Origin of the sequence: Paracoccus stylophorae, assembly GCF_028553765.1 — a bacterium.
Lineage (GTDB): Bacteria > Pseudomonadota > Alphaproteobacteria > Rhodobacterales > Rhodobacteraceae > Paracoccus > Paracoccus stylophorae.
Genome location: NZ_CP067134.1, coordinates 2,523,874 through 2,975,424 on the forward strand (window position 1 = coordinate 2,523,874; position 451,551 = coordinate 2,975,424).

Below are 451,551 nucleotides of genomic sequence, written 5' to 3' on the forward strand. Positions count from 1 at the left end.
ATGCCCGAGCACGATGACGGGCGCTTCGGTCAGGCCAAGCTGTGTCGCGGCCAGCACGCGCCCATGGCCCGCGATTAGCTCGCCGTCCTCGCCGACGAGGCAGGGCACGGTCCAGCCAAATTCGGCCATGCTGGCGGCGAGCTTCGCAACCTGGTCGGCACCGTGCAGCTTCGCGTTCTTCGCGTAAGGCTGCAGGCGCGCAAGCGGCCATTGCTCAATCCGCTCGGGGGCAAAGCTCAGCGTCATCGGCAGGTCGGTCCTTCGGATCAGGGTGGATTCCCTTGGCTTCCGGTCTCCGGGGTCCAGACTGGACTCCACGCGGGGTCCAGCGGCCACCAAGGGTGTCCAGCTTCAAAGGCTTGATTTTGCGGTGTTTCAGGCGGGTTCAGGCGGCGCTGGCTTCCGGGTGGCTTCCGGGTGGCTTCCCAAAAATCCGGCCCTGTCGCTGGCGATGTCCCGCGCTTCGCCCGCCAGCATACGAATATCGCCAGGAAGGAACCAAGAACTCAATGGGTTAGCCCATCGGACCCCGGCTGGACCCTTCGCTGGACCCCGGAAGCCAGCGGCGCGGCCTCTGCCTGCGCGCTCCTCTCCCGAGCATATTCGTTTTCTAGCGGCCTCGTCGAAATGTGTAAGGCCCTGCGATGTACACCCGAAAATTTCCTCAGAGGACGATTGTTCTTGACAGCCGGTTGGCGTTCTCGATGACGAACTGCTGCGAGCGCCGGGGCGACGGCACGCGACCGTTCAGCCGCCAGGTGATCACCGCAAGGCCGTATTGCCATCGCTTGGTCGCGGCCGTGCGCGACAGACCGAACTGCCAGCTGATCGGCTTCCACGCCATCCCGTCGGCGCGGACCCAGAGCAGGCGTGCGTCCTCGGGCTCGAGCCAGCGTAGCCAGAGCATCGCCTCCTCGGCCTGCGTGATCTGACGCGGGCTGGGCCTCGGGCGACGCATCTGCGGCTCCTGACCGACCTTGTCGGCGAAGCTGTGGAAATACTCGGGCCATGCGTTGAAGAAGCCCTGCGGCATCACGCCCGGCATCTGCCGCATCACGCCCGCCGCGAGCTCCAGCCGATCCTGCACTTGTGCTGTGGTCCACTCACCCATGACGCGCCTCCCGTTCCCGCTTGCCGTAGAGCCGCTCGCCGAGCTGGCGAACCAGTTCGCGCTCGGGCCAGGTCAGGCGGTCGTCGTCGATGGCGACGGCCAGCAGGCCCTGTTCCTTCCAGCCGTCGCGCTTGACCTCGTCGGGGTTGCGGCGGTGACCGCCATAACCCTTGGGCGTGAACCGCATGCCGCTCATTGCACACCTCCCCGGGTCTCCAGCGCCCAGAGCAGGATCGCGATGGCGTCGGCCTCGTTGTCGTCGGCGGGCGAGAAGCCGCGCGCCCGCGCGGCCGCCATCATGGCGTCCTTGTTCGCGTTGCCCTTGCCGGTGGCGTGGCGCTTGATGGTGCCGACCGGCACGCCCTCGTAGGGAATGCCGCGCAATTCTGCCCATGCGGTCAGCGTGGCCATCAGCCCGCCATAGACGTGGGCGGCATCGGTCGCGGCATGGCGGCGGACCTCTTCGAACCAAATGGCTGTGACGGGCCCAGACAGCCGGTCGATCTCGGTGAGCCAGTTGGTGAACCGCAGATACCGCATGCCGCCACCGTCGAGGCGGCCGGGGCGGAAGGACGCCGTGCCGGATGTGATCAGCCCATCGATGCCGTGCAGCGCCCATCCCGTCGTGGTGCCGAGGTCGAGCGCCAGCATCACCCGGTTGGCGCGGACGACGGGCCGCAGATCGGGGATTGCCTCGCGGCTGGAGGTGGCGAGAGTCAGGTCAGCCATGGGTGGTCTCCTCTTCTGGTTGGCTGCTCGGGTGGAAGACGACGGCGGTCTGGTGCTTGGCGGTACGGGGCCGCCGTCGTCGGATCGGAATGTGCAGGGAGCGTCGGAGCCCGCGCGCGGACACCCTCGACGTATGGGAGGCGAGGCCAAACCTGCCGGTTGGCCTCCCCATACGTAGTATGGGGGCTTGCCCACTCGTCTCATGTTTTGGCCGCAAGTCTCTGTTCCCGTTGATTTTTCAAGGCTCAAGGGATGAGACGGGTCGATGAGGAATACCTCTCTCATCCTCATCGCCAACCTGTTGATTTCATTGGGCCATGAGGAAGGGATGAGAATGAGGAAGGCCGCGCTCATGATGAGGAAGTCAGTCATGGACCTCCTCCGGATAGACCCAGACGGAAGGGTTCTCGACCTCACGCGCGCGGCCGGAATGGGGGCATTTGTAGTGGGTCGGCAGCACCGCGACGCCCTCGGCAAGGACCTCTCCGGTGTCCGTGTCGATCACGGGATCGCGGCCGAAGCGCATGTCCCTGATCACGAGATATCCGAAATGCGATTGCGTCCCGGCGTACCCGTGCTCCGTGAAACTCCGGCGGAACTTGATCAGGCCCTTGGTGGCGAGCACCGACAGCCGCTCACGGATGCTGTAGCGCCCGCCGAGATCGTGCTGGTTCTCGAACGCCTCCGCGAACTGCGTGGCGGTGTAGAGCCGACCCTCGGCCGCCTCGTCGAAGATCATCCCCAGGACGACCTGGTTTTTCCGATCCCGCTCGGCATCATGCCTGGCGCCGATGTCCTGGCGCACGAGGCGCTCGTTCATCGGGTTGATTTCGACCCATTGGCCGCGCACCTTGTCGATCAGCTTCGAGGGCAGCGCGGGGCCATTGCGCAGCTCGATCTCCAGCTTGCGCTCGGACGCGTCCTCGTCGGGGCGGTGCAGGATCAGCCCGGAGGTGTAGAAGCCCCGCAAGGCGCTGGCGCCCGAAAGCGCGAGGAACGGATCCTCCTTCACCTGGTGCTTGCTGAGCTTCTTGGTGTGGTGGATCAGGATGACCCCGCAGTCCGGATCGATATGGTCGCGCAGAACCTCGACCCGCTCCTTGAGGAAGAACATCATGGCGGTGTTGTCGTTCTCGCCACCGCCATCGGGTCCGCCGTCAAAGAGGTTCCGGATCGGGTCGACGCAGAGGATGTCGGGCGGCGCATCCGGGAATGCCGTCCGGATCGCACGGGCAACCCGCACGCTGCCCTCGTTGTCGAGCAGCATTTTCAACTTGGGTGTGGCGACGAAGGTGTCGCGTGCGGCGGCCAGCACCTCTGGCGGCAGCGCGATCTGCTTCAGCCGTTCGCGCAGATAGTGATACTGGATCTCGGCCTGCAGGTAGAAGATCCGCAGCGGCCGTGGCGGCGTGAAGCCGAGGAAGGGCACACCGGCGGCCATGTGGACGAGCCAGGAGATCAGCAGGTCGCTCTTGCCGACCTTTGGCGCACCGCCCAGCACCAGCAGTCCGCCCGGCGTCAGCACCCGGGGCGCGATGATGTCCTCCGGCATCGGGCTCTGATCGTCCAGCAGCGCGCCCAACGTGAAGGCGGGCATCTCGACCGGTCCCGGTGCGCCGGAGTCCAGCCGGATCAGCGGCGGGCCATATTTCTTGACATGCAGTTCCCAGAGCCGCTCGGATTCCCGCTTCAGCCGCTCTACCGGCCACTGGGGCCGCAGCATCGCGGCGTTGTAGCCGCAGATGCCGATCCAGCCTTCGTCCTTTGTCATCCGGCCCTCGTGGACCATGCGGATGAAATGCCCGATCGCGGCGGACGCACCTTCGAAGCGGGACCAGTCGTCCTGCGCCCCCTCCCGCACCGGCGTGACCAGCACTTCGTCCAGGACGGGCTTGTCGGGATGGGTGAACGCAGGCTGCAGGGACACGCCCGGTGCGGGCGGCATGTCGGTGACGGCTTCGATGAACTCGGCCAGATCGCGTTCGCGGTCGGCGTTCAGTTCGACGATCCGCACCTGCGTCTTGAGGTTGTTCTTGTAGTAGACCGAGCCCGCCACTCGGATCGGCTGATGGGCGGAGCGGAAATGCATGTCGCCGCCAACCTTTGCGGCGATGTCGCCGCGCAGACGGCAGACGCGCGCTATGTCGTCACCCTCGGCGGGTTCGGTCAGCGCCCACCAGACGTGGCACTTGCGCTGCCCCTCGGCCGTGACGCCGCCGCTCTCCACCACCATGCTGGGCGCGCCGAGGTGGCGCTCGAGGTGCGCGCGCTTGGCGGCGATGTCACCGGTGTCGAGATCGACCACTACCGTCTGCATCTGCAGGATGTCGGTGGCCTTGGCCTGGCCGGGCGCGGCCACGGTGCCGGGGATCACATAGACTGCCGCGCCCTCGCGCGAGGCCCATGTCGCGAAGGTCGCCATCTTCTCGGGGGCGGAATGATCCGCTTCCAGCCAGATGTTGTGCGGGCGGCCATCGATGCCCTGACCCTTGTCGATGAAGCTGCGGACAGGGATCAGACCGTCGCAATACCCGAAGACGACCTGCATGAACTGGGCGATCTGCTCGGGATCGGGCTCGTCGCCGAAGACGTCGATCTGCGGGGCGGCATCGTTGAAGTCGCGCCATGGGTTGAAATGGACGATGTTTTCCTTGGGCTCATCGGGCGTGGTTTCGTCGCGCATGGCTGGCTCCTGGTCGGGATCGGATGGCTCGGTGGGCTCGTCGCTCATGCCGCCAACCCCCAGCACCGTTCGGCATGGGCGCAGAACCGGCATTCGAAGAAGTCGCGGTTGGCGGCGATGCGGGGCAGCAACTCGCCGGCGTCGGTGGCTTGGAGTATCCGCACCGCGCGGTCGGACATGCGCTGCGCCAGATCGGCATCGAAGGCGACCTGCTCGTGGTGCAGCTCGGCCGTGTCCTTGTTGATCGCCGTGAACAGTGCCGGGGCCGAGGAAATGCCTGGCACCGAGGGCTCCATGTAGGCCTGGTAGATCGCGATCTGGGCGGCATAGACGGGCTTGGAGACGGCGACCCCGTCCTTGACGCAGGCCCGCCAGTTCTTCGCGTTCATCGTCTTGCATTCCCAGAGCGCCGGGGTGCGAAGACCGAGCGCGGCCGGGGCGCCAGCCACGATCCCGTCGACATGGCCACGGATGCGACCGCCCGCTACGGAGAATCCGAACTGTTCCCCATCGGGCCGATTGCCCTTGCGGGTGTAGAGGTCGATCCCCGCCGCCCGCAGCCAGCGGATCGCCAGATCCTCGAGTTGATGTCCGATCTCGAAGATCCGCAGGGTCTGGCCGCCGAAATCCGCGCCCTCATCCTTGGGCGCACCCGCGAACTCGAACTGCAGCGCGCGTTCGCAGGCATGTCCCAGACGGGACGCGCCGAGATAGGTCCGTGGCGGCGTGGCCTCCCGCTCGGCGATCAGCGCGGCGTCGACCAGCGCGTTGATCCGCTCGGCCATGGAGGGGCGAGGGTTGAAATCCAGCATCAGAACGGCACCTCGCGCCCGGCGGCGATGCGCGACATCTCGGCGCCGTAACCTTCCAGCACCTCCTCAATCAGGGCGGTGACATCGGTTTCGGTGAGATCGCGCAGCCGCTTGTCCCAGCCGATCAGGTCCATCGTCTCGCCCAGCCGCTTCATCACAATTGCAATGGCGAGGCGTTCTTCATCGGTCGTTCCCTGCATGGTCAGTCCTTTCCGGTGGCGAGCCGCGAAGAACGCCTGGCAGTGCATCGAGCAGAACCAGCGGTGTTCGCGAGGGCGGGGTTTGTAGGGGTTGAAGAAGCCGAAGCCGCGCGCGGGGCGCAGACAGACGGCGCAAGGCTTGAGGCGCGGGTGCCAGAGCCGAATACGCTCCGGGCAATCCGCAGGCGCTGCGGGCGGGGATTGGACTTGCGCGACATGATTCACGCCGCCCTCCGCTCGGGCTCGGCCGCCGTGACGAGGCGCCGGATGTCGCGCTTGTTGAACTGAAACGAGATCAGCGCGGAGGCGCGATATCTGGTCAGGCCGTAGTCGCGCCGGAACTCGGGCGGCAGGCAGTTCAGCTGCTTTTCCGTCGCGTCCTGCTTCAGCCAGCCCTTCGACTTGAAGGCGCTCTCGTCGGTCTCATGGGTGTTCAGCCAGTCGTCGGCCTGCGCGAGACAGACGATGCGCTCGCCCACGCTCAGGAGCCGCGTCGCCTTGCCTTTGGCGCCCCCGACCGCGTGCCAGCGGCCCTCGAGGAAGAACACGCCGCCCCAGGCGTGAAAGCCGTTGGCCATCAGCGCGGCGTCGTCGCCGAACAGGTCCACCCACGCGAAACTCGATCGCTCGAGAAGATCGAGCTCGGTCATGACGAAACTGTCGATTGGCTCAGCGCCTTCGCGCGGCAACTCGCACCCGCAGATCGGGCATTCGGTGACCGCGATCGGGATCTCGGCCTTGCATTCGGGGCAGAGTTTCGTCGGGGCTTCCCCCGGCGTCGGAACGCGCCCGTCGAGATCGACATCCTGTTCCAGCGTGCCGTGCGTGAGACTCGACGTCCCGAAGTCGAGTATGATGCAGTCGGTCTTCACGATTCCGGGGTGTTCCTCGGGATCGACGGTGCGCAGGCCGCGCCCGACCATCTGGATCATTGTGGACTTGTAGGAGCTGGGGCGCAGCAGCACGACGCAGGAGGTGGGCGGATGGTCCCAGCCCTCGGTCAGCACCGCCACGTTGACCACGACGCGGATGTTCCCCGCCGCGTAGTCTCCGAGGATCGCCTTGCGGGTCTCGGCAGCCAGATCGCCGTGGATCAGCGCGGCGGAAACGCCAGCTGCCCTGAACGCGTCGGTGACGTGTTCGGCGTGCGCGACGGTGGAGCAGAACACCACAGTCTGCCGGTCGCCCGCCTTTTCCTTCCAGTGGCGGATCACCTCGTCGGTGACGGGGGCGCGATCCATGATGCCCGCCACCTCCGTCATGTCGAAATCCGACATGGTCTTGCGCACAGAACGCAACTCGTCCTGCACGCCCACGTCGATGACGAAGGTGCGTGGCAGCACGAGGTGGCCCGAGGCGATCAGCTCGCCCAGCCGAACCTGGTCGGCGACATTGTCAAAGACCTCGCGCAGCCCCTTCCTGTCGCCCCGGTTCGGCGTGGCCGTGACCCCGAAGATCCGGGCGTCGGGATTGGCCTCACGCACCCGATCGATGATGCGGCGATAGCTGTCGGCGACGGCGTGATGCGCCTCGTCGACGACCAGCAGGTCGAGACGCGGCATGTCGGCGAGATTAGAGGCGCGCGCCAGCGTCGGCACTATGGCGAAGGCGACCTGGCCGTCCCACGACTTCTCCGTGGCGTCGATGACCGATGTGGCGACGCCCGGCACCACGCGCTGGAACTTGGCGCGGTTCTGCGCCGTCAGCTCGTCGCGATGGGCCAGCACGCAGGCCTTGGCCCCCGTATTCTTTGACATGGCACCGATCATCTCGCCGGTGACCGCCGAGAGCATGATGGTCTTGCCCGCACCGGTGGGCGCCACGCCCAGCGTGTTGCCGCGGGAAGCGAGCGCAGCCACGCTGCGCTCGACGAAGGTCTTCTGGCGAGGGCGCAGGCGCATGGCCGGTCTCCCCTTACTGCGCCCAGCTCGGCCGACCGGCGAACCCGGGGGCGGACGCGGGCTGGCTGGGCTGATGTGCGGGTGCCGCAGGGGTGGTCTGCTGCGGCGCATGCCCGGCTGCACCGTGTCCGCCAAACTGCAGCCGTGCAGTCCCCATGACCTGCGCGTAGTCACGATGGTCAGGCGTAACCGCGCTGCGGATCTCGTTCTTGTCGTCGCCGCTGGCGTCAGTGCCGATGTCGATGCGAGCGATGAACTCGATCCCGTCGAGATCGGCGAAGCCATTGATCCGCCGCGCCGCCTGCGCCTCGGCCGACATGTCCTTGTCGGAAATCCCGCGCGCCGAGTTCAGCATGCCGCGCACGAGGCTGCGGCCCATGTTCGCCCAGTCCGGCCCCTTGGGGCTGTAAAGCCCGATCAGGGTGAAGATCTTGCGCCGGGCATACTGGCCCTCGGTCACGGTGAACTCGCCGTTCAGGTAAACTGCGCCGGTCGAGCCGCGCGTGGCGTAGCCGCCGGTCCAGCCTTGCGAGGCATCATCGAAACCGCCGGGGCGGATGGTCAGGCGCACCTTGGCCAGCGTGCCCTTGGGGATCAGGTTGGTGTTGCTCTGCGCGTCGTTGAAATCGTTCCAGGAACCCATGGGGAACCTCCTTTTCTGATCAGGATTGCGGTTGGGATTGGGCGTCAGCCGCCGGATCGGCGGGTGGCGGGGTGTAGGTCAGGCGCTTGGGCGCTGGCGCGACGGGGGCGCGGATCTTCGTCATCAGGCGGCCGAGGTGAGGCTCCTCGACCTGATCCAGCCGGCCGGAGCGGTCCTTGGCCGGAAAGCCCCAAGGGTTGATCGTCTGGCAAACGAAGGCGCGATAGGGATCGCCGCCACCGGCCTTCAGCTCCGCCATGGTGATCACCTCGTCGACGATCCCCGGCAGCTCCAACCCGGTCTTCGAGCCGTCGATCTGCGGCTGGAAGACCTTGCGATTGAAGTCGTCGAGCTTCTCGTCGAGGATCCCGACGAACCAGACGTTCTTCGCCCGTGTGTGCTGCAGATGGGTGAGCCAGCCGATCATCTCGCGGCCGTGCAGCCCGTAGGCACCGCGCACATCCGGCTTGCCGGTCTTCTCCGACAGCGCCTCGGGCTGACCCTTGCACCAACCGAAGCACAGCCGCCCGGCTACGGTGATCGAGTCCACGAAGATCGTGTCGTAGCGGTCGAGCGCGGCCGGATCGCCGAAGCGGTCGGAGACTGCCTTGTAATGCGCCGGGCTGTAGGGCTGCTCGTCGCGCAGCGCCGGGTTCGGCCCGCCGATGAACACCGCGAAATCCCGGCATTCCGTCCAGGTTCGCGGCCGGATGCTGTCCCCCGCCCAGCCCTCGATGGCGAGATCGCCCGCCTCGAGATCCATGAACAGTGTCGTCGATGCGTTCAGGGTCCAGAGGAGCGAGGTCTTCCCGATGCCGGACTTGCCGAAGATGCAGCCCTTGATCCCACGCGGCTCGGCCAGCCGCTGGTCGGCGCTGATGATCGGGAGGCTCATTGATAGCCCCCCTGCGGGACGATCTCGATCTTCAGCGTGCCGGGCCGGACGGTGCGCGCGGGCTCGAAACCGGCACGGATGGCGTCGGGCCAGGCAGCGTATTTGCGCTCGGGCACCTTGAAGGCGATGTCGACATACTGCGCGGGATCGTCCCCAACGGCGCGGATCCGCTCGACCATGGCGGCGAGACGATCTTGATCCCAATCGACCCGTTTCGGCAGGTCGGCGACCACGGTGAAATCACCATCAATGAACCGGATCGTGCCGGTGTCCTTGCCCGCGGCCTGCCGGATTTCAGCGGCGCGGGTGGCGTAGCGGACGGTTAGCGCGCCATCGAGGCGGGCTTTCGCGGCCTTGTCCCGCTTGATGCGCTCATCGACGTCGCGCTGCAGGATGGCCAGCAACTCGACGGGCAGCTGGGCGATGTCCTGCAAGCCGAGGCCCGGCAAGTCGTCGATGGTGGGGGAGTTCGCGGGGAACGGCATGTACGGGTCTCCATGATTGGCAAAAATGGATTGGAAGGCGGTCATCACGCGGCCTCCTGCTCGGCGAGCAGAAGTGCGGACAGCGACACGGCTGCGGCTTTCGGCTTGGGGCGGGCGACGGCGATGTAGGCGAACTGGTCGGGGCCCGTGCGCTCCTGCACCAGGTGCACGAGGCCCTGCTCAGCGGCCCAGAAGGCGCGCGACCCGAGCCGGGCCAGCTCCGCGCGCTGCTGATCCGGCAGCCGGGCGAACATCGGGAAAATGTCGAGGACCAGAAAGCCGCGATGGTATTCGAGCCGGTCACCCGGCACGGCCTGCGCCACCCAGGCGCAGAACTCGATCTCGGTGAGCGGTCGGCGGGCGCGGACCGTGATGAAGGGGGTGGTGCCCATGAACATGATCTCCTCCTTTCGCCTCTACTCAGGCCGCCGCGAGATCGTCCCAGGCGGGACCGAGACCGTGGGCGGTGAGGACGTGACGGAGATCGGCGAGGCGGCGGTAGAGCGCGGAACGGCTCCCGAAACCCTCGGCCACGAGGGCGGTGACGGGGCGATGCACCAGCGCCGCGCAGAACCGGCGATCCTCAGCCGGGAGCCGCGCGAGCGCGGCCCGCAGAGCGTGGTGAAGTTCGGTGACAGCGGCGGCGCAGCAGGTCTGGCCGTGCCAGGCGGCAAGCCCGTCGTCCTCGGTCAGCGTGTTGCCGACCGGCTCGTGGGCTCCGGCCAGCGGCACCTCGAGCGAGAGCAGCGACCCACCCTGCGCACGACGCTGGCGGTGATGGCGCATGGCGATCCGCGAGGACTGGTTGCGCAGGACGATGTTGGCGAAGGCGCCAATACTGCCACGCGAGGGATCGTAGGCGGGCAAGCGGCGCAGCAGATCGACCAGGAGGTCCTGGCCCAAATCCTCGCGCTCGCAAAGCGGCAGGCACAGCTTGCGCCGAAGCCGTTGCGCCGCCGCATCGGCCTCGCGGATGATGGTTTCAATGTCGTCGGGGGAAAGTTCGATCTGCATCGCTGTGCGCCTCGGTCATCGTTTCTGATGAGCCCAAGGTGCCGGATGCGGTCGGCGCGCAGGTGGGAACGGGGTGGGAATAAGGTGGGGGTTTGGTGGGCCGACTTATTTGCCGGAACTAGGCCAACTTATTGAGTCGGGGTCACGCACAGCCGGTGCTCGCGCAATGCAGATGTTCAGGCGGGCGGGGATTCTATTTGACAGTGCCTGGCGGTCACCGTTCCGCTCCATTGCCTTTTACAAACAAGGCCATCGGCACACTCGCGAGGTGGTGCTCGGAGCTGGACATCAAGAGGAGCCGATTGACGGTGTTGTCCTGGATGCCACCAGCGGGCAAAAGGCACGACACCCGCGCTTCCGACAGCTGAGCTCCAGACTTCTTCGTGACCTGCACCGTCGAGGCGTGGACCCGCTTGAATTCAGCATTGAGGCTGGCTTCAAAATTTGGCTTTGCGCCTCCTTTCGGAAACGCTAAAAGGTACTTGAAGACCTTTCGCATGATGTCTGGATAGCCTCGAAATACTCGACGCCCGGCGAAGGCGGCGATTTCCTGGACGTCGTACGGGAAGATAAAGTCAGCTTGCTCCATGCCAGCTCGTAACTGACGCAGCGGCGGTGCACCCTGCGTGCCGCGTCCTGCTGCCGTCACCAACTCGCGCCAGCGGAACACGCTGTCGGTGACGATGCATGAGCCGGTAGCCTGCGCGAGATACATCGAGATCTCGAAGTTTGGCGCCAACTTAAACGGCGTGAACTGTCCGCCGCCCTCGCCGCCCTCGAGCGATCCCTCTTGTAGCACGGCAAGTGGGTCTTGCTCACGAAGCATCTCGAAGCCATCCAAAAGGTCCTCGACAGCCATTTCATCCAGTTCGGGAGAATTTCGGAGAACTTGGCGCCGAAGCGCCTCTCGTGGCAGCAGCAACATGCTCCGCTTGTGGTCATCCTTCATCAGCTCCGCCAAGCCGGGTTCTTCATCTGGATCGACCCTCATTCCCTGTGACCGAAACTTTGCCATTTCGAACATCTGATCGCGCAAATGAAAATCGAAATTGCAGGGATCGGGAAATAAGGTGACGAGCCCTTGTTCGACAAGCGGCATGATCGCCATGAACAAAACGACCGACTTCAGGAATTCCTGCCGGTACGTCTTGGGGTGTTCGAGCGGACTGAACTTCTTGTTTACGGTTCTTGGGTGAATAAAGGGATGCTCGATCAGCAATTCGTCGAAATAGAGTGATAGGCCAAGCGCACTGTTCGAAATGAAAGAAGGATGTAGAAATCCGGTGTAAATCCCACGAGCCAAACCATCAGGCTTTGGCAGCATCGCAAGCAAGTTTGTCTCGCGCGGCCACAAGGCGTCGTAGATGCCATACACTTCCTTGATATTCTCATCGGTAATCTCGCGGCGCACGGTGGCCCAATCGCGGTCTTCCGCGAGACCCAGAATTTTGGAGATGCCTGTATAAAGCATCAAGTTGCGCTCGCGGATACTGCGCTCCGCCCATGTGGGTCGGAGCGCAACGGGCTTGCGCTCGCAGCACGCACCAAACGCGCGGCCCGACCCGCAACCGCAGGGATCGCGAGAGTGAGGTGTCTTCGCTGGCGGTTTCTTCCTTAGAAATTCACGTTCCTTTTCAGTCCTTCCGAAAGCGTCCTGATAATAGACTTCGCCGTTCTCGAAGCGAGCATACATCTCGCCACCAAAGCGCCAAAGATCGTTCTTGGGGGGAAGTAAGGTACCGCGCAGGTCGGCCCAAGGTTCAGCAGACGAGATCTCTGGGAAAAGCCATTCCTCTTTGCCAGCGGCGATGTACCGTCTCGCTCGCGCCTTGAGCAGTCGGTTGATCCGGATGACCTCTTGGCTCGCAAGCTTGCGCGTACGTATGAACGCGTCAGTACGCACCATCGAATTGCGATAATTGCCCGCGAAGGTCCGCTTCTCAGGCGGGTTGGCCGAATGCTCTTCTGCATATTCAAGATTCGTTAGAATGAGGCAAAAATCCCGATTGAGTGGGAAGACAGTCTGCGAGCCTTTAAGCGCGATCGACGGTTCTTTCGGATAGCAGTTGCCCGTCCCATCGGGTGGTATGGCGTAGTTGTAGACAGTGACCGGATGGTCGCTCACGATGAATTTAACGTCGGCGTCCTGCGCCGACACGATCTCTCTAACCCCTTCCGTCCAAATCGTGCAGTGCATCATGCGGATGCCTTGCATCTCGAACATGAGTTCGTTCTGCGTCAGTCGAGGGTACTGCGCACTTAACCAGTCGAGCCCTTTAGGCGTACGGATTTTTTGGATGTCGAGATATTCGAAGAATGTTTTGAAGTGTCGATGCTGTTCGCTGGGATCGTCGCCCACAAAGGCGCGGACGGCATGAGCTCCGCGCGTATCAATATCACCGAATAGCTTCCGCTCAATTTCGTCATTCACTGACGTACCGAAGAAGGTAGAATACAGGTCCCGCTGGCAGAAGGCTCGTGACGTTGGCGAAACGAATTTCGATCTCCCAGAGGCAACGCGACCGTCCGGTCGCACGTGCTGGGGCGGGCTCAGATCAAGATACGAATAGGTGTTCTGGCCCGGCTCAAAGAAGCCCTGCTGGTACCATTGGGGTACGTAATGGTTATTGCGTGTCTTCGTCATTTTTCTGAGCATTTGCGGCCCGGTGGACTGGGCGATTCTGAGCCAAGTATATCTTGTGGGAAAAGATGTCGGCGGACGAGCCCTCGTCGAGCATCTGGCTCAACCCTCGATCACGATCTCTGTTGCGGGGACGCCGAGCCGATAGCCCCGGCCGCGCACCGTTTCGATCAGGGCCTTGCTCTCGGTATCGGTGAAACCCGCAGCCTTGAACGCGTCGCGCAGCTCGCGGATCAGATCCTTGGCCTCGCGCGCCGTCGTGCCTTCGACATGGGCTCCGGAGGCGACCTGATCGCGCGACACCGCTTTCTCCAGCAGGCGTTCGAACACGGGGAAGATCTGACGCGACAGAATGACGGAGCGACCGTCCCATTGAACCTCGGCCGTTGCCCTTCGCACGCGAAGCACGGGCGCCAGCGGGACCGGCGCCAGAGCCGCGATGTCGATCGTGCCGCCGAGGCCATTTGTGGCGGGCGTCAGCACCTCGAGGGTTTCGATGAGATGAAAGCCCGCATCCTGATGACGCCGGGCAGTCTCCACTGACATCTGCGGTGTGAGGATCGTGATGTCCGAGCCCTGCGCCGCCTGGCGCAACGATGCGATGATGCCGTCGCCGGTCAGCGCTGCAGGCTGAAGCGCAAGAAACACCGCCCTTCCCGATGGCGTATCGCCGAGCCGCCAGACGTTCTCCGCGGCGCGTTTCGGTGCTGCGGCGAACCCTGCCGCAGCACCGATCACGGATGCCAGCGCGTCAGCGCCGATGCGAAACACGCGCAAATCGTCCTTGGTGAGATCGATGTCCTGCCGGCGGTCGAGCGGGCACTCAGCACGATATCCATCGCCCGCTTTCCGGATCGGCCGACAGGGGAGCCCGCATTCGCAGGCATAGCAGACCTCCCAATCGGCCAGCGGCGCCTGTTCGACGAGGACACGTTTCGCCAGCAGCCGGTCGAAGACCGGACCGAAGAAGGGTACGGCAAGCTCGCCGGACAGGATTGCGTCGTCGCCAGCCTCACTCAGCCGCGTCAACAACCTCAAAATCGTCTCGGTCATTCATCAGCCCGTTCCGTTCGATCAGCTTCATCACCCGCGCCTCATGCTGGGTGCGGCGGAACTGCACAACGCCCGGGGGCCGCAGCTTGACTGTGACCTGCGGCTGGCGCTTGCTGTCGCCCTTGAACAGGATCCGGAACACGAGCTCGCCCAGCCGCCAGGCGCCGCCGAAAGAGACCGGTGTGCTGCCGAAATGCTGGAGCGCGTCACCGCCGAGATCCCGCGACCGCAGCGTGCGCACCACGCGGGGATACCCCTTCTTGCCGGGCGCCATCAGGTCGGCCGCCGCCTCGATGATCAGCACCTTGTCGATCAGTGGATCGTAGGCGGCATCAAAGGTAAAGCCCGGTCCGGCCAGTTCGACCGGGCGCAGGGTATAGAGGTCCTGCGCATCGTCGCCGTCGAAGAAGCCGGGCCTGTCGAGGATGATCGAGGCGAAGAGTTCCGCGATCTCGGGCTGATGCGCCTTCCTGATGCGGGCCAGCCGCAACATGCCGGTGTTCTCGGAGTATCGCAGCACGGCGTGGGAAATCTGGCGCACGCTGATGACCCGTTCGACCTGGCCCTCGACGACCGGCATGGTCGAAACCATGGAGCCGTGGCTGACCACGAGGTTGATCTCGTCATCGTCGTCGTAGTCGCCGACCCGGCAGTAGTCCCCGAGAAACGCGTCACGGAAGAGCGCGGCAACGGCCGTCCGGAACGCCTCGACCTTCTCCTCTGTCAGATCGATCGCAACGCCACGTTCCCGCCCGGCATATTCATGCAGGCGATCAGCGGTGAGCATCGCCATGTGGTCGGCGGCGGCGTCGAACAGGTCGGGATGCTCCAGAAACACCCGGACGGCGATGTGCTTGGGATCATGCGCCTTGTTCGGCGAGTCCTCGTCGCCGGTCTTCATGTCGGGGAACAGATCGACGCCCTGACGGGCAGCCTGCGCCTGGATGATCTCGAGGCCGCGGGCATCGCCAAGTTCCGCGATGCGGTGCAGATCGCCGCGCAGCCCCTCGGGATAGCTGTCTTCGGCGCCGGTCAGTAGCTTCTCCAGCGCCTCGCGGGCGGCATCCTCCTCCTGGTCCAGAAGGTCGACGGAGAAGCCCTTGTACTTGCCCGCATGTCGCGCCAGCAGCGGCTTCATCAGGGCGAGATCGATGGTCTTGATGAACCGGGGGTTCACGAACTTCTTCAAATTGCCGGCCACGACGAATCCCCCTTTCCTGCAAGACAAGTGTTCTTGCTACGTTCTTTCGTGCGATTCTTCAACCATTGCGGGATCGGCTGGGACGCTTTCCGACATCGACGAGTAGAGGCCAGAGGAGACGACCGCTCCGAGGCCCGCATGAAACGCCCCAATCCGCTCCCGCCCGACCAGATGACCCCCGCAGAACGCCGCGCCGAGCTGTGCGGCCTGCTGGCGCTCGGGCTGGTTCGGCTGCTCGGGCAGAATGGGCACGAAGTATCTGAAGGTACTGGAGAACGTTGCCTACACTATCCGCCCGACCAATGCCGTCATGCAATTCCAACTCACCGGAGAAATGCATGAACAAGCCCGATCCCATCCCAGCGCGCCTGGCCGCGCTCAAGATCACGCCGACGTCCGACCTGAAGCAACAGTGGCGCGACCTGTTCGACAGCGAGCCGCCGCCCTTCAATCGCCGCTATCTCGAAAGCCGCATCGCGTATCGTATCCAAGAACTCGCCTATGGCGGGCTGAAGCCCGAGACGATCCGGCGCCTTGAGCGGCTGGGCGAAGAACTGGACGGCGGCGACAGGAAGAAGCGCAGCATCCGCGCCGACCGCGACCGCCCCATCACGGGCACGCGCCTCCTGCGCGAATGGCAGGGCGTCGAGCAGATCGTCACCGTCACCGCCGACGGCTTCGAATGGCAGGGGCGGCCCTACAAGTCGCTTTCCGCCATCGCCCGGGCCATCACCGGCACGCGCTGGAACGGGTGGACCTTCTTCGGGCTGAAGAACCACAGGGGGCGAACATGACGAAGCCGCCCGAGAAATCGAAGGTCGTCCGCAAGCTGCGCTGTGCGATCTACACTCGGAAATCCTCCGAGGAAGGGCTGGAGCAGGAGTTCAACAGCCTGCATGCCCAGCGAGAGGCCTGCGAGGCGTACATCGCTAGTCAGCGCTCCGAGGGCTGGGTGCTGGTCCGCGACCAGTATGATGATGGCGGCATCTCGGGTGGTACGCTGGAACGCCCGGGCCTCAAGCGCCTGATGGCCGACATCGAGGACGGGCTGGTCGACGTGGTCGTGGTCTACAAGATCGACCGACTCTCGCGCTCGCTCGCCGATTTCGCCAAGCTGGTCGAGGTGTTCGACCGCAACGGCGTGACCTTCGTCTCGGTCACGCAGTCGTTCAACACCACCACGTCGATGGGCCGGCTCACGCTTAACATCCTGCTGTCCTTCGCCCAGTTCGAGCGCGAGGTGACCGCCGAGCGGATTCGCGACAAGGTTGCCGCCAGCCGGAAGAAGGGCATGTGGATGGGCGGGGTGCCGCCCTACGGCTACCGCGTCGAGAATCGGAAGCTGGTCGTTGATGAGGAAAGTGCAGCGCGCGTCCGCTGGATCTTCGCACGCTTCCTCGAGATCGGGTCCTGTACGGAACTGGCGCGCGAGGTCGCGAAATGCGGCATCCGCACCCCGCGCGGCAACCGAATTGACAAGAAGTACCTCTACCGGATGCTGAGCAACCGCGCCTACATCGGCGAGGCGGTCCACAAGGGCGACAGCTATCCCGGCGAGCATGACGCGATCATCGACCGCGAGACTTGGGACCGCGTCCATGCGATCCTACAGGAGAGCCCCCGCAAGCGGGCAATGCGGACTCGCGCCGAGACGCCGGCGCTGTTGAAGGGGCTGCTCTACGGTCCCGACGGCGCGGCGTTCTCGCCGACGCACACCCGCAAGGGCGACCGGCTCTACCGCTACTACGTCAGCCAGACGGTGCTGAAGCATGGCGCCGGCGCGTGCCCGGTGGGTCGTGTCCCCGCAGGCGAGATCGAGGCCGCCGTGATCGACCAGCTCCGCGCCGTGTTCCGCCAGCCAGAGATCGTGGCAGGGACATGGAAGGCGGCGCGCAACCACGCCGACGATATCTCCGAGGCCGACGCGCGTGCGGCTCTGCAGCAGCTCGATCCGCTTTGGGACGAGCTTTTCCCCGCGGAGCAGGCGCGCATCGTGGCGCTGCTGGTCGAGCGCGTGGACGTCGGCACGGAGGGGCTCAACGTGCGCCTGCGCGTCGACTGCCTCGGCGGTCTCGCGCGCGAGATGCTGGCCGGCGGCATTGGGGAAGCCGCATGACCCGCGGGGCTCCGATCCCCGACACGGTGACGCTGCACGTCCCGTTCCGTGTCGTGAAGCGCGGCGGACGGAAGGAGATGCAGTTGCCGGACGGTGCGATGCCATCGCGCCGGACAGACAGCACGCTGGTCAAGGCGCTAAGCCGTGCCTTCCGCTGGAAGCGGATGCTCGAGTCGGGTGAGTTCGCTACCATCGCCGAACTGGCCGAACGGGAGGGGATCGCGCCCTCCTACATTACCCGCGTCGTGCGCCTGACGCTGCTCGCGCCAGAGATCGTCGAGGCGATCCTGGACGGGCGGCAGGGGCCGGAGGTGACGTTGGCAGCGCTGATGGAGCCGCACCCGGCCGAGTGGCAAAAGCAAAGCTTGTACCGGGTTGCAGATTGATATTGCGGGCTCGATGCAGCACTCTCAATTCGCCCAACCGGCGGAAAGCAACGCCGCCTGCTCAAGCACCGTCTGCGTGGCCTTCTCCTGTTTATCTGGCGGATACCCGTATTTCCGGAGAATCCTCTTGACCAGAACTCGCAATTGCGCGCGCACATTCTCACGCATGGTCCAATCGATGGTGACGTTCTTTCGGACGGTCTCCACAAGTTCGCGTGCGATGCCGCGAAGCGTTTCATCGCCGAGAACCTGCACAGCGCTGTCGTTGGTCTCGAGTGCGTCGTAGAAAGCTATTTCGTCCTCGGTCAGACCAAGTTCTTCGCCCCGAGCTGCGGCTTCGCGCATGTCACGCGCCAGTGCGATGAGTTCCTCGATGACCTGCGCCGCCTCGATGGCGCGGTTCTGATAGCGGCGCAGGGTCTGTTCCAGCATCTCCGCGAACGATCGTGCTTGCACGACGTTCTTCCGGCCCCTAGTCTTGATCTCTCCCTTCAGAAGTTTTTGCAGCAGTTCGACCGCGAGGTTGCGCTGCGGCATTCCCCGTACCTCGGCCAGGAACTCGTCCGACAGGATCGAGATATCCGGCTTCTCAAGTCCCGCAGCCGCGAAGATGTCCACCACGCCTTCCGGGTTCACTGCACGCGAGATGATCTGCCTTACGGCATGATCCAGTTCCTCTTCCGGTCGGGCATCTCCGGGAGCGCGTTTGGCCAGAACAGCTTGCACAGCTTGGAAGAACGCGACGTCATCGCGGATCCGAATTGCCTCGTCGTGCGGCACCGACAGTGCAAAAGCTTGTGACAGCTCCCGGACTGTCCGGAGGAACCGATCCTTTCCGTTGTCCTGGACGAGGATATGTTCCTGTGCCGGCGGAAGCAGGCTCAACCGTTCCTGCGGCGTTCCAGTCGTCCACAACGACCAGTTGAAGCCGTGGAAGAGTGCGCTGCACACCTCGTGCTTTTCCAGCATCAAGGCGACCGCCTCGTCCTGATCGAGCGCAGTCCGTCCCGTTCCGCCGCTTTCCGTATAGGTCGCCAGCGCCTGTTTCAGCTCCTGCGCCAGGCCGAGATAGTCGACAACCAGTCCGCCTGGCTTGTCTTTGAAGACGCGGTTGACCCGAGCGATGGCCTGCATCAGCCCATGCCCTCGCATGGGCTTGTCGATGTACATCGTGTGCAGGCTGGGGGCGTCGAAGCCCGTCAACCACATGTCGCGCACGATCACGAGGCGAAACAGATCCTTCGGATTGCGGAAGCGGTTCGCCAATGCCTCGCGGCGCGGCTTGTTGCGGATGTGGCCCTGCCAGTCGAGTGGGTCGGAAGCGGAGCCTGTCATCACCACTTTCATTGCGCCTGCTTCGTCTGCTTCGTCGTGCCATTCGGGACGAAGCTTGGCAATTTCGCGGTACAATTCCACCGCGATGCGACGGCTCATGCAGACGACCATCCCCTTGCCGTCCATCACCTCCAGGCGCTTTTCGAAATGCTCCACGATATCGCGCGCAACCAGCTCCAGCCGTCTGTCCGCTCCAACGACGGCCTCGAGCTGTGCCCATTTCGACTTGAGCTTTTCCTTGCGCTCGACTTCTTCGCCTTCGGTCGCCTCCTCGAACTCGGGATCGATCTTCGGCCGCTCGGCCTCGTCGAGCACCAACTTGGCCAGACGGCTTTCGTAATAGATCGGCACCGTCGCGCCGTCCTGTACGGCACGCTGGATGTCATAAATACTGATGTAGTCGCCGAAGACCGCCCGCGTGCTGGCATCCTGCAGTTCGATTGGCGTTCCGGTGAAGCCGATGAACGAGGCGTGGGGCAGAGCATCGCGCATGTGCCGGGCGTAGCCGTCGATGAAATCGTACTGGCTGCGGTGCGCCTCGTCCGCGATGACCACGATGTTGCGCCGCTCCGACAGGGTCGGGTGCCGATCGCCTTTCTCTTCAGGGAAGAACTTGTGGATCGTAGTGAAAACGACCCCGCCTGCTTCAACCGCCAAGAGGTCGCGCAGGTTCGCTCGGGAATCCGCCTGCGAGGGTGGTTGTCGGAGCAATCCGGCGCAGCGGGAGAAAGTGCCGAAGAGCTGATCGTCGAGATCGTTGCGATCGGTCAGCACCACGACGGTCGGGTTTTCCATCGCCGGTTCACGGATGATCCGTCCGGCGTAAAACGCCATGGTCAGGCTCTTGCCCGAGCCTTGGGTGTGCCAGACGACGCCGACCCTGCGGTCGCCGGGCTTGCCCCCACGCCGCCCGCTGTCTTCACCGGACACGGCTCGCACCATCTCAGCCGCGCGCAGCGTTTCGCCCACTGCCGCCTGCACGGCGTGGAACTGATGGTACCCAGCCATCTTCTTAATGACACGTCCGCCATCGTCCTCAAACACGATGAAGTCGCGGATCAGATTGAGAAAGCGCTGCTTGTCGCACAAACCTTCAATCACGACCTGCAGTTCTGGCAGATGCGTATCGGCCAAAGCTTCGCCCGCAATAGTGCGCCAAGGCTTGAACCACTCCCGCCCAGCACCGACGGCGCCGACGCGAGCCTCCACGCCGTCGGAGGCGACCAGCAGCGCGTTGGTCGCAAAGAGCGACGGCACCTCGGCCTGATAGGTCTGGAGCTGCTGGAACGCGCTCCAGATCGTCGCATTCTGGCCAGCCGCGTTCTTCAACTCGATCACTCCGAGCGGAAGACCATTGACGAATAGCACCACGTCAGGACGGCGAGCGTGCTTGTTCTCAGCCACGCTGAACTGGTTGACGGCAAGCCAGTCATTGGCCTCGGGCCGGTCGAAGTTGATAACGCTCGCCTGCGCGCCGCGGATGGCCCCGTCGACATCGCGATACTCAACGGCGACACCGTCCACCATCAGCCGGTGCAGTGCCCGGTTCTGCAGGATCAGCTCCACGCCTTCTGGGCGGAGAAGCTTACGAAGGGCGTCTTCGAGTGCCTCGGATGGCAGCTTCGGATTGTTCCGCGCCAAGGCGTCTCTCAGGCGACGTTCGAGAGCGACCTGCCCATAATTGTCGCGTTCGGCATCCGGCTCACCCGGTGCGATCTCTGCGCCATTGACGACCTGCCAGCCAGTGCTCTCCAACCAGGCTAGGGCTGCCTGCTCGACGACGGATTCCGTTACGCCCCGTTCGATCATGGCTGGGCCTCCTCATCAGCCGGAGCCTCGGCGTCGGCGTTGTTGCCATCGAATTCGGCGAGGTAGATGCGGTACGTCTCCGGCTCCATTCGGAACAGCACCTCGCTCGCGCTGAAGAGAGCTTCGCGGATCTGGATCGGGCCGACTTCCTCATCGAGTGATGCATTGAAGGCCGCTCCGTCCTCAAGACTGGGACCCGCTGGGGCTGGCGGCGTGCGATCCTGCCGGTGGACGCGGTGAAGGAAGCCGACGATGGCGTCGGCCGCCTCGGCCGCGAGCAAAGCCTGGACCGCCTCCATGACCGGGCGCGGCTCTCCCGCACCGTGCGAGGCGAAACCGCACTGATTGCGCAACTCGCAGATGCCTTGGATCGCCGTACTCAATCCGGCGAGTGTCTGGGCCAAGCTCTTGCGCACCTCGGCCGCATCACTTGCGGTTGGAGGCAAGAATGGAAGATTTTGCGTGGCAGATTTGAACAGCTTTGGCAGGTCGTCCGTGGCAGTGTATGCCACCGAGCGTTCGCCAAGAACGGCGCGGCAGGTGCTTTCGACCAGCGTCTTGGCGAGATCGAAGGCCAAGCCGGGGTTCTCCACCACCGCCTGCTCGATCCCCTTCACCTGTTCCTCGATATGCACGAGGCCCGCCGACATGGCGTCGCGGGCGCCGTGCATGACAAAGGGCTGAGGCGCAGGCGCAGCCATCACAACACCCGGTCGAGGAAGGTTTCTGCGTCCTTCACGCGCAGATCGCCGGAGATAAGCTGGGGCAGCAGCGTGTCGCGGAGGGCGGCAAGTGAACGGGACTCCAAATCGATCTGAATTGCGCGCTCAACTAACGGAGATACTGCGGGTCCAAGATCAGCGAGAACATCGTCCGGTGGGCAGTTCGTCATAGCGGCCTGCAAATGACCACGCTGGATGTGGCCCATCGTAGTCGCCTTGAATGCCGCAATTCTCTGGAATTCTTCGAGATGCATCTGAACCCATTCAGAAAAGAACCAGGCAGGATACCGATCCGACGTCACCTTGAAGAGGTGCTGGTTGAGGGCGCCATCACCTTCCGTCCAGAACTTGGCGAGCAGGCTCCCCGACCACGAGAACAGGAAGTCTCCATCCTTCACGAGATACTTTTCCGGCGCGTCGCGCGATGCCCTGTCGCTTTTCGCCGACACGCCGTTCCGCAGCTCGGCAATCTTAATGACGGGCAGACTGTCGGCCGGATCGCTCGCCGGGTACTTCTGCAGCGCGAGGCCGTTCAAGAAGTGTGCGATCTCCGACAGCGGCTTCACCTCCCACCCTTCCGGAACCTCGCCATATTGGGTCTCGATCAGCCGGTCGGGGAAGAGGGTCGCGAGGTCTGGGGGGAGGCCGGGATTGCGGCCTTCGGCCTTGGCGCGGACTGGCTCGAAATCGACGAACCAAGCCTTGAACAGCGCCCGCGCAATCGCCCCCAACGTCGCGCCCATCCGCCGGTTCAGCTCGATCTTGTCGTCTACAGTCCCGAGGACATGCGCGATGGCCCGTTGTTCGGGCAGCTCAGGATAGGCAACCTCAAGGTTCTCTAAATCGCGCTTGGTGACATGACCAAGCCCGGTCGTCTGCTTGTTCCTCGCGATACCGACGAAATTGGGTTTCAGGTAGCGAAGCAGGTAGTAGAAAAAGACCGCATCGATGCCTTCTTCGGGCGTTACGCGAAACACATGCTGGTTTAGCCAGCCTTCCGGGCCACGCCACCAGAACGCGTCAATCGAGGTTTCGGGCTGCCCGGACCAAGAGAAGAGAAGATCACCTGGGCGCACACGAACGGACTCGTCGAACGTCTGCTGCGTGAATTTCGTTTGGCCGCTGAGACCACCCTTGATCTCGGCAATCTTGATCACCGGCCGTCCCGTTGTCGTGAACTGTACATCTTTAAAGGCAATTCCGTTTACCCAACGAGCCATGGAATGCAGAGCGCGTGGCGTCCAGTGTTTGGGAAAGGTTGGGTGGTAGAGCCATCCTCGGTTCACGGCATCTTTTCGGACCTCACCCGCCATACCCAAGCTCCCGCAGATTGGCGGCGATGGCGGCGTCCAGCCGGGCGGCCTCTGCCTGCTGCGCGCGAAGGTCAGCGACCAGCCGGGTCATCTTGTCGGCGAAGGGTTCGTCGTCTTCGACTAGGGCCTCGGCGCCGACATAGCGGCCGGGGGTCAATACGTGCCCGTGCTTGCGGACCTCCTCCAGCGGAGCCGCCCTGCAGAAGCCGGGGATGTCCTCGTAGGCGGTCAGGCCGTCCACCGCCTCGGGCGGCACGTCGTTCTCGCCGCGCCAGAGGTGGTACATGCCGGTGATCCGGGCGATGTCCTCATCCGACAGGTCGCGATGCGTGCGGTCGACCATGAAGCCCATCTTGCGGGCGTCGATGAACAGTATCTCGCCGCGCCGGTCGCGGAACTTGTGGTTCTTTCGGTCACGAGCGAGAAACCACAGGCATGCAGGGATCTGTGTCGAATAGAAGAGCTGCCCCGGCAGCGCGACCATGCAGTCGACCACGTCCTCCTCGATCAGCTTCTTGCGGATCTCGTCCTCGCCCGACTGGTTCGACGACATCGAGCCGTTCGACAACACGAAGCCCGCAACGCCCCCCGGCGCGAGGTGATGCACGATGTGCTGCACCCAAGCGTAGTTGGCGTTGCCCGCAGGCGGTTCGCCATACTGCCAACGCTTGTCGCCACGCAGCCGCTCGCCGCCCCAATCGGAGATGTTGAAGGGAGGGTTGGCGAGGATGAAGTCGGCCTTCAGGTCGGGGTGGCGGTCGTTGTGGAACGTGTCGCCATGGGCGATCTGCCCGTCGATGCCCCGGATGGCGAGGTTCATCTTGGCGAGCCGCCAAGTGGTGTAGTTCGACTCCTGCCCGTAGATCGAGATATCGGCCTTGGCCTTGCCGCCATTGCCGTTGCCGTTCCGGTGGGCGTGGATGAACTCCATCGACTGCACGAACATGCCTGACGAGCCGCAGCAGGGGTCATAGACCCGGCCACGATAGGGCTCCAGCATCTCGACCAGCAGCTTGACGACGCAGCGAGGGGTGTAGAACTCGCCGCCCTTCTTGCCCTCGGCGCTGGCGAACTGGGACAGGAAGTATTCGTAGACGCGGCCGAGCACATCCTTCGCCCGGGCTTCCGCGTCGCCGACCTTTATGTTCGAAATCAGGTCGATGAGCTGACCGAGCCGGGTCTTGTCGAGCGCGGGGCGGGCGTAATCCTTGGGCAGCACTCCCTTCAGCGCCGAATTGTCACGCTCGATGCCCGTCATCGCGTCGTCGACCAGCTGGCCGATGGTGCTCTGCCGTGCCTGCGCCTTGAGATGCGCCCAGCGCGCCTCTGGCGGCACCCAGAAGATGTTCTCGGCGCGATACTCGTCGGGGTCTTCCGGATCGGCGCCTTGGTCGCGCTCGGCTTCCAGTGCTGCGTGCTTTTCCTCGAAGGCGTCGGAAATGTATTTGAGGAAGATCAGCCCAAGGACGACGTGTTTGTATTCCGCCGCGTCCATGCTGCCGCGCAGGGCATCGGCCATCCGCCAGAGCTCAGCTTCGTAGCCGACATTGGCCGCCGAGGTGTTGGGGCGGGCCGCCCGCACCTGCCGGTCGACTTGGGCGGCTTGCGCGGCCGCAGGGATGGCACCACCTTCCGCGGCGATGGTCACGGAGCCGCCACGTCCACGACCAGGCACGATTGCGCCATCGTCGATCAGAGCCTGCTTGACCTCGTCGTAAGTGACTTCATTCCAGCCGAGTGTCTCGCGCAGCTTTCCATTCCCTGCCGAGCCGCCAAGTGCGGTCAGCGCTGCCAGGAACCCCTCTTTGTGCGCCTGCTCGGCCATCGTCTCTTCCCCTCAGTTCTGCTGCGGCTTGCCGGACGATGTGTCATCCAGTGCCTTCAGCCGTTTGAATTCTTCCACGGCCACGACCACCACGACCGGGCGGCCGTGTTTCTCGATCACCACCGGCTCGGCCCGAGCAGTGTCGATGAGCAGGCCGAACTGGTGCTTCGCGTCCCGTGCGGACATGGCCTTCATGGCATTGCTCCCCGCTTTGGGTCACAATGGACAAAAGAGTCCGATTTCACAATCCGGAAGTTGTTGGGAGCGATGGCCATTGCTGCGACGATTCAAGGCCATGTTGATGCGCCAGGTCCCGCGAACGGGCGTTGGATTTCAGGTGCTTTCGGTAAACGCCCCTGACATCGAAGTGTCTAGCGGCGACGCTCGAAAACCATCGTCTTTCCAATACCTTGAAGAAAATTCACCAAATTGGCGCAGTCATCAGGTCCAGAGAATATTGGCCCTGAGAGAACGCTTTTGAGGCTCCGGCCACCGGCGTCGGTGCTCAGCCCCTCCCGCATAACCCTCGAAAAAAACGGAAAAATCCGGCCGTAGCCGGATGGGGAGAACGCTTTCGTGAGGGCAAGTGGCGGAGCGAGAGGGATTCGAACCCTCGAGACGGTTTCCCGCCTACACGCTTTCCAGGCGTGCGCCTTGGACCACTCGGCCACCGCTCCGACGGGGCTGGGTCTAGCCTGTGGCAGGCGGGGGCGCAAGTCAGAGGTTGGAAATTCGCTTTTGAAGTTCGGCCAGCTGGCGGCGGATCTCGTTCATGTCGCCTGCGTCGGAATCCTCGGTCGGGGCGGCAGTCTTGTCGGCCGCCGACCTGGCGGTTTTTGCCGGCCGCTTGCGTTCCGGGTGCGTCGCCGGATCGTCGGGCGGCGTGGCGCCCTCTGCATCGGGATCGTCCGCATCTGCCTCGCCCGCCTCGTCGGGTTCGGGGCCGGAGGCGCCGCCGCGCCAGCCGCCCATCATGGCCTTGAGAAAGATCCGCTGCTGGCGCTGCATCGCGTCAAAGCCGGGCATGCCGGCCATGGGCCCGGACATGGTGGTCATGTTTTCCATCAGCTTCGACTGACCCTCGCGCAGCATCTCGAAGCTGGCGGCAAGGAATTGCGGCACCACCGACTGGGCGCTGGTCGTATAGCTGCGTACCAGATCGGTCAGCACGTCGATCGGCAGGACGTTCTCTCCCCTGCCCTCGTGCTCGGCGATGATCTGCAGAAGATACTGGCGCGTCAGGTCGTCGCCCGATTTCAGATCGACGATCTTGACCTCGCGCCCGTCGCGGATGAAGGCCGCGATGTCGTCCAGCGTGACGTAGTCGCTGGTCTCGGTATTATAAAGCCGCCGGCTGGCATAACGCTTGATCAGCAGCGGCTTGGCATCTGCCACCATGTGCGGCCCCATTTGCAATTCCGTTGCCCCATGATGGGTGCAGCATGCCGAAAAGGCAAAGAGAAATTGCGCCTGTTTCGCGGTTGCGAAGGCGCTGCGCCAGGGTCGCAACAGGAAAAAGGGGCGGTCGCCCGCCCCTTCTTCGTATCTTCAAGACTGCGGCGAATTACTTCGCGGTGGCAGCCGAGGCTTTCTTCACGGCAGCCTGCGTGTCGCGCGAGGCTTTTTCGGCGGCCTTCTGCGCGTCCGACGCCATGTCCTTGCCGGCGGTCAGCATCAGGTCGACGGTGTCCATCTGGACCTTCTTCGCGACTTCGGCGAAGGCGGCCATGTGCTCGGCGGCCAGTTCGGCCGAGGCCGAGGCGTAATCGCTGAACGATTTCGCGTATTCCGACGGCTCTTCCTTGACGACGGCCAGCTCGCCCATGCGCGAGATGCTGTCCTTGGCCCACTGGGCCGAAATCTCGGTCGAACGCTCGGCGGCGCCCAGGGCGACGCGAGCCAGTTTTTCGCTGAGGACGCTTTGCGATTTCATCGCTTCCTGCACCGACGAGGTGTCGATCGGGAAGTTCGCCATCATGTCCTGGTAGGTCTTGGTGAAGTCGGGGGTCTTTGCCATCTCGGTTACTCCTTTTCGTCACGGCGGTGGAAAGGTCGATCACTCAGCCGCGGTTGATTTCCGTAACGCCAATATGCATGCTGCAGCGCGGCATTTCAAGCGTTTTCGCTGCGATGCAGCAAAAAATTGCCGACGCGGAACCCGGTTCCGCGCAAGCAATTGAGACCGCACGATTTACAGATCCGGATCAGACCGGGCGTTCGTGCACATAGGTGCCGGGCGCCGGCACGATCTCATCCCTGGGTTCGCGTGCGGGCACCATGCTGCCGGCCCGTTCGGCCAGCCATTCGCCCCAACGCGGCCACCAGCTGCCCTCGAAGAAATCGCCCGATTCCCGCCACGCCTCATAATCCGTGTCGAAATCGGTGCCGCCGGCATAATGGCCGTATTTCTTCTTGCTGGGCGGGTTGACGATGCCCGCGATATGGCCGGACTGGGACAGGATGAAGTTCTTTTCCTTCGATCCCATCGCGGCCACGCCGCGCCAGCAATCCTTCCACGGCGCGATGTGGTCGGTTTCGCACGCGACCGCGCACAGCGGCACCTGCACGTCCGACAGATGCAGCCTTTCGCCCATCAGCTCGATCCCGTCTTCGGCGAATTTGTTCTGCTGGCACAGCAGGCGCAGATACTGCATCGCCATGCGACCCGGTAGGTTGGTGCTGTCGCCGTTCCAGAACAGCAGATCGAAGGCGGGCGGCGTCTCGCCCAGCATATAGCTGCGGATCGCCGGTCCCCAGACCAGGTCGTTGGCGCGCAGGAAGCTCATGGTGCGCGCCATCAGCGGTGCGCGCAGCAGGCCGTGTCGCTCGACCTCTTCGGTAATGCCCGAGACGAAATCGTCCTGCAGGAAGGTGGTGAATTCGCCCTGATCGGAAAAATCGGTCAGCGTGGTGAACAGCGTGGCCGCATTCACACGCTGATCGCCGCGATGCTTCATCAGCGCCAGCGTCAGCGACAGGGTCGTGCCCGCGATGCAATAGCCCACCACGTTCAGCTTGGGCTGATCGGTCACGGCCAGCACCTTGTCCATCGCGTCCATGAAGGCGTCGATGTAATCCTCCATGCCCTTGTCGGCATAGCTTTGATCGGGGTTCTTCCAGCTGACGATGAAGACGGTGTGCCCCTGTTCCAGCAACCAGCGGATCAGGCTGTTCTGCGGCTTGAGGTCCAGGATGTAGAACTTGTTGATCCACGGCGGAAAGATCAGCAGCGGGACGGCGTGGACCTGATCGGTGGTCGGCTTGTACTGGATCAGCTCATACAGCGGCGTGCGGTGCACGACGCTGCCTTCGGCGGTGCCGATATTCTCGCCCACCGTGAACGCGCCCCTGTCGGCCAGCGACACCAGCATCTCGCCGCCGTTCTGTTCGACATCGCGGACCAGGTTTTCCAGACCCTGCACAAGGCTTTGGCCCTCGGTCTCGACGGCCTTTTCCAGCGCATCGGGGTTCGTGGCCAGGAAATTCGTGGGCGCCATCATGTCGATGACCTGCTGCGTCAGCCAGTCGACGCGGCGGCGCGCGACCTGATCGGGCAGGTCCAGCTCGTTGGCGGCATCCAGCAGGGCGCGGGCGTTGATCTGGTACTGCTTCTTGACGAAGTTGAAATAGGGATGGGTCTGCCACAGCGGATGCTTGAATCGCTTGTCGTCGGGGCCTTCATCCTCGGGGGCGGTCAGGCTGCCGCGGGCCAGCGCCATCTGCGCGCGCGTATAGTGTTTCAGCGTCTCGCCCCAGTAATTCACCTGCTGTTCGATCACCCGCGCGGGTTGTTCGGCCAGCGCCTTCATCCAGGCATTGGCCGCCGTCATCATCAGGTCCGGGCCGGGGGATTCGACGCCGGGATTGGGCAGGCCGCGCGAGCCAAGCGCCGAGACCAGCCGGTGGCCCAAAGCCTCGATCCGTTCGATGTTCTCGGCCAGCCGCCGCGCGGTCGGCGCACCGCCGGCCAGCATCAGCTGTTCCACAGCCTCGGCGGGCGTCGCGGCGAATTTTCTGCCGTCGGATGCGGTATCGCCCTGCGCCTCGCTGGCGGTCGAGGATGCGGCTTTTTCCAGCTGCACCTCGGGCGATTTGGGCGCATCCCTTTGCCGGTCGTCGCGCGCGGATGCGGCCGCTGCGCCGTCCGGCCGGGGCGCCTGTTCCGTCTGCTTCTGCGCTGCAGCATCGGACTTGGCGGACGCGGCCTTGGCGGTTCCGCCCGCAGCCTTTCCGCGCCGCTTGGGCGTGGACTTGGCCGCAGCCGATTCCGGGGTCTTTCCGGCAGCCGCCTTGCGGCCGCGCGCAGCGGTCCCGGCCTTCGCCTGATCGGTTTCTGCGTCGGCCTTCAAGGGCTTTCCGGATGTTGTTCCAGAACCCTTCCGACCCGCGGTTTTTTTACCCTGATCATCCGTGTTGCTTGCCATGGCCTGATTTCCCCCCTACATACGGCCCCATGATATGCGCAGGGCGGGCACAGCGTAAACCCGGCTTTTGCCGATGCGCGCCACACCGCAGGATGTGCAAACCGTCGCCGCGACGCAGCAAATGGTGGGTTAATGTCGACCAAGGGGATCAAGGGAATCGTGTCTTATGACGCGATGGAAACGATTCGGAACACCAATGAATGGCTGGGCGCGACCGCCAGGGCACTGGCGTCCTATCCCGCATTCGCGCTGATCCCGCATCCCGGCATCAAGCTGATGAGCGCGTGGGGCCGTGTCACCGAACGCAGCTTTTCACGCATGGTGATCAAGCCCGACTGGGAAATCCCGCCCATCGCCGGCGAGGAAGGTCAGGACCACATCGTCCATGCCGAACCGGTCGTCCGGCGGGCTTTCGGCGATCTGGTTCATTTCCGCGTCGCCCGCCGCGAAACCAGCCCGCGCAAGGTGCTGCTGGTCGCGCCGATGTCCGGGCATTATGCGACGCTGCTGCGCTCGACCGTGACCTCGCTGCTGCCCGATTGCGACGTCTATGTGACCGACTGGCACAATGCGCGCCACATTCCGGTCAGCGAAGGCAAGTTCGATATCGAGGATTATACCGGCTATCTGGTCGATTTCATCCGCCATCTGGGACCGGACACCAACGTCATCGCCGTCTGTCAGCCCGCGCCGCTGGCGCTGGCCGCGACCGCGATCCTGGCCGAGGAAGACCCCCGGTCGCAGCCCCGCACCCTGACCCTGATCGGCGGGCCGGTCGATCCCGACGCCGCCGCGACCGAGGTGACCGATTTCGGCAACCGCATGACCATGGGAGAGCTGGAGCATCTGGCGATCCAGTCGGTCGGCTTCAAATATCGCGGCGCGGGCCGGATGGTGTATCCCGGTCTGGCGCAGCTGTCGTCCTTCATCGCGATGAATTCCGAAACCCATTCGCGCGCCTTCATCGACAAGATCTTCAACGAGGCGCGCGGCACCGCCTCGGAAGGCGACCGGCACAACCGGTTCTACGACGAATATCTGGCGGTCATGGACATGACGGCGGAATTCTATCTGTCGACCGTGGACCGCATCTTCAAGAAGCTGGAAATCGCCCAGAACCGGTTCAGCGTGAACGGCAAGCCGGTCGATATCGGCAAGATCACCGATGTCGCCATCATGACGGTCGAAGGCACGAAAGACGACATCTCGGCCCCTGGCCAGTGCGTCGCTGCTCTGGATCTGTGCACCGGCGTCCCGGCCGAGAAGAAACACCAGCATCTTGAACCCGGCGCGGGCCATTACGGCATCTTCGCCGGCAAGTCCTGGCGTCTCAACATCCGCTCGGTGGTCCTGGACTTCATCGACGAACACATGGCCGTGCCGGACTCGATCCGGCCCAAGCGCCGCCGGGCGCGCAGCGGCGGTGCAGTGGATGTCGGTGACAAGGACCGCAAGATGGGCGTCTGACCGGGAACCGGCAACGCCCGGCCCCGGTTGTTCCTGCGAAGATCGCATCACGCGATCCGGAGGAACGAGATGACTGACCTGAACGAAATGCGCGCCCGGTTCTGGGACCGGCTTGGCGACATCAATGCCGGGATGCTGGGGCTGGCGGAGGACATGCGCCTTGTCCCGATGTCGCATTACGCCGACCGCGACGAATCGGCGCTGTGGTTCATCACCGCCAAGCAGACCGAACTGGCCGAGGCCGCCGCCCAGGGCGCGCGCCCTGCCCTTCACGTCGTGTCGGACGGGGATGAGGGGCTGTATGCCCGGATCGAGGGCGAACTTGCCCTGTCGGACGACCGTGACAAGCTGGACGAGTTGTGGAACGCCGTCGCCTCAAGCTGGTTCGAGGATGGCAAGCGCGACGACGACGTGCAGCTGATGCGCTTTACCCCTTCAAGCGCCGAGATCTGGGTCACCGGCGGCAGCGTGGGTTTCCTGTATCAGATCGCAAAATCTAAGATCACCGGCGACAAGCCCGACATGGGTGAACATCTGACGATCATCTTCTAAGGCGTTCGGGATCGTCCGGCCGGCCGACTGGCCGGTCCGGACCGGTCGTGCGCGCCAAGGGATCAGCCCGCCACATCCTCGATCGACCGGGTAATCAGCGACAGGCATTCCGGCGTCGAAAACCGGTGATCCGCGCCTTTCACCAGCGTAAGGCGGATATCGTCGCCCCGGGCGTGATCCAGCAGGCGCAGCGCCCAGTCCATCGGCACATCCGCGTCCGCCGTTCCCTGCAACATGCGGACGGGGAACGGCAGGCGCAGGGGCTGGTTCATCACCAGTCGTTCACGCCCGTCTTCGATCAGGCGGCGGGTGATGACATAGGGCTGATCGTCATACTCGCTTGGCACCTCCAGCCGGCCGTGGCGCATCAGCGTGTCGCGCTGCGCCTGATCGAACCCGGCCCAATAGCCGTGTTCGGTGAAATCCGGTGCGGCGGCGACGGTCACCAGCCCGGCCACGCGCTGCGGCAGGGCGCGCGCCAGAAGCAGACCGATCCAGCCGCCCATGCTGGACCCGACCAGAACCTGCGGCCCGTCGGTCAGCGATTCCAGCACCGCGCGCGCATCCGCCGCCCAATCGCCGATGCTGCCATCCTCGAAACTGCCGCTGCTGTCGCCGTGGCCGGAATAGTCGAAGCGCAGAAAGCCGCGCCCCGTGCGCTGCGCCCAGTCCTGAAGATACATGGCCTTGGTGCCGGTCATGTCGGATTTGAACCCGCCCAGAAAGACGACCCCCGGCCCCGTGCCGGCGAGGTGGCGATAGGCGATGCGGCGTCCGTCGCCGGTGGTCAGATACTGGCTCATGCGCGGTCCCCGTTCCTTGTCCTTGAATGGCGGTCGCCCTGACAGGCGCGGCCTTATTCTTGACAGTTTTCGCGCCGGGGTCCATGTGTGCCGCCGACATACCCGCAGCCGGGCGTTCCGTGGGCGCCGAACCGACGAGGAGGACGTGAATGTCCCAGATTTCCCTTTCCTTTCCCGATGGCAGCTCGCGCGACTATCCCGCCGGCATCACCGCCGCCGAGGTGGCCGAAAGCATTGCGCCCAGCCTGGCCAAGCGCGCGATCTCGGCCAATCTGGACGGGCGGCATATCGATTTGGCGTGGCCGATCACCGACAGCGGCGCGATCACCATCAACACGATGAAGGACGATGCCGCCGCGCTGGAACTGATCCGTCATGATTTCGCCCATGTCATGGCCCGCGCCGTGCAGGAAATCTGGCCCGACGTGAAGGTGACCATCGGCCCGGTGCGCGATCAGGGGTGGTTTTACGATTTCGACCGCGACGAACCCTTCACCCCCGAGGATCTGGGCCGGATCGAGGCGAAGATGAAAGAGATCATCGCCGCCCGCGATCCCGTCCGCACCGAGATCTGGGACCGCGACCGCGCCATCGCGCATTACAAGGCGGCGAACGAACCCTTCAAGCTGGAACTGATCGACCGCATCCCCGAGGGCGAGGATGTGCGGATGTACTGGCACGGCGACTGGCAGGATCTGTGCCGCGGCCCGCATCTGCAACATACCGGGCAACTGCCCGCCGACGCGTTCCGGCTGACCCATGTCGCCGGTGCCTATTGGCTGGGCGATGCCAGCCGCCCGATGCTGCAACGCATCTACGGCGTCGCGTTCAGGAACCGCGAGGACCTGAAGGCGCATCTGACCATGCTGGAAGAGGCAGCCAAGCGCGATCACCGCAAGCTGGGCCGCGAGATGGAGCTGTTCCATTTCCAGGAAGAGGCGCCGGGGATGGTGTTCTGGCACCCCAACGGCTGGACGATCTATCGCGAGCTGGAGGCGTATATGCGCCGCCGCCAGATCGCCGGCGGCTATCGCGAGATCCGCACCCCGCAGGTCGTGGACCGCGTGCTGTGGGAAAAATCCGGCCACTGGGAGGCGTATCGCGAACACATGTTCCTGGTCGAGGTGGACGAGGAAGGCGCGCGCGAGAAGCGCATCAACGCGCTGAAGCCGATGAACTGCCCCTGCCACGTCCAGATCTACAACCAGGGCCTGAAATCCTATCGCGACCTGCCGCTGCGGCTGGCCGAATTCGGATCGTGCCACCGCTATGAAAGCTCGGGCTCGATGCACGGGCTGATGCGGGTGCGCGGCTTCGTGCAGGACGACGCGCATATCTTCTGCACCGAGGACCAGATCGAGGCGGAGTGCGCGCGCTTTCTGGACCTGCTCAGCTCGGTCTACGCGGATCTGGGCTTTCAGTCCTTCGACATCAAGCTGTCCACCCGCCCCGAGGTCAGGGTCGGTTCGGACGAGGTCTGGGACAAGGCCGAAAGCGCGCTGGAAAAGGCGATCCTGAACGTCCGCAACGATTACCAGGTCGATCCGGGCGAAGGCGCGTTCTATGGTCCCAAGCTGGATTTCAAGCTGACCGACGCCATCGGCCGCGAATGGCAATGCGGCACGTTCCAGGTCGATTTCAACCTGCCCGTGCGGCTTGAGGCGGAATATATCGGCGACGACGGGGCCAAGCATCGCCCGGTCATGCTGCACCGCGCCATCCTTGGCAGTTTCGAGCGGTTCATCGGCATCCTGATCGAGAACTATGCCGGCAAGCTGCCGCTGTGGCTTGCGCCGCGACAGGTCGTCGTCGCCTCGATCGTGTCGGATGCCGACGATTACGTGCACGAGGTCGTGGACGCCCTGCGCGCCGCCGGCCTGCGCGCCGAGGCCGACACCCGCAACGAAAAGATCAACTACAAGGTCCGCGAACATTCCGTGGCCAAGGTTCCCGCGATCCTTGCCATCGGCATGAAAGAGGTAGAGAGTCGGTCCGTATCGATGCGCCGGCTGGACCAGCAGGGAAGCCGGACCTTGTCGCTGGCAGAGGCGACAGCGGTTCTGAAGGACGAGGCCACCCCGCCGGACCTGCGCTGAAAAGCGCCAATGTGACGCAAGTCGGACACCTGCAGCGCAGCTTGCGGGTGTTTCCTGCTTGCGTTTCTTAACGAATCGTTCATCCTCTCATCTGCGTGAGCGAAGACTTTCTACCGCCTCCCTTCGAAGATGGGCAGCCGGAAGACCGAAAGCGGGCTGCACGGCCTGACGCAATCCTGCGTCGGGATGACTTGAAGGAGAGAACGGTTATGGCGACCGGAACGGTAAAATGGTTCAACGCCACCAAAGGCTATGGCTTCATCGCGCCCGACGACGGCGGCAAGGATGTGTTCGTCCACATCTCGGCGGTCGAACGCGCCGGGCTGACCGAACTGAAGGACGATCAGAAGATCGCCTATGAATTGCAGTCGGGCCGCGACGGCCGCGCATCGGCCAGCGATCTGAAACTGCTCTGATCCGGCGACGGATCCGGCGAAACGGCCCGCCCGCGCGGGCCGTTTTCCATTGCCGCGGCGGCGTTCGCGGTCTGGCGCAACGCCGATCGCCGTCGTAAGGGGGCGCGGCAACCCCGGTCCCCAAGCCCATGAACAAGAAGAGCGCCGTCCGACAGCCGGCGCCGGAGCGTTACCGATGAACATGGCCGAATACATCCTGCGCGCGGGCATGGCCCACCCGGACAAGCTGGCGCTGTCGGTCGTCGGGCCGACAGGCGCGGAACGATGGTCCTATGCGCGACTGATCGGCGCGATGCGCGGCACGGCGACGGGCCTGCTGCGCGCGGGGCTGAAGCCCGGCGACCGGCTGCTGATGCGGTTGGGAAACACGCCCGGCTTTCCCATCGTCTATCTGGGCGCGATCGCCGCCGGCATCGTGCCGGTGCCGACCTCGGCCATGCTGACCGGCCGCGAAATCACCAAGATTGCGGCCGAAATCGACCCCGCGATGGTGATCGCCGGGGCGGGCGTCGCGCTGCCCGATCATCCGGCCCCGGTTCTTGCCGAAGCCGCGCTGTCCGGTTTTGCCGATCTGCCGCCGGCGCCGTTCGCGCCGGGCGATCCCGACCGGCTGGCCTATATCATCTACACCTCGGGCAGTTCCGGCCAGCCGCGTGCGGTCATGCACGCCCATCGCGCCATTCTGGCGCGGCGGATGATGTTCGACGGCTGGTATGGGCTGCGCGACAGCGACCGGATGATGCATGCCGGCGCGTTCAACTGGACCTTCACCCTGGGCACCGGGCTGCTGGACCCCTGGACGGTCGGCGCCACCGCGCTGATCCCGGCCGAGGGCACGGCGCTGGAACAGATCCCGCTGCTGGCGTCGCGCCACGGGGCGACGATCCTTGCCGGCGCGCCGGGCATCTTCCGGCGCATACTGCGGTCGGACTGGCCGCCCATCCCCAGCCTGCGCCACGCGCTGGCCGCCGGCGAAAGGCTGGACCCGTCGCTGCGGGCCGACTGGCAGGCGCGGACCGGAACCGACCTGCACGAGGCGATGGGCGCGTCCGAGTTGTCCACCTTCATCTCGGGCAGTCCCGACCGCCCTGCCCCGCCGGGAACGGCGGGCTTTCCCCAGCCCGGCCGGCATGTCGCGATCCTGTCGCCGGATGGCACGCCTGTCGCCGACGGCCAGCCGGGGGCGCTGGCGGTGCGGGCCGACGATCCGGGGCTGTTTCTGGGCTATCTGGACCAGCCGGCCGACACGGCCGCGCGGTTTCGCGGCAACTGGTTCATGACCGGCGATCAGGCCCGGATCGGCGATGATGGCGCGGTGACGCTGCTTGGCCGCGCCGACGACATCATGAATGCCGGCGGCTTCCGCGTCGCCCCGTCCGAGATCGAGGAGGTTCTTGCCAGCCACCCCGACGCCGGCGATGTCGCCGTGACCGAGCTTGCAGTGGGGGCCGGCAGCAGCATCATCGCCGCGTTCTGGACCGGCAGCGCCGATGCGGCGGCGTTGCAAGAACTGGCCCGATCCGCGCTGGCGCGATACAAGCAGCCGCGCGAATTCATCCCGCTGCCGGCCCTGCCGCGCACCCCCACGGGCAAGATCAATCGCCGCGCGCTGCGCGAAACCCATCGCAAGGACCGGCCATGATCGCGCTGGACATCTTTTCCGATCCGGTCTGCCCCTGGTGCCTGATCGGCAAGCTGGAACTGGACCGCGCGCTGGAAAGCAGGCCGGACCATCCGTTCCGGATCGTCTGGCACCCGTTCCGCCTGAACCCGCAGATGCCGCCCGAGGGCATGGACCGGCTGGAATATCTGCGCCTGAAGCCCGGCGCGGCCGAGGCCGCGCGCGCGGTGGTCGATCGCGCCGCCGCCATGGGGCTGGACCTGCACCTGCCCGCGCGCCAGCCCGACACGACCGACGCGCATCGGCTGATGCATTGGGCGGGGCTGGAAGGCGCGCAGTCGCGGGTCATGTCGGGATTGCTGCGCGCCCATTGGCAAGAGGCGCGCGATATCGGCGACAGCGCGGAACTGGCTGCCATTGCCGGGCAAGCCGGGCTGGACGCCGCCATGATCGCACATCTGCTGGAGGGCGACGCCGACCGCGACGAGATCGCCCGGCGCGAAGAACACGCCCGCAAGCGCGGCATTCAATCGGTGCCGACCTTCATCGTGGCCGACACCCATGCCGTGAACGGCGCCCAGCCCGCCAGCCTGTGGCAGCAGGTGATCGACGAAATCGCCGGAACGGCAGGGGCCGCGGGCGAGGGATAAGCAGACTTGCACGCCGTGCAACGTCACGCTAAGGGCAGGGCCTGACCGAAAGGTGCCCCCGATGTCCCAGGCCATACCGTCGTCGGCAACGCCGCTGAGGCGGCTGCCGATGCCCGAATTCATCGCGATGCTGGCCTTCCTGTTCGCCACCATCGCCTTTTCCATCGACGCGATGCTGCCCGCGCTGCCGGCCATCGCCGCCGAACTGACGCCCGACAATGCCAACGTGGCGCAGCTGATCCTGACCGCGTTCGTGGCCGGCATGGGCGCGGGAACACTGTTTGCGGGCCCGATCTCGGACGCGATCGGCCGCAAGCCCGCGATCACCATCGGCTTCGGGATCTATGCCGCCGCGACCATCGCCGCGATCTTCGCCGACTCGATCGAGATGCTGCTGATCGCCCGCTTCGTGCAGGGGCTTGGCGCGGCGGGCCCCCGCATCGTCGGTCTGGCTCTGGTCCGCGACCTTTACGCGGGCCGAGAGATGGCGCGGATCACCAGCTTCGTGATGATGGTGTTCATCATCGTTCCGGCGCTGGCCCCCTCGATCGGGGCGGGGATGATCTGGCTGGCGGGCTGGCACGGCGTCTTCATCGGCTTTCTGATCTTTGCGCTGATCGGGTCAAGCTGGCTGAACCTGCGCCAGGCCGAGACCCTGCCGCGCGAACGCCGCCGCCCCTTGCGGCCCGGACCGCTGCGCGAGGCCGCGCGCGAGGTTCTGGGCAACCGCCACGTGATGCTGTGCACGCTGATCCTGACGCTTGGCTTCGGGCAGATGTTCGGGCTGCTGTCCTCGGCCCAGCAACTGTTCGGCGAGGCTTACGGCAAGGGTGATGCGTTCCCGGCCTGGTTCGCCGCCATGGCGCTGCTGTCGGGGACAGGCACGATCCTGAACGCGGCCTTCGTGACCCGCTTCGGGATGCGGCGGATCGCGAAATGGGCCTATATCATGCAGACCTGCGTCAGCGCGACGATGCTGATCCTGGTCGCGGGCGATCTTCTGCCGCCCGCACTGCATTTTCCGGCCTTCTTCCTGTGGTGCGTCAGCGTCTTCTTCATGGCCGGCGTCACATTCGGCAACCTGAACGCGCTGGCGCTGCAATATATGGGTCATATCGCGGGGATGGCGGCCTCGATCGTCGCCGCGATCTCGACCGTGCTGGCCACGCTGATCGCCGCGCCGGTCGGGCTGCTGTATGACGGCACGGCCATTCCGGTCATCGCCGCCACACTGATCTGTTCAGGTCTTGCCTGGTTCCTGATGCGGTTCCTGACCGATTAGGCGGCCGCGCCGGGGCCTGCCGGTGCCGCCGCGCTACCCCAGCCTGTAATTCGGGCTTTCGCGCGTGATCTGCACGTCGTGGACGTGGCTTTCCTTCAGCCCCGCGCCGGTGATGCGCACGAACTGGCAGTTGCGTCGCATCTCGGCCACCGTCGCGCAGCCGGTATAGCCCATCGCCGCGCGCAGCCCGCCAACCAGCTGGTGGATCACCGCCCCCGCCGGACCCTTGTAGGGCACCTGCCCCTCGATCCCCTCGGGGACCAGCTTGTCGGTCGCCGCATCCTTCTGGAAATAGCGGTCGGCGCTGCCGCGCGCCATCGCGCCCAGGCTGCCCATGCCGCGATAGGATTTGAAGCTGCGGCCCTGATACAGGATCATCTCGCCGGGGCTTTCGTCGGTGCCGGCGATGGCGCTGCCGACCATGGCGCAGCTTGCGCCCGCCGCGATCGCCTTGGCGAAATCGCCCGAAAACTTGATCCCGCCATCCGCGATCACCGGCACATCGCCGGCCGCGCCCGCCGCATCCATAATCGCCGTCAGCTGCGGCACGCCGACCCCCGCCACCACCCGCGTGGTGCAGATGCTGCCCGGCCCGATGCCCACCTTGACCGCGTCGGCGCCCGCGTCGATCAGCGCGCGCGCGCCCTCGGCCGTGGCGACGTTTCCGGCGACGACCTGGATGTCGGACGAGAATTTCTTGACCCGCTCGACCGCCATCGCGACCGAATCCGAATGGCCATGCGCGGTGTCGATGACGACCATGTCCACGCCGGCCTCGATCAGGGCCTGGCTGCGCTCGAACCCCTCATTGCCGACGGTCGAGGCCGCGGCCACCCGCAGACGGCCCAGATCATCTTTGCACGCAAGCGGGTTCAGCACCGATTTCTCGGTGTCCTTCAGCGTCAGCAGGCCGGTCAGCCGTCCCTGCCCGTCCGTCACCAGCAGCTTTTCGATCCGGCGTTCCTTCATCAGGTCGATGGCCTGCTGGCGGTCGGCGGGTTCGGTCAGCATCGCCAGACGGTCGCTGGTCATCATCGCCCGCACCGGCGTGCGGTCGTCGCTGGCAAAGCGCATGTCGCGGTTGGTGACGATGCCGACCACCCGGCCCTGATCGTCCACCACCGGAAAGCCGGTCACGTTATAGCGGTCCTGAAACGCCTTGGCATCGGCCAGCGTCTGGTCGGGGCGCAGCGTGATCGGGTCATAGACGATGCCGGATTCGAACCGCTTGACCCGGCGCACCTCGTCGGCCTGCTGATCGACGGTCAGGTTGCGGTGAACGACCCCCATGCCGCCCGCCTGCGCCATGGCGATGGCCATGCGGCTTTCGGTGACGGTATCCATGGCCGAGGACAGCAGCGGGATGTTCATCGCGATCGAACGCGTCACCTGCGTCGTCACATCGGCGGTGGACGGCATCACCGAGGATGCGGCGGGAACCAGAAGCACATCGTCGAAGGTCAGGGCCTCACGAATCTGCATGGCGTGTATCCTTGCGGCAATTTCGTTTGGCAGTTTCCCCTTTCACGAGGTCGCGGAATTGTCCAGCCCCCACCGCCCCGGCGGCACGGCGGCACGGCGGCACGGCGGCACGGCGGCACGGATCGGGTCCGCCGGCCGGGACGCCGTTGCGCCAATGCCACGGTGCCGCAAGGTCACGGGCCGAAACCGTGCCGCAACCGCAACGCGATAATTGATTCGCAACCGACTCGCGCTAGTGTGATCGCAAGGCCACACGGCCGACAGAGGGAGGTTCTGGACATGAAAACTGCAATCACCGGCGCGGCAGCCCTGCTGATGACGGCCGCGCCCGTTCTGGCGGGCGGGATCGAACGCGCGCCCCAGTCGCTGGCGGCGTTGTTCGAAGAGGGGAACTATGCCGAACTCAGCTTCGGCGGCGTCGATCCCACGGTCGAGGGCACCGATGTCGCCGGCTTCGCGACCGGCGATGTGGCCCAAGGCTATGGCTTCGTGGGTCTCAGCTACAAGCATCAGTTCACGCCGAACGTCTCGGCCGCGATCATCATCGAACAGCCGTTCGGCGCCGATATCCGCTATCCCGACGTGGCCGCCGGCGGTTCGCTGTTGCTGGGCGGGACCATCGCAAACGTGGATTCGACGACATTCACGGCGCTTGGCCGCTATGAGTTCCAGAACAATCTCTCGGTCCACGGCGGTATCCGGGGTTCGCGCGCCAGCGGCGACGTGACGCTGGACGGTTTGGCCTATGGCGCGGTGGCTGGCTACAATGTCAGCCTGGACAATGATACCGGGGTGGGCTGGGTCGCCGGCGCGGCGTGGGAACGGCCCGAGATCGCGGCCCGCGTCTCGCTGACCTACAACTCGGAGGTGGATCACGACTTCGCCACCACCGAAACCGGCCCGACCATAGATCCTGACGGACCCGGACCGATTCCCGCCCTGCCGCTGCTGGCGGGCGAATCGACCACGACGGTGACCACGCCCGAAAGCTGGAACCTGGAATTCCAGACCGGCGTCGCGCCCGGCACCCTGGTCTTCGGCTCGATCCGGTGGGTGAACTGGTCCGAATTCCGCGTCGCTCCCGAGCGATTCGTGGCCGTGACCGGCGGCGGTCTGGTCGAGCTTGAGGACACGACCACCTACACGCTTGGCGTTGGCCGCCAGTTCACCGACAACTGGTCCGGGTCCGCGTCCTTCACCTATGAAAAAGGCGGCGACGATCTGGTGTCTCCGCTGGCGCCCACCAACGGCCGCAAGGGCATCACCCTGGCCGCGATCTATACCCAGGGCAACATGAAGATCACCACCGGCATCAACTATACCAAGCTGGGCGACGCCAATCCGGAAACCGGCACGCCCGACGTGCAGCGCGCCGCGATGCGGGACAGCGATGCCTGGGGCGTCGGCGTCCGGGTCGGCTACAGCTTCTGATCCCGGATCGGCGCGACAACGGCTCGGCCCCGCCCCGGCGGGGCCTTTGCCTTGCGCGGCCGACCGATTACCTATGTGCCGACCAGAAAAGGGAATCGGCATGATCTATGGCAGCGGCAGCGCCTGGCTTGGGGCGGCGAACCGGCGTGTGGTGCTGTTCGGCATGTCCGGGCTGGGCAAGACCTATCTGTCGAACATGCTGCGCGCGTCGGGCGACTGGTTCCACTATTCGATCGATTACCGCATCGGCACCCGCTACATGGGCGAATACATCGCCGACAACTTCAAGCGCGAGGCGATGAAGGTGCCGCTGCTGCGCGAATTGCTGATGACCGACAGCGTCTATATCGCCAGCAACATCACCTTCGACAATCTGGCACCGCTGTCGACCTATCTGGGCAAGCCCGGCAGCCCCAGCCGCGGCGGCCTGCCCTTTGACGAATACTGCCTGCGCCAGAACCAGCATCGACAGGCCGAGATCTCGGCCCTGCTGGACACGCGCCATTTCATGGATCGCGCCATCGACATCTACAGCATCCCGCATTTCGTCTGCGACAGCGGCGGCTCGATCTGCGAGGTGGTGGACCCCGACGATCCCGACGATCCGGTTCTGGACGTGCTGGAACGGAACCTGCTGATGGTGTGGATCAAGGGGTCGGACGCCCATACCGCCGAACTGGTCCGCCGCTTCGACCGCGCGCCAAAGCCGATGTATTACCAGCCCGCGTTTCTGGAACGATCCTGGGTCGCCTATCGCGTCGAAAAGGGCCTGCAAGAGCATGAGGTCAATCCCGACGATTTCATCCGCTGGACCTATGCCCGCGCGCTGGCCCATCGACAGCCGCGTTACCGCGCGATGGCGCGGCGCGGCGTGACCGTCACCGCCGAAGAGGTCGCGCAGATCCGCAGCCCCGAAGATTTCGCCGATCTGATTGCCCGCGCCATCGACCGCCGTCAGAACTGACCGCGCCCGCCCCTCGCCCTCTTTGACAAATACCTCGGGGGGCGTCGCGGAACGCGACGGGGGGCAGCGCCCCCCCCCTTGGTCGGATACCGGGGCACCGCGCGGCCCATCTTGCCGCTGCCGCGCGCGGAACCTAGTTAGTCGGTCACGAAAGGACGCCGCCATGCCCATCACCCTGAACGAAGACCTGCCCGCCTTCCACATCCTATCGCAGGAAGGCGTCATGGTGATGAGCCCCGGCCGCGCCGCCAAGCAGGACATCCGCCCGCTGCGGATCGGCCTGCTGAACCTGATGCCCAAGAAGATCCAGACCGAAAACCAGTTCGCCCGGCTGATCGGCGCCACGCCGCTGCAGATCGACTTTCAGCTGATCCGCATGTCCGACCACGAAAGCCGCAACACCGCGGCCGATCACATGGAAAGCTTCTATCGCCCCTTCCGCGAGGTCGAGGCGTCGGGCGAGAAATTCGACGGCCTCGTCATCACCGGCGCGCCGATCGAACATCTGCCGTTCGAACAGGTCTCGTACTGGCCGGAGCTGACCCGCGTCTTCGACTGGACCCGGACCCATGTCCATTCCACCTTCGGCGTGTGCTGGGGCGGCATGGCGATGGCGTGGCATTTCCACGGCCTGCCCAAGCACCTGCTGGCGCAGAAGGCGTTCGGCTGTTTCCGGCACCGGAACCTTGCGCCCGCCTCGCCCTATCTGCGCGGTTTTTCGGATGACGTGCTGGTCCCCGTCAGCCGCTGGACCGAGGTGCGCCAGCCCGAGGTCGATGCCATTCCCGGCCTGACCACCCTTCTGGCCAGCGACGAGGTCGGCCCCTGCCTGGTCGAGGATCCGGGCCACCGTGCCGTCTATGTCTTCAACCATTTCGAATATGACAGCACCACGCTGAAGGAAGAACACGACCGCGACATCGCCTCGGGCAGGTCGATCGGGGTGCCGCGCAACTATTATCCAGACGACGATCCGGCAATGCCGCCCACGAACCGCTGGCGCAGCCATGCCCATCTGCTTTACGGAAACTGGATCAACGAGATTTACCAGACCACCTGGTATGACATGACCCGAATCGGAGGCGGCTGATGCCCGGATCGACCCCCGCGATGCGCGAACTGCCCCTGGTCGGGCAGATCAGCGACTATCTGGAACATGGCGCGCCCAAACCGGTCCGCAAATCCATCGAAAAGGCGGATCGCGACGACATCCTCGATCCGGACTATCCCTATCGCGCGGAAATGGACAAGGACGACTACGAGGATCATCTTGAGGCGTTGCAGCTGCAACTGGTGCGGATGATGCACGATATTTCCGCCGCCCGGAAACGTCTGGTCGTCCTGTTCGAGGGGCGCGACGCCGCCGGCAAGGGCGGCACCATCGAACGCGTGCGCGAAAACCTGAACCCCCGGTCATGCTATATCGTCGCGCTTCCAAAACCGACCGAGCGTGAACAGGGCCAGTGGTATTTCCAGCGCTATGCCGACCGTCTGCCCGCCGCCGGCGAAATCGCGCTGTTCGACCGCAGCTGGTACAATCGCGGCGTGGTCGAACGGGTCTTCGGCTTTTCCACCGACCATCAGCGCAACGCCTTTTTCCGCCAGCTTCCGTCCTTCGAACAGATGCTGGTCGATGACGGCATCATCCTGGTCAAGCTGTGGCTGAATGTCGGCCGCGCCGAACAGCTGCGCCGGTTCCTGGACCGCGAAAACGATCCGCTGAAGCAATGGAAATTGTCGCCCGTCGACGTGGAAGGGCTGGCGAAATGGGACGACTACACCACCGCCATCCGCGACACGCTGAACCTGTCCCATTCGCCCATCGCGCCGTGGACGGTGATCCGGTCCGATGACAAGCGGCGCGCCCGCATCGCCGCGATCCAGACGATCCTGCACGCGGTGGATTATGCCGGCAAGGATCGCCGCGCCATCGGCGACATCGACGCCCAAATCGCGGGCGATCCCGAATTGCTGCTGACCTGATCCGTTTGGCCGTCCGGGGCGGAGGCGCGGTCAGTCGTCGGCGTCGCCCGGATCCAGCGTGAAGGCCGCCCGCAACTCGACCTGATAATGCCGCACCCGGCCATCCTCGATATGGCCGCGGGTCTGGCGGATCTCGAACCAGCGCAGGTTGCGGATCGTTTCGCTGGCCCGCCCGACCGCGTTCTGGACCGCATCCTCGATGCTTTCGGTCGAGGTCCCGACAAGGTCGACATATTTATAGACGTGATCGTTCATCACCGCTCCTCCTGTTGTCGGTTCATGCTAGCAGATCGTGGCGGCGGGAACGAGGATGCTGGCGAAACCGCCTGTCGCGTGGCATGGATTGGCGGGCACATCGAACGGAGGGACAGATGGATCTTTCACACAGCCGCGCCATCGTGACCGGCGGCGCATCGGGGCTGGGCGCGGCGACGGCGCAGCATTTCCGCGACCGGGGCGCGCAGGTCACGGTTCTGGACCGCGACCCCGACGGCGCCGAGGCCGCCGGCGCGATGGGCGCGGCATTCGTGCAGACCGACGTGACCGACGAAGCCAGCGTCGCTGCGGCCATCGCCGATGCGGTCGACCGGATGGGCAGCATAGATGTGTGCGTGAACTGCGCCGGGATCGCGATCGGCGAAAAGACCGTCGGTCGCGACGGGCCGCACAGCCTGTCGTCGTTCCGCCGCACGGTCGAGATCAACCTGATCGGCAGCTTCAACACCCTGCGCCTTGCCGCCGCCGAAATGGCCCGCAACAGCCGCGAGGAAAACGGCGTGATCGTCAACACCGCATCCATCGCCGCCTTTGACGGGCAGAAGGGACAGGCCGCCTATGCCGCCTCGAAGGCCGGGATCGCCGGCATGACCCTGCCCATCGCGCGCGATCTGGCCGGTCAGGGCATCCGCGTCTGCGCCATCGCGCCCGGCATCTTCGGCACGCCCATGCTGCGCGGCCTGCCGCAAGAGGTGCAGGACAGCCTGGCCGCCGAGGTGCCGTTCCCCGCACGGCTTGGCGATCCGGCGGAATTTGCCCGCCTTGCGGCCTTCATCGTCGAGAACGCCTATCTGAACGGCGAGGTGATCCGGCTGGACGGCGCGCTGCGCATGCGCTGAGCGGGCGGCGCGCAGGCCGGCGCGATCCTCTTGCGCGGGCGCGGGCGGGCGTTTAGCGTTCCTGAAAACGGACCAACAGGAAGGCCCCAGGATCATGCGCTTGCTGACCACCACCACGCTGGTTTCCGCCCTTGCCGGAGCCGCCTTCGCCGCCGATTCGGAACTGACCGTCTTTGACTGGGCGGGATTCGAGGAACCGTCGATCTTTCAGGGCTATATCGACAAGCACGGCGACAGCCCGACATTCGCCTTCTATGGCGACGACGACGAGGCGTTCCAGAAGATCGCCTCGGGGTTTAAGGCCGATGTGGCCCATCCGTGCAGCCAGATGATCAGCAAATATCGCGACGCCGGGCTGATCGAGCCGTGGGACACCTCGAAGATCCCGAATTTCAACAAGATCGACCCGGAATTCCTGGATTCGCCCATCTTCAAGGACGATCAGGGCGTCTGGTATATCCCCACCGACTGGGGCGCGACGGCCGTGGCCTACAACCCCGAAACCGTCCCGGCCGAGGATGTGTCGACCCTGCAGATCTTTGTCGATCCGAAATATCAGGGCCGCACATCCCTGCCCGACAGCCCCGACGATGTCTGGGCGCTGGCCTATCTGGCGACCGGCACGACGGACTGGACCGACGTGACCGACGAACAGTTCCAGAAGGCAGCCGACTGGCTGCGCCAGGCGCATCAGAACGTCGCGGCCTACTGGTCCGACCCGTCCGAACAGGCGCAGCTGATGGCGTCGGGGGCGGTCGATGTGGCGTGGTCGTGGAACGACGGCGTGACCTATCTGAAGGCCGACAACTATCCCATCGCGTTCCAGCGTGCCGCCGACGAAGGGTCCTCGACCTTCTTCTGCGGGTTCGTCAATCTGAAGGACGGGCCGGGCAACGAGGAAAAGGCCTATGATTTCATCAACGCATGGCTGGAGCCGTCGGCGGGACAGGCGCTGCTGGACACGATCGGCTATGGCCACACCTCGACCGAGGCGATGGCCACGGTCGAGGACGACCCGGCGGTGAAGGAAGGTCTGTCGCCCGTCGATGCGCCGATACTGGCGCAGACGCCCAATTCGCCCGAACAGCGCGAACGCCAGCAGGCCGAGTTCGAGAAGATCAAGGCGGGTTTCTGACCGCAGGCAACTTGCTGCAAGGAAAGGCCGGGGCTTCGTTGCCCCGGCCTTTCCGTTTTTCGTCCGTGAGGAAGGCTGACGCGGGAAATCTCAGTCCCCGATCACCAGCATCCCCTCGACCAGCTTCACCGGCACCGGGTCGAGGCCGCAATCCACGCCCATGATCGCCTCACCCGTGCGGATATCGAACCGCGCGCCGTGGCCCGTGCACAGCAGCATCGTGCCGTCTGCCGACCGGATCCGGTCGCTGCGATAGTTCAGCGGCAGATACTGATGCGGGCAGGCATTCACATAGGCGAAATAATCGCCGGCATCGCGCAGCACCAGGATCGGAAACGCGCCCTTGTCGCCCTGCATGGTCAAGGCGTGCACGCCCGTCACCTCGGCAGCCGGGCAGATGGGCGTGCCGGGGGCGGGGGCGGTGCTGTAATCGGTCCAACTCATGCGAACCGGCCCCGCCATGTTCCGGACGGGGCCGTCCCTGTCATTCGGCCGGATCGGCGGTCAGCACGCCGCGGCGGATCTGGTCTTCCTCGATCGATTCGAACAGGGCGCGGAAATTGCCCTCGCCGAAGCCGTCATCGCCCTTGCGCTGGATGAACTCGAAGAAGATCGGGCCGATCACCGTCTTCGAGAAGATCTGCAGCAGGATGCGCGTCTCGCCGCCGCCGACGACGCCTTCGCCGTCGATCAGGATGCCGTGTTTCTTCATCCGCTCGATCGGCTCGTCATGGCCCTTCACCCGCTTGTGCGACATCTCGTAATAGGTGTCGGGCGGGCCGGGCATGAATTCCATCCCCGCATCGCTGATCCGGTCGGTACCGGCATAGATATCCTCGGTCGCGATGGCGATGTGCTGGATCCCCTCACCCTTGTATTCGCGCAGATATTCCTCGATCTGGCTGTGTTCGTCGGTGGATTCGTTGATCGGGATGCGGATCTTGCCGTCGGGCGAGGTCAGGGCGCGGCTGACCAGCCCGGTCTGCTTGCCCTTGATGTCGAAGAACTTGATTTCGCGGAAATTGAACGTGTCGTGGTAGAACTTGTACCACGTGTCCATGTTGCCGCGGATCACGTTGTGGGTCAGGTGGTCGAGATAGTAGAAGCCGAACCCTTCGGGCCTCGGGTCCGCCTCGCCCAGCCAGTCATAATCGGCGTCATAGGCGCTGCCCGTATCGCCATAGCGGTCGATGAAATACAGCAGCGAACCGCCGATGCCGAAGACGGCCGGGGCGTCGATGGATTTGCCGGCGCCGGTATATTCCTTGGCGCCCAGATCGACGGCGCGTTTCAGCGCGGCCTGCGCATCGACCACGCGCCACGCCATGGCGGGCGCGCAGGGGCCGTGTTCGGCGACGAATTCTGCCGCGTGGCTGTCGGGATCGGCGTTCAGCAGATAGTTGATGTCGCCCTGACGATACAGGGTGATATTTTTGCTTTTGTGTTTTGCCACCGGGGTGAAGCCCATCTGCCGAAAGATCGTGTCCAGCTTTTCGGGTTCGGGGTGGGCGTATTCGACGAACTCGAAGCCGTCGGTGCCGGCGGGGTTCGCCTTGGAAATGGTTGCCTTCGGGGCATTGTGCGGGAAAGGACCCATCTGCTCCTCCTGTCTGGTGCGGCCATGTCGCGATGGCCGAAGTATCGTGGAAAACCCATGCACGATGCTTGCGAAGCGCGGGCGCGCTGCGGCAGTATTGCACGGAATGCGCATGAAACATACGGCTGACGCACGATATGGAACTGGACAGCTTCGATATTGCACTGCTTGCCGCATTGCAGCGCGACGGGTCGATGACCAACGCGGCGCTGGCCGAGATCGTCAACCTGTCGCCGTCGCAATGTTCGCGCCGGCGCGCGGCGCTGGAACAGGCCGGCGTGATCGAGGGATATGTCGCAAGGCTCAGCGCGACCAGGCTGGGACACGGGCTGCGGGCGATTATCCGCGTGAACCTGTCCAGCCACGGCCAGACGAAAGAGGATGATTTCGCCCGCTTCGTCACCGCCCATCCGCAGATCCGGTCGGCGTTCTCGGTCTCGGGCGACGCCGATTACGTGCTGGACATCCGGGCGCGCGATCTGGACGCCTTTGCCGATTTCGTCCACCGCCACCTGCTGCCGCATCCGCAGGTGGCACAGGTCCGGTCCGAGATCGTGCTGAAGACGCTGAAGGACGAACGCGGCGTCGCGCTGCCGTGATGCGCGCCTGCGGCGGATGATTATCGAAACCGCTCATCATCTTCTGGAATATTATGAATTTGCGGCCAGGCGCGCCACGGCCTATGTTCGCGTCTTGCATAGAACGGATCGCGACGATGAACGGACATCTGCCACCCTCCCCTGCCTTTGCGGCGCTGAACTGGATTGCCGCCGAACGCATCCTGATTCTAGACGGTGCGATGGGCACGCAGATCCAGGCTTTGGGTCTGGATGAGGACGACTTTACCGGGCGCGCGTCTGGCCATGCCTGCCGCCATCACAGCGACCATCCGCAAAAGGGCAACAACGACCTGCTGATCCTGACCCAGCCCCAGGCGGTCGAGGACATCCATTATCGTTACGCCATGGCCGGCGCCGATATCGTCGAGACGAACACCTTTTCTTCGACCACCATCGCGCAGGCGGATTACGGGTTGCAGCAGGCAGTCGCCGATCTGAACGCCGAAGGTGCGCGGGTGGTGCGTCGCGCGCTGGACCGCGCCACCGCCGAGGACGGGCGGCCGCGCTTTGTCGCCGGCGCTTTGGGTCCGACGAACCGCACCGCCTCGATCAGCCCGGATGTGAACAATCCGGGCTATCGCGCCGTGACCTTCGACGATCTGCGCGCCGCCTATCTGCAACAGGCCACGGGGCTGATCGCGGGCGGCGCCGACATCCTGCTGATCGAGACGATCTTCGACACGCTGAACGCCAAGGCCGCGATCTTCGCCTGTCTTCAGGCGATGCAGGCGCATGGGCAGGCGCTGCCGCTGATGATTTCGGGCACGATCACGGACGCATCGGGGCGCACCCTGTCGGGGCAGACGCCCACCGCCTTCTGGCATTCGGTGCGCCACGCGCGTCCGTGGACGGTCGGCCTGAACTGCGCGCTTGGCGCCGCCGCCATGCGCCCGCATCTGGCCGAACTGTCGGGCGTGGCCGACACGCTGATCTGCGCTTATCCGAATGCCGGCCTGCCCAACGCGTTCGGCCAGTATGACGAAGGCCCGCAGGACACCGCCCGCCAGATCGCCGATTTCGCGCGCGAGGGTCTTGTGAACGTCGTGGGCGGCTGCTGCGGCACCACGCCCGAACATATCCGCGCCATCGCCGATGCGGTGGCCGAATTCAGCCCGCGAAAGGTCCCCGAATATGCTTGAGCGTCAGCTGCGCCTGTCGGGTCTGGAACCCTTTGTCCTGACGCCCGACATCCCCTTCGTGAACGTGGGCGAGCGCACCAATGTCACCGGCAGCGCCCGGTTCCGCAAGCTGATCACCAACCGCGACTATGCCGCGGCGCTGGAGGTTGCGCGCGATCAGGTGGAAAACGGCGCCCAGATCATCGACGTCAACATGGATGAGGGGCTGATCGACAGCCGCGCCGCCATGGTCGAGTTCCTGAACCTGGTCGCGGCCGAACCCGACATCGCCCGCGTCCCGGTGATGATCGACAGCTCCAAATGGGAGGTGATCGAGGCCGGGCTGCAATGCGTGCAGGGCAAGCCGGTGGTCAACTCGATCAGCATGAAGGAAGGCGAGGAACAGTTTCGCCATCAGGCGCGGCTGTGCCTGGCCTATGGCGCGGCGGTCGTGGTCATGGCCTTCGACGAACAGGGTCAGGCCGACACGGCCGCGCGCAAGATCCAGATCTGCGAACGCGCCTATCGCATCCTTGTCGACGAGGTGGGGTTCCCGCCCGAAGACATCATCTTCGATCCGAACGTCTTCGCCATCGCCACCGGGATCGAGGAACACGACAATTACGGCGTCGATTTCATCGAGGCCACACGCTGGATTCGCCAGAACCTGCCCCACGCGCATGTCTCGGGCGGGGTGTCGAACCTGTCCTTCAGTTTCCGCGGCAACGAACCCGTGCGCGAGGCGATGCATGCGGTGTTCCTGTATCACGCCATTCAGGCGGGCATGGACATGGGCATCGTCAATGCCGGGCAACTGGCCGTCTATGACCAGATCGACCCCGAACTGCGCGAGGCGTGCGAGGACGTGGTGCTGAACCGCCAGCCCAAGGGCGGCGGCACCGCGACCGAACGGATGCTGGAGATCGCTGAACGCTATCGCGGCGACGGCGGCGTGCAGAAGCGCGAGAAAGACCTGTCCTGGCGCGAACTGAGCGTCGAGAAACGGCTGGAACACGCGCTGGTCAACGGCATCACCGAATATATCGAGGCCGACACCGAAGAGGCCCGCCAGCAGGCCGAACGCCCGCTGCACGTGATCGAAGGGCCGCTGATGGCCGGGATGAACGTGGTCGGCGATCTGTTCGGCGCGGGCAAGATGTTTCTGCCGCAGGTGGTGAAATCGGCGCGCGTGATGAAAAAGGCCGTCGCCATCCTTCTGCCCTTTATGGAAGAGGAAAAGCGCCTGAACGGCGGCGACGATCGCGAAACGGCCGGCAAGGTGCTGATGGCCACCGTCAAGGGCGACGTCCACGATATCGGCAAGAACATCGTCGGCGTCGTGCTGGCCTGCAACAATTACGAGGTGATCGATCTGGGCGTGATGGTTCCGGCCCAGAAGATCCTCGAGGTCGCCCGGGAACAGAAGGTCGATGTGATCGGGTTGTCCGGCCTGATCACCCCGTCGCTGGACGAGATGATCAACGTCGCCTCCGAGATGGAGCGCGAGGGGTTCCAGGTGCCGCTGCTGATCGGCGGGGCCACGACCTCGAAGATCCACACAGCGGTCAAGATCGCGCCCCGCTATGAAAAGGGGCCGGCGGTCTATGTCACCGATGCCAGCCGGGCGGTGGGCGTGGTCTCGTCGCTTCTGTCACCGGCGCAGCAGGCGGCCTATGTCGATGGCATCCGCGCGGAATATGCGCAGGTGGCCGAAAAACACGAACGGTCCGAGGCCGCCAAGCAGCGCCTGCCGCTTCAGGCCGCGCGGGACAACGCGCTGAAACTGGACTGGTCGAACTTTGCCGCGCCGACGCCCGGCTTCACCGGCACCCGCGTCATCGAGGACTGGGATCTGGCCCAGATCGCGCGTTACATCGACTGGACGCCGTTCTTCCAGACATGGGAATTGAAGGGCGTCTATCCCCGCATCCTGGACGACGAGAAACAGGGCGAGGTCGCGCGCAACCTGTTCCGCGATGCGCAAGAGATGCTGGAACGGATCGTCGAGGGCAAATGGTTCCGGCCGCGCGCCGTGGTGGGGTTGTGGCCCGCAAACGCGGTGGGCGACGATATCCGCCTGTTCACCGGCGAGGACCGGACCGAGGAGCTGGCGATGCTGCACACGCTGCGCCAGCAGGTCACGAAGCGTGGCGGCCGGCCCAACGTGGCGCTGTCGGACTTTGTCGCGCCCGAAGGGCGGCGCGATTACGTCGGCGGGTTCGTCGTCACCGCAGGCTCGGAAGAGCAGGAGATTTCGCTGCGCTATGAACGCGCCAATGACGATTACGCCGCGATCATGGTCAAGGCGCTGGCCGACCGTATCGCCGAGGCGATGGCCGAGATGCTGCATGAACGCGTGCGCAAGGAGTTCTGGGGCTATGCTCCGGACGAAGCCTATACCCCGGCCGAGTTGATCGCCGAACCCTATGACGGCATCCGCCCCGCGCCCGGCTATCCTGCCCAGCCCGACCACACCGAAAAGCCGACCCTGTTCCGGCTGCTGGACGCCGAGGCCGCGACCGGGGTCAGGCTGACCGAATCGATGGCGATGTGGCCCGGATCGTCGGTGTCGGGCCTTTATATCGGGCACCCCGACGCGTATTATTTCGGCGTGGCCAAGATCGAAGAGGATCAGGCCCGCGACTATGCCGCGCGCAAGGGCATGACGCTTGAGGAAACCGAACGCTGGCTGGCGCCGGTGCTGAACTATGTCCCCCGCGACGCCGCCGCCTGACCCGGCGTCGCGTCATTCGGCGCTGTCGCGGGCATAGACATCCTCGTATCGGATGATGTCATCCTCGCCCAGATAGCTTCCCGTCTGCACCTCGATCAGCACCATCGGCACCTTGCCCGGGTTCTCCATCCGGTGAACCGCGCCAAGCGGCACATAGATCGACTGGTTCTCGGTCACCAAAGTCACCGTGTCGTCTACCGTGACCCGCGCCGTGCCGCTGACGACGATCCAGTGTTCGGACCGGTGCACATGGCTTTGCAGCGACAGCGCCGCGCCCGGCTTGACGACGATGCGCTTGACCTGGAACCGGTCGGCCAGCGCCAGCGTCTCGAACCAGCCCCAGGGGCGGTGGTCGCGCGGGAAGGCCACGGCCTGACGGCGGTTCTTCTTCTTCATCGCGGTGACGGCCTGCCGGACATCCTGCGCGCGCGCCTTGTCGGCGACCAGAACCGCATCGCCGGTGGCCACCACCATCACGTCCCGCAGACCGATGCCCACGACCTGAAGATCCGCGCTGTCCGAGCGTAGCAGCACGTCCTTGCAGTCGATGGCGGTCGAATTCGCATCCGCCACGACCCCGTCATCCGAAGGGTTGCGGCGCAACTCTTCGCGCCAGACCGCGTCCCATCCGCCCAGATCGGACCAGCGGCCGGAATAGGCGACGACGGTCAGATTGTCGGCCTTTTCCATCACCGCATAGTCGATAGAATTGTCGGGCAGCCGTTCCCACGGCCCGCGCGCCAGCCGCAGAAAGCCCAGATCGGTGCGCGCCTCGCGCAGCGCGGTCTCGACCGGCTCGACATACTCGCCGGCATGGGCACGGAACGCCTGGATCATCGCGCGGGCGCTGAACAGGAAGATGCCGGCGTTCCACAGGAAGTTCCCCTGCGCCAGCATCGCGGCGGCGCGCGCGGCGTCGGGCTTTTCGACAAAGCGGGCCAAAGGCTGCGGCCCTTTGCCCGTTCCGGCCAGTTCCAGATAGCCATAGCCGGTCTCGGGCCGGTCGGGGGTGATCCCGAAGGTCACGATCCGCCCCTCGCGCGCGGGGCCGGTGCCCAAGGCGACGGCGGCGGCGAATTCGTCCGCGTCGGGGATGACATGATCCGATGGCGCGACCAGCAGCAACCGTTCGGGATCTTCGTCCGCGACCATCAGCGCGGCGGCCAGAACCGCCGGCGCGGTGTTGCGGCCGACCGGCTCGATGGCGATGGCGCCGGGGGCGATGCCGATCTGTTCCAGCTGCTCGGCGACGATGAAGCGGAAATCGGAATTGGTCATCACGATCGGGTCGGCATAACGCGGACCCGACAGCCGCCGGGCCGATGCCTGAAACAGCGTCTCATCCCCGATCAGCGGCGCGAATTGTTTGGGAAAGCTTTTGCGAGAGACGGGCCACAGCCGGGTTCCCGACCCGCCTGCCATCAGAACCGGTGTAATCTTGTCCATCCAGACCCCTCCTGCCCGCGCCGTTCGCGGCCGCCATTGTCACACGCGATGCCCGACGCAATGCGGTCCGTGCGGGATAGACCATGACGCCGCCCGCGCCAAGAGAGCGGCGGACGCATCGCGCCTATCCGCGGCCCTTCATGGGTGCGCCCGCCACATAGGTCTGCGCCACCGCGCGGTCGTCGCCCATGATCTGCAGGATGAACAATTCCTCGGCCAGCGACCGGATGCGTTCGGCCCGCAGCGCCATGGCCGGCGTGGCGCGAACGTCCAGCACCACCAGATCGGCGTCGCTGCCCGGTTGCAGCGTCCCGATCCGGTCGGCCATGCCCAAGGCCATCGCGTTGCCGCGCGTGACCCAGTGGAAGGCCGCCAGCGGGTCCAGCTTCTGCCCGCGCAGTTGCAGGATCTTGTAGCCCTCGTTCAGGGTTTGCAGCATGGAATAGCTGGTGCCGCCGCCGATATCGGTGGCGATGCCGCAGGTGATCCCGGCCGCGCGCAGCCCGGCCTCGTCGAACAGGCCCGATCCGAGAAACAGGTTCGAGGTCGGGCAGAACACCGCCCGGCTGCCGGTTTCGGCCATGCGCGCGATCTCGCGGTCGCGCAGATGGATGGCGTGACCCAGAAGCAGCTTTTCCGACAGCAGCCCATGGGTTTCGTAGATATCCAGATAATCGCGCGCCTGCGGATAGAGGCTGAGGGTAAATGCGATCTCGTCCAGGTTTTCGGACAGATGCGTCTGGATGTGGCAATCGGGATGTTCACGGGCAAGCTGGCCGGTCGCCGCCATCTGTTCGGGGGACGAGGTGATCGCGAAACGCGGCGTGATCGCGTAACGCTGCCGCCCCTTGCCGTGCCAGCGCGCGATCAGCGCCTTACTGCCGTCGTATCCCTGCTGCGGGGTGTCCAGAACCTGGGGCGGGGCGTTGCGGTCCATCATCACCTTGCCCGCGATCATCGCCATGTTGCGGGCATGGGCGGCCGAAAACAGCGCCTCGACGCTTTCGGGATGGACGGAACAGAAGGCGACGGCGGTGGTCGTGCCGTGATCGGTCAGCAGGTTCAGGAACGCGTCCGCCATGGCCGAGGCGTGCCCCTGCTGGTTGAAACGGCCCTCCTCGGGGAAGGTATAGGTGTTCAGCCAGTCCAGCAGCTGCGCCCCCCAGCTGGCCACGACCTGCGCCTGCGGGAAATGGATATGGGTGTCGATGAAGCCCGGCAGGATCAGATGCGGGCGGTGGTCGATTTCCGGCAGGTCCGGCCGCGCAAGCCGCGCGTGATCGTCCACCGCGAGGATGCGCCCGTCTTCGATCAGGATGGCGCCGTCTTCCAGAAAGCGGTGGTTGTCGCCGGTTTCGGCCGGGTCGGCGTGAAAGTCGAGGACACGGCCCCGGATCAGCTGTTGCATGGGTATTTGTTCAAAGAAGAAGTGACGATCAGCCGCGCGATCAGTTCGGCGGCGGTGAAGGCGGCGATCACGGCGGGCCGCTTGTCATCGGAAAACCCCGCGCCGATCGGGGAGGTCAATGGCGCGGGGTCAAGGCCACGCTCGCGCGCGAAACGGTCGAACCGCGCGCGTTTCGTGGCGCTGCCGATCATGCCGACATAGGCAAGATCGTTGCGGGACAACGCCTCGGCCGCCAGCAGGAAATCCAGCGCGTGATCGTGGGTCAGGATCACGACGGCGCTGCCGGGACGGGCGGCGCGGAGTTCCGCCTCGGGCAGGGGCGTCAGGCGGGTGGCAAGGCCCGGCGCGGCCTGCGCCAGTTCCTCGGGCCGCGAATCGATCAAGAGCGGGTTCACCGGCAGCGGACGCAGCGCCAGCGCCAGCGCACGGCCGACATGGCCCGCGCCGAAGACCAGCACATCGGGCTGCTGTTGCGGGGTCGGTCCGTCGCGGTCCAGCTGCAACAGGACGCGGCCGCCGCAGCACTGCCCGATCTCGGGGCCCAGGGGGACGTCCATCTGCGCCTCGGCCTCGCGCGATTCCAGCATCTGCCGCGCGCGGTCGATGGCCATGTATTCCAGCTGGCCGCCGCCGATGCTGCCCTCGATCCGGTCCGGGCCCACGAACATCTCGGCGCCCTCGTCGCGCGGGGTGGAACCCTGGGCGCGGATCACGCGGACGCGGATCATGGCTTCAGCCGGTTCACGGCCATCAGCACGCGTTCGGGCGTCGCGGGCGCATCCAGCCGCGCCGGTTCGCGGTAATCCGCGACCGAGGCCACGGCCATGTTGATCGCCTCGAACACGCTGATGCCCAGCATGAAGGGCGGCTCGCCCACGGCCTTGGACCGCTTGATCGTGCGTTCGGCGTTTTCGGACCAGTCGGCCAGCGTCACGTTGAAGATGCGCGGCCGGTCCGACGCCAGCGGGATCTTGTAGGTCGAGGGGGCATGGGTGCGCAGCTGCCCCTTGTCGTCCCACCACAATTCCTCGCAGGTCAGCCAGCCGGTGCCCTGCACGAACGCGCCCTCGATCTGGCCCTTGTCGATGGCCGGATTCAGGCTGCGCCCGACATCGTGGATCACGTCGGTCCGGTCGATCACGTATTCGCCGGTCAGCGTATCGACCGACACCTCGGACACCGCCGCGCCATAGGCGAAGTAATAGAACGGTCGCCCCCGGCCCGTGGCGCGGTCCCAGTGGATCTTGGGCGTCTTGTAGAACCCCGCCGCCGACAGATGGATGCGCGCCACATAGGCCGCCGCGATCACCTCGGACCACGGGATGTCGCGGTCGCCGGCGCGGATATGGCCGGGCACGAACCGCACCTCGTCGCGCGGCGCCTGCCAGCGTTCGGCGACGAACTCGATCAGCCGCGCCTTGATCTGGTCGGCCGCGTCCAGCGCCGCCATCCCGTTCAGGTCGGTCCCCGACGACGCCGCCGTGGCCGAGGTGTTGGGCACCTTTTCGGTCGTGGTCCTGGTGATCTTGATGCGGCCGATGTCGCACTGGAACGCCTCGGCCACGACCTGCGCGACCTTGGTGTTCAGCCCCTGCCCCATCTCGGTCCCGCCATGGTTCAGCGCGATCGAGCCGTCGGAGTAGATGTGGATCAGCGATCCGGCCTGGTTGAAATGCGTGGCGGTGAAGCTGATGCCGAACTTCACCGGCGTCAGCGCGATGCCCTTGCGGATCACCCCGCCCCGGGCGTTCCAGTCCAGCACGGCGCGGCGGCGGGCGTGATAGTCGCTTGCCGTCTCAAGCTCGTTGAAGATGCGCGGCAGGATCTGGTCCTTGACCTCCTGGTGATAGGGGGTCAGCTGGCCGTTGCGATACAGGTTCTTCTGCCGGATCTCATACGGGTCGCGGCCAAGCGCATAGCCGATTTCCTCGACGATCCGTTCGGCCACGATGACGCCCTGCGGGCCGCCGAAGCCGCGAAAGGCGGTGTTGCTGACGGTGTGGGTGCGCATCGGATGGCTGCGCAGTTCCACGTCGGGATAGAAATAGGCGTTGTCGGCGTGAAACAGCGCCCGGTCGGTGACCGGGCCGGACAGATCGGCCGAAAACCCGCAGCGCGCGTACCAGTCGCCCTGCACGGCAAGGATCTGCCCTTCGTCGTCAAAGCCAACCTCGTAATCGACCACGAAATCGTGGCGCTTGCCGGTGGCGATCATGTCGTCGTCGCGGTCGGGGCGGATCTTGACGGCGCGGTTCCAGCGTTTCGCGGCGACGGCGGCGACGCAGGCGAACAGGTTCATCTGCGTTTCCTTGCCGCCGAACCCGCCGCCCATGCGGCGCACGTTCACCACGACCGAATGGCTGGGCACGCCAAGGACGTGGGCCACCATGTGCTGCACCTCGGACGGGTGCTGGGTCGAGACGTTGACGACCACGTCCTCGTCCTCGCCCGGCACGGCCATGGCGATCTGGCCCTCAAGATAGAAATGGTCCTGTCCGCCGATCCCGAACCGGCCCTTGATCCGCCGCGGCGCCCTGGCCATCGCGGCGCGCGCGTCGCCGCGCCGCAGGGTCAGCGGGTCGGTGACGTAGTCGTGGCCGGCATCGCGGGCGGCGATGGGGTCCAGCGCGAAGGGCAGCGGCTGATAGTCGATCTTCGCCTTGTGCGCGGCGCGCCGGGCCTGATCGCGGGTCTCGGCGATCACGGCAAAGACCGGCTGGCCCCAGAACAGCACCTTGCCGTCCGCAAAGACCGGATCGTCGTTCTTGCCGTTGGGCGAGACGTCGTTGACGCCCGGCAGATCGTCGGCGGTCAGTACGCCCAGCACGCCGGGATGGGCCAGCGTGTCGGTGAAATCCATCCCGGTGATCGTGCCATGCGCGCATTGCGACAGGCCCAGATAGGCGTGGATCAGCCCGTAAGGCTCGGCCAGATCGTCGGTATATTCGGCGCGACCGGTGACATGCTTGATCGCGCTGTCATGGATCGTGCCGCTATGGGCAAGGCCGGTCAGCGTGGTGTCGTCTTTCATCGTCATGCCTCCACCGCGTGGGTCAGCCGCACGGGCAGACCCTGTTCGGAATGTTCCAGCCAGAACCGGCGGAACAGGTTGGCCGCCACCGTGCTGCGATATTCGGCGCTGGCGCGCCAGTCGGACAGCGGCTGGAAATCGCCCGCGACGGCGCGGGCGGCGGCCTCGAAGGTTTCGGCCGCGAAGGGCTGGCCGGTCAGCGCGGCTTCGGCCCGCGCCGCGCGTTTCGGCGTCGCGGCCATGCCGCCAAAGGCCACGCGGGCGCTTGTGATCGTGTCGCCCTCGACGTCGAGGCAGAACCCGGCGGCGACCGAGGTGATGTCGCTGTCGCGGCGCTTGCTGATCTTGTAGGCGGCCACGCGGGCATCGCGGCGGATCGGGATCGCGATTTCCTCGACGAACTCGCCCGGTGCGCGGTCCTGCTTGCCATAGTCGATGAAGAAATCCTGCAACGCCACCTCGCGCCGCGCCTGCCCCTTGCGCAGCACGATCCGCGCGCCAAGCGCGATCAGCAGCGGCGGCGTGTCCCCGATGGGCGAGCCGTTGGCGATATTGGCGCCGATCGTGCCCATGTTGCGCACCTGCCATCCGCCGATCCGCAGCCAGTAATCATGCGCGGCGGGAATGTGTTCCGCGATCAGCGGCGCGGCTTCGGAATAGGTGACGCCCGCGCCCAGGCGAATCTCGCCGTCGCGGGTTTCGACCCCCTTCATCAGATGCCCGATGAACACCGCCGGAGAGACGTCGCGCAGGAATTTCGTCACCCACAGCCCGACATCGGTCGCGCCCGCCACAAGGGTGGCTTTCGGGTCCTGTTCCAGCACGGCGGCCAGATCGTCCGCATCCGCGGGGATGATCGCGCGCTGATCGCCCTTGCGCAGCTCGATCCGCTGTCCGCGCATCGCGCGCAGGGCTTCGGTCACCGTCTCGCGTTCCACGGCCAGCGCGTCCTGCGCCTGCCCGCCGGCCTGTCCGGCGGCCTGCGCGGCCTTGATGATCGGCTCGTATCCGGTGCAGCGGCACAGATTGCCCTGCAACGCCTGTTCGATGCGGGCAACGCTTGCGTCCGGGTCGCGCATCCACAGGGCGTAAAGCGACATGACGATGCCCGGCGTGCAAAAGCCGCACTGGCTGCCGTGATGTTCGACCATCGCCTTCTGGATCGGGTGCAGCCCGCCATCGGGTCCACGCAGATGTTCGACGGTGACGATGTGGCAGCCGTGGCACGAGGCCAGAAACCGGATGCAGGCATTGATCGGCTCATAGATCAGGCCGGTGTCGGTCAGCCGCCCGACCAGCACGGTGCAGGCGCCGCAATCGCCTTCGGCGCAGCCTTCCTTGGTGCCGATCAGGCGGCGGTCGATGCGCAGGAAATCCAGCAGCGTGTCGGCCGCGCCGACCTCGGACGTGCGGATTTCCCGGTCGTTCAGCAAAAAGCGCAACTCGGACGACATGACATTCCCTCCTGGCGGTGGACCCGTCCAAAACAGTAGGGCGGAAAAAGGATTTGCGAAATCGGCCGCGACACGGAAGACTTTACACGAAACGTTGAAAGCGGGGGGAAGAATGTCGTATCTGGAAAGCCTGCGCGTGTTCGTCCGGGTGGTCGAGCTGGGGTCGATCACCGCCGGGGGACGGGATTTGCGGCTGTCCCCGGCCGTTGCCTCCAACCGCATCAAGGATCTTGAAAATCGCTTCGGCGTCAGGCTGCTGAACCGCACCACCCGCAAGCTGACCACGACCGAGATCGGGCGCGCCTTCTATGACCATGCCCGCCGCGTCATCGACACGCTGGACGAGGCCGAGGCACTGGTCAGCAGCTTTTCGGGCAAGCCGCAGGGGGTGATCCGGCTGACTGCGCCCCTGGGGCTGGGGCGGCGGCTGATCGCGCCGCTGATCCCGGCGTTCTGCGCCGACAATCCCGGCGTCGATTTCCGCCTGCGGCTGTCGGATCGCAACGTCAACATCGTCGAGGACGCCATAGATCTGGCCTTCTTTCTGGGCGAGCCGGCCGATTCGGCGCTGAAATGGCGCAAGATCGCGGATGCGCCGCGGGTGCTGGTGGCATCGCCCGAATACCTTGCCGCGCACGGAACCCCGCAAAAGCCCGAGGATCTGGCCGATCACAACTGTCTGCTGCTGCGCTATCCGCGCAGCCCGGAATATTTCTGGGTGCTGCAAACCGAACAGGGCCAGCAGAAGATGATGGTGAACGGGCGCTATGACACCGATGACGGCGACGTGCTGCGGTCCTGGGCGCTGGCCGGGCACGGCATTGCCAACCGCCCGCTTTACGAGATCCGCGACGATCTGGCGGCGGGCACACTGGTCAAGGTTCTGCCCGACGCGCCGCCCCTGCCCGGCCAGTTCGGCTGTCTGACGCCGCATCGGCGATTGCAGGACCCCAAGGTGCGCATGTTCGCCGATTTTGCCGTGCGCGAGCTGAAGAAGATCTTCTGACGGCCTAGCCGGAAAAGACCGTCTCCAGCACCGCATCCGCCGTTCCGGCAGGGATGGCACCGGCCAGCCGGCCCCGTCCGCCGCGCAGCCGCGTCCGGCAGAAGGCCGCGGCCATTTCGGCATCGGCCCGCCGCAGCAGGATCGACGCCGTCAGCAGCAGGGCGCTGCGTTCGACGAACCACCGCGCCTCGGCCTCGGGCGGCGTGTCGCGCCAGCGCGCGCGGTAATCGGCCAGCGCGGCATCGTAATCGGGCTGAAGCCCCGCGCCTGCATCCAGTTCGTCCGCCAGCACCTGCCCCGCCAGAGGTTCGCGCGCCAGCGTGCGCAGCGCGTCAAGGCAGATGATGTTGCCCGACCCTTCCCAGATGCCGTTCAGCGGCGCTTCGCGATACAGCAGCGGCAGCGGCGTATCCTCGACATAGCCCATGCCGCCCAGCACCTCCATCGCCTCGGCCAGAACCAGCGGACACAGCTTGTTCGACAGGTATTTCGCCAGCGCCACGCCGATCCGGGCAAAGGCGCGGTCCTGCGGTCGCTGCCCGTCGAAACTGGCCGCGACATGCAGCCCCAAAGCCAGCGCGCCCGCCATGTCCAGCGCCAGATCGCCCAGCACCGCCCGCATCAGCGGCTGGTCGATCAGGGGCCGCTGGAACACGCGCCGGTGCACCGTCCAGTGATGCGCCTCGCGCAGCGCCGCGCGCATCAGCCCGGCGGGCGCCATCGCCGTATCCAGCCTTGTGTGGTGCACCATCTGAAGAATGGTGCGGATGCCGCCGCCGTCCTCGCCGATCCGAAAGGCCAGCGCGTCGCGATATTCGATCTCGGCCGAGGCGTTGGACCGGTTGCCCAGCTTGTCCTTCAGCCGCTGGATCTGGATGCCGTTGCGCCCCTGTTCCAGCCAGCGCGGCACCAGAAAACAGGTCAGACCCGCATCGGTCTGCGCCAGCGTCAGGAACCCGTCGGACATGGGCGCCGAACAGAACCATTTATGCCCGGTCAACCGCCACGCATCGCCATCAGGGACCGCGCGGGTGGTATTGGCGCGCACATCCGATCCGCCCTGCTTTTCGGTCATCGCCATGCCAAGCGTTGCGCCGCGTTTTGCCGACACCGGCTGCACCGAAGGATCGTAATCCCGCGACAGCAGCTTTTCGCGCCACTCGCCGGGCAGATCCGCCGCACCCGCGATCACCGGCATTGCCGCATAGGTCATGGTCAGCGGGCAGCAATGCCCCGGCTCGACCTGGCTGGCCAGATAGACCATGGCGGCATGGGTCCGGTGCCCGTCCGCCCGGCCCCTGGCCCCGCCCTGCCACGCGATGGAATGATACCCGGCCCGTGCCGAGGCCTGCATGAAGCGGTGATAGGCGGGGTGGAAATGGACCTCGTCCAGCCGCCTGCCGCCGCGGTCGAACAGCTGCAGTCGCGGCGGATTGCGGTTGGCCTCGCGCGCGGCGTCGGCCATCTCGGCCCGGCCCAGCACAAGGCCATACTCGGCCAGCCCGTCCGCCCCCGCGACATCGCCCACCAGCCGCCGCAGCAGCGGATCGTCGGCCCACAGATCGCGGTCCCCCGGCACGGGCGGCTGGTTCGTCACGTCATGGGTGGCCAGATCGGCCCGGGGTTCCGGCGTCATCGTGGCGGGCTTTCGCGGTTGCGCGTTCCCCCGCAGGATAGGCCAGGATCGCCCGCCGCCCAAGCCCTCGCGGCTACATCCCCGCCAGATCGGCCCCGCCCGCCTGCCGGAACCAGCGGATGATGCGGGCGCGCTCCTCGCGCTCCATGAAGCTGACATTGGCGGGCGGCATCGCATCGGTCAGCCCCGACTGGACATAGATGTCGCGCGCCGCGCGCGCAATGTCGGCGGGGGTCTCCAGAAAGACCCCCTTCGGCGCGTGATAGATGCCTTCATAGCCCGGCTCGCGCGCGTGGCACATCGCGCAGCGGCCCATCACGATGTCGCTGACCTGATCGAAGCCCTCGGCATCGGCGAACCGCTGCTCGACAGGCGACAGGACGCGGGCCTCGGCGTCCTCATAGCTGTCCTGGTTCAGCCCGATCGAACTGAGCCACATCACCATCACGAACAGCACCGCCGTCACTGCCCATGTCCACCACAATTCGCCCTTGCGCGCGTGCATGGTGTTGAAGAAGTGCCGGATCGTCACCCCCATCAGAAAGATCAGCGCCGCGATCAGCCAGTTATACTGGCTGGCGAAGGCCAGCGGATAATGGTTCGACAGCATCAGGAACACGACCGGCAGGGTCAGATAGTTGTTGTGCGTCGAACGCAGCTTGGCGATCTTGCCGTATTTCGGATCGGGCGCGCGCCCGGCCTTCAGATCGGCCACCACGATGCGCTGATTGGGCATGATGACCAGAAACACGTTCGCGGTCATGATCGTCGCCGTGAACGCACCCAGATGCAGCAGCGCGGCGCGGCCGGTGAAGACCTGGTCGTATCCCCAGCCCATCACCACCAGCGCAACGAACAGCAGCACCATCAGCACGGTGGGCGTCTCGCCCAGCCTGGACTTGCACAGCGTGTCATAGATCAGCCAGCCGATGGCCAGCGATCCGCCGGAAATCAGGATTGCCTGCCATGTCGCCAGTTCCATCTTGGCCGGGTCGATCAGGAACAGATGCGCACTGGCCCAGTAGGTGACCATCAGCAGCGCCACGCCGCTGATCCAGGTCATGTAGCTTTCCCATTTGAACCAGGTCAGATGCTCGGGCATCCGCTCGGGCGCAACCAGATATTTCTGGATGTGGTAGAAGCCGCCGCCATGAACCTGCCATTCCTCGCCATGCGCGCCCTTGGGCATGTTCGGCGCCTTCGTCAGCCCCAGATCCAGCGCCACGAAGTAGAACGAGCTGCCGATCCAGGCGATGGCGGTGATGACATGCAGCCAGCGGATGGCAAAGGCAGACCATTCCCAGATGATGGTGTAATCGGGAATCATGCCTCAGCTCCCCCGATAGGTGGAAAACCCGAAGGGCGAGATCAGCAGCGGGACGTGGTAGTGGTCCTGCTGCGACATGCCGAAGCGGATCGGAATGACATCCAGAAAGCGCGGCGATTCCGCCGGCACGCCGGTCGCGTCCATCCATGCGCCGGCGTGGAACTCCAGCTCATAGATGCCGGTGCGGAACGCATCTTCGGGCAGGATCTGCCGGTCGGTGCGGCCGTCGGAATTGGTGGTCAGCCGCGCAAGTTCGGCCCGCTGCCCGTCTTGCAGACGGAACAGCGCCACTTCCATACCCTCGGCAGGCTTGCCGCGGGCGGTGTCAAGAACATGGGTCGTCAGGTAACCCGGCATATTCCCCTCCCCTGATTTTCGCTTCCAGATTGATAACCGATCCTCGCATCCGGACGAGATAGCCCGTCAGCAAGGCAGTCTTAAGATTTCGTAGACAATCCCCGTCGCATTCACCCTCGCACTCTTTCCAAATACCTTCGGGGGGTCCGGGGGGCAGACAGCCCCCCGGCCATCGCCGGGCCGTCAGGCCCGGCACCGCATGTCATCCCGCCAGCCGGGCCACGGCCTCTTGCGCGCGGCGCTGAAGGGCGCGCGGATCGGCGCTCAGCAGACGGTGATCGCGCACGATCGCGCGGCCCTGCACATAGACCGCGCGCGGCCGAACCGGCGCGCAGAAGACCAGCGCGGCGACCGGGTCCCATTGTCCGGCGGCGGGCAGATCGGCCACGTCCCACAGCACCAGATCGGCCTGCATCCCCGGCCGCAGCGCGCCGATATCGCGCCGCCCCAGAACCCGGGCGCCGCCCCGTGTCGCAATCTCCAGCACCTCGCGCGCGCCCATCGCCCCCGGCCCGTCGCGCAGCCGCGAGACCAGCATCGCCTGCCGCGCCTCCAGCCCCAGATGGCTGCAATCGTTGCTGGCCGAGCCGTCCACGCCCAGCCCCACCGGCACGCCCGCATCGCGCATCGCGCGCACCGGGGCGATGCCGCTGGCCAGCCGCGCGTTGGAACAGGGGCAATGCGCGACGCCTGTGCCGGTGCGGGCGAACAGGTCGATCTCTGGCTCCGACAGCTTGACGCAATGGGCATGCCAGACATCGTCGCCGGTCCAGCCCAGGCTTTCGGCGTAATCGCCCGGCAGCATCCCGAAATTCGCCAGGGAATAGCGGATATCCTCGTCATTCTCGGCCAGATGGGTGTGCAGCCGCACGCCCTTGTCGCGCGCCAGGATCGCCGCGTCGCGCATCAGCTCGCGGCTGACCGAGAACGGCGAACAGGGCGCCAGCCCGACCTGCACCATCGCGCCCTCGGCCGGATCGTGAAACGCATCGACGACACGTTCGCTGTCGCGCAGGATCGCGGCCTCATCCTCGACCAGCGCGTCGGGCGGCAGCCCCCCCTTGCTTTCGCCGATCGACATGGCGCCGCGCGTGGCGGTAAAGCGGAGGCCGATCTTGCACGCAGCCTCGATACTGTCGTCCAGCCGCGCGCCGTTGGGGAACATGTACAGGTGATCGGACGAACAGGTGCAGCCCGACAGCGCCAGTTCGGCCAGCCCGATCTCGGCCGACAGGCGGATATCGTCCGGCGTCATCCGCGCCCAGATCGGATACAGCGTGCGCAGCCAGCCGAACAGCGGCGCGTCCTGGGCATCCGGCACGGCGCGGGTCAGGGTCTGGAACAGATGGTGATGGGTGTTCACCAGTCCGGGCGTCACCACGCAGCCCGCCGCCTCGACCACCTCGGCACCCTCGCGCGGCAGGCCGAGGCCCGCCGCGACGATCTTTCCGTCCTCGATCAGCACGTCGCCGCCGGGGATCTCGGAGCGGGCGTCGTCCATGGTGACGACGACCTCGGCCCCGCGGATCAGCAGACGTTCAGTGGGCATCGGCTGCCTTGCCGGCCTCGCGCATCTCGGCCTCGTCGATATGGGGCGCGCCGTTGTAGAACCAGTTCAGCAGAACCGCGCTGATCGCGGCCAGCAGGATGCCCGAATGGATCAGCGGATGGATCGCATGCGGCATCCACTGGTTGAAATCGGGCGCGACCATCGGGATCATGCCGATGCCGACCGAGATGGCGACGATGAACAGGTTGTGCCGGTTGTGGACGAAATCGACGCGCGCCAGGATGCGCACACCGGTCGCGGCCACCATGCCGAACATCACCAGACCGGCGCCGCCCAGAACGGTGGTCGGCAGGCTTTCGACCAGCGCCCCCATCTTCGGGATCAGCCCCAGCACGATCATGATCGCCCCGCCCGCCACGCACACAAAGCGAGAGCGGATGCCGGTGACCCCCACCAGACCCACGTTCTGGCTGAACGAGGTATAGGGGAAGGTGTTGAACAACCCGCCGATGGCCGTGCCCAGACCGTCGGCCCGCAGACCCGCGGCCAGCGCCTTCTGCGTCATCGGCTTCTTGCAGATATCGCTGAGCGCCAGGAACATACCCGTCGATTCGATCATCGTGACCAGCATCACCAGCAGCATCGTCACGATCATGACCGGATCGAAGGTCGGCATGCCGAAATGCAGCGGCTTGATCAGCGCGAACCACTGCGCCTCGCCCACCTTGTCCACATGCATCATGCCCAGCATCGCGGCGACGACACCGCCGACGGCAATGCCGATCAGCACCGCGATATTGGCCATGAAGCCGCGCGCGAACCGCGACACCACCAGGATCGTGGCCAGTACCAGCAGCGCGATGACGATGTTCTTCGACGAGGCATAGGCCGGGTTGTCCACGGTCGCGGCCAGCTGCACGCTTGGCGGCACCTGTCCGGTGGTGCGGATCGTCTCAAGCCACGCGGCCGCTTCGGGATCGACCACATGGGGCGCGGTCGGCCCGACCTGAAGCCCGAAGATCCAGTTGATGCCGATGGGCATCAGGCTGATGCCGATGGTCAGGATCAGGGTGCCGGTGACGACCGGCGGAAAGAAGCGCAGCATCTTGCTGACGATGGGCGCGATCAGGATGCCGATGAGACCGGCGGCGATGATCGCGCCGAACAGGGCGCGCGCCCCCTCGTGCCCCGGCGTCGTCTGGGCGATGGCCACCATCGGCCCCACCGAGGCAAAGGTGACGCCCATCATGACCGGCAGCTTGATGCCGAAATACTGCGTTGCGCCAAGACTTTGGATGATCGACACGATCCCGCAGACGAACAGGTCGGCCGAGATCAGGAACGCGACCTCTTCGGGCGACAGTTGCAGCGCCCTTCCCACGATCAGCGGAACCGCGATCGCACCTGCATACATGACCAGCACATGCTGGAAACCTAGTGTGATGAGCTTCGGTGCCGGCAGCACCTCGTCGACGGCATGAACCGTCGGTGCGCCGGAATTGATGCTTGCATCGGACATTGCGGACCTCCCTTTCCACGGATGTCGGATTGTTTCAGATCGCGACCTCGATGGCCTTTCCTTGCTGTTTCGCCAGTTCGACAACGGCGCCCGCGACTGCAAGATCTTGCAGCCCGACCCCGGTGCCATCGAAAATGGTGATCTCGGCGTCGCCGCGACCCTCATGCTTGCCGATGACGACGCGGCCGATGGCGGTCACATCCTCGTCGGAAATCGTCTTCTGCGCCGCCGCATGCTGGAACTCGCCGATGCTGACCGACTGCGCGACCTCGTCGGTGAACAGCCGCGCCCGCGCGACCAGCGCCGGGTCAAGCTCCTGCTTGCCCTTGGTATCGGTGCCCATCGCGGCGATATGGGTCGGCCCCTTCACCTGCCCGTTCATCAGCAACGGCTCGAACGCCGAGGTGATCGAGATGATGACATCGGCCTCGGCCCCCAGGCGCGGCAGTTCGACCGCCTCGAAGGGCAGGCCCAGTTCGGCCGCGGTGTCGGCCAGCCGGCCCAGCATCTCGGGATGCGGGTTCCAGCCAAGCACGCGGTCGAAATCCGCGATCCGCGCGGCGGCCTGCATCTGGAACGCCGACTGGTGGCCCGCGCCGATCAGGCCCAGCACGCGGGCACCTTCAGGCGCCAGATGCCTGATCGACACCGCGCTGGCGGCGGCGGTGCGCAGCGCTGTCAGCAGGTTGCCGCCCACGGCGGCCGCCACGCGGCCCGTATCGGGATCGAACAGGAACACCGTCGACTGGTGGTTGATCAGCCCGTGCTTCTGGTTGTTGGGCCAATAGCCGCCCGCCTTCAGCCCCAGATTCAGCGCAGATCTGTCGAAGCCGCCCTTGAAGCCGTACAGCGCGTCCTCGTATCCGATGGCCTCGCGCACCACGGGGAAGTTGTAGGCATCCCCCCGCGCCATCGCGGCGAACACCGCCTCGACCGCGTCGAACGCGGCCTCGGCGGTCATCAGCCCGGCAATCTCACTTTCCGGAACGACCCACATCAATAGGCCTTTCCGCGGGCGCTGACCGGCCACAGGGTTTCGACCTTGCCGCCCCGCACGCCCACATACCAGTCGTGGATATTGGCGGTCGGATCGCAGTGGCCCGGGACCAGCTTCAGCTTTTCGTTGATCTTCAGCACGCCCTTGGGGTCGGCGACGACGCCGTGTTCGTCCGAACACTTGATGTATTCCACATCGTCGCGCCCATAGATGAAGGGCAGGCCCGAATCGACGGATTGCGCCTTCAGCCCGGCATCGACGATGGCCTTGTCGGGTTTCGCATGGCTCATCACGCTGGTCAGGATGAAGAACGCGTTTTCCCATTCGCCGGCGTCGATGCGGTTGCCGTCCTTGTCCAGGATGCGCCCGTAATCGGCATCCATGAAGGCGTAGGAGCCGCACTGCAATTCGTTGTAGACGCCCGAATTGCTTTCAAAGTAATAGCTGCCGGTGCCGCCGCCCGAGACCAGATCGGTTTCGATCCCCTCGGCCTTCAGCGCGTCGACCGCGTCCTTGACCTGCGCGATGGCCTTGTCCAGCTTGGCCTTGCGGTCCTCGAAGCTGTCCATGTGCTGCATCGCACCCTGATAGGCCTGGATGCCGCGATAGGTCAGGTTCTTTGCGTCCCGCGCGGCCTTGGCGATCTCGACCACAGCCTCGGTCGTGGTCACGCCGCAGCGGCCGGCGCCGCAGTCGATCTCGACGAAGATGCCCAGTTCGGTGCCATGCTTCTGCGCCGCCTGCGACAGGTCGGCGATGTTGTCCACATCGTCGACGCAGACGATCACCTCGCCGCCGCTCCGCTTGGGCAGCTGCGCCAGACGGTCGATCTTGAGCGGGTCGCGGACCTGGTTCGATACCAGGATTTCCTTGATGCCGGCGCGGGCGAACACCTCGGCCTCGCTGACCTTCTGGCAGCAGACGCCGACGGCGCCGCCCAGATCCATCTGCAATTTCAGCACGTCGACCGATTTGTGCATCTTGCCATGGGCGCGGTGACGCATGCCGTGCGCCTTGGCATAGTCGCCCATCTTCTTGATGTTACGCTCCAGCGCGTCCAGATCGAGGATCAGGCACGGCGTCTGGATATCTGCCTCGTCCATGCCGGGCACGGCGGGGATGTCGAAGCCGACTTCGAGATTGTCGAAATTGGTGGGTGCGTTCATGTTACCTCTCCTCAGGTCCAGGGCAGCTTGTCCAGGTCGACATTGCCGCCCGTGATGATGACGCCGACCCGCTTGCCGGCAAATCTGTCGCGGTTCTTCAGGATCGTGGCCAGCGGCACGGCGCTGCTGGCCTCAAGCACGATCCGCAGATGTTTCCAGCCGATCTTCATGGCCTCGACGATCTCGTCCTCGGACGCGGTCAGGATGTCCGAGACGTGGTTGCTGACGAAATGCCAGGTCAGATCCTTCAGCGGCACCAGAAGCCCGTCCGCGATGGTCTTGGGCGCATCGTCGGCGATGATGTGGCCGGCCTTGAAGCTGCGATAGGCGTCGTCGGCCTGTTCGGGTTCGGCCGCGATCACCTTCGTCTCGGGCGCCAGCGTTGCCAGCGTCAGGCAGGTTCCCGAGATCATGCCGCCCCCGCCGATGGGCGCCATGACGATGTCCAGCCCATCGGTCTGCTCCATGAACTCGCGCGCGCAGGTGCCCTGACCCGCGATCACGCGCGGATCGTTGTAGGGATGGACGAAATCGCCGCCGGTTTCCTCTTGCACGCGGGCGAAGGTCGCCTCGCGCGAACTGGTCGAGGGGTCGCATTCGGTGATCTGGCCGCCATAGCGCGCGACGGTGTCCTTCTTGGCCTGCGGCGCGGTGCGCGGCATTACGACGTTGCAGGGAATCCCCCGCCGCATCGCCGCATAGGACAGGCAGGAGGCGTGGTTGCCCGAGGAATGGGTGGCCACGCCGCGCTTCGCCTGTTCCTCGCTCAGCCCGAAGACGGCATTGCTGGCGCCGCGGACCTTGAAGGCCCCCGGCTCCTGGAAATTCTCGCATTTGAAGAACAGCTGCGCGCCGGTCAACTCGTTCAGGTAATCCGAGGTGCGGATCGGCGTGCGGCGGATATGCGGCTTGATCCGCTCATGCGCGGCCAGCATGTCCTCATAGGTCGGAATGACCATCTGGCGGTCTTTCATCACGCGGCCGCCTTCTGCGCCGCCGCGGCGCTTTGACGGTAATGTTCCTGCGCGGCAGCGACGCCGCTGCCCAGCTTCACGTTCATGCCCAGATCGACCATGACCATCTCGGCCGTGGCGATGCCCGACAGCGCCATGACATCGGTCAGGCTGCCCAGATGGCCGATGCGGAACACCTTGCCCGCGACATCGCCCAGACCGGTGCCGAAGGCCACGCCATAGGCGTTCAGCGCGTGGCTGACGACCTTGTTGCCGTCAATGCCCTCGGGCACGCGGATGGCGCTGACGCTGTCGGAATAAAGCTCGGGGCGCAGCGCGCACAGTTTCAGACCCCACGCATCGACGGCGCGGCGAACGCCCTCGGCGATGCGGTGATGGCGGGCGAAGACGTTTTCCAGCCCTTCGTCCAGCAGCATCCGGCAGGACACGTTCAGCCCGTTCAGCAGGCCGACCGGCGGCGTATAGGGATAGCCGTTATTGGCATAGCCCTTTGCCATGTCGCGCACGTCGAAATAGGTGCGGAACAGTGTCGCGGTCTCGGTCGCCTGCATCGCCTTGGGCGAAAAGCCGACAATGCCAAGGCCGGGGGGCAGCATGAAGCCCTTTTGCGAGCCGGTGACGGCCACGTCGACGCCCCATTCGTCCATGCGGAAATCATAGCACCCGATCGAGCTGACGCCATCGACGAACAGCATCGCGGGATGGTTCGCGCTGTCCAGCGCGCGGCGCACGGCGGCGATGTCGGATTTCACGCCGGTCGCGGTTTCGTTATGCGTGGCCAGCACGACCTTGATCCGGTGTTCCTTGTCGGCGGTCAGGATCTCTTCGAACTTGTCGGCCGGAACGCCGTCGCCCCATTCCTGCGTGACCACCTGAACGTCCAGCCCGTGCCGCTGGCACATGTCGATCCAGCGATGGCTGAACATGCCGTTGCGCGTGGCCAGCACCTTGTCGCCCGGCGACAGCGTGTTGGTGATCGCGGTCTCCCATCCGCCGGTGCCGGTCGAGGGGAACACGAACACCTGCCCCTCGGTCGTCTTCAGCACCTTCTTGACGCCCTCAAGCGCGGGATGAAGGATCTTGCCGAACAGCGGGCTGCGATGGTCGATCGTGGGCATGTCCACGGCCTTGCGCAGCACCTCGGGGATGTTGGTCGGGCCGGGGATGAAAACGGGGTTCTGGCTGGTCATGACGATTCCTCCTGCGGGTCAACATCAAACCTAGCTGGTGATCCGCAATCCCACAATTTTTCTGGAAATGTTTTCCGACCTGCGAAAATATGCTGGAAAACCGCGTCGAAACATGACGTTGTGTTTTTCCACTTGCGATCGGCGATTTTCGCGGGAATCAGGATGCATTGTTAACCGGGGGAGAAGAATGGCCGAACCGACACGCAAACGCGGCCGCCCGCGCAGCGCACCGGACAGCGCGGGTACCATCCTGGCGCTGGACCGGGCGCTGGACATTCTGGACCTGCTGGCGGCCCAGCCCGGCCTGACCCTGTCCGAGGTGGCCGAGAAATCGGACCAGTCGCCCTCGACCGTGCATCGGGTGCTGCACACGCTGGCCGCGCGCGGCGTCGCGGAAACCGATCCGGCGACCCAGACCTGGCATATCGGCCCCGCCACGTTTCGCCTGGGGTCGGCGTTCATGCGGCGGTCGGGGATTGTGGAGCGCGCCCGGCCGGTGCTGCGCGCGCTGATGGAACATACGGGCGAGACGGCCAATCTGGGCATCCTGAACGGCGATGCGGTGCTGTTCGTCAGCCAGGCCGAAACGCACGAGACGATCCGCGCCTTCTTTCCGCCCGGCACCCGGTCGCCGCTGCACGCCTCGGGGATCGGCAAGGCGCTGCTGGCCTTCGGGCGGCCCGAAACCCTGACGGCGCTGCTGGAACAGGCGCCGCTGAAGCGGTTCACCGACAAGACCCTGACCACGGCCGAGGCGCTTGGCGAAGACATGGCGCGTATCCGCCAACGCGGATTCGCCTTCGACGACGAGGAAAAGACCCGCGGCATGCGCTGCATCGCCGCCCCCGTCTTCGACCTGACCGGCGAGGCGGTCGCGGGGATCAGCGTCAGCGGGCCCAGCCACCGGATCGGACCGGCCCATGTCAAGACATTGGGGGCGGCCGTCGCCGCGGCGGCAGGCGATCTGACGCAGGCTTTGGGCGGCTAGACCACGCCCGGAACGTTCCCCCCAAACGGCAAACGCCCCGCCGGCAGATGGCGGGGCGTCGGCGCAGAATGGCGCGGCGCGATCACCCTTCGGGGAAGAAGGCGAAGCGGATCACGAACAGCGCAGCGACGATCCAGGTCGCGGCATGAACCTCGCGCGCGCGGCCGGTCAGCAGCTTCAGCACCGCATAGCTGACAAAACCGAAGGCAAGCCCGTTGGCGATGGAATAGGTGAACGGCATCGCGATCGCGGTCAGCACGGCGGGCGCGCTTTCGGTCACGTCGTCCCAGTCGATCTCGACCATCTCGCGCACCATCAGCGACGCGACATACAGCAGCGCGGGCGCGGTGGCATAGGCGGGCACCGCCCCCGCCAGCGGCGCAAAGAACATCGCCAGCACGAACAGCCCCGAGACGACCAGCGCGGTCAGCCCGGTGCGCCCGCCCGCAGCCACGCCCGACGCGCTTTCGGCATAGGCGGTGGTCGAGGACGTGCCCAGCACCGAACCGGCCAGGATCGCGGTCGAATCCGCCATCAGCGCGCGGCCCAGGTTGCGGTTGCGATGCGCCGGCCCCTCGACCAGCAATCCGGCGCGCTTGGCCACGCCGATCAGCGTGCCGGTGGCGTCGAAGATCTCGACCAGCACCATGACCAGCACGACATGGAAAATGCCAAAGCTGAGCGCGCCCAGAAGATCCAGCTGCAGGAAGGTGGGCGCGATCGAGGGCGGCGCGGACATGATGCCGCCGAACTGGCTGACCCCCAGCAGGATCGAGGCGGCGGTGATGACCAGGATACCGATCAGGATCGAGCCGGGAACCTTCAGCGCATCCAGCGCGGCGATGATGAAGAACCCCGCAATCGTCAGCAACGCCCCGCTTTCGGTCAGATCGCCCAGCATCACGAACGTGGCCGGGCTGGCCACCACGATGCCCGACGATTTCAGCGCGATGATCGCAAGGAACAGGCCGATCCCCGCCGCGATGGCGCTGCGCATCGACAGCGGAATCCCCTCGATCAGCCAGCGCCGTATGCCCGTCACCGACAGGAACAGGAAGATCAGGCCGCTGATGAAGACCGCGCCCAGGGCCTGCTGCCAGGTAAAGCCCATCGCGCCGACCACGGTGAAGGCGAAGAAGGCGTTCAGCCCCATGCCCGGCGCCATGCCGATGGGCCAGTTCGCCCAGAACCCCATCACCGCCGACCCGATGGCCGCAGCCAGGCAGGTGGCGACGAACACCGCGTCCCGGTCCATCCCGGTCGAGGACAGGATGTCGGGGTTCACGAAGATGATATAGGCCATCGTCAGGAAGGTGGTGATCCCCGCGACCACCTCGGTCCTGACATTGCTGCCGTGTTCGGACAGCTTGAAATAACGATCCATTGATATTCCTCCCCGCGGCTTTTTCCGTGCCGCCATGCGAAAAGCTTATGGGGCGGTTCACGACGCCCGCAATCGCCCGCAGCCCGCAAGTCTTTCAACGATGTCTTGAAACCGCGCCCCATCTTCGCCGATTCGTTGATACAGAATCGTGCTTCTGCCGGCTTGCCCCACGGGCCCGCGCGCGGTTTGCTGTCGGCAGGCGAGGTCGGAGGACAGGCAGATGCGCTACAGCCGCGACATGCGAGGATATGGTGAGACGACCCCGGACCCGAAATGGCCCGGCGGCGCGAAGATCGCGGTCCAGATCGTGATGAATTACGAGGAAGGCGGCGAGAACAGCGTCGAACATGGCGATGCGGCCTCCGAGGCGTTCCTGTCCGAGATCATCGGCGCCAAGCCCTGGCCGGGCCAGCGGCACTGGAACATGGAATCGATCTATGATTACGGCGCGCGGGCCGGGTTCTGGCGCCTGCACCGGATTTTGAAGGACGTGCCGGTCACGGTCTATGGCGTCGCCACCGCGCTGGAACGCGCGCCCGAACAGGTCGCCGCGATGCAGCAGGCCGGGTGGGAGATCGCGACCCACGGGCTGAAATGGATCGACTACAAGGACATCCCGCGCGAGGTCGAGGCCGAACATCTTGCCCGCGCCATCGCCCTGCATACCAGCATCACCGGCGAACGCCCCTATGGTTTCTATCAGGGCCGCACGTCGATGAACACGGTCGAACTGGGCTGCGAAGAGGGCGGCTTCGCGTATCTGGCCGACAGCATCGCCGACGACCTGCCCTATTGGCATGTCCATCAGGGGCGTCCGCAGCTGATCGTGCCCTATACGATGGACGCCAACGACATGCGCTTTTCCAGCGGTCAGGGGTTCGGCACCGGGGTCGAGTTCTTCGACTATCTGCGCGACAGTTTCGACATGCTGTATGCCGAAGGTCAGGCGGGCGCGCCCAAGATGATGTCCGTCGGGCTGCATTGCCGCCTGGCCGGCCGCCCCGGCCGCGCGGTGGCGGTGCAGCGCTTTCTGGATCATTGCCGCGCGCATGAAGGGGTCTGGCTGGCATCCCGGCTGGACATCGCGCGGCACTGGGCCGAGACGCATCCCTATCGCGAAAGGCTGCGGCCGTCGCGGATGGACCGCGACGAATTCGTGAAAAGGTTCGGCGGTGTCTATGAACATTCGCCCTGGGTGGCCGAGCGTGTCTGGGACTCCGAGATCGGCGCCGTCCACGACAGCGCCACGGGCCTGTCGCGCCGGATGGCGCAAATCTTTCGCGCCGCCGACGACGCGGACCGGCTGGGCGTGCTGGTCGCCCACCCCGATCTGGCCGGCAAGCTGGCCGCGGCAAGGCAGTTGACGGCTGAAAGCACCGCGGAACAGGCGGGTGCGGGGCTGGATGCGCTGACCGACGCGGAACGGGCCGAGTTCATGCGCCTGAACGATGCCTACACCGCCCAGCACGGCTTCCCGTTCATCATCGCCGTGCGCGATTACGACAAGGCCGGCATCCAGGCCGCCATGCGCCAGCGGGTCGAGAACGACACCGAGACCGAACGCGCCGAGGCCGAAAAACAGGTCATGCGGATCGCGGAACTGCGGCTGAACGACATCCTGAAATGACCGATCCTTCGCCAGAAGGTCGCAGCCACGATCGAGGAAGCAGATGACCCATACCCCGCCCCACGGCGCCCCGACCGGCGATCCCGCACAGGTGCAGACCGCGCCCAGGCACGACGGACCCTATGCCGGTCCGGTCGCGGGGCTGCCGCCCCAGACCGGGCTGACGACCGACACCGCCGTCTTCACCGAGGCTTATGCCGTGATCCCGCGCACCGTGATGCGCGACATCGTGACCAGCTATCTGCCCGGCTGGACGGGCATGCGGATGTGGATGCTGGCCCGCCCGCTGTCGGGCTTTGCCGAGACGTTCAGTCAGTATATCGTGGAACTGGCCGAGGGCGGCGGCAGCGATGCGCCCGACGACGATCCCGAGATCCAGCACGCGGTCTTCGTGACCGGCGGAGAATTGTGCGTGACCATCGCGGGACGCCAGCATTTGCTGGGTCCGGGCGGCTTTGCCTATATCCCCGCCGGCACCGGATGGACGGTCAGGAACACCACCTCGGGCGAGACCGGGTTTCACTGGTGGCGCAAGCGCTGGCAGCCTTGCGCGGGGGTCGACAAGCCCGATCCGTTCGTTGCGCGCGAGCAGGATATCGCGCCCTCGCCCATGGCCGACACGGATGGCGCGTGGGCCACGACGCGGTTCATGGACCCGGCCGATCTGCGCCACGACATGCATATCACGGTGGTCACGTTCCAGCCCGGCGGCTCGATTCCATTCGCGGAGACGCATGTGATGGAGCATGGGTTGTTCGTGCTGGAGGGCAAGGCGGTCTACCGGCTGAACCGGGACTGGGTCGAGGTGGGGCCGGGCGACTTCATGTGGCTGCGCGCGTTCTGCCCGCAGGCCTGCTATGCCGGCGGGCCGGGACGGTTCCGCTATCTGCTTTACAAGGACGTGAACCGGCACGCGCCGATCTGGCCGAACCGCTGACCCCTGCCCCGCGCCCCGACGCAACGCCTGCGCGCGTTGCATCAGGGCCGGGCGCGGCGGCGGGGTCGTCAGGCCCAGCAAATGCAGGGGTTTTCGCTGCACCCTTCGTGCACCGGGGCGGCACAGAATGTGCACCGGTCGTGCACCGATTGCGAGCGGTGGACAAGGATTCTTGCGGGCGTTAGGGAAACCTCAACCTTTCGGTGCCACACCGGGCCTGCGGCGCGCGTTCCTGCGGCCGGCGAGACATCCGATCGTCAACCGAGGATTTCATGACCCCGGACACCCGGCAACAGATGCTGATCGAACACGGCTGTTGCCGCGCGCAGAATAGCCGAGCATGACCCAGGGTCGGGGCCGGCCCGGGGCGCCGGTTTCAGAAGGCCTTTACGAGCAGCGAGTAATCGGCCTCTTCGGGCGATGGAAACAGTTGAAAGACGACGAACTCGACGCGGCTGGAGGGAGCCACGAAATCGAAGCTGCGTCGCGCATCGCCGACGTCGATGACACTGACCGCCACGTTTTCGTCCCCGCCGACAACCTCGACCGAGATGCGCTGCCCCTTGCGCACGTCGAGGCTGTAACAGCGCGGCCCGCCAGAGCCGTCCGGCACTTTCGGGGGAAGCACGTCGTCGATGAAGGCGCCGTCATCTCCGGGCGCGAAACGTATCGGCTTGCAGTCCTGCGCCGCGGCCACGGTCGGAAGGAATACGGCAAGGCAAAACGCGGGAAATCTGAACATGACGCCCTCTCGAAGGTTAGCGGGACGATTCGGGATTTCCAGTCTAGCACCGGGATGCGAAATCGCGTTCTTTTTCGCGGCCCCGTGCGGGCATGTCGGCATCGCCCGATTTGCGCAGCCGTATCAGCAGCTTTCGATGCAGGCGCGTCAGGCGGGGCTGACGGCGGCGGCCGGATGAAGGACACGCGCGGGCCGACAGCGGCAATGCGGCGTCACGGATCGCGCCAGGCATCGCGGCGCGGGTTCCAGCACGCGCCGGGCGTCGGGCGCGACAGCCGCGATCAGCCCCACCGATCCGCCAGCGTGTCGGTCTTGCCCATGCGATACAGCTTGATCTCGCGCCACAGGCGCAGCGTCGGTTTCATCGCGAACAGGAACGAGCCCACGGTGAAGAACCATGTGGCGGGGGTCATCCACGCCTCGGAGAAGAACATGATCGAGCCGATGATGAAGCACAGCGCCGCCGAGAAATCGACGATGGTGTGCGCGATCTCGAACCGGGCGTAAAGGCGGCGCGTGGCGGGGCTGGCCTCGCGGCGCTCGTGCCGAAAGATGCCGCGCCAGAAGCTCAACGGTTCAGGCCGCCCGCGACCGACGGCACGTCGCCCGGCATGAAGCCGAAATGGCGCAGCCAGCGCAGATCGCTTTCGAAGAAGGCGCGCAGATCGGGGATGCCGTATTTCAGCATCGCCATCCGGTCGATGCCCATGCCGAAGGCAAAGCCCTGCCACTGGTCCGGGTCGATCCCGCCCGAGCGCAGTACGTTGGGATGGACCATGCCCGAGCCCAGCACCTCGAGCCAGCCATCCCCCTCGCCCACCTTCAGCGTGCCGCCTTCCCAGGAACACTGGATATCGACCTCGGCCGAGGGTTCGGTGAAAGGGAAATGGCTGGCGCGGAACCGGGTCTTCACACGGGTGCCGAAGAAGGCCGAAAAAAATTCCTCCAGCGTCCATTTCAGCTGCGCCATGGAGATGTCGCGGTCGATGGCCAGCCCCTCGATCTGGTGGAACATGGGGGTGTGGGTCTGGTCCATGTCCATGCGATAGACGCGGCCCGGCGCGATGATGCGGATCGGCGCGCCCTGATCCTGCATGGCGCGGATCTGGACCGGCGAGGTATGGGTGCGCAGCACATGCGGCGGGCGGTCGTCGCCGGGCGCCCGGTGCATGAAGAACGTGTCGTGTTCCTGCCGCGCGGGGTGTTCGGGCGCGATGTTCAGCGCGTCGAAATTATACCAGTCGGTTTCGACCTGCGGCCCTTCGGCCACGGCAAAGCCCATATCGGCAAAGATCGCCGTCACCTCGTCGGTGACCTGGCTGACCGGGTGGATCGTGCCCTGCGGACGCGGGCGGCCGGGCAGCGTCACGTCCAGCCATTCGCCGGCCAGACGCGATTCCAGCGCCGCATCCTCGAGGCTTTCGCGGCGGGCGCGCAGGGCGCTGTCGATCTCGTCGCGCAGGGCGTTCAGGGCCTTGCCGGTGGTCTGACGCTGTTCGGGGCTCATCCGGCCCAGTTCGCGCATCTTCAGGCTGATTTCGCCCTTCTTGCCCAACGCGGCAAGGCGCACCTGTTCGATCGCGGCCGGGTCGGCGGCATCCTTGATGCGGTCAAGCCATTGCTGGCGCAGGGGGGTCAGATCGTCCATCGTCATGCCTCGGGTCGCTGTCGCGTCCCGGTTAGCATTTGTCGGCGCGCGGGGGAAGGCCGCGAGGCGCGCGGGTCAGGCGGCGGGAAAGGCGCGGTTGCGCCCTTCCCGCCAGTGCCTCTCTATTTCCAGATCTCGCGGTTCACGCCGGGCGCGATCTCGGGATGCTGGTCGATGTGAAATCGCGGCTCTTGCCCCGATTTGCGCTGGCGCAGATAGTCGCGCGTCACATAGGCGATGGTGCCCGACAGCAGCACGATGGCGATCAGGTTCACCGTGGCCATCAGCCCCATGCTGGCATCGGCGAAGTTGAACACGGTCGAGACCGCCTGCATCGCCCCCCAGATCACCATGGCCAGCGCCGCCACCCGCAGCACCAGGATCCCGGTCGTGCCGCCGCCCAGGAAGACGACGGCGTTTTCGGCATAGGAATAGTTGCCGATGATCGAGGTGAAGGCGAAGAAGAAGATGGCGACGGCCACGAAGACCCCGCCGAAGCCGCCGAAATGATCGGTCAGCGCCGCCTGCGTCAGGTTCACCCCGGTCAGTTCCGCCGACGGCATCACGTCGGCCAGCAGGATCATCACCGCCGTGGCGGTGCAGATCAGCAGCGTGTCGATGAACACGCCCAGCGCCTGCACGAAGCCCTGCGAGCTGGGGTGGTGCGGCGCGGGGGTCGCGACGGCGGCGATGTTGGGGGCCGAGCCCATCCCCGCCTCGTTCGAGAACAGGCCGCGCTTGATGCCGTTCATCGCCGCCGCGATCACCCCGCCGGTGACGCCGCCGACCGCCTCTTGCAGGCCGAAGGCGGATTTGACGATGCCCGCCAGGATGCCCGGCACCTCGCCGATATTCAGGATCAGCACGACGATCGCGGCCAGCAGGTACAGCGCGGCCATCGGCGGGACCACCATTTCGGCCACGCGGGCGATCTGCGGGATGCCGCCGAAGATGATCACCGCGGTCAGCGCCGCGACGACGACGCCGACGATGGCCTTGTCGATCCCGAACGAGCTTTCGACCGCCTCGGCGATGGAATTTGCCTGCACGGCGTTGAAGATCAGCCCGAAGGACAGGATCAGCGCGACCGAGAACACCGCCGCAAGCCAGGGCTGTTTCAGCCCGGCCGAGATGTAATAGGCCGGACCGCCGCGATACATGCCGCCCGGCCCGTGGATCTTGTAAAGCTGGGCCAGCGTCGATTCGGCATAGGCGGTGGCCATGCCGACCAGCGCCACCATCCACATCCAGAAGATCGCGCCCGGCCCGCCCAGGGTCAGCGCCACGGCGACGCCGGCGATGTTGCCGGTGCCCACGCGGCTGGCCAGGCTGACGGTCAGCGCCTGAAACGGCGAGATGCCGTCGCGGTCGGTCTTGTCCGAGCCCAGGACGCAGCGCCACATCTCTCCGAAATGGCGGATCTGGATGAAGCCCAGGCGAAGCGTGAAGTAGATGCCCACGGCCAGAAGGCCATAGATCAGGACATATCCCCAGAAGATCGTGTTGAGAAAATCGATGACCGCATTCATGCGTCAGCCTCCTGAAAGCGCGATGCGATCAGACTGTAACGGATGCGTGATCCATGCAAGCTTCAACCGCGGCGGGCGCCTGCGGCCTCAGCGCCGGCTGACGTTCAGCACGACGCCGCCATGCGGGCGCAGGGTCAGGATCATGCGCGGTTCGGGCGCGCGGCCGGGCAGTGCGCGGAACCGGAACCGGGCCAGCAGCGTGGCCAGGATGATGACCGCCTCTTGCATAGCAAAGCTGGCGCCGATGCAGATACGCGGGCCGGCGCCGAAGGGCAGGAAGGCATAGCGGTCGGGCGTGGTGTCGAAACGGTCGGGATCGAACGCGTCGGGGCGGTCCCACAGCAGATGGTGGCGGTGCAGCGCATAGATCGGCAGCATGACGGTGTCGCCGGGGCGCACCTCGCGCCCGCACAGCGTGTCATGCGCCTGCGCGGTGCGCGACAGGAAGGCCGCGGCGGGATAGAGCCGCAGCGATTCGTTCACGATCCGCGCGACATAAGGCAGCGCGTCCATGTCGCCCGCCGTCGCCGCCCGGTCGCCCAGCACGTCCTGCGCCTGGGTCGCGGCGCGTTCCTGCACCGCCGGATCGAAGGCGCACAGATACAGCGCCCATGCCAGCGTCAGCGCCGTGGTCTCATGGCCCGCCACGATGAAGGTCAGCAGGTTGTCGCGCAACTCCTCGCGGGTCATGCGGCGGCCGGTTTCGGGGTCGGCGGCGTCCAGCAGCAGATCCAGCAGGTCCGGCGCGCCGTCGCGGGCCGCCCCCGCCCGCGCCGCGATGGCCCGGTCCGCGACACCCTTCATCCGCCGCAATTCGCCCCCCGACATCAGCCGCCCCGGTCGCGGCAGCCATGCGGGCAGGCCCAGCACGTCCAGCAGCGACACCTTGGCCGTCTGCGAGATATAGCCGTTGATGGCGTGATGCACCGCCTTGCGGTCGAAACTGGCGTCGCCCGACAGGGTCACGTCCGAGATCACCTCGAACGTGGCGGCCACGGTTTCCTCGAAGAGATCGACCGGGCCGGTGGCGGCGGCCAGACGGCGGCTTGACGCCTCGGCCGCGGCGGTCATCACCGGGCCCAGCGCGGTCACGTGGCGATGCGCGAAGGCCGGGGCCAGCGCGCGCCGCTGCCAGCGCCACTGGGCGCCCTCGGCGATGAACAGGCTGTCGCCGATGGCGGGTTCCAGCACCAGCTTGGTGGTGACGGATTTGGGATAATCCTCGACCCGGTCCTTGAGGATGCGGCGATTGCTTTCGGGGTCCATGACCATGTGCCAGCGGATCCCGGTCTTGCCGGACACGATGGGCTGGCGCAGCGCCAGTTCGGGAATGATCGACAGCACGTTGCGCCGCGCCATCATCACGGTCTGAAGGATTCCCGCCGGCCGCGTGGCCAGCGGCACCCTTGCGGGGATTCTGGCCGACTGTTGGTTGTGCATCATCGGCCAAAGATAGGGTGCCGCCGCCGTTCCCACAATCGGCAAGCGGGCTAGAACACCAGTTCGCGCCGGTTCAGCACGTGCCGCGAGACCAGTTTCCGCGCCTTTCTGCGCAAGGGAATGGGCCGGGCCGAGGGCCAGCGCACCTGCCCGCCCCGCAATTCGGGAAACAGGGTGAAGATCTCTTCGCGCGCGGCGTGACCGACGGCTTTCAGCGCCTGATCGCCGGTATACATCGCCTCGGCCGCCGCGCCGTTGGCCAGAACGACCTCGTGCCGGTCGCACAGGAAATGATGGTATTCGACCTCGGTCAGGTTGCGGTCCACCTCGACCCCCTCGACCTCCAGCAGTTGCCCGGCCGCGATCAGCACCTCTTCGGCGTCGAACATGCGGATCGCGATTTTCGAGCGGACGAGGATGCGGTGCTGGGGCGAGACCAGCAGATCGCGGGCCGGCATTCCGCCGCCCAGCGCGCCGGCGCGGATGCGGATCGGGCGCAGCTTGTCTTTCTTCGCCAGCGAGGCGGCGTCCAGCCGGGCGCAGCCCCGCCAGCGGATCGGTTGCAGACCGTGATCCTTGGTCAGGACCAGATCGCCGACCCTCAGATCCTCGACCGGGACCGGGCCGTCGGCGGTTTCGATCAGCGTTCCGCGCAGGAAACAGGGGACGACCTCATCATCGTCCAGAACCAGCGTGCCGGTGGAATCGTTGTCGATCGTCACGATGGCGGCGTTGGCGGTCGTCTGGATCACCCCGGTCGCGCCGCGGATCACCCCTGCCACGACCGGTCCAGCGAGCGGAACCTCGGCGACGGCGTCGGCCAGCTCATCCGTGATCGAGGAAATCGGCGCGGTGACGGAAATGGGGACGCCGGCCACTTCGATCGAGGCGGTCACCTGCAGGTGGTCGTCGTCGATGGGGTCGTCCGAGATGAAATAGTAATCGCCCGACGCATCGTCCTGCATGATATGGCCCGACAGCGGGTTCACCTGCAGCGTGATATCGGCAATCGTGGGCAGGCCGACGCTGGTGGCCGCGTTGCTGACCGTGGCGGTGCCGACATAGGTGCCGGAAATCAGCGGATCGCCGCTGGAATCCACGGGCGCGATATTGTCGCCGTTTTCGATGGTCGTTCCGGTCGTCGCATCGACGTCGTAGCGCGCGAATTCCTGCGACGGTCCGAACGCGTTGACCAGCGAGGTGTCGGGCAGAAAGACGATCTCACCATCGGCATTGACCGTGATCAGAGAGCGCGGAATCTCGGTGATATAGGGCATTGCGTGTCCACCATCATGCCCGATGCAGACCCGCATCAGGGCGATTTCAAGAAACGGGTTCAGGGCACCGCACCGGATGACAGGCCGGGACTGATGACTTTCGGCCCCACAACCTAGACATGAACACTTGTAGTTCACAAGCCCTTTATCGCGAGTTTCTCCCCCTGACGTTGCCGGTGGGTGTCAGGGGTGTGACACATGCCGCCCGCGCACGAAAAAGGCCCGCGCGGACAGCGCGGGCCTTTGGGTCGTCGGGGGGTGCCGTTCAGGCGGCGGCCTTGGCCTTTTCGACGATGGCGCCGAATGCCTCGGGTTCGTTCACGGCCAGATCGGCCAGGACCTTGCGGTCGACCTCGATGCCGGCTTTCGACAGCAGGTTGATGAAGCGCGAATAGGTCAGTTCGGCGTCGATGGCGCGGACGCCTGCGTTGATGCGCTGGATCCACAGGGCGCGGAAATTGCGCTTGCGGTTCTTGCGGTCGCGGGTGGCATACTGGTTGGCCTTGTCCACGGCCTGCGTCGCGGTGCGGAAGGTGCGCGAGCGGTTGCCGTAATACCCCTTGGCCTTGTCCAGGATCTTCTTGTGGCGGGCGTGGGTGACCTTGCCGGATTTAACTCTTGCCATTGTTCAGTCCTCGCAGATCAGCGGTTATAGGGCATGTATTTCTTGACGATCCTGGCATCCGCGTCGCACAGGACGGTGGTGCCGCGCGCGTTGCGAATGAACTTCGTCGTGCGCTTGATCATGCCGTGGCGCTTGCCGGCCTGGGCGGCCTTGACCTTGCCCGTGGCCGTCATCGAGAACCGCTTCTTGGCGGCCGCTTTGGTCTTCATCTTCGGCATTTTCATCTCCTTCGGATCAGAGTGAGCGCGCGACTCGGCAATGCCATCGGGCCGGAAGCGCGGGTAGAAGCGCGCCGTATAAGGCGGCGGCGCGGATTTGACAAGGGCTGCGGGCGGGTCAGCGGACGGCGCCGCGCGCCTCGTCCACGACACGGTTCCAGGCCTGCGGCACGTCGCGCAGCCGCAGCGGTTCGGGGTCCAGCCAGGCAGAGGCGAAGATCGCGGCGATGCCCAGGATCAGGATGATCGCGGCCGTCCGTGGCGGGTGGGTCTGCACCAGCTGGACGATGGCGACGACAACCGAGATCACGCACAGCGCGACGCCGGCCAGCAGCAGATAATCGGACATGGACACCACCCGTTTTCTATATGGTCACGCGGGTCTATTCCGGATCGGTGGCGTAAATCAACCGCTCGTCGCAGGGCGCGATGCGCAGGATGTTGGTCGTGCCCGGCACGTTGAAGGGCACGCCGGCCATCACCACCACCTGCCGGGTCTCGTCGGCAAAGCCGAATTCGCGCGCCGTCCGGGTCGAGGTCACCACCGCCTCCTTGAAGCGGCTGAGCCGTGCCGTCTTGACGCAATGCGCCCCCCAGGTCAGGCACATCCGGCGCAGCACCGTATCGACGGGGCTCATCGCCAGGATCGGCACGCGCGGGCGTTCGCGCGCGACCAGGCTGACCGTCGCGCCCGACTGGGTGAAGGCGCAGATCGCGGCGATGTCGGTGGTTTCCGCGATCTCGCGCGCGGCGGTCACGATGGCGTCGGCCACGCTGTGCAGCTTGGCGGCGCGCGACGCCTCGATGATGGCGCGATAGTTCGGATCGGCCTCGACCGAGCGGGCGACGCTGTCCATCGTCGTCACCGCCTCGACCGGATAGGCGCCGGCGGCGCTTTCGGCCGACAGCATGACCGCGTCGGTGCCCTCGTAGATGGCGTTGGCGACGTCGCTGACCTCGGCGCGCGTGGGCATCGGGCTTTCGATCATCGATTCCAGCATCTGGGTGGCCACGATCACCGGCTTGGCGGCGGCCCGGCACAGCCGCACCAGACGTTTCTGGATCGGCGGCACGGAATGGACCGGCAGTTCCACGCCCAGATCGCCGCGCGCGACCATGATCCCGTCGGACGCCTTCAGGATCTCGTCGAAGGCGCGGACGGCGGCGGGCTTCTCGATCTTAGACAGCACGGCGGCGCGGCCCTGGGCGAGCCGCCTGGCCTCTTCGACATCCTCGGCCCGCTGCACGAAGGACAGCGCCAGCCAGTCCACGCCCAGCTCGCAGGCGAATTCCAGATCGGCCCGGTCCTTGTCCGACAGCGCCGCCAGCGGCAGCACCACGTCGGGGACGTTCACGCCCTTGCGGTCGCTGATCGTGCCCGGCACGGTCACGGTGCAATCGGCGAAATCGGGGCCGCACGCGTCGACGCGCAGGCGGATCTTGCCGTCATTGACCAGCAGTTCCGCGCCCGGTTCCAGCGCCGCGAAGATCTCGGGATGCGGCAGCTGGACGCGCTGCGCATCGCCGGTGGCGGGGTCGAGGTCGAAGCGGAACCGGTCGCCCTCCGCAAGATCGTGGGGGCCGTCCGCGAACTGCCCGACCCGCAGCTTGGGGCCTTGCAGATCGGCCAGGATCGCGATGGGCCGCCCGGTCTCGGCCTCGATCTCGCGGATGGTGGCGTGGCGGGCGCGGTGATCGTCGTGGCTGCCATGGCTCATGTTCAGGCGGAACACGTCGGCGCCGGCGTCGAACAGCGCGCGGATCATCTCCTTGCTGGCCGATGCCGGCCCCAGCGTCGCCACGATCTTCACATTGCGATGTCGTCTCATCCTCCGCCCCTTTTCCTGTCCGTCCGGTCCCGGCGTCGCGGGGTTGTCGCCGGCAATGCCACAGCCCGCGCATCGCGACAACTGGCGTCCGGTTCCTGTCTGGCATACAGATCGGGCAAGATGAAGGATGAAGACCACAGCACCGCGCACCCGTTCCGCATCATCGGCGAGGATCGTCCCTCGCGCTGGCTGATCACCTGCGATCACGCCACCAACCGCGTGCCGGACTGGGTGGCGGGCGGCGATCTGGGCATCGCGACGGCCGATATGGCGCGCCACATCGCCTATGACGTGGGCGCGGCCGGGCTGGCGCGGCGGCTGGCGCGGGCGATGGACGCGCCGGCGATCCTGTCGGATTTCTCGCGCCTCGTGATCGACCCGAACCGGGGCGAGGACGACCCGACCCTGCTGATGCGGCTTTACGACGGCACGGTGATCCCGGCCAACAAGACCGCCGGACCGGCCGAACGCGAACGAAGGCTGGAACGGCTGCACCGTCCCTATCACCGGGCGCTGGAACGGCTGGCGTCGCGCCACCCGGCGCGGTGCATCTGCGCCGTCCACAGCTTTACCCGGCAGCTGCGCGGACGCCCGCCCCGGCCCTGGCAGATCGGCATCCTCTATTCGCATCGCGACGCGCGCCTCGGCCCCGCCATGGTGCAGGCCTGCCGCGACGAGGGCTGGATCACCGGCGAGAACCAGCCCTATAGCGGTCATCTGCAAGGCGATTCGATCGACCGTCACGCCCTGGCCCACGGTCGCCCGAACCTGCTGATCGAGTTGCGCAACGACCTGATCGCGACTCCGGCCGGACAGCAGGAATGGGCCGACCGGCTGGCCCCGGTGATCGCGCGGACGCTGGCGAAGGCGGGGCTGTAGGCCCCTCGCCCTCTTTCCAAATACCTCGCGGGGGGTCCGGGGGGCGCGAAGCCCCCCGGCGGTCGCGGGACGCGAAACCCCTGCGGGTTCGTCACCGTTACCGCGCGCGCGGATCAGCGGATCAGATGGCGGCCTTGCGGCTTTCCTCAAGATAGATCTCGCGCAGGCGGGTGGCGACCGGGCCGACCGTGCCGTCGCCGACCTTCTTGCCGTCGATCTCGACCACCGGCATCACGAAGGCCGAGGCCGAGGTCACGAAGGCCTCGTCGGCCTGCTGCGCCTCGGCGATTGTGAAGGGGCGTTCCTCGACCGTCATCTGCGCCTCGCGCGCAAAGCGCAGCACGGCGGCGCGGGTAATGCCGTGCAGGATGTCGCGCGACAATTCGCGGGTGACGATGACGCCGCCGCGCACGATATAGGCGTTGTTCGAGGTGCCTTCGGTCACGTGTCCCGCCTCGGTCAGCCAGGCATCGTCGGCACCGCGGGCGCGCGCCTCCATCTTCGCCATCGAGGGATAGAGAAGCTGCACCGTCTTGATGTCGCGCCGGCCCCAGCGCAGATCCTCGACGCCGACCACCTTCCAGCCGGTCCTGGCGGCCGGTGCATCGGCCAGCCCCGGCTTGGCCTGGGTGAACATCACCACGGTCGGCGGCGTGTCCTCGGGCGGATAGGCAAAGTCGCGGTCGCCCGGATTGCCGCGCGTGACCTGAAGATAGACCAGCCCGTCGGTGATGGCGTTCCGGTCCACCAGTTCGCGATGCGCGGCCAGGTAATCGTCGTGGCTCAGCGGGTTGGCGATTGCCAGCGCATCCAGCGAGCGGTCAAGCCGCGCCATGTGGCCGTCGAAATCCAGAAGCCGGCCGTCCAGCACGCTGACCACCTCATAGACCGCGTCGGCCATCAGGAACCCGCGGTCGAAGATCGACACGCGGGCCGCGTCCTCGGGCAGGTAGTCGCCATTCACGTAAACCGTCCGCGTCATCTTTTGCTCCTCCGTTCCGGCGCGTGGTTCCGGTCCTGCGCCCAAAGCGCGCGGCGGTCAAGCGACAGGATGCGCGGACCAGGGCGTGGGGGCCGCCCTGGCGGACTTGAAAGCCGGACGGGGCGGGGGTAAGGGTGCCGCAACTTCCTTTCGTCCAGCCTTGGGGATCTGCAATGAGCTTTCGTCTTCAACCGCCGCCCCCTGCCCGCCTGAACCGCTGCCAGCTGTTCGGTCCCGGCTCGCGCGCGGCCCTGTTCCAGAAGATGGCCGCGTCCGAGGCCGATGTCATCAATATCGACCTTGAGGATTCGGTGTCGCCCGACGACAAGGACAATGCCCGCAAGCAGACCATCGAGGCCATCGGCGACGTGGACTGGGGCGACAAGACGCTGTCGGTGCGGATCAACGGTCTGGACACGCCGTTCTGGTATCGCGATGTCGTCGATCTGCTGGAACGCGCGGGTCCGCGGCTCGACCAGATCATGATCCCCAAGGTCGGCAATGCCGCCGACATCTATGCCGTCGATGCGCTGGTCACCGCCATCGAACGCGCCCGCGACCGCCAGAAGCGCATCGGGTTCGAGGTCATCATCGAAAGCGCCGCCGGCATCTGCCATGTCGAGGAGATCGCCGCCGCCTCGCCCCGGATGCAGGCCATCAGCCTGGGCGCGGCCGATTTCGCCGCCTCGATGGGGATGGCCACGACCGGGATCGGGGGGACGCAGGAGAATTATTACATGATCCGCGAGGGGCAGAAATACTGGCCCGACCCGTGGCACTGGGCACAGGCCGCCATCGTCGCCGCCTGCCGCACGCACGGGCTGCTGCCGGTGGACGGGCCGTTCGGGGATTTTTCCGACCAGGACGGTTTTCTGGCGCAGGCGCGTCGGTCGGCGACACTGGGCATGGTCGGGAAATGGGCGATCCATCCCAGCCAGATCGCGCTGGCCAACCAGGTATTCTCGCCCGACGAGGCCGCCGTGACCGAGGCGCGCGAGATTCTGGCGGCGATGGAAACGGCCCGGTCCGAGGGGGCGGGCGCGACCGTCTACAAGGGGCGGCTGGTCGATATCGCCTCGATCAAGCAGGCCGAGGTGATCGTGCGTCAGGCCGAACTGATCGCCGCGAAATAGCGCACACCAGCGGCGCCGGACCAGCGGAGGGGGTCGGCGCCGCGACGTGGGAGGGCACAGGCCCCGCGGGCGACCGCGGGGCCTGTCGCGTGGTGCGGGACCGCTGCGACGCGGCCCCCTTGACGCGGCGGGTCGGGCGCGGGTCGGGCGCGGGTCAGGCGCGGCGGATCTTGCGGAACACGGCCGAGGCGCCCCAGCCCGCCGCGACCGCTACCGCCAGCGACATCAGCCCGTAAAGCAGCGGCTGATCGAAGGCCAGACGATACAGCCAGCGTTCCAGCCCGACCTTTCGCACCTCGATCGGGGCGCGATAGACATCGACCACCTCGCCGTCGCGCAGCAGGAAGATGCGGGTCTTGTAATCGCCCTCGATCAGGTTGGCGGGCAGGCTGATATCGGCGCGGAACAGGGTCTGGTCGACCAGTTTCACGCTGCCCTCCTCCAGCCGGTACAGCCCGTTCGCCTCGCGCAGGCGGATCAGCGCCTCGGTATAGGGCACGGCGTCCTCGACATTCAGCTTGCCGCCGAAGGCGCGCAGCGCCAGCGGCAGCGAGATGCGATAGCGGCTGTCCCATTCGGGGTCCAGGATCCGGTCCAGCGGGCCGCTGGTGGCGACGGCGTAGAAGCCGGGGGCGGCGCCGATCTCGACGCTTTCGGCGTTCAGCCAGATGCCCATGCGCCGTTCCTTGCGCCACACGGTCAGCGCCTGGGCCGGGGCCTCGATGGTGACGATGATCTCCAGCGACGCGCCGGGCGGGATCGGCGTCTCGCGCTTGACGGCGCCATAGATCAGGATGTCCGAGCCATCGAAGCTGGCCGTGATCGCGACCGCGTCGCTGGACAGGCCGGCCACCACCTGCTCATCCGGGTCGGCGGCCAGTTCGGCGTCGTCAAGGCGCGGATCGTCGTGGCCGGGATACAGCGGATAGCCCTGCTGCGCCGGCGCCAGCGGCACGGTCGATCCGGGCGCCTGCCGGGGCGGCGCGTCCTGTGCCGCGACCGGCCCCGCGACCATCGCCGCTGCCAGCCAGATCGACGCTGCAAGGGGGAAGACGCGCCGCATCAATGCGTTTCCGTGGTGATGGAATACAGATCGTCGGGCCGCATGAACAGATCCAGCGCCAGCGTGCCGCAGACCAGCAGCACCAGCAGCGCCAGCAGGATGCGCAATTGTTCGGCCCGCAGTTTGGCGCCAAGCGTGGTGCCGACCTGCGCGCCGACCACCCCGCCCACGATCAGCAGCACCGCCAGCATGATGTCCACGGTGTTATAGCTGACCGCGTGCATCAGCGTCGTGAAGGCGGTGACGAAGGTGATCTGGAACAGCGACGTGCCGACGACGACCTTCGTCGGCATCCCCAGCAGATAGATCATCGCCGGCACCATGATGAAGCCGCCGCCCACGCCCATGATCGCGGCCAGCACCCCCACCGCCAGCCCCACCAGCAGCACCGGCAGCACGCTGATATACAGCCCCGAGACGCGGAACTTGACCTTGATCGGCCAGCGATGCACCCAGTTGCGCTGATGCAGGCGGTTGCGATGGGCCGGGTTGCGCGACCGGCGCAGCGTGCGCACGCTTTCATGCAGCATCATCGCCCCGATCAGCCCCAGAAACACGACATAGCAAAGCTGCACGACCAGATCGACCTGGCCCAGATCTTGCAGGATCGTGAACACCCAGACGCCCAGCCCCGACCCGGCCAGCCCGCCCGCCAGCAGAACCCCGCCCATGCGGAAATCGACGGTCTTGCGCTTGACATGCGCCAACACGCCGCTGACCGACGAGGCGACGACCTGATTGGCGCCGGTGGCCACGGCGATCGGGGGCGGGATGCCGATGAAGAACAGCAGCGGCGTGATCAGGAATCCGCCGCCGACGCCGAAAAGCCCGCTCATCAGACCGACCACCCCGCCCAGCCCGACCAGGGTGAAGGCGTTGACCGAAACCTCGGCAATGGGAAGGAAAATCTGCATGTTTCGCGCGCCAATGGACCTGACGCGAGGATGCAACGCAAGCTGCGGCGCGTCAAACCGCTTTCGGTCAGGTCATCAACGGGTTGAAGCGCGCCCCGCGCCTCGCTAAGCAAAGGACAGCAATGGCGCGTGCCGGTCCACGGCGGGCGCATGTAACGCGCGGGGCCGCAATGCGCATCTTGATCACCAATGACGACGGCATCAACGCCCCCGGCCTCGAGGTGCTGTCGCAGATCGCGGGGCAGCTGGCCGGCCCGCAGGGCGAGGTCTGGACCGTCGCGCCCGCGTTCGAGCAGTCGGGCGTGGCACACTGCATCAGCTATACCCACCCGACGATGATCGCGCGCCTGTCCGAACGCCGCTATGCCGCCGAGGGCAGCCCGGCCGATTGCGTGCTGGCGGCCATCGCCGACGTGATGGCCCGAACGCCGCCCGATCTGGTGCTGTCGGGCGTGAACCGGGGCAACAATTCGGGCGAGAACGCGATGTATTCGGGCACGGTGGGCGGCGCGATGGAGGCGGCGTTGCAGGGTCTGCCCGCCGTTGCGCTGTCGCAATATCTGGGGCCGCGCACGGCCGATCTGGCCGATCCGTTCGAAGCCGCCCGCACCCATGGCGCGGCCGTGATCCAGCGGCTGCTGGATCACGGCGACTGGACCTCGGACGAGGATTTCCGGCTGTTCTACAACGTCAACTTTCCGCCCTGCCCCTCGGCCGAGGTGCGCGGCGTGCGCGTGGCCCCGCAAGGCCGCCGTCAGGGCGCGCGGTTCGGCGTCGTGCCCTATGAGGCGCCGAACGGGCGGCGCTTCATGTGGGTGTCGGGCGGATCGCAGCAGGCGCCGGCGCGGGCCGGCAGCGACGTCGCCGTCAACATGGAAGGCTATGTGTCGGTGACGCCGATGCGCGCCGATCTGACCTGCCACGCCTCGCTGGACGGGCTGGCGCGGGCGCTGAACGGCGCCGCCGCCCCCTGCGTGGCCGAAGCCGGTGAACCCGGATGAGCGGGCCGGACGACGAAACCGACCCCGCGGCCGAGCGCAAGATGCGCTTCATGTTCCAGCTGCGCTCGCGCGGGGTGACCGATCCGCGCGTGCTGGAGGCGATGGAGCGGATCGACCGCGGCCTGTTCGTGCGCGGACAGTTCTCGGACCGGGCCTATGACGACACGCCGCTGCCGATCCCGTGCGGGCAGACGATCAGCCAGCCCTCGGTCGTGGGGCTGATGAGCCAGGCGCTGAACCCCGGCCCGCGCGACACGGTGCTGGAGATCGGGACCGGATCGGGCTATCAGGCGGCGGTGCTGTCGGGGCTGTGCCGGCGCGTCTATACCGTCGATCGCCACCGCCGGCTGGTGCAGGAGGCCGAGGCGATCTTTCGCCAGCTGGACCTGCACAACATCACCGCGCAGGTGGCCGACGGATCGCGCGGCCTGCCCGATCAGGCGCCGTTCGACCGCATCCTTGTGACCGCCGCGGCCGAGGACCCGCCCGGACCGCTGTTGGCACAGCTGAAGATCGGCGGTATCATGGTGGTTCCGGTCGGGCAATCGGACGCGGTGCAGACGCTGATCCGCGTGACCCGGTCCGAGGCCGGGTTCGACTATGACGAATTGCGGCAGGTGCGGTTCGTGCCGCTGGTCGAGGGGTTGGGACAGACATGACCTCCGGCCGCGCATCAGGCAGGTTGAGGACAAACAGGATGAGCAGGTTTTCCACGCGTGGCATCGGCGCTTGCGCCGCCCTTTCGCTGCTGGCCTCGTGCGGTCCGGGGGGCGGCTTCGACCCCGATCTGCGCCGCTGGATGCCCGGTGCGCTGAACACGGCGGACGCCGCCGCGCAGGCGACGCCGCGTCCGCAACCCGACAGCCGGGGCGTGATCTCGTTTCCCGCTTATCAGGTCGCCATCGCGCGGCAGGGCGACACGCCCGCCACCATCGCCGCGCGTCTGGGGCTGGATGCGGCCGAACTGGCCCGCCACAACGCCCTGCCGCCGGCCGCGCCGCTGGACCCCGGCGCGTCGCTGGTCCTGCCGCGGCGGGTCGCGGGCGGCACGCCTGCGGGCGGCGGAACCGGGCTGGTCAACGATCCCTTCGCCGGTCAGAGCACGGCGCGGCCGCAGGTGCCGGGCCGGACCGACGCCACCCTGGCGCAGTCGGCCGGCAACACCCAAGCCACCGCCACCGCCACCGCCACCGCCCAGCCGCGCCAGCACGTCGTGGCGGCGGGTGAGACCGCCTGGTCGATCTCGCGCAGATACGGGGTCAGCGTGGGCGATCTGGCCGCCTGGAACGGTCTGCCCGCATCCATGAGCGTGCGGGTCGGCCAGCGGCTGATGATCCCGGTCGCAGGCCAGAGCGCGCCCGATCCCGCGCGCGTCACCACCGCGCCGGGCAGCGGCAGCCCGACGCCGCGACCGCCATCGGCGGCCGAGCCGCTGCCGAAAGAGGATACGACCCCCGCCGCCACCCCCGCACCCAAGGCGCCGCAGACCGATCTGGGCGCGACGCGCACGGCGGCCTCGGGCAGCGGACGGTTCCAGATGCCGGTATCGGGCGCGATCATCCGCGTCTATGAAAAGGGCAAGAATGACGGCATCGACCTGGCCGCGCCGTCCGGCACGCCGGTCAAGGCCGCCGGCAGCGGGACCGTCGCCGCGATCACCCGCGACACCGCGAATGTGCCCATCGTCGTCGTGCGCCACAGCGACGGGTTGATGACAGTCTATACCGGGCTGGACAGGCTTGACGTGTCGAAGGGCGACCAGCTTTCGGCGGGACAGGCCCTGGGCACGGCGGGCGACAGCGGCTTTGTGCATTTCGAGGTGCGGCGCGGCTTCGAAAGCGTCGACCCCGAGGATTATCTGCGTTAGATCACGGCCCGCGCGGGCAGACAGGCGGGGGGCGCACCGGCGGCGCGCCGCCCCGAAAGGCTTAGAGACGATCCAGCTGATCGTCGATGGCGGCGGCAACCTCGCGCCGGATCACCGCCCGCAGATTGCGCGAGAACCGTTCGCCCAGTTCGCCGTGCAATTCCTCCTGGATCATGTCGCGCAGCAGATCGCGGATGCGCTGTTCGGAAAGCTGCGCGGCAAGACCCGCATCGTCCTGCGTTGCGACCGCGTCGGCAGGGGGCTGCGGCTGCTGCGGCTCGCCTGCGGCATCGGCGCGGGTGACCGCGTCGAGAACCTCGGCAAAGTCGGGTGCGGGGATGTCTGCAACCGCGCTGTCGTCCTGCGTGTCGTCCTCTGCCGGATGCGCTGCGGCCGCGGGGGCAAGGTCCTGCACAGGCGCGGGCAGGTCGGGGCGCATGCGCGCCTTCCAGTCGAAAGCCTCGGCGAAATCGTTGTCGTCAACAGAGGTCCGGGCAGGCGGTGTCGCGGCGACGGTTTCCGGGACAGGCGCAGGCGTTCTGGGGCGCGAGCGCAGCCAGCCGCGCCAGCCGCCTTCTTCGCGCGCCGCCTCTACCCGGCGCGAGGCATCCAGGCGCAGCGGAACCGCCTCGCCATCCTGCGGCATCTTCACGGACGGCACGCTGCGCAGCGCATGTGCGGCAGCGGGCGCGCCGGAGCCGTCCTGCGCCGCCCGATCACCCGGTCGCGCGTCGCGCTGCGGGGGCGGGGCGGTGTTGGGGATCGGCGTTTCGGGGATGACCGGCCGGGGCCGCGCCGCGCCGGGATCGTTGGCGGCCTGACCCAAGGGCCACGGATCGCCATCCTGCCCGGCCGCATCGGACGCACGACACAGCGCGGCCGCCAGATCGGCGGGTCGCTGGAGCGCGCGTCCTGCGGCATCGCCGTCGCCCACCAGCCGACGGGCAAGCGCCGCGTTGCCGCCATGCCGCCGCGCCAGGAATTCGCCGGCATCCTCGTCGATTGTCGGCGCGTCGGGCGGGGTATCGGGCCGGTCGCGGGGCGGGGTCAGCCCCTCATCCTCGGCGATCAGGCGGCGGATGGCGCTGAGGACGTCGCCGATATCTTCGGACAGGCGGGCGGCGTTCGGGGAGGCGCGATGATCAGCCATGCCGCCCCCCTTTCACGAAAGCGTCAGTTTCCCTTGCCAAGCGCGCGCAGGACCCGGTCGAGGCTTTCGCCCTGTCGGCTGGTATAGGGCGCGTTGCGCACGGCGTTGTAGTATTGCGATGGGTCATAAGTCGGAATCCCCAGGTTCAGGTGTTCTACCGTCAGATGACCCATAGCGGACAGAAGTTGATAATGTGCTAATTGCAGATTGACCTCGGCCGAGATCTTGTCGGCCCGCGCCTGCAGCAGCGATTGTTCGGCATCCAGAACGTCCAGCGTGGTGCGCGCGCCCAGCATCGCCTCTTCCCGGACGCCGTCATAGGCCTGCTGCGCCGCCGAGATCTGCGAATCCAGCGCCCCGATCTGGGCGCGGGCGACGTCGATATTGGCCCAGAATTCGCCGATATTCTGGCTGACCAGCCGCGAGGTGTTCAGCAACGCGGACCGCGCCTGATCGCGCTGCGCCATCGCCCGGCGATGGGCCGAAGGCAGACGGCCGCCGGAATAGATCGTCTGGCTGAGGTTCAGCCCCGCCGACGCGCCGACGCGGTCGTCATATTCGCCGAACCTGTCGGGCCCGCGCGTCACGCCGACGCCGGCATTGGCGGACAGGGTCGGACGGCGTTCGGCGGCCGCGGCAAGCACGCCCAGTTCCGCCGCGGCGGCCTGACGCTGCGCCTGCAGGATCGCGGGATGGGTCTTTTGCGCCACCGCCCGCGCCGCATCGACCGATGCCGGCAGTCTGGGCAGCGGCGGCGGCCCGCTGAGCGTGCCGGGGCGACGCCCGGTCGCCGCCATATAGGCTTCGCGCGCAACCTCGAGGTCGCCCTGGGCCGCGACCAGCGCGGCGCGCGTCTGCGCCAGCTGCGCATCGGCCAGCGCGACGTCGGTCACGGTGATCTCGCCCACGTCGAAACGGTCCTGCGCCGCCTGACGTTCGCGCGACAGCACCTCGACCGAGTTCTGTTGCAGCGCGACCTGTTCCTTGGCCCGCCAGATGTCGAAATAGGCCAGCGCCGCGTTCAGAAGAATGTCCTGTTCGACGCCCAGCAAGGCCTGCCGCGTCGCCAGAACCTGTTCCTTCGCCCCGTCGATGGCGAATTGCGAGCGGCCCCAGTCATACAGCGTGATCTGCGCGCCCAGTTGCAGCGATGTGGTCCGCGTGGTCGTGGTGCCCTCGTTGCGCTGGACATTGTGTTCCAGCACCCATTGCACGACGGGCCGCAACTGCGCCACGGCGCTTGCGACATCCTCGTCGGCGGCGCGCAGCACGGCGCGGTTCTGTTCGATCAGGGCCGAGTGGCGATAGGCCGCGACCAGCGTATCGGCCAGCGATTCGGCGGCGGCGGGCAGCGCGGTGCACAGCACGATGGCGGCGGTGCCGACAAGGCGGCGAAGCGGTCTTGCGAAGATCACAGGCTGAACCCCCGTTCCCTGGAAAACCCGTCCAGCAGCGGCGCATGAGCGTTGAACGCATAGCGCCAGCTGACCCGGCCGTTCAGATTGTGGCCGATCCGGACGACGCCCAGCGCGCCTTCCAGGAACAGCGCGGCGATGCGTCCGCCCTCTTTCAGCTGCTCGACGATGGCGGGCGGCACCTCTTCGACGGCGCCGCCGATCAGGATCACGTCATAGGGTCCCTGCTTGGGCGCGCCCTGGGCCAGCGGACCGCTGAGCACGGCGACGTTGAAGACGCCCGCCTCGGACAGCCGCCGTTCGGCCTCGGCCGCCAGTTCCTCGTGATCCTCGATGGCGACGACGGCTTCGGCCATCCGCGCCATGACGGCCGAGGAGTATCCATAGCCGCAGGCCAGATCCAGAACCAGATCGTCGGGCTGGATGTCCAGAAAATCGACCATCTTGGCCAGGGTCCGCGGCTCCAGCATGACCCGGCCATGGCCGATATCCAGGTTCTTCCCCGAATAGGCGACGCTTCGCCGCGAAGGCGGCACGAAATCTTCCCGCGGGATCGCCAGCATCGCCTCGATCACCGGGAATTTCGTGACATCGCTTGGACGGACCTGGGTGTCCACCATCATCGTGCGCCGCGCGGCGTAATCGGTCATTTCGGGAACCTCTGCGACCTGCTTGTGAACGCTTATTGCCACGATTCCGAAAGACGGGCAACGCCGGTCATGCGGGGGTGAATTGCGATCCGTGCCCGGAATGGCGGGCGCGACCTGCATCTTGACCCGATAAGCAAATTTTCCGACACAATTCCGGCGAACCACAGACAGGATCAGGCTGCGATGCGTATCAGGCGAACGGTTCCCTCCATCGTGATCCTCGGCGGCTCGAATTCCCTGTTGACCGATGGCTGGGTGGATCGGCTGAAGGCGATCCATCCGAATTCCGATGGCATCCTGAACCTCAGCATCGGTGCCGCAACCACGGCCATGGGTCTTTATCGGCTGCTGTCCTGCACCGAGTTGCCGGAAGACCCGGTGATCGTGTGGGAATACGCACTGAACGAGTCGAATTACTTCACCCGCCTGCGGTCGTCGGCGGCGATGCTGCATCACCTTGAATGGTTGCTGGAACTGTGCGCGCGTCGGTCGTATCGCGTCCTGCCGCTGATCATGCACAACCGGAGCGAGGCGGGCGCGAACGAGGACAACGCGTATCGGCGACGCTTGGCTGAGACGCTTGCGGCGCATCGGCTGATCCCTCTGGACCTGCGGCAGTTCTGGCGCGAGGGCTTTTCGCATCTCGACACCTCGACGCTTTACAAGGACGAGCCGCATTATTCGACCGCGACAGGATTCCTGCCTGCCGTCGCGGACGCGGTTATGGCGCAAGCCGATCGTGCCCGCGTGCCAGACGGGGCCGCGCGAACCCGGCAGCGTTTCGCTGACCGCGATCTGAAACTCGTTTGCCCGGACGGTGCGGGGGGAACGCAGTTCAAAAACCGTCTGATGACCTGCGACATCCATCCTCTGTCATCACCATTGCGCTTCACGGCGACAGGGCGGCTGTTGGCATGCTTTCTTATTTCAAGCCGGTCCGAGCCTGCGATCATGTTTCGGTCCGGCGGCACCGAGATCGGTCCCTTCTCTGCCCAGATCAACCCCGACGGCCGGCTGCGCGCAAAGCAACTCAAGCATCTGTTGTTGTGGTCCGAGGACAGACCGCCCCTTGATATCGGCAGCACCCTTGACGTGACGCCCACGCGCATGGAGGGGGTGAAGCCTGTCGTTCAACACACCATGTCGTGGCAAGAACCCGCCGAGGGCGATATCGGTGAGGGGGGAATGATCGGCGTGATGCTGGAAACCGGTCGCTGAGACCGGCGACCCGCGCCACGTCATCGCGGCACGGCAAATCCCGAAACGCGCCATCTTGCGTCCTTGGCCCGAAGCCGCTAAACCGCAGCGGCGCATGGCGCGGCGGTGGGTTGGCGGAGTGGTTACGCACCGGATTGCAAATCCGTGAAGATCGGTTCGATTCCGATACCCACCTCCATCCGTGTTCTGGACATCCTGTGCGCCTGCTTGACCGACCCAGCAGCATCGCCGCGCGGTTTCCGCCGATTCCGGTCTTGAAATCGGCGTGAAAAGCGGCGCTGCTGGCGGTCGATATCCCGATCCTGCGGAGACAGTCGATTGCTTTATGCCGTCTCAACCCGTGTCGCCGAGGCCGCGCTGCGCACGCGGGCGCGGCTTGGCGGATCGGCGGCGCTGCGCGAAAGGCTGGTGACGGGGCCCCTCCCCGACCCGGCGCGGCTGTGGGTTCACGGCGCGTCGGTGGGCGAGTTGACCTCGGCCCGGCCGGTGATCGAGGCGCTGGCCGCCGATCTGCCGGTGCTGGTGACCGCCAACACCGAGGCCGGGCGTCAGATGGCCGCGGGCTGGGGGTTTGCCGCGCGGCTGGCGCCGCTGGACATGCCGGGCGCGTTGGGCCGGTTTCTGGACGCGGTGCGCCCGCGCATGCAGCTGACGCTGGAAAGCGAATTCTGGCCCCTGCGGTCGCGCATCCTGGCGCAGCGTGGGGTCCATCAGACGGTGATCGGGGCGCGGATGTCGCAACGCTCGGCGGCGTTGTGGGCGCGGCTGCCACGCGTGATCGGGCCGATGCTGTCGCGCATCGCGGCGCTGTCGGCGCAGGACCCGGCCAGCGAGGCGCGGCTGCGCCGGCTGGGGTTGCGCGACGATGCGGTTCTGCCGGGGCTGGACCTGAAGCTGCTGACGCCCGCGCGGGTGACGCCGCCGCGCGACACGGACCTGCGCGACAGGACCGTTCTGGCCGCCTCGACCCATGAGGGGGAAGAGGCGGCGATCCTGGATGGCTGGCTTGCGGCGCGGCGAGCACGCCCCGATCTGCGGCTGATCCTGGCGATCCGTCATCCAAGGCGCGCGGACGCGGTGGCGGCGCTGATCGCGGCGCGCGGCCTGCAAGTCCTGCGCCGGTCCCAGGGTCACGCGGATGGCCCGGTCCTGCTGGCCGACACGTTGGGCGAGATGGATCGCTGGTATGGGCGCGCGGCGATCTGCGTCGTTGGCGGCTCGCTGGTCGACAAGGGCGGTCACACGCCATGGGAACCCGCCGCCCATCGCTGCGCGATCCTGCACGGTCCCCATATCGGCAATTTCACCGACGCCTATGCCGCGCTGCACGACCGGGATGCCGCCGTTCTGACCGACGCGGGCAGTCTGGCCGATCGTCTGGCCGGGCTGACCGGCGATCCGGCACGGGCGCATGCGATGGGGGATGCGGCGCGGGCGGTCCTGATTGCGCGCGCGGGCGACCCCGCGCCCCTCATCGCGCGGCTGCGCGATCTTGCGAACGCGCCCTGACGACCCGATATAACAGGAAAGTTCACCGGGGATTGAGGATGATCCGCTATACGCTGCGCTGTGAGAATGGGCATGATTTCGACGGCTGGTTCCGCTCGTCCGAGAGTTTCGAGACGATGCGGCAGGCGGGTCAGGTCGCGTGCGCCGATTGCGGATCGCAGCGGGTCGAGAAAACCCTGATGGCGCCATCGGTGCCCCGGGACAGCGACCGCGCGCCGCGCCCGCTGACCGGCCCGCGCAACCCCGCCGAGGCGCTGCTGAAGAAAATGCGCGAGCATGTCGAGCGGAACTCGGACTATGTCGGGCTACGCTTTGCCGATGAGGCGCGCGCCATGCATGAAGGGCGCAGCGCGCACCGCTCGATCCACGGCGAGGCGCGGCCCGAGGATGCGAAGAAGCTGATCGAGGATGGCGTGCCGGTCGCGCCCCTGCCCTTCATCCCGCGCCAGAAGGCCAACTGAGACGGTTCCGGCCGCGCCATCGGCGGCGACCCGCTGGCCGCTGCCGCCGCGTTTTCCCTTGCCCTTTCCCCACCCCCCACATAAAAGCCGCGCCGACCAACAACTGTGAGGCTGGGGGCCTGCGATGCCGCTTCTGGTGATGAAATTCGGCGGCACGTCGGTGGCCGATCTTGACCGGATCAGGAACGCCGCCGGCAAGGTGCAGCGCGAGGTCGAGCGCGGCTATGACGTGATCGTCATCGTCAGCGCGATGTCGGGCAAGACCAACGAGCTTGTGGGCTGGGTCGAACAGACCTCGGCCATGTTCGACGCGCGCGAATACGACGCGGTGGTCAGTTCGGGCGAGAACGTGACCGCCGGGCTGATGGCGCTGACCTTGCAGGACATGGGCGTGCCCGCGCGCAGCTGGCAGGGCTGGCAGGTGCCGATCAACACGACTGCGGTGCATTCGGCGGCGCGGTTCGTGGACATCCCGCGCGCCAATCTGGACCAGAAATTCGCCGAAGGTTTCCGCGTCGCCGTGATCGCGGGGTTCCAGGGGCTGGCCCCGGACGGGCGCATCACGACGCTGGGGCGCGGCGGGTCGGATACGACGGCGGTGGCCTTTGCCGCCGCATTCGGGGCGGAACGCTGTGACATCTATACGGATGTGGACGGGATCTATACGACGGACCCGCGCATCACCTCGAAGGCGCGCAAGCTGGACCGGATCGCGTTCGAGGAAATGCTGGAACTGTCCAGCCTTGGCGCCAAGGTGTTGCAGACCCGCTCGGTCGAGCTGGCGATGCGGTTCAAGGTGCGTCTGCGCGTGCTGTCCTCGTTCGAGGACACGGACGAAAACTCGGGCACGCTGGTTTGCGATGAGGGTGAAATCATGGAATCGAAAGTCGTCAACGGGGTCGCCTATTCGCGCGAAGAGGCCAAGATCACCCTGGTCACGGTCGAGGATCGTCCCGGCGTCTCGGCCGGGATCTTCGCGCCGCTGGCCGAGGCGGGCGTGAATGTGGACATGATCGTGCAGAACATCTCGGAAAAGAACTTCGAGCATCACAAGGGGTCGGTCACCGACATGACCTTCTCGGTCCCGATCAACCAGGTGGAACGCGCCAAGCGCGCCATGGAAGAGGCGCGGGCCGCCGGCACGGTCGCTTATGACGAGTTGATCGCGGATACCGAGGTGGCCAAGGTCAGCGTGGTGGGCATCGGCATGCGCAGCGCGGCGGGCGTGGCCGCCACCATGTTCAAGGCGCTGGCCGACGAGAACATCAACATCAAGGTCATCGCCACCAGCGAGATCAAGATTTCGGTGCTGATCGACCGCAAATATATGGAACTTGCGGTGCAGGCGCTGCATGATGCCTTCGGCCTGGAAGCGGCCTGAGACAGCCTGGGAACGACGCCGGCCCGCGTGGCCATCGCGACAGCAAAGGCAGGCCCGCGATGCAAGACCGCAAGGACAGCGATTCACGCAAGCTGCTGAGACGGCTGAAGGACATTCTGGCCGCGCCGGGCGACGGCCAGCATCGGATGGACCAGATCACCCATCACATCGCCGATTCGATGGGAACGCAGGTCTGCTCGATCTATCTGTTCCGCGACGCCGAGACGCTGGAACTGTGCGCCACCGAAGGGCTGCGCCCCGAGGCGGTCCACAAGACAAGGCTGCGGCTGGGCGAGGGGCTGGTGGGCCGCGTGGCGCGCACGGGGCGGTTCGTGAACACGGGCGACGCGCCCTCCGAACCCGGTTTCCGCTTCATGCCCGAGACCGGCGAAGAGGTGTTTCCCAGCTTTCTGGGCGTGCCGATCCAGCGCGTCGGTGAAAAGCTGGGCGTGCTGGTCGTGCAGTGCAGCGATGCGCGCCAGTTCAGCGAGGACGAGATCTACGGGCTTGAAGTCGTGGCGATGGTCCTGGCCGAGATGACCGAGCTGGGCGCCTTTCAGGGCAGCCAGTCCGACTGCCTGCCGCAATCGCACCGTTTCCCGCTGATGTTCCGCGGCACCACCGCGCAAGAGGGGGCGGCCGAGGGGCGGGTCTGGCTGCACGAGCCGCGCGTCGTGATCGCCAACCCGGTGGGCGACGATCCCGACACCGAACGGGCGCGCCTGCACGAGGGGATGGACCGGCTGCGCCAGCGGGTCGATTCGATGGTCGCCGCCGCCGATATGGGCGGCGAGGGCGATCACATGGCGGTGCTGGAAACCTATCGCATGTTCGCCCATTCGCGCAGCTGGCTGAAGCGGATGGAGGAGAACATCCAGCTTGGCCTGTCGGCCGAGGCGGCGGTGGAAAAGGAACAATCCGCCGCCCGCGCCCGGCTTGAGATGGCGACCGATCCTTATCTGCGCGACCGGCTGCACGATCTGGACGATCTGTCGAACCGGCTGCTGCGAATCCTGACCGGGCAAGGCACCGATACCGGCGCGCAGATGCCCGATCAGCCGATCCTGGTCGCGCGCAATATCGGCCCCGCCGATCTGCTGGAATACGGCCGCCGCCTGAAGGGCGTCGTGCTTGAGGAAGGGTCGGTCGGCAGCCATGCCGCCATCGTGGCGCGGGCGCTGGCGATTCCGCTGGTCATCCATGCCGAACGGATCACGTCCGAGGCGCTGAACGGCGACCCGATCCTGGTCGATGGCGATCAGGGCGTGGTGCATCTGCGCCCCGAGGACGCGGTGGCGGCGGCGTTCCGCGACAAGATGGCGATGCAGGCCGAGGCGCAAAGCCGCTATGCCGATCTGCGCACCCTGCCCGCCACCGGCACCTGCGGCACCACGGTCCAGCTTTACATGAACGCGGGGCTGATGGCCGATCTGCCCTCGCTGGAGGGATCGGGCGCGGAAGGCGTCGGGCTGTTCAGGACCGAGCTGCAATTCCTGGTCCGCAACCATGTGCCGCGCCGGGGCGAGCTGGCCGATATCTATCGTCACGTGATGGACCGGGCGATGGGCCGGCCGGTGATGTTTCGCACGCTGGATATCGGGTCGGACAAGGTCCTGCCCTACATGAAGCCGCAGGACGAACCCAACCCGGCGATGGGCTGGCGCGCGATCCGCGTCGGGCTGGACAAGCGAGGCGTGCTGCGGATGCAGTTGCAGGCGCTGATCCGCGCGGCGCAGGGCCGTCCGCTGCACGTCATGTTCCCCTTTATCGCGGACATGACCGAATACGAGGACGCCTATCGCATCCTGATGCAGGAACTGGCGCGCGAAAGGCGGCTGGGCCACCAGATGCCGACCGATGTCCGGGTGGGCGCGATGCTTGAGACCCCGTCGATGGCGTTTGCCCCGCGCAAGTTCTTCGAGATGTGCGATTTCGTGTCCATCGGCGGTAACGACCTGAAACAGTTCTTTTTTGCCGCCGACCGCGAGAATGAACGCGTGCGCCGCCGCTATGACACGATGAACGCATCGTTCGTGGCGCTGCTGCGCCAGATCGTGGCGCGCTGCGAAGAGGCGCGGGTGCCGCTGTCCTTCTGCGGCGAGGATGCCGGCCGCCCGGTCGAGGCGCTGACCTTTGCCGCGCTGGGCATCCGGCGGCTGTCGATGCGTCCCGCCTCGATCGGGCCGGTCAAGCATCTGATCCGGCGCGTCTCGATCGCCGATCTGCGCCGTCTTATCGACGAGGCCGAGGGTAACGGCCTGACCAATCTGCGCCGCCCGGTGACCGAATGGCTGGCGCGGCAATAGACGCCATCGGCACGAAAGCGCCGAACGCGCCCGGCAAGCCGCTGCCGACACAAGCGGCGGGCGAGTTCGGGGATGCGCGTTGCGGCTTGCTGCGCTGTCGGGCGGACCATATAGTGACCGGGTTTTCTGGCATAAATCTGCGGTTATGAAGCGTCGTCAATTTCTCCATGCCGCGACTGCGGTGGTCGCCGGCAGTTCGCTGGCTGTCACGCGTGTCCATGCCCAGATCGCCGCCGACGGCGCCGCGACCGCATCCGCGCCTACGGTGTCCGGCTTCGATTTCGAGGATGTCGCGACGCTGGCGCAGGAACGCGCCACCCGCGTCTACAAGCAACCCGTCGCCGATCTGGTCGGCAGCTTTGCGGATCTGAACTATGACCGCTATCGCGCGATCCGGTTTCGCCGCGAACACGACCCGCTGAAGGACAATGGCCTTTTCGGGATGGACCTGCTGCCGCCCGGGTCGATCTTCTACGAGCCGGTCAATATCAGCATCGTCCGCAACGGCACCCCGCAGAAGCTGGAATTCGATCCGCGCCTGCTGGAGTTCGACCCCTCGCAATTTCCCGAGGGCGCCGATCTGGAGACCAGGGGCGAGATGGGCTGGTCGGGGTTCCGGCTGCGCACGATCCTGAACCGTCCCGGCGTGATGGACGAATTTCTGGTGTTCCAGGGGGCCAGCTATTTCCGCGCCGTGGCGCGCGGCACGCTGTACGGGCTGTCGGCGCGCGGCCTGACGATCAAGACCGGCAGTCCCGACGGCGAGGAATTTCCGCTGTTCACCGATTTCTGGATCCACGAACCCGCCGCCGGTTCGGACCGGGTGCGCATCCACGCCCTGCTGGACAGCAAGTCGCTGACCGCCGCGTTCCAGTTCGACGTCAATCCGGGTGCTGCGACGACGATCCGGACGCGGCTGGCGATCTTTCCGCGGGTCGAGCTGCGCGAGACAGGCATCGCGCCGCTGACCTCGATGTTCTGGTTCGGCCCGGCCAGCCGCCGCAACGTGGACGATTACCGGCCCGCCGTGCATGACAGCAACGGGTTGCAGATGCATACCGGCGCCGGTCAGGCGCTGTGGCGGACGCTGGCCTCGCACAAGAACCTTCAGATCTCGTCCTTCGTGGACAGCAATCCCGACGGATTCGGCCTGATCCAGCGCGACCGCGACTTCACAGACTATCAGGACGCCGAGGCGATGTATCATCTGCGCCCCTCGGCCTGGATCCAGCCGCAGGGCGACTGGGGCGAGGGCGAGGTGCGGCTGATCGAAATCCCGGTCGAGAACGAGTTCAACGACAACATCGTCAGCTATTGGCTGCCCAAGCAGCCGATGGCCAAGGGCGAACGTCACGAATTCCGCTATCTTCTCGGCTTCGCGCCGCTGCCGCCGAACGATGTGCCGCTGGCCAAGGTGCGACAGGTCCGGTCCGGCCGGTCGATCAATGTCGAATCCACGCGCACCTATGTCGTCGATTTCGACATGTCGCCCTTTGGCGACCAGATGCCCGAATCCAAGGTCACGACCTCGGCCGGCAGCATCGTTCATGCCTATCTGAAACCGTTGCCGGAGCAGCGCGTCCTGCGCCTTGCGTTCGAGTTCGATCCGGGCGGTGCCGCGCTGGCCGATCTTCAGGCGCTGCTGACCGACGGCAACGGCATGGCGCTCAGCGAAAGCTGGCTGGCGCGCTGGACGGAATGAAGGTGGACAGCGCCGCCCTTTGCCCGCCGGTCGCGGCCGTGCCGCCCGATGCGCCGCTGGCCATGCCGATCCAGGATTTCCGCGCCCCGCCCGCCACCCGCCGCAGCCGCAAGCCCGAAGGCTGGCGCGTCCATGCGGCGCGGCTGATCGCGTTCGGCGGCACCGCGGCGCTGGCCGTGACCGGGTTCCTGCAGATGTGGGCGTCGTTCGGCGACCGGCCCACCCCGATGCAGTGGGCGCTGCTGGTCCTGTTCGTGCCGACCTTTGCCTGGGTCGGGTTCTCGTTCTGCGCCATGATCGCGGGGCTGTTCGCGCCGCGCCTGCGCACGCCGCAGGGGCCGAACCCGGCGCGCATCGCCGTCGTCATGCCGGTCTATCACGAGGATGCCGGCAAAAGCATCGGCCTGCTGATCGCGCTGGCCCGCGATCTGGACCGCGAGGGGATGGGCGACCGCACCGAAATCTTCGTGCTGTCCGACAGCCGCGACCCGGACGTGACCGTGAACGAGACGCTGGCCGTCGCCGCCGCGCGCGAGGCCGCGCCCCTGCCGATCTGGTATCGCCGCCGGCTGACGAATGACGACCGCAAATCCGGCAACGTGGCCGATTTCGTGCGCAGATGGGGCGGGCGCTATGACCAGATGGTGGTGCTGGACGCCGACAGCGTGCTGACCGGCGCGACGATCCGCGCCCTGTCGGCGCGGATGCAGGCCGATCCCGATCTGGCGCTGATCCAGACCATGCCGATGCTGGTCGGGGGCGAGACGATCTTTGCCCGGCTGACCCAGTTCGCGGGCCGCGTCTATGGCCCGATGATCGCCCGCGGCGTCGCGGCGTGGTCGGGCAACAGCGGCAATTACTGGGGCCACAACGCCATCATCCGCGTCAGCGCCTTCGCCGGTGCCTGCGGCCTGCCGCGCCTGCCGGGCAACCCGCCCTTCGGCGGAACCATCCTCAGCCACGATTTCGTCGAGGCGGCGGCGCTGTGCCGGGCCGGCTGGAAGGTGCGGCTGGACCACGATCTGCGCGGCAGCTATGAGGGCGGGCCGCCGACGCTGCTGGACATGGCGGTGCGCGAACGCCGGTGGGCGCAGGGCAATCTGCAACATGCGCGCCTGCTGACCATGCGCGGCGCCTGCGCGATCAGTCGCGTCCATTTCGTCATCGGCATCCTGGGCTTCCTGATGAGCCCGCTGTGGCTGGCGCTGATCCTGGTGGGTCTGGCGCTGTCGGCCACGGTGCTGCTGTCCACGCCGGAATATTTTCCCAACGCCTATCAGCTTTTCCCCGACTGGCCGGTCTTCGACGCGCGCCGGATGCTGTGGCTGTTCATCGCCGCGATGACGCTGCTGCTGCTGCCCAAGCTGATCGCCACCTTTCGCGCCTGGGCGCGCCCCCTGGCCCGCGCCTCGGGCGGGCCGGTGCGGATCTTCGCCAGCGCGCTGTTCGAGATCCTGCTGTCGGCGCTGATCGCGCCGGTGCAGATGCTGATCCAGACCCGGCAGATCCTGGATATCCTGCGCGGCCGCGACAGCGGCTGGAACGCGCAGGTCCGCGCCGGGTCGATGCCCGGCTGGGGCGTGGTGATCGCGCGGCACTGGGGTCACGTCCTGCTGGGGGTCGGCACGCTGCTGGTGCTGGCGCAGTTTTCGCCGCCGCAACTGATCTGGCTGTCGCCGATCCTGGCCGGGCTGATCCTGTCGCCGCTGACATCGCGGCTGTCTGCCAGCCCGGTCTTCGGGCGATGGGCGCGGATGCGCGGGCTGCTGGTCACGCCCGAGGAACGCAGCTTTCCGCCGATTCTGTCCGACGCGCTGGCCGCGACCCGCGCCCTGCCCCGCCCGGTCGAGGGCGACGGGGCGATCCTGCAACTGGCAGACGACCCCGACGCGCGCCGCCGTCACCTTGCCATGCTGGTACCCCCCGCCGACCTGCCCGCCGACCTGGCCGAAAACGACCGGCTGACGCGCATCACCGCCGAGGCCAAGATCGCCCACGCCGAAACCCGCGCCCAGGCGCTGCGGTTTCTGGACGCGGACGAAACCGAGGCTTTGATTCTCGATCCCGCCCTTCTCGAACGCTGGAGCCGCCTGCCGGCGTGAGCCGTCGGCCGCAGGACAACACGCGCCATGAAACGCCTGATCGCCCTAGACATGCTGCGCGGCTATGCTCTGGTCTGCATCATGCTGGACCACATGCCGGCCTCGGCGCTGCGCGAATACACGCTGGCGAATTTCGCGATCTTCGATGCGGCGGAATTGTTCGTGCTGCTGTCGGGGTTCCTGGTCGGTCTGGTCTGGCAAGGCGTGGAGCGGAACGAGGGGCGGCGGGCCGCGCAATGGCGCTTTGCCCGCCGCGCGTTCGAGGTCTGGCGCGCGCTGGTGGTGGGCGGGCTGATCATGGCGCTGCTGTCGGCGGCGCTGCTGCATGCGGGCCTGAAGCACACCGCGATCTGGAACCAGTATGCGCACTGGGTGGTCGAGAATCCGTGGGGCTATCTGGGCGTGCTGGCGACGATGTGGCTGCAACCCAACCTGCTGGACGTGCTGGCCGTCTATGTCGTGCTGATCGCCTCGGCCCCGCTGCTGGTGCCGCTGATGCTGCGCTTTCCGTTCAGCTTTGCCGCAGCTTCGGTGGCGATGTGGTGGTTTGCGCCGGTGTTGAACCGGCTTGTTCCCAATCACAGCGATGGCGGGTTGCTGTTCAATCCGTTCGGCTGGCAGATGCTGTTCTTTTCGGGCGTGGCGATGGGGTTGTTCCGTCAGCGCCTGATGCCGGTCCTGCTGCCCCATGCGCGGCTGATCACGATCGTGGCGTGGGCGATGTTCCTGTTCGGATCGACCATCATCATCGCCGCGCAGATCGGAGAGCCGGCCCTGCCCCTGCGCAACGCGCTGAAGCTTGTCTATGGCTCGATCGACAAATGGCGGCTGGACGGCACCCGCTATCTGGCGATCCTTGCCGCAAGCTGGCTGGTCGCGGTGCCGCTGGCCGGTATCATGGAACGGCTGGCCGCGACCCGCATCGGCGTCGGGCTGCAACAGATCGGCCGGGGCGGGCTGTGGTCCTTTATCGCCTGTGTGCTGCTGTCGGTGCTGGGCGACGCGTTCCAGGTCAACCCGCCCGATCAGCATGTGCTGCGCAAGCTGCTGGTCGATCTGTGGGCGATGCTGACGCTGTGGTGGCTGGCCGCGATCTGGCTGCAATGGGGCGCGCCGTGGCAGAAGGGGCGCAAGGCCCGCAAATGACGCAGCGGCGGCGGCGTGCCGGGCCGTGCCACGACGCGGCGTTCCGACCGGATCGGCTTGATCCGCGCCGGGACCGGACCCATCTTTCTGCCATGCAGCATCCATGCGCTGCGCCACAGAAAAATCGGATTGCCAGACCCTGACCATGCCGTTTTCCGCCACCGAGACGCAACGCCCGACCCGCGATGACGACCGCGCCGCGCCGCAGGAGGCCGCGCCCTGCGTGCGCCTGCAAGGTCTGCTGGCGCGGGACCGGCCGCTGCACACCGCGCATCTGTTGCGCCTGACGCCCGAGGATCGCCGCGCGCGGTTCAACGCGTCGATGTCGGACAAGGCCATCGCCGCCTATTCCCGCGATCTGGACTGGAGCCGGGCCTGGATCTTCGGCGCTTTCGTCGAGGGCGTGCTGCGCGGCGTCGGAGAGCTGGTGCCGAACGCGGCGGGCGATCAGGCGGAGCTGGCAATCTCGGTCGAGCGTCCGTTCCAGCATATGGGCATCGGCAAGATGCTGAGCCTGGCCCTGGTTCTGGTCGCGCGCCGCACCGGGATCGGCACGATCCGCATCCTGTATGTGCCGGGCAATGACAGCATGCGGGCGCTGGTCCGTGCGCTGGGCGCGCGTACGCACAGCGATGACGGCATGATCGAGGGCGTGTTCACCGTCCCGCCGAAACCCGACGACGCCCCGGCCGCCGCCGGCTGAAGGGACGGCGCCGCGACGCGTGCCGTCAGCCGGCGGGCAAAGCCGCGGCCTCGGCCCGCGGATACAGTCGCGCCATCGCCACGCCGCGCGCGATGTTGAGGGTGATCAGCGCCGCCCACAGCCCGTGATTGCCGATCAGCGGCGGCAGGGCCACGATCGCCAGCGCATAGATCGCGACCGCCTGCACCATGGCGTTGCGCATCTCTCGGGTCAGGGTGGCGCCGATGAAGATGCCGTCGAACATCCAGCCTGCGACGCCGATCAGCGGCGCCAGACCGACCCAGACCAGATATTGCCGCGCCTCGACCCGGACGGCGGGGGCGTTGGTCAGAAGGTCGATGATCGCCGCCCCGCCAGACCAGAAGATCAGCGCCAGGATCAGCGCGCCGCCGATCCCCCATTGCGAGGTCAGGATCGCCGCCCGCCGGACCCGTTCCGGCCGGCGCGCGCCGACCGCCTGCCCGACCAGGCTTTCGGCGGCAAAGGCGAACCCGTCCAGCGCGAAGGCGGTGATCGACAGAAACTGCACAAGCACCTGATTGGCGGCCAGCGTCACATCGCCATGCGCCGCGCCAAGAAACAGGAAGGTCGTGAAGCTGGCCTGCAACAGCACCGACCGGATCATGATGTCGCCATTGACGCGCAGCAGCCGGTCCAGCTTGTCGCGGGCAAACAGCGTGGCAAGGTTGCGCGCGGCCGCGACGGCGGCGCGCAGCACGTGGCGCGCCATGAACAGCCCCAGCCCCAGACCGCACCATTCCGCGATCAGCGACGCCCACGCCACCCCGGCCACGCCAAGACCCAGCCCCAGCACGAACCACAGATCCAGCGCCACGTTCAGCCCATTCTGCACCAGTTGCAGCGCCAGCACGCCGCGCGTCCGTTCGACCGCGATCAGCCAGCCGGTGATGGCATAAAGCCCGATGGTGGCCGGCGCGCCCCAGATGCGGATCGCCAGATAGTCGCGCGCCAGATCCTCGACCCCGGCGCTGGCGGGGGCCAGACGGAACGCGGCCCAGAACAGCGGCACCTGCAACAGCACGAATGCCAGCCCGGCGACCGCGGCGATGGTCAGCGCGCGCAGCAGATGGGCGCCGACCTGCGCGCCGTCGCCCGCGCCGTGGCTTTGGGCCACCAGACCCGACGTGCCCATCCGCAGAAACCCGAAGATCCAGTAGATCGAGGCCAGGATGACCGCGCCGATCCCCACCGCGCCGATCGGCTCGGGCCGGCCAAGCTGGCCGACCACGCCGGTATCGACCAGCCCCAGAAGCGGGATGGTCGCGTTCGACAGCACGATGGGCAGCGCGATGTTCAGCACCCGCCGATGCGTCAGCGGGACCGTCGGGTTCTGCATGCCTCAGCCCTGGGGCATCAGGAAATGCGCGGTTGCCTGCGCAAACATCCGTGCGCGGTTGTCCTGCCACCCCTCGACATGGACCGAGGCATAGCGCCGCCCCGACCGCACCACCCGCGCGCGGGCATAGGCGTCGCGCGGCAGCCCGCTGCGCAGGTAATCGACGGTGAAGTCGATGGTCTTGGGCAGCCGTGGCAGGCTGTCGGGCACGGCGGCGTCGGGCGCGATGCGGCCCGATTCCAGATCCTCCCAGATGGCGGACCAGGACAGTTCCACGATGGCCGTCATTTCCAGGAACGCCGCCGTCACCCCGCCATGCAGCGCCGGCAGCATCGGGTTGCCGATCAGCTTTTCGTCGAAGGGCAGCACCGCGGTCAGCTCATCCCCGCGCCGGTCAAAGCGGATGCCCAGCCAGCTCATGTAGGGGACGCCCGTGACCAGCGCGTTCAGCGCGGCATCGCGGCGCGACTTGATGCGGTGCAAGGGCTCGTTGCGGTCCATCCGCCTCACCTCTCGGCCGTGAAGGTGCCGGTGGCGGTGGCGACGGGGTTGTCGCCATCCTCGTCCATCGCGACCGCCCGCAGGAACGCCACGCTGCGCGTCATGTGATAGCATTCGGCCCGCGCCGTGATCCGCTGTCGCGGCGCGGCCGACCGCATATAGTCGATGCGCAGATCTATCGTCGCCGTCGAACGGGGCGCCGCCGGATGCATGATCACCGCCGCCCCGCAGCACGTATCCATCAGCGCCGAGACGACGCCGCCATGCACCACCTCGCGGCGCGGATCGCCCACCAGATGCGCGGCCCAGGGCATGCTGATCACCGCCCGCGCCGGCCCCAACTCGTCCACCCGCATCCCCAGGGCGCGCGCATGCGGGATCGCGTCGATGAACTGCTGCGTGATGCGCGCGCGGTCCTGCTGTTCCTGTGACTCGTCGTCGTTGGCGGACATGCTGCGTCTCCGTTGCGTGTGAGACAGCATTAGCCCCGGCACCGGGTCATGCTCAAGCCCTGCCGCGACGATGCTGGCGCGCGCCCGTTCGGGGCGGAGGTTCCGCGCCGTCTTCACGTGACGGTTGAGAAGCGCGGAGCGACCCGCTAGCCTGCCACCGGAAACGAACGTCGCGGAGAAGCCGGATGTCCGACGAACAGCTTGTCAGCTTCAAGGAGATGTGCGCGCGCTTCGATGTCACCCCGCGCACGCTGCGGTATTACGAGTATATCGAACTGCTCAGCCCGCACCGCGACGGGCGCGCGCGGTTCTATCGCCCCCGCGACGTCGCGCGCATGACGCTGATCCTGCGCGGCCGCCGCTTTGGCTTTTCGCTGGAAGAGATCCGGCAATGGCTGATGATCTATGAGGAAAAGGGCAGCCGCGAACAGCACGAGGTCTGGCTGGCCCTGGCGGACCGGCAGCTGAAGGTGCTGGACGACCAGATCGCGGATCTGCAGGCGGCCCGCGCCGATCTGGAATCCCTGCGCGACCGGACCGCGCAGGCGGTGCAGGACCGCGACTGAGACGGCGATCCCGCCACCCGACATCGTGACGCAGCGTCTTGCTTACGTTCGCGTCAAGTAGACCCTATATGGTCTGCAAGGCTCATGCTGGACAGAAGGAGGAGCTGGACGTCATGCCCGACGAATTGATGACAATTCGCCAGATGTGCGAGACCTTCGGCGTCACCCCGCGCACGCTGCGTTTCTACGAGGCGCGCGAACTGATCTTTCCCGAACGCCGCGGCCAGCACCGGCTTTACGACCGGCGCGACCGGGCCCGGCTGACGCTGATCCTGCGCGGCAAGCGTTTCGGGTTCAGCCTGGAACAGATGCGCCAGCTGCTTGAGATCTATGAGCCCGGCGGCACGAATCGCACCCAGATCGCGGCCACCGTGGCCGTCGGCCGCGAAAGGCTGGCGGACATGGAACGCCAGCATGCCGAACTGAGCGAGGCGATCGCAGAACTGAAGACCCAGATCGTCGATGCCGAGGCGCGGCTTGCCGCCCTGCCCGACGACGACACGTCCACAGGATAAGACAACAGATGCACAGCTATTCCCCCCCCGTTCGCGATCTGCAATTCGTGTTGCAGGATCTTCTGAACATCCCGGACTCGGGCCTGCCCGGCCACGCGGATCTGGACCCCGATTTCACCGAAGCCATCCTTGAGGCCGCGGGCAAGCTGGCCAGCGAGGTAATGGCGCCGCTGAACGGCGTCGGCGACCGGCAGGGCTGCCGGCTGGAGAACGGGATCGTGCGCACGCCGGACGGTTTCGCGCAGGCGTTCGACGCCATGCGGCAGGGCGGCTGGACCGCGCTGGACTGCGACCCCGATTATGGCGGGCAGGGGCTGCCCTATGTCATCGGTTCGGCCACGGCCGAGATGTTCTCGACCGCGAACATGGCCTTCGCGATGTATCCGGGCCTGACGCATGGCGCCTATTCGGCGATTCACGCGCATGGCACGGAGACGCAGAAGCAGACCTATCTGCCCCGGCTGGTCAGCTGCGAATGGACCGGCACGATGAACTTGACCGAACCCCATTGCGGCACCGATCTGGGCCTGCTGCGCACCAAGGCCGAACCCCAGGACGACGGCAGCTATCTGATCACCGGGCAGAAGATCTTCATCTCGGCCGGCGATCACGACATGGCCGAGAACGTCATCCATCTGGTGCTGGCCAAGGCGCCGGGCGGCGGCGAGGGAACGCGCGGCATCTCGCTGTTCATCGTGCCCAAGTTTCTGGTGAACGAGGACGGATCGCCGGGCGAGCGGAACAATGTCAGCGTCGGCAGCCTGGAAGACAAGATGGGCATCCACGGCAACGCCACCTGCGTGATGAACTATGACGCCGCCAAAGGCTGGCTGCTGGGCGATCTGCACAAGGGCATGCGGGCGATGTTCACGATGATGAACGAGGCCCGTCTTGGCGTGGCGATGCAGGGCTATGCCTGCGCCGAAGCGGCCTACCAGAACGCCGCGATCTATGCCCGCGAACGGTTGCAGGGCCGCGCGGCCACCGGCACCGAAAACCCGTCGGGACCGGCCGATCCGCTGATCGTTCACCCCGACATCCGCCGCAGCCTGATGGATCAGCGGTCGTTCGTCGAAGGTGCGCGGGCGCTGGTTCTGTGGTGCGCGCATCTGATCGACCGCGGCCATCAGGGCGACGCCGAGGCCGAGGGGCTGGTGTCGCTGCTGACGCCGGTCGCCAAGGGGTTCCTGACCGATCAGGGCTTTGCCGCGACGGTGCAGGCCCAGCAGGTCTTCGGCGGCCACGGCTATATCGAGGAACACGGCATGAGCCAGCTGGTCCGCGACGCCCGGATCGCGATGATCTATGAGGGCGCGAACGGCATCCAGGCCCTGGATCTGGTGGCGCGCAAGCTGCCGCAGGACGGCGGCCGGCACGTGATGGAGTTCTTCAGCCAGGTCAAGTCGTTCTGTCAGGATCATGCCGGCACCCCGACGCTGGCCGACGATTTCGTGGCCCCGCTGAAAGCCGCGTCGAAGGATCTGCAGACCGCCGCGACTTTCTTCATGGAACGCGGCATGAAGAACCCCAACGATGCGCTGGCCGGGTCCCATGATTTCATGCATCTGTTCGGCCATGTCGCGCTGGGCTTCATGTGGGCGCGGATGGCCGCCGCCGCGCAACAGGCGCTGGAGGCGGGCCAGGGCGACGCAGACTTCCTTAAGGCGAAGCTGATCACCGGACGTTACTACATGCAGCGGCAGTTGCCGATCACGGCCACGCATCTGGCCCGCATCCAGTCCGGCGCACAGCCCGTCATGGCGCTGGAGGCCGAGGCATTCTGAACCGTCGCACGATCCGGGGCCGGGGCCGGGGTATTTGTGCAAAGAAGAAGCACAGGATGCGTCCCGGCCCCTCCCGCCTTCCGGCGGGTCGGGCGTTGACGGCCAGGGACCGGGACGACTTCTCCTTTGGCGGTCATCGGCTCCCCAGCCTGTACCGCAGGAAAGGTTATGACGGCGCGAGGTTGAAGAAGGGTTAACCGGCCCTTCTTCTTTGCAGAAATACCCCGCAGGGGGTGCGGGGGGCGCGCAGCCCCCCGCAGGCAAGGAGGAAAGATGACCGCAGAACTTTGGTGTTTCGGGGAATCGGGCAACGCTTACAAGCCCGCGCTGACGATGGAACTGGCAGGCTATGACTGGTCGCCCGTCTATGTCGATTTCTTCGGCGGCGAGACGCGCGGGTCGGCGTTTCGCGCGCTGAACGCGATGGGCGAGGTTCCGGTGTTTCGCGAGGGCGATCTGACGCTGACCCAGTCGGCGGTGATCCAGATGCATGTCGCGGAACGCACGGGGCGGTTTCTGGGTGCCGACCGGAACCAGACGCTGCGCTGGCTGATGTTCGACAATCACAAGCTGTCGGGTCAGGCCGGGCCGCTGCGCTTCATGATGAATTTCCTGCCCCCCGAAAAGCGTCCGCAGGGCGGCATCGACTATCTGGCCGGCCGGGTCAGGGCGGCTTACAAGATCCTCGACGGCCATCTGGCGGATCGCGACTGGGTCGCCGACCGCGCGCCCACGATCGCGGATTTCGCCTGCTGCGGCTATCTTTTCTATCCCGAGCCGTTCGGCTTCGACCGCGCCGACTGGCCCAATATCGACCGCTGGCTGGACGGCATCGCCGCCCTGCCCGGCTGGAAACATCCCTATGACCTGATGCCCGGCAAACCCTCCGACCGGGCGCCGAAGGAGGATCAATGACCGACGCATTCATCTATGACGCCGCCCGCACGCCGCGCGGCAAGGGCCGGCCCGATGGCAGCCTGCACGAGGTCACCTCGCTGGCGCTGTCCGCGCGCCTGCTGAACGCGGTGAAGGACCGCAACGGGCTTGAGGGCCACGCCGTCGAGGACGTGATCTGGGGCAATGTCACGCAGGTCAAGGAACAGGGCGGCTGTCTGGCGCGCAGCGCGGTGCTGGCCTCGGATCTGGACGAATCGATCCCCGGCCTGTCGATCAACCGTTTCTGCGCATCTGGGATGGAGGCGGTGAACCTCGCCGCCAACCAGATCCGGGGCGGCGCGGGCCAGGCCTATATCGCCGGCGGCGTCGAGATGATGGGCCGGGTGCCCATGGGCAGCGACGGCGCGGCCATCGCGGTCGATCCCGGCCTGGCGATGAAATCCTATTTCGTGCCGCAGGGGATCAGCGCCGACATCATCGCCACCGAATACGGCTTCGACCGGGATCAGGCCGACGCGCTGGCGGTCGAATCGCAGCGCCGCGCGGCGCAGGCGTGGCAGGAAGGCCGATTTGACAAATCCATCGTGCCGGTGCTGGACCAGAACGGCCTGACCATCCTGGACCGCGACGAATACATGCGCCCCGGCACCACGGCCGAGGATCTGGCCAAGCTGAAACCGGCCTTCAAGGAGATGGGCGAAACCATGCCCGGCTTCGACAAGGTGGCGATGCTGAAATATCCGCATCTGGACCGCATCGACCATATCCACCATGCCGGCAACTCGTCGGGGATCGTGGACGGCGCGGCGGCGGTGCTGGTCGGCAACGCCGAATTCGGACGCGCGCACGGGCTGAAACCGCGCGCCCGCATCCGCGCCACCGCCAAGATCGGCACCGATCCGACGATCATGCTGACCGGCCCGGTCCCGGTGACGGAAAAGATCCTGCGCGATTCCGGCATGTCCATCGGCGATATCGACCTGTTCGAGGTGAACGAGGCTTTCGCCAGCGTCGTGCTGCGCTTCATGCAGGCGTTTCAGGTCGATCCGGCGCGCGTCAACGTCAACGGCGGCGCCATCGCCATGGGCCATCCGCTTGGCGCGACGGGCGCGATCATCATCGGCACGCTGCTGGACGAGCTGGAGCGGCAGGACAAGAACGTGGGTCTGGCGACCCTGTGCATCGCGTCCGGCATGGGCGCGGCCACCATCATCGAACGCGTGTGAGGGATCAGACCATGACCGATTTCACGATGGAAAAAGACGCCGACGGCGTCGCGATCATCACCTGGGACGTGCCCGGCAAGTCCATGAACGTGCTGTCGATGCAGGGCGCCGACACGCTGGACGCGCTGATCGACGACGCGCTGGCCGATGCGGCGGTGAAGGGCATCGTCATCACCAGCGGCAAGGCGGATTTCGCCGCCGGGATGGACCTGAACGTCATCGCCGGCATGAAAGAGGATGGCGGCGCGCAGGGCGTCTTTGACGGCGTGATGCGGCTGCACCACCTGCTGCGCAAGATCGAACTGGCCGGCATGGACCGCAAGACGAAGAAGGGCGGCAAGCCCGTCGCCGCCGCCCTGCCCGGCACCGCGCTTGGGATCGGGCTGGAACTGCCGCTTGCCACGCATCGCATCTTTGCCGCCGACAACCCCAAGGCCCGGATCGGCCTGCCCGAGATCATGGTCGGCATCTTTCCGGGCGCGGGCGGCACCACGCGCCTGTCGCGCAAGCTGGGCGCGATGGCCGCCGCCCCCTTCCTGCTGGAAGGCAAGCTGTCCGATCCGAAAAAGGCCAAGTCTGCCGGGCTGATCGACGAGGTGGTCGACGATCCGCTGGCTGCCGCGAAGGAATGGGTTCTGGCCGCGGAAGACGCCGATCTGGTCAAGCCGTGGGACGCCAAGGGCTACAAGATGCCCGGAGGAGAGCCGTTTCATCCCGCGGGCTTCATGACCTTCGTCGGTGCCTCGGCGATGGTGCATGGCAAGACCATGGGCGTCTATCCCGCCGCCCGTGCGCTGCTGTCGGCGGTCTATGAGGGCGCGATGGTGCCCTTCGATCAGGCGCTGAGGATCGAAGCGCGCTGGTTCACCAACGTGCTGATGAACCCGTCCTCGGGCGCCATGATCCGCTCGCTGTTCATCAACAAGGAGGCGCTGGAAAAGGGCGCGAACCGTCCCGACCAGCCCGATCAGAAGGTGACGAAGCTTGGCATTCTGGGCGCCGGCATGATGGGGGCGGGCATCGCCCATGTCAGCGCGATGGCGGGCATCAAGGTGGTGCTGATCGACGCGACACAGGAAAGCGCCGACAAGGGAAAATCCTACTCCGAGGGGCTGCTGGACAAGGCCATCAGCCGCAGGAAATCGACCGAGGAGAAGAAGGCCGAGGTTCTGGGCCGCATCACCGCGACGACCGATTACGCCGCGCTGGACGGCTGCGATCTGGTGGTCGAGGCGGTGTTCGAGGACCCGCAGATCAAGGCCGACGTGACGAAAAAGGCCGAAGCCGTGATCGGCACCGACGCGATCTTCGCCACCAACACCTCGACCCTGCCGATCAGCGATCTGGCCCGCGCCAGCGCCCGGCCCGACCAGTTCATCGGCATCCATTTCTTCTCGCCCGTGGACAAGATGGCCCTGGTCGAGATCATCAAGGGCCGCGAGACCGGCCCCCGCGCCGTCGCCAAGGCGCTGGATTTCGTGCGCCAGATGCGCAAGACGCCGATCGTGGTGAACGATGCCCGCTTCTTCTACGCCAATCGCTGCATCATTCCCTATATCAACGAAGGCGTGCGGATGGTGGCCGAGGGTGTGAACCCGGTGCTGGTCGAAAACGCCGCGAAGATGATGGGCATGCCGCTTGGCCCGCTGCAACTGGTCGATGAGACCAGCATCGATCTGGGCGTGAAGATCGCCAAGGCGACGCGCGCGGCGATGGGCGAGGCATATCCCGACGGCGCCGTGGACGAGGTGCTGTTCTGGATGGCCGATGAGGGGCGGCTGGGCCGCAAGTCGAATGCGGGCTTTTACGCCTATGACGACAAGGGCAAGCGCCAGGGAGTGTGGCAGGGGCTGGCCGATCGCTATCCCCGTTCCGACGATCAGCCCGACCTGACCGAGGTGCAGCACCGGCTGATGTTCGCGCAGACGCTGGAGGCGGTGCGCGCGCTGGAGGAAGGCGTGCTGGAGGATATCCGCGAAGGCGATGTCGGCGCGATCCTGGGCTGGGGCTTCGCACCGTGGAGCGGGGGGCCGTTCAGCTGGCTGGACATGATGGGCGCCGCCCGCGCGGTCGAGATCTGCGAGGGTCTGACCGAACGCCACGGCGACCGGTTCGCTGCCCCCGACCTGCTGCGCCAGATGGCCCGCGACGGCGACCGCTTCTATGACCGCTTCGGGTCGCGCGCGCAGGCCGCCTGACGGGCAGCCCCCTTTGCGGCAAATGCGCCACACCCATGGGCGCCGATGACACGGAGGGCGGCACTTTCGCCGCCCTCTGGCGTTGAATGCGGCACGAAACGGCTTATGCTGCGATGCAATAACGGGGCCGGCAACGGCCCTGCATCGCGCCTTGACCATCCGAAAGGGAACGATCTCGATGACCGAAGACACACGCCGCCGCGCCGAGGCTGCGCAGAAGGACATCGAAGACGTGACCTCGGTGGTGCTGCCCGAACCCGACGCGCCGGTGCCGCTGGACAAGGCCGATCCCCCCACCAGCGACGAGATCCGCCGCCGGATGGAGGAAATCGACATCGAGGACAGCGGTTCCATCGTGCGGTTCGGCACCCGCGCGCAGTCGGAATTGCAGGAAATCAGCCAGAAGATGCTGGCCGATGTGAAGAACAAGGATGTCGGCCCGGCCGGCGAAAGCCTGCGCGAGATCGTGACCACGATCCGCGGCTTTTCCAGTTCCGAACTGGACATGCGCCGCGACCGCAGCTGGTGGGAACGGCTGCTGGGCCGCTCTGCGCCCTTCGCCAAGTTCGTCGCCAATTACGAACAGGTGCAGACGCAGATCGACCGCGTGACCTCGGACCTTGAAGGGCACGAACAGCGTTTGTTGAAGGACATCAAGGCGCTGGACATGCTTTATGACCGCACGCTTGATTTCTATGACGAACTTGCCCTGTATATCGCCGCCGGCGAGGCCAAGCTGCGCGAACTTGACGACAAGGTCATTCCCGCCAAGGAAGCCGCGCTGAATGCGGCGGGCGAGCCCGATCAGGTGATGGAGGCGCAGGAGCTGCGCGACCTGCGCGCGGCCCGCGACGATCTGGAACGGCGCGTCCACGATCTGAAACTGACCCGGCAGGTGACGATGCAGTCCCTGCCCTCGATCCGACTGGTGCAGGAAAACGACAAGTCGCTGGTCACCAAGATCAACTCGACGCTGGTCAACACCGTGCCGCTTTGGGAAACGCAGCTGGCGCAGGCCGTCACCATCCAGCGCAGCGCCGAGGCCGCGCGCGCCGTCAAGGAGGCGGGCGATCTGACCAACGATTTGCTGACCCGCAATGCCGAAAACCTGCGTCAGGCCAACACCCAGATCCGCACCCAGACCGAACGCGGCGTCTTCGATATCGAGGCGGTCCGGACCGCCAACGCCGAACTGATCGCCACGATCGAGGACAGCCTGCGCATCGCCGATGAGGGGCGCGCCCGCCGCGCCGCCGCCGAAGAGGATCTGACGCGCATGGAAGCGGATCTGCGCGACGCGCTGGCGACCGCGACCGCGCGGCGGCAAGAGGCGGTGACGGACCGGACCGGCAAGCCATGATCCGGGCGGCGCGGCGGGGGTTTCGGTGGCCGGGACTGGCGCTGATCGCGCTGCTGGCGTCGTGCGGAACGGCACCGGATGTCGATCCGGTCCCGCCGCAGCCCCGACCGGCCCTGCCCGCACCGCAGAAAAGCGGCCCCAGCCAGGCCGAGATCCGCAAGGCGCGCGCCGAACGCAACCGCACAGTGAACGCCGCCGCCGCCGACGCGCGGGACTCGGCCAGCCGGACCAGCCGGACCCTGACCGCCGAATATGCCGGCATCGAACGCAGGCTGCGCGCGGACGGTCGGCTGCGGCGCGAGCGCGTGCCGATGGATGCGCCGATCGACGCCGGTCTGCTGGCGCGCAACTTCATGCAGATCGCCCTGCGCGACGAATACCGGCGCGAGGGGTCGGAGATGGTCGCGGATGCGCACAGCGCGCCCCTGCGCCGGTGGCAGGCGCCGGTCCGGTTCCAGGTCGAGTTCGGGGATTCGGCCGACGCCGCGCTGCGCGCCACCTATCGCAGCGAAATTGCGGACTTCGCCGCGCGGCTTCAGCGCGCCTCGGGCCATTCGGTCGGGCTGAGCGACTCGGGCGGTAATTTCCTGGTGCTGGTCCTGAACGAGGATGAACGCCGCAATCTCGGCCCGCTGCTGGCGCGGCTGATCCCGGACCTGCCATCACCCGATGTGGCCACGCTGCGCGATCTAGATCCCGGCAATTTCTGCACCGTCTTTGCCTATTCGCGCGGCCGCTCGGCGGTCTATGTCCGCGCCGTCGCGCTGATCCGTGCCGAACTGCCCGCGCTGCTGCGCAGCTCCTGCATCCACGAGGAGCTGGCGCAGGGCATGGGACTTGCCAATGACAGCCCGCAGGCGCGCCCCTCGATCTTCAACGATGACGAAGAATTCGCGCTGCTGACGCGCCATGACGAACTGCTTTTGAAGATCCTCTACGATCCGCGCCTGCGCCCCGGCATGTCCGAGGCCGAGGCTGCGCCCATCGTGCGCAAGATCGCGGCCGAGTTGCTGGGCGAGGAGACCTAGGCGACACCGCGCGCCGGTTTGTCAGCCCCGCCGCTTTGTGCCAACGTGGCGCGTGACGGCCCGCGTCGATGACGCGCGGCCATGACCACGCAGGAGGGGAAATTGCGAATCCGCTATCTTCACACGATGGTCCGGGTCAAGGATCTGGACAAGACAATGCAGTTCTTCCGGCTTCTGGGGCTGGAAGAGACGCGCCGCACCGACAACGAGAAAGGCCGTTTCACACTGGTCTTCATGGCGCCGCCCGGTCAGCCGGAATGTCCGGTCGAACTGACCTATAACTGGGACGGCGATGACGGCCTGCCCTCGGACAGCCGCCATTTCGGGCATCTGGCCTATCGGGTCGAGAATATCTACGACATGTGCCAAAGACTGCAGGACGCCGGCGTGACGATCAATCGCCCGCCCCGCGACGGACACATGGCCTTTGTCCGCAGCCCCGACAACATCTCGATCGAATTGCTGCAAGAAGGCGACAGCCTGCCGCCGCAAGAGCCGTGGTCGAGCATGAAAAACACCGGCCACTGGTAGAAGGGGCCGCGCCGGTCACGACGCTGTGGCCGCCTTATCGCTTCATGCGCGGACCGCCCCCGATGCGGTCCCCGCCATATGCCCGGCCCGCCCCACACGCAGGACGGGGCCGCGACCACAGCCGCCCGCGTCAATAGATATAGCGGATCTGTTCGGACCAGAAACGCTCGATCCGCCGTCCCTGCATGTTCACCCGGTCCAGCGGGGGATCGTCCAGCACGCCCGACATCGCCAGCCCTTCGGCGTGGCGCAGGAACATGCGATGCACCAGACATCGCACCTCTTGTCCCGCATCGGCCAGCCGCACGCGCACGGAACGCCGGTCGGTGTCGCACCGTTCGTGATGGACATAGCCCATCGCGACCAGCTTTTTCAGGTTATAGCTGACATTCGATCCCTGATACATGCCGCGAGAGCGCAATTCGCCGGCCGTCACCTCGGATTCGCCCAGATTGTACAGGATCAGCGCCTGAACCGGCGTCAGATCGTTCCGGCCCAACCGCTCGAACTCGTCCTTCACCAGATCCAGCATCAGCCGGTGCATCCGTTCCAGAAGCTGCAACGATTCCAGATAGGCCTCGGCGTTTTCGCAGCTTTCGTCGATGACCGGCCGTTCCGGTCGGCGATGGTCGAGATTTTGCATGTGACTCAACATTTCGGTTCTTGTCCTGTCAGGGTCTGCTGTCCGCCAGGCTAGACCAGAAATGCGAATCCGCAGTTAACACCGCAGGACGACCGCCAATTGCCGGTCAGGAGGCCCCTGCATCCGAATGGCGCTGTCCGGCATCGGCGGCGATCCGGTCCAGCAGCGCGGACAGATGCGGCGGCCCAAGATCGGGATGGGGCGTGCCGGTCACGCGCCGCGTCACCCACAGATACAGGTCCTGATCGTTTTCCGACAGCAGCGCCTCGTAGACGGCAAGTTCGTCCTCGGACAGATCGGCCAGCGGACCGTCGGCGAAAGGACCCAGGATCAGGTCCATCTCTTTCATTCCGCGCCGCCAGCTGCGCATCCTCAGCCGCCGCAGGCGGATCGCGCCGGGATCGTCGCGTTCAGTCATTGGCCAGCAACTCCTCGAGACGGTCGATGCGCTGCGTGGCTTCGTGCAGTAACCGGCGCAGCTCGCGCAACTCGGTCCGGGGCAGGCTGGCCGCGCCGTCGCCGCCGGTCTGCGGCCCCTGCCCCTTGCCGGTCAGCAGCCAGGTCAGCGGCACGCCCAGCATCCCCGACAGCCGGCCCAGGAACACCGCGCGCGGTTCGGCCTGATCGGCCTCCCATCCCTGCATCGTCTCGGCCCGGACGCCCAGCCGGTCGGCCAGTTCCGCGACCGACAGGCCCGCCCCCTCGCGCGCGGCGGTCAGCCTGTCGCCCAGTGTCGCCTCATTCTCGCCGTAACCGTGATGGCCCATCCTGCCCTCGCTTGTGGGTTTGTGCCCCACAGCGTAAGCCATGCCGGGACGCAGTTCAAACCGACGAGGTTCAGATGAGCTTTCTCGCCCGACGCCTGACGCGGATCAAGCCGTCACCGACCATCGCCATGACCACCCGCGCAGCCGAGTTGCGCGCCGAAGGCCGCGACATCATCAGCCTTTCTGCGGGCGAGCCCGATTTCGACACCCCCCGACATATCTGCGAGGCCGGCAAGGCCGCCATCGACGCGGGTCACACGCGCTATACCCCGGTCGATGGAATCGCGTCGCTGAAACGCGCGATCTGCGACAAGTTCGCGCGCGAGAACGGGCTGGATTACGACCCTTCCCAGATCACCGTCGGCACCGGCGGCAAGCAGATCCTGTTCAACGCGCTGATGGCGACGGTGGATGCGGGGGACGAGGTGATCGTGCCTGCGCCTTACTGGGTCAGCTATCCCGATATGGTGCTGCTGGCGGGCGGCACGCCGGTGATCGTGGAATGCGGCGTGCAGGACGGGTTTCGCCTGACGCCCGAGGCGCTGGAAAAGGCCATCACGCCGCGCACCAGATGGCTGATCCTGAATTCGCCGTCGAACCCGTCGGGCGCGGGTTACGGTCGCGAGGACATGCAGGCGCTGACCGATGTGCTGCTGCGGCATCCGGATGTGTGGGTCTTGTCGGACGACATCTATGAACATTTGGTCTTCGACGGGTTTCAGTTCGTGACGCCGGCGCAGGTCCAGCCGCGCCTGAAGGACCGGGTGCTGACGATGAACGGGGTCAGCAAGGCCTATGCGATGACCGGCTGGCGGATCGGGTATGGCGCCGGCCCCGAGCCGTTGATCCGCGCCATGGCCAAGCTGCAATCGCAATCGACCTCGAACCCCTGCTCGATCAGCCAGCATGCCGCGCAGGCCGCATTGACCGGCCCGCAGGATTACGTCCGCGAAAGCCGCGCGGTGTTCCAGCGCCGTCGCGATCTGGTGGTGGCCGGGCTGAACGAGTGTCCGGGGATCGAGTGTCCGACGCCGCAGGGCGCGTTCTATGTCTATCCCTCGATTGCGGGGCTGATCGGTCTGACCAGCGCCGGCGGAACCCGGATCGAAGACGATCGCGCCTTTGCCGATGCCTTGCTGGATGAAACCGGGGTCGCGGTGGTGTTCGGCGCGGCCTTCGGCCTCAGCCCGCATTTCCGTATTTCCTATGCGACCGGCGACGACCAGCTGCGCGAGGCCGTGACGCGAATCCGCCGGTTCTGCGAAGGCTGCGGCTGAGGGCGCGCCCGGCCGCGCGCCCCCCCTGTCACGCGCTACATCGCGGTCCAGCCGCCATCCACGCTGATCGTGGTGCCGGTCAGTTGCGCCGCCGCGTCGCTGCACAGGAACACGGCGGTATCGCCGATCTCTTCCACGGTGGCGAATTCCTTGGAGGGCTGACGTTCCAGCATGACGTTGTTGATCACGTCCTCGCGGCTCATGTCGTATTCCTTCATCGTGTCGGGGATCTGTTCCTCGACCAGCGGCGTCAGGACATAGCCCGGGCAGATCGCGTTGCAGGTGATCTGTTCCTTCGCGGTTTCCAGCGCGGTGACCTTGGTGAACCCGACGACGCCATGCTTGGCCGCGACATAGGCCGACTTGAACGGGCTGGCGGTCAGCCCGTGGGCCGAGGCGATATTCACGATCCGGCCCCACCCGGCCTTGCGCATCATCGGCAGCGCGGCGGCAGTGGTGTGAAAGGCCGACGACAGGTTGATGGCGATGATGGCGTCCCATTTCTGGACCGGGAAATCCGGGATCGGCGCGACGTGCTGGACGCCTGCGTTGTTGACCAGGATGTCGCATTGCCCCGCCTGTTCGATCAGCGCCCGGCATTCATCGCCCTTCGACATGTCGGCCTTGATATAGCGGACCTTCACGCCGTGCTGCTGGGCCAGTTCATCGGCCAGCGCGTGATCCTTGTCGGTGTCGGTAAAGCTGTTCAGCACCACGTCGGCGCCGGCCTTGGCCAGTCGATGGGCGATGCCCAGCCCGATCCCCGAGGTCGATCCCGTCACGACCGCCGTCTTGCCTGTCAGGAATTTCTGAAACATTGCATCCTCTGATGGTTCTTTGCCTTCGTGCGCACTCTATCTTCCCGCAAGGACAAGTGCAGCCGCAAAACCGTGCCCTGCCGCAATCTGCCCACCGGCGCGCCGGACGGGCGGGCAAAAAAAAAGCGCCCGCACAAGGCGGGCGCAAGTCATGAGGCAGGTTTCATACAGGCAAGAAACCTATCGAGCAGTAAGCCATTTATACGCGACTCACCGCCCGAGTCCAACAGCGAAGTTCAGGCGGCCATTGACGGGCTTTGATCGAGCCTGTTGAAATCGCCGCCAAACCAAGAATGACGAGGCGGGCGGCAATGCGAATCTTCAAAATCCTTAACAAATGCGCGATCAAATGCGCGTGGCCGGCGGTCTGGCTGGCGGCTTTCGGTGTTGCAGCAATGCCGCTGGCAAGCGCCGCGCAGCCGGCCCATGGCATTGCAATGTATGGAGAACCTGCGCTGCCCGAAGGGTTTTCCCACCTGCCCTACGCGAATCCCGACGCGCCGAAAGGCGGGACGATTCGCCTGGCGGAACCGGGCGCGTTCGACTCGTTGAAGCCCTGGGTTCTCAAGGGAAACCCGGCCTGGGGCGTGGGGGTGCATGTCGCCGAAACGCTGATGTTTCGATCCATCGACGAGCCGTTCACCCTGTATGGCCTGCTGGCCGAGTCGGTGGAAACCGGCGATGACCGAAGCTGGGTCGAATTCACGCTGCGCCCCGAGGCGCGGTTTTCCGACGGCACGCCGGTGACGGTCGAGGATGTGATGTGGTCCTATGAGACCTTGGGGACGGTCGGGCATCCGCGCTATCTGGGGGCGTGGGCCAAGGTCGAGAAGATGGAACAGACCGGCGAACGCAGCGTCCGGTTTCATTTCACCGAACAGGACCGCGAACTGGCGATGCTGATGGGGATGCGCCCGATCCTGAAGAAAACCCAGTGGGAGGACAGCGATTTCAGCGAATCCGGGCTGGAGCCGCCCATCGGGTCGGGCGCCTATGTCATCGACCGCGTCGATCCGGGCCGCCAGATCACCTTTCGCCGCGATCCCGATTACTGGGGCGCGGATCTGGCGATCAATCGCGGGCTGAACAATTTCGATGAAATCCGCTATGACTATTTCGGCGATGCCAATGCGATGTTTCAGGCCTTCAAGGCCGGCGACGTGAATGTCTGGCGCGAATTGTCGGCCGAGAAATGGGACAGCGAATACAATTTTCCGTTGCTGACCGAAGGCAAGGTGGTGAAATCGGAAATCCCCAACGAACGCCCGTCGGGGATCATGGGGCTGGTGATGAACACCCGCAACCCGATCTTTGCCGACTGGCGCGTGCGGCAGGCGATGATCGAAGCGTTCAATTTCCAGTTCATCAACAACACGCTGAACGGCGGCAGGGACCCGCGCATCACCTCGTATTTCTCGAACTCGGTGCTGGCGATGCAGCCCGGCCCGGCCGAGGGGAAGGTGCGCGAATTGCTGGAACCTTTCGCAGACCAGCTGCCCCCCGGCGCGATCGAGGGATATATCCTGCCCGAGGGCAGCGACCGCCCGCTGGACCGCAAATCGCTGCGCACCGCGCTGAAGCTGCTGGAAGAGGCCGGCTGGACCGTGCAGGACGGCGCGCTGAAGAACCAAAGCGGCAAGCCCTTCGCGTTCGAGATCCTGCTGAACCAGTCGGGCAGCGCCATGCGCACCGCCTCCGAAACGCAGCAGATCGTCGATATCTATATCGAGGCGCTGCGCAACCTGGGCATCACGCCGCGCCTGACGCTGCTGGATTCGGCGCAATACGTGCAGCGCACCTCGAATTACGATTTCGACATGACATGGTATGAACGCGCCCTGTCGCTGTCGCCGGGCAACGAACAGATGCTGTATTGGGGCCATGACGGCGTGACCCTGCCCGGCAGCCGCAACTGGATGGGCATGAACAGCCCCGCGGCCGAGGCGATGATCGCCGCCATTCTGGACGCGCAGAGCGAGGACGATTTCACCGCCGCCGTGCGTGCGCTGGACCGAGTGCTGACCGCCGGCCGCTATGTAATTCCGGTCAGCTTCTCGCCGATCTCGCGGCTGGCCCATTCCGCCGACCTGCATTATCCTGAAAAAACGCCTCTTTACGGAGACTGGCCCGGATTCCTTCCCGAGGTCTGGTGGCAGGAGGAAAAAGAATGAGAGCAGTCGCAACGATGATCCTGGCTTGTGCGTTGCTGGCCGGATGCAACACCGTCGCCGGAGTGGGCGAGGACATTACCGGCGGCGCCCGCTGGTTCCAGCAGGGTCTGCCCAGGAGTTACTAGGATGAAATGGCACCATGTGAAGGAAAACTGGGCCGCCTTCTACGAGGCGATCCAGGAGAAATGGCCAGAGGTGGACGAGGCCGATCTGGACGAAATCGACGGCGACCAGCGCGCCTTCATCGCCTATCTCGTCGAGGCGACCGGACAGGAGGCGTCCGAGGTGCGCGACGAATTGCGCGAATGGCTGGCCGGAGAGATTCCGTCCGACGTGGTCATGGACCCGATCCACGACAATCATTCGATCTCGCTCAGCGCGAAATACGTGAACGAGGGCGAGGACGAATACGACGACGATGCGCGCTTCGGCGATGACGGGGACTATCCCGACGACGGCGACTGACGCGCGACGCCGCGCCCGCACGCGATACAGCCCCAACGACGTCGTCCTGCGGCGCCAAAGGAACGCAGACGGCATGTCCAGCACTCTCAGGATCGCGGTTGGCAGTATTCTGGTCGGTCTGGCGGTGCTGGCGCTGAAGCTGCTGGCGTGGTGGATGACGGGATCGGTCGCGCTGCTGTCGGACGCGCTGGAAAGCACGGTCAACGTCGCCACCGCGCTGGCCGCGCTGATCGCCATCCGCGTGGCGGCGATGCCCGCCGATTCCGGCCACCCTTACGGGCATCACAAGGCCGAATTCTTCAGCGCGGTTCTGGAAGGCGTGATGATCATCGTCGCCGCGCTGCTGATCATGCGCGAGGCGTGGCTGGGGCTTTTCGATCCGCCGGTGCTGGACCAGCCGTTCCGGGGCATGGCGGTGAACGCGCTTGCCGGTGTCGTCAACGCGGGCTGGTGCTGGATCCTGATCACGCGCGGCCGCAGCCTGAAATCGCCGGCGCTGGTGGCGGATGGACGCCACCTGCTGACCGATGTGATCTCGTCGGCGGGGGTGCTGATCGGGGTGACGCTGGCGGTTCTGACCGGCTGGACGGTACTGGACCCGATCCTTGCGGGTGTCGTCGGCCTGCATATCCTGTGGGCCGGCTGGAAGGTCACCGCCGCCTCGGTCAGCGGGCTGATGGACGAGGCGGTTCCCGAAGCCACGCTTGAGGATATCCGCGCCATCATCTCGGACAAGGCCAGCGGCGCGATCGAGGCGCATGATCTGCGCACCCGTCACGCCGGCCGCGTGACATTCATCGACTTTCATCTTGTCGTCGACGGCCAGACCACGGTCGAGGAAGCGCACGCCATCTGCGACCGCATCGAACAGTCGCTGCGGGCGCGGCTGGACGAGGCCGAGATCACCATCCATGTCGAACCGGACCACAAGGCCAAACATTCGGGCGTCGTGGTCCTGTGATCCGGCCCCGGCCTCAATAGATGCCGCGCGCCCCGTCCTTCCAGACCGAGGGCAGCACGACGACCTTGGCCCCGTGCGGGACGCGTTCGTAAAGGTCGATCGCGTCCTGATCCAGCAGGCGGATGCAGCCCGACGACACCGCCTGTCCCAGATATTTCGGCTCGCACGCGCCGTGGATGCGGTAAAGCGTGTCCTGGCCGTTCTGGAACAGATACAGGGCGCGCGATCCCAACGGGTTACCCGGCCCCGGGTCCATGCCGCCATTGGCGATGGAATAAGGTTCCAGATCCGGGCGTCGCGCGACCATTTCATCGGGCGGCGTCCAGCGCGGCCATTTCCGCTTGAACTGCATCACCGCATCGCCGGACCAGCCGAACCCGGCCGCGCCGACGCCGACGCCATAGCGCAGCGCCTTGCCGTCTTTCTGCACCAGGAACAGCAGCGCCCGGTCGGGATCGACGATCACCGTGCCTTCGGGCTGCGCGGGATCGGGATTGTTCACTTCTTGCCGCAGCAGATCGGTCGGCACCACGCCTTCGGGCACCGCCGGGATCGGAAACGGCTCATCGGTGATGGCGCCATAGCGGGCGGGCAGAAGCTGGGCGGTCTGCGACGGCAGCGTCTCGACGGCCTTCAGTTCCTTCTGCGTGGTACATGCGGACAGGACAGCGGCGGCACCGGCCGTCAGGAAAATACGACGTTTCACAATGGTCTTCCTTGGATTGGTGTCTGACAGATTGCCGCGATGGCGCGGCGGACCGGATCAGACGGTCCGGGGCGGGTCCAGCGGCCGCGACGGGTTCAGCCCTGCCCTGACGGCGTCGGAATGCGGCACCGGCGCCCGCATCGGGCGGTCCTCCGGCGGCTCGGTCTGAACCGGCAGCAGGACATGATCCGGCTGACAGGGCGCGCCCGGCAGCGCGGGACCGGGGCAGCGACGTTGCAGCCCGACCGTCACCTTCGCCCCCGGCGCGGGATCGTCCAGAACCTGCGCGCGGGCGACCATGTCCGGTTGGGCCACGCCGGCAGATGCCGGCACCTGCGCCGACGCGAACGCGCCCCAGGGCAGGACGGCCAGCACGATCAGCACAAGAAACAGGGCGCGAAAGGGATTCATGGCGGCAATCTGCCAGATCGCGCGCGCGGCGTCGAGGCCGGCACGAATCACCTGCCATCACGACCTTGTCAGAACCGGCTCAGGCTGCCAGCCGCACCCAGACCGGCACGTGATCGCTTGGCTTTTCGCCGGCGCGCGCCTCGCGGTCGATGCCGGTCTCGATCATCAGATCGGCGGCCTGCGGCGACAGCAGCAGATGGTCGATGCGGATGCCGTTATCCTTGCTCCACGCGCCGCCCTGATAGTCCCAGAAGGTGAACGGCCCGCGCGAGGTCCACGGATCGCGCGCCCGCACCGCATCGGTCCAGCCCTGCCACTGGATCGCCCGGAACGCCGCCCGGCTTTGGGGCAGGAACAGCGCGTCATCGGTCCATCTTTCGGGATGCGCGGCGTCGCGCGGTTCGGGAATGACGTTATAATCGCCCAGCATCACCACCGGCATCTCATCGGCCAGCAATTGCGCCGCGCGGCGGCGCAGCCGTTCCATCCAGGCAAGCTTGTAGTCGTATTTCGGGCCGGGCGCGGGATTGCCGTTGGGCAGATACAGTCCCGCGATGCGCACCGCCCTGTCGCCCACCACCGTCGCCTCGATATAGCGGGCCTGTTCGTCGCTGTCGTCGCCCGGCAGACCGCGCGCCACATCCTCCAGCGGCAGTTTCGACAGGATCGCGACCCCGTTGAAGCCTTTCTGGCCGTGGGTCTCCACGTTCCAGCCCAGATCGGCGAAATGCTCGCGCGGAAACCCCTCATCCACCGACTTGATTTCCTGAAGCACGACCACATCGGCCTCGGCACCGGCCAGCCAGTCGGTCAGCGCCTGGATGCGCGCCTTGATGCCGTTGATGTTGAAACTTGCGATCTTCATTGCCGCATCTTTAGCAGCGGCAGGACGATTGGCAACCGCCGCCCGGCATCGTTAAGCTGCGGGGATGATGCGCCCTTGGCTGACCGCGATATTGCTGTGCCTGATCCTGCCCGCCGCGGCGCTGGCCCAGTCGCGCCCGCCGGCGGGGCTGATGTGGAACCGCACCGGCCTGCCCGCGACCTTTCCGCTGCATGTGCGGACCCCGCAGGGGCAGGATCACGTGATGTTCCTGATCGACCCCGACACCGACCGACAGGCGATGGCGGCCTTCATCCATGGCGGGCAATTGCTGCGGGTGCTGGTGCCGCCCGGCGACTATCTGCTGCGCTTCGCGCATGGCCGCGACTGGCAGGGCGAGGACCGCCTGTTCGGGGACGCGACGCAGACCGTGGAAACGGCCCGGCCCCTGACATTCGCCCTGCGCGGCCGTGGTCGGCGCGGCGGCCATCTGGTGACGCTGGCGCAGCGCGACGGGCGAATGCAGGTTGTCCAGACGCGGCCGCTGGACTGGTGCCAGATCCCGACCTGGCACAACGATCTGGACGACCTGAGAGACCGTTTCGGCCCGCGCGATTTTGACCGCCTGCCCGAAGTCGAGCCGCCAAGGGATATCCCGACGCCGCAGGACGAAAGATGGGGCTTCAGCCTGCGCGAACGCCCCTGCGACTGATCAGATCGAGAACGAGGTGCCGCAGCCGCAGCTGGACGAGGCGTTGGGATTGTCGATCACGAACCGCGCGCCGATCAGTTCGTCGCTGAAATCTATGACCGCCCCGGCCAGATAGGGCAGCGACACCGGATCGACCACCACCGCCTGACCGGCCCCTTCCAGAACCATGTCGTCGTCTTCGGCGCGGTCCAGCCGGATGTCGTATTGAAATCCGGAACAGCCGCCGCCCGACACCGCCACGCGCAGCGGGCGGGTCTCGGCGCCGTCATTGATCTCGGCCAGCCGGGCAAAGGCGCGTTCGGTCACTTTCGGAGGCAGGTTCATGGCGCGTTCCCGTTTTCGTGCTTGGATGCAGAATATAGGGTTCCGGCGCAGTTCCCGCAAGGAAGGCCCGCGACGTGACCACCGCCCCCTATGCCAGCAGGCCCGAAGACAGCCGCGGACGGTTATGGCCCGAACGCATGTCCACCTTCCGCTCTCCGTGGCAGCGCGACCGCGACCGCATCATCCATTCCAGCGCCTTCCGGCGGCTGAAGCACAAGACGCAGGTGTTCGTCGAACATGACGGCGACGCCTATCGCGGCGACTATTTCCGCACCCGCCTGACCCACACGATCGAGGTGGCGCAGGTCGCCCGCACCATCGCCGGCACGCTTGGCCTGAACACCGATCTGGCCGAGACCGTGGCCCTGGCGCACGATCTGGGCCATCCGCCCTTCGGCCACACGGGCGAGGATGCGCTGGCCACGCTGATGGCACCCTATGGCGGGTTCGACCACAACGCCCAGGCCCTGCGGATCGTCACGGCGCTGGAACGGCACTACGCCGATTTCGACGGGCTGAACCTGACATGGGAGGCGCTGGAGGGGATCGCCAAGCATAACGGCCCGGTCACCGGCGATCTGCCCTATGCGCTGGCGCAGGTGAACGCCCAGTGGGATCTGGAACTGTCCACCAATGCCAGCGCCGAGGCGCAGGTCGCGGCCGTGGCCGACGATGTGGCCTATAATCACCACGATCTGCATGACGGGCTGCGGGCGGAGCTGTTCACCGAGGAAGAGCTTGCCGAACTGCCCGTCATCGGCCCCGCCTTTGCGCGGGTCGACGAGCTTCACCCCGGTCTGGACCGGATGCGCCGCCGGCACGAGGCGCTGCGCCGCGTCTTCGGCGTCATGGTCGAGGACGTGATCGCCGTGGCCCAGAACCGCCTGACCGGCCTGCAACCGCAATCGGCGCAGGAAATCCGCGACATGGACGGGCCGATCATCCGGTTTTCCAAACCGCTTTATCAGAACATCAAGGCGATCAAGTCCTTCCTGTTCACGCGCATGTATCGCGCGCCCTCGGTCGTGGACGAACGCCACCGCGTCACCGCCATGCTGAACGATCTGTTCCCGCTGTTTCTGAACGAACCCGACCAGATGCCCGCGCAATGGCATGCCGCGGCCATGGCAGATCCGGACACCACCCACCGCGCGCGCGTCGTGCTGGATTACGTGGCCGGGATGACCGACCGCTATGCCATCTCGGAACATCAGCGCCTGTTTGCCGCCCCGAAACAGGGCTGAGCAGCGATATTTGCCGCAGCTTTGAACCTGGGGCGTCGCCGGGCGTTGGGCTGTGAATTCGCACAGACAGAAGGAGTTCTGCACATGGCCAAGTTCACACGCAGCGGTTCGGCCCATTGGGAAGGCGGTCTGAAAGACGGCAAGGGAAAGGTCTCGACCGAAAGCGGCGTCCTGTCCGATCAGCCCTACGGGTTCAACACAAGGTTCGAGGACAAGCCCGGCACCAACCCTGAAGAGTTGGTGGGCGCGGCCCATGCGGCCTGTTTCTCGATGGCGCTGTCGAAGATGCTGGAAGAGGCCGGGATCGGCAATGTCAGCGTCGAGACCAGCTCCAAAATCACTTTGGAACAGGACGGTGAGGGATTTACCGTGACCAAGGCGCATCTGACCACGAAGGTGGCGGGCGACGGCGACAAGGCCAAGATCGAGGATCTGGCACAGCAGGCCAAGGCCGGCTGCCCCATCTCGAAACTGTTCAACGCCGACGTGACCATGGATGCCACCGTCGGGTGATGCCGACCCGGATCGGACACGAGATCGCGATCAGCATCCCGCACAAGACCACGCTGGACTGCCGTGTGGCGCCGCACGAATCGCGCCGCGGGGATCTCGTGTCGCCCCAGATCGTTCGCACCGCCCCGTCCATTCCGCTGGACGAACATCCGGACGATTACGGCAATGCCCGCCGGCGCATGACCGCGCCGGCGGCTCTTTTCACGTTGTCAGGCGACGCAACGCTGCACGACAGCCGGACGCCCGATGCGATGAACCGGGCGGCGGCCGAACTGCCAATCATCCCGTCGACCGTCAGGGACACCAGCTTGACGGGCTGACGCTCCGGCGCCGGCGACGCCCGTTGATCGTCGGAGTTCGACCATTACCAAGGCCGATCTGGCCTATGTCGTCAGCCATCACCTGCTGCGGATCGTGATCGTCATCCTGCTCGCGCCGATCTGGCCAGCATTATGGCGCGGCGGTAACAGCGGGGCGGAACGACGCATGTCACGGCGCAGCGCTGCGCCCTTTCACCCCGCAGCGGCCTCGCGCGCGGCCTTTCGCCGCGCCACGCGGGCGCGGATCGCCTCGATATCGGTGACGGGGGTCGCGGCGAACAGCTGTTTGGTATAGGGGTGGGTCGGGTTGGCGAAGATCGCGTCGCGCGAGGCCTGTTCGACGGCCTCGCCCTTGGAAATCACCATCACCTCGTCCGCGATATAGCGCACCACCGACAGATCGTGGCTGACGAAGACATAGGTCAGCCCCATCTCGTCCTGAAGATCGGCCAGCAGGTTCAGCACCTGCGCCTGCACCGACAGATCCAGCGCCGACACCGGCTCGTCCAGCACCAGCAGCGATGGGTTCAGCATCAGCGCGCGCGCAATCGCAATCCGCTGCCGCTGCCCGCCCGAGAACATGTGCGGATAGCGGTTGTAATGCTCGGGCATCAGCCCGACCTTTTCCAGCATCGCGCGCGCCCGGTCGCGGCGTTCCCCCGCCGGCGTGTCGGTGTTGATGATCAGCGGTTCGGTCAGCACGTCGCCGATCTTCTGGCGCGGGTTCAGGCTGCCATAGGGGTTCTGGAACACCATCTGCACCTTGGAGCGCAGTTCCGGTCCGGGTCGTTTCGCCTCGATATCGACGCGCTGGCCGTCGATCAGCAATTCGCCCTCGGACGGGGCGTCGATCAGCGCCACGATGCGGGCCAGGGTGGATTTTCCCGACCCGGATTCGCCGACGATGGCCAGCGTCTTGCCCTTTTCCACCTTGAAGTCGATGCCCTTGAGGGCGCGAACGGTCGTGGACCGGCGCATCATGCTGCCCGGCATGTGATAATCCCGGACGATGCCGCGACCTTCGACGACGGGACTCATCGCACGGTCTCCTCTTGGAAAAAGTCCGACACGGTGGGCAGACGGTCGCCGGTCGCGTGTTCGGGCAGCGCCGACAGCAGCGCGCGGGTATAGCCGCTTTGCGGTGCCTCGAACAGGGTCAGCACGTCGGCTTCCTCCATCTTGCGGCCCTTGTATTGCACCACCACCCGGTCGGCGGTCTCGGCCACCACGCCCATGTCATGCGTGATCAGGATCAGGCCCATGCCGTAATCCTCTTGCAGGCTTATCAGCAGGTCCAGGATCTGTTTCTGGATCGTCACATCCAGCGCCGTGGTGGGTTCGTCCGCGATCAGCAGGCGCGGGTTGCTGGCGATGGCGATGGCGATCATCACCCGCTGACACTGGCCGCCCGACATCTGGTGGGGATAGGATTTCAGCTTCTCCTCGGGGTCCGGTATCCCGACCGAGCGGAAGAGTTCCAGCGCGCGTGCCCGCGCCTCCTTGCCCGACATGCCCAGATTGATGCGCAGCACCTCCTCGATCTGGAAACCGGCGGTGAAGGACGGGTTCAGCGAGGCGACGGGTTCCTGAAAGATCATCGTGATCTGCCGGCCGATCAGCTTGCGCCGCTGCGCGTCGGTCATCGCCAGCATGTCCTGACCGTCATAGGTCATCTCGTCGGCGGTGACGGTGGCGGTGTCGGGCAGCAGCCCCATCACCGCCAGCATCGACACCGACTTGCCGGACCCCGATTCGCCCACGATGGCCAGAACCTCGCTGCGGTCCACCGACACGTCGATCCCGTCCACGGCGGTAAAGCTGCCGGTGGCGGTCGCGAATTTCACGGTCAGGTTGCGGATGGTCAACAGGGACATCGCTCAGCTCCGCTTCAGTTTCGGGTCAAGCGCGTCCCGCAGGCCGTCGCCCATCATGTTGATCGCCAGCACCGAGATCAGGATCGCCAGACCGGGAAAGGTCACGACCCACCAGGCGCGCAGGATGAATTCGCGCGCCTCGGCCAGCATCGTGCCCCATTCCGGCGCGGGCGGTTGCGCGCCCATCCCCAGAAAGCCAAGCGCGGCGGAATCCAGCACCGCCGCCGAAAAGGACAGGGTCGCCTGCACGATCAGGGGCGCCAGGCAATTGGGCAGGATGGTCTTGAACATCAGGCGGAAATTGCCGGCGCCCGCGACGCGCGCGGCGGTGACGTATTCGCGCCGCATCTCTCCCATCACGGCGGCGCGGGTCAGGCGGGCGAAATGCGGCTGATAGACGATGGCGATGGCGATCATCGCGTTCGTCAGCCCCGGTCCCAGCACCGCGACCAGAACCAGCGCCAGCAGCAGCGACGGAAAGGCCAGGATCACGTCCATCACGCGCATGATCAGCGTATCGACCCAGCCCCGGAAGAACCCGGCGATCAGGCCGATGAAGATGCCGCCGACCAGTGCGATGGACACCACGACGATGCCGATGAACAGCGAATACTGCGCGCCGAAGATCAGCCGCGACAGCATGTCCCGCCCGACCGCATCGGTCCCCAGCAGAAACTCGCTGCGCCCGCCCTCTTGCCAGACCGGCGGCAGCAGAAGCGCGTCGCGATACTGCGTGGCCGCGCCGTGCGGCGCGATCAGCGGCGCGAAGATCGCGATCAGCACCAGCAGGATGAACACGAACAGCCCCGCGACCGCCCCCCGGTTCTGCCGGAAATAGAACCAGAACTCGGCCAGCATCTGGCGGCGGATCGCGGCGGCCGAAAGCGGCGCTGTGGTGCTCATGATGCGCGGATCCTTGGATTGATGAGGCCATAGGTCAGATCGACCAGCAGGTTCACGATCATCACCATGCCCGCGATCAGCAAAAGGCCCGATTGCACGACCGGATAATCGCGGCGCGAGATGGAATCGATCATCCACTTGCCGATGCCGGGCCAGGAAAAGATCGTCTCGGTCAGAATCGCGCCGGCCATCAGCACGCCGATCTGAAGGCCGATCGTGGTGACGACCGGGATCATCGCGTTGCGCAGCGCGTGCACCCCGATCACCCGGCGGCGCGGCATCCCCTTGGCGCGCGCGGTGCGGACGTAATCCTCGCCCATCACCTCAAGCATGGCGGACCGGGTCTGGCGCGCGATCACCGCCAGCGGGATCGTCGCCAGCACGACCGAGGGCAGGATCAGGTGACTGACCGCCGACAGGAACGCCCCGTCCTGCCCCGACAGAAGGCTGTCGATCAGCATGAACCCGGTCACCTGCGGGAAATAATACATCAGGCTGATCCGGCCCGATACCGGCGTCCAGCCGAGAATGCCGGAAAAGAAGATGATCAGCAAAAGCCCCCACCAGAAGATCGGCATCGAAAACCCGACCAGCGCCGAGGTCATCGAGATCTGGTCGAACCAGCTGCCGCGCTTGATCGCGGCCAGCACGCCCACCGGCACGCCGACCAGCGTGGCGATCAGGATGGCGCACAGGCCCAACTCGACCGTCGCCGGAAACAGGGCCAGGAACTCGGTCAGGACGGGTTTCTTGGTGACCAGCGAATTGCCGAAATCGCCGTGCATCAGCCGGCCCAGAAAATCCAGATATTGCATCACCAGCGGCTTGTCGAAACCCAGCTGCGCGCTCAGCATGGCGTGGCGTTCGGGCGAGACGCCGCGTTCGCCGGCCATCAGCAGCACCGGGTCGCCGGGCAGGATCCGCACGAACCCGAAGGCGATGATGGTGATCCCCAGAAAGGTCGGGACCAGATAAAGCAGCTTTGACAGCAGGAACCGGACCATGTGCCTCTTTCCTTTGGGAACGCGCGGACGTCGTGTCCGCGCGTTCGTGCGTCAATCAGAAATGACGCGGCAGGCTTATTCGGCCAGATCCACATCCTCGAAGGTGAAATCGCCCAAGGGGCTCATCTGGAAGCCTTCGACGTTCTTGGCCATCGGCACATACTGGGTCGAATGGGCGATGGTGAACCAGGGCGCCTGATCCTTGAAGATGACCTGCGCCTCTTCATACAGTCTCGTGCGCTCGTCCTGATCGGCGGTCACCTTGGCCTGTTGCAGCAGGTCCGAGAATTCCTCGTTGCACCAGAACGCGCGGTTCGCGCCGCCTTCCTGCGCGGAATCGCAGGACAGCAGCACCGACAGGAAGTTGTCCGGGTCGCCGTTATCGCCGGTCCAGCCCAAGATCACCGCGCCGTCGCGGCCGGCCTCCATCGACTTGGACAGGTATTCGCCCCATTCATAGGACACGATATCCGCGCTGACGCCGACTTTGGACAGATCCTCCTGCATCAGCTCGGCGGTCCGGCGCGCATTCGGCATGTAGGGCCGCTGCACCGGCATCGCCCAGATGTTCATCGACAGATCGGTGACGCCCTCTTCCTCAAGCATCGCGCGCGCGGCCTCGGGATCGTAGGGATCGTCCTCGATGCTGTCGTTATAGGACCACATGGTCGGCGGGATCGGGTTCTTGGCGGGTTCCGCCGCGCCCTGGAACACCGCGTCGATGATGGCCTCCTTGTTGATGGCCATGTTCAGCGCCTTGCGCACCTTGGGATTGTCGAACGGCGCGACCGTGGTGTTATAGGCCAGATAGCCCACGTTCAGCCCCGGCTGCTGATCCAGCTTCAGGCTGTCATCAGCCTTGATCGATTCCAGGTCGGCAGGCGAGGGAAACGGCATCAGGTGACATTCGCCGGCCTTCAGCTTTTGCAGACGGACCGAGGAATCGGGCGTGATCGCGAACACCAGATCGTCGATCTTGGGCGCATCGCCCCAGTAATCGGGGTTCTTCTGATACCGGATCACGGCATCCTTCTGATAGGCCACGAACTTGAACGGGCCGGTGCCGATGGGCAGGTTGTTCAGGTCCTGCTGCGCGCCCGCCTCTTCCAGCGTGTCAGCATATTCCTTGGACACGATCGAGGCGAAGGGCATGGCGATATTGGCCAGGAACGGCGCCTCGGGCTGGTTCAGCGTGAACTTGACGGTGTAATCATCGACTTTCTCGATGGATTTCACCAGGTTCGGCATGTTCATCGAGGTATAGTATTCATAGGTGATCCCCGGAATATACTGGTTCCACGGGTGATCGGGATCGCCCTGACGCTGGAACGAGAAGATCACGTCATCGGCGTTGAAATCGCGGGTCGGCGTAAAGCGGTCGTTCGACTGCCATTTGACGCCTTCGCGCAGCTTGAAGGTGTATTCGGTGCCGTCCTCGGACACCTCCCAGCTTTCGGCCAGACCGGGTTCGACCTCGGTCGTGCCCTTCTTGAACTCGGTCAGGCGATTATAGATCGGATGGGCCGAGGCGTCGAAGGTCGTGCCTGCGGTATAGGGCGAGGGGTCGAACCCTTCGGGCGACGCTTCCGAGCAATAGACGAAGGTTTTGGCTTCGGCGACGGCGGTGGTCAGGGCCAGCGCCGACACGGCCAGAAGACTGCGGGACAGGTATTGCATTTCGGTGATCCTTTCGACTCTCTGTTGAACTTGTGACGGCGTTGTCCCCGAACGGGATTCGCCGTGCATCTTGCATTGGTTATACCCGGAAGATCGGGCCGTTCCAGCGGTCCCGATCGGGCTGTTCCTTTCCTGCACAAACGCCGCGCGACGCGCAAGGTCGATCCTGCCTATCCAAAGGGCCGGTCCAGCGTCTGCGAGGGCGGGCAGAACCAGCGCGGCCCGTCATCGGTCATGCACACGATATCCTCCAGCCGGACGCCGCATTCGCCATAGACGCACAGCATCGGTTCGATGGAAAAACACATGCCCGGTTGCAGGGGCGTGCGGTTTCCCTTCACGATCCAGGGTTCCTCGTGGATGTCCATGCCCAGCCCGTGCCCGGTCCGGTGCGGCAGGCCCGGCACCCGATAACCCGGGCCGAACCCGGCCCCGGCGATCACGTCACGCGCCGCGGCATCGACAGCCTCGCAGGCCGCGCCGTTCCGTGCGGCCTCGAAGGCCGCGCGATGGGCGTCATGTTCCACCTGCCACAGATGGCGCTGTCGGTCGGTCGGCGTGCCGAAGACATAGGTGCGGGTGATGTCGGACTGATAGCCGTGCAACGTGCCGCCCATATCGACCAGAACCATGTCGCCCTCGCGCAGCGTCTGCGGATCGGGCACGCCATGCGGATAGGCGGTCGCCTCGCCGAACTGCACGGCATGAAACAGCGGCGTCAGTCCGCAGGCCCGATGCGCGGCGTCGATGAACTGCCCGATCTCGGTCGTGGTGACGCCCGCGCGCAGCCCGGCGTGGACGGCGCGCTGGACCTGCCAGCTTGCATCCATCGCCGCCTGGATGATCGCGATCTCGGCCGACGACTTGATCTGGCGCAGCGAGGCGATGATGTCGGCGGCCGATTCCACCTGCCCGTCCATCGCCGCCATCATCCCCGACGCGAACCGGAACGGCGTCGCCGGGTCCAGCGCCAGACCCTGCCCCGTCAGCCCAGTCAGATGCTGCGCGACCAGGGCGAACGGGTCCTCATCCTCTTGCCACATCAGCATCGGGCCGGGGATGCGCAGCAGGCTTTCCAGCTTGGGCGCCTCGAATACCGGCGTCAGATAGACCGGCGGACCCTCTGCCGTCACAAGCGCGCCGTGGATGCGTTCGGACTGGCCCAGCCGCAGGCCGGTGAAATAGGTCAGCGAGGTGGACGCATCCAGCCAGACCGCCGCCAGCCCCGCCGCCCGGATTCGGTCTTGCAGCGCGGACAGCCGCGCCTGCATCTCGGCCACGGCAATGGCGGGCGCCGAGACGGGGCGGAACCGGTGCAGCGCGCGATCCAGATCGGTCTGCGCGGGCGCGGCGGTGGGGTCGGTCATGCAGCTTTCCTTCTGTGCAGGCTGTCCGGTCGCAGGCGCGGGTTGCGGAACGCCGTCGCCACGATCCGCGAAGTCGGCGCGGGCCGCGCCGGGATCGCCTTCAATGCGGGGTGATACCCCGGATACGCTCGGACCGGCGGCGCAGCAACTCGACCGTGGTCAGCAGCGCGATGGAAAAGATCACCAGCAGCGTCGCCACCGCCAGGATGGCGGGGCTGATTTGTTCGCGGATGCCGTTCCACATCTGGCGCGGGATCGTCTGCTGATCGGGTCCGGCGATGAACAGCACCGCCACCACCTCGTCGAACGAGGTGACGAACGCGAACAGCGCGCCCGAGATCACGCCGGGCAGGATCAGCGGCATGGTGATGCGAAAGAAGGTCGTGCGCGGATTGGCGCCCAGCGACGCGGCGGCCCGGTTCAGCGACTGGTCGAACCCGACCAGCGTCGCGGTCACGGTGATGATAACGAACGGGATGCCCAGCGTCGCATGGGCCAGAACCACGCCCAGATAGGTGCCGGCCAGCCGCCCGCAACTGGTCGGCAGCCCCACCAGGCCCAACAGCTCGCACGGGTTCGAATAGAAGAAGAACATGCCCGTCGCCGTGATGATCAGCGGCACGATCATGGGCGAGATCAGCGTCGCCATGATCGCGCGCCGGAACGGCATTTCCGGCCGCGACAGGCCAAGCGCGGCCAGCGTGCCCAGCACCGTCGCAAGCAGGGTCGCGAAGAAGCCGATGATGATCGAGTTCTTGGCCGCGTTCACCCATTTCGCATTCGCCCAGGCATCGGCCCACCAGCTTGCGTCGCGCGGCCCGTCGGGATCGATCATGCCAAAGGTCAGCAGGCTGTCATACCAGCGCATGGAATAGCCTGCCGGATCGAATTCCAGCATCCTGTCGGTGAAGGTGAAATACGGCTCGGCGTTGAAGCTGAGCGGGATGATCACCACGATCGGCGCGATCAGGAAAAAGAAGATCAGGCCGCAGATCACCAGATAGGCGTAATGCCAAGCGCGTTCCAGCGGGCTTGCATAGGTCGGGACAGCCATTCGCGTTCACCCCAGCTTGAGATTGTCGATGCCGACCATACGGTCGTAAAGCCAGTACAGGATCAGGACCGACGCCAGCAGCAGCGCCGCCAGCGCCGCGGCCATCGACCAGTTCAGCGTGTCGGTCATGTGCATGGCGATCATGTTCGAGATCAGCTGCCCCGAGGATCCGCCGACCAGCGCGGGCGTGATGTAGTATCCGACCGCCAGGATGAAGACCAGCAGCGCCCCGGCCCCCAGCCCCGGCAGGGTCTGCGGGAAATAGACCCGGCGGAACGCGGTCCAGCTGGTCGCGCCCAGGCTGCGCGCGGCCCGGACATAGGACGGGTTGATCGTGCGCATCACCGAATACAGCGGCAGGATCATGAAGGGCAGCAGGATATGGGTCATGGCGATGATCGTTCCCGCCTGGTTGTAGATCATCTGCAATCGCTGGCCGTTGCCGATCAGGCCCAGCCACACGAGGATGTCGTTGATCACCCCCTGCTGTTGCAGCAGCACCATCCAGCTTGTCGTGCGCACCAGCAACGAGGTCCAGAACGGCAGCAGCACCAGGATCATCAGCAGGTTCGATTTCCGCATCGGCAGCGTCGCCAGCAAATGCGCGACCGGAAAGCCCAGCAGAAAGGTCAGGCCGGTAATCAGGGCCGACAGCCAGAAGGTGCGCATGAACAGCATCACATAGACGCGCTGGCGTTCGGGGACGCGCTGGATGCTGCCGTCCTCGGCCCGCGTGCGGTCCAGCGAGGCCAGATAGAAATTGCCGGTATAGGGCGTTGCCGCGTCGCGCATCGCGCTCCACAAGGCGGGGTCGGCCCATTCCTCGTCCATCTCCAGCAGGGCCTGTTCATAGGGCGGCTCGATCCCGCGCCGCACCTTGCGGCCGGTCGAGGTGAACAGCGACCGCGTGCCCGGCACGTCATAATTGATCCGCGTGCCGACGACGCCGATCGTGCGCGCCTCGGCCGAAGCCTGCAGATCTGCGGCCAGCGCGGCCCATGCGGCCTCGTCGGGGTCGGTGCCGCGCGGGTTTTCGGCAAACCATTGCGAGGTCTGCGGCATGTGGGCCGAGAACCCGTCATTATAGAACGACCGCTGCAACATCTGCCCGATGGGCACGACAAAGGTGATCAGGATGAAGGCCAGCAGCGGCAGCACCAGCAGAAAGGCGCGGCGCTTGGCCCGCAACTGGCTGCGCGCCAGCGCGCGCGACAGCGGCTTGCCGTCGGCGGTCGTCAACGCCCCGTCCGCCCCGCCCCCGGCGGTGGTGACGATGGCGGCATGAGGATCAAGAGCGTTCGCCATAAAGTCTCCGGCACTATCGGCGCCGCCCCCGGCCCGGCGGGCCGAAGGCGGCAGGGTCAGGTCACGAACCGGCCAGCCAGCTGTTGAACCGCTCGGTCAGTTCGGCGTCGTGGTCGGCCCAGAATTCCGGATCGTCCATCACCGCCGTCTGCATGTATTCGGGATTGGTCGGCATGTGCGGAGCCATGTCGGTCTCGCCGTCCTGATACTTGCCCACAAGCCCGGCCGAGGATTTCCGCGCCGGTCCATAAGCGATGTACTTCGCCTGATCCGCCAGACGCTGCGTGTCGGTGGCGAATTTCAGGTATTCCATCGCCTCCTCGGGATTGGGCGAATCCTTGGGAATCGCGAACATGTCCAGATCCATGTACTGGCCGTCCCAGATGATCTTGAACGGCTTGCCCTCGGCCACCATCGCATCGAAGAAGCGACCGTTATAGCCGGTGGCCATCGCCACCTCGCCATCGGCCAGCAGCTGCACGGGCTGTGCGCCGGCCTCCCACCAGACGACCTCGTCCTTGATCGTGTCCAGCTTGGCGAATGCCTGCGCGACGCCTTCGTCCGATCCCAGCTTGTCATAGATCTGGTCGGCCGGCACGCCATCGGCGATCAGCGCCAGATACAGCGTGCGCTTGGGGTTTTTGGGCAGGCCGCGCTGGCCCGGAAACTGTTCCAGATCGAAGAAATCGGCGGCGCTGTCGGGCGGATTGTCGGGGAACCTGGTCTCGTCATAGGCGATCACCGTGCCCCAGAAGATGTTGGCGACGGCGCAATCCTGCAACGCGCCGTCAAGGAAATCCTCTTCGGCGGGGGTGCCGTCGGGGGCCGGGGGCAGATCGGCGGGGTCGATCTCGACCAGCGCGCCCTCGTCGCACAGCCGGATCGCGTCGGACACCTCGATGTCGAACACGTCGCCGGTGATGTTGCGCGCCTCGACCTGCGCCTTCAGCGGCGTGGCGGGGTTGTCGGCGGCGATCATGTTGACCTTGATGCCGGTCTGTTCGGTGAAGGGGAGGTTATACGCCTCGACCTGCGACCGCTCATAGGCGCCGCCCCAGGACACGACGTTCACCTCGCCCTCGGCCAGCGCCGCCGAGGCGAAACCGGCGATGGCGGTGGTGAGTATCAGGGTTTTCCTGTTCATCTTGTTGCTCCCGTTGGATGATCCGGCGTTGGTGCCGTGTGTTTTATTGGTCGGCAGTCCGGCAGGCGGATCGCGAAACCCGCCTGCCGTCTTGTGTCAGCTGGCCAGCCAGCTGTTGAAACGCTCATTCAGCTCGGCATCGTGATCGACCCAGAAATCCAGGTCCGATCCAAGCGCGTTCTGCATGTTCGCCTCGGTCGTGGGCAGGTTCGGCCCCATCGGCGTGTCGGTGCCTTCGATGTTGCCGACAAGTTCCGCCGCCGAACGGCGCGGCGGGCCATAGCTGATGAATTCGGCCGCGCGGGCCTGCTGCTCGGGTGCGGTCGAGAAGGCGATGAATTTCTGCGCGTCCTCAAGATTGGGCGCGCCCTTGGGCATCACCCAGCCTTCCATCTCATAGATCTGACCGTCCCAGATGATCTCGAACGGCTTGCCCTCGCCATGGGCGGCGTTGAAGATCCGGCCGTTGAAGGCATAGGCCATGCTGACCTCGCCATCGGCCAGCAGTTGCGGCGGCTGCGCGCCGGCCTCCCACCAGATCACGCTGTCCTTGATCTCGCCCAGCTTGGCAAAGGCCTGATCGACGCCTTCGGCGGTCTGCAGGACGTCATAGACCTGATCGGCGGGCACGCCATCGGCCATCAGCGCCAGTTCCAGGTTGAACTTGGCGCCCTTGCGCATGGTGCGCTTGCCGGGGAATGCCTCAAGATCGAAGAAATCCGCCGGACCGGCAGGCTTCGCGTCCGAAAACCGGCTGTCGTCATAGGCCAGCACCATCGAATAGACGTCGGTGCCGACGAAACAGTCGGTGATCGCGCCCTCGATGAAATCCTCTTCCGCCGGGGTTCCGTCGGGCGCGGGTTCCAGGATCGCCGGGTCGATGGTTTCCAGCAGCCCTTCGTCGCACAGGCGCACCGCGTCGGCATATTCTACCGAGGCCACGTCCGTCGTGACGTTGCCGGCATCGACCATCGCCTTGATCGGCGTGGCCGGGTTGTCGGTATCCGACATCGTCACCTTGATCCCGGTCTCGGATTCGAAGGGTTTCACATAGGCTTCAAGGTGGCTGTTGCCATAGGCGCCGCCCCAGGACAGCAGATTGACATCGGCAAGAACCGGCGAGGCGACAAGGCCAAGCGCGGTGGTCAACACAAGAGTTCGGGTCATCGATAGCTCCAATACCATGGTGATCGCGGCGCTTTGGCCGTCATTCTTGGCCCTTGCGGGCGGAAAAGGGCCGGGCCCGCCAAGGCACCGGCCGCTTGTTCACGAGGCCAGCCAGGCCGCAAATCGTTCGTTCAGCTGCGACATGTGGTCGACCCAGAAATCGTTGTCGAAGGGCAGCGCGTTGGTCATGTTCCGGCGCGCCTGAACCGGCGTCGCAAGGTTGCCCATATCGGTCATGCTGACGCCGATTGCGGTTGCCCCGCCCCACGACATGACCTCGACCGTGCCCTCCGCCAGCGCCCATGAGGGGGCGGCCAGCGCGGTGCAGATCAGCATCGCTTTATTCACGGGCTTGTCCTTTCCTGTTCGGATGGCGCGGCATGGGCGATCGGGTCCAGCGCGCGGGCATCGGCGGGGTGCCAGCCGACCTTGATCTTCTGGCCCGGCTGAAGATGCGTCTGGCCCTGCGTGTTGCGCATCTTCATGACGAAATCGTCGGCCCCCGCGACGTTCAGCCGCGCGCGCAGGATGTCGCCCATATAGATCACCTCGACCACGGTCGCGTCGATCATGTGCGCGCCCTGCGGCATCATCTCGGGCTTGAACTCGACCCGTTCGGGGCGGATCGAGACCAGCGTCTTCTGACCCTTTTCGGTGACGTTTACCGGGGTCGCGTCGATCAGTTCGCCCGAGGACAGGCGCACCAGCGCGTTCTGACCGCTCAGCTTCTCGATCGTGCCGGGCAGCTTGTTGTTCTCGCCGATGAACTGGGCCACGAAACTGTTCTCGGGCCGCTCATACAGGTCCGCCGGCGCGGCAAGCTGCTGGATGCGGCCATCGTCGAAGACCGCGACCCGGTCCGACATCGTCAGCGCCTCGCCCTGATCGTGGGTGACGTAGACGACCGTGATTCCCAGTTTCTCGTGCAGATGCTTGATTTCGAACTGCATATGTTCGCGCAGCTGCTTGTCCAGCGCGCCAAGCGGTTCGTCCATCAGCACCAGTTGCGGATCGAAGACCAGCGCGCGCGCCAGCGCGATACGCTGCTGCTGCCCGCCCGACAACTGCGCCGGACGGCGGCTGGCGAAGCTGCCCATCTGCACCATGTCCAGCGCGTTGCGGATGCGGCTTTCGCGTTCGGCCTTGCCCATGCCGCGCACTTCCAGCGGAAAGGACAGGTTCTCGCCCACCGTCATGTGCGGAAACAGCGCATAGTTCTGAAACACCATGCCGATGCCGCGCTTGTGGGGGGGAACCTGGTTGATCGGCCGGCCGGCCAGCCGGATCTCGCCATGGGTGGCGGTCTCGAAACCGGCCAGCATCATCAGGCAGGTGGTCTTGCCGGACCCCGACGGCCCCAGCATCGTCAGAAACTCGCCCTTGTCGATCGAAAGGTTCAGGTCCTTGACGACAAGCGTCTGGCCGTCATAGCTTTTCTGCACATGCTCAAAGGCGACATAGGCGTCGCCAGTGCGTTGATCCAGCAATGAGCGCTCTCCCCGTTATGATATCGTTATTCAGCGCGAGGCTGAGGTTAAGCGCCCGCAAGCCACGCTGGCAACACCATTTCCGACTTTTCTTCGCCGGCAGCCACGCCCATGCGCGCGCACGGCCAACGGCGCGCAAGCCGCTGGCATCGCGAGGGAACAAGATGGGGAAAAGATCGGGATGCTGGTCGGGGCGAGAGGATTCGAACCTCCGACCTACGGTACCCAAAACCGTCGCGCTACCAGGCTGCGCTACGCCCCGACGAACGCGGTTCTAGCGGATGCGGAAGACCGGGGAAAGAGGGTTCAGCGACAGGGCCACGCGGCCCGATCCTGCGCGATGGCGGGAAACGCCATCGGCTGGCCGACCTGCAGGCCCAGACGCGCCGCCTCGCCGCCGGCAATTTCCAGCGCCATCAGACGCGCGGGGTCGGGATCGCCGGGGGCGGCGCCGGGAATGGGCGTCTCGTCCAGCGGGCGGGCCATCGGATGAATATGTCGAATCACTCCGGCGGCGTCCAGGAACACGATATCCAGCGGGATCAGCGTGTTGCGCATCCAGAACGCCACCTCGCGCGGTGTGTCGTAGATGAACAGCATCCCCTGCCCCGCAGGCAGCGCGCGGCGGAACATCAGCCCCTGGGCGCGTTCGTCCGGCGTGTCGGCGATTTCGACCCGGATCGTCTGCACCCCGTCCCGGGTCGGAAACATCACCCGGTCGGGGCTGCAATCGGCAGGCGCGGTGTCCGCAATCGCATCGGACACGGCCGGCAGACCCGACAGGCACAGCGCGAACGCCGCCGCAACGATCCGCCGGTGTAGACCGCTACTCGGCGACATGCGCCAGGTATTCGTCCGCATCGCCGTTGTCGTCGTCGTCGTGCAGCCGCAGCGGGTGCAATTCACCGCCGTTTTCGTCATCGCCGCGATCCCAGCTGGTGATCTGCGCGGCCATCAGACCGCGCGGCCCCTCGACCACGCGGATGCCCACAGCCTCGCCGATGGCAAGATCGGAAAAGCCGGAATGGCGCAGCACCTCGATATGGATGAACACGTCGTCGGGATGGCCGAAGATATTGGCGAACCCGAACCCCTTGCCCTTGTCGAACCATTTCACCCGCGCCGGCCGCAACGGCAGCGAATCAAGCTGATCGATCACCTCGCTGTCAATATCCGCGATGGGGGGCGTTCCGTCCGTCTCGGGCGGCTCGATCTCGACCACTTCGGACGCCTGAAGACCGCGCGTGGTGGGCTGAACCCAGGCGGTGACGCGCGACTGGTCCGCGACCGAGCTGCGGCCGAAATTGCGCAACACGTTGGCATGCAACAGAATATCGGGGCCGCCATCGCTGTTCAGGATGAAGCCATAGCCCTTGGCCGGGTCGAACCATTTGACCCGCCCGGACACAAGCTTGAGGCCGCATTCTTCCGTCATCTTTTCACCATTACCGCGCAACATGGACGCATTTCCGAACTTTACGCGCACCGGCCATCGCGTTCAAACGTTTTGATGGCGGGCGGCCCGGTTGCAGTCGCGCGGAATCTCCAGCTCGTTTCATCTTTTTTCCCGCACGAATTTCGGGACTTGCACCTTTGTCGTCAAGCTTCACGGATACAGCCTGTCCACCTGCCAGCGACGATCCGCCTGTCTTGTCCAACGGAAACGGTCGTGCAAGCGGAACGCGCCGTCACTCCAGAACTCGATCTGCAGGGGGCGAAGGCGAAAGCCGCCCCAGAATGGCGGGCGCGCCGGATTGGTGCCGTGGACCAGCCCCTGACGCGCCGCGGCTGCGACCAGCGCGGCGCGGCTTTCCAGCGGTTGCGACTGTTTCGACGCCCATGCCCCCAGCCGGCTTTGCAGCGACCTGCTGGCGTAATAGGCATCGGCCTGCGCCCCTTCCTCGCGGGTCACATCGCCGCGCACGCGGATCTGGCGGCGCAGCGATTTCCAGTGCATGACGAACGCGGCCTTGCCCGAGGCGGCGATCTGCCGGCCCTTGGCGCTGTCGTAATTGGTATAAAAGACAAAGGCGTCGGCCTCGATCTCCTTCAGCAGGACCATGCGGACATCGGGCAGCCAGTCGGGATCGACGGTGGCCAGCGCGATGGCGTTGGGGTCGTTGGGTTCGGCCGCCTCGGCCTCGGCCAGCCAGGCGCGCGCGATGGCGAACGGGTCGTCGCCCGCAAAGATTCCGGTCCGGTCGCTCATCCATGTCCCCTTGCGCTTGCTGCGGCAGAACTCTTGCCCTAATCACGTGACAAAGGGTTGAAAGCGCGAGAGGCAGCACATGTCAAGCGAGCAGCATCCCGGCCTGATGGCCGGCAAACGCGGCCTTATCATGGGGCTGGCCAATGACAAGTCGATTGCCTGGGGCATCGCCAAGGCGCTTGGCGACCAGGGCGCCGAGCTTGCGTTTTCGTATCAGGGCGAGGCGCTGAAAAAGCGCGTCGGCCCGCTGGCCGAACAGTTGGGGTCCAGCTTGGTCCTGCCCTGCGATGTCGGCGACGAAGCCTCGCTGGAAGCGCTGTTCGACCGGCTGGCCGAGGAATGGGGGCGGATGGATTTCGTCGTCCACGCGATCGGGTTTTCCGACAAGGAACAGCTGCGCGGACGCTATGCCGACACCACGCGCGACAATTTCCTGAAGACGATGGACATTTCGGTCTTTTCCTTTACCACCGTCGCCCGGCGCGCCGCCGCGATGATGCCCGATGGCGGGTCGATGCTGACCCTGACCTATTACGGGGCGGAACGGGTGATGCCGCATTACAACGTCATGGGCGTTGCCAAGGCCGCGCTTGAGGCCAGCGTGCGTTATCTGGCCGAAGATTTCGGCAAGGACGGCATCCGCGTCAACGCCATCAGCGCCGGCCCGATCCGCACACTGGCGGCCAGCGGCATCGGCGATTTCCGCTATATCATGAAATGGAACGAGCTGAACTCGCCCCTGCGGCGCAATGTCACGCAAGAGGATGTGGGCAACTCGGCCCTGTATCTGCTGTCCGATCTGGGTGCGGGCGTCACCGGAGAGACGCATCACGTCGATGCAGGCTATCACGTCGTCGGCATGAAGGCGGTGGACGCCCCCGACATCGCGACCGTCAAGAAGGACTGATCCCGCCATGCCCAGGCCGGACGCGCGCGATTTCCTTGCGTCCGGATGCAGCGGGTGGGTTTGCGTTTCCATCGCTGCCGCTATGATGCCGCCAGATTCGCGGGCGTCCTTTGCCTGCGCCAGTGAAGGAGACGAGGATGATGGACCGCCTGCCCCATGAAAAGGGTTTCCATGTCAGTTGGGACCAGCTGCACCGGGACGCACGCGCGCTGTCGTGGCGGCTGGACGGGCGGGAATGGCGGGCGGTTCTGGGCGTGACGCGCGGCGGGCTGGTGCCTGCCATGATCGTCGCCCGCGAACTGGATATCCGCACCATCGACACGATCTCGATCCGGTCCTATCGCGGCGTCGGCACCGCCGCGGGGCAAGGCCAGCTTGAGGTGTTGAAACGTCCCGATGCCGGGTTGATGGCGGATGGCGAGGGAATTCTTGTGGTCGACGATCTGGTCGATTCGGGGCGCACGCTGGAACTGATCCGCGACATGTTGCCCAAGGCGCATTTCGCCACCGTCTATGCCAAGCCCAAGGGCAAGCCGATCGTCCAGACCTATGTGACCGAGGTCAGCCAGGACACCTGGATTTTCTTTCCGTGGGACATGGCGCTGCAATACGTCCAGCCCTATCGCGGCGAGGATTGAGGGCGAGGCTGAGGGACGTTGCCCAGACTTGCCGTCGCGCTGCGGGACTAGGGCATCGCGCGGGTCTCGGCAGGCTTGCGCCGAGCCTGAATCCTCCGGGAACCCTTTGATTTAAGACGGAATTGCGCGCCCACCACGTCGCGCGATGACGATTGCCGATGCAGCCGCAGGCGAAATCCCGCTTTAATCCGTCAATCGCCGGAACCGCCGATGCCGATCGCACATTGTCCCTTCGAAGCGCGCCGCCATCTGTCTGCCGCGCCGCGCAGTCACATATTGGAGGATACCATGCGTAAGCTTCTTTTGACGACCGCCTTCATGATGCCGATGTCGCTTGGCGCGGCTTATGCGCAGGACGCAGCCGCCACCGACGATCCGGCCGCCACGACCCAGCCCGCCGAGGGTGATGTCACCACCCCCATGCCAACCGATCCCGCAGCCGACACCGGCGTGGCCGCCGATCCGGATGCCGCCGCTGCCCAGAAAGAGGCGATGGCCGCCGAGGTCGCAGCCAGCGGCAAGGTCGCGCAGGAACAGGCCGCCAACGAGCTGCGCCTGGAATGGATCACCGACGCCACCGTCACCTCGCCCGACGGAAGCTCGATCGGCGACATCAACGATCTGATCGTGGATGGCGAAAGCGGCCAGATGATTGCGGCCATCATCGGCGTTGGCGGCTTTCTTGGAATCGGCGTCAAGCAGATCGCTGTTCCCTGGGACCAGTTGACGGTCAACTATGACGCGCAGGAAATCAGCAGCGACCTGACCAAGGAAGAGGCTGACGCAGCCCCCGAATACGTGTTCCGCGAGCGCGAACAGGCCCCAAGCGTGGCCCCCGCCGCCGGCGGCACCGTCGCCCCGGCCGATGGCACGGCTGCGCCTGCTGATGGAACGATGGCGCCCGCCGATGGCGCGGCCGCCCCTGACGCGGCATCGATGGAACCTGCCGACAGCGACACAATGGCGCCTGCCGAAGGCGAGGCGATGGAGCCGGCCGACGGTGAACCCATGGAGCCCGCCGAAGGCGAGGCCATGGAACCCGCCGATGCTGACACGATGGAGCCGGCGGAAACCGATGCCGCTGCACCCGCAGACTCTGCCGCCCCGGCAGACGCTGCGGAACCCGCAGCCGAAGCCGACACCGACATGGAACCGGCCGAAGGCGAAACCGAGCAGCCGGCCAGCAACTGATCGAGAGCGTAACACATCGGCTCTGCATCGCGCAGATCACCAAAGGCGGCCTTCGGGCCGCCTTTCATCTTATTTGAACCGACCGGATCAGCCGTTGCCGCGCACGAAACGCGCCGCCCCTTCGGCGGCACGCTGCAAGGCGCGGCTTTTGTTCACCGTTTCCTCGAACTCCGCCTCGGGGTCGCTGTCATAGACCACGCCACCGCCGGCCTGGATATACAGCGCGCCGTCCTTGACCACCCCGGTGCGCAGCGCGATGCACATGTCCATCTCGCCATTGGCGGCGAAATAGCCGACCGCGCCGGCATAGACCCCGCGCTTTTCCGGCTCCAGCTCGTCGATGATCTGCATCGCGCGCACCTTGGGCGCCCCCGACACCGTGCCCGCCGGCAAGCCTGCCAGCAGCGCCGACAGGGCATCCTCGCCATCGCGCAGATCGCCCACGACGTTCGACACGATATGCATGACGTGGCTGTAACGTTCGATGGTGAACTGTTCGGTCGGGCGCACCGTGCCGGGCTTTGCGACGCGGCCCACATCGTTGCGGCCCAGATCCAGCAGCATCAGATGTTCGGCCAGTTCCTTCTGGTCGGCCAGCAGATCGGCCTCCAGCGCGCGATCCTCGGCCTCGTCAGTGCCGCGTCTGCGGGTGCCGGCGATGGGGCGGATCGTCACCTCGCCATCGCGCAGCCGCACCAGAATCTCGGGGCTGGCGCCGACGATCTGGAACCCGCCCATGTTCAGGAAGAACATGAAGGGCGAGGGGTTCGTGCGGCGCAGGCTGCGATACAGCGCGAAGGGCGGCAGCGGAAAATCCATCCGCCAGCGTTGCGACGGCACGACCTGAAAGATGTCGCCGGCGCGGATATAGTCGCGGGCCTTTTCCACCGCCGCCAGGTAATCGGCGCGGGCGAAATTCGACACCGGCTCTCCGATCCGGGCATCGCGGCCCAGGGCGCGCGGCTCGGACGGCTGGCGGTCCAGCGCGCGCAGCGCATCCATGACGCGTTCGGCGGCGCGCGCATAGGCCGCGCGCGCATCCCCGCCATCGTGCCAGGCCGGCGCGCACAACGTCACCTCGCCCTTCACCCCGTCCAGCACCGCCACGACCGAGGGGCGCATCAGCATCGCATCGGGCAGATCCAGCGGGTCGGGGTTCACGTCGGGCAGATGTTCGACCAGCCGGATCATGTCATAACCCAGATAGCCGAACAGCCCCGCCGCCATCGCGGGCACGCCGTCGGGCATCGCCTCGATCCGGCTTTCCGCGATCAGCGCGCGCAGGCTGTCCAGCGCGGGACGCGGATCGGGCTGGAAATCGCCCGAAAACCGCGCCTGCCGGTTGATCCGGGCGCGGCCGTCGCGGCAATCCCAGATCAGGTCCGGCTTCATCCCGACCATGGAATATCGCCCGCGCACCTCGCCGCCCGTGACCGATTCCAGCATGAAGCTTTGCGGCGCGGCCTCGGCCAGTTTCAGCATCAGGCTGACGGGCGTATCCAGATCGGCGGCCAGCCGGATCGTGACCAGCTGGTTCTGCCCCGCCTTCCAGCCCGCCTCGAACGCGGGGAAATCCGGCGTCAGATCCATCACTGGACCTGCGCGTTGATCGCGTTGATCGCCTGCTGATTGATCTGCACCCCGCCCTGGCGCTGCGCGGCGCGGGCGTAATAGTCGAAGATGTCGGCCTGCATCGACTGGCTCAGCCGGTCGCTGACCGCATCGGTCACGCGCACCGCATCCTGATCCGACAGGTCGGCTTCGTGGATCGCGTCCAGCCGGACCAGAAAGACGCGGTTGTCGGCATCGACGATCTCGATCTCTCCCGGCCGGTCGATGGTGAAGACATGGCTGACGATTTCGGGGGGCACACCCTCGATCCAGCCGTCGCGGGTCAGCCCGGTTTCCTGCGTCCAGTCCAGCGCAGCGCCGCCGGCATCCGCGGTGGCGGCGGGTGCTCCGCCCTGCCCGTCGTCCTGCCCATCTTCCTGCGACTCGGGCGTCGCCACGCGCGAGCCGGACCCTTCCGGGGCGGGCGGCACATCGGGCGCGGGCGCGGCGGCAGAGGCGGCCTGCAGCTTCAGCTCCTCGGCCAGCGCCAGAAGCTGGCGATGCTTTTCCGCCGCCAGCCAGTCGGCGGCGACCTGATCGCGGACCTCATCGAACGGCTTCAGCGTCGGCGGCACGATGCTGTCCAGGCGCAGCGCAAAGACGCCGCCATCGTCCAGCCGGACCAGTTCGGGAAAATCGGCCTCGGTGATCTGGGCCGCGCGGTCGCGGAACGCCTGATATCCGGCGATGCTGCCTTCCGCGGGCGCATCGTCGGCGTTCCAGTCGATCTGGCCCAGCTGCATCGGCGTCTCCTCCACCACCTGTTCCAGCGTTGCGCCGCCGGCCAGCAGATCCTCGAATTCGGCCGAGCGGTCGTCGATCATCCGCGTCGCGCGGTCCAGTGCGGCCTCCTCGCTCAGCGCGGCGCGCGCATCCTCGAACGGGATCTCGATCGGATCGAGGATCGCGTTCATCGAAAACAGCGCCGGCCCAAGCGCCGTGTCCACCGGCCCGACCACACCCGGCTGTTCCAGCGCAAAGACCGCCTCGCCGGCCGCGCCCAGATCCTCGCGCGTCACCTCGCCCAGATCGACATCGTCCAGCGTCAGGCCGCGGGCGGCGACGAAGGATTCGAACTGCCGGCTTCCGCTGTCGATGGCGGCCTTCGCCTGTTCCGCCTCCTCGCGCGTCGGAAAGACCAGCCGGCCGACCATGCGGCGTTCGGGCTGGCGATACTGGTCGATATTGGCCTCATAGGCGTCGCGCAGCGCGTCCTCGTCCAGCTGGACCTCGTCGGTCAGCATCTCGGGCGTCAGCCAGACATAGCTGAGCCGGCGCATCTCGGGCGCCGTAAAGCGATCCGCGTTGGCCTGATGCCAGGATTCCAGCGTGTCGCGATCGGGCTGCGCCACCGGCGAGGTCAGCTGATCCTCGGACAGCTCAAACCACGACAGGTCGCGGGTTTCCAGCAGCCACGCAGCGCTTTGATTGACCATCGTGGGCGGCGCGACCACGCCGCCGACCACCGCGCGCTGGATCAGCAATCTGGCCTCTTCGGTGCGGATGGCGCGTTCGAATTCGGCCTCGGACATGCCCTCGCGGCGCAGCACCTGGGTATAGGCGGTGCGGTCGAAGCTGCCGTTCGGACCCTTGAAGGCGTCGGCGTTCAGAATGGTCTGCCGCACCCGGTCATCGCCCACCGACACGCCGATGCGCCGCGCCTGTTCCTCAAGTGCGGCGGCGGTGAACAGCTGCGCCTGCACCGCCTGCGGCAGCCCCATCGCCTGCGCCTGCGCCATCGTCATCGGCTGGCCGGTCTGGCGGGAATAGGCGTTCAGCTCGTTGCGCAGGCTGCGGGCGTATTCGTCGGCCGTGACCTTGGTTTCGCCCACCGCGCCGATCTCGGCCGAGCCGCCCGAAAAGCTGGTGACGCCGAACCCGCCCAGACCCAGGATCAGCAGACCCATCAGGATCCAGACGACGGTCGATTTTCCATGCGTGCGCAGGTTCTTCATGGCGCGGCCTTTCCCGGGTCTTGACCGGCCGTCTTTACGACTGCGATGGCGGCGCGACAAGCCTTGAGGGTGGGAACGCCGTAAGCCTTTCGGCCGGTTGCACGATTTCCGCGTGATCGTCCCTGGCGAAGGCCGGGCACAGAGGCCGGGCATCGCACTTGTCCGTCCGCCGTGGCATCGCGCCGGGCAACGCCGTCGCCATACCGTGAGCGGCGGGCGCGGGTGGCGGCGACGGAATGGGTCACGCGGTCCACCTCAGTCGCGTTCCATCGCGCGCAGATCGGTCAGATCGGGCGGCAGCGACAGATCCAGCGACGGCGCGGGCAGCGCGGGCGGATCGTCCGACGCCGCATCCGGCGCGACGCTGTCCTGCGCTGCGGGTTCGGGCGCCGGCTGTTCGGTCGCGCGCGAAACGTCCTGCACGTCGTCGGCCGTCGCCGGGGCCGCGCCCGGATCGTCACGGATCGCCGATGTATCGGGCACCGCGTCGGGCACGCCCAGCACCGACATCTGCGGCATGTCGGGCCGCGCCGGCACGTCCAGCGAACGGGGCTGGGCCATATCGGGCGCGGCGTCGCCCGCCTCGGGCAGTGTCTGGGCGGGTTCGGCGGCCCTGTCCTGCGTGTCCGGGCGGGTGTCGCCCTCGGTGATCGCGACCGGGGCCGGTTCGGCGGCGGGGGCGCTGACCGCCGGCGCGTCGGCCTGATCCATGCGCGAGGACGGCGCAGCCAGCGGCGCGGGCAGCACCGGCACCACATCGCCGCCGCGCCCGAATTCCGATCCGACCGGCAGCCCGACCGCCTCGGCGCGCGGCATCGCCGTCTGGTCCTGCGACTCCGGCGGCGCTGACACGGTGTCGGACGGTGGCGGCTCGGCTTGCTGGGCGTCGGGCGGGGTCGGCACCTCGTCCTCGGACACCGGCGCCGTATCCGGCTGCGACCCGACGGTGGTCCCGTCTTCGGCTGCGTCCTGCCCCCCGCCGCCCTGCGGCGCGGTGTCGGGCGCGGGCAGAGTCACCGGCGAAACCAGCGACAATGCCAGCAGAACGGCGACGCTCAGCGCCGCGCCATGTCCCAATCCCGTCCAGAAACCGCGTGCCATGCGCCTCATCTTCCTTCGGCCGGGCTTGACCCCCCGCCGCGCTTTGGCCCATCTATAGCGGACCGCTTTCCGGGGGGAAACCGCCCCCACGCCGTCACCCCAGATCAAGGCGCCCGCGATGATCCTTCTGATCGACAACTATGACAGCTTCACCTGGAACCTCGTGCATTACCTGGCCGAGGCCGGGGCCGAGGTTACCGTCCGCCGCAACGACCGGATCGGTGTGGATGAGGCGCTGGCGATGCGGCCTGACGGCATCGTGATCTCGCCCGGCCCGTGCGATCCGGCGCGCGCGGGCATCTGCCTCGATCTGATCCGGGCGGCGGCGGACCGGTCGATCCCGCTGCTTGGGGTCTGCCTGGGCCATCAGGCCATCGGCGAGGCGTTCGGCGGCCGGGTGGTCCGCGCCAACCGCATCCTGCACGGCAAGGTCGATGCGATCACCCATGACGGCACCGGCGTGTTCGCCGCCCTGCCCTCGCCCCTCAAGGCGACACGCTATCATTCCCTGACGGTCCAGCCCGAGACGCTGCCCGACTGCCTGCGCGTCACCGCGACATCGGATGACGGCACGATCATGGGGCTGATCCACACCGGCCTGCCGATCGAGGGCGTGCAGTTCCATCCCGAATCGATCGCGTCGGAATACGGCCACGACATGATCCGCAATTTCCTGTCCCGCTGCCATCTGGGCGAAGCCGCCGCATGAGCACGGATATCCGCCCGCTGATCGGCACCGCCGCCGTCCGTCCGCTGACCGGACCCGAGGCCGAGTCCGCGTTCTCGGCCCTGTTCGACGGCGCGGCGACGCCGGCCCAGATCGGCGGGCTGCTGATGGCGCTGCGCGTGCGCGGCGAAACCGTGGACGAGATCGCCGCCGCCGCCCGCGCCATGCGCGCCCGCATGAACCGCGTCCACGCGCCGCCCGGCGCCATCGACATCGTCGGCACCGGCGGCGACGGCAAGGGCACGCTGAACATCTCGACCGCGGCGGCCTTCGTGGTGGCGGGCGCGGGCGTGCCGGTGGCCAAGCACGGCAACCGCAACCTGTCGTCGAAATCGGGCGCGGCCGACGCGCTGACCCAGATGGGGATCAACGTCATGGGCGGGCCTGCGGTGGCGCAGCAGGCGCTGGACCGGGCCGGGATCTGCTTCATGATGGCGCCGATGCATCATCCGGCGATGCGCCATGTCGGCCCGCCGCGGGCCGAGCTGGGCACGCGCACGGTCTTCAACCTGCTGGGGCCGCTGACCAACCCGGCCTCGGTGCGCCGCCAGTTGACCGGCGCGTTCTCGGCCGACTGGATCCGCCCGATGGCCGAGGTGCTGCGCGATCTGGGCAGCGATGCCGCCTGGCTGGTCCATGGCGGCGACGGCACCGATGAGATCAGCATCGTCGGCGACACCGCCGTCGCGGCGCTGAAGGACGGCGAGATCACCGAATTCACCGTCACCCCCGAGGATGCCGGCCTGCCCCGCCACCCGTTCGAGGCGATCATCGGCGGCGAGCCGTCGCAGAACGCCGTCGCCTTCCGCGCGCTGCTGGACGGCGAAACCGGCGCCTATCGCGATGCCGTTCTGCTGAACGCCGCCGCCGCCCTGCTGGTCGCCGGAAAGGCCGCCGATCTGCGCGACGGCGCGGCGCTTGCGGCCGAGGCAATCGACAGCGGCGCGGCCAGGGCGCGGCTGACAGATCTTGCCCAGATCACCGGCCCGCCCGAGCCGTGACCCCGCCCGACGCCTGGGCCGATCTGCCCTTCTTCCGTCAGGACTGGCCGGCGATCCGCGACCGGCTGGCGGGGTGCGACTGGCTTCCGGGGCCGGCGCGGATCTTTGCCGCTCTGGCCGCCACGCCGCCGGAACGGGCCCGCGTCGTGATCCTGGGACAGGACCCCTATCCGACGCCGGGCCACGCCAACGGCCTGGCTTTTTCGGTGGCGCCGGGGATCGCGCCGCCCCGCTCGCTGGCCAACATCTTCGCGGAACTGCGCGACGATCTGGGGGGTGCGCCCGCCACCGGCGATCTGTCGCACTGGGCGGAACAGGGGGTGCTGCTGCTGAACACCTCGCTGACGGTTCCCCCGGGACAGGCGGGCGCGCATGCAGGCTGGGGCTGGGACAGGCTTGCCCGCCAGGCGATTGCGCGGGCGCAGACCCATGGTCCGCTGGCCTTCCTGCTGTGGGGGGCGCAGGCGCGCAAGACGGTGGCCGGCCTGCCGCGCGACGAGGATCTGGTGATCGCCACCGCCCACCCCTCGCCGCTGTCGGCACGGCGCGGCTTTTTCGGCAGCCGGCCGTTCAGCCGCGTCAATGAATGGCTGGCCGCCCGCGGACGTCCGCCGATCGACTGGACGACCTGATCTTCTTCTTTGCCGGAAATACCCCGGGGGAGTCCGCAGGACGGGGGCAGCGCCCCCTTCCCTCATCGGCCGCCGGGCGCTAGAACCGTGGCATGGACATTCTGGAAAAGATCCGCGCCTACAAGCTGGACGAGATCGCCGCCGCCCGGCGCGCGCGCCCACTGGCCGATATCGACGCTGCCGCCCGCGCGGCCCCGGCCTCGCGCGGCTTTGCCCGCGCCCTGTTCGACCGGGCCGCATCCGGGCCGGCCCTGATCGCTGAGATCAAGAAGGCCAGCCCGTCCAAGGGCCTGATCCGCGCCGATTTCGATCCGCCCGCGCTGGCCCGCGCCTATCAGCAGGGCGGCGCGGCCTGCCTGTCGGTGCTGACCGATGCACCCAGCTTTCAGGGCCGGCCCGAATTTCTGACCGACGCGCGCGCCGCCTGCGATCTGCCGGTGCTGCGCAAGGATTTCCTCTACGACACCTATCAGGTCGCCGAGGCCCGAGCGTGGGGCGCCGACTGCATCCTGATCATCATGGCCTCGGTCGATGACGCGCTGGCCGCCGAGCTTGAGGATGCGGCAAACCATTACGGCATGGACACCCTGATCGAGATCCACGACGCAACCGAACTGGACCGCGCGCTGCGGCTCACATCGCCCCTGATCGGCATCAACAACCGCAATCTCAAGACCTTCGAGGTCAGCCTTCACGTCACGCGCGACCTTGCGCCGCGCCTTCCCGCCGACCGCGATGTCGTCTGCGAAAGCGGGCTGTTCACGCCGGACGACGTGGCCGCGATGATGCAGGCGGGCGCGCGGCGCTTTCTGATCGGCGAAAGCCTGATGCGCCAGCCCGACGTGGCGGCGGCGACGCGGCACATCCTAAACATCCAGCCGGCGGGCGCGGCATGAGCCTGACGCATTTCGACAGCGCCGGTCAGGCCCACATGGTCGATGTCTCGGACAAGGAGGTCACGCTGCGCGAGGCCAAAGCCGAGGGGTGCGTGATCATGTCGCCCGAGACGCTGGCGCTGGCGCAGGGCGGCGCGAAGAAGGGCGATGTGATCGGCGTCGCGCGGCTGGCCGGGATCATGGGGGCCAAGCGCACCGCCGACCTGATCCCGCTGTGCCATCCGCTGCCGCTGTCGCGCGTCGCGCTGGACCTGACCCCGGACGCGGCCCTGCCCGGCATCCGCGTCACCGCGACCGTCCGCACGACCGGCCGCACCGGGGTCGAGATGGAGGCGCTGACCGCCGTGACCACCGCCTGCCTGACCGTCTATGACATGCTGAAGGCGGCCGAGAAATCCATGCGGATCGAATCGATCCGGCTGGTGTCAAAAACCGGCGGAAAGTCCGGCGATTACAGGGCCGCGCCGTGATTTCCGTCGGCGAAGCACGTGAACTTGTCCTGGCCCTCGCCCCCGCTCCGACGGCGGAAACCGTGCCTTTGCAGCACGCGGCGGGCCGCGCCCTGCTGGAGCCGGCCATTGCCCGGCTGACGCAGCCACCCTTCGATTCGGCCGCGATGGACGGATATGCGCTGCGCAGCGCGGATGTCGATGTCCCGTTGAAGATCGTCGGGGAATCCGCGGCGGGTCATCCGTGGCACGGCGAAGCCGCCCCCGGCACCGCCATCCGCATCTTCACCGGCGCGCCGGTGCCTGCCGGTTTCGACCGGGTGGTGATGCAGGAACATGTCACCCGCGACGGCGATGTTCTAACCGTTATGGACGCTGCGGGCGGCCCCCATATCCGGGCGCGCGGCGGCGATTTCGCGGAAGGCGATGTCGTCCTGCGGCCCGGGCGTCGCATCAACGCGGCCGATATCGGCCTGCTGGCGGCGATGAACGTCGCGCATATCAGCGTCGCGCGCCGCCCCGATGTCGCCGTTCTGGCCAGCGGGGATGAGCTTGTCCGCCCCGGCCAGACCCTGCGCGAGGGGCAGATCGTCAGTTCGAACGATCTGGCCATCGCCGCACAGGTGGCCGAAGCGGGCGGCATGCCCCGCATCCTGCCCATCGCGCGCGACACCGAAGACAGCCTGCGCGAACGCTTTGCCGAGGCTGCGGGCGCGGATCTGATCGTCACCATCGGCGGCGCCTCGGTCGGCGACCACGATCTGGTCGGCAAGGTCGCGTTTGAACTGGGCATGCAGCGCAGCTTCTATCGGATCGCGATGCGGCCGGGCAAACCGCTGATGGCGGGACGCATCGGCGATTCCGCCATGATTGGATTGCCGGGAAACCCTGTCTCGGCAATGGTTTGCGCGATCTTGTTCATGCAACCTCTGATCCGCAGGATGCAGGGGCTGGACGCCTCGGAAAAGCTGCTGCGCGCGCGTCTGGCCTGCGATCTGCCGCCCGAAGGCAACCGCCAGCATTACCTGCGCGCGGTCCTTGAGGACGGGCGGGACCTGCCGCTGATCCGCCCCTTCGGCGAACAGGATTCGGCCCGGCTGACGCTGATGTCGCGCGCCGATGCGCTGCTGGTGCGGCCCGCCGACGATCCCGCGCGCAAGGCGGAAGAGATCGTGCAGTTCGTGCCGCTGCCGCGCTGATATTAACCGGTTCTTCATTCTGCCCTGTTCTCTTTGTTGACGTGATTCGGTCGATGGGATAGAACATTAGTGGAACACTTGGGTAAGGACGGGCCGATGCTGACCAAGAAGCAGATCCAGTTGCTGGAATTCATTCACAGGCGGATGTCGCGCGACGGGGTGCCGCCCTCATTCGACGAGATGAAGGATGCGCTGGACCTGCGCTCGAAATCGGGCATCCATCGGCTGGTGACGGCACTGGAAGAACGCGGCTTCATCCGGCGCCTGCCGCATCGCGCCCGCGCGCTGGAAATCGTGCGGCTGCCCGATGCGCTGGCCGCGGCCTCCGATACCGAACCTGCGATGGCGGGAAAGCCGGCGGGTCGCGGATTTTCGCCGCGCGTGATCTCGAATGTCAGACCGGCCCGCCCGCGCGGTGCGATCAGCGTCGCGGACAGCCCGGCGATCGACCTGCCGCTGGTGGGCCGGATCGCCGCCGGCGTCCCGATCGAGGCGATTTCCGACGCGGCCCATCACGTCGCGGTTCCCGGCACCATGCTGTCGGGTCGCGAACATCATTACGCGCTGGAGGTGAAGGGCGATTCGATGATCGAGGCGGGGATCAACGACGGCGACGTGGTGGTGATCCGCGAACAGGACAACGCCGAAAACGGCGACATCATCGTGGCGCTGATCGAAGGACACGAGGCGACGCTGAAACGCTATCGGCGCAAGGGCGCGATGATCGCGCTGGAAGCGGCAAACCCGGCCTATGAAACGCGCATCCTGCCCGAGGAAAGCGTGCGTATCCAGGGCCGGCTGGTCGGTCTGATCCGCAGCTATTAACCCGACCGCAAGGGGCGCGCGTTTCGTGGGTTCGGGGATGCAACTGTTTTCGGCTCAACGCGCCGGGCGCGGAATGTCATGGCTTCAGTTGGCGGGCAATTCCCGCAAGATCAGCCGGACAGGGTCAGATATGGTCGAAGAAATCCGGTCCGGCTTTCGACAGAAGCTCCTCGGCCAGATCGCGACCCATGGCGGGGCCGTCGGCGATTTCGCCTTCGCGCCGGCCGCTGATCGCCACCGACCCGTCAGGCAGCAGGATTTCCCCGCGCAGCACAAGGCGGCCGTCGATCAGATCGGCAAGTCCGCCGATCGGCGTCTCGCAGGACCCGTCCAGCCGGGCCAGAAACGCACGCTCGGCCGCGATCCTCTGGGCCGTCCCGACATCGTTGATCGGACGCAGCAGCGCGGCGGTCGCATCGTCCGACGCGCGTCTTTCGATGCCGATGGCGCCCTGCGCGACGGCGGGCAACATCTCGGCCGGGTCGATCGGGCCGCGCGACACATGCACCATGTCCAGCCGCCGCAGCCCCGCCATCGCCAGGAACGTGGCCATTGCCACGCCATCTTCCAGCTTTTTCAGCCGGGTCTGCACATTACCGCGAAACTCGACCAGTTTCAGATCGGGCCGCCGATGGGCAAGCTGCGCCCGCCGCCGCAGGCTGGACGATCCGACCACCGCCCCGGTCGGCAGATCCATAATCGAGGCGACATGCGGGCTGACAAAGGCGTCCCGCACGTCCTCGCGCGGCAACAGGCAGTCGATGATCAGCCCGTCGGGCTGCAGGGTGGGCATGTCCTTCATCGAATGCACGGCGATATCGATGCGGCCCTGGATCAGCGCATCTTCAATCTCGCGCGTGAACAGGCCCTTGCCGCCGATCTCTTTCAGCGGCCGGTCGGTCACGCGGTCGCCGGTCGTGCGGATCGCCACCACCTGAAACGCCTCGGCCGGCAGATCATGCGCGGCCATCAGCCTTGCACGCGTCTCGTGCGCCTGCGCCAGCGCAAGCACCGAGCCGCGGGTTCCGATCTTCAGCGGGCGGGAGGGGTCGGGCCGTTGTGTCATGACCCTGCCATAGCCGCCGGCCGCGCGCTTGACAACGTCCGCCGGCTCGACTTGATGGGGGCGCAAGGAGGCGTCATGACCAAACTTCTGCTGCGCGCACTGGCGGGCGAGACATTGCCGACACCGCCGATCTGGATGATGCGCCAGGCCGGGCGGTACCTGCCCGAATATCGCGCCACGCGCGCCCGGGCGGGCGACTTTCTGTCGCTGTGCTACAACCCCGAACTGGCGGCCGAGGTGACGCTGCAACCGATCCGCCGCTTCGGCTTTGACGCGTCGATCCTGTTTGCCGACATCCTGCTGATTCCGCAGGCTTTGGGCGCCGATCTGTGGTTCGTGACGGGCGAGGGGCCGCGCCTGTCCACGATCACGGACGCCGCCGGGGTCGCGGCGCTGAAACCCGCCGCGGACGTTCACGAGACGCTGGCGCCGATCTATGACACCGTGCGCATCCTGTCGCGCGAACTGCCAGCCGAAACCACGCTGATCGGCTTCGCGGGCGCGCCCTGGACGGTGGCCACCTACATGATCGCCGGGCGCGGAACCCCGGATCAGCAGCCCGCGCACGCATTCAAGGCGGCGGATCGGGCGGCGTTCTCGGCCCTGATCGACCGGATCGCCGAGGCGACGATCCTGTATCTCTCGGCCCAGATCGAGGCGGGGGCCGAAGTCGTCAAGCTGTTCGACAGCTGGGCGGGCAGCCTGTCGGGGCAGGACTTCGACGATTTCGCCATCGCCCCCACGCGCCGCATCATCGCCGCGCTGAAGGAACGTCATCCCGCCGTCCCCGTCATCGCCTTCCCGCGCGAGGCGGGCGCGCGCTATGTCGGCTTTGCCCGTGCCACCGGCGCCGATTGCGTCGGGCTGGACACGTCGGTCGATCCGGGATGGGCGGCGGAAAAGCTGCAGGTCGATGGCTGCGTGCAGGGCAATCTGGACCCGCGCCACATGGTGACCGGCGGCCCCGACTTGGTGGCCGAGGCGCAGCGCATCACCCGCGCCCTTCGCGGCGGCCCGCATGTCTTCAACCTGGGCCACGGCATCACGCCCGACGCCGATCCCGACAATGTCGCCCGCATGATCGAGGCCGTTCGCAGCGCATGATCTGGGTCGCGGCGACGCTGATCGCGGCGATCGCGCAAACCGGGCGGAACGCCGCGCAGGCCGGGCTGACCGGGCGCGTCGGCACCATCGGCGCAACCGCCGTGCGTTTCCTATTCGGGCTGCCCTTTGCGGCGCTGTTCCTGCTGATACTGTCGCCGGTGGCAGAAATTCCGTCGCTTGGCCTGCGCGCGGTCGGGTTCACCGCGCTTGGCGCGGCCGCGCAGATCGCCGCGACCGCCCTGATGCTGCTGACCATGCGCGGCCAGGGATTCGGCATCGCGACCGCGCTGATGAAGACCGAACCGGTCACGCTGGCCATTTTCGGTGCGCTGGCCCTGTCCGAACCGCTTGGCCCGGCGCGCATGGCGGCCATCGCGCTGGCGACGACCGGCGTCGTGCTGGCATCCGGGGCGCGCTGGTCGCGGATCAGCCTGGCGCCGGTGCTGACCGGGGTCACATCGGGGGCGCTGTTCGGTGTCTCGGCGATCGGGTTCCGCGGCGCGTTGCTGTCCCTGCCCGAGGGCGGGTATTTCATCCACGCGCTGACGGTTCTGGTCCTGACGCTGGCCTTGCAATCCTTCGCCATGCTGGTCTGGCTGGGCGCGACCGCACCCGGGACGCTGCGCGCGATCTTTGCCGAATGGCGCATCTCGCTGGCGGCGGGGGCGCTTGGCGCGTTTGCCTCGCTGTTCTGGTTCATCGGGTTCGCGCTGACGCCTGCGGCCAATGTCCGCACGCTGGCCCTGGTCGAGGTGGTGTTCGCGCAGGTCGTGTCCGGCCGGATCTTTCACGAGACGACGCAAAGGGCGCAGCTGATCGGCATCGTGCTGATCGTCGCCGGGGTCGCATGGCTGCTGGCGGTGGCTGCGACCTGATCGCACTTGAACCCCGGCCGCTGCCGGTGCATGTGCGACCTGCCATGACAGAGATCGACGATATTCCCGACATGCACGCCCTGCGCACCCGGATCGACCAGGTCGACGCGCAGCTGATCGCGCTGTTCGCCCGTCGCAGCGCGTTGATCGACCGCGCCGCCCGGATCAAGGCCGCCGAGTCCCTGCCCGCGCGCATCGGCTGGCGCGTGGACGAGGTGATCGAGAATGCCCGTCGCAACGCGGACGCCGCCGGGCTGGACGGCGATCTGTTCGCGCAGATCTGGCGCCAGCTGGTCGAGGCCGCGATCGCGCAGGAAGACCGTCACCTGAAGGGGGACCGCGAATGACCGCCACCTTGATCGACGGCAAGGCGTTCGCCGCCCGATTGCGCCAGGGCATCGCCGGCCAGGTCGACGCCATGCGGGCGCGCGGCATCACGCCGGGGCTTGCCGTCGTGCTGGTGGGCGAGGATCCGGCCAGCCAGGTCTATGTCCGCGCCAAGGGCAAGCAGACCCGCGAGGTCGGCATGACCTCGTTCGAACACAGGCTTCCGGCGGATACCTCGGAACGCGATCTGCTGGCGCTGATCGGCCGGCTGAACGACGATCCGGCGGTGAACGGGATTCTGGTGCAGTTGCCGCTGCCCGAACACATGGACGAGGCGGCGATCATTAACGCGGTTGATCCCGCCAAGGATGTGGACGGGTTCCACATCCTGAATGTCGGGCTGCTGGCGACGGGTCAGAAGGCGATGGTTCCCTGCACGCCGCTTGGTTGTCTGATGATGCTGCGCGATCATCTGGGCGATCTGTCGGGCAGGCGCGCGGTGGTCGTCGGACGGTCGAACATCGTGGGCAAGCCGATGGCGCAGCTGCTGTTGCGCGACAGCGCGACGGTGACCATCGCCCATTCGCGGACGCAGGATCTGCCGTCGCTGTGCCGCGAGGCCGATATTCTGGTCGCGGCGGTGGGCAGGCCCGGCTTCGTCAAGGGCGACTGGATCAAACCGGGCGCCACCGTGATCGACGTGGGCATCAACCGGACGCCGGACGGGCTGGTTGGGGATGTGGATTTCGAGGCCGCCCGCGCGGTGGCCGGCGCGATCACGCCGGTGCCGGGCGGCGTCGGCCCGATGACCATCGCCTGCCTGCTGGCCAATACGCTGACCGCGACCGCGCGCAAGAACGACCTGCCCGATCCCGAAGGGCTGACGCCATAACGCCAACGGCTTCGCGGGCCGTCCGGGAACGGCCTCAGCCCTCGAACAGCCCCGGCTGACGCGGCGGCGCGGGTGCGGCGAGGCCCAGATGCGACCACGCCCGGGCCGCCAGTTGCCGTCCGCGCGGGGTGCGCGCGATCAGCCCCTGTTGCAGCAGATAGGGTTCGATCACCTCTTCGATGGCGTCGCGGCTTTCGGACAGGGCGGCCGACAGGGTTTCGACGCCCACCGGCCCGCCCGCGTAATGTTCGGCCATCAGCATCAGATAGCGCCGATCCGCGCCGTCCAGGCCAAGATCGTCCACCCCCAGCCGCGTCAGCGCGCTATCCGCGATCTGCCGGGTTAGGCGGCCATCGCCTTCGACCAGCGCAAAGTCGATCACCCGGCGCAGCAGCCGTCCCGCGATTCGCGGCGTGCCGCGCGCGCGGCGCGCGATCTCAAACGTGCCGTCGGGATCGGCCTCGATCCCCAGCATCCGCGCGCCGCGCTGCACGATGAGGTCAAGCTCGGCGGTTTCATAGAATTGCAGCCGCGTGGGAATCCCGAAACGGTCGCGCAGCGGCGTGGTCAGCAAGCCCAGCCGCGTGGTCGCGCCGACAAGGGTAAAGGGCTGCAATTCGATCCGGACGGTGCGGGCGGCCGGACCTTCGCCGATCACCAGATCCAGTTCGAAATCCTCCATCGCCGGATACAGCACCTCTTCGACGGCGGGGTTCATGCGATGGATCTCGTCGATGAACAGCACGTCGCGGGCTTCCAGATTGGTCAGGATCGCCGCCAGATCGCCCGCCCGCGCCAGCACGGGGCCCGAGGTCATGCGAAAGCTGACGCCCAGTTCGCGCGCCATGATCTGGGCCAGCGTGGTCTTGCCCAGACCGGGCGGGCCGAAGAACAGCGTGTGGTCCATCGCCTTGCCGCGCATCCGGGCGCTGTCGATGAAGACGCGCAGATTGGCGCGCGCCTCGGCCTGGCCGACGAAATCGGTCAGGGCCTGGGGGCGCAGGGCGCGATCCTCGGTCTCGCCCTCCAGCGGTTCGGGGCGCAGGGTCGGATCGGGTTGGCTCATGTGCGCGCCCACGGACCCTGATGCGAACCGCCCGCCATCCGTTGCAGCCGGGCGATGCGGTCCCCGGTCGGCGGATGGGTGGCAAACAGCCTGTCCATGCGCATCCCGTGCAGCGGGTTGATGATGAACAGCGCCGCCGAGGCCGGGTTGCGTTCGGCGGGCACATTCACGCTGCGCCCGGCCGTCCGCGCGATCCGGTCCAGCGCCGAGGCCAGCGCCAGCGGTTGTCCGCAGATTTCGGCACCGGCGCGGTCGGCCTCGTATTCGCGGGTGCGCGAGATCGCCATCTGCACCATCATCGCCGCAATCGGCGCCAGCACCATCGCCACGAGTCCGGCCATAAGCCCGCCGCGCCCCTCGCGCCCGCCGCTGAACAGCAGCATGTTGCCCATCATCGCGATGGCCCCCGCCATGGTGGCGGTGATCGTCATGATCAGCGTGTCGCGGTTGCGGATATGGGCCAGCTCGTGCGCGATCACACCGGCCAGCTCATCACGGTTCAGCGTGCGCAGCAGACCCTGCGTCACCGCCACGGCGGCGTTCTGCGGATTGCGGCCGGTGGCGAAGGCGTTGGGCTGTTCGGTCGGCAGCAGGAAGACCCGGGGCACGGGCAGCCTCGCGCGCGCGGCAAGTCCGGCCACCAGCGCGTGCAGATCGCCGCCCTGCTGCGGCGACAATTCGACCGCGCCCTGCTGGCGCAGCACCATCCGGTCGCTGTTCCAGAACGCGAACAGATTGCCCGCGCCCGCGAACAGGAACGCCAGGATCATGCCGCCGCGCCCGCCCATCAGCCAGCCAAGCCCCATGACCAGCGCCGTCATCGCGGCCATCAGAAGAAAGGTGCGCGCAGTTCCAGCCATGTGCCCTCAGCCTTTCGGAGCCAGCGATTTCAGTGCCGCCCGGATCAGGGTCGGCGTGTCCGCGCCGGGATCGCGGGCCTGCATCTCGGCCACGGCGGCGGCGGCTTCCGAGGCAGCGTAACCCAGATGGCCCAGCGCCGACAACGCCTCGGCTGTGGCGGTGGCCGAGGGCGCGGCGCCTGCGCGCGCCGATGCGGGCGGCGATTTTGCCGGTGCATCGGCGGCGGTCGCGTCAGCCGCGATCATCGGCGCGCCGGCATCGCCCGCATCGACCGTCAGGTTGCCGCCCAGGGCCATGATGCCCGGCGCCTTGTCCTTCAGTTCCAGCACGATCCGCTGCGCCAGTTTCGGCCCCACGCCCTGCGCCCGGCGCACCGACGACCAGTCGCCAAGCGCGATGGCGCGGCCCAGCCCCTCGGCGCCCAATGTGCCCAGGATGGCCAGAGACACCTTGGCGCCCACGCCCTGAACGCTGGTCAGCAGACGGTGCCATTCCTTTTCCAGCAGGGTGGGAAAGCCGAACAGTTGCAGCAGATCCTCGCGCACCAGCAGATCGGTGTACAGCGCCACCGCCTGCCCGGCCGGCGGCAGGCCGGCTGCCGTGCGTTCGCTGACATGGACGACATAGCCGACGCCGCGCACGTCGATCAGCACGTGATCGCGCGCGCGGTGCAGGATGATCCCGGCGATCCGGCCGATCATGCGACACCCCGGCGCGATCCGGCCTCGCGCAGGGACCGGCCCTGCAAATGGCGCGCGTGGCAGATCGCGATGGCCAGCGCATCGGCGGCGTCCGGCCCGTCGAAGACCACGCCCGGCAGTTGCACGCGAACCATGTGCTGGACCTGTTCCTTGCCCGCGTGACCGACCCCCACCACGGTCTTCTTGACCGCGTTGGGCGCGTATTCCCCGACCGCCAGCCCCGCCTGCGCCGGCGCCAGCAGCGCGATCCCGCGCGCCTGTCCCAGCTTCAGCGTGCCGGCCGCGTCCTTGTTCACGAATGTCTGCTCGACCGCGGCGGCGTCGGGGCGATGTTCCGCGATCACCGCGCAAAGCCCCGCGAACAGATGCGACAGCCGCGCCGCAAGATCCTGGAGCCCGCCGCCCGCCGACGACCGGATCACCCCGTTCGCGACATGGCCCATCCGCGAGCCATCGACCGAAATCACGCCCCAGCCCATATTCCTCAAACCGGGATCGATGCCCAGAACCCGCATGGCTGCCCCTCTCTTTTTCCAACGGGTTAGCACGAAAGCAGAACATCGGCCAGCGCAAACGCAATCGGTTCGGGCATCTGCTTGACTTCAACGCCCCGATTGGAAACACACGAGGGTAAAACCGACAACAAGACCAACAGGAACGAGGACCCATGTCGCCAGCCCTCATTGCCCTGCTGCCCTTCATCGGGGCCTTGTTGCCTGGTCTTCTGATCCGTTCCGGACGCACCGTCGCCGCGACCGCCTGCGGCACCGCGACCTTTCTGGCGCTGCTTGGATTGCTGCTGCACATCCCCGCCATCATGCGCGGCGAGATCATTCTGGCGCGCTTCGACTGGCTGCCACTGATCCAGCTGAACGCGAATTTTCGCATCGACGGGCTGGCGCTTCTGTTTGCCATCCTGATCCTGGGGATCGGGCTGCTGATCATCCTTTATGCGCGATTCTATCTGTCGCGCAGCGACTCGATCGGCAAGTTCTATACCTATCTGATGCTGTTTCAGGGCGCGATGGTGGGCATCGTGCTGTCCGACAACATCCTGCTTCTGCTGATCTTCTGGGAACTGACCTCGCTGTCGTCGTTCCTGCTGATCGGCTATTGGCGCCACCTGCCCGAGGGGCGGCAGGGCGCGCGGATGGCGCTGACGGTGACGGGCATGGGCGGGCTGGCGATGATCGCGGGCATGCTGATCCTGGGCCGGATCGCCGGCAGCTATGACATCAGCGACATCCTGAACGCGAAAGAGGCGATTCAGGCCAGCCCGCATTATACCACCGCCCTGATCCTGATCCTGATCGGCGCGTTCACCAAATCGGCGCAGTTCCCGTTCCATTTCTGGTTGCCCCACGCGATGGCCGCGCCCACCCCCGTCAGCGCCTATCTGCACAGCGCCACGATGGTCAAGGCGGGGCTGTTCCTGATGGCGCGGCTGTGGCCGGTGCTGGCGGGGACCGAACAATGGTTCTGGATCGTCGGCACGACCGGGCTGATCACCATGACGCTTGGGGCGGTGATCGCGACGTTCAAAGACGATCTCAAGGCGCTGCTGGCGTTCTCGACGGTCAGCCATCTGGGTCTGATCACCATGCTTCTGGGGTTCGGCACCGAGGCGGCCGCCATCGCCGCGGTGTTCCACATCATCAACCACGCCACCTTCAAGGCGGCGCTGTTCATGACCGCCGGCATCATCGACCACGAGACCGGCACACGGTCCATCGCGCGGCTTGGCGGGCTGCGAAAGCTGATGCCCGTCACCTTCCTGATCGGCACGGTCGCGGCGCTGTCGATGGCGGGCATCCCGCCGCTGAACGGTTTCCTGTCGAAGGAGATGATGCTGTACGAGGTCAGCCATCTGGAAATGGCGCGCCAGATCTTCATGGTCGTGGCGACCTTCGCGGCGCTGTTTTCCGTCTGCTATTCGCTGCGCTTCATCGTGCAGGTCTTTCTGGGCGATGCGCGCGACGACTATCCCCACCATCCGCACGATCCGGGCTTTGGCATGTGGGCCGGTCCGGGGCTGCTGACGGTGCTGGTCGTGCTGATCGGGCTGTTTCCGAACACCATGGCGGGCTGGCTGGTCGATGCCTCGGCCAGCGCCGTCACCGGCCACGCGGCCCATGCCCATATCTCGCTGTGGCACGGCGTGAACGCGGCGCTGATCATGTCGATGATCGCGGTCGCGGGCGGCGCGATCCTGCTGTCGATGCACCGGCCGCTGCTGTCGGCGTGGAACGGCGCCCCGCGCCCCGAGGCCAAGGCGATCTTCGACTGGATCGTGCTGCGCTGCGTGCTTGCCGGGCGGGCGGTGACGGACGGGGTGACCAACGGCTCGATGCCGCGCGCGCTGGCCGCGTTCACGCTGACGACGCTGTTTGCCGGCGTCTTCGCCTGGTTCACGGGCGAAACCGGGACGTTCAGCCGGCCGATGCTGCCGGTTCATCCGGTGCCCTTCATCGGCTGGCTGATGCTGATGGTGGCGACGGGCTGCATGGTGTTCTTTCACCGCGTCCGCGTGCTGGCGCTGGTGCTGGTGGGCATCGTCGGGCTGGTCACATCGGTGTTCTTCGGATATTTCTCGGCCCCCGATCTTGCGCTGACCCAGATCTCGGTCGAGGTGGTGACGGTCATCCTGCTGTTGCTGGCGCTGAATTTCCTGCCCAAGCGGACGCTGACCGAAACCAGTTCGGTCCATCGCGGATGGGACGCCTTCATCGCCACGCTGGCCGGGCTGGGATTCGGGTCGCTGACCTATGCGGTGCTGCGCAGCGATTTCGCCTTTCCGACGATCTCCAGCTACATGCTGGAAAACAGCTACAAGCTGGGCGGCGGCGACAACGTCGTCAACGTCATCCTGGTCGATTTCCGCGGCTATGACACGTTCGGCGAGATCACGGTGCTGGGCATCGCCGCGCTGGCGATCTTTGCGCTGACCCAGACCCTGCTGGAGGGGCGTTCGGCCCGGCGCCTGACCAACTGGGTCCACGAACAGCGCCGCGCGGGCGACCGCCATCCGCTGATCCTGGTCATCGCGACGCGGGTGATCCTGCCCATTTCGCTGGTCGTCGGGCTGTATATCTTCCTGCGCGGGCATAACGAGCCCGGCGGCGGGTTCATCGCCGGGCTGGTCGTGGCCATCGCGCTGCTGATGCAATACATGGCCTCGGGCTATGCCTGGGCGCAGGACCGGCAGCGCCTGCCCTATCACGCGCTGATCGGCGCGGGCGTCGTGGCCGCCGGCGTCACCGGGATCGGGGCGTGGTTCAACGGCCGGCCGTTCCTGACCTCGGATTACGGCTACATCAAGCTGCCGTTCCTTGAGGAATTCGAGCTGGCGACTGCCATGGGCTTCGATCTGGGCGTGTTCCTGTGCGTCGTCGGCGCAGTGATGCTGGCGCTGAATTCGCTGTCGCGGATCGCGCGCAAGGCGGGCGAGACGGTGAACAAGCGGCCGATGGATATCGACCTCAGCAGCGAACAGCCGAAGGAGACGACCTGATGGAACTGCTTGTCGCCTCGGCCATCGGCGCGACCGCTGCCGCCGGCACCTATCTGATCCTGCGCCTGCGCACCTTCGCGGTGGTTCTGGGCATGACCATGCTGACCTATGCAATCAATGCCTTCCTGTTCACGACCGGGCGGCTGGTCGTGCACATGCCGCCGATCCTTCACGGACACGCCCAGGTCGATGTCGCCGACTATACCGATCCGCTGCCGCAGGCGCTGGTCCTGACCGCCATCGTGATCTCGTTCGGGATGACCGCGGTCGTGGTGATGATGGCGCTTGGCGCCTTCATCGAAAGCGGCGACGACCATATCGACATGCCCGATGACGACCGGATCATGCCGAAGCTGAAGACCGTCGACGACCCTGCGCTGACCGAGGACGAGACCGCATGACCCACTGGCTGATCGTTCCGGTCCTGCTGCCCGCCCTTCTGGGGCCGCTGATGGTCCTGTGGATGCGTCACGATCTGTTGCAGCAGCGCGTCTTCGGCGTCATCGGCAGCCTGCTGATCCTGGCCGTCGCGCTGAAGCTGAACACGATGGCGGCGGATGGCGATGTTCACGTCTATCGGCTTGGCAACTGGCCGGCGCCGTTCGGCATCGTGCTGATGCTGGACCGGCTTGCGGCGCTGATGCTGCTGCTGACGGCGGTCCTTGCCCTGGCGGTGCAGCTTTATGCCATCGGGTCGGGATGGGACCGCAAGGGGTGGCATTTCCATTCGCTGTGGCTGTTCCAGCTGATGGGGCTGAACGGCGCGTTCCTGACCGGCGACGCGTTCAACCTGTTCGTGTTCTTCGAGATCCTGCTGATCGCCAGCTATGGGCTGATGATCCATGGCGGCGGGCCGATGCGGCTGCGCGCGGGCGTGCAGTATATCAGCTACAACCTGGCCGGATCGACGCTGTTTCTGGCCGCGCTTGGGACACTTTACGCGGTGACGGGCACGCTGAACATGGCCGACATGGCCGAACGCGTGGCGATGATGCCGGCCGAGGACACGGCCCTGCTGCGCACCGGCGCGGTGCTGCTGCTGCTGGTCTTCGCGATCAAGGCCGCCATCGTGCCCTTGCATTTCTGGCTACCCTCGACCTATGCCAACGCGCCCGGCCCGGTCGCCGCGCTGTTCGCGATCATGACCAAGGTCGGCGTCTATGCCATCATCCGCTTCTTCACGCTGGTCTTTCCGCAGGATTCGGTGATTGAGACCATCGCCACCGACCTGATCCTGCCCACGGCGCTGATCACCCTGACCCTGGGTCAGATCGGCGTTCTGGGCACGCGCAGCCTGACCCGTCTGGCGTCCTTCGCTGCCATCGCCTCGATCGGGACGCTGATGATCGCGGTGGCGCGGTTCGACACGCCGGGGCTGACGGCGGGGCTTTACTATCTGATCCATTCGACGCTGGCGGGGGGCGCGCTGTTTCTGGTCGTCGATCTGATCGCGGCGCGGCGGGGCGGGGATTTCTGGCTGCGCCTCAGGCCGGCCATTCGCAATACCGGGCTGGTCTCGGCGCTGTTTTTCGCCACCGGCATCGCCATCGTCGGCCTGCCGCCGCTGTCGGGCTTTCTGGGCAAGCTGATGATCCTCAGCGCAAGACAGGCCGATCCGTGGATGCCCGCGATCTGGTCGGTGATCCTTGTCACCTCGCTGATCGCGCTGGTGGCCTTTGCCCGCGCCGGGTCGATCCTGTTCTGGAAATCGCACGAGATGGACCCCGAACCCGGCAACGACACCGATGAGGGAGAGCCGCCGGCCCCCGGCCCGATCCCGACCAAGCTGGAAACCGACGAGCCGATCCAGGATGTCGACGATTCCGCCGCGCCGTGGCTGTCGTTCATGGCGACGGGCACGCTGCTGGCCGGGTCGGTCGCGCTGACGCTGTTCGCGGGGCCGGTCACGCGCTATCTTCAGGACACCGCCATTCAGCTGAACACGCCCGAACTTTACCACGAATCGGTGCTGCGCCGGCAGGAGGGGTCGCGATGATCCGCCGTCTTTTCCCCCATCCCTATCTGTCCGCGCTGCTGGTCGTGATCTGGATGCTGCTGGTCAACCATTTCGCGTGGGGGTCGCTGGTCTTTGCCATCCTGCTCAGCATCGCGATCCCGGCCCTGACCGAGCCTTACTGGCCCGACCGCGCAAAGCTGCGCCATCCCGGCAAGATCGCGGCCTATCTGCTGCTCGTGTTCTGGGACATCATGGTTGCCAATGTGCAGGTGGCGATGATCATCCTGTTCAAGCCCAACAGCCGCCTGCAACCGGCCTGGATCACGATCCCGCTGGACATCCGCTCGCCCGAGGCGATCACGGTGCTGGCCGGCACGATCACGCTGACGCCCGGAACGGTCAGTTCGGATCTGTCGCAGGACGGACATGCGCTGCTGGTGCATTGCCTGCACGCGCCGGAACCGGAATCGGTGATCCTGGACATCAAGAACCGCTACGAGGCCCGGCTGCAGGAGATCTTCGAATGATCGGATACGCGCTTTACTTTGCCTTCGCCTGTTTCGGGATCGGCCAGTTGTTCTGTCTTTACCGCGTCGTCTTCGCGCCCGGCGTGGGCGACCGGGTGCTGGCGCTGGACACCATGGCCATCAACATGATCGCGCTGATCGCGCTGTTCGGCATCCTGCACGACACCACCATGTATTTCGAGATCATGATGCTGTTCGCGATGGTCGGGTTCGTGTCGACCGTGGCCTATGCCAAGTTCCTGCTGCGCGGCGACGTGATCGAATAAGAGGGGGGAACACAGAGATGATCGCGGAAATCCTGATCTCGGCCATGCTGGTTCTGGGCGGCTTCTTCGGGCTGGTCGGGTCTTTCGGTCTGGTCAAGCTGCCCGACCAGATGACCCGCCTGCATGCGCCCACCAAAGCCGCGACGCTTGGCGTCGGGGGCGTGCTGATGGCCTCTCTGCTGTGGTTCGGGTTTTTCGGGGAACATCTCAGCTGGCATGAATTGCTGATCACGCTGTTTCTGTTCCTGACCGCGCCGGTCACCGGGCTGATGATCGCCAAGACGAACATGCACCTGACCTGGAACCCCGACGAATTGCCCCATCCGGGCGAAGACGGCAACTGGGCCACGTTCGGCAACTCGGCCGATTGCAGCCTGATGGACGTGATCGACGCGGATGAGGACCGCAGACACGATAACGGCGAATAGGCTTGCCGCCAGTGCCGGGGGGGTGCCGCCCGCGCCCTCGCACCGAAATGCGGGGCGCGATGCCAGACCCGGCCCCTATTCCTCGATGACCTCGACGACGCCCGGAACCGCGCGCAGGGCCTGACGCGCCGGCGTGGTCAGCGGGGCGTCGTTGGCCACCTCGATCTCGATCAGGTCGTGCCCCTCGCGGATGCGCAGCAGGACGGGGCCGCGATTGCGCGCCGGCACCGCGATCTCGGTGCGGATGCGGCCCAGAACCTCGGCCAGTCGCGGGATGGTATCGGCACCCTGCATCTCGACCGCAAGGCAGCCGGCACCGGCATCCGCCACCGCATCCTCAAGCCGCGCGACCGAGTTGGCCAGCATCTTGACCTGATCGCCCGACGGCTCGACCTTGACCTGCAAGACCACGTTCTCGCCCGGTTCCAGCCGGTCGCGGGATGCGTTCAGCAGATCCGAGAATACCGTGACCTCGTAAAGCCCGGTCGGGTCCGACAGGCTGACAAAGGCGTATTGCGTGCCCTTGGCCGATTTGCGTTCCATCCGCGCCGCCACCGTGCCCGCGATCGACGCGACAAGCGGCCCGCCCGCCGCCTGGGCGCTGATCTGGGCCAGGGTCTGGACCTGCTTGCGGCGCAGGGCGGGCAGGTAATCGTCCAGCGGATGCCCCGACAGGTAGAAGCCGACGGCCCGGTGCTCCTCGCCCAGCTTTTCGGTCGGCAGCCAGATCGGGGCCAGCGCCGGACGCGGCGGCGGCAGATCCTCGCCCCCGCCGAACAGCGACGACTGGCTTGAGGCGGCCTGATCCTGCACCGCGGCCGACCACGCAACCAGCCCGTCCAGCGATTTCAGCACCCTTGCCCGGTTGTCGTCCAGCGCATCGAAGGCGCCCGCCCGCGCCAGCATCTCCAACGGCCGCTTGCCCACGCGCTTCATGTCCACGCGCCGGGCAAAGTCGTGCATGTCGACGAATGCCGTATCGCCGCGTGCCTGTTCGATCAGCCCCATCGCATCGATGCCGACCCCCTTCAGCGCCCCCAACGCGTAATGAATGCGCCCGTCGCGGACGGTGAATTTAGACGCCGACCGGTTCACGCAGGGGGCCACGATCTCGATCCCCATGCGGTCGCATTCGCGTTTATAGATTGCCAGCTTGTCGGTCAGGTGAATGTCGCAGTTCATCACCGCCGCCATGAATTCGACCGGGTGATTGGCCTTCAGCCACGCCGTCTGATAGCTGACCACCGCATAGGCCGCCGCGTGCGATTTGTTGAAGCCGTAATTGGCGAATTTTTCCAGCAGGTCGAACACCTCGCCCGCCTTCTTCTCGGACACGCCGTTCTCGATGCTGCCCTTGATGAATTTGGGGCGTTCCTTGGCCATCTCGGCCGCGATCTTCTTGCCCATCGCGCGGCGCAGCAGGTCGGCCCCCCCAAGCGAATATCCCGCCATCACCTGCGCGATCTGCATCACCTGTTCCTGATAGACGATGATGCCCTGCGTTTCTTCAAGGATATGGTCGATCAGCGGATGGATCGATTCCAGATCGCGGGCGCCGTTCTTGACGTCGCAATAGGTCGGGATGTTCTCCATCGGGCCGGGACGATACAGCGCGACCAGCGCCACGATATCCTCGATGCAGGTCGGCCGCATCCGGCGCAGCGCGTCCATCATGCCGCTGGATTCCACCTGGAACACGGCCACCGTCCGAGCGGATGCGAACAAATCATAGGTCGCCTCGTCCTCCAGCGGGATGGCGTTGATCTGGTTCTCGGCCCCTTCGGGCGGATCGTACAGCCTGCGCCCGTCGGCCGCGACATGCAGCGGCCGCCCGCCCGCATTGATCAGATCGACGGCGTTCTGGATCACCGTCAGCGTCTTCAGCCCCAGAAAGTCGAACTTGACCAGCCCGGCCTGTTCGACCCATTTCATGTTGAACTGCGTCGCCGGCATGTCCGACCCCAGATCGCGATACAGGGGCACCAGCCGGTCCAGCGGACGGTCGCCGATCACCACCCCCGCCGCATGGGTCGAGGCGTTGCGGTAAAGCCCCTCGATCTTTTCGGCGTAATCCAGCAGGCGGCCCACCACCTCTTCGCGCGCGGCCTCGCGCAGGCGCGGCTCCTCGGCGCGGGCGCGGGCGATGCTGACGGGTTTCACCCCCTCGACCGGGATCATCTTGGACAGCCGGTCCACCTGCATGAACGGCAGTTGCAGCACCCGGCCCACATCGCGCACCGCGGCCTTGGACAGCAGCGCACCGAAGGTGATGATCTGTCCGACCTTTTCCTTGCCGTATTTGTCCTGCACATAGCGGATCACCTCTTCCCGGCGATCCATGCAGAAATCGATGTCGAAATCGGGCATGCTGACGCGTTCGGGATTCAGGAACCGCTCGAACAGCAGGGAATAGCGCAGCGGGTCCAGATCGGTGATGGTCAGCGCATAGGCCACCAGGCTGCCCGCGCCCGACCCACGCCCCGGCCCCACGGGAATATCGTGATCCTTGGCCCATTTGATGAAATCCGCCACGATCAGGAAATAGCCGGGAAAGCCCATCTGTTCGATGATGCCCAGCTCGAACTCCAGGCGCGCGTGATACTCCTCGACCGGCACGGCGTGGGGAATGACGCGCAGCCGCGCCTCAAGCCCCTGTTTGGCCTGACGGCGCAACTCCTCGACCTCGTCATCGGCGAAGCGGGGCAGGATCGGCTTGTGCCGTTCAACCGCAAAGGCGCAGCGGCGGGCGATCTCGACGGTGTTTTCCAGCGCCTCGGGCAGATCGGCGAACAGCACCGCCATTTCCTCGGCCGATTTGAAGTAATGCTGCGGCGTCAGGCGGCGGCGGGGCTGCGACTGATCGACATAGGCCTTTTCGGCGATGCAGATCAGCGCGTCATGCGCCTCGTAAAGATCGGGCTTGGGGAAATAGACGTCATTGGTGGCCACCAGCGGCAGTTCGCGTGCATAGGCCAGGTCGATCAGGCCCGATTCGGACGCGGCCTCGGCGGCCATCAGCTGCCCGTTCTCGCCCGGGTGGCGCTGCAATTCGATGTAAAGCCGGCTCGGAAACGCCTGCGCCAGCCGATGGGCCAGCGCCGCCGCCCGGTCCGCCTGTCCGCGCGCGATCAACAGGCCCAACGGCCCCGTCGCCCCGCCCGTCAGGCAGATCAACCCGTCGGCGCGGGCGCATAGTTCATCCAGCGTGACATGGGGCAGGCTGCCATCGGCCCGCAGATACAGGCAGGTGGACAGCGCCATCAGGTTCAGCCACCCGGTCTGGTTCTGCGCCAGCAGGACGACCGGACCCGTCGCCTCGGCCTCAAGCGTGACCTGGCAGCCGACGATGGGCTGCACGCCCTTGTCCATCGCCTTCACGCTGAACTCCAGCGCGGCGAACATCGCGTTGGTGTCGGTCAGCGCGACGGCGGGCATCCCCGCCTCGGCGGCCAGCGCAGGCAGCCTGGCCACGGGAATCGCGCCTTCCAGCAGCGAATGTTCGGAATGGGTGCGCAGATGGATGAATCGGGGGGATGTGGTCGCCATGGCGCGACGATATCCCAGCCTGTCCAAACAGCGCAATTGCCCAAAGCCCGTCTGTCGCGCTAGACAGGGAAAGGCTTTGACCGGAGGGACAAATTTGGCGGTGGCAGCGGTGTTCCGGACCGAAGGGATCGGCAAGTCCTATCCCGGCGTTCGCGCCAATGACGACGTGTCCTTTCAGGTCGCCCCGGGCGAGATCCACGCCCTTTTGGGCGAGAACGGCGCGGGCAAGTCCACGCTGGTCAAGATGATCTATGGGCTGGTGCGGCCCGATGACGGGCGGATGTTCCTGAACGGCGCGCCCCACGAACCGGCCGATCCGCGCGCTGCGCGGGCCGCGGGCGTCGCGATGGTGTTCCAGCATTTCTCGCTGTTCGACGCGCTGACGGTCGCCGAAAACATCGCCCTGGGGATGGAAAATCCGCCGCCGCGCCGCGAACTGGCCGCGCGGATCACGCAGGTCAGCAACGATTTCGGCCTGCCGCTGAATCCGGCCCGCCGCATCGTCACCCTGTCGGCGGGCGAACGCCAGCGGGTCGAGATCGTGCGCTGCCTGTTGCAGGACCCGCGGCTTCTGATCATGGACGAACCCACCAGCGTCCTGACCCCGCAAGAGGCGGAACTGCTGTTTCACACCTTGCGCAAGCTGGCCGATCAGGGAACCGCGATCCTGTATATCAGCCACAAGCTTGAGGAAATCCGCAGCCATTGCGACCGCGCGACGATCCTGCGGCTTGGCCGGGTGGTCGACAGCTGCGATCCGCGCGCCCATTCGGCGCGCCAACTGGCCGCGATGATGGTCGGCGGCGAGATGCGGGTCATCGACCGCAGCGGCCGGCAGGCGGGCCGGGTCCTGTTGGACATCGACGATCTGTCGCTGCCCGCCCCGAATGCCGAGGGCACGGCGCTGAAATCCCTCAGCCTGACCCTGCGCGCGGGCGAGATTCTGGGCATCGGCGGCGTCGCCGGCAACGGGCAAGAGGAATTGCTGGCCGCCCTGTCGGGCGAGATGCGCAGCCGGCCCGGAACGATCGCGCTGGAAGACCGCGATCTGTCCGCCGCCGCGCCGCAGGCGCGGCGTGCGGCCGGGCTGCTGTCGGCGCCCGAAGACCGTCTGGGACATGCCGCCGTGCCCGATTTCAGCCTGACCGAAAACACGCTTCTGACCGCGGGTCCGCGCCGGCAGCTTGTCCGGAACGGGCTGATCGACCGCGACGCCGCGCGCGACTATGCCCGCCAGGTGATCCGCGATTTCGACGTCCGCACCCCCGGCCCCGGCACCGCCGCGCGCGCGCTGTCGGGCGGCAATCTGCAGAAATTCGTGATCGGCCGCGAGGTGTTGCAGAACCCGGTGGTGCTGGTCGTGAACCAGCCCACATGGGGCGTCGATGCGGGCGCGGCCGCCGCCGTGCGCCAGTCGCTGCTGGATCTGGCGCGGTCGGGCGCGGGCGTCATCGTCATCAGCCAGGATCTGGACGAGTTGATGGAACTGTCCGACCGGTTCTGCGCCCTAAACGCGGGTCGTCTATCCGATTCGCGCCCGACCCGTGATCTCAGCATCGACGAGATCGGGCTGATGCTGGGCGGCGCGCATGGCATGAAGGTGGCGCATCTATGATCCGGCTGGTTCCCCGAACCGAAATCTCGGCCCCGTGGCAGGTCGCGACGCCGCTGCTGGCGGTGCTGGCGACGATGATCGCGGGCGGGGTGCTGTTCGCGGTGATGGGCCACGACCCGCTCGCCGCCATCCGCACGATCTTCTGGGACCCGCTGTTCGGCATGGCCTCGGGCTATTCGCGCCCGCAACTGCTGGTCAAGGCCGCGCCGCTGATCCTGATCGCCTCGGGTCTGGCGATCGGTTTTCGCGCGGGGATCTGGAATATCGGGGCCGAGGGGCAATACATCTTCGGCGGCATCACCGGTGCCGCCGTGGCGCTGGCCGCCTATCCGGCCGAAGGGGCGTGGATCTTTCCCGCCATGGTCGCCGCCGGTGCGCTTGGGGGCTGGGCGTGGGGCATGATCCCTGCCCTGCTGCGCAACTGGTTCGGCGCGTCCGAGATCCTGGTGTCGCTGATGCTGGTCTATGTCGCGCAGAAGATCGCGGCGTGGATGGCGTTCGGGCCGATGAAGAACCCCGAGGGGTTCGGCTTTCCGGGCTCGCGCAACCTGCAACAATATCCGCCGGCCGCGAATCCCGAACTGATCGCGGGCACCGGCGCGCATTGGGGCGTGGTCGCCGCCGCGCTGGCCGTGCTGGCGACATGGTTCCTGATGAGCCGCCATATCCGCGGCTTCCATATCCGTGCCGCCGGGCTTGCGCCGCGCGCCGCGCGCTTTGCCGGGGTCAGGCCCGAAACCCTTGTCGCCTTCTGCCTGGGCCTGTCGGGCGCCTTCGCCGGCATGGCGGGCCTGTTCGAGGTCGCGGGCCCCGCAGGCCAGATCACCGACAGTTTCGGATCGGGCTATGGCTTTACCGCCATCATCGTCGCGTTTCTGGGCCGGCTGCACCCGGTGGGCATCCTGCTGGCCGGTCTGCTGCTGGCCCTGACCTATATCGGGGGCGAACTGGCGCAGCTGACCCTGCAACTGCCCGCCGCGACCGTGCAGGTGTTTCAGGGGATGCTGCTGTTCTTTCTTCTCGGCTTCGACCTGCTGACCCGGTTCCGCATCGCCCGAAGGATCACCGCATGATCGACCCGCTGTCCGTCTTTCTGCTGCTGCTGGCCGCCGCGACGCCGATCCTGTTCGCGGCGCTTGGCGAATTGGTGGTGGAACGGGCGGGCGTGCTGAATCTGGGCGTCGAGGGGATGATGATTACCGGCGCGCTGGCGGGATTCGCCGCCGCCCACGCCACCGGCAGTCCGCTGGCGGGCTTTGTCGCGGCGGGGCTGGCGGGGGCCGCCATCGCCATGCTGTTCGCGCTGCTGACCCAGTTCCTGCTGGCCAATCAGGTCGCCTCGGGGCTGGCGCTGACGCTGTTCGGTCTGGGGCTGGCGGCGCTGTTCGGCAAGCCGCTGGAGGGGATCAAGGCGCCGCCGATGATGGCCGGCCCATTGGGCATCAACTGGATCGTCTGGCTGGGAATCGCGATGGTGCCGGTGGTGTGGTGGTTCCTGAACCGCTCTCGCCCCGGTCTGATCCTGCGCGGGGTGGGCGAAAATCACGATGCGGCCCACGCGCTTGGCTATTCGGTGCGGGGCACGCGGGTGGCGGCCATCGGTTTCGGCGGCGCGATGGCCGGGATCGGCGGCGCCTTCATCTCGATCGCCACGGTGCTGCAATGGACCGAGGGCATGACCGCGGGCGCGGGATGGATCGCGCTGGCCATTGTGGTCTTCTCGAACTGGACGGCGGTGGGGGTGCTGGCGGGGGCGTGGCTGTTCGGCGGCGTCACCGTCCTGCAGTTGCGCCTTCAGGCGGCCGGCATCAAGGTGCCCGTGCAGTTGCTGTCGATGGCGCCCTATCTTGCCACCATCGTCGTGCTGGTGCTGATCTCGGCCCGGCAGAAATTCAGCCGCCGCGCCGGGGGCGCCGCCCCCGGCTCGCTCGGCCGGAACTTTCACGCCCTGCGCTGACGCAGGGCATCAACAGAGAGGAATGACATGAACCGCAGAGATCTTTTCGCAGGCGTCGCCGCCGTGACCGTCGCCCTGTCCGCCCCCGCCCTGGCGCAGGATGCGCCGCTGAAGGTCGGCTTCATCTATGTCGGACCGGTCGGCGATGGCGGCTGGACCTATCAGCACGATCAGGGCCGGCAGGCGATCGAGGCCGAATACGGCGACCGGGTGGAGACCACCTATATCGAAAGCGTGCCCGAAGGCGCCGACGCCGAACGCGCGCTGACCCAGCTTGCGCTGGCCGGCAACAAGCTGATCTTCGCCACCAGCTTCGGCTTCATGGACCCGGTGATGAACGTCGCCGCCAAGTTCCCCGACGTGAAGTTCGAACATGCCACCGGCTACAAGCGCGCCGACAACGTCGCCACCTATGACGCGCGCTTCTATGAAGGCCGCGCGGTGATGGGCACCATCGCCGGACGCATGACCGAATCGAACAAGATCGGCTATATCGGCTCGTTCCCGATCCCCGAGGTCATCCAGGGCATCAATTCCAGCTTCATCCACGCCCGCAAGGTCAATCCGGATGTCGAGATGAAGGTGGTCTGGGCCTATAGCTGGTTCGATCCCGCGAAAGAGGCCGATGCCGCCTCCGCTCTGCTGGCCGAAGGCGTGGACGTGATCCTGCAGCACACCGATTCGACCGCGCCGCTGGCCAAGGCGCAAGAGGCGGGCGCCATCGGCTTTGGTCAGGCCAGCGACATGGCCGCCTTCAAGCCGACGCCGCGCGTGTCCTCGATCATCGACAACTGGGCGCCCTATTACATCGAACGGGTCGGCGCGGTGCTGGACGGGACATGGGAATCCAAATCCACATGGGCCGGCATCGGCGACGGCGAGGTCGAGATCGGCGAGATTACCGATGCCGTGCCCGCCGAGGTCAAGGAAGAGGCGCTGGTGCTGAAGGACAGGATCGCCTCGGGCGAATACCACCCGTTCACCGGCCCGCTGAACAAGGCCGACGGCAGCGAATGGCTGGCCGAGGGCCAGACCGCCACCGACGAGGAATTGTCGGGCATGAATTTCTTCGTCGAAGGCATCGGCGCAGAAATCCCCAACTGAGCCCCCAAAGGCGGGGGCACTGCCCCCGTCACCTTGCGGTGACTCCCCCGGGATATTTCGACCAAGGCAAAACCATCACGCCCCGCTTCCGCAAGGAAACGGGGCGCTTTGCCTTGGACGGTCATCGGCGTCCCCGCCTGTACCGTGCATCCGCAATACCATAGCAACGGTTAAGACCCGGTTAACGGGCTTTGCCTTGGGTCAAATATCCTGCGGGGGAGTCGCGCGGCACGCGCGACGGGGGCGCAAAGCCCCCGGCCACGTCTGCGATCAGCCCATCCGTTCGCTGACATAGCTGCCGGGCGAGGCGGGAAACACCACCGTCTTGGCGCCGTTCAGGAACACGCGTCCATGGATATGGGCATGGACCGCGCGCGACAGGACCTGGCTTTCGACATCGCGACCAAGGCTGACATAGTCGCCGGACGACTGCGCATGGGTCACGCGCACCGTGTCCTGTTCGATGATCGGCCCCTCGTCCAGATCGGCGGTGACGTAATGCGAGGTCGCGCCGATCAGCTTGACGCCCTTTTCATAGGCCTGCCTGTAGGGATTGGCACCCTTGAAGCTGGGCAGGAAGGAATGGTGGATATTGATGATGCGCCCCGACATCTTCTGGCACATCCGGTCCGACAGGACCTGCATGTAGCGCGCCAGAACGATCAGCTCGGCGCCGCTGTCCTCGATGATCTCCATCTGCCGTGCCTCGGCCGCCTGCTTGGTGCCGGGGGTCACGCGGATCATGTGGAAGGGGATGTCGTGGTTCACCACGACCTTCTGGTAGTCGTGATGGTTGGAGATCACGCCGACGATGTCGATGGGCAGCGCGCCGATCCGCCACCGATACAGCAGATCGTTCAGGCAATGGCCAAAGCGGCTGACCATGATCAGCACCTTCTTCTTCACCGAATCGTCGCCGATCTCGACCTGCATGTCGAACCGGGCCGCGATGGGCGCGAATTCGTGCTGCAGGCGATCCAGGCTGGCCCCGCCTTCCGAGCGGAAGCTGACGCGCATGAAGAACCGGCCGGTCTCGGCATCGTCGAACTGCGCGCTGTCGGTGATGTTGCACTCCTTCGCCGCCAGAAACCCCGAGATGGCGGCGACGATCCCGCGGGTCGAGGCGCAGGTGACGCGCAGGGTATAGCTGTTCATGACGGGGGTCCGCTTTCTTTCTTCAAGAACCTGCGTTTCGACCGGATCGCGCAAGGGCGGCATGACGTTTCCGACCGGCCACGCCCTTCCTGCGACATGCCCGGCGGCCGGGCCGCCCGCTCAGGCGGCGGGCAGGCGGTTTTCGACCATGCCGGCATACCAGCTTGCGCCGGCGGGGATCGCGTCGTCGTTGAAATTGTAGGCCGGGTGATGGACCATCGCCGTATCGCCGTTGCCCACGAAGATATAGGCGCCCGGACGTTCCAGCAGCATATAGCTGAAATCCTCGCCGCCCATCATCGGCTGCATGTCCATGTTCACGTCGCCGGCGATCTGGCGGGCCACGTCGGCGGCCCATTCGGTCGCCTGATCGTCGTTCATCGTCACCGGATAGCCGCGTTCATACTCCACCCTGGCGGTCGCGCCCATCGCGGCGGCGACATTGGTGGCGACGCGGGTGATGCCTTCCTCAAGCTGGTCGCGCACGCCGGGTTCCAGGCTGCGGGCGGTGCCCTTCAGCTTGACCACCTGCGGGATGACGTTGTGCGCCGTCGAATCGGTCGAGACGACACAGACCGAGATCACCGCGTTCTTCAGCGGGTCGATATTGCGCGACACGACCGATTGCAGCGCGACGACGATCTGCGCCGCCGTCAGCGTGGTGTCGATGCATTCATGCGGCTTGGCGGCGTGCCCGCCCTTGCCGGTCACGGTGATGTCGAACTGGTCGGCGGCGGCCATCATCGCCCCCGGCTTGATCGCGAAGGTGCCGGTGGGAACGCCCGGCATGTTGTGCATCCCGTAGACCTCGTCGATCTTCCAGCGCTCGATCAGACCGTCCTTGACCATCGCGTCGCCGCCTGCCCCGCCCTCTTCGGCGGGCTGGAAGATGACCACCGCGGTGCCGTCGAAATTGCGCGTCTCGGCCAGGTATTTCGCCGCCCCCAGCAACATCGCGGTGTGGCCGTCATGGCCGCAGGCATGCATCTTGCCCGGCGTCTTCGAGGCGTATTCGACCCCCGTCTGTTCGTGGATCGGCAGCGCATCCATGTCCGCGCGCAGGCCGATCACCCGGCCCTTGCTGTCGGAATTTCCGCGGATGACGCCCACGACACCGGTCCGGCCGATCCCTTCGGTCACCTCGTCGCAGCCGAATTCGCGCAGCAGGTCGGCGACCTTTCCGGCGGTCCGGTGCACGTCGTAAAGCAGTTCGGGATGTTCGTGGAAATCGCGGCGCCAGGCGGTGATCTGGGGCAGCAGTTCGGCAAAGCGGTTCTTGACGGGCATGATCGGTCTCCTTCGCCCATAAGGATGATATCTTTGTGCATGCCGTGCAAGTGGGGGCGCTGCCCCCGGCGCCTTGCGGCGCCTCCCCCGAGGTATTTGGAAAGAGGGCGAGGCGGCAGGGGCACAGGCGCGGCCGGGGGATGCAGGCCGCACCGGGTCTGCGGTCAGGAATGCGTCCTCGGCTCGACCAGCACCCGGTGGCCCGGTGCGACCTCGCGATAGACCGAGGGCGAGGCCTGATGATCGACCGGATGGATGGGCGAGGGAATCGGCTGGAAGCTGAGATCCTCGCTGATCTTCTTCTGGCGCGGATCGGCCACCGGCACCGCCAGCATCAGTTGCCGCGTATAGCTGTGCTGGGGATTTTCGAAGACCTGCTGGCGGGTTCCCATCTCGACGATGCGGCCCAGATACATGACGCCGACATGATGGCTGACCCGTTCGACCACCGCCATGTCGTGGCTGATGAACAGCATCGAGATGCCCAGATCCTGCTGCAACTCCATCAGCAGGTTCAGCACCTGCGCCTGCACCGACACGTCCAGCGCCGACACCGCCTCGTCGGCGACGATCAGTTTCGGGTTCAGCGCCAGGGCGCGGGCGATCGCGATGCGCTGTCGCTGGCCGCCCGACATCTCGTGCGGATAGCGGCGCATGAAATGGCGCGGCAGTTCCACCCGGTCGAACAGCGCGGCGATCCGGTCCTGCCGTTCCGAGCGACTGCCGATGCCGAAATTCTGCATCGGTTCGGCCACCTGATCGTAAAGCTTCATATGCGGATCGAGGCTGGCGAACGGGTCCTGAAAGATCATCTGCATGTAGCGCCGGGCGCGGCGCAGCGCCGAGGGCGACAGCGCCAGCACATCCGTCCCGTCCAGATCGACCTGCCCCGATTGCGGCTCGACCAGCCGCAGGATCGAGCGGCCGCAGGTGGATTTGCCGCACCCCGATTCGCCGACCAGAGACATCGTCTCGCCGGAATTGATCGTGAAGCTGACATCCTCGACCGCGTGGACATTCGCCACGGTGCGGCGCAGAAGACCGCCCTTGACGGCAAAGCGCGTGGTCAGATGTTTCACCGTCAGCAGCGGTCTGGGATCGGCCACGATGATCGGTTCGGGCTTGCCCATCGTGCCGTCATGCATCAGCCGCAGCCGTTCTGGGGCAGGCTTGCCGGTCATCTCGCCCAGGCGCGGCACGGCGGCCAGCAGCATCCGGGTGTAATCCTGCTGCGGATTTTCGAAGATCTCGGTGACCGGTCCTTCTTCGACCTTGTCGCCGCGATACATCACCACCACCCGGTCGGCCATCTGCGCGACCACCGCCATGTCGTGGGTGATGAACATCACCGCGATCTGCTTTTCGCGCTTCAGCCGGTCGATCAGCGCCAGGATCTCGGCCTGGATGGTCACGTCCAGCGCCGTGGTGGGTTCGTCGCAGATCAGCAGGCGCGGCTCGCACGCCATGGCGATGGCGATCACCACGCGCTGGCGCATCCCGCCGGACAGTTCGTGCGGATACTGGTCCAGCCGGCGTTCGGGTTCGGGGATGCGCACCTGGTGCAGGATCTCCAGCGCGCGGGCGCGGGCCTGTTTCCTGTCCATGCCGCGATGTGCGACCAGACCTTCGGCAAGCTGGTCGCCCACCGTGAAGACCGGGTTCAGCGCCGTCATCGGTTCCTGAAAGATCATGCCGATCCGGTTGCCGCGAATGTCGCGCATCGCGGGCGTCGACTGCCGCGCCAGGTCGATCATCACGCCATCGCCCGGATCGAACATCAGCCGTCCATTGGTGATCGTGCCGCCGCCGAATTCGACCAGCCGCATCAGCGACAGCGAACTGACCGACTTGCCCGATCCCGATTCGCCCACCACGCACACGCATTCGCCGGGCCGGATGTCGAAGCTGACATCCTTGACCCCGACCACGACACCGTCATTGGTGTCGAATTCGACGCGCAGCTTTTCAATGGAAACAAGCGGATTTTCGTCCAGCATGGAACATCCCCGGTTCAGGCCATCCGCGAAGGCTAGCCGGGCAACCGCGAATGTCAAAGCGAAACCGCCGGGTGTCACAAAGCCCGGACGGGGCTTTCAAAAACGCTTGCTTTTCAAATGGGGTTGGTTTGAAACTGAGGGCAGTCCGCAGGGATGGCGGCACGCAGAACGACACCCGGAACAACCGGAAAGACAATGAAAACCGACGGCCCTTCAACGGCTTGCGACGCGCGGCGTGCCCTGCCCCCGACGGGACCTATCCCCAACAGGAGCGATTGATGAAACTGAGAACCTTGTTGATGGGCGCGGCGGCGACGCTGTCGCTGGCCCCTGCGGCGATGGCCGAACGCGGCGCGGACGGTCAGGTCAACATCATCATGTGGCAGGCGCCGTCGACGATGAACCTGTATCTGTCCAGCGGCACCAAGGACATCATCGCCGCCAGCATGACGCTGGAGCCGCTGGCCAGCTTCACCCCCGACGGCAAGCTGACCCCGCGCCTGGCGGCCGAACTGCCCTCGCTGGAAAATGGCGGGATTTCCGAGGATCTGAAGACCGTCACCTGGAAGCTGAAAGAGGGGATCAAGTGGTCGGACGGCAGCGACCTGACCGCCGATGACGTGGTCTTCACGGCCAATTACTGCCTGGACCCCGATGGCGGCTGCGCGCAGCTTGCCAAGTTCGAGGGCGTCGAAAAGGTCGAGGCGGTCGATCCGCTGACCGTGCAGGTGACGTTCACCGAACCGCATCCCGACCCGTTCTCGGCCTTCGTGGGCGGGCAGTCGCCGATCCTGCAAAAGGCGCAGTTCGAAAACTGCATCGGCGCCGCCGCGCCCACCTGCACCGAACAGAATTTCAACCCGATCGGCACCGGCCCCTTCAAGGTGATCGAGTTCAAGACCAACGACGTGATCACGTTCGAGGCCAATCCCGAATATCGCGACCTCGAAAAACCCGCCTTCGCGACGCTGACGATCAAGGGCGGCGGCGATGCGGCGGCGGCGGCGCGTTCGGTTCTGGAAACGGGCGAATTCGACTATGCCTGGAACACCCAGCTTGCGCCCGACGTGCTGGCGGGGATGGCCGCGAACGGCAAGGGTCATGTCGAGACCGCGTTCGGCAGCCTTGTGGAACGCATCCATGTGAACCTGACCGACCCCTCGCCCTCGCTGCCCGAGGGTGAGCGGTCGACGACCCAGCATCCCCATCCGTTCCTGACCGATCCGGCGGTGCGTCAGGCGCTGTCCATGGCCATCGACCGGCAGTTGCTGACCGAGATCGGCTATGGCCAGGCCGGTCAGCCGACCTGCAATCTGGTTCCCGCGCCCGAAGCCTGGGCCTCGGAAAACATGGATTGCCTGAACCAGGACATCGAAGGCGCGAAAAAGCTGCTGGACGATGCCGGGTGGGTGCCGGGCGGCGACGGCGTGCGCGAAAAGGACGGGATGCGGCTGTCGCTGCTGTACCAGACCGCCGTGAACGCGGTGCGGCAGGATTTTCAGGCGCTGATCAAGCAGTGGTGGTCGGAAATCGGAATCGAGACCGAATTGAAGACCGTCGATGCCTCGGTCTTCTTCGGCAGCGATCCCGGCTCGCCCGACACGTTCCAGAAATTCTATGCCGATGTCGAGATGTATGCCAACAACTTCGAAGGCAACAACCCCGAACCCTATCTGGCCAAGAACACCTGCGACAAGGCGCCGGGACCGGACAACCAGTGGCAGGGTGAGAATACCAGCCGCTATTGCGACCCGGAATATGACAAGCTGGTGGTGGAACTGGGCCAGACGGTCGATCTGACCGAACGCGGCAATCTGGGCAAGCGGATGAACGAGATGATCACCCGCGACAGCCACGCGGTCATCCCGCTGGTCTATCGCGGCACCGCCTCGGCCGTCAGCGACACGCTGGGCGGCGTCGAACTGAACGCCTGGGATACCGAGATCTGGAACGTCGCGGACTGGTATCGCAAATCCGAATGACGCGGGACGCATATCGGGCCGCGCCGGGCAGAACGCCCGGCGCGGTCGTTGCCGGGGTCGCGCCCCTGCGTCCGGCACCCCATCGCCACAACGAAAGGACAGACCGATGACCGGCACCGCCACACGCCGCCGCACCACCGCCGCCGCGCTGACCGCCCTGTGCGCCGCCTCTCCGGCTTTTGCCGAACGGGGGACGGATGGCGAATTGCGGCTGATGCTGTGGCAGGCGCCCTCGACGCTGAACGTCTATCTGTCCACCGGCACCAAGGACATGCTGGCCTCGTCGCTGGTTCTGGAACCGCTGGCCGGGTTCGCGCCGGACGGCAGCATCTATCCGCGTCTGGCGGCCGAGATCCCCACCACCGAAAACGGCGGTCTGGCCGAAGACCTGACCTCGATCACCTGGACGCTGAAGGAAGGGCTGACATGGTCCGACGGCAGCCCTGTCACCGCCGAGGACGTGAAATTCACCGCCGATTACTGCATGGACCCGCAAGGCGGCTGTGCGCAGCTTGCCAAATTCGAAGGCATCGACAAGGTCGAGGTGGTGGACCCGCGCACGGTGAAGATCAGCTTTACCGAACCGCGCCCCAACCCCTATGAGGCGTTCGTCGGCAGCCTTGCGCCGGTGATCCAGAAGGCGCAGTTCGCAGACTGCACCGGCGCGCGCACCAGTTCCTGCACCGACCAGAATTTCGGCCCCATCGGCACCGGACCGTTCCGCGTCACCCGGTTTCTGACCAACGATGTCTCGACCTACGAGGCCAATCCCGAATATCGCGACCCGTCTCTGCCCGCCTTTGCGACCGTGACGCTGAAGGGCGGCGGCGATTCCGCCTCGGCGGCGCGGGCGGTGCTGGAAACCGGCGAATACGATTACGGCTGGAACGTGCAGCTTTCCCCCGAGGTGTTGCAGGGCATGCTGGCCGCCGGCAAGGGCCAGCTTGAGGTCGATTTCGGCGCCACCGTCGAACATGTGGTGCTGAACATGTCCGACCCCTCGCCCGATCTGTCCGAGGGCGAGCGGTCGACGATCCAGCATCCGCACCCGATCCTGTCCGACGAACGCGTGCGCCGCGCCCTGTCCATGGCCATCGACCGCAATCTGCTGAACGAGGTGGGATATGGCGACACCGGCCGCGCCACCTGCAACATGGTTCCCGCCCCCGAGGTGTTCGCCGCCGACAACACCGACTGCCTGACCCAGGACATCGAGGGCGCCCGCGCACTGCTGGACGAGGCCGGCTGGACCGACAGCGACGGCGACGGCGTGCGCGACAAGGACGGGCGCAAACTGTCGCTGCTGTTCCAGTCCTCGGTCAACTCGGTCCGGCAGGATTTTCAGGCGCTGATCAAGCAGTGGTGGTCGGAAATCGGGGTCGAGACCGAGTTGAAGACCGTCGATGCCTCGGTCTTTTTCGGCAGCGATCCCGGCTCGCCCGACACGCTGACCAAGTTCTATGCCGACGCGCAGATGTATACGACCGTCTTCGACGGCACCGACCCCGGCAGCTATCTGGCCAAGCGCACCTGCGACAAGGCGCCCGGACCGGAAAACCAGTGGCAGGGCGAGAATGCGGGCCGCTATTGCGACCCCGAATACGACGCGCTGATCGATGAGCTGGGCCGCACCGCCGGGATCGAAAAGCGGGGCGAACTGGCGCGCCAGGCGAACCTGATGCTGACCCGCGATTCGATGGGAATGCTGCCGCTGATCGCGCGCGGCCGCGTCTCGGTCAGTTCGAACCGGCTGGACGGGGTGCAGATGAACGCATGGGACAGCGAGTTCTGGAACATCGCCGAATGGTCCCGCGCGGCAGAATGACCCTTCCCGCCGCATCCGCGCCGCCGACGACCGCCGCAAAAGCCCGCCACCAGAGGGTCAGATGCTGAATTTCACGATCCGCAGATTGCTGCTGGCCATTCCGACGCTGCTGTTCATCTCGCTGGTGATCTTCCTGCTGCTCGAGGCGTCGCCCGGCGATCCGCTGGGCGATGTGCCCCTGACCGTGCCGCCCGAGGTCAAGGAAAGGATGCGCGAGGCGCTGGGGCTGGGTCAGGCGTGGTATATCCGCTATGTCCTGTGGCTGAAGCAGTTCTTCTGGGTCGAGCCGCTGCATTGGTTCGACCATTTCTTCGGCACCGGCTTCAGCGACGGCAGGCAGCGGATCATCAGCTTTCAGTCGCGCAGCCCGGTCTTCGACGTGATCGCGCAGCGCCTGCCCCAGACCCTGATCGTGGTCGGCATGTCCTATATCGTCGGCGTCATGATCGCGATCCCGATCGGCATCCTGTCGGCCTATCGGCAATATTCGTGGTTCGATCAGGTCGGGACCTTCGTGTCGATGATCGGCTTCTCGATGCCGACCTTCTTCACCGGGGTGGTGATGATCATCGTCTTCGGGGTCAAGCTGCAATGGTTTCCGTCGGTCTATGACACGACGCTGGTCGTGCGCGACTGGGACAGCTTTCTGGCGCAGGCGCGGCAGATGGTGATGCCGGTGACGGTGCTGGCGCTGTATAACGCAGCCCAGGTCAGCCGGTTCATGCGCGCCTCGATGCTGGACAATCTGGGACAGGATTACGTCCGCACCGCCCGCGCCAAGGGTCTGAGCGAGCGCAAGGTGGTGCTGAAACACGTGCTGCGCAACAGCCTGATCCCGGTCGTCACCGTGATCGCCCTGGGCCTGCCCACCGTGTTCGGCGGCGCGCTGATCACCGAACAGGTGTTCAAGGTCAACGGCATCGGCCAGTTGCTGATCACCGCGATCTATGCCAACGACCTGCCGATGGTGCTGACGGTGACGTTCCTGTTCGCGATCCTGATCGTCCTGTTCACGCTGATCGCCGACGTGCTTTACGGCCTTCTCGATCCAAGGATCCGCTATGACTGAGGCCGAAAAACAGCGCCGGCTGGACACGCAGGAACTGGTCGACGAATCCGCGTCGGGCGCGCCCGTCACCAGCGAATTGCCGCCCGACAACCCGGTGCGGGCGGGGGGCGAGACGCGCAGCCAGTGGCACGATGTCTGGCGCCAGTTCCGCAGCCACAAGGGCGCGATGGTGGCGCTGGTCCTGTTCGTGGGCGTGCTGCTGTTCGTGTCGATCGGCCCGCTTCTGTGGACGCTGGACCCGACCTATGTCGATATCCGGGCGCGCAACACGGGCTTTGTTCCCGCCCATCCGCTTGGCACCGATCAGCTTGGCCGCGACATGCTGGCGCGGCTGATGGCGGGCGGGCGCGTGTCCATCGCGGTCGGGCTGACGGCAATGATCATCGCCGTCACCCTGGGCAGTTTCATCGGCGTCGTGGCCGGCTATTTCCGCCGGCTGGACGCGCCGCTGATGCGCCTGACCGAGCTGTTTCTGGCCCTGCCGCTGCTGCCGCTGCTGCTGCTGATGGTGACGCTGTTCCGCGAACCGCTGTCGCAGAATTTCGGGCCGGCGATGGGGATCTTCATCCTGATCGTGTCGGCCATCGGCGCGACCAGCTGGATGCAGTCGGCGCGGATCGTGCGCGGCGACGTGCTGGGGCTGAAGGAACGCGAATTCATCCTGGCCGCCAAGTCGATCGGCACGCCGCCGCGCCGGATGATCCTGCGCCACATCCTGCCCAACGTGATGTCGCCGATCATGGTGGCGGCGACCCTAGGCATCGCCACCGCGATCATCACCGAAAGCGCGCTCAGCTTTCTGGGGCTGGGCTTTCCGCCCGATTTCCCGACCTGGGGCCGGCTGCTTTTCGACGCGGTGGACCAGATGGTGCTGTATCCAAGCCGCGTCATCCTGCCGGGCGTCTTCATCTCGCTGACGGTCTTGTGCGTGAACTATATCGGTGACGGTCTGCGCGACGCGATGGACCCGCGCATCCGCGGCAGGTAAGTCCGCGTCTCCTCAGTAAGCGGCGCTGCCGGTCCCGGCGGGCAGCGCGCCATAGGGCAGCCAGACCGTCTTCCACTGGACCGCGTGATGCAGGAACGCCGCCCCCTGCGCATCCGGTCCGGTCCAGTCGCGATTGACCGGCGACCAGACGGGCTTCAGATTGCCCCCCGCCGCACGCTCGACCCGTTCCAGCCCCTCGCCGCCGCCGACATGCCACATCGCGGCCACGCCATCATGCGCGGCGGCGACGGGCGCAAGCTCGGCCGTGGCGCCGGTGACGATATTGACGACGCCGCCGGGCAGGTCCGAGGTGTCGAACACCTGATACAGATCCGCCAGCACCAGCGGATCGTCCTGCGAGGCGATGGCAACGACGCTGTTGCCCATCGCGATGGCCGGCATCACCAGCGACATGAACGCCGCCAGCGGCTGGCGGTTCGGGCAGGTGATGGCCATGACGCCGTAAGGTTCGGGGATCACGTTGACCAGATGCCCCGGTCTAGTCTGCACATTCGCGCCATCGAACTTGTCCGCGCGCGCGGCATAGTGAAAGGCGCGCGCGATGGCCGCATCGGCCTCTGCGCGGCTGGTGCGCGCGGCGAAATCGTCGGCGCGCGCAGCGAGGTTCTCGGCGATGTAATACAGCACCTGCGCCCGGCCGTCCCCGCCCATCGCGGCCCATTTGCCGGCCTTCGCCGCCGCCTCGACCGCGTTGCGGATGTCCTTGCGGTTGCCCAGCGGCGCCAGCCCGCCCGGCACCGTGTACATCGCGCCCCCGTCCGGCCGTTTCTGCGCCCCGCCCAGATACAGCTTCATCGTCCGGTCGATGCCGCCGCCCTTGCCCTCGCCCTCCGCCATCAGCACAGGTGGCGTCGGCGCAGTGTCCTTCGCCGGTTTCACCGGCGGCTCGGCCAGATAATCCCGCATCCCGGTGCGCCCGCCCTCGCGCCCGAAACCGCTTTCGCGATAGCCGCCGAAGGGGGCGGCGGCATCGAACATGTTCGCGCCGTTGATCCAGACGACGCCGGCCTTGATCCGCGCGGCGATGTCGGTGGCGACCGCCGCGCTTTCCGACCAGACCGACCCGGCCAGACCATAGCGCGTGTTGTTGGCCAGTTCGACCGCCTCATCGGCGGTGCGGAATGTGGACAGCGTGGCGATGGGACCGAAGATTTCCTGCACCATCCCCGGATTGGCGGGGGCGATGTTGCGCAGATAGCCGGGCGCGATGAAACACCCCTCGCCCGCCTGCCCTCCGACCAGTTCGGCCCCGGCGGCGGTGGCCGCGGCGCAGATCGACAGGATGCGATCCTTTTGCACCGGATCGACAATGGCGCCGATATCGGTCGATTTGTCCAGCGGCGCACCCACGCGCAGCCGGTCCATGCGCGCGCGCAGCAGCGATTCGAACCGCGACGTCACCGCCTCGGCCACCAGGATGCGCGATCCGGCGCAGCAGACCTGACCCTGATTGAACCAGATCGAGTCCACCACCCCTTCGACCGCGGCGTCCAGATCGGCGTCGTCCATGATCACGAAGGGCGATTTGCCGCCCAGTTCCAGCGTCAGTTTCGTGCCGGTTCCGGCCAGCGTCGCGGCAATGCCGCGCCCCACCTGGGTCGAGCCGGTAAAGGCGATCTTGTCCGGCTGCGCCCGGACCAGCGCAGCCCCGGTCGCGCCGTCGCCGGTGACGATGTTGACGACGCCCTCCGGCAATCCGACCTGACGGCAGATTTCGGCAAAGGCCAGCGCGGTCAGCGGCGTGTATTCCGCCGGTTTCAGCACCACCGTGTTGCCGGCAGCCAGCGCCGGCGCGATCTTCCAGGCCAGCATCAGCAGCGGAAAGTTCCACGGGATGATCTGGCCGCAGACGCCAAGGGGCGCGTGGCCGGGAAATTCGTCGTCGCGCAGCTCCGCCCAGCCGGCGTGATGATAGAAATGGCGCGCGACCAGCGGCACGTCGATGTCGCGGCTTTCGCGGATCGGCTTGCCGTTGTCCAGCGTTTCCAGAACCGACAGAAAGCGTTCGCGTTTCTGGACATGGCGCGCGATGGCATAGAGATACCGTGCCCGTTCGCTGCAGGACAGCTTTGCCCATCTGTTCTGCGCCTTGCGCGCCGCCTTTACCGCCTCGGCGACATCCTGTTCGGTGCCCTGCGCGATCTGGGCCAGCGCCTCGCCGGTTGCCGGGTCGCGCGTGGTGAAGCTGTCGCCCGGACGGGTAAAGCTGCCGCCGATGAAATGGCCGAACGGGCCACGGTCGCGCAACCAGTCGCGAACGGCGCTGCTGTCTTCGACCGAGGGGCCGTATTCCATGCTTTCCATGATTTCGCTCACGCGGCTCATTTCTTCCTCAGGCGATGGCTTGACGATACCCGGCGGCATAGCGGCCGGTGACGTGATGGCTGATCTGGCGTTCGATATCGCCCAGAAGGCTGCTGGCGCCGATGCGGAACAGGTCGGGCGCCAGCCAGTCGCGGCCCAGCTCTTCGCGCATCAGGATCTGCCAGGCGATGGCGTCTTTGGCCGTGCGCAGCCCGCCTGCGGGTTTGAAGCCGACCTTGTGGCCGGTGCGCGCGTGATGGTCGCGGATGGCGCGGCACATGACCAGCGAGACGGGAAGCGTGGCGTTCACCCCCTCTTTCCCGGTCGAGGTCTTGATCCAGTCCGCGCCCGCCTGCATCGCCACATGGCTGGCGCGGGCGACGTTTTCCAGCGATTTCAGATCGCCGGTGGCCAGGATCGCCTTCATGCGGGCGGTGCCGCAGGCGTCGCGCATGGCGCGGATTTCGTCATACAGCGCGCTCCATTCGGCGCGCAGGACATGGGCGCGCGCGATCACGATGTCGATCTCGTCCGCGCCCTGATCCACGGCATGACGAATTTCCGCCAGCCGCAGATCCAGCGGCATCAGCCCTGCGGGAAAGCCGGTGGCGACGCTGGCGACGGGGATGCCCGAATTGCCAAGCGCGCGTTTCGCCGCCGCCACCATCGTCGGATAGACGCAGACCGCGCCGGTGGTCAGGCCCTGCACGCCCATCGCGTCCAGCAGATCGGGGGCGACCGGCTGGCGCGCCTTGGCGCACAGGCGGGCGACGCGGTCGGGCGTGTCGTCGCCCGACAGCGTGGTCAGGTCGATGCAGCGGACCGCGTTCAGCAGCCAGCCGGCCTGCCATTCCTTTTTCAGGCTGCGCCGGACCGGCAGGGTCGCGGCGCGGCGTTCGACCGCCGGGGTGTTGATGCGAATATCGCCCAGAAGATGGGCGTCCAGCCCGGTGCCGGGATTGCGCGTGCCTGACATGTCGCCTCTGCCGTTGGGATCGTCCGCCACGCTAGACCCGCCCGACCAGCGCGGCAAGACGCGCACACTGGCGCGACGCGGCGTTTGGGACGGATTGCGCCACGCGCCTTATTGACGCGGCTTGCCCGACCACCGCGTCCACCATCCGCGCACCCGCCCGCGTGCGTCCCGTGCATCCGCGGCCACACGGTCGCTGGTGCGGTCCCACCGGTCATCCACGGACTTGATCGCGGGGTCGATCGTGCGTTCGCGGAACTGCGCCCACATCCGCCAGATCAGCCCAAGCAGGATCAGCAGGATGGCGCAGATCACCATCGCGGCCCAGTTGCGGGGCCGGTCGTTCGGATTGGCCAGCGTGTCGATCGAGATGGCGTTGGGATAGGCCGTCAGCCACGGAATCCGCCAGCCATAGGCGGTCACGCTGACCCAGGTCGGATCGCCCGAGGTCGATTTCAGGTTCGTCGCCTCGGCATGCAGATTGGCGCTGTCGTATTTGAAATAGGGCGGCCAGATCCAGCCGGTATCCTCGTTGCGATAGACGAAGACCTTGCCGTTGGGGCGCACCGTCTCGATGAAGCGGACATCGCGCTGACCGGCGGCATTCTCGACCGTGCCAGTATCTTCCGAGGCGTAGAAGATCGCGTTCGACGTCGTGACGGGGGTCAGCCGGTTATAGGTGTTGGTGATGCGGACCGTGTTCTTCGACGGCAGCGCGTAATCCAGAAACAGGAACACCGCGACCCCCAGCAGGACCCCCAGAACCACCTTGACGTAATACATGTGCACAGGCCCCTTATTGCCAGTTGACCCAATAGACGATCGCCATGATCGCCAGCGTCGGAAGGATGAAGACCAGCCACAGCAGCCGCGACTTCAGCGATCTGTCGAAGCCGACCATCGCCTTGCGGACAAACTCGTCCCGCAGGGCGTTGTTCCCCGCCATGTCGGGATGACGTTCGTCCCAGATTTCCTCAAGCCTTTCCCGCCTGAGCGAGCGGATATAGATGCGCAGCAGCAGATAGAACATCGCCTCCAGCAGAAAGACCAGCACGATCAGGCGAAACAACGCGATCAAGACCCGTCCTCCGCCGCGCGGCCCCACGGACCTGCCGGACGCGGCAAGCCGGTATCGGACCGCGCGGCCGCTGCGCGACCCCACGGGCCGTCGCGGGTGGCCGGATCGGGCCGGGCCATTCCCGGTTCGGGGCCGAACAGGGCGGTGCGCGTGCCCTGCTTGTCGATGGCGTATTCGCGCGCCAGCATCTGCGCCACATATTCGCGCTTGGCGTCGGGCCAGCCCTGATACAGCCGATAGAACAGCGGCTTGTGGGTGATGAACAACTGCCGCACATCGCGCGGCGCCAGCTCCGACAGCAGCCGGTTCACCAGATCCCGCGCCGGCCCGGGCGTCGCGCGGATGGCGTGGAAATAGGCCGGATCGCCGCTGTCGATCACCGGCCAGTCGCCGCCCTGTTCGGCATAGCGCTGCAACGCGGCCAGCCCCGCGATCTCGGGCGGCAGGTCGTCGCCCATGCGCCCGGCGGCGCGGCGCAGCGCGGCCCGTCCGCCATCGCCCGTGTCCAGCCCCAGCCGGATCGCCGCGTCGGCCAGGATGAAGTCGATCTTCTGGCGCAGGATCGGTGCGGCATCCGCGCCGCGCGCGTTGATGATCGGCTCGGCCAGCGCGTTGCGGGCCAGCCACGCGGCAATCGGATGGCGGTCTTGAACCGTCAGCGTCAGAAACCCCGGGACCTCGGTGCGTTGGGCGGGATCGGCAAAGATCATCGCCGGTTCGGCCGCCGACCGGATCAGATAGACGCCGCCGAACCGCGCGGTCCAGAAATCGGGAACGTCGAACACGGTATGGTCCAGCCGCACCGGATGGCGCAGGACATCGCCCGATTTGCGGGCCTGTTCGATCATTTGCGCGATCAGCACGTCATCCCACCACGCATTGGGGTCGCGGCGGAACCTGTCGATCATCGCGGCCAGCCGGTCGGCCTCGGCCACGTGGTTGCCGGTCGTGTCGGCGGCAAGCGTGAGGCGCGAAATATTGGGAAGATCGGCGGGCCCGGCCAGACGCCAGACCCCGTCGTCGATCCGGCCGACCACCGCATCGCGCGCGGTCAGGCTGAAAAGCTGGCTTTCGTTCTCGACGATGAAACGGCGCAGCACGTCGCGCAGAACCGACAGATCCGGGGTCAGCATCGGCGCGGTCTTCTGCTCGGTCGTCAGCAGGATGAACTGCCGCTCACCACCTTCGGGCGACAGATAGTCCATGTCGCCGAACTCGTCCCCGATCTCGGGGGAATGGCCGCCGATGTCGATGTGAAACTCGGTCAGGGCGGTCTGTCTGCCGGTGATGCGGTCCAGCGCGCGGTTATACAGCCCCACCCAGGCGGCCGAATCCACCCGGATGAGATTGCCGAACATCAGCCCCTGCGCGATCAGGCGCTTCATGCCGGCAGGCCCTGTCGCGGCGTCCGTGCTGCGGCACCCATCCCTTGCGGCACTAGATTCCCTCCTTCCCCTCCTCGAACCGCCGCTTTGCCTCGGCCATGCGCTGCATGTTCCTGACGGCCTCCTCGATGGCGGTTTCGTCGGCGCTGTCGGCATAGCGCCATTCGCTGTCGGCATAGCGGTTGATTTCCTGGATCACCATCTCGGTCGTGACCGGGCGGCGCAGCGCCTCGATCATCTCGAGCTTGCGGTCATAGGGCTGGTGCAGGAACGGTCCGGGCGTCTGGAACCAGTCGTCGGGCATGTCGAAATCCATCGCGCGGGATTTGACCGCGTCGGTGATGTTCTTGACCGACCGGCCGGTGAAGCGCGGCTCGGCCTGGGCGATGGCGTGCAGATAGCTGCCCAGATCGGCAAGATCGTCCAGCGGGCCATGGGTCGCCGCGACATGGGCAAAGACCTTTTCCAGCCCCGGCTCGTGCGGGCGGGCATGACCCTCATAGCTTTCGGCGACCGCGCGCCGGATCGCCTGCGCCCGCATCAGATCGTGATCGCCCGTCGGGATCTGGTGGCGTTCGCCCAGCAACAGCCCCAGAATGTCGATGAAATCGGCGCGGGTCTTCGGCCCGTCGATCAGCAGCCTTGCGCTGGCACGCTGGCGCAGGGCGTCGTCGATATTCTCGGCGTGGTTGGAAAACATCCCGAACGTGGCATTGCCGCGCACCACCGTCTGGGCGCCGGCGAACGCCTCCATCAGGACGGCGGTGATTTCCTGCTGCCCGGACGAGGATTGCCGGTCGCCCCGCCGTCCGGCGATCTGGTCGATATCGTCGATGGTGCCGAAGCCGATCACCTTGGGGTCGATCACCGCGTTGACAAAGGCGCGCGCGTTCTGGCCCGACTTGCCCTGATAGCTGTCGATATTGTCCACAGACAGGTTGCGATAGCGGAACGGATAATCCGCGACCTGGCAATATTCGTGGATCAGCCCGGCCATCATCTGGATCAGCGTGGTCTTGCCGGTGCCGGGGCGTCCGTCGCCCAGAAAGGTAAAGACGAACCCGCCCAGTTCGACGAACGGGTTCATCATCCGGTCGAAATCATAAGCGACGATCATCCGCGCCAGCCGCATCGCCTGATGCTTGGCGATGGCGTTGCCCACCACCTCGTCGGGGCGCTTGAAGGTCATCGCCACCGGGCCGCGCTGTCGCTTGGTGGGCGGGGCAAAGCCCGCGATGGGCATGTCGTCGGCGGCCACGCGCCACGACGCGCCGGTAAAGGCGCGGATGCGCGGCGCGTTCTGGGCCCGCGCGGCGACCGCGCTGGACAGCGCCTCGGCCCAGGCCAGGGCGGTGGCGATCAGGCTGGCGTCGTCCTTCGCCTCGCGCGCAAGGTTGCGATCCAGATCCCACAGCGCGCCCTGCAAGGCTGTCTGCGCGTTGTCGGTCAGGATCTCGTCCACGCTGACCGAATCGACCGTCCGGCCCGGGGCGTGATCGGCCAGCAGGAACGCCGTCGCATTGGCCAGCACCGACAGCGCCGCCAGCGATTCGACCGCCAGCAGTTCCGCGAATTCCCGGTGCCGGTCGGGTGACAGGCGGCTTTGCAGATTGATGCGTTTCAGTTCGGCCGCGCCCGATCGTGCCGCGACCTCGCCCGCGACGGCCAGCGCGATGGCGGTCGCCCGGCGCAGCACGCGCGCCATGGTCGCCGCCGCCGGCGTCAGCAGATCGTCGCCGCCCGCATCCTCGATCCTCTCCAGCAGATGCACGCCGTCGGCCTGCGCGGCGGGACGCCCGACCAGCCCCGGCGTCGTCGGGCGAAAGCGCGCGCCCGTCACGATCCCGGGCGAGCGTTCGGCCGCGGCCTCGGGCGTGGGCCGGCCCAGACGCGGCGCATGTTCGAACCCGGTCAGCAGCGACAGGGCCTGCGGGTAATGCTGCCGGATCTCGTCTTCGGGCAGTTCCATCTCGTTGCGCGCGTCCATTCAGTCCTCTTCGGTCCAGACACCCGGATAATCCGTCACGAAGCCGTGGCGGTTCACGGCAAGCACCGCCTCGAACCCGGTTTCGGCGGCGCGGAAATGCCAGCGCCCGTCATCCTGCCGCCGGCAGGTCCGGTGCAGCGGCTTCAATCGCCAGTCGCCGGCGTCCAGCGACGCCGCCGCGCTGTCGCCGCCGCCGGCGGTCTTCAGCCGGTTCAGGGTCAGCGTCACGGTCGCCGGGGTAAAGCCAAGATCAAGATCCATCAGCCCGTGGCTGCCCGGCACCTCGTCGCCGTTCACGCGCCATTCGCCCTGACCTCCGCGCCGGATCGACAGGCTCAGCGCGCGCCCGCCCACCCGTCCCTGCACCCGGGCCGAGCGCGGCAGCCAGTCATCGCCGCACGCCACAGTGTATCCCATCCACGCCGGTCCTGCAGCATCGCGCCAGACCGCCATGCCCTCAAGCTGCCACCGCTCGCCGTCATGGCGCAGGCAACAGGCGTCGTGGCCGGGCGTGTCCAGCCGCCGCCACAGGATCAGCACCCCCGTTCCCCCGCCGCCCGCAGCCATCAGCGATAGCCCGCGACGCGGCCGTCGGGGCCGGGCACGTATTTGCGGATGTCGCGAAACCCCGCCGGGTCCAGCGCGGCCAGCGCCTGATAGGGGCGCTGTGGCAGGATCAGCACGCGGGTGGCGCCGGTCGCGCCCTGCCCTGCGCCGTCCGCGTTCAGCGGGTCCAGCCGGAACACCTGCCGTTCGACCACGCTGAAAAGACCGCGGGATTCCAGCGTCGCACGCTCGGCCCGCAGATCCTCGACGGTCAGGGCCATCGCCCAATCCTCGCCCACGGGTGCTGCGGCGCTTTCCAGCACCTGACGGATCGGGCCGTCCTGCAACGTGAACCCCTGCGAATAGATCGGGCCCAGCACGATCCGCCGCAGCCGCCGCGGATGCAGCGTGTCGAAATCGCGGTCGAAACCCTGCGCGATGGTCACCAGTTGCAGCGACGTCACCGATTGCGCCAGCAGATGCGCGCGCAACTCGGGCCAGCGTTTCGCATCCTCGTCCAGCGGGCGGCGGCCGCTGTCGTCGGTCTCCATCAGATAGATCACCGGCACGTTTAACCGGCTGTCATAGACCGCCCAGTGGATCAGCCAGCGCCGCCGCTGGCCGCCCTGCCCCGACAGCCGCAGCGCCTGCGGATGCATCTGCGGCCAGAACAGCCCCCCCGCCGCCAGCGCCTGGTAATACAGCCGCTGCGACAGCGCGTATTGCAGCCGAGTGGGGATCGTCAGATCGCCGACGATCTGGCGGATCATGTCGTCCTTGATCGCGTCGGGCGTGGGCGTGCGGGCCAGTTCCTCGGCGGCCTGCGCGGCGTCGGCGGCGGTCTGCGCGATCTCGGCCCAGACCGGCAGGCCGGATTCGTGGATGTCGATGGTGACATGGCGGCGCAGCGGCCCCTCGATCCGGCCCGCGACCAGGTATTTCATCGACAGCGCATCCAGACTGGTCCCAAGCGCGGCCAGATACAGGCCGATGGCCTCGGTGTCCGTCCGCGTGAACAGCCCGTCGCGCACCATCTCGGACAGGGCGGCCGGCAAAACCGCCGCGATACGCCGCGTCTGGTCGAAAAAGGCGCGCGCGGTCAGGTCGTCGTCCAGCGCCCGGTGATCGGCGTCCAGATTGCCCGTTTCGGCCACCGCCTCAGCCGCCATAGAGGTTGCTGTCGTGCTTCTTCACGATCTCGGCAAAACGGCGGGCGAAACGTTCGTCGGCCTTGGCCTTCTCTTCCAGCACCTTGCGCGCAAACACCATGTGATCGCCATGCGCCTCAAGCATGTCGGCCATCCGGTCGTTGGTCGCGGTGCCGATGGCGGCCATGGCGGCCTGCGCCTCCTGGTCGGTCCTCACGCCGATCTCGTTGATGCGGTGGGCGATGTCCTGCTGCTGCGCGGTCTTCAGCGATTTGGTCAGCGCGTCATACAGAACGACCCGCTGACGTGTGTCGGTCTGAAGCTTGTTGATCAGCACCATCTGCGTGGCGGCCTGGTTCTGAAGGCTGTCCACCCAGGTCTTGCCCGCCTCGATATAACGCTCCAGCGTCTGCGATTTCGCCAGCGCCACCTGTTCGTCCTGCACCAGCGCGTTGTGATCGCGGTTGGCATTGGCCAGTTCGGTTTCCAGCCGCGTGCGTTCGGTCGCATCGGTGGTCGCGGCGATGCGGTTTTCAAGCTCGATCAGCCGCGGGTTCATCGCGCGGATACGCTGGCGCAGCGATTCCAGCGTCGCCACCGCCTCTTCGCGTTCGGCCAGCGTGCGGGTCAGGTTCGCCTCGACCTTCGCCTTCTGGTCGTTCAGCAATTGCAACTGGCCCTGCAACAGCCGCGTGATCGTGTCCGATTTCGCGATCAGGTCCTGCAACTTGTCGTCGATGCTGGCCGCGCGCAGCCGTTCCTGGCGCATCGCCTCGGACCTGCCCGAGGCGAAGACGCCCACGAATTTCTCCCACCCGGTCTTGCTGCGCAATTCCTCGAAATCGCGGCTGAACCCGGCGGTCACGTCGTCCAGCCCCATGATCAGCTCGGCGATATTGGCGTTCATCGCCTCGGTATGGGCGTGGACGTCCTGCAACGTCGCGTTCGCGACATCGACCGGCAGTTCCGCCACCTCGGCATCGGCCGCGACCCGATCCAGCGCGGCGGTCACGCCGGCGATGCGGTCCTGCGCCGCCGCGACCTGCGTCTTGCTGTCGTCGATCTGCTGTTCCAGCGATGCCATCAACGGCCTCCCAATCCCCCGAGTCGCTGCGGATGTTAGGCCCCTGACCTTCGGACGCAAGGGCCGGCCGGGCCAAAGTTTCGCCGACCCCCTGTTGTCACGCCCCCGTCCGCGTCCTAGCGTTGCGCCATGAACCGCCTTCGTGACGCCATCGACGCACGCCGCGACAGCCTGATCGCGCTGACCCAGGATCTGGTCCGCATCCCGACGCTGAACCCGCCGGGACGGCATTACCGCGACATCTGCGACTATCTGCACGCGCGCATGTCGCAGCAGGGCTGGGAATGCAGGATGGTGCGCGCCACCGGCACACCCGGCGACAGCGAACGGTTCCCGCGCTGGAACGTCGTGGCGCGCCGGCAGGGCGCGCGGGCCGGCGAGTGCGTGCATTTCAACAGCCATCACGACGTGGTCGAGGTGGGCCATGGCTGGACCCGCGACCCGTTCGGCGCGGAACTGGACGGCGGCCGCATCTATGGGCGCGGCGCCTGCGACATGAAGGGCGGGCTGGCCGCCAGCATCATCGCGGCCGAGGCGTTCGTTGCGACATATCCCGACCACGCCGGCAGCATCGAGATCAGCGCGACGGCGGACGAGGAATCGGGCGGTTACGGCGGCGTCGCCTATCTGGCCGAACAGGGCGCCTTCGCCCATGTCGATCACGTCATCATCCCCGAACCGCTGCACAAGGACCGCATCTGCCTGGGCCATCGCGGCGTCTGGTGGGCCGAGATCGAGACGCAGGGCCGCATCGCCCACGGCTCGATGCCGTTTCTGGGCGATTGCGCCGTACGCCACATGGGCGCCGTGCTGGCCGAGATGGAGGCGACATTGTGGCCGCTGCTGGCGGGCAAGCGCACCGAGATGCCGGTGATCCCGGAAGGGGCGCGATCCTCGACGCTGAACGTCAACGCCATCCACGGCGGCGCGGCAGAACCCGAGGCGGATTACACCGGCCTGCCCGCGCCCTGCGTGCCCGACCGCTGCCGCATCGTGATCGACCGCCGTTTCCTGATCGAGGAGGACCTGGCCGAGGTGAAGGCCGAGGTCACGGCGCTGCTGGAACGGGTAAAGGCGCAGCGGCCCGATTTCCGCTATGAGGTGCGCGATCTGTTCGAGGTGGTGCCGTCGATGACCGATCGCGACGCGCCGGTGGTCACGACGACCGCCCGCGCGATCCGCAACGTGCTGGGCCGCGAGGCGGGCTTTGTCGTCAGCCCCGGCACCTATGACCAGAAACATATCGACCGGATCGGCAAGCTGAAGAACTGCATCGCCTATGGTCCGGGCGTGCTGGATCTGGCGCATCAGCCGGATGAATGGATCGGCGTCGATGACATGGCCGACAGCGCCAAGGTGATGGCGCTGGTGCTGGCCGAACTGCTGGCCGGCGACCCGCCCGGCTGAACCGCGCGGCCGGCCCCGCCGCAGCCGCAGACGCAGACGCGGAATCGTCAAAGAAATCAAAAGCTGCCCGGTCCGTGTTATCGTGGTTGCGTGACAACGTGGCGGAGCGGTTTCGGTGCAGCGCAATCTGGTTCTTGTCGTTCACGGCATCGGCGAACAGAAGGCCGGTCAGACGCTGGATGCGCTGACGGGCGGCGCGATCCGCGAACTGGGCCTGCCCGGCCCCGTCGAGTCGCGGGTCGAGATGATCGCCGAGGACCGGCCGGACGAACGGCAGCTGCACCTGTTTCCCTGCCATATCCGCCGCACCGTCCTGCCCGCCGCCGTGGCCGGATGCGGGCAGGATCAGGACGTGCTGGCCGCCGAGGTTCACTGGTCCGATCTTTCGCCCGCCCCGCGCGGCCCGCTGTCCACCGGGTTCGATCTGCTGCGCACGGTGCTGACGCTTGGCTATCTGGCGCTGGACAACGTGGCGCAGGGCCGGCAGGCCGCGCATCGCTGGATCCGGGCGCTGGTGCATCTGTTCGTCTGGATCTTCTATGCGCTGATCGCGCCGATGAACGCGCTGCTGCTGCTTGGCTCGATCCTGATGCTGACCGATCGGTTCGTGATCCGCATCGGCCCCGACACGCTGCACGGCGCGACGCTGATGGCCATTCTGGGCGCGATCGCGGCGGTTCTGTATCTGGGCTGGCGATCCCGGCTGCGGCGGCCCCGGACGTCGTATCTGGAACGCTGCTTCATGTCCGGGATCGGCGGGCTGGGCGTGCTGATCCTGATCGCGGCGATGTCCGTCCGTCTGGCGCTGCCCGCACGCCCCGATCTGGCGGTGATCGACCTGAACAATCCGCAGGCCTATGTCCCCGCGATCCCGTCCCCGCCGCCCCTCTGGCTGGACTGGCTGCGCCGCACCTCGTGCAACTCCATCGAATTGACCGCCTGCTGGAACCCTGCCTATCAGGACATCGCCGCGCTGCTATGGGCGTTCAGCATGCTGATGGCGCTGACCTGGCTGGTCGCGGTCGCAATCTTGCTGGTGATGTTCGCGATCTCGGCGGTTCTCGATATCGGGGTGTGGCGCACCCTTGCCGTGGCGGGTGCGGCGCTGGCGGTCATGCTGGCGATCCAGCTTGCGCCCGGCCCGTGGCACCTGACCCTGCTGATGGCGCTGCTGATCGCGGCGGGCGCGGTCTTTGCGCGCCAGCTGGCCTTTCGCGACGCCGATCCCATCGGCCGCCTGACCCGGCTGTTCGGCCGCCGCGCCCGCATCTATCTGCCGATCTGCAACGCGATGCTGTTTCTGTGGATGCTGATCTCGGCCGCGATCTGGTCGATCTTTGCCGAACTGATCGGCAGGATCGACGGGCCGCAGGGCGGGCAAAGCCTGCTGAGCCAGCTTTACACCGACTATTCCGTCCTGGCGACCAGCACGATGTCCTATATCGTCTTCGGGGTCGCGGCGCTGATCGTGGCCGGGGTCGTGCCGCTGCTGATCCGCCAGCGCCGGAAAGAGGCGCTGGCGCTGGACCCCGAAAGCTGGCTGGATGTCTGGTGCGGCCGGCTGATCCTGAACCCGGTGCTGAACCTGCTGCTGATGGTGCTGATCCTGTGGATCGCCTTTGGCGGGGCGTTGCAGGCGGTGCGCACCGCGTTCGAGGTGCTGGACATCGACTATCGCCCCTGGAACAGCGACACGCTGCTCGGCGGGCTGATCCGGTTCCACGAAACCGTCAGGTCCTATAACCCGATGGCCATCGCCCTGGTCGGCCTGGCCGGGGTCGCCGCCTATCGCGCCGCCGATTTCGTCTCGGCCGCGTTGGGGGTGGCGCGCGACATCTCGGTCTATTCGGCGCGCACGCTGGCCTTCAGCCCCGACACGCCGCAAGGCCACAGCGTCTATGCCACACGGCAGCGCATCAAGGCGCGGTTTCACACCGTGCTGGCGCATCTGTCGCGCCAATATCCCCATGACCGGCTGATCGTCATCGCCCATTCGCAGGGCACCGTCATCGCGGCGCAGGCCCTGCTTGAGGGGGCGGCACCCGAAAAACCCACCAGCCTGGTCACGATGGGCAGCCCGCTGACCCATATCTATGGCCAGTATTTCGCCCGCGGCTTCGACATGGCCGACCTGCCCGACCGGCTGGTTCGCTGGATCAACATCTATCGCTGCGACGATTTCGTGGGAACCACGGTGCAACTGCCCGGCGACCGGGTCGAAAACCACCGCGTCGCGCCGGGCGGGCATACCGGCTACTGGACCGATGCGCAGGTCTGGCAGACGGTGCGATCCGTGCTGCGCGACGCCTGATCGCACGCACGGCCGCGCCGGACGCTAGAACGGCACGTCGTCGCCATCGCCCACAGGGCGGACATACCCGGCCTTGATGGTCTTAAAGCCGGTTTCGAACTGCACGGTCAGCGTATCCTCGGCAATCCCCATGATCCGGCCTTCGCCGAACTTCGCGTGGCTGACCATGTCGCCGACGCCGAATTTCGCCGCAGGCTCGGCGTCGATGGTCACCGGCGTGCGATGCACCGGCGCCTTGCGTTCGGCCGCGCGCGCCTGCATCCGCTTCCATCCGGGCGAGTTATAGACATCGGCCTTCGCCGCCCGGTCATGCATGTCGGTGCCCGCATTCGCGCCGGCAAAGGCCATCGCCCCGCCATAGCCGCCGCCGTAAAGACCGGGCGGCGTCAGCACCTCGACATGATCCTGGGGCAGCTCATCGACAAAGCGCGACGGCATCGACGATTGCCACTGCCCGTAAAGCCGCCGGTTGCCCGCAAAGCTGATCGTGGCCAGCCGCTCGGCCCGGGTCAGACCGACATAGGCCAGCCGCCGCTCCTCCTCCAGCCCCCGCGTCCCCTGCTCGTCCATGGCGCGCTGGTTCGGAAACAGCCCGTCCTCCCACCCCGGCAGGAAGACGACCGGAAATTCCAGCCCCTTGGCAGCATGCAGGGTCATGATGCTGACCTCTTCGCCCGCCTCGCCGTCGTCGCGATCCATGACCAGCGCGACATGTTCCAGAAAGCCCTGAAGATTGTCGAATTCCTCCAGCGCCTTGACCAGCTCCTTCAGGTTGTCCAGCCGGCCCGGCGCATCGGGCGATTTCTCGTTCTGCCACATCGCGGTATAGCCCGATTCGTCCAGCAGCCTCTCGGCCAGTTCCACATGCCGCACGGTGCTGTCGATGGCGTCGGCATGCCAGCGTCCGATATCGGTCACGAGACCGCGCAGATTGGCCAGCCCCTTGCCCGACAGGTGCTTTTCCTCGACCGCGATGCGCGCGCCTTCCAGCAGGCTGACGCCGTTCTGCCGCGCGATGGTCTGGATGGTCTGCACCGCCTTGTCGCCCAGACCCCGCTTGGGCGTGTTCACGATCCGCTCGAACGCCAGATCGTCCTCGGGGCTGACCACCAGCCGGAAATAGGCCATGGCATCGCGAATTTCCTGCCGCTCGTAGAAACGCGGGCCGCCGATGACGCGATAGGGCAGACCGATGGTCATGAACCGGTCCTCGAAGGCGCGCATCTGGTGGGACGCGCGCACGAGGATCGCGATGTCGTTCAGGCTGACCGGCCCAAGCGCGGCGCGATGCCCGCCCTGAAACGCCTCGATCTCTTCGCCGATCCAGCGCGCCTCGGCCTCGCTGTCCCAATGGCCGATCAGGCGCACCCTCTCGCCCTCTTCGGCGTCGGTCCACAGGGTCTTGCCCAACCGCCCCGCATTGGCCGCGATCAGCCCCGACGCCGCCGCCAGGATCTGCGGAGTCGAGCGATAATTCTGTTCCAGCCTGATCACCTGCGCGCCGGGGAAATCGGTCTCGAACCGCAGGATGTTACCCACCTCGGCGCCGCGCCAGCCATAGATCGACTGGTCGTCATCGCCCACGCAGCAGATGTTGCGATGCCCCTGCGCCAGCAGCCGCAGCCACATGTATTGCGCGACGTTGGTATCCTGATACTCGTCCACCAGGATATAGCGGAACCGGTCCTGCCAGGTCTTCAGCACGTCGGGATGGGCCTGAAACAGCGTCACGCAATGCATCAGCAGATCGCCGAAATCGACCGCGTTCAGCGTCAGCAACCGATCCTGATAGGCCGCATACAGCCGCCCGCCCCAGCCGTCGAACGCCGCCGCCTCGCCCCTGGGCAGGTTCGATGGCGTCAGACAGCGGTTCTTCCAGCCGTCGATCAGATGCGCAAGCTGCCGCGCGGGCCAGCGCTTCTCGTCAAGGTTTTCGGCCTGGATCAGCTGCTTCATCAGCCGGATCTGGTCGTCCGTGTCCAGGATCGTGAAGCTGGGCTTCAGATGCAGATCGCCATTGCCGATCAGTTCGGCATGCCGGCGCAGGATCTTCACGCTGATCAAATGGAACGTGCCCAGCCACGGCATCCCCTCGACCGCCTCGCCCAGAAGCCGGGCGATCCGGTCCTTCATCTCGCGCGCGGCCTTGTTGGTAAAGGTCACCGCCAGGATCTGCCCCGGCCGCGCCCGCCCCAGCATCAGCAGATGCGCGATCCGCGTGGTCAGCGCCCGCGTCTTGCCGGTGCCCGCGCCCGCCAGCATCAGCACCGGCCCGTCCAGCACCTCGACCGCCGCGCGCTGCGCCGCGTTCAGCCCGTCCAGATAGGGCGCAGGCCGCGCCGCCATCGCCCGGTGCGACAGGGGCACGCCATCGAAATCGTCGGAATCGTCCAGAAGCTTCATCCCCCCAACATAGTCGCGAACCCCGCCCAAGGAAAGCCGGCGTTCCACTTATGTTCCGGCAGCTGTCTTTGGCGCGCAAATATCCTGCTTGGGTCCGGGGGTGCAAAACCCCCGGCGCGCGCGGGACGCACTCAGCCGCGCAGCCCCGCGAAGGTCATCGGGTCCAGCGAGGCCTGCGCGAATGTCGGCCCCTCGACCAGCAGGCTGACCGCGTCGTGGGAATGCAGCGATTCCTGATGGCTGGCCAGAACGCGGAAATCGCCGATCCGGCTGTCATGCTGCAATTCGCGCGCGAAGGCGCGCACCGCATCCTCGACGAAGATCGGGTTCGAGGCGTTCAGTTCCGCGAAGGCCTGCTCGTCCTCGCGCTTGACCATCACCTGCGTCTCGGTCGGAACGGCGCGGCGGCACAGTTCCACCATATCCTCGAACCACAGCTTTTCCGGCCCCTTCATCACCGCCGAAATCCGCGCCACCGAGCGCTGCGAATGCGGCGTCGCCAGGCGCGAGCGGGTCTCGCGCGCGTGTTCCGACAGTTCCAGCGAACAGGGGCAGGTCGAGGAATAGACGTAATCGACATGCATGATCCGCAGCCGCTGGCCGCGATGTTCCACGACCTCCTGCGCGATGTCGTAATACTGCCAGCCCGACAGGCCCGACCGCAGCGACTCGACCCGGATCGGATAGGAAAACCGCATCTGGATGCGCGCATCGAACGCGTCCAGATCGGTCTTGTAGTCGTCCAGCGCCGCCTCCAGGACCTTCAGGCTGAACAGGTGATCGGAATGGGCATAGAAGGACCGCATGATCCGGCTCATGTTGATGCCCTTGCGGTCGGCCTCCAGGCTGACCGTGCCGGTGACGCTGGTTTCCAGCGCGATCTCTCCGCCCTCGCGACCGTTTTCGGGCCGCGTCTGGTAACGGATCGGCAGCCGGAAATTCGAGATGCCGACATGCTGGATCGGCGCGCGCGCGCCCACGATCAGGCTGGCCGGCCCGTTCTGCAGATCGGGCAGACCGGCGCGGTATTCCTCGTCCGAGCGGAACTGGGAATCGTAATCGCGGATCAGCGCCGGATAGGCCGGGACCATGGGACGGGCTTCGGTCATGCGGACATCCTCCTGGGGACAGCGGTCGCAATATGGGGGCATCGAGTGCGATTCTGAAGACCCGGCGGCAGAAATCGCCCGAAATCCCGGCACATGGCCGCCCCGCCGCGCCTCAGCCGTCCAGCGCCCCGGTCAGATCGTCGATCAGGTCCTGCGTGTCCTCCAGCCCGACCGACAGCCGCAGCAGGCCCGGCGTGATGCCCAGACGCGCCCGGTCCTCTTCGGACAGGCGCTGATGGGTGGTGGTCGCGGGATGGGTCACGATGGAGCGCGCATCGCCCAGATTGTTCGAGATCTTGACGATCCGCAGCCGGTCCATCGCGGCGAATGTCGCCTCCTTGCCGCCGGCGATCTCAAGCGCGATCATGGTGCCGCCCGACCCCATCTGCGCCATCGCCAGATCGTGCTGCGGATGGTCCTCAAGACCCGGATAGATCACCCGCGCCAGACCCGCATGGCCCTGCAAGGCGCGGGCGATGGACAGCGCGCTGTCGGCCTGCGCCCGCACCCGCAGATCCATCGTGGTCAGCCCGTTCAGCATGATCCAGCTGTGAAACGGGCTGATCGCCCCGCCGGTATGTTTCAGATACGGCTCGACCGTGTTGCGGATGTAATCGCGGCTGCCGCAGATGACCCCCGCCAGCGCCCGGCCGCCGCCGTCGATATGCTTGGTCGCGGAATAGACGACGACATCGGCGCCCAGATCGACCGCGCGCGAAAAGACCGGCGTGGCAAAGACGTTGTCGGCCACGACCGTCGCGCCCGCCCGGTGCGCCAGATCGGCCACGGCGGCGATGTCGATCACCTCAAGCCCCGGATTGGACACCGATTCGAAGAACACCGCCTTCGTGCCCGGCCGGATCGCGTCCCGCCACTGATCCAGATCGGTGCCATCCACGAAGCCGATCTCGACCCCGAACTTCGCCAGCAGGTCCAGCACGTAAAGACACGACCCGAACAGCGCCCGCGACGCAACGACGCGATCGCCCGGCGCGCACATGGAAAACATCGCGCCGTTGACCGCCGCCATGCCGCTGGCGGTGGCAAAGGCGTCCTCGGTTCCCTCCAGCGCGGCCATCCGGTCCTCGAACATGCGGCTGGTCGGGTTGCCGTAGCGGGCATAGATGAACTCGTCCGGGCCGCTGTCCTGAAACCGCGCCTCGGCGTGGCCCGCGCTGTCATAGACGAAACCCTGCGTCAGAAAGATCGCCTCGGACATCTCGCCATACTGGCTGCGCCTGGTGCCGTGATGAATCGCCCGCGTGCGGGGACGAAGATTCTTGTCGCGCGTCGTCATGAAACTGTCCTTGCCGGTCCTGCGCCGGGTTACTGCCACGGCGGCGGCGGCGCAAGCCCGCCGGCCCCGCCCCGCGCCGGCACCGCCGCGATCACAGGTAATCGCTGCGCTGCAACCCGTATTTCGCCATCTTCTCGTTCAGGGTCCGGCGCGGCAGGCACAACTCCTCCATGACGCCGGCGATGCTGCCCTTGTGGCGGCGCATGGTGTTGTCGATCAGCATCTTCTCGAAGCTTTCGACATATTCCTTCAGCGGCTTGCCCTCGGTCGTGGTGGCCTGCTGGTTGTCCTCGCCATCGGCCATCAGCAGCGAGGCGATGGACCCCGATCCGCGCCGGTTCTGCAACACCGCGCGTTCGGCCACGTTGATCAGCTGGCGGATATTGCCCGGCCACGGCGCCTGCAACAGCTGCGCGGCCTCCTGCGCGCTGACCTGCGGCGGCTCGCACCCGTATTCCTCGGAAAACTGTTCCGCCATGCGCGTGAACAGCGCCAGGATATCCTCGCCCCGCGCGCGCAAGGGCGGCAGCGTGATCTTCAGCGCCGACAGGCGATAGAACAGGTCGGGGCGCAGCGAATCCTCGGCCTTGCGCCCCTCGCCGCGCGCGTTCGAGATGGCGATGATCCGCGTCTCGGCCGGGCCGCCCTGATCGCTGATGAAGGCCAGCAGCCGCGCCTGCAACGGTTCCGACAATGCCTCGACATCCTCAAGACACAGCGTGCCGCCGCGGGCTTCCTCGACCGCGGGCAGACCGTCCTCGATCGGGCCGAACAGCCGCGCCGCCAGCGCCTCGTCGTTATAGGCGGCGCACGACACCGGCACGAATTTCTTCGACGCGCGCGGGCCGACCGCATGCAGCGCGTGGGCCACCAGCGTCTTGCCGGTCCCGGTCTCGCCGTCGATCAGCACATGCCCGTCGGCCTGCCCCAGATCCAGGATATCCTCGCGCAGACGTTCCATCACCGGGCTGGCGCCGATCAGCTTGGACATGACCTGCTGCCCTTCCGACAGATCGCGGCGCAGGGCGCGGTTGTCCAGCGTCATCCGCCGCGCCTGCGTGGCCTTCTTGGCAAGCTGGGTCAGCTTGTCGGGGTTGAACGGCTTTTCCATGAAATCCATCGCGCCCAGACGCATCGCCTCGACCGCCATCGGCACATCGCCGTGCCCGGTGATCAGGATCACCGGCAGGCCGGAATCAAGGCCCATCAGCCGCTTGAGAAAGGCGATCCCGTCCATGCCGGGCATGCGGATGTCGGACACGACAACGCCGGGCCAGTCCGCCCCGATCACCTTCAGCGCGTCTTCGGCGCTGGCAAAGCTTTCGGTCTCGAACCCCGACAGGACCAGCCACTGGCTGATCGATTCCCGCATGTCGGGTTCGTCGTCAACAATCGCAATCTTCAATTTGCGAGACATCGCATCACCTCTCTCGATCCATCATTCGGCGGCCAGCGCCTCGCGGGTTTCTCCGGGCCGGTGCAACGGCAACTCGACCTGAAAGACGGCACCGCCTTCATTAGCATTATGCGCCGTCAGACGCCCCCCGAAATCCGCCACGATCGAGGACGAGATCGCCAGCCCCAGCCCGGTCCCCTCGCCGGGTTTCTTGGTTGTCCAGAAGGGTTCAAACAGCTTTTCCAGATCCGAGACACCCGGACCGTTATCGCGCACGGACACATAGGCGTGAGCGCCGGCCTCGACCGTGATCTCGATCGCCGCGTCGCGCCGGTCGCGGACCGCGTCCACCGCGTTGCGCAGCAGGTTGATGATGACCTGTTCCAGCCGGATGCGGTCGGCCATCACCATGATCCGCCCGCGCGGCGCGCTGCGGGTCACGCGGATCGACCGCGTGCGCAGTTGCGGCTCCATCATGGTCAGCGCGGAACTGACGGCGGCGCGCAGATCCACCGGCTCGACCGCCTCGCCGCCCTTGCGGGCATAGGATTTCAGTTGCCGCGTGATGGCGTTCATCCGCTCGATCAGATCGTCGATACGCTGGAAACTGGACAGCGCCTCTTCGCTGCGCCCGCGTTGCAGCAGCAGCCGCGCCCCCGCCAGATAGGTCTTCATCGCGGCCAGCGGCTGGTTCAGCTCGTGGCTGACGCCCGCCGACATCTCGCCCAGGGCGGCCAGTTTCGACGATTGCTGCACCGTCTGTTCGGCCACGCGCAATTCCTTCTGCACCCGCTCGCGCTCGGCGATCTCGCGCGTCAGCCGCGCGTTCAGCGCCCGCAGATCGGCCGATTCCCGCATGAAGGCGACCGACTGCATCCGCGCCCGCCGCGACAGCAGCCAGAAGGTCAGCGCCAGCAGGATGGCGAACCCCATGATCTCCAGCGCCAGGACCGCGTTCACCCGCTCGCGCGTCGAGGCATAGGTGGTGAACGCGATCATCTTCCAGCCGCGGAACGCGATGCGCTGTTCGCTGCGCATCACCGCGCGCCCCGCCAGATAGGCGTCGGCCGGCGTCGCCGTCCAGTCCGCCGTCACCTGGAACGCCCGCTGGATCGCGGATGGGGCCGAACGGACCTGCAACGCCTCGGGGACGGTCAGCCCGCGCCAGCGCGGCTCGGTCGACAGGATGATCGCGCCCTCGCTGTCGGTCACGACGACGGCCTCGGCGATGCCGGCCCATTGCCGTTCAAGCTGGCTCAGATCCGCACCGACGACGATCACGCCCAGCGTCTTGCCGTCCGCGACGATGGCGCGGGAATGGTTGAACTCGTAAGCGCCGGTTTCCGTGGTCGAGATGCTGAACACCGTGTCGCGCGACCGCAGCGCCTCGACGTAATAGGGCGACAGCGCGTTGTTGGTGCCGATCTGATAGCGGTCGGTCGATCCCACCGTCCGCCCGGTCGCATCCAGCAGCCGGATCGAGCCTGCCCCGATCTCTTTCTGCGCGGCGATCAGCTGCGCCGATGTGGTCGAGAAATCGTTGCTGGTCAGCGCCCCGATCAGGGCCGGATCGCGGGCCAGCAGCCGCGGCACCACCTCGTTTCGGTCCAGTTCCGCGCGCAGATTGCCGGTATACAGCGCCAGCCGCAGATCGGCCCGCATCCGCGTATTCTCGGCAAAGCGTTCGGTCAGCCAGGCATTGGTGATCCAGATCGCCGCCAGCGCGGTCAGAAAGATCAGCGCCACCGCCAGCCGCAGCCACCACGGATTGGCGAGCTGCGGCCCGACCCGGACCGCCCGCTTGGCCGTGCTCTGTTTCGGCTGTTTCTGGGTCACCGCGTCAATCCGACGAAATCGCTCGCTGACGCAATCTAGGCGCGGAATCGACTTCGCTCAAGTCAGGCGTTCTGCAGGCTGCCCACCAGCGACGAAAACAGCGCCGCCCCGTCGGTGCCGCCCAGGGCCGGATCGGCCGCGCGTTCGGGATGCGGCATCATGCCCAGAACGCGGCGGTTTTCCGACAGGACCCCGGCAATATCGGCCACCGACCCGTTGACGCCGGGAGCATAGGTAAAGGCGATCCGGTCCTGATCGCGCAACGCCGCCAGCCCGTCCGCGTCGATCTGGTAATTGCCGTCGTGATGGGCGACGGGAACCCTGATCGTCTGCCCCGACCGGTAACCGCGGGTAAAATCGCTGTCGGCGGTGGCCACGCGCAGCACGGCCTCCGGCCGGCAGATGAAGGTCAGCCCCCGGTTGCGCATCAGCGCGCCGGGCAGCAGCTTCAATTCGGTCAGCACCTGGAACCCGTTGCAGATCCCCAGCACGAACCCGCCCCGCGCCGCATGGTCGCGCAGCGCGCGCGCAATGGGCGAATGGGCGGCAATCGCCCCGCAGCGCAGATAATCGCCAAAGGAGAACCCGCCAGGCACCGCGACCAGATCCGTGCCTGCGGGCAGCGAATCGTCCTTGTGCCAGACGCGGGCGACCCGCGCCCCGGCCCGATCCAGCGCCACGGCCAGATCGCGATCGCAGTTCGATCCCGGAAATGTGATGACGGCGGCTTTCATGTCGCGAACTCCGATGGTTGCGGCCCCGATCCGATACCCGATCCGCGCCGGTTTGAAAAGCCGCCGCGCCGTGCCGCGCAAAGGTGATCGACAGACCGGCATCGGGAACGTAAAATTCGGCATGAAAAACATCTTCCCATCAGCAATTTCGCGCAGCGCGGCGGTCGCGACGTTCTCCGTCGGCCTCGCCTGTTCCCTGCCCTTCGCCGCCTCGGCGCAGGATGCGGTGACGCTGGACGGCGTCGCCATCGACGCGGCCGACGACAACCGGTTCTTCACCCGCCTGGGCGGCACGGTGCGCGACGATGTCAGCTATTCCGGCCTTCAGCCGGGACAGGACTATACCCTGACGGCGGTCCTGATCGACCCGGCCACGGGGCAAGAGGCGGGTCAGCCTGTCTCGCACGGCTTTACCGCCGATGCGGCGCAGGGCAGCGTCAGCATCGAACTGCCGGTCGCGCCCAATCGCACGCCCTCGAATCAGGATTTCGTCGTGGCGCTGAAACTGTTCGCCGGCCCCGACGGTTCGGGCGATCCGCTGGCCGAAGCCGCCGATCCCGACGACGCCGATCAGGCGATCCAGGTCCACGCGATCCAAAGCATCTCGGTGACGGCGGCGGACGCGGCGGACGGCGATTCGATGCTGGACCCGGCCGGCGGCACCATCGCGGCCCGCGTCCAGCACCGCAATCTGGTCGCCGGCTATTCCTATACGATCTGGGGCCAGTTGCTGTCCGCCAGCGGCCAGTCCACGGCGATCTATGCCAGCATCCCCGAATACGTGCCCACCGAAATGGACGGCGAAGTGACGCTGGAATTCACCGTCCCCGAGGGGTTCGAGGGGGTCAGGCTGGTGCCCTCGGTCGGGCTCTATCACGCCAACCGGGTGACGCTTGGCGATGACGGCTGGCTGACCTATCTGCCAGATGCGCCGAACCCGGTGATGATCGCCTCGGACCCGGACGTGCAGGCGCCGGCCAAGCTGATCAGCATCGGCACCCCGTTCGAGGATCTGCCCGCCGACGACGGCTGAACGACCGCTCGGCCGGCCACATGAAAAAAGGGGCCGCGCGGCAATCGCGCGGCCCCTTGTCGTTTCGTCTGCGGGGTCGTTTCGTCTGCGGGCGTGCCGGATCAGGCCAGCGCCTTGTTCAGATACTCGTCGACCTTTTCCAGATAGCCCATCGTGGTCAGCCATTTCTGGTCCGGCCCGACCAGCAGCGCCAGATCCTTGGTCATGAACCCGTCCTCGACCGCCTGCACCGTGACCTTTTCCAGCGTCGTGGCAAAGTTCATCAGCGCGTCGTTGTCGTCCAGCTTGGCGCGATGCTTCAGCCCGCCGGTCCAGGCAAAGATCGACGCGATCGAGTTGGTCGAGGTCGCATTGCCCTTCTGATGTTCGCGGTAATGGCGGGTGACGGTGCCGTGCGCGGCCTCGGATTCGACGATCTTGCCGTCCGGCGTCATCAGCACGCTGGTCATCAGACCCAGGCTGCCGAACCCCTGCGCGACGGTGTCGGACTGCACGTCGCCGTCATAGTTCTTGCAGGCCCAGACATAGCCGCCCGACCATTTCATCGCGCTGGCCACCATGTCGTCGATCAGACGATGTTCATAGGTGATGCCGGCCTTCTCGAACTTGTCAGCGAATTCCTCGTCGAAGACCTGCTGGAACAGATCCTTGAAACGCCCGTCATAGGCTTTCAGGATCGTGTTCTTGGTGGACAGATAGACCGGCACACCGCGCGACAGGCCGTAATTCATGCTGGCGCGGGCGAAATCGCGGATCGAATCGTCCAGGTTGTACATCGCCATGGCCACGCCCGAGCCGGGCGACTGGAACACCTCGTGCTCAATGGTCTCGCCGTCGTCGCCCACGAACTTGATCGTCAGCTTGCCCTTGCCCGGAAAGCGGAAATCGGTGGCGCGATACTGGTCGCCGAATGCGTGGCGGCCGACGATGATCGGCTGCGTCCAGCCCGGCACAAGGCGCGGCACGTTCTTGCAGATGATCGGCTCGCGAAAGATCACGCCGCCCAGGATGTTGCGGATCGTGCCGTTGGGGCTGCGCCACATCTTTTTCAGGCCGAATTCCTCGACGCGGGCCTCGTCGGGGGTGATCGTGGCGCATTTTACGCCGACGCCGTATTGCTTGATCGCCTCGGCCGCGTCCACGGTGATCTGGTCGTCGGTGCGGTCCCGCTCCTCGATGCCCAGATCATAATATTTCAGGTCGATGTCCAGATAGGGCAGGATCAGCTTCTGCTTGATGAAGTCCCAGATGATCCGGGTCATTTCGTCGCCGTCAAGCTCGACGACGGGGTTCTCTACCTTGATCTTCGACATGCATGGCCCCCTTGGCGTTGGATTTGCTGCTGTGCGCCCTATAGCCGCATTCGGCGCGGAATGAAAGACGGTATGCCATGGTATGCACTTTGCCCGCCGATGCGCGATCGCTTGCATTTGCATCGAAACTGCCGAATTCGACAGCTTCACGCGCGCGGCCGCCGCCGCTATCGCTGACGCGTAGTTGTTACCAGTTCACCGGATTTGTTTGTCATGCCCGTCTACAGAATGATCTTCCTTGGAAACCTGCCCGACATGGACGTGGTCGAGCAGGGGTGGTTCCGTCCCGATTACGACGCCGAACGCGCGGTCCAGATCCTGCGCGGCCAGACCTTCGGAAACGCCGCGAACCCGCTTTACCAGAACGTCCTGAACGTTTCGATGAACGAACGCAACGGCGACGGCCGGATCGACCTGAACAACGCGCCGGGGCGTCAGGAAACCGTCAGCTACCGTCTGGACGGCACCAACCACGAGGCCGAGATCGACAGCACGGTCCGCATCCGCAATGTCGACATCACCCGGCAACTGCCCGATGGCCGCACCGACACCGTCACCACCACGCTGCGGATGTTCCAGGACACCGAAGGCAACACCTTCCTGATGCCGCCGCCCCTGGGCGGAGGAGAGCGGGGCGAGGTCGCCGGCGTCACCGAATATCCGATCATCGGCATCCGGCTGCCCAGCAATTCGCGTGATTTCGTGACGGAATACGGCAGCGTCTATACCGACCGCTACGACGTCACCAGCTTCGTGCCGTGCTTCACCGCCGGCACGATGATCCTGACCGATCGCGGCGAACGCCGGATCGAGGATCTGGCCGTCGGCGATCTGGTCTGGACCCGCGATCACGGGTTCCAGCCGATCCGCTGGCGCGGCCTGCGCGACCTCGACCGCCGCGATCTTCTGGCCATTCCGCGCATCCGCCCGATCCGCATCCGCGCGCATGCCCTGGGGCCGAACCGCCCCGCCACCGATCTGACCGTCTCGCCCCAGCACCGGATTCTGGTCCGGTCCCGGATCGCGCAGCGCATGTTCGGCACCGCCGAGTTGCTGGTCGCCGCCCGCCAGCTGACCGAGATCGAGGGCATCGACGAGGTGACCGACAGCGACCGCGTCACCTATGTCCACCTGATGTTCGACCGGCACGAGGTGCTGATGTCGAACGGCGCCGAAACCGAATCGCTCTATCCCGGACCGCAGGCGATGGCGGCACTGGGCACGGACGCGGTGGCGGAAATCCTCACGATCTTTCCGCAACTGGGGACGGCGCGGGATCGCTTTCCCGAAGCCCGCCCCTTCGCAGCCGGGGGCCGCGCGCGCGCCCTTGCCCATCGTCACGCCGCCAACCGCCAACCGCTGTTCGGCACGTGAAAAGGGCGCCGGAGCATATCCGGCGCCCTTCCTTCCCTCCGATGCCGCCCGTCAGACGCGCGACACCTGCCGCCGATGATCAAAGACCGGCAGCTTCGCAATCGGCAAGGGTGATGTCCTGAAGGTTGAGGGTGGCCACCTCCGCTTCGGCATCCACATTCCCGGAATTTCCGTCCGCCGCCACGTCGGTTTCGCCGACCATGCCATCGGCGGCCTCATTGGCGTCGCTTTCGCCGGCATTCGGGTTGCCCTCATTCCCCGCCACCACATCCTCGTTGCTGGCATCGCCAAGGTCGGAGGCATCCGCGTTCGCCTCAAGCCCCGTGGTGTCGGGATTACCGGTATTGCCCGGGGCAACATCGGTCGTGGCACCGCCTGCCGCCAGCATCTCGCAATGGGCGGTCACCGCAGCCAGATCGCCGCTGGTGATTTCCTGTCCGCCGATCATGGTCTGACCGAACGCGGCACCGCCGAATGCCATTCCGGTCACGGCGCTGATAGCCAGGATATTGATTTTCATAACTCTACCCCTGATGGTGATGTGTCTGATACAGTCCTCAACACGTCACGTCCGGGATCGTTCCCCGGCGCCGTCCGATTGCGATGCGCCATCGCTGAAAACTGCGCCCGCCCGACGATCCAGCCAGTCCCCGATTGCGGGCGCGCCGGGCGGCAAGGTCCGGATCGCCGGCTGACAGCGTTCCAGCGCGCGGGCGAAGTCCGCGTCCGGCGTCCGGCCTGACTCGACCTCTTGCCACAGCGCCAGCAGCGCCGCGCCCTGCGCCGGTGGCAGCAGCCCGAAGATCCGCTCCGCCGCCACGCCCCTGGCCGCGCAGACCCCGGCCGAGCCCTGCGCCGTCCCGCCTGCCAGATACTGCGACACATCGCCCATGTCGATCTCGACCAGATCGTGGATCAGCAGCATCCGGATCACCCGCCCGATATCGACGCCCGGCCCGGCCCGATCCGCGAAAGCCAGCGCGGACAGCGCCAGATGCCAGCTGTGTTCGGCGCTGTTCTCGCGCCGCGATCCGTCGATCAGGGTGCTGGCGCGCTGCACCGATTTCAGCCGGTCGGCCTTGGCCAGAAACCGCAGCCGCGCGCCCAGATCGCCCTGCGGCACGCCCCCCGCCAGCAGGGTTTCGGCGGCCCGCACCGCAGGCGCCCATTCCCGGTGCAGCCGGGCGGCGCGTCCCGTCGACAGGTTGTCGCGCACGATCCGGACATGATCCGGCAGCGGATCGCTCGCCATCAGCACCTGAAACAGCGGCTGGACGTGATCCATCCGCTTGGCCTGCACCGCATCGGCGCTGCCTGCCGCCTCGAATTCCTGCCACAGCGACAGCAGCGCCCCACCACCCGGCAAAAGCCCGAAGATCCGCCGCGCCGCCGCGGCCTCCTGCCGGGCCAGCGTGGCCGCGTCGTGATCCAGATGGATCGGATGATCGCCCACGTCGATCTCGACCAGATCGTGGATCAGCAGCATGGCGACGGCGCGATCCGACGCCCCGAACACCAGCGCCCACAGCGCCACGTGCCAGCTGTGTTCGGCGCTGTTTTCCGGCCGCGACAGATCCATCAGCACATTCGCGCGGGCGACCGATTTCAGCCGGTCGGCCTCGCGCAGGAACCCGATCCGGCGGGCGATGCCGTCGGCCATGCCTCAGCGCGTGCTTTCGGTCAGCCGCCGCCGCACATAGGTCTGGACCAGCGAGATCATCGGCTTCATATGCGCCTCGTCGTCGCGGAAAAAGTGGTCCGCGCCCTCGATCTCTTCGTGGGTGACGGTGATCCCCTTCTGTTCGCGCAGCTTGGCAACCAGCGCATGGGTGTCCTTGGGCGGCGCCACGCGGTCGGCGGTGCCGTTCACGATCAGCCCCGAGGACGGGCACGGCGCAAGAAAGCTGAAATCATACATGTTGGCAGGCGGCGCCACGCTGATGAAGCCGGTGATCTCGGGGCGGCGCATCAGCAATTGCATCCCGATCCACGCGCCGAAACTGAACCCCGCGACCCAGCAATGCTTGGAATTGGGGTTCATCGCCTGAAGGTAATCCAGCGCCGAGGCCGCATCCGACAATTCGCCCACGCCCTGATCGAATTCGCCCTGGCTGCGCCCGACCCCGCGGAAATTGAACCGCATGACGGTAAAGCCCATCTTGTGAAAGGCGTAATGCAGGTTATAGACCACGCGATTGTTCATCGTGCCCCCGTATTGCGGGTGGGGGTGCAGGACGATGGCGATGGGGGCGTCGGGCTTGCCGGGCTGCGGGTGATAGCGGCCTTCAAGACGGCCTTCTGGGCCTGGAAAAATCAGCTCTGGCATCGTCGTCCTTCTAGGGCTTTGAGGTTCCTTGACGCCTTCGCGTCCGGCTTCTAGACCAGCATATCTGGGAAGCCAGCGCCGATTGCGCAAGAAACGGGCCTGCGGGGCATAGCCCAGCCTTGCCTTACCCGTCAATGCAGCGGGCGCCAGCCAGCAAGGGGACCACGCGATGAAACTGTCGACCAAGGGCCGCTACGCGATCATCGCGCTGACCGATCTGGCCATCGCCCGGCAGGGCGAACTGACCTCTCTGGCCGAGATCGCGAAACGGCAGGACATCTCGCTGCCCTATCTGGAACAGCTTTTCGTGCGGCTGCGCCGCGCCGGTCTGGTCGCCTCGGTGCGCGGGCCGGGCGGCGGATACCGGCTTGCGCGCGCGCCCGAAACCATCCGCATCGCCGAGGTGCTGGAGGCGGTGGACGAAACCGTCAGCGCCATGCATGTGGGCGGCGGCGCGACGGGCGGCGTGTCGGGGTCGCGCGCCCAGACCCTGTCGAACCGGCTGTGGGAAAGCCTGTCGGCGCATGTCTATGTCTTCCTGCACAACCACACTCTGGCCGATGTGGCGCGCAACCAGCTTCTGCCCTGCCCGGCCCTGCCGCAGATCCTCAGCGTCGTCGACGAATAACCCCGCCGTCAGGGCAGCGCGCGTTGCCGGTGCACGGCCTGTGCACATGCGGTGCCGCCCTAGTGCACGCCATGTGCTGCCGAAAACCCAGCATTTGCAGGGGCTGGACGCCGCGGATCGCACCCGGCCGCATCACGCAACGCGCGCCCCGTTGCGCGCGTCGTCAGGATGTCGCCGCAAGCATCTCGAACACCGCCTCCTTGGGCCGGCACAGCCGCGCGGTTCCGTCCGGCGCGAAGACCAGCGGCCGTTCGATCGCCTCGGGCCGGGCGGCCATCGCCGCGATCAACCGGTCCTCGGTCAGGCTGCTGTCGGCCAGCCCAAGCTGTTCATAAGCCGGGCTTTTCCGGCGCAGCAGATCCCGCGCGCCGATCCCCGCCGCCGTCAGCGCCGCGCGCAGTTCCGCCTCGGATGGCGGCTGTTTCTGATAGTCGCGCACCCGTGGCTGCACCCCCGCCTCGCGCAGCGCCTCCAGCACGAAGCGCGAGGTCGAACATTTCGGATTGTGCCAGATCACCCACGCCTCGCCCATCGCCCTCACCTCGCGGCCTCGGCAATCGGCAGCGCCGATGTCGCCTTGATTTCTTCCATGGATAGCAATGCCGTAACGTTATAGATCCGGACCTCGGAAATCAGCGACTGGTAGAACCGGTCATAGGCGCGCGCATTCCTGACCTGCACCTTCAGGATATAGTCGATGTCGCCTGCCAGCCGGTGCGCCTCGACCACCTCGGGCCGCTCGCGCAGCGCCTTCAGGAACCGCTGCGCCCAGTCCCGGTCGTGTTCGGCGGTGCGGATCAGCACGAAGAAACAGGCCTCCAGCCCCAACGCCTCGGGGTTCAGGATCGCCACCTGCCGGCGGATCACCCCGGCCTCGCGCAGCTTGCGAATCCGGTTCCAGACCGGCGTTTTCGACGCGCCCACACGCTCGGCGATCTGGTCCAGCGACAGGCTGGCATCCTGTTGCAGCAGGGACAGGATTTTGCGGTCCACCTCGTCCAGACGGACAGGCGTTTGGGCTTCGCCCGTCTCTTGCAAAAATTGTTCCGCCATCGCGCCCTCTCCTGCCTGTTCATCCTTATTTCGCCGACCGTATCGCAAAATACCAGAACAAAATTCTATATTGTCCGGACCAACGGAAAGGTCCGAAACGATGAGCAAAGCCTTTACTCCATCCATCGCCCGCCCCGGCGTCATCACCGCCAACGATCTGCGCAAGGGCCACAATGTCTGGATGTGCGAAGGCGGCTGGACCGCCGATCCCGCGCAGGCGATCCTGTTCGAGGACGAGGCCATCGCCGATCTGGCGCTGCTGAAGGCGATCGGACAGGCGGACCTGGTCGTCGGCCCCTATCTGGTCGAGGCACGGCGCGGCCCGAACGGTCCCGAACCAGCCCATTTCCGCGAAACCTTCCGCCAGAATGGCCCCACCAACCACAACCGCCCGCAGGCCGAGGCCGCCAATGTTTGATGTCCGTCCCGTCGATACCGATTATGTCCAGCATCGCGCCGCGCAGTTCCGCGCGCAGGTCGCGCGCCGTCTGGACGGCAGCCTGACCGAAGAGGAATTCCGCCCGCTGCGCCTGATGAACGGCGTATATCTGCAACTGCATTCCTACATGCTGCGCGTCGCCATCCCCTATGGCACGCTGAACCCGGCCAAGCTGCGGATGCTGGCCCATGTCGCGGAACGGTGGGACCGCGGATACGGGCATTTCACCACCCGCACCAACATCCAGTATCACTGGCCCCGGCTGATCGACATTCCCGACATTCTGGAGGCGCTCGGCTCGGTCGGGATCCATGCGATCCAGACCTCGGGCAACACGATCCGCAACATCACCGCCGACGCCTTTGCCGGTGCGGCCGCCGACGAGGTCGAGGACCCGCGCCCCTGGGCCGAGTTATTGCGGCAGTGGTCGACCGATCACCCGGAATTCCAGTTCCTGCCGCGCAAGTTCAAGATCGCCGTCTCGGCCGGGGCGCAGGACCGGTCGGTCGTCTCGGCCTATGACATCGGGCTGCGCATCGTCGAAAAGGACGGGCAGCGCGGCTTTCAGGTGTGGGTCGGCGGCGGGCTGGGGCGGACGCCGATGCTGGGCAAGGTCATCCGCGAGTTTCTGCCGCAGGCCGATATCCTGCCTTACGTGGAAGCGATCGTTGCGGTCTACAACCGGACAGGCCGGCGCGACAACAAATGGAAGGCGCGCATCAAGATCACCGTGGCCGAACGCGGGCTGGACACGATGAAGGAAGATGTCGAGGCCGAATTCCTGCGCCGCCGCGCCCTGTTCGACGGCCGCGACCAGAACGTGGTTGAGGATTTGCGGACCCGGTTCCTGCCGCCCGATTTCCGCCGCGCGCCGACCGATGCCTATGACGCGGCACGCGCCGCCGATCCCGGTTTCCGGTCGTGGACCGATACCAACCTGCACCCGCACCGCGCCGACGGCTATGCCAGCGCGATCATCACGCTGAAGGCGCCGGGCGCCACGCCGGGCGATGCGACGGCGGACCAGATGCGGCTGGTGGCCGACCTGGCCGAACGGCTCGGCCATGGCGATATCCGGGTGAATTACGACCAGAACCTGATCCTGCCGCATGTGCACAAATCGGATCTGCCGGAAATCTATGCCGCGCTGCGCCCGGCGGGGCTGGCCACGGCCAATGCCGGCAAGGTGTCCGACATCATCTCGTGCCCCGGCATGGATTACTGCACGCTGGCCACCGCCCGGTCGATCCCCATCGCGCAGGACATTGCCGATCACGTCCGCGCCCACGGGCTGGAGGATGAGATCGGCAAGCTGAACATCCGCATCTCGGGCTGCATCAACGCCTGCGGGCATCACCATCTGGGCCATATCGGCATTCTGGGCCTGGACCGGGCCGGGGTCGAGAACTACCAGATCACGCTTGGCGGGGATGCCAACGACATCCCTTCCATCGGCCAGCGCGCCGGCGCGGGCTTTCCCGCCGATGAGGTCGTGCCCGCCATCGACCGGCTTCTGCGCGCCTATCTCGAGGTCCGCGAGGACGAGGACGAGCGGTTCATCGACACCTATCGCCGCGTCGGCCCCGCGCCGTTCAAGGCGGCGCTTTACCCCGAGGGGGCCGATGCTTGACGGAACGCTGGACGGCCGCGCCTGGCGGCTGAACGACCGCTATCGCCACCACGCCGCCTCCGAGGTGCTGCGCCGCGCCGTGGGCGATCCCGATCTGGGCCGGGTGGCACTAGTGTCGTCTTTCGGGGCGGAATCGGTGGTGCTGCTGCACATGGTCAGCGTCGTGGCGCCGGGCCTGCCGGTCCTGTTCATCGACACGCAGATGCTGTTTGCCGAAACGCTGGACTATCAGCGCGCGGTGACGGCCAGACTTGGCCTGACGGACGTGCGGGTGATCCGCGCAGGCGCGGACCGGATCGCGGCGCGCGACCCCGACGGTAGCCTGCACCGGGTCGATCCCGATGCGTGCTGCGATCTGCGCAAGACGGTCCCGCTGGAACAGGCGCTGGCCGGGTTCGATGCCTGGATCACCGGGCGCAAGCGGTTTCAGGGCGGCCAGCGCGCGACGCTGGATTTCTTCGAGCCCGAACCGCCGACGCGGCTGCGGGTCAACCCGCTGGCACATTGGCGGCCGCAGGATGTGCAGGACTACATGATCGAGAACAACCTGCCGCGTCATCCGCTGATCGCCAAGGGGTATCCGTCGATCGGCTGCGCGCCCTGCACCTCGGCGGTCGCACCGGGCGAGGATCCGCGCGCGGGCCGCTGGCGCGGCCGCGACAAGACCGAATGCGGCATCCACTTCATCGGCGGCCGGATGAGCCGCAGAAAGGTCACGGCATGAGCAGCCAGCCCGAAAACGACCGGATCATCGCCCGCGACGACGGCTTTCATCCCGTGGACGCCGAGGCCGATGTCACCCTGCCCCCCGACACCGCGCCGGACGAGCTGGTGGATCATCTGCACCGCGCGCTGATCGCCATCGAGTTTCCCGTCTTCTCGGACGGGCGCGGCTTCAGCCTTGCCCGCCTGCTGCGGGATATGGGATATGAGGGGCGTCTGCGCGCCGTGGGTCGCCTGATCGCCGACCAGTATGCGATGGCGCGCCGGGTCGGCTTCGACGAGGTCGAGGTCGCACCCGACATCGCCGACCGCCAGCCGCAGGATCAGTGGCTTGCACGCGCGGACTGGCGCGAATGGGACCATCGGTCGCGCCTTGCCGGCTGAGCCCCCCTTTCGTTTCGCCGCCAGATCGCCTAGGACATTCAGGAATTGAGAGATGACGCTGGACCTTACCGTGGCCGACGCCGCCCCCAAGACTGCCAAGAAAACCCAGTCCGATGCCCAGACCGTGACCTCGGTCACGCACTGGACGGACAAGCTGTTCTCGTTTCGCGTGACGCGACCGGCCAGCCTGCGCTTTCGCTCGGGCGAGTTCGTCATGATCGGTCTGCCGGACGATAACGGCAAGCCGATCCTGCGCGCCTATTCCATCGCCTCGCCCAACTGGGACGATGAGCTGGAGTTCTATTCCATCAAGGTGCAGGACGGGCCGCTGACCTCGCGGCTGCAACATATCCAGCCGGGCGACCAGATCATCCTGCGTCCCAAACCCGTGGGCACGCTTGTTCTGGACGCGCTGCTGCCGGGCAAGCGGCTGTGGTTCCTGGCCACGGGCACCGGCATCGCGCCCTTTGCGTCGCTGATGCGCGATCCCGAAACCTATGAACGCTATGAGCAGGTGGTGATGATGCACACCTGCCGCACCGCGGACGAGCTGGCCTATGGTCGCGAACTGGTCGGGGATCTGAAGAACGATCCCTTGCTGGGCGAGCTTTACGGCAAGGATTTCGCCAGCCGCCTGCTGTATTACCCCACGACCACCCGCGAACAGTCCGCGCAGATGGGCCGGATCACCGACAACCTGAACTCGGGCAGGATCTTTCAGGATCTGGGCCTGCCGCCCATCTCGCCGGAAACCGACCGGGCGATGATCTGCGGCAGCCTGGCCTTCAACGTCGACGTCAAGGCGGTGCTGGAGGAATTCGGCCTGCGTGAGGGGGCGAATTCGGAACCGCGCGAATTCGTGGTTGAAAAGGCGTTCGTCGGCGAAGGCGTCTGACCCTACGTTTTCCGAATGATCGTGAAAGGACGCGGCATGGGCTGCGCCCTTTTCCGTGGCTTCATTCGGCACAATTCCGCCCGGCTCACGCGGTTGTTTGGAACGCCCCGCGCGGCGGGCTGTTAGACACGCAGCATTGCCGAGTCATCACCAGGGGAAGCCTTCATGCGCCGGATCATCAGCAACACCACTGCCATCGCGGCCTGCCTGTCGATGGTCTTGCCGCAGCTGGCAACCGCCAACACCGCGCTGCCGGCCGACCCTCCGGTTGCGCAGGACGCCGTGATCATGGCGCAGGACGATGTCAGCCGCGACGATCTGGGCAAGCTGATTCAGGAAAAGCTGCTGAACGCGCAGAAAGAGGCCGAGAAGAAGGCCGGCAAGGCGAAGGATGCCGCCAAGGACGCGGCAAAGAAGGCCGACAAGAAGGATCGCAAGGCGGACGGAACCCGCAAGCCCGCGCCGAAAAAGCAGAAGAACGCGGACAAGAAGGATGCTGCGAAAAACGACGCGGTGAAAAAGGACGCGGTGAAAAAGGGCGCGGTGAAAAAGGATGGCGGCCAGAAGAAGACGGTCGAAAAGGACCGCCCGAAGAAGGCCGAACGCAAGGCGCAGGATCAGAAAAAGGCCACACCCGCAAAAGGCGATCAGCCAGCCGGCAAGCCCAAGAAGGCCAAGGATGCCCAGATCCGCAAGGACGACAGAAAGCCGCAGCCGAAGAAGGCCGACAGCAAGCCGGTCAAGAAGCCGCAGGCCGCATCCGCGCCGTTCCGTCGCGCGACCTCGGACACGGCCAATGAACGTGCAATGCGCATGATGCGTCTCAGCGATGTTCTGGACCGCGAGATCGCGCAGGGTCTGGACGAAGGACGGCTGAGATGCATGTCGGGCGGCAAGCTGCCCTGCAAGGAAGGAGAACGGCGCGTCACCCCGCGCGGCGTCGTGGTCGAACGCAACAGAAACGGCGCCTATCTGCTGGCGCCGGGGTCGGCGCAGATGTATCGCGTCGATGGCGATGGCAAGCTGGTCGCACGCGCGCCGGAAGAGGATCAGCGCGAGACCCGCGCGGGCCAGGATGCCGCGCACGAGACGGGCGCGGGCAAGGCCGACGCGCTGGACGACACGCAAAAGCGCCAGAATGTCCGGGAAGAACGGATCACCGAGGCCGGCCGCCGCTCATCCGCCGAGGATTTCGCCACCAGCCTGCGCGACGCGCTGACGGGGCGCGGCGACGACCGTAAGCCTGCCGCATCCGGCAAGGAGGACAACGATCTGGTCAAGGCGCTGCTGTTGGGGGCCGGTGCGCTGGCCGTCGGCTCGATGCTGAACAACAACCGTCAGGTCGCGCTCAGCACGCCGGACCGGGTGGTCCTGACCCGCGACGATGGCAGCCAGGAGGTGGTGAAGGACGAAACCGCGCTGCTGCGTCAGCCCGGCGCGACCGTGGCGACCGAGAATTTCGACGACGGCTCGTCGCGCACCATCGTCACGCGCCCCGACGGCAGCAAGGTGGTCACGATCCGCGACGCCGGTCTGCGGGTGCTGCGCCGCACGCTGATTTCGGCCGACGGCCGCACCACGCGGCTGATCGACGATACCGAAACCGTCGCGCCCGTCGATATCTCCAGCCTGCCCGCCCCCGCCCCCGTCTTCAACGACGGCACATCGCTGGATCAGGCGGCGCTGCGCGAGGCGCTGCAACGCGAGGCCGGCATCGACCGCCGCTTCACGCTTGGCCAGATCCGCAACATCCCCGAGGTCCGTTCGCTGGTTGCGCCGATCAATATCGACGCAATCACCTTCGACACCGGATCGGCCGCGATCCGGCCGGATCAGGCCGAGAAACTGTCCGGTCTGGGCCAGGCGATCCGCGAAACCATCGCCGGAAACCCGCGCGAGATGTTCCTGATCGAAGGCTATACCGACACGGTCGGGTCGGATTCGATGAACCTTGCGCTGTCCGACCGGCGGGCCGAATCGGTGGCGCTGGCGCTGTCGGAATATTTCGACGTCCCGCCCGAGAACCTGATCGTGCAGGGTTACGGTGAACAGTTCCTGAAGGTCCGGTCGGAAGGCGATATCCGCGCCAACCGCCGCGTGTCGGTGCGCCGCATCACCGATCTGCTGAAGACCGCCGAAGCGTCATAGGAAGGCGGTCCCGAAACCCGGCATTTACCATACATGTTTTTCCGGCTAGGCTGGATCGCGGCGTCGCGATCCGGCCCGCATCCTGTTTACGGCCTGCGGCGCGATCCACCCCGTGCATCCACAGGAGGCAGAGATATGACCCGACAATCGCTTTCGCTGATCGCCATGGCCGGCTTTCTTCTGGCCACACCGGCATTCGCGCAGGACACGATGTCCGAACCCGAGGCCGCGCCCGAACAGAACGCGATGGCCGAACAGGACGCCATGGCCGAACAGGACGCCGCCGAAACCTGGTTGCCCAGCCTGATGACCGAAACCCCGCAAGAGGGGTTCGATCTTGCCATCTCGATGGCGCGCCGGGCGGTCAAGACGACGCAGCCGGATGTCGACACGCTGAAGTTGCTGCGCCCGACCTATGCCGCCGACGCCACCGATCTGATCCAGGTGTCCGGCGTCGCGGCGACATGGTTCGCGACCATCGCCGCAGCCAACGAATACTGGCGCGACTAAGCGCCGTGCGGTCGCAGGCCACGCCTGCGGCCGACGCCAGCCCGGTCAGATATGGCGGGGAAACTCGATTTTCGGGCAGCGGTCCTGAATGACGGTGATGCCTGCGTCCCGCGCCTTCTGCGCCGCCGCATCGTCGCGCACCCCGATCTGGGTCCAGATCACCTGCAATTGCGGCAGATGCGCAAGCGCCTCGTCCACGACACCGGCGACGGCGTCGGACCGGCGGAAGATGTCGACCATCTGCACGCCCGCATCCTTCGGGATCGCGGCAAGGCTGGCATGGACCGGCTCGCCCAGGATCGTCTTGCCGGCATGTCCGGGATTGACCGGGATCACCTTGTAACCCTGCGCCTGCAAGAACCGCGCGACGCCCCAACTGGGTCGCGCCTCATTCGGGGACAGGCCCACCACCGCGATCACGCGCGTCTCGCGCACGATGCGGGCGATGTCTTCGTCTTCGGTCAGATCAGGGTCCATTGTCCCCCCTTGCTTCGCCTTCGGGTCGCGAAAGACTGGCATATAAAAGGCGCCCGGTCCAGAAATCTGGCCGGGCGCAAGTCGCGGAACGAGGGACAGTGATCCGAACATGACCGTTCCGGGGTCATGTTCTGATAGACAAATGTGCATCACGGGACGAAAGTTCCAGCCCTCTCGCGGTTTCGTGATTTCGAATCACGAAAAACGGCGGAACTAGCGGATCTTGCCCCAGATCCGCTTGGCCTGCGACAGGACATCCTTGGGCGCGGCCCGCATCTGCCGTTCCGCCGATTCCGAACGCAGCAGATACAACTTGCGGTCCAGAATGATGAAATGGCGCGGATCGCCCTTTTCCCGCCGGCCTTCTGACAAGGACACCGGACAAAGCCCGTTGAAGCCGGGCGCATAGGCGCGGGGATCGGCCTCAAACCGGGCGCGGTTATCCTCGGACGCGAAATGCCACAGCTTGCCTTTCCACATGGTGACGATATCGCTGCGGCCGGGGACGGGATGGCCGGCCCGCGCATAGGCGACCGCGTCAAAGCCGCCCAACGCCCAATCCTGCGCCGCCGCCGGCAGCGCGGGCACAATCAGAAGCAGCAGGGACAGAAGCAGCGGTTTCATGGCGAATCGTCTTTGGGTGCCAGACTAGTTGGCAGGCATGGGACGGATTCTCAACGCAGGGATGCAACCTGTCGCAGGGATGTGAACTCAGCCGCGCGACGCGGCATACAGCGCCACCGCCGCCGCGTTCGACACGTTCAGCGACCCGAAATCGGCGGCAAAGGGAATCCGCGCGATATGATCGCAGCTTTTCAGCGTCAGATCGCGCATCCCCGGCCCTTCGGCCCCCATGACCAGGCAAATCGCCCGGCCGGACAGATCGGCCAGCAGATCGGGCAGGCTGTCGGTGCCGGTCCCGTCCAGCCCGATCAGGATGAAGCCCATGGATTTCAGCTGGCCAAGCGCCTCGGCCAGGTTCGGGACGCGCAGATAGGGCTGCCGTTCCAGCGCGCCCGAGGCGGTCTTGGCCAGCGCGCCGGTTTCGGGGGCCGAGTGCCGCGAGGGCGCGATCACCGCGCGCGCCCCGAACACCTCGGCCGAGCGCAGGACGGCGCCGACATTATGCGGATCGGTCACCCGGTCCAGCGCCACCAGCAGCGGACGCACCTCGCCCGGCGCCTCGCGCAGCGCGACCTCGGATAGGCTGCCCCATTTCAGCGGCCGCACCTCCAGCGCGGCGCCCTGATGGACGCTGTCGGGGGCAAGCGGCACCTGTTTGCCGAAGACGCGCGGATCGGTGATCTCGGGGGTCATGCCGTGCAGATCGCCCAACCGGTCCAGCGCGTTGCGCGTCGCCACCAGCCGCAGTTTCTGACGCGCGGGATTGGCCAGCGCATCGCGCACGGCATGCAGCCCGAACAGCCACACCGTCTCGGCCTCGGCGGCGCGGCGGGCGCGTTCCTTGTCGATCACCCAGGCAGGCTTCTGGGGCTTGGCGGGTCTGTCGGCCATCGCGGGTATCCTTCTGTCGCCCGTCTCTGTGCGCGCAATCTGTCGCCCGTCTCTGTGCGCGCAATCCGGGCGCTGGCGCAACCCCCGGAAATCCGCTTGACGCCCCCGGACGGGGCGGCTAATCACGCCCCCACGCCGACGGCGTTCGGCGGGCGACGTGCTGCAAGGTGCGGCAGCGGACTGTAACTCCGCCGGGGAGACCCATGCCTGGTTCGATTCCAGGGTCGCCCACCATTTCCCCAGACCAGTCGCCGACGCCTGCGCGGGCAGACCGCTGTCCGACGGCCGGCAAGATCGGCGGCGCGGCGAAGGGCAGAACAGGCGCGATGACCGACGACTACACCCCCCGCCAGCCGCCCGAAGACGCCGCGCAACACCCGAACCTTCTGGTCGTGGCGCAGGCCGGACGGCTGGAATTCGAGGCGCTGATCCTGGCCGCCAGCCTGCGCCGTCATTCCCCCGACTGGACCGGCGATCTGTTCGTCGCCGAACCGCAACCGGACGGCGCGTGGCAGGGTCACGAGACCGCCATCGCCCCCGCGACCCGTGACGCGCTTGAAGGGCTTGGGGCCCGGATCGTGCCCTTTACCGCCCGGCATTTCGGCGCATCCTATCCCTATGGCAACAAGATCGAGGCGCTGTTCGCCCTGCCCGCGGGCCAGCCGTTCCTGTTTCTGGACACCGACACGCTGATCCGCGGACCGCTGGACCGGGTCCGGTTCGATGTCGACCGTCCCTCGGCCTCGATGCGGCGTGAAGGGACGTGGCCGATCCCGCCGCTTTACGGGCCGGGCTATGGCGATATCTGGAAATCGCTTTATGACCGGTTCGGGCTGGATTTTGATACGTCGCTGGATCTGGGCCAGCCCGACGAGCATTGGGAACGCTATCTCTATTTTAACGCCGGCTGGTTCTTCGGCCCCGACCCCGCCGAGTTCGGGCGCCGTTTCCTGAACTGGGCCATCGCGATCCGCGACGAGCCGGGCGACGAACTGGCCTGCCAAAGCCTCGATCCGTGGCTGGATCAGGTCGTGCTGCCCCTGGTGATCCATTCCTTTGGCGGCGGCCGGCCGGGGCCTGACCTTGCCGGGATGGACGGGGCGATCACCTGCCACTACCGCAACCTGCCGCTGCTTTACGCGCGCGAGGACGACGCCGTGCTGGACGCGCTGGAAACTGCCGTCGCACCCAACCGCATCAAGAAGCGGCTGCGCGACTGGACCCCGGCGAAGAAACTGATCTATCAGGGCAAGGGCCGCGACAAGATCCGGCCGCTGTTCGACCGCGCGGCGCTGCCCGCCCGGGAACAGCCGATCCGCAACACGCTGAAGAACAAGGGCTGGTGGCTGGTCTAGGACGCCCGCCCCTCGCCCGCGCCCTCGGACGATCCGGCCCACAGATTGACATCGCCCGCAGAAGACAGCTGGTCGATGCGCGTCAGTTCCTCCTGCGTGAAATCCAGATTGGTCAGCGCGCCGACGCAATCCTCCACCTGCGCGGGTCTGGATGCCCCGATCAGCGCGCTGGTCACGCGGCCATCGCGCAAGGCCCAGGCCAGCGCCATCTGCGCCAGCGACTGCCCGCGATTGACCGCCAGATCGTTCAGATCCCTCAGCCGGCCGATCATGTCGTCGCTCAGCCAGCCTGTGGACAGCGACTTGTCCTGCGCCGCCCGGCTGTTCTGCGGGATGCCGTTCAGATATTTCGCGGTCAGCATCCCCTGCGCCAGCGGCGTGAAGACAATGCTGCCGATGCCCAGATCGTCCAGCGTGTCCAGCAGCCCGTCCTTCTCGATCCAGCGGTTCAGCATGTTGTAACTGGGCTGGTGGATCAGGCAGGGCGTGCCCAGATCGCGCAGGATCGCCGCCGCCTCGGCGGTGCGCTGACGGTTATAGCTTGAGATGCCCACATACAGCGCCCGCCCCGACCGCACGATATGGTCCAGCGCGCCCATCGTCTCCTCCAGCGGCGTATCGGGATCGAACCGGTGCGAATAGAAGATATCGACGTAATCCAGCCCCAACCGCCGCAGCGACTGGTCGCAGGACGCGATCAGGTATTTGCGGCTGCCCCATTCGCCATAGGGGCCGGGCCACATGTCGTATCCGGCCTTGCTGCTGACGATCAGCTGGTCGCGCAGCCCGGCCAAATCGGTCCGCAGCAGCTGGCCGAACGCCTGTTCGGCGCTGCCGGCGGGCGGGCCGTAATTATTGGCCAGATCGAAATGGGTGATGCCCAGATCGAACGCGGTGCGGCAGATCCGGCGCTTGACCTCATAGGGGGTGTCGTCGCCGAAATTGTGCCACAGCCCCAGGCTGATCGCGGGCAGCTTCAGCCCGGATCGTCCGCAACGGCGATAGATCATCCGCTGATGGCGGTCGTCGGCCGGCTGATAGGTCATGTCTGTTCCTCGCTGTGCGTGCGGGCGTTCGGGCCAAGCCGGATCGGCCCGCTCGCGTCCTCGGCGACGTCCCTGCCCTTCTGCGTCACGCGGATCAGGCCCGCGCGCGCCAGCCCGAACGCCTGCGCCCGCAGGCGCGGCATCAGCACGCGCCAGTCATCCGCCAGATCCCGCGCCACCCGACTGGGGCAGCAGGTCGTGCCGGGGCGCAGGCCCGCGACCCGCGCCAGGATCGCCCGGCGCAGGTTGTCATCGGTCATAGCCGGTCCAGAACCGAATCGCAGCGGGCGCAGACGCCCGGATGGTCGTGCGTGCCGACATCGGGCAGGATTTTCCAGCAACGCTGGCACTTTTCGCCCTCGGCCAGTTCGAAGACCACGCCCAGCCCCGGTGCCTCGGCCATGCGGAACGCCTCGTTCGGGGCCGGATCGGCGGTCAGCGCCAGGTCCGAGACGATGCACATATCGGTGAAGTTCACCGATTTCAGCGCGTCCAGCGTCTCGGGGTTCTCGACATGCACGATGGGCGCGGCCTCAAGACTGGCGCCGATGGTCTTGTCGGCGCGCTTGATTTCCAGCGCGGCGGTCACGACGCGGCGGGCACGGCGCACGTGATCCCATTTCGCCGCCAGGGGCTCGTTCAGCCAGTCGGCGGGCGTTGTCGGAAAGTCGTGCAGATGCACGCTGTCGGCTTCGGACGGAAAGCGCGACAGCCACACATCCTCCATCGTGAAAGGCAGGATCGGCGCCAGCCACGTCACCAGCCGGTGATAGAGGATGTCCATGACGGTCCGCACCGCCCGCCGCCGCGCACTGTCTGGCGCATCGCAATACAGCGCGTCCTTGCGGATGTCGAAATAGAAGGCCGACAGATCGACGGTGCAGAACTGGAACAGCGTCTGGAACACGCCCTGGAAATCATAGGCGTCGTAACCCTTGCGCACCAGATGATCCAGCTGCGCCAGCCGGTGCAGCAGCCATTGTTCCAGTTCGGGCATCTGGGCCGGTTCCAGCCGCTCGGCCTCGTCGAAGCCGGCCAGCGCGCCCAGAAGAAAGCGCAGCGTGTTGCGCAACCGGCGGTAGCTGTCGGCGGTGCCCTTCAGGATCTCTTTCCCGATGCGGCTGTCGGCGGTGTAATCCACCTGCGCCACCCACAGGCGCAGGATATCGGCGCCGTATTGTTCGACCACCTCGGCGGGGACGATCGTGTTGCCAAGCGATTTGGACATCTTCATGCCCTTTTCGTCCAGCGTGAACCCGTGCGTCAGCACGCCCTTATAGGGCGCGCGCCCCTTGGTCGCGCTGGCCTGCAACAGCGAGGACTGGAACCAGCCGCGATGCTGGTCGGTGCCTTCCAGATACAGATCCGCGATGCCGTCGGGGCTGCCATCGGCGCGGTCGCGGATCACGAAGGCATGGGTCGAACCGGAATCGAACCATACATCCAGCACGTCCATCACCTGATCGTAGTCGTCCGGATCGGCGATGCCCCCCAGCATCTCGCCCTTGAAGCCGTCGCGATACCACGCATCTGCGCCGTCACGTTCGAAGGCGGCGACGATGCGGTCGTTCACCCGCGCATCGCGCAGCAGGAAATCCGCGTCGTCGGGCCGTGCGCCGCGCCTGACGAAACAGGTCAGCGGCACGCCCCAGGCCCGCTGGCGCGACAGCACCCAATCGGGCCGGTTTTCGACCATCGCATGGATGCGGTTGCGCCCGGACTTCGGCGTCCAGCGCACCAGCCTGTCGATCGAGGTCAGCGCGCGCGACCGGATCGTGTCGCCATATTCGCCCATGCCGTCGTCCAGGGGCTTGTCGATGGCCGCGAACCACTGCGCCGTGTTGCGATAGATCAGCGGCGCCTTGGACCGCCAGCTGTGGGGATAGCTGTGCTTGATCTTGCCCTTGGCCAGCAGCGCGCCGGCCCAGGCCAGGTTCTTGATGACGCTGACATTGGCCGGCCCGTCCTTGCCGTCGGGCTGCACGATCGCCTCGCCGCCGAAGATCGGCAGATCGGCGCGATAGGTGCCGTCCGGCTCGACATTATAGGTCATGGGCAGGCCGTGTTTCAGGCCAAGCTGATAGTCGTCGTCGCCATGGCTGGGCGCGGTGTGCACGAACCCCGTCCCCGCCTCGTCGGTGACGTGATCGCCGGGCAGCATGGGGACGTCGTAATCCCATTCGCCCCGTGCGCCTTCGACGCCGCGCAGGGGATGGGCCAGCTTCATGTTTTCCAGCTCGAACGGTCGCACAGAACGAATGCGTTCCCAATCCTCGATTTTCGCCGCGGCTTTCACACTGTCGGCCAATGCATCAGCCAGCAGTAATCGTTCACTCGGCTTCGCCGTCGAATTCGCCATGACCTCGCCGACCCGGTACAGACCGTACCCCGCATTGTTACCGTCCGCAGTGAATTGATCGGCGGCAATCTGCGGTGAGTATGCAACGCCTCGGTTCTGAGGAATTGTCCAAGGTGTCGTCGTCCAAATCACCACCGACACGTTTGTTGGCTCAAGTACATCAAGTGACGACGTAGTTAGCCGGTTGAGATCCTCATCTCGCTCAACAGACGATGACAATCCGTCGAGATCGGCTAGTCCTTCGACCACCGGAAACCGCACCCAGATCGTGTGGCTGGTGTGATCGTGATATTCCACCTCGGCCTCGGCCAGGGCGGTCTTTTCCACCGGCGACCACATCACCGGCTTGCTGCCCTGATACAGGCTGCCGTTCATCAGCAGCTTCATGAACTCGGCCGCGATCACCGCCTCGGCGTGATAGTTCATGGTCAGATAGGGATCGTCCCACTTGCCGGTGACGCCCAGACGCTTGAACTCGTCGCGCTGCACGTCGATCCAGTGATCGGCAAAGCGGCGGCATTCCTGCCGGAACTCGACGATGTCGACGGCATCCTTGTCCTGCCCCTTCTGGCGATACTGTTCCTCGATCTTCCATTCGATCGGCAGGCCGTGACAATCCCAGCCCGGAACATAGCGCGCGTCGCGGCCCATCATCTGCTGGCTGCGGACGATGAAATCCTTCAGCACCTTGTTCAGCGCGTGACCGATATGCAGATGGCCGTTCGCATAGGGCGGACCGTCATGCAGGATAAAGGGCGTGCGGCCCTGGCCACGCTCGCGCAGCGTGTCATAGATGCCGATCCGCGCCCATCGGGCCAGCCATTCCGGCTCTCGCGCGGGCAGGCCGGCGCGCATCGGAAAATCGGTCTGCGGCAGGAAGACGGTGTCACGGTAATCGGGGGTCTCGGCGCTTGCATCTGCGCTCATCGGGGCGTTCCTTCGTCAATCGTTCGGACAAGACTGACCCGGCGGCGCAGGTTCCTGCTACGCCACCGGGCTGCTAATTCGATGTCCGCACGCCGGAAATTCCATGCTGCTCTCTATAGGAAGCCGGCCAATCCGCTGCAAGCGCAACGCAAGGCCCACCCGGCGAATTATCGGCGCAGACGGCCTCTGGGGCGGTTCTGCGGCATCCCGTCGCCTTGCAACTTGCCGTGCAAAGCGGGACGCTTGCCGCGACATGCTTGCCAGATTCGACATCACGCCCGAACAGATCGACCGCGTCGTCGCGGTCTTCTACGCCGCCGTGCGCCGGCACGAGATTCTGGGCCCGGTCTTTGCGGCCCACGTCACCGACTGGTCCGAACACGAGGCCAAGATCGCCCGGTTCTGGAAACGTGCGATCCTGTATCAGCCCGGCTATGACGGCAATCCGATGCGCGCGCATCTGATGGCGGGCGATGTGATGGCGTCGCATTTTCCCCACTGGCTGGCACTGTTCGACGAAACCCTGCGCCGGACGCTGAAGCCCGAACAGGCCGAGCGGTGGTCGGCCCTTGCCCACCGGATCGGTCGCGGCCTGCGCATGGGGATCGAGGATGCGCGCCCCGACATGGCCGCAGGCCCCCCGATCCTGCGCTGACAGGCGCGCCCCTAAGCCGCGCCGTCAGCCGCGCCGTCTGGGCGGGCGCGGCCGATAGACCGGCAACCGCCAGCCGCGGATCAGGCTGCCCGCGCGCAGCACCCACACCACCGCCGCGCAGGCCAGTAACGCCTCTTCGTCGTCGAAACCTGCGGTGTCCAGCAGCACTGCGGCCAGCGCGCCGCCGAACGCGGCGGTCAGGTAAAGCTCGCCCTGTTTCAGGACCAGCGGCACCTCGTTGCCGACGACATCGCGCATCAGCCCGCCGAACGTGCCGGTGGAGATGCCCATGATGATCACGATGACCGGGCCGAACCCGGTTTCCAGCGCCACGCCCACGCCTGCGGCGACCGCGACCGACAGCGCGACGCTGTCCAGCCAGATCAGCAGCCGATAGCGGCTTTCGAACAGATGCGCGGTCCAGAAGACCAGCAGCGCAGCCGCCGCCGCGATCAGGATATAGGTGGGCTGCACGACCCAGAACACGGCGCGTCCCAGGATCAGATCGCGCAGCGTGCCGCCGCCCACCGCCGTCAACGCGGCCATGAAGACAAAGCCCACCGGGTCCAGCTGCGCCCGGCTGGCGACCAGCGCGCCGGTCAGGGCAAAGACCAGGACCGATCCGTAATCCAGTGCCGCGATCAGGGCTTGGGGCGTCATTTGAACGGCGCCATCCCGGCGCGGGCCAGTTCGTCCGCGCGTTCGTTTTCGACGTGGCCGGCATGGCCCTTGATCCAGCGCCATTCGACCTGATGGCGGCGCTGCGCCTCGTCCAGCCGCTGCCACAACTCGACATTCTTGACCGGCTTGCGGTCGGCCGTGCGCCAGCCGTTGCGCTTCCAGCCGTGGATCCACTGGCTGACGCCGTTCTTGACATAGGCGCTGTCGGTTGTAATCACGACATCGCTTGGCCGCGTCAGCGCCTCAAGCGCCGAGATCGCGGCCATCAGCTCCATCCGGTTATTGGTCGTGGCCGCCTCGCCGCCCGACAATTCGCGTTCCTTCAGCACCGTCTGGCCATCCATCGCGCGCATCAGCACGCCCCAGCCGCCGGGGCCGGGATTGCCGCTGCACGCGCCATCGGTCCAGGCCATCACCTTGACCATCTGCGCGCATCCCCCGGTCGGTGCGGGCGCATGCCGCGGGTCACGCCGGCTCGCGCAGGACGCGCGGCACCTTGAATTCCACGTTTTCCTGCGCGGTCTCGACGATCTCGACCGTCACGTCGTACCGGTCGCGGAAGGCGTCGATCAACTCGTTCACCAGCACCTCTGGGGCGCTGGCGCCGGCGGTGACGCCGACCGCGCGGGCGCCGTGGATCGCCCGCCAGTCGATCTGGTCGGCGCGCATGACAAGCTGGGAATAGGCGCAGCCGGCGGCCTTCCCGACCTCGACCAGGCGCTTGGAATTGCTGGAATTCGGCGCGCCGATGACCAGCAGCGCGTCGATCATCGGCGCCACCGCCTTGACCGCCGCCTGACGGTTGGTGGTGGCATAGCAGATGTCTTCGCGGGCGGGGCCGACGATGGCGGGAAAGCGGGCCTGCAGCGCGGCGACGATGCCCGCCGTGTCATCGACCGACAGCGTCGTCTGGGTGATGAAGGCCAGCCTGTCGGGATCGCGCGGCGCGATGCGCGCGACATCGGCCACGGTTTCGACCAGAATCACCTCGCCATCGGGCAATTGTCCCATGGTTCCAAGGACTTCCGGGTGGCCTTCGTGGCCGATCATGACCATCTGAAGGCCGGCGGCATGGTGGCGTTCGGCCTCGACATGGACCTTGCTGACCAGCGGGCAGGTCGCGTCCACGAACACCATCTGGCGCCGCCGCGCCTCGGCGGGGACGGATTTGGGGACGCCGTGGGCCGAGAAAATCACCGGTCGGTCATCGGGACATTCGTCCAGTTCCTCGACGAAGACCGCGCCTTTTTCGCGAAGCGAATCAACGACATACTTGTTGTGCACGATCTCGTGCCGGACATAGACCGGGGCGCCCCATTTCTGCAACGCCATCTCGACGATCTTGATGGCGCGGTCGACGCCGGCGCAGAAACCGCGCGGCGCGGCGAGATAGAGGGTGAGGGGCGGCTTTGTCTGTTCCATGACGCTGACCTAGCGCGGCGCGGCCGTTTCGTCCAGCGTCGGCGGGGTCACGATGCGTCCACCGGGGCGGCACAGCATGTGCACCGGATGTGCACAGCTTGCGGGCGTTGCGCGTTGCATCGGCGGTCATGGGTATTTGGGCAAAGAAGAAGCGGGCGGGGTCAGCCAGGGTCGGCCAGGGCCAGCAGCGCCGGGACGTCCAGATGCGTTTCGAGATGATCGGCCAGCGCGTCCAGCGTCCGGTCGACGCCGGCCTCGTAGCCCGGCTGCGAGGCGGCGTTCAGGCGGGCCAGCCACACGGCGCGGAACCCGTCATTCGAGAACAGGCCGTGCAGATAGGTGCCGACGATCCGGCCATCGGGACTGATCGCGCCATCGGGGCCGGGCACATGCGCGAAGGGGCGCGCGCAGTCCGGCCCGACGCTGCGGCCGATATGAATTTCGTAGCCGCTGACCTGTTGACCCAACGCGGTGCCCGCGATCCGTTCCAGCCGCTTGTCGGGGGCCATGTCGGTGTCGATCTGCAACAGGCCCAGCCCCGCCGTCTCGCCCGGCTGTCCGTCATGGCCCAGAGGATCGCGGATCGTGCGCCCCAACATCTGATAGCCGCCGCAAATGCCCAGCACATGGCCGCCGCGCCGGACATGGGCGGCAAGGTCGATGTCCCAGCCCTGCGCGCGCAGGAAGGCCAGATCGCCCCGCGTGGATTTGGTGCCGGGGATCACCACCAGATCGGTGTCGCCCGGAATCGGCCGGCCCGGACCCAGCATCGTCAGACGCACGCCGGGTTCGGCGGCCAACGGGTCCAGATCGTCGAAATTCGCGATCCGCGACAGGGTCAGGCAGACCACGTGCAGCCCGGCGCCGCGCGCGGCGCGCAGATCGACCGCATCCTCGGCCGGCAGGCGGTGGGCGTCGTGAAACCACGGCACCACGCCAAAGCCGCGCCAGCCGGTGCGATCCTCGATGAAGCGGTAGCCGTCGTCGAACAGGCGCGGATCGCCGCGGAACCGGTTGATCAGAAAGCCCCGGATCATGGCGGCGTCGTCGGGGTCGAGGACCGCCTGCGTGCCCACGATCTGGGCGATCACCCCGCCCCGGTCGATGTCGCCTGCCAGCACCACCGGCACGCCGGCCGCGCGCGCGAAGCCCATATTGGCGATGTCGCGCGGGCGCAGATTGATTTCGGCCGGGCTGCCCGCGCCTTCGACCAGGACCAGATCATGGGCCGAGGACAGGCGCCGGAAACTGTCCAGCACGCCCGCCATCAGGCGCGGGCGCAGCGCGGCATAGTCGCGCGCCTCGGCCCGGGCGATGGCGCGGCCGTGCAGGATCACCTGTGCGCCGGTGTCGGTTTCGGGCTTCAGCAGCACCGGGTTCATGTCGGTCACGGGCTCCAGCAGGCAGGCCCGCGCCTGCAAGGCCTGGGCGCGCCCGATCTCGCCGCCGTCGGCGGTCACGGCGGCGTTGTTCGACATGTTCTGCGGCTTGAACGGGGCGACCGACAGGCCGCGGCGGCGGGCGGCGCGGCACAGCCCGGCGACCAGCAACGACTTGCCCACATTCGATCCCGTGCCCTGTATCATCACTGCCGGCATGTCGGACACTCTGCTTGCCATCACCCGCATCGGTGACTAGATAGGCGCGTCCGCAAATGAAAGGCCGAATTCCGTGCAAAACGTCGTGCTGACCATCCACCTGATCCTGGCGGTCCTGCTGACCGGGGTCGTGCTGCTGCAAAGATCCGAGGGCGGCGGGCTTGGCATGGGCGGCGGCGGCGGTGGCGGCGTCATGAGCGGACGGCAGGCCGCCAACGTGCTGACGCGGCTAACATGGATTCTGGGCATCGCGATCTTCTGCACCTCGATCGGCCTGACGGTGATCGCGGCGCGCGAATCCTCGAACAGCTCGATCATGGACCAGATGGGCGTGCCCGAGCGGCAACAGGGACCCGAATCGTCGCTGCCGACGCTGCCGGCCTATGCGCCGCCGCCCTCAAGCGGGGGCGATCCGCTGACGCCGCCCGCGCCGGATGCGGCCGCGCCGGCACCTGCGGCCGAGGCGCCCGCGACCCCGGCACCCGCAGCCGGGGACGGCGCGGCGGATGCGATCACACCGCCGGCCGCGACGGCACCGCCCGCGTCCGAGGCGCCTGCCCAGCCTGCGCCCGCGCCGTCTGCGCCTGCCCAGCCTGCGCCTGCCCAGTCTGCGCCTGCCCGGTCTGCGCCCGCACCGGCCAGCCCCGCGCCGGCACCCGCACCGGCGAACTGAGGGTCACACCAGACATTGGGGCGGCATAATTCTGCCCTACAGCAACTTGCGGTCCGTTGCGGCCACGGGGCGAATCGTCTATGGCTTTAGTCCCGTGATGCCGGCTGTTCGACGGGCCGCAGATCACTGAATTTTTGCACATCGCGGGGTCTTCATGGCGCGTTACATCTTCATCACCGGCGGCGTCGTGTCGTCCCTTGGCAAGGGGCTGGCGTCGGCGGCCCTGGGGGCGCTGTTGCAGGCGCGCGGATACACCGTCCGGCTGCGCAAGCTGGACCCGTATCTGAACGTCGATCCCGGCACCATGTCGCCCTTCGAGCATGGCGAGGTCTTTGTCACGGATGACGGGGCCGAGACCGATCTGGATCTGGGCCATTACGAACGCTTTACCGGCGTGGCGGCGCGGCGCACCGACAGCATCTCGGCCGGGCGCATCTATTCCAACGTGCTGGAAAAGGAACGGCGCGGCGAATATCTGGGCAAGACGATCCAGGTGATTCCGCATGTCACCAACGAGATCAAGGATTTCCTTGCCATCGGCGATGCCGAGGTCGATTTCATGCTGTGCGAGATCGGCGGCACGGTGGGCGACATCGAGGGTCTGCCGTTCTTCGAGGCGATCCGCCAGTTCACCCATGAACGCCCGCGCGGGCAGTGCATCCTGATGCATCTGACGCTGCTGCCCTATCTGGCGGCCAGCGGCGAGCTGAAGACCAAGCCCACGCAGCACAGCGTCAAGGAACTGCAATCAATCGGTCTGGCCCCCGATGTTCTGGTCTGCCGCAGCGAACATCCGATCCCCGAAAAGGAACGCGCCAAGATCGCGCTGTTCTGCAATGTGCGCCCCGATGCGGTGATCCCGGCCTATGATCTGCGCTCGATCTATGAGGCGCCGTTGGCCTATCACCGCGCCGGGCTGGATCGTGCCGTGCTGGACGCGTTCGCCATCAGCCCCGCTCCGCGTCCCGATCTGACCCGGTGGGAGGATGTGATGGACCGGCTGGACAATGCCGAGGGCGAGGTGCGGATCGCCGTGGTGGGCAAATACACGCAGCTTGAGGACGCCTATAAATCCATCGCCGAGGCGCTGACCCATGGCGGCATGGCGAACCGGGTGCGGGTCAAGGCCGATTGGGTGGACAGCGAAAAGCTGGAGGGCGAGGGCGCGCATCTGCTGGACGGGTATCACGGCATCGTCGTGCCCGGTGGCTTCGGCGAGCGCGGCACCGAGGGCATGATCGCGGCGGCGAAATACGCGCGCGAAAAGGACGTGCCCTATCTGGGCATCTGCCTGGGGATGCAAATGGCGGTGATCGAGGCCGCGCGCAACCTGGCGGGGATGCCCGATGCCGGGTCGGAAGAGTTCGACCACGAGGCCGGCAAGACGCGGTTCACGCCGGTCGTCTATCACCTGAAGGAATGGGTGCAGGGAAACTATACCGTCAACCGCAAGCCGGGCGACGACAAGGGCGGCACGATGCGGCTGGGCGCCTATACGGCGCTGCTGGCCGAGGGGTCGCGGATTTCCGAGGTCTATGGCGGCGCGACGCAGATGGAGGACCGGCACCGCCACCGTTACGAGGTCGATGCGGCCTATCGCGAGGCGCTGGAGGCGGCGGGGCTGCGGTTTTCCGGCATGTCGCCGGACGGCAAGCTGCCCGAGGTGATCGAATACCCCGACCACCCGTGGTTCATCGGCGTGCAGTCGCATCCCGAGTTGAAATCCAAGCCCTTCGCGCCGGCGCCGCTGTTTGCGGGTTTCGTGCGCGCGGCGATGGAGGAAGGGCGGCTGGTGTGAACCGCCGCCCTGTCGCGCGCCACGGTGGCGCGCGTCGGCAGGCCGGGAAGCGGCCCGCCCTCAGGTCTCGGACGGCGTGGCCTCGCGGGGCGGGCGGCCGATGATGTCGCGCAGCGCGTCCAGTTCGATGAAGTTGTCGGCCTGGCGGCGCAGATCGTCGGCGATCATCGGCGGCTGCGAGCGGATGGTCGACACGACCGAGACGCGCACCCCCTGACGCTGCAACGATTCGACCAGCGGGCGGAAATCGCCGTCGCCGGAAAACAGCACCGCGTGGTCCAGCCGCGGCGCCAGTTCCATCGCGTCGACGGCCAGTTCGATGTCCATGTTGCCCTTGACCTTCCGCCGGCCCAACGCGTCGGTGTATTCCTTGGCCGGCTTGGTCACGACGCAGAATCCGTTGTAATGCAGCCAGTCGACCAGCGGGCGGATGGGGGAATATTCCTCTCCGTCCATCAGGGCGGTGTAGTAATAGGCGCGCGTCAGCTTGCCGCGACGGTCGAATTCCTGCCGCAGCAGCTTGTAGTCGATGTCGAAGCCCAACGACTTCGCCGCCGCGTAAAGATTGGCTCCGTCGATGAACATCGCCAATCTGTCATCCTTGTAGAACATCCGTGTCGCCTTCAATCAGACTTGTTTTTTTCATCGTTGGGGCTTGTGATCAGGGCAGTATACCTGACAGGAAAGCCCGGTTCGCAGGTTCAGTCGAGGATGGTCGGGCAGGCATGGTCAAGCTGTCTTTCGGTATCGTCGCATTGGGCGCCAACCTGCCGACCCCGGACCGCCGCGCGATCGTCACGCTGCGGTCGACGATACGTATTCTGCACGATGAACCGGATATTTCAATCTCCGCGATCAGCCGCATCTGGCGGACGCCCGCCATTCCGGCCGGATCGGGACCGGATTACGCGAATGCGGTGGCCACGTTCCGCACCCCGCTTGGCGCGGACGCGGTTCTGGCCCGCCTGCACGCGATCGAGGCGCAGGCTGGGCGGGATCGCAGCACCGGGCGGTGGTCGGCGCGGGTGCTGGATCTGGACCTGATCGCGCTGGACGATCTGGTGCTGCCCGATCCGGCCACGCAGCGGCACTGGGTCGATTTGCCGCAGGCCCGGCAGCGGACCGAGGCGCCGGACCGGCTGATCCTGCCCCATCCGCGGATGCAGGATCGCGGCTTTGTCCTGGGCCCGCTGGCCGAGATCGCCCCCGACTGGCGCCATCCGGTCACCGGGCTCAGCACGGTGGCGATGCTGCGCGCGCTTGGCCCGGCGGGCGTGGCCGGCATGGAACCGGCGCGCGGACCCGGAACCGGGGCTTTTCCTTGACATTTGCGCGTCAAGCAATCAGTATTCCGTCTTCGCCCCATTCCCGATTCGCAACTTTACAGGTGAGACATGGCCCGCGTAACGGTTGAAGATTGCGTCGACAAGGTTCCCAACCGGTTCGATCTGGTGATGCTGGCCTCGCATCGCGCGCGCGAGATCGCCGCAGGCAGCGCGCCGACGGTGGACCGCGACAACGACAAGAACCCGGTCGTCGCCCTGCGCGAGATCGCCGACGAGACGCAACCGGTCGACGAGCTGCGCGAGCGGATGATCGAAGCGACCCAGACCCAGATCGAGGTGGACGAGCCCGAGGAGGACGCGATGGCGCTGTTGCTGGGCGCCGAGGTCGATCGCCCCAAGCCCTCCGACGAGGAATCCGAAGAACGCATGCTGCGCATGATGCTGGAAGCCAGCCAGCGCGGCTGACGACCGCGATCGGAGGTCCGCGTCAGGATGATCGACGTCGAAGACCTGATTGCACTGGTTCGCAATTACAATCCACGCAGCGACACCGACCTGATCCGCAACGCCTATGATTACGGGATGCGGATGCATGACGGACAGCTTCGCCATTCGGGCGAGCCGTATTTCACCCATCCGGTCGCCGTCTCGGCGATCCTGACCGAGATGCGGCTGGACGATGCCACCATCGTCACCGCCCTGCTGCACGACACGGTCGAGGACACGCGTTCGACCAAGGAAGAGATCCGGCAGCTTTTCGGCGCCGAGATCGCGGATCTGGTCGATGGCGTGACCAAGCTGACCAATCTGCAACTCAGCAGCGCGCAATCGAAGCAGGCCGAGAATTTTCGCAAGCTTTTCATGGCCATGTCACGCGATCTTCGCGTGATCCTGGTCAAGCTGGCGGACCGTCTGCACAACATGCGCACGATCCGGTCGATGCGGCCCGACAAGCAGGTCCAGAAGGCGCGCGAGACGATGGACATCTATGCCCCGCTGGCCGGGCGGATGGGGATGCAGTGGATGCGCGAGGAGCTGGAGGATCTGGCCTTCAAGGTCATCAACCCCGAGGCGCGCAATTCCATCATCCGCCGCTTTGTCAGCCTGCAAAAGGATTCGGGCGACATCATCGGCAAGATCACCGCCGATATCCGCACCGAACTGGAACGCGAAAACATCGACGCGGACGTGTTCGGCCGCGCCAAGAAGCCGTTTTCGGTCTGGCGGAAGATGCAGGAAAAGCAGCTTGCCTTTTCGCGCCTGTCGGACATTTACGGGTTTCGCATCATCACCCGCAGCGAGGCCGACTGCTATCGCACGCTTGGCGTGATCCATCACCGCTGGCGGGCGGTGCCGGGCCGGTTCAAGGATTATATCAGCCAGCCGAAATCGAACGGCTATCGGTCCATCCACACCACCGTGTCGGGCCGCGACGGCAAGCGGGTCGAGGTGCAGATCCGCACCCGCCAGATGCACGAGGTGGCCGAGGCGGGGGTCGCTGCGCACTGGGCCTATCGCGACGGGGTGCGCACCCGCAACCCGTTCGCCGTCGATCCGGCGGCCTGGATCGACAGCCTTGCCGCCCGCTTCGAGGGCGAGGATCACAACGAGTTTCTCGAACACGTGAAGCTTGAGATGTATCAGGATCAGGTGTTCTGCTTCACGCCCAAGGGCGACGTGATGCAACTGCCCAAGGGCGCGACGCCGATTGACTTCGCCTATGCGATCCACACGCGCCTGGGCAACAGCTGCGTGGGCGCCAAGGTCGACGGCATCCGCGTGCCGCTGTGGACGCGGCTGAAGAACGGGCAGTCGGTCGACATCATCGCGGCGTCCGGTCAGCGGCCGCAATCGACCTGGCTGGACATCGTCGTGACCGGCCGCGCCAAGGCGGCGATCCGGCGCAGCCTGCGCGAAGAGGATCGCGACCGCTTTATCCGTCTGGGGCGCGAGCTTGTGCGCGTCAGTTTCGAGCATGTCGGCCGCAAGCCCACCGACAAGGCGCTGCGCACCGCCGCGCGGCAGATGGGGCTGGACCGGCCCGAGGAATTGCTGGCCCGGATCGGCAGCGCCGAACATTCCGCCAAGGAGGTTCTGGAGGTTCTGTATCCCGAACTTGCCGGCGCCCCGCAGGACGAGATCGACGGCGCCCGCCCCTTTGCCGGGCTGGAGGCCGATGCCGAGTTCCAGCGCGCCCCCTGTTGCAGCCCCCTGCCCGGCGAGCGGATCGTGGGCATCACCTATCGCGGCAAGGGGGTGGTGATCCACGCCATCGACTGCCCGGTGCTGGCCGAGTTCGAGGACAGCCCCGACCGGTGGGTCGATCTGCAATGGCGCGAGGGGCGCCATCCCGCCGCCTATTCCACGCTGCTGGATCTGACCATCCGCCACGATGCCGGGGTGCTGGGCCGGATCTGCGGGTTGATCGGGGCGCAGGGGGCGAATATCTCGAATCTCGAGTTCATCGACCGCAAGCCGGATTTCTACCGGATCGAGGTCGAGGTCGAGTTGCGGGATCACGAGCATCTGCACAATCTGCTGACCGCACTTGAGGCGGAAAGCGATGTGGCGCAGGTGATCCGGGTCCGCGATCCGGCGCTGAAGCCCTAGGGCCGCGGCCGGGGCGGGGCCGGGCTTCGGGCCAGGGGTCCGGGGATTTTGAGGAAACGGGTGAGAGTTGTTCAGACGCCGCACACCGCGCAGCTATGGCCAGATGGCCAGCGACCTGATCTATCCGCGCGGCGGATGGCGGCGGGCGGGCACCTATGTGCTGCACCGGCTGCGCCGCCTGCCCGACCAGCCGCACCGGATCGGGCGCGGCGTCGCGGCGGGCGTGTTCGTGTCCTTCACGCCGTTCTTCGGGGTTCATTTCGCCACCGCCGCCGCCTGCGCCTGGCTGATCGGCGGCAATATCCTGGCCGCGCTGCTGGCGACCTTCGTGGGCAATCCGGTCACGTTCCCCTTCATCGCGGTTCTGGCCGTCAGCCTGGGGCGTCGGATCCTGGGCTATGGCGGCGAGTTGGGGCCGCAGCAGATCTTCGGCGAATTCGCGCGCGCCAGCGCCGAGTTGTGGCACAATATCCGCTCGGCCCTGGGGCCGGAACGCGCCCATTGGGGCCATCTGAGCGAGTTCTTTCACCAGATCTACTGGCCCTATATGGTGGGCGGCGCGATCATCGGCTTGCTGGTCAGCATCGTGGCGCATTACCTGACGGTGCCGGTGATCCGCGCCTATCACCGCAGGAAGCAGAAGAAGATGGCCGAACGGATCGCCCGCGTGACCGGCAGCGTCCCCGGCGGCCCCCTCGCCACCACCGCCGCGCATGAGGCGATGCACGAGGGGGGCGCTGCCCCCCGTCCTGCGGACTCCCCCCGGGATACTTGAGCGCCAAAGACCCTCAGTAGCCCCTGGCGCGGTCCACCAGATGCAGGATCGGGCGGCCCGACATGGCCCGACGCAGATTGTCGGCGACCACGCGCGCGGCGCTGTCGGCGCGGGTGTCGGCGGCGATATGGGGGGTGACGGTGATGCGCGGATGCGACCAGAAGGGGTGGTCGGCGGGCAGGGGTTCGTGCCGGAAGACGTCCAGCACGGCATGGCCCAGATGGCCGCGATCCAGCGCCGCCCGCAGCGCGTCGTCGTCGATCAGCGTGCCGCGGCCCGGATTGATCACCCACGCGCCTTGGGGCAGTTGCGCGAGGCGGTCGGCATCCAGAAGGTTGTGCGTGTCGGGCGTGTCGGGCAGCAGCGCGATCAGGATCTGCGCCCGTTGCAGCGCCCGGTCCAGCCCGTCGCGGGCCAGAACCTCGACCCCCTCGACCGGGCGGCCCGAGGCGCTGTAGCCGGTCAGGCGGAAGCCGATCGGGGCCAGCATCGCGGCGACCGCGCGGCCCAGCTCGCCCATGCCCAGGATCACGACCTCGCGTTCGGGGGCCAGCGGCGGGACGGTTCCGTTGCGCCAGATGCCGTCCTGGGCATAGCGGTCCATGCCCAGATGCGCGCGCATTGTCCATCCGGTGCAGTATTCCGCCATGCCGCGCGCCAGACCCGGATCGACCATCCGCGCCAGGGGCTGGGTCAGGGTCGGGTTGTCGATAATCCGTTCGACCCCGGCCCACAGGCTTTGGACAAGCCGCGCGTTGACATAGGGCGACAGATCGCGAATCTCGCCGCCGGGCGCATAGATGATCGCGTCGAAGCCGGCCGGGTCGCCCGTGCGGGTCAGCTCCATCTCGGGACAAGCCGCGCGCAGGGCGGGCGCCCATTCGGGCCACATCGCATCGGGGGCGGCAAACAGCACCTTCATCGCATCACCTTGGCCTGTGGACATGGGCGGACTGGATCATGCCGAATCCCATCAGCAGGATCATCATCGCCGTGCCGCCATAGCTGACCAGCGGCAGGGGCGAGCCGACGACCGGCAGCAGCCCCATCACCATGCCCATGTTGATCGAGAAATAGACGAAGAACGTGCCGCTGATGCCGATGGTCAGCAGCGCGCCGAACCGGTCGCGGTTGGTCAGCGCCGAATACAGGCAGAACCCGATGATCAGCGTGTAAAGCGCCAGCAGAGAGATCGCGCCGATGAAGCCGAATTCCTCGGCCAGCACGGTGAAGATGAAATCGGTCTGCTTTTCGGGCAGAAAGTTCAGCCGCGACTGCGTGCCCTGCATGAAGCCCCTGCCCGACCACCCGCCCGAGCCGAGCGCGATCTGCGCCTGGGTGATGTTGTAGCCCGCGCCCAACGGATCGACCGAAGGGTCCAGAAACGTGTCGATGCGGCGAAACTGGTAATCCTTCAGCAGCTGCCAGTCGGTGCCGCGGCTGGCCATCACCGCATAGACCATCCCGCCGATCAGCCCCAGCACCGCGCCGAAATACCACAGCGACACGCCGGCCGCGAACATCACGATGCCGCCCCCCGCGACCAGCATCAGCGCCGTGCCCAGATCGGGCTGTTTCAGCACCAGCACGGTGGGGATCAGGATCAGCGCGACCGGGATCAGCACCCACAGCGGGCGCGAGACGCGGTCCGGCGACAGCCAGTCGTAATAGGCCGCCAGCATCAGGACCAGCGCGATCTTCATCAGCTCGGACGGTTGCAGCCGCAGCGGCCCGAACTCGATCCAGCGCTGCGCGCCCATGCCGATATCGCCGACCAGCTCGACCGCGACCAGCAGCAGCAGGCAGAGGACATAGGTGGCGGTCGAGATTCCGCGCCAGAACCACATCGGCACGAAGGCCAGCGCGAACATCGCGGCCATGCCGACGGCAAAGCGGTACATCTGCGGCTCGGCCCAGATCTCGGCCTGTCCGCCGGCCACCGAATACAGCATCAGAAAGCCGATGCAGGCGACGGCGGACAGCAGAAAGACCAGCGGCCAGTTCAGATAGAACAGCTTGCGCAAGCCGGTGGGCGTCTGCGCGACCTGATAATCGAGATAGGACATCAAAGCCCCCCTTACGCGCGGGTCCGGCCGGGCTTGGGCGGCTCGGGCGTGTAAAGATCCATGGCGTCGTGGCGGGCCGCCATCTCGGCGCGCTGATCCGAGGGCACGGCGTCCAGGGGCGGCAGCCCCCCTTCCAGCGCGAACAGCAGGATGTCGCGGGCGATGGGCGCGGCCGCGGTCGAGCCGCCGCCGCCATGTTCGACCACGACCGACACGGCATAGCGGGGCGCGGCGACCGGGGCATAGCAGACGAACAGCGCGTGGTCGCGCCGGTTCCACGGCAGCTGGTCGTTGCGGATCACGCCGCGCGCCCGTTCGGCGGCGGTGATGTTGCGAACCTGGCTGGTGCCGGTCTTGCCGGCCATGCGCCAGTCCTCGCGCGCGATCCGCGATCTGCGGGCGGTGCCGCGCGGGCCGTTCATCACGCCGTCCATGCCCGTCCGCGCGATGCGCAGCAGGTTGTCGTCGATGCCCAGGGTGTCGGCCTCGGGCGCGGGTTCGGGCACGCCGCCGATGGCGCGCACCAGCCGCGGGGCGATGGCACGACCGCTGGCCACCCGCGCGGTCATCACCGCAAGTTGCAGCGGCGAGGCCAGCACGAAGCCCTGCCCGATAGAGGCGTTCAGGCTGTCGCCGATCTGCCAGTCCTGATCGTAGCGCGCCTTTTTCCAGGCGCGGTCGGGGGCGATGCCGTCGGCCACCGCCGACATCGGCAGGTCGTGATGCACGCCGATGCCCAGGCGGCGCGCCATGGCGGCGATGCGGTCGATGCCCACCCGCTGCGCCAGTTCGTAGTAGAAGACGTCGCAGCTTTGTTCCAGGCTTTCGACAGGGTCCATCGTGCCGTGCCCGCCGCGACGCCAGCAGTGGAACCGCCTGCCGCCGACCTCGGTATGGCCGGGGCAGTAAAAGCGCGTGCCGCCGTTGATCAGCCCCGAATCCAGCCCCGCCAGCAGCGTCACCATCTTGAAGGTCGAGCCGGGCGGATAGACGCCCTGCACGGTCTTGTCGGCCAGCGGGCGGTGATCGTGGTTCATCAGCATCCGGTAATCGGCCGACGAGATGCCGCGCACGAACTTGTTCGGATCGAAGCTGGGCGAGGAACACATCGCCACCAGATCGCCCGTCTGCACCTCGATCACGACGGCGGCGGCGCTTTCCTGACCCATGCGCTGCGCGGCATAGTTCTGCAACCGCGCGTCGACGGTCAGTTGCAGCGTCTCGCCCTGCTCGCCCTCTTGCCGGCTCAGTTCGCGCATCTCGCGCCCGGCGCTGTTGACCTCGACCCGGCGGGCGCCGGCGCGGCCGCGCAGCACATGTTCCATCTTCGCCTCGACCCCGACCTTGCCCAGCTGGAATTCGGGCAGCATCAGCACCGGGTCGGGGTCCTCGATCCGGGACAGGTCGTAATCCGATACCGGGCCGACATAGCCCACCACATGCGCCAGGTCGCCCCGGCGCGGATAGGCGCGCGACAGGCCGGATTCGGGCGTGACCCCGGCCAAAGACGGCGCGTTCACGGCGATCGAGCTGAACTGTTCCCAGCTCAGCCGGTCGGCCAGCACGATCGGGGTGATGGCGCTGCGGCGCGCGAATTCGGCCAGCAATTCGGCGATCCGATCCTCGCTGATGGGGATCAGGCGGGACAGGCGGCGCAGCACCGGCTCGACCTCGCCGCCGGCCTCTTCGCGGGTCAGGGTGACGCGGTAATTCTGTTCGTTGCCGGCGAGGACCAGCCCGTTGCGGTCGTGGATCAGGCCGCGCGCCGGCGGCAGCAGCCGGATCTTGATCGAGTTGCCGTCCGACAGCAGGCGGTATTCCTCGGCGTGGTCCAGCTGCATCGAGCGCAGGCGCAGCGCCAGCGTGGTGACGACGCCCAGCTGGATGCCGCCCAGAAGCAGGCCGCGGCGTCCGACCCGGCGGCTTCCGTCCTGCATGTCCTGCGGCGATCTTTTCATCGGCTGTATCCCATCATCTCGGCCTCGGCCTGGGTGATCCGGCGCAACCCGATCAACCAGCGCGCCGCGAACACGACCAGCGGATAGGCGGACACGGTGGCGATATATTGCAGGATCATCTGCCCCAGGGCCGGGGCGGGCAGCAGAAACAGCAACATGACCACACGAAAGCCCAGCATCATCGCGCCGATCAGCATGGCGACGCGCACCCATTCAACCATGAACGGCTGGGCGCGCCAACGGGCCTCACGCAGGCGTGCGGCCTCGGTCGCCAGCAGGACCAGCGCGGTCCACAAGCCAAGCGGGCGCAGCAGCAGCACATCCTCGATCAGAAATACCAGCACGATCACCGGCGCGGCCAGCTGATCGGGGCGGCGCAGCACCCAGGCGAAGGTCAGGCACAGGCCCAGATCGGGGCCGGGCCAGCCGGTCAGCCCGGCCGACAGCGGCAGCAGACGGACAAACAGCAGCACGCCCATGCACAGCACGAACAGCGCCGTTCCGATGGCCAGCCCGCGGCCCGTCCGCTCAATCATCGCCGGTGCCCGTGGGCAGCGGGTCGGCGGCCTGCGCCGCATCGACCGGCGAGGTCGGCAGTTGCGGCCCGATCAGCCCCTGATCGCCAGGCCGGATGATGGCGCCGGAATCGACCACCGCCTCGGCGGGGTGGGACCGCAGCACGCGCAGAAACTCAAGCCGGCCGTAATCGGCGGCCATACGCAGGCGCAGCCGCCCGTCGCTGGCCTGCACGACCTGCCCGACCAGCAGGCCGGGCGGGAACACGCCGCCATCGCCCGAGGTCACGACCCGGTCGCCGGGGCGGACATTGTCGGGCGTCTCGATGAAATCCAGCACCGGCAGCGCGGTGTTGTCGCCGGTCAGCAGCGCCCGGTCGCCCGACGGCTGGATCGTGACCGGCAGCCGCGACGAGGGATCGGTCAGCAGCACGACCCGGCTGGTCCGCTGCCCGACGCCCGAGATGCGCCCGACCAGCCCCAGCCCGTCCATCGTGGCCCAGCCATCGACGATGCCGTCGCGCGCGCCCACGTTCAGCAGCACCGACTGGCGGAAGGCCGATCCGCTGTCCACCATCACCACGCCGGTGACGCTGGTCAGCGCCGGGTCGATGCGGACATTGTTCTGCGCCAGCAGTTTCGAGTTTTCCTGCTCAAGCTGGACGGCGGCCTCTTTCCAGGCCTGCATCTTCTGCAATTCGCGCCGCAATTCCTGGTTCTGTTCATAGATGCGGGCATAGGACTGAAAGCCCGCGATCATCTGGCTGATCTGGGTCACCGGCGCGAAGGCCCATTCGAAGCTGGGCACGAATCGGTCGATCAGCGCCGTGCGCATCCGTTCGGCGCGCGGGCTGTCGATGCGCCAGAACAGGAACAGCGCGAACAGCAGGATCGCCATCAGCGCGATCAGCACCCGCCGCAGCGGCGTTGCGAAATCTGGTCCCTTGCGCGCCATTCAGGCCCTCAGCACGGGGGGCGTCAGCTGTCGTAGTCGATGACGTGACGCAACTGCTTTTCGAATTCCAGCGCCTTGCCGGTGCCAAGCGCCACGCAACTCATCGGCTGGTCGGCCAGCGTGATCGACAGGCCGGTCTGTTCGCGCAGCGCCAGATCCAGATCGCCCAGCATCGCCCCGCCGCCGGTCAGCATCACGCCGCGATCGACGATGTCGGCGGCCAGATCGGGGGGCGTGGATTCCAGCGCGACCATCACCGCCTCGCAGATCGCCTGCATCGGTTCCGACAGCGCCTCGGCGATCATCGCCTGGCTGATCTCGATCTCCTTGGGGATGCCGTTCAGCAGGTCGCGGCCGCGCACCATGATCGTGGCGCCCCGGCCGTCATCGGGCATCCGCGCGGTGCCGATGCCGGTCTTGATGCGTTCGGCGGTGGATTCGCCGATCAGCAAATTCTGGTTGCGGCGCAGATAGTTGATGATCGCATCGTCCATCCGGTCGCCGCCGATCCGGACCGAGCGGGCATAGACCACGTCGCCCAAAGACAGCACCGCGACCTCGGTCGTGCCGCCGCCGATATCGACGACCATCGACCCGGTCGGTTCGGTGATCGGCATCCCCGCGCCGATGGCCGCCGCGATGGGTTCCGCGATCAGCCCGGCGCGGCGCGCGCCCGCCGACAGCACCGATTGACGGATGGCGCGTTTTTCGACCGGGGTGGCGCCGTGGGGGACGCAGACGATGATCTTGGGCTTGGAAAAGGTGGTGCGCTTGAACACCTTCTTGATGAAATGCTTGATCATCTCTTCGGCGCTGTCGAAATCGGCGATGACGCCTTCGCGCATCGGCCGGATCGCCTCGATGCTGCCGGGCGTGCGGCCCAGCATCAGCTTTGCGTCCTCGCCCACCGCCAGGACCTGCCGCTTGCCGTCCTTGACGTGATAGGCGACGACCGAGGGTTCGTTCAGGATGACGCCCTTGCCCTTGACATAGATCAGCGTGTTCGCCGTGCCCAGATCGATCGCGATATCGGTCGAAAACAAACCGCCGAATGCCATGCCCGTATTCCTTTCGCGCCGGTTTCTCCGGCCCTGCCCGTTTCTGTCGCGCCCGCGGCGCCGCCGTCACCACGCGGAATCGCCCGCAGACGGCGTGGCCCCATATAGAAGGCAAAGCGCCACCGTGAAAGCCCCGTTGACGCGGCGCGCGGGCGGGACAGCCCCCCGCGCGCCCGTCGGGCAACAGCCGGCCCGCCTAGTGCGAATACATGCTGATCTGCTTTTCGTCGCGCCCCTTCTGCGCGCGGCGCACGATCAGGTGGTTCAGCGCGCCGACATAGGCCTTGACGCTGGCCAGGATGGTGTCGGTATCGGCCGCCTGACCGTTCACGATCCGGCCGTCCTCCTCCATCCGGACGCTGACGGTGGCCTGCGCGTCGGTGCCTTCGGTGACGGCGTGGACCTGATACAGTTGCAGCCGCGCATCGTGGGGAAAGATCTGCCGGACCGCCCGGAAACAGGCGTCCACCGGACCGTCGCCGGTGGCGTGGACGGTCTTTTCCTGCCCGTCCACGATCATGGTCAGATCGGCCGATTGACCGTCGCTGCCGCAGATGACGCGCAGATGCTTGACCTGAAGGTGATCGTCCTCGGTGTTGGCGGTGGTGTCCTGGACCAGCGCGACGATGTCTTCGTCATAGACCTCTTTCTTGCGGTCGGCCAGGGACTTGAAGCGCACGAAGATGTCCTTCAGCTGGTTGTCGCCCACCTCGTATCCCAGATCGGCCAGCTTGGCGCGCAGGGCGGCGCGGCCCGAATGCTTGCCCATGGCGATGTTGGATTCGTTCAGCCCGATATCGGCGGGCTTCATGATCTCGAACGTCTCGACATTCTTCAGCACGCCGTCCTGATGGATGCCGCTTTCGTGCAGAAAGGCGTTCTTGCCGACGATGGCCTTGTTGAACTGCACCGGAAAGCCCGAGACCTGCGCCACGCGCCGCGACAGGCCCATGATCTTGGTGGTGTCGATGCCGGTGTCATAGGGCATGATGTCGTGGCGCACCCGCAGCGCCATCACCACCTCTTCCAGCGCGGTGTTGCCGGCGCGTTCGCCCAGACCGTTGATGGTGCATTCGATCTGGCGCGCCCCGGCCTGCACCGCGGCCAGGCTGTTGGCCGTCGCCATGCCCAGATCGTTGTGGCAATGGGTGGCCAGGATCACCTGATCGGCGCCCGGCACGCGTTCCAGCAGCATCCGGATCAGATCGGCGCTTTCGCGCGGCGCGGTATAACCCACCGTGTCGGGGATGTTGATCGTGGTCGCGCCGCATTTGATGGCGATTTCCACCACCCGGCACAGATAGTCGTGTTCGGTCCGCGTCGCGTCCATGGGCGACCACTGCACGTTGTCGCACAGGTTGCGGGCATGGGTGACGGTCTGTTCGATCCGCTCGGCCATCTGGTCCATGTCCAGATCGGGGATCGCGCGATGCAGCGGCGAGGTGCCGATGAAGGTGTGGATGCGCGGGCGTTTCGCGTGGCGCACCGACTCCCAGCAGCGGTCGATATCGGGGATCTGGGCGCGGGACAGGCCGCAGATGACGCTGTTCTGCGCCAGTTTCGCGATTTCGCTGACGGCGGCGAAATCGCCTTCCGAGGCGATGGGAAAGCCCGCCTCGATGATGTCTACGCCCATCTCGTCCAGCATGGCGGCGATTTCCAGCTTTTCGGCGTGGGACATGGTGGCGCCGGGCGATTGTTCGCCGTCGCGCAGGGTGGTGTCGAAGATATAGACGCGGTTCTTGTCGCTCATGGGTCGGTCTTTCGTGCGCTTGGTGTCGTGTCGGGAATGATCCGGGCACTGACCTGACTGAGCGGCGGCCCGGCAGACCCGCTCAGCGCAGCGTAAGAAGCAGCAGACCGCGGGGCAGCACGGCCGGGCGCGCGCAGGAGGGCGCGGCGATGGCGGTGGTGGTATGGGGCATCCGGGTCATGGGCCGGACTATGCCGGGCACGATCCGGTTTGAAAAGGGCAAAAATCCCCATCCGCGCCGCCGTGGCTGACGGGCGGTTCCGCGACGAACCGCGGCTTTTGCGGCGATCCGCGCGGCCGGGACAATCGGCAGACGGCGTTGCATTTTTTCTGGCGCTGATGCCGCTGCCGTGACTAGTGTGCGATTACCGACAGAAAATTACAAAACACAGCGTCAGGGGGAAACAAATGTCACGCAAGATCGTCGTCGGCTTTGACGGCAGCCAGGCCTCGCGCCGCGCGCTGGACTTTGCGGTCAGCCGCGCCAAGGCGATGGGGGACAGCATCGTCGTCGCGCATGTCCTGGAATGGTCGCCCTACAGTTTTCTTACGCCCAACGAGCTGGAAGAGCGGCACAAGCGACGCAACGAAGAATTGGCCCGGGCCGAGGAAGCCATCATCAGGCCGGTCCTGAAATCCGTCGAGGATGCGGGCGTGCCGGTCAGTTCGGTGATGAGATACGGCCATATCGCCGAGACCCTGTGCCGGATCGCCGAGGACGAGGATGCGGCGTTGATCTTCATCGGCCGGATGGGCGCGTCGGGCATTTCCTCGCGCCTGTTCGGATCGGTCGCGGGAACGCTGGCGCAGATCGCGCCGGTGCCCGTGACGATCGTGCCCTGAACGCCCGCAAACAAGGAGAAAATCCAGATGACCAGACACGCAAGACGCCTCGTTCCCGCCACTCTCCTGGCCAGCGCGTTGGGCGCAGGGCCGGCACTGGCCCAGGGACTTGACGAAACGGTGAACCAGATCTTCGCGAACTCGACGGGCTGGTTCGTCGCCTTCATCTTTGCCGATTTTCCCGGCACCGGCTTTCCGTGGATCGTCGGCTGGCTGGTCGCCGGCGCGACCGTCTTCACCATCTATTTCGGCTTTGTGCAATTCCGCGCCTTTCCCCATTCCATCGCGCTGGTCCGGGGCGATTATTCCGACCCTGACGACGCGGGCGAGGTCAGTCACTTTCAGGCATTGGCCACGGCGCTGTCGGGCACGGTCGGGCTGGGCAATATCGCCGGTGTCGCCGTCGCCGTCGGCATCGGCGGGCCGGGCGCGACCTTCTGGATGATCCTTGCGGGTCTGATGGGGATGGCGTCGAAATTCACCGAATGCACCCTGGGCGTCAAATACCGCAACGAATACGAAGACGGCCACGTTTCGGGCGGGCCGATGTATTACATGACCAAGGGCTTTGCCGAACGCGGCATCGGCGGCGGCAAGTTCATGGCGGTGCTGTTCTCGATCTTCTGCATCCTCGGCTCGTTCGGGGGCGGCAACATGTTCCAGTCCAATCAGGCCCATGCCCAGATCGCCAATGTCGTCGGCGACTATCCGGGCTGGATCACCGGGCTGGTCTTTGCCGCGATCGTGTTTCTGGTGATCATCGGCGGGCTGAAATCCATCGCGCAGGTGACCGAAAAGATCGTCCCGTTCATGGGCATCCTGTATGTCGCCACCGCGCTGGTCATCATCCTGATGAATTTCGACATGATCGGCACCGCGTTCCGGCAGATCATCCTTGGCGCCTTTACCTGGGACGGGGCGGTCGGCGGCGCGACCGGCGCGCTGATCCAGGGCTTCCGCCGCGCGGCCTTTTCGAACGAGGCGGGCGTCGGGTCGGCGGCCATCGCCCATTCGGCGGTGCGCACCAAGGAACCGATCACCGAAGGCTTCGTGTCGCTGCTGGAGCCGTTCATCGACACCGTCGTGATCTGCACCATGACGGCGCTGGTCATCATCATCACCGGCCAGCTTGTCACCGATCCCGCCACCGGCATGTTCGTGCTGACCGAGGATGGCAGCATGGTCCAGACCCTGTCCGGCAACAGCGGCGTGGCGCTGACATCGGATGCGTTCAGCAGCACGTTCGGCTGGTTCCGCTATATCCTGGCGCTGGCGGTGGTGCTGTTCGCCTTCTCGACCATGATCTCGTGGAGCTATTACGGGCTGAAGGCGTGGACGTTCCTGTTCGGCGAAGGCCACAAGAAGGAACTGGTCTTCAAGGTGATCTTCTGCATCTTCACCTGGATCGGCGCGGCGGCCAGCCTGGGGCCGGTGATCGACTTCTCCGACGCCGCGATCTTTGCCATGGCGGTGGTGAACATCATCGCGCTGTATCTGCTGATGCCGATCGTCAAGCGCGAGATGAACAGCTATATGGCGCGGCTGCGTTCGGGCGAGATCAGGAAATTCGTCTGACACAGGCGCAAAAAACGGCAAAGGCCGGGCGAAAGCCCGGCCTTTGCGCTTTGCGATCCGCAGCCGGCGCGCATCTCAGTCGGTCCAGCGCACCTGCGTCAGATCGTTCGCCTGCGTCGGCGCGTTTTCCCACAGCCCCTCGATCCGCGCATTCGCCACGCCGGTCTTGGCCAACTGGAACAGGAACGCGTTGACGTAATCGTCCGCGATCATCTGCTGCGCCTGTTGATAGAGCGCGCTGCGCTGTTCGGGGCTGACGGCCTGTTTCAGCTGATCCATCAGCGCCACGAATTCGGGTTTGGCATAGTGGAAATAGTAATCCGGGCGGGCATAGATATCGATGTCCAAAGGCTCGGTATGGCTGACGATGGTCAGGTCGAAATCGCCGCCCTTGAACACCGATTCCAGCCATTGCGCCCATTCCATGTTGGTGATCTCGGTCTCGATCCCCACATCGCGCAGCTGCGCCGCCACGATCTCGCCTCCACGCCGCGCATAGGACGGGGGCGGCAGCGCCAGCCGCAGTTTGACCGGGCCCACCCCCGCCTCGTCCAGCAGCTTTTTCGACATCTCGGGGTCATAAACCGATTGCGCGGTCAGATCGAGATAATCGGGATGATGCGGGGCGAAATGGCTGCCGATGGGGGTGCCGTATCCGAACATCGCCCCGTCAATGATGTCCTGCCGGTCGATGGCGTGCGCGATGGCCTGCCGCACCTTGACGTTGTCCAGCGGCGGGCGGGTGTTGTTCATCGCCAGGATCGTCTCGCCCTCGGTGGTGCCCACGATCACCTTGAAGCGGGGATCGGCCGCAAGCTGGGGCAGCGTTTCGGGCGCGGGAAAGTTCGGGAACGCATCCACGTCGCCGGCCATCATCGCCGCAAAGGCCGCGCTTGGGTCGCTGATGAAGCGGAAGGTCGCGGTCTTCAGCGCCGGCGCCTGGCCCCAATAGTCGTCGAACGCCGTCAGCACGACCCGGTCGCCCTGCACCCATCGGTCAAGGCGGAACGGTCCGGTGCCGACGGGATCGGTGGCCAGATCGCCCGCGCTGGCCGGATCGACCATCACCGCGTCGCCCCACGCCATCTTGAAGGGAAAGTTTCCGTCGGGCGCGGACAGGGTGACGCGGACGGTCTGCGGGTCCACCGCCTCGACCCGCTCGATCCCCTCGAACAGCACCTTCTGCGCGTTGGTCGACTCCTCGGCCCGCGCCCGATCCAGCGAAAAGACCACGTCCTGGGCGTCGAACGCGCTGCCGTCGTGGAAGGTCACGCCGTCGTGCAGATGAAAGACATAGACGCGGCCCTCATCCTCGATGTCCCAGCTTTCGGCCAAGGCGGGCAACACCGTGCCGTCGGGGCCGAACCGGGTCAGCCCCTCGAACAGATTGGCATAGACCACCTCGTCGGTGGCCGCCGCCGCGCCGCCGGTCGGGTCCAGGTTCGGCGGCTCCAGCACCATGCCCAGGGTGATCGCGTCCTGCGCCGCCGCCCCGCCCGCCATCAGCGCCAGCGCCGCCACGGATGATTTCAACATGTCCAGCATTCGGCCGGTCCCCCTTGATCCCTGTCCTGCGGCGGATCATCGGACGGAATTGGCCCCCAAGGCAAGCGTCAGCCGCGCCGCTCCAGCAGCTGTTGCGCCGGGCCGGCCAGCAAAAGCCACAGCGAGGTGACGACCAGTCCCCAGATCGCCCAGCTCGAGGGGTGGAAATCGACCCATGCCGCACGGCCCGCGAACACCACCCACAGCACCGCCACCGGCAGCGTGATCGCCCGCCAGCGTTCGGTTCTGACCGGGTGGACGAACTTGATATTGGTGAACATCGCCACGGTCAGCGCCACCACGATCACCAGGATGACGATCCAGTGCGGCCGTGTCGCGAACAGCACCAGCACCACCATGTTCCAGCAGCCGGGAAAGCCCGCGAAGGAATTGTCGGTCGTCTTCATCCGCGTATCCGCGAAATAGACGACGCTGCCATAGGTGATGACGATGATCGCGAACCAGCCGGTCCAGCCATCCAGCAGCCCCGACCGGAACAGAGCGAAGGCGGGGATGAACACATAGGTCAGATAGTCGATGATCAGATCCATCAGGACGCCATCGTAATTCGGCCAGTTCGTCTTGACGTCATAGCGGCGCGCCAGCGGCCCGTCGATGCCATCGACCACGAAGGCCAGCACCAGCCACAGAAACATCAGCGACCATTCCTCGGTCACCGCCGCCAGCATGGCCAGCATGGACAGGACCGCGCCGGTGGCAGTCAGAAGATGGACGCACAGGGCCTTGTGACGCAGTTGCATCCGCCTTTTGTGTCAGGTCGGTGCGGTCTGCGCAACACGCGCGCGTCATCCTTATCGCAGGATCGGCGGACCCTTGGGACGGTCGGGCGGCGGCGCGGCCGGGATCGGTTCGGCGTCGAAGCGCACCGCGCCGGGGCAAGGCGCGGCATCGGAAAAGCTGATATCGACGCCGCCCGGCTGCGGCGGCAGAAAGGCCAGCGTCTCGGACAGCGCCTTGGCGATCCGGTCGTGATGGTCGGGCGCGGCCCCCGCGATCACCAGCACATGCCCCGTCACGCCGCCGTCACCCTCGCCTTCGCCGCCGCGCACCCCGGCCAGCCAGCCGCCGGCGATCAGCCCGCGCATGTCGGCCAGCCGTGCCGCCAGCGGCTCGGCCAGCGCGGCGACGGTGTCGGGGGCGGGTCCGGTCAGGCGCAGCCGCGCCTCGGCCGCCTGCGGCGCGGCCGAGAGCGCACTGGACAGCCAGTCCAGCATCGCCGCATCCAGCAGCATTTCCGACCGCTGGCCGGGATTGACCAGCAACCCCGCCCCCTCGGCGCGCAGCAACCCCGCCAGCACCCGCCCCGGCAGCGCCGCATAGGCCACCGGCCCGTCGAAGAACCCCGCCAGCCGATCCTCGGCATCGCAGGCCAGCGCGACGGGGCCGTGTTCCAGCTGGAACATGCGCAGCTCGATCCGGTCGCCGGCAGGCTCGTGGGTCAGCGCCACCGACAATTCGGTGTCGGCCAGCCGCGACAGCATTCGCGCCCGCAGACCGGCGTCGGCATCGTGGAAAGGGATCGCGGCAAGGTCGTCCAGCGCGGTCATCGGCACCCCTGAAAGGCTGATCGTCGCCCTGCCCTACAAGCCCGCCCGGGGCCGGGCAAGACCCGCCTGACGCAGCCGTGATTTCCGCCCGCCGCGCCGCCATGCGCATAATCGCGCCATGCAACGCCGCACCCTGATCCGCTGCGCCGCGCTGGCGCCGCTGCTGACCGCCCCGCAGATCCTTCGCGCGGCGGATCTGTCGCAAGTCCTGTCCCGCCCGGACGAGGCCGACCGGCTGCGCGCCATCGCCGTCTGGCGCGACGGACAGGAGATCGCCGCACACGGGTATAACGGGTTCGGCCCGGACAGCCCCACGAACATCAAGTCGGCGTCGAAATCCATCATCTCGGCGCTGGCCGGCATCGCCATCGACAAGGGGCACCTGTCCGGCCCGAATCAGCCCATCGCGCCGCTGCTGTCATCCGATCTGCCCGCCGATCCCGATCCGCGCCTGTCGCGCATCACGCTTGGGCATCTGCTGTCGATGCGGGCCGGGCTGGAACGCCAGTCGGGGGCGAATTACGGGCGATGGGTCAGCAGCCCGAACTGGGTGCGCGCGGCGCTGGCCGCGCCCTTTACGCAGGATCCGGGCGGGCGGATGCAGTATTCCACCGCCTCGTCGCATCTGGTCTCGGCCATCCTGACCCGGACCACCGGACGCTCGACCCTGGATCTGGCGCGCGACTGGCTGGGCGAGATCCCGGGTTTCCGCATCACCGGGTGGGAACGCGATCCGCAGGGCATCTATCTGGGCGGCAACCAGATGGCGATGAGCACGCGGTCGCTGCTGGCCTTCGGCGCGACCTATGCAAACCGGGGACGGGCCGGCGGGCGGCAGGTCGTGCCGCAAGACTGGATCGCGGAAAGCTGGCAGCCGCGCGCCTCGTCGATGTTCACCGGCCAGGGATACGGCTATGGCTGGTTTCTGGGCCGGATGGCGGGGCGCGATCTGCGCTATGGCTGGGGCTATGGCGGGCAGATGATCTATGTGCTGCCCGCGACCCGCCGCGCCGCCGCCATGGCCATCGCGATCACCTCGGACCCCGACCAGCCCTCGGCGCGCACCGGCTATCGCGAGGATCTGCACCGTCTGGGCGCGCGAATCGTCGCGGCGGCCTGACCGGCGGCCGACAGGGGCCGGCCAGCACGGGCTTGCCGTGGCGTCAGTCGATGAAGTCGCCGGCCTGGAAATTGCCCAGATTGCTCAGCAATTGCCCGATGAAGGACACCTCGCTGACGCTGCCTTCGGTCACGCGCCGCGACAGCACCACGACCCGCCCGCGATCCAGCCCGAAGCGTTCGACATTGCTGACCGTGCCGGAGGGCGCGAACGAGATCGCGACGACCTCGCGGCTGACTTCTTGCGGGCGCGCGGCGCCATAATGCCGCCAGCGCGACCCGACATAATACCACCCCGACCCGGTCAGCAGACCCTGCGCCGAGGGACGTCCGATCATCCCCTGCAGATCGTCCATCGTGGTCTGGCCGACGACGATCTGCGCCAGATCCTCGTCCGGCGGAACATAGCCGTGATTGCGAAAGACCGGCGCACAGGCCGACAGGCCCAATACGGCCACGAAAGCCAGGATCAGCAGGTTCCTGAGGGCAGCCATAAGGATCTTCCTTCGCTCGGGCGGTTGACGCGGCCCGACCCGCTTAGCAAACTCGGTCCCTGCGCTCAAGAATATCCATCCGCGGTCGGGGTTTGGCCAGACCCGCCGCACGACCGACCCATCCCGACCCTGCCGGAGGCACCGCCATGACCGCCCCGATCCCGCATCCGCAACGCCTGCGCGTGGCGCATCTGAACCCGCGCGGGGACAACCCGTTCGCGCTGGAACCCGATGCGGACACGCGGCAGGCCATCGCCGCCGAACTCGACCTGCTCGACCTGCCGCGCCTGTCGTTTCAGGGCACGATCCGCGCCGAACGCGACGATGCCTGGTCGCTGACCGGTCAGCTTGCCGCGCGGGTCGTGCAGCCCTGCGTGGTCACGCTGAAACCCGTCCGCACCGATCTGCGCGAACAGGTCGTGCGTCACTATACGCCGCATCTGCGCGAACCCGACGCCGAAGAGGTCGAGATGCCCGACGAGACGCTGGAACCGCTTGGCCGGTTCATCGACCTGTCGGCGGTGATGATCGAGGAACTGGCGCTGGCGCTGCCCGAATATCCGCGCGCGGAGGGCGCCGCCCTGGGCGACAGCGCGATCGAGGACAACGCGCCCGACACCCGCCGTCCCTTTGCCGGGCTGGGCAAGCTGATCGGCGGCGATCCCGACCGGGGCTGACGGGGCGACGCCGCGCCACGGCCGTTGCAGCCTTGCCACACCGCTGCCGCCCCGCGCGCCGCCGACACGCGCCCGGTGCGATGCAAGGCTGGCACAGGCCGGAGATTGCGCGCATTTTGGGCCAATCGCCGCGCAGCAGGGGCTTGCGGGCAACGTCGCCATCGCGTATCTGCGCGGTTCATTTGCGAATTCAAGACACACGGGTGCCCTGCCGTCCCGGCGACGCGGCACCCCCCTGACCGAGGTTGTGACATGGCAGTCCCTCAGAACCGCGTAACCCGCTCCAAGCGCAACATGCGCCGCGCGCATGATTCCCTGGTTGCGGCGAACCCCAACGAATGCTCGAACTGCGGCGAACTGAAGCGTCCGCATCACGTCTGCCCTTCCTGCGGCCACTACGCCGACCGCGAAGTGGTCGCGCAGGCCAACGAGATCGACTTGGACGACGACGCGGCCTGACCCGGGCCGGCACCGCCAGGAAATGACCGACGCTTCCTCGACCAGCCCGCCGCCGCGCGCCCCCGAAGACCGGGGCAGCGTGCTGATTTCGGTTGACGCGATGGGCGGGGATCGCGGCCCCGCCGTCGTCGTCGCCGGCATGGCCGAAAGCGCGCGCAAGAACCCCGAGATCCGGTTCGTCGTCCACGGAGACGAGGCGCAGCTGCGCCGCCTGATCGACCGCCGCCGCGACCTGTCGGGCCGTTGCGACATCCGTCACGCCCCCGGCGTCGTGACGATGGAGGACAAGCCCAGCCAGATCGTGCGCAAGGGCGCCGACACCTCGATGTGGGCGACCATCGAATCGGTCCGGTCGGGCGAGGCCGATTCGGCCGTCAGCTGCGGCAATACCGGTGCGCTGATGGCGCTGTCGATGCTGCGCCTGCGCAAGCTGCCGGGGGTGGATCGCCCGGCCATCGCCTGTCTGTGGCCGTCCAAGAACGCGCAGGGCTTCAACATCATGCTGGACGTGGGCGCCGATATCCGCGCGGATGCGCGCGATCTGCTGCAATACGCGCTGATGGGTTCGTCCTATGCCCGCAACGGGCTGGGCGTGGCGCAACCGCGGATCGGCCTGCTGAATGTCGGAACCGAGGAACACAAGGGCCGGCCCGAACTGAAACAGGCCCACGACCTGATCGCCGCCTCGGCGGCCGAGGGCGGTTTCGACTATGTCGGCTTCGTCGAGGGGGGCGATCTGCCCTCATCGCGCGTGGATGTGATCGTCACCGACGGGTTCACCGGAAACGTGGCCTTGAAGACCGGCGAAGGGACAGCCAAGCTGGTGGGCGAATTCATGAAAGCGGCCTTTGCCAATTCCATCATGTCCAAATTTGCCGCCCTGCTGGCGATGACATCGCTGAAGCGTTTGCAGAAGCGCATCGACCCGCGCCGCGTGAACGGCGGGATATTCCTGGGCCTGAACGGCACCGTCATCAAATCGCACGGCTCGGCCGACGCGACCGGCGTCTCGGCCGCGATCAAGCTGGCCTTCACGCTGGCGAAATCGGGCTTTCAGGACCGGCTGGCCGCCCGCGTGGCGCAAGGTGCCGCCGCCTCGGCCAGCGCCGAGGCCGCGGCCCAGCCGGGGACCGCGTCGTGACCCGCCGCGCCGTCATCGTCGGCACCGGCCATTACCTGCCCGAACGCGTGGTCGAGAACAGCTGGTTCGAGGACAGGCTGGACACCAGTGACGAATGGATCCGGTCGCGGTCGGGGATCGAGCGGCGGCATTTCGCCGCCGACGATCAGGCGACCAGCGATCTGGCGATTCGCGCCGCCCGCGCGACGCTGGACCGGGCCGGGCTGCAACCGGACGATCTGGACGGCATCGTCGTGGCGACCTCGACCCCCGATTACACCTTCCCCGCCGTCGCCACGATGGTGCAGGCGGGGCTGGGGATGCGCCGCGGCTTTGCCTTCGACATGCAGGCGGTGTGCGCGGGGTTCGTGTTCGCGCTGGCCAATGCCGATGCGATGATCCGCGCCGGCCAGGCCGACCGCGTGCTGGTCATCGGGGCCGAGACGTTTTCGCGCATCATGGACTGGACCGACCGCGCCACCTGCGTGCTGTTCGGAGACGGCGCCGGCGCCGTCGTGCTGGAGGCGCAAGAGGGTCGGGGCGGCGCGGACGACCGCGGCATCCTGTCCAGCGACCTGAACAGCGACGGACAGTATCGCGAGTTGCTGCATGTGGATGGCGGCGTGTCGACCACGGGCACGGCGGGCCGGCTGCGGATGCAGGGCAATCTGGTGTTCCGCCACGCGGTGGACAAGCTGGCCCGGACCGCCCACGCGGCGCTGGACAAGGCCGGGCTGGATGCGGATCAGGTCGACTGGCTGGTGCCGCATCAGGCCAACATGCGCATCATCACCGCCACCGCGCAGCGGATGGGCCTGCCGATCGAGAAGGTCGTGCTGACCGTGGCCGATCACGGCAATACCTCGGCCGCGTCGATCCCGCTGGCGTTGTCGGTGGCGGATAGGGCGGGCCGCTTCGCGCGCGGCGACGTGATCCTGACCGAGGCCATCGGCGGCGGGCTAAGCTGGGGCGCGGTGGTCCTGCGCTGGTAGGGCGCAAAAGGGGGCGCTGCCCCCCGCCCTTCGGGCGTCCCCCAGGGTATTTTCACAAAGAAGAAATTCGCACGGAAGGCGCGACGGGCGGCTATTTCAGCTGCGAATCCTTGCTGGCGCGGCGGTTGATGCCGCCGACCGGCGCGCGCGCCTTGTCGCGCCCCGACTGGCAATCGACGCACAGCTGCACGCCCGGAATCGCGTCCCGGCGCGCCTGCGGGATGGGGTCGTCGCATTCGGCGCAGAACTCGGCCGACGGAATCGCGGCTGTGCGCGCCGCACGCTGGCGCGCGCGGGCGATGGCCTCTGCCGTGCTGATCTCGATCTGTTCGTTCACCGCGTCGTCGCGGGCCCATCCGCCGGCCATGCCCTTCTCCTTGTGCAACCGTCAAGATAGGTGCCGTTGCGTCATGTTTCAAATGCGAAAGGTTGATGGGCTTTCGGTTGACAGCCCGTCGCCGGTTGGAAAGACTGCCGCCCGAATGCAGGTGCAGCAAACTGCGCCGCTGTCCCGTGGGAGGGTTTCGAACTTGCCGATCATCCGCCTTATCGACGGCGTCAACGAGGTTGTCGGCCGGATCGTGTCGAACGTTGCGATCGTCTTTGCCGGCATCATCATCTATGACGTCTTCATGCGGTACTTCCTGGGCGAACCCACCAGATGGGCCTTTGACCTGACCAAGCAGCTTTACGGATTTTACTTCATCATGCTGGGCGGTTACGCGCTGCGCCATCAGGCCCATGTCCGCGTCGATCTGGTGACCGAGCGTCTGGGCCACACCGCTCGCCGCTGGACCGAGGTGGCGGGCTATGTGATCTTCTTCTTTCCCTTTGCCTGGGTCTTTGCCCGGCGCAGTTGGGATTTCGCCATCACCTCGTACAACCAGGGCGAGGTGACCTATGGCGCGGTGCAGTTGCCGGTCTATCCGCTGAAGATGGCGATGTTCGTGGCTGCCGTGCTGCTGCTGATCCAGGGGGTCAGCGAGATCCTGAAGCTGGTCCTGGACAAGGCCGATCACCTCGAACCGATGGAGCCGCTGGATGTCCGGTGAATCGATTGCCCTGATCATGTCGGGCCTGCTGTTGCTGGGCCTGTTCATGGGGCATCCGCTGGCCTTCGTGCTGGGCGGCACCGCCGTTCTGGGCGCGGTGATCGCCGGCAAGCCGATGGTGCTGGGCATCGTCATCAACCGCATCTTCGGCGACGTGCTGGACAATTACGTGCTGATCGCCATTCCGCTGTTCGTGCTGATGGCGCGCTTCCTGTCCGACAGCGGCGTCACCGACCGCATGTTCGAGGCGTTGCGCCACCTGATGGCCAGCGTCACCGGCGGGCTGGGGCTGGCGGTCGTGTTCATCTCGATCCTGCTGGCCGCGACCACCGGCATCATCGGCGCCTCGATCACGGTGATGGGCATGATGGCGCTGCGGCCGATGCTGCAATACGGCTATGACAGGAAGCTGGCGACCGGGCTGATCGCGGCCTCGGGCTGCCTGGGCATCCTGATCCCGCCTTCGATCATGCTGATCCTGATGGCGTCCTATGCGCCGGGACTGTCGGTCGGGCAGCTGTTCGCCGGGGCGATGCTGCCGGGCGTGGTCCTGGGCGTCATGTATGCGGTCTATGTGGCCTTCATCGCCTGGCTGAAGCCCGAATGGGCGCCGCCCGTCGCGGACGAGGAACAGATCAGCCGCGGCGCGATGTGGCGGATGCTGATCGTCGAGGCGGTGCCGCCGCTGATCCTGATCCTGGGCATCCTGGGCTCTCTGCTGGCCGGCGTCGCGACCGCGACCGAGGCCAGCGCCATCGGCGCGGTTCTGGCCCTGCTGATCGTGATCATGCGCGGCCGGTTCGAATGGAGCACCTTCTATTCGGCGCTGCTGGAAACCGGGCGGACCTCGGCGATGATCCTGTTCATCGTGGTCGGCGCGACCGCCTTTACCGGCGTCTTCAATATCACCGGCGGGCTGCGCGCCAGTCAGGACCTGATCCGCGGTCTGGCCGACGATCCCTATACGCTGGTCGCGGTGATGCTGCTGGTGGTGTTCATCCTGGGGATGTTCCTGGACTGGACCGGGATCGTGCTGCTGTCATTCCCGATCTTCTTGCCGCTGGTCGCCGAGATGGGAATCGACCCTTTGTGGTTCGTCGTGCTGATGGCCGTGGTGTTGCAGACCAGTTTCCTGTCGCCGCCCTTCGGATACGCGCTGTTCTATATGCGGGCGATTTCCCCGCCCGAGGTGACGACGACCGACATCATCCGCGGCGTGATTCCGTTCATTGCGCTGATCATCGTCATGTGCGTGATGATCATCGTCTTTCCCGCACTGGTCACCTGGCTGCCGACGGCGTTGTATGGCGGCTGACCCTTTCGCGCGAATTTTACTGTCAACGAGGAGGTAGAGTTGATGAAACACCTGATGACGACCGCCATTGTGGCGCTGACCACCGCCGCGCCGGCCATGGCCGACACCTGGACCATGACGACGACCTGGCCTTCCAGCCTTGAACTGATCGAGATCGACAGGCACTGGGTCGAACTGGCCAACGATCTGGTCGACGACGACAAGCTGACCATCGAGTTCTACGACGGCGGCAGCCTTGTGCCAGCGGGCGAGGTGTTCGGCGCCGTCGAATCGGGCACGATCCAGGCCGGGGCCGACTGGCCGGGTTACTGGGCGGGCCGCGATTCGGCATTCTCGCCGCTGTCGACCACGGCCAGCCTGTTCAACGCCGTGGACTATGTGAACTGGATCCAGGAATGGGGCGGCGCGGACCTGTATAACGAGGTCTATGGCAAGTTCGGCATGGTCTATCTGCCCTATGGCGTGACCAACAACGAATCGGGTTTCCGCACCGTCGACAAGCCGATCGAGACGATCGACGACCTCAAGGGGCTGCGCCTGCGCCTGTCGGGTCTGGAACAGGGCAAGCTGCTGGAAAAGCTGGGCGGCAACCAGGTCAGCATGGCCGGCGGCGAAATCTATCAGTCGCTGGAACGCGGCGTGATCGACGGGGCCGAGTTCTCGACGCCGAACGTGGATTTCTCGGGCGGCTTCCAGCAGGTGACCAAATACTGGTCCACGCCGGGCTGGCACCAGTCGTCGTCGGTCTTTGGGGTGATGATCAACAAGGCCGCGTGGGACGCGCTGGATGAGGAGACGCAGTCGCGGCTGAAGACCGCCGCCGATGCGACCATGCTGTGGAGCCTTGCCTTTACCGAAAAGCGCGCCACCGAGGCCTTCGGCAAGTTCAAGGAAGCCGGGACCGAGATCACGCGTCTGGACGACGACACGCTGGCCCAGATCCAGACCATGGCCAACGAAACCATCGAAGAGGTGGCCTGCGAAAACCCGCTGTCGGCCAAGGTCTATGCCAGCCAGATCGGCTATCTTCAGGACTATGCCCAGTGGCGCGACGCCTCGGCGCCGTTCAACCTGGGGCGGACGCCTGACGGGCCGGACCTGGCCAAGATCCAGGAGTGCGCGCAGTAAACTGCGCAACTTCCGGCACAAGCCACGGGCGGGGAACGATTTCCCCGCCCTTCTCGTTGACAGGTCAGGGATTCCGTCACATCCTGCTGTCAGCAAGAGGAATGATCATGGGCGAAAAAACTCTGACCCGGATGGACCTGGCCGAAGCCGTGTTCCGTGACGTCGGACTGTCGCGCCATGAATCCGCGCAGCTGGTCGAAAGCGTGCTGGACCATGTCTCGGACGCGCTTGTCCGGGGCGAGCAGGTCAAGATCTCGTCCTTCGGCACGTTCAGCGTCCGCGACAAGAACGAACGCATCGGCCGCAACCCCAAGACCGGGGAAGAGGTGCCGATCACGCCCCGCCGGGTGCTGTCCTTCCGCCCCTCGCATCTGATGAAGGAACGGGTCGCGGCGGGCAACAAGCGATAGGGCGGTTTTTCCACCATGAAGAAGGGCGCAGATGCATTCCGCTCGATCGGTGAGGTTGCCAAGCTGATCGGCGTCGCGCCCCATGTCCTGCGCTATTGGGAAACGCAGTTTCCGCAACTTCGACCGATGAAACGCCCCGACGGGCGCCGTTATTACCGGCCCGATGACGTGCGGCTGGCCGCCGGCCTGTGCGAGGTGCTGCGCGACGATGGCCTGACCATCCGCGGCGCGAAGAAGCTGCTGGCGCGCGACCGGGGCGAGACGATCCGCGCCCGCGGCGCCGCCCGCATCGACGGGCTGATCGGCAAGCCGCAGCCGGACAGCGCCGCCCTGCCCCCGGACGCGGCTGACACGGCGCCCGACGCCGATACCGCCGCGCCGGTGCCCGCACCCGCGCGCGGCCACGCGAACGGGCCTGCGCCGCTGCCCGCCAGTGCCGCCGACCCGCCGCCGGATTTCGATGATGAGGAACAGGACGACATGGCCGACCACAGCCCCCGATCGCGTCATCGCCGCCGCCGTCACGGCCAATCGGACGATGGCAGTCTGCCGCTGTTCCCCGATCTGGACCGGACATCGCCCGACGCGGCGTGGCTGACGCGGCTGACCTATCTGTCGGCGCGGCTGCGCCAGACGCCCGGCGGCCATCCGGCGCTTGGCCGGGCGCGTCCGCACATGACCGCGCTGTGCGACGCCATTGCGGGACTTTACTAGAACCGCCGGAACGATGCAGATTTCCGCCTTGCGGCCCTTGTGCAGCGGGGCCGCTTCGCTCTATATGGCCGGCGTCGGGCCGTGGCGCAGCCTGGTTAGCGCGTCCGTCTGGGGGGCGGAAGGCCGCGAGTTCGAATCTCGCCGGCCCGACCATTCCGAAAACGCCCATCCCGCCTGCGGGGTGGGCGTTTCCATATCCGGACCGCGCACGGACGCAACAAGGGGTAAGCGATGAACGGCGTCCTGCCTGACAGCGAAATCCGCGCGCTGATCGACCGCGGCGCGATTGCCGCCGATCCCCCGATCCTGCCGGAACAGATCCAGCCCGCCAGCCTCGATCTGCGTCTGGGGGCCACCGCCTATCGGTTGCGGGCCAGCTTTCTGGCCGGGCGCGGGCATCGCATCGCCGACCGGCTTGCCGAACTGCGCATGCATCAGATGGATCTTGACGGCGGCGCGGTGCTGGAACGCGGCTGCGTCTATCTGGTGCCGCTGATGGAACGGCTGACCCTGCCCGCGGGATTGACCGCCGTGGCCAACGCCAAATCCTCGACCGGACGGCTGGACCTGCTGACGCGGCTGGTCACCGATGACGGCACCGAGTTCGACCGCCTGCCCGAAGCCTATGACGGTCCGCTTTACGCTGAGATCTGTCCGCGCAGCTTTTCCGTGCTGGTCCGCCCCGGCATGCGCCTGAACCAGTTGCGGCTGCGGCGCGGCCAGGCGGTGCTGAACGATGCCGAGCTGCGCGATCTGAACGACCGCGAATCTCTGGTCGGCGGTCCCGCGCTGATCGACAACGGGCTTGGCTTTTCCGTCGATCTGCGCCCCCGGACCGGCGATCTGGTCGGCTATCGCGCCCGTCCGCACAGCGGGGTGATCGACCTGGACCGGATCGGCGCCTATCCCGCGACCGAGTTCTGGGACGAGTTGCGCACGACCGAAGGCCGCCTGATCCTTGATCCCGGCGCGTTCTATATCCTCGTCAGCCGCGAATCGGTGGCGATCCCGCCCAATTACGCGGCCGAGATGGCGCCCTATCTGGCGATGGTGGGCGAATTTCGCGTCCATTACGCCGGGTTCTTCGATCCAGGTTTCGGCATCGGCACCGCCGGTTCCGGCGCCCGCGGCGTGCTTGAGGTGCGCTGCCACGAAGCGCCCTTCGTGCTGGAACACGGGCAGGTGGTGGGCCGGCTGGTCTATGAGCGCATGGCCGCGCGCCCGGACAGGCTGTATGGCGCGGGCATCAGGTCGAATTATCAGGGACAGGGGCTGAAACTGGCCAAGCAGTTCCGATAGGGTCCAGACCCGACTGCGCAACGCGCGTGGCCGTTGCGCGTCGCTATAACGGTGCGGTCTGCCACAGCCGGACCTTCAACCCGCCATGCGCGACGATCGGGCCCGGAGCCTGCCACGGCAGACCGGTTGCCTTCGCCAGTCCCGCCTCGCTGGTCACGATGCCCACGCGCCAGCCTTGGAACCGGCTGCGAAACACCTCGCCCATCGCGGCGTGCAGTCCGAACAGCGGCCCCTTGTTCCCGATCCGCGCGCCATAGGGGGGATTGACAATCACGATGCCCGGTGCCGCATCGGGACGCGCCAGATCGCCGATGGCGCGGCATTCGAACCGGGTCAGGTTCTCGACGCCGGCGGTTTCCGCGTTCCGGCTGCTCATCCGGATTGCGCCGGCATCGCGGTCGCTGCCGAAAAACCGCAGCCCGGGCTGGCGCGGCACCACCGAGTCGCGCATGCGCTGCCAAGCCGCGGCATCGAAACCGGCAAGGTTTTCAAAGGCGAAGCTGCGGCTGCGGCCCGGCGCAAGCCCGGCGGCGATCTCGGCGGCCTCGATCACGAATGTGCCCGATCCGCACATCGGGTCCAGCACCGTCTGGCTGCCGTCGAAACCCATCTGGCGCAGGAACATCGCGGCCATCGTCTCGCGCATCGGGGCCTTGGCGACGGCCGGCTTGTGGCCGCGCTTGTGCAGCGAGGGGCCGGTCGTATCCAGGCTGATCGTCGCCAGATCGTCCTCGATCCGCAGCTTCACGACGATCCCGGCATCGGCACTGACCGGCGCGCCCAGTTCCTCGCGGATTGCCCGCTCGATCCGCTGCGCGGCGGCGCCGGCGTGATAGATGCGGCTGGCCTTGCAGACGGCTTCGACCTTGACCGGCTGATCCTGCCGCAGCACGTCGGACCACGGAAACTTGCGCGCGCGCTTGTCCAGCTGCGCCAGATGCAGGGCGCGAAAGCTGCCCACGCGCGCCAGCACCCGCGTCGCCCCGCGCAGCATCAGATTGGCGCGCCACACATCGGTCCAGCCGCCGCGGATCGTCAGGCCGCCGGGCTGGATGTCGGGCGACCAGCCAAGTTCGCGCATCTCGTCCGCCAGCGGGGCTTCAAGCCCCGGTGTCGCCACCATGAAGATTTCGAACCGATCCGCATCCATCGCGCAGATCTAGCCGGTCGCGCCCCGCTTGGCGAGCAGGTTCAGCGTCCGATCCGCCGCGTCAGGCGTGCGGCCTGCCGCGCGCGTTTCGTCGTCTCGCGCGCCATTCGTGCCTGTTTTGCCGATGTGGCCGGAGTCGCGCCGCCGGGCTTGCCCATCCGGCTCATTCCCTTGCGGATGCCCCAGTTCATGGCGCGGCTGGTCAGCATGCGGGTCAGCATGGCGATGATCTGGTTCATCCGTCTCTCCTATGCGTCGTCGAAAAGATCGTCGGCGGGCGTGCCGTCGTCAAGGTCGTCGTCCTCGTCGCGTGCAATGGTGGGAACCGCCATGCCGGCATCGGGCGGGCGCGATTCCAGCAAGCCGGCTGCGCGCAGTTCGGACAGGCCGGGCAGATCGCGCGCCGATTCCAAGCCGAAATGGTCCAAAAAGCCTTCGGTCACGACAAAGGTCGCGGGGCGCCCCGGCGTCATCCGCCTGCGCCCCATGCGGACCCATTCCATCTCGATCAGCTGATCCAGCGTGCCGCGGCTGACGGCAACGCCACGAATCTCCTCGATCTCGGCGCGGGTGACGGGCTGGTGATAGGCGACGATCGCCAGCGTCTCGACCGCCGCGCGCGACAGGCGGCGCTGTTCCACCGTTTCGGTCTGCATCAGGAAGGACAGATCGGCGGCGGTGCGAAAGGCATAGCCGTCGCCCAACCGCTCGATCGTCACGCCGCGCCCGTCATAGCGCCGCCGCAGCCCCGCCAGCGCCTCGGCCGGATCGCAGCCGGCGGGCAGGCGCGCGGCCAGGTCGCGCACCGAAACGGGCTGGGCCGAGGCGAACAGGATCGCCTCGACCATCCGTTCCTGCTGATCCATCGGCGGCGGCGGAAAATGCGGCGCGGCCGCCTCGTGCGGATTGGACGGGTCGGATCGGTCGGGCGGGGTCGGATCGGTCACGTCAGGTCTCGGCTGTCGGTGTGCGGCGAAAGCTGATCGGCGCGAATGTGTCGGACTGGCGGATCTGCAACCGCCCCTGCCGCGCCAGTTCAAGCGAGGCGGCAAAGGTCGCGGCGGTGGCCGAGCGGCGGCGCGCACCGTGAGCCTGCCACCCGTCGGGCAGGAAGTCCGACAGATCGGTCCAGTCGCCCGCGAACCCGATCATCCGCCGCATCCGGTCCAGCGCCTGTTCCATGCTGAACACGTCCTGCCGGTCGAAGGCATAGGGGCGGAATTCGTCGCGCGTCTTCATCCGCGCATAGGCGCGCATCAGGTCGATCAGCCCGGCCTGCCATTCGGTCCGCCGCCTGCGGGCGATGGCCTCGGGTGCGCCGCGCGGAAACCGGCTGATCCCCAGCCGGTCGCGCCCCATCAGCCGCGCCGCCACCTGCCGCATCGCGTCCAGGCGTTCAAGCTGGAACGCCAGATGTGCGGCCATATCCTCGGCCGAGGGGCCATCGGCTTCGGGATCGGGCGGCAGCAGCAGACGCGATTTCAGGAATGCCAGCCACGCGGCCATGACCAGGTAATCGGCGGCCAGTTCGATCCGCAGCTTGCGCGCCTGTTCGACGAAGAGCAGATATTGTTCGGCCAGATGCAGGACCGAGATCCGCATCAGGTCCACCTTCTGGCTGCGGGCCAGCGTCAGCAGCAGATCCAGCGGCCCCTCGAACCCGTCGACATCGACGATCAACGCCTCTTCCGCCCGTCTGGCCGCGACCGAACCCGCATCGACATCGCGGGCCGGTTCGTCCGGCACGGGGCGCAGATAGGGCACGTCTGTCGGGTGTCTGGCCAAGGGGTCTCCGTCGCTGTCGGCGGCCAGAGTCCGTCTTCGGCCGGTGCGAGTCAAGCGGGCCGTTCCGTGCGTCCCGCGACCGCCGGGGGGCTTCGCGCCCCCCGGACCCCCCGCGAGGTATTTGGAAAGAGGGCGAGGGGTGCGGCGGTCTAGGCCACCAGGTCGCGCCATTCCGCCATCAACGCGCGGCGGTCGTGATCCTGCGGCGGACGGCGCTGCGCCAGCGCGGCATCGGCGCGGCGTTGCGCGTTCGGGCCAAGGGGGCCTGCGGCCTCGACCACCGGCTGCATGCTGGCGATCGTGCCGTTGCAGTGCAGGACCAGATCGCAGCCGGCGGCGATGGCGGCGGTGGCGCGTTCGGCCTCGGTCCCCGACAGCGCGTTCATGGTGATGTCGTCGGTCATCAAAAGCCCGTCAAAGCCGATCCGGTCGCGGATCAGCGCGATCACCGTGCCCGAGGCGGTCGCCGGCGCATAGTCCAGCGCCGGAAAGCGGATATGGGCGGTCATGCCCATCGGCAGGTCTTTCAGCGCGCGGAACGGGGCGAAATCCAGCGCGTCGAGATCGTCGAGGCCGGCGGTGACGGTCGGCAGGTCGTGGTGGCTGTCGGCGATGGCGCGGCCGTGGCCGGGCAGATGTTTCATCACCGGCAGCACGCCCGAGGCCAGCAGCCCGTCGGCGGCGGCGCGGCCCAGTTCCGCCACCGTTCCCGGATCGGTGCCCAGGCAGCGATTGCGCAGAAAAGGATGGGTGTCGGGCTGCGCCACGTCCAGCGTGGGCGCGCAGTCCGAATCGATGCCGACATCGTGCAGTTCGCGCCCGATCAGGTAATGGCGCAGCCACATCGCCCGCACCCCTGCCCGCGCCTGGTCCAGCGGGGCGGGCCATTCCGCCCAGTGCGGCGCGCGCAGGCGCTGAACCCGGCCGCCTTCCTGATCGACGGTGATGAGGGCATCGCGGCCGACCGCGTCGCGCAGATCGCCGGTCAGGCGGCGCAGCTGGTCGGGGCGGTCGATGTTGCGACCGAACAGGATAAAACCCCAAGGGTCGGCCGCGCGGAAGAAATCCCGCTCGGCCGCGGTCAGTGCGGTGCCGGCGATCCCGCCCAGGATCGTCGCGTTCGGCGCCATTACGGCGCCAGCGCGAGACAGTCCGTGCCGCCGGATTTCAGCGCGGCGCAGAACTGCCGTGCCTCGCCGATATCGCCAAAGCCCGCGACGCGCAGACGCCAGAAGGTGCGGCCGTTGGCGCTGTGCTGCTGGATCACCTGCCCCTTGCCCGAGAACAGCGAGCCGAACTTGCCCGTCAGCCGGTTCCATTCGCCCGACGCGATGGCGTTGCTGTCGAAGGCGCCGATCTGGACCAGCGGACCGCCGGCAGAGGCGGCCGCCGGGGCGGGGGCCGAAGCGGGTTCGGGTGAAGGCGGCGGCGGCGCGGAATCTGCCGCAGCGGCCGGGCGGGCGACGCTGGCCGCAGGCGATGCGGCGGCCACGCGGGCGGTGCGCGGGCGCGGCGCGGGGCGCGGCGATGCAGTCAGGATGCCGGGATTGGCTGCGGCCTGCGCCTGGATCAGCGCGGCGGTGATTGCGTCGGGCTGGGCCGGTGCGCCGTTTTCGTCGGTGACGACCTCGTTCACGGGGCCTTCGGCCGCCGGCGCGTCGATGATGGCGGCCTGTTCGACGCTGTGGTCGGCCAGCGCCAGACGTTCCGCCTCGGCTGCGGCCTCGGCTTCGGCCAGCGCGCGCGCCTCGCTGTCGGACAGCGGGGTGATCGGCTCGCCATCGAAGCTGAGCGGCACCTCGGACGGGTTTTCCGGCTCGCGCGCGGTGGCGCCGAACTGGCCCATCGCCAGATCCTCATCGCTCAGCTCGGTGGTCGAGGGGGCGATGGCGACCCGGTCGGTCGGGGCGGGCTGCGCGCCTTCGGCCACGTCGTTGACGGCATAGCCGGTATAGCTGGTCAGTTCGCCGCCCGGATCGTCGGGGGTGGTGCGCGCCTCGCCGGCGATGGCCTTGATGACCGGCACGCCCGAGACGTCGCGCGACACCAGTTGCCAGCCCCACGCCATCAGCCCGACCATCAGCCCGACCGAGGCCAGCGCGCCCAGATAATGCGTCAGCCGCGCGATTCGGGCCGTGAACCCTTCGGCCCCGTCGGGGTCGGCCGCAAAGCGCCGGTCGTCCTGCGGTTGGCCCTGGTCGTCCCAGCCACCCTGTTCATAGGAAAATTCGCGCCGCACCTTGTGACGCGAGAACACATAGCCGCCTTCGCGGAAATCCATCACTGCCATAGCCTGCCTGCCTGACTGCCCGGTTGACCCGGTGTTACCGTTGACTGCTCGTTTTCGTCCGGCGGGGCGCCTTGAATCAGCGCATTTCCTCGACCGGAGTCACGCCAAGGATAGCGAGGCCCGATGAAATGACAACGCCGACGGCCCGGACCAGCGCGATTTTTGCCTGGCTGGTGGCGGCGCTGCCATCCTGAAGAAAGCGCAGCGACGGATCGTCATTGCCCCGGTTCCACAACGAATGCAGGTCAGAGGCGATGTCATAGAGGAAAAACGCGACCCGGTGCGGCTCGTGCGCGCGGGCGGCGATTTCCACAAGGCGTGGCCATTCGGCAACTTTCCGGGCCAGGTCAAGCTCGGCCTGATGCGAAATCGCGGTCAGATCGGCCGACAGAAGCGCGTCGTCCGACACGTCGATTCCGGCCTCGGCGGCGCGGCGCAGGACCGAATGGACCCGCGCGCTGGCATACTGGACATACCAGACCGGGTTGTCGCGGGATTGTTCCAGCACGCGCGCGAAATCGAAATCCAGCGCCGCGTCGTTCTTGCGCGTCAGCATGATGAAGCGGGTGACGTCGGCGCCCGCCTCTTGCACGACGTCGCGCAGGGTGACGAAGGTGCCGGCGCGCTTCGACATCTTGAACGGCTCGCCGTTGCGATACAGCCTGACCAGCTGGACCAGCTTGATGTCCAGCGGCACACGCCCGTCCGACAGCGCCCGGACCGCCGCCTTCATCCGCTTGACATAGCCGCCGTGATCGGCGCCGAACACGTCGATCAACTGGTCGAAGCCGCGGTCGATCTTGTCCCAGTGATAGGCGATGTCGGGCGCGAAATAGGTCCATGCGCCGTCGGATTTCTGGATCGGACGGTCCACGTCGTCGCCATGCGCCGACGATCTGAACAGCAATTGTTCGCGCGCCTCCCAATCCTCGGGCAGCTTTCCCTTGGGCGGTTCCAGCACACCGCGATAGATCAGGCCAAGACTGTCCAGCCGTGCGATCGCGGCCTCGATCCTGCCGGTGCCGTAAAGCGCCTTCTCGCTGGAATACACATCCATGCGGACGCCAAGCGCGGCCAGATCGGCGCGGATCACCTGCATCATCGCCTCGGTCGCGAAATCGCGGATCTCGTCAAGCCAGTCGGATTCGGGCCGGTCCAGCAGGCTGCCGCCGTATTTCTCGCGCAGCGCCTCGCCGACCGGGATCAGGTAATCGCCGGGATACAACCCCTCGCGGATCTCGGGCGCCAGCCCGTTGGCCTCGCGATAGCGTTCATAGGCCGAGCGCGCCAGAACATCGACCTGCGCACCGCCATCGTTGATATAGTATTCGCGCGTCACGTCATGGCCGGAGAATGCCAGCAGATTGGCCAGCGCATCGCCGAACACCGCCCCGCGCACATGGCCCACATGCATCGGGCCAGTGGGGTTGGCGCTGACGAATTCGACATTGACCCTTTCGCCCTGACCAAAGGTCGAGCGGCCGAAATCGTTGCCCGCCCGGATCGCGGTGGCGACGATGTCCTGCCAGACCGAGGGCGACAGGCGCAGGTTCAGAAAGCCCGGTCCGGCAATCTCGGCTTTTTCGATGCGCGGATCGGTCAGGCGCGCGGCCAGCTTCTCGGCAAGCTCGCGCGGCTTCATCGCGGCGGGCTTTGCCAGCACCATGGCGGCATTGGTCGCCAGATCGCCATGCGCCGGATCGCGCGGCGGCTCGACCGCGACATTGGCGTAATCCAGACCGGCCGGCAGTTCGCCCGCCTGCGTCATCTGGTCCAGCGCATCCAAGACGACGCCGCGAAGATCGGTGAAAAGGTTCATGTTCGGCTTCCTGACTGACCTGCGCGGGTTAACGCCTGCGACCGGGGAAGGTCAACAGCGACGGCAGCCGCGACCCGTGCCCGGCCCGGCAAGCCAGGGCGGGCGCGCGCAAGATGGCCGGGTCAGTCGGACTTGCGGCCCTTGTCCTTGTCGTTGTCCTTGTCGGGGGCCGGTTCGTCCTCATCCGGCAGGTCGGCGTCGGGGTCGGGCTGGGGCGCGCCTTCATCGGGCGTCTTGCCGTCGCTGGCATCGCCCTCGGTCTCGACCAGTTCGGGGTCGTCCTTCAGCTCTTCGCGCAGCTCGTCGGCCTGGTCGCGTGCCTCGCCGCCCGCGACGCTGCCATTGCCCTCGCCGCGCTTGACCGCCTCGGCCTCGGCGCGGGCGACCTGCTTGGCCTTTTCCTGCGGCTTGGTCTGCGCCTCGTTCTCGCGTTCGATCTCTTGCGCGACCTCGGGCGGCAGCATCGACACGATCCGCACATCCGGCTTGTCCACCAGATCGTCATCGTCGCTGACGAACCACATCTCTCCGTTCTGCACGACGGCCAGCGCGATCGCCCCCTCGCGCGCGGCGCGCCAGTCTTCCAGCCCGTATTCCTCGGTCAGGCGGGTGGTGCGCATGATCCAGCCCTCGGCCAGCAGTTCCAGATACTGCGCCAGCGTCCGGTTGCCGTCGATGGTCTGGCCACCCAGTTGTGTGGGCAGGGCGTGGCGGGCGCGGTCTTCCTTGTGGCGCGCCAGTTGCCAGATCTTCTCGCGTCCGAATTCGGGCGCCAGATCGGTGGCGACCAGGGTGTTGTAGGCATCGTTGTCCGACGCCGCCAGGATCGCGCCATAGGCGATGAATTCGACGTTGTATTCCGCCGCCTCGCCCAGAATGTCGCCATAGAAGGTCTGGACGCCCGCCGCCCGCGCGGTGCGCAGATGGTCGCGGTTGGTGTCGGTGATCAGCACGTTCACATCGGCCTTTTCCAGCGCCTTCGACAGGCTGGTGGCGAACAGCGAGCCGCCGACGATCAGCAGGCCGGGCTTTTCGCCCGAGGTCAGGCCAAGCCGGCGTGCCAGCGGCGCAAGGGTGAAGCCGTGCAGAACCACCGTCGCCAGCACCAGCACGAAAGCCAGCGGCGCGATCTGCGCGCCGCCTTCGATGCCCTCGGCCACAAGCCGGTCGGCAAAGATGCCCGACACGGCGACCAGCACCACCCCCCGCGGGCCGGTCAGCGCGATCAGCCAGCGTTCCTTCATCGGCAGGTTGGTCCCGATCAGCGAGATCATCACCGTCAGGGGCCGCGCGACCAGCACCACGGCGGCGACGAACAGCCCGGCGCGCAGCCAGTTCAGCTGCGCCAGCGTGTCGAACTCGATCCCCGCCGCCAGCAGGATGAACACGCCCGACACCAGAAGGATCGTCGCATGTTCCTTGAACCGGTGCAGTTCCTGATAGCTGGGCAGATCGGCATTCGCGATCACCAGACCCATCACCGTGACCGCCAGAAGCCCGCTTTCATGCAGCAGGCTATCGGCGCCCGCGAACACCCCCAGCACGGCGACGAACAGCAGCGGCACCTTCATGTATTCGGGCACCCAGCCCCGCCGGAACGCCTGCACCAGCAGATAGCCCGCGACCACGCCGATCGCCGCGGCAAAGCCGGTGCCCAGGATCAGCTGCGCCAACGCCTCGTCCCAGGTCGCGCCGGTGTTGCGCACCAGCACGATCTCCAGCGCGACGACGGCGACCAGCGCGCCGATGGGGTCGTTGACGATCCCCTCCCATTGCAGCGTCTGCGCGGGACGAGAGGTCAGCTTGGCCTGCCGCAGCAGCGGCGCGATCACGGTCGGGCCGGTCACGATCATGATGCCGCCCAGAACGATCGCCGCCTGCCAGCCCAGCCCCGCCACCAGCACAAGTGTCAGCGACGACAGCGCCCAGCCCAGAGGCGCGCCGATATAGACCAGCCGCCGCACCGCCGGCCGCGCATCGGCCAGCTTCTTGAAGCTGAGCGTCAGCCCGCCCTCGAACAGGATCACCGCCACCGCCAGCGAGATCATCGGCGGAACGATGTCGCCGATATCGCGGGCCGGAACGAAGATCCCCGTCACGGGTCCCAGGAACAGCCCGGCCGCCAGCATCAGCACGATGGCCGGCAGCCGGAACCGCCACGCCAGCCACTGCGCGCCCACCCCGGCGGCGCCCACGACCGCGAATGCCTGTATCGGGCCAAGCCCGCCCGTCAGTTCCAATGCCATGCCTGATCCTGTCCCTTGTCCTGCCAGAACCTGTCGGGGCCTGCGCGGTTCCCGAAACCTGTCACTTTGTCAGGGTGATGTCCTGACAGATTGACGTTTCTTGCGCTTTGGTCTAGGCGAAACGTGGCCCGCATCCGGCGGGCTGACCGAAGGGGCGTGCGGATTTGCGTCCCATCTGGGCCGCATGGGCGCCATTCCGGGCGCGCGGCATGGAACGCATCGTGCAACAGCGCGCGACATCTTGGAAAGCCCCGCATGACAAAATTCTCCGATCTCAAGCTTGACCCGAAGGTGCTGAAGGCCATCGCCGAGGCAGGCTATGAAACGCCGACGCCGATTCAGGCCGGGGCGATTCCGCCCGCGCTGGAAGGCCGCGACGTTCTGGGGATCGCCCAGACCGGCACCGGCAAGACCGCCAGCTTCACCCTGCCGATGATCACGTTGCTGGGCCGCGGCCGCGCGCGCGCGCGCATGCCCCGGTCGCTTGTGCTGTGTCCGACCCGCGAACTGGCCGCGCAGGTGGCCGAGAATTTCGACATCTACGCCAAGCACACCAAGCTGACCAAGGCGCTGCTGATCGGCGGCGTCAGCTTTGGCGAACAGGACAAGCTGATCGACCGCGGCGTGGACGTGCTGATCGCGACGCCCGGCCGGCTGCTGGATCATTTCGAACGCGGCAAGCTGCTGCTGACGGGCGTGCAGATCATGGTCGTGGACGAGGCCGACCGGATGCTGGACATGGGCTTCATCCCCGACATCGAACGTATCTTCCAGCTGACGCCCTTCACCCGCCAGACCCTGTTCTTCAGCGCCACCATGGCCCCCGAGATCGAGCGGATCACGAACACCTTTCTGCACACGCCCGAACGGATCGAGGTCGCGCGGCAGGCCACCGCCAGCGAGACGATCACCCAGAAGCTGATCGAGATCACGCCGACGCGCCGCGACCAGACCGCCAAGCAGAAGCGCGAATTGCTGCGCGCGCTGATCGACGCCGAGGGCGACAAGCTGAAGAACGCGATCATCTTCAGCAACCGCAAGACCGATGTGGACATCGTCGCCAAGTCGCTGGCCAAGCACGGCTATGACGCGGCACCCATCCACGGCGATCTGGATCAAAGCCACCGCACCCGGACGCTGGACAGTTTCCGCGACGGCAGCCTGAAGCTGCTGATCGCCTCGGACGTCGCCGCGCGCGGGCTGGACATTCCCGCCGTCAGCCATGTCTTCAATTTCGACCTGCCCAGCCATGCCGAGGATTACGTCCACCGCATCGGCCGCACCGGACGCGCGGGCCGGCAGGGCACCGCGATCAGCATCGCCACGCCCTCGGACGACAAATACCTGGCCGCGATCGAGAACCTGTTGAAGCAAAGCCTGCCCCGCGCCGACGCGCCCGAGGGATTTTCGCTGTCCGACAGCGGCAGCCCGGCGTCTCATGGCGACCGCAACCGCGACCGCGACGATCGCCGGAACGGCCGCGACAAGCGCCGCCGCGGCCGCCGCGACGACGACCGCAAGCCGGACGATCAGAAAGCCGCCGAAACGCCTGAGGACAAGTCGCCCGCGCCCGCCGCCGAAGCGACGCCGCGCCAGGAGCGGAACGAGCGGCAGGACCGCAACGAGCGGCAGGACCGGACCGAGCGGCAGGACACGCGGCGCGACGACCGTCAGCGCGGTCGCGGACGCGGGCGCGACGATCATCGCGGCCCGGCGGTCACGGGCATGGGCGATCACGTGCCCGAATTCATGCTGGTCAGCCTGCGCCCGGCCGTCGAAAGCGCCGAGACGTCCGATTCCGACGCGCCGGATGCACCCGACAATCAGGCAGCCGAAAAACCCGCGCAGCCCAAGCCCGCGCGCGGCCGCAAGCCCGCCCGTCAGGCCGAGGATGCGGCCGATACGCGCGAACCGGCGACCGAGGCAAAAGAAGCCGACCGGACCGACACGTCCCAGACCGAAGATGCGGCCGAGGCCGAGGCGGCACCGGCGAAACCTAAGCGCACCCGGCGCAAGAAGGCGGAAACGCCCGAGGCACAGGCCGAGCCCGGCGCTGAACCGGACGCTCAGCCCAAGCCGCGCAAGACGCGCGCGCGCAAGGCCAAGACCGACGAAGCCGCGCCTGACACCGCCGAAGAGACGCCGAAACCCAAACGCACCCGCCGCAAGAAGGTCGAGGACGCGCCCGAGGCCGAAGCCTCGGAGGATGCGCCCAAGCCACGGCGGACGCGGCGCAAGAAGACAGACTCCGACGCCTCGGACGGGAACGACCACCAGGCGAACGGCAACTCTCAGGACAACGCCGACGCCGGCGCCTGATCCGGCCGATGCAGGACCGACTGAGCCCGCCGCACCTGCACCCGCGACGCCCGCCGCTGATCCGGCTTGCGCCCGATCTGGGGCTGGGGCTGATCGCGGCGCTTGGCCTTGCGCCTGCCGGCGTGTGGGGCGCAACCGTCGTCGCCCTCGCCGCGATCCTGTGGCGGCTGGCGCGCGCCCGGCCCGCCGCCGTGTTCTGGCACGGGCTGGCGGCGGGGCTGGGCTGGTTCGTTCTCGCGATGTCCTGGATCGTCGAGCCGTTTCTGGTCCAACCCGACATCTATGGCTGGATGGCGCCCTTCGCGCTGATCCTGATGGCGCTTGGCGGCGCGCTGTTCTGGGCGATCCCGGTGTGGCTGGCGGCGCGGGTGGCGCCGGGCTGGCGCAGCCGCATCATCGCCATGGCTGCGGCGCTGATCCTGTCCGACTGGCTGCGCGGCTGGATCTTCACCGGCCTGCCCTGGGCGCGGATCGGCCATGTCTGGATCGACACGCCGGTCGCGCAGGCGGCGGCCTGGATCGGCGCGGTCGGTCTCAGCCTGCTGACGCTGACCCTCGCATCATTGCCGGCGCTGCTGTGGCGTCCGTCGGAACGAACGATCTTCGGCTTTCTGCCGGGCGCGATCCTGGCCATCGTGCTGACGGGCGGGCTGTGGGCGGCCGGTCTGGCGCGACTGGCCCAACCGCTGCCGGCCGACCGGGACGCGGTTGTGCGCATCGTCCAGCCCGATGCCGAACAGCACCTGAAATGGGACCCCGAATGGTCGGCGGTGTTCTTTCGCCGCCTGCTGGACCTGTCGGCCGAACCCGGCCGGCGCGATCTGGTGATCTGGCCCGAAACGGCGGTCAACTTCCTGCTGAACGACGCGGACGAGGTGCTGCCGGCGATGGCTCAGGCCGCGGGTGCGCCGCTGGTCCTTGGCATCCAGCGGCGACAGGACAGCCGCTTTTACAACAGCCTGACCCTGCTGTCGCCCGAGGGCCGGATCCTGTCCACCTATGACAAGTTCCACCTTGTGCCGTTCGGCGAATACATGGCTTGGGGCGATGCGCTGGCCAATATGGGCATCACCGCCTTCGCCGCCCGCTACGGTCACGGCTACTCCGCAGGGCCGGGGCCGGCGGTGATGTCGGCGCCTGGCCTGCCCGATTTCCAGCCGCTGATCTGTTACGAGGCGATCTTTCCCCAGCATCTGCGCGGGCTCGACGCGCGGCCCGGCTGGCTCCTGCAAGCCACCAACGATGGCTGGTTCGGTCGGCTTTCCGGCCCCTATCAGCATCTGGCCCAGGCCCGGCTGCGCAGCATCGAAACCGGGCTGCCGCTGATTCGCGCCGCCAATACCGGGGTCAGCGCGGTGATCGACGCGCGCGGCCGGGTCCGGGACCGGCTGGCCCTGGGCGGGATCGGCCATATCGACGCGAAACTGCCGGGCGCGCTGCCCGAGACCGTCTGGTCGCGCGCAGGCCCCGCCCCGGTCGTCATTCTTGCGCTGCTGGCGCTGATCGCCGCCGCCCTCCTGCCCCGCCTGCGCACCAAAGACAGACCGCCGCGCCCCTGACCGCCCGATCTGCGCGACAGGTCGGGGACGGGCACCGGCCCCGCCCCTCGCCCTCTTTGCAAATACCTGCGGGGGTGAATTGGCCGCAGGCCAAGAGGGGGCCGGCGAGGCCCCCTTGCCTCGGTCGTGGCCTCAGTCGCGGAAATGCCGGCTGTCCTTGACCTGGTCCCACGCCCAGACGACCTCGGCCAGCCGATCCTCGTCCGACCGGTCGCCGCCATTCATGTCGGGATGCAGATCCTTGACCAGAGATTTGTATTGCTTGCGGATTTCGGTCCGGGTCCAGCTGTCGCGCGCCTCAAGGATCTCCAGCGCCTTGCGTTCGGTCGGCGGCAGCTTGCGGGCGACGCGGGCGCGCGCCTCGGACGAGGTGCCGTTCGCGCCCAGGATCTCGTGCGGGTCGCTGACGCCGTGGCGCGCCCATGCCTGTTCCTGCGCGGCGCGACCGAACGGCTTGGTCGGGCGTTCCCAGACGGTGGCGTTGTCCAGAAATTTCTGGAACTCCTCTTCCGACTGGCCCTGAAAATAGTTCCAGTTGGCGTTGTATTCGCGCACATGGTCTTTGCAGAACCAGAAATAATCGTCCAGATTGCGCGGGTTCTTGGGCGCCCGATACTGCCCGGGTTCGTTGCACCCCTCGCGCTCGCAGATGCGGGTCGAGGTTTCGAACGCGCCGGACATGCCGCGGCGGCCCTTGTTGCGCCGCTTCTTGTCCTTGGCGGCGGAAATGTCGAAACCGAACGGGTCGTTACTGCTCATGCTGGGGCACCTTTGCGACTCGGAGGCGGCAGTTTAGGCTATTTGACGGCACATGAAAGGTCTTGACGGAAGGATATGGGGATGATCGCGGACGAGATACAGGACCGGCTGGCGACGCTGTCGCCCACGCGGCTTGAGGTGATCGACGAAAGCGAGGCGCATCGCGGCCACGCCGGGTATCGCGAGGGCGGGCAAAGCCATTTCCGCATCCGCATGGCCAGCCCCGCCTTTGCCGGGATCGGCCGGGTGCAGCGCCACCGGCTGATCCACAACACCCTGGGCGACATCGTTCCGCGCATCCACGCGCTTGCGCTGGAACTGTCCGACAGCTGAGCCGTTAGCGCCGTCAGGCTTGCCGCCTGCCGGGGCGGCGCGTAGAAGCCGGCCAACACGAATGACAACGAGGGATGAGGCCATGACCCTGCCCAGGGATTTCAACGATCGCATGCTGTCCTTGGGACTGGCCCGTGTCAGCGAGGCGGCGGCCCATGCCTCGGCCCGGCTGATCGGCCGCGGCGACGAAAAGGCCGCCGATCAGGCGGCGGTGAACGCGATGCGCGATCAGCTGAACATGCTGGACATCAAGGGCGTCGTCGTCATCGGCGAGGGCGAGCGCGACGAGGCGCCGATGCTGTATATCGGCGAAGAGGTCGGCAACGGCAACGGCCCCGAGGTCGACATCGCCCTTGATCCGCTGGAGGGCACGACGCTGACGGCCAAGGACATGCCGAACGCGCTGACCGTGATCGCCATGGCGCCGCGCAACACCCTGCTGCACGCGCCCGACGTCTATATGGACAAGCTGGCCATCGGGCCGGGCTATCCCGTCGATGTCGTCAGCCTGGAAATGTCGCCCGCTGAACGTGTCCGCGCCCTGGCCCGTGCCCGCGGCTGTCAGGACAGCGACATCACCGTCTGCATCCTGGAACGCCCCCGCCACGAAGACATGATCGACGAGGTGCGCCAGACCGGCGCCGCGATCCGCCTGATCACCGATGGCGACGTGGCCGGCGTGATCCACACCGCCGAGGCGGAACTGACCGGCATCGACATGTATATGGGATCGGGTGGCGCGCCCGAAGGGGTGCTGGCGGCCAGCGCGCTGAAATGCATGGGCGGACAGATGTGGGGCCGCCTGCTGTTTCGCAACGATGACGAAAAGGGGCGCGCCAAGTCCGCAGGAATTACTGATCTTGACCGCATCTATGCGCGCGACGACCTGGTGACGGCGGATGTGATCTTTGCCGCGACCGGCGTCACCAACGGCTCGATCGTGGCGGGCGTCAAGCGCGAACCGGGCTATCTTCAGACCGAGACCATCCTGATGCGGTCCAAGACCGGGTCCGTCCGGCGCATGATCTATCGCAACCCGGTCAAGTGACAGGGACGGTCCGCCCGGCCCCGTCGCGACGTTCGGGCCGTTCGGGCAGGCAAGAAGGGATTCCGTGGCGTTTCTGGGGATCGATCAATCGCTAAGCGGCCGGCGCTGGACCGGGCCGGATGCCGGGCTTGAGCGTCTGGCCGAGGGTCTGGCGCAAAAGGCGTCGCTGCCGCTGGCGGTGGCGCGGGTGCTGGCCGAACGCGGGGTTCAGCCCGAGGCCGCCGGCGGCTTCCTGACCCCGAAGCTGCGCGATCTGCTGCCCGACCCGCTGTCGCTGCGCGACATGGGGCCTGCCGCGGATCGCCTGGTGGCCGCCGCCATCGCGGGCGAGCGGATCGCGATCTTTGCCGATTACGACGTGGATGGCGGCAGCTCGGCCGCGCTGCTCCTGGACTGGTTGCGCCAGCAGGGCCGGGACGCCACGCTGTATGTGCCCGACCGGATCGACGAGGGCTACGGGCCGAACCCCGCCGCGATGGCCGCGCTGGCCCAGGCGCACGACCTGATCGTCTGCGTCGATTGCGGCACGCAGGGTCACGATGCGCTGGCGGCTGCGGCGGGAGCCGACGTGATCGTGCTGGATCACCATCTGGGCGCGCAGGCGCTGCCCCCCGCGCTGGCCGTCGTGAACCCCAACCGCGCCGACGAGGATGGCGCGCTTGGCCATCTGTGCGCGGCGGGGGTGGTCTTTCTGACGCTGGTTCAGGCCGGGCGCGTGCTGCGCGGCATGGGCCGCCGCGAACCCGACCTGATGGCGATGCTGGATCTGGTGGCGCTGGCCACCGTGGCGGATGTGGCGCCGCTGATCGGCGTGAACCGCGCCTTCGTGCGCGCCGGGCTGGCGGTCATGGCGCACCGGCAGCGTCCGGGGCTGGTCGCGCTGTCGGATGCGGCGCGGCTGGACGGTCCTCCGAACGCGTTTCATCTGGGGTTCCTGCTTGGCCCGCGCATCAATGCCGGCGGCCGCATCGGGCGGGCGGATCTGGGGGCGTTGTGCCTGTCCTCGCGCGATCCGGCCCAGGCGGCGGATCTGGCCGCCCGGCTGGATCAGCTGAACCGCGACCGCCGCACCATCGAGGCCGAGGTGCGCGACGAGGCGATGGCCCAGGTCGAGGCGCGCGGCCATCCTGTCCTGTCCTGGGCCGCGGGCGCAGGCTGGCATCCGGGCGTGGTCGGCATCGTCGCCGCACGGCTGAAAGAGGCGACCGACCTGCCCTCGGTCGCCATCGGCATCGACCGCGGGATCGGCAAGGGATCGGCCCGGTCGGTGCCCGGCGTCGATCTGGGCCGTGCCATCCAGCGTCTGGCGGCCGAGGGTCTGCTGCTGAAGGGCGGCGGGCACGAGATGGCCGCCGGGCTGACGGTCGAGGAAGCGAAGCTGGAACCGGCCATGGCGCGGCTGGCCGAGTTGCTGTCGCGCGATCTGGCCGGGCGCGGCGGCGGCGCGCGCGAGCTGCGCATCTCGGGGCTGCTGGAAGGGGCGGGCGCCACGCCGCAGATGTTTCGCCAGCTTGAGGATGCAGGCCCGTTCGGACAGGCCGCCCCTGCCCCACGCTTCGCCTTTGCCGATCAGCTGATCGACAGTGCCGCGACGATGGGCGACAGCCATCTGCGGCTGAATTTCCGCAGCCCCGGCGGCCCAAAGCTTGAGGCGGTCGCATGGGGGGCGATGAACGGCCCGCTTGGCCCCGCGCTGATCGGCGCCAAGGGACGGCGCTTTCATCTGGCGGGCAAGCTGGAACTGTCCACCTGGGGCGGGCGCGAAAGGCTGCGCCTGCGGCTGGACGACGCCGCCCCGGTCTGAGGCTCATCGCACCTCTGGTCAGGGCCGGGACGCCTCGCTAGTCTGGCGGCGACATCCGATAGGAGGCAGAGATGAAACTGACCTGGCTTGGACATTCCGGCTTTCGGCTGGAAATCGAGAATGCGGTGATCCTGATCGACCCGTGGCTGTCGGGAAACCCGGTCTTCCCCGAGGACAGGCGCGACAAGGCGATCGCGGGCGCGACCCATATCCTTCTGACCCACGGGCACGGCGATCATTCGGGCGACACGCTGGCCATCGCGAAAGAGCTGAAGATCCCGGTCGCCGGCATCTATGACCTGATCAACAGCTGGGGCAACCACCAGGGCATCGACGGCATCGGCTTCAACAAGGGCGGCACCGTCGATCTGGGCGGCGCAAAGGTGACGATGGTCAACGCCACCCATTCCAGTTCGCTGGATGGCGCGGACGGACCGATCTATGCCGGCCACGAATCCGGCTTCATGATCGCGGGCGAGGATCGGGTGATCTATGTCTCGGGCGACACCGACATCATGGCCGACATGGAATGGATGGCCGATTATCACCGTCCCGATATCGGCATCCTGTGCGCGGGCGGGCATTTCACCATGGACATGCGCCGCGCGGCCTATGCAGCGCGGAGATATTTCGACTTCAAGACCGTCATCCCCTGCCATTACAAGACATTCCCGCTGCTGGAACAGTCGGCGCAGGAGCTGATCGACGGCCTGCCCGGCGTCGAGGTGATCGAGCCCGAGGTGATGAAGGCCATCGAGTTGTGAGCTTTCAGTCCTTCGACGATCCCGCCGGGGGAGGCGATCACGCCGCCCGGCTGGCCGATCTGCGCGCCCGTCTGCGGCGGATGGACCTGGACGGCTTCATCGTGCCGCGCGCGGATGCGCATCAGGGCGAATACGTGGCCGACGCCGATGCACGGCTGGCCTGGCTGACCGGGTTCACCGGCAGCGCGGGCTTTGCCATCGTGACGCAGGATCGCGCGGCGGTGTTCACCGACGGCCGCTATCGCGTGCAGGTCCGACAGCAGGTCGATCCGGCGCAGTTCGCGGCCGTGGACTGGCCGGCGACGCGACCCTCGGCGTGGCTGCGCGACGCGCTGCCCGAGGGCGGGCGCGTGGGTTTCGATCCGTGGCTGCACACCCGCAAGGAAATCGAGACGATGGAGCGCGGGCTGGACGGCACCGGCATCGGGCTGATCGCCGTCGACCAGAACCCGGTCGATGCCGTCTGGCCCGACCGCCCCGCCCCGCCGGTCGGTCCCGCGCGCGCCCATGACGACGCGCTGGCGGGCGAGACATCGGCGCAGAAACGCGCGCGCCTAGCGGACGAGTTGCGCGATGCGGGGCAGGCAGCCGCGTTCCTGTCCCTGCCCGATTCGATCTCGTGGCTTCTGAACATTCGCGGCAGCGATCTGCCAAAGAACCCGGTGGTGCAGGCTTTTGCCGTCCTGTCCGATGACGGGCATGTGGCGCTGTTCAGCGATCCGGACAAGTTCGACGACCGGCTGCGCGCCCATCTGGGCGATCAGGTCGCGATCCTGCACCCCGAGGGGCTGTCCGCGGCGCTTCTGGATCTGGAAGGCCCGGTGCGGATCGACCCGGACACCGCGCCCGAGGCCGCATTCCGCCTGCTGGAACGCGCGGGCACCGATATCGCGCGCGCCCCCGATCCGGCGATCCTGCCCAAGGCGCGCAAATCCGACGCGGAACTGGCCGGGATGCGGCAGGCGCATCTGCGCGACGGCCTCGCCATGGTGCGGCTGCTGGCATGGCTGGACGCGCAGGACCACACCGCGCTGACCGAGATCGACATCGTCCGCAAGCTTGAATCGCTGCGGATCGAGGCAGGCATCACCGATATCAGCTTCGACACGATCATGGGCGCGGGTCCGAACGGGGCCATCGTGCATTACCGCGTCACCCGGTCCAGCAATCGCAGGCTGGGGCGTGACGACATGCTGCTGATCGATTCGGGCGGCCAGTATATCGACGGCACCACCGACATCACCCGCACGGTCGCCCTGGGCCAGCCGTCGCCCGACGCCGTCACCGCCTATACCGCGGTGCTGCGCGGCATGATCGCGATCAGCCGCGCGCGCTTTCCCAAGGGTGTGGCGGGCGCGCATATCGACGCGCTGGCGCGGCAGTTCCTGTGGCAATCGGGGTTCGATTACGACCACGGCACCGGCCACGGCGTCGGCGCGGCGCTGTGCGTCCACGAAGGTCCGGTGCGCATCAGCCGCGCCAGCGATACCAAGCTGGAGGCGGGCATGATCCTGTCGAACGAACCCGGCTATTACCGCGAAGGGTCGTTCGGCATCCGGATCGAGAACCTGATCGCGGTGATCCCGGCCGAGGCCGAACCCGGACGCGAGATGCTGGGCTTCGAGACGCTGACCCTGTGCCCCATCGACACCCGCGCCATCGACCGGCAGGCGCTGTCCCGCGACGAGGCGGGCTGGCTGAACGCCTATCACGCCCGCGTCCGCGACCTGCTGTCGCCGCATCTGGACCGGCCCGCGCAGGACTGGCTGCGCAAGGCGACGCAGCCGATTGGCGGGGCATGTTCGGCCTGACGATCGGCCGGCGCCGCGGCGCCGTTACAGCGCGTCCAGAAGACGCTCGGCCTCGGACCGGCAGGGCGTCAGCGCGCTGCGATCCTCGCCCGGAAAGAACCGGCCCCGGACCGCGGTCGGCATCGGGGCGGGCTGCGCGATGACGACGCGCGGCCCGGTGCGCACGGTTTCCGCCTGCCAGCTGCGCGCCAGCGCGATCTGCGCGCCCTTGGTCGTGCCATAGGCGCCGAAGAATTTCTGCCCCGCCCGCGGATCGTCGAAGAACATCGCCGTGCCGTCGCGCGCGCGCAGCATCGGCTCGAACAGGGCGATCAGGCCGCGCACGATATCGACATTGACCAGCAGCGATTTCGACCAGTCCTTGCCGTCGATATGGGGCGCGGGCGACAGCGGCGCGGCGTGGATGGCGCAATGCGCCCACAGATCCAGCCCGCCCCATCGTGCGCCGACCGATTGCGCCAGCTGCTGCATCGCCGCCGCGTCGCTGACATCCATCGGCGCCAGCGTCGCCGTGCCGCCGGCCGCGCGGATGCGGTCGTCCAGCTCTTCCAGGCCGCCGACGGTGCGGGCCACGGCCAGCACGTGAAAGCCGCGCGCGGCCAGCCCTTCGGCAAGGGCCGCGCCCAGCCCGCGCGATGCGCCGGTCACAAGGGCGACGGGTCCGGGTCGGGTGTTCTGATCCTGCGTCATGCCAGCAGCCTTTTGCAGAACGCCGCCCTGCGCGCAAGACCCCCGGACGCGGCGCGGCGTCAGCGCCGCGATTGACATTCGCCCGCGCAGCGTCAACATGCGATCCACCGAATTTGGCGAAAACGAGGCTTCCATGACGCTGACCCAAGCCGCGCTGCCGGCGCGCTCGACCTTCACCAATGTCCTGCTGGTCCTGGCCGGATCGGCCCTTGTCGCGCTGTCCGCGCAGGCCAGCGTGCCGATGTGGCCGGTGCCGATGACGCTGCAGACGCTGGCCATCACCATCATCGGGCTGACCTATGGCGCGCGCCTTGCCGCGATCACCCTGCTGGCCTATCTGGCCGAGGGTGCGATGGGTCTGCCTGTCTTCGCCAACGCCTCGGGCGGAATCGCGCCGCTGATGGGGCCGACCGCAGGCTTTCTGTGGGGCTTTGTCGGCATGGCCTGGCTGACCGGCTGGCTGGTGGAACGCGGACTGGATCGCGGCTTCCTGCGCCTGTTCGTCGCCGGGCTGGTGCCGGGGCTGCTGCTGTTCGTGCCGGGTGCCGCCGCCCTGTCGGTCGTGCTGGGCAAATCCGCGGGCGAGGCCGTCGCGCTGGCCGTATCGCCGTTCCTGATCGGGGCCGTCGTGAAGGCGGTGATCGCGGCCATGATTGTTGCCGGCGGCTGGACGCTGTTCAAGCGCCGCTGAGCGCCGAAACCCGCACCTGCGATAACGCCGCCCGGCCGGGGCGGCGTTTTTCATACCGCTGACTGAAGACGCGCCAGCGCGTCCTTGCACAGCCCCAGTTCCAGCCACTGACAGCCAGCGCAGATCCGGTCCAGATCGTCCGGCACCAGCCGGCTGACCGCGCGCGACTGCGCCTCGGCCCAGCCCATCCGCGCGCCCGGCGCGATGCCAAGCGCCTCGGCATGCCGGCGGTCCAGCGCGTCGATCCGGTCCTGCGCCGCGCAGCCGGTCCCGCGGCGCGACGGGCACGGGCCGCAGATCGCATCCGCGCCGGCCGTGAACACCACCTCGGTCGCGGGGTCGGCACGCAGCCGGTCCTGCACAATCCGGTTCATGTTGCGGGTGAAATCGGGCGAATAGCCGCGCCCCTGCCAGCCGATCGCGCACAGCACATGATGCGGGCGCAGCCGAACGGGCCCGGATGCGTCCCGGACCCGTTCTTCATGCGGCGATGGCGATTGCTCAGCGATTGTCCAGATCGACATAATCGCGCTTGTCGGCACCGACATACAGCTGACGCGGACGGCCGATCTTGATCTGCGGATCGCTGATCATCTCTTTCCACTGCGCGATCCAGCCGACCGTGCGCGACAGCGCGAAGATCGGCGTGAACATCGAGGTCGGGAAACCCATCGCCTCGAGGATGATGCCCGAATAGAAATCGACGTTCGGATACAGCTTCTTCGAGACGAAATAGTCGTCCTCGCGCGCGATCTTTTCCAGTTCCTTGGCAACCTGCAAGGTCGGGTTGTCGTGGACGCCCAGAAGATCCAGCACCTCGTCGGCGCTTTCCTTCATCACCTTGGCGCGCGGGTCGAAATTCTTGTAGACCCGGTGGCCAAAGCCCATCAGGCGGAACGGGTCCTCCTTGTCCTTGGCGCGGGCGATGTATTCTGGAATGTTTTCCACGCTGCCGATCTGGCGCAGCATTTCCAGCGACGCCTGATTCGCCCCGCCATGCGCCGGCCCCCACAGACAGGCGATGCCGGCCGCGATGCAGGCGAACGGATTGGCGCCCGACGATCCGGCCAGCCGCACGGTCGAGGTCGAGGCGTTCTGTTCGTGATCGGCATGCAGGGTGAAGATGCGATCCATTGCCTTGGCCAGCGCCGGATCGACGGTGTATTTCTCGGCCGGGACCGAAAAGCACATGTGCAGGAAGTTCGTGGCGTAATCCAGTTCGTTCTGCGGATACACGAAAGGCTGCCCGATCGAGTATTTATAGGCCATCGCGGCAATCGTCGGCAGTTTCGCGATCAGCCGGATCGAGGCGACCTCGCGCTGCCACGGATCGGTGATGTCGGTCGAATCGTGATAGAAGGCCGACATCGCCCCGACCACGCCGACCATGGTCGCCATCGGATGCGCGTCGCGGCGGAATCCGCGGAAGAAATTGTGCATCTGTTCATGCACCATCGTGTGGCTGGTCACACGATTTTCGAAATCGGTCAGCTGCTCGGCGTCGGGCAATTCGCCGTAGAGAAGCAGATAGCAGACTTCCAGATAATGCGATTTCTCGGCCAGCTGCTCGATCGGATAGCCGCGATACCACAGCTCGCCCTCGTCGCCGTCGATATAGGTGATGGTCGAATCGCAGCTGGCGGTCGAGGTGAACCCCGGATCATAGGTGAACACGCCCACCTGCCCATACAGCTTGCGGATGTCCACGACATCCGGCCCCGCAGTCGGGGTCAGGATCGGCAATCCGACCTCGGCGTCTCCGATCATCAAGTTGGCGGTCTTCTTATCGGCCATCCAAAACGTCCTTTCCGGCTGCGCCCGGTCGATCGCAAGGACATGCTTGGAACCGACCCTGGCATGTGTAAGCGGGTCTCATCCCGCCAATTCCGTCTGGTCCCGGAGCCGGGCAAGCGATTCTTCGCGACCAAGCGCCGTCATCATGTCGAACACACTGGGGGTTGCCGAACGCCCGGCCAGAGCGGCGCGCAAAGGCCCCGCAAGCTTGCCCAACCCGACGCCGTATTCCTCGGCGACCTTCTTGGCCGCCTGCTCCAGCTCGTCTCGCGTCCAGCTAGCATGCTGCACCGCGGCAGTCAACGATTCCAGCATACCACGGGATACCGTGTCCAGCTGACCGGCGGCTTTCCGGTCCATCTCGACCGGGCGCTGGATCAGCGCGAAACGCGCCTGCTCCAGCAGTTGCGGCAGGGTCCGGGCCTTGGCCTTCAACGCCGGCAGCGCCGGGATCAGCCGTTGCGTCTGCGTCTCCGACAGCGGCGGCGCGCCGGTTGCGGACAGGTAATCCTGCAACGCCGCCACCAGCGCGGCGTCGTCCATCGCGGCGATATGGTGGCTGCTGACATGTTCCAGCTTCTTGAAATCCAGCCGCGCCGGCGCACGGCCGATCCCCGACAGATCGAACCATTCGCGCGCCTGAGCATCGTCGAACAGCTCGTCGTCGCCATGGCTCCAGCCAAGCCGCGCCAGATAGTTCCGCATCGCCGCCGCCGGATATCCCAATGCCGCGAACTCATGCAACCCCACCGCGCCGTGCCGCTTGGACAGTTTCTTGCCGTCCTCGCCGTGGATCAGCGGAATATGGGCGAAGACCGGCCGCGGCCAGCCCATCGCGTCATAGATCTGGATCTGGCGGGCGGTGTTGGTCAGGTGATCGTCGCCCCGGATCACATGGGTCACGCCCATGTCGTGATCGTCCACCACAACGGCCAGCATATAGGTGGGGGTGCCGTCGCTGCGCAGCAGCACCATGTCGTCCAGCTGGTCGTTGGCCACGCGAACCTCGCCCTGCACCGCATCCTGGATCACCGTCTCGCCGCTGCGCGGGGCCTTCAGGCGCAGGGCATGGGGCGCGTCGGGGTGATCGGTGGCATCGCGCCACGGGCTTTTGAACGGCTCGCGCGGATGCGCCTCGCGCCAGGCGGCGATCTCCTCGGGCGTCGAATAGCAGCGATAGGCCGCCCCTGCCTCCAGCATCTGGCGCGCGACCTGCGCGTGCCGGTCCCGGCGGGCGAACTGGCTGAGCGGTTCGTCGTCCCAGTCCAGCCCCAGCCATTCCAGCCCCTGCAGGATCGCCGCCGTGGCCTCGGGCGTGGACCGGGCGCGGTCGGTATCCTCGATCCGCAGCAGGAATTTTCCGCCCCGGCCGCGGGCGTAAAGCCAGTTGAACAGCGCGGTCCGCGCCCCGCCGACGTGCAGATAGCCGGTGGGCGAGGGTGCAAAGCGGGTGACGATGGCAGATTGGTCGGGCATTCGGGCCTTTCTGGTCGCAAAACCGGGCTGGCACAGGCGCGTTAACGCTTTGCTAAGCAGCGCGTGCCATGGTCGAGATCACAAGGAATACGAAAGCCCTTCGGAAAGGACAAGAATGACCGTTCCGGCCAGCGCGTTGTCGGGTCAGATCGTCGCCGCCACGGCGGTGTCCGTGCCCGCGGCGGTGTCGAGGTCCGCTCCGTCCCCGGCACGCGCCTCGCGGCACGCGACACGTCGCCCGCCCCGCCCGGCCGCCGCAGGTCGGGCGGGGCTGTTTGCCTGGGTGCCGGTCTGTCTGGCGGTGGGCATCACCGCATGGTTCGCCTGGCCGACGCCGCCGACCCTGTGGCAGACGCTGGCGGCGGCGGCCGTCGCGCTTGCATCGCTGGCGGGCGCGCGCGCGGCGCAACCGCTGGCGCAGCGCGGGCATCTGGGCTGGGCTGTCGCCGATACGCTGCGCCTGACCGGGATCGCCGTGGCGCTGATCGTGGCGGGTGCCGGGCTGGCCGGGCTGCGATCGGTGCAGGTCGCGGCGCCGGTGCTGGAATGGCGCTACTATGGCCCGGTCGAGGGGCGGCTGGTCGCCATCGACCGCTCGGCCCGCGACCGCATCCGCCTGACGCTGGACCGGGTCACGCTGCGCGATGTCGCCCCCGACCGCACGCCGGCCCGCGTCCGGCTGTCGCTGATGGACGCGGCCACGGAACCGCTGCCCGCGCTTGGCCAGCGCATCATGCTGACCGGCCATCTGGGACCGCCCCCTGGCCCCGCCGCGCCGGGCAGTTTCGATTTCCGCCAGCATGCGCGGTTCGAACGGCTTGGCGCGGTCGGCTACAGCCGCACGCCGGTCATGGCGGTCGGCCCGCCGCAGGGCGGGATTTGGAACATGCACCGCGCCCGGATGGCGATCAGCGCCGCGATCCAGTCGCGCATCGGCGGGCAGTCGGGCGCGGTTGCGGCCGCGCTGATGACCGGCGACCGTTCCGGGATCGAGGAGGCGACGAACGACCTGATGCGCGCCTCGAATCTCTATCACATCATCTCGATCTCGGGCCTGCACATGAGCATGCTGGCCGGCTTCGTCTATGCCGCCCTGCGATGGGCACTGGTGCTGGCGCAGGGGCTGGGCGCGCCGCTGCCGCAGGCGGTTCACAAGCTGGCGGCGCTTGGCGCGCTGGCCGCCTCGGCCGGGTATCTGTGGCTGTCGGGCGGGGGCGTGGCGACCGAACGGGCCTTCGTGATGGTCGCGGTGATGCTGTGTGCGATCCTGGCGGACCGGCGCGCGATCTCGTTGCGAACGGTGGCGCTGGCGGCGACGATCATCCTGATTTACAGCCCCGAGGCGCTGACTTCGCCCGGCTTCCAGATGAGCTTTGCGGCCACCGTGGCGCTGATCCTGGTCTATGACCCGTGGTCGCGGCTTTCCCCGCATGTGCCCGCCTGGCTGCGCCCCGTGCTGATCCTGCTGATCTCGTCCTTCGTGGCGGCGATGGTGACGGCACCGATTGCCGCCGCGCATTTCAACCGGATGTCGCAATACGGGCTGCTGGCCAATCTGCTGGCGGTGCCGGTGATGGGCACCCTGGTGATGCCGGCCGGCGTGGTCGGCGCGCTGCTGGCGCCCGTGGGGCTGGCGGGGCCGGCGCTGTGGATCATGGGGGTGGGCACCGCCTGGATGCTGGCGGTGGCGCGGTTCGTCGCGGGGCTGGACGGTGCTGTCACGGCGATCACGCTGCCGCCGGCCGCGGTGATCCCGCTGATGGGGTTCGGGGCGGTGCTGGGCGTGCTGTGCTGGCGCAGGGGGCTGGGGGCGCGCGGAACCGCCGCGCCCGCCCTGGGTTTCGCGGCCGGGCTGACGATGCTGGCGGCGGCGCTTGCGCTGTGGGTGACGACAAGCCGTCCGCTGATCCTGATCGCATCCGAGGGCGAGGCGGTCGGCCTGATGACGCCGCAGGGCCGCGCGATCTCGAAACCATCGGGGGGCGCCTTTTCGGTCAGCACCTGGCTGCTGGAGGACGGCGACACCGCCACGCAATCCGGCGCGGCCGCGCGTCCGGGCTGGACCGGGGACCGCCGCGACCGCCGCGCCGCGCTGCCGCACGGTTGGACGATCCTGCATTTTACCGGCAAGGGATCGGGCGCGCGCGCCGCCGCCCTCTGCCAACCGCGCCATATCGTCGTTGCGACCGAAAAGGTGCCGCGCCCCGCCACCGGCGATGCGCCCTGTCTTCTGCTCGATCCGCCCTTACTGCGCGCAACAGGCGCGCTGGCCATCGACTTCAGCAACACGCGGCCCGACATCACCGCCTCGCGCCGGGCGGCGGAATGACGCCCGCGCCGCGGCGCGCATCCGGCCCTCGCCCTCTTTCCAAATACCTCGGGGTGAATTGGCCGCAGGCCAAGAGGGGCAGCGCCCCTTGACCCGGCCTGCCTCAGGCGACCTCGGCGAAGACCTGCTTCAGCGCCTTTTCAAGTTTGTCGAACATCTCATCCATCTGCTCTTCCGTCAGGATGAAGGGCGGGCACAGCACGATGGATTGCCCGAGGGGCCGGCAGATCAGGCCCAGATCGGTGCAGGTATTCGCGATCCGTTCGCTGACCGACAGATCGGCGTCGAAGGGGGTCTTTGTGGCCTTGTCCCGCACCGCCTCCAGCGCCCACATGAAGCCGATGCCGCGCAGCTCGCCGATATGGTCGCTGCGGTCCATGATGGCGCGCAGCCCGGCCTCCATCCGCGGCGCCAGCCGCCGGACATTCTCGGCCAGACCCTCGTTCATCACCACGTCGATGGCCTTCAGCGCAATGGCCGACCCGACCGGATGCCCCGAGGCGGTGAAGCCGTGCGGAAATTCATCGATCTTCTCGACGGCGGCCTGCAACCGGTCCGACAGGTCCGGTCCCAGAATCACCGCCCCCATCGGGAACAGTCCGGCGGTCAGGTTCTTGGAGCTGATGATGGCATCGGGCATGAAATCATAGGTCTGGCAACCCCAGGTGTTGCCGGTGCGCCCGAACCCGCAGATCACCTCGTCCGAGATCATCGGGATGTTGTGCTTGCGCAGGATCGGCAGAATCGCCTGGAAATAGCCCTTAGATGGCGGAATCACCCCGCCCGCGCCCATCACCGGCTCGGCCACGAAGCCTGCGATCGTGTCGGCGCCCTCGCGTTCGATCGTGTCCTCAAGCTCGCGCGCCATGCGGGCGGTGAATTCCGTCTCGCTCTCGCCCTCGCGGCCCTCGCGCCAGTAATGCGGGCAGGTCAGGTGGATGAATCCGTCCAGCGGCAGGCCGAACACCTCGTTATAGGGTTTGCCGGTCATGCTGGCCGCGACGATGGTGACGCCGTGATAGGCGTTGACGCGGGTCAGGATCTTGCGGCGCTGCGGGTTGCCTTCGCTGGCGTGCAGGAACCACAGCATCTTGACCATGGTGTCGTTCGCCTCGGAGCCCGAATTGGTATAAAACACCTTGCCGCGCGAAAACGGCGACACCTCGACCAGCTTTTCCGACAGCATCACGGTCTGGTCGGACATGCGCCCGAAAAACGCGTGATAGCCCGGAAACCGGTCGTATTGCGCCTTCGCCGCGTCGGCCAGGCCCTTGTGATCGAAGCCCGCGACCATGTTCCACAACCCGGAATTGGCGTCCAGATAGCGCCGGCCGTTCACATCGACGACATAGGGCCCCTCGCCATGGGTCAGAACCACAGCCCCGCGCTTGTGCACGCTTGGCAGGTCGGTAAAACCATACAGCGAATATTCGTCGGCGCGGGCTTCCCAGCTTTGCGGTTTGTTCATCGTCATGCCTCCGTGGACGGATCTGACGGCAAGCTAGCCGCGCGGCGAAACGCGTTCAATGGGTGGCGGTCGCGCTTTGGCAGAATGCCGGGGCAGCGTCCGGTTTTCCGGTCGGAACGGCGGATGGATCAGACGAACTGCCGATTGCGGGCGCCCGGACCCCGGCCCTAATGTGGCGGCGGAGGAACCCCATGCGCCACGCCATCGCCGCCGTGCTGATCGCGATCCTGCCGGCCTGCGCCGCAGCGCAGCAGACGGCGATCCTGCCGGTCAAGCTGCTGGACACCTCGCACGAGGTTCGCGACCAGCAGACGGACCACGACCGGCGGCTTGCGCTGCTGGCCGACACCATCGCGGCCGAGGCGGGCGAGGCGTCGATCATCGACCGGGACCGGCTGGCCTCCTGCACGCCCGAGACGACCGAATGTCTGCTGGCGCTGGCCCGTGACGACGGCGCCGAGCGCGCCCTGTTCATCGTGGCGCAGAAAACCAGCACGCTGATCCTGCAACTGTTCGCCAATCTGGTCGATACCGGCAGCGGCGAATTGATCGTCAGCCGCAACCTGACCTTTCGCGGCGATACAGACGACTCCTGGCGCCGCGCCGGCCGGTTCCTGGCGCGTCAGATGGACGCGGCGGCGGAGTAGAGCGCCCCCCTGCCCGGCTTTCCAAAAGCGGCGCATTGCTGTATCAGCACGGGGATTCCAAGGACAGCACAACATGACCGACGACGCCAGCGCCCCCGCGGCCAAGAAGCTTTTCATCAAGACCTATGGCTGCCAGATGAACGTCTATGACAGCCAGCGCATGGCCGAGGCCATGGGCGCGGAGGGCTATGTGCTGACCGAGGATCAGGCGCAGGCCGACATGGTGCTGCTGAACACCTGCCATATCCGCGAAAAGGCGGCCGAAAAGCTGTATTCCGATCTGGGCCGGCTGAAGCCGCTGAAGGCCGGAAAGCCCGATCTGAAGATCGGCGTGGCCGGGTGCGTGGCACAGGCCGAGGGCGAGGAGATCATCCGCCGGATGCCGCTGGTCGATCTGGTCGTCGGTCCCCAGACCTATCACCGTCTGCCGGCGATGGTGCGGGGCGAGGCGCCGCGGATCGTCACCGACTTTCCGCAAGAGGACAAGTTCGACCATCTGCCCGCACCGCGCGCGACCCGCCGCGCGCCGGCGGCCTTCCTGACCGTGCAGGAAGGCTGCGACAAGTTCTGCGCCTTCTGCGTCGTGCCCTATACCCGCGGTGCCGAGGTCAGCCGGCCGGTCGAACGCATCCTGCGCGAGGCGCGCGATCTGGTCGCCCGCGGCGTGCGGGAAATCACGCTTCTGGGTCAGAACGTCAATGGCTGGCACGGCGCGGGCGCGGACGGGCGGGAATGGCGGTTCGGGCGGCTGATCCGCGCGCTGGCCGATATCGACGGTCTGGCCCGCATCCGCTATACGACCAGCCATCCCAACGACATGGAAGACGACCTGATCCAGGCGCATCGCGATGTGCCGCAGCTGATGCCCTATCTGCATCTGCCGGTGCAATCGGGCAGCGACCGGATCCTGAAGGCCATGAACCGCAAGCACACGGCCGACCAGTATCTGCGCCTGATCGACCGCATCCGCGAGGCCCGGCCCGACATCATGCTGACCAGCGATTTCATCGTGGGCTTTCCGGGCGAGACCGACCGGGACCACGAAGACACGCTGCGCCTGATCGAACGGGTGGGCTTTGGCAGCGCGTTCAGCTTTCGCTATTCGCCGCGTCCGGGCACGCCGGCCTATGAACGCCCCGAGATCGAGGCCGCCGTGGCCGATGCCCGCCTGCAGGAATTGCAGGCGCTGCTGACCCGCCAGCAAAAGGCGGCGCAGGAAAGCATGATCGGACGCACGCTGAAGGTGCTGTTCGAAAAGCCCGGCCGCATCGACGGCCAGATGGTCGGCAAATCCGATTATCTTCATTCGGTCTTTGCCGAGGCGCCGCAGGCCCGGATCGGCGATCTGCTGTCGGTGCGGATCGTGGAAAGCGCGCCCAATTCCCTGCGCGGCGAACTGGCGGCCTGAACGCCGCCCCGCGCGGGCACGGTCATCGCCGGTGCCGGGCGGGAACCGCCGCCGCGCCCGGGGATTGATGTTGCGGTCGCCCTCAGGAACGCGCGAACAGGACGAGGGCGACCGCATTCACGCCGTTTGGGCAGCGTGAACCGGGAAATCCGGGCGGGCTATTCGCCGCCGCCCAGACTGTGGACATAGGTTGCGACAGCGCGGATGTCGGCCTCGCTGAGGCGGTTGGACCAGGCGGGCATCACCCCGAACGGACCTTCGCTGACGATGCGGGTGATCGTTTCGCGGTCGTCGCCGTAAAGCCAGACGGCATCGGCCAGGTTCGGCGCGCCCTGCGACTGATCGCCGGTGCCGTCCTCCATGTGACAGACCGCGCAATTGTCCATAAACACCGATTCGCCCGCCTGGGCACTGGCGGCATCGTGCGGCAGGTCCGACAGCGACATCACGTAATCCACGACCTGGTTGATCTGCGTCCGGTCCAGCAATTCGTCACGCCCGAAACGCGGCATCTCGGAATAGCGGGTGTCGGGGTCCTGCGGATCGCGGATGCCGTGCAGCAGGGTCAGATGGATATCCTCCAGCGTGCCGCCCCACAGCCAGTCGTTGTCCAGAAGGTTGGGATAGCCTCTGGCCCCGCCGGCGCCCGATCCGTGACACTGCGCGCACCACGTGCGGAACACCGCCCCGCCCGCATTGGTGGCATAGTTCATCAGTTCGGGGTCATCGGGGATCTGGTCCAATTCGACCGAGGCCAGCCGCGTCTGCACCGCCGCATTGGCCTGATCGAACCGCTCGATCTCGGCGGCGACGCGGTCGCGGGTCGTCGTTCCCAGCAAACCCTGCGTCGCCTGGCTGACCATCGGGATGGCCGGATAGGCGATCACGTATCCCACCGCCCAGATGATCGTCGCATAGAAGGTCCACAGCCACCAACGCGGCATCGGGTTGTCGTATTCGGTGATGCCGTCCCATTCGTGACCGGTCGAAGGCACCTCCTGCACCGTCTTGCCGCGCCGGCCCCGGCGCGCCGGCCGGTGTTTCGGCGCCTCGGGCTTGTCGGGGGCGTCGCGCGGCGGGATGTCGCCGGCGATCTTGGCCGCATGTTCGGCATCGGCCGCCTCGCGTTCCAGGCTGAGGCGGTTTTCTTCGCGATGCTTGTCGTCCTTGTCCTCGGCCATCACCGGCCCTCCTTGTCATCCGGGTCTTCCGGGCGGTCTTCATGTCGAAAGATGCTTGCGGCGGCATCGCGATGCTTGCGGCGCGCTCCGGGGCGGAACACGAACAGGACCACGCCGATGAAGAACACGAACAGGGCCAGCAGGACCCAACTGTCGGCCAGTTCGCGAAGGAAGCTGTAAACCTGCATTCCGGTCTCCTCAGCGCGTGGGATCGGGCTGGAAGGTCGAGAAATCGACCATCGTGCCCAGCATCTGAAGATAGGCGATCAGGGCGTCCATCTCGGTCAGTTGCGGTTGCAGGTCGAAATTGCGCTGCTGCGCGCCGGGATAGCGTTCCTCCATCCCCGACGCATCGGCATCGGGATTGGCCTGGGCGCGGAAATCCTCGACCGCGGCGGCGATCATCTCGTTGGAATAGGGCACGCCCACCATCGCGTCGGTTTCCAGACGCTGCACGATATGGTCGGCTTCGATGCGGCGATCCAGAAGAAAGCCGTATTTCGGCATGATCGATTCCGGCACCACCGATTGCGGATCGCGCAGGTGGTCGATGTGCCATTCGTCGGAATAGCGTCCGCCGACCCGCGCCAGATCGGGACCGGTGCGCTTGGACCCCCACTGGAACGGATGGTCATACATCGATTCCGCGGCCAGGCTGTAATGGCCGTAACGCTCGACCTCGTCGCGCATCGGGCGGATCATCTGGCTGTGGCAGACATAGCACCCCTCGCGCACATAGATGTCGCGCCCGGTCAGTTCCAACGGCGTATAGGGGCGCACGCCCTCGACCTCTTCGATGGTGTTCTCGAGATAGAACAGGGGCGTGATCTGGACGATGCCGCCGATGGTCACCACCAGGAACGAAAAGATCAGCAGCAGCGACGCGTTCTTTTCAAGGATCTTGTGTTTTTCAAGAATTGCCATGGTCGAAGATCCTTACTGCGCCGGAACGGCGATGGCGGTGGGATGGGCCCGGGGCTGCCGGGCAACCGTCGCCCACAGGTTCCAGGCCATGATGATCCCGCCGGCCAGATACAGCACCCCGCCCAGGGCGCGGACGACATACATCGGGAACTTGGCGGCGACGGTGTCGGCGAAGGCGTTGACCAGGAAGCCCTGGCTGTCCACCTCGCGCCACATCAGGCCTTCCATGATGCCGGTGACCCACATCGAGGCGGCGTAAAGGACGATCCCGATGGTGGCGAGCCAGAAATGCCAGCTGACCAGGGACAGCGAATACAGCCGCTCGCGCCCCCACAGCCGCGGCACCAGATAGTAAAGTGCCCCGAAGGTGATCATCCCGTTCCAGCCAAGCGCGCCGGAATGGACGTGGCCGATAGTCCAGTCGGTGTAATGGGACAGGCTGTTGACGGCCTTGATCGACATCATCGGCCCTTCAAAGGTCGCCATGCCGTAAAAGCCCACGGCGACGACCATCATGCGGATGATCGGATCGGTGCGCAGCTTGTCCCACGCCCCCGACAGCGTCATCAGACCGTTGATCATGCCCCCCCAGGACGGCATCCACAGCATGATCGAGAACACCATGCCCAGGGTCGCGGCCCATTCGGGCAGCGCGGTATAGTGCAGGTGGTGCGGTCCGGCCCAGATATAGAGAAAGATCAGCGCCCAGAAATGGATGATCGACAGCTTGTAGCTGTAGACCGGACGCTCGGCCTGTTTGGGGATGAAGTAATACATCATCCCCAGAAATCCGGCAGTCAGGAAAAAGCCCACGGCGTTGTGGCCATACCACCACTGCACCATCGCATCCTGCACGCCCGAGAAAAGCTGCACCGACTTGCTGCCGAACAGGCTGACCGGAAGGGACAGGTTGTTGATCACGTGCAGCATCGCGATGGTCACGATGAAGGCCAGGTAGAACCAGTTCGCCACATAGATATGCGGCTCTTTCCGCATGACGATGGTGCCCAGGAACACGGCCAGATAGGTCAGCCAGACCGCCGTCAGCAGCCAGTCGGCCAGCCATTCCGGTTCGGCGTATTCCTTGGACTGGGTGGCGCCCAGGATATATCCGGTCGCCGCCAGCACGATGAACAGCTGGTATCCCCAGAACACGAACCACGCCGCATTGCCGCCCCACAGCCGCGCGGCCGAGGTGCGCTGGACCACATAGAACGAGGTCGCAATCAGCGCGTTGCCGCCGAAGGCGAAGATCACCGCGCTGGTATGCAGCGGACGCAGCTTGCCGAAATTCGTGTAACCCTGCGTCAGTTCGCTGAAGTTCAGCGCCGGAAAGGCAAGCTGAAAGGCAATGACGACGCCGACCAGAAAGCCGATGACGGCCCAGAAGGTGGTGGCGATCACGCCCGCGCGGATCACGTCGTCCATGTATTCGTTCGGATCGGCCGCCACGACCGGCTCGTCGATCCGGCGCAGCGTCCAGACGAACAGGCCCGCCGCCACCAGCATCAAGGTCAGCGCGTTGACCATATAGGCCGGGTCACGCGCCAGGTTGGCCCCGATCGCCGCCGCCAGCGCGACGGCCCCCAGCAAGATCAGCTTTACATAATTCCACATGGTTTCACCGTGTCCCGTTCGCAGATGCCCATGCGGGTGCAGCCGGATCTGCGACCCAGGACATCTTCACTCGGGGACGGGCAATAGAGGCGCGGTCGCGGGAACACATTGATCTGTATCAAACTCGGCGTTTGATTCCGATCAAGGTAAGGCGCGGCCATAGCGGCGATGATCGACCGATCTGCAGAGCAAGGAGGCTTCGATGGCCTACAAGACGATCCTGACCGTGCTGTCCGATCCGCGTCAGATGAAACAGGTCGATGCCGCCGCCGCCCTCGCCGTGCGCGAGGACGGGCATCTGGACGTTCTCTGCCTGGGGGTGGATCACAGCCAGGCCGGCTATTATTTCCCCGGCGGCACGCCCTATGCGTTCCAGGACACCATCGGCGCGGCGATGACACAGGCCGAATCGCTGGAAAAGGCGGTGCGCCGGCATCTGGCGTCGGCCAGCGATGTGCGCTGGTCGGTCGAATCGGCGGTGGCCCAGATCGGCAGCATCGCCAATCTGGTCGGAATGCGCGCGCGGTTCTCCGATCTGACGGTCCTGGCCCGCCCCTATGGCGAGGCGGCGACCGGCGATGCCGAGGCCGTGACCGAGGCTGCGATGTTCGAAGGCGGCTGCCCGGTTCTGGTCCTGCCCGACTGCGAATTGCCGCCCGATCCGCCGCGCCGGATTCTCGTCGCCTGGAACCAGTCGGTCGAGGCGCTGGCCGCCATCCGTCGCGCCTTGCCGCTGCTTCAGGCCGCCGAGACGATCGAGATCACGGTGGTGGACCCGCGCCGCAGCGGGCCGGAACGTTCGGACCCCGGCGGGGCGTTGGCGCAGATGCTGATCCGTCACGGCGTGCGGGCGGAAATCGCGGTTCTGGCCCGCACGGCCCCGGCCATCAGCGACGAGCTGGTCCGCCGCGCGACCGAGATCGACGCGGACATGATCGTCATGGGCGCCTATGGCCATTCCCGCTTTCGCGAGGCCATCCTGGGCGGCGCGACCAGAAACATGCTGGAAAAAGCCAGCATCCCGGTCTTCATGGCCCGCTAGATCGGGCGCGCAACCCCGGCGCTGCCCTCGCCTTGCACTGGCGGCGCCGGACAAGAATCCCATCCGCAGACAAAAAACGCAAAAGGGCGGCCCGAACGCCGCCCTCATGTCTTTGGTGTTCAAATATCCCGGGGGTCCGGGGGCTGGCCCCCGGCCGTCGCGGGACGCACCGCCGCGATCAGACGAACTGAAGGTTCGACGCCGATTCGCGACCGTCACGGCCGGTTTCGATGTCGAAGGTCACAGCCTGACCGTCCTCGGGGTGCGGCAGGCCCGCACGCTCGATCGCCGAGATGTGCAGGAACACATCGCGCTTGCCGCTTTCCGGCTGAATGAAGCCGAAGCCTTTGGTGGCGTTGAACCATTTCACGGTGCCGTTGGCCATCGTGAGATCTCCCTTAAGATTGCCGTCCGCGGAAATGCGACGGCCTGGCCGGTCAGATCAAACTCGAAGTCTGAAGCCGGATTAGGGAGACAGATCGAAGAAGAGATAACGTAGCAAGATCCATATAAGCCGTCGCACCCGGTTCCGCAAGCCTCAAGATCGGACCCGTCGGCAAAGACCGGCGCGGATCAGCTGATCCAGCCGCCATCGGCATCGTCGCCCGATTCGTCGACAAGCCGGGCGAAATCGGGCAGCAGCACGCCGCGCTTGCCCTGCAACTGGATCAGCCCGTCGCGCTTCAGCGCGCTGATCTGGCGGCTGACGGTTTCCAGCGTCAGCCCCAGATAATCGGCCATCGCCTCGCGCGTCAGCGGCAGTTCGATCTGCATGCGCCCGCCGGGCAGGCGTTTCAGCAACGCCGCCTCGCGCCGCGCGATGATGGTGATGAATGACGCGATCTTCTCGCGCGCCGTCTTGCGCCCCAGAAGCAGCATCCATTCGCGCGCCGCGTCCAGCTCGTCCAGCGTCATCTCAAGCAGACGGTGCGACAGCTGCGGCATCTCGCGCATCATGTCGTCGAACGGCTTGCGCCGGAAACAGCACAGCACCACCCGCGACGTCGCCACGGCGGTATAGGCCGCCCGCTCGCGCCCCGGCCGGCCCAGGAAATCGCTTGGCAGCAGCAATCCGACCATCTGCGTGCGGCCGTCTTCCAGCGTCTGCGTCAGATTGGCCACGCCGGTCACGACCGAGGCCACGAAATCCATCCGGTCCCCGGCCCAGACGATCGCCTGTCCGGGTTCGAAGCTGCGATAGAACTTGATGCTTTCCAGATAGGACAGCTCGTCGGCATTGCAGTGGGCGCAGACCGCGCGATAGCGGATCGGGCACTCGTCGCAGCGCGCCCCGCCGATCACGTCGATCGGGGCGATGTCCTGCTTGATCTGGGTCAATGTCCGCGTCCTCATGATGGCCCAAACATAGGATCATGAGCAATGTTTCGCAACTGAGGCAGTTGGGACTGTTTGACGCGCGTGTCCCGCGCTACACAAGCTATCCTCCGGCCACGCAATTCACCGATGCGGTCGATGCCGACCTTGTCGCCGGCTGGATCGAGTCGATCCCGGCGGGCGCGGAAATCTCGCTTTACATGCATGTGCCGTTCTGCCGCCGGTTGTGCTGGTTCTGCGCCTGCCGCACGCAGGGCACGCGCAGCCTGGACCCGGTGCTGGCCTATGCCGAGACGCTGCTGGCCGAGCTGGCGCAGCTGCGGGCGCGGATGGCGCCGGGTGTGCGACTGTCGCGCCTGCATTGGGGCGGCGGCACGCCCACCCTGCTGCCGCCCGATCTGATGCGCCGCCTGTCCGACGCCGTGTTCACCGCGTTTCCATTGGCCAAGGGCGGCGAATTCTCGGTCGAGATCGACCCGGCCGAGATCGACGCGCCGCGCATGAAGGCCCTGGCCCAGGCCGGGATGAACCGCGCCTCGATCGGGGTGCAGGATTTCGATCCGCTGATCCAGAAGACCATCGGACGGCATCAAAGCTTCAGGATGACCGCCGATGCGGTGCGGCTGATCCGCGATCACGGCATCGCCAGCCTGAACGCCGATATTCTTTACGGTCTGCCCTATCAGAACCGGTTCCGCATGGCGGCCACGGTGCAAAAGCTGCTGGCGCTGAGCCCGGACCGGGTCGCGCTTTACGGCTATGCCCATGTGCCGTGGATGTCGCGGCGGCAGGTGATGATCCCGGAACGCGAACTGCCCGGCACCGAGGCGCGGCTGAGCCTGTTCACCACCGCGCGCGAGCTGTTCATGGCCGACGGGCTGGTTCAGATCGGCATCGACCATTTCGCCCGTCCCGCCGACAGTCTGGCGCGCGCGCGCGATCTGGGGCGTCTGCGGCGCAACTTTCAGGGCTATACCGACGACCGGTCCGAGGTGCTGATCGGTCTTGGCGCCTCGTCCATCTCGCGCTTTCCGCAAGGCTATGCGCAGAACGTGCCGGCGACCGGTGCCTATACGGCCGCGATCCGCGACGGGCGGATGGCGGTCGCGCGCGGCCATGTGTTCACGCACGAGGATGCGTGGCGCGGCCGCATGATCGAGGCGCTGATGTGCGATTTCCGCATCGACCTGCACGAGATGACGTTGCGGTTCGGACTGTCCCCGGCGCAGTTGCAGCATCTGTTCGCGCCTCTGGTCGCGCGGTTCGGCGGCATGATCCGGCTTGATCCGGACGCGCTGTCCATCACCCCGCAGGGTCGCCCCCTGACCCGCGTGATCGCGCAGCAGCTGGACGGCTATGCCACCGCGCCCACCAGCCATTCGCACGCCATCTGACGCCTGACGCGGCCTGCGGGGACAGGGCGCGTCGGCATCAATGCGCCTCGGCCCAGTTCCTGCCGCTGCCGGCATCGACGACCAGGGGCACCGACAGTTTCATCGCCGGCTCGGCCGCGCCCTCCATGATCTGCCGCGCGACGGCGATCAGGTCATCGACCGCGTCCTCGGCCACCTCGAAGACCAGTTCGTCATGGACCTGCAACAGCATCCGCGCCGGCAGGTGGCGGATCGCGTCGGGCATGCGGATCATCGCGCGCCGGATGATATCGGCCGCAGCCCCCTGGATCGGCGCGTTGATCGCCGCGCGCCGCGCGCCGCCCGCCGCCGGTCCCGACTGGTTGATGCCGGGGGTGTTGATCCGCCGGCCGAACAGGGTCTTGACGAACCCCGTCTCTTTGGCGTCGGCGACCGTCTTGTCCATATAGGCACGGATCTCGGGGAAACGCTGGAAATAGGTGTCGATGAAGGCTTGCGCCTCGGCCCGCGGAATCCGCAGGTTGCGCGACAGCCCGAACCCCGAAATACCATAGATCACGCCGAAATTGATCGCCTTGGCCTGACGGCGGATCATCGGGTCCATGCCCTCGACCGGGACGCCGAACATCTGGCTGGCGGTCATGGCATGAATGTCGATGCCGTCGCGGAACGCCTGTTTCAGCGCCGGGATGTCGGCCACATGGGCCAGGATGCGCAACTCGATCTGGCTGTAATCCAGGCTGACCAGCCGGTGCCCGTCGGCGGCCACGAACGCCTCGCGGATGCGCCGCCCCTCATCGCTGCGCACGGGGATGTTCTGCAGGTTCGGCTCGGTCGAGGCCAGACGCCCGGTCTGCGCCCCGGCGATGGAATAGCTGGTATGCACCCGCCCGGTGTCGGGGTTCACATGGCCCTGCAACGCATCGGTATAGGTCGATTTCAGCTTGCTGATCTGGCGCCAGTCCAGCACCCGCGCCGGCAGGTCGTGTTCAACCGCCAGATCCGCCAGCACATCGGCGCTGGTCGAATAGGCGCCGGTCTTGCCCTGCTTGCCGCCGGCCAGCCCCATCCGGTCGAACAGGATCTCGCCCAACTGCTTGGGGCTGCCGATATTGAATGTCTCGCCCGCCAGCGCGTGAATCTCATCCTCAAGCTGCGCCATCTTCTGCGCAAAGGCGGTGGACATGCGCTTCAGCGTCTCTCCGTCGACGCGGATGCCGGCCATTTCCATATCCGCCAGAACCGGCACCATCGGCCGTTCCAGCGTTTCATAGACGGTGGTGACCTTCTCGGACGGCAGCATCGGGGCGAAATGCTGCCACAGCCGCAGCGTCACCTCGGCATCCTCGGCGGCATAGGGGGCGGCAGTGTCGATGGGAACCTGCGCGAAGCTGATCTGGGATTTGCCGCTGCCGATCACATCCTTGATCGGAATGCAGCGATGCGCCAGATAGCGTTCGGCCAATTCGTCCATGCCGTGATTATGCGTGCCCGCGTTCAGCGCATAGGACATCAGCATCGTGTCTGCCACCGGCGCCATGCGGATGCCGTGGCGGGCCAGCACCTTCCAATCATACTTGACGTTCTGGCCGATCTTCAGGATCGCGGGATCCTCAAGCACCGGCTTCAGAACCGTCAGCACCTCGTCCAGCGGCAACTGCCCGTCCACCAGCCGGGCCGCGCCGAACAGATCGTCGCTGCCCGCGACATGGCCGACCGGCACATAGCAGGCGGACCCCGCATGAACCGCCAGCGAGATTCCGACCAGATCGGCCCGCATCTCGTCCAGCCCGGTCGTTTCGGTGTCGATGGCGACGTGCCCGGCCTCGCGGATCTGCGCAACCCACGCGTCCAGTGCCGCCCGGTCGCGCACGCAGTCATGCCCCGAGGACGCGATCGCCGGCAGTTCGGGTGCCGCCGGCACGTCGCTTGGCGGGGCCGAGGGCACGACCGGCGCCTTTGCCCCCAGCTTTTCGGCCACGCGCGCGCTGAGGGTCCGAAACTCCATCTCGGCCAGAAAGCCCAGCAAGGCGTCGGGGTCGGGGTCGCGCACCTCAAGGCTTTGCAGGCTGAAATCCAGCGGCGTGTCGCAATCCAGTTCGACCAGCCGGCGCGAAATCCGGATCTGCTCGGCATGATCGATCAGGGTCTGCCGGCGCTTGGGCTGCTTGATCTCGTCCGCGCGGGCCAGCAGCGTTTCCAGATCGCCGTATTCCGCGATCAGCTGCGCTGCGGTCTTGATGCCGATGCCGGGGGCGCCGGGCACGTTATCGACCGAATCGCCGGCCAGCGCCTGCACATCCACCACGCGGTCGGGTCCGACGCCGAATTTCTCGCGCACCTCATCGACGCCGATGGGCTTGCCCTTGATCGGGTCCAGCATCTCGACGCCGTCGCCCACCAGCTGCATCATGTCCTTGTCGCTGCTGATGATCGTGACCGAACCGCCGGCATCGCGCGCCTGGCAGGCCAGCGTGGCGATGATGTCGTCGGCCTCGAACCCCTCGATCTCGATGCAGGCGATGTTGAAGGCGCGCGTCGCCTGCCGGGTCAGCGGAAATTGCGGGCGCAGATCCTCGGGCGGTTCGGGACGATTGGCCTTGTAGAGGTCATAGATGTCGTTGCGGAACGTCCTGGCCGAATGATCGAAGATGACGGCGGCGTGGGTGGGCGCGTCGCTGCCGTGCTCGTCGGTGACGTATTTCCACAACATGTTGCAGAACCCGGCCACGGCCCCGACCGGCAGCCCGTCGGATTTGCGCGTCAGCGGCGGCAGCGCGTGATAGGCGCGGAAGATGAAGGCCGATCCGTCGATCAGATGCAGATGGCAGCCCTTGCCGAATGCAGGCGCGTCGGTGGTCATGGGGAACGGTCCTTTCGCGATGTCGCGGACCGTTCTGGCAGAAAGCCCGGACAGGCGCAAAGGGGCGCGGACGCCCGGCCTGGCGCGCGCGGGTCGGTCGTGTCAGTGGCCGCCGGCCGCATGTGCGGGGTCGATGATGAACCGCCTGTCGCAATAGCCGCAATCGACGAACCCGATCTCGGGCGAGATGGCCAGCCACACGCGCGGATGACCCAGTCCCGCCGCGTCGTCGCCGTCGCAGGCGATGTGCCAGCTTGTCACCACGACCTCTTCGGGGGCGGGCATGCGCAGCTCGGCAAGCTCGTGTCCGGCCACGAAGGGCGGTTCGGGAATGGCGTGATCGTTCATGGCTGGCCTTCTTGTGGCGGCGTGCATCATCTGGTCTAACCCTTAGCGCAGCCGACCCCGCTTTCGCAAGTTCCGCAAGGACCCTTCCATGACCAACGCCATCGACATCGCCGGTTTGCGCAAGACCTATCGCGCGCAGGGAAACGCGCCCGCGAAAGAGGCGCTGAAAGGCGTCGATCTGGCGATCCCCGCGGGCAGCATCTTCGGGCTGTTGGGGCCGAACGGCGCGGGCAAATCCACGCTGATCAACATCCTGGCCGGGCTGGTGAACAAGACCGCCGGCAAGGTCACGATCTGGGGTTTCGATCAGGACGTGAACCCGCGCCAGTCCCGCGCCGCCATCGGGGTGATGCCGCAGGAACTGAACATGGACCCGTTCTTCACGCCGCGCGCCAGCCTTGAGGTGCAGGCGGGGCTTTACGGCGTGCCCAAATCCGAACGCTGGACCGATCAGCTGCTGGAACTGGTCGGGCTGACCGATCAGGCCGAAGCCTATGCCCGCAACCTGTCGGGCGGGATGCGGCGGCGGCTGCTGCTGGCCAAGGCGCTGGTCCACCGTCCGCAGATCCTGGTGCTGGACGAGCCGACGGCGGGCGTCGACATCACGCTGCGGGCGATGCTGTGGGACAATGTCCGGCGTCTGAACCAGGCGGGCATGACGATCATCCTGACCACCCACTATCTCGAAGAGGCCGAACAGATGTGCGACGAGATCGCCATCATCAACCACGGCGAACTGATCGTGCGACAGGCGACGCGCGAATTGCTGGCGCGCGCCGACGGCAAGACGCTGGTCATCGACGCGGGCGGGCGCGTCGATCTGCCGCCTTTGCCGCAGGGCGCGCGGCCCGAATGGCGCGAGGATGGGCGGCTGGCCATCAGCTATCCCCCGTCGCGCATCCGCGCCGATCAGTTGATCGACGCGCTGCGCGGGGCGGGCGTGCCCATCGCCGACGTCGCGACCGAGGCGCCCGATCTTGAGGATGTCTTTGTCGAACTGACCACAAGCTGAGACACACCGCCGCCAGGTCTCGCGAACCCGCATCGCCGCCGCCCATCGCCGTCGGTCGGACGCGACCCTAATCGCGCAGGCTGATCATCGGCCCCATTGGCTGACCGCCCATGATGTGCAGGTGGAAATGCGGCACCTCTTGCACGCCATGGGGGCCGGCATTGGTGATCGCGCGAAAGCCGGGTTTGTCCTCGGCCAGCGAGACGCCCTCGGCGGCGCAGACCTGTGCGCACAGGCGCATGAAGCCCGTGATTTCTGCCTCGGACGCGTTGGCCGCGAAATCGTCGAAGCTGACATAGCGGCCCTTGGGAATCACCAGAACATGCACCGGCGTCTTGGGCGAGATGTCGCGAAAGGCCAGCGCGTGTTCGTTCTCGGCCACGGTGTCGTTGGGAATCTCGCCGCGCAAGATCCGGGCGAAGATATTGTCGTCGTCATAGGTCGGGCGCATCGCAAAGCCTCCTGCTCAGTCATCGAAAAGATGGGGTGTCCGGGCCAGATCCTGCGCGATTTCCTCCGGAACATCCAGAAACCGCGCAATGGCCGCCGCATTGCGTTCGGGCGTGCTGGCGGCCGAGATCGTCTCGAACCGCGCGAATTCCATGTCGCGCAGCCGCTCTCCCTCGTGTTCCAGATCGGCCCGCACGACCGGCACCAGCCGATCAAGCACGTCCTGGGGCGTCCTGTCGCTGGCCAGCCCGGTGCGCTTCATGTGGCCACGCAGGTAATCGTCGTCGAAATCGCAATCGACATGCAGGATGCGCGTCTCGGCCCGGTCCGAGGCGAAATCGCCGATCAGGCTCAGCGCCGAGGGGTCCAGACACAGCACCAGATTGCGCGTCTCGAACCGGTCGAACAGCAGCCTGACCAGCGCACGCCGGTGGCGTTGCCGTTTTTCGACGCTGGACGCCACGCCGCCCATGTCCGGCAACCCGGCATTGAATTCGTTGAACAGGTAATCGACCGCCGGGATCGCGGTCAGCGTCCGCACCCGGTCGGTCAGCCGCTTGGCGACATGCCATTTCTTGGCGACCACCAGATGCACGATTCGCGACCTGCCGAGGCTGCCATCGCTTTCCCAGAACCGCGGCGCGAACCGGCGGCCGATCCGCCCGCGCCCGGTCAGGAACCTGAACAGGCGCGGCCCCTCGGCCGAGATCGGAAACTCCTGCCCGGTGGCTTGCCACAGGTTGCCCAGACGCGCGCGCAGATCCCGCGCCTCGGCGCTGATCTTGCGCGCGAACAGGTAATCCTGCCGCAACAGCAGATCATAGTGATCGTTGTAGAAGACGACCGGCATCCCGTAATCGGTGAACATCAGGAAGGTGGGCGAACGCGACCGGATCTGGGTTTTCGGCACCACATGCGACACCAGGGTCTGAAAGAACGTCTCGTCCGGGATCCACGTGCTGCGGAAGAACCGCACCAGTTCCGGCCGCGAATCGATCAGCGCCAGCATGGATTCGACGGTTTGCCGCCGCAGGCACCACCATTGCGACCCGATCATGATCTGCAGATCGTCGGGCAGGCGGCGGGTCAGGCCAAGCCGCCTTTGCCACGCCATGCTGGCATAGAACAGCGTCTTGTGCGTCCGTTCGTTGAACCAGTGGCGATAGATCAGCCGTTCGGCCTTGATCCCGGTCTTGATCCAGTCGCCGTGGAAGAAATCGACGCTTTCGATATAGTCGCAGTCGTCGCCATCCAGATACTGGCGGGTGAACTGGGCCGACTTGATCGGCATGCAATCGCCCGACAGCAGATAGAAATGCGTGGCCTGCTGGAACACGCGCTCGGCCGTGCGCAACGTCTCGAGCGAGGCGGCGACCAGCGACCATTCGCCCCAGCCGCATCTGATCCGGCGCGGCGCGAATGTCACGTTGGGATCGTCCGCCAGCGCGCTGCGGATTGCGCGATACTCGGCCTCGGGCGCGCGCCGGTCGTAATGGATGGCGACATAATCGCCCGCGGCGGACAGTCTGCAGGCCTGCTGGATCACCCCGTCGGGGTCCTTGTGCGTCAGAAGGATGAACGCGATACGTGCCATGTCGTGCCGGGATGTCCCTTCAGGTCAGTCGGGCACCGGGAAGATATTGAATTTCCCGCGCCCTTTTGTTTTTGTCTGTAAGCATTTTCGGCGTCTGGGCAAGCGGTGCAACAGGGCGCGTGCGGTTCAGCGGCCACAGCGATCGGGGTAAGGGTAGAATGGGTTTTCCAGGCGTCTGGATGACGGAAAGCGAAAGCATGATCTATCGGGTGGTGCCGAAATGCGCCTGCTCGACCATCGGTCAGATCATGTATTATTCGGATCACGGCCAATTCTTCGACGGCGATATCCACGATTCGAAGGCCGGGCTTCACAAATGGTCGCAGGACGACAGCCAGCCCTTGATCGAACGCGCGGTGCGCGACCGGTCCGCGCCGTCCTTCACCTGCGTCCGCAACCCCTATGCGCGGATCCTGTCATCGTTCTTCGACAAGATCGCCGGCATCCAGCGCAACGGCCGGCGTTATCGCGGCAAGCTGGTGCCGCAGCTGATCCAGCGTTACGGCATCGACGTCGGCAGCCCCGAAAACGGGTTCGAGTTCGACCAGATCGCCAGTTTCCGCCGCTTTTTGCTGTTCGCGCGCGACACGATCAGGTTCCGCCGACCGATGGAGCCTGATATCCACTGGTCCGCCATGTCGGGCCATATCGCGACCTTCATCGTGAATGGCGGGCGATACGACCGGATCTTCTTTACCGAGACCTTCAATGACGGCATGCGGCAGGTGCTGGACGATTGCCCGACCCCGGTCAGCGTCGATCTGGCCCAGGTGCCGCGCTTCAACGAATCCGAAGGCCACGGCCCCAAGCGCGCCCACAAGGTCAGCGCCTATTTCGACGATCTGTCACGCCACCTGATCTGGGAAATCTACAAGTCCGATTTTCAGCTGTTCCGTTACGATTTCGACGATCCGGACAACAAGATGCCCGTGGGCGAGATCGACTTGGACGAGGTACACGCCAAGCTGGGGCGCTGACCCGGCGGAAAACCCGGCCGGATCAGCGGTGATGTCGTCAGAGGTGTCAGGGTCGGACGCCGCCCGTCACTCCAGATGGCTTTCCAGGAACCACAGATCCTTGTCGGCGGTCCGTGAGGCGGCGGTCAGCAGATCGGCGGTGTTGGCGTCGCCGGCCTCTTCGGCCGTGTCGATGCCCTTGCGCAGCTTGGCACCGTGATCGCGCATCCGGTCGCACACGGCCTTGATGTGATCCTCGGATTTCGTCAGATCCGTCGGATAGGGATCGAGCGAGGACTTCTTCGCGACCTCCTCGGCGGTGCCGACGGCCACGCCGTCCAGGATCTGCACCCGTTCGGCCATCAGATCGACATGTTCCTGATTGTTGGCATAGACGGTGTCGAACAGCTCGTGCACCGCGATGAAGTTCTTGCCCTTCAGGTTCCAATGCGCCTGCTTCATCGCCATGCCCAAGGCCAGCGCATCCGCCAGCCGCGCGTTCAGTTCAGAAATCGCCGTCTTGCGTGCATTGTCTGACAAACCCTGCAGATTCACAGCCATGATATGCTCCTTTCATTCGTTGGCCAGACAACCCGCATCGCCCTGCGCGGTTCCATCGCGACACTGCATGCCAGCCATGAAAAAACGGCGCCTTCCATCCGGAAAGCGCCGCCTGAAAGACCTGCAATGGGTCGGGCGTCGTCAGACCGCGCCCTTGATGAAGGTCACGGCATCGCCGACGGTCTGGATCGTCTCGGCGGCGTCGTCCGGGATCTCGATGCCGAACTCTTCCTCGAAAGCCATCACCAGTTCGACGGTGTCGAGGCTGTCAGCGCCAAGATCGTCGATGAACGAAGCGGATTCGACCACCTTGTCCTCGTCGACGCCCAGATGCTCAACCACGATCTTCTTCACGCGATCAGCGATGTCGCTCATGTCATATCCTCATTCTCGCGGGCATCCGCCCAGGATTTGCGCGGGCACTGGCCCGGTTCGGCACAGGGCGGTTCCCCTGCTGCTAAAGGCGGGCATATAGCACCGATGAACGCGCATGCAACCTGTTTTCGGCGGATTTTCGCGCCGCGTTGCAGCGTTGCCAAGCCCGGTTCAGACCATCGCCATGCCGCCATTGACGTGCAGCGTGGCCCCGGTGACATAGCCGGCCTCGGCGCTGGCCAGAAACGCTACGGCTGCCGCGATATCGGCGGGCGTTCCCATCGCGCCGGCGGGAATCTGGTTCAGGATCCGGGCCTTCTGATCGTCGTCCAGCCCGTCCGTCATCGCCGTCTGGATAAAGCCGGGCGCCACGCAGTTGACGGTGATGCCGCGGCTCGCGACCTCGGCGGCCAGCGATTTCGACATCCCGACCAGCCCGGCCTTGGCGGCGGCATAGTTGCCCTGCCCCGGATTGCCGGTCGTGCCCACGACCGAGGTGATGTTCACGATCCGGCCCCACCTGGCCTTCATCATGCCGCGCAGCACGGCGCGCGACAGCCGGAACACGCTGGTCAGGTTCACGTCCAGAACCTGCGACCATTCGTCGTCCGACATGCGCATGAACAGATTGTCGCGGGTGATGCCCGCATTGTTGACCAGGATATCGACCGATCCCATCGCACCTGCCGCAGCCTTGGGCAGGCCCGCGACCGCATCGGCATCCGACAGATCCGCGGGCACCACATGGGCGCGCGGGCCAAGGCTGGCGGCCAGATCGCGCAGCGGCCCCTCGCGCGTGCCCGACAGCGCCACCGTCGCCCCGGCCCCGTGCAGCGCCTGCGCGATGGCGCCGCCGATGCCGCCCGACGCCCCCGTCACCAAGGCGTTCTTTCCCGTCAGATCGAACATGCCTGCCCCTTCTTCTTTGCTCAAATACCCGAAAAGCCGCGTCAGCCCTTCAGCGCCGCGATATCGGCCGAGGCGCCGACATTCCGGACCGTCGCATCCCTGGCGATCCGCTTGATCATGCCCGACAGCGCCTTGCCGGCCCCGATCTCCCAGAACTCGGTCACGCCCGCCTCGGCCAGGTTGGCGATGGATTCGCGCCAGCGCACGGTGCCGGTGATCTGTTCCACCAGCAGCCGGCGGATCGCGCCTGGCTCGATCACCGCCTCGGCGCGCACATTGGCGATCAGCGGCACGGCAGGCGGCTGGATCTCGACCCCGGCCAGCGCATCGGCCATCACCGCCGCGGCGGGTTGCATCAGCACCGAATGGAACGGCGCCGAGACCGGCAGCATCAGCGCCCGCTTGGCGCCCGCCTGTTTCATCGCCTCGGCCGCGCGTTCGACGGCCCCCTTGTGCCCCGAGATCACCACCTGCGCCGGATCGTTGTCATTGGCCGCCTGCACGACCTCGTCGCCGGCGGTCTCGCGCGCGATGCGGTCCACCGTCTCGAAATCCAGACCCAGGATCGCGGCCATGGCGCCCTGTCCGACCGGAACCGCCTCCTGCATCGCCTGCCCGCGCAGGCGCAGCAGCCGGGCGGTATCCTCCAGCGTCAGCGCCCCGGCGGCGCACAGCGCCGAATATTCGCCCAGGGAATGGCCGGCGACGAAATTCGCGTGATGGATGCCCAGCCCTTCCGCCTCCAGCGCGCGAAACGCCGCCATCGAGGTCGCCATCAGCGCGGGCTGCGCGTTGCGGGTCAGGGTCAGCGTGTCGATATCGCCGTCCCAGATCAGATCGGACAGTTTCTCGCCCAAAGCCTCGTCCACCTGGTCGAACACGTCGCGCGCCGCCGGATAGGTCTGGGCCAGTTCGCGGCCCATGCCGATGGTCTGCGCCCCCTGCCCCGGAAAGACGAATGCCCGCATTGCGGCCCCCTGATCTGGTTGTTCTTCGTCCAAACCCATAGCGCGCAGGCCCCGCTGTCGCAACTGACGCGCGCGGATGGCATGAAAAAAGGGGCCGCAAAGGCCCCCTTGTCCTGCGCGCGATGTCGCGAACGCCCGATCAGCCGACCAGTTCGAGACCCGAGAAGAAGAACGCGATCTCTTCTTTCGCGGTTTCGGGCGCGTCCGATCCGTGGACCGAGTTTTCGCCCACCGACAGGGCGAATTCCTTGCGGATCGTGCCGGGCTCGGCGTTCTCGGGATTGGTGGCGCCCATCACTTCACGGTTTCTGGCAATGGCGTCCTCGCCCTCCAGCACCTGCACGACCACGGGTTCCGAGGCCATGAATTCGACCAGCTCGCCATAGAACGGGCGGTCCTTGTGCACCTCATAGAACTTGCCGGCCTGCTCGGGCGACAGCTTGATGCGCTTTTGCGCGACGATGCGCAGGCCGGCATCCTCGAACTTGGCGTTGATCCTGCCGGTCAGGTTGCGCCTGGTCGCGTCGGGCTTGATGATCGAAAGGGTGCGTTCGGTGGCCATGGTTCTACCTTGTCTGCGTGCGGCGGGCGGCCCGCCGGTCTGTGAAAATCGGATCCGCGCCCGGTTAACAGGCTTGTTTCGCGCCGGCAAGAACAAGCCGCGCGGGCGCGGTGCCGGCGGGACCGCGCCATGTGCTTCGGCGGGCATGTCGCCTGCCGCGAAACATGCTAGTCCTGCGGCAGGACCGTCACCCCTGCGAAGGAGCCGCCCATGACCACGTCGCCGCGCGACACGCACGAACCCGGCGACGCCGCCGGATTGTCCCGGCGGCACAACGTGCCCTTCGCCACGATCATCGCGGTCTTTGCCATCGCCGCGCTGATGGCCGCGATCTGGATGTGGTCGCACGTGCTGCTGATGGCATTCGCCGCGATCCTTGTGGCGATCGCGCTGCGCGGCGGTGCGACACTTCTGCATCGCTGGACCGGGCTGGGGTTCAAGCCCGGCGTGCTGATCACCGCGCTGGTTGCCGTGGCGGTGATCGTGGCGGCGTTCGGGGCCGCCGGCCCGTCGGTGTCGAGACAGTTCAACCAGCTTCTCAGCAGCCTTCCCGAGGCCTGGCAGCAGGTCAACGACTGGCTGGGCAACAGCAGCATCGGGCAGTTCATCGAACGCCGGATCGACGCGGGCGGCGGATCGGCGCCCGAGGCCGCGACCGGCAGCCTGCCCTCGGTCTTCGGCTATCTGACCGGCACGATCACCACGGTCTTCGGGGTGCTGGCCGATCTGGTGCTGATGCTGACCATCGCGATCTTTCTGGCGCTGGACGGGCCCACCTATCGCGGCGGGTTCCTGCATCTGGTGCCGCTTTCCTATCGCGACCGGGCCGGCAGGGTCGTGGACGAATGCGGCTCGGCCCTGGGGCGATGGATGGGCGGACAGGCGCTGGACATGCTGATCGTGGCGTTGCTGACCGGCGCGGGGCTGTGGCTTCTGGGGGTGCCGCTGGCCCTGGTGCTGGGGCTGATCGCGGGATTGACCAACATCATCCCGGTCATCGGCCCGTTCATGTCCGGCATCCCGGCGGTCATGTTCGCGCTGACGCAGGGGGTCGATCAGGCGCTGTATGTCACGCTGCTGTTTCTGGTGATCCAGCAGATCGAGGGCAACGTGCTGATGCCGATGATCCAGCAATCGGCCGCCAACCTGCCGCCGGTTCTGACGGTGCTGGCGATCGTCGCATTCGGCGGAATGTTCGGCCTGTTCGGGGTGATTCTGGCTACGCCGCTGCTGCTGGTGTCGATCATCCTGGTCAAACGGCTTTATGTCGAGGATGTGCTGGGCGACCGCCTGTCGAAGTGACGCGGCACCCGGCCTGCGTCGGAAATATTGCCCCTGCGCGCGAAAATTCGCGGCGCCGTCATTGCGCTGTCACGGATCCGGGACAAGACTGGGTCCGGGTCAAGGCCGTGACGGCAGAGGCATGGGATGCAGCCATTTCGCAAGGGCCGGTATCGGGCAAGGATTGCCGCGACCGAAGAGGATGTCCGGGCCGCGCAACGCCTGCGCTGGCTGTGTTTTTACGGCGGGCATGACGACACCGGCACCCGGATCGACGCCGATTCGCTGGACGCCGATTGCCGCCATGTGCTGATCGAGGATGAGGCGAGCGGGCGGCTGGTCTGCTGTTTCCGGTTCCTGCCGCTGGCGGCCGGGTCGCAGATCGTGCGCAGCTATTCGGCGCAGTTCTACAATCTCAGCGCGCTGTCGCGATTCGACGGCAAGATGGTCGAGATGGGGCGGTTCTGCGTCCTTCCGGGCGCGCGCGATCCCGACATCATCCGCACCGCCTGGGCGGCGATGACGCGATATGTCGAACAGGAGGGGGTCGAGATGCTGTTCGGCTGTTCCAGCTTTGCCGGCACCGACCCGAGCGCGCATGAAGAGGCGTTCGCGATCCTGAAGGAACGGCACCTTGCGCCGCGCCGCTGGTGGCCGCGCGTCAAGGCGCCGCGCGTGGTCCGCTTTGCCCGCGCGCGGCGCATCTCGGCGCCCGATCCACGGCGCGCGATGGCCGCGATGCCGCCCCTGCTGCGCAGCTATCTGGCGATGGGGGGCTGGGTCAGCGACCATGCGGTGGTCGATCCGGCCTTGCAGACGATGCATGTGTTCACCGGGGTCGAGATCCGCGCCATCCCGCCCACACGGCGCCGCCTGCTGCGCGACGCCGCGTCCTAGACCGCCCCTCACGCAGCGGCGCAGGAAGGTCGCGCAACCCGCTGGTATCGCGGCATTTCCGCACCGCGCACATCAGCGTTTCCGCTGCCAGCTGCCGCCTTCCTCGGACCAGTATTGCGCCGTCGCGCCGGCGGCGGTCAGGGCCTTCCACTGTTCGCGCGCGCGGGCGACGGCGGTGCTGTCGCCGCCGTCGAACAGGATGCAGACGCGGTCGAGGCGCAGGGCCTCTGGGGCCGCGACCTCGACCCCGTGCAGCGCCATCAGGCAGGAGGGGGCATTCGCCGCCTCTTGCCCTTGCAGCGTCAGCAGGACGGGCTGGCGGGCGTCGTGCGGGCCGCCCGCCAGACCGTGCGGCAGGAAGCCGTCGCCCTGCCATAATTGCCGGTCCAGCCAGTCCATGCGGTCGGGATCGGCGCCGCGCAGTTCGACCCGCCAGCCCGCGGCCAGCGACTTGCCGATCAGGACCGGCAGAAGCTGTTCGGCGGGCGAACGGGTCAGGTGGTAGAAGAGGACATTGCCCATCGCGCCGCCGCCTTAGATCCGCGCAACGGCAGCGGGCGTTGCGTGATGCCGCGCAAGGGGCCTGCGCGACGAAAGCGCCAGCAAATGCCGGGTTTCGGGGCGCACCGCCCATGCACCGGCCGCGCACCGGGCGTGCACAGCCTGTACACCGCTTGCGGGCGTTGCGCGGCTCATTCCTCTTCGAACCGGTCGCGCACCAGCCGGTCCAGCGTCATCACGCCCCAGCCGGTCGCCCCCTTGGGCGCAAGTTCGGTCGCCGAGGGCGGCAGGGCGACGCCGGCGATGTCGATATGCGCCCATGCCTGATCCTTGCGGATGAAGCGTTGCAGGAACTGCGCCGCCGTGATCGAGCCGGCCGGCCGGCCGCCGGTGTTCTTCATGTCGGCCAGCCGAGACTTGATCAGCTTGTCATAGGCCGGGGCCAGCGGCAGCCGCCATGCGCCCTCGCCCTCGGCGCGGGCGGCGGACAGGATGTTGTCGGCCAGCCGGTCATCATTGGCGAACACGCCCGCGTTTTCGTGGCCAAGCGCGATGATGACCGCGCCGGTCAGCGTGGCAAGGTCGATGATCGCGCGCGGTTCGAACCGGGTCTGCGCATACCACAGCACGTCGGCCAGCACGAGCCGGCCCTCGGCGTCGGTGTTGATCACCTCGATCGTGTCGCCCTTCATGGATTTCACGATGTCGCCGGGGCGCTGCGCGGCGCCGTCGGGCATGTTCTCGACCAGGCCGACGACGCCCACGACATTCGCCTTGGCGCGGCGCAGCGCCAGTGTGCGCATGACGCCCGCGACGACGCCCGCGCCGCCCATGTCCATCGTCATCTCCTCCATCCCGGCGGCGGGCTTGATCGAGATGCCGCCCGAATCGAACACCACCCCCTTGCCGCACAGCGCCAGCGGCGCGGCATCCTTGTCGCCGCCCTGCCAGCGCATCACCACGACCTTCGAGGGGCTGGCGCTGCCCTGCCCCACGGCCAGCAGCGCGCGCATCCCCAGATCGCGCAGCGCGTCCTCGTCCAGCACCTCGACCGTCAGGCCGATCTCCTCCATCGCCTTCAGCCGGTCGGCAAAATCGGTGGTGGTCAGCACGTTGGCCGGTTCGTTGACCAGATCGCGGGTGAAGAACACGCCCTCGGCCACGGCGGCGGCGTCCTGCGCGGATCGGGCCAGCGCCTGCGGATCGCGGGCCATGAAGGTCACGCGCGCCTTGTCGGGCACCGGGGCGTCGCCGTTTCCGTTGCCGGCCGGACCGGGCGTCTGGGCGTCCGACAGACGCGCATCCTGCGCCGCGCCCTGCCGCGAGACGGTCTGCGGCGGCGTGTCCGATCCGGCATCGCGCGCCGCGCCGTCGTCGCCGTTTTCGGAATCGGTCTTATAGACCGAGAAATCATAGCCGCGCAGCGCGATCCCCAACGCCACCTCGCCCGCGCGCTTGTGCCCGCCGGCCAGAACCAGCGTATGGGTCTTGCCCAGCCTTGCGCCGATGGCGGCGCCGGCCTTGCGCGCCTCGGCCACGCTGGCGCCGCCGGGCAGGACGACCAGTTGCAGCGCCTCGGCCGCCATGCCGGCGGGGAAGGCCAGTTCCAGCGTGTCGCCGGGCTTCAGCGCCTTGCCCGCCCTGGACTCCAGCGCGCGCAGGGCCGCATCGCGGGTACCGCGCGGCAGCCCCGCCGGCAGGCGGCCGTTCTGCGACACGATCAGCGCGACGCGGCCTTCATGCGCGGCCAGCCGGTCGGTGGCGGTTTCGGTGAAATCGATCTCGACGGGATGGGTCATGGCGGTCCTCATATCTGGTCGGGCGAGAGCCTAGACCCGCATCCGGGCCTTGGCCAGAGCCGCCCCAGCCGCTAATCAGGGTCGACGCCCTTGCAGGATCGCGCAAGCCCAGATGCCCCGGATCGACAGATATATTCTTGGCCAGATGCTGACGCTGTTCGGCTTTTTCGCGCTGGTGCTGGTGTCGGTCTACTGGATCAACCGGGCGGTCAGCCTGTTCGACGACCTGCTGAACGACGGCCAGACGGCGCTGGTGGTGCTGGAATTCACCGCGCTGACCCTGCCGCTGGTCATTTCCATCGTGCTGCCGGTGGCCGCGTTCGCCGCCACCGCCTATGGCACCAACCGGCTGTCCAACGAATCCGAGCTGGTGGCGATGCAGTCGGCCGGGCTGTCGCCCTGGCGGCTGGCGCGGCCGGTGCTGGTCTTCGGCGTCTTCGTGGGGCTGATGGTCGCGGTGCTGGTCCACGGGCTGGTGCCGATGGCGCGCGCGCGGCTGGCCGAGCGGCAGGCCGAGATCGCGCAGAACATCACCGCGCAGTTCCTGCGGCCCGGCAGCTTCCAGTATCCGGCGCGCGGGGTCACGCTGTTCATCCGCGACGTGGCGACCGACGGGCGGCTGCTGGACCTGTTCATCGAGGATGCGCGCAATCCCGACGACCAGACGATCCACACCTCGCAGGAGGCGCTGGTGGTGCGGCGCGACACCGGGCCGGTGCTGATCCTGCTGCGCGGCATGTCGCAGAACCTGCGCGCGCAGGGCGATCAGCGGCGGCTGTCGGTGACGCGGTTCGACGAGCTCAGCTATGACATCGGGGCGATGCTGGACACGCGCGGCCGGACCGGGCGCGACCTGCGCGATTACGGCACGCTGCGGCTGCTGGACCCGGATGCGGCGCTGTTGCAGGCGACAGCCGCCAGCGCCCCCGAGGCGCGGCGCGAGGCGCATGAGCGGATCGCCCAGCCGCTGCTGTCGCCGATCGCCGCGATGATCGGGTTCGCCACGCTGCTGATCGGCGGCTATTCGCGGTTCGGGGTCTGGCGGCAGGTGTTCTGGGCGATCCTGGGGCTGATCGCGGTGCAGTTCCTGACCAATGCCGCAGCCGACCAGACCGAGCGCGACCCGGCGTTGTGGCCGCTGCTGTATCTGCCGGCGCTGGCGGGGGGCGCGCTGTGTCTGGGGCTGCTGTGGCTGGCGGCGCGGCCGCGCGGGCGGCGGAAGCGTCTGGCGGGCGGGGGGGCGGCATGATCCTTGCGCGCTATGTCTCGCGGCGGTTTCTGCGCTCGCTGCTGCTGATCGGGGGGGTGTTCCTGCTGATCCTGCTGCTGATCGACATGATCGAGATGATCCGCCGTTTCGCCAGCCGCGATATCGGGCTGTCGGGGGCGTTCCGGCTGGCCGCGCTGAACATCGCGGGCAGTTTCTATTCGATCCTGCCGCTGATCACCGTGCTGGCCGGGATCGCGCTGTTTCTGGGCCTGTCGCGCAGTTCCGAGATGGTGGCGATCCGCGCCTCGGGGCGGTCGGCGCTGAAGGTGGTGACGGCGCCGGCGGTGACGGCGGCGCTGGTGGGCGCGCTGGCGGTGGGGCTGGTCAACCCGCTGGTCGCCGTGACCGGCGCGCGATTCGACGCCGCCGTGTCGGAGATCGAGCGCGAGGGCCGGCAGACCGTGTCGATCGGGGATCGCGCGGTGTGGCTGCGTCAGGCGGTGATCGACGACAGCGGGCAGGAGGCCGGGCAGGTGGTGATCCGCGCCCGCCGCGCCAGCCCGGACGCCACGACGCTGTATGACGCGACCTTCCTGGTATTCGACGGCGGCAGCGGGCCGGTGCGCCGGATCGAGGCGCACGAGGCGCGGCTGAGCCCCGGCGAATGGCGGCTGAGCGGGGTGCGCGATTATCCGCTGGACCAGCCCAACCCCGAGGCGCAGGCCGAGGCCAGCGAGACGGTGACCTTGGCCTCGGACCTGACGGCGCAGCGCATCCGCGACGGGTTCGGCCGCCCCGAGGCGGTGCCGGTCTGGCAGTTGCCGGGCTTCATCGCCGGGCTGGAACGCGCGGGGTTCCGCGCCGACCGCCACCGGGTCTGGTTCCAGATGGAGCTGGCGCGGCCGTTCCTGATGGCCGCGATGCTGTTCGTCGCCGCCGCCTTCACCATGCGCCATCTGCGCGGCCGCAGCGCCGGCACCGCGGTTCTTCTGGCCTTCGGGGCGGGGATCGGTCTGTTCTTTCTGCGCAATCTGGCGCAGGTTCTGGGCGATAACGGGCAGATCGCGCCCGCGATGGCCGCATGGACGCCGCCGCTGGTGGGCATCCTGCTGGCCGTGGCGCTGATCCTGCAACGGGAGGATGGATGACGGGCGCCGGACGCAGGGGCACACAAATCGCGCGGGTCGCGGGGCTGCTGGCCGGGCTTGCCGCGCCGCTGCTGCTGCCGGCCGCGCTGCCGGTGCCGTCGGGCGCGCAGACGATCTTCGGCGATGACGACCGCGCGATGCCGTCGGGGCGGATGACGGGGGCACCGCTGGCCACGTCCTCGGGTCAGGCGGCGCTGGCGCCAAGCGCGGCCGGGCTGGGCGAGGATCTGCGCGGCGACCGGACCCAGGGCGGCGCGACGCTGGAGGTGGTCGAGCCCGATGCCGACGTGACGCTGCCCGACCGGCCCGCGCCGGGCGAGGCGACGGATGCGGCGACGGTGCTGGCCGATACGATGGTGTTGCAGGACGACCGGACGCTGATCGCGGCGGGCGGGGTCGTGATCTGGTATCAGGGCGCGCGGCTGGTCGCGTCGCGGCTGATCGTGGACGGGGCCAGCGGCGATCTGACCATCGAGGGACCCATCCACCTGTCCCGCCCCGGCGCGGCCGATCCCGATGCCGAGGCGGTGCTGGTCGCCGATTCGGCGCAGCTTGACCGCAAGTTGCAGGACGGCATCATCCGCGGCGCGCGGCTGGTGATCGCGCGCGAGCTGCAACTGGCCGCGACCGACCTGACCCGCAGCGACGAGGGGCGCATCACCCGGCTGCGCAACGTCGTCGCCTCGAGCTGCCAGGTCTGCGCCGCCAATCCCACGCCGCTGTGGGAGATTCGCGCCCGCAGCATCACCCACGATGCCGAAACCCGGCTGCTGACATTCGAAAGCCCGCAACTGCGCGCCTTCGGCGTCCCCATTGCCGCCGTGCCGCTGACCGTCACCGCGCCCGATCCCACGGTCGAGCGGAAATCGGGCTTTCTGAAGCCCGAGATCCGCACCACCTCGGGGTTGGGGTTCGGGGTCAAGCTGCCCTATTTCCAGACGATGGGCGATCACGCCGATCTGACGATCACGCCCTATGTCTCGGCCAGCCGCACCCGCACGCTGGAACTGCGCTATCGCCAGGCGTGGCGCCGTGCCGTCACCGAATGGAACGGCGCGGTCAGCCGCGACGACATCCAGCCGGGCGAGACGCGCGGCTATGTCTTTGGCAACGCGCTGGTCGATCTGCCGCGCGGCTATCGGCTGGGGGTGCAGGTGCAGGCGGCGACCGATCGCGGCTATCTGCTGGATTACGACATCACCGATGCCGACCGTCTGTGGAGCGGGCTGACGCTGGAACGGATCACCCGCGAGCGGCTGTTCTATGGCCGGGTCGGCAATTACCATTCGCTGCGCGACGACGAGGACAACCGGACCTCGCCGGCGCAGGTGGCCGACGTGCTGTGGCAGCGCCGGTTTTCGCCCCGGCTGATCGGCGGCGAGGGCGTGATGGAATGGTCCATCCACGCCCATCGCCGCCCCTCGGACGCCGATATCGACGGGCGCGATATCGCCCGCGGCTCGGTCGGGCTGGACTGGCGCCGGACCGAGATCCTGCCGGGCGGGCTGGTCGGCGCGGCGATTGCGGGGCTGGACGCCGACCTGTACCGGATCGCGCAGGACGACCGCTTTGACCCCGTCGAAGGCCGCGTCGATCCGCTGGTGGGTGTCGAATTGCGCTGGCCGCTGGCGGGCAGCGGACAGGCCGGCGCCACGCATCTGGTCGAGCCGGTGGCGCAATTGCTGTGGTCGCCGCGCGGCGAGGACCAGAACATCCCCAACGAGGACAGCCGCCTGATCGAGTTCGACGAGGGCAACCTGTTTTCCGACAACCGCTTTCCGGGCTGGGACGCGCGCGAAACCGGGCTGCGCGCGAATCTGGGCGTCGGCTGGACCCGGATCGACCCGACCGGCTGGTCGCTGGGGCTGACCGGGGGGCGGGTGCTGCGCGCGCGCGACGACGATGTCTTTGCCGCCGATTCGCCCCTGGGCGGGCGGCGGTCGGACTGGCTGCTGGCCACGCATTACGACAGCGGCACCGGCCTTGCCGTCGCCAACCGCGCCCTGTTCGATGATTCCTTCACCTTTTCGCGAAACGAATTGCGGGTGGGCTGGCTGCGCCCCGATCTGCAGCTTTCGGCCGGGCATCTGTGGATCAACAGCGACGAGAACGAGAGCCGCGACAGCGATATCAGCGAACTGACCGCGCATGTCGGCTGGCAGATCGCGGATGGCTGGTGGGGCAATGCGCGCACCCGCTATGACTTTGTGGCGGACCGGGCGCAGCGCGCCTCGCTGGACCTGACCTATCGCAACGAATGCCTGACGCTGGACATGGGGCTGTCGCGGCGCTTTACCGATTCGCGCAGCGTGCGCCCGGAAACCAGCTTCGATCTGTCGGTCAGGCTGGGCGGATTCGGCAGCAGCAGCGACGGTCCCGGCACGGTGGCGCGGCGCAGTTGCATGCGCTAGTGTTTGGGCGACAAGAATATTGAGGGCAGCAGATGCGGCACATTCTTTCCGGCATCGCCTTGGCGGCGACCCTGCTTATCGGCGCGACCGTGTCGGCCACGGCGCAGAACCCGTTCGAGCCGGTCGTCTATGTGAACGACAAGGCCGTGACCCGGTACGAGGTGCAGCAGCGCAAGCGGTTCATGCAGATCCTGGGCGCGCCGGACACCGACGACCGGGCCGCCGAACAGGCGCTGATCGACGACCGGCTGCGGGTCTTTGCCGCCGAACAGCTGGGCATCGAGGCCACGGAGGAGGGGTTGCAGGCCGGGCTTGACGAATTCGCCGCCCGCGCGGGGATGGATGCGACGCAGTTCACCGTCGCGCTGGAACGGGGCGGGGTCGAACCGCATGTCTATCGCGATTTCGTCCGCGCCGGGATCGTCTGGCGCGGCGTGATCCGCCAGCGTCTTGTGCCGCTGCTGTCGGTGTCGGACGCCGAGATCGAGCAGGAACTGAAACGCCAGGTCCAGACGCCGATCCTGTCGCGGGTGCTGATGTCCGAACTGATCCTGCCGGCGCCGCCGGGGCAGGAACAGGCGGCGATGGATCTGGCCAACCGGATCGCCGGTTCGCGCCCGACCGAGGACCAGTTCGCCCAGGCCGCGCGCCAGTATTCCGCCGCCGGTTCGGCCTCGGCCGGGGGGCGGCTGGGCTGGCTGGACATCGACAATCTGCCGCCGTCGCTGCGCCCGGTGATCGCGGGGCTGCAACCGGGCCAGACCTCGCGCCCGCTGACGGTGCCGGGGGCGGTGGTGATCTTCCATCTGCGCGACACGCAGGGCACGCTGCGCCCCGGGGCGACCGAACAGGTGCTGGACTACATGACGCTGCGCCTGGCGTCGGCCGCGGATGCCGCAAGGCTGGCGGCGCGGGCACGCACCTGCGACACGCTTTACGGCGATGCCGGATCGGCCGCCCCGGCGATCCAGCGCCAGACCCGGTCGCAGAACGCGATCCCGACGCTGATCGCGGCGCAGCTGGCCTCGCTGGACGACGACGAGGCGACGGTCATCGATTACGGCAACGCCGCCGATCTGGTGATGCTGTGTTCGCGCCAGCCGGCGATCCTGGCCGAGGCCGGAAACGACGTCGCCACCACCGCCCTGCCCGATGACGGGGTCGAGGATGCGGTGCCCGACGCGCAGGCCGTGCCCAGCCGCGAGGCCGTGCGCGAGGAATTGTTCAACCGCAAGGCCAGCGCGGCCGCCGACGCCTATCTGGCGGAGCTGCGCGCCGACGCGGTGATCCGGCGGCCGTGACCGGCGATGGCGCGCCGATGACCGACCGCATCCTGCTGACCTGCGGCGAGCCGGCCGGGATCGGCCCGGAACTGGCGCCGCTGGCGCTGGAATCGGGTGTGGATTTCGTCTGGATCGGCGATCCCCGCCACCTGCCCGAGGGCACCGCGTATCACGAGGTCGTGGCCCCTTCGGACCCGGTGCCCGAGGGCCGGCTGCCGGTGCTGCCGCACGATTTCGCCGCCCCCGCCACGCCGGGCAGACCCGATCCCGCGAACGCGCCGGACGTGATCGAGGTGATCGCCCGCGCCGTCGATCTGATCATGCGCGGCGAATCGCGCGCCATGACGACGCTGCCCATCAGCAAGCAGGCGCTGAAGGAAGGTGCGGGCTTCGGATTTCCGGGCCACACCGAATATCTGGCCGATCTGGCCGGCGGTGTGCCGGTGGCGATGATGCTGGCCTCGACCACGGTGACGCCGCCCTGCCGGGTGGTGCCGGCGACGATCCACATCCCGCTGTCGCAGGTGCCGGATGCGCTGACCGACCGGGTGCTGGAACAGGCGATCCGGATCACCCATGCGGCGCTGATCCGCGATTTCGGCATCGCCGCGCCGCGGATCGCGGTGGCCGGGCTGAACCCCCATGCCGGCGAGGGCGGCACCATCGGGCACGAGGAGATCCGGCGTTTCCGCCCCCTTCTCGACCGGCTGCGCGCCGAGGGGATGCAGATCGCGGGGCCGCTGCCCGCCGACACGATGTTCCATCCCCCGGCCCGCAGCCGATACGACGCGGCGATCTGCGCCTATCACGATCAGGCGCTGATCCCGATCAAGACGCTGGATTTCGCCGGCGGGGTGAACGTCACGCTGGGCTTGCCCTTCATCCGCACCTCGCCCGATCACGGCACCGCCTTCGACATCGCCGGGCAGGGCCGCGCCGATCCGGCCTCGACCATCGCCGCGCTGCGGATGGCGCGCGACATGGCCGCCAACCGCGCATGATCCGTCTTTGGCGCGCAAATATCCCACGGGGGTCCGGGGGTGTGAAACCCCCGGCCGTGCCGGGATGAGCGCGATCGACAATCTGCCGCCGCTGCGCGAGGTGATCGCGCGCCACGATCTGCGCGCGAAAAAGCAGCTTGGCCAGAATTTCCTGCTGGACCTGAACCTCACCGCCAAGATCGCGCGGCAGGCCGGCGATCTGCGCGATTGCGACGTGCTGGAAATCGGCCCCGGCCCCGGCGGGCTGACCCGCGGCCTGCTGGCCGAGGGTGCGCGCCACGTGCTGGCCATCGAAAAGGATGCGCGCGCCCTGCCCGCTTTGGCCGAGATCGCGGCGGCCTATCCGGGCCGGCTGTCGGTCATCAACGGCGATGCGCTGCGGGTCGATCCGTTGCAGCATCTGACGCCGCCGATCTGCGTGGCGGCCAACCTGCCCTATAATATCGGCACCGAATTGCTGATCCGCTGGCTGACGCCGCCGGACTGGCCGCCCTTCTGGCAGTCGCTGACGCTGATGTTCCAGAAAGAGGTGGCCGAGCGGATCGTGGCGCGGCCGGGCAGCAAATCCTATGGCCGGCTTGCGCTGCTGGCGCAATGGCGCGCCGAGGCGCAGATCGTCATGACCCTGCCGCCCGAGGCGTTCGTGCCCGCGCCCAAGGTCCATTCGGCGGTGGTGCATCTGACGGCGCTGCCCGAACCGCGCTTTCCGGCCGATCCGGCGGTGCTGTCGCGGGTGACCGCCGCCGCCTTCAACCAGCGCCGCAAGATGCTGCGCGCCAGCCTGCGCGGCCTGCATCCGCAGATCGACACGCTGCTGCGTGACGCGGGCATCGCGCCGACCGCCCGGGCCGAAGAGATCGAACTGGAACGGTTCTGCGCGCTGGCGCGGGGCCTGTCTGCCGCACGCGCCGCAGATCGCGGCTGACGCCTGCCGCCCCCGGGTCCGCGCAACGACAAAGGGCCGCATCCGCGGCCCCTGATCGTCGTCTGGTGCGCAAGACGCCGCGTCAGCCCTGATCGGCCCCGTCATCGGCGGTGTCGGGGCGCGGTTCGGCGGCTTGCTTGTCGGCCTCACCGGCCTGATCGGCACCTTGATCGCCGCCCTGATCGGATACCGGCTTGCGGCGGGTGCGCGGTGCGCGGGCCGGTTTCGGCTTGCTGTCGCGGTCGCCCTCCTGGGCGTCGCTTTCGGGGGTCGGGACCGGACCGGCAGAGGCCGAGTCGTCCGAACTGACCGCATCCGGCAAGCCGCCATCGCCGGAGGCAGGCTTGACGCGGCGGGTGCGGGCGCGCTGTGGTTTCTGGTCGGGCTGGGCTTTCGGGTCGGCCTGGCCTGACTGATCGCCCGCCTGGGCCGGATCGCGCCGCTGGTCGTCCGACAAATCGTCCTGCCGGCGCGGCTGATCCTGCGTGGCACCGTCGCGCCCGCCCTGGCCCCGACCGTTCTGGTCGCGCCCGCCTTGGTCGCGCCCGCCTTGGTCGCGGCCGCCTTGGTCGCGGCTGGATTGATCGCGCCCGCCCTGATCGCGCCCACCTTGGTCGCGCCCGCCTTGATCGCGGCCGTTCTGGCCGCCGCCATTGCCATCGCGCGATTGCGACTGGTCGTCGTCGCGGCTTTGATTCTGCTGCTGACGCTCGGTCATTTCGCGCTGCGCCTCGCCCAGCATGCGCGTGTAATGCTCGGCGTGTTGCAGAAAGCTCTGCTCGGCCACGCGGTCGTTGGACAGTTGCGCGTCGCGGGCCAGCGTCAGGTATTTGTCGATGATCTGCTGGGGCGTGCCGCGGACCTTGCCCTCGGGCCCCGAGCTGTCGAAGACACGGTTGACGATATTCCCCAGCGAGCGCTGGCGGTTCGACTTGTTACGCGAACGGGATTTCGATGATCTCATCAGTCTGTCTGTCTGTAGGTTCCAGGTTGGTCTGGACGGCGTTTCGGGCGGCATCGCGGCGAAATCCGCGCCTTGCCGTGCAGCCCCGCCTTGCACCTGTGTCAGCGCGCGTCGCGCACCCCATCGGTTTCGGCTTTGTCAGGCTGACCCGTGCGGCGGCTTTGCGGCCCCGGCACGCGGGTGACTAACCACGCGGCACCGGGGGTTACAAGGAAAAACTTGCCCAGCGGCGGCAATTCCATGCGAAAACCGGCATTCTAGGCGTCGAAACGGGCCAGAACGACACGATCCCGCCCATCCAGATCGCGGATCAGGCGGGTTTTCGCGCCCTGATCGTGAAATATCCGCGCCACGGGCGCGCCCTGCGTCGGCCCGATCTCGACCAGCACGTGACCGCCTGCGGTCAGATGCGCCCCCGCGCCGGCGGCAATCGTGCGATAAGCGCTCAGCCCGTCGGCACCGTCGGTCAGGGCGGCATGGGGTTCCCAATCCAGCACGTCGGGGGCAAGCGATGCCATCTCGTCCAGCGCGATATAGGGCGGATTGGCGACGATCAGATCGAAGCGGCCGGTCACGCCGTCATACCAGTCGGCCGCGTGGAACGCAGCCGTCACACCGATCAGCTGGGCATTGCGCCGCGCCACGTCAAGGGCGGCGGGCGAGATGTCGGTGCCCGTCCCCGACGCCCCGCGCCGCGCGGCCAGCAGGGAAATCAGGATCACGCCGGTGCCGGTGCCCATGTCCAGCACGCTGCGCCACGGCAGGTCCAGCGCAGCCTCGACCAGGGTTTCGGTTTCGGGGCGCGGGTCCAGCGTGTCGCGCGTGACCACAAAGCGGTGGGCATGAAAATCGCGAAAGCCCACGATCTGCGCGACCGGCTGGCGGGCGGCGCGGGCGGCGATGCAAGCCTCCAGCCGCGCGATCTGGTCATCGGTCAACTCGACATCGTCGGCACCGCGCAGCCGGTCGGGCGCGATGTCCAGCACGGCGGCCAGGATCCGGTCGGCGTCGCGCGCGCCACCCTCGATCCCGGCTTCGCGCAGCGTGGCGGCGGCCTGCGCGCGCGCCTGCGACAGAATCATGTGTCGGCGGCCAGCCGCGCGGCCTGATCGTGGGCGGTCAGCGCGTCGATGATCTCGGTCAGATCGCCCGCCATCACCCGATCCAGCGCATAGATGGTCAGGTTGATGCGGTGATCGGTCATCCGGCCCTGCGGGAAATTATAGGTGCGGATGCGTTCGCTGCGGTCGCCCGAGCCGACCTGGCTTTTGCGGTCGGCGGCGCGTTCGGCATCGGCCTTCTGGCGCTGCATGTCGTAAAGACGCGCGCGCAGCACGGCCATGGCGTTGGCGCGGTTCTGGTGCTGCGACTTTTCGGAACTGGTCACGACGATGCCGGTGGGCAGATGGGTGATGCGCACGGCCGAATCGGTGGTGTTCACATGCTGCCCGCCGGCGCCGCTGGCGCGCATCGTGTCGATGCGGATATCGCCGGCAGGGATGTCGATATCGGCGTCCTCGGCGGCCTCGGGCAGCACCGCGACGGTGGCGGCGCTGGTGTGGATGCGGCCGCCCGATTCGGTCTCGGGGACGCGCTGGACGCGATGGACGCCGGATTCGTATTTCAGCCGGGCGAACACGCCCTCGCCCGCGATCCGGGCCACCGCCTCCTTGACGCCGCCCAACTCGGTCTCGGTCAGATCCAGCATCTGGAACGTCCAGCCCTGCGATTCGGCATGGCGGCGATACATCGCCAGCAGGTCGGCCGCGAACAGCGCCGCCTCGTCGCCGCCGGTGCCGGGGCGGATCTCGATGATGGCGGGGCGCGCATCCGCCGCGTCGCGGGGCAGCAGCGCGATGCGCAGATCCTGCTCAAGCCCCGGCACTTCGTCGCGCAGGCGGGCCAGCTCTTCCTCGGCCAGTTCGCGCAATTCGGGATCGTCCAGCATCGCCCGGGCCTCGGCGATGCCGTCCTGCGCCGCGCGCCAGCGGGCGATCCGCTCGACCACCGGTTTCAGATCGGCATATTCGCGGCTGATCCGGGCGATGGTGGCGGGATCGGCGCCGGCATGCAGCTGCGCTTCGAGAAAATCGAAACGCTGTGTGATCCGGGCAAGACGGTCTTCTGGCAGCATCCAAGCCGATTACCCGCCCAGCGGCGCAGGAACAAGGCGGATGTCTTTGGCGCGGAAATATCCCGGGTGGGGTCCGGGGAGGGCAGCGCCCTTCCCGGCCGCCGCGGGACGCAACTCAGCGCCGGTTCCAGCCATAGAGCGCGATCAGCTCCATCGCGACATGGGCGCCGGCCACGGCGGTCGCGCCGGTGGTGTCGTAGGGGGGCGAGACCTCGACCACGTCGCCGCCGATCAGGTCGAGGCCCGCCAGCCCGCGCAGCAGCGCCGCCGCCTGCCACGATGCCAGCCCGCCCCAGACCGGGGTGCCGGTGCCGGGCGCGAAGGCCGGGTCCAGCGCGTCGATGTCGAAGGTGACATAGACCGGACGCTGGCCCACCGCCGCACGGATGCGCGCCAGCGTCGCCGCGATGCCGTCCCGATGGACCGACGGCGCGTCGAGGATCGTCACCCCCATCGTGTCGGGGTTTTCGGTGCGGATGCCGATGCTGACGCTGGCAGAGGGATCGACCGCCCCTTCGCGGATCGCCTTGTACAGAAACGTGCCGTGGTCGATCCGGTCGGGGTCGTCATCGACCCAGGTGTCGGAATGGGCGTCGAACTGGATCAGCGCCACCGGCCCGCGCCGCGCAGCAAACGCGCGCAGGATCGGCAGGGTGACGAAATGATCGCCCCCCAGCACCAGCGGCATCGCGCCCGCATCCAGAATGGCGCCCAGATGCGCCTCGATCCGGGGCGGCACCTCGCGCGTGTTGGCATAGTCGAAGGCCATGTCGCCGTAATCCACCACATGCAGCAGCGACAGCGGGTCGTATCCCCAGCCATAGGGCGGATCGTAAGGTTGCAGGGTCGAGGCCTCGCGGATGGCGCGCGGCCCGAACCGCGCGCCGGGGCGGTGCGTCACCGCCTGATCGAAAGGGATGCCCGTCACCGCGACATCGACGCCGGCCAGATCCTTGGAATAGCGGCGCCGCAGGAAACTGGTCGCGCCGCCGAACGCGTTCTCGAACGACAGGCCGCGCGGATCGTCGCGCGTGAAGGCCTGATCCACCTGCGTCTTCGCATCTTCCAGCGCCATGAAACCCCCTGCCCGCCGATCCGTCCGGCGATCCGTCCGGCGATCACAGTGCCGCCGCCACCGGGCCGCCGCAAGCCCGGCCGCGGCTCCGGCCCGCGCGGCTTAGCCCGAGGAGTCGACGCGCTTGGGGGCGCCGGTCGCCATGTCGGTGCCGATATGGGCCTTGCCGGCCTGTTTCCAGGCGGCAAAGCCGCCATCCATGTGCACGATCCGGTCATGCCCCTGCGACAGCAGCGACCGCGCCACCGATTCGGACCGTTTCGAGGAGCCGCAATAGAAGACCAGCGTCCGCCCCTGCATCGACGGCAACCGGTCGGCGCGGATCTGCCCCATCGGGGCCAGCAGCGCGCCGTCGATATGTTCGAACATGTATTCCTGCGGGGTGCGCACGTCGATCACGGCGATCTCGCCCTTTTGCAGCGCCTCATCGACCTCGTCCACGGTCCATGTCTCCAGCGTGCCCTGTCCGGTGTCCTCGGTCTTCATCGCTTGGGCTCCTCGAACTTGTTTGCGGGGATCTTGAAATAGCTGTGTCCGTCCGCCTCGGGGTCGGGCAGCCGGCCGGCGCGCAGATTGACCTGCAACGCGTGCAGCATCCGGTCGGGCAAGGACAGCGTGGCGTCGCGCCGTTCGCGGATGCGGACATAGTCTTCGCGCCCGACGCCGCCGCCGATATGGGTATTGTGGGCGCGCTGTTCGGCCACGGTCGATTCCCATGCCGGTTCGTCGCGATCCTCGGTCCCGTAATCGTGGCCGATGAACAGCCGCATGTCGTCGGGCAGCGCCAGGATCGCCTGAAGGCTGTCGTAAAGCTGGCCGGCATCGCCGCCGGGGAAATCGGCGCGCGAGGTGCCGGCATCGGGCTGCATGAACGTGTCGTGCACGAAGGCCGCATCGCCCGCCACATAGGTGATCGACCCCAGCGTGTGCCCCGGCGACAGCATGACCCGCACCGGAATCTCGCCCAGCATGAAACTGTCGCCATCCGCGAACAGACGGTCGAAATCGGCTGCCGGATCGAAGGCTCCGGGCAGGTTGTAGATGTCTTCCCACAGCCGCGCGATCTGCACGACCTTCTCGCCGATGGCGTTCGGCACGCCGGTGCGGTCCTTCAGCCAGGCCGAAGCCATCAGGTGGTCGGCATGGGGATGGGTATCCAGAATCCATTGCAGGTCCAGGCCGCGCCGTTCGATCTGATCCAGCGCCCATTGCGCCGCGTCGTGGCGAATCGAGGCGCTGCGCGGGTCGAAATCCTGCACCACGTCGATCAGCGCGGCCTTGTTCGTCGCCACGTCCCAGACCAGATATTGCGCGCTGCCGGTCGGCTTGTCATAAAATCCCAGAACCTGCGGCGAGCCTGCGCCCCGCGACGGACTTTCCTTGCTGAACATGACATCCCCCGGATTGTTACATATCGTTATTGGAATATAATCGCGCCCCGGCGGAATGTAAGCAAGACTCGATGTCGCGGCAACCGCGACCCTGACCGGCGCGGGGGCGACCGGGCGGCACGCCCGAATCACCTTGCGCCCATGGCGCGCGCCGCTATAAGACGCCTTCCTTCCGCCGAGACATGCATAACGCGCAACCTCTCGTGGCGGGTGCGGAAGGTCGAAGCCCGCCTGTGAAGTGCGCCCGATGAAGAAAGGATCGCCATGCCTCTGTATGAGCATGTGCTGATCGCCCGTCAGGACCTGTCGAACACGCAGGCCGAAGGGCTGATCGAACATTTCTCGACCGTGCTGGCCGATAACGGCGGCAAGGTCGTGGACAACGAATACTGGGGTGTGCGCACCCTCGCCTACAAGATCAACAAGAACCGCAGGGGCCATTACGCCTTCCTGCGCAGCGACGCCCCCTCGGACGCCGTGCAGGAGATGGAGCGTCTGGCCCGTCTGCATGACGACGTGATGCGCGTGATGACGATCCGCGTGGACGAGCACGAGGAAGGCCCCTCGGTGCAGATGCAGAAGCGCGAGGAACGCGGCGACCGCCGCGGCGACCGTCGCGACCGGAACTGAGGAGACTGATCCATGGCGAACAAACCGTTTTTCCGCCGCCGCAAGGTCTGCCCGTTCTCGGGCGAGAATGCGCCCAAGATCGACTATAAGGACACGCGCCTGTTGCAGCGTTACATTTCCGAACGCGGCAAGATCGTACCCTCGCGCATCACCGCCGTGTCGGCCAAGAAGCAGCGCGAACTGGCCCGCGCCATCAAGCGCGCGCGGTTTCTGGCGCTGCTGCCCTATGTCGTGAAGTAAGGAGACCGGAACATGCAAGTCATCCTGCTGGAACGCGTGGCCAAGCTGGGCCAGATGGGCGAAGTGGTGAAGGTGAAAGAGGGTTATGCCCGCAACTTCCTGCTGCCCCAGGGCAAGGCCCTGCGCGCATCCGACGCCAATATCGCCGCGTTCGAGGATCGCAAGGTCCAACTGGAAGCGCGCAACTCCGAAACCAAGGCCGAGGCGCAGAAGGTCGCGGACAGGCTGGACGGCAAGACCTTTGTCATCATCCGTTCCGCGTCCGATTCCGGGGCGCTTTACGGGTCGGTGACGACGCGCGACGCCGCCGATTCGGCCGCCGAGGCCGGGTTCACCATCGACCGCAAGCAGGTCGTGCTGGGCGACCCGATCAAGGAGCTGGGCCTGCACGAGGTCGTGATCGTCCTGCACCCCGAGGTCGAGGCGACGATCACGCTGAACGTCGCCCGGTCGAATGAAGAGGCCGAGTTGCAGGCGCAGGGCAAGTCCATCCAGGACGTGGCCGCCGAAGCCGATGCCGAAGCCGAGTTCGAGATCGCCGAGCTGTTCGACGATATCGGCGGCGCCTCGTCCGAGGACGAGGGCGGCGCGGACGAGGAACGCGGCTGATCGCGTCGCTTTTCCTGCACATCTTCAGAACCGCGCCGGACCCCCGGCGCGGTTCTTTCGTTCCGGGCTTGAAGCCGCATCCGCGCGCCCGCAGATGATAAGGTTTGACGCGCCCCCGCCCCTGTGAGACAGCCCTGCAACCTTGAAGTGAACACCCCGAGGAACCGTCATGCATGATGCCCTGACCCGCCTTCTTGCGGACCGCGACTGGCTGCTGGCCGATGGTGCGACGGGCACCAACCTGTTCAACATGGGGCTGGAGGCCGGCCACCCGCCCGAGTTGTGGAACGTCGATCACCCCGACCGTATCCGGGCGCTGTATCGCGGCCCGGTCGAGGCCTGGTGCGACCTGTTCCTGACCAACAGTTTCGGCGGCAATGCCAGCCGGCTGCGGCTGCACAACGCGCAGGGCCGGGTCGGCGAACTGAACCGCGTCGCCGCCGAACTGGCGCGCGAGGTGGCGGATGCCTCGGGCCGCTCGGTCATCGTGGCCGGCAGCATCGGGCCGACCGGCGACATCATGGCGCCGATGGGCAGCCTGACCCACGAGGTCGCGGTCGAGATGTTTCACGAACAGGCCGAGGCGCTGAAACAGGGCGGCGTCGATGTGCTGTGGGTCGAGACGATCAGCGCCGCCGAGGAATACCGCGCCGCCGCCGAAGCCGCGCGTCTGGCCGACATGCCTTGGTGCGGCACGATGAGTTTCGACACCGCCGGCCGCACCATGATGGGCCTGACCCCCGCCCAGCTTTCGGCGCTGGTCGAAAAGCTGCCCAACCCGCCGGTGGCCTATGGCGCCAATTGCGGCGTCGGCGCCTCCGATCTGCTGCGCACCGTGTCGGGTTTCGCCGCCTCGGGCAGCGAACGCCCGCTGATCGCGAAAGGCAATGCCGGCATCCCGCGGTTCGAGGGCGGACACATCCATTACGACGGCACGCCGGACTTGATGGCCGATTACGCCTGCCTGGCCCGCGATCTGGGGGTGCGGATCATCGGCGGCTGCTGCGGCACCATGCCCGAACATCTGCGCGCCATGCGCATCGCGCTGGAAAGCCGCCCGCGCGGCGAACGCCCGTCGCTTGAGACGATCACACGCCAGCTTGGCGGGTTCAGCTCGGCCAGCGACGGGTCCGACGATTCAGGCCCCGGCCGCGAACGGCGCGGTCGCCGGCGCAGCTAGCGCCGCATCGGGGCAGCGGATCGTCAGAACAGCGACAGCTGGTCGCCTGCGCGAGGCGGCGGGCCGAAGCGGGTGCAGTCAAGCTGCGGCGCCGCCTGGCGAAAGCCCAGCCGCGTCCGCGCAAGGCGGAACCGTTTCAGCGCCAGTTCCGCCTCGATCCCTGCGCCGCGGAAGCGGTGGCCGAAACGCGGATCGTTGTCGCGCCCGCCGCGCATCGCCTGCACGCGGTTCATCACATGCGCGGCCATGCCGGGACGGTGCCGGTCCAGCCAGTCGCGGAACAGCGGCGCAACCTCGTGCGGCAGGCGCAGCGGGATCATGCTGGCGGTGGTTGCGCCCGCCTGGCGCGCGGCGGTCAGGATCGCCTCGATCTCGGGCTCGGTCAGAACCGGGATCACCGGCGCGACCATCACCCGCACCGGCACGCCGGCATCGGCCAGTTCGCGGATCATCCGCAGCCGCGTGGCCGGTGCGGGTGCGCGCGGCTCAAGCGCGCGGGCCAGCGGCGGATCCAGCGTCGTCACGCTGATGCCCACGGCCGCCTGCCCCTTGGCCGCCATCCCGGCCCACAGATCCAGATCGCGCAGCACCGTCTGGCCGCGCGTCACCAGCGTGACCGGGTGGTTCCAGTCGCGCAGCACGCGCAGGATGCCGGGCATGATCGCCAGCTTCGATTCGATCGGCTGATAGGGGTCGGTATTCGTGCCCAGCGCGATCGGCGCGGGCTTGTAGGACGGCCGCGCCAGTTCGCGTTCCAGCAGCCGGGCGGCATCGGGCTTGGCGGTGATCTTCGTTTCGAAATCCAGCCCCGGCGACAGTCCCAGATAGGCGTGGCTGGGACGGGCATAGCAATAGATGCAGCCATGTTCGCAGCCGCGATAAGGGTTGATCGACCGGTCGAAGGAGATGTCGGGCGAGGTGTTGCGGGTGATGATGCTGCGCGGCTTTTCCGTCACCACCTCGGTCCGCAGCAGATGCGCCTCTTCGGGGATGTCCCAGCCGTCGGAGTCGCGTTCGCGGCGATACGGCTCGAACCGTCCGTCGGGGCGTGTGTCGGCGCCGCGCGCCTTGAGGAGTCGGTCGGGATCGCGGGGTGGCGGCATGGGCGTGTTATAGAACATTACAGGAACAGGCGCCAGCGATTCGGTGCGCGCGTCGCCGCCGGCCCCTGCGAGGTCGCTTTGAGCCGTCCGGATCGGCCGAATACCGGCCATTCGAGAGGGAACAGACACGCAGGAGCCGCGCCATGGCCGATAACGACGACGAGATCATCCTGTCGGACCTGGACGACGACGAACTGGTCCAGCAGATGATGGACGATCTGTATGACGGTCTGCGAGACGAGATCGAGGAAGGCGTCAACATCCTGCTGGCGCGCGGCTGGACCCCCTATGACGTGCTGACCAAGGCGCTGGTCGCCGGCATGACCATCGTCGGCCACGATTTCCGCGACGGCATCCTGTTCGTCCCCGAAGTGCTGCTGGCCGCGAATGCGATGAAGGGCGGGATGGCGATCCTGAAACCGCTTCTGGCCGAGACGGGCGCGCCGCGCATGGGCAAGATGGTGATCGGCACCGTCAAGGGCGACATCCACGACATCGGCAAGAACCTGGTCAGCATGATGATGGAGGGCGCGGGTTTCGAGGTCGTCGATCTGGGCATCAACAACCCGGTCGAGAAATATCTCGAGGCGATCGCGCGGGAAGAGGCCGATATTCTGGGCATGTCGGCGCTGCTGACGACGACGATGCCCTATATGAAGGTCGTGATCGACACGATGAAGGAACAGGGCATCCGCGACGATTACATCGTGCTGGTGGGCGGCGCGCCGCTGAACGAGGAATTCGGCCGCGCCATCGGCGCCGACGCCTATTGCCGCGACGCGGCCGTGGCGGTCGAGACGGCCAAGGACTTCATCCTGCGCAAACACAACCGCATGGCGGCCAGCGGATAGCATCTGGCGCGGCGGCACGTTGAACTGCGGCGCGATCCCGCACATGTTGCAGGGAACGACCGCAGAACGACAGGATTTCACGATGAACGATTACACCCCGCCGAAGGTCTGGACCTGGAACGACAAGCATGGCGGCGAATTCGCCAGCATCAACCGCCCCGTCGCCGGCCCGACCCATGACAGGGAACTGCCGGTCGGCAAGCATCCGCTGCAACTGTCTTCGCTGGCCACGCCCAACGGGCAGAAGGTCACGATCCTGCTGGAAGAGCTGCTGGAGGCGGGACATGACGCCGAATACGACGCCTGGCTGATCCGCATCGGCGAGGGCGACCAGTTCGGCAGCGGCTTTGTCGAGATCAACCCAAACTCGAAGATCCCGGCGCTGATGGATCATTCGGCGAACCCGCCGCAACGCGTGTTCGAATCGGGCGCGATCCTGCTGTATCTGGCCGAAAAATTCGGCGCGTTCCTGCCTCGCGACACGGCCGCACGAACCGAGACGCTGAACTGGCTGTTCTGGCAGATGGGCGCGGCGCCCTTCGTCGGCGGCGGATTCGGGCATTTCTATCACTATGCGCCGGTCAAGATCGAATACGCCATCGACCGCTACACGATGGAGACGAAACGGCAACTGGACGTGCTGAACCGGCAGCTGGCCGACCGCCGCTTCATCGCCGGCGAAGACTACACCATCGCCGACATGGCGATCTGGCCTTGGTATGGACGGCTGACCACCGGCGGCGTCTATGGCGATGCGGCAACCTTCCTTGACGGCGCCAGCTATGAACACGTGGCCCGCTGGACCAACGAGATAGCCGCGCGCCCGGCGGTCCAGCGCGGCATCATGGTCAACAAGACTTCGGGCGAGCCGTCCGAACAGCTGTGGGAACGCCATTCAGCCGAGGATTTCCAGACGAAAACGCAGGACAAGATCGAAGGCTAGGAAAAAATGGGGGCTCTGCCCCCGTCCTTCGGACTCCCCCGGGATATTTGAGCGCCAAGGACAGGCCCGTCTTTGGCGCATAAATATCCCACGGGGGTCCGGGGGCGTGAAGCCCCCGGCTTTGGCGCGCGGATCAGTTCCGCGCGCGGTCCACCATCTTGCCCTTGCTGATCCAGGGCATCATCTCGCGCAGCTTTTTGCCCACCTTCTCGATCTGGTGTTCGTCGTTGATGCGGCGCGTGGCCTTGAAGGACGGCTGGCCGACGGCGTTTTCCTGCATGAAGTCGCGCACGAACTTGCCCGACTGGATGTCGCGCAGCACCTCCTTCATCCGCGCCTTCGTCTCGTCATAGGGCAGGATGCGCGGGCCGCTGACATATTCGCCGTATTCGGCGGTGTTGGAGATGGAATAGTTCATGTTGGCGATGCCGCCTTCATAGATCAGATCGACGATCAGCTTCACCTCGTGCAGGCATTCGAAATAGGCCATCTCGGGTTCGTATCCGGCCTCGACCAGGGTTTCGAAGCCCATGCGGATCAGTTCGACCAGACCGCCGCACAGCACCGCCTGTTCGCCGAACAAATCGGTTTCGCATTCCTCGCGGAAATTCGTCTCGATGATGCCCGACCGGCCGCCGCCGATGGCGCTGCAATAGGAGAGCGCCAGATCCATCGCCTTGCCGCTGGCATCCTGGTCGACGGCCACAAGGCAGGGCACGCCGCCGCCCTTGACGTATTCGCCGCGCACCGTGTGGCCCGGCCCCTTGGGCGCCATCATGATGACGTCGACGCCGGGTTTCGGCTCGATCAGCCCGAAATGCACGTTCAGGCCATGCGCGAAGGCGATGGCCGCGCCGTCGCGCAGATTGTCATGGACATGCTTGCGATAGGTTTCGGCCTGCAATTCGTCGGGCATGGTGAACATGATCAGGTCGCACCATGCGGCGGCCTCGGCGATGCCCATCACCTTCAGGCCCTCGGCCTCGGCCTTCCTGGCCGACGGGCTGCCCTCGCGCAGGGCGATGACGACGTTGCGGGCGCCCGAATCGCGCAGGTTCAGCGCATGGGCATGGCCCTGGCTGCCATAGCCCAGAATGGCGACCTTCTTGTCCTTGATCAGGTTCACATCGCAATCGCGATCATAGTAAACGCGCATCGGCGGGTCCTTTCCTTTTCGATAACCGGGTTCTAGCGAACGGCTTGCCGAGGGGATGTTCATTTTTTGCGATTTATGCAAGATTATCGCTGCGATCATGTCCATCACCAGAAGAAGCCGAAAAAATCATGCCTGATGCCACCGACCGCCGCATCCTGCGCCAGCTGCTGGCCGATCCCGACGCGCCCAATGCCGAATTGGCCAGACGCGCGGGCGTTACCCCGACCAGCCTGTGGCGACGGCTGGACAGGCTGCGCGACAGGGGGATCATCGCCGGCATTCAGGCCCGCATCGACTGGCGCGCCATGGGATACGAGGTTCAGGTCAGCCTGCGCTTCACGCTGGACAAGACCGATCCGCGCGCCTTCGACGATTTCATCGCCGCCGCGCGCGAGGTGCCCGAGGTAACCGAGATCCAGACCTTTCTGGGCAGCGTCGATCTGCGCCTTTCGGTGATCGCGCGCGACATGGCGCATTGGCAGCAGATCTATCGCGACCGGATCCTGCGCCTGCCGCATGTGTCCGACAGCGATGCGCTGATGCTGGTCTCGACCATCAAGGACAGCGCCGAGCTTGCGCTGTGACCGGGCTGGACGCCACCGATCTGGCGATCCTGCGCATGCTGGGCGCGGATGCCACGAAAAGCGCGGCCCAGATCGGGCGCGCCGTCGGCATCGGCCAGCCGGCGGCGTGGCGGCGGATTCGCCGGCTGATGGATCAGGGCATCCTGGCCGGGCGGCGGGTGGCGGTCGATACCGCTGCCCTTGGGTTCGGCGTGACCGTGTTTCTGGGGGTGCGGCTGGCCGCGAAGGGGCGCACCAGCCTTGAGGATTTCGAGCGCGCGGTGACCGCCATTCCCGAGGTGCAGACGGTGCAGCACGTGCTGGGCCAGTTCGATTATCGTCTGCGCATCGTCGCCCGCGACATCAGCGATTTCGAACGCATCCTGCGCCGCCGGATCATGACCCTGCCCGGCGTGGGCCAGGTCGAGGCGAACGTGATGCTGTCCGAAGAACGCCGCCCCGGACCTTTGGGCGGCGTTGACGGTTCGTGACGGCGGCTAGCCCTCGGTCGGCACGATCAGGTATTTCGAGCCGGTCGATTTCCTCTGATACGCCACCACGTTTTCGGGCTTCAGCGCATCGGCCAGGCTGATCCGGGCGGTATAGTGGCTGGCGAAGGTGGTCCGCATCTCGGCCGCGACGCGCTCATGCATCTTCTTGACGACGGCCGGATCGATGCGTTTGAGGGCATGGAACAACAGCCAGCCGCCGATCGACCACTGAAACCCGAAGCCGCGTTTCAGGATCGTCGGCCCGGTATCCAGCGCGCCATAGATATAGGCCTGCTTCATCGTCGCCGAACCATAGCGGTCGTAATCGTCCATCTTGCGCAGCGCGACCGCCTCCATCGCGTTCAGGATCGTGCCGGTCATCTCGCCTCCGCCGATGGCGTCGAAGGCCAGCGTTGCGCCCGTCCGGTCGATGGCATCGCACAGACGGTCGAAGAAATCGTCGGCGCTGCTGTCGACCACATGGGTCGCGCCGATGCCCTTCAGCAGATCGACCTGCTTCTGGCTGCGCACGATGTTGACCAGCCCGATGCCGTCATCCTTGCAGATCCGCACCAGCATCTGACCCAGGTTAGACGCCGCCGGCGCGTGGACGATGGCGCTGTGGCCCTCGGCCCGCATGGTTTCCACAAAGCCAAGAGCGGTCAGCGGGTTGACGAACAGCGATGCGCCCTCGTCCGGGGTGGCGTCGTCGGGCAGCACGATACAGGCATCGGGCGTGATCAGCCGCAGATCGGCATACATCGCGCCGCCGATCATCGCCACGCGCTTGCCCACAAGATCCTGAAGATCGGGACCAGCCTTGATCACCGTCCCGGCGCCCTCATTCCCGACCGGCATGGATTTTCCCAGACGCGCCCGCAGGCCGGGCAAAGCCTTGGGCGAGATGCGCGCCGTCAATACGGGATCGTCTGGCGAGCCTTCGGCATGCAGGCTGTCCATGTCGGCCGGCCCAAGCAGCAGGCCCAGATCCGAGGGGTTGATCGGCGCGGCCTCGACCCGGACCAGCAGTTGGCCCTGTCCGGGGTCGGGAATGTCCACGCGTTCAAGGTTCAGGCGCAGGGTGCCGTCTTCGGAAACGGTCGATCTCAATTCTCGGCTGGTCTGGGTCATGTCGGTCCTTGCTGGCTGTTTCGGGGGGGCGCAGGCCGCGCGATGCGGTCGCAACGATGCGCCCTTGTGTCACCGGCGACAACGCATGGCGGCGGTGGCGGTTCAATTCGCGGGCGCTTGCGTGGCGGGGTGGCGCAATGCGGCCGGGGAAGCACGAAAAAACCCCCGCTGCGGGTGCAAGGGGGGTTCGTTCGTCAAGCTGCGATGGCCTTAAAAGCCGCGCGCAACCCGCTCGATATCGCCGCGACACAGACCGATATCGTCCAGTTCGCGGTCCGACAGGCGGTGCAACTCGCGTCGCGTCTTGCGCATATCCTGCCAGGACGTGAACAGCGAGAAGAAGCGGGCGACGACGCTGCCATGGCCTCCGTCAGCAAAGCTGCGGTTCGTTTCGATGGCCGACATTGTATCACCTGTTCTCAGAGTGCCCATAATGCGGGCAAGTTTCAGTCAGACTGCATGTAGTGTTTGCACATGCAGAAAGCCATAGCCATCCACGCAAGGCGGCCATGCGGTTTTTGCATGAGGGGATTGGCGGGTGGGTTTCGCCGGCTAAGAAACAGAAAATTTTTTAATTTCAGCCGGTAGAGCAACTAAACTCCATTCTGCTCGAACAAGGTTGATCCTGCCCGCCCCGCCCGGTCCCGCCATGCTGCGGCGCGGCATCAAGCGCGCCACTCAGCCCCCGCGCCAATCGCCCAGTTCCGCCTGCCACAGCGTCAGCGCGGCCACGGCTGCGGTATCCGCGCGCAGGATGCGCGGGCCGAGGCTTACCCTGCTGACACTGTCCATGCCGCGCAGCCTTGCGCGTTCGCTGTCCGAAAACCCGCCTTCGGGGCCGATCAGGATCGCCCACGGACCGGCCGGCAGATCGGCCAGCGTCGCGGCCGGTCCGGCGGCAGCCTCATCGGCCCACAGGATGCGGCGGCGGGCGTCCCACCCGTCCAGCAGCCGCGACAACGGTTGCAGGTCTTCGACCTGCGGCACGTAGGTTCCGCCGCATTGTTCGGCGGCCTCGACCGCGTGGGCTTGCAGACGATCCTGCCGGATGCGTTCGGAATTGGTGAAATCGGTCTGCACCGGCAGGATCCGCGCCGCCCCCATCTCGGCCGCCTTCTCGACGATGAAATCGGTGCGCGCCTTCTTGATCGGCGCGAAGATCAGCCACAGATCGGGCGGATCGCGCTGCGGCGCGGTGCGTTCGGCGATCTGCAACGACCCGCCGCGCTTGCCGGCCTGTTCGATCTGCGCGGCCCATTCGCCGTCGCGCCCGTTGAACACCGCGATCGCGTCGCCCGGCTTCAGCCGCATCACCCCGGACAGGTAATGCGCCTGCGCAGAGGCAAGCGGCACGGGTTGTCCCGCCGCCAGCGGGTGATCTATGAACAGTCTGATCTTCGCCATGATGGGGCCGACGCTATGCAAAGCCAGACCGAAAGGCCAGATGCCGTCATCGACGCGCCCAAGGGCAACTGGGTGGACCGGTGGGCGCCCGATGCGTGGCGTCCGTTTCTGCACCTGTCGCGCGCCGACCGGCCCATCGGGACATGGCTGCTGCTGCTGCCCTGCTGGTGGGGGATCGGGCTGGCGATGATGGCGGGCGCGCCGCGCTGGTTCGATCTGTGGATCGCGCTGGCCTGCGGGATCGGCGCCATCGTGATGCGCGGCGCGGGCTGCACCTGGAACGACATCACCGATCGCGGGATCGACGCGCAGGTGGCGCGGACCCGGTCGCGCCCGCTGCCATCGGGGCGGGTCAGCCTGCGCGGCGCGTATCTGTGGCTGATCGCGCAGGGGCTGGTCGGGCTGGTGATCCTGCTGACCCTGGGGCCGGCCGCGATCTGGATGGGCGTGGCCTCTCTGGCGCTGGTGGCGATCTATCCCTTTGCCAAGCGGTTCACGTGGTGGCCGCAGATCTTTCTGGGGCTGGCGTTCAACTGGGGCGTGATGCTGGCCTATGCGGCGCATGCGGGCCGCGTCGATGCCGCGCCGGTCGTCGCGTGGCTGGCGGGCATCGCCTGGACGATCTTTTACGACACGATCTATGCCCATCAGGACGCCGAGGACGATGCGCTGATCGGGGTCAAATCCACCGCGCTGCTGTTTGGCCGGAACAGCCCGCGCATCCTGGCGGGCTTTGCGGTTCTGGCGGTCGTGCTGCTGGCGGTGGCCATCGGGATGACCGGTCGCAATGTGTTGATCGGTTGGGCCGGGCTGGCGGCGTTCGCCGCGCATCTGGCGTGGCAGCTGCGACTTTTCCAGCCGGATCAGGACGCTATGTGCCTGCAGCTGTTCCGGTCGAACCGCGATGCCGGGCTGATCCTTGCGCTGTTTCTTGCCGTCGCGGGGCTGGCCTGATTGCGCGCCGGGCACCGCGCGGCTAGACCGTCCCGGCTTGCCACAGACCGAGGCCCCTAATCGCATGGCACCGTCCCGCAGCCGCATTCCGACCGCGTTTGCCACCCTTGTCGTCCTGTCCGCCGCCGGTGGGCTGTGCTGGTGGGCGGCGCAGTCGGCGGCCGCGTTCATCGAACAGCGCGCGCGCGAGGATGTGCAGGTCGCGCTGTCCACCGGCGGGCAGGACTGGGTCGAGGTCGCGACCGACGGGTTGCAGGTCCGTCTGCGCGGCACCGCCCCGACCGAGGTCGCCCGCTTTCGCGCCATGACCCGCGCCGCCTCGGCGGTCGATCCGTCGCGGGTGATCGACGACATGACCGTAGCCTCGACCGAGGCGCTGACGCCGCCCGACTTCAAGGTCGAACTGCTGCGCGACGGCGACGGCATCTCGCTGATCGGGCTGGTGCCGGCGGGCACCGACCGCACCGGACTTGTGCGCACCCTGAAATCCGAAACCGCCGCACCGAAGATCACCGATCTTTTGGAAAGCGCAGATTACGCCGTGCCCGAGCGTTGGGACGAGGCGATGGCGTTCGGGCTGCGCGCGGCGCAGATGGCCGCGCGCGCCAAGATCTCGATCGCGCCGGGACAGGTGCGGATCGCGGCGATCACCGACAGCCGGGTCGAAAAGGGGCGGCTTGAAACCGAATTGCAGCGCGCCCTGCCCGACGGGATCGCGCTTGAGACGCAGATCTCGGCCCCGCGCCCGGTTATCGCGCCGTTCACCTTGCGCTTTCTGATCGACGAGGACGGCCCGCGCTTTGACGCCTGCGCCGCCGATAACGAGGCGGGGCGCGCCCGCATCCTGGCCGCCGCCTTGGCGGCAGGCACGGGCGGCAAGCCCGGTTGCACATTGGGTCTGGGCGCGCCAAGCCAGGACTGGGCGGATGCCGCCGTCGCCGCGATCGAGGCGGTCGCGGCGATGGGCGCGGGGTCGGTCACGATTTCGGATGCCGATATCGCGCTGACCGCGCCGCAATCGGTCGCGCAGGCGCGGTTCGACGAGGTCGTGGGCCGGCTGGAGCAACGTCTGCCGCGCGTCTTTTCGTTGCAGGCGCTGCGCGACCGGCCCGAACAGGTGGATCGCGGACCGGCCGAGTTCGTCGCCGCGCTGTCGGGCGAGCGCAACCTGTCGATGCGCGGCCGGATCACGGATGAGCGGATGCGCGAAGCCGTGGACAGCTTTGCCCGGTCGCGCTTTGCCGCCGTGCAGGGCAGCCTGCGCAGCGACGCGACGGTGCCGGGCGGCTGGACGGTGCGGGTGATCGCCGCGCTGGAGGCGATGGACAGCCTGGAAAGCGGCACCGTCGATGTCACGCCCGAACTGATCCGCATCACCGGCACCTCGGGCGATCCGAACGCCGCCGAACACAGCGCCGCCACGCTGTCGCAGCGACTGGGCGCGGGGGCGCGTTACGATCTGACGATCCGCTATGACCGGCGGCTGGACCCTGCGCTGAACCTGCCCGATGGCGAGGAATGCGTGCGCCGTCTGAACATCGTCATGTCCGAATCCGAAATCGGCTTCGAACCCAGCAAGTCGCAGATCGCGGGCGATCCGGCACCCACCTTGCGGCGTATGGCCGGGGTGATGGCCGAGTGCGCGGATTTCCAGATGGAGGCCGGCGGCCATACCGATTCGCAGGGCTCGGAAGGGTTCAACGCCGATCTGTCGCGCGCCCGTGCGCAGGCGCTGGTCGCGGCGATGGCCGAGGCCGGGATCGACACCGCGAACCTGACCGCGCGCGGTTACGGCGAAAGCCAGCCCATCGCCAGCAACGACACCGAAGAGGGGCGCGAGGAAAACCGCCGCATCCAGTTCCGCCTGCTGTCGGACCGGCCGGTGCGCAGCGCCCCCCTGCCCGCCCCGGTGACGCTGTCGGGCGTGACCACCGAGGCGGCGGCGGCACCGCCAGCCGCGTCGGGACCAGCCGTGCCGAGCGGTGCCGGCGCCGAGGGCGGGGAGAGGGCTGCACCGCAGCCGCAGGGGCCGCAACTGCCGCAGATCGCGGCCGGTCCGGCCATGGCGGCACCCGCCGTCGTCGGCGTCAGCGAACAGTTCGAGTCACTGGACGCGCGCGAGGAAAACATTAGGCTGCCGGTGCAGACCCCGGATGACGACACCCCGCGCCCCCGCCCGCGCCCCGAGGACGCGGACGCGCCGGCAGAACCCGAAGACGCGACACCCCTAGACGCGACCGCCGCCGAATGAACCGCACCGAATTCATCACCGTCACCGCCATCATCCTGTTCGCCGCCTTCGTGCTGGGCTGGCTTGCCAGCTGGCTGGTCCATCGGCTGACCCGCCCGACAAGATCGGGCATGACCGAGCTTGACCGCATGGCCCAGCAACTGCACGAGGCCGAAGAGGCGCGCGATGCCGCCATCGCGCAGCTGGAAGAGCGCGAGGCCGATCTGGCCAGCCGCCTTGCGGGAGCCGAGCTGGAATTGCAGGCGGCGATGGACGGGCTGCGCGAAAGCCGGACCGAGGTCGAGGAATTGCGGGACTATATCGAGATGAAACTGGCCCGCCGCTGAGGCGGCGGGCGGAAGGAAAAGGGGGCTGTCTGCCCCCTCTTGGCCTGCGGCCAATTCACCCCCGAGGATATTTTCGCGCCAAAGACGCGGTGGGCGCGCCCGTCAGATGCCCGCGTCGATGATCGCGCGCGCCAGCACCGGCACCGTGTCGCGGTTCAGCCCGGCGATGTTCAGCCGCGAATCGCCGACCATGTAGACGGCCGATTCGTCCTTGACCTTCTGCACCTGTTCCGGCGTGGCGCCGAGGCGCGAGAACATGCCGCGATGGCGCGCGATGAAATCGAACCGGTCGCTGCCCGACAATTCGCGCAGTTCCGATGCCAGCTGATCGCGCAGCCCCAGCATCGTGTTGCGCACCTCTTCAAGCTCGTCCTTCCAGTCGTTGCGCAGCGCCTCGTCGGACAGGATGGTGCTGACGATGCGGGCGCCGTGATCGGGCGGGAAGGAGTAGGTCTGACGGTTCAGGAACGCCATCGCGCCCTGGGCCATGTCGCGTGCGCCGCCATCGCCGGTCAGCGTCATCAGGATGCCGGTGCGTTCGCGATAGATGCCGAAATTCTTCGAACACGAGGCGGCGATCAGCACCTGTGGCAGGCTGCGTGCGACCAGCCGCGTGGCTTCGGCATCGGCGTCCAGACCGTCGCCGAAACCCTGATAGGCCAGATCGATCATCGGCACCGCGCCGGTGCGGTCGAGAATCTCGATCACCTCGTGCCACTGGTCCAGCGTCAGGTTGGCGCCGGTCGGGTTGTGGCAGCAGCCGTGCAGAAGCACGATGTCGTCGCGTTTCGCCTTGGCGATGTCGTCCTTGAGACCCTCGAAATCGACGCCGCGCGTGTCGCTGTCGAAATAGCGGTACTGCACGAAGGGCAGGTCCATGAACCGCATGATCGACAGATGGTTCGGCCAGGTCGGGTCGGAGACATGGACGGTCAGGTCGGGATTGGCCATGCGCGCCAGTTCCAGCCCCTGCCTGATCGCGCCGGTTCCACCCACCGTCGCGACCGAGGCCAGCCGGTCCTGCGGCACATCCGCCAGCACCATCCGCGCCATCGCGTCGCGATATTCGGGCGTGCCGGCAAGGCTGGTATAGGCCTTGGTCGTCTGTTCTTCCCAGATGCGCTTTTCGGCCGCCTTCACCGCCCGCATCACCGGCGTCACGCCTTGCGGATCCTTGTAGACGCCGACGCCAAGATCGACCTTGCCCTGACGGGTGTCGGCCTTGAACTCCTCCATCAGCATCAGGATCTTGTCGGGGTCTTGCGGCTTCAGATTGGACAGCATCTCAGGCGTCTCCGGTTGCGATATTCAGGTCGTCGAAGCTACCCCATTCGGTCCAGCTTCCGTCGTAAAGCGAGTGGCGGCGATGGCCGATCCGTTCCAGCGCCAGGCTGAGCACGGCGGCGGTCACGCCGCTGCCGCAGCTGGTGATGGCCGGTTTCGACAGATCGACGCCGGCCGCCTCGAACTCGGCGCGCAGCGCGTCGGGGTCCTTCATCGTGCCGTCATCGTTCAGCAGCCGCCCGAAAGGCACGTTTTTCGATCCCGGAATATGGCCCGCGCGCAGGCCGGGGCGCGGCTCGGCCACCTCGCCGCGAAAGCGTTCGGGGGCGCGGGCGTCGATGATCTCGTGATCGCCCAGCTTCGAGGCGGCGGCGACCTGCGTCACGTCGCGCACCAGCCCGGCCTGACGCTGCACGGTGATGTGACGGTCGCGCAGGATCGGGGCCATATCCTCGACCTCGCGCCCCTCGGCCTGCCATTTCGCAAAGCCGCCATCCAGCACCGCCACGTCGGTCTTGCCCATCAGCCGGAAGATCCACCACACGCGCGCGGCGCTGCGCAGGTCGGAATTGTCATAGACGACCACCTGATGCCCGTCGCCGATGCCCTGCGCGCGCATCCGGCTGATGAACAGTTCGGTCGGGGGGGCCATGTGCGGCAATTCGCTGCGGCTGTCCGAGATGGCGTCGATGTCGAAGAACCGCGCGCCGGGAATATGTGCGGCCTCATATTCGGCGCGCGCATCGCGCCCCGTCGCGGGCATGTGCCAGCTGGCGTCGATGACCCGCAGATCGGGGTCCGCCAGATGCGCGGCAAGCCAGTCGGTCGAGACCAGCGTCTTCGGATCATCCTGCATCGTTGTCCCCCTGTATCGGCCCGCCGACCGATTTACAGGGGGAAGCGCGGCGCTGCAACGCCACTTGGCGCTATCCCTGCTTCAGCAGGCGCTGTTTCTGCCGATTCCAGTCGCGTTTGGCGCTTGTCTCGCGCTTGTCGGCAACCTTCTTGCCCTTGGCGACGCCGATCTTCAGCTTCACCAGACCCTTGTGGTTGAAATACATCACCAGCGGCACCAGCGTCATGCCCTCGCGGCCGACGGCCTGCCACAGCCGGGCCAGTTCGCGGCGGCTGACCAGAAGCTTGCGCCTGCGCCGTTCCTCGTGGCCGAAGACGCCGGCATTGGACAGCGCGGCGATATGCGCGTTGATCAGCCACAATTCGCCGTCCTCGATGCTGGCATAGCTTTCGGCGATGTTCGACTGGCCGGTGCGCAGCGATTTCACCTCGGACCCGGTCAGAACGATCCCCACCTCAAGATCGCTTTCGATGAAATAATCGAAACGCGCGCGCCGGTTCTCGGCGATCACCTTGTAGTTCTTGTTTTCCGGTTCCTTGGCCATGACCGGGTTAGATAGGGGGGGCGGCGGCGGCTGTAAAGCCCGCGCGACGGGTGCCGTCCGCCGCGGGCGCAAGGGCTGTTCGCGCTGGCCTGTCGCGGCACGCCCGGCTAGGCTGACCCCAACGCCGCGCGGCAACCCGCCCCTGGACAAAGACGATCCCATGCGACCCGGACCACGCAACCTGATCACCGATATTGTCGGGCTGCGGGTCGGCAATGCCGCCGATCCGGGGCTGAAATCCGGCACGACCGTGCTGACGGCGGACCGGCCCTTCGCGGCGGCGGTGCATGTCATGGGCGGCGCGCCGGGCACGCGCGACACCGAGTTGCTGGCGCCCGACAAGCTGGTCGGCCAGGTCGATGCGCTGGTTCTTTCGGGCGGATCGGCCTTTGGGTTGGCCGCCTGCGATGGGGTGATGGCGGGGCTTGCGGCCGCGGGGCGCGGCTTTGCGGTGGGCACCGCGCGCGTGCCCATCGTGCCCGGCGCCATCGTCTTCGATCTGCTGAACGGCGGCGACAAGGCTTGGGGCGACAACCCCTATCCGATGCTGGGCCGGACAGCCTGGGCGACCGCCGGACCCGAATTTGCCATCGGCAGCGCAGGCGCGGGCACCGGCGCGCTGACCGGGCGGCTGAAGGGCGGTCTGGGCTCGGCCTCGGCCGTGCTGGATAACGGGCTGAGCGTGGGCGCACTGGTCGTCGTCAACGCCTTGGGGTCGGCCACGATCGGCGAAACGGCGCAGTTCTGGGCCGCGCCGTGGGAGATGGAGGAGGAGTTCGACGGTCTGGGCCTGCCATCGCAATTTCCGGCGGGGGATGAGCCGCCCGCGGCCAAGCGTCTGGGCGAGGCGACGACGATCGCCATCGTTGCCACCGATGCCGCGATGGAAAAGCCCGCCCTGCAACGTCTTGCCACCGCCGCGCATGACGGTCTGGCGCGCGCGCTGGTGCCCAGCCACACACCCTTTGACGGCGATCTGGTCTTTGCCGCATCGACCGGCGCGGTCGCGCTGCCCGATCCCGCCGGCGATCCGTTCCTGTTGGGCCATGCGGCCGCCTGCGTTCTGGCGCGTGCGGTGGCGCGGGCCGTCCATGCGGCCACGCCGGCGCCGGGCGATCTGCAACCCTGCTGGCAAAGCCTTGTTTCGCGATGAGAAAAGGGCGGCGCGACGCGCGCACCGCCCCCAGAGATCGCCAAGAGGGACACCTTAGCGATATGAGCGAACGAATTGACGCCCGGTCGGGTTCACCGAAACATCGCAAATACCGGTTGTTTTCCGCAGCGTTATTCCGGCCGTTCCGCGCCGGCCATTCAGCGCCCGCAAGGGAACCCGCCCGCTTTGACAAGTGCTAAGCGACGTGTTCAAGATATTAACCGAAATCCAAGCGGAAGAGGCTGCCGTGACCAAACATTCGACCGATCTGAAAACCCTGCTGCGCGACCCCTCATTGTTGGAGACGCGCGCCTTCGTGGCGGGCGAATGGGTGGACGCCGCCGATGGCGCGACATTCGACGTGACGAACCCCGCGCGCGGCGACGTGATCGCCAAGGTCGCCGATCTCAGCCGTGCCGAGGTGGCAAAGGCCATCGACGCGGCGGCCGAGGCGATGAAGGGCTGGGCTGCGAAAACCGCCAAGGAACGCGCCAATGTCATGCGCAAATGGTTCGACCTGATGATGGAGAACCAGGACGATCTGGGCCGCATCCTGACCGCCGAGATGGGCAAGCCGCTGGCCGAGGCCAAGGGCGAGATCGCCTATGGCGCCAGCTTCATCGAGTGGTTCGGAGAAGAGGCCAAGCGCGTCTATGGCGAGACCATTCCCGGCCACCAGCCCGACAAGCGCCTGACGGTGATCCGCCAGCCCATCGGCGTGGTCGGGTCGATCACGCCGTGGAATTTCCCCAACGCCATGATCGCGCGCAAGGCGGGACCGGCGCTGGCCGTGGGCTGCGGTTTCGTGGCCCGGCCGGCTGCCGAGACGCCGCTGTCGGCGCTGGCCATGGCGGTGCTGGGCGAACGCGCGGGACTGCCCAAGGGCATCCTGTCGGTCGTCACCTCGTCACGGTCCAGCGAGGTCGGGAAGGAATTCTGCGAAAACCCCAAGGTGCGCAAGCTGACCTTCACCGGCAGCACCGAGGTCGGCCGCATCCTGCTGCGGCAGGCCGCCGATCAGGTGCTGAAATGTTCGATGGAGCTGGGCGGCAACGCGCCGTTCATCGTCTTCGACGACGCCGATCTGGATGCGGCGGTGGAAGGCGCGATGGCGTCGAAATTCCGCAACAACGGCCAGACCTGCGTCTGCGCCAACCGCATCTATGTGCAATCCGGCGTCTATGACGAATTCGCCAAGCGCCTGGCGGCGGCGGTCGACAAGCTGAAGGTCGGCGACGGGCTGGAGGAAGGCACCACCACCGGTCCGCTGATCAACAAGGACGCGGTCGAGAAGGTCGAGGAACATATCAAGGACGTGCTGGATCACGGCGGCAGCATCGTCACCGGCGGCGAGCGTATCGAGGGGCTGTTCTTCAAGCCGACGGTCGTGACCGGCGTCAATGACGACATGAAAGTCGCCAATGAAGAAACCTTCGGCCCGCTGGCCCCGCTGTTCAAGTTCGAGACCGAGGAGGAGGCGATCGAAAAGGCCAATGCCACGATCTTCGGGTTGGCCTCGTATTTCTATGCCCGCGACGTGGGCCGGATCACCCGCGTCCAGGAGGGTCTGGAATACGGCATCGTCGGGGTGAATACCGGCCTGATCTCGACCGAGGTCGCCCCCTTCGGCGGCGTCAAGCAGTCCGGGCTGGGCCGCGAGGGCAGCCGCCACGGCATCGACGACTATCTGGAAATGAAATATATCTGCCTGTCGATCTGACCGGGACCGACCGTCGAAAATCGCGGGCGCGGCGGGAACGAAGTGTCCCGCCGCGCATTTCGTTGCAATGGCGCCGCACGGGCGGCGCAGAACAATGTCGTTACGAAAGGGACATCACATGGAAGGTTTCGGCTGGATTCTGTCGATCATTCTGGGCGCAATCGCCGGCTGGATCGCCGAGCAGATCATGAAAAGCGATCACGGCCTGATCATGAACATCATTCTGGGCATCGTCGGCGCGCTGGTCGGCAACTGGCTGTTCCGCCTGATCATCGGCGGCACCGCCGGCGGGGTGATCGGACAGCTTGTCGTCGCCGTGGTCGGCGCCTGCATCCTGATCTGGCTGGGCAGGCTGATCCGCAGCAAGACCTGATCGGGCAGCCCCCGGGTAACGCAAAAGCCGGCGCAACGGATCGCGCCGGCTTTTTCATGGGTCAGGGCCGCGATGTCAGCGGTCGTCCTCATCCTCGTCATCGCCCTTGTCGGGCAGGTTGAAGAAACTGTCGGCGTCCAGCTTGCGCTGCGGCTTATCGCGCCCGTCCTCCTGATCCTTGGACAGCGAGAAATTCTCCAGCCCGGCGATGGCGGTGGGCAGGCGCGGCTCGTCGGTCATCGACAGCGAGGTTTCGGTGCTGACCAGCTTGCGCCGTTCATCGTCCGACATCACCTCGCCTTCAGAGCCGCGCTTCTTGGCGGCCTTCTGCACGGCGGCATCCAGCTCGGTCTGCCGGCACAGGCCCAGGGCGACCGGGTCGATGGGCTGGATGTTCTGTATGTTCCAATGCGTGCGTTCGCGGATCGAGGTGATGGTCGGCTTGGTCGTGCCGACAAGGCGGGCGATCTGCGAATCCGCCAGTTCGGGATGGAACTTGACCAGCCACAGGATCGCCGCCGGACGGTCCTGACGCTTGGACAGCGGCGTGTAACGCGGGCCGCGACGCTTCTCCTCGCCCTCGGCGGCCGGGTTGTGCTTCAGCTTCAGCTTGTGGGCAGGGTCCGCCTCGCCGCGTCTGATCTCTTCGACGTCAAGCTGGTTCGAGGCGACCGGATCGTATCCCTTGACGCCGGCGGCCACGTCGCCGTCGGCGATGCCCTGCACCTCAAGCTCGTGCAATCCACAGAAATCGCCGATCTGCTTGAAGCTGAGCGTCGTGTTGTCGACCAGCCAGACGGCGGTGGCCTTGGCCATCAGCGGCTTGTTCATGTCAGTCTCCTTCGCGTCTGTGTCCCCGCGCCACGCCCCGTCAGGGCCGGGAAAACGGCTTTCGGCGGGTGCCATTCCTCGTTTTCAGGGGGGAATTGCGCGCGGATATAGCGTTTTGCGGCGCCGGATGAAAGGGGATTCGCGCACTCTTCGTGGACGCCGCCGTCAAAGCCGCTAGTCTGCGCGCCATGAGACGCCTTCTAGCCGCCCTGCTGATCCTTCTGGCCCCCTTGACCGTCCGCGCGCAGGATGTCGCCGGTCAGTTCGACTATTACGTCCTGTCGCTCAGCTGGTCGCCGTCATGGTGCCGGGCCGAGGGTGACGCCCGCGATGCGCCGCAATGCGATGCCGGACGCCGGACGGATTTCGTCGTCCACGGTCTTTGGCCGCAATACGAAGACGGCTGGCCAAGCTATTGCCGCACGCAGGCGCGCGATCCCTTGCGCCGCGACAGCCGGGCGATGGCCGATCTGATGGGGTCGGGCGGGCTGGCGTGGCATCAATGGCAGAAACACGGGCGCTGCTCGGGCCTGTCGGCGGACGGATACTATGCCGCGATCCGCGCGGCCTCGGCCCGGATCGCCCTGCCCGATGTCTTCGACGATCTGAACCGCACGATCCGCCTGCCCGCCCGCGTGATCGAGGATGCCTTCATCGAGGCGAACCCGGACCTGTCGCGCGACGCCATCACGATCACCTGCCGCGGACAGGCCCTGCAAGAGGTTCGCATCTGCCTGACCCGCGATCTGCAACCGCGCGACTGCGCGCCCGATATCCGCCGCGACTGCGCCCGCCCCGACATCCTGATGCCGCAGGTGCGCTAGACCCGGCGGGCCAGGCGACGGCGACACCGGCGGAGCACCGCGCGCCCTGCCCGTCTTTGGCGCCCAAATATCCCCGCCGGAGGCATCCGACCGCGCCGCACGATCCGCCGTTGCAGGTTCAGTCACCCGCGATCTTCAGCACGATCTTTCCGATATGGTTGCTGCTTTCCATCCGGCGATGCGCGTCGGCCGCGTCCTTCAGCGCGAATTCGCTGTCGATCGTGACCTTGACCGCGCCGCCCTCGATCAGCGGCCACAGGCGTTTGCGCAGCGCCTCGGCGATCTCGGCCTTGGCGGCGTCGGATTGCGGGCGCAGGGTCGATCCGGTCAGGGTCAGCCGCTTGACCATCATCTGGGCAAAGTTCACCTCGGCCTTCGGCCCTTCCAGAAAGGCGATCATCACCAGCCGGCCATCGTGGGCCAAAGTCTTGATGTTGCGCGGGATATAGCTGCCGCCGACCATGTCGAGGATCAGGTCCGCGCCGCCCTCGGCCTCCAGGATGCGGGTGAAATCCTCGGATTTGTAGTTGATCGCCGTGGCCCCCAACGCCGCGATGGCCTCGCATTTCTCGTCGCTGCCGGCGGTAGCGAAGACGCGCGCGCCCAGGGCCTGCGCGATCTGGATCGCCATCATGCCGATGCCCGACGTGCCGCCATGGACCAGGAACCTGTCGCCCCCGCGCAGACCGCCGCGTTCCACGACGTTCGACCAGACCGTGAAGGCGGTCTCGGGGATGCAGGCGGCCTCGCGCAGCGACAGCGCGCGCGGCACGCGCAGCGCGTGATCGGCGTGACAGGCGGCATATTCGCCATAGCCGCCGCCCGGCAGCAGAGCGCAGACCTTTTCGCCCTTCTTCCAGCGGGTGACGCCCGCGCCCATGCCGACGATCTCGCCCGCGCCCTCCAGCCCCGGCAGGTCCGAGGCGCCCGGCGGCGGCGCATAGGTGCCCCGGCGCTGCGCCACGTCGGGACGGTTCACGCCGGCATAGGCCAGCTTGATCAGGATCTCGTCATGGCGCGGCACCGGCACCGGGCGGCGGGTCAGCTGCAACTGGTCCGCCTCGCCCGGACCGGCGATCTCGACCGCGTTCATCGCATCGGGAAACATCGTCTCTCCTTCGTTCTGGCCTTCGTTCAGGGTGTGGTTCTGCCGGGCAGGTCGCGGGCGCGCGGGGCACGGATGCGCCCGAAGACCGCCTTTGCGGCCGTCTCGGCCCCCGGCAATTTGCGCAGCCGCGCCTTGACGCCTTCGAAGCGCATCACGCCGTCGATCCGGCGATCCAGAAAGGCGCGGGTGGCCGCATGACCCTCGGACTCGTCGCCCAGCCAGAACAGCACCGTCGCGCTGATGACCGCCGACAGCGTCGCGCGCTTGGAATACCAGTTCACGTCGTCGGACGTATCGCCCAGCCCGGTCCAGATCGCGTCCGCCGTCTCCCAGATCAGGCGGGCGGCCAGCGCGGCGTTCTGCGGCAGGGCCAGGGTCGCGGCGCCGGCACGCACCAGTTCGGGCTCGACCAGTTCGATCCGGTGCCACACCGCCGCGGCGATCCGGTCGCGGAACCGTCCCTGCGGCGGATCTTTCGCCAGCCAGTCGCGCAGTTCCGCATCCGCCCGGCGGTGATAGGCGGCGGCCAGCCCGGCGCCGCCCTGCGGAAAATGGACGCGGGCGATGGATTCGGACATGCCCAGATCGCGGGCACCGGCCCGCAGCGCCTTGTCGTTCATGCCGTCGAAGGGCACATGGGTCAGCGCGGCCTGCAACAGGTCGTCTCGTCGGGACTGGGTCATGGCGGCCTCTTCTGGACAACGGCGTTCCGCTTTGTTATTGGAACGCCTCCTGCAATCTTGCAACTCTAACCTAGGAAGGTGGTGACAACCACATGCAGGTCAATGTTCGCGACAACAACGTCGAACAGGCGCTTCGCGCCCTGAAGAAGAAACTTCAGCGCGAAGGGGTCTTCCGCGAAATGAAGCTGCGGCAGCATTTCGAGAAACCGTCGGTCAAGAAAGCCCGTGAAAAGGCCGAGGCCGTCCGCCGCGCCCGCAAGCTGGCCCGTAAAAAGGCGCAGCGCGAAGGCGCGCTGTAAGCGCCGGCGCGTCGGATCGACGCCGCGAATCGTACAATTCAGACCGGCCTCTGCCCTTTGGCGGGGGCCGTTTTGCTGTGTGAAACGATGCGGAATCGCTGGACATCGCTGTTTTAGACGGCAAAACGATGTAGATGTTGCACGACCCCGCCCGAAAAACGGAAGACTCCATGCGCCTCTCCAACACTGCCCCGGTCCACGGGACCACGACCAATCCCGGCTGGTCCTTCGATGTCCGGCTGGCGGTCTGGCTGGTCGCGCTGGATGTCACGCTGGTGCTGATCTACCTGGTCCTGGGCTATATGGTCGTGATCGGCAGGCTGGGCGAGATTCCGCATCTGCTGAATGTCGGCCGCGACTGGAGCCTGGGCGAGATGATCGGCTATGCGAAATGGATCTTTCTGATCGCGGCGATGATCGTGTCCTATCGCCGCGCGCCGAATTTCATCTTTCTGGCCCTTGCGCTGCTGTTCATCGTCACGCTGGCCGACGACACGCTGCAACTGCACGAAACGCATAACCGCTGGACCACCCGCAGCGGCCTGATCGAACGGTCCGATCTTGCCCTGCGCGAGGTCGGCTATTTCGCGACGGTCGGGCTTGCGGTCGCGGTGCCGCTGCTGATCGGCTGGTTCCGGGCGGACCCGCCGCTGCGGCGCAAGGTCGCGCCGCTTCTGCTGCTGTTCGGGGCCATCGCCTTTTGCGGGATCGGCGTCGATTTCATCCATGCCTCGCTGCCCGACCGTTCGGTGGGTTCGGGGCTGGCGGGCGCGGTGGAAGACGGGGGCGAGATGATCTTCCTGTCGCTGATGTTCAGCTATGCCATCGCGACATTCTGGCGGCCTAGACCGGGATCGCCGTCGTCCTGAACACGGTGCGCAGCGCGAAACTGGAATGCATCTGCGCCACGCCCGGCAGGCGGGCCAGATGCTGGCGGTGGATGCGGGCGAAGTCGTCGGTATCTTCGACCACGATCTTCAGCAGGTAATCCGCCGCCCCCGCCATCAGGTGACATTCCAGCACGTCGGGAATGGTGCGCACGGCGCGTTCGAACCCGTCCAGCAATTCGTCGGCCTGCCCCGACAGGGTGATCTCGACGAACACGGTGGTCTGGCGGCGCAGCGCCCGCGCATCCAGCAGCGCGACATAGCGCGAGATCACGCCGCTCTCCTCAAGCCGCTGAACCCGCCGGTGGCAGGCCGAGGGTGACAGGTGCACGCGCTGCGCCAGTTCGGCGTTGCTGATCCGGCCTTCGGTCTGAAGCTGCGCCAGAATGCGGCGGTCGATTGCGTCAAGTTCGCTCATGCCCAAGCTTTCCGCGAAAACCCGTGCCCGCGCCAGCCCGTTTCGCGTCGTGCGGCGGGGCGCGGAGGTGACGGTTTTGCTACACTTCGCGCCTCTTCCTTGTCACAATCGCGCCACGAACGGATCGCAGAAACCTGGAAGGAGCGGCGATGAAGATCGGATGTCCCAAGGAAATCAAGCCGCAAGAGTTTCGCGTGGGCCTGACCCCGGCCGCCGCGGCCGAGGCCGTGGCGCGCGGACACGACGTGCTGGTCGAGACCGCCGCAGGTGTCGGGGCCGGATTTGACGACGACGATTACAGCGCCGCCGGTGCCGCCATCGCCCCGGACGCGCAAACCGTCTTTGCCGACGCGGAGTTGATCGTGAAGGTCAAGGAGCCGCTGGCCTCGGAACGCAGCCTGCTGCGCAAGGGACAGGTGCTGTTCGCCTTTCTGCATCTGGCCCCCGATCCCGACCAGACGCGGGATCTGCTGGACAGCGGCGTGACGTCCATCGCGTATGAGACGGTGACCGACCGCGCCGGCGGCCTGCCCCTGCTGGCGCCGATGTCCGAGGTGGCGGGAAAGCTTGCGCCGCAGATGGGCGCGTGGACGCTGCAAAAGGCCAATGGCGGGCGCGGCACCTTGCTGGGCGGCGTGCCCGGCGTTCCGCCCGCCCATGTCGCGGTGATCGGCGGCGGGGTCGTGGGCACCCACGCCGCCCGCGTGGCCGCAGGCATGGGCGCCGATGTGACGGTGCTGGACAAATCGCTGTTCCGCCTGCGCTATCTGGACGATCTGCATCGCGGGCTGTTCAAGACGCAGTTCGCCAACACCGCCAATATCGCCACGCAGATCGCGCTTGCCGACATGGTCGTGGGCGCGGTCCTGATCCCCGGCGCGGCCGCGCCGAAGCTGGTCGCGCGCGACCAGCTTGCGACGATGAAGCCCGGCGCGGTGCTGGTCGATGTGGCGATCGATCAGGGCGGCTGTTTCGAGACGTCGAAACCCACCACCCACCAGGACCCGATCTACGAGGTCGACGGCATCATGCATTACTGCGTGGCCAACATGCCCGGCGCGGTCGCCCGCACCTCGACCATCGCGCTTGGCAACGCGACGCTGCCCTTTCTGCTGGCGCTGGCCGACAAGGGGTGGCGACAGGCGATCACCGACGATCCGCATCTGCGCGCGGGCCTGTCGACCCACGAAGGACAGCTGACATCATCGCCGGTGGGCGAGGCGTTGGGCATCGGGGCGATTCCGGCCGACGATCTTCTGGCCGGCTGAACGGCGAGGACGTGCCGTCAGACGGCCGAACGGCCGGCCAGAAGATCGCGGATCTGGGCCAGCAATTCCTCTTGCGTCGGACCTGCGGGCGCGTCCTCGATCTCTTCGCGGCGCATGGTGATGTCGCGGGCGCGGTTGACCGCCTTGACCAGCAGGAACACCACCCAGGCCACGATCAGAAAGTTCAGCACCGCCATCAGGAAAGCGCCATAGGCGAAGATCGCCGCCCCGGATGCGCGCGCAACCTCGAGGCTGGCTCCGTCCGGGACGTTGCCCGACAGCACCAGATACTTGTTCGTGAAATCGATCCCGCCGGTGAACAGCCCGATGATCGGGTTGATCAGATCGTCGACCATCGAGCCGACGATCGCGGTGAACGCCGCACCGATGATGATGCCGACGGCCATGTCCATGACATTGCCGCGGGCGATGAACTGCCTGAATTCCTTCAGCATGAAACCTGCCATCCCCATGAAACGCGCGCTTGGGCGCAACAGGATGGGATGCTAGATCGCTTTGCCGGTTCGGCCAAGCGTTCGACCGTCGCGGATGGGGCAACCCGCGCATTTTCAGCCGGGGCGCGGCAATTTTGCCGAAATATCAGCGTGCCGGCACAACCGGAACGAAAGCCTGAACCGCCGCGACACGCCCAGGCAGCGATGCGTCAGGTCGGCGGGCCGTATCGGGACGGCCCGCCGACATGCCATATCCGGCCTGGCCGTGCCCTAGCCTTCCAGCTTGGACTCGATCACCGCCTTCAGATCCTCCCACGGCTGGTTCATCACCTTCTCGCCGCCGATCACGAAGGTCGGTGTCGCGTCGATGCCGTCTTCGGTCGCGTTTTTCTGGAAGGTCGCGATCAGCTGTTCGGCCTTGGCGCTGTCGTCCCAGCACGCGGTCATCTGGTCGTCGGTCATGCCCGCCTTCAGGCCGATCTTGCGCAGGTTGTCGGCGATCTCTTCGCCGTTGCTGCCCGACAGCCATTTCTTCTGATCCTCGAACAGCATGTCCGAGACGGCATAGTATTTGTCGTCGCCGCCACAGCGCGCCAGGATGCCCGCCCACAGCCCGACCTGATCGAAATAGACGTCGCGCTGGATGAACCTGACCTTGCCGGTATCGACATATTCGGCCTTCAGCTTGGGCCAGTTCTGGTCGTGGAACGCCGCGCAATGGCCGCAGGTGAAGCTGGCATATTCCACGACCGTCAGCGGCGCATCCTGAGCCCCAAGCGGAATGTCGGGCAGCGTCTGGACCTCGGCGGTCCCGGTCGCCTCGGCCTCGGCCTGCGCGTCCTGTGCCAGTGCGGGTCCGGCCAGCACCAGGGCCAAGGCAGTTGCGACAGAGCGGATCAACATGAAATATCCTTTCGGTTTCTTCGGGATGAGAGGTTCAGCGCCAGCCGGGCCATCGCCTCGGCCAGCGCCGGATCGTCGAATTGCGCCGCCACGTCCTGCGCGCGCGACTGCGCCTGCGGGTCGGGCGCGGGTTCGGGGCGCGGCGCGGGCGCGAATCTGGCCTGACCCTCGGCAAAGCCGCTGGCGTCGGTCTGGGTCAGCACGATCTTCTGGATCGCGTTATAGCCATAGCAGGCGTTCACCCGGTCGCGCAGCTGCGGCACCTGCATCTCGACCATGGGCGCGACCGGACCGGTGGTCAGCAGGGTCAGCGTCGCACCGAACCCGCCGCGGCTGTGGCTGATGCGGACCGGGCGGGTCATCGCGGCCAGCCGGTCGCCCGCGATCTCGGGCCAGTGGGTCAGCAGACGGCTTATCGCAAAGCCCCGCCCCTCGGCCGCCTTGCGCACGCGGTCGGCCAGCAGGGACGACGCCGCCTCGAAGCCGCGCTTGCGGCGGCGGGGCGGGGTGTTCGGTCTTGCTGGCCTCTGTGCCATCTTCGCCTGATCGGTTATCACGGGCCCATTCTTACTGAGCGGGCACGCCGGATGAAAGCGCGCTGCGGGGCGAGGGGTCTGAAAATTGCGTGACAACAAGGTGATCGCGCCGCATCTGCTGGACTGGTACGACCGCCACGCCCGCGACCTGCCATGGCGCGTTCCGCCGGGCGGCGGCCGCGCCGATCCGTATCGCGTCTGGCTGTCCGAGGTCATGCTGCAACAGACCACCGTGGCGGCGGTAAAGGACTACTTCATCCGCTTCACGACGCTGTGGCCCACGGTTCAGGATCTGGCCGCAGCGGATGACGCGGATGTGATGGCTGAATGGGCCGGGCTGGGATATTACGCCCGCGCCCGCAACCTGCTCGCCTGCGCAAGGGCGGTGAGTGCGGCGGGCGGGTTCCCCACCACCCGCGACGGTCTGCGCACCCTGCCGGGGATCGGCCCCTATACCTCGGCCGCCATTGCCGCCATCGTCTGGGACCTGCCGGAAACGGTCGTTGACGGCAATGTGGAGCGCGTGGTGGCGCGGCTGTTCGCCGTTCGCACGCCGCTGCCCGCCGCCAAGCCCGAACTGACCGGGCTGGCCGAAACCCTGACGCCACGGCAGCGCGCGGGCGATTTCGCGCAGGCGATGATGGATCTGGGCGCGACGATCTGCACGCCGCGCAACCCCGCCTGCGGCATCTGCCCGCTGATCGACGATTGCGACGCCCGCGCGCAGGGAATCGCGGCGGAACTGCCGCGCAAGGCGGCCAAAGCCGCCAAACCGTCCCGCATCGGCATCGCCTGGATCGCGCGGCAGGGCGAGGCGGTGCTGCTGGAGGAACGTCCCGCACGCGGGCTTCTGGGCGGCACGCTGGCCTTTCCCTCGGCGGGGTGGGACGGGCGCGATCTGCCGCCGCCCGGTGTCGCCGACTGGCACGAGATCGGCGAGGTGCGGCATGTCTTTACCCATTTCAACCTGTCGCTGACGGTGATGATGGGCGATCTGGACGGCGCGCCCGACCGTGGCCGTCTTGTGCCGCTGCGGCAGATCGACCGCAGCGCCCTGCCCGGCCTGATGCGCAAGGTCTGGGATATGGCGCGATCCCGCATCGCGGCCTAGACTGCGCCGCATGACGCCACCCGCCCCCTCGATCCTGCCCGCCGCCGCGCCGTTCTGGATGTCGGTCCTGATGCTGCCGCTGGTCGCCCTCGCCGCGACGCAGGGCGGGTTCTGGTGGATGCTGCTGCCCGGATACGCCTGGTATCTGACGACCGCGCTGGACGGGGTGCTGGGCCTGAACGCCAACAACCCCGATCCGCAGACCGAAACCCGCCGCCTGTTCTGGCATCGCGCCGTCACCATCGTCTGGTTCCCGCTGCAATTCGGCGCGATCTTCGGGACGATCTGGTATGTCAGCCATGCGGGCCACCTGTCGGGGGCCGAGAAACTGGGCCTGTTCTTCGGCATCGGCGTGCTGTCGGGCACGATCGGCATCGTCTATGCCCACGAGTTGCTGCACCAGAAGACGCGGCTGGAACGCTGGCTGGGCGATCTGCTGCTGGCCAGCGTGCTGTATTCGCATTTCCGGACCGAACATCTGCTGGTCCACCATTCCTGGGTGGCCACGCCGCGCGACGCGGTCTCGGCCCGCTATGGCGAAGGGTTCTATCGCTTTTTCTGGCGCGTCCTGCGCGACAGCCCGGTCAGCGCATGGCGGGCCGAATCGCGGATGCTGGCGCGCGCGGGACGCCGCATATGGGACCGGCGCAACCCGTTCTGGCGATACGGCGCGCTGCAACTGGCGATGATCGTGCTGGCGCTGATCCTGGGGGGCGCGCAGGGGCTGCTGCTGTTCGTCTTTCAGGCGTTCATCGCGATCTGGCAGCTGGAGCTGACCAACTATGTCGAACATTACGGGCTGACGCGCCGCCATCTGGGCCAGGGTCGATACGAACATATCCAGCCGCATCACAGCTGGAACGCCAGCCACACGGCGTCGAACTGGCTGCTGATCAATCTGCAGCGCCATTCCGATCACCACTACAAGCCCGACCGCCGCTTTCCGCTGTTGCAAACTTATAACGAGGATCAGGCCCCGCAACTGCCGCTTGGCTATCCGGCGATGACCTTCGTGGCGATGGTGCCGCCGTGGTGGCGGCGGCGGATGAATCCGCGCGTGCGGGCATGGCGGCGGCAATTCTATCCCGATATCACGGACTGGTCGGCCTATGCGTCCGGCGATCTGCCGATGCCGCGCAACGCGCTGTGATCACCCGTTGCGCAGCGCGGACCACGCCTGATCCATGACCAGCGCGCCATAGGCCGCGTTGGCGTGTTCGTAATCGTCATCGGGATGGGCGGCCCCGTCGACCGGCGCCAGCCGCCGCGAGCCGCGCATGAAACGCGGATCGGTATAGAACCGGCCCACCAGCGCCTCGTCCGGCCAGTCGATCACCCGCGCCGACGCCCCGAAAACCCGTTCGCGCGCCTGGCGAAAGACATCCAGCCAATGATCCGCATCGCCGCGGGCGATCAGGTCCAGATAGATCGCATAGCGGTCGGCATCCTGCGCCGCATCCGCCGACAGCATCGGTTCGGGCACGACCACGACCGGCTTTCCCAGCCCCGCGATCCGCGAGAGCAGCTTGCCGGCCGAGGATTGCGCCAGCCTTGCGTGCAGCGCCTGTTGCAGAAAGCTGCGTCCGACCAGTTGCGGGCGGCTGTCGCCGGCGGCGATGGACGGGAAATCGAGGCTGCGATGATCGGCGCAGATTGCCGCCATCCGGATCCACGAGACACCCCCCGCGATCACGAACGCATCGAACCCGGCGATGTCCAGGCTGGGCACGTGGTTGTAGTATCGCAGCTGCCATCTTGCCGCGTCGGTCATCGGCACCAAGCGGTCGCCGCGCAAATCAAGCTCGCCCAGCCTGTTCGCCAGAACGCCGAGGAAATAGATGTCCCATCCCGGCCAGCGTTCCGGCTGCGCCGCATGGGCCAGCCGCAGCGCGCCCAGATGCGAATTGCCGATGAACAGCACGCGCGGCAGCGACAGGCTCATTCTCCGAACGCCTCAAGCAGCGCCTCTTCGCAGATCAGATCGACGTCGTCGGCGCCGGGCGGCGGGTCGGCGCGCCGTTCCTTCAACCCGTGCGCGGCAAGAAAGACCCGCATGACAGTGGCCACGCCTTCGGTCGTCACCTGCCGCAGCCCGTCGTCGAAGAAACGGCCGCGCGCGGCGGGGTTGGTCACGATCTCGTAGGACGGGAAGTAGTCGACATCGGCATGGGCGGCGGCGAAATCGCCGGCGGCGGCGCGCAGCGTGGCCTTGGAATACTGGGTCGCGGGCAGGACATGGCCGCCCGACGCGGTAGCGGCCAGCGGCACCGGCGAGACGGTCAGCAACAGGCCCATCGCCGGGTTGAATTCGTGCAGCATGTCGCGCAGCCGCGCCAGATCATCGGCAACCTGAGGATAGGCGAAGTTCACGAATTCATGCAGGTCGGGGTCGAACCGTCCGGCGATGACGCCGGGACAGGTCGGATAGACACGCCCGGTCGCACGGTTGCGCCACGCCTCGGTCAGGCCGAGGGTGAAGACGAAGATGTCGGCCTGTTCCAGCATCGGCCGCAGGCGGGCCAGATGGCGGCGACGGATCTGCAAGACCTCGTCGGCGCTGTCCAGACCGTCGGGGTCAAGCCCCGGCCGCATCGCGTCGTGAAACCGCCCATCGCGCTGCCACACCACGTCCGGGTCGGGAACCTGCTGCCCGACCTCTTGCAAAAGCTGCACCATCTGGCGGACGGTGTAGATGTTGCCGTAACGCCCCGAATACAGCCCGAATCCGAAACGCTGCGCCAGCGCGGGCGGAATGCCGGGCGGCGCGGGTTCGGCGTCCAGCAGCGTCACCCCGGCGGATCGCAGCGCCCGGCCGATATGCTGCGCGAAACAGCTTCCCGCCGTGGCGACGCGGGTCTTGCCGCCCAATCGCAGCCTGGGCGCATGGACCCCCTGCGGGGCGTCGGCCGGGGTCTCGGCGACCGCGCGGCGCCAGAAAGCCGTGGCGGGAAGATCTGCGTAAGGGTGGGACATGGCAAGACAGATATGCATGTGCGGCCCGCATTGAAAAGGCCCCGCCATGCAAAGATGGCGGGGCAAGTCGGTTCCGCCGCGCGGCAGGCGACGGAACGCTGGCGAAACGTGAAGATCGGTCAGTTCGGGCGCGTGACCTCGCCCTGCATCTCGGCGCGGATCTGCTGGCGCAGGATGTCGATGGGGATCATCTTGCCCTCGCGCCGGAAATGCCAATAGGTCCAGCCGTTGCAGGACGGCGCGCCTTCCAGCGCGGCGCCGACCTGGTGGATGCTGCCCTTGACGTCGTTGCCGATCAGCGAGCCATCAGCGCGCACCTTGGCCTTGTGGCGGCTGCCGATGGAATAAAGCTGTTCGCCCGGACGCAACATGCCGCGTTCGATCACCTGACCGAACGGCACGCGCGGTTCGGCGCGCTTGGCCCGGGTGGTGGCGATCGCATCGGCGTCAAAGCGGCGGATGCGGTCCAGCCGCTTCTGCGCCACCTCGCGATAGGCGGCCTCGCGTTCGATGCCGATAAAGTCGCGGCCCAGCATCTTGGCGACCGCGCCGGTCGTGCCGGTGCCGAAGAACGGGTCCAGCACCACATCGCCCGGATTGGTGGTCCCGACCAGCACCCGGTGCAACAGCGCCTCGGGCTTCTGCGTCGGATGCGCCTTGTCGCCGTTCGCATCCTTCAGCCGTTCGCCGCCGTTGCAGATCGGCAGCACCCAGTCCGACCGCATCTGGATGCCTTCGTTCAGCGATTTCAGCGCCTCGTAGTTGAAGGTGTATCTCGACGCCTCCGACCGCGAGGCCCAGATCATCGTCTCGTGCGCGTTGGTCAGGCGCTTGCCGCGGAAATTCGGCATCGGGTTCGATTTGCGCCAGATCACGTCGTTCATGATCCAGAAACCCTGATTCTGCAATTCGGCGCCGACGCGGAAGATGTTGTGATAGCTGCCGATCACCCAGATCGCGCCATGCGGTTTCAGGATTCTGCGGGCGGCGGCCAGCCAGTCGCGGGTGAAACTGTCATAGGCGGCAAAGCCCGAAAACTGGTCCCAGTCGTCATCGACGGCATCGACGCGCGAATTGTCCGGGCGGTGCAGATCGCCGCGCAGTTGCAGGTTATAGGGCGGATCGGCAAAGATCAGGTCCACGCTTTCGGGGGGAAGCGAATTCATGATCTGGATGCAGTCGCCGGCCAGGATCCGGTTCAGGGGCAAGGGCCGCGCCGCCGTGGCGCGCTGGTCTTCGATCTTCGTCATCTCTGCCTCGTGGGGATGCCGGCTTTGGCCGGTCTGGTATGTCCCCAAAGATGAGTCAGACCCGATTCGTCGTCAATTTGTTTTTTGAATCAACAGCTTGCGGAAGGGGCTTTACACAATATATTGTGCACGGGCGCGAACGAACGCCTATGATGGGGCGTCACTCCAAGATCTAGCAGGGCGCGGCGATGCGCGGGCGTGGCATAGCCCGCGTTTGCCTCCCAGCCATAGCCGGGATGCTGTTGCGCCAAATCCACCATGATGCGATCCCGCAACACCTTGGCCAGGATCGAGGCCGCCGCGATGCTGAGACAGCGCCCGTCGCCGCCCACCACAGCCTCGGCCGGGCGGCCCAGATCGGCGGGGATGCGGTTGCCGTCCACCAGCACGTGACAGGGCGCGCGGCGCAGACCGGCGACGGCGCGGCACATCGCCAGATGCGCGGCGTGATAGATGTTGAGCCGGTCGATATCGCCGACCGCGACATGGGCAACCGACCATTGGCAATGCGCCATGATCCAGCCTGCCAGAACCTCGCGCCGCGCGGGCGTCAGTTTCTTGGAATCGTTCAGCCCGTCGGGGATACTGGCGGTGTCCAGCACCACGGCAGCCGCCGTCACCGGCCCCGCCAGGGGTCCGCGCCCGACCTCATCGACGCCGGCCACCAGCCGCGCGCCGCGCGCGAGGGCCAGGGTTTCGAAACTGTAATCGGGCAGCGTCATGCGGTGATGGTTACAACCGGAATACGCGCCTCTTCAAGGTTCACGCCATCGCCGTCCCGGTCGATCACCAGAAAATCCGCCGCGCGGTCCAGCGGCGTCAGCACGCCGTGCCAGACCCCGGCAGCAAGGTTCACGCCCACGCCGGCGGGCACCAGAAACGCGCGCGGCGTGCCGGGTCGGCCGTCCGCATCCGGTGCCACGACCGACAGCCACGGGTCCGGCCCCAACGGCATGAACGCCTGCGAGCCAAGCGGATGGCGTTCCAGCAACGCGCACTCATAGGGCAGGCTGACCGGCTGCGACCGGAAGATCGAGATGATCGCCTCGCCCCCGCCCCGCTGCACCGTGGCCAGCGCGTGGTGGCGTTCGCAGCGCCCCTCGTTGATCATCCTGTCGGGCGCGGGTCGGGGCGCCAGAACCTGGCCGAAGGGCGCGAAGGCCTGATGGCTGATCGGCTCGATACGAATGGTGGTCATCTTTGTCCTCCTTGCCGCGCTGTAGCGCGGCGGATCGCGCCCGTCGAGAAGGCGGGAGAAGGGCGGGGTCGCGGCACGCACCCTGTTGCCGCTTACTTACGGCCCTCAAACTCCTGATCTAAAATGATTTTCCGTGCCGCCACCCGGTTCGGCACGCCGCCCGCGGATAAACTGTTTTCACGATCCGGGCTTACCGGACCGAGCGCGGCAGAAAGATCGTCAGGATGCCCAGCACCGGCAGCATCGAGCACAGCACGAAGACAGCCTCGATCCCGCGCGCATCGGCCAGCAGGCCCAGTGCCGCCGCCGCAATGCCGCCCATGCCGAAGGAAAAGCCAAAGAACAGCCCCGCGATGGTGCCGGTGCGGCCGGGCACCAGCTCCTGCGCGAAGACCACGATGGCGGGAAAGGCCGAGGCAAGGATCAGCCCGATCACCACCGCAAGGATGCCGGTCGGGATCAATCCGACATGCGGCAGCGCCAGCGTGAATGGCAGAACGCCCAGGATCGAGAACCAGATCACCCGCAGCGGCCCGACCCGGTCGCCCACCAGCCCGCCCAGCATCACGCCCCCCGCCATGCCCGCCAGGAACAGGAACAGCATGATCTGTGCGCCCTGCGGGCCAAGGCCGAACTTCTCCATCGTGAAGAAGGTGAAATAGCTGTTCATCGATGCGTTGTAGATGTTCTTGGTGAATGTCAGCAGCGCCAGAACGATGATGGCGCGCAACACCGCCCCGCGCGGCATCCTGAGGGTGGTGTCGGCCTTCGCCGCCTGCGCGCGCCGCCGCCCCTCGGCCCATGCGCCCACGCGCCACAACAGCCCCGCGCCGACGGCCGCCGCCGCCGCGAACCAGGCCACCGCCGGCCGGCCAAGCGGGACGACGATGAACGCGGCCAGCAGCGGCCCAAGCGATTGCCCGAAATTGCCGCCAAGCTGGAACAGCGATTGCGCCGTGCCGAAGCGCCCGCCCGAGGCCAGACGCGCGACCCGCGAACTTTCGGGATGAAACACCGCCGATCCGATCCCGATCAGCATCGCCCCCGCCAGCAACAGGCCGTAATTGGGCGCAAATGCCAGCAAAAGCACCCCGCAGAAGGTCGAGATCATGCCCACCGGCAGCGACCGGGGCTGCGGGCGGCGGTCGGTCGCGGCGCCGATCAGCGGCTGCAACAGCGACGCGGTGACCTGAAAGGCAAAGGTCATCACCCCGATCTGGGCATAGCTGAGGCTGAATTCGGCCCGCAGCAGCGGATAGATTGCCGCCAGCATCGACTGCATCACGTCGTTGACCATGTGACACAGGCTGATGGCCAGCAGGATCGGCCAGACCGTACCCGTCGCCTGTCCGGTTCCGGGGGAGGACACGGCGGCGGTCGGGGCTGTCGGGATCTGTGATTCGCGGTTCATGTGCCGGCGTCCCGTCCGATTGTCTTGCACGACCTGCAAATAGCAGAGCCGGGCGTGATTGAGAATATGCCTGTCGCACAACCCTGACGGTCAAGCGATTGTCTTTAAGCACAGGTTTGCGCCCGAGACGGTCGGTTTTGTCTATTTAGACAGGTTTTCCCTTTCCTATACGCTATGATTGTTAACGGAACAGTCAGTTATCGAGTTTGAAGTCATCATGACGAAGTTACCCAGTCCGGTGGCGCGCTCGCTGAGGCCCACGGGCCTTGCGCGCGCGTCGAAACGCATGAACACGTGGCAGTCGGTCCGGGCCGAGGTCATGGAAAAGATCCGTTCCCGCGAATGGCCGCCGGGTGAGCTGATTCCGACCGAACAGCAGCTTGCGGTGCAGTTGGGATGCGCGCGGGCGACGGTGAACCGGGCCCTGCGCGAACTGGCCGACAGCGGGATCATCGAACGCCGCCGCAAGGTGGGAACGCGGGTGACGGCCACCCCCTCGCGGCGCGCGACGCTGGAAATGCCCGTGATCCGCGACGAGATCGAGGCGTTGGGCGCCAGCTATGATTATCGCATGACCAGCTTTTCGCGCGCGCATCCGACCGAGGATGTCATCCGCGCCTTGCAGGTCAGCGCCAGCGACGAGTTGATCCTGGTCAAGGCGCAATATCTGGCGAACGGTCTGCCGCATTGCTGCGAGGCGATCTGGCTGAACCCCCGCGCCCTGCCGCGCCTGTCGGAAGAAGAGGTCGAGACGCAGCCGGCGCATGAATGGCTGGCGCGCAACGTGCCGCTGACGCAAGGCCGCTTTGCGATCCTGGCCGAAGGCGCGACCGGCGACTGCGCCCGCAACCTGCAAGTGAACAGCGGCACCCCGGTCCTGACCATCGAGCGCACGAACTGGAGCGATGCGACCCCCGTCTCTTTCGCGCGCCAATTCTATCCCCCCCAGCACCGTCTGGTCTCCGAGGACTGAAAACGGGTGATCGCGGCGCCGCATGTTGCCGCGCCGCGGTCACATCGACGATGGAAGCAGCGTCGAGACGACCGGGAACAGGATCAGGATCAGCAGAACCAGCATGTCCACGGCCAGAAACCGGGCAACGCCGGCAAAGATGCGGTCGGTCGTCACCTTCGGCGTGACCTGACCGATGACGAACACGTTCAGCCCGACCGGCGGCGTGATCAACCCGATCTCAAGCAGCTTGATCACGATCACCCCGAACCAGATCGGGTCCAACCCATAGGCTTCGACCAGCGGGATGGCGAAGGGCAGCGTCAGCACAAGAATGCTGACCGGGTCCAGAAACAGCCCAAGAAGCAGATAGACCGCCACCACCGCCGCGATCGTCAGGAAGAACGGCATCTGCGCGACCTCGGCCCAGACCACGACATGGGCTGCGGTGCCGGTCAGGGCGATGACGCCCACGAATATTTTCGCCACCGCCACGATCAGCAGGATCGTCAGGCTTTGCACCGCGCTTTCGCGCACGGCGCGCCACAGCACGTCCGGCGTCAGCCGCCGCTGCGCAAAGCCGATGACCAGCGTCAGCGCGACGCAGATCGCCGCAGCCTGTGTCACGCTGACGATCCCGCCATAAATGCCGCCCACGATCACCGCGAACAGCAGCAATGCGGGCCAGGCGGCGATGGCGGCCTCGGCCCGGCTGCTGCAGGCATCGGCGGTTCGGGGCGCGGCCTGCGGATGCTGGCCGACCCACCACGCGATCACCGCCAACATCCCCGCCAGCGACAGAAGCCCCGGCAGAAGCCCGGCCAGAAACAGCCTTGCAATCGAGGTGTCGGTGAAGATGCCGTAAAGGATGAACAGCACCGATGGCGGGATCAGTGACCCCAGCGTGCCGCCCACGGCCACCGATGCCGTCGCAAGCTTCGGGTCGTATCCAGCGCGCAGCATCTCGGGGACGCAGATCCGGCCCATGGTCGAGGCGCAGGCGACGGACGACCCCGAAATCGCGGAAAACCCGCCGCATCCCATGACCGCGGCCATCGCCAGCCCGCCCGGCATCGGGCGCAGCCAGACTGCGGCGGCGTCATAGATGCGGGTGCTGATGCCGCTGTAGAAGGCGACGTTTCCCAACAGGACGAAAAGCGGGATCATCGCAATGTCGGGGGTCTGGACCAGTTCGATCAGATCGCGAAAGACCGCCGATGCCGCAAGACCCGGCCCCGGCATCCCGCTGCCCGCCCCGAAGATCAGTGCCGCCACCGCCACGGCCACGCCCGCCAGAACGGCCGGGATCGGCGCGCGCAGCATCAGAAGGATCGCGGCAAGCAGCAGGCCCAGAACGCCGATGGCCGCCACCGCCATCTCAGCCCGCCTCGCGCCCGGTTTCACAGGCAGATGCGGCCGGGACGCGACAGGGCTCGCCGCCGGCCCGGCGCATCCGGCAGGGCGATGCAACGCATGTCCGGCGACCGGCGATGCCCGCCGCACGCATGGCGCGGTTGTTCGTCATCCTGCCCCCCGTCCTGCGATCCAGCTTGCGACGCCACTCGGCTGGAATCAACTTGGAATTGACCCGATCGTGACCGGCGGGATATCTGGCGCTTTCCTGTCGAACGCGGGATGCTGCGACGACCCACACCCGGAGAATGTCATGCCGACCCGCCTTCCCACCGCCCATCTGGCCGCGCTGATCCTGCTGATCGCGTCCGGTGTTCCCGCCTTTGCGCAATCCGACACCGTCTTCACGGCGTCGCAGATCGAGGATGCGGGTTACGATGGCGGCGATCTGCCGCCCGGACGCTCGGCGCTGACGGCGAAGGTCCAGGTGCTGCTGGACCGGTCCGGCACGTCGCCCGGCGTGATCGACGGGTTCAAGGGCGGCATGAGCCAAAGCGCGATCATGGCGTTCGAGCGGCGTTCGGGCCTGCCGATGGACGGCGTGATGGACCCGCATGTGTGGAACCTGCTGCAAAGCTTTGCGCATCAGCCGATCACGATGGAGTATACCATCACCCCGCAGGACGCCGAAGGACTGGTCGATGCGATCCCCGCCGATTACGCCGAAAAGGCCAGGATGAGCTCGCAAGGCTATACCAGCATCGCCGAAAGGCTGGGCGAACGCTTTCACATGGATGAAAAGTTCATCGCCTTTCTCAATCCGGGGGTGGCGCTGGAACCGGGGGCCACGATCAGGGTGACCGATCCCGGCAGTCCGGTGAAGGGACAGGTCACGCGCATCATCGTCGACAAGGCCAGCCGCCGGGTGGCCGGCTATAACGCCCAGGGCAGGATGATCGTCGATTATCCGGCCACGATCGGGTCGGATGCCACGCCCTCGCCCTCGGGCGATCATCACGTGGTGACGGTGGCGATGAACCCGAACTATACCTACAACCCCGCGCGGAACTTCAAGCAGGGCGACAACGACAAGCCGCTGATCGTGCCGCCGGGGCCGAACGGGCCGGTCGGATCGGTCTGGATCGATCTGTCGAAACCCAGCTATGGCATCCACGGCACGGCGACCCCGTCGCGGCTGTTTCACAACCAGTCACATGGCTGCGTCCGCCTGACCAACTGGGACGCCGAGGAACTGGCCGGCATGGTGCGCGCCAATGTCACCCGGGTCGAGTTTCTGGAACCCGGCGTCACCATCGCGGACGTCACCGGGGTTGCCCCCTCGGCTCCCGTCCAGACGTCGCAACCGCTGGAACAGATCGCGGCCGAGGCTCAGGTTACGGACGGCGAAACCCCGGCGGCGGATGCGGCCGCGACCGCCGCGCCGCTGGATTTCCCCGATGATCCGGGCGCGCAGACGGGTCTCGCCGGCGCCAGTCTCCACGAGAACACCTCGGAGGAGGAGGCCGACGCGGCGGCGCAGCCATCTTCGGCCGATCCGCTCAGCCAGGCGCTGTCGGGCGCGCTGCCCGATGGGTTCGTCGCCCCGCCCCTGGACGAAGGTCAGTGATCGGTCGCGCGCTGGCCATCGCGGCGGCATGTCTGTGGGCGGGTCTGGCCGGCGCGCAGGAACGCCCGCCGCACCCGCCCGAACCCGCGCAGCAGGACGAGGCCGAGGGTTCCTCGGCCCGCCCGCCGGACAAACCCGATGCGCCGCAAGATGGCGCCGCACCGCCCGAGGAACAGGCCGACGCACCGGACGATGCAGAGGTTCACGGCCCGCCCCCGCCCCCGCGCTGGTATACGCTGCGCGAGACCGATCAGGAATACGCCGCCTGCCGCCTTGCGCTTGCGGTTCTGGGAACCGTCTATCGCGAAGAACCGCCCCTGACCGACCCCGACGATCGCGATTGCGGCATCGCGCGCCCGATCCGCGTCACCCGCATCCTGCCCGATCTGTCGGTGCAGGGCGGGGCGGTGATGCGGTGCGACACGGCACGCGCGCTTGGGTTCTGGGTGCGCGACTTTCTGCGGCCGGCGGCGGCCACCCTGCCCGGCGCGCCGCGCGTGACCGGCCTGCAACCGGGATCGACCTATGATTGCCGGGCGCGCGTCGGCACCGGCAAGGCCCGGCCGCGCCTGTCCGAACACGCGCTTGGCAATGCCATCGACATCATGGGCTTCACCTTTCAGGACGCCGACCCGCTGCGCGTCGCGCCGCGCCGCGACAGCGGCGACCGGACCGAGGCGTTCCAGCGCGCGATTCGCGGCGCCGCCTGCCTGTTCTTCACCACGGTGCTTGGCCCCGGCGCCAATGCCGCGCACGCGAACCATCTGCATCTGGATCTTGCCGACCGGCGCGGCGGCTGGCGTCTGTGCCAGTGACGCTCAGCGGCTGATCTGCTGCATGTCCAGATAGGTCGGATCGAAATGCGCAAGCGCGGTCAGACCCTTCCAGTCAAGGATGGTAACCTCGGCCCCCGACCAGCGGATCAGTTCGCGATCCCGCAATTCCCGCACCGCGCGGTTCACGTGGATCGGGGAATAGCCCAGGATGATCGCCAGTTCGCGTTGCAGCAGCGGCAGTTCGAAACGGTAACCGCTGGTCGCGCCGACCGCGTTCAGCCGCGTATGGATCTCGCACAGCAGATGCGCCAGATGCGCGCTGGATCGCAGCGTCGCGGCGGCCACCAGCCATTGCCGGTGGATCGCCCCGTCGATCAGCGTCGCCAGCCACAAAAGCCGGGTCAGATGGGGAAAATTCTCGGTAATGTCGATCAGTTGTTCATGGCTGACGAACTCGACCTCGGCCGGCCCGACCGCGATCACCGAATGTTCAAGCCCGGCCAGCACGAATCCGTGCAGATCGACGAAATCGCCCGGCACCTGCAAGGCGGTGATTACCCGTTCCTGCGGACGCCCGATCACCTTGTGGGACCGCGCCGAAATGCCGCGCAACATCATGCAGCTGCGCTCGGCCAGACGATCCTCGGGGACGATGACCTCACCGGGGGCAAAGGACACGTGCTGCGTCTGCAACGCCCGCAGGCGTTTCAGATCGGCGTCCGAAAGCGTGTCGCGCTGTTCAAGATAGCGGATGAAATAATCGCTGATCGCCATCCGCGTCCCCTTTGCAACGGCTTGAAGACAGTCGCAAATTGCGGTTTTCCGCGCAATGGCAACAGTCCTGCTTATAACATTCATCAAATCCGGACGCTGCCCCCGCCGACAGGCTGTGGCGCACGACCGGCGGGTTTCGGCCGTGCCCGCGGGCGCAGCGCCTCGGACAGGGCGGCAAAGCCTTGTGCGATCCCCTCGCTTTTCCGCGTCACGAACTCGTCCAACTGCGGATAAAGCTGCACCGCCTCGTCCAGAAGCGGGTCAGAGCCGGGGGCATAAAGCCCCGCGCGAATCATCAGCTCGGATTCGGCATAGGCGCCCAGGGCCGCGCGCGCCCGACCGATCAGGGCGTTTTCCTCCTCCGTGGCGGCATCGGGCAGCGACCGCGATACCGACCGCACCACGTCGATGGCCGGGAACCGCCCGCGTTCGGCGATGCTGCGTTCCAGCACCACATGCCCGTCCAGCGTGCCGCGCAGGATGTCGGCCACCGGCTCCTCCATGTCGGACCCGGCCACCAGAACGCTGAAGATGCCGGTAATGTCGCCGCTGCCCTCAAGCCCCGGACCGGCGCGTTCGGCCAGCGCCATGATCAGGTTCGACACCGAGGGCGGAAATCCGCGATAGCTGGGCGGTTCGCCCGCCGTCAGCGCGATTTCGCGATGCGCCTCGGCAAAGCGGGTGATCGAATCGGCCAGCAGCAGGACGTGTTTGCCCTGATCGCGAAAATGCTCGGCCACGGCCATCGCCGCCCAGGCGCAGCGCCGCCGGATCAGGGGCGAGCGGTCCGAGGTCGCGGCCACGATCACCGCCCGCGCCATGCCGTCGGGCCCAAGCGTGCGTTCGACGAACTCGCGCAACTCGCGCCCCCGCTCTCCGATCATGGCGATCACGACGACATCGGCCTGAACCCCACGCGCAAGGTTGGACAGCAGCGTCGATTTTCCCACGCCCGACCCCGCGAACAACCCGATTCGCTGCCCGGCGACCAGCGGCAGCAGCGTGTCGAACACCGCCAGCCCGGTCGGCAGTCTTCGGCCCAGCCGCTTGCGCCGCACGGCGGGCGGCGCCTCGGCACGGAACGGGCGCGGGGCGAGGCCGCGCGGCAGGGCGCGGCCGTCCAGCGGCTCGCCCAACGGGTCGACGATCCGTCCGATCCAGGCATCGCAGGGCGCGATTGTCGGTGCGAACAGCAATTCGACCTCGGCCCCGACCGACAGCCCTTCGGGGTTTCCCTCGGCCAGCACTTCGGCGTGGCGCGGCGCCAGCCCGACGATTTCGCCGGTCACGGTGCCGTCAGGTCGCGACATCGCGACCCTGTCGCCGACCGAGGCATGGCGGTTCAGACCCTCGACCCGGATCAGCCCGCCTTGGACCGACTGCACGCGGCCGAAATGCCGCAGCATCGGCAGATGGCGCAGGCGGTGACAGATCGATTCAAGTTTATCCATTTCACGGCGCTCCTGTCCGGCACGCATCCGGCGGCCTGAAACTGTTTCTAAACCAATTGGGGTTAAGACCGGGTTATCGCCACTGAGGAGAAGCCTCATGCTTGAAAGAATCGAAATGATGCGGATGGCGCGCGCCATGGGCCAGCACGTCGCCGAACGTCAGACGATGGTGGCCCGCAACATCGCCAACGCCGATACGCCCGGTTTCAGGGCGCAGGAGATGGAGGGTTTTCAGGACAGCTATCGTCGGCGCGGCGATGCGGCGGCCCTGCGCACCACCGACCCGCGCCACCTGCCGGACCCGCACTGGTCGCCCGCCGGCACGCGGATCACCGAAACCGACAGCGGCGTGTCGCCCAACGGCAACTCGGTCTCGCTTGAGGACGAGATGTTCAAGGCCGCCCAGCTGAAGCGCGACCACGACCTGTCGCTTGGCATCTATCGCTCGGCGCTGGACCTGATGCGGACCAGCATCGGCCGGCGCGGCTGAAGGACCTCACCATGACCGAACCCCTCTCGCCGCTGCGGCTGTCGGCATCCGGCATGCAGGCGCAAAGCGAACGCCTGCGCCGCACGGCCGAAAACATTGCCAATACCGACACGCCCGGCTATCGCCGCAAGCTTGTCACGTTTCACGAGGCCGCGCGGTTCGGCCGCCCGACCGGCGAGGTTCAGGCGTCGCGCACCCTGCTTGACCGCACGGAACTGCCGCGGATCCACGATCCCGCGCATCCGATGTCGGATGAGAACGGCTATTACCTCGGCTCGAACGTGAACCTCGTGGTCGAGATCGCGGATTCTCGCGAGGCCGGTCGCAGCTATGAAGCCAACCTGAAAATGTTCGAACAGACCCGGCAGATGGGCGCTTCCCTGCTGGATCTGCTGCGCCGCTGAAAGGATTTTCCATGATTACCGCATTTGACGCCGCCAACGCCTATTCCGCCGCCCGCAGCGCGGTTCGGCCGGGATCGCCCGCCGCCCCCTCGCCGGTCGAGAAGCTGGGCCAGGCGGCGCAGGATTTCGCCGCGCAGATGGCGCAGGTCGATGCCGTCGCCACCGGCGCGATGACCGGCCGGACCGACACGCATCAGCTGGTCCAGACCATCGCCGAATCGCAGCTTGCGATGGAGACGGTCGTCGCGATCCGCGACAAGGTGGTCGAGGCGTATCAGGAAATCCTGCGGATGCCGGTCTGAGCCATGACCACCGAAACGCTGCTGTTCGACATGCTTCGCCAGGCGCTGCTGATCGCGGTGCGCATATCCGCCCCGATGCTGGGCGTTGCGCTGATCGCGGGCGTCGTCATCGGCCTGTTCCAGGCGCTGACCTCGGTGCAGGAAATGACGCTGACCTTCGTGCCCAAGGTCGGGCTGATGCTGATCGTCTTCTGGGTCACGATGAGCTTCATGACCACCGCCCTGTCCGATTTCTATCTCGGCCAGATCATCCCCCTGATCGCGGGCAGCTGATCCATGGACAACGCCATCTATGCCACGCTGACGCGCCAGACCGGGCTGATGAACGAAATGCGCGTCGTGGCCAACAATATCGCCAATGCCGGCACCACCGGCTTTCGGCGCGAAGGCGTGATCTTTGCCGAACACCTGACGGCGCTGGACCGGCAGGGCGATACGTTGTCGATGGCCCACGCAAAGGGGCGGCAGGTCGATCTGCGACAGGCGGCGCTGACCCAGACGAACAACAGTTTCGATCTGGCGATCGACGGCCAGGGGTTCTTTCTGCTGGACACGCCCGACGGTCCGCGAATGACCCGGGCGGGCGCCTTCATGCCCTCGCCCGAGGGCGAGTTGATGACCGCCGATGGCCACCGTCTGCTGGATGGAGGCCGGGCGCCGATCATCATCCCGGCCGGCGCAAGCCGCGTCGCCGTGGGCGCCGACGGCACACTGTCCGCCAACGGCGTCAGCTTTGGCCGCGTCGGTGTCTTCGCGCCGCCGGAAGACGCGCTGATCACGCATGACGGCGGAACCGGCTTTGCCGTCGATGCCGATCCGCAGCCGGTCGAGGATGCCCGCATCCGACAGGGTTTCCTGGAGGAGTCGAATGTCGATCCGGTGTTCGAGATCACCCGGATGATCGAAATCCAGCGCGCCTACGAGCTGGGCCAGTCCTTTCTGGATCGCGAGGATCAGCGCATCCGCAACGCGATCTCGTCCATGACCCGCTAGACAAGGAGCCGCCATGAGAGCCCTGCAAATCGCCGCCACCGGCATGAGCGCGCAGCAGACCCGCGTCGAGGTCATCTCGAACAACCTCGCCAACATGTCCACCACCGGCTACAACGCGCGCCGCGCCGAATTCGCCGATCTGCATTACCAGCAGGCCACCCGGCCCGGCACCGTGACCGCCGCCGACGGCACCGTGATCCCGGCAGGGGTGCAGCTGGGGCTGGGCGTGCGGCCAACTGCGGTCAGCATCAACCTGCAACAGGGGTCGCTGAACCAGACCGGCGGCGATCTGGACATGGCCATCGACGGCGACGGCTATCTTGAAGTGACGCTGCCGTCCGGCCTGTCGGGCTATACCCGCGACGGCGGGCTGAAACGGTCGGCCGAGGGTCAGATCGTCACCTCGGACGGCTATCCGGTCGTGCCCGGCATCACCGTGCCCGACGACGCGCGCTCGATCTCGATCAACGCGGGCGGAGAGGTCTATGCCTATTTCAACGACCGGGTCGAGCCCGAGATGCTGGGTCAGTTCACGCTGGCCGGTTTTGCCAACGAAAAGGGGCTTGAGGCGATCGGATCGAACCTATTTCTGGAAACCGCCGCCTCGGGCAACGCGCAGATCGCCAATCCGGGGCAGGACGGGCTGGGCACGCTGCGGCAGGGCTATCTTGAGGAAAGCTCGGTCGATGCGGTGCGCGAGATCACCGAACTGATCAAGGCGCAGCGCGGCTATGAACTGAACGCCAAGGTCATCACCGCCGCCGACCAGATGCTTGGCGCGACCACGCAGGTGCGCTGATGATCCGCGTCCTTGCCCTGATCGCGCTGCTGCCCGGCCCGTTGCAGGCCGGGGTTCTGGCAGCCGCCCGCACCCTGCCCGCCGGCACCGTCATTTCCGCGTCCGATTTGCGCGCTGTCGACAGCGACCGTCCCGGCCTCAGCGATCCGTCACAGGCCATCGGGCTTCAGACCCGCATCACCATCTATGAGGGTCGGCCGATCCACGCCAATCTGCTGCGCGCGCCCCGGCTGGTCAGCCGCAACCAGATCGTGCGCCTGTCGTTTCAGCGCGGCGCGCTGCGCATCGAAACCGAAGGCCGCCTGCTTGGCGACGGCGCGGCGGGCGATCTGGTGCGGGTGATGAACCTGGATTCGCGCAACACCATCACCGCCCGCGTCATGGCCGATGGCAGCCTTCTTGCAGGCCGCTGACGCGCAGGACAGACAAGGAAAACCGCATGAAACCCATCCATCTGATCTGCCTGGCACTGGCCCTGGGCGCCTGTTCGCGGGTCGCCAATGTCGGGCAGGCGCCGGATCTGACCTCGCCGCGCGACAGCCAGGAATTCGCCGCCATGACCAATCCGCCGCTGGAAATCCCGGTGGATTCCGGCCGCCCCGAGGCTGCGGCATCGCTGTGGGCGGGCACGACATCCTCGCTGATCGGCGATCGTCGCGCGACGGCGCGGGGCGATATCCTGACCGTCGTCATCGAGATCGACGACCGCGCCGAGATCAGCAACAGCTCGGGCCGCTCGCGCGCGGCGGGCGACAAGGTTGGCATGCCGCAGATGATGGGCATCCCGCAGCGTCTGGCCCACAAGCTTCCCGAAGGGGCGGGCTTCGACGAACTGGCCGATGCCTCGTCTTCCTCGACCTACAAGGGCGCGGGCAACATCACGCGGCGCGACAAGCTGACCTTGCGCGTCGCGGCCACGGTCACGGATCGCCTGCCCAACGGCACCTTGCAGATCGAGGGCACGCAAGAGGTGCGCGTCAACTTCGAATTGCGCGAACTGACGGTAGCGGGTTTCGTGCGGCCGGGCGACATCGACCGCAACAACGAAATCGCCTATGACCGCATCGCCGGGGCTCGCATCTCGTATGGCGGGCGGGGCCAGATCACCGACGTTCAGCAGCCGCGTTACGGCCAGCAGATCGCCGACATCCTGCTGCCTTACTGAGTTCGGCCATGAAGAAGATCCTGACACTGCTTCTGCCGCTGCTGGCATTTGGGGCGGGAACGTTCGGCGGCACGCTGCTGCGGGGCGACCCGCCGCCGCACGAAGCCGCGACCGAGGCCGCCGCGCCCGCAAGTTCCGACGCCGACGCCGATGGCGGACCGGCCCAGGACAGTCCGGCGACGGGGGAACATGAACACGGCAGAGGCGGCCCGGCCGCGTGGTTCACATTCCCGTCGCAATTCTTCGTCCCGATGATGCGCAACGGCGACATGGGCGCGATGATGATCCTGACGCTGAGCATCGAAACCACCGAAAGCGCGCTGGAGCCGATGAAGCGTCAGGAACACCGGCTGCGCGACGCCCTGCTGCGGCAATTGCTGATCCTGGCCAATACCGGCGCGTTCGACGGCAATTTCACCACCGAGCCGCGAACCCGCGTCCTGCGCGAAGCATTGCTGCGGGCGGTGCGGGAGGCGACCGACCTGCCCATCGGCGCGGTGCTGATCGAAGAGATCGCCCGCCAGGCCGCCAGCTGATCCGCCATCCGCCGCAGCGGCAGGAAAGTCGGACGATGCGATTGCCTCTGCTGCGGCGGCGCGGCAGAAGAGGCCATCGCCGCGCAAGGACCCGACGTGACCGCCGCAAACGCCCAGATGACGACAACCGGTGAGGATTCCGCCGCCGCAAGCCACGGCACCGTCGTGATCCTGCTGGCCAGCTTTCAGGGTGCCGAATTCATCCAGGCACAGCTGGACAGCATCGCCGCTCAAAGCCATCGCGACTGGCAACTGATCGTGTCGGACGACGGCTCGCGGGACGGAACGCGCGACATCGTGTCGCGATTTGCGGCCGGCTTTTCCGAAGGAAAGATCAGTCTGATCGACGGGCCGCAATCGGGGGCGACGCAGAATTTCCTGCATCTGGTGCAACAGGCGCCCGCCAACCGAACGCTGGCATTTTGCGATCAGGACGATGTCTGGTTTCCCGACAAGCTGGCCCGTGCCATGGCGCATCTGGCCCGGATCGCGGGCGCCGGTCACTACGCGGCCCGGACGGTGATCACCGACGACGATCTTCGGCCGGTCGCCCGGTCGCGGCAATTCCGGCGCAAGTTCGGCTTTCGCAACGCGCTGGTGCAGGCCTGCATGGCGGGCAACACGTCGGTCTTCAACCCTGCGGCGGCGAACCTGTTGAAGCAGGGGGCCGCTGCGGCGCGGCGGGCAGGTGTCGAATCGCATGACTGGTGGGCATATCAGCTGACATCGGGGGCCGGGGCGACACTGATTCACGACGAGGTGCCGGCGCTGTTCTATCGTCAGCACCGCCACAGCACGATGGGACGCAACGATACGCCGCGCGCCATGGCGGCACGGCTGGCGCAGCTGTTCGCGGGCGCCTATGGCGGCTGGCTGTCGGCCAATCTTCAGGCGCTTGGCGCCGTCGGCAATCTGCTGACCGGGGAAAACAGGCGATTGGTCGCGGATGTCGATGCCGCGCTGCCCCTGCCCGGGCCACAGGCCGCCCGCGCGCTGCGCAGGCTGGGCCTGTATCGCCATACGCGCGCCGGGACGGCGGCGCTGTATGCCGCCGCGGCGGTCGGAAGGCTGCGTCAGCCGCGTTCGCCCAGCACCTGAAGCAGATAGGCGCCATAGTCGTTCTTGGCGAATTTCCGCGCCCGTTCGCGCAACTGATCGGCGTCGATCCATCCCGCCTCGAAGGCGATTTCCTCGGGGCAGCCGGTCTGCAGACCCTGCCGGTTTTCCAGCGTGCGCACGAAATTCCCGGCATCCAGCAGGCTGGCATGGGTGCCGGTATCCAGCCACGCAAAGCCGCGCCCCATCTTTTCCACCGTCAGCGACCCGTCGGAAAGATAGCTTTCAAGCAGCGTCGTGATCTCAAGCTCGCCCCGGTCGGAGGGGGTGACGGCGGCGGCCCGCCTCGGCGCGGTGCCGTCGAGAAAATAAAGCCCCGTCACGGCAAAGTTCGACGGCGGAACCCGCGGTTTCTCGACAATTGCCCGGGCCCGGCCCGTGTCATCGAAATCGACCACGCCATAGCGTTCGGGGTCCGAGACGCGATAGCCGAAGACGGTGCCGCCGCTGTCGCGCGAATCGGCGGCGTGCAGCAGGACCGGCAACCCGTGGCCGAAGAAGATATTGTCACCCAGCACCATCGCCGAGGCGGCACCCGCCAGAAAATCCTCGGCCAGCAGATAGGCCTGCGCCAGCCCGTCGGGCGAGGGCTGGACGATCCATTCGAATCGCAGGCCCCACTGGCTGCCATCGCCCAGAAGCCGCTGGAACTGGGCATTGTCCTCGGGCGTGGTGATGATCGCGATCTCGCGGATGCCGGCCAGCATCAGCACCGTTATCGGGTAATAGATCATCGGCTTGTCATAAAGCGGCAAAAGCTGTTTCGACACGCCCATCGTGATCGGATACAGCCGCGTGCCCGACCCGCCAGCTAGGATGATACCCTTGCGCTGTGTCATGTCGTCTGCTCCAGCCTGGCCAGCACATTGGCCAGCCCCTTGCGCCAGTCGGGACGCGCGATGCCGAAATCGCGGGCGATGGCCGCGCAATCCAGCCGGGAATTCGAGGGTCGCTGCGCCGGCGTCGGATAATCCGCGGTGGCGATGCGGCGCACATGGCAGGCGATGCCGGCCTGCGCGAAAATCTCGGTCGCGAAATCGGCCCAGCTTGCATCCGGCGCACCGGCGAAGTGATAGATTCCGCGTCTTTCGGGATCGTCCCGCATCGCACGACCCATCGCCAGCAGCGCCGCCGCGATGTCGGCGGCGGGCGTCGGCCCGCCGATCTGGTCGTCCACGACCTGCACCTCATCCCGTTCGGCGCCCAGGCGCAGCATCGTCTTGACGAAATTGCTGCCATGCGCCGAAAAGACCCATGAGGTTCGCAGAATGGCGGCCTGCCCGCCGGCCCCGATCACGCCCTGCTCTCCCTCCAGCTTGGTCGCGCCATAGACGCCCAGGGGATTCGTGGCGGCATGTTCCGCGCGGGGCGTATCCCCGCTGCCGTCGAAGACATAATCGGTCGAGACATGCAGGAACGGCACGTTCAGATCCGCCGCCGCACGCGCCATCGCCGCAGGCGCCAGCGAATTGACAAGGCTTGCGGTCCGGGCTGCGGTTTCGGCGCGGTCGACAGCGGTGTAGGCTGCGGCGTTGATGACCAGCCGCGGGCGGGCCGCACGCAGCGCGGCGGCGCAGTCGTCGGGCCGCGTCAGATCGGCGGCATCGCGATCCAGAAACCGTGCCTCGGGTGCAAGCCGCGCGAGTTCCCGCGCGACCTGCCCGGTCCGGCCGAAGACAAGCAGATCCTGCATCATCCGGTCCCCAATCGCTTGCCCACGCCATCGCGCGCCAGCAGCGGTTGCCACCAGTCGCGATTGTCCAGATACCATTCCACGGTGCGCCTCAGCCCCTGTTCCACCGTGACCGAGGGCCGCCAGCCCAGTTCATCGCGGATGCGGGCCGGATCGATCGCATAGCGGCGGTCATGGCCAGGACGGTCAGGCACAAAGGCGATCAGCCGATCATGCGGGGCGCCCTGCGGGTGCAGATCGTCCATATGTGCGCAGATGGTCCGGACAAGATCTATGTTCGTCGCTTCGTTTTCGCCCCCGATATTGTAGCTGCGGCCGACGCGCCCCTTCTCGACCACCAGCAGCAGCGCATCGGCGTGATCCTCGACATACAGCCAGTCGCGCACATTGCCGCCGTCGCCATAAACCGGAATCTGCCGCCCCGCCAACGCGTTCAGGATGACGACCGGGACCAGTTTTTCGGGAAAATGATACGGCCCGTAATTGTTCGAACAATTGGTCAGCACCACCGGCAGTCCATAAGTTTCGTGCCAGGCCCGCACCAGATGATCCGACCCCGCCTTGCTGGCGGAATAGGGGCTGCGCGGATCATACGGCGTGGTTTCGGTGAACTGGCCGGTCTTGCCCAGCGATCCGAACACCTCGTCGGTCGAAATGTGGTGAAACCGGAAATCCTGCGGCCGCCCCTGATCCGTCCAGTATGCGCGCGCAGCCTCGAGCATGTTGAAGCTGCCCATGACGTTCGTTTCGATGAACGCCGCCGGCCCGTCGATCGAACGGTCCACATGGCTTTCCGCGGCCAGATGCATCACGACATCGGGACGATGTCTGGCAAATATCCGGTCCAGCGTCGGGCGGTCGCGGATGTCGGCCTGTTCGAACCGGTAAAGCTCGCTGTCCGACACCGGCGCCACGTTGTCCAGATTGGCGGCATAGGTCAGCGCATCGAGATTGACGACCTGATGTCCGCGCCGAACCGCCAGCCGCACGACCGCCGATCCGATGAACCCGGCACCGCCGGTCACAAGGATCTTCATGCCGTGACCTCGTCGCGAAACGGCGTCGTCCAGTCCGCAAATCGCGGCGCTGTGCGATCCTTTTCCGACAGGATCGGATCGGTCACGCCCCAGTCGATGTCCAGACTGTCCCACCGGACGCCGCCATCGCTGGCGCGGTCGTAATGGGCGGTGCATTTATAGATGATCTCGGTGTCCGGTTCCCGGGTGACGAACCCGTGCAGGAAGCCTGCCGGAATCCAGATCTGCCTGCCGTTCTCGAACGACAATTCCACCCCCAGCCACTCGCCATAGGTCGGGCTGTTCGCGCGCGCATCGACCGCGACATCGTAAAGCCGGCCGCGCCCGCACCGCACCAGCTTGCCCTGCGCATGCGGCGGCGACTGGTAATGCAGGCCGCGCAGCGTTCCGGCCTCGCGCGACAATGAATGGTTGTCCTGCACGAATTCCGGCAGGCTGACCCCCGCCGCCTCAAGGCTGCGCCGGTTCCAGCTTTCGGAAAAAAACCCCCGGTCGTCGCCATGCCGGTCCGGCGTGATCAGCAGCACGCCCGGCAACGATGTGTGTTCGATCTGCATTCCTCAACCACTCGTGACGGATATTTCCGCCCGTATAGACATCTGCGCCGCCCAAGTCACGACCGCGATCATTCCGCGTCCCGCCCGCCATGACAAGCCGCGCGGCAAGAAAGAAACACGGCATTTGAGCCAATTCCATCCGCGCCGCACCGCCGCAGCTTGGCATTCCGCGCCGACCATCGTAGCTAGCTGACCACGGCCCGGGCGCATCGGCGGAGGATGACGTGAAACAGTATCTGCAGGCTTTACGCAGCATCGTCGAGGATGGCGTTCCCTCCTCGGATCGCACCGGCACCGGAACGCTGTGCCGGTTCGGGCTGCAGATGCGGTACGACCTGTCGCAGGGCTTTCCCCTTGTGACGACGAAGAAACTGCATCTGCGTTCGATCATCCACGAGTTGCTGTGGTTCCTGTCCGGCGACACGAATACAGGATACCTCAACCGCAACGGGGTGACGATCTGGGACGAATGGGCCGATGAAAACGGCGATCTGGGTCCCGTCTATGGCCACCAATGGCGCAATTTCGGGGCCGAGCCGGGCGAGGAAGGCGCGGATGGCGGCGATCAGATCGCCAATCTGATTCGCGCGATCCGCACCACGCCGGACAGCCGCCGGCTGATCGTCACCGGCTGGAACCCGCTGCAGATCGACCGGATGGCCCTGCCCCCGTGTCATACGTTGTGGCAGGTCCGCATCCTAGCCGAAAAGCTGCATCTTCAGCTGTATCAGCGGTCGGCCGACATGTTCCTGGGCGTTCCGTTCAACATCGCCAGCTATGCGTTGCTGACGCACATGATCGCCCATGTGACCGGCTACCAGCCCGGCGATTTCATCCACACCATCGGCGACGCGCATATCTACAGCAACCACATGGATCAGGTTCGCGAACAGCTGACCCGTCAGCCGCGCCCCCTGCCCACGCTGCGCATCCTGCGGCCGGTGCAGGACCTGACCGGATTCCGGTTCGAGGATTTCGCCATCGACGGCTACGATCCCCATCCGGCCATCAAGGCTCCGGTCGCGGTCTGACATGACCCTGACCCTGATTGCAGCGCAGGATCGGAACGGCGCCATCGGCCACCGGAACGCAATCCCGTGGCATATCCCCGAAGATTTTGCGTTCTTCAAACGCGAAACCACCGGCGGCGCCGTCATCATGGGCCGCAAGACCTGGGACAGCCTGCCCCGAAAGCCGCTGCCCGGCCGGCTGAATATTGTGATCACGCGCAGCCCCGCCTGTTATGAAGGCGAGGCGGTCTTCACCTCGCTCGACCGTGCGGTCGAAACGGCGCGGCAGGCCGGGTATGACCGGATCTACTGCATCGGCGGCGCGGAGATTTACCGCCAGATGATGCCGCTTGCCGACCGGATCCTGCTGACCACGGTCGAGATATCGGCAGAGGCGGCGGACACGTTCTTCCCCGCCATCGACCCGGCAGAGTGGCGGATCGTTGACACGCGCATTCTTCGCAGCACGCCGCCGGCCTGTTCGGTAAGCGAGTATGTTCGCGCCGATCGTCGTTGCGACTGATCCGGGCCGTGACCTTTCTGGGATGAGGCCGAACTCGCCTGTCTCGCCATCCGTAACCCCCTGCCGGCGCGTCTTGCCCGCCGGCAGGTGTGTCACGCTCAGCCCAGCTTGCCCGCGACCTCGACCAGGCGGCGGGTCTGGTGGCCGATGGCGGATTTGACCTCGTCGGTGAATTCGGCGCCCTGCGAATGGCTGTAGCCATAGGGGTTGCCGCCGGTCTTGAAGATCACCTCGTCGGTATAGCCCGGCGCCACCACGAACCCGCCCCAGTGCATCACCGTGGCATAGAAGGACACCAGCGTCGTTTCCTGCCCGCCATGCGGGTTCTGGGCCGAGGTCATGGCCGAGACCGGCTTGCCCGCCAGTCCGCCCTTGGCCCAGATGCCGCCCAGCGTGTCGATGAAGGCGCGCATCTGGCTGGCCATCACGCCGAACCGCGTCGGCGCCGAGATCAGATAGGCGTTGGCCCATTCCATGTCCTCGGCCGTCGCCTCGGGGATGTCGGCGGTCTTTTCGGCCTGGGCCTTCCAGGCGTCCTGGCTGTTGATTGCCGCCTCGGGCGCGGTCTCGGGCGCCTTCAGCAGCCGCACCTCGGCCCCGGCGGCCTTTGCGGCCTCGGCCGCGATCGAGGCCATCTGGTGGTTGGTGCCATAGGTCGAATAATAGATGATGGCGAGTTTGACGGACATCTTGCCTCCTTCAGGGGTCAGGGTTGAAATCGGTGACGGATCAGGCGCGGCTGCGTTCGGCGCGCAGCGCGTCCAGGCTCCACGGGCCGGGGCCGGCGAAGACCAGGTACAGGAACACGAAGCAGTAGAGGATCGCCGCATCGCCGCGGTTGATCACGGGATAGAAGCTTTCCGGCGCGTGTCCGATGAAATAGGCCGCCGCCGCCATGCCCGAGGTCAAAAACGCGACCGGGCGGGTGAACAGCCCCACGATCAGCAGCGCGCCGCCGAACAGCTCGATGATCCCGGCGATCCAGCCCAGCGACCAGGCGGGGGGCGTGCCGCCGGTATCGGGAAAGCCCAGGATCTTGTCGGTGCCATGGGCGAAAAAGATCAGCGCGGCCATGATCCGCAGCACGCTGAGCATGCGCGGCGCCCAGACGGTTTCAAGGTGGTGGGTGTCCATGATGATCTCCGTTGCATCGATGTCGGCACCTTGGCCGCACCAAGCCGCTGGGTGCAAGTCCGCAATTTCTGGTCCGCCCGCGACACCGTCCGCCGTCCCTGCAATTTGCACCGCCGCGTCATTTCGTATCCCAAGACACGTACCTACATCTTTTACCTACATCTTTCGGTGCCTGAACGTCAGGTGACGGGCCTGCGCGAACAAAGCCCACGCAACCTGTTCGCAACACCGATCCTTAGACAGCCCCAACCATATCCAGCGACCTCGGCAAAACTCCCGAAAAGCCTTGAGGATGTCGCGGCGCGCGCCTGAATCGCGCCGGACTGCAAACAGAAATCGACTTGGCATGACCATCCGGCTTGGCTCCTCGCCTATTCCACGATCAGATCCGCATGCAGCGCCCCCGCCGCATGGATGGATTTCAGTATGTCGATCATCTCGCGCGGGCGCACCCCCAACGCATTCAGGCCCTCGACCAGATCGCTCAGCGAGGCGTTGCCGGCGACCTCGGCAAAGCCGATCCCCGGTTCCTGGCGCAGTTCCGCAAAGGTTCGGGGCACGGTCACCGTCTCTCCTTCCGCAAACGGGTTGGGCTGCGACACCTGCGGCGCTTCGCTGACCCGCAAGGTCAGTCCGCCCTGCGAAACGGCGACGCGCGAAATCCGCACCTGCTCGCCCATGACGATGGTGCCGGCCTTGTGATCGATCACGACCTTGGCGCGATCCTCGGGCTCGATCATCAGGTTTTCGATCCGACCGACGACACGGGCCGGATTCACATCGCCAAGATCGCGAAACTCGACAACCACGGTGCCGCTGTCCTGCGTGACGGCAAGACGCTTGTTGAAATCGCGGTTGATCGCATCCTCGATCCGCGTTGCGGTGGTGAAATCGGCGTTGCGCAGGGCGATGCGGATATTCTGCACTTCGGCAAAGTCGAATTCGACCTCGCGTTCGACCCGCGCACCCACGGGGATCGATCCGGCGGTCGGAACCCCCTGGACGACGCGCGACGCCTCGCCCGACACCGACGCGCCTCCGGCGATGATCGAGCCTTGCGCGACCGCATAGATGTTCCCGTCCGCCGCCTTGAGGGGGGTCATCACCAGCGTTCCGCCCAGCAGACTTTTCGCGTCTCCGATCGTGGACACGCTGACGTCGATCCGGCTGCCCGAACGTGCAAAAGGCGGCAACGCGGCCGTCACGACGACCGCGGCGACGTTCTTGGACCGCAGGGCGTCGTCGGTGACGTTCACGCCCAGCCGTTCCAGAAGCCCGGCCAGCATCTCTTCGGTGAAGGGTGCGTTTCTGAACCCGTCTCCGGTCCCGTCCAGGCCGACGACCAGCCCGTAGCCGACCAGATCGTTGCCCCGCACACCATCGAAATCCGCCAGATCCTTGATCCGGACCGGCGCCGCCGCCAAGGCCACCGGAGCGATCAGGAACAGCAACGCCGCCAGAAAAGCTTTCACCGCAGGAAATCCACCAGATTGAGGTTTGAAAGCCGCGCAGAGACCGCGTAAAGCGCCTCCAGCTGCGACGAGACCTGTTGCAAAGCGCCCGCCGTCGCATAGGGATCGGCGCGTCGCAATTCATTCCGGGTGATCTGCAGCGTCGCCGTCGACGCGGCGGTTTCGGTTCTGGCGCGTTCGATGATCTGCTGTTGCAGTCCGATCCTGCCCATCTCGCCCAGCAACGGCGTTTCATTGTTCAGCAGGATCTGCCCGCCCCGCTGCATCAGCTCGCGTTGCGCGCCATGCTGCCCGGCCAGAACGCCGCGACCGGCCATGGCGGATGTCGCCAGCCCTTTCAGCACATCCCGCAGCGCCGGCGTTGCGGCGGAAACCGACAGACCGATCGACTGCGCGTCCGCGATCTCGATCCGTTGAGCCATGCCGACCGTTCCGCGATAGGCGACATCCATGAACCCACCGCCACCTTGGGGCGCGTCAAACCAGTCCGACACCGCCTGCGCGATATCGGCGGCGCTGGTCAGACCCGCGACCGATGCCTCGATCGCATCAAGGATCTGTGCCGCCGGAGCCAGCGCCGGTTCGTCGCTGTTCAGGCCCGAGAACAGGAACCGCCCGCTGACCGCGCCGTTGAGGCGCGCCACCGTCGTCTGGAAAGCCTGGGCGACCTCATCGGCCCGCATGGCCAGCAGACCGCTGCTTTCGGCCACAGGCTGGACGACAAGCGAACGCGCCATCGCGCCTGTTTCGGCATGTACCGATTCAAGGACGTCCTGCATGCCCGTGGTCAGCAGCGCGGCTTCCGCGGCGTTGCGGTTGAACTGGTCGAAAAGGCCGATACGCGTTTCGATCTGGTTCAGGATCTGCGTATTTCCCTGCAGGCGCTGACCGATATCGGCCACCTCGCCGCTGGCCATTTCCCGGGTCAGGGTGTCCAGCGAGGATTTGAGCCGGTGGGACGCGGCCTGCAGCGCAAAGGCGCGCGCCTGATCGCCGATGGAATGCACGTTCATGGTCACAGCCTCATTATCTGGTCCAGCATGTCCTGAATGGCCTGGATCACCCTGGCGTTGGCGGCATAGGCCTGTTCGTATTGCAGCAGACGCTGCATCTCTGCATCGCTGTCGACGCCGTCTTCCATCAGCCGGGCGGACAATGCCTCGGCGCGGCTGTTGCGCATCGCGCTGTCGCTTTCCGCAGCGACGCGGCGCGTCGCGACGCGCGCCTCGATCTCGGCGAACCGGGTGGTCAGGGTTCCCCTGCCCTGAAAATCGCTGCCGCCGACCGGCGGCCGGGAATCGGCAATGGCGTCCGAGAACGCGGAAAGAAGACGCGACTCGGCGACCGGGCCCGCCGCCGCCGCGCCAAGCCCGGTGCGCAGGCGCCACAGATCGCCGCCGCGATCGGGCCGCACCAGTTCATTCACGCCGATCCGTGCCGCCAACCCTATGAGGGATGCCGAGACCGCACGATCCGCCCCATCCGTGAACAGACCAGGGCCGGTCGCCGCAATAGAAGGGTCGACAGCGGGATCGGCCACCCGTTCGTGCAGGTCGAACGCCAAGACATCCAGTTCGCGTTGCAATTGCACGCCCAACTCATCCCGGATCTGGAAGCTCGCCGCCAACGATCCGCCCGCAAACAGCCGCATCTGCGATTCGCCAAGTTCGGTTCCGTTCTGGACAAGACGCATCACCGGGGGCGTTTCGACGACCATATCGGGGGTCAACTGCCCCACCGGGGTGAATTCAAGTCGTGCAGGCCGGCTGCCATCCAGCAGAACGGCGCCCTCGGCGGTGAACAGCGCAACCCTGCCGTGATCGCGGACGATTTCCTGCACGGGAACGATTGCGGCGATCCGGTCGATGGCTGCCTGACGCTGATCGAGCAGCGATGTCGCATCCCCGCCGTCGCTGTCGATGATGGCGATCCGTCGGTTCAGATCGGCGACCTGGTCAAGATCGGCGTTCAGCCGGTCGACATCCGACCCGATCGCGCGGTCTGCGGCGCCGCGGGCGTTCTGGACCGCCGCGGACGCGGCGTTCAGTCGCGAGGTCAGACGCTGTGCGGCATCGACAACAGCAGTCAGGCGCAATTCGTCGTCGGGCCGTGTCGCGGCGGATTGAAGGCTGTTGCGGAAATCGGCCAGCGCGCCGCCCAAAGAGCCGCTTTCGCCCGGAAGACCGACGATGTCGCCCATACGCTGCAGGAAATCGAGGCGGGTCGCGGCGTTTCTGCCGGCGGACATCGCTGATCTCGTCTCGGCGATCACGCTGGCATTGACGATCCGGTTGATCCCGTCGATCCGCACCCCGCCACCGTGCCCGCCCAGGGTCTGGGCGCTCAGCGCGACTTCGCGGCGGCCATAGCCGGGCGTCATGACATTGGCCAGGTTCGCGGCCACCGTTTCGGTTCCGCGCGCCGTCGCGGTCAGACCAGAGACGGCATTCGTCAGCGCCTTGGCGATACTCATCTCATCTCTCCGGAAACGGGTCGTGGAACGCCGATGTCATCAGCGCTTGATGTTGGTGGTTTCCTGCAACATCTCATCGACGGTCTGGATGATCTTGGCGTTCGAGGAATAGGCGCGCTGCGTCTGGATCAGATGCGTCAGCTCTTCCGCGACATCGGTGGTCGATGCTTCGCGCGCATAGCCCAGGATCGGGCCGGTCGGCCCGTCACCGGCGTCCCACAGGAAGAAATTCCCCGATGTCTGCGAGATCCTGAACGCCTGCGCATCGACCGAGATCAGCCCGTTCGGGTTGGGCACGTCCACCAGTGGAATCTGATACAGCGTTTTCACGAAACCGGTGTCGAAGGTCGCCTTGATATGGCCATCCTCGTCGATCTCGACGCTGGACAGCTGCCCGACCGGCGAGCCGTTCTTCGAGATGTTGGTGGGCGAGAAGCTGGCGGACAGCTGACGCAGGCCCGACGGGCCAGCCGGCGTGCCGATGAACATGTCGATGACGCCGCCGCCGGACACCGCAAGCGGGATGGTTCCGTCCGCCGGATCGTAGGCGGGGCCGGTGATTGCCGTGACGCTGGCGATGCTGCCCCCATTGGCGGGCGAATCGTCGAATGTCAGGCGATAGCTTCCGGCCAGCGTTGCGGGTTCGGTCGCGGCGTCATGGACATTCATCGTCCAGGTGTTGGCGGCGCCTGCCACCGGCGTGAAGTCGATGTTCAGCGCCTCGGACGTGCCCAGATTGCCGAAATATTCGACGCGCAGCGTGGGCAGCGGATCGCCGCTGCCGACCGGATTCGCCTGCGCGGCGGGCAGGTTCACGCCAAGATGGATCTCGGTCGTCGGATCGCCCTCGGTCTGGTGATCGGGGATGCGCACCGGTTCCAGCGCGCCCATCGAATCGCGGCCCACCACCCCGGCGACGCCGCCTTGCTGCGCCGGCCAGCCCAGCAGGACCAGCCCCGACTCGGTTCGCAGGATACCCGATTCGTCGGTGCGGAACGCGCCGGTGCGGGTCATCATGAAGGGCAATTCCTGAAAGCCGTTGTCCAGATCGACCGCCGATGTCACCGGCAACATGCCGCGCCCGCCAATCGCGATGTCCAGCGGATGCGACGTGGTTTCCAGCGCCCCGCCCTCCATGATGTCGCGATGCGTGTGCGCCCGGACGCCGCCCGCCGAATGCAGGCCGCCGACCTGGTTCTGGTTCAGCACGAATGCGTCGAATTCGGTTTCCATCCGCTTGTAGCCATAGGTTCCCGAGTTCGCGATGTTGTCCGATATCGTCGCCAGACGCGTAGAGTTCGCGGCCAGACCGGATACCCCGGCGCTCATCGCGGAAGACATCGACATGGGGTCGTCCTTTCAGTTCGATTTCAGCCGACTATCGGCCCGACAGCTTAAGATTCGCCTAATGGCCGACGGTTACGGACCTCATCTCAGTAAAATCACCTCGATCCGGTTATTGGCCGGATCCATGGGATTTCCCGAACGGTTGCGGCGGTCGGCATAGCCGGTCACGCGCTGGATCCGTTGCCCGTCCAGATCGGCACGTTCGACCAGGTTGCGGACCGCATGGGCGCGCGCGTCCGACAACGCCCAGACCGGCGACGAGACCAGCATCTCGGGATAGGACCGGACATGGCCGGCAATCGCCAGCTCGTTGCGCACCCGGCCCAACACCCGCGCCAGCAGCCGCGACAGCTCGATCAGCGCGGGCTGGGGCTGGGCGGTGTCGTCCACGAACAGGGGCTGGCCGGTCAGATCGGTCAGCTCGATCACCAGCCCTTCGTCGGTCATCCGCGTCACCACATGGCGCAGCAGATTGGTCATCTGCATCGATTCGGCGCCGGTTCCCGTCAGCTGGTTCTGAATCTCCTGCGCAAGCCGTTCGAAATCTGCGGATTTTTCGCTGTCGGGAAGGTCGCGCAGCACGGCGTGGCGGACGCCCTGCTGGATGCCGTCGCCCGACGCGCCGGGCCGGTGCACGATGGTCGGGTTGAAATAGTCGGCCAGTCCCGCCCGCTGTTTTTCGGTGGTCGCGTTCAGCAGCCACATCAGCAGGAAAAACGCCATCATTGCGGTCACGAAATCCGCATAGGCCACCTTCCACGCGCCGCCGTGATGGCCCGCCTCGGCGCTGCCGTCCGCGCGCCTGACGATGATCCTGGCCCCGGTCGAGCCCTTTGCCGCAGCCATCCTGCCACCCGTTCCTGACATCTTCGAAACGAGTGTCGCCGGAGCGCCTCTGCCAGACAAGTCAACCGGTCAAATGCAACCTATTCAGTCATAGTTGCGGCGATCTTCGATCACCTTGCCGTCGTTGGGCAGGCTGCCCGGTGCAACGATCTGCACGCGGCCCTTCAGCTTCAGCGTGTCCGCGACGGAATCGGCATAGGCGTCGGTCGACTCGGCGGGCGTTTCAAGCTGCACGGTCATCACGTCCATCTCGCCCTCGCGGTCGGCGATGACGCGGGCGCGCGCGATTTCGGGGTGGCGGGCCAGCAGGGCGGCGACCTGTTCGGGGCGCACGAACATGCCCTTGATCTTGGTCGTCTGATCGGCGCGGCCCATCCAGCCCTTGATGCGCATGTTGGTGCGGCCACACGGGCTTGTGCCGGCCATCACCGCCGACAGATCGCCGGTGGCGAAACGCACCAGCGGATAATCCGGGTTCAGCGTGGTCACCAGCACCTCGCCGACTTCGCCGTCGGGGACCGGATCGCCGGTGCCGGGGCGCACGATCTCGACGATGGCGCCCTCATCGACGATCATGCCGTCGACCGCCTCGCTTTCATAGGCGATGTTGCCCAGATCGGCGGTGGCATAGCATTGCCGGGTGACGATGCCGCGATCCTCATAGGCCTTGCGCAGCGACGGAAACAGCGCGCCCGCGCCGACCACCGCCTTGGTGATCGCCAGCGTCTCGCCCATCTCGTCGGCGCGGTCCAGGATCACCTTCAGGAAATCGGGGGTCCCGGCATAGCAGGTGGTGCCGATATCGACGGCGGCGCGCACCTGCAATTCGGTCTGGCCGGTGCCCGCGGGCAGCACCGCGGCATCGACGGCGCGCGCGCCGCTGTCGAACATCATCCCCGCCGGCGTCAGGTGATAGCCGAAACAGTTCTGCACGATATCGCCGCGCCCGACGCCGGCGGCATGCAGAAACCGCCCCAGGCGCCACCAGTCGCCTTCGCGCCGGCCGGGTTCATAGATCGGGCCGGGGCTTTGAAAGATATGGTCGAATTCGGCCGCAAGCCGGGTGGTATAGCCGCCGAAGGGCGGCGATTTCTTCTGCGCCGCCGACAGTTCCGCCTTGCGGATCACGGGCAGACGGGCCAGCGCGGCGCGGTCGGTGATCTGGTCGGGGTCGATATCGCGCAACAGCCGCGCCAGCGCCGGCGCGGTCTTGGCGCGGCTCAGCGCGGCGGGCAGATCGCGGGCCAGCGCCTGTTGCCTTGCGCTGTCGTCGCGGGTTTCCAGATCGTCGTAATGGGATGGCATCGCGCTCTCCTCAGGCCAGCCAGCGTTTGCGGCGGCGATAGCTGCGCACGTCGCGAAAGGATTTCCGCCCCTCGTCCGACATGCCCAGATAGAATTCCTTCACGTCCGGGTTCTCGCGCAGCGCGGCGGCGGGTCCGTCCATCACCACGCGGCCGTTTTCAAGGATATAGCCGTAATGGGCGTATCGCAGCGCGACATTGGTGTTCTGTTCGGCCAGCAGAAAGGTCACGCCCTCGCCCTCGTTCACGGCCTTCACGATCTCGAAGATCTGTTCCACCAGCTGCGGCGCCAGACCCATCGACGGCTCGTCCAGCAGGATCGTTTCCGGCCGGCTCATCAGCGCGCGGCCCATCGCCGTCATCTGCTGTTCGCCGCCCGAGGTATAGCCGGACTGGCTTTTGCGCCGCTCGCGCAGGCGGGGAAAATAGTCATAGACCATGTCCAGATCGCGCTTGATGGCCGCCGCGCCGTCGCTGCGGGTATAGGCGCCGGTCAGCAGGTTTTCCTCGACCGTCAGATGCTCGAAGCAGTGCCGCCCCTCCATCACCTGGATCACGCCCTTCTTGACCAGCGCGGCCGGGTTCTGATCCGCCACACGTTCGCCGCGATAGATGATGCTGCCCTTCGTCACCTCGCCGCGTTCGCTGGCCAGCAGGCTGGAGATCGCCTTCAGCGTCGTGGTCTTGCCCGCGCCGTTGCCGCCCAGCAACGCGGTGATCCCGCCCTTGGGCACCGACAGGCTGACGCCCTTCAGCACCAGGATGACGTGGTTGTAGATCACCTCGATATTGTTGACTTCCAGCAGGGTTTCCTGCGCGTCAGCGTCGAACATGGCGGCCTCCGGCGTGGGTGGTCCCGGCGGCGCGATGCCGCCGGGCTTGATCGTCAGTTGCACTCGCGCGGGGTGATGCCCGCTTCCTCGGCATAGTTCATGCTGTCTTCCTCGATCAGCGGCGCAAGGATTTCCTGATCCGGCTCGATGAAATCGGTGATCAGGTTCCACTGTCCCGCGCTCGCGTCCCATTGCTGCAGACGGGCCATGCCGCTGCCGCCGTGGTTTTCACAGCTCAGCGCGATCTCGGGGCCGAAATCGGGCAGGCCGATCTCTTCCAGACGCTCGGGCGTGATGTCCAGATTCTCGAACCCCTCGCGCAGCTGCTCGGGCGTGATCTGCGAGCTGCCGGCGATTTCCTGCGCCTTGCGGATCGCCTCGGCGATGACGACGGCGGCATACATGCCGCGCGAATACACGGCCGAGCCGACATGCTCGCCGCCCTGGCTGGCCTTGCCGGTGTCGATGACATGGGTCTTCAGCTCGTCATACAGCGGATAATCCATGCCGACGCCGTTGAAGGTCAGCGACTTGTAGCCGTCGGCGCCCGCGCCGGCCGGGCCCACGTCGATTTCCGAACCTGCCCACCAGATCCCGATGAAGTTCTCCATCGGAAAGCGGATATTGGCGGCCTCCTGGATGGCGACCTGGTTCATCACGCCCCAGCCATACATGATGACATAGTCGGGCTTGTCGCGGCGGATCTGCAGCCACTGAGATTTCTGTTCCTGCCCCGGCGCCTCGACCGGCATCTCGGTCAGCTCGAACCCGTGCTTTTCGGACAGGTCCTGAAGCGTGCGGATCGGTTCCTTGCCATAGGCGCTGTTGTGATAGACCAGCGCGATCTTCTTGCCCGACAGATCGCCGCCGTTCTGGTCCAGCAGATACTTGATCGCGACCGAGGCGCCGTCCCAGTAATTCGCGGGCGCGTTGAACACCCATTCGAACACCTTGCCGTTCTTGGCCGAGGTGCGGCCATAGCCCGGCGTGTACAGAACCTTCTTGTCCACGCCAACCTTCGGGATCAGCTGATAGGTGATGCCGGTGGACAGCGGGTTATAGACCAGCGCGCCTGTATCCTTGGTCGATTCATAGCACTCGACCCCCTTTTCGGTGTTATAGGCGGTCTCGCATTCGGGCACCTGGATCGTCTCGCCGCCGATGCCGCCATCGCGTTCGTTCAGCAGCGTGAAATAATCGTTGAACCCGTCGGCATATTGCGTGCCGTTGGCGCCATAGGGGCCGGTGCGATAGCTGAGATTGGGCACGACCAGATCGGCCATGGCAGGCGCGGCGGTCATCAGGCCCGCCAGGGCGAAAGCGGTCAGTTTGGTCTTCATTCGGGTCTCCTCCCAGGGTGTTGTCATGCCGGTTGCCCGGTCTTGGCGATGTCAGTGCGGAAACGGCCACAGCCGCAGTTTTTCCTTGGCCAGCGCCCACAGACGCGCCAGGCCGTGCGGCTCGACGATCAGGAAGAACACGATCAGCGCGCCCACGATCATCAGTTCGAAATGCGCGGCCAGATCGGTGGGCCAGCCCAGCGTGCCGACCAGCACGTTCTTCAGGAAGACCGGCATCAGCACCATGAAGGCCGCGCCCGCGAAACTTCCGAAGATGCTGCCCAGCCCGCCGATGATGACCATGAACAGGACCAGGAAACTCTTGTTGATGCCGAACGCCTCGCCCACCTCGGCCGCGCCCAGATAGACGGCGAACAGCAGCGCCCCGGCGATGCCGATGAAAAAGCTGCTGATGGCAAAGGCCGACAGCTTGGCCGACAGCGGATTGACGCCGATGATCTCGGCCGCGATGTCCATGTCGCGGATCGCCATCCATTTGCGGCCCAGCGTCCCGCGCGTCAGGTTGCGCGCGATCCAGGCCAGCACAAAGGCGAAGGCCAGGCAGATCAGGTATTTGGCCGGCGCGGAACTGGCCGGTCCGGTGACGGCGTGGCCCAGGATGGTGCGTTCGGGCGCGGTGATCTGGCCCGACGCGGAATAGTTGTAGAACCACGGCACCTTGTTGAACAGCCACACCAGAAAGAACTGCGCCGCCAGCGTCGCGACCGCCAGATAGAACCCCTTGATCCGCAGGCTGGGCAGGCCGAACAGCATGCCCACCACCGCGGTGATCGCGCCGGCCAGCAGGATGTGGATGGCGATGCTGATATCGGGAAAGGCGGTCATCAGCTTGTAGACGGAATAGGCGCCGACCGCCATGAACCCGCCGGTCCCCAGGCTGACCTGCCCGGCATAGCCGGTCAGGATGTTCAGCCCCAGCGCCGCGATCGCATAGATCAGGAACGGCACGATGACCGCGCTGGCCCAGTAATCGTTGATGACGAACGGAATGACACCCACCGCCACCACCAGCGTGGCATAGTATCCCCAGCGATCCAGCCGGATCGGAAAGGTCTGGCCGTCGTCGCGATAGCTTGTCTTGAAATCGCCCGCCTCGCGATAAAACATCAGTCATTCCCCCCGCACGATCCGGATTTCCTGCGGAAATCCGCGTTTTGCCGTTTTGCCGCGTCGATCTGCATGGCTATACCCGTTCGATGATGCGCTCGCCGAACAGGCCCTGCGGCCTGAACACCAGAAACAGCAGCGCCAGCACATAGGCGAACCAGGTCTCGGTCGCGCCGCCGATCATCGGGCCGACGAAGAATTCGAACAGCTTCTCGCCCACGCCGATGATCAGCCCGCCGACGATGGCCCCGGGGATCGAGGTGAAGCCGCCCAGCATCAGCACCGGCAGCGCCTTCAGCGCGATCAGCGACAGGCTGAACTGCACGCCCGACTTGGTGCCCCACATGATGCCCGCGACCAGCGCCACGAACCCCGCGATCGACCAGACCATCACCCAGATGAAACGCAGGCTGATGCCCACCGACAGCGCCGCCTGATGATCGTCGGCCACGGCGCGCATCGCCCGGCCCTGCTTGGTGAATTGCGCGAACGCGATCAGCGCCGCGACCAGCAACGCCGCGATGGCCGTGGCCCAGATATCCAGCCGGTCGATGAAGAAGCCGTATCCGAACCAGTCCGCCGTCACCCGCTCGATCCCGTCGGAAATGCCCTGCGGCAGGCCGACATCCAGCGTCTTGATGTCGGCGCCCCACATGACGTCGCCCAGCCCCTCAAGGAAATAGGCCAGCCCGATCGTCGCCATGAACAGGATGATCGGCGCCTGCCCGACCAGGTGCTGCAGCACCAGCTTCTCGATCAGGAAGGCCAGCAGCACCATCGCCGCGGCGGCCAGCAGGATCGCCAGCACCGACGGCACCGTCCAGCCGAAATGGTCCAGATGCGTGCCGAAGATCGCGTTGATCACATGCGCGAAGGGCACCTGCCCCTGCTGGATGCCGACCAGCGTCAGCGCCGCGAACAGCGCCATCACGCCCTGGGCGAAGTTGAACACCCCGGATGCCTTGAAGATCAGAACGAAGCCCAGCGCGACCAGCGCATACATCACGCCGGTCATCAGCCCGTTCAGAAAGATCTCGGTCGCGTAGATCAGCTGATCCATCTTCCCCTCCTGCGGTCAGTCATGGGCCACCCCCAGATAGGCGTCGATGACTTCCTGATTGTTCCTGACCTCGTCGGGCGTGCCGTCGCCGATCTTGCGGCCGTAATCCATCACCACCACCCGGTCGGACAGATCCATGACCACGCCCATGTCGTGTTCGATAAGTGCGATGGTGGTGCCGAATTCGTCGTTCACGTCCAGGACAAAGCGGGACATGTCCTCTTTCTCCTCGACATTCATGCCGGCCATCGGCTCGTCCAGCAGCAGGATCTGCGGCTCGGCGGCCAGTGCGCGCGCCAGTTCCACCCGCTTTTTCAGGCCATAGGGCAACCGCCCGACCGGCGTCTTGCGGATGTTCTGGATTTCCAGAAAGTCGATGATCCGCTCGACCTGTTCGCGGTTCTCGATCTCTTCGCGCTCGGCCGCGCCCCACCAGATCGCCTGGCTTAAAATGCCCGCCTTCATCTTGTTCAGCCGACCCGTCATGATGTTGTCCAGCACCGTCATGCCGTCGAACAGGGCGATGTTCTGAAAGGTGCGGGCGATGCCCAGCCGCGCGACCTCATAGGGTTTCATCGGTCCGCGGCGATAGCCCTTGAACCAGACCTCGCCCTCCTGCGGGTTGTAGAACCCCGAGATGACGTTCAGCATGCTGGACTTGCCGGCACCGTTCGGGCCGATGATGGCGCGGATCTCGCCCTGGCGGATGTCGAAGCTGATATCCTTGATCGCCTCGACCCCGCCGAAGCGCAGGGTGATGTTCTTCATCTCCATCAGCACGCCGCCGATCTGGCGGCCGTCTGCGGTGGTATGGCTTTCGGTGTTGTCCAGCATCGGTTCAGTTCCCCGCGATCAGGCCGATGACGACGCCGTAAAGCGCCACCGCCGGTCCGTATTGGATCATCTGCGTCAGCGGCAGACCGGGCCACAGGCGGCTGGCCGCGGCCACGCCGAACCCGCCGGTCAGCGGGCCCGCGACCAGATCGCTCATCCAGGCGGGCAGGAAACCCGGCAGCAGCCATGCCAGGATCAGCCCCGCCAGCGCGATCAGCCCGCCGCCGACATAGCTGGGCCGATAGGTGATCACCGCCCGGCTCATTCCGCCGCCACCTTCTGGCCCTGCGCGTCGCCGAAGACCTGCACGTCCTCGATCTTCAGCGTGGCCTTGATCTTGCCCTTGCGCCCGTCCTCGTAGGTGACTTCGGTCTCGGTATAGATGCTGTCCGACCCGTCATACAGCGCATCGACCAGATCCCCGAACTTGTCGCTGATGACGGACCGGCGCACCTTGCGCGTGCGCGTCATCTCGCCATCGTCGGGGTCCAGCTCCTTGTGCAGCACCAGAAAGCGGTGGATCTGGCAGTTTGACAGCATCGGGTCTTCCGCGACCGACCGGTTCACCGCCTCGAGGTGATCCTTGATCGTGGCATAGACCTGCGGATGGCCGGCCAGCTCCTGATAGCTGGCATAGGCGATGTTGTTGCGTTCCGCCCAGTTGCCCACCGCGCTGAGGTCGATATTGATCATCGCGGTGCAGTAATCGCGGCCATTGCCCAGCACCACGGCCTCAAGGATGTTGGGATAGAATTTCAGCTTGTTCTCGACATATTTGGGCGCGAACATGCTGCCATCGGCCATCTTGCCCACGTCCTTGGCGCGGTCGATGATCCGCAGATGGCCGGTACCGTCTTCGAAGAACCCCGCATCGCCGGTGGCCACCCAACCCTCGGCGTCCTTGGTCGAGGCGGTGCTGTCGGCGTTCTTGTAGTATTCGACGAAGGTGCCGGGGCTGCGATAGAAGACCTCGCCGTTCTCGGCGATCTTCACCTCGACGCCGGGGCTGGGCACGCCGACCGTGTCCGACCGCACCTGCCCGTCGGGTTGCTGGGTGATGAACACCGATGCCTCGGTCTGGCCGTAAAGCTGTTTCAGGTTGATGCCCAGGCTGCGATAGAAATCGAAGATCTCGGGCCCGATCGCCTCGCCGGCGGTATAGCCGACGCGGATGCGGCTGAAGCCCAGCGTGTTCTTCAGCGGGCCATAGACGAACAAATTGCCCAGCGCGTAGGACAGACGATCCCCCGGACCGACCTTCTTGCCGTCCAGCAGCGCGGGGCCGACGCGGCGCGCCACCTCCATGTAATGCCGGAACAGCCAGCGCTTGATGCGCCCGGCATCCTCCATCCGGATCATCACCGTGGTCAGCTGCTCCTCGAAGACGCGCGGCGGCGCGAAGAAATAGGTCGGCCCGATCTCGCGCATGTCGGTCATCATCGTGTGCGCGCCTTCGGGACAGTTCACCGTGAACCCCGCCCACAGCGCCTGCCCGACCGAAAAGATGAAATCGCCGACCCAGGCCATCGGCAGATAGGCCACGATCTCCTCGCGCCGGGTCAGATTGTCGAACTCGGCGCTGTTCTTCGATGTCTCGATGATGTTGCGGTTCGACAGCACGACGCCCTTGGGCTTGCCGGTCGTGCCGCTGGTATACAGCATGACGCAGGTGCTGTCGTAATCCAGCGCCGCCATGCGCGCGTCCAGCTCGCCCCCCAGCCGGGCCGAGGCGGCGCGCCCCTCGGCCTGCACGTCCTCCAGCGCATTCATGCGGGCGTGGTCGTATTTGCGCATCCCGCGCTTGTCGGTATAGACGATCTGTTCGATCCCCTTCACCGTCTCCTCGACCTCCAGCACCTTGTCGACCTGTTCCTGGTCGCCGCACAGCACGAAACGCGCGCCGCAATGTTCCAGCACATAGGTCATCTCTTCGGCGACGGCGTCCTGATACAGCGGCACCGGAATCGCGCCGCACATCTGCGCCGCGATCATGCCCCAGTAATGGGCCGGGCGGTTGCGCCCGATGATGGCCACGTAATCGCCCTGCCGCAGCCCCAGCGCCAGCAGGCCCAGCGCCAGCGCGCGAATCTCTTCGGCGGCCTCGGCCCAGGTCCAGCTTTGCCAGATGCCGAATTCCTTTTCGCGCCAGGCGGGCTGGCTGCCGAACCGCGCGACATTGCGCGCCAGCAGCGCCGGAATCGACTGCAAGTCGCCGGAAGGCGGGTGCGTGTCCGTCATGAATCCTCCCTGTCGCGGCCTCATGCCAAGCTGCCCGCGACTCCCAAGGGGCGTTTCGGACACGGCGACTGTCGCCGGCAATCATTGCCGCAGTTTTTCCCAATTCCAACGAAATGTTACGGCGCCATCGCGGCCATCGCGGCGATGCGGCCGGGAAAGGAGGCAGGGTGGAACAACCACACGACCATCCGCGCGACGTGATCCCCGACCGGCTGCGCGCCGATCTGATCCGGTCGGGGCTGAACCTGATCGGTCAGGCGCTGTCGATCTTCGACGCGGATCTGCGTCTGGCCGTCGCCAACGACCAGTACCAGGCGATGTTCGACCTGCCGCACCGCCTGACCCGTCCCGGCACCAGCTTCGAGGACACGATCCGGTTTCTGGTGGCGCGCGGCGAATACGGCCCGCAGGACGATCCCGACGCCGCCGTCGCCTTCCGCGTCGAACAGGCACGCACCTTCCAGCCGCATTATTTCGAACGGATGCGCGTCAACGGCCGCTGGATCGCGGTCGAGGGCGCACCGCTGTCGCAGGGCGGCTGGATCACCGTCTATACCGACATCACCGACATCAAGCGTCAGGAATCGCTGCTGCGGGCGCGGTCGGCGGAACTATCCGAACAGGTGCTGGACCATGCCGAACGCCTGTCGGCCGCCAACCGCGAACTGGCCGCCACCAACGCCGCCCTGCAAGAGGCGCAGCGCGTCCTGACCCGGACCGAGGCGCGCACCCGTCAGGTCACCGAGATGGTGCCCGCCCATATCGCCCATGTCGATGCGGAATATCGCTATACGTTCTCGAACCGCCGCCTGCCTGCGGTCTTTCCCGGCGCGCGCGCCGAGGCGGTGGGCCTGACCGTCGAACAGGCGCTTGGGCCGACGATGTTTCTGGCCCTGAAACCCTGGCTGGACCGCGCCCTGGCCGATGAGCCGCAGGTGTTCGAGATCACCCATCCCGCCTCGGGGCGGCGCATCCGCATCGCGCTGACGCCCGACCGCGCCGGCCACGGCGTCTATGTGCTGTCCACCGATGTCAGCGCCGAGGTGCAGGCGCGCGAGGCGCTGACCCACGCCTCCAAGCGCAGCCTTGCCGCGCAGCTGACCTCGGGGATGGCGCATGATTTCGGCAATCTGCTGACCATCATCCTGGGGCTTCAGGGGCGGCTGGCGGCGATGGAGTTGCCCGCAGGCGCCGCGCAGGACGTGCAGGCGACGCTTGCCGCCGCCCGCCGCGGCGCCACTTTGCTGGACCGGCTGGCCCGGATCAGCGGCAAGCGCGACCTGTCGCTGCATCCCGTCGATCTGCCCGCCCTGCTGCGCGATCTGGCCGCGCTGGCGCGCCCCTCGCTGGCCGAAGGGGTGGATCTGTCCTTGCAGATCGACCTGCCTGACGGTCAGCTGCTGCTGGACCCCGGCGCGTTGCAGGATTCGCTGCTGAACCTGATCCTGAACGCCAACGCGGCGATCGCGGGGCCGGGGCGCATCGCGCTGTCGGCCCGGACCAGCGGCGAATGGGTCCGCATCTCGGTCAGCGACACCGGCCCGGGTTTCTCGGACGAGGCGCTGACCCGCGCCACCGAACCGTTCTTCACCACCAAGACCGGACAGGGGTCGGGCCTTGGCCTGTCGATGGTCTATGACCAGACCAAGCTGGCCGGCGGCACGATGCGGCTGGACAATACCGCCCCTGGCGCGCGCGTGACGCTGCGCCTGCCGCTGCGCCCCGTCGCGCGGCAGATGGTCCTGCTGGTCGAGGATGACGACAGCATCCGCGCCGATATCCGGGACATGCTGACCGGTCTCGGCCACGCCGTGCTCGAGGCTGCAAGCCTGACCGAGGCGCGCGGCATGACCGACCTGCCCGGTCTTGGCGTGATCCTGTCCGACATCCAGCTTGGCGACGGGCTGGGGCTGGACCTGGCCACGTCGCTGCCGCTGGTGCTGATGACCTCGCTGCCGCCGGGCGATCCGGTGCGCGCGCGGGCCACCGTGCCGGTGCTGACCAAACCCGTCACCCCCGCCCGGCTTGCCGCCGCGCTGGCCGATGCGAAAGTGCCCACATGACCGACGCCCCCCTGATCGCGATCCTGGATGACGAGCCGGAGATCCGCCGGCTTCTGTCCGCCGCGCTGGCCGAGGCCGGGTTCCGCACCCAAAGCTTCGCCCGCGCGACCGAGTTCGAGGCGGCGCTGCGCCGCATCACCCCCGATGCCTGCCTGATCGATCTGGGCCTGCCCGACCGCGACGGGCTGGCGCTGGTCCACCGGCTGGCCACCGAATCGGGCGCGGCGATCATCATCATCTCGGGCCGCGCGCAGGTGCAAGACCGCGTCACCGGGCTGGAACTGGGCGCCGACGACTATATCATCAAGCCGTTCGAACCGGCCGAGGTCGTGGCCCGCATCCGCGCCCGGCTGCGCCGCCCCGCGCAGGCGATGCGCGGCAGCAGCACGGTCCGCTTCGCCGGCTGGACCGCCGATTTCGACCGCTATCTGCTGATCGCCCCCGACGGCCGCGAAACCCCCATCAGCCACGCCGAGGCCGAGGTGCTGCGCATGTTCACCGACAATCCGCGCCGGCTGATCACCCGCGCGCAGATGCTGGAAACCCTGGGCGGCGCGGCGGGCGACAGCTTCGACCGCGCCATGGATGTCCGCATCTCGCGCCTGCGCACGAAACTGGGCGAGGACCCGAAAAACCCGCGCCTGATCAAGACGATCTATGGCGCGGGCTATATCTTCCTGGCCGAAACCGGCTGATATCTTCTTCTTTGCGTAAATACCCGGACGCGGTGCGGGCGGGGGCTGCCCCCGCCCCGCCCGTCCGTCAGGACAGGCCGCAAGCCCCGGCGATCACGCCTCGCGGTCCCAGCCGCTGATCGCCTTGCTGTCCATGAACTCCTCCAGCCCCATGACGCCGCCTTCGCGGGCGCGGCCGGAGGCCTTGACGCCGCCGAAGGCCGATCCCGGCCCGCGCGGCTCTCCGTTCATCTCGACCATGCCCGACTGCAACTGCCGGGCCACGCGGTTGCGCCTTGCCCCGTCCTGCGACTGGACATAGTTCGTCAGCCCGTAGGGCGTGTCGTTGGCGATCTCGATCGCCTCGTCCTCGCTGTCGAAGGGAATGATCGACAGCACCGGGCCGAAAATCTCCTGCTGGGCGATGGTCATGTCGTTGCTGACATCGGCAAACACGGTGGGGCGCACGAAATAGCCGCGGTTGACGCCCTCGGGCAGGCCGGTGCCGCCGGCGACCAGCCGCGCGCCCTCGTCGATGCCGGTCTGGATCAGATCCTGGATCTTTTCCCACTGCGCCTTGCTGACCACCGGGCCGATATGCTTGCCCGGCTGATGCGCGCTGCCGACCGAGGTCCGGTCCGCGACCTTCGCCGCCGTCTCGACCGCGCGGTCATAGACCGACCGCTCGACCAGCATCCGGGTCGGCGCGTTGCACGACTGCCCGCTGTTATAGAAGCAATGCGCCGCACCGCGCACCACCGCCTTGTCGTCGGCATCGGCGAAGACGATGTTGGCGCCCTTGCCGCCCAGTTCCAGAACCACCTTCTTCAGGCTGTCCGCAGCCGCCTTGGTGATCGCGATGCCGGCGCGGGTCGAGCCGGTAAAGCTGATCATCGCGACATCCGGATGCACCGACAATTGTGTGCCCACGCCCGCCCCGTCGCCGTTGACCAGGTTGAAGACGCCCGCCGGCACCCCGGCCTCGTCGATGATCTCGGCAAACAGCATCGACGACAGCGGCGCGATCTCGGACGGTTTCAGCACCGCCGTATCGCCGGCCAGCAGCGCCGGAATGACCTTCAGCGTGACCTGGTTCATCGGCCAGTTCCACGGCGTGATCAGCCCCACGACGCCCACCGGCTCCCACGCGGTCACGCTGCCGGGGGCGTGATCGCCCAGGGGCCGCACGAACCGGAAATCCCTGAACGCCCGGATGAAGTTGCGGATATGGCCGCGCCCGGCGCCGACCTGATCGCCCAGTGACATGTCTTGGGGGGCGCCCATCTCGTGGCTGATCGCCCAGGCCATGTCTTCGGCACGCCGCTCGTAAATCTCCAGGATCTTCTCGATGAACGCCAGCCGCTCTTCGGGGCTGGTGCGCGACCAGGCCGGAAAGGCGGCCTTGGCGGCGGCGACGGCGGCATCGGTGTCGCCCTGATCGCCCAGGCTGATCACCGCCACCGGCTCCTCGGTGGAGGGGTCGATCACCTCCAGATCGTTGGCTTTCACCGGATCGACCCACTGGCCGTCGATATAGAATTTGCGCTTGTCCAGCAGCTTGCTCATGGCGTCCTCCTGTAGACTGTCGGACAGAAGGTGGCACCGCGCCTGTCCGGCCGCAAGGCCGCGTGGCGCGGCACTCTGCCGGTCGGGCCGGTCAAACTGTCGCCCCCTCTGGCAATCCCCGTCGCCGCGCCTATGTTCAGGGCAACGCAACCAATCGAAAGGACGCGGCCCATGTCCCTGCGCATCAACGACATCGCCCCCGATTTCACCGCCGATTCGACCGAAGGCAAGATCAGCTTTCACGACTGGCTGGGCGACAGCTATGGCGTGATCTTCAGCCATCCGCGCGACTTCACGCCGGTCTGCACCACCGAATTCGGCGCCGTCGCGCAGCTGGTCCCGGAATTCGAAAAGCGCAACACCAAGGTTCTGGGCGTGTCCGTCGATTCGGTCGAGGATCACCAGAAATGGAAGAACGACATCCAGCAGATCGCGGGCACCCCGGCCAATTTCGCCATCATCGACGACACCTCTCTGAACGTCGCCAAGGCCTATGACATGCTGCCGGCCGAATTCTACCTGCCGCAGGAAGGCCGCACCCCGGCCGATTCCGCGACCGTGCGGACCGTGTTCATCATCGGCCCGGACAAGAAGGTGCGCCTGACCATGACCTATCCGATGTCGGTGGGCCGCAACTTTGCGGAAATCGTGCGCGCGCTGGACGCGGTGCAGAAGACCGACGGCGTGCCGCTGGCCACCCCGGTCAACTGGCTGCCGGGAGAGGACGTGATCGTCGCCCTGTCGCTGGACGACAAGGCCGCCGAACAGAAATACGGCGCGCTGGACATCAAGCTGCCCTATCTGCGCTACGCCAAGGACCCGGCTTAAGGGCTCATGGCCCGCTCGGACCGGCCGCTTGGGCGCAGGCTGATCCGCCTTGGCTTTCGCATGCTGGGGCGGTCGCGGGCGCACCGGCAGGACATGTGGCCGGGCCTTGCCATCGACCGCAGCGACGGCCGCGTCACATGGCGCGGCCGTCCGCTTACCACCCTGCGGCCCGCGTTGCAGGTCGTCCCGCCGGGTTTGGACACGATCGCCGTCGTCGGCTCGGGCCCGTCGCTGAGGGATCAGCGGGTCGAGACCTTGGGCGATGGCACGGCGATCCTGTGCAACGGGGCCGCGACGCTGGCCGACCGCATCCGCCCGCTGGCCGTCGCGGTCGAGGATGAACGCTTCGTCTTCCGTCACCACGCGATGCTGGCCGCCCTGCCCCGCGACATCCCGCTGATGCTGTCGCCCGCCGCGCTGCGCGCCTGCGCCGAACGCGGCACCGCGACACTGGCGGACCGCGCCGTCGTTCTGATCGACAATCTCGAAAAGCCCGCCGGCTGGCCGCGCCGTCCCCTGACCGACCCGGCGCTGCGCGACATCGTCCTGCGCGGCCAGCGGGGCGCGCTGTCGCTGGACCCCGACCGGGGCGTGGTTATCACCGGCACCGTCGCCTTTTCGGCGCTGCAATTCGCGCTGGCGGCCGGACCCGAACGGATCGTGCTGGCCGGGATCGACCTGACGAATGACCGCCAGCCGCGTTTCTACGAGGCCGCCGACACCGCGCGTTCGGGCCTGTCCGCGGGCCTCGACCGCATCCTTGCGGGCTTTGCGCTTGCCCGACAGGCGGCCGCCCGCCGCGGCATCGAGTTGACATGCGCCTCACCGGTTTCGGCATTGCTGGATATCGGCTATCCCCTGTCTTCACGCCTGCAAGCAAAGTCCGACCCCTGAACAGGAACGCCCCATGACGCCGCGCCGCGCCCTTCTGACCGGACATTTCTCGACCGTCGGCGATGTCGAGGTGCTGCACCAGGTCCAGACGCGGCTTGACGCCGTGGGGATGCCTTACGCGGTCACGCCGTTCAGCCAGCACCGCGTCAAAAGCGACCCGTCATGGGTGCCGGCCGACGCGCTGGACCCGTCGGAATTCACCCATCTGTTCGTCATCTGCGGCCCTTATGCGCCCGACTATCCTGCCGAATATCCATGGATTTTCGGGCGGTTCCGCCACTGCACGCAGATCGGCGTCAACCTGACCATGGTCGCGCCGCTGGAAAGCTGCAACCCGTTCGACGCGCTGATCGAACGCGACAGCGACCGCAGCGTGCGCCCCGATCTCAGCTTCCTGACCGACGCGCCCCGGGTGCCGGTCGTCGGCCTGTGCCTTGTCCAGTCTCAGCGGGAATACGGAAACCGCCAGCAACACGATGTGGCCGCGCGCCGCCTGCGCGACGTGATCCGCAGCACCGGGGCGGCCATCGTCGAGCTTGACACTGCCCTGCCTCGGTCCATGAACCACGCCGGCATCGGCACCCCCGAGGAATTCGAATCGATCTGCGCCCGCCTTGACGCTGTGGTGACGACACGGCTGCATGGGACGGTGCTGGCCCTGAAATGCGGGGTGCCGGTCGTGGCGGTGGACGCGATCCGTGGCGGCGACAAGGTCACGCGGCAGACGCGATTGCTGGGCTGGCCCGAAAGCTACGTTCTTGATGAAACCCCGGACGAAACGCTGGCCGGGGCGCTGCGCCGCTGCCTGACCCCCCAGATGCGGCAATCGGCCCGCACCTGCGCGGCAGGGGCGCGCGACATGCTGGCCGACTATGACGCGGCTTTTCTTGCGACGCTCGATGCGGCGGCCGATCCGTCCCGACGGCCGCCGATGCCGCCCCGGCGCGGCTGGCCAAGCCGGCTGGCTGCCCGTTACCGCAGATGGAAACGACGCTGGATTCCCAGCAGGCGCGCGGGAATGGGACCGGACGCGCATTCGTGACAGATATCAAGGCAACCAGAAACATGGGCACCGCCCCTTTCCCGCCGGAACCGCAATGACCCAGAACCCCGTTCAGATCGCGTTCATCACCGATACGAACGCGTTGCAGCCGACCCTTGTGGCGATGTGGTCGGCCCTGCGTCACGCGACCGCCCCGGTGCGGGTGATCTTCGTCGGCATCGACCTCTCCGCGGCCGGGTGGTCGGCGGTCGAAACCACCGTCGGGCGTTTTCCCGACGCCTCTGTCGATCCCGTCCGCTTCCACCGGGACCTGCTGCAGGACGTGCGCTCACCCTCCGCCTATATCTCCAGCGCCACGTTCGCGCGGCTGTTCCTGCACCGCTTCGTCTCGGGCCGGGTGCTTTATCTGGACGGCGACATCCTCGTGACCGGCGACCTGACCCGCATCGCCCGCGCCGATCTGGACGGCCGGCCGGCCGCGGCGGTATGCGATTACGTGGTCCAGAAATGGGCAAGCCGTGTCGCGCAGGGCAAGGATCGCGGCGGCAAGGGTGCCCGCCGCCTTGAGCGGATCGCGCCCATCACCTGTCCTGCTCCTCCGGCGAGCTATGTCAATGCCGGGCTGATCCTGCTGGACATGGACCGGATCACCGCCGAACCGGCCCTCGTCTCGCAGCTGGAGGATGTGCAGGCCGCCGCAACCTATCCGCTGGCCGATCAGGACCACCTGAACCGGGTCTTTGCCGGACGCATCCTGCATCTGGGTCCGGAATGGAACTGTTCCTGGCGCAGGCTGACACGGCAAAGGCAGTATCAGGCCGCCACCGGCATCCCGACCGACCCGGCCACCGCGGCGACCGGCCCGGTGGTCATCCACTATCACGGCAAATACAAGCCATGGCAGCCGGTGCCGCTGAAACACGCGCTGCGCGCCGCGCCGCTGGCATTTGAATACCGTCTGGCACGATCCCGCTTCCGCCGCGACACACGCCTGCCGGAATGACGAATCGGCGGCCCGCTACCGCCGCCGCACCCTGTCCCGCATCTGCCGCAGGACCGGCGACCGCCGCAACCCCCCCGCCGCCTGCCGCAGCACCGGCCAGCGGTCCCAGAACCGCAGCTCGGCGATGTCGCTGCGCGAGGATCGCTGCACGGCAAGCGGCTGGCGGCCGCCCAGCACCGTCATCTCGGGATACGCGGCGCGCATCCAGCAATAGGCGCCGTCCACATGCATCGGCCCGCCCTGCGGATCGCCCGGCGGCCGCGCCCGCATCGCCTCGAGATAAGGGACGGCGCGTTCGGAAAGCCGATGGCTGAAGCCTACGAAATGGGCCTGCGCAAACCGGTGCTCGGGCGACAGCGCCAGCAGATGTTGCCCCACCGCCTGATCGCCCGGCTGCGGGTCCAGCGGCGCCACCGAATACAGCATGTCCCAGTCGATCCGTTCCAGATCGCCGCCGATTGCCGCCAGAATGGACGCGAAATCCGGCACGAAACTGGCATCGTCCTCCAGCATCAGGGCGCGCTGCACGCCATCCTCAAGGATCGCGCGATGCACGCCCAGATGGCTCTCGAAACAGCCCCGCGCGCCGCGCGACGAGAAATTGCCTTCATCGGTGGGGAAACTGGCCGGAAACAGCGTCACCTCAGGGTGATCCAGGCTCAGCCCGATGCCGTTCAGCTCGGCCTCCATCTCGCGGCGGCGGTCGGCGCGATGGGCAAGATTGATGACATAGATGCGGTCGAAGACCGACAGCAGCGTTTCGGGGCTTGATCCCACCGGCACCACCTTTGCAATGTGACGACAGCCCCGGACCGGCCGGGGCTGTCTTTGATCTTACAGCATTTTCAGCGCGGGTCGAAGCCCGTTCAGTCGGCGGTTTCTTCCCGCTTCTCGCTGATTTCCTCGCCGGTGTCCTGATCGACCATCTTCATGCCCAGGCGCACCTTGCCGCGGTCGTCAAAGCCCAGCAGCTTGACCTTGACCTCCTGGCCTTCCTGCAACGCCTCACTGGGATGGCCCAGGCGCTTGTTGGCGATCTGGCTGACATGGACCAGCCCGTCGCGCTTGCCGAAAAAGTTCACGAACGCGCCGAAATCGACCAGCTTGACGACCTTGCCGGTATAGATCTGGCCTTCCTCGGGCTCGGCCACGATCGAATGGATCATGTCGTAAGCCTTCTTGATGGCATCGCCATTGGCCGAGGCGATCTTGATCACGCCGTCGTCGTTGATGTCGACCTTGGCGCCCGAGACCTCGACGATCTCGCGGATCACCTTGCCGCCCGACCCGATCACTTCGCGGATCTTGTCGGTCGGGATCTGCATCGTCTCGATCCGCGGCGCGTGGGTCGAGAACGAGCCCGCCTCGGTGATCGCCTTCGACATCTCGTTCAGGATGTGCAGCCGGCCGTCTTTGGCCTGCGCCAGCGCCTGTTCCATGATCTCGGGCGTGATCCCCGCGACCTTGATGTCCATCTGCAGGCTGGTGATCCCCGCCTCGGTGCCGGCGACCTTGAAGTCCATGTCGCCCAGATGATCCTCGTCGCCCAGAATGTCGGTCAGCACCGCATAGCGGCCGTCATCTTCCAGGATCAGACCCATCGCGACACCCGCGACCGGCGCCTTCAGCGGCACGCCCGCATCCATCATCGACAGCGACCCGCCGCAGACCGAGGCCATGCTGGACGACCCGTTCGATTCGGTGATCTCGCTGACGACGCGGATCGTATAGGGGAAATCGGTCGCCGCCGGCAGCACCGCCTGCAGGGCGCGCCAGGCCAGCTTGCCGTGCCCGATCTCGCGCCGGCCCGGCCCCATCACCCGGCCGACCTCGCCCACGGAGTAGGGCGGAAAGTTGTAATGCAGCAGGAAGTTGCTGCGGAAATTGCCGTGCAGCGCGTCGATGATCTGTTCGTCGTCGCCGGTGCCCAGCGTGGTCACGACCAGCGCCTGCGTCTCGCCACGCGTGAACAGCGCCGATCCGTGCGTGCGCGGCAGGAAACCCACCTCGCTTTCGATGGCGCGCACGGTCTTGGTGTCGCGGCCGTCGATGCGGGCGCCGCCGCCGATGATGTCGCCGCGCAGAATGCCCGATTCCAGCTTCTTCAGCGCGCTGCCCAGATTGGGATCGGCCTGCTCGTCCTCGGACAGGCCGGCGACGATCTTGTCCTTCGCGGCCTCGATCGCGTCGCGACGCTCGCCCTTGTCGCGGATGGCATAGGCGGCGCGCATGTCGGCCTCGCCCAGCTCCTTCACGCGCGAGGAAAGCGCGCTGTAATCGGGCGACCGGAAATCGAACGGCTCTTTCGCCGCCGCCTCGGCCAGATCCACGATCAGGTCGATGACCGGCTGCATCTGCTCGTGGCCGAACTTCACCGCGCCCAGCATCTCGTCCTCGGACAGCTCATAGGCTTCCGATTCGACCATCATCACCGCATCCTTGGTGCCGGCGACGATCAGGTCCAGACGCTGTTCGGGATGGTGGCGCAGACCCTGCATGTCCTCGACATCCGGGTTCAGCACGTATTCGCCATCGACAAAGCCCACGCGCGCGGCCCCGATCGGCCCCATGAACGGCACGCCCGAAATGGTCAGCGCGGCGCTGGCCGCGATCATCGCCACCACGTCGGGATCGTTGACCAGATCGTGGCTCAGCACGGTGCACATCACCAGCACTTCGTTCTTGAAGCCCGGCGCGAACAGCGGACGGATCGGCCGGTCGATCAGGCGCGCGGTCAGCGTCTCCTTCTCGGTCGGACGCGCCTCACGCTTGAAAAAGCCGCCCGGAACCTTGCCGGCGGCGTAATATTTTTCCTGGTAATGAACCGTCAGCGGGAAAAAATCCTGTCCCGGCTTGGGTTCGCGGGCGAAGGTCACGTTCGCCATGACGCTGGTCTCGCCCAGCGTGGCGACGACGCTGCCATCGGCCTGTCGGGCAACCTTGCCCGTTTCCAGCGTCAGGGTCTCCTGCCCCCACTGGATCGATTTTGTCACTTGATCAAACATCTGATGTCCTCTGGGCGCGGGTCCGGCCCTCCGGGCGCGCCATGTCATGTGGCGGCCCCATTGCCGCCGCCCCGATCCTTATGCGTCGCCCCGGGGCCGGGCGTCACGTCACAGATTGTCGGCCAATACAGGAAAAGACCGGGCTTGAAAAGTGTCGGCCCGGAACCGCAGCCGCGCCCGCCCCTCGCCCTCTTTCCAAATACCTCGGGGGAGTCGCGCAGCGACGGGGGCAGCGCCCCCGACCCCGAGGCCGCCACGCGCAACGCCCGCAAGCGGTGTACAGGCTGTGCACCCCCGGTGCCGCCGCGGTGCATGGCCGGTGACGCGCCAAACCCGGCATTTCCCGGGTTTTCCGGCACGAACCGCCAAGCAGGTGCACGACGCAACGCCCGCCCCGTTGCGCAACGGCAAACGCCCGCCGCTGTCGCGACGGGCGTTCCGATCCGGTCCGTGGGCAATATCAGCGGCGGATGCCCAGACGCTTGATGACGTCCTGATAACGGGCCTCTTCCTTGCCCTTCAGATAGTCCAGCAGCTTGCGGCGCTGCGCCACCAGCTTCAGAAGGCCACGACGCGAATGGTTGTCCTTCTTGTGGGTCTTGAAATGTTCGGTCAGCGTGGAAATGCGCGAGGTCAGGATCGCGATCTGCACCTCGGGCGAACCGGTATCGCCTTCCTTCGTGCCAAAGTCCTTGATGACGCGGGCTTTTTCTTCGACAGTAATCGACATCGGGGTCTCCTTTTCAGGTCAGGGTCATGGCGCAGGCCGGGATGTCGTCCAGCACAGGCCCGTGGAGCGCCGCGGCACCAACGCCGCATGGCCGGGCGGCTATAAAAGGTTTCGCCGCCAAAGGAAAGCCCCGCCATTCCGCCCGGTCCCGAAACCCTCGGACGATCAGGCCAGACCGCGCCGCACGACGATATCCTCGGGCCGCAGACCCTCGGCCTGCAACAGCCGTCCGACCGCCGCGCCGTTGACCTCGATCAGGGTGCTGCCGTCCAGATCCTCGCGCAGTCCGATCTGCACGTCGTCCGGCACGTCCGGTCCCAGATGCAGGTGGATCACATCCTCCTCGGCGCTGAAATCGGCAATGATCGGCACGATCCCGCTGACCTCTTTCAGCACGAAACTGTCCGCCCCCGCCAGCCCCTCGGCATAGTCGCCCGCGCCCGGCTCCAGCGTGTCGTCGCCCTCGCCGCCATGCATCCAGACCATGTCCGCGTCGTCCGATCCGATCAGGCGATCGTTGCCGCGTCCGCCGTCCAGATCGTCCGCCCCGCCGCCCGAGATCAGCACATCGTCGCCGTCATTGCCCGACAGCCAGTCGGTCCCCGCGCCGCCCATCAGCGTGTCGTGCCCCTCGCCGCCGAAGATCGTGTCGTCGCCCGAATCGCCGGGGATCAGGTCGTCGCCGCCCTGCCCGCACAGCGAATCGTCGCCCGCACCGCCATGGATGACATCGTTGCCGCCCGGTCCATAGACGGCATCGCCCTGCACCCAGTCATTCCCGTCCCCGGCATGGATCGTGTCGTCGCCGGCCCCGCCGCGCAGATCGTCGTCGCCGCCATGGCCCAGCATCAGGTCGGCGCCGTCGCCGCCCATCAACAGATCGGCCAGATCGCTGCCGACGACGGGTTCGAGGACGGGTTCGGGCGTCACCGGACCTGTCGGTTGGCCGTCCGTCGGACCGGTGCCCGCAGGCAGACCGGCCTCGCCCGTTTCGTCCCACGGATCGTCCGGCATGATCGGCGGCAGCGACCCGTCGCCGATATCGGCGGGCGGCAGATCGTCCGGGTCGGGTTCGGGTTCGGTCTGGGTCAGGCCCGTCATGTCCACGGCCAATCCGGCGACCAGCAGCCCCACAAGCCCTGCCAACATGAACATGACGCAATCCTTCGACAAGGCCGCAGGGGCCGGTTCCCGCACGCAGGATAACCCACTGCAATGCCAGCCCGGAAACGCTTTCTTAATAGAAGGTTAACGCCATTCCGAGGGCCGGATCGCATAGCCGACATACAGCGGATGCCGCGGCGCGCCGGCGCGCGTCAGGCCAAGACACCAAAGCCGTGCCGCCCGTCTGCGCAGATCGGCCTCGACCCGCGCGCCGCGGCCAAGATGCGCCCCATGCACGCCCCAGGCGCACAGCACCATATCGGCCCAATCCGCCGACTGCGCCAGAACCCGGTCATTGTCGGGCCCGACCGGATCCTCCGCCCGGCGCAGCACGCGCGGATCGGTCGCGCGGAACGCAAAGATGTTGGCGACCCGCATCGCGCCGAACCCAAGTGCGCGGGCGCGACGTTCGCAGCGTTCGACCGTGGGATCGTTGCGACGCTCATCGGCGGTCGAGGGGTTCAGCATCACGAACAACAGCCGCCCGCCGCCGCCCCATTCCCGCGTCAGCGCATAGCGATAGGTTTCGCAATCAGAATAGACCGCCGCGCTGTCCGCCCGGTCGTCGCGGTAACTGCGTGTGATCATGCCTTCCCCACACCGGAACCCGGCCATGAAAAAACCCGCCTGCAAGGGCGGGTGTTTTCGTCTTCGTCCGGTGATCCCGCGACCCAATCAGCCCTGGCGGGCCTTGAAGCGGCGGTTGGTCTTGTTGATCACATAGATGCGGCCCTTGCGGCGCACGACCTGGCAGTCGCGGTGCCGGCTCTTGAGCGAGCGGAGCGAGTTGCGAACCTTCATCGGTCTTCTCCATCTTCGCGGCGCTGCGCAGCCGCCCTGGAAAACGAAATGCCCCCGGTTGCGGCCGGGGGCGGCGAAACAATGGTGGGCGGTACTGGGATCGAACCAGTGGCCACTACGATGTCAACGTAGTGCTCTACCGCTGAGCTAACCGCCCGTCCTTCGGTGATTCTGTCTGGATTCGTGTGGAAATCCCGGCCGAACCGCCTTGGTCCGCGATCCTATATAGCTGCAATGCGAGGGATTCAAGACCTATCGGCACCACGAACTTTGCGGCTATAACGGGTCCGATATGCAGCAATGGCGGGGTCAGACCTTGTCGATAACCGACTTGCCCGTTTCGCTTGTCCGTCCCGACCGGTGGGTCAGCGGGGTGATCTTTGCATCGCCCCATTCCGGTCGCACCTATCCCGACTGGTTTCTGGATCGCACCCGCCTGCCGATGCCGGTTCTGCGGTCGTCCGAAGATGCGTTCGTCGACCGGCTGATCGCCTGCGCGCCCGAATTCGGCGCGGCGATGCTGTCGACGCAGGTGCCGCGCTGCATCGTCGATGTCAATCGCGGCGCGGACGAGATCGACCCGCTGGTGGTGCGCGGCGTGCAGCGCCATCCCCTGAACCAACGCACGCTGGCCGGGCTGGGCGTGATCCCGCGCGTCGTCTCGCAAGGGCGCGCGATCCACGACCATCCCATCGACCGGGCCGAGGCCGAACGCCGGATCGCTGCCTATTGGCGCCCCTATCACGACGCGCTTGGCGCGCTGATCGCCGAGGCGCGCGCCCGGTTCGGACAGGCGATCCTGATCGACATGCATTCGATGCCGCACGATGCGCTGTCGCATCTGCCCGGACCGCGCCCGGACATGGTGCTTGGAAACCGCCACGGCCTGTCGGCGGCGGCGCGCGTGTCGGATGCGGTGATCGCGGCGGTCGAGGCCGAAGGGTGGCGCATCCGGCGCAACTCACCCTTCTCGGGGGCTTATATCTGCGCGGCCTATGGCCGGCCCCGCCAGAACGTCCATGTCGTCCAGCTGGAGATCGACCGCGCGCTGTATATGGACGAGGCAACGGTGACACCGCGCCCCGATTTCGACCGTTTCGCCGGGCGGATCGGGCGCGTGATCGCGCGGCTTTCGATGCTGGACGCGGGCGGCTGCGCCGGCGACCGCATCGCCGCCGAATAACCGCCAGCCGGACCGGGACATGCAGATCGTGAACGCAGAACAATCCGTCGCTGTCAGGGCGCCTGCAGAGGTGTCGGAATGATCTGGCTGAACGGGTGGATCTGGATCGCGGCGGCACTGATCCTGGCGGCGCTGGAACTGCTGGCGCCGGGATGGGTGTTCATCGGACTGGCCGCCGCGGTCGGGCTGATGGGCGTGCTGATGCTGTCCGACATCTGGTCTGCGGGTCTGCCTGTCACGCTGATGGTGACCGGAATTGGGGCGTCAATCGTCTGGCTGATCCTGCGGCGGGTGGCCGGGCGGCGCAGGCACAGAGGCGAGTGACGGCGCTTTTGGCGATGGGAAACGGGTATTTGGGCAAAGAAGAAGCAGCGGCGGCCTAAAGCCATGCGGTCATCGCGCTGACCAGCGGGCGCAGCGCGTCGCCCTTGACCATCCAGCTTGTCGCGAAGGCGAAGGTGGCCACCAGTTCCAGCCAGAAGATCGGGCGCAGCAGCGACAGCGTTTCATCCAGTCCGGTCAGAAACAGCAGGCCGATCAGCGCGATGCAGACCACGATGGTCCAGCCGCAGATCCGGTAGATCCGGTTCGAGGCCAGCTTCTCGTCGCTGTCCACGCGGCCGCGACGGAACAGGACAAGGCAATAGACGGCCAGCGCGGCGAAATAGATCGCCGCCGCCGCCAGATGCAGCCGGCCGGTCAGCGCGATGCCAAGCTGGCATTGCAGCAGTGTGCAGTCGGCCACCGGATCGAAGGGCGGCGCGGTGGGTGGCAGGATGCCCGCAGGGCTGGTGGGCGCCAGCGCGACCAGGGCCGCGGCGACGGCGGCGATGCGGGCGGTGGCCTTGTCGCTGACGATCTCGCCCGCGTTGCGGCGAAACCCCTCATAGCTCCACAGAAAGACCGCCTGCGCGATCAGGGTGCCCACGAAAATCTCGCGCATGGGCGAGTAATAGGCGGCCGAGATGCTGCGCAGGATTCCGTCGGCCGAGAACAGGCCATAGACCAGCAGCGCAACCGGCAGGAAAAAGCCAAGCGCCCCGATGGCGCGCCGCACCGACAGGAACGACAGGACCAGATCGTTCTCGGCCTTCTGAACGACGCCTTGCGGATCCTTCATGCCTTTGCCCCCCTTTCCCGCAGCGATGAACAGGGTGGCGCGGCGGGCCGGCCGGGTCAACGGGACAGATCGGCCTGCCCGGCGCTTATACCTGCGGCGATGCCATCTCGGCCAGGATCGCCTGCGCCGCGGCTTTCGGGTCGGCGGCTTGCCAGACCGGGCGGCCCACGACGACATGATCGGCCCCTGCGGCAATCGCGCTGGCGGGCGTCTCGACCCGTTTCTGATCGCCCCGGTCGGCCCCGGCGGGCCGAACACCCGGCGTCACGATCAGCCGCGCATCCGGCAGGGCGCGGATCGCCTGCGCCTCGCGCGGGGAACAGATGACGCCGTCGGCCCCGGCCTCGAAGGCGCGGGCGGCGCGTTCGACAGTGATGTCATGCACATCGCCCGCCTGCATCATGCCGGCGTCCAGATCCGCGCGTTCCAGCGAGGTCAGGACGGTCACGCCAAGGATCCTGAGACCTGACCCCGCCGCCCCCTCTTTCGCGGCGCGCACCACATGCGGGTCGCCGTGCACGGTCAGGAAATCCAGATCGAACTGCGCCAGCCCGCGCACCGCCGCCTCGACCGTGGCGCCGATGTCGAACAGCTTCATGTCCAGAAAGATGCGCTTGCCGTGATCCTGTTTCAGCTCATTGGCCAATGCCAGCCCGCCGCCGGTCAGCATGCCCAGACCGATCTTGTAGAACCCGACGCTGTCGCCCAGCTTGCGCGCCAGATCCAGCCCGGCCAGCGCGTCCGGAACGTCCAGCGCCACGATCAGACGATCATCCATGCTTGCCTCCGTATGCCGCAGATCGCGGGCTTATCGCACAGGCCCCGCGCGCTTGAAAGCGGCCCCGGAACATCCCAGATCATAGGCGAAGACCCGGACCGGGGCGTGCCGCATCAGGGCGCCTGCGACACGGGGGCTAGTGAGAAGGAGAACATGCCGATGAACATGGAAAAGTTCACGGAAAGGTCGCGCGGCTTTTTGCAGGCCGCCCAGACCATCGCGATCCGCGAGGAAAACCAGCGGGTCGTTCCCGAACATCTGCTGAAGGCGCTGATGGATGACGATCAGGGTCTGGCCGCGAATCTGATCAACCGCTCGGGCGGGGATGCGGGGCGCGTGAAACAGGCGGTGGATCAGGCCGTTGCGAAACTGCCGAAAGTGTCGGGATCGGGCAATCAGGTCTATGTCGACACCTCGATGGTGCGCGTGCTGGACGAGGCCGAGAAGATCGCCAAGAAGGCCGGCGACAGCTTCGTGCCGGCCGAACGGGTCCTGATGGCGCTGGCGATGGTGAACACCAACGCCAAGGACGCGCTGGAGGCTGGCGCCGTCAGCGCGCAGAACCTGAACGCCGCGATCAACGATCTGCGCAAGGGCCGCACCGCCGATTCGGCCAGCGCCGAGGAAGGCTATGACGCGCTGAACAAATACGCCCGCGACCTGACCGAGGCCGCCCGCGAAGGGAAGATCGACCCGATCATCGGCCGCGACGAGGAAATCCGCCGCGCCATGCAGGTCCTGTCGCGCCGCACCAAGAACAACCCGGTGCTGATCGGCGAACCCGGCGTCGGCAAGACCGCCATCGCCGAGGGTCTGGCGCTGCGCATCATCGACGGCGACGTGCCCGAAAGCCTGCGCGACAAGCGTCTGATGGCGCTGGACATGGGCGCGCTGATCGCCGGGTCGAAATATCGCGGCGAATTCGAGGAACGTCTGAAGGCGATCCTGAAGGAGATCGAGGCCGCCGCAGGCGAGATCGTGCTGTTCATCGACGAGTTGCACACGCTTGTCGGCGCCGGCAAGACCGATGGCGCCATGGATGCGGCGAACCTGATCAAGCCCGCGCTGGCGCGGGGCGAGCTGCACTGTGTGGGCGCCACGACGCTGGACGAATACCGCAAGTATATCGAAAAGGACGCCGCACTTGCCCGCCGGTTCCAGCCGGTGATGATCGTCGAACCGACCGTCGAGGACACGATCAGCATCCTGCGCGGCATCAAGGAGAAATACGAGCTGCATCACGGCGTGCGCATCAGCGACGCGGCCCTGGTGGCGGCGGCGCAGCTGTCCCACCGCTATATCACCGACCGTTTCCTGCCCGACAAGGCCATCGACCTGGTCGATGAGGCCGCGTCGCGCCTGCGGATGGAGGTGGACAGCAAGCCCGAGGAACTGGACGCGCTGGACCGCCAGATCCTGCAGATGCAGATCGAGGCCGAGGCGCTGAAGAAAGAGGACGACCAGGCCAGCAAGGACCGTCTGGAACGGCTGGAAAAGGACCTGTCCGACCTGCAGGAACGCAGCGCCGAGATGACCGCGCGCTGGCAGGCCGAACGCGACAGGCTGGAAGGCTCGCGCAACGTCAAGGAACAGCTGGATCGCGCCCGCGCCGAGCTGGACCAGGCCAAGCGCGAGGGCAATCTGGCCCGCGCGGGCGAATTGTCCTATGGCGTCATCCCCGGTCTTGAAAAGCAGCTTGCCCAGGCGGAAGACGCCGAAGGCGACGGGCTGATGGTCGAAGAGGCCGTGCGCCCCGAACAGATCGCCGAGGTCGTCGAACGCTGGACCGGCATCCCCACCAGCAAGATGCTGGAGGGCGAGCGCGAAAAGCTGCTGAAGATGGAAGAAGAGCTGACCAAGCGCGTGATCGGCCAGTCCGAGGCGGTGACTGCAGTCGCCAACTCGGTCCGCCGTGCGCGCGCGGGGCTGAACGACGAGAACCGACCGCTTGGGTCGTTCCTGTTCCTTGGCCCCACCGGCGTCGGCAAGACCGAGCTGACCAAGGCGCTGGCCGAATACATGTTCGACGACGATTCCGCGATGGTCCGCATCGACATGTCCGAGTTCATGGAGAAGCACTCGGTGGCGCGGCTGATCGGCGCGCCTCCGGGCTATGTCGGCTATGACGAGGGCGGCGTGCTGACCGAGGCGGTGCGCCGGCGGCCCTATCAGGTGATCCTGTTCGACGAGGTCGAAAAGGCCCATCCCGACGTCTTCAACGTGCTGTTGCAGGTGCTGGATGACGGGGTGCTGACCGACGGTCAGGGCCGGACGGTGGATTTCAAGCAGACGCTGATCATCCTGACCTCGAACCTGGGGTCGCAGGCGCTGTCGCATCTGCCCGAGGACGCCGATTCGACCGACGCGCGTCATCAGGTGATGGAGGCGGTGCGGAACCATTTCCGCCCCGAATTCCTGAACCGGCTGGACGAGATCATCATCTTCCGCCGCCTGTCGCGCGAGAACATGGACGGGATCGTCGATATCCAGCTGATGCGTCTGGAACAGCGTCTGGCACAGCGCAAGATCACGCTGGAACTGGATCAGGATGCCCGCAAATGGCTGGCCGATCAGGGTTACGACCCGGTCTTCGGCGCCCGCCCGCTGAAGCGGGTGATCCAGCGCGCCTTGCAGGACCCGCTGGCGGAACTGCTGCTGTCGGGCGAGGTGCTGGACGGGCAGACGGTCCATGTCGGTGCCAGCGACGACGGGCTGGTCGTCGGCAACCGCATCGGCACGGCGGGCCACAAGCTGGGCGCCGTCGGCGAAGGGCCAAAGCCCGACGCCACGCTGCACTGATTGCAACCGTTGCGAAAGCCCCGGCATCCTGCCGGGGCTTTCCTTTTCCGGGGGCCGACTATTCCTCCGTCGGCAAAGCCGCGAGAAAACGCTTGACCAGTGCGGCCGAATTCTGCGCGGCCAGCGACATGAACACGCCCATCTCGTTCTCGCCCTCGCCGCCGCCCGCCAGGTCCGACAGCGACCGGAAGGCGATGAACGGCACCTCGTTGGCCCAGGCAACCTGCGCCACGGCAGCCGATTCCATATCGACCACCTGCGCCGCGAACGTGTCGAAGATCCACGTCCGCAGCGCGGCGTTATCCACGAAGGCAGAGCCCGAGACACCGTTTCCGCCGACGCGGATCCGGGGCCGATGCGACAGGCAGGCGTTCTGGTCGTTGCATTCCGCCAGTTCGGTCCGGGCCGCCACCTCCGCAGCGACCTGCAACATCGCCTCGTCGGTCGGAAACCAGAACCGCGTCTGCGGTTCGCCGCGATCCGAGGCGACGGTCGTTTCATTGGTGAAGATCATGCCGTAATTGGGAAACGGCGAATCGAGGAAGGGCGGGATCGCGAATTTCCCGTCGGCCTCGCGCGCCATGATGCTTTCCAGATAGTTCCCCCACTGCCCCGCCACGACCACATCGCCGATATTCAACGACGGATCGACGCCGCCCGCGATGCCCGAAAAGACGATGGCGTCGATGTCGAAATGATCCAGCGCCAGCTGCGTCGTCATCGCGGCGTTGACCATCGACACGCCGGACAGGAACAGCACCACCTGCCGCTCGCCCAGCCTTCCCGTCACGAACTCGACACCGTTGATCGTTCGGGTCCGCGCGTCCTGAATGTCCGCCTGCAGGCTGACCCATTCCGGCGGAAAGGCGGACATGACCGCGATCCGCGGCACCTCATCCGCCATGACGGGGCCGGTCATCAGGATCAGCGAGGCGGTCAGGGCAATGCGACGGAGGCGGGTCATGGGAATCCTTTCTGATGGCTGGCAAACACCTTGCCGCAGCGCCGCCGTTCTGCCAATCGCCTTGGGCTGTCGCCGCGTTACCGCTTGTCCGCTGCGCGCGCCCGCGCCATCTTGCCCCGAATCGTGACGGAGGATCAGATGCTGCCACCCATCCTGCAAAACCTGCGCATTCCGGTGGTCGCCGCGCCGATGTTCATCGTGTCCGGGCCCGAACTGGTGATCGCGCAGTGCAAGGCCGGCATCGTCGGCAGCTTTCCGGCGCTGAACGCGCGCGAGAAAGACGGTGAGGCCCCGGTGCTGGACACGTGGCTGACCCGCATCGCGGAAGAGCTTGACCGGCACAACCAGGCCAACCCGGATCGTCCCGCAGCGCCTTTCGCCGTGAACCAGATCGTGCATCGCAGCAATGCACGGCTGGATCGCGACATCGAGATCTGTCACCGCCACAAGGTGCCGATCTGGATCACCTCGCTTGGCGCGCGCCCCGAGGTGAACGCCGCCGCGCATGATTGCGGCGGCATCGCGCTGCACGACATCATCAACAACGTCTTTGCCCGAAAGGCCATCGAGAAGGGCGCCGACGGGCTGATCGCGGTCGCCGCCGGGGCGGGCGGACATGCCGGACCGCAATCGCCCTTTGCCCTGGTCCAGGAAATCCGCGACTGGTTCGACGGCCCGCTGCTGCTGTCCGGCGCGATCGCGACGGGCGGCGCGGTTCTGGCGGCGCAGGCGATGGGCGCCGATCTGGCCTATATCGGCAGCCCCTTCATCGCCACGGCCGAAGCGAACGCGCCGCAGGATTACAAGCAGATGATCTGCGACAGCGGGGCGATGGACATCGTCACCTCGTCACTGTTCACGGGGGTTTCGGGAAACTATCTCGCGCCCTCGATCCGCAAGGCCGGGCTGGACCCCGACAATCTGGACAGCGCCGGCGCCGAATCGATGAGCTTCGCCGAAGGATCGTCCAAGGCCAAGGCATGGAGCCAGATCTGGGGATCGGGCCAAGGCATCGGCGCCGTGCGCGACATTCAGCCCGCCGCCGCGCGCATCGACCGGCTGGCCCGCGAATATGCCGCGGCCAAGGCCCGCATCGCGCAGCTTTGACCCCTTTGCGAAACCGGGTAATCGTTCCCATATACGGGTGCGAACAGGACCCGAGCCGTGGAGGATGAAGTGGCCTATCAGAAGACAAGCGAAGCCGTCGCGCGGCTGACGCCCGAACAATATCGCGTCACGCAGGAAAACGGTACCGAGCGCGCATTCACCGGCGAATACGATCATCATTTCGAACCGGGCATCTATGTCGACGTGGTGTCGGGCGAACCGCTGTTCGTCAGTGCCGCGAAATACAATTCCGGCTGCGGCTGGCCCGCCTTTACCAAACCCGTCGACGGCAACGTGACCGAACATCGCGACGTGTCCTTCGGCATGGTCCGGACCGAGGTGCGGTCGCGGCACGGCGACAGCCATCTGGGCCATGTCTTTCCCGACGGCCCCCCCGACCAGGGCGGTCTGCGTTACTGTATCAACTCGGCCTCGCTGCGCTTCGTCCCCAAAGAGAAGATGCAGGAAGAAGGCTATGGCGACTATCTGGATCAGGTCGAGGAGGCTTGAGATGACCGAACGCGCAATCCTGGCCGGCGGCTGTTTCTGGGGCATGCAGGACCTGATCCGGCGGTTGCCCGGCGTGATCTCGACCCGCGTGGGCTATACCGGCGGCGATGTCCCGAACGCCACCTATCGCAACCACGGCACCCATGCCGAGGGGATCGAAATCGTCTTCGATCCCGCGCGCATCGGCTATCGCCAGTTGCTGGAATTCTTCTTCCAGATCCACGATCCGTCCACGCCGAACCGGCAGGGCAACGATGTCGGCCCCAGCTATCGGTCGGCGATCTATTACCTTGACGAGGATCAGAAACAGACCGCGCTGGACACGATCGCGGATGTGGATGCCTCGGGGTTGTGGCCGGGCCGGGTTGTCACCGAGGTGGAACCCGCCGGCGATTTCTGGGAGGCCGAGCCGGAACATCAGGATTACCTGGAGCGCATCCCCAACGGCTATACCTGTCACTTTCCGCGCCCCGATTGGGTGCTGCCGAAACGCAGCGCCGCCGAATAGCGCGTCACGCGCGGACAGCGCCCGACGGGGCCGCACGGCAGACCGGCGGCCCCGTCTTCAGGTCTCCGCCGGGTCTTTCGCGGGCGGTTTGACGCCGAACACGGCGCAGTAAAGCGCCGGCACGAAGACAAGCGTGACCAATGTGCCGGCGATGATGCCCCCCATCATCGCGAACGCCATCGGCCCCCAGAACACCTGCCGCGAAATCGGGATCAGGGCCAGCGACGCCGCCGCCGCCGTCAGCAGGATGGGCCGCGCACGGCTGTCCGAGGCCTCGAAGACCGCGTCCCATCTGGACCGGCCCTTTCCCAGAAGTTCCTGGATCTCGTGCACAAGGATGACCGAGTTCCGGATCAGGATGCCGATCAGCGCAAGGATCCCCAGAATCGCCACAAACCCCATCGGAACGCCGAACGGCACCAGCACCGCGACCACCCCGATCAGGCCCAGTGGCGCCGCGGCGAACACGATCAGCGACAGGCGGAACCCCTGCATCTGCGCCATCACCAGCGTGGCCATGATCAGCAGCATGATCGGCACGACATCCGCGATCGGCGCCTGGCTTTCGCCCGACGTCTCGACCGTGCCGCCAAGTTCGACCGAAACGGAGGGCGGCAGGTCCGCGCGGAAATCGTCGATGGCAGGCGCCAGATCCTGAACCAGCGTGGCGGGCTGGTCAGCGGTGGCGATGGCCGCCATGACCGTGACCGTGGGCCGCCCGTTGCGCTGCTGGATCAGCGGCTGTTCGGTGCCATAATTCAGGCTGACCAGCGCGGTCATCGGGATCCGCTGGCCGGTGCTGGTGGTCAGTTGAAGATTGCGGATCGATTCCAGCGATTCGCGATCCTGGGCGTCGCCGCGCGCGATCACGTCGATCAGGAAGATATCGTCGCGCAGCTGCGTCACGACCACGCCCGAAAACAGCGCCGACAGCGAATCCGAGATGTCTTGGCTGGTCACGCCCAGTTGCCGCGCCTGGTCCTGATCCACCTGAAGCCGCACGACCCGCGCCGGTTCGTTCCAGTCCATCGCGATGTCGCGCAGACGCGGCTCGGACGCCAGCACGGTGGCCAGACCGCGCGCCGCGTCGCGGGCCGCGTCGATGCTGTCGCCGCTGACGCGATACTGCACCGGCTTGCCGACCGGGGGACCGATTTCGAGGTTCTTGACATAGATGTCGACGCCCGTGAATTCGCGCGCGGCAAGATCGTTCAACCGCGCCTTGACCCGGTCGCGCGCCGCCAGATCCGGGGTCTGGATCACGATCTGCCCCATATGCGGCCCCGGCGTCGGCACGTCCATCGACAGCACAAAGCGCGGCGCGCCGCGCCCGACATAGGACGTCCAGAAGCTGACATCCGCATCGTCGGCCAGCGTCGCCTCCAGCCGGTCCATATCGGCGCGCGTCTTGGCGATCGAAGCGTTCTGGCGTTCGGTCACATCGACCAGAACCTCGGTCCGGTCCGAGGTGGGAAAGAACTGCTGTTCGACAAAGCGCATCCCGAACACGGACAGCGCAAAGATCGCCAGCGTGATCGCGATGGTCAGCCACCTGAACCGCATGGCGATCCGCAGCAGGCCATGGAACCGGCGGCGCAGCCAGCCGGGGCGATGGCCTTCTTGATGCGCCATCTTGGTGGTCAGGAACGTCACCCCCAGAAGCGGCGCGAACAGCACGGCCACCACCCACGAGATCAGCAGCGAGACGGCGATCACCACGAACAGCGAAAACGTGAACTCGCCCGCGGCCGAGTTGTTCAGCCCGATGGGAATGAAGCCGGCCACGGTGACCAGCGTCCCGGTCAGCATCGGAAACGCGATCGAGGTCCAGGCATAGCTGGCCGCGTTTTCAAGCGATTCGCCCAGTTCCAGACGCGAGATCATGGTTTCGATGGCGATCATGGCATCGTCGACCAGCAGCCCCAACGCGATGATCAGCGCGCCAAGCGAGATCCGCTGCAGGGTGATGTCATAGAGGTCGAGGATGACGAAGGTGATCGCCAGCACCAGCGGGATGGTCAGCGTCACCACGAACCCGGCCCGGAACCCCAGGCTGATGAAGCTGACGATCAGCACGATGATCACCGCCTCGGCCAGCGCGGTGACGAAATGGCCGACCGCCTCGTCGACGACATGCGGCTGGTCGGCGACCTTCGCCATCTCGATCCCGATGGGCAGATCGGCGGCGACCTGCGCCATCAGCGCGTCCAGTTGCCGCCCGAATTCAAGGATGTTCTCGCCATCGCGCATCCCGATCTGCAGACCGATGGCCGGCTCGCCCCGGTAACGGAACAGCGACTGGGGCGGGTCTTCATAGCCGCGTCGCACCGTGGCCACGTCCGACAGGTTGAAGAACCGCTCGCCCACCCGCAGATTGACCGCGGCGATCGAGGCGGCATCGTCGAACTGGCCGCCGACGCGCACCAGCACGCGCTCATCTCCGGCCTGGATCACGCCCGACGGTGCGATGGCGTTCTGCGTCGCCAGTGTCGCCATCACCTGCTGTTCGTTCAGCCCCAGTGCCGCCAGCCGCGCGGACGAGAATTCCAGATAGATCTCTTCGTCCTGCTCGCCCAGAAGCTCGATCTTGCCGGCGGCATCCAGCGCCGCGACCTGCTTGCGGATATCCTCGATCCGGTCGCGCAATTCGCGCGGGGTGAACCCGTCCGAGGTGAAGGCATAGATGTTGCCGAACACGTCGCCGAAATTGTCGTTGAACTGGAAGCCCTGAAATTCCTGCGGAAATTCGGGTCTTATGTCGGCCATCATCTGACGCACGCGGTTCCAGATTTCGGGCACCTGCGGGCCGCGCGTGGTCGGCAAAAGCTCGACATACACCACCGTCTGCCCCGGCGTCGTGACCGAGCGGGTGTAATCAAGCTCGTCCAGCTCTTCCAGCTTCGTCTCGATCCGGGTGGTGACCTGTTTCAGCGTCTCCTCGATGCTGGCGCCGGGCAGCGCGGCGCCGATCAGCATCGTCTTGACGGTGAAGTTCGGGTCTTCCTCGCGGCCCAGGTTGAGATAGCTGTAGGCCCCGGCCAGCATCGACACGATCAGCAGGAACCACACGAAGCTGCGATGGTGCAGCGCCCAGTCGGACAGGTTGAACCGCCTCATGGCTCGACCCCCCTGCCGACCGGCTGGCCGTCCTCAAGCGAATGAACGCCGCGGATCACGACCTCGTCCCCGTCCGACAGCCCCGACCGGATCAGCGTACGATCCTGGATTTCGGGGCCGGTGCGGACCTGCACGGCCTCGACCCGCGCGGTGTCGCCCTCGCGCAGCACCCGCCAGACCCAGTCACGCCCGTCACGCGAAAAGATCGCCTTGGGCGCGACAGTCAGCGCCGGTTCGCCGGCGGTGCCAAGCCGGGCGCGGATCAGCGCGCCCAGACGGAACGGCGCGTCGGCGGGCAGGGTCAGATACAGACGCCGCGTGCGGGTCGCGCGGTCGGCCAGCGGCTCGATCCGGTCCAGCGTGGCCGGCACCTGCCGGTCGGCATCGGTGCGTTGCCAGACTGTGAACGCGGCGTCGTCGGGCAGACCGCCAAGCGCCGATTCCGGCAAGTCGATCACCGCCTCAAGCCGGTCATCGGCCGACAGTTGCAGGATCGGCGCGCCGGCATCCACGACGGCGCCGGGCGTTTCAAAGACGGCGCTGACCACGCCCGCGAACGGCGCGGTCATGGTGGCAAAGCTTTCCGCGTCCTGCGCCTGAACCAGTTCGGAACGCGCCTGATCGGCCGCAGCCTCGGCCAGGGCGGCGGCGCGCTGTGCCTGTTCCAGCTGCGCGTTCGAGGCGACATTGCGCCGCGCCAGCTCTTGCGTGCGTTCCAGCGTGGTGCGCGCGGTCCGCAACTGCACCTGGGCGGCGTCGACGGCGGCCTGCGCGGCGCGGGTGGTGGCGGCCATGTCCTCGGTGCTGAGTTCGGCCAGCACCTGACCCTCTTCGACCATGTCGCCCAGATCGACATCGCGGCTGACCATCCGGCCAAGCGTCTGGAACGCCATCGTGACCTGGGTGCGGGCCTGCACGGTGCCGGGCACCCACCGCCACGCCTCGCCCCGATCCTCGACGATCTCGGTCACGACGGGGCGCGGGTCGGCCTGCACCACAGGTTCATCGCCAAAGCCCAGCCAGTCCGGCAGTTCCAGCGCGGACGCGGGACCGACCAGCGCCAGCGCCGCCGCCAGCAACAAGGCGAGCCGACACATCATGGCTGCGCCCCCGCCGGCTGAACCTTGCGCCCCGGATAAAGAAGCTGCGACCCGGCACCGACCACCGTCTGACCGGCCTCGACACCGTCCGACAGATAGACGGTGTTGTTGCCGAAACGGCTGATCCGCACCGGCGTCAGGCGCACGCGGTCGTCGTCGTCCACGATCCAGACCGCCGGGCTTTCGCCCTGACGCATCAGCACCGTCCAGGGCAGCACGATCCCCGCATCGGTCGAGATCTGCAAATGGCCACGCACCGCCGCACCCAACAGCGACATGTTGCCGGTGACCGGGCCGATCCGGGCGCGCAGCGTCACCGTGCCGGTGCGGGGATCGACCAGCGGCGCGATCTCGGTCACGGTGCCGGTCAGGTCGGGCCGGTCGATGTCGATGGTCGTCAACCGCACCTCACGCCCCATCGCCGCATCCAGCAGCGGGTGATCGGGCGCCTGGAACACCGCCTCCAGCCCCTCCAGCGTGGCCAGCGAAAAGGCCGGCTGCGCGGCGCCGACGATCTGTCCGGGCGCAACCGCGCGGTTCGTCACGACCGAGGCTTGCGGCGCGCGCAGCACGGTGTCATCGACCGCGCGCCGTGCCTGATCGACCGCGCTTTCCGCGCGCTGGACCGATCCCGTCGCTTCGGACAGGCCCTGTTCGGCGGCGTCGCGGGCCGCGCGGGTGCCGACGCCGCGTTCCAGCATGGCATTGGCGCGCTGGCTGGCCTGACGTGCCTGCGCCTGCGCCGCCTCGGCCGCCGCCAGATTGGCCTGCGCCACCTTCAGCGCCTGATCCTGCTGAACCGAATCCAGCCGCGCCAGCGCCTGTCCGGGCTGAACCCGGTCGCCTTCCTCGACCAGCACCTCGACGACGCGGCCGCTTTGGCGAAAGCCCAGATCGACGCTGTCCAGCGCCTCGATCGAACCGGACAGTTGCAGATCGACGGCAAGCGGTTCCTGCCGCGCGGTCACGTATTCCACCCGCAGATCGGCACTCTGCGCCCCGACGCCCAAGGGAAGCAGGGCAAGGAAAACCGCAAGGACGCGCAGGACAACCATAACAGACACCATTCCAATGAACCGCTTTTGCGGCAGAATCCACCTGTTGGAAAGCCCCCCTGTCCCTACGTCACCGCACCGCGTTATCGAAAATGCCATCGATCCGGCCCTGCGCCGATCCTGCCTCTTGACCGCTGGCGGACTGCCGGTTCTGTTGCCGGCAACAAGGAGTGCACGATGTTCTATCAGGTCACCGATTGGGACGACGCCTATGCGAACGCCCCGCATATTCCGGGCGGCGACGCCTTTCCCGACCGCTGGCGGCAGCGATCTGCCGATTTCCGCGCGACGCATGCTTCGCAGGATCTGGGAAAGGGTCACCTGTTCCTGCCCGATGCCAAGCCGCAGGGGCTGGCCGTGTTCATCCATGGCGGATTCTGGATGAGCTTCGATCCCGGCCTCTGGTCCTATCTGGCGGCAGGTCCGCTGGCGGCGGGCTGGGCGGTGGCGATGCCGGCCTATAGGCTGGCGCCGGCGGCACGGATCGCCGCGATCACGCGCGAGGTCGCAGCCGCGATCGAGGACGCCGCAAGCCGCGTCGCCGGTCCGATTGCACTGACCGGACACTCGGCCGGGGGGCATCTGGCGGCACGGATGATCTGCGATGACGGCACCCTTTCAGATCCCGTCGCGGCACGGGTCAGCGCCTGCGTCCCGATCTCGGCCCTGTCCGATCTGCGCCCGCTGATGCGGACCGCGATGAACCGGACGCTGTCCATCGACGCCGACGAGGCACAGAGGGAAAGCCCCGCCCTGCTGACCCCCAGGCCGGACATCCCCGTCACCATGTGGGTCGGCGGCATGGAACGGCCGGAATTTCTGCGCCAGTCGCGGCTGCTGGCCGATATCTGGGCAGGTCTGGGCGCCGCGACCGACAGCGTCGTCGATCCCGGCCGGCACCATTTCGACGTGATCGAGGCGCTGACCCGGCCCGACAGCCCGCTGACCCGGACGCTGCTGAGCCGGTGACGCGTCGGCCGTGCACGATGACAAGACCGCCCGCACCGCAGGTTTTCGCCCCTGTTGGCAAGGGAAAACCTTGAAAGATGAAATGGTAGCGGAGGAGGGATTTGAACCCCCGACACAAGGATTATGATTCCTCTGCTCTAACCAACTGAGCTACTCCGCCACGGGTGCCGGCGATTTACGGAAAGCCGTCAGGGGCGTCAAGGGGTTTCGTGGCGACAGACGAACTTGCCGGCCTTTGCGGGTGCGCGGCAACCGTTGCCGGCCCGCGCGGTCGCGCCGTCAGCCGCGCGCCTTCACCACCCGCAGCAGCGGCATCACGTCGGACATGTCCGGGCCGTGCGCCTGCCCCGTCACCGCCTTGCGCAGCGGCATGAACAGCGATTTGCCCTTGCGGCCCGTCGCCTCTTTCACACGTGCGGTCCATTCGCCCCAGCTTGCATCCGTATAGGGCGGGGGCGGCAGCATGGTCATCGCCTGCGCGACGAAATCGGCGTCTTCGGGGTCGATCTGCGGCTCGGCCCCTTCGTTGAAGATGCGCCACCAGTCGGCCAGATCCTCGATCCGGGTGATGTTCTGCGAGGCCACGCGCCAGAACCGTTCGGCCTGATCCTCGGGCACGCCAAGCGCCAGAATCCGGTCGCGAACCGCCGCGAAGGGCAGCGACTGGTTCCGTTCGCGGGTCAGCGGCCACAGATCCTCGGCGTCGAACTTGGTGGGCGAGGCGCCGAACTGCGACAGATCGAACGCCTCCGCCAGCTCGTCAAGGTCGGTCAGCCGGACCGGCTGTCCCGACCCCAGCCTGCCCATCAGCGACAGCAGCGCCTGGGGCGCGACCCCCGCCTCGCGCAGATCCTTCAGCGACAGCGCGCCCAGACGCTTGGACAATTCCTCGCCCCGCGCGCCGGTCAGCAGGCTGTGATGGGCGAAATTCGGCGGCGTGCCGCCGATGGCGCGGATGATCTGGATCTGCGTGGCCGTGTTGGTGACGTGATCCGATCCGCGCACGATATCGGTCACCCCCATATCGGTGTCGTCCACCGACGAGGCGAAAGTATACAGCACCTGCCCGTCGGCGCGGATCAGCACCGGATCGCTGACCGAGGCCGCGTCGATCGAGATGTCGCCCAAGATGCCGTCCTGCCATTCGATCCGCTCGTGATCCAGCCGGAAACGCCAGTATCCCTCGCGCCCCTCGGCGCGCAGCCGGTCCTTGTCGGCGTCCGACAGGGCCAGCCCGGTGCGGTCATAGACCGGCGGCCGGCCCATGTTCAGCTGCTTCTTGCGCTTCAGATCCAGCTCGGTCGGGGTTTCGAACACCTCGTAAAGCCGCCCATCGGCCCGCAAATCGTCGGCGACCTGCGCGTATCGGTCCAGCCGCTGCGACTGCCGCTCGACCCGGTCCCAGTGCAGGCCCAGCCAGTCCAGATCGCGCTTGATCCCCTCGACATACTCCTCCTTGCTGCGGTCCCGGTCGGTGTCGTCCAGCCGCAGGATGAAGGTCCCGCCGGCCTTGCGCGCAATCAGATAGTTGAACAGCGCGGTCCGAAGGTTGCCCACATGGATGTGGCCGGTGGGCGAGGGCGCAAAGCGGGTGGTGGTCATGGGCGTCTCCTGTTGTCCGGTGCTCTTTCACACGGCGCGATTTTTGTCCATATCGGGGACGCAACGCAGGAGGTGCGGATGACTGACTGGGACGGCGTGCGGGCACCCGACGCAACCGAGATCGAAAGCATGGCACGCGCCGCCATGGCGACGTTGCCGGCGCAATTCGCGGGTCACGCGCAGGATGTCGCGATCCGGGTGGCCGAGTTCGCGCCCGACGAGATGCTGGACGAATTGCAGATCGACGATCCGTTCGAGTTGACGGGTCTTTACGACGGCATCCCGGTGACCGAAAAATCGGTCGCCGACCAGCCCGGCGGGCCGGACATCGTCTGGCTGTTCCGCCGCCCGCTGCTGGACGAATGGGCCTCGCGCGGGGACGTGACCCTGGGCGAATTGATCGGCCATGTCGTCACCCACGAACTGGCCCATCATTTCGGCTGGTCCGACGACGATATCGCGCGCATCGACAGGTGGTGGGAATGACCTTGGCCGAGGGCGCGCCGCAGGTCCCGATCCTGACCGTCACGCTGAACCCGGCGCTGGATCTGTCCACCGCCGCCGACGAGGTGCGCCCGGATCTGAAGCTTCGCTGCGACAAGCCGGTGGTCGATCCGGGCGGCGGCGGCATCAATGTCAGTCGCGCGATCAAGGTGATGGGCGGACAATCCACGGCGATGGTCGCGCTTGGCGGCGCGACCGGCACGCGGATCGCCGACATGCTGAAGGCCGACGGGCTGCGGCTGGTGCGGCTGACCGCACCGGGCGAGACGCGCCAGTCGCTGGCCGTGACCGACCGGGCGACGGGCGGTCAGTATCGTTTCGTCATGCCCGGACCCGAATGGCACAAGACGCATGTGGCCGACATGATGGCGGCGATCGCGGAAAGCGCCCGCGCGGGCGGGTGGGTGGTCGTGTCGGGATCGAACCCGCCGGGCGTCGCGCCGGGCTTCGAACAGATGCTGACCGTGCGGCTGAAGGACGGCCGCGCCAGATTGCTGGTCGATACGTCGGGCGACGCGCTGCGGGCGCTGGCCGGATCGTCGATCCCGGTCGATGTGCTGCGCATGGACAGCCACGAGGCCGAGGCTCTGGCGGGCCGCAAGCTGCCGCAGCGCGGCGACAGCGCCGGTTTTGCCGCCGGGCTGGTGCGTGACGGCGCGGCCCGGGCGGTGATCGTGGCGCGCGGCGCGGATGGATCGGTCATTGCCGGCCCGGACGGCGCCTGGCACGCCGCGATCCCGCCGGTGCCGGTGGTCAGCGCGGTGGGCGCGGGCGACAGTTTCGTGGCCGGGTTCGTTCTGGCCGTGGCGCGCGACTGGCCGGTGCAAGAGGCGCTGGCCTTGGGCGCGGCGGCGGCCTCGGCGGCGGTGATGACGCCAGCCACCGAATTGTGCCACGCGCATGACGTGACGCGCCTGTTCGCGGATCGGGTGGTGACGCGGCTGTGATGCCGCCGCGCACACCGTCCCAACGGCTTTGCCGCGATGCAGGCTGCGGAATCGGAAAGGCCGCCCCGAAAGGCGGCCTGCAACGATCCATCCATCCTGCCGGCGCGATCTAGGCCGCTTCGGCCTCTTCCGCCTCGGCGGCCATGCGGCGTTCGCTTTCCTCGCGCGACAGCGCGACCGAGGTGCGCACGCCCTTGGACACGAAATCCATCAGCCCTTTCACGACCCGTTCGTTCGGGTCGATGCCGGCGCAGCTCAGCACCTCGCGGCCGTCGCGGGACCGCGCCCACCGCGCGATCTGTTCGGGTCCGTTGCCATATTTCTTGTCGTCGGCGATGGCATCGTCCAGCGCAGCCAGCACAACCGCCGCAAACAGCTTGCGGGCGCGCTGTCCCTGTTCGAAATTGAAAGCCGAGCCATCCACAAAATCGCGCATTTCATTCGTCCATGTTCTGGGTCCGCGTCAACCTGCGGACCATGCGGGGGGTTCCGGTCCACCCCGCGTCATTTACTTTTCCGTTTCTCTGACGGTACCGCCTGACATAGACCAGTTCGGCACCGATTCGATATTCCCTCAATCGCATGGCTGCCATGCATAACCTGCAATTCGTGCAAAAATCAGATAAATCTTCCCTCGACCTAATTTTTTCTGCAACATCGCGCTGCAGTTCCCGTCTTGACAACGCGGCAAATCCGTTCCGGTTGCCTTGCGGTCCAGCCAGCGATATAGGGTCGCGACCGCGTCGTTCAACGCCCGGACGGCCCGAAATCCCGCAACATTCGCAAGAGTTCAACGCATGCCCAAGATCAACGGCAACGAAATCCGCCCCGGCAACGTGCTGGAGCATGACAACGGTCTGTGGGCCGCGGTCAAGGTCAACCATGTCAAGCCCGGCAAGGGCGGGGCCTTTGCGCAGGTCGAACTGAAGAACCTGCGCGACGGCCGCAAGCTGAACGAGCGGTTCCGCAGCGAAGACAAGGTCGAACGCGTCCGGCTGGACCAGAAGGACCAGCAATTCCTGTATGAAAGCGACGGCAAGCTGGTCTTCATGGACAGCCAGACGTTCGAGCAGACCGAACTGGACGCCGATCTTCTGGGCGAACGCCGCCCGTTCCTGCAGGACGGCATGACCGCCACCATCGAATATTACGGTGACGAGGCGCTGTCGGTGTCGCTGCCGCAGAAGGTCACCTGCAAGGTGGCCGAGACCGAACCTGTGGTGAAGGGCCAGACCGCCGCCAACAGCTACAAGCCCGCGATCCTCGACAACGGCGTGCGGATCATGATCCCGCCCTTCGTGGGCGAGGGCGAGAATATCGTCGTCAACACCGAGATGTTCGAATACAGCGAACGCGCCTGAGGGCAGCCTGCGACCGCATCTCAGGCAAACAGGTCCAGCTGCGCCGGATCGCCGCCGTCGCGCCCGAAGCCTGACAGCGTGATCCCCAACAGCCGCGCCCCGCGCGGGTCGGGCATGACGGCGGCGATCAGGTCGCGGGCGATGTCCAGCATCTCGGCCTCGGTTTCGACCGCGCGCGGCAGGGTCCGCGCGCGCGTCACCTGACGGAAATCGGCGAATTTCACCTTCAGCGTCACCGTCCGTCCGCGCAATTCGTGGCGGCTGGCGTGGCGCCAGACCTTGGACGCCAGCGGCGCCAGCGCCGCGTCGCATTCGGGCAGCGTCATCAGATCGGTGTGATAGGTGCTTTCGGCGCCGACCGACTTGCGCACGCGGTCGGGCCGCACCTGCCGGTGGTCGATCCCGCGCGCGATGTTCCAGTAATAGCGTCCCGACTTGCCGAACCGCCGGGTCAGGAACGCCAGATCCTGCGCCCGCAGATCGGCCCCGGTGCGAATCCCCATGGCGTCCATCTTGCGTGCGGTGGCCGGTCCGATGCCGTGGAACCGGCCGACCGGCAGGTCCAGCACGAAATCAGGGCCCCGTTCGGGCGTGATCACGCACAGCCCGTCGGGCTTGTTCCGGTCCGAGGCCAGCTTGGCCAGAAACTTGTTATAGCTGACGCCGGCGCTGGCTGTCAGCCCGGTCGCCTCGCGGATGCGGGCGCGGATCTCGCGCGCCACCTGCGTCGCGGTCTGGCCGGGCCACAGATGGTCGGTGACGTCCAGATAGGCCTCGTCCAGCGACAGCGGTTCGACCAGCGGCGTGTGATCGGCGAAGATGTCGCGGATCTGGGCGCTGACGGCGCGATAGACGTCAAAGCGCGGCTTGACGAAGATCAGGTCGGGGCATTGGCGCCGCGCCGTGACCGACGGCATGGCCGAGCGCACCCCGAACACCCGCGCCTCGTAACTGGCCGCCGCGACCACCCCGCGCATCGATCCGCCGCCGACCGCGACCGGCTTGCCGCGCAGGTCGGGATTGTCGCGCTGCTCGACCGAGGCATAAAACGCATCCATGTCGATATGGATGATCCGGCGCAGCACCGGCTGCGCGGCGGGGGCCATGTCGGCCCCGCCGGTCATTCCGGGAACAGGCGGGCCTCGCCGGCCTCCATCCCGTCTGCCAGCCGGTCAAAACGGACATGGGCGATGCCGCGACCGCCGGACTGTGTGTAAAGCGTGCCGACCGCCCGGCCATCGGCGGTGATGGGCGTGCCCACCGGCGCCTCGCCCTCGACCCGCAGCGTGGTCAGCCCCTTGCGCAGTTCGGCCTTGTGCTTCATCCGCGCCGTGACCTCTTGCCCGACATAACAGCCCTTGTGGAAATCGACGCCGTGCAGACGCTCGAACCCGGCTTCCAGGATGAAGGTCTCGTTCGGGATCAGCTCGACCAGGGTCTTGGGGATGCAATGGGCCACGCGGATCGCGTCCCAGTCGGTGCCGTCATCGCCCTCGGCCCCGTAATGTCGCCAGCCCAGGGCCGGATGGCGCGGGTCCTGGATCGCCCCTTCGGGCGCCTCGCCTGTGCCGCGCGCCACGGTCATGTCGACCGGCTGCAATTCGACCTTGGAACGCAGCTTGTACATCGACAGCCGCTTAACCAGGTCGTCGGCCAGACCCGCATCGACATCCAGCAACAGCGCCTCGCCCTTCGGCACGATCAGGAAATCGGCCAGATACTTGCCCTGCGGCGTCAGCATCGCGGCCCAGCACGGCGCGCGGGTGACATCGTTGGTGACAAGCCCTTGCAGGAAGTCCACGCGATCCTGACCGGTGACACGGATGATCTGACGGGTCATGGTATTTCTCCGAATTGCAATGCCACAAGGCGGGCATAGGCGCCGCCTTCGGCCATCAACTGGTCATGGCTGCCCTGTTCCACAACCCTGCCGCCCTCGATCACGACGATCCGGTCGGCGTTGCGGATCGTGGACAGGCGATGCGCGATCACCAGCGTGGTGCGCCCCTGGGACAGCCGGTCCAGCGCGTCCTGCACCATCCGTTCGCTGGCGGTGTCCAGCGCGCTGGTCGCCTCGTCCAGCAGCAGCACCGGCGCATCGCGCAGCACGGCGCGGGCAATCGCCACGCGCTGACGCTGGCCGCCCGACAGCGATGATCCGCGCGGCCCGGCGGCGCTGTCCAGACCGCGCGTGGTGCCGGACAGGAAGTCGCTGACATGGGCCGCGTCCAGCGCCCGGTCCAGCGCCTCGGCGTCCGCACAAGGGCGTCCCATCAGGATATTGTCGCGCAGGCTTTCATCGAACAGCGCCGGTTCCTGCGACACGGTGGAAAACTGGTCGCGCAGCGTCGCCAGGTCGTACTCCGACACCGGCACGCCGCCCAGCAGGACCTGCCCGCGATCCGGGTCCACCATCCGCGTCAGCAGGTTGAACACCGTCGATTTGCCCGCCCCGGACGGTCCGACCAGCGCGGTCGTCCGCCCGGCCTCGGCGGTGAAATCCAGCCCGCGCAGAACCGGCTGCCCGTCATAGGACAGCCAGACATCGCGCAGCGCCACGGTGGTGTCGGGCGGCGGCGCGGTGCGCGGCCCCGACCGGATCGTGGGGACGGTGTCGAACACCTCATAGATGCGCTCCAGGCTGGCCGCGGCGGTCTGCCAGCTGCCGGCCAGCCCGCCCAGACGGCGCATCGGCTGAAACGCCAGCGCCAGCGCGGTGAAGAACGACATGAAATCGCCCACGCTGCGCTCTCCGGCCATCACGTCCTTGCCGCCAAGCGCCAGCACGGCGACAAAGCCGATGCCGGTGACGATGTCGGTCAGCGCCGGCATCACGCTGGCGATGGCGGCCACCTTGACCTCGGCCTGCCTTATGCGGGCGACGATGGCGGCGTAACGGGCGGTCTGATCGGCCTCGGCCCGGTTCAGGCGGATCGAGGCGATGCCGTGCAGCACCTCGTCCAGCCGCGTGGCCCGGGCGCTGGCATTGATGCGGTTCTGGCGCACCTTGCGCCTTACATAACGCTGCACCAGCGCCGCCGGCGCGATCAGCAGCGGCGCGCCGATCATCGCGCCCAGCGTCCACAGCGGATCGACCGTCAACGCGACGCCGAACAGCATCACCAGCGAGATCGCATCCCGCGTGGCCCCGGTCAGCAGCGTGGCCCAGACGCCCTGCACCGCCATCGTGTCGCCCTGGATGCGTTCGATCACCGCGCCGGGCGGGTTCTCGCGAAAGAACCGCCCGTCCAGCGTCAGGATATGGGCCAGCAGATCGGTCTGCATCCGCGTCGAGATGCCAAGCGAGATCCGCGTCAGCAGCGACCGGCTGGACACCAGCGTGACGGCGCGCAGCAGGAAGATGCCAAAGATCGCGCCGCCCACCCACCAGATCGCGCCGCTCTGCTTGCCCACGAAGACCAGATCGAACAGCGGCTTCAGCATCCACGAGATCAGCGCCAGCGTCGATCCCTCCAGCGTCATCAGCAAGAAGGCCAGCGCCATCGCCGCGCGGTGCGGGCGCAGATAATCTGCCCACAGCCTGCGAAACAGGTCGGATGAGGGAAGGGTCGGATTCACGGGCGCGACAGCCTCCTGATGACGGCATGGCCTATCGGGCCAGCCATATCCCGCCGCCCCCGCCCGGACAAGGCGCAGCCCGGCCGGCCGGTCCCGCTGACCCGCCTCGGCATGCGCGCCCCGCCCCTCGCCCTCTTTCCAAATACCTCGGGGGGAGTCGCGGACGCGACGGGGGGCAGCGCCCCCCTGCCCGGCCGCCGCAGGCATCGCGGCCGGACGTTGACGCCGCCCGCGCCCGCGCCTACCGATCCCGCAGATCGTGAAGGATTTTCGGACATGAGTCTTGCCGCAGGCCATCCGGCCATCGCCATTCCCGGCCCCTCGCCCCTGCCCGCCCGCGTGATGCGCGCAGCCCATCGCGCCGCGCCCGACATCTATGGCGCGGAACTGGCCGATCTGAACCTGCATGTCATGGCGCAGCTGAAACGTCTGGCCGGCACGACCGGCCATCTCGCCCCCTATATCGGCAACGGTCACGCCGGGTGGGAGGCGGCTGCCGCCAACCTGTTTTCGCCCGGCGACCGGGCACTGGTGCTGATCTCGGGCCATTTCGGCAGGTCCTGGGCCAGCCAGATCGAGGCGATGGGAGTCGCGGTCGAGCGGATGGATTTCGGCAACGCGCCGGCCGATCCCGCCCGGCTGGCCGCGCGGCTGGCAGCGGACGACGCGGCAGAGGTACATGCGGTGCTGATCTGCCAGACCGACACCGCCAGCGGGGCGATGGCCGATATTCCGGCGATCCGCGCGGCGATGGGCGATCACCCGGCGCTGCTGGTCGTGGATGCCATCGCCTCGCTTGGCTGTGCGCCGATGCTGATGGACGACTGGGGCGTCGATGTGCTGATCTCGGCCAGCCAGAAGGGGCTGATGTGCCCGCCCGGCACCGCCTTCGTGTGGTTTTCCGACCGCGCCTCGGCGCGGGGGACGCGCGGGCTGACGACGCCCTATTGGGACTGGCACATGCGCGCCGGCGCCGGCCGCGACAGCCTGTGGCGGTTCTGGGGCGGCACCCCGCCGGTGCAGCAGATCTTCGCGCTGGACGAGGCGCTGCGGATGCTGCTGGACGAGGAAGGTCTGGGCGCGGTCTGGGCGCGTCACGCGGCGCTGGCCCGCAGCGTCTGGGCCGCGGTCGATGCGTGGGGCGCGGGCAATCCGGGGATTCGCCTTACCATTGCCGATCCGTCGGCGCGGGCGGCGTCGGTCACGGCGGTGACGCTGCCCGGTGCGGATGCGCTGCGCGAATGGGTCAGCCGTCAATGCGGCGTCACCCTGGGCATCGGGCTGGGGGCCGAAAACCCGGCGGGCGCGCTGCGCATCGCCCATATGGGCCATTGCAACGCGGCGATGATGCTGGGCGTTCTGGGCGCGATGCAGGCCGGCATGATCGCCCTGGGGATCGACCACGGCGCGGGTGGGCTGGACGCCGCCGCGCGGGTCTTGGCCGAACCCGCCTGACATTCAGAAGGCCGAGCCTCAGTCGTCGCCGGGCAGCCGCGCCATCGTCACGATGCTGTCGCCATAGCGGCGCTGATCCAGCGGCACCAGCGGCGCGGGCAGCAGGGGCGGGCGCGATTCCTCCCACACCACCACGGCGCCGGGGGCGATCCAGCCCCCGTCCAGCGCCGAGGCGAGGGCAAATTCGCCCAACCCCTTGCCATAAGGCGGGTCGAGAAAGACCAGATCATAGGCAGGACCGCGATTGACGCCCAGCCTTGTGGCGTCGCGTCGCCACAGATCGGTCACGCCCATCGCCCGCGCCCGTTCGATATTGGCCCGGATCAGCGCCCGCGCCGTCGCGCCGTCATCGACGAACGTGACCCGCGACGCGCCGCGCGACAGCGCCTCGATCCCCAGGGCACCGGTGCCCGCGAACAGATCCAGCACCCGCGCGCCCGGCACCGGATTGCCGTGTTGGCCATTGATCAGCAGGTTGAAGATCGCCTCGCGCACCCTGTCGCCGGTGGGGCGCAGATGGGCGGCGCTGTCGCCCTGACCCATATCGGCCAGTTTCAGGCCGCGCAGGCTGCCGCCGACGATCCTCATGCGCCCTGCCGTCCGCAACCGCTCACATCAGCGCCTTGAGGTCGGGCACCGTCGGGATCGCCGCCGGATCGGGCGAGCGGCCGGAGTCGATCAGCCGCTTGCCGATCATGTAGGCGCGGGCGTCGTTCAGCGCATCGACCGCGATCAGCCGGCCATTGCGGAAATACCACACCGATCCGCCGTGCTGGCCGTCTCCCGGTCGCGTCACAATCCGGTCATAACCCGCGCCAAGACCTGCGATCTGAAGTTTCGCATCGAACTGGTCCGACCAGAACCACGGTTTCGCATCATGGACACGGTCGGCGCCAAGGATGTTGTCGGCCACCGTCTCGGCCATGTCGATGGCACCGCCCACGCTTTCCAGACGGATGCGTTCGCCCTGCCAGGGAAAGCTGGCGCAGTCGCCCGCCGTCCAGATCGCCGGGTCCGAGGTGCGGCCCCGGTCATCGGCGGCGATGCCGTTGTCGATGGCAAGCCCTGCGGCGTGGGCCAGCGCGGTTTCGGGCGCCACGCCGATGCCGGTGACGATCAGGTCGGCCTGCAACTCGCGCCCGTCGGCCAGCGCGACGCCGGTGGCGTGGCTGTCGCCCATGATGCGCTCGATGCTGACGGCCTCCATGATCTCGACCCCGTGGGCAAGATGCAGGGCGCGGATCATGTCGGCGGTCTGGGGTGCGGCGACGCGGCCCAGGATGCGCGGGGCGGATTCGATCAGCGTGACGGTCAGCCCCAGCTTGCGCGCCACCGCCGCCGCCTCAAGCCCGATATAGCCGCCGCCGATCACGATCAGCCGCCGTCCGGGCAGCATCTGCGCGGCCAGCGCGTCCACATCGGCCAGCGTGCGCACCACATGCACGCCCGGCAGATCGCCGCCCATCGCCGCCGGCAGGCGGCGCGGATGCGCGCCGAGGGTCAGCGCCAGCGCATCGTATTCCAGGCTGCCGCGATCGGTGGCGACCAGCCGGGACGCCGTGTCGATGGCGGTTGCCGTCTCGCCCAGGCGCAACTCGATCCGCTGATCGGGCCACCAGTCGTCGGCGCGCAGCAGCAGCCGGTCCAGCCCCATCTGACCCAGAAGATAGGATTTCGACAAGGGCGGGCGCTGATACGGGGCGACCGGTTCCGCGCCGACCACCGTCAGCGGACCGTCATGGCCGCCGGCGCGCAGCCTTGCCGCCATCGAGGCCGCCGCCTGCCCTGCCCCAAGGATCACGATACGCATGCTTGTCTTACCGCCGCTGGCCTGTCTTCGGCGCGCAGCCTATAGTCACGCCGAATCCGTTGCAATTCATGGAGAAGCTCGATGCGCATTCAGGCTGGTGATACATTCCCC

General features: G+C 66.7%; 433 protein-coding genes, 7 tRNA genes and 1 pseudogene (2 of these 441 cut by a window edge). 195 read left to right on the forward strand and 246 right to left on the reverse strand.

The genetic code is table 11. The features are described 5' to 3' along the window. From JHW45_RS12475 to JHW45_RS12550, 16 genes are all read right to left on the reverse strand, one after another. Positions 1-246: the beginning of a site-specific DNA-methyltransferase gene (locus tag JHW45_RS12475; RefSeq protein ID WP_272857932.1), read on the reverse strand. 1,074 nt of this gene lie to the left of the window's left edge; only the first 246 of its 1,320 coding nucleotides appear in the window; the start codon lies at positions 244-246; the stop codon falls past the left edge of the window. A gap of 418 nt (positions 247-664) precedes the next feature. Beyond that, a complete protein-coding gene (locus tag JHW45_RS12480) occupies positions 665-1,111 on the reverse strand; it encodes a DUF6362 family protein (protein ID WP_272857933.1) in 447 nt (148 codons plus the stop codon). Next, positions 1,104-1,307, reverse strand: a complete 204-nt coding sequence (locus JHW45_RS12485) for a hypothetical protein (protein WP_081969308.1) — start codon at positions 1,305-1,307, stop codon at positions 1,104-1,106. The genes JHW45_RS12480 and JHW45_RS12485 overlap by 8 nt, the downstream gene beginning before the upstream one ends. Beyond that, a complete protein-coding gene (locus tag JHW45_RS12490) occupies positions 1,304-1,840 on the reverse strand; it encodes a hypothetical protein (protein WP_272857934.1) in 537 nt (178 codons plus the stop codon). Before JHW45_RS12490 ends, JHW45_RS12485 begins: the two co-directional genes overlap by 4 nt. 364 nt (positions 1,841-2,204) lie before the next feature. Continuing rightward, the gene (locus tag JHW45_RS12495) at positions 2,205-4,523 is read right to left on the reverse strand and encodes an AAA family ATPase (protein WP_272857935.1); all 2,319 of its coding nucleotides are present in this window, start codon (positions 4,521-4,523) and stop codon (positions 2,205-2,207) included. 44 nt (positions 4,524-4,567) lie between these two features. Then, positions 4,568-5,335, reverse strand: coding sequence for a hypothetical protein (locus JHW45_RS12500; RefSeq protein ID WP_272857936.1), 768 nt, complete (start codon positions 5,333-5,335; stop codon positions 4,568-4,570). Beyond that, complete coding sequence (locus JHW45_RS12505) at positions 5,335-5,760, reverse strand: DUF6511 domain-containing protein (RefSeq protein WP_272857937.1); 426 nt, start codon at positions 5,758-5,760, stop codon at positions 5,335-5,337. The genes JHW45_RS12500 and JHW45_RS12505 overlap by 1 nt, the downstream gene beginning before the upstream one ends. Beyond that, positions 5,757-7,436 carry a DEAD/DEAH box helicase gene (locus JHW45_RS12510; protein ID WP_272857938.1) on the reverse strand — a complete coding sequence of 560 codons (1,680 nt, stop codon included), beginning with the start codon at positions 7,434-7,436 and terminating at the stop codon, positions 5,757-5,759. Before JHW45_RS12510 ends, JHW45_RS12505 begins: the two co-directional genes overlap by 4 nt. Positions 7,437-7,449: 13 nt before the next feature. After that, complete coding sequence (locus JHW45_RS12515) at positions 7,450-8,079, reverse strand: hypothetical protein (RefSeq protein WP_272857939.1); 630 nt, start codon at positions 8,077-8,079, stop codon at positions 7,450-7,452. Positions 8,080-8,098: 19 nt separating this feature from the next. After that, positions 8,099-8,974, reverse strand: coding sequence for an ATP-binding protein (locus tag JHW45_RS12520; RefSeq protein WP_272857940.1), 876 nt, complete (start codon positions 8,972-8,974; stop codon positions 8,099-8,101). After that, entirely contained in the window at positions 8,971-9,504 is a 534-nt protein-coding gene (locus JHW45_RS12525) for a hypothetical protein (RefSeq protein WP_272857941.1), read from the reverse strand. The genes JHW45_RS12520 and JHW45_RS12525 overlap by 4 nt, the downstream gene beginning before the upstream one ends. Then, positions 9,504-9,857, reverse strand: a complete 354-nt coding sequence (locus JHW45_RS12530; RefSeq protein WP_185961871.1) for a hypothetical protein — start codon at positions 9,855-9,857, stop codon at positions 9,504-9,506. The genes JHW45_RS12525 and JHW45_RS12530 overlap by 1 nt, the downstream gene beginning before the upstream one ends. A gap of 22 nt (positions 9,858-9,879) precedes the next feature. Next, positions 9,880-10,473, reverse strand: a complete 594-nt coding sequence (locus tag JHW45_RS12535; RefSeq protein WP_272857942.1) for a sigma factor — start codon at positions 10,471-10,473, stop codon at positions 9,880-9,882. Positions 10,474-10,687: 214 nt separating this feature from the next. Then, positions 10,688-13,117, reverse strand: a complete 2,430-nt coding sequence (locus JHW45_RS12540; RefSeq protein WP_272857943.1) for a DUF4238 domain-containing protein — start codon at positions 13,115-13,117, stop codon at positions 10,688-10,690. A gap of 99 nt (positions 13,118-13,216) precedes the next feature. After that, complete coding sequence (locus JHW45_RS12545) at positions 13,217-14,167, reverse strand: winged helix-turn-helix domain-containing protein (RefSeq protein ID WP_272857944.1); 951 nt, start codon at positions 14,165-14,167, stop codon at positions 13,217-13,219. Beyond that, complete coding sequence (locus tag JHW45_RS12550; protein WP_272857945.1) at positions 14,127-15,368, reverse strand: hypothetical protein; 1,242 nt, start codon at positions 15,366-15,368, stop codon at positions 14,127-14,129. Before JHW45_RS12550 ends, JHW45_RS12545 begins: the two co-directional genes overlap by 41 nt. Before the next feature lie 338 nt (positions 15,369-15,706). Between JHW45_RS12550 and JHW45_RS12555 the strand changes: the two genes are divergently transcribed. Genes JHW45_RS12555 through JHW45_RS12565 form a run of 3 tightly spaced genes read left to right on the forward strand, consistent with a single transcriptional unit; the run spans position 15,707 to position 17,870 of the window. Next, entirely contained in the window at positions 15,707-16,162 is a 456-nt protein-coding gene (locus JHW45_RS12555) for a DUF2924 domain-containing protein (protein ID WP_272857946.1), read from the forward strand. After that, entirely contained in the window at positions 16,159-17,484 is a 1,326-nt protein-coding gene (locus JHW45_RS12560) for a recombinase family protein (RefSeq protein WP_272857947.1), read from the forward strand. Before JHW45_RS12555 ends, JHW45_RS12560 begins: the two co-directional genes overlap by 4 nt. After that, positions 17,481-17,870, forward strand: a complete 390-nt coding sequence (locus JHW45_RS12565; RefSeq protein WP_272857948.1) for a hypothetical protein — start codon at positions 17,481-17,483, stop codon at positions 17,868-17,870. The genes JHW45_RS12560 and JHW45_RS12565 overlap by 4 nt, the downstream gene beginning before the upstream one ends. A 24-nt stretch (positions 17,871-17,894) precedes the next feature. Here JHW45_RS12565 and JHW45_RS12570 read toward each other — a convergent pair whose 3' ends face one another. From JHW45_RS12570 to phaC, 9 genes are all read right to left on the reverse strand, one after another. Beyond that, a complete protein-coding gene (locus JHW45_RS12570; protein WP_272857949.1) occupies positions 17,895-21,014 on the reverse strand; it encodes a type I restriction endonuclease subunit R in 3,120 nt (1,039 codons plus the stop codon). Then, entirely contained in the window at positions 21,011-21,715 is a 705-nt protein-coding gene (locus tag JHW45_RS12575) for an abortive infection family protein (protein ID WP_272857950.1), read from the reverse strand. The genes JHW45_RS12570 and JHW45_RS12575 overlap by 4 nt, the downstream gene beginning before the upstream one ends. After that, entirely contained in the window at positions 21,715-23,049 is a 1,335-nt protein-coding gene (locus tag JHW45_RS12580) for a restriction endonuclease subunit S (protein ID WP_336385789.1), read from the reverse strand. Before JHW45_RS12580 ends, JHW45_RS12575 begins: the two co-directional genes overlap by 1 nt. After that, a complete protein-coding gene (locus JHW45_RS12585; protein WP_272857951.1) occupies positions 23,039-24,874 on the reverse strand; it encodes a type I restriction-modification system subunit M in 1,836 nt (611 codons plus the stop codon). The genes JHW45_RS12580 and JHW45_RS12585 overlap by 11 nt, the downstream gene beginning before the upstream one ends. Before the next feature lie 12 nt (positions 24,875-24,886). After that, positions 24,887-25,069: a type II toxin-antitoxin system Phd/YefM family antitoxin gene (locus tag JHW45_RS12590; protein ID WP_272857952.1), complete on the reverse strand. Its 183-nt coding sequence runs from the start codon at positions 25,067-25,069 to the stop codon at positions 24,887-24,889. A 392-nt stretch (positions 25,070-25,461) separates the two neighbouring features. Further along, positions 25,462-25,551 (reverse strand) — tRNA-Ser (locus JHW45_RS12595). Positions 25,552-25,591: 40 nt separating this feature from the next. Further along, positions 25,592-26,272: a polyhydroxyalkanoate synthesis repressor PhaR gene (phaR, locus tag JHW45_RS17980; RefSeq protein ID WP_419181799.1), complete on the reverse strand. Its 681-nt coding sequence runs from the start codon at positions 26,270-26,272 to the stop codon at positions 25,592-25,594. Positions 26,273-26,438: 166 nt separating this feature from the next. Further along, positions 26,439-26,891 (reverse strand): Phasin, encoded by a 453-nt coding sequence (locus JHW45_RS12605; protein WP_272857953.1) that lies wholly within the window; start codon positions 26,889-26,891, stop codon positions 26,439-26,441. Between the two features lie 187 nt (positions 26,892-27,078). Further along, positions 27,079-28,848 (reverse strand): class I poly(R)-hydroxyalkanoic acid synthase, encoded by a 1,770-nt coding sequence (gene phaC, locus JHW45_RS12610; RefSeq protein WP_272860611.1) that lies wholly within the window; start codon positions 28,846-28,848, stop codon positions 27,079-27,081. A 582-nt stretch (positions 28,849-29,430) separates the two neighbouring features. On the opposite strand from phaC, the gene phaZ reads away from it, so the two are divergent. Further along, entirely contained in the window at positions 29,431-30,765 is a 1,335-nt protein-coding gene (gene phaZ / locus JHW45_RS12615) for a polyhydroxyalkanoate depolymerase (RefSeq protein WP_419181800.1), read from the forward strand. 69 nt (positions 30,766-30,834) lie between these two features. Continuing rightward, the gene (locus JHW45_RS12620; RefSeq protein ID WP_272857954.1) at positions 30,835-31,317 is read left to right on the forward strand and encodes a pyridoxamine 5'-phosphate oxidase family protein; all 483 of its coding nucleotides are present in this window, start codon (positions 30,835-30,837) and stop codon (positions 31,315-31,317) included. Positions 31,318-31,379: 62 nt separating this feature from the next. Here the strand turns inward: JHW45_RS12620 and JHW45_RS12625 are convergent, their stop codons facing one another. Further along, on the reverse strand, positions 31,380-32,120 hold the full coding sequence (locus JHW45_RS12625) for an alpha/beta fold hydrolase (RefSeq protein ID WP_272857955.1): 741 nt from the start codon (positions 32,118-32,120) through the stop codon (positions 31,380-31,382). A gap of 149 nt (positions 32,121-32,269) precedes the next feature. Here JHW45_RS12625 and thrS point away from each other — a divergent pair, with 149 nt between their 5' ends. The 5 genes from thrS (at position 32,270) to JHW45_RS12650 (ending at position 38,185) form a co-directional block, all read left to right on the forward strand. Beyond that, positions 32,270-34,216 (forward strand): threonine--tRNA ligase, encoded by a 1,947-nt coding sequence (thrS, locus tag JHW45_RS12630; protein ID WP_272857956.1) that lies wholly within the window; start codon positions 32,270-32,272, stop codon positions 34,214-34,216. A 209-nt stretch (positions 34,217-34,425) separates the two neighbouring features. Continuing rightward, positions 34,426-34,632: a cold-shock protein gene (locus tag JHW45_RS12635; protein WP_272857957.1), complete on the forward strand. Its 207-nt coding sequence runs from the start codon at positions 34,426-34,428 to the stop codon at positions 34,630-34,632. A gap of 175 nt (positions 34,633-34,807) precedes the next feature. Then, entirely contained in the window at positions 34,808-36,274 is a 1,467-nt protein-coding gene (locus JHW45_RS12640) for a class I adenylate-forming enzyme family protein (protein WP_272857958.1), read from the forward strand. Next, entirely contained in the window at positions 36,271-36,903 is a 633-nt protein-coding gene (locus JHW45_RS12645) for a DsbA family oxidoreductase (protein ID WP_272857959.1), read from the forward strand. The genes JHW45_RS12640 and JHW45_RS12645 overlap by 4 nt, the downstream gene beginning before the upstream one ends. A 61-nt stretch (positions 36,904-36,964) precedes the next feature. Beyond that, a complete protein-coding gene (locus tag JHW45_RS12650) occupies positions 36,965-38,185 on the forward strand; it encodes a Bcr/CflA family efflux MFS transporter (RefSeq protein ID WP_272857960.1) in 1,221 nt (406 codons plus the stop codon). 33 nt (positions 38,186-38,218) lie between these two features. Here JHW45_RS12650 and guaB read toward each other — a convergent pair whose 3' ends face one another. After that, positions 38,219-39,667 carry an IMP dehydrogenase gene (gene guaB / locus JHW45_RS12655; RefSeq protein WP_272857961.1) on the reverse strand — a complete coding sequence of 483 codons (1,449 nt, stop codon included), beginning with the start codon at positions 39,665-39,667 and terminating at the stop codon, positions 38,219-38,221. A 279-nt stretch (positions 39,668-39,946) separates the two neighbouring features. On the opposite strand from guaB, the gene JHW45_RS12660 reads away from it, so the two are divergent. From JHW45_RS12660 to ppk2, 4 genes are all read left to right on the forward strand, one after another. Further along, positions 39,947-41,098, forward strand: a complete 1,152-nt coding sequence (locus tag JHW45_RS12660) for an OmpP1/FadL family transporter (protein ID WP_272857962.1) — start codon at positions 39,947-39,949, stop codon at positions 41,096-41,098. Between the two features lie 100 nt (positions 41,099-41,198). After that, on the forward strand, positions 41,199-42,062 hold the full coding sequence (locus tag JHW45_RS12665) for an ATPase (RefSeq protein WP_272857963.1): 864 nt from the start codon (positions 41,199-41,201) through the stop codon (positions 42,060-42,062). Between the two features lie 163 nt (positions 42,063-42,225). Beyond that, positions 42,226-43,152, forward strand: a complete 927-nt coding sequence (locus tag JHW45_RS12670) for a homoserine O-succinyltransferase (RefSeq protein ID WP_272857964.1) — start codon at positions 42,226-42,228, stop codon at positions 43,150-43,152. Continuing rightward, entirely contained in the window at positions 43,152-44,045 is an 894-nt protein-coding gene (ppk2, locus tag JHW45_RS12675) for a polyphosphate kinase 2 (RefSeq protein ID WP_272857965.1), read from the forward strand. The genes JHW45_RS12670 and ppk2 overlap by 1 nt, the downstream gene beginning before the upstream one ends. Positions 44,046-44,075: 30 nt before the next feature. On the opposite strand, the gene JHW45_RS12680 is transcribed toward ppk2, so the two are convergent. Further along, positions 44,076-44,300 (reverse strand): dodecin, encoded by a 225-nt coding sequence (locus JHW45_RS12680; RefSeq protein ID WP_272857966.1) that lies wholly within the window; start codon positions 44,298-44,300, stop codon positions 44,076-44,078. 116 nt (positions 44,301-44,416) lie between these two features. Here JHW45_RS12680 and JHW45_RS12685 point away from each other — a divergent pair, with 116 nt between their 5' ends. After that, on the forward strand, positions 44,417-45,160 hold the full coding sequence (locus JHW45_RS12685) for an SDR family NAD(P)-dependent oxidoreductase (protein WP_272857967.1): 744 nt from the start codon (positions 44,417-44,419) through the stop codon (positions 45,158-45,160). A 94-nt stretch (positions 45,161-45,254) separates the two neighbouring features. Continuing rightward, positions 45,255-46,295, forward strand: coding sequence for an ABC transporter substrate-binding protein (locus JHW45_RS12690; protein ID WP_272857968.1), 1,041 nt, complete (start codon positions 45,255-45,257; stop codon positions 46,293-46,295). A 90-nt stretch (positions 46,296-46,385) separates the two neighbouring features. Here the strand turns inward: JHW45_RS12690 and JHW45_RS12695 are convergent, their stop codons facing one another. Beyond that, on the reverse strand, positions 46,386-46,739 hold the full coding sequence (locus JHW45_RS12695) for a Rieske (2Fe-2S) protein (RefSeq protein WP_272857969.1): 354 nt from the start codon (positions 46,737-46,739) through the stop codon (positions 46,386-46,388). A 40-nt stretch (positions 46,740-46,779) separates the two neighbouring features. After that, positions 46,780-47,892, reverse strand: coding sequence for a 4-hydroxyphenylpyruvate dioxygenase (gene hppD, locus JHW45_RS12700; RefSeq protein ID WP_272857970.1), 1,113 nt, complete (start codon positions 47,890-47,892; stop codon positions 46,780-46,782). 137 nt (positions 47,893-48,029) lie between these two features. Between hppD and JHW45_RS12705 the strand changes: the two genes are divergently transcribed. The 3 genes from JHW45_RS12705 to metH all read left to right on the forward strand — a co-directional run bounded on the left by JHW45_RS12705 (position 48,030) and on the right by metH (position 52,364). Next, a complete protein-coding gene (locus JHW45_RS12705) occupies positions 48,030-48,491 on the forward strand; it encodes an Lrp/AsnC family transcriptional regulator (RefSeq protein ID WP_272857971.1) in 462 nt (153 codons plus the stop codon). Between the two features lie 116 nt (positions 48,492-48,607). Then, positions 48,608-49,651, forward strand: a complete 1,044-nt coding sequence (locus JHW45_RS12710; RefSeq protein ID WP_272857972.1) for a homocysteine S-methyltransferase family protein — start codon at positions 48,608-48,610, stop codon at positions 49,649-49,651. Beyond that, the gene (metH, locus tag JHW45_RS12715) at positions 49,644-52,364 is read left to right on the forward strand and encodes a methionine synthase (protein ID WP_272857973.1); all 2,721 of its coding nucleotides are present in this window, start codon (positions 49,644-49,646) and stop codon (positions 52,362-52,364) included. The genes JHW45_RS12710 and metH overlap by 8 nt, the downstream gene beginning before the upstream one ends. A gap of 12 nt (positions 52,365-52,376) precedes the next feature. Here metH and JHW45_RS12720 read toward each other — a convergent pair whose 3' ends face one another. From JHW45_RS12720 to xdhA, 5 genes are all read right to left on the reverse strand, one after another. Continuing rightward, the gene (locus tag JHW45_RS12720; RefSeq protein WP_272857974.1) at positions 52,377-53,810 is read right to left on the reverse strand and encodes a mannose-1-phosphate guanylyltransferase/mannose-6-phosphate isomerase; all 1,434 of its coding nucleotides are present in this window, start codon (positions 53,808-53,810) and stop codon (positions 52,377-52,379) included. Between the two features lie 124 nt (positions 53,811-53,934). Continuing rightward, positions 53,935-55,218 (reverse strand): guanine deaminase, encoded by a 1,284-nt coding sequence (guaD, locus tag JHW45_RS12725; protein WP_272857975.1) that lies wholly within the window; start codon positions 55,216-55,218, stop codon positions 53,935-53,937. Then, positions 55,206-55,946, reverse strand: a complete 741-nt coding sequence (xdhC, locus tag JHW45_RS12730) for a xanthine dehydrogenase accessory protein XdhC (protein ID WP_272857976.1) — start codon at positions 55,944-55,946, stop codon at positions 55,206-55,208. The genes guaD and xdhC overlap by 13 nt, the downstream gene beginning before the upstream one ends. Beyond that, positions 55,943-58,249 carry a xanthine dehydrogenase molybdopterin binding subunit gene (xdhB, locus tag JHW45_RS12735; protein ID WP_272857977.1) on the reverse strand — a complete coding sequence of 769 codons (2,307 nt, stop codon included), beginning with the start codon at positions 58,247-58,249 and terminating at the stop codon, positions 55,943-55,945. The genes xdhC and xdhB overlap by 4 nt, the downstream gene beginning before the upstream one ends. A gap of 2 nt (positions 58,250-58,251) precedes the next feature. Next, complete coding sequence (gene xdhA, locus JHW45_RS12740) at positions 58,252-59,703, reverse strand: xanthine dehydrogenase small subunit (RefSeq protein ID WP_272857978.1); 1,452 nt, start codon at positions 59,701-59,703, stop codon at positions 58,252-58,254. A gap of 112 nt (positions 59,704-59,815) precedes the next feature. Between xdhA and JHW45_RS12745 the strand changes: the two genes are divergently transcribed. After that, complete coding sequence (locus JHW45_RS12745; protein WP_272857979.1) at positions 59,816-60,709, forward strand: LysR family transcriptional regulator; 894 nt, start codon at positions 59,816-59,818, stop codon at positions 60,707-60,709. A 4-nt stretch (positions 60,710-60,713) separates the two neighbouring features. Here JHW45_RS12745 and JHW45_RS12750 read toward each other — a convergent pair whose 3' ends face one another. From JHW45_RS12750 to bhcA, 9 genes are all read right to left on the reverse strand, one after another. Continuing rightward, positions 60,714-62,345: an acyl-CoA dehydrogenase family protein gene (locus tag JHW45_RS12750; RefSeq protein ID WP_272857980.1), complete on the reverse strand. Its 1,632-nt coding sequence runs from the start codon at positions 62,343-62,345 to the stop codon at positions 60,714-60,716. Between the two features lie 73 nt (positions 62,346-62,418). After that, positions 62,419-63,672 (reverse strand): urate hydroxylase PuuD, encoded by a 1,254-nt coding sequence (locus JHW45_RS12755; protein ID WP_419181801.1) that lies wholly within the window; start codon positions 63,670-63,672, stop codon positions 62,419-62,421. Positions 63,673-63,675: 3 nt separating this feature from the next. Continuing rightward, complete coding sequence (gene uraH / locus JHW45_RS12760; protein ID WP_272857981.1) at positions 63,676-64,029, reverse strand: hydroxyisourate hydrolase; 354 nt, start codon at positions 64,027-64,029, stop codon at positions 63,676-63,678. A 202-nt stretch (positions 64,030-64,231) separates the two neighbouring features. Next, a complete protein-coding gene (locus JHW45_RS12765) occupies positions 64,232-65,578 on the reverse strand; it encodes an 8-oxoguanine deaminase (RefSeq protein ID WP_272857982.1) in 1,347 nt (448 codons plus the stop codon). After that, positions 65,568-67,058, reverse strand: coding sequence for a nucleobase:cation symporter-2 family protein (locus JHW45_RS12770; RefSeq protein WP_272857983.1), 1,491 nt, complete (start codon positions 67,056-67,058; stop codon positions 65,568-65,570). The genes JHW45_RS12765 and JHW45_RS12770 overlap by 11 nt, the downstream gene beginning before the upstream one ends. 34 nt (positions 67,059-67,092) lie before the next feature. Beyond that, positions 67,093-68,055 carry an iminosuccinate reductase BhcD gene (gene bhcD / locus JHW45_RS12775; protein ID WP_272857984.1) on the reverse strand — a complete coding sequence of 321 codons (963 nt, stop codon included), beginning with the start codon at positions 68,053-68,055 and terminating at the stop codon, positions 67,093-67,095. Then, complete coding sequence (bhcC, locus tag JHW45_RS12780; protein ID WP_272857985.1) at positions 68,055-69,221, reverse strand: 3-hydroxy-D-aspartate aldolase BhcC; 1,167 nt, start codon at positions 69,219-69,221, stop codon at positions 68,055-68,057. Before bhcC ends, bhcD begins: the two co-directional genes overlap by 1 nt. 11 nt (positions 69,222-69,232) lie before the next feature. Beyond that, positions 69,233-70,195 (reverse strand): beta-hydroxyaspartate dehydratase BhcB, encoded by a 963-nt coding sequence (gene bhcB, locus JHW45_RS12785; RefSeq protein ID WP_272857986.1) that lies wholly within the window; start codon positions 70,193-70,195, stop codon positions 69,233-69,235. Continuing rightward, a complete protein-coding gene (gene bhcA, locus JHW45_RS12790; protein ID WP_272857987.1) occupies positions 70,195-71,385 on the reverse strand; it encodes an L-aspartate--glyoxylate aminotransferase BhcA in 1,191 nt (396 codons plus the stop codon). The genes bhcB and bhcA overlap by 1 nt, the downstream gene beginning before the upstream one ends. A 187-nt stretch (positions 71,386-71,572) precedes the next feature. Here bhcA and bhcR point away from each other — a divergent pair, with 187 nt between their 5' ends. Beyond that, positions 71,573-72,373 (forward strand): HTH-type transcriptional regulator BhcR, encoded by an 801-nt coding sequence (gene bhcR, locus JHW45_RS12795; protein WP_272857988.1) that lies wholly within the window; start codon positions 71,573-71,575, stop codon positions 72,371-72,373. A gap of 82 nt (positions 72,374-72,455) precedes the next feature. On the opposite strand, the gene JHW45_RS12800 is transcribed toward bhcR, so the two are convergent. Continuing rightward, complete coding sequence (locus JHW45_RS12800; RefSeq protein WP_272857989.1) at positions 72,456-73,757, reverse strand: NCS2 family permease; 1,302 nt, start codon at positions 73,755-73,757, stop codon at positions 72,456-72,458. 220 nt (positions 73,758-73,977) lie between these two features. Between JHW45_RS12800 and puuE the strand changes: the two genes are divergently transcribed. Together puuE and JHW45_RS12810 are read left to right on the forward strand one after the other, a co-directional pair. Then, on the forward strand, positions 73,978-75,384 hold the full coding sequence (gene puuE / locus JHW45_RS12805; RefSeq protein WP_272857990.1) for an allantoinase PuuE: 1,407 nt from the start codon (positions 73,978-73,980) through the stop codon (positions 75,382-75,384). 43 nt (positions 75,385-75,427) lie between these two features. Continuing rightward, positions 75,428-76,321 (forward strand): bifunctional allantoicase/(S)-ureidoglycine aminohydrolase, encoded by an 894-nt coding sequence (locus tag JHW45_RS12810; RefSeq protein ID WP_272857991.1) that lies wholly within the window; start codon positions 75,428-75,430, stop codon positions 76,319-76,321. A gap of 376 nt (positions 76,322-76,697) precedes the next feature. Here JHW45_RS12810 and JHW45_RS12815 read toward each other — a convergent pair whose 3' ends face one another. The 10 genes from JHW45_RS12815 to pyk all read right to left on the reverse strand — a co-directional run bounded on the left by JHW45_RS12815 (position 76,698) and on the right by pyk (position 85,629). After that, a complete protein-coding gene (locus tag JHW45_RS12815) occupies positions 76,698-77,063 on the reverse strand; it encodes a hypothetical protein (RefSeq protein ID WP_272857992.1) in 366 nt (121 codons plus the stop codon). 281 nt (positions 77,064-77,344) lie between these two features. After that, positions 77,345-77,635 carry a YrhK family protein gene (locus JHW45_RS12820; protein ID WP_272857993.1) on the reverse strand — a complete coding sequence of 97 codons (291 nt, stop codon included), beginning with the start codon at positions 77,633-77,635 and terminating at the stop codon, positions 77,345-77,347. After that, entirely contained in the window at positions 77,632-78,711 is a 1,080-nt protein-coding gene (gene pheS / locus JHW45_RS12825; RefSeq protein ID WP_272857994.1) for a phenylalanine--tRNA ligase subunit alpha, read from the reverse strand. The genes JHW45_RS12820 and pheS overlap by 4 nt, the downstream gene beginning before the upstream one ends. Positions 78,712-78,833: 122 nt before the next feature. Continuing rightward, positions 78,834-80,240: an alanine/glycine:cation symporter family protein gene (locus tag JHW45_RS12830; RefSeq protein ID WP_272857995.1), complete on the reverse strand. Its 1,407-nt coding sequence runs from the start codon at positions 80,238-80,240 to the stop codon at positions 78,834-78,836. Between the two features lie 87 nt (positions 80,241-80,327). Beyond that, positions 80,328-81,680, reverse strand: coding sequence for a cytochrome P450 (locus tag JHW45_RS12835; protein WP_272860614.1), 1,353 nt, complete (start codon positions 81,678-81,680; stop codon positions 80,328-80,330). Positions 81,681-81,730: 50 nt separating this feature from the next. Further along, positions 81,731-82,957, reverse strand: coding sequence for a Hint domain-containing protein (locus JHW45_RS12840; protein WP_272857996.1), 1,227 nt, complete (start codon positions 82,955-82,957; stop codon positions 81,731-81,733). A gap of 265 nt (positions 82,958-83,222) precedes the next feature. After that, positions 83,223-83,582, reverse strand: coding sequence for a 50S ribosomal protein L20 (gene rplT / locus JHW45_RS12845; RefSeq protein ID WP_272857997.1), 360 nt, complete (start codon positions 83,580-83,582; stop codon positions 83,223-83,225). Positions 83,583-83,599: 17 nt separating this feature from the next. Next, positions 83,600-83,800 carry a 50S ribosomal protein L35 gene (gene rpmI, locus JHW45_RS12850; RefSeq protein WP_272857998.1) on the reverse strand — a complete coding sequence of 67 codons (201 nt, stop codon included), beginning with the start codon at positions 83,798-83,800 and terminating at the stop codon, positions 83,600-83,602. Positions 83,801-83,918: 118 nt separating this feature from the next. Further along, the gene (locus JHW45_RS12855; protein WP_272857999.1) at positions 83,919-84,149 is read right to left on the reverse strand and encodes a hypothetical protein; all 231 of its coding nucleotides are present in this window, start codon (positions 84,147-84,149) and stop codon (positions 83,919-83,921) included. A gap of 34 nt (positions 84,150-84,183) precedes the next feature. Beyond that, entirely contained in the window at positions 84,184-85,629 is a 1,446-nt protein-coding gene (pyk, locus tag JHW45_RS12860; RefSeq protein WP_272858000.1) for a pyruvate kinase, read from the reverse strand. A 120-nt stretch (positions 85,630-85,749) separates the two neighbouring features. Between pyk and JHW45_RS12865 the strand changes: the two genes are divergently transcribed. Then, positions 85,750-86,508: an N-formylglutamate amidohydrolase gene (locus JHW45_RS12865; protein ID WP_272858001.1), complete on the forward strand. Its 759-nt coding sequence runs from the start codon at positions 85,750-85,752 to the stop codon at positions 86,506-86,508. Positions 86,509-86,629: 121 nt separating this feature from the next. Here the strand turns inward: JHW45_RS12865 and JHW45_RS12870 are convergent, their stop codons facing one another. Continuing rightward, positions 86,630-87,490, reverse strand: coding sequence for a D-amino-acid transaminase (locus JHW45_RS12870; RefSeq protein ID WP_272858002.1), 861 nt, complete (start codon positions 87,488-87,490; stop codon positions 86,630-86,632). 173 nt (positions 87,491-87,663) lie between these two features. On the opposite strand from JHW45_RS12870, the gene JHW45_RS12875 reads away from it, so the two are divergent. Next, entirely contained in the window at positions 87,664-88,623 is a 960-nt protein-coding gene (locus tag JHW45_RS12875) for an L-malyl-CoA/beta-methylmalyl-CoA lyase (RefSeq protein ID WP_272858003.1), read from the forward strand. 154 nt (positions 88,624-88,777) lie between these two features. Here JHW45_RS12875 and JHW45_RS12880 read toward each other — a convergent pair whose 3' ends face one another. Further along, positions 88,778-89,686: a TIGR02186 family protein gene (locus JHW45_RS12880; RefSeq protein WP_272858004.1), complete on the reverse strand. Its 909-nt coding sequence runs from the start codon at positions 89,684-89,686 to the stop codon at positions 88,778-88,780. Continuing rightward, positions 89,686-90,600: a sulfite exporter TauE/SafE family protein gene (locus JHW45_RS12885; RefSeq protein WP_272858005.1), complete on the reverse strand. Its 915-nt coding sequence runs from the start codon at positions 90,598-90,600 to the stop codon at positions 89,686-89,688. The genes JHW45_RS12880 and JHW45_RS12885 overlap by 1 nt, the downstream gene beginning before the upstream one ends. 170 nt (positions 90,601-90,770) lie before the next feature. Between JHW45_RS12885 and surE the strand changes: the two genes are divergently transcribed. Genes surE through JHW45_RS12900 form a run of 3 tightly spaced genes read left to right on the forward strand, consistent with a single transcriptional unit; the run spans position 90,771 to position 93,468 of the window. Further along, entirely contained in the window at positions 90,771-91,601 is an 831-nt protein-coding gene (gene surE / locus JHW45_RS12890) for a 5'/3'-nucleotidase SurE (protein ID WP_272858006.1), read from the forward strand. Then, positions 91,598-92,260: a protein-L-isoaspartate(D-aspartate) O-methyltransferase gene (locus tag JHW45_RS12895; protein WP_272858007.1), complete on the forward strand. Its 663-nt coding sequence runs from the start codon at positions 91,598-91,600 to the stop codon at positions 92,258-92,260. The genes surE and JHW45_RS12895 overlap by 4 nt, the downstream gene beginning before the upstream one ends. Before the next feature lie 38 nt (positions 92,261-92,298). Continuing rightward, positions 92,299-93,468, forward strand: coding sequence for a peptidoglycan DD-metalloendopeptidase family protein (locus JHW45_RS12900; protein ID WP_272858008.1), 1,170 nt, complete (start codon positions 92,299-92,301; stop codon positions 93,466-93,468). A 61-nt stretch (positions 93,469-93,529) separates the two neighbouring features. Here JHW45_RS12900 and JHW45_RS12905 read toward each other — a convergent pair whose 3' ends face one another. The 3 genes from JHW45_RS12905 to JHW45_RS12915 are packed head-to-tail and all read right to left on the reverse strand — an operon-like array spanning position 93,530 to position 96,683. Further along, entirely contained in the window at positions 93,530-94,618 is a 1,089-nt protein-coding gene (locus tag JHW45_RS12905) for a hypothetical protein (protein ID WP_272858009.1), read from the reverse strand. 23 nt (positions 94,619-94,641) lie between these two features. Next, positions 94,642-96,033 (reverse strand): TolC family outer membrane protein, encoded by a 1,392-nt coding sequence (locus JHW45_RS12910; RefSeq protein WP_272858010.1) that lies wholly within the window; start codon positions 96,031-96,033, stop codon positions 94,642-94,644. Beyond that, a complete protein-coding gene (locus JHW45_RS12915) occupies positions 96,030-96,683 on the reverse strand; it encodes a protein-L-isoaspartate O-methyltransferase family protein (RefSeq protein WP_272858011.1) in 654 nt (217 codons plus the stop codon). Before JHW45_RS12915 ends, JHW45_RS12910 begins: the two co-directional genes overlap by 4 nt. 183 nt (positions 96,684-96,866) lie before the next feature. Here JHW45_RS12915 and JHW45_RS12920 point away from each other — a divergent pair, with 183 nt between their 5' ends. The 10 genes from JHW45_RS12920 to JHW45_RS12965 all read left to right on the forward strand — a co-directional run bounded on the left by JHW45_RS12920 (position 96,867) and on the right by JHW45_RS12965 (position 109,211). Continuing rightward, positions 96,867-97,901, forward strand: a complete 1,035-nt coding sequence (locus JHW45_RS12920; RefSeq protein ID WP_272858012.1) for a hypothetical protein — start codon at positions 96,867-96,869, stop codon at positions 97,899-97,901. A gap of 104 nt (positions 97,902-98,005) precedes the next feature. Further along, a tRNA-Cys gene (locus tag JHW45_RS12925) sits at positions 98,006-98,079 on the forward strand. 140 nt (positions 98,080-98,219) lie between these two features. Further along, positions 98,220-99,410, forward strand: coding sequence for a 3-deoxy-D-manno-octulosonic acid transferase (locus JHW45_RS12930; protein ID WP_272858013.1), 1,191 nt, complete (start codon positions 98,220-98,222; stop codon positions 99,408-99,410). A 38-nt stretch (positions 99,411-99,448) separates the two neighbouring features. Then, positions 99,449-99,871, forward strand: coding sequence for a DUF1178 family protein (locus tag JHW45_RS12935; RefSeq protein ID WP_272858014.1), 423 nt, complete (start codon positions 99,449-99,451; stop codon positions 99,869-99,871). A 124-nt stretch (positions 99,872-99,995) separates the two neighbouring features. After that, positions 99,996-101,252, forward strand: coding sequence for an aspartate kinase (locus tag JHW45_RS12940; protein WP_272858015.1), 1,257 nt, complete (start codon positions 99,996-99,998; stop codon positions 101,250-101,252). Between the two features lie 59 nt (positions 101,253-101,311). After that, positions 101,312-103,558, forward strand: a complete 2,247-nt coding sequence (gene ptsP, locus JHW45_RS12945) for a phosphoenolpyruvate--protein phosphotransferase (protein WP_272858016.1) — start codon at positions 101,312-101,314, stop codon at positions 103,556-103,558. 145 nt (positions 103,559-103,703) lie between these two features. Continuing rightward, on the forward strand, positions 103,704-105,260 hold the full coding sequence (locus JHW45_RS12950; RefSeq protein WP_272858017.1) for an OpgD/OpgG family glucan biosynthesis protein: 1,557 nt from the start codon (positions 103,704-103,706) through the stop codon (positions 105,258-105,260). 2 nt (positions 105,261-105,262) lie between these two features. Continuing rightward, a complete protein-coding gene (mdoH, locus tag JHW45_RS12955; RefSeq protein ID WP_272858018.1) occupies positions 105,263-107,362 on the forward strand; it encodes a glucans biosynthesis glucosyltransferase MdoH in 2,100 nt (699 codons plus the stop codon). Positions 107,363-107,389: 27 nt separating this feature from the next. Continuing rightward, positions 107,390-108,508 (forward strand): OpgC domain-containing protein, encoded by a 1,119-nt coding sequence (gene opgC / locus JHW45_RS12960; RefSeq protein WP_272858019.1) that lies wholly within the window; start codon positions 107,390-107,392, stop codon positions 108,506-108,508. 103 nt (positions 108,509-108,611) lie between these two features. Further along, positions 108,612-109,211, forward strand: a complete 600-nt coding sequence (locus JHW45_RS12965; protein ID WP_272858020.1) for a GNAT family N-acetyltransferase — start codon at positions 108,612-108,614, stop codon at positions 109,209-109,211. 25 nt (positions 109,212-109,236) lie between these two features. On the opposite strand, the gene JHW45_RS12970 is transcribed toward JHW45_RS12965, so the two are convergent. Genes JHW45_RS12970 through JHW45_RS12980 form a run of 3 tightly spaced genes read right to left on the reverse strand, consistent with a single transcriptional unit; the run spans position 109,237 to position 111,521 of the window. Beyond that, entirely contained in the window at positions 109,237-110,568 is a 1,332-nt protein-coding gene (locus JHW45_RS12970) for an MATE family efflux transporter (protein ID WP_272858021.1), read from the reverse strand. Between the two features lie 3 nt (positions 110,569-110,571). Next, entirely contained in the window at positions 110,572-111,069 is a 498-nt protein-coding gene (locus JHW45_RS12975; RefSeq protein ID WP_272858022.1) for a PaaI family thioesterase, read from the reverse strand. A 5-nt stretch (positions 111,070-111,074) separates the two neighbouring features. Further along, on the reverse strand, positions 111,075-111,521 hold the full coding sequence (locus tag JHW45_RS12980) for a PaaI family thioesterase (RefSeq protein WP_272858023.1): 447 nt from the start codon (positions 111,519-111,521) through the stop codon (positions 111,075-111,077). Positions 111,522-111,706: 185 nt separating this feature from the next. Between JHW45_RS12980 and JHW45_RS12985 the strand changes: the two genes are divergently transcribed. From JHW45_RS12985 to JHW45_RS13025, 9 genes are all read left to right on the forward strand, one after another. Beyond that, positions 111,707-112,087, forward strand: coding sequence for a MerR family transcriptional regulator (locus JHW45_RS12985; protein ID WP_272858024.1), 381 nt, complete (start codon positions 111,707-111,709; stop codon positions 112,085-112,087). A gap of 113 nt (positions 112,088-112,200) precedes the next feature. After that, positions 112,201-112,602 carry a MerR family transcriptional regulator gene (locus JHW45_RS12990; protein ID WP_272858025.1) on the forward strand — a complete coding sequence of 134 codons (402 nt, stop codon included), beginning with the start codon at positions 112,201-112,203 and terminating at the stop codon, positions 112,600-112,602. 8 nt (positions 112,603-112,610) lie between these two features. Continuing rightward, positions 112,611-114,386: an acyl-CoA dehydrogenase C-terminal domain-containing protein gene (locus JHW45_RS12995; protein ID WP_272858026.1), complete on the forward strand. Its 1,776-nt coding sequence runs from the start codon at positions 112,611-112,613 to the stop codon at positions 114,384-114,386. A 273-nt stretch (positions 114,387-114,659) separates the two neighbouring features. Continuing rightward, on the forward strand, positions 114,660-115,301 hold the full coding sequence (locus tag JHW45_RS13000) for a glutathione S-transferase family protein (RefSeq protein WP_272858027.1): 642 nt from the start codon (positions 114,660-114,662) through the stop codon (positions 115,299-115,301). Further along, complete coding sequence (locus JHW45_RS13005; RefSeq protein WP_272858028.1) at positions 115,298-116,509, forward strand: acetyl-CoA C-acetyltransferase; 1,212 nt, start codon at positions 115,298-115,300, stop codon at positions 116,507-116,509. The genes JHW45_RS13000 and JHW45_RS13005 overlap by 4 nt, the downstream gene beginning before the upstream one ends. Before the next feature lie 11 nt (positions 116,510-116,520). Then, on the forward strand, positions 116,521-118,707 hold the full coding sequence (locus tag JHW45_RS13010; RefSeq protein WP_272858029.1) for a 3-hydroxyacyl-CoA dehydrogenase NAD-binding domain-containing protein: 2,187 nt from the start codon (positions 116,521-116,523) through the stop codon (positions 118,705-118,707). Between the two features lie 178 nt (positions 118,708-118,885). After that, positions 118,886-120,067 carry a toxic anion resistance protein gene (locus JHW45_RS13015; RefSeq protein ID WP_272858030.1) on the forward strand — a complete coding sequence of 394 codons (1,182 nt, stop codon included), beginning with the start codon at positions 118,886-118,888 and terminating at the stop codon, positions 120,065-120,067. Continuing rightward, entirely contained in the window at positions 120,064-121,095 is a 1,032-nt protein-coding gene (locus JHW45_RS13020; RefSeq protein WP_272858031.1) for a DUF2927 domain-containing protein, read from the forward strand. Before JHW45_RS13015 ends, JHW45_RS13020 begins: the two co-directional genes overlap by 4 nt. 102 nt (positions 121,096-121,197) lie before the next feature. Further along, on the forward strand, positions 121,198-121,626 hold the full coding sequence (locus JHW45_RS13025) for a VOC family protein (RefSeq protein WP_272860615.1): 429 nt from the start codon (positions 121,198-121,200) through the stop codon (positions 121,624-121,626). A gap of 130 nt (positions 121,627-121,756) precedes the next feature. On the opposite strand, the gene JHW45_RS13030 is transcribed toward JHW45_RS13025, so the two are convergent. The 3 genes from JHW45_RS13030 to JHW45_RS13040 form a co-directional block, all read right to left on the reverse strand. Next, positions 121,757-122,269 carry a MarR family winged helix-turn-helix transcriptional regulator gene (locus JHW45_RS13030; RefSeq protein WP_419181802.1) on the reverse strand — a complete coding sequence of 171 codons (513 nt, stop codon included), beginning with the start codon at positions 122,267-122,269 and terminating at the stop codon, positions 121,757-121,759. A gap of 106 nt (positions 122,270-122,375) precedes the next feature. After that, on the reverse strand, positions 122,376-122,687 hold the full coding sequence (locus JHW45_RS13035; protein WP_272858032.1) for an FAD assembly factor SdhE: 312 nt from the start codon (positions 122,685-122,687) through the stop codon (positions 122,376-122,378). Beyond that, positions 122,680-123,078, reverse strand: coding sequence for a helix-turn-helix domain-containing protein (locus JHW45_RS13040; RefSeq protein WP_272858033.1), 399 nt, complete (start codon positions 123,076-123,078; stop codon positions 122,680-122,682). The genes JHW45_RS13035 and JHW45_RS13040 overlap by 8 nt, the downstream gene beginning before the upstream one ends. Positions 123,079-123,110: 32 nt before the next feature. Between JHW45_RS13040 and JHW45_RS13045 the strand changes: the two genes are divergently transcribed. After that, on the forward strand, positions 123,111-124,313 hold the full coding sequence (locus JHW45_RS13045) for a pyridoxal phosphate-dependent aminotransferase (RefSeq protein ID WP_272858034.1): 1,203 nt from the start codon (positions 123,111-123,113) through the stop codon (positions 124,311-124,313). Positions 124,314-124,348: 35 nt separating this feature from the next. Here JHW45_RS13045 and JHW45_RS13050 read toward each other — a convergent pair whose 3' ends face one another. Next, complete coding sequence (locus tag JHW45_RS13050; protein WP_272858035.1) at positions 124,349-125,131, reverse strand: 3-hydroxybutyrate dehydrogenase; 783 nt, start codon at positions 125,129-125,131, stop codon at positions 124,349-124,351. A 311-nt stretch (positions 125,132-125,442) separates the two neighbouring features. On the opposite strand from JHW45_RS13050, the gene JHW45_RS13055 reads away from it, so the two are divergent. The 4 genes from JHW45_RS13055 (at position 125,443) to JHW45_RS13070 (ending at position 128,728) form a co-directional block, all read left to right on the forward strand. Beyond that, a complete protein-coding gene (locus JHW45_RS13055) occupies positions 125,443-127,302 on the forward strand; it encodes an extracellular solute-binding protein (RefSeq protein WP_419181803.1) in 1,860 nt (619 codons plus the stop codon). After that, positions 127,299-127,427: a hypothetical protein gene (locus JHW45_RS13060; RefSeq protein WP_272858037.1), complete on the forward strand. Its 129-nt coding sequence runs from the start codon at positions 127,299-127,301 to the stop codon at positions 127,425-127,427. The genes JHW45_RS13055 and JHW45_RS13060 overlap by 4 nt, the downstream gene beginning before the upstream one ends. Position 127,428: 1 nt before the next feature. Then, complete coding sequence (locus JHW45_RS13065; RefSeq protein WP_272858038.1) at positions 127,429-127,767, forward strand: hypothetical protein; 339 nt, start codon at positions 127,429-127,431, stop codon at positions 127,765-127,767. Between the two features lie 73 nt (positions 127,768-127,840). Then, on the forward strand, positions 127,841-128,728 hold the full coding sequence (locus JHW45_RS13070; RefSeq protein WP_272858039.1) for a cation diffusion facilitator family transporter: 888 nt from the start codon (positions 127,841-127,843) through the stop codon (positions 128,726-128,728). 13 nt (positions 128,729-128,741) lie between these two features. On the opposite strand, the gene JHW45_RS13075 is transcribed toward JHW45_RS13070, so the two are convergent. The 3 genes from JHW45_RS13075 to xth form a co-directional block, all read right to left on the reverse strand. Next, the gene (locus JHW45_RS13075) at positions 128,742-129,434 is read right to left on the reverse strand and encodes a L,D-transpeptidase (protein ID WP_336385790.1); all 693 of its coding nucleotides are present in this window, start codon (positions 129,432-129,434) and stop codon (positions 128,742-128,744) included. A gap of 57 nt (positions 129,435-129,491) precedes the next feature. Continuing rightward, the gene (locus tag JHW45_RS13080; protein ID WP_272858040.1) at positions 129,492-129,845 is read right to left on the reverse strand and encodes a hypothetical protein; all 354 of its coding nucleotides are present in this window, start codon (positions 129,843-129,845) and stop codon (positions 129,492-129,494) included. Positions 129,846-129,924: 79 nt separating this feature from the next. Beyond that, entirely contained in the window at positions 129,925-130,710 is a 786-nt protein-coding gene (gene xth, locus JHW45_RS13085; RefSeq protein WP_272858041.1) for an exodeoxyribonuclease III, read from the reverse strand. 64 nt (positions 130,711-130,774) lie between these two features. Between xth and JHW45_RS13090 the strand changes: the two genes are divergently transcribed. Further along, positions 130,775-131,380, forward strand: a complete 606-nt coding sequence (locus JHW45_RS13090; RefSeq protein ID WP_272858042.1) for a hypothetical protein — start codon at positions 130,775-130,777, stop codon at positions 131,378-131,380. On the opposite strand, the gene JHW45_RS13095 is transcribed toward JHW45_RS13090, so the two are convergent. Beyond that, entirely contained in the window at positions 131,381-131,704 is a 324-nt protein-coding gene (locus JHW45_RS13095; RefSeq protein ID WP_272858043.1) for a HesB/IscA family protein, read from the reverse strand. A 74-nt stretch (positions 131,705-131,778) separates the two neighbouring features. On the opposite strand from JHW45_RS13095, the gene JHW45_RS13100 reads away from it, so the two are divergent. The 3 genes from JHW45_RS13100 (at position 131,779) to JHW45_RS13110 (ending at position 133,781) form a co-directional block, all read left to right on the forward strand. Then, positions 131,779-132,948, forward strand: a complete 1,170-nt coding sequence (locus JHW45_RS13100; RefSeq protein ID WP_272858044.1) for a deoxyguanosinetriphosphate triphosphohydrolase — start codon at positions 131,779-131,781, stop codon at positions 132,946-132,948. A gap of 84 nt (positions 132,949-133,032) precedes the next feature. After that, positions 133,033-133,461, forward strand: coding sequence for an OsmC family protein (locus tag JHW45_RS13105; RefSeq protein ID WP_272858045.1), 429 nt, complete (start codon positions 133,033-133,035; stop codon positions 133,459-133,461). Continuing rightward, a complete protein-coding gene (locus JHW45_RS13110) occupies positions 133,461-133,781 on the forward strand; it encodes a hypothetical protein (protein WP_272858046.1) in 321 nt (106 codons plus the stop codon). The genes JHW45_RS13105 and JHW45_RS13110 overlap by 1 nt, the downstream gene beginning before the upstream one ends. A 192-nt stretch (positions 133,782-133,973) precedes the next feature. Here the strand turns inward: JHW45_RS13110 and JHW45_RS13115 are convergent, their stop codons facing one another. From JHW45_RS13115 to pdxH, 16 genes are all read right to left on the reverse strand, one after another. Then, positions 133,974-134,819 carry an ATP-binding cassette domain-containing protein gene (locus JHW45_RS13115; protein WP_272858047.1) on the reverse strand — a complete coding sequence of 282 codons (846 nt, stop codon included), beginning with the start codon at positions 134,817-134,819 and terminating at the stop codon, positions 133,974-133,976. Then, positions 134,816-135,655 (reverse strand): ABC transporter ATP-binding protein, encoded by an 840-nt coding sequence (locus JHW45_RS13120; protein WP_272858048.1) that lies wholly within the window; start codon positions 135,653-135,655, stop codon positions 134,816-134,818. The genes JHW45_RS13115 and JHW45_RS13120 overlap by 4 nt, the downstream gene beginning before the upstream one ends. 3 nt (positions 135,656-135,658) lie before the next feature. Continuing rightward, complete coding sequence (locus JHW45_RS13125; protein ID WP_272858049.1) at positions 135,659-136,558, reverse strand: ABC transporter permease subunit; 900 nt, start codon at positions 136,556-136,558, stop codon at positions 135,659-135,661. After that, positions 136,555-137,562 carry an ABC transporter permease subunit gene (locus tag JHW45_RS13130; RefSeq protein ID WP_272858050.1) on the reverse strand — a complete coding sequence of 336 codons (1,008 nt, stop codon included), beginning with the start codon at positions 137,560-137,562 and terminating at the stop codon, positions 136,555-136,557. Before JHW45_RS13130 ends, JHW45_RS13125 begins: the two co-directional genes overlap by 4 nt. A gap of 75 nt (positions 137,563-137,637) precedes the next feature. Continuing rightward, positions 137,638-139,239 carry an ABC transporter substrate-binding protein gene (locus JHW45_RS13135; RefSeq protein ID WP_272858051.1) on the reverse strand — a complete coding sequence of 534 codons (1,602 nt, stop codon included), beginning with the start codon at positions 139,237-139,239 and terminating at the stop codon, positions 137,638-137,640. Positions 139,240-139,409: 170 nt separating this feature from the next. Further along, entirely contained in the window at positions 139,410-140,606 is a 1,197-nt protein-coding gene (locus tag JHW45_RS13140; RefSeq protein ID WP_272858052.1) for a M24 family metallopeptidase, read from the reverse strand. Positions 140,607-140,706: 100 nt separating this feature from the next. Beyond that, positions 140,707-141,660, reverse strand: a complete 954-nt coding sequence (locus JHW45_RS13145) for an ABC transporter permease (protein ID WP_272858053.1) — start codon at positions 141,658-141,660, stop codon at positions 140,707-140,709. Positions 141,661-141,666: 6 nt separating this feature from the next. Next, positions 141,667-142,965 carry an ABC transporter permease gene (locus JHW45_RS13150; RefSeq protein WP_272858054.1) on the reverse strand — a complete coding sequence of 433 codons (1,299 nt, stop codon included), beginning with the start codon at positions 142,963-142,965 and terminating at the stop codon, positions 141,667-141,669. Between the two features lie 61 nt (positions 142,966-143,026). Next, positions 143,027-144,109, reverse strand: coding sequence for an ABC transporter substrate-binding protein (locus JHW45_RS13155; protein WP_272858055.1), 1,083 nt, complete (start codon positions 144,107-144,109; stop codon positions 143,027-143,029). Between the two features lie 96 nt (positions 144,110-144,205). Beyond that, complete coding sequence (locus JHW45_RS13160) at positions 144,206-145,276, reverse strand: ABC transporter substrate-binding protein (RefSeq protein WP_272858056.1); 1,071 nt, start codon at positions 145,274-145,276, stop codon at positions 144,206-144,208. 99 nt (positions 145,277-145,375) lie between these two features. Then, entirely contained in the window at positions 145,376-145,624 is a 249-nt protein-coding gene (locus JHW45_RS13165) for a hypothetical protein (RefSeq protein ID WP_272858057.1), read from the reverse strand. Then, positions 145,621-146,763, reverse strand: coding sequence for an ABC transporter ATP-binding protein (locus JHW45_RS13170; protein ID WP_419181804.1), 1,143 nt, complete (start codon positions 146,761-146,763; stop codon positions 145,621-145,623). The genes JHW45_RS13165 and JHW45_RS13170 overlap by 4 nt, the downstream gene beginning before the upstream one ends. Positions 146,764-146,948: 185 nt before the next feature. Continuing rightward, positions 146,949-147,025: transfer RNA gene (locus JHW45_RS13175), tRNA-Pro, on the reverse strand. 44 nt (positions 147,026-147,069) lie between these two features. Next, positions 147,070-147,603 (reverse strand): DUF192 domain-containing protein, encoded by a 534-nt coding sequence (locus JHW45_RS13180; RefSeq protein WP_272858058.1) that lies wholly within the window; start codon positions 147,601-147,603, stop codon positions 147,070-147,072. Then, complete coding sequence (locus tag JHW45_RS13185) at positions 147,590-148,198, reverse strand: cold-shock protein (RefSeq protein ID WP_272858059.1); 609 nt, start codon at positions 148,196-148,198, stop codon at positions 147,590-147,592. The genes JHW45_RS13180 and JHW45_RS13185 overlap by 14 nt, the downstream gene beginning before the upstream one ends. Before the next feature lie 171 nt (positions 148,199-148,369). Further along, on the reverse strand, positions 148,370-148,972 hold the full coding sequence (gene pdxH, locus JHW45_RS13190) for a pyridoxamine 5'-phosphate oxidase (protein WP_272858060.1): 603 nt from the start codon (positions 148,970-148,972) through the stop codon (positions 148,370-148,372). Between the two features lie 79 nt (positions 148,973-149,051). Between pdxH and fabI the strand changes: the two genes are divergently transcribed. From fabI to JHW45_RS13205, 3 genes are all read left to right on the forward strand, one after another. Beyond that, entirely contained in the window at positions 149,052-149,879 is an 828-nt protein-coding gene (fabI, locus tag JHW45_RS13195; protein ID WP_272858061.1) for an enoyl-ACP reductase FabI, read from the forward strand. A gap of 137 nt (positions 149,880-150,016) precedes the next feature. Next, positions 150,017-150,517, forward strand: a complete 501-nt coding sequence (gene gpt / locus JHW45_RS13200) for a xanthine phosphoribosyltransferase (protein ID WP_272858062.1) — start codon at positions 150,017-150,019, stop codon at positions 150,515-150,517. A gap of 288 nt (positions 150,518-150,805) precedes the next feature. After that, positions 150,806-151,708 carry a PRC-barrel domain-containing protein gene (locus JHW45_RS13205; RefSeq protein WP_272858063.1) on the forward strand — a complete coding sequence of 301 codons (903 nt, stop codon included), beginning with the start codon at positions 150,806-150,808 and terminating at the stop codon, positions 151,706-151,708. An 87-nt stretch (positions 151,709-151,795) separates the two neighbouring features. Here JHW45_RS13205 and trpE read toward each other — a convergent pair whose 3' ends face one another. From trpE to JHW45_RS13220, 3 genes are all read right to left on the reverse strand, one after another. Beyond that, positions 151,796-153,298, reverse strand: coding sequence for an anthranilate synthase component I (gene trpE, locus JHW45_RS13210; RefSeq protein ID WP_272858064.1), 1,503 nt, complete (start codon positions 153,296-153,298; stop codon positions 151,796-151,798). Continuing rightward, positions 153,298-155,274, reverse strand: coding sequence for a SurA N-terminal domain-containing protein (locus JHW45_RS13215; RefSeq protein WP_272858065.1), 1,977 nt, complete (start codon positions 155,272-155,274; stop codon positions 153,298-153,300). The genes trpE and JHW45_RS13215 overlap by 1 nt, the downstream gene beginning before the upstream one ends. 255 nt (positions 155,275-155,529) lie before the next feature. Further along, positions 155,530-156,375 carry a hypothetical protein gene (locus JHW45_RS13220; RefSeq protein WP_272858066.1) on the reverse strand — a complete coding sequence of 282 codons (846 nt, stop codon included), beginning with the start codon at positions 156,373-156,375 and terminating at the stop codon, positions 155,530-155,532. 118 nt (positions 156,376-156,493) lie between these two features. On the opposite strand from JHW45_RS13220, the gene JHW45_RS13225 reads away from it, so the two are divergent. The 7 genes from JHW45_RS13225 (at position 156,494) to lexA (ending at position 162,104) form a co-directional block, all read left to right on the forward strand. Next, entirely contained in the window at positions 156,494-157,084 is a 591-nt protein-coding gene (locus tag JHW45_RS13225) for an anthranilate synthase component II (RefSeq protein ID WP_272858067.1), read from the forward strand. Further along, on the forward strand, positions 157,081-158,103 hold the full coding sequence (gene trpD / locus JHW45_RS13230) for an anthranilate phosphoribosyltransferase (RefSeq protein ID WP_272858068.1): 1,023 nt from the start codon (positions 157,081-157,083) through the stop codon (positions 158,101-158,103). The genes JHW45_RS13225 and trpD overlap by 4 nt, the downstream gene beginning before the upstream one ends. Further along, the gene (locus JHW45_RS13235) at positions 158,100-158,735 is read left to right on the forward strand and encodes a uracil-DNA glycosylase (protein WP_272858069.1); all 636 of its coding nucleotides are present in this window, start codon (positions 158,100-158,102) and stop codon (positions 158,733-158,735) included. Before trpD ends, JHW45_RS13235 begins: the two co-directional genes overlap by 4 nt. A 92-nt stretch (positions 158,736-158,827) precedes the next feature. Further along, positions 158,828-159,631: an indole-3-glycerol phosphate synthase TrpC gene (trpC, locus tag JHW45_RS13240; protein ID WP_272858070.1), complete on the forward strand. Its 804-nt coding sequence runs from the start codon at positions 158,828-158,830 to the stop codon at positions 159,629-159,631. Next, positions 159,628-160,101 (forward strand): cyclic pyranopterin monophosphate synthase MoaC, encoded by a 474-nt coding sequence (moaC, locus tag JHW45_RS13245; protein WP_272858071.1) that lies wholly within the window; start codon positions 159,628-159,630, stop codon positions 160,099-160,101. Before trpC ends, moaC begins: the two co-directional genes overlap by 4 nt. Then, a complete protein-coding gene (locus JHW45_RS13250) occupies positions 160,098-161,279 on the forward strand; it encodes a molybdopterin molybdotransferase MoeA (RefSeq protein ID WP_272858072.1) in 1,182 nt (393 codons plus the stop codon). The genes moaC and JHW45_RS13250 overlap by 4 nt, the downstream gene beginning before the upstream one ends. A gap of 96 nt (positions 161,280-161,375) precedes the next feature. After that, entirely contained in the window at positions 161,376-162,104 is a 729-nt protein-coding gene (gene lexA / locus JHW45_RS13255; protein WP_272858073.1) for a transcriptional repressor LexA, read from the forward strand. Between the two features lie 124 nt (positions 162,105-162,228). Here lexA and hemC read toward each other — a convergent pair whose 3' ends face one another. Beyond that, on the reverse strand, positions 162,229-163,170 hold the full coding sequence (gene hemC / locus JHW45_RS13260; protein WP_272858074.1) for a hydroxymethylbilane synthase: 942 nt from the start codon (positions 163,168-163,170) through the stop codon (positions 162,229-162,231). Positions 163,171-163,245: 75 nt separating this feature from the next. Between hemC and hemE the strand changes: the two genes are divergently transcribed. Genes hemE through folD form a run of 4 tightly spaced genes read left to right on the forward strand, consistent with a single transcriptional unit; the run spans position 163,246 to position 166,368 of the window. Next, on the forward strand, positions 163,246-164,274 hold the full coding sequence (gene hemE / locus JHW45_RS13265; RefSeq protein ID WP_419181805.1) for a uroporphyrinogen decarboxylase: 1,029 nt from the start codon (positions 163,246-163,248) through the stop codon (positions 164,272-164,274). Then, the gene (locus JHW45_RS13270) at positions 164,271-165,149 is read left to right on the forward strand and encodes a DMT family transporter (RefSeq protein WP_272858076.1); all 879 of its coding nucleotides are present in this window, start codon (positions 164,271-164,273) and stop codon (positions 165,147-165,149) included. Before hemE ends, JHW45_RS13270 begins: the two co-directional genes overlap by 4 nt. A 44-nt stretch (positions 165,150-165,193) precedes the next feature. Then, entirely contained in the window at positions 165,194-165,496 is a 303-nt protein-coding gene (locus tag JHW45_RS13275) for a chorismate mutase (RefSeq protein WP_272858077.1), read from the forward strand. Next, a complete protein-coding gene (folD, locus tag JHW45_RS13280) occupies positions 165,493-166,368 on the forward strand; it encodes a bifunctional methylenetetrahydrofolate dehydrogenase/methenyltetrahydrofolate cyclohydrolase FolD (protein WP_272858078.1) in 876 nt (291 codons plus the stop codon). Before JHW45_RS13275 ends, folD begins: the two co-directional genes overlap by 4 nt. Positions 166,369-166,402: 34 nt before the next feature. Here the strand turns inward: folD and ruvB are convergent, their stop codons facing one another. Genes ruvB through ruvC form a run of 4 tightly spaced genes read right to left on the reverse strand, consistent with a single transcriptional unit; the run spans position 166,403 to position 169,511 of the window. Beyond that, complete coding sequence (gene ruvB, locus JHW45_RS13285; protein WP_272858079.1) at positions 166,403-167,434, reverse strand: Holliday junction branch migration DNA helicase RuvB; 1,032 nt, start codon at positions 167,432-167,434, stop codon at positions 166,403-166,405. After that, positions 167,431-168,294, reverse strand: a complete 864-nt coding sequence (locus JHW45_RS13290; protein WP_272858080.1) for a M48 family metalloprotease — start codon at positions 168,292-168,294, stop codon at positions 167,431-167,433. Before JHW45_RS13290 ends, ruvB begins: the two co-directional genes overlap by 4 nt. A 6-nt stretch (positions 168,295-168,300) precedes the next feature. Beyond that, positions 168,301-168,996 carry a Holliday junction branch migration protein RuvA gene (gene ruvA, locus JHW45_RS13295; RefSeq protein ID WP_272858081.1) on the reverse strand — a complete coding sequence of 232 codons (696 nt, stop codon included), beginning with the start codon at positions 168,994-168,996 and terminating at the stop codon, positions 168,301-168,303. Next, positions 168,993-169,511: a crossover junction endodeoxyribonuclease RuvC gene (gene ruvC / locus JHW45_RS13300; protein WP_272858082.1), complete on the reverse strand. Its 519-nt coding sequence runs from the start codon at positions 169,509-169,511 to the stop codon at positions 168,993-168,995. The genes ruvA and ruvC overlap by 4 nt, the downstream gene beginning before the upstream one ends. Positions 169,512-169,663: 152 nt before the next feature. Between ruvC and JHW45_RS13305 the strand changes: the two genes are divergently transcribed. The 6 genes from JHW45_RS13305 to JHW45_RS13330 are packed head-to-tail and all read left to right on the forward strand — an operon-like array spanning position 169,664 to position 175,685. Further along, on the forward strand, positions 169,664-172,507 hold the full coding sequence (locus JHW45_RS13305; protein WP_272858083.1) for a monovalent cation/H+ antiporter subunit A: 2,844 nt from the start codon (positions 169,664-169,666) through the stop codon (positions 172,505-172,507). Further along, on the forward strand, positions 172,507-172,908 hold the full coding sequence (locus JHW45_RS13310) for a Na+/H+ antiporter subunit C (RefSeq protein WP_272858084.1): 402 nt from the start codon (positions 172,507-172,509) through the stop codon (positions 172,906-172,908). The genes JHW45_RS13305 and JHW45_RS13310 overlap by 1 nt, the downstream gene beginning before the upstream one ends. Continuing rightward, positions 172,905-174,503 (forward strand): monovalent cation/H+ antiporter subunit D, encoded by a 1,599-nt coding sequence (locus JHW45_RS13315; RefSeq protein ID WP_272858085.1) that lies wholly within the window; start codon positions 172,905-172,907, stop codon positions 174,501-174,503. Before JHW45_RS13310 ends, JHW45_RS13315 begins: the two co-directional genes overlap by 4 nt. Continuing rightward, positions 174,500-174,991: a Na+/H+ antiporter subunit E gene (locus JHW45_RS13320; protein ID WP_272858086.1), complete on the forward strand. Its 492-nt coding sequence runs from the start codon at positions 174,500-174,502 to the stop codon at positions 174,989-174,991. Before JHW45_RS13315 ends, JHW45_RS13320 begins: the two co-directional genes overlap by 4 nt. Beyond that, positions 174,988-175,257, forward strand: coding sequence for a K+/H+ antiporter subunit F (locus JHW45_RS13325; protein WP_272858087.1), 270 nt, complete (start codon positions 174,988-174,990; stop codon positions 175,255-175,257). The genes JHW45_RS13320 and JHW45_RS13325 overlap by 4 nt, the downstream gene beginning before the upstream one ends. A gap of 17 nt (positions 175,258-175,274) precedes the next feature. Continuing rightward, positions 175,275-175,685: a Na+/H+ antiporter subunit G gene (locus tag JHW45_RS13330; protein WP_272858088.1), complete on the forward strand. Its 411-nt coding sequence runs from the start codon at positions 175,275-175,277 to the stop codon at positions 175,683-175,685. A 75-nt stretch (positions 175,686-175,760) separates the two neighbouring features. Here JHW45_RS13330 and dnaE read toward each other — a convergent pair whose 3' ends face one another. After that, positions 175,761-179,231, reverse strand: coding sequence for a DNA polymerase III subunit alpha (gene dnaE / locus JHW45_RS13335; protein ID WP_272858089.1), 3,471 nt, complete (start codon positions 179,229-179,231; stop codon positions 175,761-175,763). A 100-nt stretch (positions 179,232-179,331) separates the two neighbouring features. Here dnaE and JHW45_RS13340 point away from each other — a divergent pair, with 100 nt between their 5' ends. The 4 genes from JHW45_RS13340 to JHW45_RS13355 are packed head-to-tail and all read left to right on the forward strand — an operon-like array spanning position 179,332 to position 183,907. Continuing rightward, positions 179,332-180,846, forward strand: a complete 1,515-nt coding sequence (locus JHW45_RS13340) for an ABC transporter ATP-binding protein (protein ID WP_272858090.1) — start codon at positions 179,332-179,334, stop codon at positions 180,844-180,846. After that, on the forward strand, positions 180,843-181,919 hold the full coding sequence (locus tag JHW45_RS13345; RefSeq protein ID WP_272858091.1) for an ABC transporter permease: 1,077 nt from the start codon (positions 180,843-180,845) through the stop codon (positions 181,917-181,919). Before JHW45_RS13340 ends, JHW45_RS13345 begins: the two co-directional genes overlap by 4 nt. Further along, positions 181,916-182,803 (forward strand): ABC transporter permease, encoded by an 888-nt coding sequence (locus JHW45_RS13350; RefSeq protein WP_272858092.1) that lies wholly within the window; start codon positions 181,916-181,918, stop codon positions 182,801-182,803. The genes JHW45_RS13345 and JHW45_RS13350 overlap by 4 nt, the downstream gene beginning before the upstream one ends. A 27-nt stretch (positions 182,804-182,830) precedes the next feature. Next, the gene (locus JHW45_RS13355) at positions 182,831-183,907 is read left to right on the forward strand and encodes a BMP family ABC transporter substrate-binding protein (RefSeq protein WP_272858093.1); all 1,077 of its coding nucleotides are present in this window, start codon (positions 182,831-182,833) and stop codon (positions 183,905-183,907) included. Between the two features lie 270 nt (positions 183,908-184,177). Here JHW45_RS13355 and purU read toward each other — a convergent pair whose 3' ends face one another. The 3 genes from purU to JHW45_RS13370 form a co-directional block, all read right to left on the reverse strand. Further along, positions 184,178-185,062 (reverse strand): formyltetrahydrofolate deformylase, encoded by an 885-nt coding sequence (purU, locus tag JHW45_RS13360; RefSeq protein ID WP_272858094.1) that lies wholly within the window; start codon positions 185,060-185,062, stop codon positions 184,178-184,180. A gap of 120 nt (positions 185,063-185,182) precedes the next feature. After that, on the reverse strand, positions 185,183-186,349 hold the full coding sequence (locus JHW45_RS13365) for a M20 aminoacylase family protein (protein ID WP_272858095.1): 1,167 nt from the start codon (positions 186,347-186,349) through the stop codon (positions 185,183-185,185). A 164-nt stretch (positions 186,350-186,513) separates the two neighbouring features. Then, positions 186,514-188,346, reverse strand: coding sequence for an ABC transporter ATP-binding protein (locus JHW45_RS13370; RefSeq protein ID WP_272858096.1), 1,833 nt, complete (start codon positions 188,344-188,346; stop codon positions 186,514-186,516). 278 nt (positions 188,347-188,624) lie between these two features. Between JHW45_RS13370 and JHW45_RS13375 the strand changes: the two genes are divergently transcribed. The 4 genes from JHW45_RS13375 (at position 188,625) to JHW45_RS13390 (ending at position 194,210) form a co-directional block, all read left to right on the forward strand. Further along, positions 188,625-190,328 (forward strand): peptide ABC transporter substrate-binding protein, encoded by a 1,704-nt coding sequence (locus JHW45_RS13375; protein ID WP_272858097.1) that lies wholly within the window; start codon positions 188,625-188,627, stop codon positions 190,326-190,328. A gap of 106 nt (positions 190,329-190,434) precedes the next feature. Beyond that, positions 190,435-192,153: a peptide ABC transporter substrate-binding protein gene (locus JHW45_RS13380; protein ID WP_272858098.1), complete on the forward strand. Its 1,719-nt coding sequence runs from the start codon at positions 190,435-190,437 to the stop codon at positions 192,151-192,153. Between the two features lie 61 nt (positions 192,154-192,214). Beyond that, positions 192,215-193,222: an ABC transporter permease gene (locus JHW45_RS13385; protein WP_272858099.1), complete on the forward strand. Its 1,008-nt coding sequence runs from the start codon at positions 192,215-192,217 to the stop codon at positions 193,220-193,222. Continuing rightward, positions 193,215-194,210, forward strand: a complete 996-nt coding sequence (locus JHW45_RS13390; RefSeq protein WP_272858100.1) for an ABC transporter permease — start codon at positions 193,215-193,217, stop codon at positions 194,208-194,210. Before JHW45_RS13385 ends, JHW45_RS13390 begins: the two co-directional genes overlap by 8 nt. Before the next feature lie 12 nt (positions 194,211-194,222). On the opposite strand, the gene JHW45_RS13395 is transcribed toward JHW45_RS13390, so the two are convergent. The 9 genes from JHW45_RS13395 to JHW45_RS13435 all read right to left on the reverse strand — a co-directional run bounded on the left by JHW45_RS13395 (position 194,223) and on the right by JHW45_RS13435 (position 204,736). Continuing rightward, positions 194,223-196,556, reverse strand: coding sequence for an aldehyde dehydrogenase family protein (locus tag JHW45_RS13395; protein WP_272858101.1), 2,334 nt, complete (start codon positions 196,554-196,556; stop codon positions 194,223-194,225). A gap of 7 nt (positions 196,557-196,563) precedes the next feature. After that, positions 196,564-197,511 (reverse strand): deoxyribose-phosphate aldolase, encoded by a 948-nt coding sequence (gene deoC, locus JHW45_RS13400; protein WP_272858102.1) that lies wholly within the window; start codon positions 197,509-197,511, stop codon positions 196,564-196,566. Between the two features lie 108 nt (positions 197,512-197,619). Further along, positions 197,620-198,291, reverse strand: a complete 672-nt coding sequence (locus JHW45_RS13405; RefSeq protein ID WP_272858103.1) for a DUF1523 family protein — start codon at positions 198,289-198,291, stop codon at positions 197,620-197,622. Between the two features lie 13 nt (positions 198,292-198,304). Continuing rightward, the gene (locus tag JHW45_RS13410) at positions 198,305-198,586 is read right to left on the reverse strand and encodes a hypothetical protein (RefSeq protein WP_272858104.1); all 282 of its coding nucleotides are present in this window, start codon (positions 198,584-198,586) and stop codon (positions 198,305-198,307) included. After that, entirely contained in the window at positions 198,583-199,971 is a 1,389-nt protein-coding gene (locus tag JHW45_RS13415; RefSeq protein WP_272858105.1) for a DUF6638 family protein, read from the reverse strand. Before JHW45_RS13415 ends, JHW45_RS13410 begins: the two co-directional genes overlap by 4 nt. Before the next feature lie 52 nt (positions 199,972-200,023). Further along, positions 200,024-201,958 (reverse strand): AAA family ATPase, encoded by a 1,935-nt coding sequence (locus JHW45_RS13420; protein WP_272858106.1) that lies wholly within the window; start codon positions 201,956-201,958, stop codon positions 200,024-200,026. Continuing rightward, a complete protein-coding gene (locus JHW45_RS13425; RefSeq protein ID WP_272858107.1) occupies positions 201,959-202,525 on the reverse strand; it encodes a putative glycolipid-binding domain-containing protein in 567 nt (188 codons plus the stop codon). After that, positions 202,525-203,673 (reverse strand): hypothetical protein, encoded by a 1,149-nt coding sequence (locus JHW45_RS13430; protein WP_272858108.1) that lies wholly within the window; start codon positions 203,671-203,673, stop codon positions 202,525-202,527. Before JHW45_RS13430 ends, JHW45_RS13425 begins: the two co-directional genes overlap by 1 nt. Continuing rightward, positions 203,663-204,736, reverse strand: a complete 1,074-nt coding sequence (locus JHW45_RS13435) for a coiled-coil domain-containing protein (RefSeq protein WP_272858109.1) — start codon at positions 204,734-204,736, stop codon at positions 203,663-203,665. Before JHW45_RS13435 ends, JHW45_RS13430 begins: the two co-directional genes overlap by 11 nt. Before the next feature lie 129 nt (positions 204,737-204,865). Here JHW45_RS13435 and JHW45_RS13440 point away from each other — a divergent pair, with 129 nt between their 5' ends. Both JHW45_RS13440 and JHW45_RS13445 read left to right on the forward strand, forming a co-directional pair. Beyond that, on the forward strand, positions 204,866-206,143 hold the full coding sequence (locus JHW45_RS13440) for an acetylornithine deacetylase/succinyl-diaminopimelate desuccinylase family protein (protein WP_272858110.1): 1,278 nt from the start codon (positions 204,866-204,868) through the stop codon (positions 206,141-206,143). Positions 206,144-206,258: 115 nt separating this feature from the next. Continuing rightward, positions 206,259-208,454 (forward strand): lipase family protein, encoded by a 2,196-nt coding sequence (locus JHW45_RS13445; RefSeq protein ID WP_272858111.1) that lies wholly within the window; start codon positions 206,259-206,261, stop codon positions 208,452-208,454. Between the two features lie 24 nt (positions 208,455-208,478). Here JHW45_RS13445 and JHW45_RS13450 read toward each other — a convergent pair whose 3' ends face one another. The 6 genes from JHW45_RS13450 to purQ form a co-directional block, all read right to left on the reverse strand. Continuing rightward, positions 208,479-210,857, reverse strand: a complete 2,379-nt coding sequence (locus tag JHW45_RS13450) for an ATP-dependent helicase (protein ID WP_272858112.1) — start codon at positions 210,855-210,857, stop codon at positions 208,479-208,481. Positions 210,858-210,988: 131 nt separating this feature from the next. Next, on the reverse strand, positions 210,989-212,041 hold the full coding sequence (gene folE2, locus JHW45_RS13455; protein ID WP_419181867.1) for a GTP cyclohydrolase FolE2: 1,053 nt from the start codon (positions 212,039-212,041) through the stop codon (positions 210,989-210,991). A gap of 37 nt (positions 212,042-212,078) precedes the next feature. Continuing rightward, positions 212,079-213,263: an O-succinylhomoserine sulfhydrylase gene (gene metZ / locus JHW45_RS13460; RefSeq protein WP_272858113.1), complete on the reverse strand. Its 1,185-nt coding sequence runs from the start codon at positions 213,261-213,263 to the stop codon at positions 212,079-212,081. 91 nt (positions 213,264-213,354) lie between these two features. Next, complete coding sequence (locus JHW45_RS13465; RefSeq protein WP_272858114.1) at positions 213,355-214,680, reverse strand: sigma-54-dependent transcriptional regulator; 1,326 nt, start codon at positions 214,678-214,680, stop codon at positions 213,355-213,357. A gap of 21 nt (positions 214,681-214,701) precedes the next feature. Next, the gene (locus JHW45_RS13470) at positions 214,702-216,417 is read right to left on the reverse strand and encodes a sensor histidine kinase (protein ID WP_272860620.1); all 1,716 of its coding nucleotides are present in this window, start codon (positions 216,415-216,417) and stop codon (positions 214,702-214,704) included. 140 nt (positions 216,418-216,557) lie between these two features. Further along, a complete protein-coding gene (gene purQ / locus JHW45_RS13475) occupies positions 216,558-217,229 on the reverse strand; it encodes a phosphoribosylformylglycinamidine synthase subunit PurQ (protein ID WP_272858115.1) in 672 nt (223 codons plus the stop codon). Between the two features lie 121 nt (positions 217,230-217,350). Here purQ and JHW45_RS13480 point away from each other — a divergent pair, with 121 nt between their 5' ends. Next, a complete protein-coding gene (locus tag JHW45_RS13480) occupies positions 217,351-218,262 on the forward strand; it encodes a VaFE repeat-containing surface-anchored protein (RefSeq protein ID WP_272858116.1) in 912 nt (303 codons plus the stop codon). 101 nt (positions 218,263-218,363) lie between these two features. Here JHW45_RS13480 and JHW45_RS13485 read toward each other — a convergent pair whose 3' ends face one another. Further along, on the reverse strand, positions 218,364-219,575 hold the full coding sequence (locus JHW45_RS13485) for an NADP-dependent isocitrate dehydrogenase (protein WP_272858117.1): 1,212 nt from the start codon (positions 219,573-219,575) through the stop codon (positions 218,364-218,366). Between the two features lie 213 nt (positions 219,576-219,788). On the opposite strand from JHW45_RS13485, the gene JHW45_RS13490 reads away from it, so the two are divergent. Then, on the forward strand, positions 219,789-220,949 hold the full coding sequence (locus tag JHW45_RS13490; protein WP_272858118.1) for a Hint domain-containing protein: 1,161 nt from the start codon (positions 219,789-219,791) through the stop codon (positions 220,947-220,949). Between the two features lie 79 nt (positions 220,950-221,028). Here the strand turns inward: JHW45_RS13490 and JHW45_RS13495 are convergent, their stop codons facing one another. The 3 genes from JHW45_RS13495 to JHW45_RS13505 are packed head-to-tail and all read right to left on the reverse strand — an operon-like array spanning position 221,029 to position 223,275. Further along, positions 221,029-221,469 (reverse strand): hypothetical protein, encoded by a 441-nt coding sequence (locus JHW45_RS13495; RefSeq protein WP_272858119.1) that lies wholly within the window; start codon positions 221,467-221,469, stop codon positions 221,029-221,031. Positions 221,470-221,514: 45 nt separating this feature from the next. Continuing rightward, the gene (locus JHW45_RS13500; protein ID WP_272858120.1) at positions 221,515-222,609 is read right to left on the reverse strand and encodes an HD domain-containing protein; all 1,095 of its coding nucleotides are present in this window, start codon (positions 222,607-222,609) and stop codon (positions 221,515-221,517) included. A gap of 3 nt (positions 222,610-222,612) precedes the next feature. After that, positions 222,613-223,275, reverse strand: a complete 663-nt coding sequence (locus tag JHW45_RS13505) for an alpha/beta hydrolase (protein WP_272858121.1) — start codon at positions 223,273-223,275, stop codon at positions 222,613-222,615. A gap of 169 nt (positions 223,276-223,444) precedes the next feature. On the opposite strand from JHW45_RS13505, the gene iscR reads away from it, so the two are divergent. Continuing rightward, positions 223,445-223,903 carry a Fe-S cluster assembly transcriptional regulator IscR gene (gene iscR, locus JHW45_RS13510; protein WP_272858122.1) on the forward strand — a complete coding sequence of 153 codons (459 nt, stop codon included), beginning with the start codon at positions 223,445-223,447 and terminating at the stop codon, positions 223,901-223,903. Positions 223,904-224,066: 163 nt separating this feature from the next. Here iscR and arsC read toward each other — a convergent pair whose 3' ends face one another. Together arsC and JHW45_RS13520 are read right to left on the reverse strand one after the other, a co-directional pair. Further along, on the reverse strand, positions 224,067-224,435 hold the full coding sequence (arsC, locus tag JHW45_RS13515) for an arsenate reductase (glutaredoxin) (protein ID WP_272858123.1): 369 nt from the start codon (positions 224,433-224,435) through the stop codon (positions 224,067-224,069). A 5-nt stretch (positions 224,436-224,440) separates the two neighbouring features. Further along, complete coding sequence (locus tag JHW45_RS13520; RefSeq protein ID WP_272858124.1) at positions 224,441-224,956, reverse strand: Lrp/AsnC family transcriptional regulator; 516 nt, start codon at positions 224,954-224,956, stop codon at positions 224,441-224,443. 100 nt (positions 224,957-225,056) lie between these two features. Here JHW45_RS13520 and JHW45_RS13525 point away from each other — a divergent pair, with 100 nt between their 5' ends. The 7 genes from JHW45_RS13525 to JHW45_RS13555 all read left to right on the forward strand — a co-directional run bounded on the left by JHW45_RS13525 (position 225,057) and on the right by JHW45_RS13555 (position 231,685). Then, positions 225,057-225,374 (forward strand): DUF2849 domain-containing protein, encoded by a 318-nt coding sequence (locus JHW45_RS13525; protein ID WP_272858125.1) that lies wholly within the window; start codon positions 225,057-225,059, stop codon positions 225,372-225,374. Continuing rightward, a complete protein-coding gene (locus JHW45_RS13530) occupies positions 225,367-227,025 on the forward strand; it encodes a nitrite/sulfite reductase (protein ID WP_272858126.1) in 1,659 nt (552 codons plus the stop codon). The genes JHW45_RS13525 and JHW45_RS13530 overlap by 8 nt, the downstream gene beginning before the upstream one ends. After that, complete coding sequence (locus JHW45_RS13535; protein ID WP_272858127.1) at positions 227,018-227,749, forward strand: phosphoadenylyl-sulfate reductase; 732 nt, start codon at positions 227,018-227,020, stop codon at positions 227,747-227,749. The genes JHW45_RS13530 and JHW45_RS13535 overlap by 8 nt, the downstream gene beginning before the upstream one ends. Further along, positions 227,746-228,132: a DUF934 domain-containing protein gene (locus JHW45_RS13540; protein WP_272858128.1), complete on the forward strand. Its 387-nt coding sequence runs from the start codon at positions 227,746-227,748 to the stop codon at positions 228,130-228,132. Before JHW45_RS13535 ends, JHW45_RS13540 begins: the two co-directional genes overlap by 4 nt. Before the next feature lie 52 nt (positions 228,133-228,184). Then, positions 228,185-229,027, forward strand: a complete 843-nt coding sequence (locus tag JHW45_RS13545) for a ferredoxin--NADP reductase (protein ID WP_272858129.1) — start codon at positions 228,185-228,187, stop codon at positions 229,025-229,027. A gap of 165 nt (positions 229,028-229,192) precedes the next feature. Beyond that, entirely contained in the window at positions 229,193-231,175 is a 1,983-nt protein-coding gene (locus JHW45_RS13550) for an OmpA family protein (RefSeq protein ID WP_272858130.1), read from the forward strand. A gap of 135 nt (positions 231,176-231,310) precedes the next feature. Next, positions 231,311-231,685: a hexameric tyrosine-coordinated heme protein gene (locus tag JHW45_RS13555; protein WP_272858131.1), complete on the forward strand. Its 375-nt coding sequence runs from the start codon at positions 231,311-231,313 to the stop codon at positions 231,683-231,685. A 45-nt stretch (positions 231,686-231,730) separates the two neighbouring features. Here JHW45_RS13555 and JHW45_RS13560 read toward each other — a convergent pair whose 3' ends face one another. The 3 genes from JHW45_RS13560 to JHW45_RS13570 form a co-directional block, all read right to left on the reverse strand. Then, entirely contained in the window at positions 231,731-232,162 is a 432-nt protein-coding gene (locus tag JHW45_RS13560; protein WP_272858132.1) for a CoA-binding protein, read from the reverse strand. A gap of 213 nt (positions 232,163-232,375) precedes the next feature. Beyond that, on the reverse strand, positions 232,376-232,786 hold the full coding sequence (locus tag JHW45_RS13565) for a YHS domain-containing (seleno)protein (RefSeq protein ID WP_272858133.1): 411 nt from the start codon (positions 232,784-232,786) through the stop codon (positions 232,376-232,378). A gap of 87 nt (positions 232,787-232,873) precedes the next feature. Further along, positions 232,874-233,677 carry a TrmH family RNA methyltransferase gene (locus JHW45_RS13570; RefSeq protein ID WP_272858134.1) on the reverse strand — a complete coding sequence of 268 codons (804 nt, stop codon included), beginning with the start codon at positions 233,675-233,677 and terminating at the stop codon, positions 232,874-232,876. A gap of 150 nt (positions 233,678-233,827) precedes the next feature. Here JHW45_RS13570 and JHW45_RS13575 point away from each other — a divergent pair. Beyond that, positions 233,828-233,911 (forward strand) — tRNA-Tyr (locus JHW45_RS13575). 92 nt (positions 233,912-234,003) lie between these two features. Continuing rightward, positions 234,004-235,032 (forward strand): hypothetical protein, encoded by a 1,029-nt coding sequence (locus JHW45_RS13580; protein WP_272858135.1) that lies wholly within the window; start codon positions 234,004-234,006, stop codon positions 235,030-235,032. On the opposite strand, the gene mgrA is transcribed toward JHW45_RS13580, so the two are convergent. From mgrA to ileS, 3 genes are read right to left on the reverse strand one after another with little or no spacing between them, the layout of a single operon-like run. After that, positions 235,029-236,078 carry an L-glyceraldehyde 3-phosphate reductase gene (gene mgrA / locus JHW45_RS13585; RefSeq protein WP_272858136.1) on the reverse strand — a complete coding sequence of 350 codons (1,050 nt, stop codon included), beginning with the start codon at positions 236,076-236,078 and terminating at the stop codon, positions 235,029-235,031. The two genes, JHW45_RS13580 and mgrA, sit on opposite strands and share 4 nt — an antisense overlap. After that, positions 236,075-236,338, reverse strand: coding sequence for a DUF3253 domain-containing protein (locus tag JHW45_RS13590; protein WP_272858137.1), 264 nt, complete (start codon positions 236,336-236,338; stop codon positions 236,075-236,077). Before JHW45_RS13590 ends, mgrA begins: the two co-directional genes overlap by 4 nt. After that, positions 236,335-239,364, reverse strand: coding sequence for an isoleucine--tRNA ligase (ileS, locus tag JHW45_RS13595; protein WP_272858138.1), 3,030 nt, complete (start codon positions 239,362-239,364; stop codon positions 236,335-236,337). The genes JHW45_RS13590 and ileS overlap by 4 nt, the downstream gene beginning before the upstream one ends. 253 nt (positions 239,365-239,617) lie before the next feature. On the opposite strand from ileS, the gene JHW45_RS13600 reads away from it, so the two are divergent. Next, positions 239,618-240,019: a group III truncated hemoglobin gene (locus JHW45_RS13600; RefSeq protein WP_272858139.1), complete on the forward strand. Its 402-nt coding sequence runs from the start codon at positions 239,618-239,620 to the stop codon at positions 240,017-240,019. 24 nt (positions 240,020-240,043) lie between these two features. Here JHW45_RS13600 and JHW45_RS13605 read toward each other — a convergent pair whose 3' ends face one another. From JHW45_RS13605 to JHW45_RS13620, 4 genes are all read right to left on the reverse strand, one after another. Continuing rightward, positions 240,044-240,679 (reverse strand): trimeric intracellular cation channel family protein, encoded by a 636-nt coding sequence (locus JHW45_RS13605; RefSeq protein ID WP_272858140.1) that lies wholly within the window; start codon positions 240,677-240,679, stop codon positions 240,044-240,046. Continuing rightward, entirely contained in the window at positions 240,676-241,125 is a 450-nt protein-coding gene (gene rnhA, locus JHW45_RS13610) for a ribonuclease HI (RefSeq protein WP_272858141.1), read from the reverse strand. The genes JHW45_RS13605 and rnhA overlap by 4 nt, the downstream gene beginning before the upstream one ends. A gap of 40 nt (positions 241,126-241,165) precedes the next feature. Beyond that, complete coding sequence (ispH, locus tag JHW45_RS13615; RefSeq protein ID WP_272858142.1) at positions 241,166-242,122, reverse strand: 4-hydroxy-3-methylbut-2-enyl diphosphate reductase; 957 nt, start codon at positions 242,120-242,122, stop codon at positions 241,166-241,168. A gap of 161 nt (positions 242,123-242,283) precedes the next feature. Beyond that, the gene (locus JHW45_RS13620; RefSeq protein ID WP_272860621.1) at positions 242,284-243,720 is read right to left on the reverse strand and encodes a cobyric acid synthase; all 1,437 of its coding nucleotides are present in this window, start codon (positions 243,718-243,720) and stop codon (positions 242,284-242,286) included. Between the two features lie 73 nt (positions 243,721-243,793). On the opposite strand from JHW45_RS13620, the gene secG reads away from it, so the two are divergent. Next, positions 243,794-244,393: a preprotein translocase subunit SecG gene (gene secG / locus JHW45_RS13625; protein ID WP_272858143.1), complete on the forward strand. Its 600-nt coding sequence runs from the start codon at positions 243,794-243,796 to the stop codon at positions 244,391-244,393. Positions 244,394-244,547: 154 nt separating this feature from the next. Then, complete coding sequence (locus tag JHW45_RS13630; RefSeq protein WP_272858144.1) at positions 244,548-246,191, forward strand: CTP synthase; 1,644 nt, start codon at positions 244,548-244,550, stop codon at positions 246,189-246,191. Between the two features lie 60 nt (positions 246,192-246,251). On the opposite strand, the gene JHW45_RS13635 is transcribed toward JHW45_RS13630, so the two are convergent. Then, entirely contained in the window at positions 246,252-246,803 is a 552-nt protein-coding gene (locus JHW45_RS13635) for a LabA-like NYN domain-containing protein (RefSeq protein ID WP_272858145.1), read from the reverse strand. A 113-nt stretch (positions 246,804-246,916) separates the two neighbouring features. Here JHW45_RS13635 and folK point away from each other — a divergent pair, with 113 nt between their 5' ends. The 4 genes from folK (at position 246,917) to JHW45_RS13655 (ending at position 250,862) form a co-directional block, all read left to right on the forward strand. Next, a complete protein-coding gene (folK, locus tag JHW45_RS13640) occupies positions 246,917-247,516 on the forward strand; it encodes a 2-amino-4-hydroxy-6-hydroxymethyldihydropteridine diphosphokinase (RefSeq protein WP_272858146.1) in 600 nt (199 codons plus the stop codon). Between the two features lie 69 nt (positions 247,517-247,585). Continuing rightward, a complete protein-coding gene (rpoZ, locus tag JHW45_RS13645; protein WP_272858147.1) occupies positions 247,586-247,942 on the forward strand; it encodes a DNA-directed RNA polymerase subunit omega in 357 nt (118 codons plus the stop codon). Between the two features lie 27 nt (positions 247,943-247,969). Continuing rightward, entirely contained in the window at positions 247,970-250,087 is a 2,118-nt protein-coding gene (locus JHW45_RS13650; protein ID WP_272858148.1) for a RelA/SpoT family protein, read from the forward strand. A gap of 67 nt (positions 250,088-250,154) precedes the next feature. Continuing rightward, complete coding sequence (locus JHW45_RS13655) at positions 250,155-250,862, forward strand: DUF2062 domain-containing protein (protein WP_272858149.1); 708 nt, start codon at positions 250,155-250,157, stop codon at positions 250,860-250,862. A 13-nt stretch (positions 250,863-250,875) separates the two neighbouring features. On the opposite strand, the gene JHW45_RS13660 is transcribed toward JHW45_RS13655, so the two are convergent. The 7 genes from JHW45_RS13660 to JHW45_RS13690 form a co-directional block, all read right to left on the reverse strand. Beyond that, positions 250,876-251,784: a 2-hydroxyacid dehydrogenase gene (locus JHW45_RS13660; protein ID WP_272858150.1), complete on the reverse strand. Its 909-nt coding sequence runs from the start codon at positions 251,782-251,784 to the stop codon at positions 250,876-250,878. 4 nt (positions 251,785-251,788) lie between these two features. After that, positions 251,789-252,928 (reverse strand): rod shape-determining protein RodA, encoded by a 1,140-nt coding sequence (gene rodA, locus JHW45_RS13665; RefSeq protein WP_272858151.1) that lies wholly within the window; start codon positions 252,926-252,928, stop codon positions 251,789-251,791. Positions 252,929-252,939: 11 nt separating this feature from the next. Continuing rightward, positions 252,940-254,886 carry a penicillin-binding protein 2 gene (gene mrdA, locus JHW45_RS13670; RefSeq protein WP_272858152.1) on the reverse strand — a complete coding sequence of 649 codons (1,947 nt, stop codon included), beginning with the start codon at positions 254,884-254,886 and terminating at the stop codon, positions 252,940-252,942. After that, a complete protein-coding gene (locus tag JHW45_RS13675) occupies positions 254,883-255,422 on the reverse strand; it encodes a rod shape-determining protein MreD (protein WP_272858153.1) in 540 nt (179 codons plus the stop codon). The genes mrdA and JHW45_RS13675 overlap by 4 nt, the downstream gene beginning before the upstream one ends. Continuing rightward, entirely contained in the window at positions 255,415-256,356 is a 942-nt protein-coding gene (gene mreC, locus JHW45_RS13680) for a rod shape-determining protein MreC (protein WP_272858154.1), read from the reverse strand. Before mreC ends, JHW45_RS13675 begins: the two co-directional genes overlap by 8 nt. Before the next feature lie 23 nt (positions 256,357-256,379). Then, complete coding sequence (locus JHW45_RS13685) at positions 256,380-257,414, reverse strand: rod shape-determining protein (RefSeq protein WP_272858155.1); 1,035 nt, start codon at positions 257,412-257,414, stop codon at positions 256,380-256,382. Positions 257,415-257,610: 196 nt separating this feature from the next. Next, positions 257,611-259,167 (reverse strand): 2-isopropylmalate synthase, encoded by a 1,557-nt coding sequence (locus JHW45_RS13690; RefSeq protein ID WP_272858156.1) that lies wholly within the window; start codon positions 259,165-259,167, stop codon positions 257,611-257,613. 408 nt (positions 259,168-259,575) lie between these two features. On the opposite strand from JHW45_RS13690, the gene JHW45_RS13695 reads away from it, so the two are divergent. Together JHW45_RS13695 and JHW45_RS13700 are read left to right on the forward strand one after the other, a co-directional pair. Beyond that, on the forward strand, positions 259,576-260,010 hold the full coding sequence (locus tag JHW45_RS13695) for a universal stress protein (protein WP_272858157.1): 435 nt from the start codon (positions 259,576-259,578) through the stop codon (positions 260,008-260,010). A 27-nt stretch (positions 260,011-260,037) separates the two neighbouring features. After that, entirely contained in the window at positions 260,038-261,585 is a 1,548-nt protein-coding gene (locus tag JHW45_RS13700; protein WP_272858158.1) for an alanine/glycine:cation symporter family protein, read from the forward strand. Positions 261,586-261,660: 75 nt separating this feature from the next. On the opposite strand, the gene JHW45_RS13705 is transcribed toward JHW45_RS13700, so the two are convergent. The 3 genes from JHW45_RS13705 to JHW45_RS13715 form a co-directional block, all read right to left on the reverse strand. Continuing rightward, a complete protein-coding gene (locus JHW45_RS13705) occupies positions 261,661-263,130 on the reverse strand; it encodes an ABC transporter substrate-binding protein (protein ID WP_272858159.1) in 1,470 nt (489 codons plus the stop codon). Positions 263,131-263,198: 68 nt separating this feature from the next. Beyond that, the gene (locus JHW45_RS13710; protein ID WP_272858160.1) at positions 263,199-263,891 is read right to left on the reverse strand and encodes a CDP-alcohol phosphatidyltransferase family protein; all 693 of its coding nucleotides are present in this window, start codon (positions 263,889-263,891) and stop codon (positions 263,199-263,201) included. A gap of 51 nt (positions 263,892-263,942) precedes the next feature. Next, positions 263,943-264,698, reverse strand: coding sequence for an SseB family protein (locus JHW45_RS13715; protein ID WP_272858161.1), 756 nt, complete (start codon positions 264,696-264,698; stop codon positions 263,943-263,945). Positions 264,699-264,816: 118 nt separating this feature from the next. Here JHW45_RS13715 and JHW45_RS13720 point away from each other — a divergent pair, with 118 nt between their 5' ends. After that, entirely contained in the window at positions 264,817-265,818 is a 1,002-nt protein-coding gene (locus JHW45_RS13720; RefSeq protein WP_272858162.1) for a serine hydrolase domain-containing protein, read from the forward strand. A gap of 43 nt (positions 265,819-265,861) precedes the next feature. Here JHW45_RS13720 and JHW45_RS13725 read toward each other — a convergent pair whose 3' ends face one another. Beyond that, positions 265,862-266,311, reverse strand: coding sequence for an outer membrane protein assembly factor BamE (locus JHW45_RS13725; RefSeq protein ID WP_272858163.1), 450 nt, complete (start codon positions 266,309-266,311; stop codon positions 265,862-265,864). A gap of 146 nt (positions 266,312-266,457) precedes the next feature. Here JHW45_RS13725 and JHW45_RS13730 point away from each other — a divergent pair, with 146 nt between their 5' ends. From JHW45_RS13730 to JHW45_RS13745, 4 genes are all read left to right on the forward strand, one after another. Beyond that, entirely contained in the window at positions 266,458-266,988 is a 531-nt protein-coding gene (locus JHW45_RS13730) for a YceD family protein (protein ID WP_272858164.1), read from the forward strand. A 252-nt stretch (positions 266,989-267,240) separates the two neighbouring features. Beyond that, positions 267,241-267,447, forward strand: coding sequence for a 50S ribosomal protein L32 (gene rpmF / locus JHW45_RS13735; RefSeq protein WP_272858165.1), 207 nt, complete (start codon positions 267,241-267,243; stop codon positions 267,445-267,447). A gap of 22 nt (positions 267,448-267,469) precedes the next feature. Beyond that, the gene (gene plsX, locus JHW45_RS13740; RefSeq protein ID WP_272858166.1) at positions 267,470-268,588 is read left to right on the forward strand and encodes a phosphate acyltransferase PlsX; all 1,119 of its coding nucleotides are present in this window, start codon (positions 267,470-267,472) and stop codon (positions 268,586-268,588) included. Next, positions 268,585-269,559, forward strand: coding sequence for a beta-ketoacyl-ACP synthase III (locus JHW45_RS13745; protein ID WP_272858167.1), 975 nt, complete (start codon positions 268,585-268,587; stop codon positions 269,557-269,559). The genes plsX and JHW45_RS13745 overlap by 4 nt, the downstream gene beginning before the upstream one ends. Before the next feature lie 91 nt (positions 269,560-269,650). On the opposite strand, the gene JHW45_RS13750 is transcribed toward JHW45_RS13745, so the two are convergent. Beyond that, complete coding sequence (locus JHW45_RS13750; protein ID WP_272858168.1) at positions 269,651-269,926, reverse strand: DksA/TraR family C4-type zinc finger protein; 276 nt, start codon at positions 269,924-269,926, stop codon at positions 269,651-269,653. A gap of 163 nt (positions 269,927-270,089) precedes the next feature. Here JHW45_RS13750 and JHW45_RS13755 point away from each other — a divergent pair, with 163 nt between their 5' ends. The 7 genes from JHW45_RS13755 (at position 270,090) to JHW45_RS13785 (ending at position 275,477) form a co-directional block, all read left to right on the forward strand. Beyond that, the gene (locus JHW45_RS13755) at positions 270,090-270,611 is read left to right on the forward strand and encodes a TRAP transporter small permease subunit (protein WP_272858169.1); all 522 of its coding nucleotides are present in this window, start codon (positions 270,090-270,092) and stop codon (positions 270,609-270,611) included. Then, on the forward strand, positions 270,601-271,926 hold the full coding sequence (locus JHW45_RS13760) for a TRAP transporter large permease (RefSeq protein ID WP_272858170.1): 1,326 nt from the start codon (positions 270,601-270,603) through the stop codon (positions 271,924-271,926). The genes JHW45_RS13755 and JHW45_RS13760 overlap by 11 nt, the downstream gene beginning before the upstream one ends. A 42-nt stretch (positions 271,927-271,968) precedes the next feature. Further along, the gene (gene dctP, locus JHW45_RS13765; RefSeq protein WP_272858171.1) at positions 271,969-273,054 is read left to right on the forward strand and encodes a TRAP transporter substrate-binding protein DctP; all 1,086 of its coding nucleotides are present in this window, start codon (positions 271,969-271,971) and stop codon (positions 273,052-273,054) included. Positions 273,055-273,161: 107 nt separating this feature from the next. Beyond that, a complete protein-coding gene (gene ihfA / locus JHW45_RS13770) occupies positions 273,162-273,464 on the forward strand; it encodes an integration host factor subunit alpha (protein WP_272858172.1) in 303 nt (100 codons plus the stop codon). 15 nt (positions 273,465-273,479) lie between these two features. Then, entirely contained in the window at positions 273,480-274,178 is a 699-nt protein-coding gene (locus JHW45_RS13775) for a MerR family transcriptional regulator (RefSeq protein WP_272858173.1), read from the forward strand. Between the two features lie 75 nt (positions 274,179-274,253). Then, positions 274,254-274,331 (forward strand) — tRNA-Pro (locus JHW45_RS13780). A 78-nt stretch (positions 274,332-274,409) separates the two neighbouring features. Continuing rightward, positions 274,410-275,477, forward strand: a complete 1,068-nt coding sequence (locus JHW45_RS13785; protein ID WP_272858174.1) for a 2'-deoxycytidine 5'-triphosphate deaminase — start codon at positions 274,410-274,412, stop codon at positions 275,475-275,477. Between the two features lie 43 nt (positions 275,478-275,520). Here the strand turns inward: JHW45_RS13785 and JHW45_RS13790 are convergent, their stop codons facing one another. The 8 genes from JHW45_RS13790 to JHW45_RS13825 all read right to left on the reverse strand — a co-directional run bounded on the left by JHW45_RS13790 (position 275,521) and on the right by JHW45_RS13825 (position 284,767). Next, positions 275,521-276,627 (reverse strand): THUMP domain-containing class I SAM-dependent RNA methyltransferase, encoded by a 1,107-nt coding sequence (locus JHW45_RS13790; protein ID WP_272858175.1) that lies wholly within the window; start codon positions 276,625-276,627, stop codon positions 275,521-275,523. Between the two features lie 41 nt (positions 276,628-276,668). Beyond that, entirely contained in the window at positions 276,669-276,866 is a 198-nt protein-coding gene (locus JHW45_RS13795; protein ID WP_272858176.1) for a hypothetical protein, read from the reverse strand. Between the two features lie 9 nt (positions 276,867-276,875). Then, positions 276,876-277,493: an SMC-Scp complex subunit ScpB gene (gene scpB / locus JHW45_RS13800; RefSeq protein WP_272860622.1), complete on the reverse strand. Its 618-nt coding sequence runs from the start codon at positions 277,491-277,493 to the stop codon at positions 276,876-276,878. A gap of 82 nt (positions 277,494-277,575) precedes the next feature. Beyond that, on the reverse strand, positions 277,576-278,412 hold the full coding sequence (locus JHW45_RS13805) for a segregation and condensation protein A (RefSeq protein ID WP_419181806.1): 837 nt from the start codon (positions 278,410-278,412) through the stop codon (positions 277,576-277,578). Positions 278,413-278,561: 149 nt separating this feature from the next. Continuing rightward, positions 278,562-279,542 (reverse strand): glycoside hydrolase family 3 N-terminal domain-containing protein, encoded by a 981-nt coding sequence (locus JHW45_RS13810; RefSeq protein WP_272858177.1) that lies wholly within the window; start codon positions 279,540-279,542, stop codon positions 278,562-278,564. Continuing rightward, entirely contained in the window at positions 279,542-280,702 is a 1,161-nt protein-coding gene (locus JHW45_RS13815; RefSeq protein WP_272858178.1) for an SPOR domain-containing protein, read from the reverse strand. The genes JHW45_RS13810 and JHW45_RS13815 overlap by 1 nt, the downstream gene beginning before the upstream one ends. 76 nt (positions 280,703-280,778) lie before the next feature. Beyond that, positions 280,779-282,521, reverse strand: a complete 1,743-nt coding sequence (argS, locus tag JHW45_RS13820; protein WP_272858179.1) for an arginine--tRNA ligase — start codon at positions 282,519-282,521, stop codon at positions 280,779-280,781. Between the two features lie 122 nt (positions 282,522-282,643). Then, positions 282,644-284,767, reverse strand: a complete 2,124-nt coding sequence (locus JHW45_RS13825) for a cation:proton antiporter domain-containing protein (RefSeq protein ID WP_272858180.1) — start codon at positions 284,765-284,767, stop codon at positions 282,644-282,646. 255 nt (positions 284,768-285,022) lie between these two features. Here JHW45_RS13825 and JHW45_RS13830 point away from each other — a divergent pair. Together JHW45_RS13830 and lnt are read left to right on the forward strand one after the other, a co-directional pair. Further along, positions 285,023-286,576, forward strand: a pseudogene (locus tag JHW45_RS13830) (DEAD/DEAH box helicase); the annotation flags it as partial. 518 nt (positions 286,577-287,094) lie between these two features. Beyond that, the gene (gene lnt, locus JHW45_RS13835; protein ID WP_272858181.1) at positions 287,095-288,645 is read left to right on the forward strand and encodes an apolipoprotein N-acyltransferase; all 1,551 of its coding nucleotides are present in this window, start codon (positions 287,095-287,097) and stop codon (positions 288,643-288,645) included. A 132-nt stretch (positions 288,646-288,777) separates the two neighbouring features. On the opposite strand, the gene JHW45_RS13840 is transcribed toward lnt, so the two are convergent. Then, the gene (locus JHW45_RS13840; protein WP_272858182.1) at positions 288,778-289,404 is read right to left on the reverse strand and encodes a J domain-containing protein; all 627 of its coding nucleotides are present in this window, start codon (positions 289,402-289,404) and stop codon (positions 288,778-288,780) included. An 81-nt stretch (positions 289,405-289,485) separates the two neighbouring features. Here JHW45_RS13840 and JHW45_RS13845 point away from each other — a divergent pair, with 81 nt between their 5' ends. The 5 genes from JHW45_RS13845 (at position 289,486) to JHW45_RS13865 (ending at position 295,164) form a co-directional block, all read left to right on the forward strand. After that, positions 289,486-289,737, forward strand: coding sequence for a BolA family protein (locus JHW45_RS13845; protein WP_272858183.1), 252 nt, complete (start codon positions 289,486-289,488; stop codon positions 289,735-289,737). A gap of 82 nt (positions 289,738-289,819) precedes the next feature. Then, positions 289,820-290,785: a class II fructose-bisphosphatase gene (gene glpX / locus JHW45_RS13850; protein ID WP_272858184.1), complete on the forward strand. Its 966-nt coding sequence runs from the start codon at positions 289,820-289,822 to the stop codon at positions 290,783-290,785. A 64-nt stretch (positions 290,786-290,849) separates the two neighbouring features. Beyond that, positions 290,850-292,589, forward strand: coding sequence for a single-stranded-DNA-specific exonuclease RecJ (gene recJ, locus JHW45_RS13855; protein WP_272858185.1), 1,740 nt, complete (start codon positions 290,850-290,852; stop codon positions 292,587-292,589). 71 nt (positions 292,590-292,660) lie between these two features. Beyond that, complete coding sequence (locus JHW45_RS13860) at positions 292,661-293,353, forward strand: metal-dependent hydrolase (protein WP_272858186.1); 693 nt, start codon at positions 292,661-292,663, stop codon at positions 293,351-293,353. Then, positions 293,350-295,164, forward strand: coding sequence for an aminopeptidase P family protein (locus JHW45_RS13865; RefSeq protein ID WP_272858187.1), 1,815 nt, complete (start codon positions 293,350-293,352; stop codon positions 295,162-295,164). The genes JHW45_RS13860 and JHW45_RS13865 overlap by 4 nt, the downstream gene beginning before the upstream one ends. A gap of 24 nt (positions 295,165-295,188) precedes the next feature. Here the strand turns inward: JHW45_RS13865 and JHW45_RS13870 are convergent, their stop codons facing one another. Next, positions 295,189-295,854: an SDR family NAD(P)-dependent oxidoreductase gene (locus JHW45_RS13870; RefSeq protein WP_272858188.1), complete on the reverse strand. Its 666-nt coding sequence runs from the start codon at positions 295,852-295,854 to the stop codon at positions 295,189-295,191. Between the two features lie 133 nt (positions 295,855-295,987). On the opposite strand from JHW45_RS13870, the gene JHW45_RS13875 reads away from it, so the two are divergent. Beyond that, the gene (locus JHW45_RS13875) at positions 295,988-296,545 is read left to right on the forward strand and encodes a biotin transporter BioY (protein ID WP_272858189.1); all 558 of its coding nucleotides are present in this window, start codon (positions 295,988-295,990) and stop codon (positions 296,543-296,545) included. A 50-nt stretch (positions 296,546-296,595) separates the two neighbouring features. On the opposite strand, the gene JHW45_RS13880 is transcribed toward JHW45_RS13875, so the two are convergent. From JHW45_RS13880 to gltX (JHW45_RS13890), 3 genes are all read right to left on the reverse strand, one after another. Beyond that, a complete protein-coding gene (locus JHW45_RS13880) occupies positions 296,596-297,069 on the reverse strand; it encodes a DUF1284 domain-containing protein (protein ID WP_272858190.1) in 474 nt (157 codons plus the stop codon). Next, a complete protein-coding gene (gene gltA / locus JHW45_RS13885) occupies positions 297,047-298,339 on the reverse strand; it encodes a citrate synthase (protein ID WP_272858191.1) in 1,293 nt (430 codons plus the stop codon). The genes JHW45_RS13880 and gltA overlap by 23 nt, the downstream gene beginning before the upstream one ends. 78 nt (positions 298,340-298,417) lie before the next feature. Further along, positions 298,418-299,815, reverse strand: coding sequence for a glutamate--tRNA ligase (gltX, locus tag JHW45_RS13890; RefSeq protein WP_272858192.1), 1,398 nt, complete (start codon positions 299,813-299,815; stop codon positions 298,418-298,420). Positions 299,816-299,930: 115 nt separating this feature from the next. On the opposite strand from gltX (JHW45_RS13890), the gene JHW45_RS13895 reads away from it, so the two are divergent. Continuing rightward, positions 299,931-302,144 carry a ComEC/Rec2 family competence protein gene (locus JHW45_RS13895; protein WP_272858193.1) on the forward strand — a complete coding sequence of 738 codons (2,214 nt, stop codon included), beginning with the start codon at positions 299,931-299,933 and terminating at the stop codon, positions 302,142-302,144. A 103-nt stretch (positions 302,145-302,247) separates the two neighbouring features. On the opposite strand, the gene JHW45_RS13900 is transcribed toward JHW45_RS13895, so the two are convergent. Next, positions 302,248-303,612 (reverse strand): aminotransferase, encoded by a 1,365-nt coding sequence (locus JHW45_RS13900; RefSeq protein ID WP_419181807.1) that lies wholly within the window; start codon positions 303,610-303,612, stop codon positions 302,248-302,250. A gap of 191 nt (positions 303,613-303,803) precedes the next feature. On the opposite strand from JHW45_RS13900, the gene JHW45_RS13905 reads away from it, so the two are divergent. After that, positions 303,804-304,259: a DUF2380 domain-containing protein gene (locus JHW45_RS13905; protein WP_272858195.1), complete on the forward strand. Its 456-nt coding sequence runs from the start codon at positions 303,804-303,806 to the stop codon at positions 304,257-304,259. Between the two features lie 73 nt (positions 304,260-304,332). Then, entirely contained in the window at positions 304,333-305,667 is a 1,335-nt protein-coding gene (gene miaB / locus JHW45_RS13910) for a tRNA (N6-isopentenyl adenosine(37)-C2)-methylthiotransferase MiaB (protein WP_272858196.1), read from the forward strand. Between the two features lie 158 nt (positions 305,668-305,825). Here miaB and ccoP read toward each other — a convergent pair whose 3' ends face one another. The 4 genes from ccoP to ccoN are packed head-to-tail and all read right to left on the reverse strand — an operon-like array spanning position 305,826 to position 309,389. Continuing rightward, entirely contained in the window at positions 305,826-306,848 is a 1,023-nt protein-coding gene (gene ccoP / locus JHW45_RS13915; protein ID WP_272858197.1) for a cytochrome-c oxidase, cbb3-type subunit III, read from the reverse strand. Further along, positions 306,848-307,036 (reverse strand): cbb3-type cytochrome c oxidase subunit 3, encoded by a 189-nt coding sequence (locus JHW45_RS13920; protein WP_272858198.1) that lies wholly within the window; start codon positions 307,034-307,036, stop codon positions 306,848-306,850. The genes ccoP and JHW45_RS13920 overlap by 1 nt, the downstream gene beginning before the upstream one ends. 10 nt (positions 307,037-307,046) lie before the next feature. Further along, the gene (gene ccoO / locus JHW45_RS13925) at positions 307,047-307,772 is read right to left on the reverse strand and encodes a cytochrome-c oxidase, cbb3-type subunit II (RefSeq protein ID WP_272858199.1); all 726 of its coding nucleotides are present in this window, start codon (positions 307,770-307,772) and stop codon (positions 307,047-307,049) included. A gap of 12 nt (positions 307,773-307,784) precedes the next feature. Next, positions 307,785-309,389, reverse strand: coding sequence for a cytochrome-c oxidase, cbb3-type subunit I (gene ccoN, locus JHW45_RS13930; RefSeq protein WP_272858200.1), 1,605 nt, complete (start codon positions 309,387-309,389; stop codon positions 307,785-307,787). A gap of 202 nt (positions 309,390-309,591) precedes the next feature. Here ccoN and JHW45_RS13935 point away from each other — a divergent pair, with 202 nt between their 5' ends. Continuing rightward, positions 309,592-310,431 carry a universal stress protein gene (locus JHW45_RS13935; RefSeq protein WP_272858201.1) on the forward strand — a complete coding sequence of 280 codons (840 nt, stop codon included), beginning with the start codon at positions 309,592-309,594 and terminating at the stop codon, positions 310,429-310,431. Positions 310,432-310,609: 178 nt separating this feature from the next. Here the strand turns inward: JHW45_RS13935 and JHW45_RS13940 are convergent, their stop codons facing one another. Together JHW45_RS13940 and fnrL are read right to left on the reverse strand one after the other, a co-directional pair. Then, positions 310,610-310,816 (reverse strand): cold-shock protein, encoded by a 207-nt coding sequence (locus JHW45_RS13940; protein ID WP_272858202.1) that lies wholly within the window; start codon positions 310,814-310,816, stop codon positions 310,610-310,612. Positions 310,817-311,004: 188 nt separating this feature from the next. Then, on the reverse strand, positions 311,005-311,748 hold the full coding sequence (gene fnrL / locus JHW45_RS13945; protein WP_419181868.1) for a transcriptional regulator FnrL: 744 nt from the start codon (positions 311,746-311,748) through the stop codon (positions 311,005-311,007). A 56-nt stretch (positions 311,749-311,804) separates the two neighbouring features. Here fnrL and hemN point away from each other — a divergent pair, with 56 nt between their 5' ends. After that, entirely contained in the window at positions 311,805-313,160 is a 1,356-nt protein-coding gene (gene hemN, locus JHW45_RS13950) for an oxygen-independent coproporphyrinogen III oxidase (RefSeq protein WP_272858203.1), read from the forward strand. Positions 313,161-313,197: 37 nt separating this feature from the next. On the opposite strand, the gene polA is transcribed toward hemN, so the two are convergent. Both polA and JHW45_RS13960 read right to left on the reverse strand, forming a co-directional pair. After that, complete coding sequence (polA, locus tag JHW45_RS13955; protein WP_272858204.1) at positions 313,198-316,002, reverse strand: DNA polymerase I; 2,805 nt, start codon at positions 316,000-316,002, stop codon at positions 313,198-313,200. A gap of 102 nt (positions 316,003-316,104) precedes the next feature. Next, on the reverse strand, positions 316,105-316,293 hold the full coding sequence (locus JHW45_RS13960) for a zinc-finger domain-containing protein (RefSeq protein ID WP_272860625.1): 189 nt from the start codon (positions 316,291-316,293) through the stop codon (positions 316,105-316,107). A gap of 145 nt (positions 316,294-316,438) precedes the next feature. Between JHW45_RS13960 and JHW45_RS13965 the strand changes: the two genes are divergently transcribed. Further along, positions 316,439-317,362, forward strand: a complete 924-nt coding sequence (locus JHW45_RS13965; protein WP_272858205.1) for an ABC transporter ATP-binding protein — start codon at positions 316,439-316,441, stop codon at positions 317,360-317,362. Positions 317,363-317,429: 67 nt separating this feature from the next. On the opposite strand, the gene JHW45_RS13970 is transcribed toward JHW45_RS13965, so the two are convergent. Together JHW45_RS13970 and JHW45_RS13975 are read right to left on the reverse strand one after the other, a co-directional pair. Continuing rightward, positions 317,430-317,813 (reverse strand): HIT domain-containing protein, encoded by a 384-nt coding sequence (locus JHW45_RS13970; protein WP_272858206.1) that lies wholly within the window; start codon positions 317,811-317,813, stop codon positions 317,430-317,432. 15 nt (positions 317,814-317,828) lie between these two features. Continuing rightward, the gene (locus tag JHW45_RS13975; protein WP_272858207.1) at positions 317,829-319,406 is read right to left on the reverse strand and encodes a DUF5928 domain-containing protein; all 1,578 of its coding nucleotides are present in this window, start codon (positions 319,404-319,406) and stop codon (positions 317,829-317,831) included. A gap of 158 nt (positions 319,407-319,564) precedes the next feature. On the opposite strand from JHW45_RS13975, the gene JHW45_RS13980 reads away from it, so the two are divergent. Then, on the forward strand, positions 319,565-320,383 hold the full coding sequence (locus tag JHW45_RS13980; RefSeq protein WP_272858208.1) for a sulfotransferase family protein: 819 nt from the start codon (positions 319,565-319,567) through the stop codon (positions 320,381-320,383). 66 nt (positions 320,384-320,449) lie between these two features. On the opposite strand, the gene dps is transcribed toward JHW45_RS13980, so the two are convergent. The 5 genes from dps to ndk form a co-directional block, all read right to left on the reverse strand. Further along, on the reverse strand, positions 320,450-320,923 hold the full coding sequence (dps, locus tag JHW45_RS13985; protein WP_272858209.1) for a DNA starvation/stationary phase protection protein Dps: 474 nt from the start codon (positions 320,921-320,923) through the stop codon (positions 320,450-320,452). A gap of 141 nt (positions 320,924-321,064) precedes the next feature. Next, positions 321,065-321,298 carry an acyl carrier protein gene (locus tag JHW45_RS13990; RefSeq protein ID WP_042251881.1) on the reverse strand — a complete coding sequence of 78 codons (234 nt, stop codon included), beginning with the start codon at positions 321,296-321,298 and terminating at the stop codon, positions 321,065-321,067. Positions 321,299-321,469: 171 nt separating this feature from the next. Next, entirely contained in the window at positions 321,470-322,207 is a 738-nt protein-coding gene (gene fabG / locus JHW45_RS13995) for a 3-oxoacyl-ACP reductase FabG (RefSeq protein WP_272858210.1), read from the reverse strand. A 41-nt stretch (positions 322,208-322,248) separates the two neighbouring features. After that, positions 322,249-323,175, reverse strand: coding sequence for an ACP S-malonyltransferase (fabD, locus tag JHW45_RS14000; RefSeq protein WP_272858211.1), 927 nt, complete (start codon positions 323,173-323,175; stop codon positions 322,249-322,251). Between the two features lie 139 nt (positions 323,176-323,314). Continuing rightward, positions 323,315-323,737: a nucleoside-diphosphate kinase gene (ndk, locus tag JHW45_RS14005; protein ID WP_272858212.1), complete on the reverse strand. Its 423-nt coding sequence runs from the start codon at positions 323,735-323,737 to the stop codon at positions 323,315-323,317. A 210-nt stretch (positions 323,738-323,947) separates the two neighbouring features. Between ndk and JHW45_RS14010 the strand changes: the two genes are divergently transcribed. After that, positions 323,948-325,039: an AI-2E family transporter gene (locus tag JHW45_RS14010; RefSeq protein ID WP_272858213.1), complete on the forward strand. Its 1,092-nt coding sequence runs from the start codon at positions 323,948-323,950 to the stop codon at positions 325,037-325,039. A 126-nt stretch (positions 325,040-325,165) separates the two neighbouring features. Continuing rightward, on the forward strand, positions 325,166-325,915 hold the full coding sequence (locus JHW45_RS14015; RefSeq protein ID WP_272858214.1) for a GNAT family N-acetyltransferase: 750 nt from the start codon (positions 325,166-325,168) through the stop codon (positions 325,913-325,915). A 72-nt stretch (positions 325,916-325,987) separates the two neighbouring features. On the opposite strand, the gene JHW45_RS14020 is transcribed toward JHW45_RS14015, so the two are convergent. Further along, entirely contained in the window at positions 325,988-326,437 is a 450-nt protein-coding gene (locus JHW45_RS14020) for a DNA polymerase III subunit chi (protein ID WP_272858215.1), read from the reverse strand. A gap of 170 nt (positions 326,438-326,607) precedes the next feature. Next, complete coding sequence (locus JHW45_RS14025; protein ID WP_272858216.1) at positions 326,608-328,215, reverse strand: leucyl aminopeptidase; 1,608 nt, start codon at positions 328,213-328,215, stop codon at positions 326,608-326,610. Positions 328,216-328,327: 112 nt separating this feature from the next. Here JHW45_RS14025 and lptF point away from each other — a divergent pair, with 112 nt between their 5' ends. The 6 genes from lptF (at position 328,328) to rsmA (ending at position 336,193) form a co-directional block, all read left to right on the forward strand. Beyond that, the gene (gene lptF, locus JHW45_RS14030) at positions 328,328-329,464 is read left to right on the forward strand and encodes an LPS export ABC transporter permease LptF (RefSeq protein ID WP_272858217.1); all 1,137 of its coding nucleotides are present in this window, start codon (positions 328,328-328,330) and stop codon (positions 329,462-329,464) included. Further along, complete coding sequence (gene lptG / locus JHW45_RS14035; RefSeq protein WP_272858218.1) at positions 329,461-330,573, forward strand: LPS export ABC transporter permease LptG; 1,113 nt, start codon at positions 329,461-329,463, stop codon at positions 330,571-330,573. Before lptF ends, lptG begins: the two co-directional genes overlap by 4 nt. Continuing rightward, complete coding sequence (locus JHW45_RS14040; protein ID WP_272858219.1) at positions 330,570-332,984, forward strand: LPS-assembly protein LptD; 2,415 nt, start codon at positions 330,570-330,572, stop codon at positions 332,982-332,984. The genes lptG and JHW45_RS14040 overlap by 4 nt, the downstream gene beginning before the upstream one ends. A 32-nt stretch (positions 332,985-333,016) precedes the next feature. Continuing rightward, positions 333,017-334,285, forward strand: coding sequence for a peptidylprolyl isomerase (locus tag JHW45_RS14045; protein WP_272858220.1), 1,269 nt, complete (start codon positions 333,017-333,019; stop codon positions 334,283-334,285). Positions 334,286-334,302: 17 nt separating this feature from the next. Further along, complete coding sequence (gene pdxA, locus JHW45_RS14050; RefSeq protein ID WP_272858221.1) at positions 334,303-335,268, forward strand: 4-hydroxythreonine-4-phosphate dehydrogenase PdxA; 966 nt, start codon at positions 334,303-334,305, stop codon at positions 335,266-335,268. A 64-nt stretch (positions 335,269-335,332) separates the two neighbouring features. Further along, positions 335,333-336,193: a 16S rRNA (adenine(1518)-N(6)/adenine(1519)-N(6))-dimethyltransferase RsmA gene (gene rsmA, locus JHW45_RS14055; RefSeq protein WP_272858222.1), complete on the forward strand. Its 861-nt coding sequence runs from the start codon at positions 335,333-335,335 to the stop codon at positions 336,191-336,193. An 82-nt stretch (positions 336,194-336,275) separates the two neighbouring features. Here the strand turns inward: rsmA and JHW45_RS14060 are convergent, their stop codons facing one another. The 6 genes from JHW45_RS14060 to JHW45_RS14085 form a co-directional block, all read right to left on the reverse strand. Next, the gene (locus JHW45_RS14060) at positions 336,276-337,157 is read right to left on the reverse strand and encodes a DUF4167 domain-containing protein (protein WP_272858223.1); all 882 of its coding nucleotides are present in this window, start codon (positions 337,155-337,157) and stop codon (positions 336,276-336,278) included. Between the two features lie 257 nt (positions 337,158-337,414). Next, positions 337,415-338,239 carry a peptide chain release factor N(5)-glutamine methyltransferase gene (prmC, locus tag JHW45_RS14065; protein WP_272858224.1) on the reverse strand — a complete coding sequence of 275 codons (825 nt, stop codon included), beginning with the start codon at positions 338,237-338,239 and terminating at the stop codon, positions 337,415-337,417. Then, complete coding sequence (gene prfA, locus JHW45_RS14070; protein WP_272858225.1) at positions 338,236-339,291, reverse strand: peptide chain release factor 1; 1,056 nt, start codon at positions 339,289-339,291, stop codon at positions 338,236-338,238. The genes prmC and prfA overlap by 4 nt, the downstream gene beginning before the upstream one ends. 115 nt (positions 339,292-339,406) lie before the next feature. Then, positions 339,407-340,366 carry an agmatinase gene (gene speB, locus JHW45_RS14075; protein ID WP_272858226.1) on the reverse strand — a complete coding sequence of 320 codons (960 nt, stop codon included), beginning with the start codon at positions 340,364-340,366 and terminating at the stop codon, positions 339,407-339,409. 102 nt (positions 340,367-340,468) lie between these two features. Continuing rightward, entirely contained in the window at positions 340,469-340,852 is a 384-nt protein-coding gene (locus tag JHW45_RS14080) for a rhodanese-like domain-containing protein (RefSeq protein WP_272858227.1), read from the reverse strand. Next, the gene (locus tag JHW45_RS14085) at positions 340,849-341,757 is read right to left on the reverse strand and encodes an MBL fold metallo-hydrolase (protein ID WP_272858228.1); all 909 of its coding nucleotides are present in this window, start codon (positions 341,755-341,757) and stop codon (positions 340,849-340,851) included. Before JHW45_RS14085 ends, JHW45_RS14080 begins: the two co-directional genes overlap by 4 nt. A 264-nt stretch (positions 341,758-342,021) precedes the next feature. On the opposite strand from JHW45_RS14085, the gene rpsF reads away from it, so the two are divergent. From rpsF to bmt, 4 genes are all read left to right on the forward strand, one after another. Next, entirely contained in the window at positions 342,022-342,387 is a 366-nt protein-coding gene (gene rpsF / locus JHW45_RS14090; protein ID WP_272858229.1) for a 30S ribosomal protein S6, read from the forward strand. A 12-nt stretch (positions 342,388-342,399) separates the two neighbouring features. Next, positions 342,400-342,627 carry a 30S ribosomal protein S18 gene (gene rpsR, locus JHW45_RS14095; RefSeq protein WP_022707247.1) on the forward strand — a complete coding sequence of 76 codons (228 nt, stop codon included), beginning with the start codon at positions 342,400-342,402 and terminating at the stop codon, positions 342,625-342,627. A gap of 12 nt (positions 342,628-342,639) precedes the next feature. Further along, positions 342,640-343,236 carry a 50S ribosomal protein L9 gene (rplI, locus tag JHW45_RS14100; RefSeq protein ID WP_272858230.1) on the forward strand — a complete coding sequence of 199 codons (597 nt, stop codon included), beginning with the start codon at positions 342,640-342,642 and terminating at the stop codon, positions 343,234-343,236. A 169-nt stretch (positions 343,237-343,405) separates the two neighbouring features. Continuing rightward, positions 343,406-344,416, forward strand: coding sequence for a betaine--homocysteine S-methyltransferase (gene bmt / locus JHW45_RS14105; RefSeq protein WP_272858231.1), 1,011 nt, complete (start codon positions 343,406-343,408; stop codon positions 344,414-344,416). A 23-nt stretch (positions 344,417-344,439) separates the two neighbouring features. Here the strand turns inward: bmt and JHW45_RS14110 are convergent, their stop codons facing one another. Further along, the gene (locus JHW45_RS14110; protein WP_272858232.1) at positions 344,440-345,519 is read right to left on the reverse strand and encodes a PA0069 family radical SAM protein; all 1,080 of its coding nucleotides are present in this window, start codon (positions 345,517-345,519) and stop codon (positions 344,440-344,442) included. Positions 345,520-345,662: 143 nt separating this feature from the next. On the opposite strand from JHW45_RS14110, the gene JHW45_RS14115 reads away from it, so the two are divergent. Continuing rightward, positions 345,663-346,370: a corrinoid protein gene (locus JHW45_RS14115; protein ID WP_272858233.1), complete on the forward strand. Its 708-nt coding sequence runs from the start codon at positions 345,663-345,665 to the stop codon at positions 346,368-346,370. A gap of 82 nt (positions 346,371-346,452) precedes the next feature. Next, positions 346,453-347,313, forward strand: coding sequence for a glutathione-dependent disulfide-bond oxidoreductase (yghU, locus tag JHW45_RS14120; protein ID WP_272858234.1), 861 nt, complete (start codon positions 346,453-346,455; stop codon positions 347,311-347,313). A gap of 133 nt (positions 347,314-347,446) precedes the next feature. Here the strand turns inward: yghU and ilvC are convergent, their stop codons facing one another. Then, entirely contained in the window at positions 347,447-348,469 is a 1,023-nt protein-coding gene (gene ilvC, locus JHW45_RS14125) for a ketol-acid reductoisomerase (RefSeq protein WP_272858235.1), read from the reverse strand. A gap of 128 nt (positions 348,470-348,597) precedes the next feature. Between ilvC and JHW45_RS14130 the strand changes: the two genes are divergently transcribed. Together JHW45_RS14130 and JHW45_RS14135 are read left to right on the forward strand one after the other, a co-directional pair. Next, complete coding sequence (locus JHW45_RS14130; protein ID WP_272858236.1) at positions 348,598-349,053, forward strand: Lrp/AsnC family transcriptional regulator; 456 nt, start codon at positions 348,598-348,600, stop codon at positions 349,051-349,053. 35 nt (positions 349,054-349,088) lie between these two features. Then, a complete protein-coding gene (locus tag JHW45_RS14135; protein WP_419181869.1) occupies positions 349,089-349,523 on the forward strand; it encodes an Lrp/AsnC family transcriptional regulator in 435 nt (144 codons plus the stop codon). A gap of 6 nt (positions 349,524-349,529) precedes the next feature. Here the strand turns inward: JHW45_RS14135 and JHW45_RS14140 are convergent, their stop codons facing one another. The 3 genes from JHW45_RS14140 to JHW45_RS14150 form a co-directional block, all read right to left on the reverse strand. Beyond that, positions 349,530-350,654, reverse strand: a complete 1,125-nt coding sequence (locus JHW45_RS14140; protein ID WP_272858238.1) for a zinc-binding dehydrogenase — start codon at positions 350,652-350,654, stop codon at positions 349,530-349,532. Positions 350,655-350,864: 210 nt separating this feature from the next. After that, on the reverse strand, positions 350,865-351,059 hold the full coding sequence (locus JHW45_RS14145; RefSeq protein ID WP_272858239.1) for a DUF1127 domain-containing protein: 195 nt from the start codon (positions 351,057-351,059) through the stop codon (positions 350,865-350,867). Between the two features lie 273 nt (positions 351,060-351,332). Further along, a complete protein-coding gene (locus JHW45_RS14150) occupies positions 351,333-352,058 on the reverse strand; it encodes a 16S rRNA (uracil(1498)-N(3))-methyltransferase (protein ID WP_272858240.1) in 726 nt (241 codons plus the stop codon). Positions 352,059-352,073: 15 nt separating this feature from the next. Here JHW45_RS14150 and ubiA point away from each other — a divergent pair, with 15 nt between their 5' ends. The 3 genes from ubiA (at position 352,074) to JHW45_RS14165 (ending at position 355,589) form a co-directional block, all read left to right on the forward strand. Further along, on the forward strand, positions 352,074-353,012 hold the full coding sequence (ubiA, locus tag JHW45_RS14155; protein ID WP_272858241.1) for a 4-hydroxybenzoate octaprenyltransferase: 939 nt from the start codon (positions 352,074-352,076) through the stop codon (positions 353,010-353,012). 64 nt (positions 353,013-353,076) lie between these two features. Further along, a complete protein-coding gene (locus tag JHW45_RS14160; protein ID WP_272858242.1) occupies positions 353,077-355,263 on the forward strand; it encodes an OmpA family protein in 2,187 nt (728 codons plus the stop codon). Beyond that, complete coding sequence (locus tag JHW45_RS14165; RefSeq protein WP_272858243.1) at positions 355,260-355,589, forward strand: hypothetical protein; 330 nt, start codon at positions 355,260-355,262, stop codon at positions 355,587-355,589. The genes JHW45_RS14160 and JHW45_RS14165 overlap by 4 nt, the downstream gene beginning before the upstream one ends. A 102-nt stretch (positions 355,590-355,691) precedes the next feature. Here JHW45_RS14165 and JHW45_RS14170 read toward each other — a convergent pair whose 3' ends face one another. The 3 genes from JHW45_RS14170 to smpB all read right to left on the reverse strand — a co-directional run bounded on the left by JHW45_RS14170 (position 355,692) and on the right by smpB (position 358,273). Then, positions 355,692-356,873 (reverse strand): amino acid aminotransferase, encoded by a 1,182-nt coding sequence (locus tag JHW45_RS14170; RefSeq protein WP_272858244.1) that lies wholly within the window; start codon positions 356,871-356,873, stop codon positions 355,692-355,694. Between the two features lies 1 nt (position 356,874). Then, positions 356,875-357,729 carry a 3-mercaptopyruvate sulfurtransferase gene (gene sseA, locus JHW45_RS14175; protein WP_272858245.1) on the reverse strand — a complete coding sequence of 285 codons (855 nt, stop codon included), beginning with the start codon at positions 357,727-357,729 and terminating at the stop codon, positions 356,875-356,877. 70 nt (positions 357,730-357,799) lie between these two features. Then, on the reverse strand, positions 357,800-358,273 hold the full coding sequence (smpB, locus tag JHW45_RS14180; RefSeq protein ID WP_272858246.1) for an SsrA-binding protein SmpB: 474 nt from the start codon (positions 358,271-358,273) through the stop codon (positions 357,800-357,802). A 160-nt stretch (positions 358,274-358,433) separates the two neighbouring features. On the opposite strand from smpB, the gene JHW45_RS14185 reads away from it, so the two are divergent. The 3 genes from JHW45_RS14185 (at position 358,434) to JHW45_RS14195 (ending at position 361,519) form a co-directional block, all read left to right on the forward strand. After that, on the forward strand, positions 358,434-359,426 hold the full coding sequence (locus JHW45_RS14185) for a P1 family peptidase (protein WP_272858247.1): 993 nt from the start codon (positions 358,434-358,436) through the stop codon (positions 359,424-359,426). Positions 359,427-359,673: 247 nt separating this feature from the next. Continuing rightward, on the forward strand, positions 359,674-361,146 hold the full coding sequence (locus JHW45_RS14190; RefSeq protein ID WP_272858248.1) for an NAD-dependent succinate-semialdehyde dehydrogenase: 1,473 nt from the start codon (positions 359,674-359,676) through the stop codon (positions 361,144-361,146). A 118-nt stretch (positions 361,147-361,264) separates the two neighbouring features. Beyond that, entirely contained in the window at positions 361,265-361,519 is a 255-nt protein-coding gene (locus JHW45_RS14195; protein WP_272858249.1) for a GlsB/YeaQ/YmgE family stress response membrane protein, read from the forward strand. Positions 361,520-361,594: 75 nt separating this feature from the next. Here the strand turns inward: JHW45_RS14195 and JHW45_RS14200 are convergent, their stop codons facing one another. Then, positions 361,595-362,350, reverse strand: coding sequence for a DUF1013 domain-containing protein (locus JHW45_RS14200; RefSeq protein ID WP_272858250.1), 756 nt, complete (start codon positions 362,348-362,350; stop codon positions 361,595-361,597). 188 nt (positions 362,351-362,538) lie between these two features. On the opposite strand from JHW45_RS14200, the gene JHW45_RS14205 reads away from it, so the two are divergent. Continuing rightward, positions 362,539-363,174: a ribonuclease T2 family protein gene (locus tag JHW45_RS14205; RefSeq protein WP_272858251.1), complete on the forward strand. Its 636-nt coding sequence runs from the start codon at positions 362,539-362,541 to the stop codon at positions 363,172-363,174. A 118-nt stretch (positions 363,175-363,292) separates the two neighbouring features. On the opposite strand, the gene JHW45_RS14210 is transcribed toward JHW45_RS14205, so the two are convergent. Beyond that, positions 363,293-364,282: an NAD(P)H-quinone oxidoreductase gene (locus tag JHW45_RS14210; RefSeq protein ID WP_272858252.1), complete on the reverse strand. Its 990-nt coding sequence runs from the start codon at positions 364,280-364,282 to the stop codon at positions 363,293-363,295. Between the two features lie 26 nt (positions 364,283-364,308). Beyond that, positions 364,309-364,965, reverse strand: a complete 657-nt coding sequence (locus JHW45_RS14215) for a COQ9 family protein (RefSeq protein WP_272858253.1) — start codon at positions 364,963-364,965, stop codon at positions 364,309-364,311. Between the two features lie 92 nt (positions 364,966-365,057). On the opposite strand from JHW45_RS14215, the gene rpsU reads away from it, so the two are divergent. Together rpsU and JHW45_RS14225 are read left to right on the forward strand one after the other, a co-directional pair. After that, positions 365,058-365,264 (forward strand): 30S ribosomal protein S21, encoded by a 207-nt coding sequence (gene rpsU / locus JHW45_RS14220; RefSeq protein WP_022705914.1) that lies wholly within the window; start codon positions 365,058-365,060, stop codon positions 365,262-365,264. A gap of 170 nt (positions 365,265-365,434) precedes the next feature. Continuing rightward, entirely contained in the window at positions 365,435-366,133 is a 699-nt protein-coding gene (locus JHW45_RS14225; RefSeq protein WP_272858254.1) for a hypothetical protein, read from the forward strand. On the opposite strand, the gene JHW45_RS14230 is transcribed toward JHW45_RS14225, so the two are convergent. Further along, positions 366,108-366,569, reverse strand: a complete 462-nt coding sequence (locus tag JHW45_RS14230; RefSeq protein WP_272858255.1) for an Lrp/AsnC family transcriptional regulator — start codon at positions 366,567-366,569, stop codon at positions 366,108-366,110. The genes JHW45_RS14225 and JHW45_RS14230 overlap by 26 nt on opposite strands. A gap of 149 nt (positions 366,570-366,718) precedes the next feature. Between JHW45_RS14230 and ald the strand changes: the two genes are divergently transcribed. Beyond that, positions 366,719-367,837 carry an alanine dehydrogenase gene (gene ald, locus JHW45_RS14235; protein WP_272858256.1) on the forward strand — a complete coding sequence of 373 codons (1,119 nt, stop codon included), beginning with the start codon at positions 366,719-366,721 and terminating at the stop codon, positions 367,835-367,837. A gap of 17 nt (positions 367,838-367,854) precedes the next feature. Here ald and mscL read toward each other — a convergent pair whose 3' ends face one another. From mscL to JHW45_RS14250, 3 genes are all read right to left on the reverse strand, one after another. Continuing rightward, the gene (mscL, locus tag JHW45_RS14240; protein WP_272858257.1) at positions 367,855-368,292 is read right to left on the reverse strand and encodes a large conductance mechanosensitive channel protein MscL; all 438 of its coding nucleotides are present in this window, start codon (positions 368,290-368,292) and stop codon (positions 367,855-367,857) included. A gap of 270 nt (positions 368,293-368,562) precedes the next feature. Next, the gene (locus JHW45_RS14245) at positions 368,563-369,195 is read right to left on the reverse strand and encodes a DsbA family protein (protein ID WP_272858258.1); all 633 of its coding nucleotides are present in this window, start codon (positions 369,193-369,195) and stop codon (positions 368,563-368,565) included. Then, entirely contained in the window at positions 369,189-369,731 is a 543-nt protein-coding gene (locus JHW45_RS14250) for a DUF721 domain-containing protein (RefSeq protein WP_272858259.1), read from the reverse strand. The genes JHW45_RS14245 and JHW45_RS14250 overlap by 7 nt, the downstream gene beginning before the upstream one ends. Positions 369,732-369,816: 85 nt before the next feature. Between JHW45_RS14250 and JHW45_RS14255 the strand changes: the two genes are divergently transcribed. After that, positions 369,817-370,842: an A/G-specific adenine glycosylase gene (locus JHW45_RS14255; protein ID WP_272858260.1), complete on the forward strand. Its 1,026-nt coding sequence runs from the start codon at positions 369,817-369,819 to the stop codon at positions 370,840-370,842. 10 nt (positions 370,843-370,852) lie between these two features. After that, the gene (locus JHW45_RS14260) at positions 370,853-371,992 is read left to right on the forward strand and encodes an alkane 1-monooxygenase (protein WP_272858261.1); all 1,140 of its coding nucleotides are present in this window, start codon (positions 370,853-370,855) and stop codon (positions 371,990-371,992) included. Here the strand turns inward: JHW45_RS14260 and JHW45_RS14265 are convergent, their stop codons facing one another. The 6 genes from JHW45_RS14265 to JHW45_RS14290 form a co-directional block, all read right to left on the reverse strand. Then, positions 371,993-372,784 (reverse strand): hypothetical protein, encoded by a 792-nt coding sequence (locus JHW45_RS14265; protein ID WP_272858262.1) that lies wholly within the window; start codon positions 372,782-372,784, stop codon positions 371,993-371,995. Beyond that, positions 372,781-373,833: a GSCFA domain-containing protein gene (locus tag JHW45_RS14270; protein WP_272858263.1), complete on the reverse strand. Its 1,053-nt coding sequence runs from the start codon at positions 373,831-373,833 to the stop codon at positions 372,781-372,783. The genes JHW45_RS14265 and JHW45_RS14270 overlap by 4 nt, the downstream gene beginning before the upstream one ends. 101 nt (positions 373,834-373,934) lie before the next feature. Beyond that, complete coding sequence (locus JHW45_RS14275) at positions 373,935-375,065, reverse strand: site-specific DNA-methyltransferase (RefSeq protein ID WP_272858264.1); 1,131 nt, start codon at positions 375,063-375,065, stop codon at positions 373,935-373,937. Between the two features lie 89 nt (positions 375,066-375,154). Next, a complete protein-coding gene (locus JHW45_RS14280) occupies positions 375,155-375,787 on the reverse strand; it encodes a ribonuclease HII (RefSeq protein ID WP_272858265.1) in 633 nt (210 codons plus the stop codon). After that, complete coding sequence (locus JHW45_RS14285) at positions 375,784-376,263, reverse strand: ureidoglycolate lyase (RefSeq protein WP_272858266.1); 480 nt, start codon at positions 376,261-376,263, stop codon at positions 375,784-375,786. Before JHW45_RS14285 ends, JHW45_RS14280 begins: the two co-directional genes overlap by 4 nt. A 190-nt stretch (positions 376,264-376,453) precedes the next feature. Then, positions 376,454-377,674, reverse strand: coding sequence for an MFS transporter (locus tag JHW45_RS14290; protein WP_336385791.1), 1,221 nt, complete (start codon positions 377,672-377,674; stop codon positions 376,454-376,456). A 217-nt stretch (positions 377,675-377,891) separates the two neighbouring features. Here JHW45_RS14290 and JHW45_RS14295 point away from each other — a divergent pair, with 217 nt between their 5' ends. Beyond that, positions 377,892-378,647, forward strand: a complete 756-nt coding sequence (locus JHW45_RS14295) for a GntR family transcriptional regulator (protein WP_272858267.1) — start codon at positions 377,892-377,894, stop codon at positions 378,645-378,647. 39 nt (positions 378,648-378,686) lie between these two features. Here JHW45_RS14295 and JHW45_RS14300 read toward each other — a convergent pair whose 3' ends face one another. Beyond that, on the reverse strand, positions 378,687-380,003 hold the full coding sequence (locus JHW45_RS14300; protein ID WP_272858268.1) for a TRAP transporter large permease: 1,317 nt from the start codon (positions 380,001-380,003) through the stop codon (positions 378,687-378,689). Between the two features lie 289 nt (positions 380,004-380,292). On the opposite strand from JHW45_RS14300, the gene JHW45_RS14305 reads away from it, so the two are divergent. Further along, positions 380,293-381,606 carry a L,D-transpeptidase family protein gene (locus tag JHW45_RS14305; RefSeq protein ID WP_272858269.1) on the forward strand — a complete coding sequence of 438 codons (1,314 nt, stop codon included), beginning with the start codon at positions 380,293-380,295 and terminating at the stop codon, positions 381,604-381,606. Continuing rightward, a complete protein-coding gene (locus JHW45_RS14310; RefSeq protein ID WP_272858270.1) occupies positions 381,603-382,421 on the forward strand; it encodes an extensin-like domain-containing protein in 819 nt (272 codons plus the stop codon). Before JHW45_RS14305 ends, JHW45_RS14310 begins: the two co-directional genes overlap by 4 nt. A 3-nt stretch (positions 382,422-382,424) precedes the next feature. On the opposite strand, the gene JHW45_RS14315 is transcribed toward JHW45_RS14310, so the two are convergent. Together JHW45_RS14315 and JHW45_RS14320 are read right to left on the reverse strand one after the other, a co-directional pair. Continuing rightward, positions 382,425-383,156: a Crp/Fnr family transcriptional regulator gene (locus JHW45_RS14315; RefSeq protein WP_272858271.1), complete on the reverse strand. Its 732-nt coding sequence runs from the start codon at positions 383,154-383,156 to the stop codon at positions 382,425-382,427. 83 nt (positions 383,157-383,239) lie between these two features. Next, positions 383,240-384,607 (reverse strand): FliI/YscN family ATPase, encoded by a 1,368-nt coding sequence (locus JHW45_RS14320; RefSeq protein ID WP_272858272.1) that lies wholly within the window; start codon positions 384,605-384,607, stop codon positions 383,240-383,242. Positions 384,608-384,704: 97 nt separating this feature from the next. On the opposite strand from JHW45_RS14320, the gene JHW45_RS14325 reads away from it, so the two are divergent. The 10 genes from JHW45_RS14325 (at position 384,705) to JHW45_RS14370 (ending at position 390,394) form a co-directional block, all read left to right on the forward strand. Further along, the gene (locus JHW45_RS14325; RefSeq protein WP_272858273.1) at positions 384,705-385,097 is read left to right on the forward strand and encodes a FlgB family protein; all 393 of its coding nucleotides are present in this window, start codon (positions 384,705-384,707) and stop codon (positions 385,095-385,097) included. A gap of 11 nt (positions 385,098-385,108) precedes the next feature. Next, positions 385,109-385,501 carry a flagellar basal body rod protein FlgC gene (flgC, locus tag JHW45_RS14330; protein WP_272858274.1) on the forward strand — a complete coding sequence of 131 codons (393 nt, stop codon included), beginning with the start codon at positions 385,109-385,111 and terminating at the stop codon, positions 385,499-385,501. A gap of 11 nt (positions 385,502-385,512) precedes the next feature. Further along, entirely contained in the window at positions 385,513-385,803 is a 291-nt protein-coding gene (gene fliE, locus JHW45_RS14335; RefSeq protein WP_272858275.1) for a flagellar hook-basal body complex protein FliE, read from the forward strand. A 3-nt stretch (positions 385,804-385,806) separates the two neighbouring features. Continuing rightward, entirely contained in the window at positions 385,807-386,076 is a 270-nt protein-coding gene (locus tag JHW45_RS14340; RefSeq protein WP_272858276.1) for a flagellar biosynthetic protein FliQ, read from the forward strand. A gap of 3 nt (positions 386,077-386,079) precedes the next feature. Beyond that, a complete protein-coding gene (locus JHW45_RS14345; RefSeq protein ID WP_272858277.1) occupies positions 386,080-386,796 on the forward strand; it encodes a flagellar hook-basal body complex protein in 717 nt (238 codons plus the stop codon). 13 nt (positions 386,797-386,809) lie between these two features. Continuing rightward, positions 386,810-387,595 (forward strand): flagellar basal-body rod protein FlgG, encoded by a 786-nt coding sequence (gene flgG / locus JHW45_RS14350; RefSeq protein WP_272858278.1) that lies wholly within the window; start codon positions 386,810-386,812, stop codon positions 387,593-387,595. Beyond that, a complete protein-coding gene (gene flgA / locus JHW45_RS14355; RefSeq protein ID WP_272858279.1) occupies positions 387,595-388,008 on the forward strand; it encodes a flagellar basal body P-ring formation chaperone FlgA in 414 nt (137 codons plus the stop codon). The genes flgG and flgA overlap by 1 nt, the downstream gene beginning before the upstream one ends. Positions 388,009-388,034: 26 nt before the next feature. Next, the gene (gene flgH / locus JHW45_RS14360) at positions 388,035-388,760 is read left to right on the forward strand and encodes a flagellar basal body L-ring protein FlgH (RefSeq protein WP_272858280.1); all 726 of its coding nucleotides are present in this window, start codon (positions 388,035-388,037) and stop codon (positions 388,758-388,760) included. A gap of 8 nt (positions 388,761-388,768) precedes the next feature. Further along, positions 388,769-389,296, forward strand: coding sequence for a hypothetical protein (locus JHW45_RS14365; RefSeq protein WP_272858281.1), 528 nt, complete (start codon positions 388,769-388,771; stop codon positions 389,294-389,296). 96 nt (positions 389,297-389,392) lie between these two features. Beyond that, entirely contained in the window at positions 389,393-390,394 is a 1,002-nt protein-coding gene (locus JHW45_RS14370; protein ID WP_272858282.1) for a glycosyltransferase, read from the forward strand. On the opposite strand, the gene rfbA is transcribed toward JHW45_RS14370, so the two are convergent. From rfbA to rfbC, 4 genes are read right to left on the reverse strand one after another with little or no spacing between them, the layout of a single operon-like run. Further along, on the reverse strand, positions 390,370-391,251 hold the full coding sequence (gene rfbA / locus JHW45_RS14375) for a glucose-1-phosphate thymidylyltransferase RfbA (RefSeq protein WP_272858283.1): 882 nt from the start codon (positions 391,249-391,251) through the stop codon (positions 390,370-390,372). The two genes, JHW45_RS14370 and rfbA, sit on opposite strands and share 25 nt — an antisense overlap. After that, the gene (rfbD, locus tag JHW45_RS14380) at positions 391,248-392,105 is read right to left on the reverse strand and encodes a dTDP-4-dehydrorhamnose reductase (RefSeq protein ID WP_272858284.1); all 858 of its coding nucleotides are present in this window, start codon (positions 392,103-392,105) and stop codon (positions 391,248-391,250) included. The genes rfbA and rfbD overlap by 4 nt, the downstream gene beginning before the upstream one ends. Continuing rightward, entirely contained in the window at positions 392,105-393,142 is a 1,038-nt protein-coding gene (gene rfbB / locus JHW45_RS14385; RefSeq protein WP_272858285.1) for a dTDP-glucose 4,6-dehydratase, read from the reverse strand. The genes rfbD and rfbB overlap by 1 nt, the downstream gene beginning before the upstream one ends. Next, complete coding sequence (gene rfbC / locus JHW45_RS14390; RefSeq protein WP_272858286.1) at positions 393,139-393,699, reverse strand: dTDP-4-dehydrorhamnose 3,5-epimerase; 561 nt, start codon at positions 393,697-393,699, stop codon at positions 393,139-393,141. Before rfbC ends, rfbB begins: the two co-directional genes overlap by 4 nt. A 224-nt stretch (positions 393,700-393,923) precedes the next feature. On the opposite strand from rfbC, the gene JHW45_RS14395 reads away from it, so the two are divergent. Together JHW45_RS14395 and JHW45_RS14400 are read left to right on the forward strand one after the other, a co-directional pair. Continuing rightward, a complete protein-coding gene (locus tag JHW45_RS14395) occupies positions 393,924-394,730 on the forward strand; it encodes a thymidylate synthase (protein ID WP_272858287.1) in 807 nt (268 codons plus the stop codon). A 1-nt stretch (position 394,731) separates the two neighbouring features. Beyond that, positions 394,732-395,232 (forward strand): dihydrofolate reductase, encoded by a 501-nt coding sequence (locus tag JHW45_RS14400; protein WP_272858288.1) that lies wholly within the window; start codon positions 394,732-394,734, stop codon positions 395,230-395,232. 98 nt (positions 395,233-395,330) lie between these two features. Here the strand turns inward: JHW45_RS14400 and wrbA are convergent, their stop codons facing one another. The 15 genes from wrbA to JHW45_RS14475 form a co-directional block, all read right to left on the reverse strand. Next, positions 395,331-395,921, reverse strand: a complete 591-nt coding sequence (gene wrbA / locus JHW45_RS14405; RefSeq protein WP_272858289.1) for an NAD(P)H:quinone oxidoreductase — start codon at positions 395,919-395,921, stop codon at positions 395,331-395,333. A gap of 40 nt (positions 395,922-395,961) precedes the next feature. Then, positions 395,962-396,366, reverse strand: a complete 405-nt coding sequence (locus tag JHW45_RS14410; RefSeq protein ID WP_272858290.1) for a DoxX family protein — start codon at positions 396,364-396,366, stop codon at positions 395,962-395,964. A 371-nt stretch (positions 396,367-396,737) separates the two neighbouring features. Beyond that, entirely contained in the window at positions 396,738-397,838 is a 1,101-nt protein-coding gene (locus JHW45_RS14415; protein WP_272858291.1) for a flagellar basal body P-ring protein FlgI, read from the reverse strand. Beyond that, positions 397,835-398,851: a hypothetical protein gene (locus tag JHW45_RS14420; protein ID WP_272858292.1), complete on the reverse strand. Its 1,017-nt coding sequence runs from the start codon at positions 398,849-398,851 to the stop codon at positions 397,835-397,837. The genes JHW45_RS14415 and JHW45_RS14420 overlap by 4 nt, the downstream gene beginning before the upstream one ends. Positions 398,852-398,853: 2 nt before the next feature. Then, positions 398,854-400,311 (reverse strand): flagellar hook-associated protein FlgK, encoded by a 1,458-nt coding sequence (gene flgK, locus JHW45_RS14425; RefSeq protein WP_272858293.1) that lies wholly within the window; start codon positions 400,309-400,311, stop codon positions 398,854-398,856. Positions 400,312-400,350: 39 nt separating this feature from the next. Then, positions 400,351-401,658: a flagellar hook protein FlgE gene (locus tag JHW45_RS14430; protein WP_272858294.1), complete on the reverse strand. Its 1,308-nt coding sequence runs from the start codon at positions 401,656-401,658 to the stop codon at positions 400,351-400,353. Between the two features lie 81 nt (positions 401,659-401,739). Beyond that, positions 401,740-402,504 carry a flagellar motor protein MotB gene (locus JHW45_RS14435; protein ID WP_272858295.1) on the reverse strand — a complete coding sequence of 255 codons (765 nt, stop codon included), beginning with the start codon at positions 402,502-402,504 and terminating at the stop codon, positions 401,740-401,742. Positions 402,505-402,588: 84 nt separating this feature from the next. Next, complete coding sequence (locus tag JHW45_RS14440; protein WP_272858296.1) at positions 402,589-403,809, reverse strand: phenylacetate--CoA ligase family protein; 1,221 nt, start codon at positions 403,807-403,809, stop codon at positions 402,589-402,591. Positions 403,810-403,819: 10 nt separating this feature from the next. Further along, a complete protein-coding gene (locus JHW45_RS14445) occupies positions 403,820-404,641 on the reverse strand; it encodes an ABC transporter ATP-binding protein (RefSeq protein WP_272858297.1) in 822 nt (273 codons plus the stop codon). 53 nt (positions 404,642-404,694) lie between these two features. Then, on the reverse strand, positions 404,695-405,981 hold the full coding sequence (locus JHW45_RS14450) for an ABC transporter substrate-binding protein (RefSeq protein WP_272858298.1): 1,287 nt from the start codon (positions 405,979-405,981) through the stop codon (positions 404,695-404,697). Positions 405,982-406,032: 51 nt separating this feature from the next. Next, positions 406,033-407,109 (reverse strand): branched-chain amino acid ABC transporter permease, encoded by a 1,077-nt coding sequence (locus JHW45_RS14455; RefSeq protein WP_272858299.1) that lies wholly within the window; start codon positions 407,107-407,109, stop codon positions 406,033-406,035. 76 nt (positions 407,110-407,185) lie between these two features. Beyond that, a complete protein-coding gene (locus JHW45_RS14460) occupies positions 407,186-408,169 on the reverse strand; it encodes a branched-chain amino acid ABC transporter permease (RefSeq protein ID WP_272858300.1) in 984 nt (327 codons plus the stop codon). 15 nt (positions 408,170-408,184) lie between these two features. Further along, positions 408,185-409,003: an ABC transporter ATP-binding protein gene (locus tag JHW45_RS14465; protein ID WP_272858301.1), complete on the reverse strand. Its 819-nt coding sequence runs from the start codon at positions 409,001-409,003 to the stop codon at positions 408,185-408,187. Between the two features lie 4 nt (positions 409,004-409,007). After that, positions 409,008-409,268, reverse strand: coding sequence for a hypothetical protein (locus JHW45_RS14470; RefSeq protein ID WP_272858302.1), 261 nt, complete (start codon positions 409,266-409,268; stop codon positions 409,008-409,010). Next, the gene (locus JHW45_RS14475; RefSeq protein ID WP_272858303.1) at positions 409,265-411,241 is read right to left on the reverse strand and encodes an AMP-binding protein; all 1,977 of its coding nucleotides are present in this window, start codon (positions 411,239-411,241) and stop codon (positions 409,265-409,267) included. The genes JHW45_RS14470 and JHW45_RS14475 overlap by 4 nt, the downstream gene beginning before the upstream one ends. A 200-nt stretch (positions 411,242-411,441) precedes the next feature. Here JHW45_RS14475 and JHW45_RS14480 point away from each other — a divergent pair, with 200 nt between their 5' ends. Both JHW45_RS14480 and JHW45_RS14485 read left to right on the forward strand, forming a co-directional pair. Further along, the gene (locus tag JHW45_RS14480) at positions 411,442-413,304 is read left to right on the forward strand and encodes a hybrid sensor histidine kinase/response regulator (RefSeq protein ID WP_419181870.1); all 1,863 of its coding nucleotides are present in this window, start codon (positions 411,442-411,444) and stop codon (positions 413,302-413,304) included. After that, positions 413,301-413,999 carry a response regulator transcription factor gene (locus JHW45_RS14485; RefSeq protein ID WP_272858305.1) on the forward strand — a complete coding sequence of 233 codons (699 nt, stop codon included), beginning with the start codon at positions 413,301-413,303 and terminating at the stop codon, positions 413,997-413,999. The genes JHW45_RS14480 and JHW45_RS14485 overlap by 4 nt, the downstream gene beginning before the upstream one ends. A 93-nt stretch (positions 414,000-414,092) precedes the next feature. Here JHW45_RS14485 and JHW45_RS14490 read toward each other — a convergent pair whose 3' ends face one another. Then, a complete protein-coding gene (locus tag JHW45_RS14490) occupies positions 414,093-415,535 on the reverse strand; it encodes an aldehyde dehydrogenase family protein (protein ID WP_272860627.1) in 1,443 nt (480 codons plus the stop codon). Between the two features lie 180 nt (positions 415,536-415,715). Between JHW45_RS14490 and JHW45_RS14495 the strand changes: the two genes are divergently transcribed. From JHW45_RS14495 to JHW45_RS14510, 4 genes are read left to right on the forward strand one after another with little or no spacing between them, the layout of a single operon-like run. Then, a complete protein-coding gene (locus tag JHW45_RS14495; protein WP_272858306.1) occupies positions 415,716-416,372 on the forward strand; it encodes a peroxiredoxin in 657 nt (218 codons plus the stop codon). Positions 416,373-416,378: 6 nt separating this feature from the next. Further along, positions 416,379-417,266 (forward strand): glycosyl transferase, encoded by an 888-nt coding sequence (locus JHW45_RS14500; RefSeq protein ID WP_272858307.1) that lies wholly within the window; start codon positions 416,379-416,381, stop codon positions 417,264-417,266. Positions 417,267-417,279: 13 nt separating this feature from the next. After that, a complete protein-coding gene (locus JHW45_RS14505) occupies positions 417,280-418,308 on the forward strand; it encodes a polysaccharide pyruvyl transferase family protein (protein WP_272858308.1) in 1,029 nt (342 codons plus the stop codon). A gap of 55 nt (positions 418,309-418,363) precedes the next feature. Beyond that, entirely contained in the window at positions 418,364-419,272 is a 909-nt protein-coding gene (locus tag JHW45_RS14510; protein WP_272858309.1) for a glycosyltransferase family 8 protein, read from the forward strand. Between the two features lie 15 nt (positions 419,273-419,287). Here JHW45_RS14510 and JHW45_RS14515 read toward each other — a convergent pair whose 3' ends face one another. The 7 genes from JHW45_RS14515 to JHW45_RS14545 form a co-directional block, all read right to left on the reverse strand. Further along, the gene (locus JHW45_RS14515) at positions 419,288-420,049 is read right to left on the reverse strand and encodes a glycosyltransferase family 25 protein (protein WP_272858310.1); all 762 of its coding nucleotides are present in this window, start codon (positions 420,047-420,049) and stop codon (positions 419,288-419,290) included. Positions 420,050-420,138: 89 nt separating this feature from the next. Continuing rightward, positions 420,139-422,277, reverse strand: coding sequence for a polyribonucleotide nucleotidyltransferase (pnp, locus tag JHW45_RS14520; RefSeq protein WP_272858311.1), 2,139 nt, complete (start codon positions 422,275-422,277; stop codon positions 420,139-420,141). 460 nt (positions 422,278-422,737) lie between these two features. Then, on the reverse strand, positions 422,738-423,007 hold the full coding sequence (gene rpsO / locus JHW45_RS14525; RefSeq protein ID WP_272858312.1) for a 30S ribosomal protein S15: 270 nt from the start codon (positions 423,005-423,007) through the stop codon (positions 422,738-422,740). A gap of 165 nt (positions 423,008-423,172) precedes the next feature. Then, positions 423,173-424,162, reverse strand: a complete 990-nt coding sequence (locus JHW45_RS14530; RefSeq protein WP_272858313.1) for a calcium-binding protein — start codon at positions 424,160-424,162, stop codon at positions 423,173-423,175. 93 nt (positions 424,163-424,255) lie between these two features. Next, on the reverse strand, positions 424,256-424,759 hold the full coding sequence (locus tag JHW45_RS14535; protein ID WP_272858314.1) for a DUF1643 domain-containing protein: 504 nt from the start codon (positions 424,757-424,759) through the stop codon (positions 424,256-424,258). Positions 424,760-424,846: 87 nt separating this feature from the next. Beyond that, positions 424,847-424,972 (reverse strand): type B 50S ribosomal protein L36, encoded by a 126-nt coding sequence (gene ykgO, locus JHW45_RS14540; protein WP_042245282.1) that lies wholly within the window; start codon positions 424,970-424,972, stop codon positions 424,847-424,849. An 82-nt stretch (positions 424,973-425,054) separates the two neighbouring features. Continuing rightward, a tRNA-Val gene (locus JHW45_RS14545) sits at positions 425,055-425,129 on the reverse strand. Between the two features lie 135 nt (positions 425,130-425,264). Between JHW45_RS14545 and JHW45_RS14550 the strand changes: the two genes are divergently transcribed. Both JHW45_RS14550 and JHW45_RS14555 read left to right on the forward strand, forming a co-directional pair. Beyond that, positions 425,265-426,155, forward strand: coding sequence for an N-formylglutamate amidohydrolase (locus tag JHW45_RS14550; protein WP_419181808.1), 891 nt, complete (start codon positions 425,265-425,267; stop codon positions 426,153-426,155). Positions 426,156-426,233: 78 nt separating this feature from the next. Beyond that, the gene (locus JHW45_RS14555; protein ID WP_272858316.1) at positions 426,234-426,479 is read left to right on the forward strand and encodes a hypothetical protein; all 246 of its coding nucleotides are present in this window, start codon (positions 426,234-426,236) and stop codon (positions 426,477-426,479) included. A 55-nt stretch (positions 426,480-426,534) separates the two neighbouring features. Here JHW45_RS14555 and JHW45_RS14560 read toward each other — a convergent pair whose 3' ends face one another. Continuing rightward, the gene (locus tag JHW45_RS14560; RefSeq protein WP_272858317.1) at positions 426,535-427,275 is read right to left on the reverse strand and encodes a hypothetical protein; all 741 of its coding nucleotides are present in this window, start codon (positions 427,273-427,275) and stop codon (positions 426,535-426,537) included. An 85-nt stretch (positions 427,276-427,360) separates the two neighbouring features. Next, on the reverse strand, positions 427,361-428,053 hold the full coding sequence (gene pyrF, locus JHW45_RS14565) for an orotidine-5'-phosphate decarboxylase (protein ID WP_272858318.1): 693 nt from the start codon (positions 428,051-428,053) through the stop codon (positions 427,361-427,363). 159 nt (positions 428,054-428,212) lie between these two features. On the opposite strand from pyrF, the gene clpB reads away from it, so the two are divergent. Next, a complete protein-coding gene (gene clpB / locus JHW45_RS14570) occupies positions 428,213-430,852 on the forward strand; it encodes an ATP-dependent chaperone ClpB (protein ID WP_272858319.1) in 2,640 nt (879 codons plus the stop codon). Positions 430,853-430,910: 58 nt separating this feature from the next. Here clpB and JHW45_RS14575 read toward each other — a convergent pair whose 3' ends face one another. Continuing rightward, positions 430,911-431,816 carry a 5'-methylthioadenosine/S-adenosylhomocysteine nucleosidase gene (locus JHW45_RS14575; protein ID WP_272858320.1) on the reverse strand — a complete coding sequence of 302 codons (906 nt, stop codon included), beginning with the start codon at positions 431,814-431,816 and terminating at the stop codon, positions 430,911-430,913. Between the two features lie 138 nt (positions 431,817-431,954). On the opposite strand from JHW45_RS14575, the gene JHW45_RS14580 reads away from it, so the two are divergent. The 3 genes from JHW45_RS14580 to msrA are packed head-to-tail and all read left to right on the forward strand — an operon-like array spanning position 431,955 to position 433,941. Further along, complete coding sequence (locus JHW45_RS14580; RefSeq protein ID WP_272858321.1) at positions 431,955-432,923, forward strand: NAD(P)H-dependent flavin oxidoreductase; 969 nt, start codon at positions 431,955-431,957, stop codon at positions 432,921-432,923. 57 nt (positions 432,924-432,980) lie between these two features. Next, positions 432,981-433,433 (forward strand): peptide-methionine (R)-S-oxide reductase MsrB, encoded by a 453-nt coding sequence (gene msrB, locus JHW45_RS14585; RefSeq protein WP_272858322.1) that lies wholly within the window; start codon positions 432,981-432,983, stop codon positions 433,431-433,433. A gap of 1 nt (position 433,434) precedes the next feature. Further along, positions 433,435-433,941, forward strand: a complete 507-nt coding sequence (gene msrA, locus JHW45_RS14590; RefSeq protein WP_272858323.1) for a peptide-methionine (S)-S-oxide reductase MsrA — start codon at positions 433,435-433,437, stop codon at positions 433,939-433,941. 57 nt (positions 433,942-433,998) lie between these two features. Here the strand turns inward: msrA and JHW45_RS14595 are convergent, their stop codons facing one another. From JHW45_RS14595 to JHW45_RS14605, 3 genes are read right to left on the reverse strand one after another with little or no spacing between them, the layout of a single operon-like run. After that, positions 433,999-437,058: an efflux RND transporter permease subunit gene (locus JHW45_RS14595; protein WP_272858324.1), complete on the reverse strand. Its 3,060-nt coding sequence runs from the start codon at positions 437,056-437,058 to the stop codon at positions 433,999-434,001. Next, the gene (locus JHW45_RS14600; protein ID WP_272858325.1) at positions 437,055-438,158 is read right to left on the reverse strand and encodes an efflux RND transporter periplasmic adaptor subunit; all 1,104 of its coding nucleotides are present in this window, start codon (positions 438,156-438,158) and stop codon (positions 437,055-437,057) included. The genes JHW45_RS14595 and JHW45_RS14600 overlap by 4 nt, the downstream gene beginning before the upstream one ends. Further along, positions 438,155-439,213 (reverse strand): efflux RND transporter periplasmic adaptor subunit, encoded by a 1,059-nt coding sequence (locus JHW45_RS14605; RefSeq protein WP_272858326.1) that lies wholly within the window; start codon positions 439,211-439,213, stop codon positions 438,155-438,157. The genes JHW45_RS14600 and JHW45_RS14605 overlap by 4 nt, the downstream gene beginning before the upstream one ends. Before the next feature lie 177 nt (positions 439,214-439,390). Here JHW45_RS14605 and JHW45_RS14610 point away from each other — a divergent pair, with 177 nt between their 5' ends. Next, on the forward strand, positions 439,391-440,182 hold the full coding sequence (locus tag JHW45_RS14610) for an alpha/beta hydrolase (RefSeq protein WP_272858327.1): 792 nt from the start codon (positions 439,391-439,393) through the stop codon (positions 440,180-440,182). Positions 440,183-440,265: 83 nt separating this feature from the next. On the opposite strand, the gene JHW45_RS14615 is transcribed toward JHW45_RS14610, so the two are convergent. After that, positions 440,266-440,342 (reverse strand) — tRNA-Met (locus JHW45_RS14615). A 119-nt stretch (positions 440,343-440,461) separates the two neighbouring features. Continuing rightward, positions 440,462-441,784, reverse strand: a complete 1,323-nt coding sequence (gene gltX, locus JHW45_RS14620; protein WP_272858328.1) for a glutamate--tRNA ligase — start codon at positions 441,782-441,784, stop codon at positions 440,462-440,464. Positions 441,785-441,862: 78 nt separating this feature from the next. On the opposite strand from gltX (JHW45_RS14620), the gene JHW45_RS14625 reads away from it, so the two are divergent. Together JHW45_RS14625 and JHW45_RS14630 are read left to right on the forward strand one after the other, a co-directional pair. Next, positions 441,863-442,270 carry a metallopeptidase family protein gene (locus JHW45_RS14625; protein ID WP_272858329.1) on the forward strand — a complete coding sequence of 136 codons (408 nt, stop codon included), beginning with the start codon at positions 441,863-441,865 and terminating at the stop codon, positions 442,268-442,270. Then, positions 442,267-443,235: a 1-phosphofructokinase family hexose kinase gene (locus JHW45_RS14630; protein ID WP_272858330.1), complete on the forward strand. Its 969-nt coding sequence runs from the start codon at positions 442,267-442,269 to the stop codon at positions 443,233-443,235. Before JHW45_RS14625 ends, JHW45_RS14630 begins: the two co-directional genes overlap by 4 nt. Before the next feature lie 109 nt (positions 443,236-443,344). Here the strand turns inward: JHW45_RS14630 and JHW45_RS14635 are convergent, their stop codons facing one another. Continuing rightward, positions 443,345-443,671, reverse strand: coding sequence for a DUF6280 family protein (locus JHW45_RS14635; protein WP_235755011.1), 327 nt, complete (start codon positions 443,669-443,671; stop codon positions 443,345-443,347). A gap of 361 nt (positions 443,672-444,032) precedes the next feature. Here JHW45_RS14635 and efp point away from each other — a divergent pair, with 361 nt between their 5' ends. Then, positions 444,033-444,596, forward strand: a complete 564-nt coding sequence (gene efp, locus JHW45_RS14640; protein WP_272858331.1) for an elongation factor P — start codon at positions 444,033-444,035, stop codon at positions 444,594-444,596. Between the two features lie 20 nt (positions 444,597-444,616). Here the strand turns inward: efp and dinB are convergent, their stop codons facing one another. The 3 genes from dinB to JHW45_RS14655 are packed head-to-tail and all read right to left on the reverse strand — an operon-like array spanning position 444,617 to position 448,100. Next, positions 444,617-445,720 carry a DNA polymerase IV gene (gene dinB / locus JHW45_RS14645; RefSeq protein WP_272858332.1) on the reverse strand — a complete coding sequence of 368 codons (1,104 nt, stop codon included), beginning with the start codon at positions 445,718-445,720 and terminating at the stop codon, positions 444,617-444,619. Next, entirely contained in the window at positions 445,717-446,436 is a 720-nt protein-coding gene (gene ygfZ, locus JHW45_RS14650) for a CAF17-like 4Fe-4S cluster assembly/insertion protein YgfZ (RefSeq protein ID WP_272858333.1), read from the reverse strand. Before ygfZ ends, dinB begins: the two co-directional genes overlap by 4 nt. Continuing rightward, positions 446,433-448,100, reverse strand: a complete 1,668-nt coding sequence (locus JHW45_RS14655; RefSeq protein WP_272860628.1) for an ABC transporter ATP-binding protein — start codon at positions 448,098-448,100, stop codon at positions 446,433-446,435. The genes ygfZ and JHW45_RS14655 overlap by 4 nt, the downstream gene beginning before the upstream one ends. A 351-nt stretch (positions 448,101-448,451) precedes the next feature. On the opposite strand from JHW45_RS14655, the gene JHW45_RS14660 reads away from it, so the two are divergent. Beyond that, a complete protein-coding gene (locus JHW45_RS14660) occupies positions 448,452-449,630 on the forward strand; it encodes a pyridoxal-phosphate-dependent aminotransferase family protein (protein WP_272858334.1) in 1,179 nt (392 codons plus the stop codon). Positions 449,631-449,648: 18 nt separating this feature from the next. Here JHW45_RS14660 and JHW45_RS14665 read toward each other — a convergent pair whose 3' ends face one another. Together JHW45_RS14665 and JHW45_RS14670 are read right to left on the reverse strand one after the other, a co-directional pair. Further along, a complete protein-coding gene (locus JHW45_RS14665; protein ID WP_272858335.1) occupies positions 449,649-450,218 on the reverse strand; it encodes an RsmD family RNA methyltransferase in 570 nt (189 codons plus the stop codon). Positions 450,219-450,240: 22 nt separating this feature from the next. Next, the gene (locus tag JHW45_RS14670) at positions 450,241-451,440 is read right to left on the reverse strand and encodes an NAD(P)/FAD-dependent oxidoreductase (RefSeq protein ID WP_272858336.1); all 1,200 of its coding nucleotides are present in this window, start codon (positions 451,438-451,440) and stop codon (positions 450,241-450,243) included. An 81-nt stretch (positions 451,441-451,521) separates the two neighbouring features. Between JHW45_RS14670 and JHW45_RS14675 the strand changes: the two genes are divergently transcribed. Continuing rightward, positions 451,522-451,551, forward strand: partial view of a peroxiredoxin gene (locus JHW45_RS14675; protein WP_272858337.1) — the 5' portion only. 456 nt of this gene lie beyond the right edge of the window; the window shows 30 of its 486 coding nt (coding positions 1-30); its start codon is at positions 451,522-451,524; its stop codon lies off the right edge, out of view.

Excerpts from the sequence above, each read along its gene's own strand:
- JHW45_RS12480 (WP_272857933.1), bottom strand. The coding sequence starts at position 1,111 with ATGGGTGAGTGGACCACAGCACAAGTGCAGGATCGGCTGGAGCTCGCG.
- JHW45_RS12485 (WP_081969308.1), bottom strand. The coding sequence starts at position 1,307 with ATGAGCGGCATGCGGTTCACGCCCAAGGGTTATGGCGGTCACCGCCGC.
- JHW45_RS12490 (WP_272857934.1), bottom strand. The coding sequence starts at position 1,840 with ATGGCTGACCTGACTCTCGCCACCTCCAGCCGCGAGGCAATCCCCGAT.
- JHW45_RS12495 (WP_272857935.1), bottom strand. The coding sequence starts at position 4,523 with ATGCGCGACGAAACCACGCCCGATGAGCCCAAGGAAAACATCGTCCAT.
- JHW45_RS12500 (WP_272857936.1), bottom strand. The coding sequence starts at position 5,335 with ATGCTGGATTTCAACCCTCGCCCCTCCATGGCCGAGCGGATCAACGCG.
- JHW45_RS12510 (WP_272857938.1), bottom strand. The coding sequence starts at position 7,436 with ATGCGCCTGCGCCCTCGCCAGAAGACCTTCGTCGAGCGCAGCGTGGCT.
- JHW45_RS12515 (WP_272857939.1), bottom strand. The coding sequence starts at position 8,079 with ATGGGTTCCTGGAACGATTTCAACGACGCGCAGAGCAACACCAACCTG.
- JHW45_RS12520 (WP_272857940.1), bottom strand. The coding sequence starts at position 8,974 with ATGAGCCTCCCGATCATCAGCGCCGACCAGCGGCTGGCCGAGCCGCGT.
- JHW45_RS12525 (WP_272857941.1), bottom strand. The coding sequence starts at position 9,504 with ATGACCGCCTTCCAATCCATTTTTGCCAATCATGGAGACCCGTACATG.
- JHW45_RS12530 (WP_185961871.1), bottom strand. The coding sequence starts at position 9,857 with ATGTTCATGGGCACCACCCCCTTCATCACGGTCCGCGCCCGCCGACCG.
- JHW45_RS12535 (WP_272857942.1), bottom strand. The coding sequence starts at position 10,473 with ATGCAGATCGAACTTTCCCCCGACGACATTGAAACCATCATCCGCGAG.
- JHW45_RS12540 (WP_272857943.1), bottom strand. The coding sequence starts at position 13,117 with ATGACGAAGACACGCAATAACCATTACGTACCCCAATGGTACCAGCAG.
- JHW45_RS12545 (WP_272857944.1), bottom strand. The coding sequence starts at position 14,167 with ATGACCGAGACGATTTTGAGGTTGTTGACGCGGCTGAGTGAGGCTGGC.
- JHW45_RS12555 (WP_272857946.1), top strand. The coding sequence starts at position 15,707 with ATGAACAAGCCCGATCCCATCCCAGCGCGCCTGGCCGCGCTCAAGATC.
- JHW45_RS12560 (WP_272857947.1), top strand. The coding sequence starts at position 16,159 with ATGACGAAGCCGCCCGAGAAATCGAAGGTCGTCCGCAAGCTGCGCTGT.
- JHW45_RS12565 (WP_272857948.1), top strand. The coding sequence starts at position 17,481 with ATGACCCGCGGGGCTCCGATCCCCGACACGGTGACGCTGCACGTCCCG.
- JHW45_RS12570 (WP_272857949.1), bottom strand. The coding sequence starts at position 21,014 with ATGATCGAACGGGGCGTAACGGAATCCGTCGTCGAGCAGGCAGCCCTA.
- JHW45_RS12575 (WP_272857950.1), bottom strand. The coding sequence starts at position 21,715 with ATGGCTGCGCCTGCGCCTCAGCCCTTTGTCATGCACGGCGCCCGCGAC.
- JHW45_RS12580 (WP_336385789.1), bottom strand. The coding sequence starts at position 23,049 with ATGGCGGGTGAGGTCCGAAAAGATGCCGTGAACCGAGGATGGCTCTAC.
- JHW45_RS12585 (WP_272857951.1), bottom strand. The coding sequence starts at position 24,874 with ATGGCCGAGCAGGCGCACAAAGAGGGGTTCCTGGCAGCGCTGACCGCA.
- JHW45_RS12590 (WP_272857952.1), bottom strand. The coding sequence starts at position 25,069 with ATGAAGGCCATGTCCGCACGGGACGCGAAGCACCAGTTCGGCCTGCTC.
- phaR (WP_419181799.1), bottom strand. The coding sequence starts at position 26,272 with ATGGTGGCAGATGCCAAGCCGCTGCTGATCAAGCGTTATGCCAGCCGG.
- JHW45_RS12605 (WP_272857953.1), bottom strand. The coding sequence starts at position 26,891 with ATGGCAAAGACCCCCGACTTCACCAAGACCTACCAGGACATGATGGCG.
- phaC (WP_272860611.1), bottom strand. The coding sequence starts at position 28,848 with ATGCTGGCCGGCGGTGCGCCGACCGCGCGGCGGCTGGCCGAGAACATC.
- phaZ (WP_419181800.1), top strand. The coding sequence starts at position 29,431 with ATGTCGACCAAGGGGATCAAGGGAATCGTGTCTTATGACGCGATGGAA.
- JHW45_RS12620 (WP_272857954.1), top strand. The coding sequence starts at position 30,835 with ATGACTGACCTGAACGAAATGCGCGCCCGGTTCTGGGACCGGCTTGGC.
- JHW45_RS12625 (WP_272857955.1), bottom strand. The coding sequence starts at position 32,120 with ATGAGCCAGTATCTGACCACCGGCGACGGACGCCGCATCGCCTATCGC.
- thrS (WP_272857956.1), top strand. The coding sequence starts at position 32,270 with ATGTCCCAGATTTCCCTTTCCTTTCCCGATGGCAGCTCGCGCGACTAT.
- JHW45_RS12635 (WP_272857957.1), top strand. The coding sequence starts at position 34,426 with ATGGCGACCGGAACGGTAAAATGGTTCAACGCCACCAAAGGCTATGGC.
- JHW45_RS12640 (WP_272857958.1), top strand. The coding sequence starts at position 34,808 with ATGAACATGGCCGAATACATCCTGCGCGCGGGCATGGCCCACCCGGAC.
- JHW45_RS12645 (WP_272857959.1), top strand. The coding sequence starts at position 36,271 with ATGATCGCGCTGGACATCTTTTCCGATCCGGTCTGCCCCTGGTGCCTG.
- JHW45_RS12650 (WP_272857960.1), top strand. The coding sequence starts at position 36,965 with ATGTCCCAGGCCATACCGTCGTCGGCAACGCCGCTGAGGCGGCTGCCG.
- guaB (WP_272857961.1), bottom strand. The coding sequence starts at position 39,667 with ATGCAGATTCGTGAGGCCCTGACCTTCGACGATGTGCTTCTGGTTCCC.
- JHW45_RS12660 (WP_272857962.1), top strand. The coding sequence starts at position 39,947 with ATGAAAACTGCAATCACCGGCGCGGCAGCCCTGCTGATGACGGCCGCG.
- JHW45_RS12665 (WP_272857963.1), top strand. The coding sequence starts at position 41,199 with ATGATCTATGGCAGCGGCAGCGCCTGGCTTGGGGCGGCGAACCGGCGT.
- JHW45_RS12670 (WP_272857964.1), top strand. The coding sequence starts at position 42,226 with ATGCCCATCACCCTGAACGAAGACCTGCCCGCCTTCCACATCCTATCG.
- ppk2 (WP_272857965.1), top strand. The coding sequence starts at position 43,152 with ATGCCCGGATCGACCCCCGCGATGCGCGAACTGCCCCTGGTCGGGCAG.
- JHW45_RS12680 (WP_272857966.1), bottom strand. The coding sequence starts at position 44,300 with ATGAACGATCACGTCTATAAATATGTCGACCTTGTCGGGACCTCGACC.
- JHW45_RS12685 (WP_272857967.1), top strand. The coding sequence starts at position 44,417 with ATGGATCTTTCACACAGCCGCGCCATCGTGACCGGCGGCGCATCGGGG.
- JHW45_RS12690 (WP_272857968.1), top strand. The coding sequence starts at position 45,255 with ATGCGCTTGCTGACCACCACCACGCTGGTTTCCGCCCTTGCCGGAGCC.
- JHW45_RS12695 (WP_272857969.1), bottom strand. The coding sequence starts at position 46,739 with ATGAGTTGGACCGATTACAGCACCGCCCCCGCCCCCGGCACGCCCATC.
- hppD (WP_272857970.1), bottom strand. The coding sequence starts at position 47,892 with ATGGGTCCTTTCCCGCACAATGCCCCGAAGGCAACCATTTCCAAGGCG.
- JHW45_RS12705 (WP_272857971.1), top strand. The coding sequence starts at position 48,030 with ATGGAACTGGACAGCTTCGATATTGCACTGCTTGCCGCATTGCAGCGC.
- JHW45_RS12710 (WP_272857972.1), top strand. The coding sequence starts at position 48,608 with ATGAACGGACATCTGCCACCCTCCCCTGCCTTTGCGGCGCTGAACTGG.
- metH (WP_272857973.1), top strand. The coding sequence starts at position 49,644 with ATGCTTGAGCGTCAGCTGCGCCTGTCGGGTCTGGAACCCTTTGTCCTG.
- JHW45_RS12720 (WP_272857974.1), bottom strand. The coding sequence starts at position 53,810 with ATGGACAAGATTACACCGGTTCTGATGGCAGGCGGGTCGGGAACCCGG.
- guaD (WP_272857975.1), bottom strand. The coding sequence starts at position 55,218 with ATGCAACAGCTGATCCGGGGCCGTGTCCTCGACTTTCACGCCGACCCG.
- xdhC (WP_272857976.1), bottom strand. The coding sequence starts at position 55,946 with ATGATCCGCGTCCGCGTGATCCGCGCCCAGGGTTCCACCCCGCGCGAC.
- xdhB (WP_272857977.1), bottom strand. The coding sequence starts at position 58,249 with ATGAAAGACGACACCACGCTGACCGGCCTTGCCCATAGCGGCACGATC.
- xdhA (WP_272857978.1), bottom strand. The coding sequence starts at position 59,703 with ATGTCGTCCGAGTTGCGCTTTTTGCTGAACGACCGGGAAATCCGCACG.
- JHW45_RS12745 (WP_272857979.1), top strand. The coding sequence starts at position 59,816 with ATGTCGTATCTGGAAAGCCTGCGCGTGTTCGTCCGGGTGGTCGAGCTG.
- JHW45_RS12750 (WP_272857980.1), bottom strand. The coding sequence starts at position 62,345 with ATGACGCCGGAACCCCGGGCCGATCTGGCCACCCATGACGTGACGAAC.
- JHW45_RS12755 (WP_419181801.1), bottom strand. The coding sequence starts at position 63,672 with ATGATTCCCGATTACACCATCATCTGGGAATGGTCTGCCTTTGCCATC.
- uraH (WP_272857981.1), bottom strand. The coding sequence starts at position 64,029 with ATGCCGGGTTACCTGACGACCCATGTTCTTGACACCGCCCGCGGCAAG.
- JHW45_RS12765 (WP_272857982.1), bottom strand. The coding sequence starts at position 65,578 with ATGCCCACTGAACGTCTGCTGATCCGCGGGGCCGAGGTCGTCGTCACC.
- JHW45_RS12770 (WP_272857983.1), bottom strand. The coding sequence starts at position 67,058 with ATGTCCGATGCAAGCATCAATTCCGGCGCACCGACGGTTCATGCCGTC.
- bhcD (WP_272857984.1), bottom strand. The coding sequence starts at position 68,055 with ATGTGGGTCGTTCCGGAAAGTGAGATTGCCGGGCTGATGACCGCCGAG.
- bhcC (WP_272857985.1), bottom strand. The coding sequence starts at position 69,221 with ATGAACGCACCCACCAATTTCGACAATCTCGAAGTCGGCTTCGACATC.
- bhcB (WP_272857986.1), bottom strand. The coding sequence starts at position 70,195 with ATGAAAGACCGCCAGATGGTCATTCCGACCTATGAGGACATGCTGGCC.
- bhcA (WP_272857987.1), bottom strand. The coding sequence starts at position 71,385 with ATGACCAGCCAGAACCCCGTTTTCATCCCCGGCCCGACCAACATCCCC.
- bhcR (WP_272857988.1), top strand. The coding sequence starts at position 71,573 with ATGGCCGAACCGACACGCAAACGCGGCCGCCCGCGCAGCGCACCGGAC.
- JHW45_RS12800 (WP_272857989.1), bottom strand. The coding sequence starts at position 73,757 with ATGGATCGTTATTTCAAGCTGTCCGAACACGGCAGCAATGTCAGGACC.
- puuE (WP_272857990.1), top strand. The coding sequence starts at position 73,978 with ATGCGCTACAGCCGCGACATGCGAGGATATGGTGAGACGACCCCGGAC.
- JHW45_RS12810 (WP_272857991.1), top strand. The coding sequence starts at position 75,428 with ATGACCCATACCCCGCCCCACGGCGCCCCGACCGGCGATCCCGCACAG.
- JHW45_RS12815 (WP_272857992.1), bottom strand. The coding sequence starts at position 77,063 with ATGTTCAGATTTCCCGCGTTTTGCCTTGCCGTATTCCTTCCGACCGTG.
- pheS (WP_272857994.1), bottom strand. The coding sequence starts at position 78,711 with ATGGACGATCTGACCCCCCTGCGCCAGCAATGGCTTGACCGCATCAAG.
- JHW45_RS12830 (WP_272857995.1), bottom strand. The coding sequence starts at position 80,240 with ATGAATGCGGTCATCGATTTTCTCAACACGATCTTCTGGGGATATGTC.
- JHW45_RS12835 (WP_272860614.1), bottom strand. The coding sequence starts at position 81,680 with ATGCACAACCAACAGTCGGCCAGAATCCCCGCAAGGGTGCCGCTGGCC.
- JHW45_RS12840 (WP_272857996.1), bottom strand. The coding sequence starts at position 82,957 with ATGCCCTATATCACCGAGATTCCGCGCTCTCTGATCACGGTCAATGCC.
- rplT (WP_272857997.1), bottom strand. The coding sequence starts at position 83,582 with ATGGCAAGAGTTAAATCCGGCAAGGTCACCCACGCCCGCCACAAGAAG.
- rpmI (WP_272857998.1), bottom strand. The coding sequence starts at position 83,800 with ATGCCGAAGATGAAGACCAAAGCGGCCGCCAAGAAGCGGTTCTCGATG.
- JHW45_RS12855 (WP_272857999.1), bottom strand. The coding sequence starts at position 84,149 with ATGTCCGATTATCTGCTGCTGGCCGGCGTCGCGCTGTGCGTGATCTCG.
- pyk (WP_272858000.1), bottom strand. The coding sequence starts at position 85,629 with ATGAGACGACATCGCAATGTGAAGATCGTGGCGACGCTGGGGCCGGCA.
- JHW45_RS12865 (WP_272858001.1), top strand. The coding sequence starts at position 85,750 with ATGAAGGATGAAGACCACAGCACCGCGCACCCGTTCCGCATCATCGGC.
- JHW45_RS12870 (WP_272858002.1), bottom strand. The coding sequence starts at position 87,490 with ATGACGCGGACGGTTTACGTGAATGGCGACTACCTGCCCGAGGACGCG.
- JHW45_RS12875 (WP_272858003.1), top strand. The coding sequence starts at position 87,664 with ATGAGCTTTCGTCTTCAACCGCCGCCCCCTGCCCGCCTGAACCGCTGC.
- JHW45_RS12880 (WP_272858004.1), bottom strand. The coding sequence starts at position 89,686 with ATGCGGCGCGTCTTCCCCCTTGCAGCGTCGATCTGGCTGGCAGCGGCG.
- JHW45_RS12885 (WP_272858005.1), bottom strand. The coding sequence starts at position 90,600 with ATGCAGATTTTCCTTCCCATTGCCGAGGTTTCGGTCAACGCCTTCACC.
- surE (WP_272858006.1), top strand. The coding sequence starts at position 90,771 with ATGCGCATCTTGATCACCAATGACGACGGCATCAACGCCCCCGGCCTC.
- JHW45_RS12895 (WP_272858007.1), top strand. The coding sequence starts at position 91,598 with ATGAGCGGGCCGGACGACGAAACCGACCCCGCGGCCGAGCGCAAGATG.
- JHW45_RS12900 (WP_272858008.1), top strand. The coding sequence starts at position 92,299 with ATGAGCAGGTTTTCCACGCGTGGCATCGGCGCTTGCGCCGCCCTTTCG.
- JHW45_RS12905 (WP_272858009.1), bottom strand. The coding sequence starts at position 94,618 with ATGGCTGATCATCGCGCCTCCCCGAACGCCGCCCGCCTGTCCGAAGAT.
- JHW45_RS12915 (WP_272858011.1), bottom strand. The coding sequence starts at position 96,683 with ATGACCGATTACGCCGCGCGGCGCACGATGATGGTGGACACCCAGGTC.
- JHW45_RS12920 (WP_272858012.1), top strand. The coding sequence starts at position 96,867 with ATGCGTATCAGGCGAACGGTTCCCTCCATCGTGATCCTCGGCGGCTCG.
- JHW45_RS12935 (WP_272858014.1), top strand. The coding sequence starts at position 99,449 with ATGATCCGCTATACGCTGCGCTGTGAGAATGGGCATGATTTCGACGGC.
- JHW45_RS12940 (WP_272858015.1), top strand. The coding sequence starts at position 99,996 with ATGCCGCTTCTGGTGATGAAATTCGGCGGCACGTCGGTGGCCGATCTT.
- ptsP (WP_272858016.1), top strand. The coding sequence starts at position 101,312 with ATGCAAGACCGCAAGGACAGCGATTCACGCAAGCTGCTGAGACGGCTG.
- JHW45_RS12950 (WP_272858017.1), top strand. The coding sequence starts at position 103,704 with ATGAAGCGTCGTCAATTTCTCCATGCCGCGACTGCGGTGGTCGCCGGC.
- opgC (WP_272858019.1), top strand. The coding sequence starts at position 107,390 with ATGAAACGCCTGATCGCCCTAGACATGCTGCGCGGCTATGCTCTGGTC.
- JHW45_RS12965 (WP_272858020.1), top strand. The coding sequence starts at position 108,612 with ATGCGCTGCGCCACAGAAAAATCGGATTGCCAGACCCTGACCATGCCG.
- JHW45_RS12970 (WP_272858021.1), bottom strand. The coding sequence starts at position 110,568 with ATGCAGAACCCGACGGTCCCGCTGACGCATCGGCGGGTGCTGAACATC.
- JHW45_RS12975 (WP_272858022.1), bottom strand. The coding sequence starts at position 111,069 with ATGGACCGCAACGAGCCCTTGCACCGCATCAAGTCGCGCCGCGATGCC.
- JHW45_RS12980 (WP_272858023.1), bottom strand. The coding sequence starts at position 111,521 with ATGTCCGCCAACGACGACGAGTCACAGGAACAGCAGGACCGCGCGCGC.
- JHW45_RS12985 (WP_272858024.1), top strand. The coding sequence starts at position 111,707 with ATGTCCGACGAACAGCTTGTCAGCTTCAAGGAGATGTGCGCGCGCTTC.
- JHW45_RS12990 (WP_272858025.1), top strand. The coding sequence starts at position 112,201 with ATGCCCGACGAATTGATGACAATTCGCCAGATGTGCGAGACCTTCGGC.
- JHW45_RS12995 (WP_272858026.1), top strand. The coding sequence starts at position 112,611 with ATGCACAGCTATTCCCCCCCCGTTCGCGATCTGCAATTCGTGTTGCAG.
- JHW45_RS13000 (WP_272858027.1), top strand. The coding sequence starts at position 114,660 with ATGACCGCAGAACTTTGGTGTTTCGGGGAATCGGGCAACGCTTACAAG.
- JHW45_RS13005 (WP_272858028.1), top strand. The coding sequence starts at position 115,298 with ATGACCGACGCATTCATCTATGACGCCGCCCGCACGCCGCGCGGCAAG.
- JHW45_RS13010 (WP_272858029.1), top strand. The coding sequence starts at position 116,521 with ATGACCGATTTCACGATGGAAAAAGACGCCGACGGCGTCGCGATCATC.
- JHW45_RS13015 (WP_272858030.1), top strand. The coding sequence starts at position 118,886 with ATGACCGAAGACACACGCCGCCGCGCCGAGGCTGCGCAGAAGGACATC.
- JHW45_RS13020 (WP_272858031.1), top strand. The coding sequence starts at position 120,064 with ATGATCCGGGCGGCGCGGCGGGGGTTTCGGTGGCCGGGACTGGCGCTG.
- JHW45_RS13030 (WP_419181802.1), bottom strand. The coding sequence starts at position 122,269 with ATGCAAAATCTCGACCATCGCCGACCGGAACGGCCGGTCATCGACGAA.
- JHW45_RS13035 (WP_272858032.1), bottom strand. The coding sequence starts at position 122,687 with ATGACTGAACGCGACGATCCCGGCGCGATCCGCCTGCGGCGGCTGAGG.
- JHW45_RS13040 (WP_272858033.1), bottom strand. The coding sequence starts at position 123,078 with ATGGCTTACGCTGTGGGGCACAAACCCACAAGCGAGGGCAGGATGGGC.
- JHW45_RS13045 (WP_272858034.1), top strand. The coding sequence starts at position 123,111 with ATGAGCTTTCTCGCCCGACGCCTGACGCGGATCAAGCCGTCACCGACC.
- JHW45_RS13050 (WP_272858035.1), bottom strand. The coding sequence starts at position 125,131 with ATGTTTCAGAAATTCCTGACAGGCAAGACGGCGGTCGTGACGGGATCG.
- JHW45_RS13055 (WP_419181803.1), top strand. The coding sequence starts at position 125,443 with ATGCGAATCTTCAAAATCCTTAACAAATGCGCGATCAAATGCGCGTGG.
- JHW45_RS13060 (WP_272858037.1), top strand. The coding sequence starts at position 127,299 with ATGAGAGCAGTCGCAACGATGATCCTGGCTTGTGCGTTGCTGGCCGGA.
- JHW45_RS13065 (WP_272858038.1), top strand. The coding sequence starts at position 127,429 with ATGAAATGGCACCATGTGAAGGAAAACTGGGCCGCCTTCTACGAGGCG.
- JHW45_RS13070 (WP_272858039.1), top strand. The coding sequence starts at position 127,841 with ATGTCCAGCACTCTCAGGATCGCGGTTGGCAGTATTCTGGTCGGTCTG.
- JHW45_RS13080 (WP_272858040.1), bottom strand. The coding sequence starts at position 129,845 with ATGAATCCCTTTCGCGCCCTGTTTCTTGTGCTGATCGTGCTGGCCGTC.
- xth (WP_272858041.1), bottom strand. The coding sequence starts at position 130,710 with ATGAAGATCGCAAGTTTCAACATCAACGGCATCAAGGCGCGCATCCAG.
- JHW45_RS13090 (WP_272858042.1), top strand. The coding sequence starts at position 130,775 with ATGATGCGCCCTTGGCTGACCGCGATATTGCTGTGCCTGATCCTGCCC.
- JHW45_RS13095 (WP_272858043.1), bottom strand. The coding sequence starts at position 131,704 with ATGAACCTGCCTCCGAAAGTGACCGAACGCGCCTTTGCCCGGCTGGCC.
- JHW45_RS13105 (WP_272858045.1), top strand. The coding sequence starts at position 133,033 with ATGGCCAAGTTCACACGCAGCGGTTCGGCCCATTGGGAAGGCGGTCTG.
- JHW45_RS13110 (WP_272858046.1), top strand. The coding sequence starts at position 133,461 with ATGCCGACCCGGATCGGACACGAGATCGCGATCAGCATCCCGCACAAG.
- JHW45_RS13115 (WP_272858047.1), bottom strand. The coding sequence starts at position 134,819 with ATGAGTCCCGTCGTCGAAGGTCGCGGCATCGTCCGGGATTATCACATG.
- JHW45_RS13120 (WP_272858048.1), bottom strand. The coding sequence starts at position 135,655 with ATGTCCCTGTTGACCATCCGCAACCTGACCGTGAAATTCGCGACCGCC.
- JHW45_RS13125 (WP_272858049.1), bottom strand. The coding sequence starts at position 136,558 with ATGAGCACCACAGCGCCGCTTTCGGCCGCCGCGATCCGCCGCCAGATG.
- JHW45_RS13130 (WP_272858050.1), bottom strand. The coding sequence starts at position 137,562 with ATGGTCCGGTTCCTGCTGTCAAAGCTGCTTTATCTGGTCCCGACCTTT.
- JHW45_RS13135 (WP_272858051.1), bottom strand. The coding sequence starts at position 139,239 with ATGCAATACCTGTCCCGCAGTCTTCTGGCCGTGTCGGCGCTGGCCCTG.
- JHW45_RS13140 (WP_272858052.1), bottom strand. The coding sequence starts at position 140,606 with ATGACCGACCCCACCGCCGCGCCCGCGCAGACCGATCTGGATCGCGCG.
- JHW45_RS13145 (WP_272858053.1), bottom strand. The coding sequence starts at position 141,660 with ATGGCTGTCCCGACCTATGCAAGCCCGCTGGAACGCGCTTGGCATTAC.
- JHW45_RS13150 (WP_272858054.1), bottom strand. The coding sequence starts at position 142,965 with ATGGCGAACGCTCTTGATCCTCATGCCGCCATCGTCACCACCGCCGGG.
- JHW45_RS13155 (WP_272858055.1), bottom strand. The coding sequence starts at position 144,109 with ATGAACAGGAAAACCCTGATACTCACCACCGCCATCGCCGGTTTCGCC.
- JHW45_RS13160 (WP_272858056.1), bottom strand. The coding sequence starts at position 145,276 with ATGACCCGAACTCTTGTGTTGACCACCGCGCTTGGCCTTGTCGCCTCG.
- JHW45_RS13180 (WP_272858058.1), bottom strand. The coding sequence starts at position 147,603 with ATGTCGCCGAGTAGCGGTCTACACCGGCGGATCGTTGCGGCGGCGTTC.
- JHW45_RS13185 (WP_272858059.1), bottom strand. The coding sequence starts at position 148,198 with ATGACGGAAGAATGCGGCCTCAAGCTTGTGTCCGGGCGGGTCAAATGG.
- pdxH (WP_272858060.1), bottom strand. The coding sequence starts at position 148,972 with ATGAGCGACCGGACCGGAATCTTTGCGGGCGACGACCCGTTCGCCATC.
- fabI (WP_272858061.1), top strand. The coding sequence starts at position 149,052 with ATGTCAAGCGAGCAGCATCCCGGCCTGATGGCCGGCAAACGCGGCCTT.
- gpt (WP_272858062.1), top strand. The coding sequence starts at position 150,017 with ATGATGGACCGCCTGCCCCATGAAAAGGGTTTCCATGTCAGTTGGGAC.
- JHW45_RS13205 (WP_272858063.1), top strand. The coding sequence starts at position 150,806 with ATGCGTAAGCTTCTTTTGACGACCGCCTTCATGATGCCGATGTCGCTT.
- trpE (WP_272858064.1), bottom strand. The coding sequence starts at position 153,298 with ATGGATCTGACGCCGGATTTCCCCGCGTTCGAGGCGGGCTGGAAGGCG.
- JHW45_RS13215 (WP_272858065.1), bottom strand. The coding sequence starts at position 155,274 with ATGAAGAACCTGCGCACGCATGGAAAATCGACCGTCGTCTGGATCCTG.
- JHW45_RS13220 (WP_272858066.1), bottom strand. The coding sequence starts at position 156,375 with ATGGCACGCGGTTTCTGGACGGGATTGGGACATGGCGCGGCGCTGAGC.
- JHW45_RS13225 (WP_272858067.1), top strand. The coding sequence starts at position 156,494 with ATGATCCTTCTGATCGACAACTATGACAGCTTCACCTGGAACCTCGTG.
- trpD (WP_272858068.1), top strand. The coding sequence starts at position 157,081 with ATGAGCACGGATATCCGCCCGCTGATCGGCACCGCCGCCGTCCGTCCG.
- trpC (WP_272858070.1), top strand. The coding sequence starts at position 158,828 with ATGGACATTCTGGAAAAGATCCGCGCCTACAAGCTGGACGAGATCGCC.
- moaC (WP_272858071.1), top strand. The coding sequence starts at position 159,628 with ATGAGCCTGACGCATTTCGACAGCGCCGGTCAGGCCCACATGGTCGAT.
- lexA (WP_272858073.1), top strand. The coding sequence starts at position 161,376 with ATGCTGACCAAGAAGCAGATCCAGTTGCTGGAATTCATTCACAGGCGG.
- hemC (WP_272858074.1), bottom strand. The coding sequence starts at position 163,170 with ATGACACAACGGCCCGACCCCTCCCGCCCGCTGAAGATCGGAACCCGC.
- hemE (WP_419181805.1), top strand. The coding sequence starts at position 163,246 with ATGACCAAACTTCTGCTGCGCGCACTGGCGGGCGAGACATTGCCGACA.
- JHW45_RS13270 (WP_272858076.1), top strand. The coding sequence starts at position 164,271 with ATGATCTGGGTCGCGGCGACGCTGATCGCGGCGATCGCGCAAACCGGG.
- JHW45_RS13275 (WP_272858077.1), top strand. The coding sequence starts at position 165,194 with ATGACAGAGATCGACGATATTCCCGACATGCACGCCCTGCGCACCCGG.
- folD (WP_272858078.1), top strand. The coding sequence starts at position 165,493 with ATGACCGCCACCTTGATCGACGGCAAGGCGTTCGCCGCCCGATTGCGC.
- ruvB (WP_272858079.1), bottom strand. The coding sequence starts at position 167,434 with ATGAGCCAACCCGATCCGACCCTGCGCCCCGAACCGCTGGAGGGCGAG.
- JHW45_RS13290 (WP_272858080.1), bottom strand. The coding sequence starts at position 168,294 with ATGGCTGGAACTGCGCGCACCTTTCTTCTGATGGCCGCGATGACGGCG.
- ruvA (WP_272858081.1), bottom strand. The coding sequence starts at position 168,996 with ATGATCGGCCGGATCGCCGGGATCATCCTGCACCGCGCGCGCGATCAC.
- ruvC (WP_272858082.1), bottom strand. The coding sequence starts at position 169,511 with ATGCGGGTTCTGGGCATCGATCCCGGTTTGAGGAATATGGGCTGGGGC.
- JHW45_RS13305 (WP_272858083.1), top strand. The coding sequence starts at position 169,664 with ATGTCGCCAGCCCTCATTGCCCTGCTGCCCTTCATCGGGGCCTTGTTG.
- JHW45_RS13310 (WP_272858084.1), top strand. The coding sequence starts at position 172,507 with ATGGAACTGCTTGTCGCCTCGGCCATCGGCGCGACCGCTGCCGCCGGC.
- JHW45_RS13315 (WP_272858085.1), top strand. The coding sequence starts at position 172,905 with ATGACCCACTGGCTGATCGTTCCGGTCCTGCTGCCCGCCCTTCTGGGG.
- JHW45_RS13320 (WP_272858086.1), top strand. The coding sequence starts at position 174,500 with ATGATCCGCCGTCTTTTCCCCCATCCCTATCTGTCCGCGCTGCTGGTC.
- JHW45_RS13325 (WP_272858087.1), top strand. The coding sequence starts at position 174,988 with ATGATCGGATACGCGCTTTACTTTGCCTTCGCCTGTTTCGGGATCGGC.
- JHW45_RS13330 (WP_272858088.1), top strand. The coding sequence starts at position 175,275 with ATGATCGCGGAAATCCTGATCTCGGCCATGCTGGTTCTGGGCGGCTTC.
- dnaE (WP_272858089.1), bottom strand. The coding sequence starts at position 179,231 with ATGGCGACCACATCCCCCCGATTCATCCATCTGCGCACCCATTCCGAA.
- JHW45_RS13345 (WP_272858091.1), top strand. The coding sequence starts at position 180,843 with ATGATCCGGCTGGTTCCCCGAACCGAAATCTCGGCCCCGTGGCAGGTC.
- JHW45_RS13350 (WP_272858092.1), top strand. The coding sequence starts at position 181,916 with ATGATCGACCCGCTGTCCGTCTTTCTGCTGCTGCTGGCCGCCGCGACG.
- JHW45_RS13355 (WP_272858093.1), top strand. The coding sequence starts at position 182,831 with ATGAACCGCAGAGATCTTTTCGCAGGCGTCGCCGCCGTGACCGTCGCC.
- purU (WP_272858094.1), bottom strand. The coding sequence starts at position 185,062 with ATGAACAGCTATACCCTGCGCGTCACCTGCGCCTCGACCCGCGGGATC.
- JHW45_RS13365 (WP_272858095.1), bottom strand. The coding sequence starts at position 186,349 with ATGCCCGTCAAGAACCGCTTTGCCGAACTGCTGCCCCAGATCACCGCC.
- JHW45_RS13370 (WP_272858096.1), bottom strand. The coding sequence starts at position 188,346 with ATGCTGGACGAAAATCCGCTTGTTTCCATTGAAAAGCTGCGCGTCGAA.
- JHW45_RS13375 (WP_272858097.1), top strand. The coding sequence starts at position 188,625 with ATGAAACTGAGAACCTTGTTGATGGGCGCGGCGGCGACGCTGTCGCTG.
- JHW45_RS13380 (WP_272858098.1), top strand. The coding sequence starts at position 190,435 with ATGACCGGCACCGCCACACGCCGCCGCACCACCGCCGCCGCGCTGACC.
- JHW45_RS13385 (WP_272858099.1), top strand. The coding sequence starts at position 192,215 with ATGCTGAATTTCACGATCCGCAGATTGCTGCTGGCCATTCCGACGCTG.
- JHW45_RS13390 (WP_272858100.1), top strand. The coding sequence starts at position 193,215 with ATGACTGAGGCCGAAAAACAGCGCCGGCTGGACACGCAGGAACTGGTC.
- JHW45_RS13395 (WP_272858101.1), bottom strand. The coding sequence starts at position 196,556 with ATGAGCCGCGTGAGCGAAATCATGGAAAGCATGGAATACGGCCCCTCG.
- deoC (WP_272858102.1), bottom strand. The coding sequence starts at position 197,511 with ATGTCAGGCACGCGCAATCCCGGCACCGGGCTGGACGCCCATCTTCTG.
- JHW45_RS13405 (WP_272858103.1), bottom strand. The coding sequence starts at position 198,291 with ATGTATTACGTCAAGGTGGTTCTGGGGGTCCTGCTGGGGGTCGCGGTG.
- JHW45_RS13415 (WP_272858105.1), bottom strand. The coding sequence starts at position 199,971 with ATGAAGCGCCTGATCGCGCAGGGGCTGATGTTCGGCAATCTCATCCGG.
- JHW45_RS13420 (WP_272858106.1), bottom strand. The coding sequence starts at position 201,958 with ATGGACGCGCGCAACGAGATGGAACTGCCCGAAGACGAGATCCGGCAG.
- JHW45_RS13425 (WP_272858107.1), bottom strand. The coding sequence starts at position 202,525 with ATGGCTGCGGGCGGCGGGGGAACGGGGGTGCTGATCCTGTGGCGGCGG.
- JHW45_RS13430 (WP_272858108.1), bottom strand. The coding sequence starts at position 203,673 with ATGGCGGCTGAGGCGGTGGCCGAAACGGGCAATCTGGACGCCGATCAC.
- JHW45_RS13435 (WP_272858109.1), bottom strand. The coding sequence starts at position 204,736 with ATGGCATCGCTGGAACAGCAGATCGACGACAGCAAGACGCAGGTCGCG.
- JHW45_RS13440 (WP_272858110.1), top strand. The coding sequence starts at position 204,866 with ATGAACCGCCTTCGTGACGCCATCGACGCACGCCGCGACAGCCTGATC.
- JHW45_RS13450 (WP_272858112.1), bottom strand. The coding sequence starts at position 210,857 with ATGAAGCTTCTGGACGATTCCGACGATTTCGATGGCGTGCCCCTGTCG.
- metZ (WP_272858113.1), bottom strand. The coding sequence starts at position 213,263 with ATGACGACGCGCGACAAGAATCTTCGTCCCCGCACGCGGGCGATTCAT.
- JHW45_RS13465 (WP_272858114.1), bottom strand. The coding sequence starts at position 214,680 with ATGTCTCGCAAATTGAAGATTGCGATTGTTGACGACGAACCCGACATG.
- purQ (WP_272858115.1), bottom strand. The coding sequence starts at position 217,229 with ATGAAAGCCGCCGTCATCACATTTCCGGGATCGAACTGCGATCGCGAT.
- JHW45_RS13480 (WP_272858116.1), top strand. The coding sequence starts at position 217,351 with ATGAAAAACATCTTCCCATCAGCAATTTCGCGCAGCGCGGCGGTCGCG.
- JHW45_RS13485 (WP_272858117.1), bottom strand. The coding sequence starts at position 219,575 with ATGTCGAAGATCAAGGTAGAGAACCCCGTCGTCGAGCTTGACGGCGAC.
- JHW45_RS13490 (WP_272858118.1), top strand. The coding sequence starts at position 219,789 with ATGCCCGTCTACAGAATGATCTTCCTTGGAAACCTGCCCGACATGGAC.
- JHW45_RS13495 (WP_272858119.1), bottom strand. The coding sequence starts at position 221,469 with ATGAAAATCAATATCCTGGCTATCAGCGCCGTGACCGGAATGGCATTC.
- JHW45_RS13500 (WP_272858120.1), bottom strand. The coding sequence starts at position 222,609 with ATGGCCGACGGCATCGCCCGCCGGATCGGGTTCCTGCGCGAGGCCGAC.
- JHW45_RS13505 (WP_272858121.1), bottom strand. The coding sequence starts at position 223,275 with ATGCCAGAGCTGATTTTTCCAGGCCCAGAAGGCCGTCTTGAAGGCCGC.
- iscR (WP_272858122.1), top strand. The coding sequence starts at position 223,445 with ATGAAACTGTCGACCAAGGGCCGCTACGCGATCATCGCGCTGACCGAT.
- arsC (WP_272858123.1), bottom strand. The coding sequence starts at position 224,435 with ATGGGCGAGGCGTGGGTGATCTGGCACAATCCGAAATGTTCGACCTCG.
- JHW45_RS13520 (WP_272858124.1), bottom strand. The coding sequence starts at position 224,956 with ATGGCGGAACAATTTTTGCAAGAGACGGGCGAAGCCCAAACGCCTGTC.
- JHW45_RS13525 (WP_272858125.1), top strand. The coding sequence starts at position 225,057 with ATGAGCAAAGCCTTTACTCCATCCATCGCCCGCCCCGGCGTCATCACC.
- JHW45_RS13530 (WP_272858126.1), top strand. The coding sequence starts at position 225,367 with ATGTTTGATGTCCGTCCCGTCGATACCGATTATGTCCAGCATCGCGCC.
- JHW45_RS13535 (WP_272858127.1), top strand. The coding sequence starts at position 227,018 with ATGCTTGACGGAACGCTGGACGGCCGCGCCTGGCGGCTGAACGACCGC.
- JHW45_RS13540 (WP_272858128.1), top strand. The coding sequence starts at position 227,746 with ATGAGCAGCCAGCCCGAAAACGACCGGATCATCGCCCGCGACGACGGC.
- JHW45_RS13545 (WP_272858129.1), top strand. The coding sequence starts at position 228,185 with ATGACGCTGGACCTTACCGTGGCCGACGCCGCCCCCAAGACTGCCAAG.
- JHW45_RS13550 (WP_272858130.1), top strand. The coding sequence starts at position 229,193 with ATGCGCCGGATCATCAGCAACACCACTGCCATCGCGGCCTGCCTGTCG.
- JHW45_RS13555 (WP_272858131.1), top strand. The coding sequence starts at position 231,311 with ATGACCCGACAATCGCTTTCGCTGATCGCCATGGCCGGCTTTCTTCTG.
- JHW45_RS13560 (WP_272858132.1), bottom strand. The coding sequence starts at position 232,162 with ATGGACCCTGATCTGACCGAAGACGAAGACATCGCCCGCATCGTGCGC.
- JHW45_RS13565 (WP_272858133.1), bottom strand. The coding sequence starts at position 232,786 with ATGAAACCGCTGCTTCTGTCCCTGCTGCTTCTGATTGTGCCCGCGCTG.
- JHW45_RS13570 (WP_272858134.1), bottom strand. The coding sequence starts at position 233,677 with ATGGCCGACAGACCCGCCAAGCCCCAGAAGCCTGCCTGGGTGATCGAC.
- JHW45_RS13580 (WP_272858135.1), top strand. The coding sequence starts at position 234,004 with ATGACCGACGACTACACCCCCCGCCAGCCGCCCGAAGACGCCGCGCAA.
- mgrA (WP_272858136.1), bottom strand. The coding sequence starts at position 236,078 with ATGACCTATCAGCCGGCCGACGACCGCCATCAGCGGATGATCTATCGC.
- JHW45_RS13590 (WP_272858137.1), bottom strand. The coding sequence starts at position 236,338 with ATGACCGATGACAACCTGCGCCGGGCGATCCTGGCGCGGGTCGCGGGC.
- ileS (WP_272858138.1), bottom strand. The coding sequence starts at position 239,364 with ATGAGCGCAGATGCAAGCGCCGAGACCCCCGATTACCGTGACACCGTC.
- JHW45_RS13600 (WP_272858139.1), top strand. The coding sequence starts at position 239,618 with ATGCTTGCCAGATTCGACATCACGCCCGAACAGATCGACCGCGTCGTC.
- JHW45_RS13605 (WP_272858140.1), bottom strand. The coding sequence starts at position 240,679 with ATGACGCCCCAAGCCCTGATCGCGGCACTGGATTACGGATCGGTCCTG.
- rnhA (WP_272858141.1), bottom strand. The coding sequence starts at position 241,125 with ATGGTCAAGGTGATGGCCTGGACCGATGGCGCGTGCAGCGGCAATCCC.
- ispH (WP_272858142.1), bottom strand. The coding sequence starts at position 242,122 with ATGGAACAGACAAAGCCGCCCCTCACCCTCTATCTCGCCGCGCCGCGC.
- JHW45_RS13620 (WP_272860621.1), bottom strand. The coding sequence starts at position 243,720 with ATGCCGGCAGTGATGATACAGGGCACGGGATCGAATGTGGGCAAGTCG.
- JHW45_RS13630 (WP_272858144.1), top strand. The coding sequence starts at position 244,548 with ATGGCGCGTTACATCTTCATCACCGGCGGCGTCGTGTCGTCCCTTGGC.
- JHW45_RS13635 (WP_272858145.1), bottom strand. The coding sequence starts at position 246,803 with ATGTTCTACAAGGATGACAGATTGGCGATGTTCATCGACGGAGCCAAT.
- folK (WP_272858146.1), top strand. The coding sequence starts at position 246,917 with ATGGTCAAGCTGTCTTTCGGTATCGTCGCATTGGGCGCCAACCTGCCG.
- rpoZ (WP_272858147.1), top strand. The coding sequence starts at position 247,586 with ATGGCCCGCGTAACGGTTGAAGATTGCGTCGACAAGGTTCCCAACCGG.
- JHW45_RS13650 (WP_272858148.1), top strand. The coding sequence starts at position 247,970 with ATGATCGACGTCGAAGACCTGATTGCACTGGTTCGCAATTACAATCCA.
- JHW45_RS13660 (WP_272858150.1), bottom strand. The coding sequence starts at position 251,784 with ATGAAGGTGCTGTTTGCCGCCCCCGATGCGATGTGGCCCGAATGGGCG.
- rodA (WP_272858151.1), bottom strand. The coding sequence starts at position 252,928 with ATGTCCTATCTCGATTATCAGGTCGCGCAGACGCCCACCGGCTTGCGC.
- mrdA (WP_272858152.1), bottom strand. The coding sequence starts at position 254,886 with ATGAAAAGATCGCCGCAGGACATGCAGGACGGAAGCCGCCGGGTCGGA.
- JHW45_RS13675 (WP_272858153.1), bottom strand. The coding sequence starts at position 255,422 with ATGATTGAGCGGACGGGCCGCGGGCTGGCCATCGGAACGGCGCTGTTC.
- mreC (WP_272858154.1), bottom strand. The coding sequence starts at position 256,356 with ATGGCGCGCAAGGGACCAGATTTCGCAACGCCGCTGCGGCGGGTGCTG.
- JHW45_RS13685 (WP_272858155.1), bottom strand. The coding sequence starts at position 257,414 with ATGGCATTCGGCGGTTTGTTTTCGACCGATATCGCGATCGATCTGGGC.
- JHW45_RS13690 (WP_272858156.1), bottom strand. The coding sequence starts at position 259,167 with ATGAGCGACAAGAACCGCGTCTATATCTTCGACACCACCCTGCGCGAC.
- JHW45_RS13695 (WP_272858157.1), top strand. The coding sequence starts at position 259,576 with ATGTCACGCAAGATCGTCGTCGGCTTTGACGGCAGCCAGGCCTCGCGC.
- JHW45_RS13700 (WP_272858158.1), top strand. The coding sequence starts at position 260,038 with ATGACCAGACACGCAAGACGCCTCGTTCCCGCCACTCTCCTGGCCAGC.
- JHW45_RS13705 (WP_272858159.1), bottom strand. The coding sequence starts at position 263,130 with ATGCTGGACATGTTGAAATCATCCGTGGCGGCGCTGGCGCTGATGGCG.
- JHW45_RS13710 (WP_272858160.1), bottom strand. The coding sequence starts at position 263,891 with ATGCAACTGCGTCACAAGGCCCTGTGCGTCCATCTTCTGACTGCCACC.
- JHW45_RS13715 (WP_272858161.1), bottom strand. The coding sequence starts at position 264,698 with ATGACCGCGCTGGACGACCTTGCCGCGATCCCTTTCCACGATGCCGAC.
- JHW45_RS13720 (WP_272858162.1), top strand. The coding sequence starts at position 264,817 with ATGCAACGCCGCACCCTGATCCGCTGCGCCGCGCTGGCGCCGCTGCTG.
- JHW45_RS13725 (WP_272858163.1), bottom strand. The coding sequence starts at position 266,311 with ATGGCTGCCCTCAGGAACCTGCTGATCCTGGCTTTCGTGGCCGTATTG.
- JHW45_RS13730 (WP_272858164.1), top strand. The coding sequence starts at position 266,458 with ATGACCGCCCCGATCCCGCATCCGCAACGCCTGCGCGTGGCGCATCTG.
- rpmF (WP_272858165.1), top strand. The coding sequence starts at position 267,241 with ATGGCAGTCCCTCAGAACCGCGTAACCCGCTCCAAGCGCAACATGCGC.
- plsX (WP_272858166.1), top strand. The coding sequence starts at position 267,470 with ATGACCGACGCTTCCTCGACCAGCCCGCCGCCGCGCGCCCCCGAAGAC.
- JHW45_RS13750 (WP_272858168.1), bottom strand. The coding sequence starts at position 269,926 with ATGGCCGGCGGATGGGCCCGCGACGACGCGGTGAACGAACAGATCGAG.
- JHW45_RS13760 (WP_272858170.1), top strand. The coding sequence starts at position 270,601 with ATGTCCGGTGAATCGATTGCCCTGATCATGTCGGGCCTGCTGTTGCTG.
- dctP (WP_272858171.1), top strand. The coding sequence starts at position 271,969 with ATGAAACACCTGATGACGACCGCCATTGTGGCGCTGACCACCGCCGCG.
- ihfA (WP_272858172.1), top strand. The coding sequence starts at position 273,162 with ATGGGCGAAAAAACTCTGACCCGGATGGACCTGGCCGAAGCCGTGTTC.
- JHW45_RS13775 (WP_272858173.1), top strand. The coding sequence starts at position 273,480 with ATGAAGAAGGGCGCAGATGCATTCCGCTCGATCGGTGAGGTTGCCAAG.
- JHW45_RS13785 (WP_272858174.1), top strand. The coding sequence starts at position 274,410 with ATGAACGGCGTCCTGCCTGACAGCGAAATCCGCGCGCTGATCGACCGC.
- JHW45_RS13790 (WP_272858175.1), bottom strand. The coding sequence starts at position 276,627 with ATGGATGCGGATCGGTTCGAAATCTTCATGGTGGCGACACCGGGGCTT.
- JHW45_RS13795 (WP_272858176.1), bottom strand. The coding sequence starts at position 276,866 with ATGAACCAGATCATCGCCATGCTGACCCGCATGCTGACCAGCCGCGCC.
- scpB (WP_272860622.1), bottom strand. The coding sequence starts at position 277,493 with ATGGATCAGCAGGAACGGATGGTCGAGGCGATCCTGTTCGCCTCGGCC.
- JHW45_RS13810 (WP_272858177.1), bottom strand. The coding sequence starts at position 279,542 with ATGGCGCCGAACGCGACGATCCTGGGCGGGATCGCCGGCACCGCACTG.
- JHW45_RS13815 (WP_272858178.1), bottom strand. The coding sequence starts at position 280,702 with ATGGCAGTGATGGATTTCCGCGAAGGCGGCTATGTGTTCTCGCGTCAC.
- argS (WP_272858179.1), bottom strand. The coding sequence starts at position 282,521 with ATGAACCTTTTCACCGATCTTCGCGGCGTCGTCTTGGATGCGCTGGAC.
- JHW45_RS13825 (WP_272858180.1), bottom strand. The coding sequence starts at position 284,767 with ATGGCATTGGAACTGACGGGCGGGCTTGGCCCGATACAGGCATTCGCG.
- lnt (WP_272858181.1), top strand. The coding sequence starts at position 287,095 with ATGCAGGACCGACTGAGCCCGCCGCACCTGCACCCGCGACGCCCGCCG.
- JHW45_RS13840 (WP_272858182.1), bottom strand. The coding sequence starts at position 289,404 with ATGAGCAGTAACGACCCGTTCGGTTTCGACATTTCCGCCGCCAAGGAC.
- JHW45_RS13845 (WP_272858183.1), top strand. The coding sequence starts at position 289,486 with ATGATCGCGGACGAGATACAGGACCGGCTGGCGACGCTGTCGCCCACG.
- glpX (WP_272858184.1), top strand. The coding sequence starts at position 289,820 with ATGACCCTGCCCAGGGATTTCAACGATCGCATGCTGTCCTTGGGACTG.
- JHW45_RS13860 (WP_272858186.1), top strand. The coding sequence starts at position 292,661 with ATGAAACTGACCTGGCTTGGACATTCCGGCTTTCGGCTGGAAATCGAG.
- JHW45_RS13870 (WP_272858188.1), bottom strand. The coding sequence starts at position 295,854 with ATGACGCAGGATCAGAACACCCGACCCGGACCCGTCGCCCTTGTGACC.
- JHW45_RS13875 (WP_272858189.1), top strand. The coding sequence starts at position 295,988 with ATGACGCTGACCCAAGCCGCGCTGCCGGCGCGCTCGACCTTCACCAAT.
- JHW45_RS13880 (WP_272858190.1), bottom strand. The coding sequence starts at position 297,069 with ATGTCGATCTGGACAATCGCTGAGCAATCGCCATCGCCGCATGAAGAA.
- gltA (WP_272858191.1), bottom strand. The coding sequence starts at position 298,339 with ATGGCCGATAAGAAGACCGCCAACTTGATGATCGGAGACGCCGAGGTC.
- gltX (WP_272858192.1), bottom strand. The coding sequence starts at position 299,815 with ATGCCCGACCAATCTGCCATCGTCACCCGCTTTGCACCCTCGCCCACC.
- JHW45_RS13895 (WP_272858193.1), top strand. The coding sequence starts at position 299,931 with ATGACCGTTCCGGCCAGCGCGTTGTCGGGTCAGATCGTCGCCGCCACG.
- JHW45_RS13900 (WP_419181807.1), bottom strand. The coding sequence starts at position 303,612 with ATGAACAAACCGCAAAGCTGGGAAGCCCGCGCCGACGAATATTCGCTG.
- JHW45_RS13905 (WP_272858195.1), top strand. The coding sequence starts at position 303,804 with ATGCGCCACGCCATCGCCGCCGTGCTGATCGCGATCCTGCCGGCCTGC.
- miaB (WP_272858196.1), top strand. The coding sequence starts at position 304,333 with ATGACCGACGACGCCAGCGCCCCCGCGGCCAAGAAGCTTTTCATCAAG.
- ccoP (WP_272858197.1), bottom strand. The coding sequence starts at position 306,848 with ATGGCCGAGGACAAGGACGACAAGCATCGCGAAGAAAACCGCCTCAGC.
- JHW45_RS13920 (WP_272858198.1), bottom strand. The coding sequence starts at position 307,036 with ATGCAGGTTTACAGCTTCCTTCGCGAACTGGCCGACAGTTGGGTCCTG.
- ccoO (WP_272858199.1), bottom strand. The coding sequence starts at position 307,772 with ATGGCAATTCTTGAAAAACACAAGATCCTTGAAAAGAACGCGTCGCTG.
- ccoN (WP_272858200.1), bottom strand. The coding sequence starts at position 309,389 with ATGTGGAATTATGTAAAGCTGATCTTGCTGGGGGCCGTCGCGCTGGCG.
- JHW45_RS13935 (WP_272858201.1), top strand. The coding sequence starts at position 309,592 with ATGGCCTACAAGACGATCCTGACCGTGCTGTCCGATCCGCGTCAGATG.
- JHW45_RS13940 (WP_272858202.1), bottom strand. The coding sequence starts at position 310,816 with ATGGCCAACGGCACCGTGAAATGGTTCAACGCCACCAAAGGCTTCGGC.
- hemN (WP_272858203.1), top strand. The coding sequence starts at position 311,805 with ATGAGCAATGTTTCGCAACTGAGGCAGTTGGGACTGTTTGACGCGCGT.
- polA (WP_272858204.1), bottom strand. The coding sequence starts at position 316,002 with ATGACCACCGACGCGCCTGCATTCGGCAAGGGCTGCCATCTGCATCTG.
- JHW45_RS13965 (WP_272858205.1), top strand. The coding sequence starts at position 316,439 with ATGACCAACGCCATCGACATCGCCGGTTTGCGCAAGACCTATCGCGCG.
- JHW45_RS13970 (WP_272858206.1), bottom strand. The coding sequence starts at position 317,813 with ATGCGCCCGACCTATGACGACGACAATATCTTCGCCCGGATCTTGCGC.
- JHW45_RS13975 (WP_272858207.1), bottom strand. The coding sequence starts at position 319,406 with ATGGCACGTATCGCGTTCATCCTTCTGACGCACAAGGACCCCGACGGG.
- JHW45_RS13980 (WP_272858208.1), top strand. The coding sequence starts at position 319,565 with ATGGGTTTTCCAGGCGTCTGGATGACGGAAAGCGAAAGCATGATCTAT.
- dps (WP_272858209.1), bottom strand. The coding sequence starts at position 320,923 with ATGGCTGTGAATCTGCAGGGTTTGTCAGACAATGCACGCAAGACGGCG.
- JHW45_RS13990 (WP_042251881.1), bottom strand. The coding sequence starts at position 321,298 with ATGAGCGACATCGCTGATCGCGTGAAGAAGATCGTGGTTGAGCATCTG.
- fabG (WP_272858210.1), bottom strand. The coding sequence starts at position 322,207 with ATGTTCGATCTGACGGGAAAGAACGCCTTGGTGACGGGGGCGTCGGGC.
- fabD (WP_272858211.1), bottom strand. The coding sequence starts at position 323,175 with ATGCGGGCATTCGTCTTTCCGGGGCAGGGGGCGCAGACCATCGGCATG.
- ndk (WP_272858212.1), bottom strand. The coding sequence starts at position 323,737 with ATGGCCACCGAACGCACCCTTTCGATCATCAAGCCCGACGCGACCAGG.
- JHW45_RS14010 (WP_272858213.1), top strand. The coding sequence starts at position 323,948 with ATGACCACGTCGCCGCGCGACACGCACGAACCCGGCGACGCCGCCGGA.
- JHW45_RS14015 (WP_272858214.1), top strand. The coding sequence starts at position 325,166 with ATGCAGCCATTTCGCAAGGGCCGGTATCGGGCAAGGATTGCCGCGACC.
- JHW45_RS14020 (WP_272858215.1), bottom strand. The coding sequence starts at position 326,437 with ATGGGCAATGTCCTCTTCTACCACCTGACCCGTTCGCCCGCCGAACAG.
- JHW45_RS14025 (WP_272858216.1), bottom strand. The coding sequence starts at position 328,215 with ATGACCCATCCCGTCGAGATCGATTTCACCGAAACCGCCACCGACCGG.
- lptF (WP_272858217.1), top strand. The coding sequence starts at position 328,328 with ATGCCCCGGATCGACAGATATATTCTTGGCCAGATGCTGACGCTGTTC.
- lptG (WP_272858218.1), top strand. The coding sequence starts at position 329,461 with ATGATCCTTGCGCGCTATGTCTCGCGGCGGTTTCTGCGCTCGCTGCTG.
- JHW45_RS14040 (WP_272858219.1), top strand. The coding sequence starts at position 330,570 with ATGACGGGCGCCGGACGCAGGGGCACACAAATCGCGCGGGTCGCGGGG.
- JHW45_RS14045 (WP_272858220.1), top strand. The coding sequence starts at position 333,017 with ATGCGGCACATTCTTTCCGGCATCGCCTTGGCGGCGACCCTGCTTATC.
- pdxA (WP_272858221.1), top strand. The coding sequence starts at position 334,303 with ATGACCGACCGCATCCTGCTGACCTGCGGCGAGCCGGCCGGGATCGGC.
- rsmA (WP_272858222.1), top strand. The coding sequence starts at position 335,333 with ATGAGCGCGATCGACAATCTGCCGCCGCTGCGCGAGGTGATCGCGCGC.
- JHW45_RS14060 (WP_272858223.1), bottom strand. The coding sequence starts at position 337,157 with ATGAGATCATCGAAATCCCGTTCGCGTAACAAGTCGAACCGCCAGCGC.
- prmC (WP_272858224.1), bottom strand. The coding sequence starts at position 338,239 with ATGATTCTGTCGCAGGCGCGCGCGCAGGCCGCCGCCACGCTGCGCGAA.
- prfA (WP_272858225.1), bottom strand. The coding sequence starts at position 339,291 with ATGCTGCCAGAAGACCGTCTTGCCCGGATCACACAGCGTTTCGATTTT.
- speB (WP_272858226.1), bottom strand. The coding sequence starts at position 340,366 with ATGGCGCTGGAAGATGCGAAGACGCAGGTGGATCAGGCCTTCACGCGC.
- JHW45_RS14080 (WP_272858227.1), bottom strand. The coding sequence starts at position 340,852 with ATGAAGACCGAGGACACCGGACAGGGCACGCTGGAGACATGGACCGTG.
- JHW45_RS14085 (WP_272858228.1), bottom strand. The coding sequence starts at position 341,757 with ATGTTCAGCAAGGAAAGTCCGTCGCGGGGCGCAGGCTCGCCGCAGGTT.
- rpsF (WP_272858229.1), top strand. The coding sequence starts at position 342,022 with ATGCCTCTGTATGAGCATGTGCTGATCGCCCGTCAGGACCTGTCGAAC.
- rpsR (WP_022707247.1), top strand. The coding sequence starts at position 342,400 with ATGGCGAACAAACCGTTTTTCCGCCGCCGCAAGGTCTGCCCGTTCTCG.
- rplI (WP_272858230.1), top strand. The coding sequence starts at position 342,640 with ATGCAAGTCATCCTGCTGGAACGCGTGGCCAAGCTGGGCCAGATGGGC.
- bmt (WP_272858231.1), top strand. The coding sequence starts at position 343,406 with ATGCATGATGCCCTGACCCGCCTTCTTGCGGACCGCGACTGGCTGCTG.
- JHW45_RS14110 (WP_272858232.1), bottom strand. The coding sequence starts at position 345,519 with ATGCCGCCACCCCGCGATCCCGACCGACTCCTCAAGGCGCGCGGCGCC.
- JHW45_RS14115 (WP_272858233.1), top strand. The coding sequence starts at position 345,663 with ATGGCCGATAACGACGACGAGATCATCCTGTCGGACCTGGACGACGAC.
- yghU (WP_272858234.1), top strand. The coding sequence starts at position 346,453 with ATGAACGATTACACCCCGCCGAAGGTCTGGACCTGGAACGACAAGCAT.
- ilvC (WP_272858235.1), bottom strand. The coding sequence starts at position 348,469 with ATGCGCGTTTACTATGATCGCGATTGCGATGTGAACCTGATCAAGGAC.
- JHW45_RS14130 (WP_272858236.1), top strand. The coding sequence starts at position 348,598 with ATGCCTGATGCCACCGACCGCCGCATCCTGCGCCAGCTGCTGGCCGAT.
- JHW45_RS14135 (WP_419181869.1), top strand. The coding sequence starts at position 349,089 with ATGCTGGGCGCGGATGCCACGAAAAGCGCGGCCCAGATCGGGCGCGCC.
- JHW45_RS14140 (WP_272858238.1), bottom strand. The coding sequence starts at position 350,654 with ATGACCCAGACCAGCCGAGAATTGAGATCGACCGTTTCCGAAGACGGC.
- JHW45_RS14145 (WP_272858239.1), bottom strand. The coding sequence starts at position 351,059 with ATGTCGGCCATCGAAACGAACCGCAGCTTTGCTGACGGAGGCCATGGC.
- JHW45_RS14150 (WP_272858240.1), bottom strand. The coding sequence starts at position 352,058 with ATGGCGAAGATCAGACTGTTCATAGATCACCCGCTGGCGGCGGGACAA.
- ubiA (WP_272858241.1), top strand. The coding sequence starts at position 352,074 with ATGCAAAGCCAGACCGAAAGGCCAGATGCCGTCATCGACGCGCCCAAG.
- JHW45_RS14160 (WP_272858242.1), top strand. The coding sequence starts at position 353,077 with ATGGCACCGTCCCGCAGCCGCATTCCGACCGCGTTTGCCACCCTTGTC.
- JHW45_RS14165 (WP_272858243.1), top strand. The coding sequence starts at position 355,260 with ATGAACCGCACCGAATTCATCACCGTCACCGCCATCATCCTGTTCGCC.
- JHW45_RS14170 (WP_272858244.1), bottom strand. The coding sequence starts at position 356,873 with ATGCTGTCCAATCTGAAGCCGCAAGACCCCGACAAGATCCTGATGCTG.
- sseA (WP_272858245.1), bottom strand. The coding sequence starts at position 357,729 with ATGCAGGATGATCCGAAGACGCTGGTCTCGACCGACTGGCTTGCCGCG.
- smpB (WP_272858246.1), bottom strand. The coding sequence starts at position 358,273 with ATGGCCAAGGAACCGGAAAACAAGAACTACAAGGTGATCGCCGAGAAC.
- JHW45_RS14185 (WP_272858247.1), top strand. The coding sequence starts at position 358,434 with ATGCGACCCGGACCACGCAACCTGATCACCGATATTGTCGGGCTGCGG.
- JHW45_RS14195 (WP_272858249.1), top strand. The coding sequence starts at position 361,265 with ATGGAAGGTTTCGGCTGGATTCTGTCGATCATTCTGGGCGCAATCGCC.
- JHW45_RS14200 (WP_272858250.1), bottom strand. The coding sequence starts at position 362,350 with ATGAACAAGCCGCTGATGGCCAAGGCCACCGCCGTCTGGCTGGTCGAC.
- JHW45_RS14205 (WP_272858251.1), top strand. The coding sequence starts at position 362,539 with ATGAGACGCCTTCTAGCCGCCCTGCTGATCCTTCTGGCCCCCTTGACC.
- JHW45_RS14210 (WP_272858252.1), bottom strand. The coding sequence starts at position 364,282 with ATGTTTCCCGATGCGATGAACGCGGTCGAGATCGCCGGTCCGGGCGAG.
- JHW45_RS14215 (WP_272858253.1), bottom strand. The coding sequence starts at position 364,965 with ATGACCCAGTCCCGACGAGACGACCTGTTGCAGGCCGCGCTGACCCAT.
- rpsU (WP_022705914.1), top strand. The coding sequence starts at position 365,058 with ATGCAGGTCAATGTTCGCGACAACAACGTCGAACAGGCGCTTCGCGCC.
- JHW45_RS14225 (WP_272858254.1), top strand. The coding sequence starts at position 365,435 with ATGCGCCTCTCCAACACTGCCCCGGTCCACGGGACCACGACCAATCCC.
- JHW45_RS14230 (WP_272858255.1), bottom strand. The coding sequence starts at position 366,569 with ATGAGCGAACTTGACGCAATCGACCGCCGCATTCTGGCGCAGCTTCAG.
- ald (WP_272858256.1), top strand. The coding sequence starts at position 366,719 with ATGAAGATCGGATGTCCCAAGGAAATCAAGCCGCAAGAGTTTCGCGTG.
- mscL (WP_272858257.1), bottom strand. The coding sequence starts at position 368,292 with ATGCTGAAGGAATTCAGGCAGTTCATCGCCCGCGGCAATGTCATGGAC.
- JHW45_RS14245 (WP_272858258.1), bottom strand. The coding sequence starts at position 369,195 with ATGTTGATCCGCTCTGTCGCAACTGCCTTGGCCCTGGTGCTGGCCGGA.
- JHW45_RS14250 (WP_272858259.1), bottom strand. The coding sequence starts at position 369,731 with ATGGCACAGAGGCCAGCAAGACCGAACACCCCGCCCCGCCGCCGCAAG.
- JHW45_RS14260 (WP_272858261.1), top strand. The coding sequence starts at position 370,853 with ATGACGCCACCCGCCCCCTCGATCCTGCCCGCCGCCGCGCCGTTCTGG.
- JHW45_RS14265 (WP_272858262.1), bottom strand. The coding sequence starts at position 372,784 with ATGAGCCTGTCGCTGCCGCGCGTGCTGTTCATCGGCAATTCGCATCTG.
- JHW45_RS14270 (WP_272858263.1), bottom strand. The coding sequence starts at position 373,833 with ATGCATATCTGTCTTGCCATGTCCCACCCTTACGCAGATCTTCCCGCC.
- JHW45_RS14275 (WP_272858264.1), bottom strand. The coding sequence starts at position 375,065 with ATGACGAAGATCGAAGACCAGCGCGCCACGGCGGCGCGGCCCTTGCCC.
- JHW45_RS14280 (WP_272858265.1), bottom strand. The coding sequence starts at position 375,787 with ATGACGCTGCCCGATTACAGTTTCGAAACCCTGGCCCTCGCGCGCGGC.
- JHW45_RS14285 (WP_272858266.1), bottom strand. The coding sequence starts at position 376,263 with ATGACCACCATTCGTATCGAGCCGATCAGCCATCAGGCCTTCGCGCCC.
- JHW45_RS14290 (WP_336385791.1), bottom strand. The coding sequence starts at position 377,674 with ATGAACCGCGAATCACAGATCCCGACAGCCCCGACCGCCGCCGTGTCC.
- JHW45_RS14295 (WP_272858267.1), top strand. The coding sequence starts at position 377,892 with ATGACGAAGTTACCCAGTCCGGTGGCGCGCTCGCTGAGGCCCACGGGC.
- JHW45_RS14300 (WP_272858268.1), bottom strand. The coding sequence starts at position 380,003 with ATGGCGGTGGCGGCCATCGGCGTTCTGGGCCTGCTGCTTGCCGCGATC.
- JHW45_RS14305 (WP_272858269.1), top strand. The coding sequence starts at position 380,293 with ATGCCGACCCGCCTTCCCACCGCCCATCTGGCCGCGCTGATCCTGCTG.
- JHW45_RS14315 (WP_272858271.1), bottom strand. The coding sequence starts at position 383,156 with ATGGCGATCAGCGATTATTTCATCCGCTATCTTGAACAGCGCGACACG.
- JHW45_RS14320 (WP_272858272.1), bottom strand. The coding sequence starts at position 384,607 with ATGGATAAACTTGAATCGATCTGTCACCGCCTGCGCCATCTGCCGATG.
- JHW45_RS14325 (WP_272858273.1), top strand. The coding sequence starts at position 384,705 with ATGCTTGAAAGAATCGAAATGATGCGGATGGCGCGCGCCATGGGCCAG.
- flgC (WP_272858274.1), top strand. The coding sequence starts at position 385,109 with ATGACCGAACCCCTCTCGCCGCTGCGGCTGTCGGCATCCGGCATGCAG.
- fliE (WP_272858275.1), top strand. The coding sequence starts at position 385,513 with ATGATTACCGCATTTGACGCCGCCAACGCCTATTCCGCCGCCCGCAGC.
- JHW45_RS14340 (WP_272858276.1), top strand. The coding sequence starts at position 385,807 with ATGACCACCGAAACGCTGCTGTTCGACATGCTTCGCCAGGCGCTGCTG.
- JHW45_RS14345 (WP_272858277.1), top strand. The coding sequence starts at position 386,080 with ATGGACAACGCCATCTATGCCACGCTGACGCGCCAGACCGGGCTGATG.
- flgG (WP_272858278.1), top strand. The coding sequence starts at position 386,810 with ATGAGAGCCCTGCAAATCGCCGCCACCGGCATGAGCGCGCAGCAGACC.
- flgA (WP_272858279.1), top strand. The coding sequence starts at position 387,595 with ATGATCCGCGTCCTTGCCCTGATCGCGCTGCTGCCCGGCCCGTTGCAG.
- flgH (WP_272858280.1), top strand. The coding sequence starts at position 388,035 with ATGAAACCCATCCATCTGATCTGCCTGGCACTGGCCCTGGGCGCCTGT.
- JHW45_RS14365 (WP_272858281.1), top strand. The coding sequence starts at position 388,769 with ATGAAGAAGATCCTGACACTGCTTCTGCCGCTGCTGGCATTTGGGGCG.
- rfbA (WP_272858283.1), bottom strand. The coding sequence starts at position 391,251 with ATGACACAGCGCAAGGGTATCATCCTAGCTGGCGGGTCGGGCACGCGG.
- rfbD (WP_272858284.1), bottom strand. The coding sequence starts at position 392,105 with ATGCAGGATCTGCTTGTCTTCGGCCGGACCGGGCAGGTCGCGCGGGAA.
- rfbB (WP_272858285.1), bottom strand. The coding sequence starts at position 393,142 with ATGAAGATCCTTGTGACCGGCGGTGCCGGGTTCATCGGATCGGCGGTC.
- rfbC (WP_272858286.1), bottom strand. The coding sequence starts at position 393,699 with ATGCAGATCGAACACACATCGTTGCCGGGCGTGCTGCTGATCACGCCG.
- JHW45_RS14400 (WP_272858288.1), top strand. The coding sequence starts at position 394,732 with ATGACCCTGACCCTGATTGCAGCGCAGGATCGGAACGGCGCCATCGGC.
- wrbA (WP_272858289.1), bottom strand. The coding sequence starts at position 395,921 with ATGTCCGTCAAACTCGCCATCATCTATTATTCGACCTATGGCACCAAC.
- JHW45_RS14410 (WP_272858290.1), bottom strand. The coding sequence starts at position 396,366 with ATGGACACCCACCACCTTGAAACCGTCTGGGCGCCGCGCATGCTCAGC.
- JHW45_RS14420 (WP_272858292.1), bottom strand. The coding sequence starts at position 398,851 with ATGAACGTGCATTCCATCGGCGATCAGGCGCGCGCCTTTGCGCTGCAG.
- flgK (WP_272858293.1), bottom strand. The coding sequence starts at position 400,311 with ATGAGTATCGCCAAGGCGCTGACGAATGCCGTCTCTGGTCTGACCGCG.
- JHW45_RS14430 (WP_272858294.1), bottom strand. The coding sequence starts at position 401,658 with ATGTCGATGTCTTCCGCGATGAGCGCCGGGGTATCCGGTCTGGCCGCG.
- JHW45_RS14435 (WP_272858295.1), bottom strand. The coding sequence starts at position 402,504 with ATGGCTGCGGCAAAGGGCTCGACCGGGGCCAGGATCATCGTCAGGCGC.
- JHW45_RS14440 (WP_272858296.1), bottom strand. The coding sequence starts at position 403,809 with ATGCCATCCCATTACGACGATCTGGAAACCCGCGACGACAGCGCAAGG.
- JHW45_RS14445 (WP_272858297.1), bottom strand. The coding sequence starts at position 404,641 with ATGTTCGACGCTGACGCGCAGGAAACCCTGCTGGAAGTCAACAATATC.
- JHW45_RS14450 (WP_272858298.1), bottom strand. The coding sequence starts at position 405,981 with ATGAAGACCAAACTGACCGCTTTCGCCCTGGCGGGCCTGATGACCGCC.
- JHW45_RS14455 (WP_272858299.1), bottom strand. The coding sequence starts at position 407,109 with ATGTTTTATCGCGAGGCGGGCGATTTCAAGACAAGCTATCGCGACGAC.
- JHW45_RS14460 (WP_272858300.1), bottom strand. The coding sequence starts at position 408,169 with ATGGATCAGCTGATCTACGCGACCGAGATCTTTCTGAACGGGCTGATG.
- JHW45_RS14465 (WP_272858301.1), bottom strand. The coding sequence starts at position 409,003 with ATGCTGGACAACACCGAAAGCCATACCACCGCAGACGGCCGCCAGATC.
- JHW45_RS14470 (WP_272858302.1), bottom strand. The coding sequence starts at position 409,268 with ATGAGCCGGGCGGTGATCACCTATCGGCCCAGCTATGTCGGCGGCGGG.
- JHW45_RS14475 (WP_272858303.1), bottom strand. The coding sequence starts at position 411,241 with ATGACGGACACGCACCCGCCTTCCGGCGACTTGCAGTCGATTCCGGCG.
- JHW45_RS14485 (WP_272858305.1), top strand. The coding sequence starts at position 413,301 with ATGACCGACGCCCCCCTGATCGCGATCCTGGATGACGAGCCGGAGATC.
- JHW45_RS14495 (WP_272858306.1), top strand. The coding sequence starts at position 415,716 with ATGTCCCTGCGCATCAACGACATCGCCCCCGATTTCACCGCCGATTCG.
- JHW45_RS14500 (WP_272858307.1), top strand. The coding sequence starts at position 416,379 with ATGGCCCGCTCGGACCGGCCGCTTGGGCGCAGGCTGATCCGCCTTGGC.
- JHW45_RS14505 (WP_272858308.1), top strand. The coding sequence starts at position 417,280 with ATGACGCCGCGCCGCGCCCTTCTGACCGGACATTTCTCGACCGTCGGC.
- JHW45_RS14510 (WP_272858309.1), top strand. The coding sequence starts at position 418,364 with ATGACCCAGAACCCCGTTCAGATCGCGTTCATCACCGATACGAACGCG.
- pnp (WP_272858311.1), bottom strand. The coding sequence starts at position 422,277 with ATGTTTGATCAAGTGACAAAATCGATCCAGTGGGGGCAGGAGACCCTG.
- rpsO (WP_272858312.1), bottom strand. The coding sequence starts at position 423,007 with ATGTCGATTACTGTCGAAGAAAAAGCCCGCGTCATCAAGGACTTTGGC.
- JHW45_RS14530 (WP_272858313.1), bottom strand. The coding sequence starts at position 424,162 with ATGTTCATGTTGGCAGGGCTTGTGGGGCTGCTGGTCGCCGGATTGGCC.
- JHW45_RS14535 (WP_272858314.1), bottom strand. The coding sequence starts at position 424,759 with ATGATCACACGCAGTTACCGCGACGACCGGGCGGACAGCGCGGCGGTC.
- ykgO (WP_042245282.1), bottom strand. The coding sequence starts at position 424,972 with ATGAAGGTTCGCAACTCGCTCCGCTCGCTCAAGAGCCGGCACCGCGAC.
- JHW45_RS14550 (WP_419181808.1), top strand. The coding sequence starts at position 425,265 with ATGCAGCAATGGCGGGGTCAGACCTTGTCGATAACCGACTTGCCCGTT.
- JHW45_RS14555 (WP_272858316.1), top strand. The coding sequence starts at position 426,234 with ATGATCTGGCTGAACGGGTGGATCTGGATCGCGGCGGCACTGATCCTG.
- JHW45_RS14560 (WP_272858317.1), bottom strand. The coding sequence starts at position 427,275 with ATGAAGGATCCGCAAGGCGTCGTTCAGAAGGCCGAGAACGATCTGGTC.
- pyrF (WP_272858318.1), bottom strand. The coding sequence starts at position 428,053 with ATGGATGATCGTCTGATCGTGGCGCTGGACGTTCCGGACGCGCTGGCC.
- clpB (WP_272858319.1), top strand. The coding sequence starts at position 428,213 with ATGAACATGGAAAAGTTCACGGAAAGGTCGCGCGGCTTTTTGCAGGCC.
- JHW45_RS14575 (WP_272858320.1), bottom strand. The coding sequence starts at position 431,816 with ATGACCCGCCTCCGTCGCATTGCCCTGACCGCCTCGCTGATCCTGATG.
- JHW45_RS14580 (WP_272858321.1), top strand. The coding sequence starts at position 431,955 with ATGCTGCCACCCATCCTGCAAAACCTGCGCATTCCGGTGGTCGCCGCG.
- msrA (WP_272858323.1), top strand. The coding sequence starts at position 433,435 with ATGACCGAACGCGCAATCCTGGCCGGCGGCTGTTTCTGGGGCATGCAG.
- JHW45_RS14595 (WP_272858324.1), bottom strand. The coding sequence starts at position 437,058 with ATGAGGCGGTTCAACCTGTCCGACTGGGCGCTGCACCATCGCAGCTTC.
- JHW45_RS14600 (WP_272858325.1), bottom strand. The coding sequence starts at position 438,158 with ATGATGTGTCGGCTCGCCTTGTTGCTGGCGGCGGCGCTGGCGCTGGTC.
- JHW45_RS14605 (WP_272858326.1), bottom strand. The coding sequence starts at position 439,213 with ATGGTTGTCCTGCGCGTCCTTGCGGTTTTCCTTGCCCTGCTTCCCTTG.
- JHW45_RS14610 (WP_272858327.1), top strand. The coding sequence starts at position 439,391 with ATGTTCTATCAGGTCACCGATTGGGACGACGCCTATGCGAACGCCCCG.
- gltX (WP_272858328.1), bottom strand. The coding sequence starts at position 441,784 with ATGACCACCACCCGCTTTGCGCCCTCGCCCACCGGCCACATCCATGTG.
- JHW45_RS14625 (WP_272858329.1), top strand. The coding sequence starts at position 441,863 with ATGACTGACTGGGACGGCGTGCGGGCACCCGACGCAACCGAGATCGAA.
- JHW45_RS14630 (WP_272858330.1), top strand. The coding sequence starts at position 442,267 with ATGACCTTGGCCGAGGGCGCGCCGCAGGTCCCGATCCTGACCGTCACG.
- JHW45_RS14635 (WP_235755011.1), bottom strand. The coding sequence starts at position 443,671 with ATGCGCGATTTTGTGGATGGCTCGGCTTTCAATTTCGAACAGGGACAG.
- efp (WP_272858331.1), top strand. The coding sequence starts at position 444,033 with ATGCCCAAGATCAACGGCAACGAAATCCGCCCCGGCAACGTGCTGGAG.
- dinB (WP_272858332.1), bottom strand. The coding sequence starts at position 445,720 with ATGACCGGCGGGGCCGACATGGCCCCCGCCGCGCAGCCGGTGCTGCGC.
- ygfZ (WP_272858333.1), bottom strand. The coding sequence starts at position 446,436 with ATGACCCGTCAGATCATCCGTGTCACCGGTCAGGATCGCGTGGACTTC.
- JHW45_RS14655 (WP_272860628.1), bottom strand. The coding sequence starts at position 448,100 with ATGGCGCTGGCCTTCTTGCTGATGACGCTGGAGGGATCGACGCTGGCG.
- JHW45_RS14660 (WP_272858334.1), top strand. The coding sequence starts at position 448,452 with ATGAGTCTTGCCGCAGGCCATCCGGCCATCGCCATTCCCGGCCCCTCG.
- JHW45_RS14665 (WP_272858335.1), bottom strand. The coding sequence starts at position 450,218 with ATGAGGATCGTCGGCGGCAGCCTGCGCGGCCTGAAACTGGCCGATATG.
- JHW45_RS14670 (WP_272858336.1), bottom strand. The coding sequence starts at position 451,440 with ATGCGTATCGTGATCCTTGGGGCAGGGCAGGCGGCGGCCTCGATGGCG.